This window comes from Nonomuraea sp. NPDC049625, from assembly GCF_040675285.1.
Lineage (GTDB): Bacteria > Actinomycetota > Actinomycetes > Streptosporangiales > Streptosporangiaceae > Nonomuraea > Nonomuraea angiospora_A.
The window spans coordinates 113,663-570,314 of sequence record NZ_JBFAOQ010000002.1; the positions used below are offsets into that span (position 1 = coordinate 113,663).

Below are 456,652 nucleotides of genomic sequence, written 5' to 3' on the forward strand. Positions count from 1 at the left end.
CTTAGCTTCCGATCACAACAACGGAAAGGAGCCGATGATGCCTGGAGTTGTGATCATCGGAGCGGGGCCGGGGATCGGCCGGTCCGTCGCCCGCCGGTTCGCGCGGGAGGGGCTGCCGGTCGTGCTCGTCTCGCGTACCGGCACGACGCTCGACCTGGACGGGGTGCTCACGTACAAGGCCGACAGCGCCGACGAGGACCAGCTCAGGGCGGCCCTCGGCGCGGCCGCCGCCGAGCTGGGCACGCCGGACGCCGTGGTCTACAACGCCGCGATCATCCGGCCGGACGCGCCGGGCGAGGTGAGCGTGCGGGCCCAGCTGGACGCCTGGGCCGTGAACGTGGTGGGGGCGCTCGTCGCGGCCGCGCACGTGGCGCCCGCGATGGCCCGGCGCGGCAGCGGGTCGTTCCTCATCACCGGGGGGATGCCCGAGCCCAAGGCCCGGTACGTCAGCCTCTCGCTCGGCAAGGCGGGCGTGCGGACGCTGGCGGCGCTGCTCGATCAGGAGTACGGGCCCTCGGGGGTGCACGTGGCCAGCGTCACCGTGGCCGGACCGGTCGCGCCCGGCACGGCCTTCGACCCCGACGACATCGCCGAGCACTACTGGCGCCTGCACAGCCAGCCTCGGGAACGGTGGGAACGGGAAGTCCTCCACGACGGCACGGCATCACGTCCGTGAGGCTGTCGAGCCGCAGGAGCCGGCGACGGCACGGCATCAGGCTGCCGAGCTGCGGGGTGTGAGTTTCCAGAGCAGGGCATCACGTCGGTGAGGCGGTCGAGTCGCGGGGTGTGAGTTTCCAGAGCCGGCCGATCGCGTCGATCCCGAGCCGTCCGGCCACCCGCTGGGAGGAGTGGTTGTCGGCACTGGTGCTGTAGAACAGGCGGATGCCCGGCAGCAGGCCGGCCCACGCGGCAGTGGTCGCCGCCGCGTACCCGCGGCCCCGGAAGGCGGGCGAGGTCCAGGTGCCCGCCTCGGCCCCCTCGGGGGTCAGCCGGGCGCTGTGGCAGATCGCGGCCACCTGTCCGTCCTCGACGATCATCGCCCAGGGCGCGCCCGCGCCGCCGGCGAGGAGCTCGTCCCACTCCGCGGGCTCCCATTCCGCGGGGCGCAGCGGTCTCAGGCGTGCGGCGTGCGACGGGTCGTCCGACCTGACGACCTCGGCGGGCGCCTCGAACCTGAGCGGCGGACGCACCAGATAGCACGGCCCTCCGGACACCGCCCGCCCGCCGCCCAGCAGGGCGTCACACCGCGCCAGGATGTCAGGCGGGTGGCCGGGGGACGACGGGACGCCTTGGGAGACGAGGTCGAGAAGCTGCGTGGCGACCGGGTCGGGCACGTCGGCGCGGACCGCGGCGGTCATGCCGTCGGCCGCCACGCCGATCACCAGCTCCTCAGGCCCCGGCAGGCGGCCTCGGTCGTCGAGATGCCAGATGACGCCGAGCTCGACACGGAGCAGGTCGACGGTCATGATTCCACCAGTGTGAACGCGGCGCTGGCCGCCACCCGGCCGTTGACGATCACGTCGAGCTCCCGGGTGCCCGGCGGCTCGTCGCGGGTGGTGACCGGGCGGAAGGAATGGCTCTTGCGCACGGTGAACGTCGTGCCCGGCCCCTCCGCCTCCCGCCGGCCCAGGTGGAACACCCGGCGCGAGCCCGCCCGCCGGATCGCGTACTTGAGCAGCACAGGACCCGGCGCGCCCGCCGTGACCGTGACGGCGAAGGCCAGCCTCCCGCCGACGGCCACCGTGTCGGAATCGAGGGCCAGCAGGTCGACCGCGCCGCTGCCCGGGGTGGCGCCCATCAGCGCCAGCGCCTCGGGATGGCCGGAGCGCAGCAGCCCGCGTACGGCGTGCCGCAGCACCTTCTCCACGTGCGAGCCGCCGTCGGAACGCCACCGGGCCAGCAGCTCCAGCGCCATCTCCGGATGGTCCTTGGCCAGATCGTTGACGTGGTTGGCGACCGAGCGGCGGACGTATTCGCTCGGGTCGTCGCGCAGCCGGTCGAGCAGGGGCAGGGTCGGCCCCGGCGCCATCAGCCAGCGCACCCGGGCGCCCCACGGCAGCCGCGGGCGCGACCCCTCGGAGGCCAGGCGGCGCAGATGCTCGTCGGGGGACTCCGCCCAGCCGTACATGATCTTGAGCGCGTCGTCGCGATAACGCTCCAGGTAGGGCCGTACGGCGAACTCGCCTGTCGCGTACGGCGTGAGCACGGCCAGCGTGCCCATCCCTGCCTCCAGGTGATCGAGCCCCTGGACGGCCGTGTGATCGGTGGCCGGCCAGCCACTCCACATGTCCAGCGCGACCCGCGAGGCGCACTCGCGCACGACCTCGGCGGCCTGCGGGTAGGGCAGCGGCAGCGCGTCGTGCAGGGCCGCGGCGACATGCCGGACGCGGTCCTTGAGCTCGAATCCGTCCAGCCCTGTCAGGGCGCGCGCGGTGAAAGCGGCCCGTGGGAACGGCGACCAGGCGGCGGCCAGCCCGTCGGCCAGCACGGATATGGACTCGGCGTTGATCATGTCCTTGAGCGGTTGAGGCACGCGCCCACTGTGCCAGCCGCCACCGACAATCCATCAGCCTGCCGGGAGACAATGCCTCAGCCCTTGCGGGAGGCAATCCCTCAGCTCTGCCGGGACAGTCCTCAGCCCTGCCGGGACAGCTCTCAGTCCTGCTGGGGCAACCCGAGGAAGTAGGGCCGCATCGAGGGATAGTAGTCGTCGAAGTCCGGCGTGGGGGAGCCGTCGCGGGAGGCCACGAGCATGTCGAGGTAGTACTCCCAGCCGGGGCCGACCTCGCCGATCGCGTCCTCGGTGTCGAGATGGTGGACGAACCGCAGCTCCGTCGTGCCGTCGCGCTCCTCCAGCAGCAGCTCGATCCGCCAGGCCCCGAACTCGTCCAGCGCGGACAGGGCCAGCCGCCTCGGCGGTTCGCATGCCTCGATGCGCATTTCGGACCAGGGGGCCTGCTCCTCGTACACCAGCCGGACCTTGATCGTCTGGCCGGGCGCGCCGTGACCCTCCCACGGGCCGAACCAGCGGGCGGTGCGGTCGGGTTCGGTGATGCTGGCCCACACGTCCTCGGCGGGCGCGCGGAACGTCCGGCTGAGAACGAGGTCGCTCCCCTCGCTCGTCCCGAACAACCGGCCGGTGGGGATGCGGTTCATGCTGATTCTTCCTCTCTGCTGCTCTTGGTCCCGGTGGTCGGGCGGCGCTCGCGGCGGGTCCGGTAGACCTCGGTCTCCAGCGCGTCCAGGCGGTGCTCCCACCCGGAGGGCCGGCCGAACTGGGCGAGCCAGGTGATGAGCTCGTCGAACTGCTCGGGTTCGAGCGCGTAGAAGCGCTGCCTGCCGATCAGCTCCGCGCGAACCAGCCCGCTCTCCCTGAGCACCCGCAGGTGCCTGCTCACGGCGGGCCGGCTGATGGCGAACCGCTCGGCGACGTCCCCAGCGGACAGTCGCCCGTCCCTGAGCATCTCCAAAATCTGCCGCCGCACCGGGTCCGCGATCGCCCCTGCCACCTCGTCCACGGTGAAAGCGTAACCTACTGGTTACGCGTTCGCCAAGCTCGTCTTCCTGGACGGCGCCCGCTCGCGAGCGTGGAACGCGACCCAGCACACCGCCAGCGCCAGCCCGAACACCGGCACCCAGCCCAGCCGGGCCAGCACCCACTCCGGCCCGTCGGGCACCGTGTGCAGGCCGGGGAGGGCTTCGCCCGCGAGCAGCCCGAGCGCGGTGACCAGGATCATCGCGCTCTGGTGCCACAGGAAGATCGTCATCGCGGACAGGTTCACCAGTGCCACCGCCGCCCACACGACCGGCCGCCGCAGCGCCCGGCGCAGCGGGCCGAGCAGGAGCAGGGCAGCCCCGCACTGGGCCAGGCCGAAGGAGACGGCCGCGAGCGTAGGTGGGTCGAGGTTGGAGACGGCGGCGCCGGGCACCCCGACCATGGCCGCCGGATACCCCGCCCCGACCACCAGCCCCACCGCTCCCACCGCCCCGCCGACCAACAACACCCACCCGGCGGTACGACTCCGCAGCGCTCCGCGTGCCCAGGCCGCCCCCAGGCAGTACGGCACCAGCCACCCGGCCACGACGTTCACGGAGCCGAGCGACTCGCTCAGTCCGTGGGACTCCAGCCACCCGGCCAGGACCTTTATGGATCCGAGCGAGTCGCTCAGCCCGAGGGACGCCGGCCAGTTGGCCAGGACGTTTGTGGAGCTGAGCGGCTCACTCAGTCCGAGGGACGCCGGCCACCCGGCGAGCACGCTGACGGCGTCGGCCCACGAGGACCCGCCCACGCCGTACCGGACCAGATCGATCACCGCGACGGTCACCAGCGGCCACATCGGGTGTAACCGGGCCACCAGGGGAGTCGCCGTCGTCAGCACCGCGAACACCACCAGGAACCACATCGGCGACAGCACCAGCTTGACCAGCCTGGCCACGGTCACGGTGTCGGCTCCTGCGGCCAGCATCCCGGCCACCGTCACGCTCCAGACCGCCAGCACGACGCCGACCGGCCGGAACAGCCGCGCCAGCCGGGCGCCCAGCCACTGCCGGTACGTCCCGGCCGCCGCGCCCCGGCTCCTCGCCGCCGCGTACCCGCCCACGAGGAAGAACATCGCCAGCGTCTGGAACAGCCAGGTCGCGGGGGCCAGCTGCGGCATGTACCGCAGCGGGCTGGCCACCCGTATCGCGCCGCTGTCGGGCACCAGTGCCGTCACCAGCCAGTGCCCGAGCACGACACCACCGATGGCCACCGCCCGGAGAGCGTCGATGGCGCGGTCACGATCGGGCGGGGTGTCACGCTCGACCCGCCGCACGAGGTCACGCAACGGCGCGAGTACGCGGCGCCGCCCGGTCGCGGCGGCGCGGCCGACCCGCGATGCGAGGTTGCGCACCGGCTCGTCAGCGCAACGCTGCTCGGGCGAGCCGCCGTGGACAGCGCGCCGCCCGAGGTCACGAGAGGGCGCGAGGGCCCGGCGCCGCCCGGGCCGGACGACAGTCGCGTCCGTGTTAGCGGGGTCACGCATGACGGCCCACCTCGCGGACGGCCTGGCCGGTGACGATCCTGGCGATGTTCTCCAATGCCGGCGAACCGGACCTGAGATAGTCGCTGTGCCCACCGCCGCCCGCCGCGAAGACATGGGCACCGAACCTCGGGGACACCGGATCGGTGCCGAACCCGGCAGTGAGGAAGGGCAGACGGAGCCGTACGTTCGGGATGCGCGCGACCCAGTCCCCGCCGCCCCGGCCGGCCCAGACGGTGGCCCTCGTCCGCAGGGCGGCGACGTCGGGCGCGATCACGCCGGGGCTCCCGTACAGGACGATGTTGCCGACATCCAGCCCGGGCGCGGCCCGCGCGCACACCACGGAACCGTACGAGTGACACAGCAGCGAGATCGCGGCGGCAGGCTTGGCGGCGGCGAGCTCCCGTACGAACGCCCGCAGCCCTGGGACGGCCCCATCGGCCCAGCCGGCCGACATCGCGGCCAGACTGACGGTGCTCGGGGTCCGGTACCCGAGCCATGCGATGACGGCGGCCCGCTCCCCGAGCGCCTCCCGCAGCCGCATGGCTCCGCCGCGAAGGAGTCCGTACTTGTCGAGATTGGTGTCGGAGCCGGGCACCAGGACGGCGATCCTGCCGGCCGTTGCCAGATCGCCAAATACCTCGACGGCCCGGCCGCCATCACGCCCGTCGAAGGCCAGGAACCGGCGGGACGCATCCGCCATGTCCCGCAACATCGCAGCCCGCCACAGATGCCCGTACCGGACCGCCATCCGCTCAGCCGCCCGGATGTCCTCCCTGCTCGCGGCATACCGCCGCGCAAGGGCAGCGGGAGCGGCGCTCCGGAGCGGCCCGAGATGATCGGGTACGGGCGCCGCCACGGCCCCCGGCCACGCCGCCCCCGAAACCGGCACGCCCACGGCGACAGCGACAAACGCACCAACCAGAAAACGCCGCCAACTCCGTCCCCGAAGCGCTCCCCCCTCCCTAGCCCTCAGCCACCTCCTCCCACACCCCCACGCAATCCGGGCGCACCACGCCGCCGGCTTCGCGTTGGACGGTGTTTGCCCGTCCGACCAGCTTGTCGGCCTCGCGCACCACGCTGCTCGCCACGTGTTCGGCGGCGCCGTCCTCGCCAACCGGGCGTACCACGCTGCTGGCTTCGCGCTGGTCGGTGTTTGCCTGGCCGACCAGCTTGCCGGCCTCGCGTTCCACGCTGCTCGCCTCGCGTTCGGCGGTGGCATCCCTCTCGGCCAGGTGCGCCACGTCGCTGGCTTCGCGTTGGACGGTGTTTGCCTGACCGACCAGCCCGTCGGCCTCGAGCACCACCACGTCCGCCTGGCTGACCACCGTGGCGGCCTTGCTTGTGTCGCCCGGCCGGCTCGGGTCGCGGTCCCGCGACGTGGGACTTCTTCATTGACTTCGATCACCCAGGCGACGCTGCCGCACCCGACATCCCCGCCACATCGAACCCACGACCGCATTCCAACGACCCAGGGTGGACCCAAGATGTACGACCGTGGTCCGATGCCCCGCCCAACATCACGCAGCTACCATCGGCCCATGCAGGTCACCCCACCCCTCCCGCTCCTGAGGCGGGTGCCGTCCGGCCTCTGGACGGCACTGGCCTGGTGTGCGGGCCTGGCGCTCACGTTCCTGATGCGCGTCAGGCTGCCAGGGGAGGCGGAGCCCACCTACAGCCCCGGTGCGTTGCTCTACCGCTGGGACGGCCTGTCGTTCCTGATCGTGGCCACCGCGCTGGTCGTGGCGGGCAGCATCCTGCTGGACCGCCGCCCACTCCCGGCCCTGACCCTGCTGCTGGCCGCCTCCGCCGTGGCGTGCATGCCCCTGGGCGTAGCAGAGATCCCTTCGGCCCAGTTCCTGGCAGTCGACGCCGCCCTTTATTTCATCGCGGCCACCGCCCCACGCCGTACGAGCATCACCGCCATCATCATGGCGCTCATCACGCTGGCGGGCTATCTAGGGACGCGGCTGCTCTTCGGCTGGGTCGTCGGGACCTCGGCGGAGCTCGCCGTGGCCATGACGGCCGTCATCGCCTGGCTGGTCGGCCGCTCGGTGCACCAGGCCCATGACCACGCCGAGAGCCTGCGGATCCAGGCCACCGCCCAAGCCATCACCAGCGAACGCCTCCGGATCGCCCGCGAGCTCCACGACATGGTCGCGCACAGCATCGGCATCATCGCCCTGCAAGCGGGTGCCGCCCGGCGAGTGATCGACACTCAGCCCGTACGCGCCCGCGAAGCGCTGGGCGAGATCGAGACGGTCGGCCGCGAGACACTGTCCGGCCTACGCCGGATGCTGGGCGCCCTCCGTCACCCCGAGCCACCCCACCCACGAGAAACGACACCCACCACTCACCCCAATCCAGCCCAGCCATCGCAAAGCGAGTCCTCCGCCCGCTCCGCACCGGTCGACCAGCAACCCGGCACGCTTCCCATTCCAGCCCAGCCATCGCAGAGCGAGCTGTCCGGCCACTCCATGCCGGTCGACCAGCAACCGGGCGCGCTGCCCGATCGGCCCGCACCGACCGAGCAGCGACCGGACGCGTCGTCCAACCGCTCCGCGCCGGTAGAAGCAGGCCCCGCACCTTCGACAGCCCCGCTCGACTCGGGCCTTGCCCCGGCTGGGCTGGCTGACCTGGAGCGGCTTGCCGCGACGACGACGGCTGCCGGTGTTCGGGTCCAGGTGCGCTGGCGGGGTGTACGGCGTTCGCTCCCCCCGGAGATCGACATGTCCGCCTACCGCATCGTCCAGGAGGCGGTCACCAACGTCACCCGCCACGCCGAGCACCCCTCGTGCCAGGTGACCATCGACTTCGGTGATGAGGAGCTGGCCATCGAGGTCATCGACCCCGCACCCAGCCCCCACCCCAGCCTTCCCCCGAACCCTAGTCTGGCTCTTTCCTCGGGCACCATCCCGGCCCTTCCCTCGGGTCCCAGTCTGGTTCTTTCCTCGGACCGTAGTCCGGCTCCTTCCTCGGACTCCGGTTCGGATCTTTCCGCGGGCTCGAGTTCAGGTCTTTCTTCGGGCCGCAGTCTGGCCTTGGCCTCGGACTCTGGTGCGGGCGTTTCCTTGGGCCGTAGTCCGGGTCCTTCCTTGGACCCCGGTTCGGGTTCTTCCCCGGACCCCAGCCGGGGCGTTGCCGCAGCTCCCGCTCACGATCTCAACTCCGCCGTCGACCCCACTTCCCCCTTCGGTTCCAGTTCCGACGCCAGCCTCAGTCGGGGCTCCGGGCCTGGGTTCGGTGCTGTCACTGCCCATAGCTCCGGCTCTGGTGCTGGGCGTGGTTTTGGGTTTGGGGGTGGCCGAGGGCCAGGTCGGGGGCGTAAGGCGGGGGTTGGGTATGGTCTGGTCGGGATGCGCGAACGAGTGGCTCTGTTGCATGGCGTCTTATCTGCCGGGCCACGTCAGGAAGGCGGGTTTCGGGTGGTGGCACGCTTGCCCGCACCGGCGCGGGTGCGATGAACGTCCGTGTCCTGCTGGCCGACGACCAGCCGCTCATTCGGACCGCCCTGCAGATGGTCATCACCGACGCGCCGGATCTCGAGCTCGTCGGCGAGGCGGGAACGGGCACGGAGGCGGTTCGCCAGACCGAGGAACTGCGGCCCGATGTTGTGGTGATGGACATCCGCATGCCTGGCATGGACGGCATCGAGGCCACCCGTTTGATCACGGCCGGCCCCACCGATGCCCGCGTCATCGTCCTGACGACGTTCGACGAGGACGATTACGTGTACGGGGCGTTGCGGTCCGGGGCGTCGGGGTTTCTCGTCAAGGACATGGCGCTTGATGACATTCTTGCGGCGATTCGCGTGGTCGCTGCGGGAGATGCCCTGATCGCGCCTAGTGTCACCCGTCGGCTGATCGAGGAGTTCGCTGCTCGCCCTCAGCCCGGTCCTCACCATCGGTCCCTCGACGGCATCACCGATCGGGAACGCGAGGTGCTGACCCTCATCGCCCGTGGGCTGTCCAACACGGAGATCGCCACCGACCTGGTTCTGAGCGTTGCCACGATCAAGGCGTACGTGACGAGGCTGCTGACCAAGCTGCACGCCCGTGATCGCGTTCAGCTCGTCATCATCGCCTACGAGGCGGGCCTGGTGTCAGCGTCCCGCGACGGATAGGTCGCTTTGCGACGACGAGCCCCTCGCCGGGTGACGTAGTTTCCGGCAGGCGTCTGGCGAGAGGCTTTCCCTCGCGTGGGGGAGGTCTGTCGGAGGGGGTCGGTTGGATCTGCCGGGAGAGGTCCGCTGGAGGGGGTCGTCGGGGGTGGTCGGCCGAGAGGGGCGCTGGGGGGTGGTCGGCCGAGAGGGGCGCTGGGGGGTGGTCGGGCTAGGGCTGCCGGAGCGATGGGCAGGGACATCGGACCGTTAAGGCCGGACCGGACACTTGCGGGCGGGAGGAACTCCGGGCGGGAGGAACCCCGGACCCCGCATCCCCGGACCCCGCATCCCCGGACCCCGCATCCCCGGACCCCGCATCCCCGGACGCCGGAGGACGGGCCACGGGCTGCGGGCCACGGGCTGCGGGCCACGGGCACAGGACCGCGGGGCACGGCCCCGGACCCCGACCCCGGGCCACGGGCCAGGGGCCACGGGTCCACGGGTCCACGGGTCCACGGGTCCACGGGTCATGGATCCCCGGGACGACGGACCGCGGACCACGGACCCTGGGTCCCGGACCCCGGGTTCCAGGACCGCGGAGCACGGGTCGCGGAGCACGGAGGACGGACCGCGGAGGACGGACCGCGGAGGACGGACCGCGGAGGACGGACCGCGGAGGACGGACCGCGGAGGACGGGTCCCGGGCCGCGGACCTCGGGCACGAGCCGTGTCGTCCGGGTGCGGCGTGAGCGAGGGGGACCAGAATGCTTGACACCGTTCGGAGTGTTCGGTGAGCGATGTGCGACTCAGGGTCAGCCCTCAGGACGGTAGGCCGAGTGCGCCTTCCAGGTGGGCCTTGCGGAAGGTTGTGCCGTCCAGTTGGGCGCCGGTGAAGTCGGCCTGGCGGAGGTCGGCGCCGGTGAAGTCGGCTGTCCGGAGGTCGGCGCCGGTGAAGCGGGCTTGAGCAAGGGCGGCGTTCTTGAAGTGGGCCGTACGGAGGTCGGCGTTGGTGAAGCGGGCCTGGGACAGGGTGGCGTCCGTGAAGTCGATGCCGCGCAGGTCCGTGCCCGACAGGTCGGTGGTGCGGAGGGTGACGCCGTCGGCGGCCACGGGGCCGGTGGAGACGGGGCCGCGGTCGGACTTGCGGTCGCGGCGGCCGAGCACGGTCAGGGCGGCCTCGACGGTCAGGTGGGGGCGGGGGGTCGCCTGGCCGCGGGCCCGGTCCTGCAGGTACGCGGCGATGCTCAGGGTCACCTTCCAGGCGAAGGGCGGCGCCTCGTGGGAGATGTCCTCCAGCTCGTAGAGGCCCTGGACCCGGGCGCTGGAGTCGCTGGACCTGAGGTCCTTCAGCGCCTGGTCGTAGCGCGCCTGAAACTGCTTCTGGGTCTCGAGCGAGACGGTCTGGGAGCTGAAGTAGAACGTGCCGACCAGGCCGGCGAGGGAGAGCGCGGCGGTGACGAGGGAGCCGACCTGCATGAGCATCGTCCGGGTGGCGGTCACCGCCTCGGCCCGCTGGTCCGGCGCAAGCGCTTTGACGTCCGCGGTCATCCGGCGGGTGACCGGGCCGAGCAGCGCCCCGACGGCCACGGCCGAGCCGGCGACCACAACCCCGAGCACGATCATCAGAAATGTCATGGTGCGCCTCTTCCGCTGATAAGGCCCGGCGTCCGAAGGATCGGCCGGGCCATATTAGCGGCGAGGTAATGGCTATTTCTTGGGTTGATCGTCGTGTTGGGATAAGAGCCCTATGGCCGATTAATCGGCGGTTTCGCGCCATCTGTTGGTGATGGGGAGGCGGCGGTCGCGGCCGAAGTTCTTCGGGGTGATCTTGGGGCCGGGCGGATACTGGCGGCGCTTGTACTCGGCCAGGTCGACCAGCCTGATGATCCTCGTGACCAGCTCCGGATCGTGGCCGGCCGCGATGAGCTCCGTCGAGCCCATGTCCTTCTCCACGTAATCGTCCAGCAGGCGGTCGAGGATTTCGTACGGCGGAAGGGAATCCGTGTCGCGCTGGTCGGGGCGGAGCTCGGCGCTCGGCTCCTTGGTGATGGAATTTTCGGGAATGGGGGTTTTCGCGTCGAGCAGGAATTGCGGCAGCGAATTGGCGTTGCGCCACCTCGACAGTTCCCACACCATCGTCTTCGGGACGTCCTTGATGGGGGCGAAGCCGCCGGCCGAGTCGCCGTAGAGGGTCGAGTAGCCCGTCGCCAGCTCGCTCTTGTTGCCGGTCGTCAGGACCAGGTGGCCGTGCTGGTTCGACAGGCCCATGAGGATCATGCCGCGTACCCTCGCCTGGAGGTTCTCGGCCGCCAGGCCCGAGAGCTCGATCTCCTTCTCGATGGCGTCGACGATGTCGGCGATCGGGGCGATCCGGGAGTTGACGCCCTGCCTGCGGACGAGTTCCTCGGCGTCGGCCAGGGAGTGGTCCGAGGAGTAGCGGGACGGCATGAGGACCACGTTGACGCGCGAGGGGCCGATGGCGTCGGAGGCGATGGTGGCGGTCAGGGCCGAGTCGATGCCGCCGGACAGGCCCAGGATGACCGACTGGAAGCCGTTCTTGGCCACGTAGTCCCGCACCGCCAGGACCAGGGCCGCGTACACCTCGCCGTGCAGGTCGAGGTGCTCCGCGATCGCCGCGGGAGCCGGTTCGTACGGCTCCAGGGGGTCCGAGGAGAGCACCAGGCGCTCGATGGTGATGGTGGAGCCGTCGCCCGCGTCGTACGGGAAGAAGCCCGGCTCGGCGTCCGAGACCGGCAGCTCCAGATCGACGGTCAGCAGCTCCTCCCGGAACTGGCCCGCCCGTGCCACCAGTTCGCCCGAGGCGTCCACCACGATCGAGTCGCCGTCGAAGACCAGCTCGTCCTGGCCGCCGACCTGGTTGACGTAGACGAGGGCGCAGCCCGCCTCGCGGGCCCGGCGCGCGCACAGCTCCAGGCGTACGTCGTCCTTCTCCTTCTCGTACGGCGAGGCGTTCGGCGAGATCAGCAGCCCGGCACCCGCCTGGCCCACGACGGACACGGGGCCGCCCTCCTGCCAGAGGTCCTCGCACACCGCGATCGCCACGTCCACGCCGTGCAGCCGGAAGATCGGCAGCCGGTCGCCGCGCACGAAGTAGCGGTATTCGTCGAACACCCCGTAGTTGGGCAGGTGGTGCTTGGCCGTACGGGTCACCACCTGGCCCTTGTGGAGCACAGCGGCCGCGTCCAGCGGGGCGCCCTTCGGCTGGCCGACCCTGGGCGCCAGCCCGGCGCGGTCCACGTAGCCGACCACCACCGGCAGGTCGCCCAGGCCCTCCCGCTCCAGCCTGCGCGCCACCTCCTCCAGGGTCCGGATGCTGGCGTCCACGAAGGACGTACGCAGCACCAGGTCCTCCACGGGATAGCCGGTGAGGAACATCTCGGTGAAGACGACGAGGTGGGCTCCACGATCGGCGGCGTCGCGGGTCCACGCGATCAGCCGCTCGGCGTTGCCGTCAAGGTCGCCGACGGACGGGTTCATCTGGGCCAGGGCGATACGCAGTTGTGCCACGTCGCCAAGCCTAGTACGGCGCGATTTTTATCGTCAAAGCGACGAAAAGGAAGTCTTTTCCCCGGGTGTCACAAAACCTGACTCATAAGCGGCCATAACCAGCTGTGCGCGGTCGAACAGCCCGAGATGCTCCAAGAGCGACTTGACCATGATGGCCACCTCCTCCTCGGACAAGGAGAGCGTCTGGCCGATCTGGCGGTTCGTCAGGCCGCGGGCGACGAGTTTCAGCACGTCGAGCTGGGAGTCGGCGAGCCCGGCCAGCGCCGGGGGAGAGGCCGGGTCGACGCGTCCCGCGAACCCCGCGATCAGCCGGGTGGTGATCGTCGGGTCGATGAGCGCGTCCCCGGCGGACGCGGCCCTGATCGCGGCCAGGAACTGCTCGGGAGCCGACGTTTTCAGGATGAATCCACTCACTCCTGCACGCAGTGCCGCATAAAGGTTCTCGTCGCTGCCGAACGTGGTCATCATGATCACCTTCGGCGGCCGGTTTTCGGACAGGATGCGGCGGGCGGCGGCCAGGCCGTCCAGATGGGGCATCTGGATGTCGAGCAGCACCACGTCGGGGCCGGTCTCGGCCACGAGCGCGATCGCCTCCTCGCCGTTGGTCGCCTCGCCGACCATCGTCACCCCGGGCTCGGCGTCCAGCATCGCCCGCACGCCCGCCCGTACGAGCGCCTGGTCGTCGGCCACCACGACCCGCAGCGGCGCGGTGCCGGGCACGGTGGCGGAAACGGTGGCGGAAACGGCGGCGGGCGCTTCCACCAGAACCTGCTCCTCGGGGGCCGGGGACTCCAGGCGCTGGGCGAGCATGTCGGCCTCCAGGCGCTGCAGCCCGGCCGACAGGTCGAGGCCCAGCTCGTCCCGCCACACCGAGCGCGCCCTGCGCAGCGCCCCCAGCGCGTCGCCCTGGCGCCCGAGCCCGTACAGGCCCGTGGCGAGCAGCCGCCAGGCTTCCTCCCGCAGCGGGTACGCCGACGCGTGCGCCTCCAGGTCGGCCACCAGCGACGTCGCCCGGCCCAGCGCCAGGCCGGCCCCGGCCCGGCGCTCGACGGCGATCAGGCGCAGCTCCTCCAGCCTGCCCGCCTCCGTGGCGGCCCAGCTCAGCTCGCCGAACTCGGCCAGCGCGGGCCCCCGCCACAGCTCCAGCGCCGTGTCCATGGCCGCCCACACCCGGCCCGGGTCGCCTTCCGACTTCACCAGGGCCTCGAACCGCCACGCGTCCACCTGCTCGGTCGCGGCCCGCAGGGCGTATCCGGGCGGTGCGGAGACCAGGACGCGGGCCTCCTCGCGGGGCGCGCGATCGGGTTCGAGGGCGCGGCGCAGGCGGGAGACGTATCCCTGGATGGTGGACAGGGCCTGTGCGGGCGGCGCGCCCGGCCAGAGCTCGTCGATGAGGGTGTTCACGGGTACGGCGCGGCCGCCGGCGACGAGCAGGCGCGCGAGCACCGCCCGCTGCCGCTGGCCGCCGAGATCGAGAGGGGCGCCGTCGGCCCAGGCCTGGAACGGTCCCAGCGCGGTGAATGTCAGCATGTCAGGCGTAACTTTAGAGGGAGACGGTTCCTGGGTATATGGCGAATTCTCCCAAGGTACGAGTCTCCCGCTGCCCGCGACGCCGTCAGCGGCGTCTGATCGCGGGTCCGAGCAGCAGCATGCCCGCGGCCGACAGCACCCCCACCCCGCCGATCGTGAACCACAGGGCCTGGGAGCCGATCTCCAGCAGGCGCCCGCCGATCAGCGGCGCCAGCACCGCCGCCAGCGACCACGAGAACCCGAACAGCCCCGAATACCGCCCCCGCAGCTCGGCCGGCGCCAGCGTGGCCACGATCGCGCCCGGGATGCCCGCCGTGATGACCTCGCCCGCCGTCCACACCACGATCGTCACCACCAGCCCGAAGGTGGTCTCGACGAACGCCGTCATCGCGAACCCGAGCGCCATCACCGCCAGCCCCAGCGCGAACATGCGGGCGGGGTCCCGGCGCCCCAGCCACCCCGACACCAGGGGCTGCACGATGACGATCAGGATCCCGTTCAGGGCCATGGCCACCCCGAACTCCCCGGCCGACAGCCCCACGACCTTCGTCATCGCCACCGGCAGCATGGTGAACGTCTGCGAGTAGACCAGCGCGTTCCCCAGCGCCACCAGCGTGAACCCGATCATCACCCGGTCCCGCAGCACCACGCCGAACCCGCCCGCGGACTCCCGCGCCGCCGGCCTGGTCTCGGGGACGGCCCGCCACACCAGCACGGCGAAGACCACGCTGGACAGCGCGTCGATCCAGAACAACCAGAGGAACCCGAGGCCGGCCAGCCAGCCCCCGGCCGTCACGCCGACCGCGTACCCGAGGTTGATCCCCCAGAACAGCAGCCCGTACGCCCGGGGCCGCTCCTCGGGCGAGACCAGGTCCGCGACGAGGGCGGACGAGGCGGGCCGGTAGATGTCCATCACCAGGCCGAGCACGAGCATCGAGGCCACGACCGCCGGCAGCGAGGTGCTGTAGCCGAGCGCCAGCATGGTCGCGGCCGTGGCCAGCATCCCGCCCGACAGCGTGGCGCGGCGCCCGATCCGGTCGGTGAGCACCCCCGCGACCAGCTGCGACAGCAGCGAGCCCACCCCGAACACGCCCATCACCAGGCCCGCCGCCGCCACCGACAGGCCGCGGCTCTGCGTCAGGTAGACGCCGGTGAAGGGCAGGACCATGGTGCCCAGGCGGTTCACCACCGTGCCGCCCCAAAGGGCCCAGAACGCGCGGGGCAGCCCGCCGATCTGGGACCGGAAAAACGACCTTCGCTCAAGAGTTGTGCTCGACACGCGACAAAGCCTGATATGCCAGGTTTGTGGGGGCGAACGATTTAGTGCAGGCTAAAAGCATGCCGATCGAGTGGATGCTGAAGCCGGAGGACGTGGCCCGGATCCGGTTCGCGTTCTCGCCGATGTGGGAGCTGGTCGCCAGCCTGCGCACCCTCCAGGGGCCGTCCAGGCAGTCGATCCACCTGCCCTGGCTCAAGGCCGTACGCCCCCGCCTGGCGGCGCTGGACCTGGCCGAGCTGTTCGCGCTCGTGCCCGCGACCGGCTACATGGCCGACTTCATCACGCCGCCGCCCGACACGCCGATGCCGGAGTTCGCCGCCGAGCTGGAGCGGGTCAGGAACGCGGATCCAGGGCAGGCCCGCGAGGAGGCGGCGAAGATCGTGGGGACCGACCGGGCCGTGCTGGAGCGGTTCATGGCCGACCCCGAGGCGGGCGTGGCCAGGGTCGCCGCCACGCTGGAGGCGTACTGGGAGGCGTGCTTCGCGGAGTTCTGGCCCCGCGTGTACGGGCTGCTCGAACGGGACGTGCTGCGCCGGTCACGGCAGCTCGCCCAGGGCGGGGCGCGCGAGCTGTTCGCCGCGCTCGATCCGGCCGTGGTGTGGACGGGGGAGCGGCTGCTCATCGACCGGCCCTGGTGCGAGGCGGGCGGCCTGCACGGCGACGGGCTGGTGCTGGTGCCCAGCGCGTTCTGGGGACCGGCCGCCGTGGCGGTGATGACGGCGCCGTACCAGTCGATGCTGGTCTACCCCGTGCTCGGCGTCGGCACGCTGTGGGAGCAGGGCCCGCCGCCCGCGCCCGGCGCGCTCGCCGCGCTGATCGGCAGGAGCCGGGCGCAGATCCTGCTCGCCCTCGCCGAGCCCGCCACGACCTCGGCCCTGGCCGCCCGCATGGCGCTCACGCCCGGCGCGGTCAGCCAGCACCTCGGGGTGCTCAGCGGCGGCGGGCTCACGGTGGGGATGCGGGTCGGCAAACAGGTCGTCTACCGCCGCACCCCCACGGGCGACACGCTGGCGGGTCACGCGTAGCGCTTGGACTCCAGCAGCCAGTCGAGGTGGGCGCGCGGCGCCGCCAGGTACGCGCAGGCGACCTTGCTGACGTCCCTCGCCTCCTTCGGCGCCAGATCGTCCAGCGGCAGCCGCCTGGCGGCCTTGTGCATGTCCTGGCAGCGCGCGGCGATCCGGTCGAGCACCCAGGCCGTCGCCTCACGCTCGCCCAGCCCGAGCTGGCGCATCGCGAGCACCACGAAGTTGTGCACGTCGCCGCGCTCCTTCGGCCGGGAGGCCACGTCGTTGCACCACGCCGTGACGTCGCTGCACGCGCTCACCAGCTGCTGCCACGGCTCGCATTCGTGCACCCACACGGGCACCTCGACCCGCAGGCACGGCTCGACCAGGTCGTAGAGGTACGGCCCCACGGTGCCCCTGCGCAGCGCCGGATATTCCTCCAGCGTCGGCATCCGGCCCGCCGCCCGGTTGTCGGCCTCGGTACGGCACGCGTCGTGCTGGCGCCGCAACCCGACCGCGAACCTGGCCCGCCACCGGTCGCTCATCCGCGCGCTCGTCACCCGCCACAGGTCCGCGAACGCCGCCTCCAGCGGATGCCTGGCCGCGCCCCTGAGCATGCCGTCGAAGATGTCCAGCGGGCAGGAGCCCTCGTCCAGCTCGTCGTCCAGGTGGAACAGCCACGTCAGCCACTGCGCGAACAGTGCCGCCGCGGCCGCGTCGAACTCGGCGAACGCCCGGCCCGCCATCCGGTGGTAGCCCACGCCGGGGGCGGCCCGCAGCCCGGTCCTCCTGGCCCAGTCGATGACCGCGGCCTCGATCGCGTACACGGCCGGGTGCATCCGGCACGGGGCCGCCATCGCGGGCACCCGCTCGGTGAGCGGCAGCAGCGCCATCGCGGCCGAGCCGCCCCTGCGCGGCAGCGGCAGCACCGAGGTCAGGGCCGAACGCAGCGCGGTACGCACCGTCGCGAACACGGTGGGGCTCGCGGTGGTGTCAGCAGTGCTCTTCACAGCGGTCTTCTCGCCGGTCCTCACGCCCGCCCTCACAGCGGGCCGAAGAGCCAGTTGCCCGCGGCATTGGGGTCGGCGCCGCGGTAGTAGTCGGAGGCGGCCTGGACCAGCTCGTCCACGGTGAGCGTGCCCCTGCCCTCCCGGTCGAGGCGGTCGAAGGCCGCGTCGACGTCGTCGTACGCCACGCCGAACGCGCTCAGCATCGTGCGGAAGTCGCCCGGGCCGATCTCCCCGTCGCCGTCGCCGTCGCACAGTTCGGCGACCGCCACCGTCGCGGGCCTGAACACCGCGTCGTACTGGTCGCCCGTGACGAACGCCGCCACCATCCCGGCCCGGAAGTCCGGGCGCGCGATCCCGAAGTCGATGTCGCGCTCGAGCGCCTTCGACAGCGCCGACCAGATCTCGTCGAAGCCGTCGACGAGGCTGGCCCCGGTGACCGAGGTGGGGGACTCCCCGAAGCCCACCAGGATGCGGGCGCCCAGACCCAGCAGGTCCTCCCGCTCGACGACGCCGTTGCCACTCGCGTCGATGTGGTCGAATGCCCGATCTAGCTTGTGATTGAGCAGGTCGATAGCCACCAATGCCTCCCCCGAGACTGACTGCGTGATCACAGTAAGCTCGGGGCGGGGCCTTTGTCAGCGAGGCTCGCACCGGCACCCCCCGTAACGTGTGCGAAACACGGGCGCGGCATGCTGGTAGCTGGACCTGTACGGACAGATAGAGGGGACGCCGTGGACCGCCAGCAGGAGTTCGTGCTCCGCACGCTCGAGGAACGCGACATCCGGTTCATCCGGCTGTGGTTCACTGACGTGCTCGGTTTCCTCAAGTCAGTGGCCATCGCCCCGGCCGAGCTGGAAGGCGCGTTCGCCGAGGGCATAGGTTTCGACGGCTCGGCCATCGAGGGTTTCGCGCGTGTCTACGAGTCCGACATGCTCGCCAAGCCCGACCCGGCCACGTTCCAGATCCTGCCCTGGCGCAGCGAGACGCCGGGCGCGGGCCGCATCTTCTGCGACATTTTGATGCCGGACGGCTCGCCGTCGCACGCCGACCCGCGCTGGGTGCTCAAGCGCACGCTCGCCAAGTGCGCCGACATGGGCTTCACCTTCTACACCCACCCGGAGATCGAGTTCTTCCTGCTGAAGAACCGCCCGGAGGCCGGCGAGCGGCCCGAGCCGATCGACTCCGGCGGCTACTTCGACCACACGCCGCACAGCGCGGGCCACGACTTCAGGCGCCAGGCGGTGCTGATGCTGGAGTCGATGGGCATCTCGGTGGAGTTCAGCCACCACGAGGGCGCCCCCGGCCAGCAGGAGATCGACCTGCGCTACGCCGACGCGCTGACCACGGCCGACAACATCATGACCTTCCGCCTGGTCATGAAGGAGGTCGCCCTGGAGCAGGGCATCTGGGCCTCCTTCATGCCCAAGCCGTTCACCGAGCACCCCGGCTCCGGCATGCACACCCACATGTCGCTGTTCGAGGGCGACCGCAACGCCTTCTACGAGGCCGGGTCCGAATACCGGCTGTCCAAGATCGGCCGCTCGTTCATCGCCGGGCTGCTCAAGCACGCCGCCGAGATCACCGCCATCACCAACCAGTGGGTCAACTCCTACAAGCGGCTCTGGGGCGGCGCCGAGGCCATCGCGGGTCAGGGCGGCGAGGCCCCCTCCTACGTGTGCTGGGGCCACAACAACCGCTCCGCCCTGGTCCGGGTGCCGATGTACAAGCCGCACAAGGGCGGCTCGACACGCATCGAGTTCAGGTCGCTCGACTCGGCGTGCAACCCGTACCTCGCCTTCGCGCTGATCCTGGCCGCGGGCCTGAAGGGCATCGAGGAGAGCTACGAGCTGCCCGCCGCCGCCGAGGACAACGTGTGGACGCTGACCAGCGCCGAGCGGCGGGCCCTCGGCATCCAGCCGCTGCCCGGCTCCCTCAACGACGCGATCGCGGTGATGGAGCAGAGCGAGCTGGTGGCCGAGACGCTCGGGGAGCACGTCTTCGACTTCTTCCTGCGCAACAAGCGCGCGGAGTGGCGCGAATACCGACGGCACGTCACCGAGTTCGAGCTCGGCCGCTACCTGCCGGTGCTCTAGACGGCTCCCTGAAACTCGCGGACCTCGATGGGCAGCAGGGCCACGGCCCCGGCCAGCTTGCGGGCCCATTCCAGGGCCGCGTCCATGTCGGGCGCCTTGATGATCGTGAAACCGCCGATGTGCTCCTTGCCCTCCACGTAAGGGCCGTCGGTGGTGAGCGGCTCGCCGTCGCTCATCCGCACCACGCGGGCGCTGGAAGGTGACCGGAGCGCGCCCGAGAATACCCAGACGCCCGCGTCCCGCATCTCCTGTTCGACGGCGCCGATGTCGCGCATGATCGGGTCCAGGACCTCGGGCGGGGGCGGGGGCCCGTCGGGCTGCTGCATGCTGAGCACGTACTGCTTCATGTGACTTTTCCTTTCCGTCACCTCTCACACGAACGCGGTGCGGCCGTATCGACATCCGGCGCGCGGAGATCTCATCGCGTGCGTGTCGGCGTCCGGTCGAACACGATCTCCTGGAGCAGCCCGGCCTGGACCCGGTCGACGATGAACGCGCCGGTGGCGGGCCCGGGGTCGCCGGACTTCACCCTGGCCGACAGGCTCTCCCACCTGCGCCGATGGCGCGCGAACGTCCTGGGCGCGACCACCCGGCCCCTGGCCACCTGCCCCGCCAGCGCCTCCTCCGGCGGCGCGTCGAGCAGGAGCAGGTGGAAGCTCGCCCGGTGCCTGCGGGCCAGCCAGGCGAAACCCCGCAGCACGTACGGCGCGCAGCCCCGGTTGTGGGCGACGATCGAGTGCCCCAGGACCAGGGCGCGGCGGATGCGGCTCAGGTGGGTGACGAAGACCACGGCGCGGCGTAGCGGACCGGGGGCCCAGCCGAGCCGCTCGTGCCAGTGCCGCTTGGACTGGTAGGTGTCGATCACCACGACCGTGCCGACGGTGACGGGCAGGCTCTCCGCGCCGTGCAGTCCGTACAGGCGCCGCAGCAGCGTGGTCTTCCCCGCGCCCGGCAACCCCGTCAAGATGACCAGCGACCCCGGCGGAAACCGCAACCTCGCCGCCTGCACAGACCCACCCCCGCTTCTGTCGTGTTGCTTACAGCTTCTCCGAGGTTGGCCCCGGACGCGCACTTGGGATCGGCGGTTTTGTCACGGGCCAAGGGAAACCCGGGATAGGGTAAAGGGAACGCCTTGATCGGCCTCACATCGGGGAAGCCCGGAGTGGGGCCGATTTTCGTTGCTTCTAACCTCCGGGTCACATCCCGGCGATGTGTGGCGCATAGCGTGTCGGTGGGTGGGAAGTTTCGGGCCCCTTCGAGGCGTTATGTGGTGGTGTCGATCAGCCTCAGGACCCCCGAGATCTGGTGAAACCGGGCGTCCAGTAAAATCGGCCTGCTTCTATTGACATTTCTGGACTTGTCGCCGTATGTGGCGATATTGGAGGGTGTGGCATGACGACGTCTGCCCTGCAGACAGTGCTGACGGTTCCGGAGCGCTTCCGGGGCCCGGCGGGAGTCGCCAACGGCGGCTGGATCGCGGGCACCATGGCGGAGGCGCTGAACGGGGGCCGATCAGCGGTCGAGGTCACGTTGCATGCGCCGACCCCTTTGCGAACCGAGTTGCGCCTGGAGCACGTCGCCAACTCCGTCTCCCTCTACGACGGCGACAAGCTGCTGGTCGAGGCCATCCCCGTGGCCGAGGACCTGGAGGGCCCGGGGTTCGTGCCGTTCAACGACGCGGCCCGCGCCGAGGCGGGGTTCGTGGGCCTGAAGGCGCACCCGTTCGCCGAGTGCTTCGCCTGCGGGCTGCGCGAGCCCGGTGACGGCCTGCGCATCTTCCCCGGCCCGGTGGAGGGCACGGACCTGGTGGCGGCCGGCTGGCGGGTGCCGTTCACGGTGACGGGCGAGGACGGCGTGCCCGCCTCGATCGTGGGCGCCGTGCTCGACTGCATCACCGGCTGGGCCCACTTCGGCCCGGGCGAGAGCGCGCTGCTCGGCCGCCTGGCCGTGCAGATCCACCGCCCGGTCCACCCCGGCGGCCGCTACTCCGTCGTGGCCCGCCCGACCGGCCGCGACGGCCGCAAGATGTACGGCCAGAGCGCCATCTACGAGGCGGACGGCACGCTGGTCGCCGCCGCCCGCGCCACCTGGATCGCTCCACGCTGACCTGCGGTCCCGGCGATCTCGGAGAACGGCCCCTGAGCACCGCTCGGGGGCCGTTCCGCGTCCACGGCCCGCGCCTTGTCAGGAGGAGCCGGTGAGGTGGGTGACGACGGACGAGACGCAGCGGTCGTCGAACAGGATCGTGTAGTGGTTGCAGTCCGGGATCACCTCGTCCCGCAGCCCCGGGAGGCGGGCGGACCAGGGGCGGGCCAGTTCGTCGGGCAGCATGCCGACGTCCTGGTTGAGCAGGCCGCGCGGCGCCCTGAGGAGGGAGAGCGGTGACGTGATGGCGGTCAGGGCGGCGGCGATGGCCTTCGACTCCAGGCGCAGCCAACGTCCGTCCTGCAGCACCGCCTCCGGGGCCACCCGCGACCTGAGCGCCCCGTCCGGGCCCGTCAGGTCATAGCGGACGTACGCCTCCACGTCGGCGTTCCAGTGGCCGGCGAAGGCCGGATGCGCCTTGAAGAAGTCGACGTAGGCGTCCGCGGTGGGGAACGTCTGGCGCAGCCGGGCGAGCGCCGGCCCGAGCGTGGCCTCCATCGCCTCGTCGGCGTCCACCCCCTCGGGCAGCGGGGGGAAGGGCAGGCCGCCGTCCACCAGCACGACCCGCGCGAAGTCCCGCTCCGCGGCGGCCAGGGCGGCCACGTACGCGCCCATCGAGTGCCCCGTCAGCACCGCGTCCGGGCCCGCCCCCACGTGGTCGGCGACGCGCAGGACGTCCTCGGCGTGCCTCGGCAGCCCGTACGGCCCGGGCAGCGAGGCGCTGTGCCCGCGACCGCGCAGGTCCATGGCGACCATCGACCACTCCTCGGGCAGCCGCCGCGCCACCGCGCCCCAGGCCATCAGGGAGGCCGTGATCCCGTGGACCGCGATGATCGTGCGCGGTCCCGTGCCGAACCTGGCGATCCGCAGACCGCCGACATCGTCCAACTCGAAGCTCATGGTCGGAGCTTAGGCATCCGCGTGATCGGGTGGGCAGGGGGGCGGTGTGGGGAATTGTAGTGATATTCCGGATAATGCCCTGATATGCGTATCACCGTTGTTCAGCACGAGGACGAGGCCGGGCTCGGATACCTCGGTGACTGGCTGGGCCTGCCCTGTGACGTCGTCCGGCCGTACCTCGGCGAGGAGATCCCCGCGCGCCCGGCGGACGGGCTGATCGTGCTCGGCGGTGCGGCGGCCGCCTGGGAGGACGAGCGGAGCCCCTGGCAGCCCGCCACCCGCGACCTGCTGCGCCGGGCCGTGGAGGAGGGCACGCCCACGCTGGCCATCTGCCTGGGGGCGCAGTTGTTGACCATGGCCTGCGGCGGCACCGTCGAACGGGGGACGAACGGGCTCGAGGTGGGCGCCTGCGAGGTGGTTGCGCTGCCCGCGGCCGCCGATGACCGGCTGCTGGCCGGGGTCGGGACGGCGGTGGCCGTCCAGTACCACCAGGACGCGATGACGCGGCTGCCCGACGGCGCGGTGCCGCTGATGACCGGGGCACAGTACCCGAACCAGGCCTACCGGCTGGGGGAGGCCGCGTGGGCGATCCAGTTCCACCCCGAGGCCACGCCGGAGATCTTCACGTCCTGGACCGACGGGTCGGGGCTGGACGCGGCCGAGGAGCTCAACACCGCGGTCAAGACCGCCGAGAGCGAGCTCGTGGCCACCTGGCGGCCGGTGGCGGAGGCGTTCGCGGAGGTGGTCAGGACCGGCGGCCGCGCCTGAACCACCGCGTCCGCCCGGCCGCGGCCGTGTCTGAACCACCGCGTCCGCCCGGCCCCGGCCGTGCCGAGCAAACGGCCCTGTCCGAGCGGGGCCGGGTCAGGGCGTGGGCCGCGGCGTGCACGCCGGCCAGCACGACCGGGAGCGCGGCCAGGCCCGCCCAGCCCGACGCCCCCGTCCGTACCGGCACCCCTTCGGTCCGCAGCCGCCGCCAGGCCCACACCGAGAACGGGATGACCACCACGGGCGCGGTCACCGCCCCCGGCGTGTACCCCCGCGTCACCGCGGCCTGCGCCAGGTGCATCACCCCGTGCGCCCCGAACCCCAGCAGCGCCGCCTGGAACACCGGGCTCCGCCCGCCCGTACGCGCCCCCAGCGCCGAGGCCCCCGCCATCACCCCGCCCATGAGGCCGATGGCCACGTTCACGTGCCGCTGCGAGACCTCCAGCCGCTCCCACGGCACCCACGGCAGCCGCTCCTCCAGCCGGGGCCGGGCCGAACGCGTCCAGCCCGCCATGGTCGCCAGCTCCTCCACGTCGTGCACCGCCCACGCGGCCAGCAGGCCCCACGTGACGGCAGGCGGAACCATCGCCCATCGCCTCCCTAGAACGCAACGCAACGTTGCGTTTCTATGCTACGGCCGAAGTCCTGTCAAGATGGAGGGGTGCCCAGGATCGAATCCACCGCCGCGCGGCTCGCCAGGCTCGGCTTCGCCGACGGCGCCAGGGCCGCCCAGCTCGTCCGGCAGGCCGGAGCCGAAGTGGACGAGCTCCTGGAGTTCCTGATGGACGTGGCCGACCCCGACGAGGCGCTGGTCTCGCTGACCCGCCTGGCCGAGCGCGATCCCGCCGTGCTCGACGTCCTGCGCCGCGACGAGGGGCTGCGCACGAGGCTGCTGGCCGTCCTGGGCGTCAGCGCCGCACTCGGCGACCATCTGGTGCGCCACCCCGGCCAGGTGGCGCTCCTGGCCGCGCCGTTGCCGGGCGACGCACGGGCCGAGCTGCTCAAGGCGGTCGGCGCGCAGCCGGGGGAGGCCGCCACCGCGGAGCGCCCGCTGGAGGCGCTGCGCGTGGCCTACCGGGGCCGGCTGCTGCATCTGGCCGCCCGGGACCTCACGGGAGAGGCCACGCTGGCCGAGGTCATGGTGGAGCTGTCCGACCTCGCGGGCGCCGCGCTGGAGGCCGCGCTGGCCATCGCCCGGGCCGAGGTCGACGACGGCGAGGTACGCCTGGCGGTCATCGGCATGGGCAAATGCGGCGCCAGGGAGCTCAACTACATCAGCGACGTCGACGTGATCTTCGTGGCGGAGCCGCGCGAGGGCGCCGACGAGACCAAGGCGCTGCGCACCGCGACCCGGCTGGCCCAGGCCATGATGCGGGCCTGCTCCGCCACCACGTCCGAGGGCTCCCTGTGGGAGGTGGACGCGGGCCTGCGGCCGGAGGGCAGGTCGGGCCCGCTGGTGCGCACGCTCGGCAGCCACCTGGCCTACTACCGGCGCTGGGCCAAGACGTGGGAGTTCCAGGCGCTGCTCAAGGCCCGGCCGGTCGCGGGCGACATGGAGCTCGGCTCGGCCTACGTCGAGGCGGTCAACGACCTCGTGTGGACGGCGGCCACGCGTGATCACTTCGTCGAGGACGTGCAGGCCATGCGCCGCCGGGTCGAGGCCCACGTGCGGGCCGAGGGCGACCGCCAGCTCAAGCTGGGGCCGGGCGGGCTGCGCGACATCGAGTTCGCGGTGCAGCTGCTCCAGCTCGTCCACGGCAGGCTCGACCCGCTGCTGCGCCGCAGGGCCACGCTGCCCGCGCTGGCGGCACTGTCCCGGGGCGGCTACGTCGGCCGCGACGACTCGCGCGGGCTGGCGGAGGCGTACTCGTACCTGCGCCAGATCGAGCACCTCCTGCAGCTCCACCGGCTGCGGCGCACCCACATCGTGCCCACGGACGAGTCCGACCTGCGCAGGCTGGGCCGCGCGCTCGGCATGCAGACCGACCCGGTGGGGGAGTTCACGGCGCGGTGGCGGCGGCACTCCATGGAGGCGCGGCGGCTGCACGAGAAGCTGTTCTACCGGCCGCTGCTCCAGGCGGTGTCGCGGCTGCAGGAGTCGGAGGCGCGGCTGTCGACCACTGCGGCCAAGGCCAGGCTCGAAGCGCTCGGCTACGTCGATCCCACCGGCGCGCTGCACCACATCGCCGCCCTCAGCGCGGGCGTGTCCAGGCGGGCGGCCATCCAGCGCACGCTGCTGCCCGTCATGCTGGGGTGGTTCGCCGACACGCCCGACCCGGACGCGGCGCTGCTCGGGTTCCGGCAGGTCAGCGACAAGCTGGGCAGCACGCCCTGGTATCTGCGGCTGCTGCGCGACGAGACCGCGGTGGCCTCCAGGATGTCGCGCGTGCTCGGCACCAGCCGCTACGCGACCGGCCTGATCATGAACGCGCCCGAGGCGGTCGCGATGCTGGGCTCGGACGACGAGCTCTCCGTACGCTCCCGGGAGTCGCTGGCCGGCGAGGCCTCGGCGGCGGTCTCCAGACACCAGGGCGACCCCGAGCCGGCCGTCGCGGCCGTGCGGGCGCTGCGGAGAAAAGAGCTGTTCCGGACGGCCGTGGCCGACATCTTCCGGCTCATCGACATCGAGACGGTCGGCGGCGCCCTGTCGTCCCTGACCGACGTGACCCTCCAGGCCACCCTCGACGTCGCCCTCGCCAAGGTCCCCCGCGTCACGAGGTTCGCCATTATCGCGATGGGCCGACTCGGCGGCATGGAGAGCTCCTACGCGAGCGACGCCGACGTCATGTTCGTGCACTCGCCGCTGCCGGGCGTGGCGGAGCGCGAGGCCACCGACGCCGCCTTCGCCGTGGCCAACGAGGTGCGCCGGCTGCTCTCGCTGCCCGCCCCCGACCCGCCCCTGATCATCGACCCCGACCTGCGTCCCGAGGGGCGCCAGGGCCCCCTGGTGCGGACGATGGCCTCCTACCGCGCCTATTACGCGCGCTGGTCGTCGCCGTGGGAGTCGCAGGCGCTGCTGCGGGCCAGGTTCTCGGCGGGTGACGCGGAGCTGGGGCGGGAGTTCACCTCGATGGTCGACGAGCTGCGCTACCCGAAGGGCGGCCTGCACGACGACGCGGTCAGGGAGATCAGGCGGCTCAAGGCCCGCATGGAGGCCGAGCGCCTGCCGCGCGGCGCCGATCCCGGCCTGCACACCAAGCTGGGCCCCGGCGGGCTGTCCGACGTGGAGTGGGTGGCCCAGCTCCTGCAACTGCGGTACGCGGGCACGCTGGGGTCCCTGCGCACCACCCGCACGCTCGACGCCCTGCGCGCGGCCGTGGCCGAGGGGCTGCTCGCCCCGGCCGACGAGGCCGTGCTGGCCGAGGCGTGGCGCTTCGCCTCCCGCATCCGCGACGCGATCATGCTGGTCAAGGGCCGCCCGGGCGACAGCGTCCCGCGCGACTCGGGCGAGCGGAAGCTGATCGCCCAGACGCTCGGCTACCCGCCGGACGGCTCGGAGGACTTCCTCGACGACTACCGCCGCGTGACCCGCCGCGCACGACAAGTGATGGACAGAGTTTTCTACGGGGCTTGATCGGCGGCGCGTACGGGTGTATCAAAGCCCGCGTGTTATCCGTTTACGTGGATTTGGCCCTGGGCCTGGTGGTGTCGTTCCTGCTGCTGTCGCTGCTGGTGAGCGGGCTCAACGAGGCGTTCGTGCGGGTGCTCGCCATCCGCAGCAAGTTCCTGTGGGCCTACCTCAGGGACACCATGGACGGTTCCGACGCGCAGGGCAGGTCGTGGCTGCCCGCCAAGGTGCGCGACGTCTTCGCGGCGCTGCCCTTCATACGCGACCCCCGGCCCAAGCACAGCGACCAGCCCTCGCCCCCCGAGCCGGGGGCGCTGCCGGCGCAGGAGACCAAGGCCGAGGACGCCATGGTCAACCTGCTCTACCAGCGGGTCCAGGGGATCGACCACCCGAAGAAGGGCCGTACCAGCATCTCCAACATCCCGCCCGCGCGCTTCGCGGTGGCCCTGATGGAGCTGGCCGCGGGGGAGCCGGACGGGGTCGAGGGGCTCCTGGAGAAGCTCAGGGCCATGCGCAGCCCGCTCTACGGCCACCTCAAGGGCGTGTGGGAGACCGCGCAGCGCGACCTCGACCGGTTCCGGCAGGGGGTGGAGAGCTGGTTCGACGGCGAGATGCAGCGGCTGTCCATGCTCTACAAGCGCTACGTCAAGTGGGTCGTGGCCGTGCTCGGCGTGGTCGTGACGCTGGTGTTCACGATGGACGGGCTGGAGTACGCCAAGACGCTGCTGCGCGACAACGCCTTCCGCGCCTCGGTGACGGCCGTGGCGGGGTCGGGGACGGACGCGTACAACGAGCTCAAGGCACGCTGTACGGGCGGCGACCCGGTGCCGTGCGTCACCGAGACGCTGAGCCAGCCCGCGCTGGTCAAGATGCTCGACCATGCGCTGGTCAGCGTGTCGATCCCGGCGGAGGGCGACCCGTCCGTGCACTGGAACGGCGGCCTGTGGTGGCAGCGGATCACCACGCCCAGCCACTGGCCCGGCTTCCTGCTGACGTACGTGGCGCTGCTGTTCGGGGCGTCGTTCTGGTGGGACGTGCTGCGCCGCCTGACCGGGATCAAGAGCCGCCGCTGAGCCCGCCCCTGGCCGCCAGGGTGATCACGTCGGCCAGGGCCGCCAGCTCGCCGGGGTCGTCGGTGAGCCGGGCCGTGGCCAGGCGCAGGTGGTGCGTGGTCGCGGGGCCGATCACGTACCGGCTGCCGGCCGCCACGGAGATGCCGTGCGCGGCCAGCGTGACCAGCGCCGCCGACTCCTCGCGCACCGGCACCCACAGGACCAGCCCGTCGCCGCCGCCGGTGGGCACGCCGCGCTCCGCCAGCTCCGACTTCAGCCGCGCCCGCCGCCCGGCGTAGACCGTCCGGGCGTGCGCCACGCGCTCGCGCACCTCGTCGTCCCCGAGCAGGTGGGCCAGCGTGTCCTGCAGGATCCTGCTGGTCCAGCCGATGCCGAAGCTCCGCAGCACGCGCACCCGCTCGACCGCGTCCGCCGCCCCGCCGATGATCGCGATGCGCAGGTCGGGGCCGTGCGACTTGGAGTACGAGCGCACCAGCACCGTGCGGTCGGGGAAGCGCGTCCCCATGCTCACCATCGGCGAGACCGACAGCTCGCCGATCCCGTCGTCCTCCACGATGAGCGTCGAGGTCGGCTCCAGCAGCGCGGCCAGCTCGGCCGAGCGCTCGGCGGTCACGGCATGGCCGCAGGGCGACTGGCCGCGCGGCTGGTACACGAACGCCACCGGCCTGGCCCGCAGCGCCTTGGCCAGCGACTCGGGGACGGGCCCCTGCTCGTCGCAGGCCACCGGCACGATCTGGACGCCGATCGTCTCCAGGATGTCCAGCAGCCGGGCGGCGGTCGGCTCCTCGATCGCGATCCGGTCGCCGGGCAGCGCGGCCGTCTGGCAGAGCAGCTGCACCCCCTCGTACCCGCCGCCGACGGCGAGCCAGCCCTGCGCCGGGAACGGCCAGTCCGGCTCCACGGCGGCACGCAACCGCGGCGTGATCGTCTCGCGGGCGTAGTCGTTGAGCCCCTCCGCGCCGGCCGCGGCGATCAGCGCGGCCTCCAGCGGCGGCAGCAGCGCCGGGTCCGGGGAGGCGATGGCCAGGTCGATCGCCAGCCGGTCGCCCCAGTGGCCGATGCGCTCGTAACGGATGGGACGGGGCACGTCGGGCGGCCCGAGCACCACCGTGCCGCGGCGGCGGTCGGTGTGGATCATCCCGTGCCGCCGCAGCTCCGACCAGGCCTCCGCGACGGTCCCCGAGCTGACGCCCAGCTCCCTGGCCAGGCTGCGCACGGTCGGCAGGCGCGTCTGCGCGGTGACCGTGCCCTGCCTGATCAGGTCGGTCAGGGCGGCGGCTATCCCGCGTGCGGTCGGCTCGCCGATGCGCTGCGCCAGCCAGGCGGATTCCACATGACCTCCTGTAAATCTTTGTTCAGCAACAAAGATCGTCTTGTGTGGGGCGTTGCCTGAACATAAGGTTTCCAGCAATTCAACGCAAGGGAACTTTGGGGTGTTTGTGCATATTCGGTTGGGTCTGCGGGATTGGGACCATCTCGTACCGGTGGCGACGGGGGAGGTGCGGCCCGAGGGGTTCGAGCTGGACCTCGAGTCCCGTGCCGTCACCCCGGACGTCCTGAGCGAGCCGGGCCTGGACGGCGGTGAGACGTCCTTCAGCAGGTACGTGCTCGGCCGCGCCGCGGGCGACGACCGCCTGGTGGGCCTGCCGGTGTTCGTGATGCGGGGCTTCCGGCACCGGTGCGTCCTGGTCCGCCGTGACAGCGAGCTGACCTCGCTGGAGGAGCTCAAGGGCGCCCGCATCGGCCTGACCGGCTGGCCGGACTCCGGCAACACCTGGACGCGTGCCCTGCTCAGGGCCGCCGGCGTGGACATCAGGGGCATCGAGTGGACGGTCGGCCCGCTGGTCGCCGGGGAGACCGGCAAGGACCGCGTCGGCCCCGTCCCGTTCCCCGACAACGTCTCGCTGACCGGCGACGGCCTCGCCGAAGGGCTCGCCGAGGGCCGTTACGACGCGATCATGACCCCGTTCATGCCCGACGAGTTCTTCACCCCGGACAGCCGCTTCCGCCACCTGCTCGCCGACCACCGCGCCGCCGAACTGGCCTACTACCGGGAGACCGGCTTCGTGCCCGGCATCCATCTCGTGACGCTGAAGCGCGAGGCCGTCGAGCGCGATCCGGGGCTGCCGCGGGCCGTTCAGGACCTGCTCGAACGCTCCAAGCGGCACTGGCTGGCCCGGCGGCGGCTGCTCGCCGACACCACGCCCTGGCTGCTCGCCGACCTGACGGAGACGGCGCGGACCTTCGGCCCCGACTGGATGCCGTACGGCGTCGGGCCCAACGCCGCCATGATCGCCGCCTTCTGCGAGGAACTGCACGCCCAGGGCATCTCGAACCGCCGCATCCGACCCGAGGAGGTCTTCGACATATGAGAATCGCCGTTGGACAGTTCACGTCCTCGGAGGACTGGACGGACAACCTCAAGACCTGCCAGGACCTGATCGACCGGGCCGCCGAGGGCGGCGCCGACCTGCTGGTCCTGCCCGAGGGCGCGATGGCCCTGTTCGTCGACGAGCCGACGCGCATCCGCGAGGCCGCACAGCCGCTGGACGGGCCGTTCGTCAGCGGGCTGGTCGAGCGCACGCGCGGCTCGTCCACCACCGTGATCGTCGGCGTGCACACCCCGTCGGGCGACGGCCGCGTGTTCAACGTCCTGGTGGCCGCCAGGGACGGCGAGATCGTCGGGACGTACACCAAGCTGCACCTGTACGACGCCTTCGGCCGGCGCGAGTCCGACAACGTCGTGCCCGGCACGAACGCGCCCGTGGTGATCGACGTGGCCGGCTGGAAGGTCGGCATGATGACCTGCTACGACGTGCGCTTCCCCGAGCTGGCCAGGCTCCTGGCCGACCAGGGCGCCCAGGTGATCGCGCTGCCCACCGCGTGGGTGCGCGGCCCGGCCAAGGAATGGCACTGGGAGGTCATGGTGACCGCCCGCGCCCTGGAGAACACCGTGTACCTGGCCGCCTCCGGCGAGTGCGGCCGCCGCAACATCGGCGCCAGCATGGTCGTCGACCCGCTCGGCATCACCCGGGCCCGCCTCGGCGACGCGCCGGGCCTGCTCTGGGCCGACGCCTCCATGGAAGAGCTCGAGCGAGCCCGCCTCAGCCTCCCCGTCCTCGAGAACCGGCGCTTCGCCGTCGACCCCCGATTGGAGCGACATGTCTAAGTACGCGACGGCGGCCCTGCTCGGCGCCGCCCTCCTGATCGCCGGCTGCGGCGCCAACCCGGAGGAGGCCCAGGGCGCGCTGAGCTCCCAGTCCGCCCCCTCCGGCACCGTGGCCGCCCAGGGCAAGGACCAGGCCCTGTACGACCGGCTGCCCGACAAGGTGAAGACCGCCGGCAAGCTGGTCTCGGTGAACAACGGCTCGTTCCCCCCGTACGAGATCGCCGGCGCCGACGGCAAGTCCATGACCGGCGCCGCGGCCGACCTGTCGGAGGCCCTCGGCCAGGTGCTCGGCGTCAAGATCGAGCACGTCACCGTGGACGGCCTGCCCAGCCAGCTCACCGGCATCGCGTCGGGCCGCTACGACCTGGCCATCGGCCCGGTGGGCGACTTCCCGGACCGGCAGAAGTCCAACGACTTCGTGGACTGGGTCAAGGAGTTCGTGGTCTTCGCCGTGCCGAAGGGGAACCCCAAGAAGATCAACTCGGTGGCCGACACGTGCGGGCTGAAGATCTCGGTCATGGCTGGCGGCTCCGCCGAAGCCGTGATCAAGAACCAGTCCGAGACCTGCGCCAAGGACGGCAAGCCGAAGATCACCGTACAGTCGTACAAGGACCAGCCCACCTCGGTGCTGGCGGTCAGTTCGGGCCGGGCCGACGCGTTCTTCTCCTCGCAGGCGCCGCTCACGTACTTCGTGTCGCAGTCCGGCGGCAAGCTGGAGCTGGCGGGCAAGGGGCAGAGCAACGGCTTCGACGACCTCTTCCAGGGGGCCGTCGTCGGCAAGGACTCGCCGCTGCGTGACGTGGTCAGGGACGGCATCCAGAAGCTGATCGACAACGGCGCCTACGCCAAGATCATGGACAAGTGGGGCACCTCCGACAACAAGCTGGACAAGGCCGGCGTCAACCTGGCGGGGTCATGAGCGGACTGCCGGACGTCGACGTCGCGGGCGCGTCCCGCACGCGCCATCCGCTGCGCTGGGTGGCCTCGATCATCCTGCTGGTCCTGGCCGCCCAGCTCGTGAGCCTGCTGGTCACCAACCCCAACTTCCAGTGGGACGTGGTCTTCAAGTACGTCAACGCGCAGGTCATCGGCCAGGGCGTCTTCACCACGCTGCTGCTCACCGTGATCGCGATGTTCGTGGGCGTGGTGCTCGGGGTGCTGCTGGCCATCGGCCGGCTCTCCGAGAACCCCGTCGCGCGGGCGGCCTGCGGGCTCTACGTGTGGTTCTTCCGCGGCACGCCGGTGCTGGTGCAGCTCGTGCTCTGGTACAACCTGTCGTACCTGCTGCCCAAGATCTCCCTCGGCGTACCGTTCGGCCCGGAGTTCATCAGCGCCGACACGAACCTGGTCATCACCCCGCTGCTCGCGGCCATCCTCGGGCTCGGGCTGAACGAGGGCGCGTACATGGCGGAGATCATCCGCGGCGGCCTCATGTCGGTGGACCCCGGCCAGACCGAGGCCGCCTCGGCGCTCGGCATGAGCAACGCGCGCACCTTCCGCAGGATCGTGCTGCCGCAGGCCATGCGGTTCATCATCCCGCCCACCGGCAGCCAGGTGATCAGCATGCTGAAGGCCACGTCGCTGGTGAGCGTCATCGCCCTGGCCGACCTGCTGTACACGGTGCAGTCGATCTACAACCGCACTTTCCAGACCATCCCGCTGCTGATCGTCGCCTGCGTCTGGTACCTGATCATCACCTCGATCCTGTACGTCGGCCAGTCGTTCATCGAGCGGCACTACGCCCGCGGGGCCACCAGGCACGCGCCGCAGAGCTTCTGGGCCTTCCTGACCTTCCGCCGGCGCCGTCCCTCGGAGGTGACGTCATGACCGTCCCCATGGTCCACGCCCACGCCGTACGCAAGCACTTCGGCCACCTCGAGGTCCTCAAGGGCATCGACCTGGACGTCCAGGCGGGGGAGGTCGTGGTGATCCTCGGCCCCTCCGGGTCGGGCAAGTCGACATTCCTGCGCTGCGTGAACCACCTGGAGACCATCGACGGCGGCTCCATCTTCGTGGACGGGGAGCTGATCGGGTTCCAGGCGTCCGGCGGCAAGGTGCGGCACCTGCGCAAGCGCGACATCACCCGCCAGCGCCGGGAGATCGGCATGGTCTTCCAGCAGTTCAACCTGTTCCCGCACTTCACGGTGCTGCAGAACGTCATGGAGGCGCCGGTCGGCGTCCGCCGCGAGTCGCGCGAGCAGGCCCGGGAACGGGCGTCCGGCCTGCTGCGCCGCGTGGGGCTGGAGGACAAGGCGGGCAGCTATCCCAGGCAGCTCTCCGGCGGGCAGCAGCAGCGGGTGGCGATCGCCAGGGCGCTGGCGATGCGGCCCAAGCTCATGCTGTTCGACGAGCCGACCAGCGCGCTGGACCCGGAGCTGGTGGGTGAGGTGCTGGCCACCATGAAGAGCCTCGCGGAGGACGGGCTGACCATGATCGTGGTGACCCACGAGATCGGGTTCGCGCGGGAGGTGGCCGATCGGGTGGTGTTCATGGACGGCGGCGTCGTGGTCGAGTCGGGCACGCCGAAGGAGGTCCTCGACAACCCCACCAGCCCGCGCACCAAGGCATTCCTCAGCCGCGTCCTGTAGCCCCCACACGCCGCCTTCGCCCCTGCCTGGCCTCCGCCGCCCTGGCCCATGCGCCTCCCTTCTGCGCGCACGGCCTCGTCCCCGCCCTCACGGACGCACCACGACCGCCCCCCTTCTGACCGATCGTTCCCTTCTCCCCGAAGGACGGATGGCGCGGGCGGGCCTATCGTGGGTGGGATGGAGACCCAGCGTTTGATCATGCGCAGATGGCGCGACGAAGATCGGGAACCATTCGCCGCGATGAACGCCGACCTCGAGGTGATGGAGCACTTCCCCGCCCCGCTCACCCGCCCGGAGAGCGACCACTTCGTCGACAGGATCGAGGAGGAGTTCGACAAGGACGGCTACGGGCTGTGGGCGCTGGAGGTGCGCGGGAGCGGCGAGTTCATCGGCTTCGCCGGCCTGATCTGGCAGACGTTCGACGTGCCGTTCCTGCCCGCGTGGGAGATCGGATGGCGGCTGGCACGGCCCGCCTGGGGCCACGGGTACGCCACCGAGGCGGCCAGGGAGGTGCTCGGGCACGCGTTCGAGAAGGCCGGGCTGGACGAGATCGTCTCCATGACGGCCAAGAGCAACACCCGCTCCCAGGCCGTGATGAAGCGCCTGGGGATGACCCACCTGACCGACTTCGGCTACCCGCGGCTGGCGCCGGACCATCCTCTGTTCCCGCACGTGGCGTACCACATCAAGCGCCCGTAGGGGCGCTCATGGCGTAGAGGACGTCGCGCAGAGCGGGTTCACGGCCGCGTAGCCAGACCAGCCGCAGCGCCAGCGCGGGCGCCTCGAAGCCGAGCCGCACCAACGCGCCGGAGGCCAGGTCCGGCTCCAGCGCGAAGTCAGGCAGCAGCGCGCTGCCGAGCCCCTGCCTGGCCCACTCGCGGGCGGTGGCGATGCTGGTCAGCTCCCTGCGCGGCACCTCCGCGCCGAACGCCCGGTCGGCGGCCAGCCGGATCGAGCAGCCCGGCGGGCTGACCAGCAGCGGCTCCCGATCCCCGTCCGGCGCCGCGACCAGCGCCAGCCCGACCTCACCCACGTCCAGGAAGTCCAGATCGGGCGTCACCGGCCCGGAGCCGGGGTCGTGCGGCACGGTGAACCCGAGCCCGCCGATCCGCAGGCCCGTGTCCAGCAGGAGCACCGCGTCCAGCTCGCCGCCCGCCACCCCGGCCAGCAGCGACTGCCTGGTGTGCGAGCGCACGTCCACGTCCAGGTCGGGACGGCGTTCCGACAGGCGGCGGATCACGGCGGGCATCCTGGCCGCGGCGAGCATCTCCAGCGCCCCGATCCGCACTTTACGCCGCTGCCCGGTGACGGCGCGGCGCACCTCGTCGGCGTGGTCGAGCAGGCCCTGTGCCCGCGCCAGCAGCGTGGCGCCCTGCTCGGTCAGCCGCATGCCCTGGGGCGTGCGCTCGAAGAGCGCGACCCCGAGGCTCCGCTCCAGCCGGCGCACCTGCTCCGACACCGACGCGGGGGCGAGGCCGAGGCTGTTCGCCGCCCCGGTGACGGTGCCCGTCCCCGCCACCGCGACGAACCCCCGCAACTGCCGCAAGTCCATGGCCGCCAGCATACGGTTTTCCCGAACGCCCCCTGAGGCCGCGCCTGTTGAGGGTGGATGTGGCGTTTCAGCAGGCTGAGGCGCATGATGTTCGGATTCTCCCTCGCCTACTTCCTCGTGATCCTCGACACGACCGTGCTGACGATCGCGCTGCCCGATCTGCGGGCCTCGCTCGGCGGCTCGCTGGCCGGGCAGCAGTGGGCGGTGAACGCGTACACGGTCGCCTTCGCCGCCTCGCTGCTCGTCGGGGGAGCGGTGGCCGACCGGTACGGCGCGGCCCGGATCTTCAAGGCCGGTGTGGTGGCGTTCGGCGCGATCTCGCTGCTGAGCGCCGCCGCGCCGCACCTGGGCGTGCTGGTCGGGCTGCGGGCCCTGCTCGGTGTGGCGGGCGCGCTCTGCACGGGCGGCTCGCTCGGCCTGCTCCCGCAGCTCTTCCCCGACCCGGCCGCCCGCGCCCGCGCCACCGGCCTGTGGGCGGCCATCACCGGCACCGCGCTCGCCGCCGGTCCGCTGCTCGGCGGTCTCCTGGTGGACCTGTACGGCTGGCGCGCGGTCTTCCTGCTCAACCCGCCCCTCGCCCTGATCAGCCTGCTGGCCATGCGCCGGGTGAGCTCGCCGCGCGGCCACCGCGGGATCGACTGGCGGGTCCAGGCGCTGGCCTGCGCGTTCCTGGGCCTGGTGGCGCAGGCCCTGATCGGCCCCTCGGTCCTGGCGGGCGTCGCGGCCGTGGCCGTACTGGCCGCGCTGGTGCCGGTGGAGCGCCGCAGCCACGCCCCCGCGCTGCCCGGCGGCCTGCTCGCCGCCACCTGGCCCGAACTGCTCGCCGGCACGGTGGCCAACTTCGCCTTCTCCGGCGCCCTGTTCGTCCTCACCCTCCTGCTGCAGGACACCCGCCACCTGGACCCGCTGGCCGCCGGGCTGGCCTTCCTGCCGCTCACCCTCCCCATGACCGTGAACCCGCTGCTCACCGGCCGCCTGGTGGCCCGCTACGGCCCGCGCCCGCCGATCCTGTGCGGCCTCACCCTGCTCGCGACCGGCCTGGCGGGGGTCGCCCTCACGGACGCGCTGGCGTTGTGGCTGGTGGTGATGGGGTTCGGGCTGTCGTTCGTGCTGCCCGCGCTGATGGCGGGCATGGTCAACAGTGCTCCGCCGGGGACGGCGGGCACCGCGGGCGGCGTCCTGAACGCGTTCCGCCAGGCCGGCGCGACCCTCGGCGTGGCGGTCATGGGCGTGGTCGGCCGGCCCCTGCTGGCGGCGGCCGTCCTGACGGCCCTGACCTGCCTGTGCTACGCGGCGGCCGCCTGGCGCGCCCGCACGGCCGCCCTGACGATGCGGGTATCGTGATCGGCTGGGGTTTGTCCGGGGATGGCGAGGTGGACCGTGCGTTTCCAGCATTCGAGTGACATCTGGCGGGACTTCCCGGAGCTCGTGCCCGGCGTGCTCGTCGCGTCCGGTGTCTCGGCGGGCGTCTCCGTCGACGACCAGGTCTCCCGGTTCGGCGAGCTCGCCGCGGAGCGGCTCGCGACCTCCTCGGAGGGCGAGCTGCCGGAGATCCAGGCGTGGCGGCGGGCGTTCTCGAAGATGGGCCTCAAACCGACCCAGTACCGCTGCGCCTCGGAGTCCCTGCTGCGCCGCTTCCGGAAGGAAGGCGCGCTCCCGCGCCTGCACCCGCTGATCGACCTCTGCAACGCGGTCTCCATCGCGTACGCGATCCCGGTGGCGGTGTTCGACGTCTCCAAGATCACGCAGTATGTAGAGGTCAGGTACGCGGCGGGCGACGAGACGTACCTGACCTTCTCCGGCGAGACCGAGCACCCGCCGCCCGGCGAGGTGATCTTCGCCGACGGCGAGGGCAGGGCGCACGCCCGCCGCTGGACCAACCGCCAGAGCGGCCTCTCGGCCGTCCGCGACACGACCACCGACGTCCTGATCGTCGCCGAGGCGCTGCACGACACGGCCGGGAAGGACGTCGACTCCCTCCTGGCCACGCTCTCGGACGAGCTGGCCGCCGTCTGGCCCGTGACACCGGACTCCGCGATCCTCGGCCCGTCCGAGCCCCGGTTCGAGTTCCCGGCGTGACGTTTCGCGACGTGAAACGGCCCGGGACCGTGATCGGTCCCGGGCCGTTCGCCGTGTGCGGGCCGGACTACACGTCGTAGTACAGCTCGAACTCGTGCGGGTGCGGGCGCAGGCGGATCGGGTCGACCTCGTTCTCCCGCTTGTACGCGACCCACGTCTCGATCAGGTCAGGCGTGAAGACGCCGCCCTCGAGCAGGTAGTCGTGGTCCTCCTCCAGCGCGTTGAGCACGTCGGTGAGCGAGCCGGGCACCTGCGGGATGTTGCGGGCCTCCTCCGGCGGCAGCTCGTAGAGGTCCTTGTCGACCGGCTCCGGCGGCTCGATCTTGTTGCGGATGCCGTCGATGCCCGCCATCAGCATCGCCGCGAAGGCGAAGTACGGGTTGCAGGACGGGTCGGGCACCCGGAACTCGATGCGCTTGGCCTTCGGGTTGGAGCCCGTGATCGGGATCCGGACGCAGGCCGAACGGTTGCGCTGGGAGTAGACCAGGTTGACCGGGGCCTCGTAGCCGGGGACCAGGCGGTGGTAGGAGTTGACCGTCGGGTTGGTGAAGGCCAGCAGCGACGGCGCGTGCTTGAGCAGGCCGCCGATGTAGTAGCGGGCCGTGTCGGACAGGCCCGCGTAGCCGACCTCGTCGTAGAAGAGCGGCGAGCCGTCCTTCCACAGCGACTGGTGGCAGTGCATGCCGGAGCCGTTGTCACCGAAGATCGGCTTGGGCATGAACGTGACCGTGTGGCCGTACTCGAGCGCCGTGCTCTTGATGATGTACTTGTACAGCATCAGGTTGTCGGCGGTCTTGAGCAGCGTGCCGAACTTGAAGTCGATCTCCGCCTGGCCCGCCGTGCCGACCTCGTGGTGCTGCATCTCGACGTCGATGCCGCACTCGATGAGGTTGCGCACCATTTCAGAGCGCAGGTCGGTGAAGTGGTCCATCGGCGGGACCGGGAAGTAGCCGCCCTTGTAGCGCGGCTTGTAACCGAGGTTGCCGCCCTCGGTGGCCTTGCCGGTGTTCCAGGCGCCCTCGATGGAGTCGATGTAGTAGTAGCCGGCGTTCTGCTTCGTCTCGAAGCGCACGTCGTCGAAGATGTAGAACTCGGCCTCAGGGCCGAAGTAGACCGTGTCGGCGATGCCCGTGCCCCGAAGGAACTCCTCGGCCTTGCGCGCGACGTTACGCGGGTCGCGGCTGTAGGCCTCGCCGGTCAGCGGGTCGTGCACGAAGAAGTTCAGGTTGAGCGTCTTGTGCTGGCGGAACGGGTCCACCACGGCGCTGGACGGGTCGGGCAGCAGAAGCATGTCGGACTCGTGGATCGCCTGGAAACCGCGGATCGACGAGCCGTCGAACATGAGTCCGTCGGTGAAGACGCTCGCGCTGAAGTTTTCTACCGGGAAGGTGAAGTGGTGCGTCGTCCCCGGCAGGTCGGTGAACCTGACATCGACGAATTGCACCCCTTCGTCACTGATGAACTTCAGGACGTCGTCGGCGGAGTTGAACACTCTCGAACCTCCCTGGGGACTGGCCATCATGCCGACGCTAGGGCGTGGCCGTTTCCGTGTGGTGTCTCGATTGTTTCGCACATGTTACGCAGGTCAGGTGCCCTGCGTAGCGACGCATCCCTCGGAATCGTCCTCTTCCAGCTCGTACGGATCTACGGGTGCGCCGGTCGGCGCCACCGTACCCCGAGGTGAATCCTCGTACACGGGATGGATGAAGCCGTCGCGCGTGTCGCAGCTCGCCGGGGTGCTGCTCGCCCCCCAACGCAGCGGCCACGCGACCAGCCGCCCCTCCTCGCGGTACAGCCACACGCGGCCCTTGGGATGGGCGACGACCCGGATCGTGGTGTCCGGCCGGCCCGGGCGGTGCACGGCGTAGACGACGATGTGGTTCAGCTTGAGCTCGACGCCGCGCCGCCAGCGGTCCTTGAACGTGCCCAGCTTGACGCGGCCGTGCACCTTGATCACATCGGTGGAGAACTCGGCCGTGCCCTTGGCGAACTGGATGACGTAGGCCGCCGAGCCCTTGTGCTTCTTCATGTCCCGGAGGAACCAGTCACGCTGGTCGGGGCTCAGGAGCTTGGTGAACGCCGACGGCTTGCCGCCCAGGACCGCCTTCTTGTCGAGGAAGGCCGCCGCCATCAGCTCGCGGGTCAGCTTCAGGCCCTTCGCGACGTCCTTCTTCGACAGCCCGCCCAGCGCCTTCGCCTCCGGCAACGCGAATCCGGCGGCCCCCTCGGCGTACTTCTCGGCGGGGGATCCGGCGAACGGGCTCGTCGGCTCCTCGCTCGCCCCCTCCGTCGGCTCCTCGGCGGCTTCGTCCGCCGGGTTGCCGGCGGGTTCGACGGCCGGCTCGGCGATCGGCACCGGTGGGTCGTCCACGACGACGCCCGAGGTGAGCAGATCGGGGCGGAAGGTCACGATCACACCCGCGGCGGTGATCAGCGAGGTGATCACGGCCATCGCGATCCAGGCCCGCCCGATCCGCCGCTGCGGCTCGGACCCGTGTCCCCCGTGTCCCCCGGGTCCTCCGGATAAGCGCGCCGACCTGCTCTCGCGCCTGGCTAAGCGGTCGGTACGCCGCTGTTCTTTCGCGCCTTTGACGGCCGCGGCGCGCATCCTGCGCTGTTGCTCCTCGTCTATCTGCGCGACCAGCTCGTTGAAGCGCGCGTCAAGGTCATCCCCGTGTGGCATGGCGTACATGATGGCCGTTCTGCGACGCGGTTGGGTCACGATGCCGACCGGCCCACCGGGCGGATACCGTTGAGGGCATGAGCAGCAAGGAGCCTCGGTGGACGCAGACCTGGCTGGGCGGGGTCAGGTCCGCCGGGGTCGATCTCGGATACCCGGGGGAGCGCCTGGGGCTGCCCGAGGAGGGCAGCGGGTCGATCGCCGGCTGGGGGCGCAGGATCGCCGCGCTGGTCATCGACTGGATGATCTGCACGTGGGTCGTCGTGCAGCTGCTGCTCAGGATCGACCCGGCCGAGCAGCCGTGGGCGCCCGCGGCCGTCTTCGCCGTTCAATACCTGATCCTGGTCGGGTTCATGGGGCAGACGTTCGGCCACCGGCTGGCGGGCCTCAGGGTGGCCGCGATGGACGGCGGCGACCCGCGCTGGCTGCCCGTGCTGGTGCGCTCGGTGCTCCTGTGCCTGGCCGTGCCCGCCCTGATCTGGGACCGCGACCACCGCGGGGTGCACGACCGCGTCTCCAACACGATGGTCGTCCGCATGTAGCCGGGTAAAAAAACGTACCGGGTTCAAAAATGTACCCGGTACGGTTTATGCTGCCCTCATGGGGTTGAGGGAGCGGAAGAAGGAGCAGACGCGGCGGCGGATCGCCGAGGTGGCGCTGCGGCTGTTCGACGAGCGCGGCTACGACGCGGTGACCGTCAACGAGATCGCCGAGGCGGCCGGGGTCGCCAAGGTGACGCTGTTCAACTACTTCCCGACCAAGGACTGCCTCGTCACCGAAGGGGTCAAGGAGGACCTGGCGGCGATCGTGGCCGGGCGGGGCGAGGGGCGCTCGCCCCTTCAGGCGCTGCGCGAGCACTACCGCTCGATGGCCGCCCGGGGCGCGGGAGCGGTGGACGTCGAAGCGCTGCTGGCCAGGGTGCGGGTGATCGGGTCGAGTCCGGCCCTGATGGGCGCGCTGCACGCGATGCACATGAGCGAGCGCCACGAGCTGGCCGAGGCCCTAGGGGAAGCCTACCCCGGCGACGATCTGACCGCGCGGCTCATGGCCGGGCAGATCACCGCCGCCGTCACCACCATCCAGGAGGCCTTCTTCCATCGCATCGCGACGGGCGAGCCGCTGGAGGAGGCGGGCCGGCGCCTGGCAGGTGACGTGGAGCTGGCCTTCGACCTCCTGGAGCACGGCCTCACATACGTAAAAAAGGGGACAAATCATGAAAAAGGGGATCAACTATGATGTCGGGTTCCTGCCGGGCGACAGCCTGAGCCGCAGGTCGTTCCACATCGAGGACGTCCGGCGCGACATGCGGACGATCGCGGAAGACCTGCACTGCGCGTCCGTACGCATCTCCGGCCGCGACCCCGAGCGCGTCGAGGCGGCCGCCAGGGAGGCCGCGGCGGCCGGGCTGGAGATCTGGTTCACCCCGTTCCCCGTGGACCTCACCCAGGACGCGATGCTGGAGGTCTTCGCGGACGCGGCCCGGCGCGCCGAGTCGGTGCGCCGCGACGGAGCCGAGGTCGTGCTGGTCACCGGCTGCGAGATCACCGCCTTCGGCCACGGCTTCATCGACGGCGACGGGTACGGCGACCGGCTCGGCGCCATGATGGCCGGCGACATGGAGTGGTGGACGTCCCTCATGCAGGTCATGCCGCGCTTCAACGCCTACCTGGCGAAGGTGGCCGAGACCGTGCGGCCGCTGTTCGGCGGCCGGCTGAGCTACGCCTCGGCGCCGTGGGAGCCGGTCGACTGGGCCCCGTTCGACGTGGCGGGCGTGGACGCCTACCGCGCCGCCTACAACGCCCACGACTTCGCGGACGAGCTAAGCGACCAGTTCAAGCACGGCAAACCGGTCGCCGTGACGGAGTTCGGCACCTGCGCGTACCGCGGCGCGGGGGAGCGCGGCGGCTCGGCCTGGGTGGTGCCCGAGGACGCGGTACGCGACGAGGGCGAGCAGGTGCGTTACTTCACCGAGCTGATGGACGTCTTCGAGCAGGAGGGGGTGGAGACCGCGCTGTGGTTCACGTTCGCCGCCTTCAACCGGCCCGGCGAGGCCGACCTGGGCTCCTACGGCGTGGTCAGGATGCTCGACGAGCGGCGCTGGGAGCCCAAGGAGGTCTTCCACGCCATGGCCGCTAGGTACGCGCGCAGCTGAAAATGGCCGTGCCCGGGAGGTGACGGCCGCGCAGCGGGCTCCAGCCGCCCCACACCCGCTCGTGCCCCTCCGGCCACTCGGGCTCCAGCAGCCCCGTGACGGTCAGCCCGGAGGCGACCAGCAGGTTCACCCAGTCACCCATGGTGCGATGGTGCTCGGCGTACGTGACCGTGCCCCGTTCGTCGTGCTCCTCGTAAGGGGAACGGTCGAAGTAGGACCGGTCGGACGTCAGCCCGCGCGGCCCCGGATCGTCCGGGAACGCCCACCGGATCGGATGGCTCACCGAGAACACGAACCGGCCGCCCGGCCTGAGCACCCGCCGCACCTCGCGGAAGACGGCGAGCGGGTCGGCCACGAACGGCAGCGCCCCGAACGCCGAGCAGGCCAGGTCGAAGGCGGCCGCGGCGAACGGCAGCGACTCGGCGTCGGCCTGGACCACGGGCACGCACAGCCCCGTGTCGAGGTCGATGCGCTGGGAGTGGCGCAGCTGCCGGTGAGAGACGTCGAAGGCGGCCACCTGCGCGCCCTGCGTCACCAGCCAGCGGGCGCACTGCGCCGCCCCGCAGCCGATCTCGAGCACGCGCCGACCGCGCACCTCGCCGAGGAGGTGCGCGTCGGCCTCGTCGACGCCTTCGGGACACCACACGAACCCGGTGTCACGCAGGAACTCGCCGTGTTCGAGCTGGTAGTCGTCGGCGTTGCCGTCCCACCACCAGCGGTTGGCCCGTGCGGAGGAGGACAGCACTAGCGCATCTTGGGGCCGCGCGGCATGCGCGCGCCCTTGGGCATGGGGCCCTTGGGCAGCGGCATGTTCTTCGGCAGCGAGCGCAGCCGGTCCTTCACCTCGTTGACCGCGGGCTTCTTGAGGTTGCGCGGCAGCTTCATCAGGTGGCGCTGCAGCTTGCCGAGCGGCACCTGCCCCTCGCCGTCACCGCACTGGATGTCGTAGATCTCGATGCCCAGGACCACCCGCGCGACCCGCTTCTTCTCGGCCGCCAGCATCTTCGCCACCCGGTTGCCCGGCCCCTCGGACACCAGCACGACGCCCGGATAGCCGACCACGAGGTGGATGAGGTCCTGGTCGCGGTTGACCGCGATGGCAGGGGTGACCTGCCAGTTGCCGCGCATGCCCTGCAGCACCGCCGCCGCGGCACCCGTCTGGCCGTGCAGGATCGAATATTGGGCCTTCTGGGCGAGCTGCCCGAAGACCACCAGACCAACCGTGAGCGCGGCCAGCACACCGATGAACACCGAATACCACAAGTAGTCCGTGACCAGGCCGATCACGACGACCACAGCCAGCGTGCCCACCGCCGAAAGGAAGACGATGGGCAACCCCTTGGGGTTGGCCTGCTTGATGATCTGCGCGATCATGCGGAGCTGCTTGATGCGCCCCGGCTTCTCTGGATCCTCGGACTTTGCCATGCTCTGAAGGATACAAACCAACAGGTGCGGTATGGAAAACGTGACCCCGTCATTTCGCGCCCGGCTAGATCTTCACGGTCGCGGACAGGCGCGGATCGGCCGCGTGGCGGCCCGCCTCGACCGTGTGAACGCCCTCGACGGTCCGCCAGCCGCCCTCCTCCCAGACCTGGAAGGTCCGCTCGGGCAGGAACACGGTCGTGATCACGGTCTCCCCGGGCGCCGCCTCGACCACGTCGAACCCGGCCAGCGCCCTGTCGACGTACACCTGCACGACCTCGCGGCCCGGGCGGTCGCCGGTGTTGGTGACCGCCACCGTCACACTCGTGCCCTCGGCCGCGATCGAGTCGTACGACCAGGTGGTGTAGCCCAGGCCGTGCCCGAACCAGAACGCCGGCGCGCGGCCCGTGCGCTCCCACGCCCGGTAGCCGATCGAGGTCCCCTCCTCATAGGCCACCACACCGTCCACCGGCGTCACGTCGACCACGGGAGCGTCCTCCAGCCGCCGCGGCCACGTCGTGGGCAGCCGCCCGCCCGGCTCGGCGTCCCCGAACAGCACGTCCGCCAGCGCCGCCCCCGCCTCCTGCCCGGGGAACCAGGTGAGCAGCACGGCCGCCACCTCCTCCGCCCACGGCAGCTCGACCGGCGAGCCCGCGTTGACCACCACGACGGTGCGCGGGTTGGCCGCGGTCACCGCGCGGATCAGCTCGTCCTGCCGCCCCGGCAGCCTGAGGTCCGCGCGGTCGAAGCCCTCGCTCTCCACCTCGGGCGTGGTCGCGGCCACGACCACCGCCACGTCGCACTCCGCCGCCACCCGTGCGGCCTCGGCCATGAGCTCGTCCTCGCCGGGGCCGGGGTTCGCGTGGCCGGCCGTGAAGGACACGAACGCCATCCCGCCGAACGCCCCGGCCGGGTGCGTCACGACCACCTCGTACGCCTGCCCGGCGGCCATGGGCAGGCTGATCCGCCGCTCGGGCGGCGACAGGAACGCCATGGCGGGGTCGTCGCCGTCCGGGCCGATGCTCTCGTCGAAGACGCTCTCGCCGTCGACGGCGACGGTGAAGGCGCCCACACCCGCGACCGACAGCTGGTGCTCGCCTGAAACGTCCGGTGTGTACGTGGTACGCAGCCGGACCGCCGCCAGCCGGTCGCCGTCCACGCCCGGCGGCAACTGGCCGATCCACCGCGCCTCGGCCGTGGCCAGCGGCTGCTCCGACAGCACCGCGCCATCGGCGTCCAGGAAGGCGGCCATGGCCGGGCCGGGGAGCGGGGACAGGCGGATCCGGGGGTCGGTGCCGAGCGCGAACCGGACCTCGGCCCGCTCGCCGAGCCCCTGCAGCGGCGAGACGATCCGGCCCGGGAAGACCTGCGCGCTCCCGCCGCCCATGACGCGCGCCTCGGCGGCGGCCGCCCCGATCAGGGCGATGGTCCTGATCTGCCGGAACGGCAGGATGCCGTCGTTGGTGAGCAGCGTGAAGCCGCGCGTGGCCACCTCACGCGCCAGCGCCACCCCGTCGATGGCGGGCCACTCATCGACGGCCGGCGTTTCCGCGGCGTCGGTGGCGGGTCGCTCCTCGGTGGGTGGGGGCTCCGCGCCGTGCAGGGCCCCGACGCGGTGGGCCAGGCGCAGGATGCGGCGCACCCGATCGTCCACGACCGACTCGGGCACCCGCCCCTCCCGTACGGCGGCCTCCAGCCTCTCTCCCCACGGCCCGTGCGGGCCCGGCATCGCCACGTCGGTGCCGCCCAGCGCCGCGGCCTCGGTCGTACGCACCGCCGTCCAGTCCGACACCACGAACCCGTCGAACCCCCACTCGCCCTTCAGCACCCCGTTCACCAGCTCGGCGTGCTCGGTCATGGTCATGCCGTTCACCGAGTTGTAGGCGGTCATGAGGCCCCACGCCCCGGCCCGCACCACCCGCTCGAACGGCCGCAGATAGACCTCGCGCAGCGCCTTCTCGCTCACCCGGACGTCCGCGGTGAAGCGGTCGGTCTCGAAGTCGTTGGCCACGAAATGCTTCGGGGTGGTGGCCACCCCGCCCTCCTGGACACCCTCGACGTACGCGGCGCCGATCTCGCCCGTCAGGTACGCGTCCTCGGAGAAGCACTCGAAATGCCGGCCGCCGAGCGGGGAGCGGTGCAGGTTGATCGTGGGGGCGAGGAGCACGTGCACGCCCTTGCGCCGGGCCTCCTGGGCCAGCAGCCGGCCCGCCCGGCGGACCAGGTCCACGTCCCAGGTGGCGGCCAGCGCGGTCGGGCTGGGCAGCGCGATCGAGGGATCGACCGCGCTCCACTGCTCGCCGCGTACGCCGATCGGGCCGTCGCTCATGACGAGCCGATCGAGGCCGATCTCGGGCAGCGGCGGGAGCGACCACATGCCGGCCCCGGTGAGCAGGCGGACCTTGGTACGGAGGTCGAGCCGGGCGATGAGTTCGTCGAAGTCCACGAGCCCAGTCTTCACCAGCTCGCGCGGGGCTCAAATGAGGCTCGGGCGGGGCTCATGGGGGCTCAGGCGAGGGCTCAGGCGAGGGCTCAGGCGAGGGCTCAGGCGGAGGGCTCAGGCGGAGGGCTCAGGCGGTGGCGAAGAACTCCAGGAGCTCGGGCACCAGCGCCTGCGGGGCCACGTTGTGCGCCTGGCCCTCCAGGACCCGCCGTACCGCGCCCGGTACGGCCGCCGCGACCGCCAGCCCCGCGTTCGACATCCACCCGGGGCTGTCCTCGCCGTTCAGCACCAGCGTCGGCTGCCTGACGGCGGCCAGCCGCCCGGCGGGCAGCGCGTTGCCCGGCCCCAGCACGGCGGCCTCGTAGGCGAGGGTGTGGGCCAGCGCCTCCACCTGCGCCCAGGACGGCTGTGCGCGCATCGCGGCCACCGCCTCCGGCGGCGCCTCGGCCGCCTCCACCATGAACCGCTCGACGGCCTCGCCCCGCCTGCCCGCCCTCACCAGCGCCTCCAGCCGCGCGGCGAAGTCGTCCGGCAGCGGGGGCGCGCTGTCGTCCACGTGGTACGGCGGCTCCCACAGGGCCAGCTTCGTGACGGCCGGGTTCCGCACCGCGGCCTCCAGCGCCAGCGCGGCCCCCGACGAGCCCCCGAACACCATGGCCGACCCGCCCGCCGCCTCGATGACCGCCGCCAGATCCTCGATCTCCCGCTCGACCGCGTACGGCTGGGTGTCCCCGCTGTCGCCGCGCCCCCGGCGGTCGTAGTCGTACACCGTGAACCACGGCGCCAGGGCGGCCGCCACGCCGGCCGGCGTGACGTGGCCCCGCACCCCGAACGCGCCGTGGACCAGGACGACCGCGGGCCCCTCGCCGTAGCTGTCGAAGGCGATGACGGTCCCGTCCGCCGAGATCGCCTTGCCGCTCAGGCGGCCGGCTGCGCCAGGCACAGCGCCTCCCAGTGGTGTCCGTCGAGGTCGGCGAAGCCGCGCTGGTAGCGGATGCCGTCCTCCTGCTTCACGCCCGCCGGGGTGGCGCCGAGCGCCAGCGCCTTGTCCACCAGCTCGTCCACCTGGGCCGGGTTCTCCATGCCCAGCACCAGGATCGCCTCCGTGGCCGTGTCGGCGGCGGCGATCTCCTTGGTGATGTACGAGCCGAACGTCGGCTCGGTCAGCAGCATGACCTGGGTCTGCTCACTGATGATCACCGACGCCATGCCCTCGGCCATGCCGAACAGGTTGAAGCCGAGTTCGGCGAAGAACTTCTTCGACCGCTCGAGATCCTTGACCGGCAGATTGACGAACAGCTGCATTTTCCTCATCCCTTCCTTCGATGTGCCTTCAGTCTGCCGATCGAAGGGGGTGCCGGTCTTGGATCTGGGTGCCAGGCGGATTGACGTTCAGCGCACGGTGTTCAGCGCACGGTGTTCAGGCGCCGGTATTCGGCGGGCGGCATCCCGTACGCGCTCTTGAAGAGCCTGCTGAAGTGGGCCGAGTCCGGCAGCCCCCACCGGGCCCCGATCTCGCTCACGGACCGGGTGCCACCCGATGCCAGCTCCGCGCGGCACCGCTCCAGCCGCCGCTGCCGGATCCAGGCGGCCACCGTGGTGTGCTCCGCCTCGAACAGCCGGTGCAGGTAGCGCACGGAGATGTGGTGCGCGGCGGCGACGGCGGCCGGGTCGAGGCCGATGTCGCCCAGTCGCTGCTCGATGAAGGCGTGGATCTCCATCAGCAGCACGCGCTGCCGGGAGTCCTCCGGCAATGCCCGCGTCAGCTCGACGCGTTCGGCGACGGCGGTGCTGACCAGATCCGTCACGATGCCCGACAGCCTGGCGGCGCTGCCCGGCCGGTACGTCTCGATGTCCTCGGCCACCCGGCGCAGCAGCGGCACGGCGAGCGCGGCGGCGCCGGTCTCGGCGGTGATGGGGACGGCGGCGAGCGCGTCCACGGCGCCGGACGGCAGCGCGAGCAGGTCGCGCGGGAAGCTGAACAGCGCGAGCCGCACCGCCGAGTCGTAGGCCAGCTCGTAGGGCCTGGTGAAGTCGTAGATCGCGAAGTCGCCCCGGCTGAGCTGCGCGTCCCGCCCGTCCTGGGAGAGCCGCGGGCTGCCCTCCAGGGCCAGCACGACGCGGTACATCTCGGGGCTGCCGCTGTCGATCATGCCCGGGGTGCGGTGCACGCTGTGGGGCGTGGACGTGCGGATCCGGCCGACGGTGACCGAGCCCAGCCCGCCGGTCACGATCTCGCCCCGCAGCGGGGCGCCGGGGGCGATCCTGCAGTCGAGCGGGCCGAGCGTGTCACACACGATGCTCCGCCAGGCGTCGTGACGTCGCTTGGCGGGCAGGTCACTCGTGCGGATCAGAACCGCCATGTCCGCTCCCGGGGTCGCCTGCCTGCCATGCTAGTGCCGTATTTGCAACATTTGCCGGTGATGGGCTTCGACCGACAGGAGCCGAAAGCCCGGTTACGGTGCCGGGTCGTTGACCGTGCGGAAGGTCACTGACACGCGCCGCGTGCGCGGGACGCGGCCTGCCGCGGTGGGGTCGCTCTTGCGTGCGGCGATGCTGTGACGCCAGGTGTATCGGGCAGGTCCTGACATGACGCACAGGCTGCCGGGGGCGAGAGATATCGCCACCTTCGTACCGTCCGCAGGATGGGTGAAGTCCATGACGCAGGCGGAGCCCAGGGAGATCGCGGCGACGACCGGGCCGAAACAGGGCACGCAGTCGACGTGTGGGCTGATGCCCTGCCCCGGCTGGTACTCGTTGATGATCACTTGGTTCGCTTCGCTGTCCATGATCCCTTCGCGGACCAGGCGTACGGCCTGCTGTCGTGCCCATCCCGGGATCGGTGGAGCGGCGGCGATCAGGGGATCCCTCGCCACACTTCGGCGGCCGTAGTCGTAGCGGTGGCCGTAGTGCTGCACTCGTCTTCGCAGTTGTGTCGACCACTCGGCGGCGTCGAGGGACGAGAGCAACGACGCGCAGGCGTCGGGAGCGAGCCAGCCGGCGATGTAGCGCAATCCCGGGACCATCTCATCGCGAGACGCCGGCGGGAGGCCGTCAAAGGACAGTTGATCGAAAGACTCCGGCATGCCGAGAACAGTAACCAGCCGTCAAAGGACTTCGAACGATTTTGCGGTGGCGGGGTCATGAGCGTGGCCGGGTATGAAGCAGCCCCGGGACCGTACGGGTCCCGGGGCCGGAGGCTGGGAGGTCAGGCCGTCTGGCGAGCCTCGATGGCCTGCTTGTAGAGGCGGCCCGCCCGGTACGACGAGCGCACGAGCGGCCCCGAGAGCACACCGGCGAACCCGATGGCCTCGGCCTCCGCCTGCAGCTCCACGAACTCCTCGGGCTTCACCCACCGCTCCACCGGATGGTGCCGGGGCGTGGGCCGCAGGTACTGGGTGATGGTCAGCAGGTCGGTGCCGGCCGCGTGCAGGTCGCGCATGGCCTCGACGACCTCCTCGCGCGTCTCGCCCATGCCCAGGATCAGGTTGGACTTGGTGACCAGCCCGGCCTCGCGGGCCGTCGTGATCACCGCGAGGGACCGCTCGTAGCGGAACGCGGGACGGATCCGCTTGAAGATCCGCGGCACCGTCTCGACGTTGTGCGCGAACACCTCGGGCCGGCTGGAGAAGACCTCCTCCAGCTGGTCGCGGTTGCCGTTGAAGTCGGGCACCAGCAGCTCGACGCCGCACCCGGGCAGCAGCCCGTGGATCTGGCGGGCCGTCTCGGCGTAGAGCCAGGCGCCGCCGTCGGGCAGGTCGTCGCGGGCGACGCCGGTCACGGTCGCGTACTTCAGGCCCATCTGCTGCACGGACTCGGCCACGCGGCGCGGCTCGTCGCGGTCGTACTCCTTCGGCTTGCCCGTGTCGATCTGGCAGAAGTCGCAGCGGCGCGTGCACTGGTCGCCGCCGATGAGGAAGGTCGCCTCGCGGTCTTCCCAGCACTCGTAGATATTGGGACAGCCCGCCTCTTCACAGACCGTGTGCAGGCCCTCCCGGCGCACGAGCGATTTCAGCTCGGTGTATTCGGGGCCCGTCTTCAGCTTGGTCTTGATCCACGGGGGCTTGCGCTCGATAGGGGTTTCGGCGTTACGCACCTCCAGGCGGAGGAGCTTTCGGCCTTCAGGGGCAACGGTCACGTCCCCAGCTTACGTCTCCTGGAAATGCAGCCCGGCCGGGGGTCAGGAGATGAGGCCGAAGCCGCGGATCGCGCGCGTGTAGTGGGCGAGCAGTTCGTCGTCGACGCGTTCGGACTCACGCGTGCCGAGCAGCTCCGAGTGCGGGGGAGTGGTGAGCACCCCGTCGTCGGTGAGCCTGGAGCGGGCCAGCGCGCCCTGCCTGATGGCCGCCACGCTCTCGCCGCGCAGCGCCGCCGCCTGCATCGGCGCCAGGTAGCCGCCGCCGGCCAGCCCGTCGAGCTCGGCGAGGTCCTGTTCGGAGGCGGCCCGCCGGGCCAGCTGCCGCTGCCGGGCCAGGGTACGGCTCTCGCCGGCGCGGGCCAGCCGGGTCAGCGCGTACCGAACCAGGAGCACGGGCCCGCCGAGCACCCGCCCGAGCATGCGGCCGAACATCCCCGCCACCTCGTACGTGGTCCCCGGGTGGTCCACCGCGCCCAGCGAGGAAGCCGCGATCTTGGTCTGCGCCTCCTCCCTGATCCGCAGCGGTTCGGCCCCCAGCAGCGCGTCCCGCCACGCCTCCAGGGTGAACAGCGCCCCGCTCACGACGAGCTCGTCGCCGGTCGGCACCCGCGCGTACGCCGTGGCCAGCAGGGCGACCCGTTGCTTGGGCGGCAGCGCCAGCCACAGCGGCAGCCCGATCATCAGGACGGGGGTACGCAGCGGGCCCACGCGGTCGTAGCGCGTGTCGGGGTCCAGGTCCATGACGGCGACCTTGCGCGGCCGCCGGACGCCGACCAGGTCGGCCACGCGCTCCGCGGCGCCGTACAGCTCGGGCGCCGACGAGCGGTCGAGCACCTCGGCGTCGGCGGGCAGGCCGCCCAGGCGTGGCCGCAGCGCCCACGCGATGGCCAGGCTCGCGCCGCCGAACAGCCACGCGAGCAGGGAGCCGGGGTACCCCAGGATCACCCACGCGCCCAGCGCGACGAAGCCGAGCGTCAGCAGGTGGACCAGAAGGGCGAGTAAGAGAGCGAGGACACGCTTCACACGGCTGATCGTAGGCCGTGGGTCATCTGCGGAGAAGGTCCTCTTCGTGGAGATCGTACGACTCCATGCCGAGGGCCTCCGCCAGCCGCTTCTCCGCGATCGGCATGACCTCCTCCACCACGATGCGGCGGCCGGTCTCCGCCGACAGCGAGGAGACGCCGACGTCGGGGATGCCGCACGGCGCGATGCGGTTGAACCAGCGGGGGTCGTTGGCGCAGTTGAGGGAGAAGCCGTGCATGGTGACGCCGCGGGCGACGCGCAGCCCGACCGCGCCGAGCTGGCGGTCGGGCAGGCCCAGGCTGGGATCGCCGACCGCCCAGACACCCCCGCGCCCCTGCACCTGTCTCGCCGTGACGCCGAAGTCGGCGCAGATCTGGATCATGGCCTCCGCGAGGCGGCAGGCGTACGCGTTGACGTCGGTGACGCCGACGATCGGGTAGGCCACCAGCTGCCCGGGCCCGTGCCAGGTCAGCCGGCCGCCCCGGTCGACGTCCACGACCGGGGTGCCGTCGGCCGGACGCTCGTCCGGGGCGGTGCGCTTGCCCGCGGTGTAGACGGGCGCGTGCTCGAGGAACAGGACGGTGTCGCTCAGCTCTCCGGCGACCCGCTTGCCGTGCACCCAGCGCTGCAGCGACCAGGCCTGCTCGTAGGGGACGTCGACGCCGAGGCGGACGATGGCGAGTGCGTGGGGATCGTCCCCGTCGATGGGGCGCATGAGCCTATTGTGCCGGTCCCGCCCCCGCGAAGGGTAATCAGGGGGTAAGGAGTCGAGGCTCGATCCTGAACTCCTTGACCCCGCCGGCCCCGTCGCTCTCCACCCGGTACGCGTAGCCGCCCGGCTCGACGGTCACCGCCTGGATGAACTCCGTGCCGACGTAATGGAGCCCCACGCCCTCGTCGGCGGCGTATCCGGACGGCAGCTCGCCGCCGGCCACCGACTCCTGCAGCAGCGGCCGGCGCTGCGGGTCGGAGTCGTAGTGGACGCCGCACGAATAGGGGAGCAGCGCCATCCCCTCGGCCCACACGCGCAGGTCAGGTCCGAAGGAGTCGGTGTTGCCGCCGACGTGCCAGCACAGCGCGCCCGCGCTCTGGCCGGAAAGCACCACCCCGGCCCGCCACGCCTCCTCGAACGCCTCGTCAAGGCCGTGCAACCGCCACAGGGCCATCAGGTTGGCCACACTGCCGCCGCTCACGTAGATCATGTCCTGTTCGAGCATCCACGCCCGGGGATCCTCGACATTGGGCATCGGGAACACGGTGAGATGGCTCAACTCGACGTCCCACCCGGCGAAGGCGCCGTACATCTTCAGGATCCAGTCGTCCGAGTCGCCCACCGCGGTGGCGACCAGGCCCAGCTTCGGCCGGTCCTGCCCGGTCAGGTCGAGGCCGTACCGCAGCAGCGCGCTGGCCTCGAGGAAGCTGTAGCGCCTGCTCGGGCGGAAGGATCCGCCCCCGATGGCGAGGATGTGTGACTGTCCTGACCGGCTCATGTCAAGATTCTCCCACCTGTTGAAGACGGACGGTTCACTACAGTACGGCGCTCAGCGCCTCGTCGAGGCGGGTATGGGCGAACACATAGCCGCTGTCGAGCAGCTTCCCCGGCTCGACGCGATGGCCGGGCAGCAGCGCCTCGCGGGCGAACTCGCCGAGCCCCGCGGACAGCGCGAAGCCCGGCACCGGGATCGGCACTGTGCCCTTGCGCAGGGCTTTTCCGAGGGTGCGGGTGAATTCGGCGTTGGTCACGGGCGAGGGCGAGGTGAAATTGACTGGTCCTGTAATGTCACGATTTTTCAAGACATGCACTGCGGCCCCGACCCAGTCGTCCACGGCGATCCACGACCAGTACTGCTTCCCCGATCCGAGCGGCGCCCCCAGCCCGATCCTGAAGATCGGCAGCATCCGGCCGAGCGCCCCGCCCTTCTCGCTGAGCACCAGCCCGGTCCGCATCTGCGCGGTCCTGACCCCGGCCTCGCCCGCCCGCCTGGCCTCGCCCTCCCAGCGCCCGCACAGATCCGCCAGGAAGCCGCTGCCCTTCCCCTGGCTCTCGTCGATCACCCGGTCGCCGGTGTCGCCGTAGAAGTCGACCCCGGAGGCGGACAGGAGCACCTCGGGCTTGCCGGACAGCGCGCCGATCGCGTCCACGAGCACCCTCGTGCCCTGGACCCGGCTGGCGACGAGCTCCCGCTTGTACGCCGGGGTCCACCGCCGGTCGCCCACGGACGCGCCCGCCAGGTGCACGACCGCCTGCGCCCCTTCGAGCGCGGCCTGGTCGATCTCCTGCTCGGCCGGATCCCAGAAGGCCTCGTCGGCTTCGCGCGGGCGGCGCCGTACGAGCCGGACGACCTCCCACCCCTCGGCCCGCAACGCCGGCACCAGCGCCGACCCGAGCAACCCCGACGCCCCCGTCACGATGATCGCCATAGCCCCACAGTACGCCCGCCCCACGTCACGGACGCGCCAGCCGCGCCAGGCCCAGAGCAGGCAAACGGCCGGGCGGCCCCGGAAGGGGAGCCGCCCGGCCGCAAACGCCAGGATCAGGCCCAGGATCAGGCCCAGGATCAGGCCAGGCCGAGCTGGGCCTCGAAGCGGCCCTCCTCGAGACGGCGCTTGACCGTCGTGAGGAAGCGGGCCGCGTCGGCGCCGTCCACCAGACGGTGGTCGTACGTCAGGGCCAGGTAGACCATCGACCGGACCGCGATGACCTCGCCCTCAGGCGTGTCGATCACGACGGGCCGCTTGACGACGGCGCCGGTGCCCAGCATGCCGACCTGCGGCTGGTTGAGGATCGGCGTGTCGAACAGGGCCCCACGGCTGCCGGTGTTGGTCAGCGTGAACGTGCCGCCGGTGATCTCGTCCGGCGTCACCTTGTTGGCGCGCGTGCGCTCGGCCAGGTCGGCCGTCTTGCGGGCCAGCCCGGCGAGGTTGAGGTCGCCGGCGTTCTTGATGACCGCCGCGATCAGGCCGCGCTCGGTGTCGACCGCGATGCCCAGGTGCTCGACGTCGAAGTACGTGACCTCCATGGTCTCGTTGTTGATCGTCGCGTTGAGCTTCGGGTGCTGCTTGAGCGCCTCGATGGCGGCCAGCTCGAAGAACGGCATGAACGACAGCTTCACGCCCTCGCGGCGCAGGAAGTCGGCCTTCGCCTGGTCGCGCAGCCGCGCGATCTTGGTGACGTCGACCTCGACCACCGTGGTGAGCTGCGCGGCCGTCTGCAGCGACTCGACCAGCCGCTTCGACATCGTCTGGCGCAGCCGCGTCATCTTCTCCGTGCGGCCCCGCAGCGTCGTGTCGACCTCCACGGGCTCGGGACCCGCGGTGATCGGCGCCTGCGCGGCGGGAGCGGCGGCGGGCGCCGGCTGGGCGGCGGCCGGAGCCGGAGCCGCGGCGGGGGCGGCCTGGGCCGCGGCGGCCTTCTCGCGCTGGGTCTTGGCGGCCTCGAGCACGTCCTGCTTGCGGATGCGGCCGCCGACGCCGGTGCCGTTGATCGCGTCGAGGTTGACACCGTGCTCGTTGGCCAGCTTGCGCACCAGCGGCGTCACGTACGGGCTCTCACCCGACGGCAGCGGCGCGGGCTCCGCGACCGGGGGAGCGGCCTGCGCGACGGGAGCGGGGGCCGCGACCGGGGCGGGCGCCGGCGCCGGGGCCGGAGCGGGCTGCGGGGGAGCCGGCTGCGGGATCGACGAGACCGGCGGAGCCGGGGCGGGCTCGGGCTCGGGCTGCGGAGCCGGCGCGGGGGCCGCCGCCGCCTCGGGCGCCGGGGCGGGGGCGGCCGCCTGGCCCTTCTCGTCGATGACGGCGAGCTCGGCCCCGACCTCGACCGTCTCGTCCTCAGCCACGACGATCTTCGTGAGGACACCCGCGGCCGGCGACGGGATCTCGGTGTCGACCTTGTCGGTCGACACTTCGAGGAGCGGCTCGTCGGCCTCGACGCGCTCGCCCTCCTTCTTCAGCCAACGGGTTACGGTGCCCTCGGTCACGCTCTCGCCGAGCTGGGGCATTTGTACGGAGACCGGCATCGTTATTCTTCTCTCGCGTTCTGATCTCGAGGGCTTGGACTAGTTGTGTACGTGCAGCGGCTTGCCGGCCAGGGCCAGCATCGCCTCACCCATGGCCTCGGACTGGGTCGGGTGTGCGTGGATGAGCTGGGCGACCTCTGCGGGCAGCGCCTCCCAGTTGTAGATCAGCTGCCCCTCCGTGACGAGCTCGCCGATGCGCCGGCCCACCATGTGGACACCGACGACCGGGCCGTCCTTCTGGGCGATGACCTTCACGGCGCCCGAGGTGCCGAGGATCTGGCTCTTGGGGTTTCCCGCGAGGTCGTAGACCTGCTCGACGATCTCGATGCCGCGCTCGGCCGCCTGCGCCGACGTGATCCCCACCGAGGCCACCTCGGGGTCGGAGTAGGTGATGCGCGGCACGCCCGCGTAGTCGATGGGCGGCGGGTTGAGGCCGGCGATGTGCTCGGCCACCATGATCCCCTCCGCGAACCCGGCGTGGGCGAGCTGCAGGGTCGGGATGAGGTCGCCGATGGCGTAGACGCCGGGCACGGAGGTCTGGCAGTGCTCGTCGACCACGACCGCGCCGCGCTCGATGGCGATGCCCTGCTCCTCGAAGCCCATGCCCGCCGACACCGCGCCGCGGCCGACCGCGACGAGCAGCAGCTCGGCGTCGAGGGTCTTGCCGTTGGCCAGCGTGACGACCACGCCCGTCTCGGTGGTCTTGGCGGTGTCGAAGAAGACGCCCAGCTCGTACTTGATGCCGCGGCGGCGGAAGGCCCGCTCCAGCAGCTTGGAGCTGGACTCCTCCTCGGTCGGCAGCAGGTGCGGCAGCGCCTCGACGATCGTGACCTCGGCCCCGAACGAGCGGTAGACGCTCGCCAGCTCGACGCCGATCACGCCGCCGCCCAGCACGATGACGGACGTGGGCACGCGGCCCATCTTCAGGGTGTGCTCGCTGGTGATGACGCGCTCGCCGTCGATCTCTAGGCCCGGCAGCGACTTGGGCGCCGAGCCGGTGGCCAGGACGAGGTTGCGGCCCTCGACGACCTCCGAGCCCACCTGGATCCGGTTGGGGCCGACCAGGCGGCCCTCGCCCTCGACGATCGTCACGCCCGCGGACTTCAGCAGGCCCTGCACGCCCTTCCAGGCCCGCGTCACGATCTTGTCCTTGAACGCGTGCACGCCCTGCACGTCGATGCCGTCGAAGCGCGCCTTGACGCCGTAGGACTCGCTCTCGCGGGTCTCGTCGGCGACCTCGGCGGAGTGCAGCAGGGCCTTCGTGGGGATGCATCCCCTGTGGAGGCAGGTGCCGCCGATCTTGTCCTTTTCGATCAGCGCGACCGACTTGCCCAGCTCAGCCGCCCGAAGCGCGCAGGCGTAACCGCCGCTGCCGCCACCTAGGACGACGATGTCATAGGCCACAGGAAGGCTCCTTGTCGGGGTGTTCGTGATGCCGTCATCTTTTCATTTGTTTCAGATGCTCGCGTGCCGCTCTGCGAGTCCGATGAGGGTACGGGTGATGGCACCCGTGCCGCCCTTCGGGGTGTAACCGTACGGTTCGCCCTTGTTGAAGGCGGGGCCGGCCATGTCGATGTGGGCCCAGCGCACGCCGTCGGGCACGAATTCCTTCAGGAAGATGCCCGCCGCCAGCATGCTGCCCCATCGCTCCGGCTGGAGGTTGGCGATGTCGGCGATCGGCGAGTCGAGGCCCTTGCGCAGCTCCTCCGGGAGCGGCATGCCCCACGCGCCCTCGCCCGCCGCCTTCGCGGCCTCGACGACCAGCTCCCTGGCGGCGTCGTCGTTGGCCATGACGCCGGCCGTGCGCCAGCCGAGCGCGACGATCTGCGCCCCGGTGAGCGTGGCCACGTCGACGATCAGGTCGGGCTCGTCCTGCGCGGCCCTGGCGATGCCGTCCATGAGCACCAGGCGGCCCTCGGCGTCGGTGTCGAGCACCTCGACGGTCTTGCCGCTGTAGCTGTGGATGACGTCGGAGGGGCGCTGGGCGGTGCCGCTCGGCAGGTTTTCGGCCAGGCAGAGGTAGCCGACGGCGTTGACCGGCAGGCCGAGCCGGGCGATGCCGATCATGGCGCCGAGCACCGCGCCCGCGCCGCCCATGTCGGACTTCATCCAGTCCATCGAGGCCGACGGCTTGAGCGACAGGCCGCCGGAGTCGAACGTGATGCCCTTGCCCACGAACGCCAGTCGCTTGCCGGCCTCGGGGTGGGTGTAGGAGAGGCGGACCAGGCGCGGCGGGTTGGCCGAGCCCTGGCCGACGCCGATGAGGCCGCCGTAGCCGCCGTCCTTGAGCTGCTTGTCGTCGAGCACCTCGACGCTCAGCCCGGCCTTGTCGCCCTCCTGCTCGGCGATCTCGGCGAACTTCGCCGGCCACAGGTCGGACGGAGGCGTGTTGACCAGGTCGCGGACCAGGGCGACCGAGTCGGCCAGCACGCCCGCGCGCTCGGCGACGCCGTCGGGCTGGCCCGAGACCACGGTGAGCTCGGCGACCGGGGCCTTCTGCTCGCCGTTCGTGCGGTAACGGGCGAAGGCGTACGCGCCGAGCAGGCCGCCGAGCGCGACGGCCTCGGTCTCCTCGGGCGTGCCGGTGGGCAGGGCGAGCGCGGCCCTGGAGGTGCCGGCGAGCGACCGTACGGCGGCGCCGGCGGCGCGGCGCAGGCCTTCGGCGTCGGGCGAGTCGCCCAGACCCACCGCGACCAGCAGCGGGGCGGCGATGGCGCCGAACGTGGGAAGCTTGGCCACCTCGCCGGCCTTGCCGGTGAAGGCGACGGCGCGGAGGGAGTCGGCGAGCTTGCCGCCGAAGGCGGCCTCGAGCGACTCGGCGCCCGTGGCGGCGCGTGGGCCGTCCTGTCCTGACCTGAAGCCGACGATCAACGCGTCGGTGGCGATGGAGACTGGATCTGCTGAGTTCAGCCGCACAGTGGTCACGTAAACCGATGCTATCCAGGTCTTCTGCGTACTCACAAACAGGGGTTCATCCTACCAATCGCGAGTCACGCGGAATGGTGCTAGTGTCATTAGCATCATGCTGCTGACGCTCGATCTCAACGACGCCCGGCCCCTGCACGAGCAGGTGGCCGGCGCCATCCGCCGCGCCATCGGAGAAGGCTCCTACCGGCCCGGCGACCGCCTGCCGCCGGCCCGTGACCTGGCCCAGGTGCTCGGCATCAACCCCAACACCGTGCTGCGCGCGCTGCGCGACCTGCGGGACGAGGGGCTGCTGGAGTTCAGGCGGGGCCGGGGGGTCAGCGTGGCGGGGCGCGCCGACGGTCGCGCCCTGCTCGCGCAGCGGGCGCGCGAGCTGCTGGACGAGGCCCGCAAGTACGGCTACGGCCGCGACGACCTCATCGCCATACTGGAGGACCTGCCGTGAATCCCCGAATCACCGCCGTCATATGGGGGCTGTTCATCCTCGCCGCGCAGATCGGGCTGCCGCTGGCGCTGCGCGACCGGCTGCCCGACCCCCTGGCCACGCGATGGGGCCTGGGCGGCCTGGCCTCCCGGTCGATGTCCTTGACCACGTACATCGTGGTCACGTTCCTGCTCTGGGCGGTGCTCTGGCTGGTCGCGCTCGCCGCGGCCGAGCGGGCCACGGCCCGCAGGCCGAGCCGGACGGTGTGGTGGGGCGGGCTGTTCGGCCTGGGCGCGCTCGCGCTCGGCGCCAACGTCACGACCGTGCTCGCCAACCTCGACGCGCCCGACTGGGCGGCGGCCCGGCTGCCCGGCTGGCAGGTCCTCGCGGTCATCGCGGCCGGGACCGGCGTCGCCGTCCTCGTGGGTTATCTGCGCAGGGGCGGGGCCGACCAGGATTCCGCCCACCGGATCCCGCCCCTCCTGCGGCTCAGGCCCGGCCGGCGCACCGTGTGGGTCGGCCACGCCGCCAACCGGTGGCTGGCGCTGCTCCCGGTCGCCGCCCTGGCCGCCATCCTGGTGCTGGGCCTGCTCTACGTCACCGGTCTGGTGCCCGGCGGGCAGGCGACGTCGGTCCTGCCCGGGCTCGTCCTCGTGCTGGCGGCCGGAGTGCTGACCTCGTCCGTGTCCGTGCAGGTCGGTGACGGCCGGATGGTGATCCAGTTCGGGCCGCTCGGCTGGCCGGCGCGCAGGATCCCTCTGTCGCGGATCGAGTCGGCCTGGTCGGAGACGCGCCATCCGGCCGCCGTCGGGGGCTGGGGCATCCGCGGGCTGCCCGGCAGTTCGACCATCATGCTGCGTGGCGGCGAGTGCCTGGTCATCCGCTACCGTTCCGGCGGCCGGCTCGCGATCAGCATCGACGACGCCGAACGCGGCGCATCCCTCATCAACGCCCTCATCGCGGAGCGAGTGGAGCAATGAAACGACCTCTCCTCATCTTCATCGTCCTGGCCTTCGGGCTCTCGTGGGCGGCGGCGCTGCCCCTCTGGTTCGCCGGCGGGATCGGCTCGCCGCTGCTGCGGCCGCTGGCCACGGTCATGATGTTCACCCCGTCGGTGGGGGTGCTCGGCGTCTGGGCGGTCACGCGCACGCCGTTCCGCGAATGGGCCAGGCAGACCGGGCTCACGCTGGGCGAGCGAAAGGGGCGCACGGGCCTTCTCATCCTGACCGCCTGGCTCGGGGTGCCGCTGCTGCTGCTCCTGGCGGCGCTCCTCAGCGCCGCCGTCGGGCTGTTCTCGCTGGATCTCGACCAGTTCAGCCTGTTCAGGGCGGTGCTGCGGGCCCAGGGCGTGGGCGTGCCCGAGAGCCTCACCACGGCGGTCGTGCTGCAGATCGGGATCGCTGTGGTCGCCGGGCCCGTGCTGAACGCGATCCCCGCGCTCGGGGAGGAGTGGGGCTGGCGGGGCTGGCTGCTGCCCCGGCTCGTCTCCACCAACGGCATGCTCCTCGGGCTGGTCTACACCGGCGTCATCTGGGGCCTCTGGCACGCCCCCCTCACCCTCCTGGGCTACAACTATCAGCGGCTCAGCTCCTGGGCGGCGCTGTTCTTCGTGGGGTTCTGCGTCCTGTTCGGGGTGCTGATCGGGTGGCTGCGGCTGCGCACGGGGAGCGTGTGGCCGGCCGTCGTGGCCCACGGCTCGCTGAACGCCGTCGCCCAGTCCGTCCTGCTGCTCGGCGACGCCGCCGCGCCGCCCAACGAGGTGCTGGCCGGCCTGACCGGGCTGGTGGGCTGGGCCCTCATGGCGATCGTCGGCGCGGCCCTGCTCCGCTTCTATCCGGTACGCGTGCCGCAGCCGGTCGCCTCACCCTCCTGATCTCGGGGGGCGCTCAGCCGAGGATCGCGCAGACCGCCAACGTGGTGGCCGTGGCCGTCTCGACCAGCGCCCCCAGCACGTCACCGGTGATCCCGCCGAGGCGCCGCCGCGCGTGCCCGAGCAGCAGCAGGGCGGCTCCGAGCCCGGCGACCAGGCCGAGCGGCAACACGGGCTCCCTGGCGAGGCCCAGGCAGACGGCGGCGGTGCCGAGGAGGGCGGCCAGGGTGACGAGCAAAGAGGCGGGGCGGCGTACCGTGCCCGCGACCATCGCGCCGAGCCCGTCGAGCCGGGCGGCGGGGACGCCCGCCCGGCAGGCCCAGGTCAGCGCCAGCCGCCCGGCCACGCAGGCCGTCACCAGCGCCGCGTATCCGGCTCCGGCCGCCGCGGCGATCTGGACGAGCAGCGTCAGCACCAGCGTCATCACGCCGAACGGCCCGATGTCCGACTTTTTCATGATGTCGAGCGCCTGAGCGGCCGGCTTGCCGCTGCCCAGCCCGTCCGCCAGGTCGGCGAGCCCGTCCAGGTGCAGCCCCCGGCTCAGTACGGCGAGCAGCCCGACCGCCAGCGCCGCCCCCAGCAGCGGCGGCCCGGGCAGGAACAACGGCAGCCCGGCGACCAGCCCGAGCGCGAGCCCGACCACCGGGGCCAGCGTCATCGCCCGCCCCGCGACCTCCCGGTCCACCCGCTCGACCCGGACCGGGAAGACGCTGAGAGTGCCGATCGCCAATGACAGGCCATGCGGAAGGCGCATATCGGACGATCGTAGGCCCACTAGTGTGGCGGGATGCACGTGGTTGAACTCGAAGGCGTAGGTGTCCGAGTTGTCGGCAAGGCGCTGCTGGACGGCGTCGATTGGCAGGTGGACTACGGCGATCACTGGGTGATCCTCGGCCCCAACGGCGCGGGCAAGACGACGCTGCTCTCCCTGGCGGGCGCCGTCCGGCATCCCAGCGAGGGCGCGGTCAAGGTGCTCGGCCACAAGCTCGGCCGGGTGGACGTGCGGGAGCTGCGCCGCCACATCGGCCTGGTCGCGGCCAGCCAGCGGCTGATCGACGAGGAGCTGATGGAGGAGGAGGGCGCGACCGCGCACACCGTGGTGCTCACGGGGCACACGGGGACGAGCGTTCCTCTGTGGGACAAGTACGGCGAAGGCGAGCGCGACCGGGCCCACCGGCTGCTGGCCGACCTGGGGTGCAAGGACCTGGCGGACCGGCCGTTCCGCGTGTGCTCGCAGGGGGAGCGGGCCAGGATCAGGGTGGCCAGGGCGCTCATGGCGGACCCGGCGGTGCTGCTGCTCGACGAGCCGTTCGCGGGGCTCGACCTGCCGGCCAGGGAGGACCTCATCACCGCCGTCGAGGACCTGGCCACGACCCGGCCCGTCCTGACCACCGTGACGGTGACGCACCACCTGGAGGAGGTGCCGGCGACGACCTCCCACGCGATGCTCATGCGCGACGCCAGGGTGCTGGCCGCGGGGCCGGTGGAGGAGGTGCTCACCCCGGACAACCTCTCGGAGTGCTTCGGCCGCCCCCTCCACGTGGACCGGCTCGACGGCCGCTGGTACGCCCGCGCCGTCCGCCCGTAGCGGTCACAGCTCCAGCAGGCGCCCCGCCACCACCAGCGCCACGTACTCGGACTCGGCGGCGAGGCGTTCGTTGAGACGGCCGAGCGCGTCCCGGAAGGCCCGCCCGCTCGGCGTGGCGGGCACCACACCCATCCCCACCTCGTCGGAGACCGCCACGAGGCGCACGGGTGTCTGCCGCCAGGCCGCCACGAGCTCGTCGCAGCGTTCGCGGACGGGCGCGCGGTCGCCCTCCCAGGCCCCGTGCTCGTCGAACACCGCCGTCAGCCACGTCCCGAGCCCGTCGATCAGCAGCGGCGCGGTGGCCTGCCCGATGGCCGAGACGAGGTCGGCGGTCTCGACGGTGGCCCAGTGCGCGGGCCGCCGCTCCCGGTGCGCCCGCACGCGGGCCGCCCACTCGCCGTCCCCCGCGCCGCTCGGGCCGGTGGCCACATAGGTGACGTACGGCTCGGCCGCCAGCCGCAGCTCGGCCTCGGCCGACTTCCCTGACCGCGACCCGCCCAGCAGCAACGTCCGCCACGGCGCCGTCACGCCACCGTCGCCGGGTTGCCTCCCGATGGCCGTCCCGGGGAGCGCCAGCCCGGTCTCCAGCACCGTCCCGTCGGGAACGGCCGACGCGCCCCACAGCCGCAGGCGCCTGGCCAGCTCCTCCTCCGAGCGGATCCGGTGGTCCAGCCCGACGGCCACCACCGCGGTCCGGTCGTCCGCCAGCCCCGCCCGCCGCAGCTCTCCTAGCCGCTCGGGCCGGTCGAGCAGGTCGATCAGCACCACGTCGTACCTGGCGGGCCCGTCCACCGGCACCGGCCGGCCCCGTGGGAGGCTCTGTGGGAGGCAGAGCAGCCGGGAGCCGTCGGGGCCGGCCAGCCCCAGCCCGCCCGCGCGGGCCCGGTAGCCGCTCGGCGGATCGTCGAAGGGGAAGCGGGCCACGCCGTCCACGACCAGCTCGAACGGGCGTCGGTGGCCGGACGGGAGCCCGGCGCACGAGGCGCACCGGCAGCCGGGCTCCGGCCATCCCGCGCCGCCCGCCGTACCGGAGACAAGGATTTTCACCGCGCCGAGCGTAGCGTCCTGGGGCGGCCGGATGGATGGAACGTTCCAGGTCAGACGCGGGTCCTGGAGCGGCGGCGGGTGGCCGCCACGGCGCCGCCCGCCAGCAGGGCGATGGCGCCCGCGCCGGCCGCGACCAGCGTGATCTGCAGGCCGCTCCCGGACGGCGCCGCGGACGCGGCGGCGGCCGCCAGGTCGGTGCCGCCCCTCTCCCTGAACGGATAGTCCGCGACCGCCACGACGGCCCCCTGGGCGTTCACCCGGACCTTGGCGGTGGAGGCGAGGAGCTGGGCGGCGGTGGCGTCCTCGGCGCCCGCGACGCACTTCGGCGCGCTCTGCCCAGGAGTCCGCTCGCCGGGGTAGGCGTCGGCCTCCCCGTCGCCGAAGTCCACCGCGACCACCACGCGCTTGTGCCCGGACCCGGCCGCGTCCCGGCCGCACACCGCCTGGAACGACGGCAGGTCCCCGCCGGGGGACTCGCCCCTCGCCCCGTCCGGGGCCACGGAGAAGCGCCATCCGATGACGGAGCCGTCCGGCGGGGCGGCGTCGGCCGTCACGGCCAGCCAGGCCGTCCCGTCGCTCTGCCACGCGCTCCACGTCCGCGGGACCCCGGGGTCGGCGAGAGCGGAGGAGGGGAGCGAGAGGAAGGCGGCCGCCCCGAGGGCGACCCCGGCCGCAACACGATACGCGCGCAGCATCGATTGACCTCCAAGCTCGGGAGTAGGGTTCCAGTGCCTGCGGAGGGTGCGCCGGCGAACCCGCGGAAAAGGAGCGTATGGCATGACATGGCGGTGGCGTTATGAAAATGCAAATGGTGGTGAGGTAACGGATCGCCCCTTGCCGCGAGAAGTTTTTCCGAGCCAGGCGGACGCGGAGTCCTGGCTTGGCGAGAACTGGCGTGACCTGCTCGAATCGGGAGTTGAGCAGGTGGCCTTGCTCGAAGAGGACCGCGTGGAGTACACGGGTTTGTCATTGCGCCAGGAGTGATCTGCGGTAAATGAAAAGCCCCTTGAGCGCCATTGTGGCTCAAGGGGCTGTTTCTCGGGTGGGGACGGATTACGGGCGGGTGCGCGGGCTCTGCGTCTTGGCCGGGTCGCGCTCCACGACCGGGTCCAGCACGTCGTCGATCCGCTTGAGCACGTCGGCGTCCAGCTTCACGCCCGCGGCCTTGACGTTGTCACGCACCTGCTCGGGGCGGCTGGCCCCGACGATGGCGCTGGAGACGTTCGGGTTCTGCAGCACCCACGCGACGGCCAGCTGCGCCATGCTCAGCCCGAGGTCGGCGGCGATCGGCTTGAGCTCCTGGACGCGGGTCAGCACGTCGTCGTTCATGAACCGGGCGATCATGGCGCTGCCGCTGCCGTCGGTGGCCCGGGAGCCCTCCGGCGGCTGCTGCCCGGGCAGGTACTTGCCCGTGAGCACGCCCTGGCCGATGGGCGACCAGACGATCTGGCCGATGCCCTCCTTCTCGCTGAGCGGCACGATCTCGCCCTCGATGATCCGCCACAGCATCGAGTACTGGGGCTGGTTCGAGACGATCCGGTCGAAGCCCATCTCGTCGGCGATCTTCAGCGCCTGGGCGATCTGGTCGGCGCTCCACTCGCTGACGCCGATGTAGAGGACCTTGCCCTGGCGTACGAGGTCGTCGAACGTCTTGAGCGTCTCCTCCAGCGGCGTCTCGTAGTCGAACCGGTGCGCCTGGTACAGGTCGACGTAGTCGGTCTGCAGGCGGCGCAGCGAGCCGTTGATGGACTCGGTGATGTGCTTGCGTGACAGGCCGCGGTCGTTCTGGCCGGGGCCGGTCGGCCAGTAGACCTTGGTGAAGATCTCCAGCGACTCCCTTCGCACGCCCTTCAGCGCGCGGCCGAGCACCTCCTCGGCCTTCGTCGCCGCGTAGACGTCCGCGGTGTCGAACGTGGTGATGCCCTCGTCGAGCGCCGCCTGCACGCACTGCTTGGCGGCGTCCTCCTCGACCTGGGAGCCGTGGGTGAGCCAGTTTCCGTAGCTGATCTCGCTGACTTTGAGACCACTACGACCGAGGTGTCGGAATTCCATGGATCCGACCTTAATCCCGGTCCATGGGGTGATTGGTTTCGGGATAGGGTGCGCGACGTGCTGAAGCTCGTACGGCTGGCGCTGACGGCGGCCATCCTGACCGCGATCGGGGTACGGCTGCGCCGCCGCGCCCGGATGCCCGTCAAGCCGCCCGCGCCTCCGGCCCCGCAGGCGGTCGCACACGCGCGGATGGGCCTGGCGTGGGTCGCCATCGCGGGAGTGGTGGCGCTGGCACTGGGCGCCGCCCTCATCCCCACGGGGCCGCAGGCGGCGTCCGAGGTGCGGTCGGCCGTCCACCAGATTCAGCAGTCGGTCATGGGCGTGACGATGGGCGCCGACGGAAAGAGCCCGGCGCCCACACCCACGCCTGTCGCGCCCACGCCGGTCGCCACGGCCCCGGCGCCGCCTCCGGGCATCCCGGCCGCGTGCATGTTGAGCGGTCAGGCGACGGTACGCCCGATCAGCCCCCGCGTGCGGGCGGCGGTGAACCGGCAGTGGCGGCGCATCGAGCGGTGGCTGCGGGAGCACGCGCCCCGGACGTACGCCTCGCTGGGCGCCCCCGGCAGGGCCGGCACCGTCGCGCTCGCCGAGGCCCAGACGGGCCTGGAGTTCCCCGACGACCTGAGGGCCTCGCTGCTGCGCCACAACGGCATGTCCGGCCCGCCCGGGGCCCGCTTCAGCTTCGGCGAGGAGCGGGTGCTCGGCGTGCGCGAGATCCGCGACCAGTGGCGGGAGAGCTGCGCCGCGCGGGTCGGCAGGGGCGACCCGATCGGCCGGCTGATCCGCGTCGGCACCCTGATCGAGGTCGACGCGGACAGCGGCCACGTGGTGGCGTCGATGGTGGGGCCGGAACCGATCTGGCCCTCGTACCACGCGATGCTGCGCGACATGGCGGACGCGCTGGAGAAGGGCCGCCCCATGTTCGGGGCGCGGGCCACGGTCAAGGGCGGCCTGCTCCGCTGGTCCGACGCTCTGTGAGCGAGCCGTCCCCGGAGGCCGGGGACGGCTACTTCTTGGGCACCGGCTTGCCGCCCGGCAGCACCGTGGGCGGCGGGAAGCGCAGCTTGCGGATCTGCAGCGCCCGCATGGCCGCGTAGAAGCCCACGCCCCGGGTGCTCTCCTGGGGCAGCTTCTCCGCCACCAGGCGCTTCACCTTCCACGCCACGTAGACGGAGGTGAACAGCACGCCGATCATCATGATCGGCCAGCCGATGGTGACCGTGTATCCCAGCACCGCGGTGCGGATCGACATGGGCCACGGAATCCACGTCGCCAGCAGGATCAGTAGCGAGAACGGCAGGAAATACTGGCTCGGCAGCCGCCGGGAATCGACCCATTCACGCGCGAACTTGCGCGCTGCGCCCTTGTCACGAGCAGGAAAATACCGCTCGTCACCTGCGAGCATGCCCTGGCGGGCCCTGTCGCGCTCGGCAGCCTGCTTGGTCCGCATCTGCCGATAGGCCTCTTTACGGTCTTTCGGTGCATGGACCGGCTGGCGCCGTTTGCTCTCCTGATCACGGCGCTTGGGAGTGGGACGACCTTTACCCTGGGGCTTAGGATCGTCATCGGGGACGGGGGTGTCGTCCACGGAGGTTTGGGAACGGCGTCGCAACACGACGTCAACCCTACCTGGACTGCAACTTAGTGACGCCCTCGTGCGTTATGCGTAGGGTAATCCCAAGGCGGCTGCGCTGCATTGGGTGAACACCAGCACGACCTAGAAGGGGACGGCCGACGCGCATGAGCGTGATGAAGAGACTTTCGATGATCTTCAAGTCCAAGGCCAACAAGGCCTTGGACAAGATGGAGGATCCGCGCGAGACCCTTGACTACTCCTATCAGCGGCAGCTCGAGCTGCTGCAGAAGGTGCGCCGGGGTGTGGCCGACGTCGCCACGTCGCGTAAGCGGGTCGAGCTCCAGGTAACCGGCCTCGAGAAGCAGGCCCAGCGCCTTGAGGAGCAGGGCCGCAAGGCGCTGTCCGTCGGGCGCGAGGACCTCGCCCGCGAGGCGCTGCAGCGTCGCTCCAATCTGCAGACGCAGATGGCCGACCTGAAGCTGCAGCACGACAACCTGCAGGCCGAGGAGGAGAAGCTCACCACGGCTTCCCAGCGGCTGCAGGCCAAGGTCGACGCCTTCCGTACGAAGAAGGAGACGATCAAGGCCACCTACACCGCCGCCGAGGCGCAGACCCGGATCAACGAGGCCTTCTCCGGCATCTCCGAGGAGATGGGCGACGTCGGCCTGGCGATCCAGCGCGCCGAGGACAAGACGGCGCAGATGCAGGCCCGCGCCGGCGCGATCGACGAGCTGCTGGCCAGCGGCGCGCTCGACGACTACACCGGCTCCCGCGGCGACGACATCCAGGCCGAGCTCGACCGCATGGGCGGCGGCATGGACGTCGAGCTGGAGCTGGCCAGGATGAAGGCCGAGCTGGGCCAGGGCCCCGCGCCCAAGAGCGCCATCGAGCAGGGCCAGCCGCAGCAGCAGGCCCAGCCCCAGGCGCAGCCGCAGCAGCACGGCGGGACCCAGCAGCTTCGTCAGCCTGGGGAGCCGGCATGATTGTCAGGATCATGGGCGAAGGCCAGGTACAGATCTCCGCCGACGACATCGCGGTGCTCAACGAGCTCGACACCGAGCTCGAGGCGGCCATCGAGGTCGGCGACGAGCCGATCTTCCGTACGAAGCTGCACGCGTTGCTCGACAAGGTGCGCCAGGTGGGCAAGGCGCTTCCCGACGACAGCCTTGAGCCGTCAGAGCTGATCCTTCCCCCCGCGGACGCCTCGATCGAGGAGGTCCGGGAGATGCTGGGCGACCAGGGCCTCATCCCGGGCTGAGCCGTGGGTACGCGGTTCGCGTCCGACCGCGGGCTGACCACCCGCATGGTCGTGACGATGTTCCTGCTCGGGCTGCTCTACGTCGTGTTCATCGGCGTCCTGATCGCCCTGGGCGTACGGGCGCTGAGCGTGCTGGTGATAGCCGGGGGCCTGCTGTTCGTGCAGTACTTCCTGTCCGACCGCATCGCGCTGTTCGCGATGCACGGGCGGGAGGTCTCGCCTCAGGAGGCTCCCGAGCTGCACGGCATGATCGACCGGCTGTGCGCGCTCGCGGACATGCCCAAGCCGCGGGTGGCGATCGCGGATTCCGACGTCCCCAACGCGTTCGCCACCGGCCGCAACCAGAAGAAGGCCGTCGTCTGCGTGACGACCGGCATTCTGCGCCGCCTGGAGCCCCAGGAGCTCGAAGGGGTTCTCTCGCACGAGTTGTCGCACGTCGCCCACCGCGACGTCGCCGTCATGACGATCGCCTCGTTCCTGGGCATCGTGGCGGGGCTGATGACCAGGTTCGCCCTCTACGCGGGGCTGGGCGGCCGCCGCAACGGCAACCAGGGCGGGGTGCCCGTCGGGCTGATCATCCTGCTCGTCTCCGTCATCGTGTACGCGATCAGCTTCCTGCTCACCCGCGCCCTGTCGCGCTACCGCGAGCTGGCGGCCGACCGCGCCGGAGCCCTGCTCACCCAGCGCCCTTCGGCCCTGGCGAGCGCGCTGGTCAAGATCACCGGCGACATGGCCAGGATCCCGACCCAGGACCTGCGCGAGGCGGCGCCGTTCAACGCCTTCTACTTCGCCCCGGCGGCGGCCCCGGGCCAGACGCTGGCGAACCTGTTCTCCACCCACCCGCCGCTCGAACGGCGGCTGGCACAGCTGTCGGACATCTCCCGGCAGCTCGGAAGGGGCTGAGCCTCGGCATGGGCTGGCTGGACGCCCTGCTCGGCCGGTCGAAGCCGGTCAAGCCCAACCTCGACGCGCTGTTCGCGCTGCCGTCGGCGGCCGTGACGCTGCAGGCCGCGACCGGGCTGGTGCCCACGGGCCTCGGCTCGGTGGCCTTCAGGGCCGCGGAGGGCGGGGCGTTCGCCACGCTGGAACGCGACGTCAAGGAGCTGCTCGGCGAGCGCGTCGAGGAGTCGCGCGACTCCTACGGCTACACCTGGCTCCTGGTGCGCCGCGAGCCCGACGCGCTCGGCGACCTGGTCACCGAGCTGCACGCCGTCAACTCGTCGCTGGAGTCGGCCGGGTTCGGGCCGTCGCTGCTGTGCTCGCTGGTGTCGTTCCGGTCCGAAGGCGACGGCCGCCGCCTGGCCCTCGTGTACCTCTACAAACGCGGGACCTTCTACCCGTTCGCCCCGCTCGCCGGCCAGAGGCGGGACAACGCGCTCGAACTGCAGGTCAGGGGTGCCCTCGAGGGAGAGCTGCCGCTGGAGGAGGATCTCGGCCGATGGTTCCCGGTCTGGGGCGCGCCCGGCCTCTGACCGGACACCCTGGGTGATCTAATGATCACGTGGAGCGAAGGTTGTACGTCCTCGCGGCTTCCGCGTTCATCGTGGCGGCCGTGCTGGGCAGTGCGTGGATCACCGGCCAGTTCACCACGCCGGAGGTCGACAGGACCGACGGGTACGTCAGCGAGCTGGCCGCCCGCGACCAGCCGTGGACGCGGCTGTTCCGCACCAGCGACGCGCTGGCGGGGCTGGCCTGCGCGGCCGGGGTGGCGCTCGTGCCGAGGGTGGCGCGCGAGTGGCAGGCCTGGCTGGCGCTGGCGGCGTTCGGGGTGTTCACGTTCGCGGCCGGGCTGTTCCCGCTGGACTGCGCCACGCTGAGCGACCCGTACTGCGGGCGGCGGATCGTGTCGTCCGCGCACCACGTGCATCAACTGGCCGGGGCGCTGGGCACGGCCGCCCTGCTGGCCGCGATGGTGCTGCTCAGCGCGCGCTGGCGGTCGTGGGTGTCGTGGCTGTTCACGTGGCTGGGGCTGGCGGCCACGCTGCTCACCGCCGCCGCGCTCGCCGACCGGCACGGGGTGGGGCTGGCCCACCGGGCGCAGCTCACGCTGTTCGCGGTCTGGCTGGTGTACGTGGCCGTCCACCTGCTCATCACCGACGACCCGCCCGTCCCGCCGATCACGGCCGAGGCGGTCGATCACGACGGCGGATACGCCGGGCCGCACGTGGTCGAGCAGGGCGCCGGGCCCGTCGTGCTGATCACGGCCGAGCTCGGGGGCGCCTGGTTCCACTGGGGCGCGGTGGCCGGGCTGCTGGCCGGGACCCGCCACGTCATCCGCTTCGACCGCTGCGGTCTCGGCCTCAGCCCGCACGCGACCGCCCCGCCCACCCTGTACACCGAGGTGGCCCGCCTGGCCGCGCTGGCCCCGTCCCATCCCGAGCAGGTGACCGTCGTCGCCCACGGCGTGGCCTGCTGGCACGCGGAGGCGTTCGCCAGGCTGCACCCGCTGCGGGTGGCCAAGCTCGTCCTGGTGGATCCGGCCCCGGTCACGGAGCGCAAGCCGTCCACGCCGGCCAGGACCGCGGGCCAGTGGCTGCCCGCCCTGGGCGGCACGTGGGGCGCGACCGCCGTGGCCCGCCTCGCCGGGCCCGCCGCCCACCGGCTGCTCGTCGGCGTGCCCGACCCGTACGGCGTCTACCGCACGGGCAAGGTGCTCGCCGCGGCGGCGGGGGAGTGGCTGGCCCGTCGCGACATGGTCGCCGACCTGCTGCGGGTGCGGGAGGAGACGCAGTTCCCCGGCGTGCCGGTCACCGTGATCAGCGCCGGTGGGCGGGAGCTGGGCCACGCGCGGCTGGCCGGGGCCCTGTCCGCCACACTCGTACGCCTGCCGGAATGCGGGCACCAGATCCAGCTCGAAAATCCCGGGGCGGTCGCGGAGGCCGTCCTGGGCGCGCCGGGCATCGGCCGGGCGGGATGACGCCGAGCGTTCTAGGATCGATGCGGGACCCGTTCGAGGGAGTAGGCGTGGACATCACCGTCGTCGGCGAGGGCGCCGTCCTGGCCGCACCCGACATCCTGCGGCTGCACGCGGGCGTCGAGGTCCGCCGGGCCTCCGCCGCGGATTCCTTCACCGCCGTCCGGGCCGCCGCCGCCCGGCTGGCCGAGGCCCTGGCCCGGGAGGGCATCGCCGCGCAGGACGTGCGCACGGTGGAGCTGTCGCTGGGCCCGGAATACGAGGTCTACCCGAAAGTGGCCGCCTACCGGGCGGTCCAGGGGGTGGAGGTGATCGTCCGCGACCTGTCCAGGGCCGACCACGTCATCGACACGGTCGCCGGGGTGGGGGAGGAGGCCCGGCTGAACGGCCTGGCGTTCGAGGTGTCGGACCCGTCGGGCGTCCTGAGGGAGGCGCGTACCCGGGCCTTCCGCGACGCCGCCGCCAAGGCCGCCCACTACGCCGAGCTGGCCGGGCGCCCGCTGGGCCGGGTGGTCTCGGTGAGCGAGGACGTCAGGGGCGGCGGCCCCCAGCCCATCACCATGGCCGCCGCGGTGGCCGAGACCAGCGCCTCCATCAGTCCCGGCCGCCAGTCCCTCACGGTGACCGTCCGGCTCGGCTACGACTTCGCGTGACTGGGGTGAGGTCGGCGCCGTGGATGAGACGTGCGCCCCGGTGACGGGGCGCACGGGGCTCACATGGGGTTGCGCTTGAGGAAGGTGTGAGCGGCCTCGCCGACGGCCACCGGGTTCATGCTCTGCAGCCCGTGCGTGGCGTTGGGGATGCCGCACCGCTCCGCCTGCGGCAGCCAGTCCATGAGGAAGCGCTGCGCGTCGCGGAACCCGGGCATCGCCGACTCGCTGTCGAGGCCCATCACCGCCAGCACCGGCATGTCCGGCTTCCGCGTGACCAGCCGGTCGGCCTCCGACGGCTTGAAGCCCCACTGCGAGATCGCCGGGAAGTCGACGGTGAAGGTCGTGTCGACGCACGCCTCGACGCGGTCCCACACGTCGAGCGGCCCGGTCATCTCCACCGCGGGCAGGAAGCTCGGCCCGCACACCGCCTCCATGTAGAGCTGAGCCGCGCCGAGCTTGTCGCCCGTCTCGTACAGCTTCATCGCGTTCATGTAGGCGTCGATGTTGGCCTGGATCGCGTCCGGCGCCTCACGCGGCAGGTACGGCTCCAGCAGGATCGCGCTGTGCGCCCGCTCCGGGTACGACAGCAGGAACTGGAAGGCGATCACACCGCCGAACGAGAAGGCCATGATGTGCGCCTTCTCGATGCCCAGGTGGTCGAGCAGCTCGGCGACGTGCTGCGCGCCGCCCTCGATGCTCAGCTCGGGCTTGTCCAGCGTGCTGCCGTTGTAGCCGGCCCGGTAGTAGCTGATGAGCTGGTAGTCCTGCAGCAGCGGCGGGTAGAACCGCATGGGGGTGATGAGGCTGTCGGCGATGCTGGTGCCGTGGATGCACAGCACGGGCTCGCCCTCGCCGAGCACGGTGTACCTGAGCTCGGCGCCGGTCACCGGCGCCCGCAGGTTGTGCTCGACGTTCCATTCGCGCCCGATGTAGAGGGCGTTTCGCATCATGACTTGTGCTCCAATCCGACCAGCAGGCCGGTCTCGTCGAGGCTGGGGACGAGGTCGAAGACGAGGAACTCCAGGTAGTACCGGCCCCACAGCAGGCCCCAGAGCGGGAACCGCTCGTTGAACTCCTCGCCGCGCTCGTGCGCCAGCCGCCCCTCCAGCTCCCAGATCAACGAGTTGAACTCCTGAGCGGTGAACGGCTGCCCGGCCGCGGCGGCGGCCGCGATGACCTCGTCCTTGGACTTGTCCTTGAGCCGGTCGACCAGGTCCGGCCGCTCGGCCAGACCGCGCAGGAACCCGATGACGTTGGCTTCGCTCACGGGGCCTCCTTCGGCGGCCCCGTGAGCGAAGCCGGCTTGCTGTGTTGATTGGTTCGCTCGCTTCGCTCGTTCACGGCCAGCTCCTCGCGGGAGTAGCGGGCGACCACGTGGTCGACCAGGTAGTCGAGGTAACGCGCGCCCCACATGTGCCGCCACAGGGTGCTGCTCCCGTCGAACGGCTCCCCGTCCTTGTGGATGACGACGTCCGCCTCCAGCCGGCCGATGACCCGCTCGGCATCGTCCTCGGTGAAGGCGAACCCGTCGTTGCGGGCGTGGAACAGGACCCGGGGAAGGTCCATGGGGGAGTAACGGGCCAGCAGACCGGGATCCGACCGGGCCGCCTCCAGGAACCTGACGAACTCCGCCTCGGCCACGGCTAGCTCTCCAGCGCGTGTCTGATGACGTCGTCGATGGCCTTCACGTCCGGCTCGGCCAGCCCGAACGTGGCCAGATGGCCGTAGACGCTGTCGATCTGGCGGAACGTCGCGCCGGGGATCCACTCGGCGTACTGCCTGAGCTCGTCCGGCGGGAACAGCGCGTCGCCGGTGAAGCCGGCGATCGTGGTCTTGGCCTTGATCCGGCCCAGGACCTCCCGCAGGGACTCGCCCTCGGCCCCCGGCCAGGCGGCGCGGGCCTTGCGGGCCTGGGTGACCACGTCGTTGGGGTCCTGCGGGAGCCAGAAGCCCTCCCAGAAGCCCTCGACGAACGCGTCCACGCTGTCGAAGCCCAGGGTGCGCCAGACGTCGGCGCCGGCGTAGTAGAACGTGCGGGGCGGGGCGGTCAGCGCCGAGCCGTGCCCGACCCGGGCCAGGCCGCCGCTGACGCTCGCCGCGTCCGTGTAGGCGCCTCCGGCGTAGTTGGGGTCCGCGGTGATGGGCTCCTCCACCACCGTCTTCAGCCAGAGCTTGGTCCACGGCGGCGGGGTGGGCGCCCCGGCGATGGGGGCGATGCTCCGTACGAGGTCGCCGAAGCGCAGCGCCCACTCGTACACCTGGATCGCGCCGATCGACCAGCCGAGCGCCAGCCGGATCTCGCGGACGCCGAAGACCTCCTCCAGCAGCCGCTGCTGGGCGATGACGTCATCGGCGATGCTGACGACCGGGAAGGGCCGCGACGGGGTGTTGCTCGGCGCGGAGGACGGCGGGAGGCCGAAGTGGCCGGGCAGCACGATGAAGTGGGTGCGGGGATCGAGCGCGCGGTTCTCGCCGATCCAGCCGTTGAGCACCTCGGCGGGGGCGCCGAGGAAGGTCGGGAACACGACCACGTTGTCCTTGGCCTGGTTGAGCTCACCGAAGGTCTGGTACGCCAGCCGGGCGCCGGGCAGCGTGTCACCCGAGGTGAGCGGGAAGTCGCCGAGCTCGAAGGTGTTCATTCCTGGCTCCAAACGTCGTTCACGCGTCGAACCGCAGAATCGTCTTGATGTTCTTGCCGGACCTGAAGTCGTCCGCCGCGGCCTGGATGTCGGCGAAGTCGTACTCCTTGATGAGCGGCTGCACGGGCAGCCGGCCGCCGCGGATCAGCCGCGCCAGCAGCGGGATGAGCCGGTCGGGGTCGCTGTCGCCCTCGCAGACGCCCAGGATCCGCCGCCCCGGCAGCAGCCGGTGCACGTCGACCGAGACCTCCACCCCGTACGGCGGAGCGCCCACGACGGCCACCGCGCCGCGCGGTGCGAGCGCCTCGATGCCGGCGCGCAGCACGTCGGGGTTGCCCACCGCCTCGACCACGTAGTCGACGCCGGCGCCGCCGGTGATCTTCCGCAGCTCGTCGGCCAGGTCGAGGCCGGTCGAGTCGACGGTGTGGGTGGCGCCGATCTTGGCGGCCAGTTCGAGCTGCGCCGCCTGCCGGCCCACGGCGATGATCTGGCTGACCGGGGTGAGCGCCGCGCCCATGATGGCGGCCAGGCCCACCGCGCCCGTGCCGATCACCGCGATGGACGTGCCGGCCTCCGGGCGCAGCGTGTTCCAGACCGCGCCGGTGCCGGTCTGGACGCTGCAGGCCAGCGGGGCCAGCAGCTCGAACGGCAGGTCCGGGTCGACCTTGACGACGCTGCGCTCGTCGGCGATGGAGTGGCGGGCGAACGACGACTGGCCGAAGAACCGGCCGCCGAGCGCGACGCCGTCCCTGCTGATCGGAGAGCTGCCGTCGGGCCGCTTGCCGCCGATGAGGTTCTGCGGGATCCACGTGGTGCAGTAGGCGGGGTGGCCGATCCGGCAGGAGGCGCAGCTCCCGCACGAGGTGAAGGTGAGGACGACGTGGTCGCCCGGCTTGACCTTGGTCACGCCCGGGCCCGTCTCCTCCACGACCCCGGCTCCCTCGTGCCCGAGCACGCCCGGCAGCGGGAACGGGATGTGCCCCGCCGCCACCGTGAGGTCGGTGTGGCAGATGCCGGCGGCCTTCATCCGGACGAGGATCTCTCCCTGGCGCGGGGCGTCCAGCTCGACGTCCCGGAGGGTGAACGCCGCTCCCGGCGATTCGACGACTGCGGCTTGGGTGGTGGTCACGAGTGGCTCCGATCGTCGGGGGTGAGGGTGTACGAGCTCGTGACGTGGGTCCACTCCGCCGGCCCCCACTCCGCGCCATCCCCGACCTGGGGCGGAGCTCCGACCACGCGGACCACGTAGTAGTCGAGCAGACCGGGGGCCCGGCGGGTCCAGATCGAGCCGAGCTCGTCGTGGTGGCGCTGGCCGAAGTAGAGCCGATCCTCGTCCCGGCCGTGCGAGCGGGCCAGGCCGAGCAGGTCGTACTCCCGCGGGCACTCGTCCACCCCCGGCAGGTCCAGGATCGAGCAGCCGCCGTGAGAGACGTCCTGCCACTCGCCGGGCCGCCAGTTGCCGTCGCCCGCCTTCACCTCGTCGGCGCCGGCGACGAGCCCGGTGTCGAACAGGCGCAGGCAGACCTTGGTCCGGGAGAAATCGGCGTCGCGCGCGCCGGGTGTTTGTTCGCTGGGACCGAGGAGCTCGAACATGCCCGTGATGATGAGCTCGAAGAGCCGGCTGTCGCAGCCGGGGTCCTTGTAGGCATTGAAATGAATGGCCCAGAAAGGACTGTGCAGCCAGAAGTCGTCCACCCCGAATATTCCCGGGAATACTTCGGCGGCGACCGGGCTGCGCCATCGGCCGGAGAGTTCGGCGACCGTGAATTCGGCGCTGGTTTCCATCACACCTCGCATGAGTCAATTCTTTTTCCGGCGGCCCGGCCGACGTCAAAGAGCCGGGTCGTACATTGGCAAGTCGGCCGGGCGGCGCGAGGTAATTCGTGAAGTCCTACGACGGGAGCAGTGCCGGCGGCACGTGCGCGCGCACCCGCTCGGCCAGTTCGGCCGCCCGGACGCCGGCCGCCGCGGCGGCCGCGGACGCCGGCCCGCCGGCCTTCTCGGCGGCCCTGCAGCGCTCCACGAGCACTCTCATGCGCTCGTGCAGCAGCGCCCAGGAGGGTTCGCGCCAGGGCACGAAGTTGCTCATGGCGTAGTACATCTCGAACGCGAAGCCCGCCGTGCGGCCGGGGTGCTCTGGGCCGACGGGCATGGTGGTCATGGCGGTGGACAGTGGCCGCAGCACCTCGGCCATCATGCTGATCGACGTGCCGACGAGCAGGCCCAGCTGCTCCTCGCTCTCGTCGGTGTGCGTGAAGAACCTGGTCAGCAGGTGCAGCACCAGCTCGTAGGCCACCGCCGCCAGCTCGGCCGTGCGGCGGGTGCCGGGGTCGGTGATGAGCGGCTGGGGCTCCACGATGTCGTAGGGCTGCTTGAGGTAGGCGGCGAGCGCCGGTCGCGCCGGGTCGAAGCCCGGATCGAGCGCGCGCAGCTCCTCGTACTCCCGCCACACCGCGAGGAAGCGCCCGTAGTGGGCCTGCTGCCAGTCGCCACGCGCGCCCTCGCCCTGCTCGATGATGAGATCGATCGCGGTGAACGCGGACTTCAGGTCCGTGACCGCGACGAGCTGGGGCCAGCGGAACAGCTCCGGCGTGGCCTGGGCGCGCGGGGACCCGACGAACACGGCGCGCTCCCCGAGCTCCGCGCAGAGCGCCCGCAGCCCTTCCTCGATCCCGCGGTACAGGTGGCCGATCGTCGCGTACTCCTGGCCCCTGGGCATGAGGTCGGCGGGGTCGAGCCGGACGCGGCTGGGCGGCACCGGCTCGAACTCCTCGGCGTCCTGCAACTGCATGCCCTCGGGGCGCTCCAGGTACAGGAAGTGGCGCAACGCCTGCTCGCCGAAGGGCAGCAGATCGAGCTGGATGCCCGACGGGAAGTATCCCGAGCGCTGCGGGAAGTTCGGGCGGGTGAAGGTCGGTGCCGCGCCGATGGCGGCCAGCAGGTTGGACACCAGCGCCAGGTGGAGCATCTCCTCGACCGCGATGGAGTGCAGGACCCCGCGCCAGCGGGCGACCGCGTCCGCCTGCTCGGCCGTCAGGCCGTCCGCCGTCCCGTTCTTGAGGCTGGCCTCGGCGAAGAGGTACTGGCTCAGGATCATGTGTTCCAGCTGTGAGGCCTCGTTGAGCAGCCACCACAGGTGCTCCCGGTTCGCTATGACGATCGGGGGCTCGGACATGCGGGGATCCTCCTCAGTTGGGGGTGAGTACGGCGCGGTAGCGCACCTGGCCTGCCTCCACCCGCTTGAGCACCTCGTTGACCTCGGCGAACGGGTAGGTCTCCACGCGCGGCCTGACCTTGCCCGCGGCCATCAGCGTGAGCACCTCGACCAGGTCGGAGCGGTTGTTGTGGGTGCTGCCCTTGATGGAGCACTGCTTGAACAGCAGCGTCATCATGTCGTCGATCTTCAGCGGGCCGGTGACGCCCATCGTGACCAGCCGCCCGCCGTAGCGCAGGCCGGACAGCACGCGGGCGACCAGGTCCGCCGAGGTGGTGGTGGCCAGGATGATGTCGGCGCCGCCGGCGTCGGCCAGCGCCTTGCCGGGGTCGTCGCCGACCACGACGCCCTCCGCCGCGCCCAGTTCCTTGGCGTACTCCGCCTTGTCGGGCGAGGTGGTGAGCACGACCGTCTCCAGGCCGATGGCGGCGGCCAGCTGCACCGCCATGTGCCCGAGCCCGCCGACGCCCAGCACGCAGACGCGCTCGCCCGGCCGGGGGTCGGCGTTGCGCAGGCCGCTCATCGAGGTGAAGCCGGCGCAGAAGGCCACCGCCGCGTCGGTGTAGTCCAGGCCGTCGGGCAGCAGCGTGCACCCCGACTCCCAGGCCACCATCAGGTCGGCGTAGCCGCCGCCCATGTCCATCCAGGTCGTGGTGTGCTCACAGGCCACCGGATGCCAGCTCTGGCACTGGATGCAGCGCCCCTCGCCGCGCTGCATCCACGAGACGCCGACCCGGTCGCCCACCCGCAGGGTGGTGGCGCCGGGGCCGAGCGCCACCACCTCGCCCACCGGCTCGTGCCCCGGCACGATCGGCAGCCGCACCGGCCAGTGGCCGCGGTGGACCAGTACGTCGCTGAAGCACATGCCGCACGCCTGGATGCGTACGACGACCTGGCCGGGCCCGGGCTCGGGATCGGCGAGGTCCTGGAACTCCCATGGGGAGTTGAGTTGCGTGATGACGGCTGCGCGCACGGTCTCCTCCTCGGCGAGACACGTCAGGGAGGCCCACGATAAATATCCGGCCCGCGCCGGCGGCACCCTGACTTAACGGAAACCACGATGCTTTTGTCAGAGGCGGACCTGACGAAATCCCGGCGTTCGGCGGCCGAAACGGGCCATATTCCCGGAGCGAATGGTACGAATAAGTCACCGCCCGTTGTCCTTGGAGGTTGCCATGCCTTCTATTGCCGCCATCGCACTGGCCGGCGGCCGCGGCCTCCGCGCCCGCCCGCTCACCCTCGAAGGTTCCGGTCACATAAGGAGCAAGGCCGCCGTCCCTTTTCTCGGGCGGCCGGTCATCGAATGGCTCGTCGCGGGCCTCCGCGACCAGGGGATAACGAGTTTCCACGTGGCGGCCAACGGCCGGGAGAATCGTTATCAGGTCAAGGAGGCGCTGGGGTACGGCGAGCGGCTCGGGGTCTCGGTGCGCTATTCGCGGCCGCGTACGGACCGGTTCAACACCGGCTCCGGGCAGGCGACGCTCAGCGTGATCGAGGAGCACGGCCTGCTCGGCCACGCCCTGGTGCTGCCGACCGACTCGCTGTTCGAGTTCGACCTGGCGGTGCTGGTGCGCGACCACCTGGCGAGCGGGGCGGTGGTGACCGTCGGCCTGGTTCATCGGACGGCGGCGGAGGTGGCGGGCACGTACGGGCTGGTGCTCGCGGACGGCGCCGGCCGGATCCAGCGGTTCATCGAGAAGCCGCCCCTGGAGACCATCGCGGCGGTGACCGCCGACCTGGACAGGGTGCCCATCAACGCCGGGCTCTACCTGGTGGACTGCGCCAGGCTGCGCGCTCTGGGCGCCACCGACGAGCTGGCGGCGCTGGCCGGGCGGGGGCTCGACTGGGGCGGTGACCTGCTGCCGTGGCTGGTGTCGCGCGGCCACCGGGTCATGTGCTCGCCCCTGGCCAAGGTGGGCGACCTGGGCAACCCCCGCGACTACCTGCTCACCATGGCCGAGGCCCTGGCCGGCGGCTACCCGAGCCTGCGGCTGCCGGACGGGCCCGTGATCCACCCCTCCTCGCTGGCGCGCCGCGACGAGGTCAGCGGGCTGACGCTGGCGGAGAAGCTGGCCGCCGGGCTCGTCCACGTGGGGACCGGCGCGTGGATCGGCCGGGACGTCGAGATCGGCCCCGGCGTCGTGCTGCGCGATTCCTACGTCGGAGACGAGGCGGACCTGCACCCGTGGTGCCGCCTGGAACGGGTGGCCTGCCTGGACGGCGCGATCATCGGGCCGGGCGCGCGGCTCAGCGACGCGTACGTGGGCGTGATGGCGAGGGTGGACTCGTCGCTGGAGCGCCCGGCCGTCATCGACGGCTTCACCGCGCTCGGCCACGAGGTACGCGTCGCCGAGGGCGCCGGTCTCAGCGGCGTCATCGCCTATCCGGGACAGACCGTGACCGGGGCCGGGCACTCCGGCGGGCGTCAGTCGCCGACGTCGTCCGGCTCCTCGACCCGGTCGTAACGGAGCCGGGTCTCGATGGCGTAGGCGTGCGGCGCGTACCCGGTGCGCAGGTCCTGGAAGACGGTCCACGCCTCCATCGGGTCGCGCTCGGCCGGCAGCCCCGCCTCGTGGGCCAGCAGCAGCGTGTCGGAGAAGTTGCGCTCCTCCCGCCCCTGCAGGCTGACCGGGATGGGCGGCAGCGTGATGCACAGCCCGTGGGTCAGCCGGTGCATGCAACGCGTCCCCGTCGCGAGCAGGGCCTTCGTGTGCGCCGGAGCCCAGCTCGGCGCGAGCGCCTCGATGAGTGCGGCCACGTCCAGGACGATGACCGCGGCCTTGAGCCAGTCGAGGTCGCCCGCGGGGCGGCGGAACGTGAGCGCCGGATGGGCGAGGTGGGAGTGCTCCACCTCGGCCATCCACACCGTCCACTCGGCGAACATGGTGTCGAGGTGGTCGCGCGAGCCGGTCTTGAGGTAGGACGCGAGCATGGTGTCGGCGTCGCGCGGGTTGCACACGCTGCCGGCCAGTCTGGCCACCAGCCGTTCCCGCCGGGAGTAGGCGGCCAGGAAATGCCCCAGGTACGTCGTGATGGCCGCCACCATCAGCAGCCTGGACGCCCACTCGGCCTCGCGCAGCGGCGTGCCCTCCAGCAGTGCGAACCCCGCCGAGGACACGCCGAGCCAGATCGCGGCCACCGTGACGACGGCCAGCGGCCCGCACAGGTCGAGCAGCGGCTCCCGCAGAACGGGCGGGACCCGGCCGGCCATCGCGAGCATAGGGCCGGCGAAGGCCCGCAGGACGCCGCGGACCAGCCGGGTCGGCCTGCCCCGGGGGGTGAACACGGTCAGCACGACGCTCAGCCACACCGCCGCCACGAGCGCGGCGCCGGCCAGCGTTCCCAACACGGCTGTCGTCACCATGCCCGTATCCTTCCGGCTCTTGACTGGAATGCCCAAGAATTAGTTAGTGCTAGCAGTCGGAATGCCACCTTCAAAAGAGCGGAGACGAGGCTCCGGACGACCCGGAGCCCCGTCTCGACAGCGGCGGCCGCGCCTCACACGGTGGCCGCCGAGCGTAATTCGGTGGTGAGGTCGAGCAGCGTGCCCGGGCCGAGCAGGCTGCGGACCGGCACATCCACGCCCAGCTCGCGCCGCACCCGCTCGCGGAACCTGGTCGCCAGCACGGAGTCCAGCCCCAGCAGGGTGAGCGGCACGTCCATCCCGATCTCGTGTCCGGGCACCGCGAGAACCTGGGACGCCAGGTCGGTCACCACGGCGGTCAACTCCGTCTCCGAGAGGGCCGCCAGATCCGGGCGCCCGGCCGGCGCGGGTTCGCGGGCCGGTTCGCGGGCGGGCTCGGGAGGAATGGGGGAGGTGGCCGAGCCGGGCCAGAACCGCCGCCGCTGCCAGGGGTAGCCGGGCAGCCGGACGTACTCGCCCTCGGGGTGGACGCGGTCCCAGCGGGGACGGCAGCCCAGCACGTACGCCTGGCCGAGCGCCGCGCTGAGGGCCGCCGCGTCCGGCACGTCCCTCCGCAGGCAGGGCACCACGCTCGCGGTCGCGCCCGCCGCCTCGACCTCCTCCTCCAGCGCCGTCTGCAGCACCGGATGCGGGCTCATCTCGATGAACACGGTGGGCCGGGCGTCGGCGAGCGCGGCCTGGCAGGCGGCGGCGAAGCGCACGGGCAGCCGGAGGTTCTCGAACCAGTAACCGGCGTCCAGCTCCGTGCCGTCGACGACCCGGTCCCGGGCGCTGGAGTGGATGGGGACGGCGCAGGGGCCGGGCTTGACGCTCGACAGCGCCTCCAGCAGCGCCTCGCGCACCGGCTCCACCTGCGGCGCGTGCGAGGCGTAGTCCACGTCCACCTGACGGCAGAAGACGCCGTCGCGGCGCAGCGGCGCGACGATCCGCTCCAGCCTCGCGGGGTCGCCGGACAGGACCGTGGAGTGACGGCTGTTGACCACCCCCACGCTCACCTGGCCGGAGTGCTCCCCGATCGCCTCCTGGGCCGCCTCCGCGCCGAGCGCCACGGCCCACATGGCGCCGGGCGTGCGCAGCTCGCGCAGCAGCCGGCTCCTCCTGGCGACCACGGCCGCACCGTCGGCCACGCTCAGCGCGCCCGCGGTGACCGCCGCGGCGATCTCGCCCATGCTGTGGCCGATGAGCAGGTCGGGCTCGACGCCCCACTCGCGCCACACGGCGGCCAGCGCCACCTGCATCGCCCAGAGGGTCGGCTGCACCTCGTCCACGCGCGACAGCCGCTCCCCGCGCAGCAGCACGTCCACGGGGGACCAGCCGAGCTCGGCGGCCACCGCCCGCGCGCACTCGTGCAGGCGCAGGGCGAAGGCCGGCTCGGCGGCCAGCAGCTGCCTGCCCATGCCCGCCCACTGGCCGCCCTGGCCGGGGAAGACGAACACCACCTTCGGCCGCCGGGCCGCGCGGCGCTCGCCGGCGTGCACCGACCGCCCGTCACCCCGCCCGTTCGCGCGGAACTCCCGCAGGGACGCGGCCAGCGAGCGCGCGTCGTCGCCGACCGCGGCCAGCCGGTACTCGTGGTGCGAGCGCCGGGCGCCCGCGCTGAAGCACACGTCGTGGAGGCCGGGTCCCGCGCCCTGGGCCCCCGTCCCGTCTGCCACCGTGTCGAGCATCTCGGCGTACGCGCCGGCGAGCTCGTCGAGCGCCCTCGGATCCCGCGCCGACAGGGGCAGGACGTAGCTGGGCCGGCCCTGGCCGAGCCGGGGACGCGCCGCCTGCGGCGCCTCGGAGAGCACGAGGTGGACGTTGGTCCCCGACATGCCGAAGGAGTTGACGCCCGCCAGGCCCGGCGTCCCCCGGTCCGGCCAGTCCTGGGTGAGCAGCGCGAGCTCGACGGCCGCGGTCGGCTGCCGCAGGACGGCGTGCGGCTCCACCACGTGCAGCGTCGCGGGTATGGTCCGGTGCCGCAGCGCCAGGGCCGTCTTGAGCAGCCCCGCCATCCCCGAGGTGAACTCGGTGTGGCCGATGTTGGACTTGAGCGAGCCGACCAGGCAGCGCCGCTCAGGGTCCCGGCCCTCCCGCATGACCAGGTCCAGCGCGGCCAGCTCGGTCGGATCGCCGGCGGGGGTGCCGGGCCCGTGGGCCTCGACGTAGTCGACCTCACCGGGGGAGACCCCGGCGTCGAGATAGGCCTTGCGCAGCATCGTCTCGTGCCCCTCCAGCCCGGGGGAGACGAGTGAGCCGCCGGTGCGGCCGTCGTGGGTGGCGGCGCTGCCCAGGATCGTCGCGTACGGGTGCTCCCCGTCCGCGAGGGCCCGCGAGAGCGGCTTGAGTATCAGGGCCACCACGCCCTCGCTGCGCACGTACCCGTCCCCCGACACGTCGCCGAACTTGCACCGGCCCGAGCTGGACAGCACGCCGGCGTCCGCGAGCGCGAAATACAGGTCCGGCACGATCTGCAGGTTCGCGCCGCCGACGATGGCCAGGTCGATCTCGCCCGACCACAGCGCCCGGCAGGCCATGTGCACCGCCAGCAGCGACGTCGCGCAGGCCGCCTCCACGCCCATGCTGGGACCGCGCAGGTCGAGCTGGGTGGAGACGCGGCCGGGGAAGATGCCGCTGACGGCCGCCCCGAGCGCGGCGTGCATGTCGTACATGCCCGAGCGGCGCAGCAGGTCCCAGTATCCCGAGGACAGCAGGCTCGTGTAGACGCCGGTGTCGCTCCCGGCCAGGCTCTCGGCCGGGATGCCCGCGTCGTCGAGCGCCTCCCAGGTGACCTCCATCAGCAACCGCTGCTGCGGGTCCATCCGCAGGGCCTCGAACGGCGTGACGCCGAAGAAGCGCGCGTCGAACCCGGTGATGTCGTCCAGGTAGCCGCCCGCGCCCCGCAGCACATCGGGCCGGCGGCGGCCGGAGGTGGTTTCGATGTCGAATCTTTCCGGAGGGATCACGCCGATCATGTCCCGGCCCCCGCTGACGATCTGCCAGAGGTCGGCCGGGCTCTGCGCACCGGGCAGCCGGCAGGCGGCGCCGACGATGGCGATGGGATCTCGCCCGCTGTTGTTGTACATGGGGCCCCGTTCCCGTTCTCGCCCGGGTCATCGTGAATTCGACGATGCCCGGGCGCCCTTGTTGGTTGGCCGAACGACATCACCTAAGGTCCGGCTCGCCCACGTAGGTGTCAATTAACAGATGACGAAATACCGGGGCGGTGAAAACCGCGTTATTCGCCCGCGTGCATCGGAAAATGGATCACGAGCCCGACCAGCGGCTCGTCCGGGGTGATCATCAGCGCCATGCGCAGGGTCTGCAGGCCCAGCCGAGGATGCCGGAACCGGCGCGTGAGGCTGCGGTGCTCCTGCACCTCGTGCTTGCGCCACAGGCCGGCGAACAGCGGGCTCAGCTGGGAGAACTCGGCGATCTTCGCGGTCAGCCGCTCGTCGTGCGGCCACCTGGCCAGCTCGGAGCGCCACCGGGCGATGACGTCGCAGGTGACGCGCTCCCAGTCGGGCAGCCGCTCCTTCGCCGTGGGCGAGACCAGCAGCCAGCGCAGCATGTTGCGGTGCTCGGGCGTGTAGCTGCCCCAGTCGTCGTACCACTCGGCGGCGGCGTCGTTCCAGGCGGTCAGGTCGCAGTGGATGTCGGTGGCGTAGACCGGATAGGCGCTGGCGCTCATGAGGCTCACCAGCGGGCCCATCACGTCGCCCGACCACGTCTGCCCCTCGAGCGGCTGCGGGTTGGTGACCTGGCCGTGCACCAGCGTGTGCATGTAGCGGCGCTCGTCCTCGCTGAGGTCGAGCACCCGGGCCAGGCTGTCGAGCACCTGGATGGAGGGCCTGATGTCACGCCCCTGCTCGAGGTACGTGTACCAGGTCGGGCTGAGGCCGGCGAGCACCGCCACCTCCTCCCGCCGCAGCCCCTTCGTCCTGCGCCCCCCTTCGGGGAAGCCCACCTGCCCCGGCGTGACCCGTGCGCGCCTGCTGCGCAGGAATCGCGCGAGCTCCTGCCGGCTCCAGCCGTCGCCTGACACAGAACCCCCCGTGAGTGCCTCCACCGCGTCAGCAGATCAGGATCGCAAGGCTGAGTCTAGAAGCCTCATGGAATATTTGTCACCTCTAGCCCGATTGCGTCATTTCGGCATTGACGTTACGGCATTGTTCCCAAAGCATGAATTTAATCCATTCAATTGAGGGGATTAACCAGATGAAGTGGCATTTCATCGACCGGAGCGAGCAGATCGCCGCGATTCGGTCAGCCCTCGGGGCCGCCGGAGCAGGCCCGATTGTCCTGGCCGGAGAGCCGGGCTCGGGCCGCAGCCGGCTGGTGGAGCGCGTGCTCGAATCGTCCGAGGCGGCGCGTTACGACATCGTCCGGCTGCGTGCCGCGGACGGTCCCGGTGAGGTCGCCGCCCGCGTCGAGGCGGCCGCCGGGGGCCGTCCGCTGCTGCTCGTCATGGACGACGCGCAGGTGAGCGAGGACGAGAGCCTGAGGGCGCTGCGCACGGCCGCGGGCGGGAGCCCGGGGGCCAGGGTGCTGGTCACGACGCTGTCCGGGCCCGCGGCGCGGCGCCCCGATCCGGTGGACTGCCTGCGCTTCGAGCCGGGCGCGTACACGGTCGACGTGCCGCCGCTCGCGGTCGAGGAGGTGGCCGCCCTGCTGGCCGAGCTGGCCGGCGGCCACGTACGGCAGGCCACCGCCGGCGCCCTGCACTCGGCGACCGGCGGCAACCCCCGCCTGCTGCACGACTTCCTGGTCGGGCGCCGGCTCACCGAACGCCTGACCCGGGGCGCCGCCGGGTGGGAGTTCCAGTGCGCCACCGAGTGGCTGCCGCCGATGGACCCGTCCGCGGCCACCCCGCACCTGGTGAAGGCCACCTGGGACGCCTGGGCGGCGCTGGCCTTCGACCGGGCCTTCGAGCTGTGCAAGGCGGCGGCGTGGTGCGGCGAGGGGCACACCGTCTCGGTGCCGCTGGCGCACCTGCTGCTGCTGCGCGGCAGGGGGCGCGACAGCACGTCGTTCCTGGACTCGCTGCCCGAGGGGATGGTGGAGAGCACGCCGCATCTGGCGCTCGCCCGAGCGGTCAACCTGGCCTGCGGGCAGGGCCGGCCGGAGGCCGCCGCCGAGTTCCTGCTGCGCGCGGCGGTGGCCGCCGGGCCGGCGCAGCGGCCGCTGCTGCTCGCCTACCGGGCCTGGATCATGGCGTTGAACGGCCGCTCCGCCGACGACGTCGGCACGATCACGCGTACCGACAGGGAGACCGCCCTGTTCGTCCACGCGGCGCAGGCCATGGCCCGCCTGCGGACCCGGCCCGAGGAGGCGGTCTTCCACCTGCGGCGCGCGCTCGCGCTCACCGCCGGAGGAACGGAGGCGGGGCCGCCCTGGCTGGCGGCGCATCTGACGGCGTACCTGATCGACGCGCTGCTGCTGGCCGGGCGGGCGGATGAGGCGACGCTCCTGGCGGAAGGCTTCCACGGCGGGGAGCCCGCCTCCGGCTGGGACGTCGCCGTCGCCATGTCGATGGTCGCCGCATGAGAGGCCCGGACCACGTGCCGCGGCCGTGGTCCGGGCCTGTCCCCTCAGGAGGGGTTCCTGCTCAGCGCCAGAGTGGTGATGTCGTCGGACTGCTCGGCGGCTCCCACGAACGTGCGCACCGAGGTGTCGACCGCCGCGAGCAGACCGGAGGCGTGCCCCCCGGCCCCGCCCAGCACCTCCTGGAGGCGGGGGGTGCCGAACAGGCCGTGGGCGGAGTTCCTGGCCTCGACCACCCCGTCGGTGTAGGCGAACAGCGCGTCGCCGGGCCCCAGCTGCACGTGACCCAGGGTGTAGGAGCTGTCGGCCAGGATCCCGACCGCGGGCCCCGTCGGCGGCAGCATCGTCTGGCGGCCGTCGGCCCGCACCACGACGGGCGGATTGTGCCCGCCGTTGATGTAGACCAGGTCCCCGGAGTACGGGTCCAGCACCCCGAAGAACATCGTCGCGAAATACGCCTGCTTGATGTGATTGCGGGCCATGTACCGGTTGGTCCCGACCACCGCCTGGATCAGCGGCCCCGCCCCCAGCGACAGCAGGGGCAGCGCGGACTCTCCCGGCGAGCCGTCCAGCGCCAGGGCGGCGTCGTCGCTGACGTCCTGGACGAACCCGGTGTGCTCGGCCGTGTGCCGGAGCAGCGTTCTGATCAGCGCCATGAACAGCGCCGCCCCCACGCCCTTGTCGCACACGTCGGCCACCACCAGCGCCAGCCTGCGCCCGTTGACGAGGGTGAACACGTCGTAGAAGTCGCCGGCCACCTGCCGGGCCGGCCGGAAGCTGGCGGCGATCTCCCATCCGTCCAGCCTCGGCAGTGACTCCGGCAGGAACCCGGCCTGGATGTCGCGGGCGATGCGCAGCTCGCGCTCGTACTCCCGCAGGCTGGCCAGCGCCGCCATCTCCTCCACCGTGGTGCTGAGCTGATAGCGCTCCCAGCAGGAGTTCGCCCTGCTGCGCAGCAGGCCGGGCAGGAACGGGCGGGTCACGTAGTCGAACCCGCCCCGCACACACTCCTCCAGCGCGGCGATGTCGTCGTCGGGGAAGGCCACGATCGTGGGCATCCGCCCGTCGACCAGGAACCGCTGGCTGACCAGCGCCATCCGCTGCAGCCCCAGCGCCGCCGAGATCAGCAGCAGATCGGGGTGCGGGTGGCGCAGGACCAGGTCGTCCGGGACGGCGAGCTGGACGTCGAAGCCCTCTTCGCGCAGTGCCCCGTCGAGTTCGAGCACCGCGGTGGACGTGGGGTTAGCGGGCTCGGCAACCACCAGAGCCGTCGGCATTCGCGCCTCCAAGCAGTCGCATGATCAGGGTGTTGCGGTTGCGTCCGCCGACGTACTCGTAGCGGAACTCGTCCACCTTGCCCATGGCGAGGAGCAGCCCGTAGCCGCCTTCCTCGCGCAGCGCGGGCGGCAGCGCCAGCCGAGGCGCGGGATCGTATCCGGCGGGATCGAACGGCGGAGCGTCGTCCTCGATGCTCACCTGCAGCCGGTCGTCCTCGATCTCCCCGGACAGCTCCACGACGCCGGCCCCGCCCCGGTAGCCGTGCTGGGCGATGTTGGTGGTGATCTCGTCCGTCGCCAGGCGCAGCCAGTACGCCTGGCGGGAGGTCAGCCCCGCCCCGTCTGCCAGCGCCTCGATGAAATCGGCCACCACACCCGGCAGGGACACGTGCTGGACATCGATCTTGAGCCGGCAGGCGAGCATCACTGCATCACGATGCTGCGGTCGAAGCCGGTGAGCCGGATCGTCTCGGCCACCTCCGGATTGGTCCCCACCAAGGTGATCTCCGAGCCGCGCGGCAGCTTCTGGTGCGCGAACACCAGGCAGCGCACCCCCGCCGACGACATGTACGTCAGCTCGTCGAGGAGCAGCACCAGCTTGCCCACCTGCCGCCCCACGGCCTGCGACACCAGTTCGTTGAGCTCGGGGGCGGAGCTGCCGTCGAGCTCGCCGGCCAGCCGGATCGTGGCGGTGTCGCCCTCCACGCTCATCTTCATCCTGAAGGACATGACATGGTTCCCTTCGCTAATGCGTGACCAAGATCGCGACGCTTCTGGGGCCGATGGACAACTGTGACTGGTTGGCCAGCGGCGGTTCCGAGCCCGGCTCGAAGGCGTCCATCGGCGGGGCGGCGGCGGTGTCGGCGAACAGGTGCCAGGCCTGCCCGCGCGGCGCGGGCGGCAGTTCGAGCGTGTGCGACTCCCAGTGGGAGTTGGCGGCGACGTAGACGCAGTCGTTCCCGCCCCCGTCGAACAGCGCGGCCAGCACCCGCGAGTGCGCCGACCAGTCCGGTGACCAGGCGCTCACGCCGTGCCAGTGGACCGATCCGGGAGAGCCGCCCCTCAGCACCGGGTGCGCCCGCCGGAAGGCGATGGCGTGCCGCGTGAAGCGGAACAGGTCGGCGTTCTCCTCCCGCAGCCCCCAGTCGAGCCACGTGACCGGCCCGTCGTGGCAGTAGGCGTTGTTGTTGCCGAGCTGCGTGCGGCCGAGCTCGTCGCCGGCCAGCAGCATCGGCACGCCCCGGCTGGCCAGCAGGAGCAGCAGCGCGTTGCGCTGCTGCCGGGCGCGGAGCGCCAGCACCGCCGGGTCGTCGGTCACACCCTCGTGCCCGCAGTTCCAGGAGTTGTTGGCGTCGTCGCCGTCCCTGTTGCCCTCGCCGTTGCCCTCGTTGTGCTTGTGGTCGTACGAGACCAGGTCCCGCAGCGTGAACCCGTCGTGTGAGGTGACGAAGTTGACCGTGGCCGCGGCGCCCCTCCGGCTGTACATGTCGGGCGAGCCGACCATGCGGGTGGCCAGCTCCCCGGTGACGCCGATATCGCCCTTGACGTATCTGCGCACCGTGTCGCGGTAGCGGCCGTTCCACTCCGACCAGCGGCTGTAGTGGGGGAAGCTGCCCACCTGGTAGAGCCCGGCGGCGTCCCACGCCTCCGCGATCAGCTTGCGGTCGCGCAGGATCGGGTCGTACGCCAGCGACTCCAGCAGCGGCGGGTTGTGCAGCAGCTCGCCGTCGGACCCCCGCCCGAGGATCGCCGCCAGGTCGAACCTGAAGCCGTCCACGTGGCACTCGGCGGCCCAGTAGCGCAGGCAGTCCAGCACGAACCCGCGCACCACCGGATGGTTGCAGTTGAGCGTGTTGCCCGTGCCGCTGAAGTTGTAGTAATGCCCGTCGGGGGTGAGCATGTAGTAGGTGGCGTTGTCCAGTCCCTTGAAGCTGATCGCCGGGCCGCGCTCGTCGCCCTCCGCGGTGTGGTTGAACACCACGTCGAGCAGCACCTCGATGCCCGCCCGGTGCAGCTCCTTGACCATGTGCTTGAACTCGTCGACCTGCATGTGGTCCCGGCCGGTGGCCGCGTAGGACGCCTTGGGGGCGAAGAACCCGATGGGGCTGTACCCCCAGTAGTTGACGCCGGTGAACACGTTGTCGGTCTCGTCGAACTCGAACACCGGCATCAGCTCGACGCAGTTGACCCCCAGCTCCAGCAGGTACGGGATCTTCTCCACGAGCCCCGCGTACGTGCCGGGCGCCGCGACCCCGGAGGAGTCGTGCCTGGTGAAACCGCGCACGTGCAGCTCGTAGATCACCAGGTCCTCGTGCGGCAGGTGTGGCGGGCGGTCGTCCTCCCAGTCGAAGTCGTCGAGCGTCACCCGCGACCTGTGCCGGTAGGGGCCGTGACCGGTCAGCATCCTGGCGTACGGGTCGCTGAGCACGAGGTCCGGGTCGAAGCGGTGGCCCTCCCACGGCCGGCGGGGGCCGTCCACGCGATAGCCGTACTCCAGGCGCTCGACGTCGAGGCCGAACACGGTCATCGCGTAGACGCTGCCCACCCGGAACGTCTCCGGGAAGGGCAGCTCGGCCATCGGCTCGGGCTCGCCCTCCCGATAGAGCACCAGCGTCACCGAGGTGGCGTGGTTGGAGTAGACCGAGAAGTTGACGCCCCCGGGCACCCGCGTGGCGCCGAACGGCAGCGACCGCCCAGCGCGCACGGGGTATCCGGCGATCCGCTGCGTGGGGTAAGCGTCGATCGGCTCCAGGATGGTCATACAGTCAACGCCTCCACGCCCTGCTCCACCGACTCGACCACGGTGAAGAACCCGAGGAAGCCGGTCGCCTCCATGATCGCGCGCACGTCGGGGGACAGGCCCGTCAGCGCGAGGCGTACCGTGCCGTGCTGGGCCTGCCGGTAGACCAGCAGGAGCACCCGCAGCCCCGCGCTCGACATGTACAGGGTCCGGGACAGGTCCAGGACCACCAGCCCGTCCTCGGGGAGGAGCGCCCGCAGGTCCTGCTGGACCTGGGGCGAGGTCTCGCTGTCCAGCTGGCCGTCCAGGCTGATGACGGTCACCCCGCCGCGCAGCTCTTTCCGCAGTCGCATGGCCATGTCACTCCTTCACGGGCGCGAGATGGGCGCGCACCGTCATCGGCGAGGCGGAGTCGGGCAGCTTCACCGTCATCGCCGCGGCGTCGAAGAGCTGGTACGGCGAGCCGTCCACCTCCACCCACTCCAGCCGGACCCGGCCGGGCGGCAGCGCGTCGGGCGCCACCCGCAGGACGCGGTCGGTGAACCCGTCGGGCCGCGGCCGGAACCACAGCGTCAACGGCTCCTTGTCGATCAGCAGCCGCTGGTAGACGGTCGCCAGGAAGCACAGCTCGGCCGCGTGGCACATGCTCATCGAGTGGCTGCCCTTGAACCGCTCGTTGCCGAGCAGGTACGGGTGGCCGTCGGCGAGCACGTTGAAGTAGATCCCGCCCTCGTCGTGGTCGAGGAAGAAGGCGCTGTAGAAGGCGGCCGACTCCCGTGCCCTGCGCGTGAACTCCTCCTCGCCCACCAGCCCCGCCAGGATCTGGTAGGCGAGGATCGCCTGCTCCTGCTGCCACCAGGCCTTCCTGTCGTGCCAGACGAACCGGTGGACGTGCTGGCCGGGGGCGAGCCTGCGCTCGACCACGTCGTACCAGCCGCCGCGCTGCGGGTCGCTGCCGAAGCCCGGCATCTTCTCGCCGATCTCGGTCGCCAGCGTCCGGTAGCCGTCCTTGGGCCGGATCGACATCATCCGCATGAGGTTCCAGGCGATCTTGAGGTTGTGCCCGACGACCGCCCGGTCCTGCTGCCAGTGCCAGGTGGTGTCCGGCGTCCAGTCGGCGTGGAAGCGCTCCTGGACGTACGGGCTGTCCTTCCTGGGCATGTGCTTGGCGATGAGGTCGAACGTCTCCTCGAGCATGTCGGCGTGCCGCTCGTCGCCGGTGGCCAGGAACAGGTTGATGAGGTAGGCGGGGGCGTGGTCGCCGACGGAGTTCCAGTTCTTCCTCGACCGGTTCGGGCCCAGCGACTCGTGGTGCGGGCTGAGCAGGATCGGGTCGATGTGCGAGTAGTACCCGCCCCGCTCGGGGTCGCGGAAGAACTTCTTGAACAGCCGCAGCGTGCCGTCGATGTCGGAGGCGATGCGCGGGTCCCCGGTGAGCCGGTAGAGCTGGGTCGGGCCGGCCAGGGCGTAGATCTGCTCGTACATCGGGATCGCGTCGTAGTCGTCGCCGAACTCGGAGGTGAACAGCTTGCGCTCGACCCCGTCGCGCACGTCGATGCCGTGGTACCAGTACACGACGTCCTCGTCGCGGTCCACGAAGCGCATGTGCTCGCGCAGGTAGGCGGTGCCCTGCTCGGCCACCTCCAGGAAGTCCTCCTCGCCCGTGAGCATATAGGCCGAGGACATCCCGTAGATCATCCGGGAGATCGTGTCGGTCTCCTGCACGTCCTGGCCGGCCTTCTCGCCGCCCAGCCGCAGCATGGTCCGGTAGGCGGAGTAGTCGATCGGGCCGTCGGCCCCGAACTGCGCCTTGCGGTAGAACCTGCCCAGCTCGCGGATCTGCTTGACCCACCAGTCGGGCTGCTCGAAGGCGTACTGGCCCGGCTGCCTGCCCAGGAAGATCAGCGTCTTGGCCTCGATCGTGTAGGCGCCGTTCTCGTGGTAGAAGATCCCCTTGACGAACACGTAGGTGCCCGGGGTGAGCAGCTGCTCCAAGTGCGCCGAGGCGTCGAGGTACGGCTCCGAGAGGTTGCGCACGAACTCGGCGGAGGTGGTGCCGGTCAGGCGCACCCGCACCGGCCGCCCGTCGTTGGTGCGCAGGCTGATCTCGCCGTGCTCGAAGCCGGTGACGTAGCCGGCCACCAGGTCGGAGAAGGTGAAGTCGGGCCGGTAGACCGTCTCGGAGCCGCGGTCGGCGGCCACCAGGTCGATGATCATGCGGGCGAAGGCGGCGCAGTGCTCGGCCGTCCGGCCGGTCACCAGGTCGCGGTCCACCACGACGTCCTGGTCGGTGTAGACGGCGCCCATGTTGCGCACGTCGCCGACCAGGTTGTTGTGACACGTCACGCGGCGGCCCTTGACCGCCTCGGCGATGGGCGCCGCCAGCCAGAGGCCGTGGCAGATGATGCCCTTGACGATCCGGTGGTCGTCGAAGGCCTCCTTCAGCAGCCGTACGGCGGGGGCGAGCTCGTGGACGTCCTCGGTGTAGCGCAGCCGGTCCGAGACCATGCCGGACGGCACGATCAGCACGTCGATCCGGCTCAGGTCGGCGCTCTCCAGGTCGCCGCTCACCGTGAACGGCTCCTTGAACTCATGGCCGTGGAAGGTCAGCGAGTCCTGTCCCCACAACCGCGTGAGGAACTCGACCCGCGCCCCCTCCTCGGTGAAACGCCGCTGGTAGTAGTGGAGCTCCTGCTCGACGTAGTCGCTCTCCATGAGGATCGCGACGGTGCGCCCGGCCAATCGCTTCTCACGCACGGTGTACCTCTCAGGTGGTAATCAGATCGACGAGGAACGGCCCCGGCGTCGCCAGCATCCGCTGGACCGCCGCCTCCACCTGGGCGGGCTTGCTCACCTTGACGCCGGGGACACCCAGGCTCGCGGCCAGCTTCACGAAGTCGATCTGGGGATGGGACAGGTCGAAGCCCTGGGGGTGGGGGTGCGCGGCGATGCCGCGCTCGCGCCAGTACTGTTCGAGGTTGTCGTCGAGCAGCTGGTAACGGCGGTTGTCGCAGATCACGAAGCGGGCGGCCACGCCGTACCGGACGGCGGTCCAGAGGGCCTGGATGGTGTACATGCTGCCGCCGTCGCCGGTGAAGGCCACCACCTCGTCCTCGGGGCGGGCCAGCTTGATCCCGATCGCGCCGGGGATGCCGACGCCGAGCGAGCCGCCCCTGGTCTGGAAGTAGGTGCCGGGCCGGCGCGGCGGGAGCCGCCTGAGCAGCGCGGGGGCGGAGGTCAGCGCCTCGTCGAAGACCACCAGCCTGTCACCGGCCCGGGCGGCCAGCTCGCCGGCGAACAGGTCCATCATGGTCTCGCCGTACACCTCGGCCGGCTCGCGGGCCGACTCGAGGGGGGACTCGGGGCGGGCGGGGCCGAGCAGGCGGGCCAGCGCCGCCAGGGTCGGCTTGGGATCGGCGACGAGGGCGACGTCGGCCGGCAGGTTCTTGGCGATCTCGTAGTCGTCCAGGTCGATGTGGACGATCTTCGCCGCCTCCGGGAAGGGGCTGGTCAGCAGCGGGAACACCTCGGGGAAGAGGTACGTCCCGACGACGAGCGCGGCGTCGGCCCCGGCCAGCGCGGCGGCGCTGTGCTCGCCGAACATGTGCCCGAGGTCGCCCCGGTGCAGCGGGTGGGTGGTGTCGATGGTCAGCTCCGAGGAGTTCACCGTCCACACCGGGGCGCCGAGCGCCTCAGCCACCCTGGCCAGCTCCTCCTGCGCGCCGGACACCGAGACCCCGTCCCCGGCCAGCACCACGGGCCGCCGGGCGGCGCGCAGCACCGCCGCGGCCCGCTCCAGCTCCTCAGGCACGGGCACCGTCGCCCGGCTGGGGATCGTGCTGGCCACGGCGGGCTCGTCGGTGTCCTCGTCGAGCACGTCCATCGGCAGTGCCACGAAGACGGGCCCGCGCGGCGGCGTCATCGCGATCTTGACCGCGCGCCGCAGCACCCTCAGTACCGAGCCCGGGTGGGTCACCCTGGTCGCGTACTTGGTCACCGGCCGGGCCATCGCCACCAGGTCCACCGCCATCTGGCCGTCCAGGGCCTCGTACCGCACCCCTGCCTCGCCGGCGATCACCACCAGCGGCGAGTGGCCGCGCTTGGCCTGGTAGAGCAGGCCGACCCCGTTGCCGAGGCCGACCCCGCTGTGCAGCTGGACCAGCGCGGGCCCGCCGGTGGCGCGGGCGTAGCCGTCGGCGATGCCGAGCGCCGCCGACTCCTGCAGCGCCAGCACGTACTGGAAGCCCGGCGTCTCCTCCAGCACGTCCAGGAACCCCTGCTCCACGGTCCCCGGGTTGCCGAACATCACCGAGATGCCGTCGGCCGCGAACTGCTCGAAGATCGCCTCTTTGGCGGGACGGGTCGCCATGGTCACCAGCCGTAACGGCGCAGGCCGGACTCGAGCACCTCGACCAGCTTCTCGCCGGACAGGTACGAGTCGGGGGTCGAGCGGCCCGTCACGAACGGGTGGTCCACGATGACCGACGTCTCCTTGCCCACGTTGCCGTGGTAGCGGCCGTCGGGCGCGGTGGCGTCGCGCAGGATGTACTCCAGCGGGTACGGCGGCGGCCCCATGTTGAAGTCCACTCCCAGGAAGCCCGTGCCGTCCTTGTAGTCGTACTCCTTGCAGTGGCCCGTCACGTGCTTGCCGCGCAGGATGCTCGCACGGTCCTCCCAGTCGCGGGCGAAGGCCAGGCAGGCGACGCCGTAGCACTCGGCGAGCACCGGCTTGTCCGCCCGGACGAAGGAGAGGATCAGGTCGTGCACCCGGCCGTTGTTGGCCAGGTCCACGATCGGGCCGCTGCCGCCCACGAGGACCAGGGCGTCGTACTTCTCGACGTCCCGGTCCAGCCGGCCGAGCTCCCGGTAGTAGGCCTCGACCTTGCGGAGGTATCCGTCCTCGCTGTTGTAGGGGCGTTCGGGGATCCACTCGGCGAGGCTGACCGGGGAGTCCAGCCGGTCCGACTCGTCGAGCTGCCTGGCGGCCACCGCCACCTCCGGCGTGGTCACGGAGCGGCCCAGCGGCGGATCCACGTACCCGGGGTCGAGACTGGGCGGCAGTGCCCGCGCGCGCTTGCCGGTGGGGGTGGCGAACACGCTCCGGTAGCCCTGCCGGTCGAAGGCGGCCAGCGGGCCGACGAGTTCCTCTCCCCAATATCCGTACTCGGAGAGAACAATAAGAATGGTGCGCGTCATGCGTGGATTCAAACAATATGTGGTTTTCCAGGACAAGCCCGGCCCGCCTATTCCGTCAAGTCCGTGAAAGTCGCCGGCACTTCGTCAGGTGCCGGGGGCGGTCGCCCGGAAAATGACGGAACAATGGCCTTAGCCGATTCTGGGGGTCGTGATGCCCGAGCAGCGGCGGCCGGTTCTGCTGGCCGTGGACGACGACGATCACGTGCTCCGCGCGGTGCGGCGCGATCTGTCCCGCGCCTACCAGGAGCGCTACCGGGTGGTGGCGTCGAGGTCGCCGGTGGAGGCCATGCGGATCCTCGACCGGCTGCGCGAGCGTCGTGAGGAGGTCGCGCTGATCCTCTCCGACCAGCGCATGCCCGAGATGACCGGGATCGAGTTCCTGGTGGAGGCCGGCCGGCGCTTCCCTGCAGCCCGCCGCGTCCTCCTGACGGCCTACGCCGACACGAGCGTCGCCATCTCGGCGATCAACGAGGTGCGGCTGGACCACTATCTCGTCAAGCCGTGGGAGCCGCCGGAGGAGCGGCTCTACCCCGTGCTCGACGACCTGCTGTCGGACTGGGAGTCCGCCCACGAGCCCCCGTACCAGGGGATCCGCCTGGTCGGCCACCGGTTCGCGCCCGCCACGCACCGGCTGCGCGACCTGCTGACCCGCTACCGCCTGCCGTTCAGGTTTGAGGAGGCGGAGCCGGGCGCACCGGAGGTCCCCGAGGTCGTGCTGCCCGACGGGCGCCGCATGGCCCGCCCCGGGCACGGCGAGGTGGTGGCGGCCCTGGGCCTGGCGACGGAGCTCAGCCATCCGCACTACGACGTGGCGATCGTCGGAGGCGGCCCGACCGGGCTGGCCGCGTCGGTCTACGCCTCGTCCGAGGGGATGGCGACGCTGCTCATCGAGGCGTACGTCCCGGGAGGCCAGGCCGGCACCTCCAGCCGGATCGAGAACTACCTCGGCTTCCCGTCCGGCATCTCCGGCGTCGATCTGACCAACCGCGCGATGGCGCAGGCCCGCAGGTTCGGCGTGGACGTGCTGGCCCCGGTCGAGGCCAGGCGGCTGAGCCGGGCCGGCCGGGCCTGCGTGCTGAACCTGTCCGACGGCAAGGAGATCACCGCGGCCACCGTGCTGCTGTCGCCGGGCCTGTCGTACCGCGGTCTCGACGCCGAGGACGCGGCCCGCTTCGAGGGGGCCGGAATCTACTACGGCGCGGCCCTGACGGAGACCGAGTCATGCGTGGGGCGGCAGGTGTGGATCGTGGGCGGCGCCAACTCCGCCGGCCAGGCGGCGCTGCACTTCTCCCGGCACGCCTGCCACGTCACCATGGTGGTGCGCGCGGACAGCCTGGCCAGCGGCATGTCCGCGTACCTGGTGGACGAGATCGCCGCGACGGGCAACATCACGGTCATGACGAACACCCGCGTGGTCGCCACCGGCGGCGCGGACCGGCTGGAGCGCATCACGCTGTGCGACACCCGCAGCGGCGAGCTGACCACGCGGGAGGCCGAGCACGTCTTCGTGTTCATCGGCGCCCGGCCGCGCACCGAGTGGCTGGACGACCTCGTGCGCAGGGACGCCCACGGCTTCCTGCTGACCGGCCCCGACCTCGGTCCGGTGGCGGGGCTGGCCAGCTGGGACCTGCCGAGGCAGCCGTTGCTGCTGGAGACGAGCGTGCCGGGCGTGTTCGCCGCCGGCGACGTGCGCGCCAACTCCGTCAAGCGGCTGGCCTCGGGTGTCGGCGAGGGCGCCATGGCGGTGTCGATGATCCACCGCTACCACTCGGAGAGCTGACCCCCTACTCGGGGACCCGGGCCAGCGGCAGCCGCACCACGAACCGCGTGTCGCCCGGCCGCGAGTCGACCTCCATCGTGCCGCCGTGCCGCTGCGCCACGATGTCCATGCTGACGTGGAGCCCGAGACCGGTCCCCTTGCCCAGATCCTTGGTGGTGAAGAAGGGCTGGAACACGTTCGGCAGCGCCTCGGCGGGGATGCCGTGTCCCGTGTCGCGGAACTCCACCACGGCGTGGTCGCCCTCCCGCCTGGTGCTGATCGTCAGCTCGCCCTCGCCGCCCATGGCGTCCACGGCGTTGTCGATGAGGTTGGTCCAGACCTGGTTGAGCTCGCTGGGGAAGGCCTGGAGGTCGGGGACGCCGCCGTACTCCCGGCGTACGCGGATGTTGCGCAGCTTGGGCGCCATGAGAGCGAGCGTGGCCTCCAGGCCCTCGCGCAGGTCGGCGTCCCGCTGGGGCGCGCGGTCCAGGTTCGTGTACGCCGAGGTGCGCCGTACCAGCTCCACCACCCGCTCGGCGGCCTCGGCCGCGTCGCCGGCGAGCGTCCGGATGCGCAGCACCGGCACCAGGTACGCCAGCGCCGCGGCGAGCGCGTCCGGCCGCAGCCCGGCGGCCAGCTCGTCGAGCGCGGCGCGGTCCACACCGTGTTCGGCGAGGTCGTCGGCCAGCTCGACGGCCCGGTCGGGGCCGAGGCCCTGTTCGCGGAGCCAGTCGGCGACGTCGTCGGCCGCCTCCGCCTCGGCCAGCGGGTCCAGCGCGGCCCCGGAGCCCACCCGGTCCTGGAACCCCGCGACGAGCCGCACCTCGGTCTCCTCGCCCGTGCGCCCCCACTCGACCGCGGTGGCGGCCAGCCGGGGCGCGAGGTCGCGCAGCTCCCGCGCGGCCCGCAGCGCGGCCGCCGCCGGGTTGTTCAGCTCGTGGGCCAGGCCGGCCGCCAGCATGCCCAGCCCTTCCAGCATGCGGCTGCGCCCGGCCTGGCGCTCCATGGCGTTGATGCGCCCGGCCAGCACCGGCAGCAGCACCCGGCAGACCTGCGGGCAGCGCTCCAGCATGTCGAAGAACGCGTCCTTGCCGTAGGCCACGACCCGCGCCGGCCCCACGGCCAGCGCGGTGGCCAGGTACTCGTCGCTGGTGAGCAGCGGGAGCTCGCCGATGAACTGGTGCTCCAGCGCGTCGCCGAGGTGCCGGGTGAGCACCTGCTCCCGCCCGCCGACCAGCTTCGAGACCACGATCTCGCCGTCCAGCAGGATGTAGAAGCCGTCGGCCGGCGCGCCCTCGACGAACAGCGCCTGCCCGTCGCCGAGCTCCCTGACGGTCCCGGCGCACGCGAGCCAGTCGAGCTGCGCGTCCGACAGCCCCGCGAACAGCTCGATCGCGGAGAGCCGGGCGGTCAGCCATGCGGGCGCAGGCACAGTTCCTCCGATTCCCGTCCATCCAGGCCGCCCAGCAGCCGGTACGCGTGGGCCACCGACACCAGCGTGACGTGGTGGTGCCAGCCCTGGAAGGAGCGGCCCTCGAAGTGCTGCAGGCCGGACTCGGCGGCGACCGAGGCGAGCACGGACGCCGCCCTGTTGCGCAGCCCGACCAGTCCCGCCAGGTCGGACACCCGGTTGCGGCCCAGGTCGGTCAGCCACATCGCCCGCGCCCCCGAGCGCGGGTACCAGCGGTGGCCCTGCCCCTGCTGTTGGTACAGGGGCCGCGTGCCCGCCTGCCCCTGCACCACCTGCAGCCGGGGCCGTAACGGCTCCAGCACCGGGCGGGCGGGCAGGCCGGACCCGCCGGCCGGCAGCGTGCCGGGGGAGACGCGGACGAGGTAGGGCAGCCCGCGCTCGGCGAGCCCGGCGAGGAGGAGCTCCACGCCGGGCATCGACCTGCCGTCCACCACGATGGGCGCCGGAGGCAGCCCCCAGTCGACCACCATCTCGTCGACGGCCTGCAGCAGGTGCCGCCAGTGCGGCCGGCTGTGCTCGTGGGCCGGTACGCGGGCCCGGCTGCGCAGGCCGTCGTCCTCGTCCCACGAGCGGGGCAGCAGCAGCCGCCAGTTGACCGGGCAGCCGCCGTCCTCTCCCACCATCACGACCGCCAGGCCGATCTGGCAGTTGAGGAGGCGGCCCGCGGAGTTGGCGAACTGCCGCGCCACGCCCACCGACTTGGACCCGTTCTTCGGGAAGACGACCTCCTCCAGCACCCACGCCTTCGGGCGGATCGCCTCGACGAGCAGCTGGGCCAGGCGCTGCCGTACGGGCGCCCAGTCCCAGGGGCTCTGGTTGATGAACTGCTGGAGGCACTGGTCGACGGGCCGCCCCACGACGTGGTTGGAGATCCGGCGGATCGACTTGCGGCCCGGGACGGAGACCAGGCCGTGGACGTAGACCTCGCCCCATCGGCGCTGATCGGAGCGGAGGAAGGACGTGAACAGGTCCTCACAGAAAGGAGAGAGCCAAAACTCTCGCGAATGCAAATCCGAGTAGATGGCCATGCGACCAACCCCTATAAATTGAACATCCCCCTTTCCTCGAATTATTGAAATGTTCCGGGCCGGCTGACAGGACGAGGTTGTGCTGGCACTCTCGCTGCCACTTATGAGACTTCTACCTGTGGGACTTCTACCCAGAGGTACGGACGAGGTCGGCCGCGCGCTCGCCGATCATCACGACCGTGGTGTGCGGATGCGCGTTGACCAGCGAGGGCATGACGGAGGCGTCGGCCACGCGCAGCCCCTCCACGCCGCGCACCCGCAGCCGGGGGTCGACCACGGCCGAGGCGTCGGTGCCCATCCGGCAGGAGCCGGCGAAGTGGTAGTACGACCCGGTGTTGGCCTTCACCCAGGCGCGCAGTTCCTCGCGGGTGGTCACGCCGGGCCCGGGGGCGACCTCGGCCAGCCCCCACCGGCCGGTGAACGCCTTGGTGCGGTAGATGTCCCGGGCGACCTCCACGGCGGTGACCGTGCGCTCCAGGTCGACCGGGTCGCCGAAGTAGTTGGCGTTGATCCGCGGGTAGGCGGTCGGGTCGGTGCCCGCCAGCCGTACCCATCCCCGTGAGACCGGCGACACCAGGCCGGTCAGGCTGAGGATCACGTGCGGGTCCACCAGCTCCCGCACCGGCGCGACCGGCTGGCCGGTCTGCACGCGGCGGATGACGTTGGCGAAGAACTTCTCGCCGAACGGCGCGCGGTGCACCAGCGCGACCTCCAGGTCGGGGACGGGCAGCCCGTCCTGCGACCCGCAGAAGAGCGCGACCTCGGTCACGTTGCCGCGCGGGTCGTCGCCCGGCTCGGCCAGGTAACCGATCGGCCCGATGACCAGCGGGTGGTCGTGGAAGTTGGCCCCGACCCCGGGCAGGTCGGCCACGACCGGGATGCCGAGCTCGGCCAGGTCGCCGGCCGGGCCCAGGCCCGACAGCAGCAGCAGCTTGGGCGACTGGATGGCGCCCGCGCACAGCACCACCTCGGCCTCGGCCCGCGCCGTGTGCGTGCGGCCCTCGCGCAGGTACTCCACGCCGACGCAGCGCGTCCCCTCGAACAGCAGCCGTGCCGCGAGGGCCGCGGTCAGCACCGTGAGGTTGGGCCGGTCGAGCGCGGGATCCAGGTACGACTCGCGGGCGCCCCTGCGCCGGCCGTCCTTGATGTTCACGTGGTGCCAGCCCGCGCCGAACAGGCCCGCGTTGAAGTCGTCCAGGCGCGGATGGCCGAGCTCGACGCAGGCCTCGATGAACGTCTCCGACACCGGGTTGCCCGTCTCGCCCGCGTCGGCCACGGTCATCGGGCCGTCCTTGCCGGCCAGCGGGTTGTGCCCGTCGCGCTGGTCCTCCAGGCGCTGCAGCCACGGCAGCACGTCGTCGAAGGACCAGCCGGGACACCCGTGGTAGGCCCAGTCGTCGTAGTCCTGGGGACGGCCCCTGGTGTGCATCATGTGGTAGATGTTCGAGGTGCCGCCCAGGCCCCGGCCGGCGGCCGAGTAGACGCGGTTGCCGTCCAGACCGGGCTGGGGCTCGCTCATGTACGCCCAGTCCAGGTCGGTCAGCAGCACCTCGTTCCACCGCCACGGCGTCGTTACCGCGTCAGTGACCTGTGCGTCGCCCGCCTCGAGGAGGAGAACGGAGGCGTCGGGATCCTCGCTGAGCCGGGCGGCCACCACCGATCCGGCCGCGCCGGCGCCGATGACGATGTACCTGTAGCTGTCTGGCACGGTCGGCTCCTTCATGTGAGCAGGTCGGCCGCGCGCTCCCCGATCATGACGGTGGCGGCGGCGGTGTTGCCCGCGGGGATGGACGGCATGATCGAGGCGTCGGCGACGCGCAGCCGCTCGACGCCGTGCACGCGCAGCGCCGCGTCGACCACGTCCAGCGGGTCGCGACCCATGCGGCAGGTCCCCACCGGATGCCACACGGTGGTCGCGGTGGCGCGGACGTAGGCGGGCAGGTCGGCGCCGTGGCCGGGCGCGCTCTCGCGGTCGTGCAACGAGCACATCGAGCTGCTGTGCGCCAGCTCCCTGGACAGCTCGATCCCGCGCACGAGCGCCGCCAGGTCGGCCGGGTCCTCGAGGTAATGGGGGTCGACCAGGGGCGCGTCGGCGGGGTCCGCCGACCGCAGGGCGAGCCGGCCCCTGCTGCGCGGCCGCGCGAGCACGGGGGCGAAGGTGAAGGCGGGCCCGTCGACGCGGTACTCGTCGGCCACGAACTGCACGGGGCCGAACAGCATCTGGAGATCGGGGTCGTCCGGTGGGAACAGCCCCGCCTCCGCCAGCAGCTCGGGCAGCGGCAGGATCGACCGCGCGGCGTAGGCCACGCCGAGGATGAGGTGGTCGTGCAGGTTGGCGCCCACGCCGGGCAGGTCGGCGGCGACCGCGAGCCCGTGCTCGCGCAGGGCCTCGGCCGGGCCGATCCCGGAGAGCATCAGCAGCTTGGGCGTGGCGAGCGCGCCGCAGGAGACGATCACCTCGGCGCTCGCCCCGGCGCGGTGGAGCGCGCCGTCGCGCAGGTACTCCACGCCCGTGGCCGTCGTGCCGTCCAGCAGAACGCGGGTCGCCGTCGCGCCGGTCTCGACGGTGAGGCGGGGATGGCCGCGCAGCGGGTCGAGGTAGGCGGACGCCGTGCTCGATCGCTGGTTGTCCTTCGTCCTGGTGGACTGGTAGGCGAAGGCGCCCTCCTGCGCGGCGCCGTTGTAGTCCCAGTCCTCCCCGCCGGGGAAGCCCAGCTCGGAGGCGGCCTGGAGGAAGGCGCGCGACACCTCCGACATCGACGACAGGCGGGCCACCTTCATCGGCCCGTCCGCCCCGTGGTACGGCCCGGCGCCCTCCTCGTAGTCCTCGGCCCGTTTGAAGCAGGGCAGCACCTCGTCGTACGACCAGCCCTCGTTGCCCTGGGCGGCCCAGCCGTCGTAGTCGCGGCGGTTGCCCCGGACGTACAGCATGGCGTTGACCGAGCTGCCGCCGCCCAGCACCTTGCCCTGGGGCAGCGGGATCGTCCGCCAGCCCAGCCCGGCCTGCGGGACCGTGACGTACGGCCAGGTGACGGCGGGGTCCTGCCACAGCGAGGCCATGCCGGGGATGCCCGTCTGGCGGATGGCCGCCAGGCCGGCGTCGCCGCCGGACTCCAGCAGGAGCACGCGTGCCTCGGTCCGCTCGACGAGCCTGGCGGCGACGACCGCCCCGGCCGCGCCGGCGCCCACGACGATGTAGTCGTATTCCCTCTTCTGGTCACCGGCGGACATCAGCGGCTCTCCGGCCCGATGACCCAGTGCTCGGTGACGGCCATCCGGTGCACGTACCTCGGCTCGACCAGCGTCTCCATGTCGGCCACGACCTTGGCGTACTCGGGCGAGGCGAGCGCGGCCTCCATGGCGTCCCTGTCGTCGAACCACAGGAGGTGGGCGGCGTCGAGCACCGCCTCGCCGATGGCGTACGCGCCGTCCCTGACGTGGCACTGGAGGTATCGGCGCAGCCCCGGCACCTGCGCGACCAGTTCGGCGTGCGGGCCGAGGTCGGCGCTCCTGAAGTCGGCCAGCGGCAGCCCTTCCTTCCGCTTGACCAGCACGATCAGCTTCACGCCCGACGGCGGGGCGAGCTCGGGCCCCGGCACCAGCTCGTGCGCGTCGGTGTCGAGCACGAGCGTGCGCCAGAACGCCGCCCAGCGCGGCTCGTCGGCCCGCGCGCCCTCCAGGAACTCGGGCGTCTGCAGCGACTCGAGCTGCTCCCGCTCGTCGCGCAGCCAGATCTCCGCGACGCCGCTCCACAGCGGCTCGCCCTCGTCGGGCCGGAGCGGGATCCGGGTGTCGATCAGGTATTTCCTGATCTGCGGGATCTTGCTCGCGTACCGGACGGCGTGCACGTTCAGCCAGTACTGCTGGAACTCCTCCTCCGTCATCCCGGGCTTGGGCGCGGCGAAGATGAGTTGATGGATCACGGTGTTCTCCTCCGTCACTCGGTGTGTCCGACGCTAGGAGCGCGCATCCGCGCCGGGAAGCGGGCCCGGCGGCGCCGCGCTGACAAAGTCAAGTACGGTGCGGCACTTGGCCAGGTGCCGCTACGGCAGCGAGACCGACTGCGCGTGCCGGAAGACGTTGCGGGGGTCGTAGGCCGCCTTGACCTGCTGGAGCCTGGCGTAGTTGCCCTTGTAGTACAGCGTCTGCCACGGCACGCCCGAGCGGTTGAACGCGGGGTCGGTGATGTCGGGGTCGGGGTTGTTGATGTAGCAGCCGTCGGCCTGGTCGCCGGGCACCGGGTAGCCGCCGGTGGCCGCCCACACCGAGCCGTACAGGTCGCGCAGCCAGCCGATGTTGGCGGCGTCGGCGGCCGGGTCCTGCCACTGGGTCTCGAACAGCGTCCAGAACGCGGCGTCGCGGTGCGCCAGAGCGGTCCGCGTGGCGGGGACGGCGTTGATCGCGCCGCCGCTGAACCCGGCCAGGGTCACCGCGGCCGCCGGGTTGGCGAAGTCCGTACGGGTGAGCGCGTCGTACATCGCGCCCGCCTGCTCGGCCGTGTACGAGCGCCGCAGGTAGGCCGACTTGGAGGAGCCGCGCAGCGTCGGGTTGATGAACGAGGGGATGCTGGCGGCGATCAACTTGACCGCGCGCAACCACGGGAGCCGCTGCGCCGGCTGGGCCGCCACCACGGCGTCGACGCCGAGTCCGGCGGTCAGGGCCCCCAGGTAGTCGCCGAGGATCCGCGCCGCGTCGGGGGCGGTGGCGTCGACCTGGGTCAGCAGGAAGACGTTTCCGCTCGAGCGGTGCGCCAGCGACGCGACGCCGGACAGGATCCTGGCGGGGGAGTCGGGCGCGGCGTGTCCCTCGTACCAGGCGCCCCAGTTCGTGACCAGGGTGGCGAACTTCGTGCGGTCCAGCATGCTCCACGGGATGCCGACGGCGCTGAGCAGCACGTCCTTGGGCGGGTTGACGAGCAGGCGGCTCGGGTTGGAGCCGGTCGTGCCCGGCGTCCGGAACCAGAAGCGGGTGACGATGCCGAAGTTGCCGCCCCCGCCGCCGGCGCACGCCCACCACAGGTCGCGGTTGGGGTCGCCCGGATCGCGCGAGGCCGTCACGGCGCGGGCGGTGCCCGAGCGGTCCACGACCACGACCTCGACCGCCGCCAGGTGGTCGATCACGGCCCCGAGCTGCCGGGACAGGAAGCCGTACCCGCCGCCGGTGGCATGGCCGCCGATGCCGACCGTGGGGCACATCCCGCCGGGGATGGTCACGCCCCACTTCTTGAACAACGTGTCGTAGACGCCCGACAGCCGGGCGCCGCCCTCGACCGCGAACGCGCCCCGCTGCTGGTCGAAGTACACCTCGTCCAGCCCGGACAGGTCGATGACGACGTCCACGTCGGAGTTGAACACGAACGGGGCCAGGCAGTGGCCGCCGGACACCACCGAGATCCGCTTGCCCGCGTCGACCGCCTCCTGCACCGCGGCGACGACCTGGGCGGTCGAGCTGACCACGCGCACATAGTCGGGCGCGCCGACCCAGCGCTGGTTGTAGCCCACGGTCAGCTCCTGGTAGCGGGGGTCGGCAGGGTACACGGTGACCGGACCCGTGACCGGTCCGCCGGATGACACGGCGGCTCCGGCGGGGGACGCGGGCAACGTCACGGCACCCGCCACCAGCGCGGCGCCACCCAGTAATCCCCGCCTCGACGGACGTTCCATGATCGCTCCTTCTGGAGATTCTCCACGTGGGAGCCCTCCGTGCGGTTCCGCGGAGGGTGATCGTCAGGACATCCTCATGGTGTCCCGGCCTCCTGCGGATGCCGCGAAAAAGGATCGGAGTCCGTTACCTCCGGCCGCCCACCTCACGAAGAGGGCGGCGGACGTCACGAAGTACGTGCTCGGCGGGGGCCGAGGCCTTCAGGCGGCGGGGGCCTCGGGCAGGGAGTCGAGCCAGTCGAGCAGGCGGGCGCATTGGCGGGTCATGACGTCGGGGTCGCGCAGGGCGTTGGCCAGCAGGGACATGCCCTGGTAGGCGCCCACCAGCGTCAGGGAGAGGTCCCAGGGGTCAGGCCGGCCGAGCTCGCGGAACTGGCGCTCGACCCAGTCCAGCAGCAGCCGGATGACGCGGCCGGCCTCCGCGTCCAGGCCGCCCTCGGGGCGTTTGTCCAGCTCCGCGGCGAGCGTCCCGGTCGGGCAGCCGTAGCGGGCCGCGAGGTCGCGCTGGCTGGCCCACCCCTCCACGAGGGCCTTCAGCCGCTCCCTCGGGTCGTCGAGCCCGTCCAGGCGGTCGGTGAGGAGCCCCAGCTGCCGCGCGTGCTCGGCGAGGGCGGCGGCGACCAGGTCGTCCTTGGTCTTGAAGTAGTAGTACACGTTGCCCACGGGGACGTCGGCGGCGTGGGCGATGTCGGCGATGGTGGTGCGCTCCGCCCCCTGCCGGTGCACGACCTGGGCGGCGGCGGCCATCAGCCGCTGGCGCTTGGCGGCCGCGGTCCTCGCCCGCGAACCCGTTGAGTCAGTCACCTGACTAACTATATGCGGCGGAGCCGTGCTATGGTCTCCCTCAAGTGAGTCAGCCGACTAACTAACAACCGGAGAGATCATGATCGTTGTCACGGGAGCCACGGGGAACGTCGGGCGGACGCTGGTCCGGCTGCTGGCCGAGGCGGGGGAGCAGGTCACCGCCGTGTCCCGCCGCATCACCGACGCCGACGTGCCGCAGGGCGTGCGGGCGGTCGCCGCGGACCTGGCCGACCTCGGCAGCATGAGCGCGGCGCTGGAGGGCGCGGACGCGGTGTTCCTCCTCACGGGCGGCGACCTGTTCGCCGTCGAGCCCAAGGAGATCGTCGCCGCGGTGAGCGGGCCGGGCAGGATCGTCCTGCTCTCCTCGCAGGGCGTGGTGACCCGCCCGGACAGCGCGTCCCACGGCCGCTTCGGGGCGGAGGTGGAACGCGCGGTCGTCGACTCGGGAGCGCGGTGGACGATCCTGCGGCCGGGCGGATTCGCCTCCAACAGGTACGCCTGGGCCGGGTCGATCCGCGCGGACCGCACGGTCGCGGCGCCGTTCGGAGACGTCGGGCTGCCGATCATCGACCCCGACGACATCGCCGCGGTGGCCGCCGCCGTGCTGCGGGAGCCGGGCCACGACGGCCGGACCTACGAGCTCACCGGGCCGGAGGCGGTGACCCCGCGGCAGAACGCCGAGGCCATCGGCCAGGCGATCGGCGAGCCGGTCGCGTTCGTCGAGCAGACCCGCGAGGAGGCCCGCGCGCAGATGCTGGCGTTCATGCCCCCGCCGGTCGCGGACACCACGCTGGACATCCTCGGCGAGCCGACCGAGGCCGAGCGGCGGATCAGCCCGGACGTCGAGCGCGTGCTCGGCCGGGCCCCTCAGCCGTTCGCCGCCTGGGCCCGGCGCAACGCCGCCGCCTTCCGCTGAGCCCCGCCCACGCGGGATCATGCCCTCCATGGACGAGACGGTGCTGACCGACGACGGCGTGCGGCTCTGGGCGGTGCGGAGCGGCGAGGGCCGTCCCGTCGTCTTCTGTCATGGCGGGCCGGGCCTGTGGGACACCTTCGAGGACGTGGCCGGGCTGCTGTCCGGCGTCGCGGCCGTCCACCGGTGGGACCAGCGCGGCTGCGGTCGCTCGCAGCGGGTCGGGCCGTACTCGACGGCCCGGACGGTGGCGGACCTCGACGCCGTCCGCCGCCACTTCGGCCTGGAGTCGATGGTGCTGCTCGGCCACTCGTGGGGCGCCCAGCTGGCCCTGCGGTACGCCCTGGACCACCCCGAGCGCGTACGCGGCCTGGTCTACGTCTCCGGCACGGGCATCGACCCGGGCGACACCTGGCGCGAGGAGTACCGGCTCCGCCTGCGCGGCGCGGTGAGCGGGGACGTGGAGCGCTGGGCGGCGCTGGAGAGCCGCGAACGCACGGCCGCCGAGGACCGTGAGTTCGCGGTGCTGCAGTGGACGGCGGACTTCGCCGACCGCGGCCGGGCCATGGAGCACGCCGAACTCATGGCGACCCCCTGGCTCGGCGTCAACTTCGAGTGCAACGCCGTCCTGAACGCCGAGGGCAGGCGCGACTGGGGCACACCCGCGTTGCGGGACGCCTGCGCGGCGCTGGCGGTGCCGGTGCTGATCATCGACGGGGCCGAGGACATCCGGCCCCGCCGGGCGGTGGACTCGCTGGAGCGGGCGCTGCCGGACGTCTCGCGGGTGACCCTGCCGGGCGCCGGTCACCTGCCCTGGGTCGAGGATCCGGAGGGTTTCCGGGCCGCGGTGGGCGCGTTCGTGGCCGGCAGGGATTAGAGGGGTGGGTCAGGGGAGGGCGAGCATGCGGTCCAGGGCCGCCCGGGCCCAGTGGGCGGTGTCCTCGTCCACCGTGATCTGGTTGACGACCTCCCCGAGCACCAGGGACTCCAGGGCCCACACCAGGTGCGGCAGGTCGATCCGGTTCATGGTCGAGCAGTAGCAGACCGTCTTGTCCAGGAACGAGATGCTCTTGTCGGGGAACATCTGCGCCAGCCGCTTGACCAGGTTCAGCTCGGTGCCGATCGCCCAGCTGGAGCCCGCGGGGGCCGCCTCCAGGGTCTGGATGATGTGCTCGGTCGAGCCCACGTGGTCCGCCTTGAGCACGACCTCGTGCCGGCACTCCGGGTGCACCAGGACGTTCACGCCGGGGATGCGCGCGCGCACGTCGTCGACCGACTCCGCCGTGAAGCGGCCGTGCACCGAGCAGTGGCCGCGCCAGAGGATCATCCTGGCCCGCTCCAGCTGCTCCTGGGTGAGGCCGCCGTTGGGGCGGTGCGGGTTCCAGACGACGCAGTCCTCCAGGGACATGCCCATCTCCAGCACCGCCGTGTTGCGGCCCAGGTGCTGGTCGGGCAGGAACAGGACCTTCTCGCCGCGCGAGAACGCCCAGTCCAGGGCGCGGCGGGCGTTGGAGGAGGTGCAGACCGCACCGCCGTTCCTGCCGCAGAAGGCCTTGATGTCGGCGCTGGAGTTCATGTACGTGACCGGGATCACCTGATCGGCCAGGCCGGCGTCCTCCAGGGCCTCCCAGCACTCCTCGACCTGGTCGAACGTGGCCATGTCCGCCATCGAGCAGCCGGCCGCCAGGTCCGGCAGCACCACCCTCTGGTGGTCGCCGGTCAGGATGTCGGCCGACTCGGCCATGAAGTGCACGCCGCAGAAGACGATGAACTCCGCCTCCGGCCTGGCCGCCGCGAGCCGGGCGAGCTTGAACGAGTCGCCCGTGACGTCGGCGAACTGGATGACCTCGTCGCGCTGGTAGTGGTGCCCGAGCACGAACAGCCGGTCGCCGAGCGCCTCCTTCGCCTTGCGGGCCCGTTCCACCAGGTCGGGGTCCGAGGCGGGCGGCAGCTCGCCCGGGCACTCGACCCCCTTCTCGCTGTGCGGATCGGCGCCCTGGCCGAGGACGTAGAGCGGCAGCCCAGTCTGGGTGGCCATGGCCAAACCCCCTTATCGTCGAAGTGACGATACTCATCATGACATATGGGGGATACCTCCTTATTACGGGGGGCGGCGGCCCCGGGAATGTGTGGCATGGGCCAGGTGTTGGTAGCGTCATTAGTAGGACGTCGGAAACAGACAGCCGGGTTAGGGAGTCAGCAGATGACGGTTGAGAGCAGCGAGACCACGGCGCAGGGCCTGATCCTGACTGACGCGGCCGCCGCCAAGGTCAAGAGCCTGCTTGAGCAGCAGGGTGAGGAAGGTCTGCAGCTGCGGGTCGCCGTGCAGCCGGGTGGTTGCTCCGGCCTGCGCTACCAGCTCTTCTTCGACGACCGGTCGATGGACGGCGACGTGGTGTCGGACTTCGGGGGAGTCAGCGTGGTCACCGACCGCATGAGCGCTCCCTACCTGATGGGGGCCTCGATCGACTTCGTCGACACGATCGAGAAGTCGGGGTTCACCATCGACAACCCCAACGCCACGGGCTCCTGCGCCTGTGGTGACTCCTTCAACTAGTCGGTGGCCGCCGGGTCCCGCTCGCCTTTGTGCGTGCGGGACCTTCGCGTATTCTCGTGGGGCTCATAGGCCTGCTGACAACGAGGAAGAAGAATCCCGTGCGCATCGCCGTTACCGGCTCAATCGCGACAGACCACCTGATGACCTTCCCAGGAAGCTTCGGCGAACAGCTCATCGCCGAGCAGCTCGATCGGGTGTCACTCTCGTTCCTGGTCGATGACCTTCAGATCCGTCGTGGCGGCTGCGCCGCGAACATCGCGTTCGGCATGGCCTGCCTCGGCCTCAAGCCGGTTCTCGTGGGAGCCGTCGGCAACGACTTCGCCGACTACCGCTCGTGGCTGGAGCGCCACGGCGTCGACTGTGACTCCGTGCACATCTCGGAGACCCAGCACACCGCGCGCTTCCTGTGCACGACCGACCAGCACCACAACCAGATCGCCTCGTTCTACACCGGGGCCATGGCAGAGGCCCGGCTGATCGAGCTGAAGCCCGTCGCCGACCGTCTGGACGGCCTCGACCTGGTGCTGATCAGCCCCAACGACCCCGACGCGATGCTGCGCCACACCGACGAGTGCCGCCAGCGCGGCATCCCGTTCGCCGCCGACATCTCCCAGCAGCTCGCGCGCATGGCCGACGAGCAGATCCGCCAGCTCGTCGACGGCGCCGCCTACCTCTTCTCCAACGACTACGAGAAGGGGCTCATCGAGCAGAAGACCGGCTGGTCCGACGAGGAGATCCTGCACCGGGTCGGCGTCCGGATCACCACGCTCGGCCCCAAGGGCGCCGTCATCGACCGCAGGGGCGAGCCGTCCATCCACGTCGCCCCCGCCCCCGAGCTGGGCAAGGCCGACCCCACCGGCGTCGGCGACGCCTTCCGCGCCGGGTTCCTGTCGGGGCTGGCCTGGGGGCTGCCGCTGGAGCGCTGCGGCCAGGTCGGCAACCTGACCGCCACCCACGTGCTCGAGCGCGTCGGCGGCCAGGAGTACGAGCTCGGGCAGCAGGTCTTCCTCGAGCGGTTCGCCGCCGCGTACGGCAAGGAGGCCACGGCGGACATCGCCGATCACGTGCGCTGCTACCACCCGTAGGCGCCGCTCGGCCGCCCCGGCCCGCTGTGAGCGGCCCCGGGGCGGCCCGCACGGCTCAGCTCCTCGCGTAGACGTGGTGCAGGAACTCGGCGAGCTTGTCGTCCGGCAGGTGCTTGGCCAGGTCCGCCTCGGTGATCATGCCGACGATGCGGTTGTCCGACAGCACGGGGAGCCGCTTGATCTGGTGCTGCTCCATCAGCGTGAGCGTCTCGTCCACGGACGTCTCCGGGGTGACGAAGACCAGGCCCCCGGCCAGCTCGCCCGCCGTCGTCCTCGAGGGGTCGTGCCCCGAGGCGATGCACTTGACGACGATGTCGCGGTCGGTGATGATCCCCTTCACCCGCTCGTCGGGGCCACACACGGGCAGTGCCCCCACGTTCATGTTGCGCATCAGCTGGGCCGCCCGGTCGAGCGTCTCGTGCGCGCCGATGCACTCGGCCCCCGGATGCATCACGTCACGGGCGGTCTCGTGCGGATGTCCTCTGGTCATGGCTTCCCCCCGAAAGTCGGTGACTTCGTACGGGAAGCCTCTACCCCACTTTCGGGGGGAATGTCAGTAGTTGCGCCGGACGTGGATGGCCCAGCCGCCCTCAGGCAGCTCGTACGAGCCGACGTGCCGGTGTGACTTGAGCCTGCACCACGCCGGCACGTCCGTGTAGGCCGCCGGATCGTCGGCCAGCACGGCCACCACCGCGTTGAGCGGGACGTAGTTGATCTGCTCCGCCAGCATGATGATCGGGATCGGGCACTTCTTCCCGAGCGCGTCGATCGTCAAAGCCGGCTGGGTAACCTCGGTCATGCGACTCCTGCGTCCTGCCGGATGCGGCGCACCAGATCGGGCAGCACGGCGAGGAATCTGTCGACCTCCGCCGCGGAGGCGCCCCTGGGCAGCGACACCCGGACATTGCCATGCGTCAGCACGCCCATCGCTTCAAGAACGTGCGATGGACGAAGCGTACTAGCGGTGCACGAGCTTCCTGACGAAACAGCGAAACCAGCCTTGTCCAGCTCGGTCAGCAAGGCCTCGCCGTCGACGTACAGACACGAAAAGGTCACGATGTGCGGCGCCCGGTCGACCGGGTCGCCGATCACCTCGACGTCCGGGACGATCTTCGGCACCGTCTCCCTGATCCTGGCCACGAGCTCCGACAGCCGCGCCTGCTCCTGCGCCGCGTCCGCGGCCATCGCGCGCAGCGCGGCCGCCGCCGCGACGATGCCGGGCACGTTCTCGAACCCCGGCACCCGCCGCCGCTCCCGCTCGTCCTCGGGCAGGAACGAGCGGAACCGCGTGCCCTTGCGCACCACCAGCACGCCCACGCCCGCGGGCCCGCCCCACTTGTGGGCGCTGGCCGTCAGCACCGACCAGCCGGGCGGGATCGGCATCCTGCCGGCCGTCTGCGCCGCGTCCACCAGCAGCGGAACCCCGTGGGACCGGCACGCCGCGGCCGCCTCCGCCACCGGCTGCACCGTGCCGACCTCGTGGTTGGCCGTCTGCAGGCAGGCCAGCGCGGTGCCGGGCCGGGCGACCGCCTCGGTGAACCGCTCGAGATCCACCCGCCCCGCCAGGTCCACGCCCACCGTCTCGGTCGTGCCGCCGTCGCGTTCGTGCACGCCACCGGCGTGCAGCACGCTGGAGTGCTCGACCGCGCTGGTGATCAGGTGGCGCCCGGCCCTGCGTCTGCCGTGTAGGGTGCCGAGCACGCCGAGATGCACGGCCTGCGTGCCCGACGATGTGAACGACACCTCGTCCGGGCGCGCGCCGAGCGCCTCGGCCACCTCCGTGCGGGCCTGCTCCAGCAGCAGGTGTGCGCGGCGGGCCTGGCCGTACAGTCTCGCGGGGTCGGCCCAGCCGACGTCGATCGCCGCCAGCAGCGCCTCGCGTGCCTGAGGGTGGAGCGGCTCGCTCGAAGCCGCGTCGAAATACGCCACGAGACTCATCGTCCCACTTGCGGCGCCATCGAGGGGTCGCGCGGTAGGGCGAAGCACCTGCACGCTAATGTGTCTGCAATCAGCTGTGCATCTGGAAATAAGAGCGCCCAAGAGAAAGACTCTTGGGCTTCATCTGTGGGGTAGGCGATCCGTGAGTCCGACTCGCCGTACGATGCGGCGTTCGTTGGCCCGGCGCAGGGTGCCGCGTGCCGCCGCTTTGGCGTTGCTGCTGGCCACTGCTACGGCGTGTGCTAATGACGTTCCGAAGGCCGACTGGTCTCGTGGTCTTCTTCCCGACCATGTCACCGAGCAGGCGGGCGTGGTCCAGAGCCTGTGGAACGGGGCCTGGATCGCCGCACTCGCCACGGGTGCGGTCGTCATCTTTCTGATCGTGTGGGCGGCCATCTTCCACCGCAAGCGCAAGTCCTCGGCCGATCTGCCGCCGCAGGTGCGCTACAACCTGCCGATCGAGATGCTCTACACCTTGATCCCGCTCGTCATGGTGTCGGTGTTCTTCTTCTTCACCGCGCGTGACAGCCAGGTGCTGGCCAAGGTGGACGGCGACGCGACCGTGAAGGTCAAGGTCGAGGCCTTCCAGTGGAGCTGGCGCTTCACCACGACGGTCAACGGCAAGACGATGGCCCCCGTCCCCGGCACGCCGGTGAGCGACTATCACCAGGGGCCCCAGCTGGTGCTGCCGACGAACACGAAGGTCGAGTTCGACCTGTCGACCGACGACGTCATCCACTCGTTCTGGGTGCCGGAGTTCCTGTTCAAGCGGGACGTCATCCCCGGCATCAAGGAAGGCAACCCGGGCCGTAAGTTCGAGATCACCACTCTGGCCCGTACGGGGATCTTCGCGGGCCGGTGCGCCGAGCTCTGCGGTGTCGACCACAGCCGCATGCTGTTCAACGTGAAGCTCGTCGATTCGAACGAGTGGAACCAGTACATCGCTACGAACCAGGCTGGGAGTGCCCAGTGACCGCCATCCACGAACCCCTTCGCGCGCCGGCCAGGCCCGTCACCAAGGGCCAGGTGATCGCCAAGTGGCTGTCCTCCACTGATCACAAGATCATCGGGCACCTCTATCTGATCACGTCCTTCGCCTTCTTCCTGATCGGCGGCGTCATGGCGCTGATCATGCGGGCCGAGCTGGCGCAGCCGGGCATGCAGTTCACCAGCAACGAGCAGTTCAACCAGCTGTTCACCATGCACGGCACGATCATGCTGCTGATGTTCGCGACGCCGCTGTTCGCCGGCTTCGCCAACGAGCTGATGCCGCTGCAGATCGGCGCCCCCGACGTGGCGTTCCCGCGCCTCAACATGGTCAGCTACTGGCTCTACCTGTTCGGCAGCCTCATCGCCGTGTCCGGCTTCTTCACGCCGGGCGGCGCGGCCTCGTTCGGCTGGTTCGCCTACACGCCGCTGTCCAACGCGATCAACTCGCCCGGCATCGGCAGCGACCTGTGGATCATGGGCCTGGCCCTGTCCGGCCTCGGCACGATCCTCGGCTCGGTGAACTTCATCACCACGATCATCTGCATGCGCGCGCCCGGCATGACCATGTTCCGCATGCCGATCTTCGTCTGGAACGTCCTGCTGACCAGCATGCTCGTGCTGATGGCCTTCCCGGTGCTGGCCGCCGCGCTGCTCGTGCTGGAGTCGGACCGCAAGCTCGGCACGCACGTCTTCGCCCCCGACAACGGAGGCGCGCTGCTCTGGCAGCACCTGTTCTGGTTCTTCGGACACCCTGAGGTGTACATCATCGCGCTGCCGTTCTTCGGCATCGTGAGCGAGATCCTGCCGGTCTTCAGCCGCAAGCCGGTCTTCGGTTACATCAGCCTCGTGGTCGCGACGATCTCGATCGCCGGTCTGTCCATCACGGTCTGGGCGCACCACATGTTCCCGACCGGGCAGGTGTTGCTGCCGTTCTTCTCGTTCATGACGTTCCTCATCGCTGTTCCGACAGGTGTGAAGTTCTTCAACTGGGTCGGAACGATGTGGCGAGGGCATCTGTCCTTCGAGTCGCCGATGCTGTTCTCGGTCGGCTTCCTCGTCACGTTCCTCCTGGGCGGCCTGACGGGCGTCATCCTGGCCTCGCCGCCGCTCGACTTCCACATCAGCGACACCTACTTCGTCGTCGCCCACTTCCACTACGTGGTCTTCGGCACCGTCGTGTTCGCCATGTTCGCGGGCTTCTACTTCTGGTGGCCCAAGTTCACCGGCAAGATGCTCGACGACAAGCTGGGCAAGCTGCACTTCTGGCTGCTGTTCATCGGCTTCCACACGACGTTCCTCATCCAGCACTGGCTGGGCATGCTCGGCTTCCCGCGTCGTTACGCCGACTACAGCCCGGCCGACGGCTTCACCGACCTCAACATGATCTCGTCGGTGGGCGCGTTCGTGCTGGGCGCCTCGACGCTGCCGTTCTTCTACAACGTCTGGAAGACCTGGCGCAGCGCGCCGAAGGTCACCGTCGACGACCCCTGGGGCTACGGCGGCTCGCTCGAATGGGCGACCTCCTGCCCGCCGCCGCGGCACAACTTCACCTCGCTGCCGCGCATCCGGTCCGAGCGTCCCGCGTTCGACCTGCACTACCCGCACGTGTCCGCCAAGCCGACGGCATCGGAGGTCGAGGCCTGATGAAGGTCCAGGGTTGGCTGTTCCTCGCGTGCGGCCTGTTCTTCGCCGGTGTCGACGTCGCCTACTGGTTCTGGACCAAGGCGGCGACGGGCCACGGTGAGCCGGTCGGCACCACGGCCATGGCGATCTCGGTCGGGTTCGCGTTCATGGTCGGCTACTACCTGATGTTCACCGCGCGGCGCATCGGCGCCCAGCCGGAGGACGACAAGCAGGCCGAGATCAGCGACGGCGCGGGCGAGATCGGGTTCTTCAGCCCGAGCAGCTGGTGGCCGCTGTTCCTGTGCCTGGCGGCGGCCTTCGCCTTCGCCGGGTTCGTGATCGGCTTCTGGATGTTCCTGATCGGGATCTTCCTGGTCATCATGGCCATGATCGGCTTCGTCTTCCAGTACTACCGGGGCAACTTCTCGCACTGACCCGGACTGCCTGAACGGGCGTCTCCCTTGAGGGGGGACGCCCGTTTTTTTGTGTTCTTTAACGGTGATCCGATGTGGTTATTCGATCACTGAGGGTAGTAATGAGAAGTCTGCTATGCGGACCGCCGCTAAGGGCCTTTTCGGGCACAACAGGGTGGTGAGCAGGTCAAGGGGTTCGTTGTCGGACGAGGGAGTCATACGTGGGGCGCGTAGCGAATGGATCGGCCGGCCTGCTGGCGCTGGCGCTGCTGGCGGCGTGCTCGGGGGCCTCGGCCCCGAAGCCTGAGGGGGTCGCCATGGCCGGCGGGGCCCAGGGGCCCGCTGTGACGTTCTCTCCGCAGGACAAGGCCGCGAACGTGGCCACAGACCAGCCCGTGGTCGTCTCGGCCCGTGGCGGCACGCTCAAGAGCGTACGGGTGGACGGCGGCAAGTCCGGGGCGCTCAAGGGCGTCCTGAGCGCCGACGGCACCAACTGGCGCAGCACCGTCACCGCCCGCCCCGGGGCGCACTACACGATCACCGCCGTCTCCGCGGACGCCGCGGGCAAGCAGACCCAGACCACCAGCACGTTCTCCACGATCAAGGGCAACAAGACGTTCGACATCCAGACCATCACCCCGAACAAGGACGACACCGGGCTGACGGTCGGCGTCGGCATGCCCATCATGATCGCCTTCGACAAGCCGGTCACCGACCGGGTGTCCGTCGAGCGCAACCTCACGGTCCGCAGCTCCAGGCCCGTGGAGGGCGCCTGGCACTGGTTCGACGACAGCCACGTGGACTTCCGGCCGCTGGAGTACTGGCCCGCGCACACGAAGGTGCGGCTGGACGCGAAGCTGGCCGGCGTGCGCGGGGGCCCCGGCCTGTACGGCAAGCGCGACGTACGGCTCGACTTCAAGATCGGCCGCTCGCAGATCACCAAGGGCAGCACCGACGAACACGTGCTCCACGTCCGGCGCGACGGCAAGAAGATCCGCGAGATGCCGATGAGCGCGGGGCAGGGCGGGTCGTGGAAGTTCTACACCACCTCCGGCATCCACCTGGCGATGTCGCGCGAGGACTCCACGCTCATGACCTCACCCGGGATCGGGCCCGGCCAGTCGGGCTACTACTCGCTGATGGTCTACCACACCGTCCGCATCTCCAACAGCGGCGAGTACGTGCACAGCGCGCCCTGGTCGGTGGGGTCGCAGGGGAACTCGAACGTCAGCCACGGCTGCGTGAACATCAGCCCGGAGAACGCGATCTGGTTCGTCAAGAACACGCTGATCGGGGATCCGATCATCATCACGGGGTCGCCGCGGAAGCTGGAGCCCACGAACGGGTGGGGGCATTGGCAGGAGAACTGGAAGGAGTGGCTCAAGTGGAGCGTGCTTAAGGACGGGCCGACCATCACGTTCTGATACCGATTCGCGCCGCCGACCACGGCCTGGACCACCGCCTTCCGACCCGCCGACACCGGCCCCGACCCGCCACACTCGGGGCCGGCCACGGCTCCGGATCGCCACACACGAGGCTGAACGCGCCCCGGGCTCGCCACAGCCCGGGCTCGCCACGCCCTGGGCTCAGCGGCGCTCCGGCTCAGCGCTGCCCCGGATCGGCGGTGCCTCAGCGCGCTCGCAAAGGACCGGGGCCCGGCGGCCTGCGTGACCTGGGCTGAAGCGCACGGGGGAGGGGCGTTCGCCGTTCCGGCCCGCTCTCCGCGCCGCTGTGCGCGCCTCAGCGCCGCGACGCCGTCCAAGTGGTGCATCGGCCAGGGGATGGGAGGGCCAGGCCGTCTGCGTGGCGCTGAGGGACGGGACGGGGGCCGCCGTCCGCGGGGGAGAGCTTGGCGAGGGTGAAGCTACCGGCCGGCCGCTGCTCCGATCCGCTCCCCGCGCCGTCGTACGGACCCCGGCACTGCGGCGGCGTGCGCGCCTCAGCGACGAGCGGACGGAGGGCGTACTGCCGGACGGGGGCGTACTTCCAGAAGGAGGCGCGCCCCTCAGCTGGGGCGCGCCTCGAAAGGGGCGGTCAGGCGCCGTTGACGGTGGCGCTGACCTCGATCCAGCGGTCGAGGGTGGCGGCGGCCGCGCCGGAGTCGACGGCCTGGACCGCGCGGGCGTAGCCGTCGGTCATGGCGGCGTCGAGGTCGTCGCCCGGCCCGTTGAGGGCCACCAGGGCCGCGGCCGCGTTGAGCAGGACGGCGTCGCGCACCGGCCCCGTCTTCCCCTGCAGCAGGTCGTGCACGGCCTGGGCGTTGAAGGCCACGTCCCCGCCCCGCAGCGCGCCCACGTCGGCGCGCGGAATGCCGAGCACGGACGGGTCGAAGGTCGTCTGCGTGGCCGTGCCGTCCTTGACCACCCAGACGGTCGAGGTGCCCGCGATGGTCAGCTCGTCGAGCCCGTCGTCGCCGCGGAACACCAGCGCGCTGACGCCGCGCTCGGCGAAGACGCCCGCCAGCACGGGCAGCATCTTGGCGTCGAAGACGCCGATGGCCTGGGCGGCCGGGCGGGCCGGGTTGGTGAGCGGGCCGAGGAAGTTGAAGATCGTGGGTACGCCGATCTCCTTGCGCGTCGGCCCGGCGAAGCGCAGCGCGGGGTGGTAGACCGGGGCGAAGCAGAAGGCGATGCCCGCCTGCTCGGCCACCCGCGCCGTCTGCTCCGGCGTGAGATCGAGCCGGATGCCCAGGTGCTCCAGGACGTCGGCGGCGCCGCACGAGGACGAGGCGGCGCGGTTGCCGTGCTTGACCACCCGGGCGCCCGCGGCGGCGGCCACGATGGCGGCCATCGTCGAGACGTTGACCGTGTGCGCGCGGTCGCCTCCCGTGCCGACCACGTCGACCACGGGCCCCTCCACGCTCAGCGGCGTGGCCAGATCCAGCATGGTGCGGGCCAGGCCCACGACCTCGGCCACCGTCTCGCCCTTGGCGCGCAACGCCACCACGAAGCCGGCGATCTGGGACGGCGTCGCGGCGCCGGACATGATCTCCCGCATCGCCCAGGCCGACTCGTCGGAGGTGAGGTGCTCTCCGGACAGGAGAGCGGACAGCAGGGTGGGCCAGGTCGTCCGGGAGTCCATGGGCACCTACTTAGCGTTGAGTCGGGTCGAGGAGCGGCGGCGCATGAGGTCGGCCACGGTGTCGGCCAGGACCATGGGCTCCAGCGGCTGCGGCACCACGGCGTCGGCCTTGGACCAGTCGGCCAGCCAGCGGTCGTCGCGCCTGGCGATGATCAGGCAGACGGGCGGGCAGTCGTAGACCTCGTCCTTGGCCTGGCGGGAGACGCCCATGCCGCCCGCGGGCTGCGTCTCGCCGTCGAGGACGGCCACGTCGATCTCGCCCGAGCCCAGCCACTGGTGGACCTTGGGCTCGGTGGCGCATTCCACGATCTCCACGAGGGGTACGTCGGCGGCGGGGCGCCTGCCGATGGCCTGGATCACCTCGGCCCTGGTGGCGGCGTCGTCGCTGTAGACGAGGACCCTCATCGTGTCGTCGGTGCTCCCAGTGGAGGTCACTGTCGCGCTCGCTATCCCTTGTAGCAGTATGGTCACCTCGGATCGTACCGGTGCGCCGGTGTGCATTCCCAGGCCACCATGCCTGACAGGGGGTTTTGAGGCGATTCTCCCAGGTTGCCTCCCGGTTTGTACCTGCTAACCGGGGGGTCGTGCGCGGGACCGACCACCGAAGCCGCAATAATGCTGCCCGTGGCGACAGCATCCGCAATAACTTCGACGACGACAGCACAGTCGTACCGCAGACCCAATCTGGTCAGTGTCGGGACGATCGTCTGGCTGTCCTCTGAGCTCATGTTCTTCGCGGCGCTGTTCGCGATGTACTTCACCATCCGGTCGGTGAGCGTGGGCAACGGCTTCGATTGGGGCCCCGCCTTCCACAAGGTCGGCCTGGAGGCCGCCGAGGGCGCTCACCTGAACATCCCGTTCGCGACGGCCAACACGATCATCCTGGTTCTGTCGAGTGTGACGTGCCAGCTGGGCGTGTGGGCCGCGGAGAAGGGGCAGGTCGGCAAGCTCCGCTTCTGGTACATCGTCAGCTTCCTCATGGGCGCGGTCTTCGTGGCCGGGCAGCTGTACGAGTACGGCGAGCTGGCATCAGAGGGCGCGACCTTGTCCGCCAACCCCTACACCTCGGTGTTCTACCTGACGACGGGCTTCCACGGCCTGCACGTGACCGGTGGCCTATTCGCGTTCCTGTTCATGCTGGGACGCACGTACGCCGCGAAGCGCTTCACGCATGAGCAGGCCACCAGCGCGATCGTCGTGTCCTACTACTGGCACTTCGTAGACGTCGTCTGGATTGGTCTTTTCGCGACCATCTACATCATTCGTTAAGGAACGGGATCTCTGTGACTAGGATCACCGCTTGGCGGCGGCATCCCCTCGCGAGATATGCCGTCCTGATTTTGGCGTTGGCGCTGGTCGGGATGGTATACGCCGCCTTTGTCCAGGCGGGTAAGCCTGCCGACGCGGCACTGGCGGCAGGCAAGGTCGATGACGTGGCCGAGGGCAGGAGCTTGTTCGTCAAGCACTGCTCCAGCTGCCACGGCATGAACGCGGAGGGCACCAAGACGGCGCCCACGCTCGTCGGCGTCGGCGCCGCGGCGGTCGACTTCCAGATGGGCACCGGCCGCATGCCCGCCGCCAACCCGGGTCCGCAGGCGCCGCGCAAGCCGATGGCGCCCTGGGTCGACGAGACCAAGATCAGGCAGATCGGCGCCTACGTGCAGTCGCTCGGCGGCGGCCCGCAGGTCCCGGGCCAGGAGCAGGTCGACGCCAAGCTCGGCGACGCCGGCAAGGGCGGCGAGCTGTTCCGCGCCAACTGCATCCAGTGTCACAACTGGGTCGGCGCCGGTGGCGCCCTGACGCAGGGCAAGTACGCCCCCAACCTCAACTCGGCGACCCCCACCCAGATCTACGAGGCGATGGTCACCGGCCCGCAGGCGATGCCGGTCTTCAATGACTCGACCATCACGCCCGAAGAGAAGCGCAGCATGATCGCCTACATCACGCAGGTCCGCGCGCAGAAGGACCCGGGAGGTTTCGGCCTCGGGCGCATTGGCCCGGTGACCGAAGGTCTCGTAGCGTGGATCGCAGGCCTCAGTGTCCTCGCACTCGCCGCCATCTGGATCACCGCGAAGAAGCGACAGAAGTCATGACAGACAACGAGCACGAGATCGAGCAGCCCGATGAGCGCGTACCCAAGCGCGTCATCGGCACCCCCGCGCCGGGCACCTCGATGCTCGGCACCGCGGAGGCCACGGACGTCGAGAAGGACGTCCCCGGCGTCACGCTGCCGGACGAGAGCAAGGCCCGCAAGGCCGAGAAGATCGTGGCGCTCTGCTTCACGATCACGTTCCTGGCCGCGATCGCGTTCATCATCTCCTACGTGGTCTTCCAGGTCGGCAGCCCCGAGGCGACCGGAGTGTCCAACTTCGCGCTGGGCACCTCGCTGACCGTGGCGATCCTGGGGCTGGCGATCGGCATCGTGATCTGGGTACGCATGATCATGCCGAAGTACTCCCTGGTCCAGGAGCGCCACCCGATGGCCTCCGCCGAGGAGGACCGCGAGGTGGTCGCCGACACGTTCGTGCAGGGCGCCAACGAGAGCGGCTTCGTCAAGCGCAAGCTGATGCGCCGCACGCTGCTGCTGGCCGCCGCGCCCCTCGGCCTCGTGCCGGTGGTGCTGCTGCGCGACCTCGACAACAGCAAGATGCCGGGCGCGAAGTTCAACAAGCTGCTGCGCCACACGGTCTGGGGTGAGAAGACCAAGGAGGGCAAGCCGCTCAGGCTCGTCGTCGAGGGCACCGGCCAGCCCATCCGGGCCGCCGACTTCAACTCGCCCGGCGGCATCCTGTCGGTGGTCCCCGAGGGCTACCAGCACGACCTCAACGCCCTCGCCAAGGCCACGCTGATCCTGATCAAGTTCCGCCCGGAGGAGCTCAAGAGCGGCGTCCGGCAGAACTGGACGCACGACGGGATCGTGGCGTACTCCAAGATCTGCACGCACGTGGGCTGCCCCGCGGCCCTGTACGAGCAGAACACCCACCACATCCTCTGCCCCTGCCACCAGTCGACGTTCGACGCGGCCGACGGCGCGAAGGTCATCTTCGGTCCGGCCGCCAGGCCGCTGCCGCAGCTGCCGATCACGGTCGACGCCGAGGGCTACCTGATCGCCCAGGGCGACTTCCAGGTGCCGGTCGGCCCGAGCTACTGGGAACGCGGTGACGCCGAGCGCGCGGCCAGGGAGAAGGGAGGCCAGGCATGAGCGATCTGACCGCCGTGCCCAAGGCCATCGCCGGGCCGTCGACATTCCTCGACGACCGCCTGGGCGGGGCCAATTTCCTCAAGCGCAACCTGCGCAAGATCTTCCCGGACCACTGGTCGTTCCTGCTGGGTGAGATCGCGCTCTACTCGTTCGTCATCCTGCTGCTGACCGGTACGTTCCTGACGTTCTGGTTCAAGCCCAGCATGATGGAGGTCGCCTACGACGGCTCGTACGCGCCGCTCAAGGGCGTCATGATGTCGGAGGCCTACGCGTCGTCGCTGGAGATCAGCTTCGACGTCCGGGGTGGTCTGCTCATCCGGCAGATGCACCACTGGGCGGCCCTGATGTTCGTGGCCGGCATGATGGTCCACATGCTGCGGGTGTTCTTCACGGGCGCCTACCGCAAGCCGCGCGAGCTCAACTGGATCATCGGCGTGCTGCTGCTGACGCTGGCGCTCGCCGAGGGTCTGACCGGCTACTCGCTCCCCGACGACCTGCTCTCCGGCGCCGGTCTGCGGATCACCGAGGGTGTGGCGATCTCGCTGCCGCTGGTCGGCACGTACATCACGTTCTTCCTGTTCGGCGGGGAATATCCGGGTGAGGATGTCGTCGCCCGGTTCTACTCGCTGCACATCCTGCTCATCCCGGGCATCCTGCTGGCGCTCATCTCGGCTCACATGGTGCTCATGTGGGTGCAGAAGCACACGCAGATGCCGGGCAAGGGGCGCAACAACCACAACGTGGTCGGCGCGCCGTTCTACCCGGCCTTCATGGCGAAGGCGGGGGCGTACTTCCTGTTCACGCTGGCCACGGTGGCGGGTCTGGCGACGTTCACCCAGATCAACCCGATCTGGCTGTTCGGCCCCTACACGCCCGCCGACGTGTCAGCGGGTTCGCAGCCCGACTTCTACATGGGCTTCCTCGAAGGCGCGCTGCGCATCATGGTGCCGTGGGAGATCAACCTCTTCGGCACCTCCCATGCCGGCACCCTGCCGCTGAGCGTGATCATCCCGGCGCTGGTGCCGATGGGCATCGTCATGACGGGCCTGGCGCTCTACCCGTTCCTCGAACGCTGGGTGACGGGCGACCACCGCGAGCACCACATCGCGGACCGGCCGCGCAACAACCCGCACCGCACCTCGATCGGCATGTCGGCCATCACGTTCTACGGCGTGCTCTGGCTGCTGGGCGCCAACGACGAGATCTCGGCGAACTTCCACATCAGCCTCAACGTGACGACGTACGCCGGCCGGGTGCTGGTCTTCGTCGCGCCGGCGCTGGCGTACATCATCACCTACCGCATCTGCCTCGGCCTGCAGCGTTCCGACGCCGCGGTCGTGTCGCACGGCGTGGAGTCGGGCGTCATCAAGCGGCTGCCGCACGGTGAGTTCATCGAGGTCCACACGCCGCCGGCGGACGACATCGAGGCCCACATGCGGGGCAAGGAGCCGGTGGCGATGCTGCCGGTGGCCGAGGACACCGCGGGCATCCCGCCGAAGGGCATGCGTGGTCCGCTCGGCAAGCTGCGCGCTCGCATGTCGAAGGCGTACGGCGGGGAGAAGATCCCGCTGGACGAGGGACACGGGCACGAGGAAGAGCACGCCGCCATCGGCTCCGGTGGCGAGGAAGACCGAAGCCTCACGCACTGACATCACCTCTCGCCACATACGGTGCGGGCCCGGACGACACGTTCGTCCGGGCCCGTCGCCGTCTCATCCCGTTCTCGTTGCCGGGGAAGAGGGCGTTGCCGGGCGCCCGGCGAGCGGGCCGTGCCTGGGATGCGCGGGCGTGCCCGGCGGAGGGCTGGGAGCGTCGTCACAGGCGCTCGCACGCGGTGGGGGACCCCGGGCCGGAGGTATGGCCGAGGGGCGGGCTCGCCGGAAGACGGCGCGGTCGGGGCCGGAAGTCGCGCCGGTCACGGGCGCTCGGCCCGAGAGGTCCCAAGGCGGCGCATCGACAGGCAGGCCGCCTCGACCGATGAGGTCAGCCCGTGTGGGGCAGCCGGTGTGGGGCAGCCGGTGTGGGTCGGCCGGTGTGGGTCGGCCGGTGTGGGTCGGCCCGCGTGTGGTAACCCGTGTGGGGTCGGCCCGTGTGTGGCAGCCCGTGTGGGTCAGCCCGTGTGGGTCAGTCGGCCTCGGGGAAGCCGATGGAGAAGGCGGCGTCCAGGTCGTGCTTGGAGTAGGCCCGGAAGGCGATGTGCGTCTCCGTGTGCAGCACCCCGGCCACCTTGTTGATCCGCCCGGGGACCACCTCGGCGATCTCCTCGTACGCCGCCACCCGCACCATCGCCAGCAGGTCGTATTCGCCGGTGATGGAGTAGACCTCGCTGACCCCCTGGATCTCGGCGATCGTCTGGGCGACCTCCGGGATCCGGTCTACCTCTGCATTGATGTGGACGATAGCCGTGACCATGCATCAACTCTATCGTTTCACCTCAAAGGTCGCCCCTCCCGATTACGGGGCTGATCAAGATGGCGGTACGCGAGGTCGATGCGGGCCTTGTGCCGGGCGGCGCCCCAGGCGGGCAGGCTCCACTCGCCCTCCACCTCCACCAGCCGCACCCCGGGAGACTCCAGCCAGCGCAGGATGCACTCGGTCTCCTCGGCGCTGGCCGCGTGGATCGGGCCGGCGCCTGGGATGACCGCCTCGGCGGTGGCCGTGAGGGAGGCGACGAAAGGGGTCGGATGGGCGCCCTTCGGCATGACCCCGGCCGCCGCCAGCCGCCCGTACCGGATGACGTGGATGTCCCAGCCGCCGCCGAACGCCGGGCTGGCGGCCACCAGCTGCGGGATGCGCGTGATGGCGCTCAGGCGCTGCATGCGGGCCGCCGTACGGACGAAGGACGCCAGCCGGTCGCGATCGACCGACGCCTCCTCGTAGCGCTGCTCCACCGACAGCCGCTCCATGCGCGCCGACACGGCGCTGAACACGAGCGAGGCGTCGAGCGTCATGGCCCGGCGCGCGCTCTCCGCGTGGAGCGCGTATTCCTCCTGGCTCTCCTTGCCCTCGCAGGGCGCGCCGCAGCGGCCCATCTCGTGGAGCACGCAGGCCGCCCGCCGGGTGCGCAGCGTGACGGGCTGGGTGCACTGGCGCAGGGGGACCGCCTCGTGCAGGGCGATGCGGGCCTCGTCGGCCAGCCGGGCACTGCCGAACGGGCCGAGGTAGGTGGCCCCGTCGTCCTTGAGCTCGCGGACGATCGACAGCCGCGGGAACGCCTCGGTGGTGAGCTTGAGCCAGACCACCTTCTCGGGGAAGCGGGAACGGCGGTTGTAGCGCGGCTTGGCGCCGCCGATCAGGCGCAGCTCCCTGACCTCCGCCTCCAGGGCGGTCGCGCAGACGACGTGGCGCACCCGCTCGGCGATGCCGATCATCTCGCGGATGCGCGGGCGGGTCTCGCCCGCGGTGAAGTAGGAGCGTACGCGGTTGCGCAGGTTGGTGCTCTTGCCGATGTAGAGGACCTCGCCGCGCTCGTCCTCGAAGAAGTAGACGCCGGGGGCGTGCGGCACCGACTCGGCCAGGTGGCGCTTGCGCTGCTGCTCCGGCGTGGGGGCGCGGACGAACGACTTGAGCTCCTCGAGCGTGTGCACCTGGAACGAGCCGGCCCGCTCGATCAGCCCGTGCAGCACCTCGACGGTGGCCCTGGCGTCCTGCAGGGCACGGTGGCACGGCTCGGTGGAGCTGCGGAAGAACCTCGCCAGCGTCGCCAGCTTGGCGTTGGGCACCTCGTCGCGGGTCAGCACGCGGCGGGCCAGGTCGACGGTGTCGACGACCGGATTGGCCGGCGGAGGATAGCCGTGGGCGGCGCAGGCGGCCTTGACGAAGCGGGTGTCGAAGCCGGCGTTGTGGGCCACCAGCGTGGCCCCGCGGATGAACTCCAGGAAGCTCGGCAGCACCGCCTCGATCCGCGGCGCGGCCACGACCATCGCGTCGGTGATGCCGGTCAGCACCGAGATGAACGGCGGGATCGGCCCTCCTGGGTCGACCAGCGTCGAGAACTCGCCCAGCACCTCGCCCGCCCGCACCTTGACCGCGCCGATCTCGGTGATGGCGTCGTCGGACGGGGCGCCGCCGGTCGTCTCGAGGTCGAAAACGACGAAAGTGACCTCGCTCAGCGGAGTGCCGAGCTCGTCGAGAGTGCCTTGAACCGCGTCCACGTTCCAAGACCATAGAGAGGAAGACCGACAGGAACGAATAACCACCGCTCTTGATCCTTAGTTACCCTTCCCTGTATGTCCTCGGGAAGACTTGCCGGCCGCTATGCCCTGTTGCGCCCGCTCGGCGCGGGCGGCATGGGGAAGGTGTGGCTGGCCAGGGACGAGATGCTCGACCGCGAGGTGGCGGTCAAGGAGCTCACGCTGGCCGAGGGCATGTCGCCCAAGGAGCGCTCCGACTCGGTGATGCGGGCCGTGCGCGAGGCGCAGGCCACGGCGCGGCTGCGCCATCCCGGCATCGTGGCCCTGCACGACGTGGTCGTCGAGCAGGAGCGGCCCTGGCTCGTCATGGAGCTGCTGCGGGGCCGCACGCTGGGTGAGACGGTCCGCGAGTTCGGACCCATGCCGGCCGATCATGCCGCGCGGGTCGGCGCCGACGTGCTGGAGGCGCTGATCGCGGCACACGCGCTGGGGATGCAGCACCGCGACGTCAAGCCGGGCAACGTGTTCCTGACCGAGAGCGGGCGGGTGGTCCTCACCGACTTCGGCATCGCCCGGCAGGAGGGCCAGGCCACGCTCACCGAGCAGGGGCTGATGATCGGCTCGCCCGGGTTCATCGCGCCCGAGCGGCTGGCCGGCGAGCCGGGCGGGCCCGCCAGCGACGTGTGGTCGCTCGGCGCCACGCTCTACGTCGCGCTGACGGGCGCGCCGGCCTACGGGGGGTCGGCGGCCCAGCGGGTGCGGGCCACGCTGACGGAGCCCGTACCGGCCGCTCCGGGGCCGCTGGGGCCGCTGCTGGCGGCCATGATGGCGCACCAGCCGGCCGCCCGCCCCGACCCCCGGGTGATCGTGTCCGCGCTCCGGCAGGTGGCCGCCGGCGGGCATGCCCCGCACCTGCCCGTCAACCAGGACGTGACCGCGCCGACCAGGGTCAAGCGGCCAGGCAGGGCCGCGATCTGGATCGCCGCGGCGACGGCGCTCGTGCTCGGCGCGGGCGGCGCGACCGCCTTCCTCGTCCTCAGGGACCGGGCGGGCGCGGTGCCGGCCGCGTTCACCGTGCCCATGGACGTGTGCAAGCTGATCAGCCAGGAGGAGGTGGGCGCGCTGCTGCGTACGCAGAGCCCGCCCAAGGCGCAGGCGAGCTCCGACGGCGACGGCCCCAAGTGCGGCTGGACGCTCGCCAACACGGGTGTGGGCCTGCAGGTGCAGAAGGACTCCGACACCGTCGACCCGTGGTCGATGACCCCGGCCACGGCCGGCGCCCTCTTCAAGGGCCAGAAGACCTGGTGGACGAGGACCGGCACGGTCGACTGGACCTGGGACGAGATCGGCGCGAAGACCTCGCAGCGGGCCACGCGCACCCCGGTCCGCGAGATCGCCGGCGTCGGCGAGGAGGCGTTCGGCTTCGAGCTGAAGGGCCCCACGGGCCGCGTGCACACCTCCCAGATCTACTACCGCCTGGCCAACCTGGTGGTCACCGTGCAGTTCACCACCCTCGGGGACAAACCCACCGACGAGGAGATCAAGCAGCGGGCGCTGAAAGCGGCGCAGACGAGCGAGCAGGCGTTGCGCAATGCCGGATGACCTCTATCTGCTGGCCGGCCGCTACCGTCTCATCGAGCGGCTCGGACAGGGCGGCGCGGGCACGGTGTGGCGGGCCATCGACGAGATCCTCGACCGTCAGGTCGCGGCCAAGCAGGTACGCGTGCCGGAGGGGCTCACCCCGCGGGAGCGGGCCGAGTTCGCCGACATGGCGATCCACGAGGCCAGGTCGGCCGGACGGCTGCGCGACCCGGCGATCGTGCTGGTGCACGACGTCGTCCTGGAGGGCGGCCAGCCGTGGATCATCATGGACCTGGTCACCGGCCGCTCGCTGGACAAGGTGATCAAGGATCAGGGGCCGCTGCCGCCCGGGTTCGTGGCCGCGGTCGGGCTGCGCGTGCTGTCGGCGCTGGAGGTCGCCCACGCCCACGGGATGCTCCACCAGGACGTCAAGCCCGCGAACATCCTGCTCGACTTCGACGGCTCCGCCATGCTCACCGACTTCGGCATCGCGACGCCGATGGGCGGTCAGGGCGGCAGGTTCGGCGGCGCGGGCTCGCCCGGCTACATGGCGCCCGAGCGGCTCAACGAGGAGCCCTCCAGCCCGGCGTCCGACCTGTGGTCGCTCGGCGCCAGCCTCTACACCGCGGTGGAGGGGCGCGCGCCGTTCGAGCGGGCGCTGCCCGCGGCGGTGACGGCGGCGGTGCTGCTGCACGAGCCGCCGTTGCCGGTCAGGGCGGGCCGCGACTTCGGCGGCCTGCTCATGGCCATGCTCGCCAAGAACCCGGCGGCCCGCCCCACGGCGGCCCAGGTCCGCCAGGCGCTGAGCGCCCTGGCCGGGCCCGCCCCCGTGCCCCGGCGCCGCCGGTGGCTGGTGCCCGTCGTGCTGGCCGCCGCCGTGGTGCTGGGCGCGGGCGGCTGGTACGCCGCGGGCGCGCTGGGCAAGGGGCCTGAGACCGGGAGGTTCGCCAAGGCGCCCGATCCCTGCAAGCTGCTCACCGACGAGCAGGCCGCCCGGATCATGAAGGCCAAGCCGTCGCGCGAGGCCACCCGGCCGGGCGAGTGCCAGTGGATCCTGCGTGACGGCGGGGAGGACGGCCGCCGCCGCATCGTCGTCCGCGCCTGGGCGGAGCGGCCCGACGGCGATCTCGGCGGCCCCCAGGTGGCGCAGCGCCGCTTCGCCAGCGAGAAGACCGGCCGCACCGGCGCGGAGGGCACGGTGATGCGCGAGGTCCGCGGCTCGGTCTCCGACGTCCCGGGGGTCGGGGAGTCGGCGATCATCCAGAACAGCTTCAAGGCCTACATCAACAGCGACGCGACGGGCTGGTCCGACAGCACGGTGCTCTTCCGCACGAGCAACGTGCTCGGCGAGGTGGTCTGGCACCGCGAGAACGTTCCGGTCAGCGCCCCGGCGGACAAGGAACCCGCCCTCGCCGTCGCCCGCCTGGTCTCGGCCGCCCTGTCGAAGTGAGCCCGTGGGAGCACCGTGCCGTTCGAAGTGGGCGCCGTCGGGGAGGGGCCGCTGCCAGAATGGGCGGGAGTGCTGCAAGTACTTTGCAAGGGGGATGACTAGCATGTTTCCCCGCAAGTCAGGGCAACCCCAGGAGTCCCAGTGAACCCCGGCAGCGAGTGGGAGCCGTCCACCACCCCTTACCAGGTGCCGGGCAGGCGCTTCGAGCCGCCCACCCAGCCGCCCAACCAGCCACCGACCCTGCCACCGACGCTGCCTCCGATGCCACCGCCACCGCCGCCCCGGCGGCCCGCCTGGCTGCTGCCCACGCTGGCCGCCGCCATCGTGGTGCTGGTCGCGATGGGCGGGGTGGGCGCGTACTTCGTGGTCAGCAAGGTCTCGCGCCCCTCCCAGCCGCCCGCGGCGCAGAGCGAGCGGCCGTCGCGGGCCGCCTCCTCGGCGCCCGTCGGCCTGGACGTGTGCGCCATGCTGTCCGCGGAGGAGGCCGACCGGCTCGTGCCCGGCGCGACCGTCACCAAGGACTCCAGGGAAGGCGACTACACGGTCTCCTTCACCTGCAAATGGGAGAACCGGCGCATCTCGTTCGGCGAGTTCTGGCGCAGCAGGGAGATCGACGTCCGGATCGAACAGCACAAGGCCGACGGCGCCAAGACCGGCAGGTCCATGGCGCAGAACTCGTACGAGGTCGACTACGGCGGCGACAGGTACGCCGCGACCGCCAAGCCCTCGCTCAAGCCCGACGAGAAGGAGTACGTCTCCCCGATCAAGGAGATCCAGGGCGTCGGTGACGCCGCGCACGCCCAGTACACCTGGCGCCGCAGCGGCAAGCTGCTGTGGTACTCCTACGGCCAGGCCAACGCCCGGGTCGGCGACATGACGGTCGAGATCAAGTACCAGGCGGGCCAGCAGCGCAAGGACGCGGCGATCCTGACCAGCGAGACCACGCAGTCGATCACCGAGGACAACGCGATCCGCGAGGTGAGCCGGCTGGCCGGCTTCTTCGCCAAGGGCATGGCGGCCTGGCAGGCGCAGCACCCGAACGTGCTGGCCGAGCCGGAGCCGTCGCAGGCCCCCGCCTCGCCGAGCACGAGCACGAGTACGAGTACGAGCGCGAGCCCCGAGCCCTCGCCGACCGTCCTGGCGGCCTTCCCCGGAGAGTGCGGGGCCGTGACCGAGGTGGCCACGCGGCTCGTGCCCGAGCCCACCACCAGGGCGCGCGGCACCGAGGCCGGCTCCGACGCCCAGACCGAGTGCCGCTGGCTCAACCTGGACGTGCCCGGCGCGGGCGAGGGGATCAGGAAGATCCGCAGCGTCCTGATCACCGTGCACCGGTTCACCAACCGGGCGGGCGCCGCCGACGTGGGCGCCGCCGTGAGCTACTACGCCAGCGAGCGGGGCGGCGACAAGCAGTTCGAGGAGTCGTCCATCGGCGGCATCTCCTGGGGCAAGCTCACCGATATCAAGGGGATGGGCGATCAGGCGTACCAGCAGTTCATCCAGAACCGGCACAGCCGCGAGGTCTCCGCGTCCACCGGCACGGTGCTGATGCGCAAGGGCCCGGTGGTCGTCAGGATCGACTTCTCCGGCCACCAGCGGCCCGAGAAGGAGCCTGCCACCTCGCCCAAGGTCGTGTTCATGCCGCAGAAGGAGGCGATGGACGGCGTGGTCACCGTGGCCGAGGCGTTCATGGCCGAGCTGGCGAAGCAGCCCGCGGGCAGCTGAGCAGACCCCGGTCGAGGAGGGGCGTGGCGCCCCTCCTCGGTGACGGCCGCGCGCGGGAAACATCCCCCTGACGGATCATCCTGTCAACGGTTAATGGAGCTGCAACCCGCTTGCAAGCGCGACAAATACCTTTATGTCTTGCAGGACCTGAGCCGCGCGATCACGTTTGTCCAGTACAGGGGCATGGGCAAACCGAGGGGGATCACGCGGCTCATTTCTTTTCCCGGACCAGGAACGGTTCGAGCAGGCCCGGAACCGCGCGCGCCGCCAGCTCCAGGCCGTCGCCGCGGTCCACGTCCACCACGTCGTAGTGGCCCTTGCCCGCGGCGGTGGCGGCGGAGACGGTCAGCAGGCCGCTGCGGCGCTGGAAGTACGACTCGGTGATCGTCCAGCCGGAGACGCCTCTGCGGTCGAGCGCGATCGTCCTGCGTACCACCGCGCCCTGCCTCGTGAGGAGGTGGCGGCGGCCGAGCGCGTGGCCGAGGCTTCTGGCGCTCTCCACGGCCAGCCACATCCCGAACGGCAGCGCCAGCGCGGGGATCGCCCAGACGGCGGCCCGGGACCACTGCCACGGCAGCAGCCAGGACGCCAGGCCGGCGCTCGCGGCCAGCACGGCCACCGTCACCAGCGCCCGCACGATCCGCCGCCGCCCGGCCGCCGCCGGATGCGGCACCAGCGCGCCCATCGCCAGCCCGCCCGCGCCGGTGTCCGGTCCGGCGGCTTCGCCCGCGTCACGCTCGGTCGCCCGGTGCCGGCCCGGGGCCGCGCCGTGGCCGGTGACGCCCGCCGTCGGCCAGGGCGCGTCCATGGGCGTGGCATGCCCGAGCGCATCCGTCCGGGGTATGGCGGGAGCCGGTGGTGCGGCGGGGGAGTTGGCGATCTTGGTGGCGAGGGACCAGGCCATGGCGCGGGGGAGGGGAGGGGTGAGGGCGGCGGCGTCCTCGGTCTCGTGCTCGTCCGCCTTGCCGAGGCCCGTGGCGATGGTCTTGACGCGGGCCCCGCCGCCCAGCCTCAGCAGCAGCGGCTCGCTGATCTCCACGCCGCGCAGCCTGCGCTCCTCCAGGGTCAGGGACCGGGTGGTCAGCAGGCCGCGGTGGAGGCGGAGGCGGCCGGGCTCGCGTTCCAGCCGGTAACGTCCCCACGACTCGGCGAACAGCAGGACGGCGCCCAGGACGCCGACGGCCAGGTTCACCGCGAGGATCAGCGGGACCGCCACCAGCGGCCGCGCCGTCACCCAGTCCCACAGTCCGTCGGCCGCCTCTGTGACGAGCCTCTTGGCCCCGAACGAGTTCAGCGCCTTGTAGAGCGCCCCGAGCACCAGCGCGGCCCCCGTGAACGACCACAGCGACAGCGGCGCGTACCGGATCCACGACCAGCGCAGCTCCGCCAGCGGCCCCTCGCCGGAGGCGGGCCGCTCGTCCTGGCGCAGCAGGGTACGGCGCAGCGACTCCGCCTCGTGCCTGGTCAGCGGGTCGAGCACGAGCTCGGTCCCCTCGGCCGCGTGCTCGCCCGTGCCCACCTTGACCACGGTCAGGCCGAACACCCGCGCCACCGGGTCGGCCCGCAGGTTCACGCTGCGGACCCGGTCGAGCGGGATCGCGCGGTGCCGGCGGAGAGTGATGCCCGAGCGCAGTTCGAGGCGTTCCCGGGTGAGCCGCCAGCGCGTCGTACGGAGCCTGGCCACGTCATACGCCACCACGGCGGAGACGACCAGCATCGCGGCCGCCGCGCAGACCGCCGCGATCCCGCCGATCGGCCAGTCCCGGCTCGTCAGGAAGCGCAGGAGACCGGCCACCACGCCGGCGACGATCGCCAGCGACTTGACCGCCGAGGCCAGGAGGCTCCGCCCCGCCAGCCGCCGCCAGCCCTCGTCAGGAAAGGGGTCGTCGTTCACGTGGCGTCCCCCGGCGTGGCCTGGGTGAGGGCGGTGAGGCGTTCGGCCAGCTCGGCCGCCACCGCGTGGTCCAGCGCCTCGATCTTGATGGCCCCCGCCGAGGAGGCCGTGGTCACCGTGACGTCAGCCAGCCCGAACAATCGCTGCACCGGCCCCCGCGCGGTGTCGACCCGCTGGATCCGCGACATCGGCGCCACCCGCCAGGTGTGGGTCAGCCACCCCTTGCGGGTGTAGACCGCCTGGTCGGTGACCTCCCAGCGCTCCACCCGGTAGGTGGCCCGCGGCGCCAGGACGGCCAGCGCCACGCAGCCCGCCGCGAAGAGCGCCACGCACGCCCCCAGCCAGACCGGCCGCGAGGTGAGGATCCAGTACGCCGCCACCGCGGCGGCGGCCACGGGCACCAACAGGATCAGCCCCTGCACCGTCCACCAGGCGACCGCCCGCGGATCGGCCTGGTTGCGCGGCGGCCGCAGCCCGGCCGGCGTGCCCGCGTTCACCTGCCGCTCTCCGCGTTCTTGCCCGAGTCGACCACGGCCAGCAGCACGAACCCGAGCACGCCGATCACGATGGCCGCGAACACCTCGTAGCCCTCCAGGAACGGCAGCCGGTTGACCACGAGCAGGTCGTGCGCCCACCGCCACCAACCGAACAGGGTGTTCAGCAGGCCGCCCACTCCCTGCACGAGCAGCAGCCAGCCGAGCAGCGTCAGCACCATTTTCATGGTCCCCAGCGTCGTCCACGGGTCACGGGGGCCGCGTCGGCCGTAGGTCTCGCGCGGCAGCTACTTTGGTCGCTGTCGCCGTACCCTCGACGGGGCCTAATCTCGATGAACGTGACGCACGAATACCGGTGGGCGCTGCCGTCGGTGCTGCTCGGCGACGGCAGGGAGGGCGGCCGGGTGCGCCGCTCGACCCGCGACTGGATCGTCGACATCGCCATGTTTCTGCTCGCGTGCGGCATCACGGTCATGACCCTGCCGGAGCTCCAGGACGAGCCGGAGCCGCTGCAGCTGCTGGAGCAGGTGGTGGGCGCGCTGTCGTGCGTGGCGGTGTGGCTGCGGCGGCGCTGGCCGGTGGGGTTCGCGCTGGTGGCCACCCTGCTCTCGTCCTATCTGGAGCTCGCCGGCGGGGCCTCGGTCGTCGGGCTGTTCACCGTGGCGGTGCACCGGCCGTTCAAGGTCTCCGGCCCGGTCGTGCTGTTCTCCCTGGTCACGCTCGTGCCGTTCATCCTGCTGCGGTACCAGACCGACGCGGAGCGCGGCGAGATGGTGGCCCTGTCCCTGTCGCTGGTGCTGACCACGTTCGCGTGGGGCATCGTGGTCAGAGCCCGGCGGCAGCTCATCTGGTCGCTCAGGCAGCGGGCCGACAGCGCCGCGGAGGAGGCCAAGCGGCTCGAACGCGAGCGCATCGCCCGGGAGATGCACGACGTGCTGGCGCACCGCATCTCCATGCTCAGCCTGCACGCCGGCGCGCTGGAGTTCCGGCCGGACGCGCCCGCCGAGGAGATCGCCAGGGCGGCCGGGGCGATCAGGACCAACGCCCACCTGGCCTTGCAGGACCTGCGCGAGGTCATCGGCGTGCTGCGCCACGCGGGGCCGGGCGGCGACGACGACCCGGTGCCCGACCGGCCGCAGCCCACGCTCGCCGATCTGCCCACGCTGGTCGAGGAGTGCCGCCACGCGGGCATGGACGTCCGGCTCGACCTGCGTGCCGGCGGCGACGCGCCGGAAGGGCTCGGCCGCAACGTCTACCGCATCGTCCAGGAGGCGCTCACGAACGCGCGCAAGCACGCGGGCGGGGCGCCCGTGGCGGTCGCCGTCTCGGGCACGCGGGGCGAGGGGCTGTCGGCGGAGGTGCGCAATCCCGTGGGGGTGCGCCACGTCCCGTACATCCCGGGTGCCGGGGCCGGGCTCATCGGGCTGACCGAACGCGCCGAGCTGGCGGGCGGGCGGCTGGAGCACGGCGCGACGCAGGACGGCGAGTTCGTGGTGCGCGCGTGGCTACCCTGGCCGGTGGAGACGACTCGGGAGGACGCATGATCAGGCTGCTGATCGTCGACGACGACGCGATGGTGCGTGCCGGGCTGTCGATGATCCTGGGCGGCGCCGAGGACATCGTGATCGTGGCCGAGGCCGGTGACGGGTCCGAGGTGCCGCCGCTGGTGGCCGAGCACCGGCCCGACGTGGTGCTGATGGACATCCGCATGCCCGGCGTCGACGGGCTCACCGCCACCGAGGCGCTGCGCGGCACGTCCGCGCCGCCCGAGGTGGTGGTGCTGACCACGTTCCACGCCGACGCGCAGGTGCTGCGGGCGCTGCGGGCGGGGGCCGCGGGGTTCCTGCTGAAGGACATCGCGCCTGGCGACCTGGTGCAGGCCATCAGGAAGGTGGCCGCGGGCGAGCCGATCCTGTCGCCCGCGGTGACGCGGCAGCTCATCACGCACGTGTCCGACGGCGTTGCGGGAGACCGTACCTCACGGGCGAGGAAGCTGCTCGGCCGGCTCAGCGAGCGGGAGCGGGAGGTGGCGCTGGCCGTGGGGCAGGGCAGGTCCAACGCCGAGATCGCGCGGGAGCTCTACATGAGCGTGCCCACGGTCAAGGCGCACGTCTCGCGCATCCTGTCCAAGCTCGACCTCAACAACCGGGTCCAGGTCGCGCTGCTGGTCTACGACGCCGGCACGTAGTCAGCGGGCAAGGAGCTCCTCGATCGTGGCCCGGTGCAGCACCAGGTCGTCGGGGTCGTCGGGCCGGGGCTGCTCGCCGAAGTGGATCCGGCGCTGCCACACCCTGGCCATGACGATGCCGTGCCGGAGCGCCGCGTACATCTCGTAGAAGTCCATGTCGCGAGGCTCGTACCCCGTGATTTCCCGATATTTCCTGCAAACGTCTTCGCTGCGCATGAAGTCGGGCATGCCAGGAAAGCCTGCGGAGACCGTGATGTCCTGGAAGAAGCGGTGGAGGAAGATCATCCAGGACAGGTCCAGCTCGGGCGGCCCCACCGCGGCCATCTCCCAGTCGAGCACCGCGACCGGGGTGAAGTCCCTGAACATCATGTTCCCGATCCTGGCGTCGCCCCAGCACAGCACGTCCGGCCCGGGCTCCCGCGGCCAGTGCGACTCGAGCCACCGGAAGGCCCGGTCCAGCACCGGGATCGGCCACTCGCCGTGGGCCCACTGGTAATAGCCCCGCTGCGCCTCGACGTGCGCGCGCAACCCGGCGGCCCCGAACGGGGCGAGCTCCGCGGGCGTGAACTCCGCCCGGTGCAGCGCCGCCAGGACCGCCACACCGGCGTCCTGCAGCCTGCGCTGGTCCGCGGGCGCCGCGTCGAGCAGCCAGCTCCCGAACGTGTACGGCATCACGTCCGGCGGCACGTCGCCGTCCTCGCGCTCCATGACGAGGAACGGCGTGCCCAGGTGTTCCGGGTCCGGCTCGAACCAGAGGGCCCTGGGCGCTGGGATCCCAGCTTTCTGCCTGGCCAGGCGCATGATCTCGAACTGCGCCCGAAGATCGTACGAGGGGAACACGGGAACGGCTTCTACCGCAGGTGCGAGCCTGGCTACGCAGCGCGTTCGCCCTTCGCCCCAGGTCGCGGTGAAGAACAGGGTCTCGCTGGACATGCCGTTCTCGGCGGGTCTGGACACTTCGGACACCGAGGCGCTCGCCCCGACCCTCCCGCGCAGCCAGCGGGCCAGGCTGTCGCGCAGTTCCACCAGGTCACGGGTGGAGGTGCGGATCTCTTCTGCCATGGTCGGCCTCCTGGGTGAACACCCGTCCCGGCTCAGTCGTACATCCCCAACCAAGCGCTTGTCTAGACAGAGGTGGCCGTTACGGTCAGGTACGCGGCAGCCGTACCCTTGTCTGAAAGGGCATGTCACGAAGGGACAAGTGGGATGAGTTCAGCGGGTGAAGGCCTGTCTCGCCCGCTTCCCGAGCAGGTGCGGCTCAATGTCGTCGATCTGGCGTCCCAGGTCCTCGGGACGATGCCCGCTGCCTCCATACCGCCGCCCCTTCGCGGGATCGCCAAGTTCGACCCCCGAAAACGCGCCAAACTCGGCAGCGCGCCCATCGCGGCGCAGCTCGAGAACGACAAGAAGTTCCGCGAGCTGGTGGCCGAATCGGTGGAGGCCGGCTGGCCCGAATTGGTGGCGTCCCTGGCCGAGGGAAATGTCCCACCGGCCGCCGACCCCGTGCTCGTGGCCGCGGCCGCCTACCTCACCCGACCGCCCGGCTGGGCGGAGATGATCGAGGTCGCCCGTACGGACCTGGTGCAGTCGGCCGTGGCGGCCGAGGGATCGGAGCGCGAGGAGGTCGTCAACCGGCTCCGCGAGCAGCTCGCCGCGCAGAAGACCGCCGCCAAGGAGGAGGCCGACCGGCTGCGCGAGCAGATCAGGGCGGCCCGGGCGGAAAATTCTGATTTGAGGCGCAAGCTCCACGACGCCCGCGAGCGGGCCAAGGCCGCGGTGCAGCGGGCCGAGGAGATGGAGCACGCGGCGGAGGACGCCAGGTCGGCCGCCACGGTCGCGGGCACCGCGGGCGAGTCCGAGCTGCGGCGGCTGCGTGAGCGGCTGGCCGACGTGGAGAAGCAGCTGGAGGCCTCGCGCCGGGCCGCCCGCGAGGGCAGGAGCATCGAGGACGCCCGCATCCGGGTGCTGCTCGACGCGCTGCAGGACGCCTCGGCCGGGCTGCGCAGGGAGCTCGCCCTGCCCACGATGATCAGCCGGCCCGCCGACTCGGTCGCCGCGGTCACCGGCGAGCGGCCCGGCGTCCGGGGGGTGCCCGCGCGGGCGCTGGCCGACGACGACCCGCAGCTCCTCGACCAGCTCCTGGCCCTGCCGCAGGTCCACCTGATCATTGACGGCTACAACGTGACCAAGACCGGCTACGGCACGCTCACCCTCGCCGACCAGCGCACCCGGCTCATGACCGGGCTCGGCGGACTGGTGGCGCAGACGAGGGTCGAGGTCACCGTCGTGTTCGACGGGGCCGAGCTCAATTCCCCGGTGCAGGTCGTGGCGCCGCGCGGGGTGCGGGTGCTGTTCAGCCAGCCGGGGGAGATCGCCGACGATCTGATCCGCCAGCTCGTACGCGCCGAGCCGCCCGGCCGGGCCATGGCCGTGGTGTCGTCGGACCGCGAGGTGGCCGAGTCCGTCAGGCGGATGGGAGCCAGACCCGTTCCGTCTGGCTTGCTGCTGCGCAGGCTGGGCCGGGCCTAGATTACCTGCACCCCTTACGTGCGGATTTGCCGCGCCGTGCCAGGGATATTACGAATTGGGCGGATAACGTGTGACCTCACCCGCCACTTCTGTACTATTCGCCCCAGATATCATCCCTGGGAGGCGACACAGTGAGGTTTGGCAGGGTGCCGGTGGCCGCGGGTCTCGCGTTCGGGCTGGTCCTGTCTCCCATGGGAGCCGCCGTCGCTGATCCCCGGCCCACCCTCGGGCAGGCCAAGGCCAAGCTCGACAAGCTCAATGACAAGGCCGACAAGGTCGTCGACCGCTTCAACACGGCCACCGAGCGGTACAAGGCCGCCAAGGGCGCCTACACCAAGCTGAACGACCGCTACAAGACCAAGCTGGCGACGGTCGCGGACCTGCGCGCCCAGGTGATCGGCATGGCCGTCGACAGCTACAAGCTCGGCACCGACGTGACCTCCCTGCCCGGCCTGGTGAGCGCGGACCGCCCCGACGACTTCCTGATGAGCCTGGCGCTGGCCGGGCAGCTCTCGCGGGAGCGGGCGGAGAAGCTGGCCGCGTTCGACCGGGAGAACCGCGGGCTGAAGGTCGAACGCGACAAGGCGGAAGAGGCGCTGGAGGCGGCCGACCGGGAACGGGACGGGGTCGAGAAGGAGCGTTCGGAGATCATGAAGCTGATCTCCGAGCAGAAGAAGCTCCTGAAGAAGCTGGGCGCCTACAACCCCGGCAACCCGAACAGCGTCGGCATCCAGTACACGGGCCCGGCCTCGGGCAACGCCGCCGCCGTCCTGCGCTTCGCCTTCGCCCAGGTGGGCAAGCCGTACGTGTTCGGCGGGACGGGACCGGGCGGCTGGGACTGCTCCGGCCTGACCCAGGCGGCGTGGCGCGCCGCGGGCGTGTCACTGCCGCGCACGACCTGGCAGCAGTGGGCCTGGGGCGCGAGCCGCAAGGTCTCACTGAGCGCCCTCCAGCCGGGGGACCTCATCTTCAGCTCGAGCTTGGGTCACGTCAGTATCTACGCCGGCGACGGGAAAATCGTTCACGCGCCGCAGACGGGCGACGTGGTCAAGGTCGTCAAACTCTCGGCGTACGGCGGCCGCCTCGTGGGCGCCATCCGCCCGTAGCTACGACGCCGGATCGTTGATCCCAGCAGCCGAACGAGGTTCGGCTGATGGGCGATGGGAACGATCCAGCGCGCCTGACGAGTCGCAACAAGTGTGACAAACGCGACATTTGGGGCCTGACAAACGGGCGCGAAAACAAATGTGAGCAGCGTCACATTTCGGTAACGGAACCTGGTGTTCCAGCAGGGATTTCCCTCCTTACTGACTCCACTATCTGATCTTTACAAGCGGTGTTCCGCTTTGCCGATCCTTGACCCTTCGGCGTAGCTTCTGGCGACGTCGCGGTGAACAAGCCATGTCCCCCGCGAACCCGCACCGGTCTTTCCCGGTGTGAGACAGATAAAGATCCGCTGGTCAACCGCCCAAATGTCCCCATATCAACACATTGGTCGGGACGGTTGGCCTGCCGAATCCGTGCAGCCAGGAGGCACGGAGCCGGGGACCCAGCGATCCCAGTTCCCCAGGGATCAGGGGGTGAATCGGCGCGCACATCGCGCCGTAGGGCGACTTCCAGGCCCGAATCCGTCAGCTAACCCGGTAGGCATTCGTGGAAGAGTCAAGGAGAAATCCTGTCTACCTCCCTGCATAACCCCCGTCTGTCCCGCATTGCCCTGAGTGGCGTAGCGCTCACGATGACCGTGACGGCCGGAGGTGCGATCCTCCATGCCCCAACGGCTCAGGCGGCCACGACCGATTCGGCTTCGACGACCAAGGCGGCCGCAACCGCCGGAACCTCGAAGACGACCTCGGCCGCGGCGCTGAGGGCGGCCAAGGTCGCCCGTCAGAAGGCGAAGGCCCGCAAGGCCGTCGTCGTGGCCAAGAACCAGGTCGGTGACCCATACCGGTACGGAGGCACAGGCCCTGGTTCGTTCGACTGCTCCGGCCTCGTCCAGTACGCCTGGAAGAAGGCCGGGGTGAAGCTCCCACGCGTGGCGGCCAGCCAGTTCGCCCGCACCAGGAACAAGGTCTCGTGGCGGAACCTCCGGCCCGGCGACCTGATGTTCTTCAGGGGGCTCGGCCACGTGGGCATGTACGTCGGCAAGGGCAAGATGGTCCACTCGCCTCGGACAGGCGAACGGGTACGCATCGACAAGCTGAGTGAATGGCGGCGGGCGTCGTTCGTCGGCGCTGTTCGTCCCGGCATGTGAAGAAGCCCCGCCCGGCTCCTCCGGGCGGGGCTCTCCCATTGTCACTTTCATTTTTTTACGGCGGAGCACGGGCGGCACCACCCGCCGCACCTGGCTGAGGGCCTCCAGGAAGACGCCCGCTGACCCGCACAACGCACCCACCGCCACGGCACCCCCTCAAAACAGCCACCCCACCCACTCACCCGCACCGCCCGCCTTACGGCTCCCCGCCTCACGGGGCCCCGCCTCACGGCCTCGCGCACGTGGCCCCACAGCCGCCCAACCCTCGGCCCCTCGGCCCCACGACGTCACGGCCCCACGACGTCACGGCCCCACGACGTCACGGCCCCAGGACGTCACGGCCTCACGACCCTCAGCCCCACGACCCTCGGCTTCATGACCTCGGGTCACGGCTCACGGGCCAGGCTCCCCGTCCGGTGGCGCGCGGTGTGCGGTCCTTTGGCGCGCAGCCACCGCATGCGGTGCGGGTGGACAGCTCTCACGGGCGCGCGGTTCGGGGTGCGGAGTGGCCGGTCATGGGTCGGCGGCGGCTACGATCGGGCATCGTGTCAGGGCAGGTGAGTCGGCGGGCTGCGATCGTCTCCGTCCTGCTTCTCGCCGTCGCCCCCGCCAGCGCCCCCACCCCCGATTCCCCCATCCTTCCCGCCGGAGTCCGCGGGCTGTGGGGTGACGGCGAGGTCGTGGTCCGCGGGGCGCGATCCGTGGTCGTCGGCCGGCATACCGCACCCGCCGAGCTCGGCGACATCGCACGGAGGGCTGATCGGGCGGGGCAGCGGGTGTCGGCCGTGCTCGGAAGGTCAGTACGACCGCTCGTAGTCGTTCCCTCGTCCGCCGCCGAGGCGGCCGGGCTGGCCGGGGTGGGGCGGGTCGACGGGTTGGCGGCGGTGGCCGATCGCGGGCGTGTGATCATCGTCCCCGAGTTCTTCGCCAAGCTGAACTCCACCGGCAAGGACGTCGTACTCACCCACGAGCTCACCCACGTCGTCGCCGGCACCGACCGCCTGCCCCCATGGCTCTATGAGGGGTTCGCCGACTACGTCGGCTACCGCGACTCCGGGCTCCCTGTGAGTACCGCGGCCGCCGAGCTCGCCGCCGAGGTGCGGGCCGGGAGGCTGCCGAGGGAATTGCCCGGACCTGCGGCTTTCGCGGCTGACGGGCGGGACTCCGTCCGGCTCGCCCGGGCGTACCAGGAGGCTTGGCTGGCGTGTCGCTTCCTGGCTGACCGGTTCGGTGAGAGGACGCTGGTGAGGCTCTACCGTGACGCCCGCGCGGGCGGCGTAGACCGAGCACTCGCCGCGCTCGGCCTCTCCGCGGCCACGCTGACGGCACGGTGGCGCGACTACGTGCGAGACCAGCTCGCGTGAGGGGGAGGCAGATGAGCGAACGGCGAAACGTGGACGACGCGTCGCAAGAGGCGTCGAAGGAGGGTGAGGAGGCCGGAGGCACCGCGGCTCTGAGTGGCGAGGCGCGCGGTCACGGTGAGAGCGCGTCAGTAAAGGGGGAGGGCGTCAGCCCGGTGTCCGGGGGTGGCGCGTCCGCGAAAGGGGAGAGCCCGGGGCTGGTGTCCGGGGGTGGCGCGCCCGTGAAAGAGGAGAGCCCGGGGCTGGTGTCCGGGGGCGGCGCGCCCGTGAAAGGGGAGAGCGCGGGGCCGGTGGCCGGCGGTGGTGTGTTCGTGAAGGAGGAGAGCGGCGGCGGAAGGCGGGGGCATGGTGAGGGTGTGTCCGTGAACGGGGGAGGGCCACCGGAGTCCGACGGCGAGCGCCGGCTGAGGCGGCAGGCGGCGGTGGCGGCCGTGCTGCTCGGCCTGGTGATCGCGGCCGTGGCCGCCTTCAGCACCCCCTGGCACCTCCTGACCTCCGGACCACCCGACCCGGCCCGCGACTTCACCGCCGCGCAGATCGCCAGGTCCGAGGCGTTCGACGCGGCCAGCACCCTGCCCGCCTACCTCTCGCTGGCCCTCACGCTGATCATCGCCGGGCTGCTCGTCGCCACCCCGCTCGGCGTGAAGCTGGTGGCGTGGCTCAAAGGCTCCTGGTGGGTCCGCGTGGTGCTGGGCGTCGTGGTCATCACCCTCTTCACCCAGCTGATCAAGCTGCCGATCGCCATCTGGGGCGAGACGCTGCTGCGCAGTTACGGCCTGTCCATCCAGACCTGGGGGTCCTGGGGAAGCGACCGGCTGAAGAACATCGGCGTCGACGCGTTCATGCTCAGCCTGATGCTGCTGGTGCTCGTGGCGCTGGCCCGCAAGTTCAGGCGGTGGTGGATCCCGGCCGCCGTGGGCGCGTTCGCGCTGACGGTGCTGGCGTCGTTCGTCTACCCGGTGGTGTTCGAGCCGCTGTTCAACGACTTCACGACCATGCAGCAGGGCCAGCTCCGCACCGAGCTCCTGGACATGGCCAAGCGGGACGGCGTGCCGGTCGAGGACGTGCTGGTCGCCGACGCCTCCCGCAGGACGACGGCGCTGAACGCCTACGTGTCCGGGTTCGGCGCCACGCGCCGCATCGTCGTCTACGACACGCTGCTCAAGGCCCCGAAGGCCGAGGTCGAGCTGGTCGTGGCGCACGAGCTGGGCCACGCCAAGACAGACGACGTGCTCTACGGCACGTTCATCGGTGCCCTGGGCGCCGCGCTGGGCGCGATCCTGCTGTTCTGGGTGTTCGACCTGGTACGCCGCCGCACCGGCGTCACAGGCCTGGGCGATCCTCGCGCGGTCGGCGCGGTCATAGGCCTGATGACCTTCGGCTCGCTGCTCATGAGCCCCGCCGAGAACCTGATCAGCCGCCAGATCGAGGCCAGGGCCGACCTTCATGCGCTGGACCTCACGCACGACCCGGCCACGTTCATAGCGATGCAGAAACGCCTGGCAGTCACCAATATTTCCGACTTGTCGCCGGATGCGGTGGAATATGTGCTCTATGCGTCCCATCCTTCCAGCCCCGAGCGCATCGCGATGGCCCGTGCATGGGCCAAGCTGAACGGCGTCCCCGTGCAGTGACACGTGCAGTGACACGTGCAGTGACACGCGCGGTGACAAGCGCGGCGGCCGGCGCGACGCCGGGTGCGGGGCCCAAGGTGCTGGTCGTCACGAACGACTTCCCGCCCAGGCCGGGCGGCATCCAGTCGTTCGTGCACGGCCTCGCGCTGCGCACGCCGGGCGTGGTCGTCTATGCACCCGCCTGGCCGGGCTGCGAGGAGTTCGACGAGCTCCAGCCGTTCCCGATCGTGCGGCATCCGACGCGGCTCATGCTCCCGACGCCGGCCGTCGCCCGCAGGGCGGCGAGGCTGGTGGCCGAGCACGGCGCGCAGACCGTGGTGTTCGGGGCGGCGGCGCCGCTCGGGCTGCTCGCCCCCCGCCTGCGCCGGGCGGGCGCGCGGCGCGTGGTGATGCTCACCCACGGCCACGAGGCGTCGTGGGCGAGCGCGCCGGGCTTCCGCGCCGTGTTGCGCAGGATCGGCGAGCACGCCGACGTGGTGACGTACCTGGGCGAGTACACGCGCGGCCGCCTGGTCGCCGCCGTCCCGCCGGGCAAGCTCGTACGGCTGGCGCCCGGCGTGGACGTCGGCCAGTTCCGCCCCGACGCGCCCAAGGCGGAGCTGGGCCTGGACGGCAGGCCGGTGGTCGTGTGTGTGTCGCGGCTGGTGCCGAGGAAGGGCCAGGACCAGCTCATCAGGGCCTGGCCCCGGGTGCTGCGCTCGGTGCCGGAGGCGGTGCTGCTGCTGGTCGGCGGCGGCCCCCACCGCAGGACGCTGGAACGCCTGGCGGCGGGGCGGGAGTCGATCAGGTTCACCGGCACGGTGCCGGCCGCGAGCCTGCCCGGTTACTACGCCGCCGCCGACGTGTTCGCGATGCCGTGCCGTACCCGGTGGAAGGGGGTGGACGTGGAGGGGCTCGGGATCGTGTTCCTGGAGGCGTCCGCCACCGGGCTGCCGGTGGTGGCCGGCGCGTCCGGTGGCGCGCCCGACGCCGTGCGGCCCGGCGAGACGGGGCTGGTCGTGGACGGAGAGGACCCGGGCGAGGTGGCCCAGGCGATCGTCGAGCTGCTGACCGACCCCGACAAGGCTCGCAAGATGGGCGCGGGCGGCCGCGACTGGATCGCCCGCGACTGGGCGTGGGAGCACGTGGCCGCCCGCTTCCGCACCCTCCTCTAGCCCCCTCTAGCCCTTGGTGGCCCCCAGCGTCAGACCGGCGACGAACTGCTTGTGCAGGAGCTGGAAGACGATCAGCGTGGGCAGTGCCACCAGCACCGACCCGGCGGCCAGCAGGTTGTAGTCGGTGAAGAACTGGCCGCGCAGGTTGTTCAGCGCGGAGGTGACCGGCAGCTTGTCGCCCGACGACATCAGCACCAGCGCCCACAGGAAGTCGTTGTACATCCAGGTGAACTGCAGCGTGGACAGCGCCGCCAGCACCGGACGGCACAGCGGCAGTGTCAGCCGCCAGTACCGCTTCCACACCGAGGCCCCGTCCACCAGCGCCGCCTCGGTGATCTCCTCGGGGATCGTGCGCATGAAGTTCGCCATGACGAACACGCAGAACCCGAACTGGAACGCCACGTGGACGAGGATCAGCCCCAGGTAGGAGTCGTAGAGCGACTGCGAGCCCGACAGCCACGCGGGCAGCGGGACGAGGGTGTAGAGGGTGTAGAGCGGGGTGATGAGGACCTGCGGCGGCAGCAGGTTCCCGGCGGTGAACACGATCAGCAGCGCCTTGCGCCCGGGAATGCGCAGCCGCGCGATGGCGAAGGCCGTGAACGACGCCATGAACAACGTGATCAGCACACCGGGCACGACGATGATCAACGTGTTGAGGTAGTAGCGGGGCAGCTCGGCCTGGGACCACGCCTGCCCGTAGTAGCCGAGCGTGAGGTGCTCGGGCAGCGAGAAGTAGCCCAGGCGGGCGGTCTCCTCGTACGGGCGCAGCGACGCGTAGACGGCCAGCGCGAGCGGCAGCAGCCACCCGAGGGCCACCAGCGTCAGGAAGGCGTGCAGCAGGATCCGCAACGGCCGCACCGGACGCCGGGACGGCGCGCGCCGCTCCTGGGCCGGGGGAGCGGCGGGCGGGGCCGTGAGCGTCATCGTTCCTCCCTGAACATCTGCGACAGGTAGGTGACGATGAACCCCAGCGAGATCACCAGCAGGATCACCGCGATCGCCGAGCCGAACCCGATCCTGCTGGCCTCGCCCACGATGTTCTCGGTGACGAGCACGGACAGCAGCTCCAGCCCGTTCCTGCCCTTGTTGATGGCGTAGACGATGTCGAAGGCCCGCAGCGCCTCGATCACCGTGATGACCAGCACGATCACGTTGACCGGCCGCAGGGTCGGGAACACCACGCGGAAGAACGCCTGCCGCTCGTCGGCCCCGTCGATGGCCGCCGCCTCCTTCAGCGCCGGATCGACCGCCTTCAGCCCGGCCAAGTAGATGATCATGACGTAGCCGACGTGCCGCCACCCGGCCGCGACCATGACGACCCAGATGTTGATCGAGCTGTCGCCCAGCCAGTCCACGGTCAGCCCGGTCACCGCGTTCAGCACGCCGTAGTCGGAGGAGTAGACGAGCTGCGCGATGAAGCCCACGACGGCCAGCGACAGCACGACCGGCATGTAGAGCGCGCTCTGGTAGACGCGCGACAGCCGCAGCCGCCGGTCCAGCAGCACCGCGCAGAACAAGCCGAACGGCGTCGCGACCAGCCCGAGGAAGCCCAGCCACAGCAGGTTGTTGCGGACGGCCGACCAGAACGGCGGGTAGTCGGCCGCCAGGTCGTGGTAGTTCTGCCCGCCCACCCACTCGATCGGCCCGATGCCGTTCCAGTCGGTGGCGGAGAGCCCGACGGAGGCCAGCGTGGGCCCCCAGATGAGGCCCACGTTGACGACGATGGCCATCCCCAGCCCGATGACCAGGATGGTCACGTCGCGGGCGGAGTAGCGGCGGGTTTTGACTGCCATCAGCGGAAGATGTTGGCCTTCTGCTTCTCGATGCTCGCCAGCAGGGAGTCGATCTCGCCGGGCTTGCTCACGAACGACTGCAGCGACGGGATCATCACGGTGGAGGCGAAGTCCGGCCGCGTGTCGCGATCGAGGAACTGCGCGATGTGGGTGGCCTTCGACACCAGCTCGGCGCCGCGCTTCTGCAGGGCGCTGTAGCCGGAGGTGTCGGCCTTGGAGCTGGCGGCCAGCGTGCCCGGGTCCAGCTTCGTGGCGATGTTCTGCGAGGAGGCCTGGGCGAGTTGCCTGAGCAGCGCCTTGGCGCCGTCCACGTTCTTGGCCTTGGCGGAGATCATGTAGCCGTCGATGGGCGCGTCGATCGAGTCGGTCCCGTACGCCGGGTTGATCTCCGGGAAGGTGAAGAAGTCGAGGTCCGCGCGGTCGGCCTCGGGGAACTGCTGGGCGACGAACATCCCCAGGAGGTACATCCCGGTCTTCTTCTGCGCCAGCGACTGCCCGGCCTCCTGCCAGGTGCGGCCGAGCGCGGCCGGCTGGTGGTACTCCATCAGGCCCCGCCAGGTGTCGAAGACCTGCTTGACCTTCGGGTCGGTCCACGACTCCTTGCCCGCCATGAGCGAGACGTGGAAGTCGTAGCCATTGATCCGCATGTTGAGAATGTCGAACGTGCCCATCGCCGGCCAGCCGTCCTTGTCGGCGAACGCGATCGGGATGAGCCCGTCGGCCTTCATCTTCCTGGCCAGCGCGGTGAACTCGTCCAGCGTGGCCGGCGGCTGGTATCCCTTCTCCTGCCAGACGCTCTTGCGGTAGAAGACCGCCCAGGGGTAGTACGTGGCCGGCACGAAGTACTGCTTGCCGTCGGTCCCGGTCGACTGGTCCTTGAACGCCTGCGTGTAGTCGCCGCCGATCTCCCGCCACACGTCCGAGACGTCGGTCGCCAGCCCCTGCGCGGCGAAGAACTGCATCCGGTAACCCGCGAACCAGGTGAACACGTCGTCGGGCGTGCCGCGCAGGTAGCGGTTGATGTTCTCCTGAAACGTGTTGTGGTCCACCGTGTTGATCTTGACCGTGGCCTGCGTGAAGGCCTTCACCTGGGTATCCAGGGACTTCTTCGGGATCTCGTCGGAGGCGTTGGAGCCGATCGTGACCGTCCCCAGGTTGCCGGCGGTCTTGCCGCCGGCGGGGGCCGGGGTGTCGTCGGAGCCGCAGCCGACGAGGGCGGCCGGCACGCCGAGCGCGGCGGCACCGAGCAGGAGATGGCGACGGGAGATCGGCAGACGTTGGTCCATGATGGGTTCCTCCTAGCCGGACCCTTCAAATCCCCCCGACTTCACTCACCTTCATTCAGCGAAAACCCAACATTTCCAACTGTCAACGCACATTTCTATGACCTTGCCCAGCGGCCACGCCGTGTCATGATGCGATCGAACCGGTGTCGGAACCTGTCGGGATCTGGTGATGCGATGCTCGCCAAGCAGCGTCAGCAGGCGATTCTGGAGCTCCTCAGGCAGAACGGCGGCGTCCGCGTGGTCGAGCTGGTGCGCGCGTTCGGCGTCTCCGACATCACCATCCGCCGCGACCTGGAGCTGCTGGCCGGGCGCGGCCTGCTGGCCAAGGTGCACGGCGGCGCCACCAGCGTCGGCTCCACGGACGAGCCGGGCTTCGCGGTCAAATCGGTGCGCCAGGAGGGGGAGAAGCGGGCCATCGCCCGCCGCGCCGCCGCCCTCGTACGGCCCGGCGCCACCGTGGCGCTCTCGGCCGGCACCACCACCTGGACCCTCGCCCGCCGCCTGGCCGCCGTTCCGGCCCTGACCGTCGTGACGAACTCGGTGCGCGTCGCCGAGGTCTTCCGCCACGCCGGCCGGGGCGACCAGACGGTCGTGCTCACCGGCGGCGTGCGCACCCCGTCGGACGCCCTGGTCGGCCCGGTGGCGGTGGCCGCGATCCACCGGCTCAACGTGGACCTGCTGTTCCTCGGCGTGCACGGCATGACCGTCAGGGCCGGCTTCACCACCCCGAACATGATGGAGGCGGAGACCGACCGCGCCCTCGTGGAGGCGGCGGGCCGGCTCGTCGTGCCCGCCGACCACACCAAGTGGGGCACGGTCGGCATCAGCACCATCGCCGAGCTGCGCGAGGCGGACGTGCTCGTCAGCGACTCAGGCCTGCCGCAGCCGGCCAGGGAGGAGCTGGCCGGGCACGTGGGCGAGCTCCTCATCGCCGAGGCGCCCGGCCCCGCGTGACCACGACGGCGCCTGAGCCGTCAGTGCTTCCCGTCGTAGAGCCCGTCGATCTCCTTGGCGAAGTCGCGCATGACGAGGTTGCGCTTGACCTTGAGCGTGGGCGTCAGGTGCCCGCTGTCCTCGGTGATGTCCCGGTCCAGGATCATGAACTTCTTGATCTGCTCGGCCTTCGACACCAGCAGGTTGGCCCGGTCCACCGCCTCCTGGACCTGCGCCAGCACCGCCGGGTCCGTGCGCAGCTCGGTGGCGGAGGCCCCGTCGGGCAGCGCCTCGGGGTCGAGGGTGATCAGGGCGGCGACGAAGGGCCGGCCGTCGCCGACGATCATGGCCTGGGAGACCAGCGGGTGGGCGCGCAGCGCGTCCTCCAGCGGCCCCGGGGCGACGTTCTTGCCCGCCGCCGTCACCAGGATCTCCTTCTTGCGGCCCGTGATCCGCAGGTAGCCGTCGGCGTCCAGCTCGCCGATGTCGCCCGTGTGGAACCAGCCCTCGGCGTCGATCACCTCGGCCGTGGCCTCGTCGTTCTTCCAGTAGCCCGGGAAGACGTTCCGGCCCTTGGCCAGGATCTCCCCGTCGTCGCCGATGCGCAGGCTCACGCCGGGCAGCGGCTTGCCGACCGTGCCGATCTTGTTGCCGTACGGCATGTTGACCGTGCACGGCCCCGTGGTCTCCGTCAGGCCGTAGCCCTCGAAGACCTCGATGCCGACGCCCTTGAAGAAATGGCCGAGCCGCTCGCCCAGCGCGCCGCCGCCGGAGACGGCGGCCGACAGGCGGCCGCCCGTGGCCGCGCGGAGCTTGGTGTACACCAGCCGGTCGAACAGCAGGTGCTTCAGCCGGAGCCCGAGCGGCGCGCCGGCGGCGGAGGCACGGCTCGATGCCATCGCCACGTCCACGGCGCTGGCGAAGATCTTGCCCTTGCCGCCCGAGATGGCCTTCTGCTCGGCGCCGTTGTAGACCTTCTCGAACACGCGGGGCACGCCCAGCAGGAACGTGGGCTTGAAGTCCTGCAGGTCGGGGGCGACGTTCTTCATGTTGGGGGTGTGCGCGATGACCGCGCCCGCCTCGATCAGCACCACCTGGATGATCCGGGCGAGGATGTGCGCCAGCGGCAGGAACAGCAGGGCCGCCGGGTCCTTGGTGGCGAACAGCGGCTCCAGCGGCCCGCGCAGCACGTTGCGGGCGGTGAAGAGCAGGTTGTCGTGGGTGATGCGGCAGCCCTTGGGCCGTCCGGTGGTGCCCGAGGTGTAGACGACCGTGGCGAGGTCGGCGATGCCCACCTGCTCGCGCCGCCGATTCACCTCCGCGTCGGAGACATCACCCGCCTCCAGGGCGCCGTCGACCCGCCAGACCTGCTTCAGCTCGGGCACGGCCTCCCTGACGGTCTCCTCGTGCTCGTCCAGCTCGACGAACACCGCCTTCGCCTCGCTGTCGGTCAGGATCCACCTGACCTGCTCGACCGAGGACGTCTCGTAGATCGGCACGGTGACCGCCCCGACCGTCCAGATGGCGTAGTCGACCAGCGTCCACTCGTAACGGGTGCGCGACATCAGCGCGACCCGGTCGCCGTGCGAGATCCCCGCCGCGATCAGCCCCTTGGCCACCCCGACCACCTGGTCGCGGAACTCGGAGGCGGTGACCACGGGCCAGCCGGAGTCCGTCTTGCGGCGCATGATCACGGCGCCCGGCTCCTGCTCGGCCCGCTTGAACACGGTGTCGGACAGGCCTGCGGAAGCAGGCACATCGACCAGGACGGGAACGCTGTACTCGCGCAACGGATCAACTCCTCTTCGGGGACCGCCTGGACGTTACCGCGTCAAGTTACGGGCGGGTAGTGTCACAGCTCACGCTAGCAGCCACCCTCAGTAGGATTTGCCCATGAGGGTCCATGTCGTCAGCGATGTCCATGGCAGGGTCGACGCGCTGGCCAGGGCGGGCGACGGGGCGGACGCGCTGGTCTGCCTGGGTGACCTGATCCTTTTCGTCGACTACGACGACCACGCGCAGGGCATCTTCCCCACCCTGTTCGGCGCCGAGCGGGCCGCCGAGTTCATCGCGCTGCGCACGGCCAAGCGGTTCGACGAGGCCAGGGCCATGTCCGCGCGCCTGTGGGCGACGCTCGACGGCGACCCGCGCGAGCACATCGAACGCCACGTGCGCTCCCAGTACGAGACCCTCTTCGCCGCCATGCCCACCCCGGCCTACCTCACCTACGGCAACGTCGACCTGCCGCGCCTGTGGGGCGACTACCTCAGGCCGGGCCTCCAGGTGCTCGACGGGCAGGTGGCGGAGATCGGCGGCCTGCGGTTCGGGTTCGTGGGCGGCGGGCTGCAGACTCCCTACCGCACGCCGTACGAGATCAGCGACGAGGAGTACGCGGCCAAGGTCGAGGCGGTCGGGGAGGTGGACGTGCTGTGCTGCCACATCCCGCCGGCCGTGCCCGAGCTCCTCTACGACGTGGTGGCCAGGCGGTTCGAGCGCGGCAGCGAGGCCACCCTGGCGGCCATCGAGCGTACCCAGCCGCGCTACGCGCTCTTCGGCCACGTGCACAACCCGCTCTACGCGCGCACGCGCATCGGGCGCACCGAATGCGTGAACGTGGGCCACTTCAGAGGAAGGGGTGTGCCTTTCGTCCTCGAATGGTGACCCGGCCTGCGGTGGGCCGCGCCGGGCGATCCACCGCAACGAGGGGATTCTGCATTACGGTGGTCGCATGGCTGATCGCACCACTTCGAGCACCACCATCAGCGCAGGCCGGCCCGAGGTCATGGCGGTCATCGCCGACTTCCCCTCGTACCCCGACTGGGCCGGGCAGGTCAAGAGCGCCGAGGTCCTCACCACCGACGGACAGGGCAGGCCGGAGACGGTGCGCTTCGTCCTCGACGCCGGGATGATCAGTGACACCTACACCCTCGGCTACACCTGGCAGGACGACCACGTGAGCTGGCAGGTGGTCGAGCCGGGCAAGATGGTCTCCGACCTGCGGGGGAGTTACCTGCTCGCCGACACGGGCAGGGGCACGGACGTGACGTACGAGCTCACGGTCGATCTGAGCGTGCCCATGATCGGCATGATCAGGCGCAAGGCCGAGAAGGTGATCGTGGACACCGCGCTCAAGGGCCTCAAGAAGCGCGTCGAAGGCAGCTGAGTTGAGCCCGAGGGTCCTGCTCTTCACCGGAAAGGGCGGCGTCGGCAAGACCACGGCCGCCGCCGCGACCGCCACGCTCGCCGCCAGGCGCGGGCTCAAGACGCTGATCGTCTCGACCGACACCGCCCACTCGCTGGCCGACGCGCTCGACGTGGAGCCCGGCGAGATCGCGCCGGGCCTGCATCTCCACCAGGTGGACACGCAGAAGTCGCTGGAGCGCCACTGGGGCGAGCTGCAGCAGTACGCCAGGGGGGTGCTGAGCGAGCTGGGCCTCGACGAGATCACCTCCGAGGAGATCACCGTGCTGCCCGGCGCCGAGGAGGTCATCGCCCTCCTCGAGTTGCGCGAGCACGCCCGCGAGGGCCGCTGGGACGTGATCGTCGTCGACTGCGCGCCCACCGCCGAGACACTGCGGCTGCTGGCCCTGCCCGAGGCGCTCGACTGGCACGTCAGCAAGCTCATGCCCGTCGGCCGCAGGCTCGTCAGGCTCGTCTCGCCGTTCGTGCGCAGCGTCGCCCACGTCAGCGCGCCCGGTGAGGAGGTCATGAGCGCGGGCGAGCGCCTGCACCGCGGCCTCATGGAGGTGCGCGAGCTGCTCACCGGCGACCACGCCTCCGTGCGGCTCGTGCTCACGCCCGAGTCCGTGGTGCTCGCCGAGGCCAGGCGCACCCTCACCTCGCTCAACCTGTACGGCTACCGCGTCGACGCCGTCATCGCCAACCGCGTCTTCCCCTCCGACGGCGCCGACGAGTGGCGCGCCCAGTGGGCGGCGGCGCAGTCCAGGCTGCTGGCCGAGGCGGAGCAGTCGTTCGCGCCGCTGCCCATCCACGTCATCCCCTACCTGCCCGCCGAGCCCGTCGGCAAGGACGCGCTGGCCGAGGTCGGCGAGGCGATGTACGCCGAGTCCGACCCGTTCGCCGCCCACGCCGTCGATCCGCCGCTGCGGATGGACGCCGACGAGCTGGTCCTGGCCCTGCCCGGCGCCGACCGCGGCGACGTCGACCTGGCCCGCAAGGGCGACGAGCTGATCGTGACGGCCGGGCCCTACCGCAGGATCCTGGCCCTGCCCGCGGCCCTGGCCCGCAGGAAGATCACCGGGGCCGCGCTCCGCGACGGCGTGCTGCGGGTAGGTTTCAGCCCGGGGAGCGAATCCGCGTCCTGATGAGTTGAGGAGGATGAGCGACCCATACGTAGGGAGGGCGAGATGACCGAGAGCAACACCGGCAACGACAGAGACCCGATCGGAACCGTCGCCGACGAGGCACGCAAGCTGTTCGAGTCGATCCAGGGGCGGGCCACCCGCCAGGTCGGCAAGAGCGTGTTCAACTCGTTCACCGGCGGGGGTGCCCGCAGGGAGCGCGACGTGTGGGAAGAGGCGGTGTCCGATCCCCACGACGAGTACATCTGCCGGGCCTGCCCGTGGTGCAGGGCCATCGCGGCCCAGCGCGAGTCGGGCGCCGACGTGACGGGGCACCTGATGGCCGCGGGCGGGGAGCTGTTCGCCGCGTTCCGCGGCGCGCTCGACTCGCTGAGCAGGCCCGCCCCCCGCGGGCCGCGCGAGGACACGCCGGACCGCCGCGCCACCCGGCCGGAGGGTGGCGGCAACGTGGAACACATAGATCTGGGATAGGGAGAAAAGGGGCCAATGCTCACGATCGGTGTCGATATCGGCGGGACCAAGGTGGCCGCCGGTGTGGTCGACGACAAGGGCGTGATCGTCGAACACACGCTCAGGCCCACCGCCGCCGACCGCCCCGACCTGGTGGCCGAGACGGTGGCCGATGTCGTTCGCGAGCTGAGCGCGGGCAGGCAGATCGAGGCCGTCGGGGTCGGCGCGGCAGGGTTCGTCGACGAGAGCCGCTCGATTGTGCGCTTCGCCCCCAACCTCGCCTGGCGCGAGGAGCCGCTGCAGAAGAAGATCGGCGGCCTCGTCGGCCTGCCGGTCGTGGTCGAGAACGACGCCAACGCCATGGCGTGGGGAGAGAGCAGGTTCGGCGCCGGGCGCGGCCAGTCCTTCGTGGTCTGCATCACGCTCGGCACCGGCATCGGCGGCGGCCTGGTCGTCGACGGCGCCCTCTACCGCGGCCGCTGGGGCATGGGCGCAGAGTTCGGCCACATGCAGGTGCTCCCCGGCGGGCGCCAGTGCGGCTGCGGCAACGTCGGCTGCTGGGAGCAGTACGCCAGCGGCCAGGCCCTCGTCAAGGACGCCAGGGAGATCGCCGAGGCCCACCCGGAGCAGGCGAAGATCCTCCTCGGCCTGGCCGGCGGCAAGATCGAGGGCGAGGAGATCACCGAGGCGGCCCGGCTGGGCGACGAGGCCTCGCTGGCCGCGTTCGCCAGCCTGGCCGAGTGGCTGGGCCAGGGCATGGCCGACCTGGCCTCCGTCCTCGACCCCGGCTGCTTCATCGTGGGCGGCGGCGTCTCGCGGGCCGCCGACCTGTTCATCGACCGGGCCCGCCAGGCCTTCGCCGAGAAGCTCACCGGCCGCGGGCACCGGCCGCTCGCCGAGATCCGGCTGGCCGAGCTCGGCGCCTCCGCGGGGGTGGTGGGCGCGGCCGACCTGGCCAGGCAGCGCTGACGATCAGGGTCGGCACGTACAACGTACGCGGGCTGCGCGACAGCGTGCCCGCGTTGACCAGGGTCATCGCCGCCATGCGCGCCGACGTGCTGTGCCTGCAGGAGGCGCCCAAGGTCGTCCGCTGGCGGGCCAGGCGCGAGGCCCTGGCCGCCGCGGCGGGCCTGCGCGTGGCCACCCCCGGCCGGGTCGGCGGCGTGGCCGTGCTCGCCGGGCCGCGCGTCGCCGTGCTGCACGCCGAGAGCCGCGCGCTGCGGGGCTTCCTCGGGCTGGAACGGCGCGCGCTCGCGCTCGCCGTGGTGGAGATCGAGGAGGTCCGCCTGGCCGTCGGCTCGCTCCATCTCGACCTCAACGGCCCGGCCAGGGTGCACCACGCCGCCGAGGCCGTGGCGCTGATGGAGCGCGCGGCCACCCGGTTCGGCGCGACGATCGTGCTCGGCGGCGACATCAACGAGCAGGCGCACCAGCCCGCCTGGCGCTACCTGGCCGGACGGCTGGCCGACTGCCACGCCGTGGCGCCCAAGGGCGACGGCCTGACGTTCACCGCGGCGCGGCCCTCCGTGCGCATCGACGGCGTGTTCGCGGCGCGCGAGGCGCGTGTCGTGTCGTGCGGGGGAGTGGACGCCCCGATCGCCGATCTGGCCGGGGCCAGTGACCATCTGCCTGTTGTCGCAGAGTTGCGAGTTGGGCACTAACGGGCAAGACCGGCCCCCCAGCCCGTAGCATTTGCTCATGACCCGTCGCCATCAGCGGCGTGCGCTCTCCTTCATCTTGGCGACGTCCGTGGCCTTGACGCAGGTCACGCCCGCCGCGCATGCCGAACCCCGCCGCCCCGCCACCATGGAGGCGTGGCAGCAGTCGACAAGCGCACGCCTGCAGGCCGACGGTTCACTGTCCGACGTGCTGGCCGTCTCCTCCAACGACGTGTGGGCGGTCGGCCAGCAGGAGATCTGGGACGTCTGGAAGAACCGCGGCACCGTCCGCCACTGGAACGGCAGCGGCTGGTCCGAGGTCTCCATCCGCGACGCCACCGCCGCCGGCAATCTGCGCGGGCTGGCCGTCGCCGGGCCGTCCGACGTGTGGGCGGTCGGCGACGGGCACGACGGGCTGCCGTACCTGGCCCACGGCGACGTCAGCGGGTTCGACCGGATCAGGCCGCAGGGCATCCCCGGCGACGACGGCCGCCCCACTCCGCTCTTGCGGGCGGGAGACTGGCTGGGCGGCGTGGACGCCAAGCCGGGACGGGTGGTGGCGGTCGGCAGCCGCGACCAGCAGGGCCTCATCCTCACCGGCCAGGGCAACTCCTGGACCGTGCAGCAGACCACGGAGAAGGGCGCGCTCTACGCGGTGGCCGGCGGGTTCGCCGTCGGCGACACCGGCTCCGAGCCGCTGATCATGCACTACTCGGGCGGCTCGTGGGAGTCCATGCCGGTGCCCTCCATCCCCGGCGGCTACCTGCGTGACCTGCAGGTCGACAGCGCCAAGCGGGCGGTGGCCGTCGGCGGCGTCTACCGCGGGCCCGGCGAGGTCTCGCCGCTCGTTCTCACCTGGAACGGCAAGCGCTGGAGCGAGCAGCCGACGCCCGTCTCCGACGCCCGCCTCTACGGCGTGACCGGCGACGGCAAGGGCCGCTACTGGATCACCGGCTACGACCCGGCGCGGGCCGCCGAGCCGTTCATGCTGCGCTGCGAGAAGGGCGAGTGCGCGACCATCCGCGGCGGGGCCGCGCGGGGCCGCAGCAGCGTACGCCTCCAGGCGGTGGCCTACCTGCCCGGCAAGGGCACGGTGTGGGCGGTCGGGCACGCGGTCGACACCCGCGACCGCTACACCGACGTGGTCGAGTCGTTCGCGCCCAAGACCACCACCGCGAAGTCCTAGCGGCGGGCCCCTACAGCACGGCGCCGTCGTCCCAGCCGGAGTCGTTGGGCGGGCCGTCGCCCATGCGCACCACCAGCGCCACGAACCCGCCGATGAACGCCGCCACGGCCGTGAACAGCGCCCAGCCCTCCATGTGCCAGCTCGCCATCGCGGCCACCAGGAGATAGGCGGGGCCGCCGAACAGCGCCACCCACGCCAGCTTGGTGGGCAGGTCGAGCTTGGGCAGCGGGGGCGGCGGGGGCGGCTCGAAGTGGCCCTCGTCCGCCTCCTCCTCGTCGTCCGCCGGGTCCTTGTACGGCTCCTCGTCGAGCTCGGGCTCCTCCGAGGGTTTCACCACTCGGCGGGTGGGCTCGGCGGGGACGTTCTCGCTGTCCGGCCATGGCTGGTCGGCCGAGTCGCGCTCGGCGGTGTCGTTGAAGGACGCGACGATCTGCCGCCAGACCTCGTCCTCGTCACTCTGGGGCGTCACCTAGATGGGCCTCTCCACAGCGATCGCGACTTCCCCCTGGGTGCGATCAGTCCCTCTGCAAGGGTACCGAGGCATGTGTCCGGATGAAGTCGAGGCTCCCGGCAAAGATCCTGTCGGCATCGTTGTCAAGCGTCGCAACATGGTAGCTATCGCTTAGCTCCTCGATCGTGGCCTGTGGGACCTTCGCACGGATGATCGCCACACTCGTCGGCTTGACCACATGGTCCTCCGTGCTGTGGAAGACCAGCAGTGGTTGCGTCACTTTAGCCAGGTCGGCCTGCACCAGCGACCACAGCGAGGGCAGCGACGCCGCCGCCTTCACCGGGGTGCGGTCGTAGGCCAGCTCGGTCACGCCGGGTTTCTTGACGTCGTTGGCGACGCCGGGCACCGACGGCACGAACCACTTGAGCAGCGGAGCGAGCTTGAGCAGCGGCACGTCGTTCGTGATCGAGGGGTTGACCGCGATCACGCCGGCGATCGCCGGGCCGTGCACCTCGGCGAGCCGCAGCGCCAGGCAGCCGCCCAGCGACAGCCCCGCCACGAACACGTCCGGGCAGCGCCCCTGGAGGTCCGCGAACGCCTTCTCGACCTCGGCGTACCAGTCCTCCCAGCGCGTCCTGTTCATCTCCTGCCACGTGGTGCCGTGCCCCGGCTGGCGGGGCAGCGAGACGCTCACCCCGTGCCCGGCCAGGAACTCCCCCCAGGGCCGCAGCGACTGTGGCGAGCCGGTGAACCCATGGCAGAGCAGCACACCGACCTGGCCTGCTCGATGGTGGTAGGGCTCCGCGCCTGGCATGAGCGGCATAACAGCTCCTCCATGCAGTTTCATTCCGGGCAGGTTCCTCCGGGAACGGCCCGATCGTCGCACGTTCCGGGGTGTTTGTGCGAGAGCTGGTGTAGGAGCATCGTGTTCAAGGTGGGAAGATGACTCTGCTCACACGTAACGCGCTGGAGAAGAGGTGCCGGAGTGTTCTACTGGGTGGTCAAGGCCATCTTGGGTCCGTTCCTCCTCGCCGTCTTCAGGCCGTGGACGGAGGGCTCGGAAAACGTGCCCAAACAGGGGCCCGCGATCCTGGCCGGCAACCACCTGTCGTTCGCCGACCACTTCTTCGGCCCGCTGCAGATCCGCCGCAAGGTCATCTCGCTCGGCAAGGCCGACTACTTCACCGGGCGCGGCGTCAAGGGCTTCTTCACCCGGCTGTTCTTCAGCGGCGTCGGCACCGTGCCGATCGACCGCTCCGGCGGCAAGGCGAGCGAGGCGGCGCTCCGCACCGGCCTGCGCATCCTGCGTGAGGGCCACATCCTCGGCATCTACCCCGAGGGCACCCGTTCGCCCGACGGCCGCCTCTACAAGGGCAAGACCGGCGTGGCCAGGCTCGCCCTGGAGTCACGGGCGCCGGTCATCCCGTGGGCCGTGATCAACACGTACGAGATGATGCCGCCGGGGCGGCCGCTGCCCAAGTTCGGGATCCGGCCGGGCGTCAAGTTCGGCAAGCCGCTCGACTTCTCCCGCTACTACGGGATGGAGGACGACCGGCTGGTGCTGCGCGCCGTGACCGACGAGATCATGTACGCCCTGATGGAGCTGTCCGGGCAGGAATACGTCGACAAGTACGCCGCGAGCGCCAAGGTCGAGCTGGAGCGCGCCGCGCGCGCCGCCGCCGCCAAGGGGTGAGCTCACCCGGAGGCGCGTAAGACCGTCTCGGTCTTCTGCATGGCCGTGGTCATGGTGTGCAGCTCCTCGCGGCTGATCCGGTCGATCAGGTACGCGCGCACGACCTCCAGGTGACCCGGCGCCACCCGTTCCAGGCAGCGCACGCCCGCGTCGGTGAGCACCGCCAGCACCCCGCGCTCGTCGCCGGGGCAGGTGGCGCGCTCCACCAGGCCCGCCTTCTCGAGCTGGGTGATCTGGTACGTCAGCGCGCTCTTCGACACCACGACACCCTTGGCCAGCTCGGTCATGCGCATCTGATGGCCCGGCGTGTCCGACAGCCGCGTCAGAATTTCGTACTGCGGATGCGTCAGCCCGGCCGCGGCCTTGAGCTGCTCCTCGATCCGCCGTTCGAGCAGGTGGGCGGTGGACAGGAAGGCGCGCCACGCCGCCATCTCCGTCGCGTCAAGCCATCGGGGGTCCGTCACCGGTTCAGTCTACTGTCGTTCAGATTTGAACAATCAATGCTAGGGTCGTTGTTCAAATCTGAACCACTCTTAAGGAGATCGCATGATCGGCCAGGCGCGCCCCGTCGTCCTGCTGCTCGCGAGGATCGCCATCGGCGTGATCTTCCTCGTCCACGGCTACCAGAAGTTCGCGACCATGGGGATCGCGGGCACGACCAAGTTCTTCGAGTCCGCGGGCATCCCGCTGGCCTCCGTGGCCGCTCCCGCCGTCGCCGTGCTGGAGGTGGCCGGCGGGCTCGCGCTGATCCTGGGCGCCGCGCTGCCGATCGCCGGCACGTTGCTGGCCCTCGACATGGTGGGCGCCATCGTGTTCGTGCACGGCGCGAGCGGGTTCAGCGCCGGCGAGGGCGGCTATGAGTTCGTCCTGGCGCTGGCCGCGGCCAGCCTGGCCGTCGGCTTCACGGGCGGGGGAGCGCTGGCCCTGGACAACGTCCTGGCCCGCCGCCGCCCCGAGTCGGCGCTCGCCTGACGGCTTCTCCTCCGGGAACCGGGACCCCGCGCCCGCGCGGGGTCCCGCCGCGGCTCAGGACAGGGCCACGTCTCAGGGGCTCAGGAGAGGTGGGCGCGGATCTGCGCGATGTGCTCGGGCGTCGTACGGCAGCACCCGCCGATCAGCGACGCGCCCGCCAGCTGCCACTCCTTGGCCGCCTGCCCGAACTCCACCGGGTCCGCCAGCCCCAGCCACCGGCGGTGCCCGGCGTCCCACGTCTCTCCCGAATTGGGGTAGACCACCACGGGCAGCCCGCCCGCCAGGCACGAGATCAGCCCGGGGATGTGGCGCGGCGCGGTGCAGTTGGCCCCGACGGCCACCACCTGCGGGTTTCCGCCGAACAGCGCGGCCGCCTCGGTGATCGGCGTGCCGTCGTTGAGCCGCTCGCCGTCGCGGCACGAGAAGCTCACCCACGCCTTCACCTCGGGCGTGCGGGCCAGCAGCCTGGCCAGCACCCGGGCCTCGGGATAGGACGGGATCGTCTCGCAGGCCAGCAGGTCGGCCCCGGCCGAGGCGAGGATCTCCCAGCGCGGCAGGTGCCAGTCGAACAGGCCGTCCTCGTCGAGGTCGTAGTCGCCGGTGTATTCGGCGCCGTTGGCCAGGAAGGCGCCGTACGGGCCGACCGAGGCCGCCACCAGCCCGTGCCCGGCCTCGTCGCGTGCCTGCGCGGCCAGCTCGACCGACAGCCTGATCAGCCGCTCGGCCGCCGCCACGTCCAGGCCGCGCCGGACGAACCCGGCGATCGTGGCCTGGTAGCTGGCGGTCGTGGCCACGTCGGCGCCCGCCGCGAAGTAGTCGGCGTGGGCGCGCCGGATCACCTCGGGCCGCTCCAGCAGCAGCCGCGCCGACCAGAGCTCGTCGCCGAGGTCGGCGCCGAGCCGTTCGAGCTGGGTGGACAGGCCGCCGTCCAGGACAAGTGCAGTCACCCCACCAGGGTACGAGCACGTGGGCGGGCCCGTGGCCGCCTACCGGTGGCGTGAGCCCGCGCCCACCACCGGAGGCCGGCCGGGGAAGGCGCTGATCACGTGGTCGAGCAGGGCCGGCGTGTCCTCGGGGGACTCCACCGTGAAGTCCGCCACGCGGGCCAGCTCGTCGCCCGTCTCGGTGTTCGCCACCGCGACCCGGACGCCCATGAAGGCCGGGTCCCGCTCCTCCCTGCCGCGCAACGCGTCGAAGGCCCGGCCGTCGGAGAGGTCGTCGCCGAAGTACCAGGCGCGGGTCAGCGTCTCGATCTCGCGGGCGACGACCGTGCCCTTGTCGCGTTCGACGGGCGGCCTGAGCTCGACGACCATGCGCCCGTACTGCTCCCGCAGCCCCAGCTCGGCCGCCTTGCGGGACGACCACCGCTCGACAGCGCCGCGCAGCGCCGGGGCCGAGCGGTAGTGCAGCGCCACGATCAGCGCCTTGTCCTCGATCAGGATCTCGTGCGGCAGGTCGCGGGCGGCCTCCTCGGCCACCCGCCGCATGACGGGGGCCCACGGCTCGGCCTCGGCGTCCGTGCGCACGCGGCCGTCCTCGACGGTCTGCATGCCGTACAGGCCGAACAGGCGCAGCTGGGGAGCGCCCGAGAAGCGGTCCCGCAGGTACGCGGCCGGGCGGGAGGACACGATCGCGACCTTGCTCACGAGCCTGGCCAGCACCTGCAGCCGTTCCAGCGCACCGGCCACGGGGAACACCGCGCCAGGGTCGCGCATGATCGGGGCGATGGTGCCGTCGTAGTCGAAGAAGAAGCCGGATCCGGCGCTCTCCGAGACGGTGGCGGACACTGCTTCGGCGAAGCGGAGCGGGGCGCGAGAGGTCGCCATGCTCAGTGACGATAGAACAGCGCGACCGGGTCGGACAGACGCCTTCCCGTGAATTTCCCGGCCCTTGCCCGCCACCCGCCGTTCATGATCACGACGCCTGGCCCAGTTCCTCCGGGGGCCCGGCCGGACCCCCGGAGCAGGCCTACGAGCGCTTCCAGAAGGGTCCGCGGCGAGGGCCCCCGGACCCGCCCGGGCCGGAGCCGCCCACGAGGGTGGTGAGGACCTCCACCGCACGGTCGTGCAGGGCTTGGGCGTCGGCGCCCGGTCGCTCGGCGGCCTCCAGCTCGCGGGCCAGCGTCTCCAGCTCCGCGTTGCCCCCGAGGTACGCCGCCAGCGCCGCCAGCCGCGAGCCCAGGTCCGCCAGGTAGAGCAGGTCGGCCATGGGCAGCGCCTTCAGCCGGTCGAGCTCGGCCACCAACTGCGGCCGGACCGAGTCCAGCGGGTGACCGGGACGCGGCGCGGACTTCGGCGCCCTGCCACCACGGGGGCCACCACCGGGCCCGCCCGGCGCGAAGGGGGCCGGCCTCGGAGGCCCGGCGAACCCTCCTCCGCCCCCCGCCGGCCCACCGGTCAGGAAGTCCGGGGACGCGTCGGCGGAACCGAGACCGGGGTCCGGCATCCGCATCCGCGGGGCGGCCGGCGGTGCGGCCGGCGGGGCGGCCATCACCGCCGCCTGCGCCATGAAGCCCATCATCGGCGGGTTCTGCGGCAGCTCCCACCCGCTCGGCGGCTCGACCGGCTGGATGACGCGGTGCTCCGGCCCTCCGTCGGCGACCTGCCTGGTGTCGACCGCCACGTACGCGGTGAAGCGGCACAGCACGCCGTACTCCAGCGACGTCCGCACGATCCGCGGCTCCAGGTCGTGCTCGCCCATGGCGTAGCGGTCCTCCAGCTCCCGCAGGTGCGCGCGGGCCCACACGGCCTGGATGGCCGGATTGTCCACCGCCACTCCCGTGACCTGCTCCTCCCACGGCCCTCCGGCCGCCAGGCCGCGCACGGTCAGCGAGGAGCCCTCGCGGTGGCGCCCGTACACGCGCAGCGGCACGCCCGGGAAGATCGACCCGAGATGGGTGACGGTGTCCGGTTCGAGCTCGAGCCCCTTGAGGGAGAGGTCGGTCACCAGGGGGGCGCCGATCCTGCGGTGGATCTGCTCCATGGCCGCGTCCAGCCGGTCCTCCGACTCGACCAGCTCGCACCGGCCCGCGCCGAGCCCGGCCAGGCGGCCGAGGAAGCCGGCGTTCACGGCGCGGTCGATGCCGACCGTGTGCACGCGCATCGCGGACAGGGCGCCGCCCGCCTGCTCCAGGATCTGGTCCTCGTTGCCCACCTGGCCGTCGGTGACCAGGACCACGACCCGTTCGCGCTCGTCGCGGCCGCCCAGCAGGGCGACGGCCCGGCGCAGCGGCTCCAGCAGCTCGGTGCCGCCGCGGGCGTCCACCCGCGCGAGGTGCTCGACGGCGCGGTAGCGGTTGCGGTCGGAGGCCTCCACCAGGCCCTCGAACGCCTCCTCCACCACCGAGTCGAACGTCAGCACCGCGAACCTGTCCTGGGCCGTCAGCGTGTCGACGATGCGGGCGGCGGCCCGCCTCGCGGCGACCATCTTCCAGCCGCCCATGCTGCCGGAACGGTCGAGCACCAGCACCAGGTCGCGCGGCGGGCGCGTGGACTGGAGAGGCGGCGGCACGACCGTGAGCGCGAAGGTCCCCCGGCTGTCGAGCTGCAGGGACGTGGACGCGTCGAACGACAGCCGCAGGATGAAGTCGCGGTCGAGGCGCTCGCCGGGACGCAGGCGTACCGTGTGGCCCTCCTCCTCCACCACGTGCAGGCTGGAGGCCAGCTCGCGCAGCTCCAGCCCGGCCGCGTCCACGGTCGCGCTCAGCGACAGGCGCACCGGGTCGGGGAAGCCGGGCAGCAGGACCGGCGGGCTGATCCTGGACGCGTCCGGCACCGCGTCGGTGTCGGGCGCGACGCCGTCGCCCGCGGACGGGCCGTCGATGGGGTTGCCCGGGATGTAGCGCGGGGCCACGACCAGCGGGAACCGGAACGTGGCCGCCCCGTCCTCGTACGGCAGGGGCTGGCTCATGGTCAGCCGGACCGAGACGCGCTCGCCGGGCAGGATGTTGCCCACCCGGATCGTGAACACGTCGGGCCGGTCCTCCTCGGCGATCGCCGCCCGCCTGCCCTCGCGCAACGCCTGGTCGTAGTCGGCCCTGGCCTGGGCGCGCTCCTTCAGCACGCCCTCGATCACCCGGTCGTCGGCCTCCATCCGGAACCCGGTGACGGCCGCCCGGTCGGGCAGCGGGAAGACGTACGTGGCCTCCAGGGTGACGTCGAACGGATTCCTGAACCCCTGCGTCACCTCGACCCCGGCGATGAGGCCGGAGATGCCGGCGTTCACGTCAACGCTCTCGAGCGGCAGGTTGCCGCGCTCGGTCCGCAGCGCGCCGAACCCGGCGTCCGGCACCGGCAGGCACCGTGCGGGCTCCAGCGAAGTGATCTTCATATGAGCTCCCTTTCTTCGAGCACCGCGAGCAACGGCCCCGCTGCCGCCAGCACCGCCTGAACGTCCTCCTCCGACGGGACCCGGCCGGCGTCCAGCACCAGCCGCACCCCATCCCCCAACCTGACCCCCACGACAACCGCCCCACCCGGCCGGTTTTCGGGCACGCCGCCCGGCGCGGTCGAATGGGCCCCGCTTGGCGCGCCGGGCGCGCTCGGGCTGCTGCGATGCCCGTCGGCCGGCCCGGTCAGCTGATGTGCCGCCCCTGAAGCCCGCACGCTGCCCTTCCCCGGCCGCTCAGCCCAGAACCGCCCCCGCACCGACTCCCGATCGCCGCCATGCCGATCATGCCCGGCTTCGGCCGTGCCCGGCACCTCATCACCCCGGGCCCGCACATCGCCACCGGCCCGTGCATCGCCACCGGCCCGTGCATCGCCACCGGCCCGCACATCGCCACCGGCCCGCACATCGCCACTGGCCCGTGCATCGTCACCGGCATCCGTCGCTCCGCGCTCGGCCGCTTCCTGCCCGGTCGCGCCGCGCTCAGGCGCCCCGCGCTCGGCCGCGCCACTGCCCGGGCGGGCGCCGGCTGCCGGGTGCGCGCCGTCGGGTGCCTCGCTCGAGCCAGGGCCCACCCGGTCGCGCACGGCGCCGGTCATGGGGGGAGTGCCCGCACCCGCGGCGGTTTCCAGCATGCGGTCCGTGGCGCCCGCCAGGGCCGCCTGGATCTGGGCGATCGAGTGCCCGGCGGCCTGCAGCCGTTTCACGGCCACGAGTTGCAGGAGGTGCCGCCGCCCGTACTGGGCGATGCGGCCGCGCCTGGTCAGCGGCGGGTCCACCAGCCCGATCGTCGTATACCACCTGATCAGCCGCTCGCCGGGCACATCGCGGACCCGGCCGTTGCCGGCGGATGCGCCGTCCGAGCTCGCGCGCAGCGCCAGCGCCGCGCGCTCGGCCAGCTCGCCGATGGTCCAACCGATGGGCTCGGTGGAGGCGGAGGTGTCGCTCATACCTCCACAATGACACTGTCATTGTTACACTGTCAACGTTGCGGAAGAATGGCCGCCGCCATGTCGTTCTAAAGAGGGAAAACTCCTATCGATGGGGAGGAACAGGACATGGCCATGATCACCGGCCCACTCTCGGGAGAGGCCAAGGACACCGTCGCGCAGGCCCTGCAGGGCGCCCTGGTCGATCTCATCGACCTCTCGCTGGTCGCCAAGCAGTCGCACTGGAACCTCATCGGCCCTCACTTCCGCCCGATCCACCTCCAGCTCGACGAGCTCACCGACCTCGCCAGGTCCCACATGGACACCATCGCCGAACGCGCCGTCGCCGTCGGGATCAACCCGGACGGACGTTCCACCACGGTCGCCAGGTCCACGAAGCTCCAGCAGCCGGAGTCCGGCTGGATCGAGGACGGCAAGGTCGTGGCGACGATCACCGACCTGCTGGACGGTGTCAGCAAGCGGATGCACGAGCGCGTCCGGGCCACCGACGAACCCGACCCGGTCACCCAGGATCTGCTCATCGCGGTGGCGCAGGACATCGACAAGCAGCACTGGATGTTCCAGGCCCAGGCCTGACCTGCCAGAAAGCCCGGGAGCCCGCACGGGAGCCCGGGCTTTGGCATGCCCGCCGACATCCCCGCCGACATGCCCGCGTCAGGGCCGCCGAGATGCTTGCCGGCGGGGCCGCTACCCCTGGCCGGGGACCCGCCGACGCGAGTTGGCCGGATGATCGCGCAGTGGGAGTTCGGGGTTTGCGCAGAGTTTGATGTCGCGAGTCCCTGCCATTCATGTCGGTGCGGTCGACTAGCGTGGCACCTAGAGGGAGGCCCCACGATGTCCCACAAGACTCTCCTCCGCACGGGCCCGCTCTTGCCGGGCGGCATCAGCCCGTACGGACCGCTCGGCCTGCCGGGCGCCGACGGCCTCGCGCTGCCCTCAGGCTTCACCGGCAGGGTGGTGGCCCGCTCGGGCCACAAGGTCGCCGGGCTGACCTGGCACGCGGCCCCCGACGGCGGCGCCTGCTTCCCCGACGGCGCCGGCTGGATCTACGTGTCCAACTCCGAGCTGCCCCTGCTCGGCGGCGCGTCGGCGCTGCGCTTCCGCGCCGACGGCACCGCCGGCGACGCCTACCGCATCCTGTCGGGCACCGACCTCAACTGCGCGGGCGGCGCCACGCCGTGGCACACCTGGCTGTCGTGCGAGCTGGGCCACCGCGGCCGCGTCTTCGAGTGCGACCCGTACGGCGCCCGCGCCGCCCGCCCCCGCCTGGCCATGGGCCGCTTCAAGCACGAGGCCGCCGCCTGCGACCCCGAGCGGCGCGTCGTCTACATGACCGAGGACGAGCCCGACGGCTGCTTCTACCGGTTCCGGCCGAGCGACTGGGGTGACCTGACGGAGGGCACGCTGGAGGTGCTGTGCTCCTCGGGCCACTGGCAGGTGGTGCCCTCGCCGGCGGCGCTGCGCACGGAGGCCCGCCACCAGGTCGAGGGCGCCCGCCACTTCGACGGCGGCGACGGCTGCCACTACGCGGGCGGGGTGTGCTACTTCACGACCAAGGGCGACACGGGCCTGTGGGCCTACGACGCGCAGACCTCCGCGCTCGAGCGGCTGTGCGAGGGCGTGCGCGCCATCACCGCAGCCCCCTCCGGCGACCTGTACGTGGCCAGGGAGACGACGGAGATCGACGTCATCACCCCCGACCGCGCGGTCACGCCGTTCCTCAGGCTGGAGGGGCATGCCGGGGCGGAGCTGACCGGGCTGGCGTTCTCGCCGGAGGGCGATCGGCTCTACTTCTCGGCCCGGCGCGGCCGCACCGAGGGCCACACCTTCGAGGTGTCGGGCCCCTTCCGCGGCTGAGCGCGCGGCCCGCGCTCGGCTCGGATGGCGGACCAGGGCCAGCTTCGGCCCGCGCTCAGCCCAGATAGCGCACCAGGGCCAGCTTCAGCTCCGCCACCAGCTCCGCGCCGCGCTCCGGCGTCGCGGTGGTGACCAGCGGCATCACCGCCTTCACCATGGCCACCGCCATCGTCCCCATGAGCGCGGCGCGCTCCTCCGCCAGGCCGGGGGAGCGGCGGCGGAGCATGGCCGCGACCTGCCGGGCGATGTCGTCGTGCAGCCGCCGCGAGGCCGAGGCCAGCTGGTCGCCCGTCGCCGACCCGTACAGGAGCGACCAGTATGCCGGTGACGCGCTCTTGAACCTGACGCTCTCGTCCACGACCTGCCCCACCAGCGCCTCCAGCGGCACCTCCGGGGTGACGGCGGCCAGCCGGGCGGCCCAGAACTCCTGCCGGTCGTCGGTGTAGCGGGCCACGAGCCCGTCGAGGATCTCCTCCTTGTTGCGGAAGAACTGGTAGAGCGACCCGGGCGACATCCCCGCCCGCGTGGCGACGTGGTTCGTCGTCATGTCCGGGTATCCGACCTCGGCGATCACCGACTCGGCGGCGTCGAGGATCTCCGCCATGCGCTTCAGGCCGCGCGCCTGCCGGCGGACCGTGCGTTCAGGCATGGGTCTCCTCGTTGACAAATGCGAGCATTCACTTGTATTTCTGGTTGGGAGAGCAAACACGAGTAGTTTACCGAGTTTTGAGGCGGGGGCACCTTACATGGCGCTGAACACGCGGCCACGGCCGGTCCACACGAAGACGGCCGGGCCGCCGCTGCGCAGGCTGGGCTTCCTTGTCGCCCGGCGCCGCCGGGCCGTGCTCGCCCTGGCCCTGGTCGTGCTCGCCGTCGCCGCGGCGCTGGCGGCCGGGACGGTGCCGCGGTTGTCGCTGGCCAGGTTCGAGGCGCCGGGGTCGGAGTCGGACCGGGCGCAGGCCGAGCTGGTACGGCGGTTCGGGACCGGCAGTCCCGACATGATCTTCCTGGTGACCGCGAAGGCCGGCACCGTGGACGACCCCGCGGTCGAGGCCGAGGGCAGGGCGCTGACCGCGCGGATCGGCGGGCGGGAGGGGGTCGCCGAGTCCGCCTCGTACTGGACCCGCGGCAGGCCCGCCACCATGCGCAGCGAGGACGGCAGGCACGCGCTGATCGTGGTGCGCATCCCCGGGGACGCCGACCACGTGCGCGGGCGGGTGCTGCCCGGGCTCGTGCCCGAGGTCACCGAGGGCACCGGCCTGCTCCAGGTGCGGGCCGGGGGAGGGGAGGAGGTCTTCAGGGAGGCCGTGCCGCTGTCCAGGCAGGACTTCGTACGGGCCGAGCTGGTCATCTTCCCGCTGGCGTTCGCGCTGCTCTGGCTCTACCAGCGGCGCGCCATGGCGGCCCTGGCGCCGATCCTGGCCGGGGTGTTCGCGATGGTGATCGGGCTGGCGCTGCTGCGGGTGCCCCTGGCCTTCACCGGGATCTCCACGTTCGCCCTGAACCTGACCCTCGCGATGGGGCTCGGGCTCGGCATCGACTACTGCCTGTTCGTCATCCAGCGCTTCCGCGAGGAGACGCGGCGCGGCGCTGACCGGGCGAGCGCGGTGGCCGGGGCCGTGGAGCACGCGGGGCGGACGGTGCTGTTCAGCGGGCTCACCGTGGCCTCGTCCCTGGCCGTGCTGTTCGCGCTGCCGTTCGACTTCCTGAGATCCTTCGCGTACGCGGGCATCGCCGTCGTCGCCGGCGGCCTCTTCGCGGCGGTGATCGTGCTGCCCGCCGTGCTGGCCTCGATCGGGGCCACGGTGCTCCCCAAGCGGGTCGGGCCGGAGCGGGAGGCGGGGTTCTGGCACGCGCTGGCCGTCCGGGTGATGCGGCGGCCGCTGGTCTTCGGCGGGCTGGCCACGGCGGTGCTGCTGCTGCTCGCCTCGCCGTTCCTGGGGCTGCGGTTCGGCGTGGCCGACGACCGCATCCTGCCCCTGGAGGCGTCGTCCCGGCAGACGCAGGAGATCATCCGGCAGTCTTTCCCGGCGGAGGAGACCGACGCCATCCAGATAATCGCCAAAAATCAGACGTCAGGCGATATTTCGCAGTATGCGGTGGCGTTGTCCCGGCTCCCCGGGGTCGCCCAGGTCGACTCCGCCGCCGGCTCGTTCGCGGACGGCGACCGGGTGGGCGACGGCGACCCCGGGAGGTTCCGGCGCGGGTCGGTCCGGGACGCCTGGCTGTCCGTGGTCCCGTCCGCCGAGGCGCTGGCCGACGACCCGGTGCGGCTGGTCCAGTCCGTACGCGCCGTCGAGCCGCCCTTCGAGGTCCTGGTCGGCGGCTACCCGGCCGAGCTGGCCGACTACCGCGCCTCCATCGTCGACCGGCTCCCCCTGGTGCTGGCCCTCATGCTCGGCGTCACGTTCCTGGTCCTCTTCGGGATGACCAGGAGCCTGATCATCCCGCTCAAGGCGTCCCTGCTGAACCTGCTCAGCATGGGCGTCATGTTCGGCGCCATCGTCTGGGTCTTCCAGGACGGCAACCTCGCCGGCCTCCTCGGCTTCACCCCGACGGGCACGCTCGACCCCAGCATCCCGATCCTGATGCTCTGCGTCGCGTACGGCCTGTCGATGGACTACGAGGTCTTCCTGCTCTCCCGTATCAAGGAGGAGTACGACCGGACCGGCGACACCGAGGAGGCCGTGGCCACCGGCCTGCAGCGGGGCGCGCCGCTGATCACGGCCGCCGGCGGGATCCTGGCGCTCACGTTCGCCGCCTACGCCACGGCGCAGGTGATGTTCGTGCAGATGCTGGGCGTCGGCATGGCGGTGGCCGTGCTGGTCGACGCGACCGTGATCAGGGCGGTGCTGGTGCCGAGCCTGATGCGCCTGGCGGGCCCGCTCAACTGGTGGCCTAGAGGTCGCGTGACCACATCTGCTCGGTGACCTCGACCCCGTTCTCCACGCCCCTCTCCTCCGAGTCCAGCGCGAACCCGGTCCCCTCGTAGATCCGCCGCGCGCTCACCAGGCTGTCGCGGGTCCACAGCGTGATCCGCTTGTACCCCTCGGCCCGCGCGTGCCGCAGGCACTCCTCCACGAGCCGCCGCCCGAGCCCCAGCCCTCTGGCGGACGGCTCCACCAGCAGCATCCGCAGCTTGGCCGTCGTCTCGTCCTGCCGCACGCAGAACACGCAGCCGGCCCGCTCCCCGCCCACCTCGGCGATCCACCCGGCGTCCCGGGAGAAGTCCAGATCGCCGACGATCCTGGCGACGAGCTGCTCGAACTCCGTGCCCCAGCCGTACTCGCGGCTGTAGAGGTCGCCGTGCCGGTAGACGACCCAGCCCAGGTCGCCGGTGCGCGGGGGCCTGATCACGTACGGCTGCCCGGCGCCCCCGTCGCCCAGCAGCTCCCTGATCGTGGCCATGCCGGCCACCAGCCGCCCCTGGCTCTCGTCCGGCAGCCCGGACAGCAGCCGCTCGATCTCCTCGGCCGAGCGCCTGTCGAGGTCCGCGAACGTCTGCGTGCCCCCGGAGGTGAGCCGTACGAGCTGCTTGCGGGCGTCCGACGAGGAGCGCTCGCGCGAGATCAGCCCGTCGGTCTCGAAGCGCGCCAGGATGCGGCTGAGGTAGCCCGCGTCCAGGTCGAGCAGGGAGCGCAGCGCCCCGGTCTCCATCGGCGCGGCGTGCGCCAGCTCGAACAGCACCCTCACCTCGGTCAGCGAGTACGGCGAGTCGAGCATGCCCGCCTGCAGCACGCCGATCACTTTCGTATAGAACCGGTTGAAGGCCCTGACCTCAGAGACCCTTGCCTCTGTCAACGAACTCATTGCTACAGTCAACCATGAGAGGATCCCTGTTGTGAAGCGCGTCTACATAGGCGGATACGGCCCCGGCATCGTCACGGTCGGCGGCGGGCTCACCAGAGTGGCCTCGCCGTCGTTCTTGGCCGCCCATCCCACCCTGCCGGTGCTGTACGCGGCGGGCGAGCTCGAACGCGGCTGGCTCACCGCGTTCCAGGTGGGCGAGACCCTCGACGTGCTGGACGAGCGGCCGAGCGAAGGCTCCCTGCCCTGCCACGTCGCCGTGGACCCGACCGGCAGCGTGCTCGCGGCGGCCAACTACGGCGACGGCGTCGCCGTCGTCTACCGCCTCGACGATCGCGGCGCGTTCGAGGGTGAGCCGATCGTGCTGCGCCACCAGGGCTCGGGCCCGGACCCGGAGCGCCAGGAGGGCCCGCACGCCCACGAGGCCGTCTTCCACGACGGGATCCTGCACGTCTCCGACCTCGGCACCGACGAGATCCGCCGCTACCGCTACGACGGCACCGCGCTGGAGCCGATCAGGCTCGAGCCTGGCACGGGCCCGCGCCACTTCGCCTTCTCCGGATCGCGCCTCTACGTGGCGGGCGAGCTGGCCGGCACCGTCACCCTCATCGAGGACGGGCGCCACACGGTCGTCCCCGCCTCGCGCGCGCAGGGCAAGAACGCCCCGTCCCACCTCGAGCTCGCCGGCGACCTCGTGTACGTCGCCAACCGCGGGCCCGACACCGTCACGGTGCTGCGCGCCGCCGACCTGTCGTACGTGGCGGAGGTGTCGGCGGGCGGCGACTGGCCCAGGCACTTCGCCCTCGACGGGACCACCATGTACGTGGCCGACCAGCACTCGGACGCCGTCACCGTCTTCCGGCTCGAGGACGGCGTGCCCGAGCCCTCGGAGGAGTCGTACGAGGTCGAAAGCCCGGCCTGTGTGCTGATCATGTAAGGAGTTCGCCAAGTCACGGCTCATCGGGTCGTTCGGTCATGACCATGAACGGGTGCGAAAGATCCTCGTCATGCTGTCGTCGCTGGTCGTCGTCGCCGGGTGCGGCGGCTCGCCCCCGGCTCCCGCCCCAGTCCCGGTCCAGCGCCCGGACCAGCGACCTGACCAGGCCGGGCCGCCTCCGCCCGCGGCGGAGGTGCAGGAGTCGTGGCACATCACCCGGCGCGGCGCGGAGCACGAGATCGAGGGCTACGCCGACCGGGTGAGCGTCCTGCCGGGCGAGCGCTTCGGGCTGCGGGTCTCGACGACCGCTCCGCGCTTCTCGGCGCGCGCCTTCCGCATGGGCGCGAACCCGGTCAAGGTGTGGGAGTCGCCCGCCGTCCAGGGTGTACGGCAGGCGCCGATGCGGCTCGTGGGCGGCACGGTGAGCGCGGCCCACTGGCGGCCCTCGCTCACCGTGGACACCGCGGGCTGGCCCGAGGGCGCGTACCTGATCAGGCTCGACGCCTCGACCGGCGCCCAGCGGTACGTCCCGATCACCGTGCGCTCGGCCTCCACCGCCGGCCGGGTGGTGATGGTGAACGCGGTCACGACCTGGCAGGCGTACAACCGGTGGGGCGGCCACAGCCTCTACACGGGCCCGCGCGGGTACGCCGACCGCTCCCGCGCCGTGACCTTCGACCGCCCGTACGACGACGACGGCGCCCGGCTCTTCCTGGACTTCGAGAAGGAGGCGCTGGCCGTGGCCGAGCAGAGCCACGTGCCGCTGGCGTACCTGACGAACCTGGACCTCAAGCCCGGCGTGCTCGACGGCGCCCGCGCGGTGGTGTCGCTGGGGCACGACGAGTACTGGTCACCCGGCATGCGCACGGTCGTCACCACGGCCAGGGACGCCGGCACGAACCTGGCCTTCCTCGGCGCCAACGCCGTCTACTGGCGGATCGCGATGCACGACCGGACGATCGCCTGCGACAAGGAGCGGCTCTGCCGGCTGTGGCGGGACTCCAAGCCGGAGAGCACGCTGGTGGGGCAGATGTACGACTGCTTCCCGGCGGAAGGCGCCTACCGGGTGACGCGGCCGCACCACTGGATCTTCGCCGGGACCAAGGGGAGGCGCTTTCCGGGGATGGTCGGCGTGGAGTCCGACAAGGTGTCGCGCGGGTCGCCGGGGAACGTCCAGGTGCTGGCGGAGTCGCCGTACTCCTGCGGCGGCGGGCGGGCGACCCACTCCGACAGCACGTACTACGTGGCGCCCAGCGGGGCGGGGGTGTTCGCGTCGGGGACGATGCGCTGGGTGTGCGCGATGCGGGGGGAGCGGTGCGGCCACGGCGTCTCCGACCGCGCGGCGGCCTTCACCCGCCGCGCGACCACCAACCTCCTGACCCGCTTCGCCCAGGGCCCGGCCGGCGCCCCCTGACGCGTCCCTCCCGGGACACCAGGGCTCGATCAGGCCATGGTGTCCCGCAGGATCTCGCCGAGCGTCCGGACGATCTCACGCTCGGCGGGCTCCTTGGTCACGCCCAGCTCGGCCAGCGCCCGGGCCACCGGCTCGTCGTCCAGCGACAGCACGCCCAGCAGCAGGTGCTCGGTCCCGACGAAGGGGTGGCCCAGCCGCAGCGCCTCGCGCAACGTCAGCTCCAGCGCCTTCTTGCTCTGCGCCGCGAACGGCACGGCCTCGATCGTGGGCTCCCCGCCCGGCCCGAGCGCCGCCCTGGCGGCCTCCGCGACCGCCTCCGGCGAGGCCCCGAGCGTCACCATGGCCTTGGCCGCCAGCCCGTCCGGCTCGCTCAGCAGCCCCAGCACCAGGTGTCCCACCTCGATGTGGCCCTGCCCCGAGTCCTGGGCCTCCTTCTGCGCCCGCACGACGACCCGGCGGGCCCGATCGGTGTAGCGGGCGTAGGCCCGCAGCTCCCCGGCCAGGGAGCCGCCGTCCTTGGGTACGAACCGCTTCTGCACGGCCTGCTTGCTGACCCCCATGCTGCGCCCGATGTCGGTCCAGGACGCCCCGGACCGCCTGGCCTGGTCCACGAAGTGCCCGATCAGATGGTCGGCCACCTCGCCGATGTGCTCACCCAGCGTCACGGCGTCGGCCAGCTCTTCCAGCGGGTCGCCGTCCGGATGGCGGCCCTTGATCGCGTTGATGAGGTCGTCGAGACGAACGATTCTCTCCATGCGTCAACCATAGGTTGACGACCCACTCCCGTCAACCTTGGGTTGACGCTCGGAACTTGCCGGCATGAGGCGTGCTGGGACGGGGGCCGGCATCGGGACGCGCTGACACTGTTGTCGGCGATGCCGGAGAGCGTACGACGCTCCCAGGAAGTCCGGGCGACGGCCCGCTGGATCTACGAGGCGATCGGCTGGTACGCGCACGCGCTCGACGAGGCCCGGCGGCTCGCCTACTTCAGCGGATGGCGCCGGATCAGGTTCGACTCGGGAGCGCGCCTGCGGGCGAACCCGGGCACGATGACGGTGTCGGCGGCGCCGGCGGCCCCGCCCCTCATGCCCGAACGGACGCGTGTGTCGCGATCGTCAGGTCGAAGGCCACGACCGACGGCAGGGCGAGCACGGCGACGCGACGCGTGGCGGATTCCCTACGCACGATGGCAAGGTTGCCACTCGCCGGGACGGCGCCGCGGCGAGATCATGGCTGCGTGCGAATCGAGATCGTGGTCTTCGACGGCTTCGACGAACTGGACGTGTTCGGGCCGTTCGAGGTGTTGTCCATAGCCGGGCTCACCGTCGAGCTGGTCGCCGCCGAGCGGCCCGGCACCGTGACCAGCATGCGCTCCGTCAGGGTCGAGGTGCCCACCGTCCTGGGGCGGGCCGACGGGGTGATCGTGCCGGGCGGCGGATGGCTGAACCGGGCCCCGGCGGGCGCCTGGGCCGAGGCGCAGCTCGGCGTGCTCCCGTCCAGGCTCGCGGAGGTGGCGCCCTCGACCCGCTGGATGGCCTCGGTGTGCACCGGCGGGCTGCTGCTCGCCGCCGCCGGGCTGCTGGCCGATCGGCAGGCGACCACCAACCACAACGCGTACGAGGAGCTGCGGTCCTACGGCGTGGACGTCGTCGAGGAACGCGTCGTCGACGCCGGCGACCGCATCACCGCCGGAGCGCTGAGCGCCGGGCTGGACCTGGGCCTGTGGATCACCGAACGCGAGCTGGGCACCGCGACCGCCGACCGCGTCGCCGCCTCCATCGGCTACGCGCGGACGGCCCGCGTCTTCCACGCACGAGGGCGGTGACGAACCGCGGGCGCGTCCTATCGCCGGGAGGCCAGCTGGACGGCGGCCCGCCAGCGCTCGTAGGCGGCGTCGTCCCGCGGGCCGGGCTCGAAGCGGCGTTCGAGCTGCCACGTATGGCGCAGCTCGGCCCGCGAGGCCCACACGCCCGCTCCCAGCCCGGCCAGGAAGGCGGCGCCGAGGGCCGTGGTCTCCTGGATCGCCGGGCGCTCCACCGCCGCCCCGAGCTGGTCGGCCTGGAGCTGCATGAGCAGGTCGTTCGAGGCGGCCCCGCCGTCGGCCTTGAGCACCGGTACGGCGCCCCCGGTCATCACCTCCACCACGTCCCGCACCTCGAACGCGATCGCCTCCAGCGTGGCCCTGACCAGGTGCGCCCGCGTCGTGCCCCGCGTGATGCCGGTGATCAGCCCGCGCGCGCCGGGGTCCCAGTGCGGCGCCCCGAGCCCCGTCAGAGCCGGTACGAACACCACGCCCCCGCTGTCGGGCACCGTGCGCGCCACGGCCTCGGACTCCGGCGCCGTGCCGATCAGCCCCAGCCCGTCGCGCAGCCACTGCACGGCGGCCCCGGTCACGAAGATCGACCCCTCCAACGCGAACGTGCGCTCGCCCGACGGCGTCTGCCAGGCCACCGTGGTCAGCAGCCCCTTGTCGGAACGGACGATCTCCCCGCCGAGGTTGGCCAGCACGAACGAACCCGTGCCGTAGGTGCACTTGACGTCCCCCACGTCGAAGCACGTCTGCCCGAACAGCGCCGCCTGCTGGTCGCCGGCCACCCCGCTGATCGGCAGCTCCAGCCCGAGGAAGGCGGACGGCTCCGTGAGCCCCAGCGGCCCGTAGTTGGGCACGATGTCGGGCAGGGCCTCCATGGGCACCCCGAACAGCTCGCACAGCTCCGGCTCCCAGTCGCCGGAGGCGAGGCCGTACAGGAGGGTGCGTGAGGCGTTGGACGGGTCGGTCACGTGCCGCGCGCCCGCCGTGAGCCTGGCGATGAGGTAGGAGTCCACCGTGCCGATGGCGATGTTCCCGGACCGGACGCCCGCCCACGTGGTCTCGTCGTGCTCGGCGAGCCAGGTCAGCTTCGTCGCGGTGAAGTACGGGTCGAGCCGCAGCCCGGTCAGCTCCGACACGCGCGGCTCGTGGCCCGCCTCGCGCAGCCGGTCGCAGATCCCGGCCGTACGCCGGTCCTGCCACACGATGGCCCGGCACGGCGCGGCCAGCGTGTGCCGGTCCCAGAGCACGGCGGTCTCGCGCTGGGTGGTGATCCCGACGCAGGACGGGGAGCCGGTGGCCCCGCTCAGCGCGGTGCCGCACGCGGAGAGCGTGGCTTGCCAGATTTCTTCGGGATTGTGCTCCACCCATCCGGGGGAAGGAAAGTGCTGTGCGAACTCCTCGTAGCCCTTGGACTCGATTTGTCCGTTTTCAGTGACTACGAGAGCGGTTACGCCTGTCGTCCCGGCGTCAATGGCCAACACACTCACGAAATACCCCCGCAATCTGGGCAGCCTGGCGTTTGGTCTAGACCACTGCCCGCGACGACGGGCAGAATGCGAGTCTGACATCAAGGTGACCCCCATCGGGAGGAACCCGCCATGCGTATTGGAGTGCTGACCGGGGGCGGCGACTGCCCCGGCCTCAACGCCGTGATCAGGGCCGTGGTGCGTAAGGGGGTGAGCGTCTACGGTCACGAGTTCGTCGGATTCCGTGACGGCTGGCGCGGCCCGCTTGAAGGCGACACGATGCCGCTCGACATCCAGGCCGTGCGGGGCATCCTGCCGCGCGGCGGAACGATACTGGGTTCTTCCCGCACGAACCCCATCAAAATTGAGGGCGGGGTCGACCGGATCAAGGAGAACCTCGCCACCACCGGCGTCGACGCCTTGATCGCCATCGGCGGCGAAGACACGCTGGGCGTCGCCAAACAGCTGTACGACCGCCACGTCAACGTGGTGGGCGTGCCCAAGACCATCGACAACGACCTGTCGGGCACCGACTACACCTTCGGTTTCGACACCGCGGTCAACATCGCGACCGAGGCCATCGACCGCCTCCACACCACCGCCGAGTCCCACCACCGGGCGCTCATCTGCGAGGTCATGGGCCGCCACGCGGGCTGGATCGCGCTGCACGCCGGCATGGCGGGCGGCGCGAACGTCATCCTCATCCCCGAGCGGCCGTTCGACATCGACCGGGTCTGCGAATACGTCGAGTCCCGCTTCCGCACCCGCTACTCGCCGATCATCGTGGTCGCCGAGGGCGCCCACCCGATCGAGGGCCAGATGGAGCTGCAGACGGGCGAGCTCGACGCGTTCGGGCACGTACGGCTGGGCGGCATCGGCGAGATGCTGGCCAAGGAGATCGAGAAGCGCACCGGCAAGGAGGCCCGCACCACGGTGCTCGGCCACATCCAGCGCGGCGGCACCCCGACGGCCTACGACCGGGTGCTGGCCACCAGGTTCGGGCTGCAGGCCATCGACGCCGCCCACGAGGGCGACTACGGCAAGATGGTCGCCCTGCGCGGCACCGAGATCGTCCGCGTCGGGCTCGACGAGGCCACGGCCGAGCTGAAGACCGTGCCCGCCTCGCGCTACTCCGAGGCGGAGGTGTTCTTCGGCTGAGTGAAAGCCGCTTGCAAGCGCGCGGCCGTACCTTCTGAACCAGCGGGGGCAATCACCGACGACAACCCCGCCTCAGGGTACGGCTTGCGCCGCGGCGAGTCGGCGGCCCACCGCGCGTCGCAAGCCGTACCTGGGAGATAGCTCAACCGCGGGGCGTGCCGAAGAGATCCACTTCCGGCGCGCCCTCGTCGTTCCCATGCAGCCGCGCCCGGTATTCCGCCTCGCTGCGCAGCTCCTTCTCCGAGGGGGAGAGGATGACGGCGAGCAGCAGCCCGACGGTGATCACACTGATGCCGACGATCAGCGGCAGCAGCAGGTCGACGGCCTTGACGCCGGGCACGGGCACCATGTCGGAGTGCACGGCCACCGACATCGAGTACATCCCCGTGTAGTGCATGCCCGAGACCGCCACCCCCATGATCAGCGCCGCACCGCCGATCTTGAGGGCGCCGCTGACCCGCACCGTGAACCAGAGCGCCACCGTCGCCGCCGCCACCGCGATCAGCACGGACACGGAGACGATCACCGGGTCGAAGGAGACGAGGGCCGACATGTTCATCGCGTACATGCCGAGGTAGTGCATGCCGGCCACGCCAAGGCCGGTCAGGACGCCGCCGCCGAGCAGGTAGGCCGGCCGCTCGCCGCCGTAGGAGACCAGGAACAGGCCCATCCCCACGACGACGACCGCGATGAGCGCGGACAGGGCGGTGAGCGGCACGTCGTAGCGGATCACCGAGCCGGTCACGGAGAAGCCGAGCATGGCCAGGAAGTGCATCGTCCAGATGCCTGTGCCGCCGATCGCGAAAGCGGCCCCCACCAGCCATAAATGACGCTCGCGCCCGCCGGCGAGGCGGGCTCTCGAGGTCAGCAGCAGGCCCAGCATGGAGCCCACGCTGGACATGACGTACGCGAGCACGGGCGTTGACAGCCCGAAGGAAAAATGATCGATCGGCGACACGACCCCCACCCCAAACCCCTACGCACCGATAAGGGAGTATGAACAGGGAGTCGCCGACCGCGCAACTATCTTCTGCGGCCCTGCATGGCCTGGCGGCGCGGCCTCGGCATCGGCATCGGCGGCGGCGGCGCGGGGTAGGTGAGCTGCTCCTGCTGGGTGGTACGCCGGCGCAGCTCCAGTTTGGCGACCAGTTCGGCGTCCTCGTGCAGCTCCTCCTCCGAGGGCGAGAGGATCACCATGAGGAGCATGGTCAGCGTGATCAGGCTGATCACGGTCATGAGGGGCACGAGGAAGTCGAGCGCGTCGGCGCCCGCGACCACGCCGGGTTCGGCGTCGACCGTGACGTGCATCGCGTAGATGCCGGTGTAGTGCATGCCCGAGACCGCCACGCCCATGACCAGTGCGGCGAGGGTGATCCAGATGGGCTTCTTGACGCGCAGCGTGAACCACAGCGCCACCGTCGCGGCCACGACCGCGATGACCACGGAGGCGGCCACGGTGAGGCGGTCATAGGAGACGTGGGCGGACATGTTCATCGCGTACATGCCCAGGTAGTGCATGGAGGCCACGCCCAGGCCGGTGAGCAGGCCCCCGCCGAGGAGCGCCAGGACCCGGCCGCCACCGTACGAGACCAGCAGCAGGCCGGTGCCCACCACGACGATGGCCACGACCGCGGAGGCGACGGTGAGCCACACGTCGTACTTGATCTGGGTGCCCTCCACCTCGAAGCCCATCATGGCGATGAAGTGCATGACCCAAATGCCGGTGCCGCCGATCGAGATGGCCGCGCCCAGCAGCCAGCGCACCCGGGAACCGCCGCGGGAGGCGTGCGCCTGGGCGGTGAGCCGCAGTCCGAGCATGGATCCGATGCAGGACATCACGTAGGCGAGCAGAGGGGTCAGCAGGCCGTAGGTGAAATGATTCACAGCGGAGGTCATCTATCGGTCCTTGGTAATTAGGGGTTCCCGGATTGTGCCATCCGGGATGTCCCATTCGCATGGATATCACCACTATCTGTCAACCTCCCTGTCGGAACATGAGAAGGACTCATGGCTATCGAAGGCCCGTTCTGGCGAGCGATCGCGGTCTACCGGGTGGCGTCGCTGGTGTACGCGGCCGTGCTGATGGCCCAGCACCGCGGCTACGAGCAGCCCGTGCTCGGCTGGCTGGTGATCGGGGTGATGGCGCTGTGGACGGCGGGGGCGACGTTCGCCTATTCGGCCGGGTCGGTGCGCCGGTGGCCGCTGCTGACGATCGACCTGCTGGTCGCCGTGGCCTGCCTGCTGGTCTCTCCGTACGTCGAGGGCGCCGGTCAGGGCGCGGAGGGCACCATGCCCGTGCCCGCGACGTGGATAGCCGCTCCCGTGCTGGCCTGGGCCGTGCACGGGGGCAGGCGGCTGGGCGCGGTGGCGGCGGCCGTCGTCGCGGCGGGCGACCTGTGGCTGCGCGTCCGCACCGGCCAGGCGCCCATCCTGATCAACGGCGCGGTCCTGCTCTTCCTGGCGGGCGTCGTGGTCGGCCACGTGGCCCGGCTGGCCAGGCAGGCCGAGGAGCGCATGCAACGGGCCATCGAGATGGAGGCCGCCCAGCGCGAGCGCGACCGGCTGGCCCGTGACATCCACGACTCGGTCCTGCAGGTGCTGGCCCTGGTCCAGCGGCGCGGCCGGCAGATCGGCGGTGAGGCGGCGGAGCTGGGGCGGCTGGCCGGCGAGCAGGAGGCCGTGCTGCGCAGGCTCGTCGCCCCGGCCTCCGCCCCCGTCCCCGTGGGGTCCGCCGACCTGCGTAACCTCCTCCTGGCGCACGCCTCGCCCCAGGTGACGGTCTCGACGCCCGCCACGCCGATGATCCTGCCCGCGCCGGTGGCCGCGGAGACGGGCGCCGCCGTCCGGGCGGCGCTGGACAACGTACGGGACCACTGCGGGCCCGGCGCCCGCGCCTGGATCTTCGCCGAGTCGTCGGACGGCGCGATCACGGTGACGGTGCGGGACGAGGGTCCGGGCATCGCCGAGGGCCGCCTGGCCGAGGCCGCCGCGGCCGGTCGCCTGGGGGTCGCCCAGTCCATCCGCGGCCGGATCGCCGACCTCGGCGGCACGGTCGCCTTCGCCGGCAGCGTGGGGGAGGGCACGGAGGTCGAGATCAGTGTGCCCGCCTCGGGGGCGCCGCGGCCGGAGGGCGGGGCCGGGGCGCGCGGTTAGAGTTGCTGCATGGTGCGGGTGATGGTGGTGGACGACCATCCGATGTGGCGTGACGGCGTCGCCAGGGATCTCGCCGAGGCCGGATATGAGGTCGTCGCCACCGTGGGGGAGGGGCGGCAGGCGGTACGGGCGGCCGGGGCGGCACGGCCGGACGTCGTGGTGCTCGATCTGCGGTTACCGGATATGTCGGGCGCGGAAGTGGCCGCCAGGCTGGCCGCGGTGGAGCCGCCGCCGAGGGTGCTGGTGTTGTCGGCCAGTGCCGAGCAGGACGACGTGCTGGAGGCGGTCAAGGCCGGCGCATCCGGATATCTGGTGAAATCGGCCAGCCGGGAGGAGTTCCTCGACGCGGTACGCCGCACCGCCGACGGCGACGCCGTGTTCACCCCGGGCCTGGCCGGGCTCGTGCTCGGCGAATACCGGCGGCTGGCCGCGCAGCCGGCGCCCGCCGAGGGGCCGCGGCTGACCGAACGCGAGACCGAGGTGCTCAGGCTGGTCGCCAAGGGCCTGTCCTACCGGCAGATCGCCGAGCGGCTCGTGCTCTCCCACCGCACGGTGCAGAACCACGTCCAGAACGCGCTGCGCAAGCTCCAGCTCCACAGCCGGGTCGAACTGGTCCGATATGCGATCGAGCACGGGCTGGACGCGGACTAAACTCGATGGCGCGCGGCGTTGCCTTCGACGCGTGCCCTTCCCCGTCTTCCCGGAGGTTCCACCATGACGATGTCCGCCCTGGGCGAGCCATGTGTTCTGCTCAAGCTGGGCGAGATCGTCCTGAAAGGCAAGAACCGCGAGCTGTTCGAACGCCGCCTGATCAGCAACATCCGTGACGCGCTCCGGTCGCTCGACCTCAAGCTCGACGTGCGCAAGCGGCACGGCGTGATCGCGATCTTCCTGCCCCAGGGCGCCACGGTCGAGCAGGCGCAGGCCGTGGCCCAGCGGGTCGCCGACGTTCCCGGGCTGGTCTGGATCCACCGGGCCTGGCGGGTCGCCAAGGACCCCGACGCCGTGCTGAAGGCCGGTCTCGAGCTGGTCGGCGAGACCGAGGAGGCCAAGCGGGGCGCCCGCTTCGCCGTCCGCTCCCGCCGCCGCGACAAGCGCTTCCCGCTGCACTCCAACGAGCTCGACCGCCTCGTGGGCGGCGCGATCAACGACGAGTACGGCCTGCCGGTCGACCTGAAGAACCCCGAGCTGACGGTGTTCATCGAGGTCGACAGGGACGAGGTGTTCGTCTTCACCGGCGGCATCCCCGGCCAGGGCGGCCTGCCGGTCGGCAGCAGCGGCCGGGCCCTGGTGCTCATGTCGGGCGGCATCGACTCGCCGGTGGCGGCCTACCGGATGATGCGGCGCGGGCTGCACGTCGACTTCCTGCACTTCTCCGGCATCCCGTTCACCACCTCCGAGTCGATCTACAAGGCGTACGCGCTGGTCAAGAAGCTCGACCGGTTCCAGGGCAGGTCGCGGCTGTGGGTGGTGCCGTTCGGCAAGGCGCAGCAGTCGATCCGCACCTCCGGCCAGGACCGCCTGGCGGTGATCGCGCAGCGGCGGCTCATGCTCAAGACGGCCGAGGAGGTCGCCCACCGCATCCACGCCGCCGCGCTGGTCACCGGCGACGCGCTCGGCCAGGTCTCCTCCCAGACCCTGACCAACATCACCGCCCAGGACAACGCGGTGGAGCTGCCGATCCTGCGGCCGCTGGTGGGCTGGGACAAGACCGAGATCATGGCCGAGGCGCGGCGCATCGGCACGCTGGAGATCTCCGAGCTGCCCGACGAGGACTGCTGTTCGCTGCTGGCGCCCAAGCGGGCCGAGACCCGGGCCAAGATCGAGGACCTGAAGCAGATCGAGAAGCGGCTCGACGCCGAGGAGCTGTGCGTGCAGCTCGCCGACTCGATCCAGGAGTACACCCTCGACTAGCGCCCTCAGGCGTTGACCTTGAAGGGGTCGTGCTCGGTCAGCAGCTTGTCCAGCCGCGCCTGGTCGACGCGCTGGCTGACCTCCGACTGCTCCTGCCGGTCCCGTACGACCTTGCACAGCGTGATCGTCGAGGTGACGACGTACAGCAGGCCGAGCCCGAGGAACGCCCTTACCCACCCCTCGACGGGCAGGTAGACCAGGGCGATCACCACGGAGGACAGCGAGACGGCGAACGACAGGAGCGTTTGGACGTAGTACGCGGTGGTCTGCGTGGGTTGGATGGGCTTCGTCATGCGGCCATCGTCGCGCCGCGCGACAGCCCGCCGCATGGGGTCACGTACTCAAGTTACTTCTGAGTACGGCCGGCCGCTCAGCTCGTGGCGGCGGCCGGCCGTACATCCGCGCGGGATCGCTCGTGGCAGGCCGGAATACGGCATCGGATCAGCGGGTCAGACGGCGACCGCGACCGCGGCGGACTTGCCGAGCAGCGCCGGGAAGTCGTTCATGACCTGGGCCAGCTCGCCCAGGTCGGAGTCGACCAGGGCCTGCGGGCCGTCGCAGAGCGCCTGCTCCGGCTGCGGGTGCACGTCGATGATCACGCCGTCCGCGCCCACCGCGATGGCTGCGCGGGTCAGCGGCAGCACCAGGTCGCGCCGCCCGCCCGAGTGGGACGGGTCGATGATCACCGGCAGGTGCGACAGGCGCTGCGCCACCGGCACGGCCGACACGTCGAGCGTGTTGCGGGTCGCCGTCTCGAACGTCCTGACGCCGCGCTCGCACAGGACGATGTCCAGGTTGCCGCGCTGGGCGATGTACTCGGCGGCCATGAGCCACTCCTCGATCGTGGCGGTCATGCCGCGCTTGAGCATCACCGGCTTACCGGCCGCCCCGACCGCCTGCAGCAGTGCGAAGTTCTGCATGTTGCGGGTGCCGACCTGCAGCATGTCGGCGTAGGAGGCCACCAGTTCGACGTCCTGGGCGTTCACGACCTCGGTCACGATGGGCAGCCCGGTCTCCTCGCGCACGTCGGCCAGGATGCGCAGGCCCTGCTCGCCCAGCCCCTGGAAGGCGTACGGCGACGTACGCGGCTTGAAGGCCCCGCCGCGCAGCAACACAGCCCCGGCCGTCTGCGCCATCCTGGCCGCGTCCAGCGTCTGCTGGTGCGTCTCCACCGCGCACGGCCCCGCGATCAACGTCACGGTGTCGGGGCCGATCGGCACGCCGCCCACGTGGACCGTGGAGCGTTCCGGGTGGTTCTCCCTGCTGACCAGCTTGTACGGGGTGGACACGCGCATGACGTCGCGCACCCCGCCCATGCCCCGCAACGTGACCGGGTCGAGCTGGGTCACGTCGCCGACCAGCCCGACGATCGTCCGTTTCACGCCCTTGCTGACGAAAGCCTCGACCCCGGCCGCCTGGACGACCGACACGATCGCCGAAAGATCATCCGCGGTGGCCTCGGGGCCCATCACGATCACCATCTGAGCTTCTCCTTTGTCCGGAAACACAGAAGGCCCCGGGTCCTGTCGGACCCGGGGCCTTCGTTCGCCTGTCTGCTAGCGCAGCGTCAGATGGCGAACGGACTCGGGTCCGTCGCCATACCAAAACAGGAACGCGTTGCGCATAGGCCGTAAGGATAGCGCACCGAACCCGGCCGCGAAGCATCATCGATCCGATGGCAGGATGGCCCCACACGGCGAGTCAGGTGAGGAGAGTGATCGTGGAGGAGTCGCGCCTGCCTCCAGGCCAGTACGTGCCGCGCGGCCGACCCGTGATCCACTACGGCAGGGTGCCCCGGTTCAAACCGGAGAGCTGGGACTTCCGGGTCTTCGGCGCCACCGCGTCCGGGGCGGAGCACCAGTTCTCCTGGAGCGAGTTCGAGGGGCTGCCGCGGGCCACCCGCATCGCGGACTTCCACTGCGTCACCAAGTTCTCGCTCATGGCCAACGAGTGGACCGGCGTCACCCCCGCCACGATCATGGCGGCCGCCCCGCCCGCTCCCGGCGTGCGCCACGTGATGATCTGGGCCGAGTACGGCTACAGCGCCAACCTGCGCATGGCCGACTTCGCGGCCCCGGACACGCTGTTCGCCATGGAGCTCGACGAGAAGCCGCTCAGCCCCGACCGCGGCTTCCCGCTGCGGATCGTGGTGCCCCACCTGTACGCGTGGAAGAGCGTCAAGTGGGTGCGCGGCATCGAATACCTCGTCGAAGATCGACGGGGCTTCTGGGAGGAGCGCGGCTACCACAACGTCGCCGACCCCTGGCGCGAGCAGCGCTACTCCTACCAGGAAGAACCCGGAGAGGGACCCCCCTAGACTTCGCTCCTGGTTTTCCCCCGGACACGCTCTGTATTGGCTACGGTTTTCCCCGTGCTGACCACCGCGTGCGTGGCGCTGTCCTCCTCCTTGGCCTCCTTGGCCTTCGTCGCCGGCTACGGGCTCGCCCGCGCCCGGTGGCGCCCGGCGGCGCTGCCGGAGGGCCGTAGATCGGACGAGGCGACGTTCACCACGCTGCACATCGCCGCGATGGCCGCCCCCGCCCTGCGGGCCGGGCTCAACCGGGACTCCGCCCGCAAGGCCGTACGGCACCTGCGCACGCTGCTCGGCACCCGGGCCGTCGCGATCACCTCGACCGAGGCCGTGCTGGCCTGGGAGGGGCCGTGCACCGACGACGTGCTCACCTACGCCCGGGCGACCCTGGCCGCGGGGCGGTCCCAGGTGTTCGCGGGCGAGCCGCACAGCGCGGTCGTGGTGCCGCTGACCGTGGACGGCACGGTCGTGGGCACGCTGGCGGCCTTCGACGACGAGGTGAGCGCCGCGCTCGTGCGTACGGTCTCGGAGGTCGCCCGCTGGGTGTCGGGCCAGCTGGAGCTCGCCGACCTGGACGCCTCGCGGCGGCGCGCGCTGGAGGCGGAGATGCGCGCGCTGCGGGCGCAGATCTCGCCGCACTTCGTCTACAACGCGCTCACGACGATCGCCTCGTTCGTCCGTACGAACCCCAAGCGCGCCCGCGAGCTCCTGCTCGACTTCGCCGACTTCTCCCGGTACGCGCTGCGCCGGGCGCACGACTTCACGACCCTGGCGGACGAGCTGACCTGCGTCGACCGCTATCTGCTTCTGGAACGTGCCAGATTCGGCGACAAGCTGCGCTTCAGCATGCAGGTGGCGCCCGAGGTGCTGCCCGTGCCCGTGCCGTTCCTGTGCCTGCAGCCGCTCGTCGAGAACGCCATCAAGCACGGCATGCGCGGCCGCGGCGGCAGCGGCGAGGTGCGGGTCGTGGTGCGCGACGCGGGCCCGGAAGCGCACATCACGGTCGAGGACGACGGCGCGGGCATGGACCCGGAGTGCGCGCGGCGGATGCTCGACGAGGACCCGGCCCGCGAGGGCAGCGGCATCGGGCTGGCCAACGTGGACCTGCGGATGCGCCAGATCTACGGCGACGGCTACGGGCTCGTCGTGGAGACGGCGCTGGGCGCGGGCACCAAGGTGTGGCTGCGGGTGCCCAAGAGTCAGCTTAGCTCGTTGTAGTCATTTCATTACACTGAGCTGGCGTGTCGCTTGTGACCTTTGCTTTCATACGGCAGCGTGGAGGACATGCTGAGAGTCCTGGCCGTCGACGACGAGGTGCCCGCTCTGGAGGAGCTCGCCTACCTGCTGCGCCAGGACGAACGGATCGAACACGTCGCGACCGCCGCCGACGGCGTCACGGCGCTGCAGGACATGGTGCAGATGATCGGCGGGGGCGAGCGGCTCGACGGGGTGTTCCTCGACATTCGCATGCCCGGGCTCGACGGGCTCGACCTGGCCCGGCTGGTCGGCGGGTTCCCCAGCCCGCCCCGGCTGGTGTTCGTGACGGCGCACGAGGAGTGCGCGGTGCAGGCGTTCGAGCTGGAGGCCGTCGACTACCTGCTCAAGCCGGTCAGGGCCGAGCGCCTGGCCGAGGCCGTGCGCCGGCTGGAGGCGACCTCCCTGCCCGCGCCCGAGCCCGGCCAGGACGAGGTGATCCCGGTCGAGCTGGGCGGGCGCACCAGGTTCGTGCCGCAGCAGGCGGTCTGGTTCGCCGAGGCCAAGGGCGACTACGTGCGGCTGCACACCGCCGACGGCAGCTACCTCGTGCGCATGTCGCTGGCCGCGCTGGAGCGGCGCTGGTCGGAGGCCGGGTTCATCCGCATCCACCGCAGCACGCTGGTCTCCGGTCGGCACGTCAGCGAGCTGCGCTTCGAGGGCGGGCGGGTGACGCTCACCGTCGGCACCGAGACGCTTCAGGTCAGCAGGCGGCACAGCCGGCAGGTGCGCGAGCAGCTCGTACGCCACCACCGGGGTGTGATCTCGTGACGGCGGAGCGGCGGGTGATCGTCTCCCGCAGGCCGGCCGCGCTCGGGCGCTCCCGCGACCGGTTCGACCCGGACGACGGCGGGCCCGACGTGCCGGCGATCGTGGGGCGGCAGTTACGGCAGGCGCTGCTGACCGTGGGCGCCGTGGCCGCGCTGCTGGCGGGCGTCCCGGTGATCGCCGTGTGGGTGCCCGCTCCCTGGGCCTGGTTCGCGCTCTCGCTGGCCGTGCAGGGGGTCTGGGTCGTGCTGGCCGTGCTGCAGCTGAGGCGCGCGGAGCGGCTGGAAAGGTGAGCGGGCTGCGGCTGGGGCGGGCGGGGCGGCTGGAGAGATGAGCGGGCTGGGGCGGGAGAGATGACCGTCGCGGTGCTGACCGGGATCGCCTTCGTGCTGGTTCTGGGCGTCATGGTGGGCTCCGCGCGACCGCGCCGCTCCAGCGGCGTCTCCGACTTCTCCGTGGCGGCCAGGGCCGTTCCGCCCTGGTGGAACGGCGCCGCCATCGCCTCCGAGGTCACCTCGGCCGCGGCCTGCCTGGGACTGGCCGGGCTCATCGCCACCCGGGGCGGGCCGATGCTGTGGTATCCGCTGGGGGCCACGGCCGGGTTCGTCGTCATCCTCGCCCTGGTCGTCGCACCCTTGCGGCGCTCGGGGACGTACACGCTGCCCGACTTCGCCGAGTGGCGGCTGAGATCGGTCAGGCTGCGGCGCTCCGCCACGTTCCTCGTCCTGGTGATCGGGCTGGCCTTCATGGTCGCGCAGCTCCACGCGGCCGGGGCGGTGGTGCGGCTGCTGACCGGGCTCCCGCCGTGGCTCGGGTGGGTGGCCATCGCCTCGGCGGCGCTGGTCGTGGCCTGCGCGGGCGGGCTGGGGAGCGTGACGAGCGTGCTGGCCGCGCAGTTCTGGCTGAAGCTGGTCGTGTTCGCCGGGGTGGGGGCGGTGTGCTGGTGGGCGGCGGGCGCGCGGTCCGTCACCTGGTTCGAGGGGGCGTACCGGGCGGCCGAGCCGGGGCTGGCGGGAGTGGGCGACCCGTCGCTGCCCGGCGTGCTGACCGTGCTGGTGGCCTGCGCGCTGGGCACGATGGGACTGCCGCACGTGATCGTCCGGGTCTACACCAACAGCGACGGGCGCGAGGCCAGGCGGTCGATCGTGGCGACGCAGGTCATGCTGGCGGTGTTCTGCGTCATGCCGCCGCTGTACGGGCTTCTGGGGCACGGGCACGTGCACGAGGGGCCCTCGGACGAGATCGTGTTGCTGCTGCCCGCCAGGCTGCTCCCAGGGCCCGTGGGGGACGCGCTCACCGGGGCGCTCGCCGCCGGGGCCTTCGCCGCCTTCCTGGCCACCACGGCGGGCGTGCTGGTGGCGGTCGGGGGAGCGGTGTCGGCGTGCCTGGCCAGGGCCGGGGTGCGCGCCTTCCGCACGGCCGTGTGCCTGGTGCTGCTGGCCGCGCTCGCCCTGACGGCGCTCACCGGGCCGCAGGCGTCGGTGGCGCTCGTCCTGCTCGGCTTCAGCCTCTCGGCGGCCACGCTCTGCCCGCTGCTGGTGCTCGGGATCTGGTGGCGGCGGCTGACGGACGCCGGGGTGGCGGCCGGGTTCGCGCTCGGCGGGGGCGTGACGGCGGTGCTGGTGATCGAGGAGCAGGCGGGCGTGAAGATGGGCGTGCTCACGTCCAACCCCGCGCCGGTGGCGGTGCCGGTCGCGTTTGCCGCGATGGTAATGATTTCCCTGGTCACACCGGGTCGGATGCCGCGCGGGGTGGGGCGGATGATGGCCAGGATGCACCTGCCCGAGCATCTCGCGGGCCCACGGGACTACCGCTCGTCGCAGCACGGCGACCGCTCATCGTAACAGCACTCTCCGTATATCGATGACTACGGACCGTTCAACGAGCTGTCCGAAAACAGGGTATCGCCCGCAAGATCGCGACCGTAGTGTTTCGGCAACGAAAGCCACTCCGGCGCATCGGGGGGGACGAGCCGGGGGGCTCACAACAGGCCTGATGCGCCGGCTTCACCGGTGACCGCCCAGGTCACCACGGCTGCCGGGCCCCCATCCGGGGGTGGGGCCCGCCACGCCGGTCAGGTGAAGGGGCGCCTGCTGAGGCCCTCAGCCGGCCCCGCGATTCGGCCCTTCGGGGGCGGCCGGATCGCGCGAGCAGGCGCCCCTTTCACGACGAGCCGGCCGGGTCAGGAGTCGCGGAGCTTCTTCAGCAGGGCGATGTCCTCGGCGTGCTTGGGCGCCTTGCCCGGCGTCTCGATGCAGATCGGCACCCCCGCCACGGCCGGGTGGCGCATGAGGTCGGCGAACGGCTGCGCGCCGATGTGGCCGGCCCCGATGTTCTCGTGCCGGTCCTTCTTGGCGCCGCACACGTCCTTGGAGTCGTTGGCGTGGATCAGCTTGAGCCGCCCGGGGGCGATCTCGTGCAGGGCGTCGAACGTCTCCTTCACCCCGCCCGGCGCCGCGAGGTCGTGGCCGGCGGCGAAGGCGTGGCAGGTGTCGAGGCAGATGCCGACGCGCGGATGCCAGTCGAGCGCGGCCAGGTAGGGCTCGATGTCCTGGACGGTGGCGCAGAGCATGGCGCCCTGCCCCGCCATCGGCTCCAGCAGCAGGTCGGGCCCGCCGTCGGGGATCTCCTCCAGCAGCGGCAGCAGGTTTTCGCGCACCTGGCGCAGCGCGTCGTCGCGCGACTGGGTGACCGCCGAGCCCGTGTGCACCACGACTCCCTTGGCGCCGATCTCGGCGCCGCGCCGCAGCGTGTGGCGCACCAGCGCGATGGAGTTGGCCAGGGTCTCCGGGCTGGGCGAGCCGAAGTTGGCGAGATAGGGCACGTGGACGAACGCCTCGACGCCCGACTCGGTCAGCTTGGCGTCCTCGTCGGGCTTGCCTTCGGCGAGCGCCCAGGCGCGCGGGTTGGTCACGAAGACCTGGATCATCTCGGCGCCGATCTCGGCCATGTATGCCAGGCCGCCCGTCGCGAGGCCGCCCGCGACGAGCACGTGCCCGCCGATCAGGGATGTTGGGGTCATGATGGGTCTCAGTGTAGGCGCACGCCCCGACATCCCGGGGGCCGGCGCGGACCGGGCGCGTCGGCACGCCGGTTGGATGATGACACGAAAAGTCCTGGCCGCGGGGGTGGCAGGTTCGGAGTTCTCGCGGATGGACCGGGCACGAAGCGGGTGTGTGTACTTCTGACATGCCCGACACGCTGAGCGACTTCAACGCCGGCTCCCCGGCCGGCGCCGAGGAGGAGCTGCTGGCCTGCTGCGCCTCGCGCGCCTTCGCCGCGAAGGTGGCGGCGCTGCGGCCGTACGACGACGTCGACGAGCTCGTCGCGACCGCCGAGGCGGCCGTCCGGGACCTGGGGTGGGACGACGTGATGGAGGCGCTCGGGGCGCACCCGAGGATCGGGGAGCGGGCGGCGGGCGAGGCCAGGGAGGCGTCGTGGTCGCGCCAGGAGCAGTCCGGGGTGGAGGAGGAGGCGCGCCAGGCGCTGGCCGCGGGTAACAAGGCGTACGAGGACCGGTTCGGGCACGTCTACCTGGTCTGCGCCACCGGGCTCACCGGGGCCCAGATGCTGGCCAGGCTGCGCGAACGGCTGGGCAACGACGAGGAGAGCGAGCGGGCGGCCGTGCGGGGCGAGCTGGCCGCGATCACCGCGCTGCGGCTGCGCAAGCTCATGAAGGAGGGGACATGAGCTTCTCGACGCACGTGCTGAACGCGGTCACCGGGCTGCCCGCGCGGGGCGTCCACGTCCGCCTGGAGCACGAGGGCCGGGTGGTGGCCGAGGGCCGCACCGACGACGACGGGCGCATCAAGGGCTGGAACCCGGGAGCCGGCGTCCACCGGGTCGTCTTCGACACCGGGGCCTACCTGGAGGAGACGTTCTACCCCGAGGTCGTCGTCACCTTCACCGTCGCCGACCCCGAACGGCACTACCACGTGCCCCTGCTGCTCAGCCCGTACGCCTACTCCACCTACCGAGGGAGCTAGATGTCCATCAGGCTCGGACCCAACCGCTACGGCAAGGCGGAGACCAGGCTCGTCCGCGTGGTCAGGGACGGCCCCGTCCACCACGTCAAGGACCTCAACGTCAGCACCTCCCTCTCCGGCGACATGGAGGCCGTCCACCTGACCGGCGACAACGCCGCCGTCCTGCCCACCGACACGCAGAAGAACACCGCGTACGCGCTGGCGAAGAAGCACGGCGTCGGCCAGATCGAGGAGTTCGCCCTCCTGCTGGCCAGGCACTTCGTGCAGGCGCAGCCGACCGTCCACCACGCCAGGGTCGAGATCGACGAGTACGCGTGGACCCGCCGCGGGCCGCACTCGTTCGTCCGCGACGGCGGCGAGGTGCGCACGTGCGTCGTCCACTGCGACCGGGACGGCCGCTCCACCGTGGTGTCCGGGCTCAAGGACCTGGTGCTGATGAACACGACCGGCTCGGAGTTCCACGGCTACATCGTGGACGAGTACACCACGCTGCCGCCCACCACCGACCGCGTGCTGGCCACCGCCGTCGCCGCGCGCTGGCGGCACGCGGGGGACACGCCCGCGTACGGCAAGTCGTACGAGCAGGTGCGGCAGTGCCTGCTGGACGCGTTCGCCGACACCCACAGCCTGTCGCTCCAGCAGACCCTTTACGCCATGGGCGAGCGCGCCCTGAACACCTGTCCCGAGATCTGCGAGATCCGGCTCGCGATGCCGAACAGGCACCACTTCGCCGTGGACCTGTCGCCGTTCGGCCTGGCCAACGAGAACGAGGTCTTCCACGCCGCCGACCGCCCTTACGGCCTGATCGAGGGCAGCGTGCTGCGGGAGGACGCACCCGGCGCCGGATTCGCCTGGGAGTAGGAGACGAGTAGCTGACATGGACTTCTTGCGACCCACGACGTGGGAGGAGGCGCTGGCCGCCAAGGCGGACCGGCCCGACGCGGTGCCCATCCAGGGCGGCACCGACGTGATGGTGGAGATCAACATGGACGTGCGCAGGCCCGCCGCGCTGCTCGACCTCAACCAGGTGGCCGAGCTGCGGGAGTGGGCCATGGTGGGCGGCATGTGCCGGCTCGGGGCCGCGGTGCCGTACGCGCGGATCATCGAGGAGCTGGCCGGGCCGCTGCCGGGGCTCGCTCAGGCCGCGCGCACGGTCGGCTCGCCGCAGATCCGCAACCGCGGCTCCGTCGGCGGCAACCTCGGCGCTGCCTCGCCCGCCGGCGACAGCCACCCGCCGCTGCTGGCGGCCGGCGCGGTGGTCGAGGCGGAGTCGCGCGAGCGCGGCGTCAGGATGATCCCGGCCGACGACTTCTACCTGGGGGTCAAGCGCAGCGCGCTGGAGCCGGACGAGCTGATCAGGGCCGTGCACGTCAGGCCCGCGACCGGGCCCCAGTACTTCTCCAAGGTCGGCACGCGCAACGCCATGGTGATCGCGGTGTGCTCGTTCGGGATCGCGCTGCACCCGGACGAGCGGCGGGTCGGCACGGGGATCGGCTCCGCGGCGCCCACGCCGCGCCGGGCGCTGGAGGCGGAAGAGCTGCTGGCCCGCGAACTAGACTGGACGGCGCCGCTCGATCCGGCGCTGACCAGGCGATTCGGCGAGCTGTGCGCGGCGGCCGCGGCGCCGATCGACGACGTACGGGGCAAGGCCGCCTACCGGGTGCACGCCATCGGCGTGATGGCCCGCCGCACGCTGGCCTGGGCCTGGAACGACCATCTGGGAAAGAGGGCCGCCTGATGCGCGTCACCTTCACCGTCAACGGCCGGGAAGAGATCGCCGACGACGTCTGGGAAGGCGAGAGCCTCCTGTACGTGCTGCGCGAGCGCGTCGGGCTCCCCGGCTCCAAGAACGCCTGCGAGCAGGGCGAATGCGGATCCTGCACGGTCTATCTGGACGGCCTGCCGGTCTGCTCCTGCCTGGTCGCCGCCGGGCAGGCCGAGGGGCGTCAGGTGCGCACCGTCGAAGGGCTGGCCGAGGAGGACCGGCTCGACCCGGTCCAGCAGGCGTTCGTGGAGTGCGGGGCCGTGCAGTGCGGGTTCTGCACGCCGGGGCTGCTGGTGCAGGCGCACGACCTGATCGCGCGGGTGGAGCGGCCCTCCGACGCGGAGATCAGGGAGGCGCTGGCCGGGAACCTGTGCCGGTGCACGGGCTACGAGAAGATCATCGAAGCGGTACGGCTGGCGGCGTCGCGGAAGGCGGCCGCCGAGTGAGCCTGCTCATCGAGAACGTCCACATCGCGCCGGTCGCCGGCCCGGAGATCCAATCCGGATATATCAGGATCGAGGGGGACCGGATCGCGGAGCTCGGCCCCGGTCCCGCCCCCACCACTCCGGGCACGGGGCCCGGCGCTGCCAGGATCGACGGCACCGGCTGCCTGGCCACCCCCGGCCTCGTCAACACCCACCACCACCTCTACCAGTGGGCCTCGCAGGGCCTGGCCCAGGACGCGACGCTGTTCGAGTGGCTGGTCGCGCTCTACCGGGTGTGGGCCGCCATGGACGCCGAAGTGGTCAACGGGGCGGCCACGGCGGGCCTCGGCTGGCTGGCGCTGTCGGGCTGCACCACCTCCAGCGACCACCACTACATCTTCCCCAAGGGCAGGGGCGACCTGTTCGCGGCCGAGATCGAGGCCGCCCGCGAGGTGGGCATCCGCTTCCACCCCGCCCGCGGCTCGATGGACCGTGGCGAGTCGCAGGGCGGGCTGCCGCCGGACGTCGTGGTCGAGGAGCTGGACGAGATCCTGACCGCCACGTCGGAGGCCGTGGACGCCTACCACGACCCGTCGTTCTCCTCGATGCTGCGGATCGCGGTCGCGCCGTGCTCGCCGTTCTCCTCCAGCGCCGAGCTGATGACCGAGTCCGCCGCCCTGGCCAGGGCCAAGGGCGTACGCCTGCACACGCACGTCGCCGAGACCTCGGACGAGGACGAGCACTGCCTGGCCCAGTTCGGCCTTCGCCCCGTGGACTACATGGAGAAGCTGGGCTGGCTGGGGCCCGACGTGTGGTTCGCGCACTCCGTACACCTGAGTGACGACGACATCGGCAAGCTCGCCGCCACCGGCACGGGATCGGCGCACTGCCCCTCGTCGAACGGCCGGCTCGGCGCCGGCATCGCCCGCGTCTCCGAGATGCTGCGCCGCGGCGCGAACGTGGGCCTCGGCGTGGACGGCAGCGCCTCCTCCGAGCTGACGCCGCTCGTGGGAGAGTTGCGGCAGGCCCTGCTCTTCCAGCGCGCCAGGTACGGCCCCCAGGCGCTCACCGCCCGCCAGGCCCTCGAGATCGCCACGCTCGGCGGGGCCCGCAACCTCGGCCGCGAGCACGAACTCGGCACCCTCGAACCCGGCAAGCTGGCCGACCTCGCCCTCTGGCGCGTCGACGGCCCCTTCACCTCGGCGGTGGCCGACCCGGTCTGCGCGCTCGTCTTCGGCCCCCCGCCGCCGCTGGCGCGGGTGCTGGTCGGCGGCCGGGTCGTGGTCGAGGACGGCGAGCTGCGGACCGTCCCCCAGGACGCCGCCGGGCGCGCGGGCGCCGAGGCCCACCGCCGGCTGATGCGGCTGGCGGACGAACGCGGCCTGACCGTCGCCAAGGAGCTCCACTGACCGGGAGACTAGGGTGGGAATGTCCCGAACGAGCAGGAAGGCGATCCCATGCCCGAGGAACTCCCCGACGAGCGGCTGGCGCAGCTCAAGAGCACTTTCGCGTCGATCGACACGGACGGCGACGGCTACATCAGCGAGGCCGAGCTGACGAAGCACTTCCCGGGTCTCCCGGCGGAGGCGCTGGGGGCGATGAGCCAGGCCGCCGACTCCGACCAGGACGGCCGCTACTCGCTGGAGGAGTTCATCCGCACGGTCTCCTGACCTTTCCGGGTCACCTGGCGCATCCGCGTCGAAGAACCGGCCGCGACGCCCGTCGGTCAGGCGGGCAGGCCGGTGTGGTCCTCCTCGAAGATGTCGGCCGCCGACCGGACGATGAGCGGGTCCGGGGTGCCGACCACCTCGTAGTCCTTGTTGTCGTAGTGGAACAGGCTCAGCACGTGACGCATGGCCTCCACCCGGCCGCGCTTCTTGTCGTTGCTCTTGATGACCGTCCAGGGAGCCTCGGCGATGTCGGTGTGGAGGAACATCTCCTCCTTGGCGACGGTGTAGTCGTCCCACCTGTCGAGCGAGGCCAGGTCCATCGGCGACAACTTCCACTGCCTCACGGGGTCGACCTGGCGGATGATGAAGCGGGTGCGCTGCTCGGAGCGGGTCACCGAGAACCAGAGCTTGATCAGACGGATGCCGTCGCGTACCAGGGCCCCCTCGAACTGCGGCGCCTGCTGCATGAACTCGCGGCACTGGGCCTCGGTGCAGAAGCCCATCACGCGCTCGACCCCGGCACGGTTGTACCAGGAGCGGTCGAACAGGACGATCTCCCCGGCGGCGGGCAGGTGGGCGATGTAGCGCTGGAAGTACCACTGGGTGCGCTCGCGCTCCGACGGCTTCTCCAACGCGACCACCGTGGCGCCGCGGGGGTTGAGGTGCTCCATGAACCGCTTGATGGTGCCGCCCTTGCCCGCCGCGTCCCGGCCCTCGAACAGGATGACCAGCCGCTCCCCGTTCGCCTTGACCCAGTACTGCAGCTTGAGCAACTCGATCTGCAGCAGCCGCTTGACGCGGTCGTACTCGTGCCGCTGCATTCGCTCGGGATACGGGTAGTGCTCGCGCCAGGTGTCGAACGGGCTGCCGTCAGGCCGCAGCAGTACCGGATCGTCATCGTCACTGTCGTCCACGATCAGGCCCGGCGTCGAATCCAGCAAGCGAACCTGCTCCGTGTCCGGAAGGGCAACCTGCTTCACGCCCACCGCCTCGTCGTTTCCGCCTCGCATCAGCTTCCCGTACCCGCCAAGCCATCAGGGGAACAATTCGGGATGATCGGGTTAATGCCGTACGGCATCACCAGCACCGTGCGGTCGTCCTGGCCGCCGGCGTACCGGTGTGGTTCCTTGGAACACGCCAGTGTCAAGATGATGGGTCACGCCTTCCTGCCCGCTCGCACCGGGCAGGAAGGCGTGTCAGGACATTGTTCACCATCCTGTAGGGGTTCGTAGTGGTTCAGCAGGTTCTGGTCGCCCCCGACAAGTTCAAGGGGTCGCTGACGGCGGCCGAGGTGGCCGCCCGGGTCTCGGCCGGGCTCGGCGTGCCCACGGTGGAGCTGCCGGTGGCCGACGGGGGCGACGGCACCGTGGACGCGGCCGTGGCCGGCGGGTTCAGCCGGGTCACGATCGAGGTCACCGGGCCCACCGGCGAGCGGATCTCCGCCTCGTACGCCTGGCAGGACGCCGACGCGACGGCGGTGGTGGAGCTGGCGGAGGCGTCGGGGCTGCGCCGCCTCCCCGGCGGGCACGAGCCGCTGACCGCCACCAGCCACGGCACGGGCGAGCTGATCGCGGACGCCGTGCGCCGGGGCGCCAAGCGCGTGGTCCTGGGGCTGGGCGGGAGCGCCTGCACCGACGGGGGCGCGGGCATGGCGCAGGCGCTCGGCGCGCGCCTGCTGGACGCCGACGGCGGCGACCTCCCCCGGGGCGGGGCCGCGCTGAAGGAGCTCGCCCGGATCGATCTGTCGGGGTTCACGGACGTCTCCGGCGTGGAGTTCGTGGTGGCCAGCGACGTGGACAACCCGCTCCTCGGCCCGCACGGCGCCGCCGCCGTCTACGGGCCCCAGAAGGGCGCCACCCCGGACGACGTCAAGACGCTGGAGGCCGGCCTGACCCGGCTGGCCGCCGTCGCGACCGCCACTCACGGGCTGATGGGCGCGGTCGAGCACGACGACACGCCGCGCGCGATGGGCGTGGCGGGCGCGCCGGGGGCGGGGGCGGCCGGCGGGGTGGGGTTCGCCGCGCTGGCGTTCCTGCACGCCGAGATCCGGCCCGGCATCGGCTACCTGCTCGACCTGCTCGGGTTCGGCGAGCTGGTCAAGGACGCGCGGCTGGTGATCACCGGCGAGGGGTCGCTCGATGAGCAGTCCCTGCGCGGCAAGGCCCCCGTCGGCGTGGCGCGGGCCGCGGCCGAGGCGGGCGTCCCCGTGGTGGCCGTCTGCGGGCGCCGTACGCTCACCGACGACGAGCTGCGGGCCGCCGGCATCGAGGCCGCCTACGCCCTCACCGACCTCGAACCCGACCCCGAGCGCTGCATGGCCGAGGCCGGGCCCCTGCTCGAACGCCTGGCCGCGCGGCTGGCCGCCGTCCATCTCCAAGAGGACTAGATGATCGATCTGGTGATCCGATCCCGCCGCACCGTCACCCCCGAGGGGGAGCGGGCGGCGGCGGTGGCCGTGCGGGGCGAGAAGATCGCGGGCCTGTACGACTACGACGCCCCGCTCGACGCCGCCGAGGACATCGACCTGCGCGACCTGGCCCTGCTCCCCGGCCTGGTCGACACCCACGTGCACGTCAACGAACCGGGGCGGACGCACTGGGAGGGGTTCGGCTCGGCGACCAGGGCGGCCGCCGCCGGAGGCGTCACCACGATCCTCGACATGCCGCTCAACTCCCTTCCGCCCACCGTGAACGTGGCCGCCTTCGAGGCCAAGCTGCGGGCCGCCGAGGGGCAGTGCCACGTGGACGTGGGCTTCTGGGGCGGGGCCGTGCCGGGCAACGTCAAGGACCTCGCGCCCCTGCGCGAGCGCGGGGTCTACGGGTTCAAGTGCTTCATGTCCCCGTCGGGGGTGGAGGAGTTCCCGCCGCTCGGCGACTCCGAGCTGCGGGAGGCGCTGACCGAGGTCGCCGCGGTCGGCGGGGTGATGGTGGTGCACGCCGAGGACCCGGCGCTGCTCGGGGAGCCGGCCGGGCCGACGTACCGGGAGTTCCTGGAGTCGCGGCCGGGGGAGTCGGAGCGCAGCGCCGTCGCACGGGTGGTGGGGCTGGCGGCGCGGACCGGCGCCCGGGTGCACATCCTGCACGTCTCCAGCGCCTCCTGCCTGGAGGTGCTGGAGTCGGCCCAGGCCGAGGGCGTGGCGGTCACGGCGGAGACGTGCCCCCACTACCTGACGCTGGCGGCCGAGCAGGTGCCCGAGGGGGCGACCGCGTACAAGTGCTGCCCGCCCATCCGCTCCGAGGCCAACCGCGACCTGCTGTGGGACGGGCTGGCCAGGGGCGTGCTGAGCTGCGTCGTGTCCGACCACTCGCCCTCACCCGCCGACCTCAAGGTGCCCGACTTCGCCGCCGCCTGGGGCGGCATCGCCTCGCTCCAGCTCGGGCTGCCCGCGGTCTGGACGGAGGCGTCGCGGAGGGGGCACGGGCTGGGGGACGTGGTGCGCTGGATGTCGGCCAATCCGGCGGCGATGGCCGACATTCCCGGAAAAGGCGGGATAAAGCCGGGTAATGATGCCGATCTGGTGGCCTTCGACCCGGCCGCCGACAACCCCGTGGACGCCGCGCGCCTGCACCACAAGAACCCGGTCACCCCGTACCACGGCCAGGTGCTCAAGGGCGCCGTACTGACCACCTGGCTGCGCGGGCGGCCCGTGGACGACGTGCCGCACGGACGATTCCTGTTGGGAGAGCAGTAGATTTGCCAGGTTTCAGCACCCTGCCGGACCTCGCCCTGCGCACGCTCGGCGGCTCGGTCGTGGCGGCCAGCGACGAGTCGTTCGCCGAGAAGGAGAGCCTGATCCGGCCGGGGCGGCCCGGTTTCCAGGCGGAGACGTTCGGGAGCAAGGGGCAGGTCTACGACGGGTGGGAGACCCGCCGCCGCCGCTCGCCCGGCCACGACTGGGCCCTGGTACGGCTCGGCGTCCCCGGCGTGATCCGCGGTGTGGTGATCGACACGGCCTGGTTCAAGGGCAACTACCCGCCCCACGCCCGCGTCGAGGCGGCCTCGGTCGAGGGCCACCCCTCCCCGGCCGAGCTCGAGGCCGCTGCGTGGACGGAGATCGTGCCCCGGGCCGAGCTCACCGGTGACAGCGAGCACCACTTCGCCGTCACCGACGAGCGCCGGTTCACCCACGTGCGGCTGAGCATCTTCCCCGACGGCGGCGTCGCCCGCCTCCGGGTGCACGGGGAGGCCCGGCCCGACCTGTCCGTGTACGACGGGCTCGGCCTCGACCTGGCCGCGCTCGCGAACGGCGCGCTGGTCACCGCCTGCTCCAACGAGTTCTACTCGGCCCCCAACAACGCCATCGCCCCCGGCCTGGCCCGTCACCAGGCGGAGGGCTGGGAGACCGCCCGCCGCCGCGGCGACGGGAACGACTGGCTGGTCATCCGGCTGGCCGGGCGCGGCGTGATCGGTCTGGCCGAGATCGACACCACGAACCTGCTGTTCAACGCGCCGGGCGCGGTCTCGCTGACGGGCCTGGACGGTGACCGGGAGGTGGAGCTCCTCCCGAGGACGCGCCTGCAGCCCGACACGCCGCACCGCTTCCGGCTCGCCCATCCGGACCCGGTCACGCACGTACGGGTGGACATCTACCCGGACGGCGGCCTGGCCCGCGTCCGCCTCCACGGCCACCTCGCCACGCCCTGACCAACCCGCGTCCGCCTCGCCAACCCCAGGCCGTGGCGGCCGCCCAAGCCTCAGCCCTTCACCTGTGCGACGGCTCTGTGCAGGCGGCGCGGGCCGAGGTCCCTCAAGGCTCTGGCGTGACCGACGCGTTTCGGCGTCCGGTGATCGCCCGTGTGTCGCCGAAGGGACCTCACTGCCAGAGGACGACCGTGGCCCCCTGCGGCCGCTCGCTGTTGGGCAACGGCCGCTGGAACTGGACCACCCCGCGGTTGCCCAGCCGCTGCACCCGCACCTTGAACCCCAGCGCCTCTAACTCCGCCTTGGCGTCCCTGACCTCTTTGCCGATCACCGCCGGCACCAGGGCGAACTGCTGGTCGTCGCGGGCCTCGTCGTCCCTGTCGCCGTTGAACCAGTCCCAGAAGTCCGTCTGGCACCGGGCCACCGTGACCATGACCTGCGCGCCCTTGTCCACCTCGGACTTCGCCTTGGGCGTCTGCGCGATGACCGTGCACGGCTCGGCGTCGTCGTCGACCTCGTTGACCTGCACCTGGAAGCCCAGACCACCGAGATACTGGGCGGCCTCGTCCTTGGGCATGCTGTTGACGTCGGGCATCACCATGCCGGCGCTGACGTAGATGTCGACCTTGGCGCCCTCCCGCACCTTCTCGCCGACCTGCGGCGAGGTGCGGATGACCTTGTCGCGCTCGACCTCCTGGTTGGCCAGCCGCTTGACGACGCCCACGGTCAGCCCGGCATCGGCGATCTTGGCCCGGGCCTGGTCGCCGGTCATGCCCTCGGTGTTGGGCACGGCGACGCGCTTGGGCCCGAGCGAGGGGACCAGCGTGATCGTGGTGCCCTTCTCCACCTCGGTGGCGGCCGCCGGGTCGGTGCTGAGGACCAGGCCCGCGGCCATCTTCTCGTTGTTGACGCCGTCGGCCTCCTGGACCTTGAAACCGGCCGCGGCTGCGCTGCTCTTGGCCAGCGCCAGGTTCTTGCCGACCAGGTCGGGGACGGAGACCATCTCGGGCTGCGCGAAGTACCAGCCGGTCAGCCCGACCGCGACCACCATGACCCCGGCCAGCAGCACCAGGAACCAGTTGGGCTTGAACCCCGCCCGCTGCCCCTGCGCCGACACCTCCGCCCGCGGCTGGATCAAGGTGTGGGCGGGGGCGGGCTGGGGCATCGAGGCGGCGCCGGAGGCGTTGAACACCTGCGTCTGGGCGTGGGAGGCCGGCGGGTTGGTCAGGCGCGGCAGCATCCGGTGCGCGTCGACGGCGGCCACGAGCATCGCGGTCGCGTCGGCGGGGCGCTGGTCCGGCTCGCGGGCCGTCGCCTGGGTCACCAGCGTGTCGATCAGCGGCGGCACGTCGGGGAACACCGAGGACGGCGCGGGCACGGTGTCGTGGACGTGCCGGTAGGCCACCGACATGGGCGTCGCGCCGTCGTACGGCTGCTGGCCGGTGACCAGCTCGAACAGCATGATGCCCGCGGCGTAGACGTCGCTGCGCACGTCGGCGGCGCCGGTGGTGACCTGCTCGGGCGCCATGTAGCCGATGGTGCCGATCATCACCCCGGTGCGGGTCTGGTTGGTGGCCTCGATGGCCCGGGCCAGGCCGAAGTCGACGACCTTGACCCGGCCGTCGTCGGTCATCAGGACGTTTTCCGGCTTCACGTCGCGGTGGACCATCCCGGCCTGGTGGGCCGCGCCGAGGGCGGCGAGCACCGGGATCATGATCTCGAGCGCCTCGCGGGCGGGCAGCCTGCCGCGCTCGCGCAGGATGTCGCGCAGCGTCTTGCCGGGCACGTACTCCATCGACAGGTAGACGACGTCGTTGTCCGTGCCCTGGTCGAAGACGTGCACCACGTTGGGGTGTGAGAGGCGGGCAACCGACTTGGCCTCGCCGATGAACCTCCGCACGAACGCGGGGTCCTCGGCCAGTGAGCCGTGCATGACCTTCAGCGCCACCGTCCGGTCCAGGCGGACGTCCAGCGCGAGGTAGACGGTCGCCATACCGCCCCGGGCGATCCGGCTCTCGATGCGGTAGCGCCCATCGAGGAGCCGCCCGACCAGGGGGTCCGCAGTCGTCGTATCCACCCCGCTGAGTTTACGGGCGTTTTGCCACTGGGAGGGCCTCGCCGCCCGAAACCGATGCTGAGACGTTCCCGTTGGAACGTCCCAGCTCCCCACGCGTCCCTCGGGTCAGCGAGCCCCCGTCACTCCCGCCGGGGGCCACCGGCACTCGGGCCGGGGAGTCGTCGGCACTCGGGGGAGGGGGCATCGGCACTCCGGTCAGGGAGCCATCGGTGAGGAGGCCTCGGCGTAGCGCCTGCGCGGGATGCGGCCCGCCAGCCGCGCCAGCCGTCCGGCCTCCACGGCCTGCTTCATGGCGACCGCCATGAGATCGGGCCGCTGGGCCCTGGTGACCGCCGTGGCCAGCATCACGGCGGCGCAGCCCAGCTCCATCGCCAGCGCGGCGTCGCTGGCCGTGCCGATGCCCGCGTCGAGCACCACCGGCACGGACACGGCCTCCACGATCAGCTCGATGCTGTGCGGGTTGCGGATGCCGAGACCCGAGCCGATCGGCCCGCCCAGCGGCATGACGGCCGAGCAGCCCGCCTGCTCCAGCCGCCGGGCCAGCGCCGGGTCGTCCCCGATGTACGGCAGCACCACGAACCCGTCGGCCACCAGCCGTTCGGCCGCGTCGAACGTCTCGATCGGGTCGGGCAGCAGGGTCCGCTCGTCGGAGATGACCTCGACCTTGATCCAGTTCGTGCCGAGGGCCTCCCTGGCCAGCCGTGCCGTCAGCACGGCCTCGCCCGCCGTGAAGCAGCCCGCGGTGTTGGGGAGCACCTTGATGTCCCGCTTGCGCAGCACGTCCAGGACCGAGCCGCGGGCGTTCGGGTCGAGCCGCCGGATCGCCACCGTGGTCAGCTCGGTGCCGGACGCGGCCAGCGCCTGGTCGAGCACGTCCAGCGAGGGCGCGCCGCCGGTGCCCATGATGAGCCGGGAGGAGAAGCTCTCCCCGGCGATGATCAGATCATCCACCTTGCACCGCCGTCAGAACCTCCACCCGGTCACGGTCGCTGAGCGCCGTCGTCTCCCACGAGCTCCGCGTGACCACCTCGTCGTTGACGGCCACGGCCACTCCGGTGGTGGCCGTGGTCAATGTGCGTACGGCCTGCGCCACGGTCGTGCCGTCGGCCACCTCGTGGGAGGCCCCGTTGATCATCACAATCATGAAATATCCCGAAATCTCCCGGGCGAGCACATTGCGGCGAGCTCGCCCTCCTCGCCCAGCAGGATGTCCGCCGTGAGCGGCGCCAGGAGCACGCCGCCCCGATGATGGCCGGTGGCCAGCGCCAGCCCCGGGGTGCCGCTCGGGCCGATGAGCGGCAGGTTGTCCGGCGTGCCCGGCCGCAGCCCGGCCACCACGTCGGAGACCTCCAGCTCGGTGATGCCCGGCACCAGTTCCCTGGCGTCGCGCAGCAGCTCGTAGAGCCCGCCCGCGGTCACCCTGGTGTCGAAGCCCATCTCCTCCTGCGTGGCCCCGACCACCAGCTCGCCGTCGCCCCGGGGGACGAGGTAGACCGGCGTGCCGTGCACGGTGCCGCGGACGCACCGGGTGAGCAGCGGCTGCGGCGAACGCAACCGCATGATCTGCCCCTTGACCGGCCGGACCGGCACCTCGGCCAGCCCGGCGCTCCACGCCCCGGCCGCCAGGATCACCCGCTCCGCCCGCAGCTCGGCTCGCCGGTCGTCGCCGCCGGGCGGCTCCAGGCGTACCCCTGTGACCCGGCCGCCGTCGCGCAGCAGCTCGCCGACGCGCGCCCGTACGAGCCGGACTCCCCGCCGGTCGAGCGCGGCGAGCAGCGCCGCCGTCACGCGGCGCGGGTCCACCCAGGAATCGCCGACGGCCAGCAGCCCGCCCCGCACCGAGGGAGCCAGCATGGGCTCCAGGCGGCGGCACTCGCGGCCGGTCAGCCGCCGGACGGCGAGCTCCAGCTTCTCCAGGTACGCGGCCAGCTCGTCCAGCGCGGCCAGGTCGTCCGCCCCGAACGCCACGTCGAGCGTCCCCTCGGAGCGCAGGTCCAGGGCCTCGGGGCCGGCCAGCCCCGCGTCGGCGGCCAGCTCGGCGGCGAAGGCGGGCCAGCGGCGCAGCGACGCCACGCCGAGCCGCAGCAGCGGCACCTCCGTGTAGGTGACCTCGCTGACCGGCGCCAGCATCCCCGCGGCCGCGTGTGAGGCCCCCGAGGCGGGGGCCGGGTCCACCAGGGTGACGGGCCGCCCTTCGCGGGCAAGCCGCCAGGCCAGCGAGAGGCCGACGACCCCGCCGCCCACGATCACATCCATCCGCGCTCCCTTCGCCGGCATGATCCGGATCAGGTGTCTTGCGGTCGAAGGCCCGATGGCAGCCTTCCTCTCAGCCCGGTCACGGCCGGACTCCCGCGCGTCTTACGCCCCCAGCCTACGGCCTCGCTGCGACGCCCGGACACCGGCCCACGTTAGGGTCATGAACGTGAACGAAGTCGTGGTGGTGGGAGCGGGCCTGGCCGGAGTGCGCACCGTGGAGGCGCTGCGCGCACAGGGGTTCGGCGGGCGGATCACGCTGGTGGGCGAGGAGCGGCATCGCCCCTACGACCGTCCACCCCTGTCCAAGGCCGTGCTGTTCGGCGACGCCGACACCAGCTACGTCGAAACCGACCTGGCCTCGCTCGACGTGGTGTTCCAGCCGGGGGTCAGCGCCAAGGCGCTGCGCGAGGGGGTCGTGGAGACCACCGAGGGCGAGCTCGGCTACGACGGGCTGGTCATCGCCACCGGCGCCGAGCCGATCAGGCTGCCCGGCGACGGCCCGCAACACGTGCTGCGCACGCTCGACGACGCCCACGAGCTCAGGGCCATGCTCGTCCCCGGCGCCCGCGTCTCGATCATCGGGGCCGGCTGGATCGGCGCGGAGGTGGCCACCGCCGCCCGCCGCGCCGGGTGCGCGGTGACCGTGATCGAGGCCGGCCCGGCGCCGCTCGCGACGGCCGTCGGCGCCGAGATCGGGGCCCGCACCGAGCGCTGGTACGACGGCATCGACCTGCGGCTCGACACCATGGTCGACTCCGTGGACGAGGGCGGCGTGCGGCTGGTGGGCGGCGAGTTCGTGGACGCCCACGTGGTGGTCACGGGCATCGGCGTGCGCCCGGCCGTCGAATGGCTCACCGGCGCCGACATCGACCTCCACAACGGCGTCGTCGTGGACGAGCACCTGCGCGCCTCCCTCCCGAACACGGTCGCCGTCGGCGACTGCGCCGCCTGGTGGTCGCGCCGCTGGCAGACCAGGCTCAGGGTCGAGCACTGGGACACCGCGCTCAACGCCCCCGAGGTGGCCGCCGCGAGCTTGCTGGGCGAGGACGTCGCGTACGATCCCGTTCCGTACTTCTGGTCGGAACAGTTCGGGCACATGGTGCAATACGCCGGTCATCATTTGGCAGGCGAGCGCCTGATCTACCGGGGCGAGCCGGAGGGCAAGTGGTCGGCCCTCTGGCTCACGGCCGACGACGCCCTCGCCGCGGTGCTCGCCGTGGATCGGCCGCGAGACCTCGTTCAGGGGCGCAGAATCATCGACGCGGGACACCGTCTCGACGCGGAACGCCTGGTAGATCCAGAAGTCCCTCTACGGGATTGTGTTGTTTGAGCAAGCGCGGCATGTGGTAGTTGTGGTTTCGTGACGCTTTCTGTTGCACAGATCGACCGGGAGACCGACCAACTCGTCGACGAGTGGCTCACGCTCCCCGAAGTGGCCTCGCGCCTAGACCTTCCGATCGGGCGGGCCAAGCAACTCCTCAAGGACCACAAGCTGCTCGGCGTACGCCGGGGGGGCGGCGGGCCACAGGTGCCCGCTGTGTTCCTCGATGGAAAGGATGTGATGAAGGGCCTGCCCGGCACGCTGACCGTGTTGCTGGACGCCGGCTACGACGATGTCGAGTCGCTGCGCTGGCTCTTCACCCCTGACGAGTCCCTGCCCGGATCGCCCATCGAGGCGATCAAGGCCGGCCGTCATACTGAGGTCAAGCGGCGTGCCCAAGCCCTCGGTTTCTGAAGCCCGCCTCTATCTCTGCACCGACGGCCGCCGCGACCGCGGCGACCTGGCGGAGTTCCTCGACTCGGTGCTGGCCGGCGGCGTGGACATCATCCAGCTGCGGGAGAAGGGTCTGGAGGCCCGCGAAGAACTCGCGCTCCTCGAGGTCTTCCGCGACGCCTGCGACCGGCACGGCAAACTGCTGGCCGTCAACGACCGGGCGGACGTCGCCTACGCCGCCCGGTCCGACGTGCTCCACCTGGGGCAGGACGACCTTCCTGTGACGGTCGCGCGAGAGATACTCGGCGACGACATCGTCATCGGACGGTCCACCCACTCCGTGGCCGAGGCTTCCGCCGCGGCAGCGGAGCCGGGCGTCGACTACTTCTGCTGCGGCCCCATCTGGCCCACGCCCACCAAGCCCGGCCGCCCGGCCCCCGGCCCGCCGCTGCTCCGGCACGCGGCGGCGCTGGAGACCTCGCGGCCGTGGTTCGGGATCGGCGGCATCGACCTCGCGAACCTGGACGAGGTGATGTCGTACGGCGTGCGCCGCGTGGTGGTCGTACGCGCGATCACGGACGCGGAGGACCCGGGCGCGGCGGCGGCGGAGTTCGCCAAGCGCCTGTCCTCCGCCTGACCGACAAGCCCGTGACCGACAAGCCCGTGACCGGCAAGCCCCTGACCGACAAGCCCCTGACCGACATGAGCCCCTGACCGCGGCGGCCACCTGACCACAGGAGGCCGCCCGGCCGTACGGGGCCCTGCGACCCACGAGGCGCCCGCCACCACACGGGCGCCTCCGAGTCGGAGGCCCGGGCCCAAGGCGGCGATCCCCGGGCAGGTCAGGTCAGGTCTTGCGGGAGGTGGCGGCGATGGCCAGCTCCGTCAGAGCCGCGCGCGCCTCCGCCGTGATCGGCGCCTCGTCCAGCGCGGACAGCGCGTCCCCCAGATAGTCGCCGATCAGGTCCTCGCACTCCTGCAGCGCGCCCGTCTCGTCGATGATCTGCCGCAGCGTCTCCACCCCGTGCTCGTCCAGCCCGGGATCCCCCAGCAGCCGCCGGACGGTCTGCGCCGCACCCGGGGACGCGGCAGCCAGCGTGCGGGCCACGAGCATCGTCCGCTTGCCCTCCCGCAGGTCGTCTCCGGCGGGCTTGCCCGTCTGCGCCGGGTCGCCGAACACCCCCAGGATGTCGTCACGCAGCTGGAACGCGATCCCGACCCGCGTGCCGTAGCCCGTGCACAGCTCGTCCATCCAGGGCGCGAGCTTGCCGCCGGCGAGCACCAGCCCGAGCCTGAGCGGCTGCTCCACCGAGTATTTGCCGCTCTTGAACAGCGCCACCCGCAGCGCCGACTCGAACGTGTTCTCGCCGTGCGCCTGCTCCAGCAGGTCGAGGTACTGGCCGCACATCAGCTCCGTACGCATGTGGTCGTGCACGGGCTGGGCCGCCGCCAGGGACTCGGGCGGCAGACCGCTGGTGCGCCACATCTCGCCCGACCAGATCAGCAGCAGGTTGCCCAGCAGGATCGCCGCGCCCTCGCCGAACTGCTCCGCGGACCCGTACCAGGCGGACTTCTCGTGCAGCGCCTGGAACCGGCGGTGCGCGGACGGCATGCCCCTGCGCAGGTCGCTCTTGTCCATCACGTCGTCGTGCACCAGCGCGCTGGCCTGCAGCAGCTCCAGCGAGGCCGCCGCGGTGAAGATCGCGGGCACGTCCGTGCCGCCCGCGCCGCGCCAGCCCCAGTAGCAGAACGCCGGACGCAGCCGTTTGCCGCCGGCCAGCAACTCGTCGGCGGCTGTGCGCAGCGGCTCGAGCTCGGGGTCACCGGGGGCGGGCAGCTGTCGTTCGACGAACTCTCCGAGGGCACGCTCCACCTGTGTGCGCAGGGTGTTCATGCCAACGGCGTCAGTGGTCATGCCTTGAGACTAGTGGCCGCGTGCGGGGGAGCGGATGTGCAGGTGTCCTAATAGGGGCATCTGAGGTGGCGTGGACGGTGATGTGCCGCTCGTGCCGGTGACATGGCTGTGGCGGCAGGGGTGACACGGCCGTGACCTTGAGTCGGTGAGGTCCCTGTAACCTTGGCACATGGCGCTTGGTCGACCCTCCATCCTGCCCGATCGTGTTCCCACCGTCCGCGACATGCTCGCCGCCGGTGGCCGGTCGTTCTCCTTCGAGTTCTTCCCGCCGAAGACCGACGAGGGAGAGCGGCAGCTCTGGAAGGCGATCAGGGAGCTGGAGTCGCTGCGGCCGACGTTCGTGTCGGTGACCTATGGCGCGGGCGGCTCCACGCGTGACCGCACGGTCGACATCGTCGAGCGGATCGCCCACGACACGACGCTCACGCCCGTGGCGCACTTCACGGCGGTCAACCACTCGATCCGCGAGCTGCGTCACCTGGTGGGGCGCTTCGCCGACGCCGGGGTGCGCAACATCCTGGCCGTCCGCGGCGACCCGCCTGGCGACCCGACGGCCGAGTGGTTGCAGCACCCCGAAGGCGTCCTCTACGCCGAGGAGCTGGTGCGGCTGATCAGGCAGGCGGGCGACTTCTGCGTCGGCGTCGCCGCCTTCCCGTACAAGCACCCGCGCTCGCCGTCCATCGAGAGCGACACCGAGTTCTTCGTGCGCAAGTGCGAGGCGGGCGCCGACTACGCGATCACGCAGATGTTCTTCCGCGCGGACGACTACCTGCGGCTGCGCGACCGGGTGGCGGCCCGGGGGTGCGACACGCCGATCATCCCGTGCATCATGCCGGTGACGCAGATGAGCACGATCGCGCGCTCGGAGCAGCTGTCGGGAGCGCCGTTCCCGGCGGAGGTGGCGGCCCGCTTCGAGGAGGTCGCGGACGACCCTGCGGCGGTGCGGCGGCTGGGCATCGAGCACGGGGCCGAGCTGTGCCGGCGGCTGCTCGACGAGGGCGCGCCGGGCATCCACTTCATCACCTTCAACCGCTCCAGCGCGTCGCGCGAGGTCTTCCAACGCCTCGACGCGGTGCCCCTTTCCGCCTGAAAACCTTTCGTTCTTTACGGCGGAGCACGGGCGGCGCCACCCGCCGCCCGTGGCCGGTGGCCTCCAGGAAGACGCCCGCTGACCCGCACGTGGCCGGCCGCCGCAACGGCGCAACGTGGACCCTCTTCGGGGGTTCACAAGCGTTGACCCTGAGCGGTGGGCAAGATCGCCCGACGAAGGCCCCCAACGCCTCCCACCCACGGCACCGACTGCGCCACCCCACCGCCCACGCGCCGCACGCATTGCGCCGCCCCCACCGCCCCCACCGCGGCACGCATTGCGCCGCTCCCGCCGCCCATCTTCCCGCCGCACGCATTGCGCCGGGTCCCACCGACCGCCTCCTCGCCGCACCGGCGCCAGGGGAGTGCGCGGATCTGGGCGCCACGGTGGGCCGGGGCGGCACGTCGGGCACTCGCCGCACGCATTGCGCCGGGATCCGCCGACCCCCTTCTCGCCGCACCGGCGCCGGAAGGGCCGCACAGACCTGGGCCGCACGCTGGGTGGGAGGCGCGCTGGGCGGGGCCGGAAGCCGGGGCCGGATGTCGGGTGGGGGAAGCGCGCTGGGGTTGGGCGCGTCGCTTCGCGTTTCGCTGGCCGTCCTTTTGCCGCCGCGCCGTGGGACCGGGCACGAGCCCGTCGCTCGCAGCGCTGGGTCCCGCGGGCCGTCGCCTCGGAGTGCTGGCTCCACCCGGGTCGTTGCCCGCAGCATCGGGACCGTCGGTCGTCGGTTGCCGTGGGGTTCGTCGGGGTGGTGAGTGCGGTGGGAGGGAAGGGGCCCGTCACCCGCCCGCAGGGGGACCGGGCGGGTGACGGGCAGGGGACAGTAGACGGTCAGTAAAGGGGTGACTACCTTGCGTAATGGATGGTGCCCCAAGTGGTCGGCAGACAAACCCAATGGTCACGGGTTCGTCAGGGACGTGATCCTCACGTCAAGGGCAGGGGGCGGCCCATGATGGCGTAGTCCTCGTAGCCGCCCGGGAAGATGAACCTCGTGAGCAGGTCCGTGAAGCCCATGCTGGCGTAGAGGTGGCGGGCGGCCGTGGGCTGGTCGTGGGTGGACAGGACGGCCGAGCGCTCGGGGCGGCCCGCGCAGAGGGTACGGATCATGGCGCGGCCGATGCCCTTGCTCTGGAAGTCCGGGTGGACGTGGATCTCGGCCAGCTCCAGCGCGTAGCCGAGCCAGGCGGTGGCGGCCTCCTGGCCGATCCGGTCCGTCAGGGCGCGGAAGACCACGTCGTGCCACCACTGCCCGGGGGTGCCGCGGAAGCCGTAGGCGAAGCCGACGGTGAGGGGGGTGGAAAGGGACGGATCGCGCAATTCTGCGAAATAACACTGAAAATGGGGATAAGTCGCGTGATTTCGCATGATGGTTTTGCGGCCGTTGATCTGGTCCGCGGGCGGGTTCATGGCAGCCGCGTAGACGTCGATCACCGTGTCCAGCCGCTCGACGAACTCGGCCGGCCCCGCCCCGCGAAACTCGATCACCCGTCGCACACTACTCGACGTCCACCGCCGTACCGCCGGTGATCCGCACGAGCTCGTCAAACGTCGTCGGGAACACGGTCAGCGGATGCCCCCCGGCCGCCCACACCACCTCGTGCTTGCTCAGCCAGTTGTCCACCAGGGTCCGCACGGGCGCCGGATGCCCCACCGGGGCCACGCCGCCGATGGGCTGGCCGGTCGCCGCCCTCACGAACTCCGGCGTCGCCCGGCGTACCTTCCCGACCCCCGCGGTGCGGGCGATCAGCTCCACGTCCACGCGGTGCGCCCCGCTGGTCAGCACGAGCAGCGGCGCGCCGTCCGCGTCGAAGATCAGGCTGTTGGCGATGGCCCCGACCTCGCACCCGACCTGGGCCGCGGCGGTCGCCGCCGTGGGCGCCTTCTCGGGCAGGACGATGACCTCACCGTCCGCCCCCAGTTCGCGCAGGGCGGATTGAACGACGACCGCGTTGGACGGCAACTTCTCAGACATGGACACACTCTAAACAGGTTGACCGCTTCATTACCGATTCATGATGAGTGGTATAAGGTCAACTGATCGTTTGCTCATGGTATGCGAGGTGGTACTGGTGGGGGCTCGACGGCTGCCCGGAGTGGCTGCTCTCCTGACGGCAGGCGCCGTCGCACTCTCGGGCTGCGGCACGCATGGATTGCATCGTTCGACGGCGTCCATGAGGACGGCGTCCCCGACCGCCACACATACCTCCGCGGGAGCCCGATCCGGTCCCGCCGCCATCACCTCCGCCACGGTCACCGCGCCGCGCAAGACGCTCAGGCTCGGCGCCAAGGGCAAGTCCGTCCAGTGGCTGCAGAGGCGCCTGGCCCAGCTCGGCTACCGCCCCGGCAGGGCCGACGGCCGGTACGGGGGCGCGACGCTGGCGGCCGTGTGGGCGTTCCAGAAGGTGAACGGCATCAAGCCGACCAGCACCGTCGCCAGGCGCACGTGGGACGCCCTGGAGACCCCCAGGTCGCCGCAGGTCCTGGTCAGGAACGGCAAGCCGACCCGCGCCGAGGTCAACCTCACCAAGCAGATCATGGTCCTGTACGTGGACGGCGAGGTGAAGCTGATCACCCACGTGTCCTCCGGCAGCGGCGTCCCCTACTGCGAGACCGCCGCGTGGCAGGGCAAGCAGCAGCGGTTCTGCGGCTCGGCCACCACGCCGACGGGCGACTACGCGACGACGTGGCGCGCTCGCGGCTGGCACAAGTCGTATCTGGGGCAGCTCTACAACCCGATCTTCTTCAACGGCGGCATCGCCTTCCACGGCGCGCTGTCGGTGCCGCTGTATCCGGCTTCGCACGGATGCGTGCGCATGCCGATGAACGTGGCCGAGGTCCTGCCCGGGATGCTGGGCAAGGGCGTTCCGGTGCACGTCCGGGGCAGGTTCAAGCGGCTCTGAGACGCGCGTTCTGAGCACGCCCGCCGCGTCGCCGGCGGCATAACGCCCGCATAACCAGAAGCGGTGACGGGCCCGTTATGCCGCCTTTGCTGGACTCCCTCCTGACTTTCTTGGGGGGAGAGCATGACGACTGCGTTCATGACGCCGGCGCCCGTTCACACGACGGCGCGGCATACGGGACGGGCCCGCCTGTGGTGGCTGCTGGCGGCCGGGTGGGTCGCCCACGTCGCGTTACGGCTGTGGCTGTACCGGTATCACACGGGACCGGTGGCGAACCCGGACGAGACCGGATATCTCCTCGCCGCCCGCTGGCTGGCCGGCGGACCGGGCGCCGACCTCACCGGCTCGACCTTCTACCAGGGCGGCTATCCGCTGCTGCTGGTCCCGGCCTTCTGGCTGACTTCCGACCCCGTCCTGGCGTACCGGCTGGTGGCCGGGGTGGGGTCGATGGCGGCGGCGAGCGCGTACCCGCTGGCGTACCTGCTGCTGCGGCGGCTGGGCCTGGGCGGGCGGGCGGCGCTGATCACGGCGTTCGTCGCGGCGCTGTCGCCGGCGCTGGTGGTGTTCTCCGGGCTGGCGCTGACCGACGCGATCCTGCCCGTGCTCGTCCTGGCCTGGCTGCTCGCGCTGCACGACCTGGTCGCGTACGGGTCGGCGCGGGCCGGGGCGGTGGCGGGCGCGCTGGCGGCGTTCGCGATGGCGGCCCATCTGCGGGGGACCGTGGTCCTGGCGGTCTGCGTGCTGGTCGTCGTGGTGGTGTGGGTCCGCAGAGGGGTGGTGGTGCCGGGCCGCGGCAGGGCGGTGGGTCCGGCGGATGCGGCGGGGCCGGCGAGGGCGGTGGGTCCGGCGGTCGCGGCGCTGGTGAGCGCGGCCGTGGTCGCGGTGGCGGGCAAGGCGCTCAACGGGGCGCTGGGCGCCGCGCTGTATCCGGGCGGGCCCCGCGACCTGTCGGGGCTGCTGGTGTCCAGGCTCATGAGCCTCGAAGGCCAGGCGTGGGCGCTGTCGGGGGCGGTCGGGCAGCTCTGGTACCTCGTCGCCGGCACCTGGGGACTCGCGGGCGTCGGGCTGGCGGGCGCGGCGGCCACATTGGTACGGCGGTCCGCGCCGTACGCGCACCGCGTCCTGGCGGGCACGCTGCTGCTGACGACCCTGGGCATCGCGTACGCCTCCTCGGCCGCCCTCCCGGACGAGCACCGCGTCGGCAACTACGTCTACGGGCGCTACCTGGCCTGCGTCGCCGTGGCCTGGACGCTCGCCGGCCTGATCGTCCTGATCAAGGGTGGGCGCCTGGCCGTGGTGCGGCACGCGCTGGCCGCCGCCGGGCTGATGGCGGTGACCGGCGGGGTGGCCGCCTGGTACGCGGGGGACCGGCTGGAGCGGTACGCGTTCATCGCGTTCGACTTCCCCGAAGTGATCTTTCTCACGGGTGAGAACGACGCGCTGAACCTGGTCGAGGCCTCCATGCCCGCCCTGATCCTGCTGGCCTGCCTGACCGGGGCGGCCTTCCTGACCGCGCGCCGGGCCAGGCTGCTGCTGGTGGTGGGCGTGCTGGCGCTGATCGACATCGCGTTCACGGCCGGGCAGGCGCCCGCCCGACCGTCGGGCGGCGTGGACTGGCTGCCCGCGCCGCCTCCCGGACGAGTGGCGGTGGACCGGCGGGTGCGGTGGAACATCTGGGTGCCGCTGTCGTACCGGGTGTCGTGGACCCGGATCGAGCTCTACCACGGCCGGCCCCCGGCGGGCGCGTGCACGGCCGTGGTCCCGTACGGGACGGCTCCGCCGGCGGGCTGGGCCGCCACGGGACGCGGCGGCGCCCAGATGGGCTGGACGACCTGGTCGAACGACGGCTGCCGCTGAGCCCTCAGGCCCGGGCGCCCGCGGCCCGCCTGACCTCAGGCCCGGGCGCCCGCGGCCCGCCTGACCTCAGGTCCGGGCGCTCGCGGCCCGCCTGCCCTCCGCGGCGGCCATCGCCACCCCCGCGGCCTGTGCCAGCCCGGCCGCCACCAGGACGAGTACGGTGGCCGACTGCCACCCGGGAAGGCCGCCGGCGAAGTCTGGGGTGTCGTAGAGCCCCGCCAGCGCCCTGGCGGGATTGACCAGCGCGACGAGGACCGCGAGGGCGTACGGGACGATCAGGACGCCCGACAGCACGAGCAGGGGCGTGCGACCCCGGCCGCCCCGCCGCAGCAGCACGCCGATGACGGTGTACACCACTCCCAGGACCCCCACGATCACGGCGGTGGCCAGGACCAGCCGCCAGGCGTCCCTGCCCAGCCCCGTCATCCCGTCGGCGGCGAGCCGGCCGCCCGCCCACTCCGGGCCCGCGATCTGCGCCTTGACGGCCGCCTCGATGGCCACGTGGTTGACCCCCGCGTACGCCGCCGCCAGGACCGGCCCCAGCGCCGGCAGGACGAAATCGATCAGCCGCCTCTTGCCCGCCATCCGCCCCCCTCTCCGCTCCGGACAGCTTCTCAGACAGCGGGCATCCGGAGCTATCCGAGGGAGCGCAGGCCGGCGAGCGTGATCTCGGCCGCCCGGCGCGCCGTGCTCGACATCTGCTCCGCGGACAGGTCGTGGCCGAGGTCGGCGACGATCGCCAGCTTCACCGCCCCGAACATCGCGCCCACCGCGGCGGCCGCCTCCACCGGGTCCAGCTCGGGGTAGGCCTCCCGCAGCGCCCGGGCCAGCGTGGTCTGGCTCTCGAGCAGCATCACCAGCGCCCGCGCCCGCAGCGTGGGCTCCTTGAGCACGAGCCGGATCCGCAGCTCCGCGTCCTCGAACGTGAGCTCCTCGTACGTGGTCAGCCAGGTCAGGCTCTCCTCCACGATCCGCAGGAGGACGTCGCCCGGCGACTCGCCGGGAGCCCTGTCGGCCATCGCCGCGGCGGCCAGCTCCATCTTGCGGGCGGAGTCGTAGAAGACCACGTCCTCCTTGCTCGCGAAGTAGCTGAAGAACGTGCGCGTCGACACGTCGGCCTCCGCGGCGATCTCCGCCAGTGTGGTCTCGTCGAAGCCCTTCTCGTCGAACAACCGGAGCGCGGCCTCGACCAGTGCCCGGCGCGTGCGCTGCTTCTTGCGCTCCCGCAGTCCCACGCCGCCGTTATCCACCATGACGGAACTATACTGCATGCATATATGATTTTCATGCATTGAAATTTTGCAATGAATGAGGTTTTCTGGAGGTGAAGCTCGGAAAGGAGCCGAAACATGTCCGATGTGACGTTTCCCACCGACCGGCAGCGCCCGTTCGATCCGCCCGACGAAGCCACTGAGCTGCGAGAACGGGCGAACATGCACCGTATGACCTTCGCCGACGGCCACCGGGGCTGGCTGGTGACCGGCTACTCCGCCGCCCGCGCGGTGCTCGCGCATCCGCGCTTCAGCAACCGCTCAGAGCTCGCGCACCCGCCGATCGAGGGTTCTCTGCTCCGGATGAGGATGCAGAAGGACGCGAAGACGCCGCCCGGGTTCTTCCTGCGCATGGACGAGCCCGAGCACGCGCGCTTCCGCAGGCTGCTGACCGGCCAGTTCACCGTGCGCAGGATGAAGATGCTCGAACCCAGGGTCGAGGAGATCGCCAACGCCTGCCTGGACGACATGGCCGCCGCCGGCGGGCCCGTGGACCTCGTCGAGAAGTTCGCGCTGCCGATCCCGTCGCTGGTGATCTGCGAGCTGCTCGGGGTGCCGTACGAGGACCGCGGGCAGTTCCAGGAGGACACCAAGCTCCTGGTCAACCTGGAGTCCAAGGCCGAGGACGCGATGGCCGCGCTCGGCCGGATCACGGCGTTCATGTACGGACTCGTCCAGCGCAAGCGCAAGGAGCCGGCCGACGACCTGATCAGCGGGCTCATCGAGGGCGGGGAGCTGAACGACGAGGAGCTCGCCGGGGTGTCCCTGCTGCTGCTGGTGGCCGGGCACGAGACGACCGCCAACATGCTGGGGCTCGGCACGTACGCCCTGCTCACGAACCCCGCGCAGCTCGCCGCCATGCGCGACGACCCGTCGGTGGTGGAGAACGGGGTCGAGGAGCTGCTGCGCTACCTCACGATCATCCACCTCGGCCCGATGCGCACCGCGCTGGAGGACGTCGAGATCGAGGGCAACCTCATCAAGGCGGGCGAGTGCGTGGCGCTCCACCTGCCCACTGTCAACCGCGACTCGTCCCGCTTCCCCGACGGTGACCGGCTCGACGTCGCCAGGCCCGCGGGCGGGCACCTGACCTTCGGCCACGGCATCCACCAGTGCCTGGGGCAGCAGCTCGCCCGCATCGAGATGCGCATCGGGTACCCTGCGCTGCTGCGCCGCTTCCCAGGTCTACGCTTGGCCGTAACACCCGAGGAGGTGCCGATGCGCTCGGACATGAGCATCTATGGAGTGCACCGCCTCCCAGTCACTTGGTAGGTCACCATGGAAATCAAGGCAGATACGACGGTGTGCATCGGGGCGGGCATGTGCGCGCTGACGGTGCCGGAAGTGTTCGACCAGAGTGAGGACGAGGGCACGGTGGTGCTCCTGCAGAAGGTGCCTCCCGCGGAGCTGGAGGACGGCGTCCGTCGCGCCGTGACCCTCTGCCCGTCGGGCGCCATCTCGGTCGTCTGACGACCGTCCTTTCGTCCTCCTGAACCACCCGGCCGTCGCCGCAAGCTCTCCGCGGCGACGGCTTTTTCGCGCCTTCGGACTCATACTCGTCGAACCTGTGTTCGTGGAATCGGTTGACACCGAGGGTGATCGAAATTATGTTCGACGTAGTGACGGTGGGGCTCGCGGCTCAACGTCACCAGGACCTGGTCGCGGGCCGTTCGCTTCCCCAAGCGTTCCCCCGCGGCCAGGCTCCATGGGCGAAGGGCACGTCCTCGTCGTCGGCGGAGACGAGTGGGCGTGCCCTGGCCGGACGGGGAGTGGGGAAGCTCCACGTCCGGCCAGCCCGGTGGAAATGTCGGTGGGGTCTGCGATTGTTGGCACCGCCGGCGGAGACGCCGGCGGCCGCCCACGACTCCAAGGAGGCGCGCAAGATGGCACCACGGCCTAGAGAAACGCCCGGGCCCCGGCTGTCGCCTGCGGTTCGGGCACACTTGACCGATTCTCGTTCCTGCCTGGCGGAGGCGACCGGCGCTCGCACTCCGGCATCCCGATACGTGGCCGCCCACCTGGCAGCTCTTCGGGCGGCGGCGGCGATACTGGCCGCCCGTCCCCGTCCCATGGAAGGCCGCAGGCGCCGCCTGCGGAGCGCCTGGGAGTTGCTGCCCGAGGCCGAGCCGCGCCTGGCCGAGTGGGCCGCCTACTTCTCGGTGAGCGCCGCCAAGCGCGCCGCCGCCGAGGCGGGCATGGTCAGCCGGGTCAGCGCGGCCGACGCCGACGAGCTCCTGGCCGAGGCGGAGACGTTCGTCTCCACGGTGGAGGACCTGCTCGGCATGCCGGCCCAGCCCCAACTGCCCGTCAACGTCCCGCTGGCAGGCTGACCCTCCGACGTCCCTTCACCGGGCTGATCTCACCTTCATGGTCCGGGTGGACGTTCCCCGTCGCCGGGCTGACCGCGGCCTGGATGCGCCGGGCTGATCCCAGTCCTTGGCACACCGGGCTGACCCCAGCGCCGGGCTGATCCCAGCGCCGGGCTGATCCCAGCGCCGGGCTGACCGCGGCGTCCGGGGCGCGCCGGGTTCCGAGGTCGCTGCACCGCGCTCGAACGCGGCTTTCGCGCGACCGGTCGCCGACGATACGGCCCCGGTGGATCCCGGTGGATCCCGGTGGATGTCCCCTTGGCGGCCCACCGGCTCTTGCCGCGCCGTAACGCGGCCGACCGCCGACGAGCTTCCGGCCGAGCCGCAGACGCGCGCCTGCGCGGCGTGCCCGCCCGACCCAGCCCCGGCGGGCGTCCCTTGACGGCTGACCTCGGCCCGTCCTGCCCCGGTGGGTGCCCCAGCAGGCGGACCTCAGCTCGGTGGGTGGTCCCTCCGCGAGTGGACCTCAGCCCGGCGGGTGGTCTGCCGCGAGTGGACCTCAGTTCGCCCCGCCCTGGCGGTCGTGCCGGAGCGGGGCTTCCGTGCGGCTGAGCGCCGATGTGACGGCCCTATGGCCGGGACGTACGTCGGCGCACACCACCGATCCCGCTCGCTCGGTGGTGCTCCAACGTGGACCCCCACACGCCAGTAAGCGCTTTCCGGGACGGCCGCCCTGTGCGGGGACGGAATGTGTCCACGGTGGCGCGAAACCAGGCTCCATGCCGCTCGGAAAGCGCGGCGGGCCAGGGAAGGGCGCTCGATGCCGGGTGGCTCGCCGGCCGCGTGGCGGTGGCGAGCCCTCAGGCGCGCGAGGCGGCCTCAGAGCGGGGTGAGACGGCCTCGGAGGGAGGGGGCGACCTCAGGGGAGAGGGACGGCCTCAGAACGACTCGACGGCGCGGCGGGCCTCGGCGTCGAGAACGCCCCAGCTGATCAGCTCCTCGGTCAGCTCGCTGGGCGACTTGTCGTAGATCACGGCAAGCGAGCGCAGGTCCTCCTGGCGGATCGACAGCACCTTGCCGTTGTAGTCACCGCGCTGGCTCTGGATGGTGGCGGCGTAGCGGGCGAGTGCCCCCGCCTTCTCCTTCGGCAGCGTGGCCAGGCGCTCCAGGTCGATCACAAGCTTGGGTGTCGGTCCGAGCGGGCTGGGCGCGGCTCCGCCCGGCAGCAGCTCGGATACGGGCACCCCGTAGAAGTCGGCAAGCTCGGCAAGCTTCTGTACGGTCACCGCACGGTCGCCACGCTCGTACGAGCCCACGACCACGGCTTTCCACCTGCCACGCGACTTTTCCTCGACTCCATGCAGGGACAGGCCCTGCTGGGTGCGTATGGCGCGGAGTCGTGCACCCAGCGACTTTGCGTACTCAGACGGCATTGTGTGGCCCCCGGTCTTGTATGTATCGCTCTCAGTAGATTGTGCTCCCTTGCGGCGTATGCCCTAGCCACCGGGGGGTCTGGTGCCAAGCCCGGCACCATCGGTAGCCATGGCCCCAGGTTTACCCCAGAACGCCGCGAGGTGTGGTTACGCACAGTGACGGTAAAGGGGCGGACGCCTGAGGTCAAGCTGATTGGAAAAAAGATGCCGAATCCGATCCGGTAGGGATCGCCGCAATCGCCCCTCATGTCCCAGTGGTAACGCTACTTCGTCAGAGTTTGACGAGAAATTTCCCCGCCCTAGGTCTGCCGCGTGAGAATCATGACAGGGCAGGTCGCGGCCCGTACGATCTTGATCGAGGTGTCTCCGAGGAAGACCCGCCTGAGTGGCCCGGTGGCGCTGGAAGCGCATATGATCATCTCGCCGGGGAGCCACGAGGTCGCACCGAGTGCCTGCGCGACGTTGCGGCCCTCCAGCACCTCCACCTCCACGCGTGGCCGTCCGTGGGCCGCCGCCCGCAGGTTGGAGGCCGCCTCGTCGCGCAGGCGGACGAGCATCTCCTCCTCGATCCTGGCGCGCCTGCCGTTGCTGATCACCAGCGTGACCAGCCGCATGGGCACGTCCAGCGACGCGGCCACCGCCGCCGCGTCCTTGACCGCCGCGTCGCAGCCGGGGCTGCGCCGGTAGGCGACGGTGAGGCGTTCGAAGGCGGCGGGGGGCTTGTCGCCGTAGCCGCGCGGGGCGAGCAGCACGGGAACGGAGGACGAGTGCAGGAGCTGGTCGGCGGTGCTGCCGACGGTGATGCGGCCCTTGCCGCCGCCGGAGGCCGAGCCGATCACCACGACATCGGCGCCGCGCCTGCGCGCCAGCTCCACCAGCCCGCGCCCGCTGCCCTTGTGGGTGTGGACCACGTAGTCGGCGTCGTCGCCGGCCAGCTCGCGCGCCTGCCAGAGGGTCGCGTCGGCCTGCTCCATCAGGTACGCGCGCCACGCGCTCTCCTCGGCCCTGGCCGGTCCGGGCGCGGACCACGCGGGCGGCTGCACGTAGGCCACCGTCAGATGCCCGTGCACCTGTTCCTTGACCAGCGCGCCCAGCGCCAGCCCGTCCCTGCCCCTGGGCTCCGGGATGCAGCCGGCCAGCACGTTCTTGAGCTTCATTCAGCTCACCTCGGCATTCAGCCGCGAATGGCCGTAGCCGTACAGGAAGTAGCAGATCAGCCCCACCAGCATCCACAGCCCGAACGCCACCCAGGTGGCCCCGGCCAGGCCCGCCATCACGATGAGGCAGAAGACGGCGCCGAGCACCGGCGTGGCGGGGAACAGCGGCGTGCGGAAGGTACGCGGCAGCTCGGGGCTGCGGTAGCGCAGGACGAGCACGCCGACGTTCACGATGGCGAAGGCGAACAGGGTGCCGATGCTGGTCGCCTCGGCGAGCTGGCCGAGCGGCACCAGGCCGGCCAGCACGGAGATGAACGCGGCGACGATGAGGGTGTTCGCGACGGGGACCTGGTGGCGCATGTCGACCCGCTGGAAGACGCGCGGGATCAGCCCGTCGCGGGACATGGCGAACAGGATGCGGGTCTGGCCGAAGATGACGGTGAGCACGACGCTGGCGATGGCGATGACCGCCCCGAAGGAGACGATGAGGCCCGGCCAGGTGGCGCCGACGGCCAGGTCGGCGATGTAGGACAGGCTCGCCTCGGTGTGCTTGGCGTCGAACTGCGTCCACGGCATCGCGCCGATGGCGGCCATCGCGACGAGCACGTAGATGGCCGTCACGATGACCAGTGACAGGAGGATCGCCAGGGGCAGGTCGCGCTTGGGGTTCTTGGCCTCCTCGCCCGCGGTGGAGGCGGCGTCGAAGCCGATGTAGGAGAAGAACACCTGCGAGGCCGCCGCGGTGATGCCGGCCACCCCCAGGGGTGCGAAGGGCGTGAAGTTCTTGGCCTGGAAGGCGGTGAACGCCACCACGCAGAAGAAGAGCAGCACCACGACCTTGATCATCACGAAGATCGCGTTCGCCGTGGCGCTCTCCGAGGCCCCGTACAGCAGCAGCCACGTGGCGAGCAGGACGATGACGATCGCGGTGACGTTGATCACGCCGCCGTCCTGGCCGGGGGAGCGGGTGATCGCCGCGGGCAGCGTGAAGCCGAACAGGGAGCGCAGGAACGAGTTGAGGTATTCGCCCCAGCCCACGGCCACCGCCGCCACGGACACGGCGTACTCCAGCATGAGGCACCAGCCGCAGATCCACGCCACGAGCTCGCCCAGCGTCGCGTACGCGTAGGAATAGGACGAGCCGGACACCGGGATCGTCCCGGCCAGCTCGGCGTACGACAGCGCCGAGAACAGCGCCGTGATCGCCGCCAGCACGAACGACACCACCACCGCCGGCCCCGCCTTGGGCACCGCCTGCCCCAGGATGACGAAGATGCCGGTGCCGAGCGTGGCGCCCACGCTGAACAGCGTCAGCTGCCAGAGCGACATGGTGCGCCGCAGCTCGCCCCCCTCGCCGTGACCGCCCTCCGCGATGATGCGCTCCGTGGGCTTGGTGCGGAAGAGCCGTTGGGCCAGTGTCACGGGACACCCCCTACAGCGTGCTCGTCAGCGGCCACCTGCCGTTGGGTGTCACGATCGTTCCCGCTGCGCCGTCGAGTATGCGCTCGGCCTCGTCGAGTTTTCCGATCGCGGCCATGTCGCCGGTCGTCTCCACGAACCGGCACACCGCCTCCACCTTCGGCCCCATCGACCCCGCGGGGAACTCCAGGGCGCGCAGCTCGTGCGGCGTGGTGTGGGCGATCTCCGTCTGGTGCGGCGTGCCGAAGCCCCGCATGACGCGCGGCACGTCGGTGAGGATGAGGAACGCGTCGCACTCCAGGGCCTCGGCCAGCATCGAGGCGGTGAGGTCCTTGTCGATGACCGCCTCCACGCCGGTGAGCCGGCCGCGCTCGTCGCGGACGACCGGGATGCCTCCCCCGCCCGCGCACACCACGATGACGCCCTCGCGGATCATCTGGTGGATCAGCCGGGTCTCGACGATGCGGCGCGGGGTCGGCGACGGCACGACGCGCCGCCAGCGGTCGCCGTCCCGCCGGACCGTCCAGCCGTACTCGGCGGCCAGCTTCTCGGCCTCCTCGCGCTCGTAGACCTGGCCGACGAACTTGGTCGGGTGCTCGAACGCGGGGTCGACGGCCGTCACCAGCGTCTGCGTGACCATGGCCAGGACCTGCCGGCCGGGCAGGGCGTTCTGCAGGGCCTGCTGCATCCAGTAGCCGATCATGCCCTGCGTCTGCGCGCCGAGCGTGTCGAACGGGTACGGCCTGGTCAGGTTGGGGTCCGCGGCGCTCTCCAGGGCCAGCAGGCCGACCTGCGGGCCGTTCCCGTGGGTGATGACCAGCTCGTGCCGGTCGGCGAGCCGGGCGAGCGTCTTGACGGCCGCGCGGACGTTGGCCCGCTGGACGTCCGCGTCCGGCGCCTGGCCGCGCCTGAGCACCGCGTTGCCGCCCAGAGCGACGATGACCCGCATCCGGCCCCTCCTCAGACTCCGTCGCGTTCGAGCGGGCAGCTCATGCAGCGCGGGCCGCCGCGTCCCCGGCCGAGCTCGCTGCCCCTGATCGTGATGACCTCGATGCCGTTGTCGCGCAGGTAGGCGTTGGTGGTGGTGTTGCGCTCGTAGGCGACGACCACGCCGGGCTCCAGCGCCAGCCCGTTGCAGCCGTCGTCCCACTGCTCCCGTTCGGCCGCGTGGAGGTCCTGCGTGGGCGTCAGGACCGTGATGGCGGGCAGGTCGATGGCGTGGGCGATGGCCCGGTGCATGTCCTGCGGCGGGTGGTCGGTGACCTTGAGCTCCTTGCGCGTCTCGCCGGGCTCGATGGTGTACGCGGGCAGCATCCCGAGACCCGCGTACTGGGTGAACACGCCCACGTCCAGCATCGTCATCACGGTGTCGAGGTGCATGAACGCCCGCGCCTTCGGCATGTCGAGCGCCACGATCCTCCGCGCGGAGCCGGCCGCGAACAGCCGCTGCGCCAGCATCTCCACCGCCTGCGGCTGGGTGCGCTCGCTCATGCCGATCAGCACCGCGCCCCTGCCGAGGACCAGCACGTCGCCGCCCTCGATGGTCGCCGGCGCGACCGGCTGGCCCGGCATCCAGCAGTGGAAGCCGCCCTGCCCGGGCCGGTTGAAGCCGTCGGCGAACGTCGGGTGGTACATGTAGACGGCCTCCATGTTGACCGTCTCGCGCATGCGGGCCTTCTTCTTCATCGCGTTGATCGACACGCCGTCGTAGATCCAGCAGGACGTGTCGCGGGTGAAGAGGTGGTTGGGCAGCGGCGGCAGGATGAAGTCGTCGTCGCGCATGGTGTGGAAGGTCACGGAGCCGGGGCCGCAGCCCTTCTCGAGCAGCTCGCCCTTGGTGATGCCGCCGGTCAGGTAGACCTGCAGCGTCGCGGAGTCCATGCCGTCGAGGATGTTGCGGACGTCGTCGGTGGCGCCGGGGCCGAGCCAGCGCTCGTCGATGACGGCGTCGAGGATGTGCTTGCGCGCCTCGGGGATGTCGACGGTCTCCCTGAGCAGGTCGGCCAGCAGGTGGACCGTGATGCCGCGGCCGGTCAGCACCCGCTGGAACTCCTCGTGCTCCTCCATCGCGCGCTGGACCCACAGCACGTCGTCGAAGAGGAACGCGTCCTTGTTGGACGGGGTCAGCCGTCTGAGCGCCCGGTCCGGCCCGTGAACGAGCACCTGGCGCAGGCGTCCGACCTCGGAATCGACGTGAAAGGCCATCTTCGCAGCATCCCCTCCTGGCGGCTTCCCCGGGCAGTATCAGCGTCTCCCCGAGGAAGCCGGTACGCCATCCGTACCCCGATGAAGCTTCGTGACGCCACGGGAGCCCACTCGCGTTGTTCCTGGTAGCCCCTGGTACTGTGTGTGCCGACCAGCACCCTTTTAAGACCCGTCCCGTGAGGCGGGAAAGGTGGTGAGATTCGCCATGTCCGATTCCAGGGCTGTCCTCGAGGCCCCCGACATCCATCGGGCCCTTACCCGTATAGCGCACGAGATCCTCGAGCGCACCAAGGGCGCCGACGACGTCGTGCTCCTCGGCATCCCGACCCGCGGCGCCACGCTGGCCCGCAGGCTCGGCGACCGCATCGAGCAGTTCGAAGGCGTCAAGATCCCCGTCGGCTCCATCGACATCACGATGTACCGCGACGACCTGCGGCTCAAGCCCGCCAGGCCGCTCGGCCGCACCGAGCTGCCGCCGGACGGCATCGACGGCAGGGTCGTCGTGCTCGTGGACGACGTCCTCTACTCCGGCCGCACCGTGCGCGCCGCGCTCGACGCGCTCAACGACCTCGGCCGGCCCACCGCGGTGCAGCTGGCCACGCTGGTCGACCGCGGCCACCGCGAGCTGCCCATCCGCGCCGACTACGTCGGCAAGAACCTCCCGACGGCCAAGAGCGAGAAGGTCAAGGTCTACCTGCAGGAGATCGACGGCCGCGACGCCGTGCTCCTCATGAAGGGGGACGCCAAGTGAACCGCCACCTGATCTCCGCGGGCGACCTCACCAAGGACGACGCGCTCCTCATCCTCGACACCGCCGAGGAGCTGGCGAGGGTCTCGGAACGTTCCATCAAGAAGCTGCCCACGCTGCGCGGGCGCACCGTGGTCAACCTGTTCTTCGAGGACTCCACCCGCACGCGCATCTCGTTCGAGGCGGCGGCCAAGCGGCTGTCCGCCGACGTGATCAACTTCTCGGCCAAGGGGTCGAGCGTCTCCAAGGGCGAGTCGCTCAAGGACACCGCGCTCACCCTCGAGGCCATGGGCGCCGACGCGGTCGTCATCCGCCACGGCGCCTCCGGCGCGCCGCACCGCCTGGCCAACTGGGTGCGCGGCAGCGTCGTCAACGCCGGCGACGGCACCCACGAGCACCCCACGCAGGCGCTGCTCGACGCCTTCTCGATGCGCCGCCGTCTGGGCAGCCTCGAAGGGCGCAAGGTCACGATCGTCGGCGACGTGCTGCACAGCCGGGTCGCCCGCTCCAACGTGCTGCTGCTCGACACGCTCGGCGCCGACGTCACGCTGGTGGCGCCGCCGACGCTGCTGCCCGTCTCCGTCGGCTCCTGGCCGTGCGAGGTCTCCTACGACCTGGACGCAGTGCTGCCGAAGTCGGACGTGGTGATGATGCTGCGGGTGCAGAAGGAGCGGATGAACGCCGCCTACTTCCCCAGCGAGCGGGAGTACTCACGCCGGTACGGCCTGGACCGGGACCGGTTCGCCAAGATGCCCGAGGACGCCATCGTGATGCACCCCGGGCCGATGAACCGGGGCATGGAGATCGCCGCGGAGGTGGCCGACTCGGCGCGCTCCACGATCGTGGAGCAGGTCGCCAACGGTGTGACCATTCGCATGGCGGTGCTGTACCTGCTGCTTGGGGGAGAGAGCGCGTGATTATTCGCAATGTCAGGATTCTGGGTGGGGAACCCGTCGACATCCGCGTCGCCGACGGGATGATCGCCGAGATCGGGCCGGGCCTGGAGGGGCCCGAGACCGTCGACGGCGGCGGCGCGATCGCGCTGCCCGGCCTCGTGGACCTGCACACCCACCTGCGCGAGCCCGGCCGCGAGGACGCCGAGACCGTGCAGACCGGCACCCAGTCGGCCGCCCGGGGCGGTTACACCGCCGTGCACGCCATGGCCAACACCTCGCCGGTCGCCGACACCGCGGGGGTCGTCGAGCAGGTGTGGCGGCTCGGGCGCGAGTTCGCGCACTGCGACGTGCACCCCGTCGGCGCCGTCACCGTCGGCCTGGAGGGCAAGCAGCTCGCCGAGCTGGGCGCGATGGCCGACTCGGCCGCCCGCGTGCGGGTCTTCTCCGACGACGGCAAGTGCGTGGACGACGCCGTGCTGATGCGCCGCGCCCTGGAGTACGTCAAGGCGTTCGACGGCGTCATCGCCCAGCACGCCCAGGAGCCCAGGCTCACCTCCGGGGCCCAGATGAACGAGGGTGTGATCTCCGGCAGGCTCGGCCTGACCGGCTGGCCCGCGGTCGCCGAAGAGGCGATCATCGCCCGCGACTGCCTCCTGGCCGCCCACGTCGGCTCCAGGCTGCACATCTGCCACGTCTCCACGGCCGGCTCGGTCGAGATCATCCGCTGGGCCAAGTCCAAGGGCTGGAACGTCACCTGCGAGGTCACCCCGCACCACCTCCTGCTCACCGACGACCTGGTCGAGGAGTCCCCGGTGGGCGCGTACAACCCGATCTACAAGGTCAACCCGCCGCTGCGCACCCGCGCGGACGTCGAGGCGCTGCGGGCCGCGCTGGCCGACGGCACGATCGACATCGTCGCCACCGACCACGCCCCCCACCCGGTCGAGGACAAGGAGACCGAGTGGTCGGCCGCGGCCATGGGAATGGTGGGCCTGGAGACGGCGCTCAGCGTGGTCCAGGAGGCCATGGTCGAGACCGGGCTGCTCGACTGGGCGGGCGTCGCCCAGCGCATGTCCGTCGTCCCGGCCCGCATCGGCCGGCTCGGCGGCCAGGGGCAGCCGCTGGAAGTGGGCGCCCCGGCCAACATCACGCTGTACGACCCGTCCGTGCGCACCGAGGTGGATCCGTCCGCATTCGCGTCGAAGAGCAGGAACACCCCGTACGAGGGGATGACGCTGCCCGGCCGGGTGGTGGCCACGTTCCTGCGCGGCAGGGCGACCGTTCTCGAAGGGAAGCTGGTTTGAACACATCGGTGCTCGTCCTGGAAGACGGCCGCGTCTTCCAGGGACGTCCGTACGGCGCCGAGGGCGAGACGTTCGGCGAGATGGTCTTCAACACCGGCATGACCGGCTACCAGGAGACCCTCACGGACCCGTCCTACCATCGGCAGATCGTCGCCATGACGGCGCCCCACATCGGCAACACCGGCGTCAACGACGAGGACCCCGAGTCCGGGCGCGTCTGGGTCGCCGGCTACGTCGTGCGCGAGCCGTCCAGGGTCGTCTCCAACTGGCGGGCCAACCGCTCGCTCGACGACTACCTCAAGGAGCAGGGCGTCGTCGGGATCGCCATCTCCGGCACCCGCGCGCTCACCCGCCACCTGCGCGAGCGCGGCGCCATGCGCGCCGGCATCTTCACCGCGCCCACCGTGCCGGTCGAGGAGCTGGTCGAGCGCGTGCGGCAGTCGCCCCGCATGGAGGGCGCCGACCTGGCCGCCGAGGTGGCCACCGCCGAGCCGTACGTCGTGCCGGCGATCGGCGAGAAGAGGTTCACGGTCGCGGCCGTCGACCTCGGCATCAAGGGCATGACGCCGCACCGGATGGCCGAGCGTGGCTGCGAGGTGCACGTGCTGCCCGCGACGGCCACGTACGAGCAGATCATGGCGGTCGAGCCGGACGGGGTCTTCTTCTCCAACGGGCCCGGCGACCCCGCCACGGCGGACGTGAGCGCGCTGCGGGGGGTCCTGGAGGCCAGGGTCCCGTTCTTCGGGATCTGCTTCGGCAACCAGCTCTTCGGGCGGGCCCTGGGCCTTTCCACCTACAAGCTGCGTTACGGGCACCGGGGCGTCAACCAGCCCGTCCAGGACGTGCGCACCGGCAAGGTCGAGATCTCGGCGCACAACCACGGGTTCGCCGTGCGGGCGCCGCTCGACGCGCCGTTCGAGACCCCGTACGGTCAGGCCGAGGTCAGCCACGTCAACCTCAACGACCGCTGCGTGGAGGGGCTGCGCCTGCTCGACGGGCGGGCCTTCAGCGTCCAGTACCACCCGGAGGCCGCCGCGGGCCCCCACGACGCCGCCTACCTTTTCGACGAGTTCTGTGAGGTCATGAGCCGTGCCCAAGCGTGAGGACATCAGGTCCGTCCTGGTGATCGGCTCGGGGCCGATCGTGATCGGCCAGGCGTGCGAGTTCGACTACTCCGGCACCCAGGCGTGCCGCGTGCTGCGGGCCGAGGGGTTCCGCGTCGTCCTGGTCAACAGCAACCCGGCGACGATCATGACGGACCCCGAGTTCGCCGACGCCACGTACGTCGAGCCGATCACCCCCGAGTTCGTCGAGAAGATCATCGCCAAGGAGCGGCCCGACGCGCTGCTGCCGACCCTGGGCGGGCAGACCGCGCTCAACACCGCGGTCGCGCTGCACGAGTCGGGCGTGCTGGAGAAGTACGGCGTCGAGCTGATCGGCGCCGACTTCGACGCGATCCAGGCGGGGGAGAACCGCGAGCGGTTCAAGGAGATCGTCGCCAAGGTCGCCCGCGAGCGCGGGCTCAACGCCGAGTCGGCCAGGTCGGCCATCTGCCACACGATGGAGGAGTGCCTGGCCGCCGCGGGCGAGCTGGGCTACCCGGTCGTGGTCAGGCCGTCGTTCACCATGGGCGGGGCCGGCTCCGGCTTCGCCTACGACGAGACCGACCTGCGCCGCATCGGCGGCGCCGGGCTCGACGCCTCTCCGACCACCGAGGTGCTCCTGGAGGAGTCGATCCTCGGCTGGAAGGAGTACGAGCTGGAGGTCATGCGCGACAAGCACGACAACGTCGTCATCGTCTGCTCCATCGAGAACATCGACCCGATGGGCGTCCACACCGGCGACAGCGTCACCGTCGCGCCCGCGCTGACCCTGACCGACCGCGAATACCAGAACATGCGCGACGTCGCCATCGCCGTCATCCGCGAGGTCGGCGTCGACACCGGCGGCTGCAACATCCAGTTCGCGGTCGACCCGCGCACCGGCCGCATGATCGTCATCGAGATGAACCCGCGCGTGTCCCGATCGAGCGCCCTGGCCTCCAAGGCCACCGGGTTCCCGATCGCGAAGATCGCGGCCAAGCTCGCCATCGGCTACACCCTCGACGAGATCCCCAACGACATCACCAAGGAGACCCCGGCCTCCTTCGAGCCGACGCTCGACTACATCGTGGTGAAGGTGCCGAGGTTCGCGTTCGAGAAGTTCAAGGGCGCCGACCAGACGCTCACCACGCACATGAAGTCCGTGGGCGAGGCCATGGCCATCGGCCGCTCCTTCCCCGAGGCGCTGCAGAAGGCCCTGCGGTCGCTGGAGAAGAAGGAGTCCGCCTTCACCTGGGCGGGCGAGAGCGGCGACAAGGCCGAGCTGCTCGAGCGCTGCCGCACCCCGCACGACGGGCGGCTGCGCACGATGCAGCAGGCCATCAGGGCGGGCGCCACGCCCGAGGAGGTGTTCGAGGCGACCAGCGTCGACCCGTGGTTCGTCGACCAGCTCTTCCTGCTCCACGAGGAGGCCGGGGAGGTCGCCGCCGCCGCCGAGCTGACCTCCGAGGTGCTCGAGCGGGCCAAGCGGCACGGGTTCAGCGACGCGCAGATCGGCGAGATCCGCGGCATCGACGAGGCCCGGGTCCGCGACCTGCGCCACGCGCTGGGGCTGCGCCCGGTCTACAACACCGTCGACACCTGCGCCGCCGAGTTCGCCGCGAAGACGCCGTACCTCTACTCCACCTACGACGAGGAGAACGAGGTCCCCTACGGCGAGCGCGAGAAGGTCATCATCCTCGGCTCCGGGCCCAACCGCATCGGGCAGGGCATCGAGTTCGACTACGCGTGCGTGCACGCCTCGTTCGAGCTGTCCAGGGCCGGGTTCGAGACCGTCATGGTCAACTGCAACCCGGAGACCGTCTCGACCGACTACGACACCTCCGACCGGCTCTACTTCGAGCCGCTCACGCTGGAGGACGTGCTGGAGGTCGTCCACGCCGAGCAGCAGACAGGCCCGGTCGCGGGCGTGATCGTGCAGCTCGGCGGCCAGACGCCGCTGGGGCTGGCGCAGGCGCTCAAGGACGCGGGCGTGCCCGTGGTCGGCACCTCGCCGGAGTCGATCCACCTGGCCGAGGAGCGCGGCGCGTTCGGGCGGGTGCTGGCCGAGGCGGGGCTGCCCGCGCCCAAGCACGGCACCGCGCTCACCGTCGCCGAGGCCCGGGAGATCGCCGAGGAGATCGGCTACCCCGTGCTCGTCCGGCCGTCCTACGTGCTCGGCGGCGCCGGCATGGCCATCGTGTACGACGACGAGACGCTGACGACGTACATGGCGGCCCAGGAGGGCGGCCACCCGGTGCTGGTGGACAAGTTCCTGGACGAGGCCATCGAGATCGACGTCGACGCCCTCTACGACGGCTCGGAGCTCTATCTCGGCGGTGTCATGGAGCACATCGAGGAGGCCGGGATCCACTCCGGCGACTCGGCGTGCGCGCTGCCGCCCATCACGCTCGGCAGCCACGACATCAAGCGCATCCGCGCCGCCACCGAGGCCATCGCCGCCGGGGTGGGCGTGCGCGGCCTGCTGAACGTCCAGTACGCGATGTCGGCCGGCGTCCTCTACGTCCTGGAGGCCAACCCGCGGGCCAGCCGCACCGTGCCGTTCGTGTCCAAGGCCACGGCGGCGCCGCTGGCCAAGGCGGCGGCCCGGGTGATGCTCGGCGCGTCGATCGCCTCGCTGCGCGAGGAGGGCATGCTGCCCGCGACCGGCGACGGCGGGACTCTGCCGCTGGACGCGTCGATCGCGGTCAAGGAGGCGGTGCTGCCGTTCAACCGCTTCCGGGGCGTGGACATCGTGCTGGGGCCCGAGATGCGCTCCACGGGCGAGGTCATGGGCATCGACGAGTTCTTCGGGATCGCGTACGCCAAGTCCCAGGCGGGCGCCTACGGCGAGCTGCCGACCAAGGGACGCGCGTTCGTGTCGGTGGCCAACCGGGACAAGCGTGCCATGATCTTCCCTGTGAAGGCGCTCGCGGATCTCGGATTCGAGATCCTGGCCACCGAGGGGACCGCCGAGGTGCTGCGCCGCAACGGCGTCCATGCCAAGATCGTGCGCAAGCAGAGCGAGGGTCCTGGTCCCGGAGGTGAGCGCACGAGCGTGCAGGCCATTCTCGACGGCGAGGTCGACCTGATCGTCAACACGCCGTTCGGCAGCCCCGGGCAGTCGGGGCCGCGCCTCGACGGCTACGAGATCCGCACCGCCGCGGTGCTGCGCGGCATCCCGTGCATCACCACGGTCTCAGGGCTCGCCGCGGCGGCGGCGGGCATCCAGGCGATCGTGCGCGGCGATGTCGGCGTACGGTCGCTCCAGGAGCACGCACAGGCACTCCGGGGCTGACCCCGCACGGGAGGTGAAGACGACTGGCCGGCACTCCGGTGCAGGTAACGGGCACGGTGCTGACCACGCGCCGGGTCGACGCCTACCATGCGCTGACGGTGGTGGCGCCCGGCATAGCCGAGCGCTACCGCCCCGGTCACTTCGTCTCCGTCGCGGTCGGCGGGGGCCAGACGTCGATGGTGACGCGCCGCGCGCTGTCCATCCATGACGTCAAGTCCGACTACGGCGGCACGGTCGAGCTGGTCTTCACCGCCCGTGGCCCCGGCACGGCCTGGCTGGCCGAGCGGCGCGCCCGCGACACGCTCGACCTGGTCGGGCCGCTCGGCCGGCCCTTTCCGCTGCCGCGCGACCCGGTGCACTGCGTGCTGGTCGGCGCCGAGTACGGCTCCGCGTTGCTGTTCCCGCTGGCCGACGCGCTGCTGGCGCGGGGCTGCCGGGTCGACTTCGTGCTGGGCGGGGCCGGGGCCGAGCGGGTGTTCGGTGCCATGCGGGCCCGCCGCATCGCCGAGACCACCACGCTGACCACCGAGGACGGCTCGCTCGGGCTTCGCGGCAAGGTCACCGACGCGCTACCCTCGGTGATCGCCGACACGCGGGCCGACGCGGTCTACGCCTGCGCTCCGATGGAGACGCTGCGGGCCGTGACGGCGGTGTCGATGGAGTTCGACATCCCGGTGCAGGTGGCCGTCGAGGAGTCGATGGCCTGCGGCATCGGGGTGTGCATGACGTGCGTGCTGCCCGTCATCGGGGATGACGGAGTGACCAGGATGGTGCGGGCATGCGCGGAAGGACCGGTGTTCCGGGGGGAGCGGGTGCGCTTCGAGGACGTGGGAACGATCCCGTTCGACGCGCTCGGCGCCCCCGGAGGCGGTGCACGACATGTCAGTTGATATGCGGACATTTCTGGCGCATGTGGAGCTCGCGAACCCGATCACCACGGCCGCCGGATGCGCCGCGTCCGGGCGGGAGCTGGCCCAGTTCTTCGACCTGCACCGGCTCGGGGCGCTGACCACCCGCTCGATCACCATGGCCCCGCGCGCCGGGCGGCCCACGCCGCGCATGGCCGAGACGCCCTCGGGCATGCTCAATGCGGTCGGCCTGCAGGGGCCGGGCATCGACGCGTTCCTGGAGCGCGAGCTGCCCTGGCTCGCGCAGCGGGGCATCAAGACCATCGTCTCGATCGGCGGCGGCACCGTCGCCGAATACTCCGAGCTGGCCCGCAGGCTCGCCGACGCGCCCGGGGTCACCGCTCTCGAGGTCAATCTCTCCTGCCCGAACATGGAGGACCGCGGCCGCGTCTTCGCCCGCGAGGGCAGCGCCGCGGCCGAGGTGATCGCCTCGGTCCGCTCGATCATGCGCTACGACGTGCCGGTCGTGGCCAAGCTGGCCCCCGACGTGGCCGACATCGTGTCGGTCGCGCGGGCCTGCGTGGACGCGGGGGCCGACGCGCTGTCCATGATCAACAACCCGCTGGGCATGGCCATCGACACCGAGGCGCTGCGGCCCTCGCTCGCCGCCGTGACCGGAGGGCTGTCGGGGCCCGCGATCCTGCCGCTCGCCGTGCGGTGCGTGTGGCAGGTCCACGCCGCCCTGCCCGGGGTGCCCCTCATCGGCATCGGTGGCGTGATGAGCGGCAGGGACGCCTTCCAGCTGGTCCTGGCGGGCGCCTGTGTGGTCGGAGTGGGCACGGCGCTGTTCCACGACCCCTACGCCTGCCTGCGCATCGAACGCGAGCTTGAGGACCTTCTCAGGGCCCGCGGCTTCCAGCGCCTGGCCGACGCCGTCGGCCTCGCCCACCGCCCGCCGGGGAGCGCCCCCCGCCACCTGCTCGTCGACTCCGAAGAGAGCACACCATGATCATCAGCTGCCGTATCGAGGAGAGCCCGTCTTGAGTCCCGCCCCGCTCCTGACTCCCGCGCCCATCGCCGTCGCCCTGGACGCCCCGGACCTGGAGACCGCCGCCCAGTGGGCGGCCCTGGTGACGCCGCACGTCAGCACGGTCAAGGTGGGCCTGGAGCTCTACCTCCGCTACGGCCCCGACGTGATCGCCTCGGTGCGGGGGGCCAGCGGCGTGCAGGTGTTCCTCGACCTCAAGCTCCACGACATCCCCAACACCGTCGCCGGCGCCTCCCGCGCCGTCTCCCGGCTGCGCCCGGCCATCCTCACCGTGCACGCCGCCGGGGGCCCCGCCATGATCCGCGCCGCCGTGGAGGCCGCCGACCCGCAGACCCAGATCGCCGCGGTGACGATCCTCACCTCGCTGTCGGAGGCCGACCTGGCGCGCATCGGGCTCGAGGGGCCCGCCGACGACGCCGTGCGCCGCCTGGCCGCCCTGTCGGTGGAGTCGGGCGCCAAGGGGCTGGTGTGCTCGCCCAACGAGGTGTCCGCGGTGCGGGCGGAGGTGGGGGAGGGGATCACGCTCATCACGCCGGGGGTGCGGCCCGCGGGGGCCGACACGCAGGACCAGGCACGGGTCGCCACGCCCGAACAGGCTCTCGCCGACGGCGCCGACCTCCTCGTCATCGGCCGCCCCATCACCGCCTCCCCCGACCCGGGCGCAGCCGCCGCCGCCATAGCCTCTTCTCTCCGCCGCGCCTCTTAACCCACTCTTTGCAGCTTCACCCTGGGTGGTGCGCCGTTCAAGCCATCCATCCTTTACGGCTCCGCACGGTGGGCCGCACGCGCCGACGCCCGTGGCCGTCCGTCATGGCCGGTCGTGAAGGCTCACGGGCCGGTCGCCGTGACGACGCGCACTCTTGACCGGCTCCGTGGCGAGTCGCCGGCCCATCGCGCCCGCACCCTCGGCTAGCAGGCCCTCTCAGCCGACCGACGCCTGCCGTTCCGCCCACCTGAGCGATCGCCCCGATCGGGTGGGGCGACCGGTCCCTCAGCCCGGCCTCTCAGCCCCGGCCGGTAGTCGATCGCCCGCCAGTCTCCCAGCCCCGACTGGGGGCCGATCGCCCTTCAGGCTCACCGTCACGGTGCTCGATGTGGCGCGGTCGGGTCCGCGACGCGGGTGATTGCGTGGCGCGGTGGGTGGGTGATCCGCGGGCTCGGATCGGGGTGGTGGGTCCCTTGGCGCGGGGGTGCCATCCATGGGGTGGGCGGCGGGATTGTGGATCATGCCGTGCCGGGGTGCCTGGCAAGATCGTAATGCATCCGCGGGGGCCTGCGCACGCGATCTTCGGAATGGGTTTCGGCCCTGGTCTGGGCGGGATTTCGGACATCGATGGGTGGCTGGAATGCGATCATCGTTGCGTTTCGCGACACCGTCGCGGTCCGACGCGCGAACCGGGAAGTGAGGGCGATTTGATCAGCACAATGTGATTTTACGATCACGCAGAGTGATGAAGTGGATTTTGTGAGGAGAGAAACGGCGCTTGACGTTGCTTAGGGGGCGATGACCAGCTAGTTTCCCTTCCCGTCCGAGTACATCGACAGAAATTCGAGGTGACCCGGCGTGGCTCTTCCTCCACTGACCCCTGAGCAGCGCGCCGCAGCCCTGGAGAAGGCTGCCAAGGCCCGTAAAGAGCGTGCCGAGGTCAAGAACCGGCTCAAGCATGGCGCGGTTTCTCTGGCTGAGGTGCTCAAGGATGGGCAGACCGACGACGTCATCGGCAAGATGAAGGTGTCGGCTCTGTTGGAATCGCTCCCCGGCGTCGGCAAGGTCCGCGCCAAGCAGCTCATGGAGCGGCTTGCCATCGCCGAGTCCCGCCGCGTGCGGGGTCTCGGCGCGAACCAGAGGGCCTCCCTCGAGCGCGAGTTCGGTGGCAACGAGAGCTAATCTCTGTTCCACAAGAAAGCGCAGGTTCAACGGGGGGTAGGAAAGTGACCGACAGGTCCTGGTCCGGCGAAGTCAGTGCCTACGAGGCATTCGGGCCCGGCGCGGAGGTCGGATTCTTGCCCTTGAGCGAACGGCGGCTGACGGTCCTTTCAGGGCCGTCGGGCGTCGGAAAGTCCACGGTCGTCGCCGAGCTCCGGCGGGCACACCCCGCGGTGTGGCTGTCGGTCTCGGTGACCACCAGGAGGCCCCGTCCCGGTGAGGTGAACGGGGTCCACTACTACTTCGTCGACGGCGAGGAGTTCGACCGGCTGGTGACGGCCGGGGAGCTGCTCGAGTGGGCGGAGTTCGCGGGAAACCGCTACGGCACGCCGCGCGAGCCGGTGCTGAAGAAGCTCGCCGACGGGGTCCCCACCCTGCTCGAGATCGACCTCGAAGGCGCCAGGCAGGTGCGCAGGAGCATGCCCGAGGCCCTGCTGGTGTTCCTGGCCCCGCCCACCTGGGAGGAGCTGGAGAAGCGGCTGCGTGGCCGTGGCACCGAGCCCGAGGACGTCATCGCGCGCCGCCTGGAGGCGGGGCGGGTCGAGATGGCCGCGGAGCAGGAGTTCGACTTGACACTCGTGAACACGAGCGTCCAAGACGTGTGCCGCCGGCTGATAGCCTTGATGACTGACCCTCAGGGGGTCACGACAACCACCAACCGAGAGGTCTGACAATCGTGGCAGGCACCACCCCGGCCGCGGAGGGCATCACCAACCCGCCGATCGACGCGCTGCTCGACATCGTCGACAGCAAGTACTCCCTGGTGATCATGGGCGCCAAGCGCGCCCGCCAGATCAACGCTTACTACTCCCAGCTCGGCGAGGGCCTGCTGGAGTACGTCGGCCCGCTGGTCGAGACGCACGCGCAGGAGAAGCCGCTGTCCATCGCGCTGCGCGAGGTCTCCGAGGGCCTGCTCAACGCCGAGCCCATCGAAGGCGCGGTCTGACTCCTTCGATGAAGGTCGTCCTGGGCGTCAGCGGCGGCATCGCCGCGTACAAGGCTTGCGAGCTGCTTCGCCTGTTCACCGAGTCGGGGCACGAGGTGCGGGTCGTGCCGACCCGCGAGGCGCTGAAGTTCGTGGGCGCGCCCACCTGGGCCGCCCTGTCCGGCAACCCCGTGTCCGCCGAGGTCTGGGACGACGTTCACGAGGTGCCCCACGTGCGGATCGGCAAGCAGGCCGATCTCGTCGTGGTGGCGCCCGCGACCGCCGACGTGCTCGCCAGGGCGGCCCACGGGCTGGCCGGCGACCTGCTCACCAACACGCTGCTGACGGCCACCTGCCCGGTCGTGTTCGCGCCCGCGATGCACACCGAGATGTGGCAGCACCCCGCCACCCGCGCCAACGTCGAGACGCTGCGCGAGCGGGGCGCCGTCGTGATCGACCCCGCCGTCGGGCGCCTCACCGGCGCCGACACCGGCCCCGGGCGCCTGCCCGACCCCGCGGAGATCTTCGAGGTCTGCCTGCGGGTGCTGCGCGGCCGGCCCCGCGACCTGGCCGGGCGCAAGGTCGTCGTCTCCGCCGGAGGCACGCGGGAGGCGATCGACCCGGTCCGCTACCTCGGCAACCGCTCCTCGGGGCGGCAGGGCTACGCGCTGGCGCGCACGGCGGCCGCCCGGGGGGCCGAGGTGACGCTGGTGGCGGCCAATGTCACGCTGCCCGACCCCGCCGGGGCCAAGGTCGTACGGGTGGAGTCGGCGTCCGAGCTGCGCGATGCGGTGCTCGCCGCCGCGGCCGGTGCCGACGCGGTGGTCATGGCCGCCGCGGTGGCCGACTTCCGGCCCGCCACGCGGCACGAGGCGAAGATCAAGAAGACGGACGGCGAGCCGGAGCCGATCTTCCTGGCCAAGAATCCCGACATCCTCGCCGAGCTCGGCACCCTCCGCCGTGAGGCCCGCGCCGCGCGAACGCGCCCCGCAGCCGCGGCCCAGCCCTTCCCGGCCGCCGCGGATCCGGATCCTGTCGTCGCAGGGCTTGAGCCGGGTGGTGTCGTGCCGCGCCGGGAGCGTGGGGCGTACCCCGAGGTGATCGTCGGGTTCGCCGCCGAGACGCACGACGTGCTCGCCAACGGCCAGGCCAAACTCGCCCGCAAGGGGTGCGACCTGCTGGTCGTCAACCAGGTGGGGGAGGGGCTGGCGTTCGGCACGCCCGACAACGCGGCCACCGTGCTGGTGGCGGGCGGCGACCCGGTCGAGGTGCCGTTCGGGCCCAAGGAGGCCCTCGCCGACGTCGTGTGGGACCTCGTGGCGGCCCGCCTTCCCTAGCGTGGCCCCGGCCCTTCCGGGATGTGCGTATCCGGTGCTCGTACCCGGCGTTGGACCGTTCGAATCGTGCAAGAGCGATTACCCGATCACCTATTGCTCCACCCCTATCGCCTGCGGATACTTGGGGCGAAGGGGGATGGAATGCCGGTGGGTTCTGCTGTCAGAGACCGTTGTAGAACATTGCTCGGCGACCAGGGGGAGATCCGCTACGTCTTTCCGGCGGTGTCGGCGGGACCCGGCGGGACGGGGAATTTCCTGATCGTGGTCACCGCTTCCTCGATATCGGTGCTGGCCACCAGGACGCTCAGGAGCGATCGGCCGGTCGCGGTGTTCGCGGAGTTCCCGCGACACACCAGGCTCGGCCCCATCCTGCCTGGACCGGTCATCGAGCTGGACTCCATGGTGTTCGAGTTCGATGAGGAGTACGCCGCGGTGGTGGCGGCCGCCGACGCGGAGATCTTCGCGCCGGAGACTCTGCCGCCCGACCCCCTGCCCGAGCTGTGACGGAAACAGGAGCGCGGACGGTTTCGCGCCCTGGCGCCGGGTGGGGCTAGACTTCGGCGAGGCCCAGGTATGCCCATGCGTCCCGGGCCTTAAATCCGTCAGCAGCCGCTGCATGAGGAGCCACTGAGTTGTCACGTCGCCTGTTCACCTCCGAGTCGGTCACCGAAGGCCACCCGGACAAGATCGCTGACCAGATCAGTGACGCGATTCTCGACGCCATGCTCAAGGACGACCCCAAGAGCCGGGTCGCGGTCGAGACGCTGATCACTACCGGCCAGGTCCATGTCGCAGGCGAGGTCACCACCGAGACCTACATCGACATCCCGGCCCTCATCCGGGAGAAGATCCTCGAGATCGGCTACGACGCCTCCCACAAGGGCTTCGACGGCGCTTCGTGCGGCGTGTCGGTGTCCATCGGCGCCCAGTCCCCCGACATCGCCCAGGGCGTCAACGACGCCTACGAGAGCCGGGTCGACCAGGCCGAGGACGAGCTGGACCGCCAGGGCGCGGGCGACCAGGGCCTCATGTTCGGCTATGCCTGCCGCGAGACCCCCGAGCTCATGCCGCTGCCGATCACCCTGGCCCACCGGCTGGCGCAGCGGCTGTCGGAGGTGCGCAAGAGCGGCACGGTGCCCTACCTCCGTCCCGACGGCAAGACGCAGGTGACGATCGAGTACGACGGCGACACGCCCGTCCGCCTCGACACCGTGGTGGTCTCCACGCAGCACGCGGCGGAGATCGACCTGAAGGAGATGCTGACGCCGGACATCAAGGAGCACGTGGTCGACCCCGTGCTGGCCGGCCTCGACCTCGACACCGAGGGCTACCGCCTGCTGGTCAACCCGACCGGCCGCTTCGAGATCGGCGGCCCCATGGGCGACGCCGGCCTGACCGGCCGCAAGATCATCATCGACACCTACGGCGGCATGGCCCGCCACGGTGGCGGCGCCTTCTCCGGCAAGGACCCGTCCAAGGTCGACCGCTCGGCGGCCTACGCCATGCGCTGGGTGGCCAAGAACGTCGTCGCCGCCGGCCTGGCCGACCGGTGCGAGGTCCAGGTCGCGTACGCGATCGGCAAGGCGCAGCCGGTGGGTCTGTTCGTGGAGTGCTTCGGCACCGAGAAGCTGCCGGTCGAGAAGATCCAGGACGCCGTCCTCCAGGTCTTCGACCTGCGCCCGGCCGCCATCATCCGCGACCTCGACCTGCTGCGCCCGATCTACTCGGAGACCGCCGCCTACGGCCACTTCGGCCGTGAGGGCTTCTCCTGGGAGTCCACGGACCGCGCCGAGGCCCTGCGCACCGCCGCCGGCCTCTGACCCACGCCGTCCGAGCTCAAGGGGCGCCGCCTTGGTGTGCGGCGCCTCTAGGCGTGTCAGGCGCGCCCCGGAGCCGACGCGGCTCCGGAAGGCGGCCCTCGCGGCCTTGAGGTCCGGGGACGCGCGCGCCGTGCTCGACGAGCGGCCCACCTGGGTTGACGCGGCCTTCCGGCGCGCCCGTGACCGCTGGGGACGCGTGGCCCCGGCAACCGTTCCGCTCTCGCTCGGTCACGGCGAACGGTCTGGTAGACGTTATGCGTGACCGACTCCGACGACGCCCTTCTGCCGCTCGACGCCGTGCGGCCCCCAGCGTCGTCGAAGGACACCAAAGGGGCCCCCGCGCCCGCCCCTGAGCGCCCCGTGGCGAGGGTTGTGGTGGACAGCCCGCTTCCGCACCTCGACCGCCCCTTCGACTACCTGGTGCCCGACTCCATGCATGAGACGGCCGGGCCGGGCGTGCGGGTGCGGGTGCGGTTCGCGGGCAAGCTGGTCGACGGGTTCCTGCTGGAACGGGCGGACGAGAGCGACCACGACGGCAGGCTCATGCCGCTCGAACGCGTGGTGTCCCCCGAACGCGTGCTCACCCCCGAGATCGCCGGGCTGGCCAGGGCGGTCGCCGACCGGTACGCGGGCACCCTGACCGACGTGCTCCGCCTGGCCGTCCCGCCCCGCCACGCCAAGGCCGAGTCGGAGGAGCCCGCCAAGCAGGACCTGCCGCCCGCGGAGCCGTCCCAGACCGAAAGCGCATGGAACGCGTACCCGACCGGCCCCTCCTTCCTTGGCGCGCTGCGCGACGGGCGCGCGCCCCGCGCCGTGTGGTCCGCCCTGCCGGGCGCCAGGGGATGGGCGGGGGCGACGGCCGAGGCCGTGCGGGCGACGCTGGACGGCGGCAGGGGAGCGGTCGTCGTGGTGCCCGACGGGAAGGACGTGGCGCTGGCCGACGGCGAGTTCGCCCGGGTGCTGGGGCCGGGCAGGCACGTGGCGCTCACCGCCGACCTCGGCCCGGCCGAGCGCTACCGCCGGTGGCTGAAGGTGCTGAGAGGCCAGGTGCGGGCCGTTGTCGGCACCAGGGCCGCGATGTTCGCCCCCGTCGCCGATCTCGGCCTGGTGGCCATCTGGGACGACGGTGACGACCTTCACGCCGAGCGCCTGGCGCCGTATCCGCACGCCCGCGAGGTTCTCGGCCTGCGCGCCCACAGGACCGGCGCCGCGATGCTCATCGGCGGATACGCGCGCACCGCCGAGGCCACCCAGCTCGTCGCCTCCGGCTGGGCCAGGCCGATCGTGGCCGCCCGCACGATGATCAGGGGCCTGGGCCCCCGGGTGCGCCCCGCGGGCGAGGACGCCGAGCTGGCCAAGGACCAGGCGGCCCGCCAGGCCAGGCTGCCCAGCCTCGCCTGGCGGGCCCTGCGCCACGGCCTGGACAGCGGGCCCGTGCTGGTGCAGGTGCCCAGGCGCGGCTACCTGCCCGCCCTGGCCTGCCGGCACTGCCGTACTCCCGCCCGTTGCGCCCTGCCCCCCACGCGGAGGACGGCGCTGCCGCCGGACCCGCACGCCGGCACGGCCTTCCCGATGCCGGAGGCCCCGGCGGAGGCCGGTCACCTGTGCCACGGGCCGCTCGCCCTCCGGGGCGGCCACGCGGCCCCCTACTGCCGCTGGTGCGGCCGGGTGGACGCCGACTGGCGCTGCTCGTCCTGCGGCAGCCCCAGGCTCCGCGCCGTGGTCACCGGCGCCCGGCGCACCGCGGAGGAGCTCGGCAGGGCCTTCCCCTCCGTGCCGGTGCGCACGTCGGGCCGCGACGGCGTCCTGGCCACCGTCCCCGCCACCCGCGCGCTGGTCGTCGCCACGCCGGGCGCGGAGCCCGTGGCGGAAGGTGGCTACGCGGCGGCCGTGCTGCTCGACGGCTGGGCGCTCCTGGGCAGGGCCGACCTGAGGGCGGGCGAGGAGGCGGTGCGCAGGTGGATGAACGCCGCCGCCCTGCTCCGCCCCGCCGCCGAGCTGGTGGTGCTCGGCGACGCCGCGCTGCCCGCCGTTCAGGCCCTGCTGAGGTGGGACCCCGTCACCCACGCCGAGCGCGAGCTGGGCGACCGCGCCGAGCTGGGCTTCCCGCCGGCGGTGCGGATGGCCACGCTCACCGGCGTGGCGAGCGCGGTCAGGCAGATGCTCGACGAGGTACGCCTGCCGCCCGACGCCGAGGTGCTCGGCCCCGTCCCCGTGGACGAGGCGGGCCAGGAACGCGCCATGATCCGGGTACGGAGGTCCGGCGGAGCGGCCCTGGCAGCCGCGCTCAAAGGGGCCAGTGGGGTGCGTGCGGCGCGTAAGACGCCCGATGTCGTGAAGGTGAGTGTCGACCCGCTCGACCTGATTTAGACCATTTCCCCGATTCGCTCATCTGAAGGCCAGCCGTTAGCGTGCCCATGTGTCGATCGAATGGGTGAACCAGGCCATCGACGACCTGCGCGCTTGGGGGCACGCGCGGGAAGTCGAGGTGGACGCGGACGAGGTCCGCCTGCTCTGCGACTACGCCAGCGACTATCTCAACGTCAACGAACTGGGCGACTTCAGCCCGGAGACCTTCGACGAGCTGCTGCTGTCCATCTACCCGCGCAAGGTCATCGCCCCGCCGGAGAGCGCTCCGGAGACCGTCGCCGCCGCCCGCACCTTCGTCGACTACCTCAGCGAGGCGGGTGCGGTCCCCGAGCCGACGGCGGTGCTCATGCGCGACAGGCTCGACGACATCGCGCCGCGCATGCCCGAGGCCCTCGCCGACCCCGCGAACTTCGGCATGGCCAAGAGCCTCTTCAGCTCCATCGGCCCCGAGTCGCTCGAGCAGGCGATCGCCATCCCCTCCGGCGAGGTGCCCGACCTGGGCGAGGCGCCCTGCGACTGTCCCGGGTGCACCCCGCTGCCCGCGGCCCGGCTGGCCGCGCGGGAGGACCTCGTAGCGGCGCTGGAGAGCGTGCCCCTGCTGGCCGAGGACCCGCTGCCCGACACCGGCGACCCGCTGGAGAGCTGGGCGGCGCGCGTCGCCGACCTGGTCGAGCGGCACGAGGGCCATTACGACCTGTTCGACATGCTCTACCGGCTCCAGGTGCGGGTGCCCGTCACCGTGATCGGCGACTACCTCGACGAGATCGCCGAGGACGGCGAGGCCGACCTGGCCGGCACGCTCGACCGGCTGTCGTGGTGCGGCATGATCCAGGTCACGGACGACACCGCGGAGCTCACCCCGCTGGCCGTCTGGGGGCTGCGCGAGCACTACCTGTCGCTCGACCTCGACGCGCCCGAGGCCCCCGACCTGGCCGAGGCCGACGCGCTCGGGCTCATCGAAGGGCTGCTCGACGGCATGCCCGCCGAGCTCGCCGAGCAGGACATCAGCCGCTGGCTGAGCGGCCGGGCCTCCGGCGAGGCCGCCGCCGAGCTGCTGGCCGCCGCCTCCGGCGCGCCCGCCGTGGCCCGCGGCATCGCGATCACCATCGTCGACCGGCTGGGCGCCGAGGCCGAGAGCCAGGTCCGCGACCACCTCGACGACCAGGAGCTGCGCCCGCACGCCATCCACTGGCTGGCCGCCAGAGGGCTGCCGGCGCCCCAGCTCACCCAGGAGGAGCTGCTTTGGGTCAGCGTCGACATGCTGGCGCTCGCGATGCCCGCGGCCGAGGAGGATCCCGAGATCTTCGCCGAGAACATGGCCGCCTCGGGCCCGCCCGCCCATATGATCGAGGAGATGTGGCGGGTCGACCACCCCGACGTCGTCGAGGTCCTGGAGCTGCTGGGACGCTCCATCCCCGACGGCACGGTCGCGAAGGCGGCACGCAAGGCGGCCTTCAAAGCCCGGTCCCGCGCCATCCGTTGAGTACGCCCATGTGACTCCTGTGCAGTAAGTTTCGTGGGTGGCAAACAACGTCTTCGACCTCGCCGAGCTGCGCAAGCTGATCGATGAGCAGGCCGCCGTGCCCCCACGGCCTCCTGAGGAGACTCCCGTGGAGCACGAAGCGCTGACGTTCCCGCCGGTCCTGCTCGCGCCCGACGCCGAGCTGGCCGCGGCGGTGCCCGGGGTGCCGATCGTCGCCGACGCCATCAGGCTCACCACGTGGACGGGCAGCCGCCAGGTCACCCCGCAGGGGCACCTGAGCGAGGCGGACGCCGAGGCCGCCGCCCGGGAGCTCGGCCTGCCCGCCGCCCGGCTGCGCCTGATCTGGATCGTCGCCGTCAACACCGGGCTGCTGCAGATCCTCGGCGGCCGCGTTTCGCGAGGGCCGCTGTCGATGCAGCTCACGGTGGAGGCCATCCTGGAGTTCTGGGACGGCGTGGTCATGGACGTGCTCGACCGCGCCGACGAGGGCCTGACGGGCTCCGCCGTGGTCGACGGCCACCTGGCCGAGATGCTCGCCACGATCTACTCCGTGCGCTCCGGCGTGGCCACCGCCAACCTCGCCAGGGGCATCCTCCAGTCCCACGAGGTCGCCTGCGCGCCCGGCCCGGTCGAGATGCGCCGGCTGGCCGCAGCGCTGCCCGCCGAGCTGCTGGAGGCGCTGTCGCTGCTGACGTACTGCGGGCTCGTCGAGCAGACCGCGGCCGGCCGCACCGCGCTCACCCCGCTCGGCGTCTGGGCCATCCGCCGCGACCTGCTGCGCGAGGGCCATGACGCGCCGACGGCGGCCGAGGTGGAGGTGTTCGCCGACCTGTCGGCGGCCGAGCTGGTGGCGGAGCTGGTCAAGGGTTCGGCCACGCAGAGCGCCGTCGCCGGGTGGCTGGAGCGCCGCGAGCCGGAGTCCGCGGCCCGCGACCTGATCGAGATCGCCGCGTCCGGCACCGCCGGGCAGCGCGGCGCGGTCGGCGCCATCCTCGAGGAGCTGGGACCGGAGGCCGAGGGGCCCGTCAGGCAGGCGCTCGGAAATCCGCTGATGCGCCGCTACGCCGCCTCCTGGCTGCACATCCGCGACCTCGAGGCGCCCACGCTCAGCCCCGAGGACCACACCTGGATCGCGGTCGACTCCCTGGCCGCGCTCATGCACCTGTCGGGCCCGGCCGCGGGCCGGCTCGACACGCCCGAGCCGGGTGAGGACCTGATCAAGCTGGTCGGCGAGATGACCGCGGTGGACCATCCCGACACGATCGCCGTGCTCGACATGCTGGCCTCCGCCCACGACGACCAGGCCGTGGTCAAGGCGGCGCGCAAGGCGGCGATGAAGGCGCGCTCCCTGGAGAGCACTAAACTGGGTTGATCCACAGACGAGAAACGGAGTAACCCCCTTGGCGATCCAGTCGATCCGGCTGTTCGGAGACCCGGTGCTGCGCACCCCGGCGGCCCCGGTCGTCGACTTCGACAAGGAGCTCCGCAAGCTGGTCAAAGACCTCACCGACACGATGATGGACGCGCCGGGCGCCGGCCTGGCGGCCCCGCAGATCGGGGTCGGGCTGCGGGTGTTCACCTACTACGTGGACGAGCAGCTCGGCCACGTGATCAACCCCGACCTCGACCTGTCCTCGGAGCTGGACGAGGAGGGGGAGGAGGGCTGCCTGTCCTTCCCCGGCCTGTCCTACCCGACGCCGCGCGCCATCCGCGCCGTCGCCAAGGGCTTCAACATGCACGGCGAGCCCGTCACGCTGGAGGGCACCGACCTGATGGCCCGCTGCTTCCAGCACGAGACCGACCACCTCGACGGGATCCTGTTCATCGACCGCATGGACCCCAAGCAGCGCAAGCTGGCCATGAAGGCCGTGCGCGAGGCCGAGTGGAGCGGCCTGTCCGCCCCTGTGATCAAGGTCTCGCCGCACGCCACCGGCGGAAGGGCGCTCTGAGAGCATGCGTCTCGTCTTCGCGGGCACGCCGGAGACGGCGCTGCCGTCGCTGCGCGCCCTGATCGACTCGCCGCGCCACGAGGTCGTCGCGGTCGTCACCCGCCCCGACGCCCAGTCCGGGCGCGGGCGCAAGGTCCACCCCTCGCCGGTGGCCGAGCTCGCGGAGGAGGCGGGCATCGAGGTGCTCCGCCCGGCCAAGGCCGGCGACCCGGAGTTCCTCGACCGGCTGCGCGCGCTTGAGCCCGACTGCTGCCCGGTGGTCGCGTACGGGGCCCTGCTGCCGCAGTCGGCGCTGGACATCCCTCGCCAAGGGTGGATCAACCTGCACTTCTCGATCCTGCCCGCCTGGCGCGGGGCCGCCCCCGTGCAGCACTCGATCCTGCACGGCGACGAGATCGGCGGGGCCACGACGTTCCAGATCGTCAAGGAGCTGGACGCCGGGCCCGTCTACGGCGTGGTGACCGAGGAGATCCGCCCGGACGACACCAGCGGGTCGCTGCTGGAGCGGCTGTCGGTGTCGGGGGCGGGGCTGCTGGCCGCCACCCTCGACGGCGTCGAGGACGGCAGCCTGGAGGCCCGGCCGCAGCCCGCCGAAGGCGTGACCATCGCCCCCAAGATCACTGTGGTCGACGCCCGGATCGACTGGACCAAGCCCGCCATGCACGTCGACCGCCGGATCCGGGCCTGCAGCCCGGCGCCCGGGGCGTGGAGCGAGTTCCGGGGGCAGCGGGTGAAGCTGGGGCCCGTGCGGATGGTGCCCGGCGAGCGGCTGCCCGAGGGCGAGATCGCCGCCTCCAAGGCGAGGGTGCTGGTCGGGACGGCCACCGACGCGGTGGAGCTGGGTGAGGTGCAGCCGCAGGGCAAGCGGCTCATGGGGGCCGTGGAGTGGGCCCGCGGGGTTCGCCCGGAGAGTAAAGAGATCTTCAAGTGATCCGGCGGGCCGGCGCACGAGGCGTGAGGGAAGTCTGAGGGGATGAGGACGAGGGGGGACCAGGGCGCCGGAGGCAGGGGCGGCGGGACGCGCAGGCCGCCGAGGCCGACGCGCGACCACGCCCGCAACGCGGCCTTCGACGTCGTACGCGCGGTCGACGAGCGCGACGCGTACGCCAACCTGCTGCTGCCACGGCTCCTGCGCGATCGTGGCATCAGGGGGCGCGACGCCGCGCTGGCGACCGAGCTCGCCTACGGGACGCTGCGCGGGCTCGGAACCTACGACGCCGTCATCGAGATGTGCAGCGACCGCGTGCCCGACCCGGACGTGCGCGACGCGCTGCGGCTGGGCGCGCACCAACTGCTGCGCATGCGCGTCCCGCCGCACGCGGCCGTCGGCACCACCGTCGATCTCGTACGCCTGCGCATCGGCGCCGGGGCGGCCAAGTTCGTCAACGCGGTGCTCCGCAAGATCGGCTCCAGGACGCTCGAAGAGTGGGTGCCCATCGTCGCGCCCGACCCGGCCGACGACCCGGTCGGCCATCTGGCGATCGCCTACGGCCACCCCCGCTGGATCGTCTCCGCCTTCCGCGACGCGCTCGGCGGGCCCGACGAGATGCCCGACCTGCTCGACGCCGACAACGCCCGCCCCCTGGTGACGCTGGTGGCGCGGCCGGGGCGCAGCTCGGTGGAGGAGCTCGAGGCCGTGGGCGCCCTCCCCGCCCGCTATTCGCCGTACGCGGCCTACCTGCGCGAGGGCGATCCGGGCCAGATCGAGGCCGTGGCCGAGACCCGCGCCGCCGTCCAGGACGAGGCCAGCCAGCTGGTGGCGCTGGCCCTGACCCGCGTCCCCCTGGAGGGGGACGGCGACGAGCTGTGGCTCGACATGTGCGCGGGTCCCGGCGGCAAGGCGGGCCTGCTCGACGCCATCGCCACCCATGGGGACCTCGCGGGGCTGAGCAAGGAGGCCAGGGACCGCGCCCCGGCCGCCGGCACCGGCCCGACGGCCTTCCCCGGGGGCGCCCGGCTGGTGGCGGCCGACCTGCAGCAGCACCGGGCGCGGCTGGTCTGGCAGACGACCAGGGACGCGACCGTGCTCACGGCGGACGGCACCGAGCCCGCGTGGCGGCCCGGGGTGTTCGACCGCGTGATGCTCGACGCCCCCTGCACCGGTCTGGGAGCGCTGCGGCGGCGGCCGGAGGCACGCTGGCGGCGGGATCCGCACGGGATCGCCGAGCTGGGCAGGCTGCAGCGGCGGCTGCTCGGCACCGCGCTGGACGCCGTACGCCCCGGCGGTGTCGTGGCGTACGTCACGTGCTCCCCGCACCTGGCCGAGACCCGGGTCGTGGTCGGGGACGTGGTGGCGCGCCGGGACGACGTCGAACAGCTCGACGCCCGCGCCTACCTGCCCGAGGCCGACGACCTGGGCGACGGCCCGCACGTCCAGTTCTGGCCGCACCGGCACGGCACCGACGCCATGTTCCTGGCCCTGCTCCGCAAGCGTCCCCAGGCGTGATCCGATCGGCCCGCCGGACTGATGGGAGCAGGGCGCGGGCCGTTCACTAGACTTGCCGAATCATGGCCGTACAGATCTCGCCCAGCATCCTCGCCGCCGACTTCGCCAGGCTCGCCGACGAGGCCGCCGCCGTGCCCAATGCCGACTGGCTGCACGTCGACGTCATGGACTACCACTTCGTGCCCAACCTCACCATCGGGTTGCCCGTGGTCGAGGCGTTGCGCAAGGCGACCCCGACGCCGCTCGACTGCCATCTCATGATCGACGACCCCGACCGCTGGGCGCCGCAGTACGCGGAGGCCGGGGCGGGCAGCGTGACCATCCATGCCGAGGCGGCCAAGGGGCCGATCAGGACGCTGCGCGAGATCCGCTCGCTCGGCGCCAGGGCCGGTCTCGCGCTCAACCCGGCCACGCCCGTCGAGCCGTACGAAGACCTGCTGGCCGAGGTCGACATGCTGCTGCTGATGACCGTGGAGCCGGGGTTCGGCGGGCAGAAGTTCCTCGACGGGGTGCTGTCCAAGGTCCGGCGGGCGCGGCAGATGATCGAGCGGCACGGCGGGCGGGTCTGGCTGCAGGTCGACGGGGGAGTCGACGCGGGCACGATCGAGCGGTGCGCGGACGCGGGCGCCGACGTGTTCGTGGCGGGCAGTGCCGTCTACGGCGCCTCCGACCCGAGCGCCGCCGTTGACGCTCTCCGGGCCGCCGCCACCCTCAAAAGCGCATAAATCACCCATCGCCTGGGTAACCATTCACTTATGGGCGACCATGGGATCTTCGGGCCCCGCTCGGTGACGTGGCGGGTGATGGGCGAGCCGATCCTGCTGGTGGGCGGCATCCGGGCGCTGCTGATGCAGGGCCTGCATCCGCGGGCGATGCGCGGGGTGCTGCAGAACTCCGCGCTCATGGATCCCCATGAGGCCTGGTCGCGGTTCGTGCGGACCACGGAGTTCGTACGCGTGCGTACGTACGGGACCGATGCCGAGGTCGAACGGGCGGGGCGGCGCGTCCGCAAGATCCACAAGAACCTGACCGCCTACGACCCCGACACCGGCGTCACCTTCCACCTGGACGAGCCGGACGCCCTGCGCTGGGTCCACGTCGGCGAGGTCGACTCCTACCTGTCGGTCGCCCGGCGGGCCGGGGTGCGGCTGACGGACGCCGAGGCCGACGCGTTCGTGGCGGAGTGGCGGCGGGCGGCCGAGGTGGTGGGGTTGAAGGCGGAGGACGTTCCGGGGTCGGTGGCCGAGTTGCGCGACTACATCGACGCCGCGCGGCCGGGGCTGCGGTTCGTCCCCGAGGCGGCCCACCCGCTGCGCCTGTCGCTGAACGCCCCGCTCCCGCGCATGCTGACCCCGCTCAAGCCCGCGCTGCCCGCGCTGACGTTGCTGTCGTTCGCCACGCTGCCGCGCTGGGCGAGACGGCTGTACGGGCTGCCCGCCACTCCGGTCGGCGACCTGTGGGCCACGGCGACCCTGCGCACCCTGCAGACCGGGATCGGCCTGGTCCCGGGGGACGTCCTCTACAGCCCCGCCGCCCGGCGGGCGCGCCGGCTCATGGCCGCTTGACCTAGCGCTTGGTCAAATATGCCGGGCCGGTCGCGCAGGGCAATTCGGGCATGGCACACTGGTAGCCAAGAGAGCTAGCGTGCTCCGGGGTCGGTGTAATTCCGAACCGGCGGTTACAGTCCGCGACCCGGCCGATGCCATCGGCCGGTTGACCTGGTGAAATTCCGGGACCGACGGTTAAAGTCCGGATGGGAGGAAGCGCGCGAGGTGTCCGGTGTCCCAGCCGGGCGCCTGCCCTGATGCACAGCAGGATCAGGGCCGAAATCCCCCGGGGCCCGCCGTGGCTTGGAGCTACTGGCGAGTAGGAGTACCCCGGGGTGGAGATACCCGCGCAGGACGCCGCGCACATGGCGCGCGCCGTCGAACTGGCCGGGCACGGACACGGCACCACCAGCCCCAACCCCGTCGTGGGCTGCGTCGTGCTCGACGCCGGCGGCCAGGTGGCGGGCGAGGGCTTCCACGCGTACGCGGGCGGGCCGCACGCCGAGGTCGTGGCGCTGGCGCAGGCGGGGGAGCGGGCGCGGGGCGGCACCGCGTACGTGACCCTCGAGCCCTGCGACCACACCGGCCGGACGGGGCCGTGCAGCCTGGCGCTGCTGGCGGCGGGGGTCGCGCGGGTGGTGATCGCGGTGCCGGACCCCAACCCCAAGGCGGCCGGCGGCGCTGCCCGGCTGCGGGCGCACGGGGTCTCGGTGACGTCCGGGGTGCTGGGCGCCGAGGCGGAGCGGGTCAACGAGGAGTGGCTGACGTACGCGCGGCTCGGGCGATCGCACGTGACCTGGAAGTTCGCGGCCACGCTCGACGGGCGGTCGGCGGCCGAGGACGGGACCAGCCAGTGGATCACCTCACCCGCGGCCAGGGCGGACGTGCACCGGCTGCGGGCCGCCGCGGACGCGATCGTCGCCGGGATCGGCACCGTCCTCGCCGACGACCCCCACCTCACGGCCCGCCCCGGCCCCACAAACGGCCCCACAAACGGCCCCACAAACGGCCCCACAAACGGCCCCACAAACGGCCCCACAAACGGCCCCACAAACGGCCCCACAAACGACCCCGCCTCGGCCGGTTCCGCGTCGGCCGGTCGCGGTTCGGAGGCGCGCGTCGGCCGGGTGGCCCCCGTATCGGAGACGCGTCCCGGCGGCGGGGCGGGAGGTGGGGAAGCGGGCAGGCGGCGGCCGTTGCGGGTCGTGCTCGACACGCGGGGCAGGACGCCGCAGGACGCCCGGGTGCTCGACGACAGCGCCCCCACGCTCGTCGCCATCGCCGAGGACGCCGACACCGGGCTCAAGGCCGACCTCCTCCGCCTGCCCCGCGACGGCCACGGCCTCGACCTCGAAGCCCTCCTCAAGGAGCTGGCCGCGCGCGAGGTCGTCAGCGTGTTCGTGGAGGGCGGCCCCACGCTCGCCGGGGAGTTCCTGCGGCGGGGCCTGGTGGATCGCGTGGTCGCGTACCTGGCCCCCGCGTTGCTCGGCTCCGGGCGGGCCGCGCTCGGCGCGGCCGGGGTGGGGACGATCGGCGAGATGCACCGCCTGACTTTTGACGAAATTTCCCCCATAGGGCCGGATGTGCGGTTGATCGCCCGGCCTGCCACCCAACCAGGCAGGGAGCAGTGATGTTCACCGGAATCATTGAGGAAAAGGGCGAAGTGGTGGCCATCGACCAGGCGGGCGGCGGGGCCGTGCTGTCGGTGCGCGGCCCGGTCGTCACCTCCGACGCCAGGCACGGCGACTCGATCGCGGTCAACGGCGTGTGCCTCACCGTCGTCGAGGTCGAGGACGGCGTGTTCACCGTGGACGTGATGAGGGAGTCGCTCGACCGCAGCTCCCTCGGCGGGCTGAAGCAGGGCTCCTCCGTGAACCTGGAGCGGGCCGTACGCGCCGACCAGCGCCTCGGCGGCCACATCGTGCAGGGCCACGTGGACGGCACCGCCGTGCTGCTGTCCAGGGAACCCGGCGAGAGCTGGGACGACGTGCGGTTCTCGCTCCCCGAGGCGCTGAGCCCGTACGTGGCGGAGAAGGGCTCGATCGCGATCGACGGAATCAGCCTGACGGTGACCACGGTTGATGACGACAGCTTCGGTGTGAGCCTCATCCCCACCACGCTCAAGCTCACGACCATGGGCGAGCGCCAGGTGGGTGACACCGTGAACATCGAGGTCGACGTGATCGCGAAGTATGTGGAAAGGCTGGTGGTCAGGCAGTGAACTGGGCCGACGCCGGATTCGATGTATTCGGCACTCATGTGCTCTGGACGGACCTGATCGGCAATATCGCCGCCCTGTCGACGGTCCTGCTCGCCATGCGCAAGTCGATGTGGACCTGGCCGGTGCAGTTCGCCGGTTCGGTGCTGCTGTTCATCGCCTCGATCAACGCGCACATCACCGGGAACGCGCTCAAGCAGGCCCTGTTCGCGGGCCTGGCGGTCTACGGCTGGTGGGCGTGGCGGCGCGGCACGCAGGACGGCAAGCAGCTGCGCGTCCGCCCCGCCGCGTGGTGGGAGCGGTCGCTGCTGATCGGCGGGATGCTGCTGGGCACGGCCCTGGTCGGCCTGCTGTTCTTCGTCACCGGCCTGTCGTGGGGCGCGCAGGTGCCGCTGCCGAAGGGCGCCTTCCTGGTGGCCGCCGACGCCTACATCTTCGTCGGCAGCGCGATGGCCACCTGGGCGCAGGGCCGGGCACTGGTGGATTTCTGGATCGTGTGGGTGGCCGTCGACCTGGTGGGCGTGCCGCTGGCGTTCAGCTCGGGGCTGGTGGTCTCCGGGTGGGTGTACGGGATCTTCTTCGTTCTGGTGGTGATCGGGTTCGTGAAGTGGCTGCGTGAATACCGGGCGGCCGAGGTCGGCGTGGCGGTGGCGCCATGAGTGACATCAAGCTGGACCCCATCGAGCGGGCCATCGACGACATCCGCAACGGCCGGCCCGTCGTCGTGGTCGACGACGAGAGCAGGGAGAACGAGGGCGACCTCATCTTCGCCGCGGCCAAGGCCACGGTGGACCTGTGCACGTTCACGATCAGGCACACCAGCGGGATGATCTGCGTGGCCATGGAGGGCAAGGAGCTCGACCGGCTCGGGCTGCCCCTCATGGTGGTGCACAACAAGGAGCGCATGCGCACGGCGTACACGATCACCGTGGACGCCCGCGACGGCGTCACCACGGGCATCTCCGCGGCCGACCGGGCGCAGACCATCCGCACGCTCGCCGACTCCGCGACCGAGCCCAACGAGCTGGTGCGCCCCGGGCACGTCTTCCCGCTGCGCTACCACGAGGGCGGCGTGCTGGCCAGGCGCGGCCACACCGAGGCGGCCGTGGACCTGGCCCGGCTCGCCGGCCTGTCGGCCGCGGGCGCGCTGGCCGAGGTGGTCAACGACGACGGCACCATGGCCAGGCTGCCCGAGCTGCGCCGCTTCGCCGACGAGCACGACCTGGCGCTGGTCTCCATCGAGGATCTCGTCGACTACCGCCGCCGGGCCGAGAGCATGGTCACGCGGGTGGCCGAGACGCGGCTGCCGAACGCGTACGGGATGTGGCGGGTCTACGGCTACGCCAGCGCGCTCGACGGCGGCGAGCACGTCGCGCTCGTCTTCGGCGACCTGTCCGACGGCGAGAACATCCTGGTCCGGGCCCACTCCGAGTGCCTGACCGGCGACGTGTTCGGCTCGCTGCGCTGCGACTGCGGGGTGCAGCTCGGCAACGCCATGTCGGCCATCGCCCAGGAGGGCCGCGGCGTGGTCGTCTACCTGCGCGGCCACGAGGGCCGGGGCATCGGCCTGCTGGCCAAGCTCAAGGCGTACAACCTGCAGGACAACGGCAGCGACACCGTCGACGCCAACGTGGAGCTGGGGCTGCCGGTGGACGCGCGGGAGTTCTCCAACGCGGGGCAGATCCTGGCCGATCTCGGCGTCAGGTCGGTGCGGCTGCTCACCAACAACCCGGCCAAGCTCAAGGGCATGGACGGGTACGGCATCAAGGTCCTCGGCCGCGAGCCCCTGCCCGTGGCCATGAACCCGCACAACGAGCGTTACCTCACGGCCAAGCGCGACCGCCTCGGCCATCACATCTCGGAGGCATCGTGAGCGAGCGTAGCGAGCGACCAATCAGACACAGCCGGGTGCCGCTCATGCGGCCGACGGAGGAGGCCGCATGAGCGGCGAAGGCAGGCCGGGCGTCGCGGCGCCCGACGCCTCGGGGCTGAGCGTGGGGGTGGTGGCGGCCAGCTGGCACGCCAAGATCACCGATCAGCTGGTGGCGCGTGCCCTGCAGGCCTGCGACGACAGCGGCGCCACGGCGACCGTGGTGCGGGTGCCGGGATCGCTGGAGATCCCGGTGGTCGCCCAGGCGCTGGCCCGCCGCTGCGACGCGGTGGTGGCGCTGGGTGCGGTCATCAAGGGCGAGACCGCCCATTTCGACTACGTCTGCGACTCGGTGACCGCGGGCCTGACCCGGATCTCGCTGGACGAGGAGACGCCCGTCGGCAACGGCGTCCTCACGTGCGAGACCCTGGACCAGGCCCTCGATCGGTCGGGCCTGCCGGGCAGCAAGGAGGACAAGGGATACGAGTCGGCCGTCGCCGCGCTGGAGACCGCCCTCCTCCTGCGGGACCTCCACTAGCCTGCGGTAGGTTTCCTTCGTGCCCGAGCCGATCACTCCACCGTCCCTGCCCGTCACCTGGCGTCCCCGCAGACCGCGGATCGTCGCGTACGGCTCCGCCGCCGTGATCGTGCTCGGGTCGGTGATCATGGCGGTCTTCATCGCCGAGCCGTTCAAGCTGCCCGACCGGCTGGCGATCGTGGCGTTCGGGTGCGCGGTGGCGTTCGTGCTGCACATGCTGGGGCGGGTGCGGGTGGAGGCGGACGACGAGGGTGTCACCATCGTCAACGCCGCCCGCACCCACCGCTACTCGTGGCCGGAGATCCTGGAGGTCACGCTGCTGGTGGGCGACCCCTGGCCGAAGATCGACACCTCCGACGGGCGCACCATCGGGGCCATGGGCATCCAGGGCTCGGAGAAGGCCCGCGCCGTCCGGGCCACGGCCGAGCTGGAGGCCCTGATCCGGGAGCGCGGCGAGGCTCGCGAGAAGTAGCCGGTCGATGACCCCGTGTCATGGTCGGCGGGCGAATATCGCCGGACCGGGTGTCGACGTAGCCTGAAGGAGTGCTGCGGCGGACAATCAGGGCAATGGACATCGAGTCGCCGGCCAAGCTCATCGAGCTCCTCGACCGGCACGCCTACCTGGCCGACGAAGGGCTGGCCACGGCGGCCTTCCTGGCGTTGAGGATGGGCCGGCCGCTCTTCCTCGAAGGAGAGGCGGGAGTCGGCAAGACCGAGCTCGCCAAGACGCTGGCGACGCTGCTCAAGGCGCCCCTCATCAGGCTCCAGTGCTACGAGGGGCTGGACGCCGCCCAGGCGCTGTACGACTGGGACTTCGCGCGCCAGCTGCTCCACCTGAAGGCCGCGGAGGCCGCGGGCGTCACCGACGTGGGCCGGCTGGAGGGGGAGATCTACGACAGGCGGTTCCTGATCGCGCGGCCCCTGCTCAAGGCCATCGAGACGCAGCCGAGCGTGCTGCTCGTGGACGAGATCGACCGGGCCGACGACGAGTTCGAGGCGTTCCTGCTCGAAGTGCTCTCCGACTTCACGATCTCCATCCCCGAGCTCGGGACCGTCAAGGCCACGAAGCCGCCGGTGGTCGTGGTCACCTCCAACAGGACGCGCGAGGTGCACGACGCGCTCAAGCGGCGCTGCCTCTACCACTGGCTCGAACACCCCAGCTTCGACCGCGAGGTCGCCATCCTGCTGCGCCGGCTGCCCGGCTGCACCGAGACGCTGGCCGTGCAGGTGGCGCGGGCGGCCGAGCGGCTGCGGCAGGCGGACCTGGTCAAGCCGCCGGGCGTGGCCGAGACGCTCGACTGGACCGAGGCGCTGCTGACGCTGGGGGCCAAGGAGCTCGATCCCGCCCTGGCCGCGGCGACCCTGGGGGCGGCCCTGAAATACCGGGAGGACGTCTCGAACGTGCTCGGCAACGGGCTGCTGGCCCATGGATGAGCTGGTCGCCACGATGACGGCGTTCGCCAGGACGCTGCGTGCGGCCGGCGTCGCCGCCGACCACGAGCGGACCCAGAACATGCTCAGGGCGCTCGACCACCTCGACGTGACCGACTCCGGCGAGGTCTACTGGGCCGGGCGGCTCACGCTCTGCGCCACACCCGACGACCTGCCCCGCTACGACCGGTGCTTCGCCGCGTATTTCGGCGGGATGCGGGCGAGCGTCGCCCGTACGAGCACGACCAGCGTCACCCGGCACCTGGCGGCCGAGACGCGCGGCGAGGCGGACGGCGGCGACGAGGGGACGGCCGCGCCCGCGACGGCGAGCCGGGCCGAGGTGCTGCGGCACCGCGACGTGGCCCGGCTGACCGAGGCCGAGCGGGCCGAGGTGCACCGGATGCTGGCCATGCTGAGGTGCGGCCGCGAGCGACGGCGCTCGCGCCGCTTCGAGGGCGCCCACCGGGGCGTGCTCGACCCGCGCCGCACCATCCGCGACGCGCTCAGGAAGGGCGACATCGCCCGGCTCCGGCACAAGAGGCACACCACCCGTCCGCGTACCGTCGTCCTGTTCGTGGACGTCAGCGGCTCGATGGCCCCGTACGCCGAGACCCTGCTGCGCTTCGCCCACGCGCTGGTCAGGAGCGAGCCCCGGGCCACCAAGGTCTACTCGGTCGGCACCAGGCTCACCCCGCTCACCGCCGAGCTGCGCCACCGCGACCCCGGCACCGCCCTCAACGAGGTCTCCAAGGCCATCCCCGACTGGAGCGGCGGGACCCGGCTGGGCGACGAGCTCAAGGAGTACCTGTCCCGCTACAGCGCGCGCGGGGCGACAGCCGTGATCGCCTCGGACGGGTGGGAGCGCGGCGACCCCGCTCTGCTGCGGGCGCAGATGGCCAGGCTGGCCAGGCAGGCGCACCGGGTGATCTGGGTCAACCCGCACAAGGGGTATGAGGACTACCAGCCTCTCACGGGCGGTATGCGGGCCGCCCTGCCGTACGTGGACGACCTGGTGGCCGGGCACAGCCTGGCCGCCTACGAGCGACTCAGCGAAAGGCTGGCCCATGCGTGACGTGCTGCCGGAGATCATGAGGTGGTGGAGGTCGGGGCTCAAGTTCGGGCTGGCGACGGTGGTGAGCACGTTCAGCAGCGCGCCCAGGCCGCCGGGCGCGGCCATGGCGGTGCGCGGCGACGAGGTGGTCGGCAGCGTGTCCGGCGGGTGCGTCGAGGGCGCGGTGTTCGAGCTGGCCGCCGAGGTCGACGAGGCCGTCCTGCAGCGGTACGGCGTGAGCGACGACGACGCGTTCGCGGTCGGGCTCACCTGCGGCGGCATCATCGACATCCTCGTCGAGCCGATCTCGATCGAGACCTTCCCCGAGCTGGGGGAGATCGCGATGTCCGTGGACGCGCACGAGCCGGTGGCCGTCGCCACCATCGTCTCCGGCCCCGGCCAGATCGGCGCCCGCCGGGTCATCTGGCCGGACCGCTCGTCCGGCACGCTCGGGCTCGACCGGCTCGACGAGGCCGTGGACGACGACGCGCGCGGCATGCTCGCCCAGGGCCTGACCGGCATCAGGCACTACGGCGGCGAGGGTGAGCGGCGCCTGGACGACCTGGCGGTGTTCGTGCAGTCGTTCGCGCCGCCGCCGCGCATGCTGGTGTTCGGGGCGATCGACTTCGCGGCGGCGGTGGCCAGGGTGGGCAAGTTCCTCGGCTACCACGTCACGGTCTGCGACGCGCGCCCGATCTTCGCCACCGCCAAGCGCTTCCCCGACGCCGACGAGGTCGTGGTCAAGTGGCCCCACGACTACCTGTCCTCCGTCCAGGTGGACCAGCGCACGGTGATCTGCGTGCTCACCCACGACCCCAAGTTCGACGTGCCGCTGCTGGAGGTGGCCCTGCGCACCGACGCCGGGTACGTGGGCGCCATGGGCTCGCGCCGCACCCACGAGGACCGGCTCGCCCGGCTGCGCGAGTCCGGGCTCACCGACGCGGAGCTGGCCAGGCTGCGCTCGCCCATCGGGCTCGACCTCGGCGCGCGCACCCCCGAGGAGACGGCCGTGTCGATCGCCGCCGAGCTGATCCAGCTCCGCTGGGGCGGCTCGGGCCGCCCGCTGTCCAGCACCGAGGGCCGCATTCACCACGAGGGCGCATGAAGAGCGCGAAGGTGGCCGGGCTGCTGCTGGCCGCGGGGGAGGGCGCCCGGCTGGGCACGCCCAAGGCGCTGGTCGAGTACGCGGGCGAGCGCCTGGTCGACCGCGGCGTGCGGCTGCTGGAGGAGGGCGGCTGCCATCCTGTCGTGGTCGTGCTCGGCGCGGCCACCGTGCAGGTGCGCGGCGCGGTGACCGTGCGCAACCCGGACTGGGCGTCCGGCATGGGTTCGTCCCTGCGGGTCGGGCTCGCCGCGCTGCCGCAGGAGGCCGAGTCCGTGGTGATCGCGCTGGTCGACCAGCCGTTCATCGGCCCGGGTGCGGTACGGGCGCTGATCGCCTCGGGCGCCGGGCTGGCGGTCGCCACCTACGAGGGGAGGCGCAGGAACCCGGTGCTGATCGCCCGCGGGCACTTCGCCGAGGTGGCGGAGCTGGCCGTGGGGGACGTGGGGGCGCGGCCGTTCATGAAGGCGCACCCCGAGCTGGTCACCGAGGTGCCGTGCGACGAGCACGGGGACCCGGCCGACATCGACACGCCCCAGGACCTGCGGCTGCTGGAGCCGCACCTAGAGTCGCAGTGAGGCGATGGCGGCGCGGTGGTCGCTGCCGGTCGCGGGGGCGACGCCCGCCTTGGTCGCCGTCATGCCCTTGAACAGGATGTGGTCGGGCCGGGTGATCGGGAACTCGGACGGCCACGTGAACCCGAACCCGTCGCCCGCCACGATCTGCGCGTCGCTCAGCGGCGGGGTCAGCCCCCGCATGCCCCGGTCGGTGGTGGCGGTGTTGAGGTCGCCGAGCAGCAGGATGCGCTTGCTCGGGTCGTCGTCGATGAGCTGTCGCGCGTGCGCGAGAGAGACGTCGCGCGAGGCGGTCTCCCCGGGGCGGGCCGAGGCCAGGTGCATGACGTAGACGGTCACCTTGCCCTTGGGGGTGGCGACCACCGCGCGCAGCGCCCGCGGCCAGCCCAGGCCGATGTCGAGCGGCTTGGGCTCGCTGATCGGGTAGCGGCTCCACAGGCCGACCGTGCTGACCGGATAGTGGTACTTGAACATCTTGTTGAGCTGCTTGGCCGCGGGGCCGCCGCTGGTCAGCTCCTGGGCGGCCAGCAGGTCGAGGTCCTTGGCGATCATGCGGACGGCCTCGCCCGAGGCGTTGTTGGTCACGCCCACGTTGACCGTGCCGACGGCCAGGTCGCTCGGGCCGCCCGGCGGCGTGCGCAGCAGCGTGGAGCCGAACATCGCCGCCCACACCACCCCGGGCACCAGCGCCGCGATCACGGCCGCCCTGGAGCGTGCCAGCGCGGCGGCCAGGAGCAGCAGCGGGACGGTCACCCCCAGCCAGGGCAGCAGGCTCTCCATCACCGGCGTGAACCCGCCGAGCGCAGGAATCAGCTGGTGTCCGGCCATGGCCACGGCGACCACGGCGGACAGGATGACGACCAGCCGACTCAGCACCTGATCCAGGCTAGTGGCTCCCTGCCCGCCACGCCGACGCGATAGCCTGTTCGCGTCGCAACGGAATATCATTCGGTTTCATCGGGAGCCCGGCATGCGCATCGGTATGGCACTCAACTACTCGGGCGGCTTCAAGGAGACGGTGGCCGAGCTGGCGGACTACGAGAAGGCCGGGCTCGACATCGTCTTCGTGGCCGAGGCCTACAGCTTCGACGCCGTCAGCCAGATGGGGTACATCGCGGCCAGGACCGAGCGGCTGGAGATCGCCTCCGGCATCCTGCCGATCTACTCCCGCACGCCGACGCTGCTGGCCATGACGGCCGCGGGCCTGGACTACGTCTCCGACGGGCGCTTCACGCTCGGCCTCGGCGCGTCGGGGCCGCAGGTGATCGAGGGCTTCCACGGGGTGCCGTACACGGCGCCGCTCGGGCGTACCAGGGAGGTCATCGAGATCTGCCGCCAGGTGTGGCGGCGCGAGCGCCTGGTGCACGAGGGCAAGCACTACACGCTGCCGCTCCCGCCCGACCAGGGCACGGGCCTGGGCAAGGCGCTGAAGCTCATCAACCACCCGGTACGGCCCCGCATCCCGATCGTGATCGCCGCCATCGGGCCCAAGAACGTCGAGCTCGCCGCCGAGCTGGCCGAGGGCTGGGAGCCGATCTTCTACGTGCCCGAGAAGGCCGCCGACGTGTGGGGCCGGTCGCTGGCCGCCGGCAAGGAGAAGCGCGACCCCGAGCTGGGCGAGCTGGACGTGATCGCGCAGGCGTCCCTGGCGATCGGCGACGACGTGGCCGGGCTGCTGGAGTTCGGGCGGCCGATGGCGGCCCTCTACATCGGCGGCATGGGCGCCAAGGGCCGCAACTTCTACAACGACCTGGCCAGGCGCTACGGCTACGAGAAGGAGGCCGAGCGGATCCAGGACCTCTACCTCGAGGGCAAGAAGGACGAGGCGGCCGCCCTGGTGCCCGGCGAGCTGCTGGAGAGCATGTCGCTGATCGGCAGCGAGGGGTTCGTGCGCGACCGCGTCCAGGCGATGAAGGAGTCCGGGGTGACCACACTGAATGTGGCGCCGCTCGGCAGGACGCACGAGGAGCGGGTGCGGCTGATTGAGCTGATCAAGGACATTGTGGGGTGAGTCACACCCTTTAGCGGAATACGTCCGTTTTAGCGGGTGTTGTGGGAGCTCGTGAGGTTCTCCCTGGTGTTCGTGTGGCTCGTCGAGCGGCTGCACATCGATCTGTGCCGGTTGCACGGATCGCTCTGTCGCTGAACCGCGTCAGCCTCGATCACCCCTTCCTCACCTGGCATGCCCGCTCGCGCGGCGGGCCGGCATGCCCTTTCCCGGGAGCTTCCCCCACCCATGAAGAGATTCTCCTTCTCCCTGCAACTGCTGGCCGGCCTCGCGGCCGGCATCGCGCTGGGCTTCGTCGCCAAGATCTGGGACGTGGCCTGGCTGGCCGAGACGCTGACCCGGATCGGGCAGATCTTCGTCCAGCTGCTCAAGCTCGCCGTGCCGCCCCTGGTCTTCACCGCCGTGCTGGTCAGCGTGGCCAACCTGCGCAACGTCAACGGCGCTGCCAGGCTCGCCTCCAAGACGCTGCTGTGGTTCCTCGTCACCGCGTTCGTCTCGGTGGCGCTCGCGATCGGCCTCGGCCTGCTCATCAACCCCGGCCAGGGCGTCACCCTCGACACCGCCGCCGCCAAGGCCGTGGACACCGAGGGCGCGGGCACCTGGCTCGACTTCGTCACCGGCATCCTGCCCACCAACATCGTCACCGCCTTCACCGAGGTGAAGGTCCTGCAGATCGTCTTCCTGGGGGTCGTGCTCGGCGCGGCGGCCCTGGCGGCCGGCGAGAAGGCCGAACCGTTCCTGAACCTCGCCCGCTCCGTCCTGGAGCTGGTGCAGAAGGCGCTGTGGTGGGTCATCCGCCTGGCCCCCCTCGGCACCGCGGGCCTGATCGGCAAGGCCGTGTCCACGTACGGGTGGGACCTGCTGGCGCCGCTGGCCAAGTTCAGCGCCGGGGTGTACATCGGCTGCTTCATCGTGCTGCTGGCCGTCTACCCGACGGTGCTGGCCGTGTGGGGCAAGGTCAACCCCGTCCAGTTCTTCCGCAACGCGTGGCCCGCGATCGAGCTGGCCTTCGTCTCCCGCTCGTCCGTCGGCACGCTGCCGCTGACGCAGCGGGTCACCGTCGAGCGCAACGGCGTGGACCGCGACTACGCCTCCTTCGCCGTGCCGTTCGGCGCCACCACCAAGATGGACGGGTGCGCCTCGGTCTACCCGGCGCTGGCCGCGATCTTCGTGGCCCAGGTGTTCGGCGTGCCCCTCGGGTTCGGCGACTACCTGCTGATCGCGTTCGTGTCGGTGGTCGGCTCGGCCGCCACGGCGGGCCTGACCGGCGCGATCGTCATGCTGACGCTCACGCTCAGCACGCTGGGGCTGCCCCTTGAGGGCGTCGGCCTGCTGCTGGCCATCGACCCGATCCTCGACATGATCCGCACCGCCACCAACGTCGCGGGGCAGCTCGTCGTCCCCGTCCTGGTGGCGCGCTCGGAGGGCCGTCTGGACGAGGCCGTCTTCAACGCGCCTCCCCAGCCGCTGGACGTCGCCGCGCCTGTGGGGCGCGTGCCGCAGCCCGCGGCGGCCTGACCTCGCCGCCCGGCCCGCCCCATCATCCCGCCCCATCATCCCGCCCGGCGGGATGATGGGGCGGCAGTGTCTGCGGGGCCCTATGGTGGTCGGAAATCCTGATTTTCGAGTAATTGGCGGGGATATGTCCGACGCGACGCCGTCCTTGGTCGCTGACCGGTATCGGCTCGACGAGCGCATCAGCAGCGGGCCGATGGGTGAGGTGTGGCGAGGGTACGACACGCGGGCCGACTGGGTCGTGGCCGTGAAGGTGCTCGGCGCCCGGGTGGCGGGGGGTGCGACCCGGGAGGTGCTCAGGCAGCACGCCCAGGCCGTGGCCCGGGTCATCCATCCGAACGTGGCCATGGTGCTGGACGTCGGCGACCACGACGGGGCGCCGTTCCTGGTGATGGAGTTCCTCACCGGCCCCAGCCTGGGTGAGGAGCTGGCCGCGCGCGGTCCGCTGCCGATCGTCGAGGTGTGCGACCTCATCGGGCAGGCCGCGGCCGGGCTCGACGCCGCGCACCGGGCGGGGGTCGTGCACGGGCACGTCGCCCCGCACAGCTTCCGGATGGCCGGGAGCGGGGTGCTGAAGGTCGTCGGGTTCGGGATGGACGACCGGGTGCCGGGGGACCCGCGGTACGTGGCGCCCGAGCGGGCGGCGGGGCAGGAGGCCGCGGCCGCCGGGGACCTGTACGCGCTGGGGTGCGTCTGCTACGAGCTCCTGTGCGGCCGCCCGCCCTTCGGCGGCGAGGCGGGGGATGATTCCGGCGGCGCTTCCGGGCGGGGTGTGCCCGCTCCGCCGAGCGCGTCGAGGGCCGAGGTGTCCGCGGAGCTGGATCGGCTCGTGCTGGCCATGATCGCCGAGGATCCCGCGCAGCGGCCCGGCAGCGGTGAGGCGATCCGGCGGGCGCTGGCCGCCATCGCGCGGCCGCGCGCCAACCCGGCCGCACCGCCCGCCGCGGCGCCGCCCATGCCGCCCGGGCCCGGGCAGGCTCCCGCCGGGTCGCTTCACCCTGGGGCGCCCCACCCCGGGGCGGCTCCCGCCGGGTCGCCTCCGCCCGGGGCGGCCATGCCCGTGACGGGCGTTTCCTTCCGGGACGGCGGCGTGCCGTCCAGTGGGCCGGGCGGCGCGCCCGGGGCCGGGACGTTCGGGGGCGACGGATCGACCGAGGTCTTCCAGGTCCCCGGGCACGGCGGGCCGCCTCCGAGGGCCGGTGACACCGCCGTCTACCAGGCGGGCGACCTCGAGCCCGCCCCGGCGTCGAACCGCAAGCTCATCCTCCAGCTCGGCGCCGCCGTGGTGGTCATCGCGGTGGTGACCGTCGTCATGGTGATGTGGGCGGGCGCGAGGAAGGAGGAGCCGCTGACCGCCTCCACCCCGACCGCCGAACCGACCATGCTGCCGACCACACTGCCGAGCACGCTCCCCACCGAGGAGCCCACGCCGGACGCCACGCCCGGCCTGGTGAGCACCCTGGGGCCGACCTCGCTGCGCGAGACGGTCCAGCCCAAGGCCACCCTGGGCGAGGCGATGCCGCCGGGCGGCTGGCGCAAGTGGCTGTCGGAGTTCGACGAGGCGCTGATGGCCCAGCAGGCCATGGGCGCGATCGACCCCAAGGTCGCCGGCAAGGCCCGCGACAAGATCAGGAAGGCCGCCAGGAAGTTCGAGGAGGGCCGCATCGACGCGGGGATCGACCAGGTCGCCGGCGTCTACCACGACCTGAGGCGGGCGCAGGAGAAGGGCGACATGGGCGGGTCCGGGCCGGCGGCTCAGGTCATGGACGACTGGCGGCTGCCCGACGACTAGGAGCTCCAGGCGGGCTCGGCCGGGTGGCGGGCGATAGTGACGCCAGGGGCGGAACACGTACATTGGCGCCATGAGCGTCGACTACGTGGCACGCCGGGCCCGCCTCGCCGGGTTGCTGCCCGCCCGCGAGGTGACCGCCCTGCTCGTCACCTCGCCCGTGAACGTCCGCTACCTCACCGGGCTGGTCAGCTCGAACGCCGCCGTCCTGGTCAGGGCCGACGGCACCGCGCTGCTGGCGACCGACAACCGCTACATCGAGGTGGCCCGCACGCTGGACGTGCCGTCGGTCGAGGCGTACGACGTGGAGAGCGCGCTGGTGGAGCCGGGGGCCGGGATCGAGGCGGCGTGGATGAGCGTGGCCACGTACCGGCGCCTGGGCGGGGGGCTGGTGCCGCTGGAGCCGGTGGTGGAGCTGCTGCGGGCGGTCAAGGACGACGGCGAGCTGGAGCTCCTCCGTACGGCCTGCGAGATCACCGACCAGGCATTTGCCGATATTTCAGGGAAAATCGTCCCGGGGATCACCGAGCGCGACCTCGCCCGCCTCCTCGACAACCGCATGACCGAGCTGGGCGCCGACAAGCCCGCGTTCGACACGATCGTGGCCGCAGGTGAGAACGGCGCGATCCCGCACCACGCCCCCTCCGGCAGGGAGCTGCGCGCCGGCGACCTGGTCACCATCGACTTCGGCGCCCGCTACCAGGGCTACCACGCCGACATGACCAGGACGGTCTGCCTGGGCCCGCCGACGGACTGGCAGCGCGAGATCTACGACCTGGTCGCCGAGGCGCAGCGGGCCGGCAGGCACGCGCTCGCGCCGGGCGCGGGGGCCAGGGAGGTGGACGCGGCGGCCCGTACCGTCATCGAGGACGCGGGGTACGGGAGCCGCTTCCGGCACGGGCTGGGACACGGAGTCGGCCTGGAGATCCACGAGGAGCCGTTCCTCGGCCCTTCGCGGACCGGTAGACTAGAGGATCGAGTTCCGATCACCGTCGAGCCCGGGGTCTATCTCCCGGGCCGGGGCGGGGTTCGCATCGAGGACACCCTGGTGACACGTGAGGGCGGGCCGGAACTTTTCACGAAGACGACCAAGGAGCTGCTCGTCCTTTAGAGCGGCCGCACGCGGGAGAAGAACGAGTGGCGACGACCAACGACCTCAAGAACGGCATGGTGCTGAAGCTCGAGGGCGGTGAGCTCTGGGCCGTGGTCGAGTTCCAGCACGTCAAGCCGGGCAAGGGTGGCGCGTTCGTGCGCACCAAGCTCAAGAACGTCCTCTCCGGCAAGGTCGTCGACAAGACCTTCAACGCCGGCGTGAAGGTCGACGTGGCCAACGTCGACAAGCGCGAGATGCAGTACTCGTACAAGGACGGCGACGACTTCGTGTTCATGGACACCGAGACCTACGACATGGTCAACGTGCCCAACAACACCGTCGGCACCGCCGCCAACTACATGCTGGAGAACACTCTGGCCACGGTCGCGTTCAACGAGGGCTCGGCCCTCTACGTCGACCTGCCCGCCGCGGTCGAGCTGACCATCGCCGAAACCGAGCCCGGCCTGCAGGGCGACCGCTCCACCGGCGGCACCAAGCCCGCCACGCTGGAGACCGGCGCCGAGATCAAGGTGCCGCTGTTCATCACCACCGGTGAGAAGGTCAAGGTCGACACCCGCAGCGGCGATTACCTCGGCCGGGCCTGAGGTGTCGGCACGCGGCAAAGCACGCCGGCGGGCGCTTGACATCCTCTTCGAGGCCGAGCTGCGCAGCGAGGATCCGCTGAAGATCCTCGCCGAACGCGTGGAGCGGCAGGAGCCCCCGGTGAACGAATACACCTCGACCATCGTCGAGGGCGTCGCCAGGCACCACGCGCGCATCGACGAGCTGATCACCACCTACGCCGAGGGCTGGACCCTCGACCGGATGCCCGCCGTCGATCGCAACCTGCTGCGCGGGGGCACGTACGAGCTGCTCTGGATGCCCGGCGTGCCCGAGGGTGTGGTGATCAGCGAGTGGGTGCACCTGGCGGGTGAGCTGTCCACGGACGAGTCGCCGCAGTTCGTGAACGGGCTGCTGGCCCGCTTCAAGCAGCTCAAGCCAAGCCTCACCCTTTAGACACCGTCAAAAGGCCGAGTTCGGGGTACGTTCCAAAGCAACAAGGCGTACCTTCCAAGCAACAAGGCGTACCTTCCAAAAACAAGGGTCCGAAGACACAACACGACGCCTGCCCGCACGGCTCGCCGAGACGAGGGCCGTGCGTTGTCACACGGCCGGGCGCCTATGCGCGCAAGCCTGACCTGTGGCCAGGGGGCGTGCGGACAAGTGGCGCGTCACCAGCCGCGACGCGCCCCTTGCCGCTCGTCCGGCGGTGCGTATCGTGTGGGCATGGTGACCGAGGACGACGTACGCCGGCTCGCCCTGGCGCTGCCCGGGACCGTCGAGAGGACCATGTACGGCACGCCCGCCTTCTACGTCCGCGGCAAGTGGTACGCCCGGGTGCGTGAGGAGGGCGACGTGCTGGTGCTGCCGGTGGGCTCCGAGGAGGAGAAGGCGGGGCTGATCGCGGCCGAACCGGCCGCGTTCTTCACGACCCCGCACTACGACGGGTCCGCCGCCGTGCTGGTGCGGCTCGGGGCCGTGGACGCCGAGGAGATGGGCGAGCTGCTGACCGACGCCTGGCGGCTGCGGGCGCCCAAGCGGCCGGCCGCCGGCTTCGACGCCTGACCCCGCCACCTGACCCCGCCGCCTGACCTCGCCGCCTGACCCCGCTACCCCGGCATTGACGGCGACCCGCCCGGGCGGCGTGCGCGACCCGGGAGCGGGCGGTGCCGGTGACGGCGAGCGGGGGAGCGGCGCACGGCGTAGGCTGGGGCCCGACCGCGAAGAAGCGCAGTTCACGATGTGCGCGATCGCGAGGGCCCGGAGCGCGGGCCGTCGCGAGGGGAGAGGGAGGCGAGCCGACGTTGCGTGCTGAAGGCGTCACGAGGACCCCGGCGGTGCGGACCGCCGTCGTCTGGGACGCGTTGCGGTCCGCGCTGGCCGAACGGACGGCGGCGACCGGCCGGGAGGGGCTCGACATCGTCGATGCCGGGGGCGGCACCGGCGGGTTCGCCGTGCCGCTGGCGGCGCTGGGTCACGCCGTGACCGTCGTGGATCCGAGCCCCGACTCGCTGGCCGCGCTCGAGCGCCGCGCCAAGGAGAAGGGCGTGCGCGTGCGGTCCCTGCAGGGCGACGCCGCCGACCTGGGAGAGCTGCTCAGCCGCGACAGCGCCGATCTGGTGCTCTGCCACAGCGTGCTCGAATACGTCGAAGACCCGATCAGCGCGCTGACCGCCGTCGCGGGCGTGCTGCGCAGGGGCGGAGCGGTGAGCGTGCTGACCGCCAACCCCGTCGGCAGCGCCATCCACCGGGCGCTCGCGGGGCAGTTCGACGAGGCGCGGGCCGTGCTCGACGACCCGCGGGGCACCTGGGGCGACCGCGACCCCACCCCGAGGCGCTTCGACGCCGAGACGCTCTCCGAGCTGCTGGCCGCGACCGGGTTCGCCGTCGGCGCCGTCCACGGCGTGCGCGTCTTCGCCGACCTGGTCCCGAGCAGGCTCGTCGACGGCGAGCCCGGCGCCGCCGAGGCGCTCGTCGCCCTCGAGCAGGTCGCCGCCACCCACCCCGTGCTGCGCGACATCGCTACTCAGCTGCACGTGCTCGCGCACAGGTCATGAGGCGCCGGCACTGGGTATAGAACGCATGTTCGGATAGAATCGGCGGCGTGTCTCGCAAGCAGATCACCGGCATCGGCCCCGCTCCACGCACCGGGGCCGACGACAGCGGCTGCCCGATCCTGCACGTCGACATGGACGCCTTCTTCGCCAGCGTCGAGCTGCTCGAGCGTCCCGAGCTGCGCGGCCGCCCGGTGATCGTGGGCTCGCCCGCGGGGCGCGGCGTCGTGCTCAGCGCCACGTACGAGGCCAGGGCCCACGGCGTGCACTCCGCCATGCCGATGAGCAGGGCGCGCCGGCTCTGCCCGCAGGCCACGATCATCCCGCCCAGCCACGGCAAATACTCCGAGGTCTCCAAGGGCGTCATGGAGATCTTCCACACGATCACCCCGATGGTCGAGCCCATCGCGTCCGACGAGGCGTTCCTCGACGTCGGGGGCGCCAGGCGCCGGCTCGGCCCGCCCGCCGTCATCGCCGCCATGATCAGGGAGCAGGTCCTCGACCGCTACGGCATCACGTGCTCGGTCGGCGTGGCGAGCAGCAAGTTCGTGGCGAAGCTGGCCAGCAAGCAGTGCAAGCCCGACGGGCTGCTGGTGGTGCCCGCCGACCAGGTCGTCGACTTCCTCCACCCGCTGCCGGTCTCGGCGCTGTGGGGCGTCGGCGAGCGCACCGAGCAGTCTCTCGTACGCCTCGGCATCCGCACGGTAGGCGACCTGGCCAGGGTGCCGCCCGCCACCCTCCAGCGCGAGCTAGGGCAGGCCGTGGGCGGCCACCTGGCGGCGCTGGCCTGGGGCCGTGACGAGCGGGCGGTGAGCGCCCACGTGCCCGACAAGAGCATCGGCAACGAGGAGACGTTCGCGGCCGACGTGGACGATCCCGAGGTGATCAAGCGGGAGTTGCTGCGTCTTTCCGAGCGGGTGGCCGCCAGGATGCGTAAGGGCGGACACGTGGGAAGGACTGTAAGTGTGAAGCTCCGCCGCGCTGATTTCACGACGATCAACCGCTCGCGCACACTGCGCGAGGCGACCGACGTGGCCCAGGTGATCTATGCCACAGCCTGCGAGCTGTTCGAGGCGGCCGGCCTCCAGCGCGTGCGGCTGCGCCTGGTCGGCGTGAGGATGGAAAACCTGCGCCCCGCGGGCGAGGCCACCCACCAACTCGGCATCGGAGAGCGGGAGACCGGCTGGCGCGAGGCCGAACAGGCCATGGACAAGGCGATCCGGCGATTCGGTCCCGATGCGGTGCTCCCAGCATCGCTCGTACGTGGCAAGCTTGATGATGTAGAGACATGACGCAGATGTCCGGATTTTTATGGGGCATCGGTGTCGCGATTTTGGGGGAAGGGGGGCGAGATGGGCCACAATGGAGCCATGACGACACCTCCGGTTTGGTCTGCGTTGGACGTTTGCTTTCGCCTACGTCTACAGCCTCGTATTCTGGGGATAACCGACCGCGAGGTTCGGACACCCCGTGTCGTCCGTTGCCGTCTTCCCCGTCCTGGGGCTGTCCTTGGGAGGCGCCGTGCCGCTCTCTGAGCACGAGCAGCGCTTGCTCGACCAGATCGAGCAGGCCCTCTACGCCGAGGACCCGAAGTGGGCCAACACCGTAAGGATCAGTGACCCGCGCAGCCATTACAAGCGTCGTCTGATCAAGGCCTCCATCGGCTTTGCTCTCGGCGTCGTCATCATGATGGTCGGCGTGGTGATGAGTGGCAGTGCCCTGATCCCTCTCGGCGTCGGCGGTTTCGTGGTCATGCTCGCCGCGTGTCTGTGGGGCCTGTCCAGTTGGAAACGCATGAACGGGTTCGGTGACTCCGCGCCCGCCTCGGGCTCGGCCCCTCCTCCGGGCAAGCAAGCCCGTCGGCCGCGCCGGGGGACGTTCATGGAGCGCATGGAAGAGCGCTGGCGCCGCCGCAACGATGAGCGCTGACCGCTGACCTGCGGAGCCGCCCGGACACGCGTCCGGGCGGTCCTCGTGTGGGAGGCGGCCCTTCCGGGTCCCGTCGTGCGCTCGTCCGCCCAGGCGCCGGCGTTTTCCGCTCCCGAAAAACGCTCGTCCGGCCCAGGCGCAACCGGCGGCCGCCCGTCCTCTGCCCCCAAAGGTGAGCCCGGCCAGGCGCCGGCGTTCCCGCTGCCGAAGACGAAACCGGCCGTCCCCCTCGACGAGGGGGACGGCCGGTCGCGTCGGTCGGTCAGGAGCCCTTCGGGGCGGACGTCCGCCGCAGCCTGATGTTCTCCAGCAGGTCGAACCCGTCGAGCAGGCGCTCGCCCAGCCCCCGCAGCCGCCGCAGCGTGGACGGCGGCAGCAGCACCGCCCGCAGCCGGCGCCCGCGTGACACCGTGGCCGCCAGCGCCTGGCGCACCTGACGCAGGTCCTTGCGCAGCGGCCCGATCTGTCCCGGATCCCTGGCGAACAGCACCCGCTCCACCGCGGACGCGATGGCCGTGATGGCCGCCGCCGAGTCGGCGTCGAACTCGTACTGCTGGGTCAGCCGCCGTGCCAGCGCCCGCGGGGTCTCGCTGAGCTGGCGGGCCATGCCGTAGTCGTACAGCACGTCGTCCAGCTCCGCCCACGCGGCGGCGACCGACGGATGGCCGCCCCCCGACTTCGACGCGATCCGGGCCGTCAGATCGTCGGACGGCTCCGAGACCTTCCAGCCCAGGGTGCGCACGCGCCGGTTCCTGGTGATCAGACGCAGGCCCGCGGGGATCAGCAGCACCAGCAGCAGCGCCGCCGCGCCGATGCCGATCTGGCCGATCAGCGGCATCGAGTCGTCCGTCGGCAGCCCGCCGGTGGCGACCACGCCCTCGCGGTCCAGCTCGCGAGGGTTGCGCCGGGCCTGCGGGTCGACCGGCTCGTCGGCGGACGAACTCGTCGAACCCGGCGTCGGCGTCGACGCCTCTCCGGTCGCCTCCGGCCGGGGCTGGCTGTACTCGGGCACCCGCGCGCTGCCCTGGCCGGCCGAGCCCGCGGGAGTCGGCTCGAACGGCAGCCAGCCCACACCCTCGAAATACAGCTCGGGCCAGGAGTGGGAGTCGTTCGTGCCGACCTGCCACCGGTCGCCGACCTTCGTGCCGCCCGTGTAGCCGATGGCCACCCGTGACGGGATGCCCACCAGCCTGGCCAGCACCGCCATCGACGCGGCGAACTGCTCGCAGTAGCCCGCACGGTCGCGCAGCAGGAAGTCCCGCAGCGCCGAGTTGCCGTGCCCCTGCGTGCTCAGGGTGTAGGTGAAGTCGCCGCCGGTGAAGAATTCCTGCAGCTTCACCGCCGCCTCGTAGTCCGTCTTGGCGTTCGCGGTCAGCGTGGTCGCCAGTTCGGCGATCTCGGGCGGGAGGTTGTCCGGCAGCCTCAGGAAGCGGGGATCGACGCTGGGCCGGGTCTCGCTGAGCGAGTCCAGCAGGTCCGGCGTGGGCTCCGGCTCGCTCGTGGTCACCTCGTACTCGACGCCGGAGGCCTCGTCGCGGGTGGAGAAGACCATGAGCGTGTCCACGTCCGCCCGCCAGTCGCCGTCGATCTGGATCTGTCGCGGCGGGTACGGCAGCGGCAGGAACTGCAGCTTCGTGATCTCGTCGCTGATCCGGATGTCCGTGGTCACGGTCTTGACCTTCGGCTCGGGGCCGAGACCGGGCGGCGCCGGGAGGGGGCCGTTGTCCGTCCTGTTCTGCGGGGCCCCCTTGGGCTCCGTCATGCCGAACTGCTGGCCGTCGAACGTGTCGAGCGCGTAGATCCGCAGATAGCGGGGTTTGTCGTCGTTGTTGGCGTACGTGAGGACCACGCGCCGTTCCGGCAGCTCCAGCTGGCCCTTCAGGCTCGCGATGGGGCTGGGGATGCTGATCGAGTTGCCCCGGCCCGACCCGCTGCCGCCCACGCCGAACGTGAAGAACGACACCGGCTCCATGGCCGGCAGCAGGGCGGGCACCAGCACCGCCAGCACGATCGCGGCGAACCCGATGCGCTTGCCCGACAGCCGCAGCCCGCTGGTGTCCGCCGAGGTGCGGGCCTCGGGCCGGGAGGACGTGGCGCGGGTCGTCCGCCGTACCAGCACCGCCCTGCCCCAGTGGCCCACCCGCTCGCGCCCGTCGGCGATCAGCAGGCCGATGAACCCGAGCGCGGCCAGGATGAACGCCGGCCAGCTGATCGGGTCGGGCAGGATCGTCGCCGGCACGGTGGCCAGCGCCAGCAGCGGCAGCCCGGCCAGCGCCGCCTTGCGCAGCCGCGCGGCCAGCAGGTCGACGGCGATCGCGATCAGCGCCACGCCGCCGGCGGTCAGCAGCGTGATGCCCTCGGTCTCCGGCAGGGGAGCGGCGAAGCGCTGGATGTCGGCCCAGCCGACCCCCAGCAGCCTGCCCAGTTCCACCACCGACCCGCGGGTCGGCACCACCAGCGCCCACGCCTTGGCGGAGGCGAACGCCGCGGTCAGGTAGACCCACACCGCGAGCAGCGCGACCAGCGGCGCCGCCCACGCGGGCAGTGACAGGCGGCTGCTCAGCAGGCCCGCGGCCATCACGGCGAGCACGGCGCCCAGCGACGACCAGAACCAGGAGCCGCCCTGGAAGAGCGGGTAGAGCAGGAACGCCGCGGCGAACGCGGCCACGCCGGAGGCGACGGTCAGCCTCATGCCGCGCCTCCCGCCGGGTTGAGCGCGTATCTGTCGCGGTTGGCGGCGTTCTGCCAGACGGAGGCGATCGAGGTGCCCGCGGGCAGGCGCACGATGCGCCAGCCGTACCCGGCCAGGACCGTCTGCACGGCCTGGTGGTTCTCGGCGGCCGCGCGGTCCCCGCCGTCCCACGTGCTCACGTCCAGCATCACCGCCACCGCGGTGATGCCGCTGTGCCTCAGCCTGGCCAGCTCTCTCGCCTCCTCCGGGTCGAGGTCGCCGAGCACGGCCACGATCAGCCCGTCGCCCCCGCCCTGGCGCAGGGCCGAGACACCCATCTCCAGGGAGCGGGCCGGGCTGTGCCGCACCACGGCGAGGGTGTCGAGCAGCGACCAGCTCAGTCCGGTGTCGGTCAGGTGCTCGGCGCCCTGGTCGGTCACCAGTCGCAGGCCGAGGCCCTCGCGGGCGAGGTGCACGCCGATCGAGGCCGCGGCCGAGACCGCCACCTCGAACGACGAGCGCGGGCCCTCGCCGCGGTGCGCGTACCTGCGGGTGTCCAGCAGGAGCGCGCCGCGGCTCTGCCACTGCTGCTCCTCGCGGCGCACCATCAGCTCGCCGCGGCGGGCCGTCGAGCGCCAGTGCACCCGGCGCAGGTCGTCGCCCTGCCGGTACTCGCGTGGCGCCACGTCGTCGTCGCCGGCCGCGGCCACGCTCCTGGTACGGCTGTCGCCGCCGCCCGTCCACTCACCCGACAGCCGCACGTGGGGCAGCGCCGCGACGTGCGGCGTCACCACGAGCGTGTCGCTGATCGTGAACGAGCGCGTCAGCTCGACGAGCCCGAACGGGTCGGCGATGCGGACCGACAGCGGGCCGATCGTGTAACGGCCGCGCAGGTCCGAGCGCACCCGGTAGTCGATCTCCCGCACGCCCCGCGACTCGACCCGGTCCAGCACGAACCGGGGCCGCACGCCCAGCGCGTAAGGAACGGTGTCCTCGATGAGCAGCAGCCCGGTCGGGAGCCTGGTGACGTTCTCCAGCCGCAGGGTCACGGTGGCCTCGCCGCCGACCTCCGCCCGCGGCGGGTCGAGGCGCCTGGCGCAGCTCAGCCGGTAGCGCGTGCGCGCCACCACCATGGCCGCCAGCAGCGGCAGCGCCGTCACCAGGACGCCGATCCTGAACAGGTCGTTCTCGCCCAGGATGACGGCCATCAGCAGCGCCGCGATGCCGGAGGCGAGGAACGACCTGCCCCTGGAGGTCAGCGCCCGCAGTCCGGCCCTCACGACGCCCTGGCCTCCGGCACCGGTACGCGCCTGATCAGATCGGTCACCACCTGCTCGGGCAGGCGGCGCTGGCCCTGGGCCTCGACGCTGGGCAGCAGCCGGTGCGCCAGCACGGGGATGGCCAGGTCCTGCAGGTCGTCGGGGATGACGTAGTCGCGACCGGCCAGCGCGGCGTGCGCCCTGGCGGCCCGTACGAGCTGCAGCGTGGACCGGGGCGATGCGCCCAGCCGCAGGTCGGGGGAGTGGCGGGTGGCCACGACGAGGTCGATGGCGTACTTCTTGACCGCCTGCGAGACGTAGACGCCGCGTACGGCCTCGATGAGGGCGCGCACCTCGGCCGTCGTCGCCACCGGCTCCAGCTTGTCCAGCGGCGAGGTCTGGCCGTGCACGTCGAGCATCTCCAGCTCAGCGTGCGGCTCGGGGTAGCCCATCGCGATGCGCGCGGTGAAACGGTCGCGCTGCGCCTCGGGAAGGGGATAGGTGCCTTCCATCTCGATGGGGTTCTGGGTGGCGATCACCATGAACGGCGTGTCCAGCTGGTACGTCTCGCCGTCCACCGTCACCTGCTGCTCTTCCATGCACTCCAGCAGCGCGGACTGCGTCTTCGGAGAGGCGCGGTTGATCTCGTCGCCGACCACGATGTTCGCGAACACCGGGCCGGGCTTGAACTCGAACTCCCGGGTCTGCTGGTTGTACGCGCTGACCCCGGTGATGTCACTGGGCAGCAGGTCGGGAGTGAACTGCACGCGGCGCACCGGACAGTCGATGGAGCGCGCCAGCGCCTTGGCCAGCATGGTCTTGCCGACCCCTGGAACGTCCTCGATCAGGAGGTGGCCCTCCGCGAGCAGGACGGTGAGCATGATGCGGACGGCGTCGCCCTTGCCCTCGATCACCGATTCGATGGCGTTCCGAATCCGATGCGCGGTGGAGACCAGCTCGTCGAGCTGGGGAGGGACATCATGGGTTACTGCCACCGGGCCTCCATGAGAGAAGTGCGACGGCTGTCCCGTAGGGTGCCTTTGCGGGAGCCATGCCATTCCTTTTCCATTGTGTGTACGACCCTACGACGCTGTGGGTTCTCGGGCGACATTTGTGGATATTCCAGGGAACACCGGTGATGTTCCTGTTCTTGTCGCATAGCAGTACGAATCCCGTGACACGACACCCCGCCGGGCGCTCCACTTTCCTCCACCGCGGGCTTCCCGAACGAGCCGAGCCCCTATTTCCGCGGCCTTTTGAACCCTCGACACGCCCATGAGGGTTGACCGCCCGGTCACCCCCCTCCACCCCGCTCCATCGCTCTGACCTGCGGTAACGCAACGGAAACCGATGATGAAGACGGTTCGAATCAGTTGACGGTGGGGAGAAGTGGAGTATGGTGGTGCGCAGTGGAGGGCCCGGTGCACCAGCGCTGAGCGCTTCACGAGGCACGGGAGGTGGGGCCGGTGTTCCTCGGCACCCATCAACCGCGTCTGGACGACAAGGGACGGCTGTTCCTGCCGGCTAAGTACCGTGAGGAGCTGGCGGAGGGTCTTGTGATCACCAAAGGCCAGGAGCGATGCCTCTACGTCTTTCCCGTGGAGGAGTTCCAGCGCATTACCGAGGCTCTCAGCACCGCCCCGGTCACCGCCAAGGCGGTGCGCGACTACAGCCGCGTCTTCTTCGCCAGTGCGTCCGACGAGAAGCCAGACAAACAAGGGCGTATCACGATCCCGCAGAGCCTGCGTCAGTACGCGGGTTTGGAGCGTGACTGCGTCGTCATCGGGGCCAACACCCGGCTGGAGATCTGGGACGCGCAGGCCTGGGACACCTATCTCAGTGCGCAGGAGCAGGCGTTCGCCGATCTGTCGGAGGAGGTGCTGCCAGGGATCTTGTAGTGACCACGGTCGATCCGTCGGTGTTGTCGTTCGGCGAGGTCTCCACCCGCAACCACTGCCGGTCAGCTGATGCACCTTCCCCGGTGTCAGATGACAGGCGTCCACGAAGAGGGTGCGGATGGGGACCTGGCCGGGCGGCGCCGGGTGGGGACTCAGAGGTGGCCGACGATCGATCTATACGCGTCATCCGCGGGCAAGGGCGCGAGAGGGGGGTTGGAGATGCAGGACAACGCTGGCACGGGCGGTCACGTTCCGGTGATGCTCGAGCGCGTTCTGGAGCTGCTCGGGCCTTCGCTGACCGGAAGCGAGCCGGTCGTCGTCGACGCCAACCTCGGCCTCGGTGGCCACTCGGAGGCCCTGCTCGCGGCCTATCCTTCACTTCATCTGATCGGGATCGACCGCGACCCTTTCGCGATCGACTTCTCGACCCGCCGGCTGAGCCCGTACGCGGACCGGATCACCCTGGTCCACGCCTCCTCCGGTGACCTGGCCGAGGTGCTCGCCCGCGCGGGGCGCACCACGGTCAACGGAGCCCTGTTCGACCTGGGGGTCTCCTCGCCGCAGCTCGACGAGGCGGAGCGCGGGTTCGCCTATTCCTACGACGCGCCGCTCGACATGCGGATGGACACCGACCAGGAGCTGACGGCGGAGCTGGTGGTCAACACCTACTCCGCCCCGGAGCTGATCCGCATCCTGCGCGATTACGGAGAAGAACGATTCGCTCCGCGTGTCGCGGGCCTGATCATCAAGGAACGGGCCAAAGAGGCCATAACCTCGACTAAGCGGCTTGCGGACATCGTGCGTGAGGCGATTCCCGCCGCGACCCGGCGCACCGGGGGAAACCCCGCCAAGAGGACTTTCCAAGCGCTGCGCATCGAGGTGAACGCGGAGCTGTCCGCCCTGGAGGCGGCGTTGCCCGCGGCACTCGACGCGCTGGCGCTGGGTGGGCGAGTCGTCGTGCTCTCGTACCACTCGCTCGAGGACCGGCTCACCAAGCAGGCCCTCACGGCGCGAACCAGGGACACCAGCCCCCCCGGGCTGCCCGTCCCCCTGCCGGCTCACCAGCCGAGGTTCCGCCTCCTGACGAGGGGAGCCGAGCTCCCAAGCGAAGAAGAGCTCGCCCGCAACCCGCGGGCGGCCTCGGCCCGGCTACGGGCGGCAGAGAGGATCCGTGTTGACGACTGAGCAGGAGACCGGCCGGGGAGCGCCCGTCCGCCGCGCGACCCCCAAGACGGGCACGCGCCGGCTCGGGGCGCCGCACCAGTCCAAGCCGCGGCCCCGTCCTGACGTCGAGAGCAAGCTGTCGGCGGCCGAGCGGGCACGCCTCGACCTCGACGGCAAGCGGCCCGGCGCCGAGCGGGAGCGCGCCGACGGCGCCACCCGCGTGCGTCCGGGCACCCGTACGGGCGCAGGCGCCGCCGGCAAGCGGATCGCCTCGGTGAGCGCGCAGATCAGGCGGCCGATGGCGCGGCGCCGGCCCGCGCGCAGCCAGCGCGCGCCGTTCGTGCTGCTCGTCGTCGGGCTGCTCTGCGGCGGCCTGGTGAGCCTGCTGCTGCTCAACACCATGCTGGCCAAGGACGCCATCACCGACGCCGACCTGCGCGACGAGATCGCGGTGGCGCGTCAGGAGAAGGAGAAGATCGAGCTGGAATACCAGCTCAAGACGCAGCCCGATGTCCTCGCCACGATGGCCGAGAACCAGGGCGAGCACCGCAACTGGGACAACGTCGACAGCTGGAGCGGCGCGGGCACCGACGGCCAGAGCGGTCAGGCGGACAGGGAACGGTGAGCAACTCAGGCGGCAGGGGGCAGGGACCCGGCCGCGGCGCTGGCGGCGCCGGCTCTCAAGGAGGGCCCGGCGCCGCTCGTCGTACGCCTGGAGGTCCGGGACGGGCGGGGCGGCAGGGCGGCTCCGCCCGTTCTGACGGAGGCCGTTCCGACGGGTCGGGCCGCCCGGCGTCGCCGGAGAACCCGCCACGCCAGCCGCGCAAGCGCCCGCCGGACCCGCTCGACCTGCCGTTCGGCCCGGGCGACCCGCCACGGGGCCGTCCGCCGCGCGAGTCCGGCGACGAACCGCGCGGCCGTTCCCGCCGCGACGACGCCGACCGCGCCGACCCGGGTGAGACCGGCCGTCCCCGCTCCGGCGGCAGCCGCCAGAGCGGCCCCGACCGTGCCCGCCGCGACGGCACCCGCCAGAGCGGCCCGGACCGCGGCCGTTCGGGCGGCTCGGGCGGTTCGGGGCGCGGCCGCGCGCGCGGCGACGCCGCGGACGGCACCCGCAGGCGCCCGCGCGACGAGGACGACCGCCCGAGGAACAGCGCGGGGCGGGGCCGTGACGAGGGCGACCGGCCCAGAGGGCGCGCTCCCCAAGGGCGCGACGAGGCCGACCGGCTCCGCGGGCGCGTCCAGGGAGGCGACGAGCGAGCCCGCGGCCGGCAGGAGGACGACGCGCCGCGCCGCGGCCGGCAGGAGGACGACCTCCGGAGCCGGGCCAGGGAGGACGGCGCGCTGCGGCGTCCCCAGGCGGGCGGCCCGAGGCCGCAGGCCGCCAGGCCGGAGGCGGCACGGGGCAGCGAGCGGGTGGCGGCGCGCCGCGGCGGGGAGGTGCCCCCGCCCAGAGGGCCGCGCCGTCCGCCGCCGCGCCCGCCCAGGCCGCCGCTGGTGCTGCGGCTGGGCAACCCGCGCAGGCGCATCAACATCGGCCTGATCGGCATGACGTTCGTGCTGTCGATCTTCGCCGGGCGGCTGATCCAGATGCAGGGCCTCGACTCCAAGGTGTACGAGGCCGCGGCGGTGGGCCAGCGCACGCACACCGAGCAGATCCCCGCCGAGCGCGGCTCGATCACCGACGTCAACGGCCACGGCCTGGCCATCACCGTCGAGGCGCGCGAGCTGTCCATCGACCCGTCCAAGGTCACCCCCCAGACCCGGGCCAAGTGGGCCGCCCTCCTGGCCCAGCAGCTCGGCAAGAGCGAGCAGGAGATCTCCGCCAAGCTGGCCAGGACCAACACCCGCTACCAGCGCCTGGCCACGGACGTCGACCCGGTCGTGGCCACCCGCCTGCAGCAGGCCGGGGTGCCCGCGCTGGCGGCGAAGAAGACCTACCGCAGGCTCTACCCGGCGGGCGACCTGGCGGGCAGCCTCATCGGGTTCGTCGGCGACGAGGGCGCCGGGCTGGGCGGCATCGAGCAGGCCAGGAACACCCTGCTGGCCGGCCAGGACGGCGAGCAGCGCGTCGAGACGGGCCGCGACGGCCTCCGCATCCCGATGACCAGCAGCCAGCACACCGCCCCCGTCAACGGCCAGGACGTGCGGCTGACGATCGACCGCGACATCCAGTGGGCCGCCCAGGAGTCGATCGCCGAGCAGGTCGAGAAGGCCGGCGCCGACAGCGGCACCGTGATCGTCATGGACGTGCAGAGCGCCCAGATCATCGCCATGGCCAACGCCCCCGAGCTCGACCTGAACAACTGGCGCAAGGCCCCCGCGTCCGCGTACGTCAACAAGGCCGCCGCCGACGTGTTCGAGCCCGGCAGCACCAACAAGGTGATCACGGCCGCCGCCGCGATCGAGGCCGGCGCGGTGACGCCCGACACGGTGTTCCAGGTCCCCGACCGGATCAAGTGCGCCGACCAGGTGCTGCGCGACGCGCACCCGCACAAGGCCGAGTCGATGACGTTCCGCCAGGCCGTGGCCGAGTCCAGCAACGTGGCCACGATCATGGCCGCGCGCAAGGTCGGCAGCGAGCGCCTCTTCCGGATGCTGAAGGCGTTCGGGTTCGGCACGCGGCCGGGTGGCGGCGTGCCGAGCGCGGAGGCCGGGCTGCTGCCCGACTACAAGAACTGGTCGGGCAGCCAGAGCTGCACCGTCGCCTACGGGCAGGGCGTTTCGGTGACCGCGCTGCAGATGGCCAGCGTCTACCAGACCATCGCCAACGGCGGCGTCAAGATCGAGCCGCGGATCGTGGCCGGCACGACGGACACGTCCGGCAGGTTCGTTCCCGCTCCCGCAGGTAAGCAGACCAGAGTGGTGAGCGCGACGACGGCGAAGGAGATCACGACGATGCTGGAGACCGCGGTGAGCGCGGAGGGCACGGGAGAGCTCGCGGCCATTCCCGGCTACCGGGTGGCGGGCAAGACGGGCACGGCCAACCGCTACGATGCGAAGCTCGGCCGGTACGAGGGCTACACGGCCTCGTTCGTCGGGTTCGCGCCCGCCGACAAGCCCCGGCTGGTGGTGCTGTCGGTGCTGCAGAACCCGAAGAACGGCCACTTCGGCGGGCAGTTGGCGGCCCCCGTGTTCAAGGATGTGATGACGTTCGCCATCAAGAGCAAGAAGATTCCTCCCACAGGCTCCGCCGCGCCGCCGGTGCGGATGCGCGCGGGACAGTGACCAGGGAAGGTACGCTCTCGCCGTGCGTCCCCCGTCGTCTATGCGTCCTACGACCAGCCCGCCCCGCCCGCTGACCGGGCTCGCGACCATGCTCGACGCCGACTCAGGCACGTCGCGGTCGCCTCATGCCGCCCTGACCGGCGTCACCATCGACTCCCGCGACGTCAGTCGCGGAGATCTCTACGTGGCGTTGCCCGGCAAACAGGCCCACGGAGCCGCCTTCGCCGCCGAGGCGATGGCGAAGGGAGCGGTGGCGGTGCTCACCGACCGCGCCGGCCGCGACGAGGCCGTCGCGACCGGGCTGCCGGTGCTGATCGTGCCCGACCCGCGCGCCCTGCTCGGGCAGATCTCCTCCTGGGTGTACGGGCAGCCGGCCCACGACATCCAGATCCTCGGAGTCACCGGCACCAGCGGCAAGTCCACCACCACGTTCATGATCGAGGCCGGCCTGCGGGCGGCCGGGCACCGGGCCGGCCTGGTGGGCGGCGTCGAGATCCGCGCCGGCGAGGCGCGTTTCCAGCCCACGCTCACCACGCCCGAGGCGCCGCAGCTGCACGGCCTGTTCGCCCTGATGCGCGAGGAAGGCGTCAGCGCGGCCGTCATGGAGGTCTCCAGCCACGCCCTGGCGCTCGGCAGGGTCGACGGGATCTTCTACGACGTCGCCCTGTTCACCAACCTCTCCCAGGACCACCTCGACTTCCACAAGGACTTCGAGGACTACTTCGCGACCAAGGTGCGGCTGTTCCAGCCGGAGCTGAGCCGGGTCGGCGTGACCAACATCGACGACCGCTATGGGCGGGAGCTTCTCGACCTGGCGAAGGTGCCGATGACCACGTACTCGGCGCTGGGCGACCCGGAGGCCGAGTGGCGGGCGCTGGACGCCCGGCTGGGCGCCGACGGCAGCGCGTTCAGGGTCGTGGGGCCCGGCGGGGTCGAGGCGGACGCGCAGATCGCGCTGCCGGGGCCGTTCAACGTCGCCAACGCGCTCGGCTCCATCGTCACGCTCGTCGAGGCCGGGGTGCCGCTGCACACCGCCGTGCACGGCGTGGGCACGCTCACCGGGGTTCCGGGGCGCATGCAGCGGATCACGGCCGCGGGGGACGAGTTCCAGGCCGTCGTGGACTACTCCCACAAACCCGGCGCCGTGGAGTCGGTGCTGCGCTCGCTGCGGTCCGTCACGGCGGGCACGCTGACGATCGTGCTCGGCTGCGGCGGCGACCGCGACAAGGGCAAACGGCCCGTCATGGGCGAGCTCGCCGCCCAGCTGGCGGATGTGGCCATTTTCACGAGCGACAATCCGCGCTCGGAGGATCCGCTGGCCATTCTCGTGACGATGATGGAGGGAGCGCTCCGCGTTCCGCAGCACGACCGCGCTCATGTGATCATTGAGCCCGACCGCGCGGCCGCCATCGGCCTGGCGATCGCCCGGGCCGGGCAAGGCGACGTGATCGTCGTGGCCGGCAAGGGTCATGAGCAGGGTCAGTACATTTCAGGCGAAGTGATCCCCTTCGACGACCGTGAGGTGGTCGCGGAGGCGATCGCCGCACGCGAGGAAAGCACGGAAAGCAGGAAGCACTGATGATCCCCTTGCCTCTGGCCAGGATCGCCGAGATAACCTCGGGCGCCCTGACGGGCATGGCCGATCCCCGCGCGGTCGTCCGCGGGCCCGTCGTGATCGACTCGCGGGCCGTAGAACCGGGATCGCTGTTCGTGGCCATCAAGGGCGCGCGCGTCGACGGCCACGACTACGCCGCGCAGGCGATCAGGGCCGGAGCCGTCGCCGTGCTGGCCACCAGGCCGGTCGAGGGACCCGCGGTGATCGTGCCCGACGCCGCCGCCGCGCTGGCCGAGCTGGCCACCGCCCAGGCGGCCGCGCTGCCCAAGGTCACCGTGATCGGCGTGACCGGCTCGGCGGGCAAGACCAGCACCAAGGACCTGCTGGCGCGGCTCACCGCCCGCGTCGGGCCCACGATCGCCCCCGTCGGCAGCTTCAACAACGAGCTCGGACACCCGCTGACCGTGCTGCGGGCCGACCTCGACACCCGCTTCATGGTGCTGGAGCTGGCCGCGCGCAACATCGGCCACATCAAGGACCTGACCCGCATCGCGCCGCCGGAGATCGGCGTGGTGCTCAACGTCGGCACCGCGCACCTCGGCGTGTTCGGTGGCAAGGAGGCCATCGCCAAGGCCAAGGGCGAGCTGGTCGAGGCGCTGCCGCGCACCGGCGTGGCCGTCCTGAACGCCGACGACCCGCTGGTGCGGGCCATGGCCTCGCGCACGGACGCGCGGGTCACGTTCTTCGGCCGGGGCGAGTCCGCCTCCATCCGCGCCGAGGGCGTCACGGTCGACGCCCGCGGGCGGGCCTCCTTCACGCTGCGCACGCCCTCGGGGTCCGCGCCCGTGTCGCTCCAGCTGTTCGGGGAGCACGCCGTCGAGAACGCCCTGGCCGCCGCCGCGGCCGGTTACGAGCTGGGCCTGCCGGTGGCGACCATCGCCGCCGAGCTGTCGCAGGCCACGCCGCTCAGCCGGTGGCGGATGGAGGTCACGGACCGGGCCGACGGGGTGACGGTCGTCAACGACGCGTACAACGCCAATCCCGACTCGATGCGGGCGGCGTTCGCGGCGTTCGAGGTGCTGGGCCGGGGACGGCGGCGCTTCGCCGTCATCGCGGCGCTGCGCGAGCTGGGCGAGGAGGGCCCCGCGCTCAACGCGGAGCTGGGCCGGCTGGCCGGCGGCTCCGGCCTGGCCGGGCTCATCGTGGCCGGCCCCGACGCGGGCCCGGTGCTGGAAGGGGCGAGCGCCGCCGCGGCGGAGGCCCAGGCGGCCGCTCAGGCGGCCCTGGACGCCCAGGCGGCGGCCCACGCCGCGGCCGGGGTCCCGCAGGCGCCCGTCCCCCATCAGGACGCGCCTCAGGGCTGGCACGGACCTTCCCCCGACCAAGGCTGGCACGGGCCCGCTCAGGACCAGGGCTGGCACGGACCTTCTCCCGACCAGGGCTGGCACGGGCCCGCTCAGGACCAGGGCTGGCACGGACCGTCCCCCGAGCAGGGGGCACCGCAGCCCGGCTGGCAGGCGCCGGACGCCGGTGGCGTGCCGCCGCAGGGATGGCAGGCGCCTCCGGCGGGTGGACCCATGCCCGGACAGCCGCCGGTGGGCGGGCCTCCCATGGGCGCGGCTCCCTTCGGCGGCGTGCCCGCCGGGCCGCCCGCGGGCGGGCCTCACCCGGGCGGGCCGGTGGCCGGGGCGCCACCCGGTGGCGGGGCCGCGTATCCTGCGCAGGCGATGCGAATTGTGCACGTGCCCGATGCCGAGGCGGCCGCGGCCGAGCTGGCCGGATGGCTGCGGCCGGGTGACGCGGTGCTGGTGAAGGGACCGAGAGCCATGGGTCTGGAACGGACGGCCGAGCTCGTGCTCGGAGGTGCCGCTCAGTGACCGAAATCATCATCGCCGGTGCGGTGGGCCTGATCCTCTCGATGCTGGGCACCCCGCTGGCGATCCGGCTGTTGTCGCGGCGCGGCTACGGCCAGGAGATCCGTGAGGACGGCGTGCAGGCCCACCTCGGCAAGCGGGGCACCCCCACGATGGGCGGCATCGTGTTCGTGCTGGCCTCGCTGCTCGCCTACGGCGCCTCCCACCTGGCCACCTTCGCCGCGCCCACCGTGTCGGGCATGCTGGTGCTGTTCCTGATGACGGGGCTCGGCGCGGTCGGGTTCCTCGACGACTTCATCAAGATCTACAAGCAGCGCAGCCTCGGCCTCCGCAGCGGCGCCAAGGCGCTCGGCCAGCTCGTCGTCGGCGCGGTCTTCGCGTTCCTGGTGGTCCGCCAGCCGAACATCTACGGCATCACCCCCGCCGAGACCCGGGTGTCGTTCCTGCGGGACATCGGCCCGTCGATCGGCATCGTCGGGTTCACCATCTGGGTGCTCTTCATGATCGTCGGGTTCTCCAACGCGGTGAACCTCACCGACGGACTCGACGGCCTCGCCAGTGGCGCGACCGGCGTCGTGCTGGCCGCGTACGTGCTGATCGGCAACTGGCAGCTGCGCAACAACTGCATCGACCAGCTCGGCCCCAACTGCTACTGGGTGCGCGACCCGCTCGACCTGGCCGTGGTGGCCGCGGCCGTGCTCGGGGCGCTGATCGGGTTCCTGTGGTGGAACGCCCCGCCCGCCCGCATCTTCATGGGCGACACCGGCTCGCTGGCCCTGGGTGGCGTGCTGGCCGGTCTGGCCATCGCCACCCGCACCCAGCTCCTGCTGATCATCCTGGCCGGCCTGTGCGTGATCATCACCCTGTCGGTCATCATCCAGGTCGGGTTCTTCAAGATGACCGGGAAACGGGTGTTCAGGATGGCGCCGTTGCAGCACCACTTCGAGCTGAAGGGCTGGGCCGAGACCACGATCGTGGTCAGGTTCTGGCTGGTCGCGATGCTCTGCTCGGCCCTCGGGCTCGGGCTGTTCTACGTCGAGTGGATGCCCAAGCCATGAGTGTCACGTGCGTGGCCGGGCTCGGCGTGTCCGGCACCGCCGTGGCGCGGGTGCTGGCCGAGCGCGGCGAACACGTCGTGGTCGTGGAGGCGGTGGAGGGTGAGCGCCAGCTCGCCGCCGCCGCCGAGCTGGCCGCGGCCGGCGTGGAGACCCGCTTCGGCGCGATGGAGATCCCGGAGGGCGTGACCCGCCTGGTCACCACCGGCTGGGCGCCGCACCACCCGCTGATCGCCGCCGCGCTCGAGGCGGGCGTCGAGGTCGTGGGGGAGGTGGAGCTGGCCTGGCGGCTGCGCCCGGCGCAGGCGGCCCCGTGGCTCGCGCTGACCGGCACCAACGGCAAGACCACCGCCGTACGCATGCTGACCTCGATCCTGCTGGCCGCCGGGCACAAGGCCCTGGCCGTCGGGAACGTGGGCGTCCCCGTGGTGCGAGCCGTCGCCGAGCCGTACGACGCGCTGGCCGTCGAGCTGTCCAGCTTCCAGCTCCACTGGTCCAGCACGCTGGCCCCGCACGCCGCGGCCATCCTCAACGTCGCCCCCGACCACCTCGACTGGCACGGCTCCATGGAGGAGTACGCCGCCGCCAAGGGCCGCATCTTCGAGCGGGCCGCGCACGTGATCTACAACGCCGACGATCCCGAGGCCACGAGGCTGGCCGCGCCCTATCCGGGAGCGGTCGGGTTCACGCTGCGGGTGCCCAGGCGCGGCGAGATCGGCGTCGTGGAGGACCTGCTGGTCGACCGGGCGTTCGTGGCCGATCCCGTGGAGGCGGCCGAGGAGCTGGCGACGCTGGAGGACGTACGGCCCTTCGCGCCGCACAACGTGGCCAACGCGCTGGCCGCCGCCGCCCTGGCCCGCTCGCTCGGCGTGCCGTCGGAGGCGGTGCGCCAGGGGCTGCGCGACTTCGTGCCCGACCCCCACCGCCTCGCCCACGTCGACCGGGTCGGCGAGGTCGACTACATCGACGACTCCAAGGCGACCAACCCGCACGCCGCCGCCGCGGCGCTGGCCTCGTACCCGTCGATCGTGTGGGTCGCGGGCGGGCAGCTCAAGGGCGCGGACGTCGACGACCTGGTGCGCCAGGCGGCCCCCAGACTGCGCGGAGCGGTGCTGCTCGGGGCAGATCGGGACAGGATCGCCGAAGCCATCGCGCGACACGCGCCGAATGTCCCCGTCGTGGACATCGCTGATCGGGACACTGGTGCGATGGAAAGAGTCGTCACCGAAGCCGCCCGGCTGGCCTCGCCCGGGGACACCGTGCTGCTCTCCCCGGCGGGGGCCTCGCTCGACATGTTCGCCAACTACCCGGCGCGGGGGGAGGCCTTCGCGCGCGCCGTGCGCGAGCTGAGGCTGCGACGTGAGCGCGAGCGCTGAGGAGCCGCGCGCCGTCGAGGGGCCGGGCGGCTGGGCGCGGGAGCAGCTCGGGTCGCTGAAGGAGCTGCTCGACAAGCCGCTGACGACGTACTACCTGATCATCATGTGCAGCGCGCTGCTGCTCGCGCTCGGCTTGATGATGGTGCTGTCGGCCTCCAGCGTCGAGGCGCTGCAGAAGACCGGCAGCCCGTTCTCGTGGTTCTTCAAGCAGTCGCTGTCGGCCGCGGTGGGCCTGCCGGTGATGTGGGCCTGCTCACGGCTGCCGGCCAAGTTCTTCCGCTGGGCCGGCTATCCCATGATGGCGCTGTCGATCCTGGCGCTGGTCATGGTGCTGTTCATCGGCTCGTCCGAGCTGGGCGCGCAGCGGTGGATCTACATCGGCCCGTTCACCCTCCAGCCGTCCGAGCCGGCCAAGCTCGGGCTCGTGCTGTGGGGGGCCGACCTGCTGTCCAGGCGGGCGCGGCAGGGCCGCATCGAGTGGCGGCAGCTGCTGATCCCGCTCATGCCCGGCACCGCGATCCTGGCCGTCATGGTCATGCTCGGCCGCGACCTGGGCACCACGCTGGTGCTGTTCATGATCTTCCTGGCGCTGCTGTGGGTGGTGGGGGCGCCGATCAAGCTGTTCGGGGGCATCCTGTCGCTGGCGGTGCTCGCCGCGGTCATCATGATCAAGGTGGAGCCGTACCGGATGGCGCGCATCGGGGCCTACCTCAACCCGTGGGCCGACGCGCAGGGCGACGGATACCAGGCCGTGCAGGGCCAGATCGCGATGGGCTCGGGCAGCTGGTTCGGGCTCGGGCTCGGCAGCAGCCGGCAGAAGTGGAACTGGCTGCCGCACGGCGAGAGCGACTTCATCTTCGCCATCCTCGGCGAGGAGCTCGGGCTGATGGGCACGCTGATGGTGGTGGCGCTGTTCGGGCTGCTCGGGTACGCCGGGCTGCGCGTCGCCGTCCGCGTCAACGACGCCTTCACCAGGCTCGCCGCCGCCGCCATGGTGGCCTGGATCGTCGGGCAGGCGACCGTCAACATGGGCGCCGTGCTCGGCGTCCTGCCGATCACCGGCATCCCCCTGCCGCTGGTCTCGTACGGCGGCTCCTCGTTGCTGCCCACGCTCGCCGCGCTCGGCATGCTGCTGTCGTTCGCCAAACGCGAGCCCGGCGCGAGGGAGGCCTTGAAAGCTCGTGGCCCCGGACCGGCCGCCCGGGCCCTAAGCTGGCTTGGCCTGGGGGGTACGACCAGAGGCCGAGCGACACGTTAGGGAGTGACCGAGATGAGGGTGGTCCTCGCCGGTGGTGGGACGGCCGGGCACATCGAGCCCGCGCTCGCCCTTGCGGACGCGCTGCGCCATCTTGACCGGAGCGTCGGCATCACCTGCATGGGCACCGAGCGCGGTTTGGAGACGAGGCTGGTGCCCGCCAGGGGCTACGAGCTGGCGCTGGTGCCGGCCGTGCCGCTGCCAAGGGCGATCACTCCGAGCCTGCTCACCGTGCCGGGCCGGCTGGCCGGGGCGATCAACGCCGCGGCCGGCATACTCGACCGGGTCCAGGCCGACGTCCTCGTGGGCTTCGGCGGCTACGTCGCGACCCCCGCCTACCTGGCGGCCAAGCGGCGCGGCGTGCCGATCGTCGTGCACGAGGCCAATCCGCGCCCCGGCCTGGCCAACCGGCTGGGCGCCCGGCTCACCGAGCACGTCTTCACCGGCTTCCCCGAGGCCGCGATGCCCAAGGCCGAATACATCGGCACCCCGCTGCGCCGCGAGATCGTCACGCTCGACCGGCTGTCGGCGGGTGACAAGGCGCGCTCCTGGTTCGGGCTGGAGAACGACCGGCCGACGCTGCTGGTCTTCGGCGGCTCGCAGGGCGCCAGGTCGCTCAACCAGGCCGCGCTCGCCGCCGCGCCCGTGCTGCGCAGCGCGGGCGTGCAGGTGCTCCACGTGCTCGGACCGAACAACACCGTCGACCGCGAGCCGCCGCCGGGCGACCCGCAGTACGTGCTGCTGCCCTACGTCGACCGCATGGACGTCGCCTACGCGGCCGCCGACTTCGCGCTGTGCCGCGCCGGCGCGCTGTCGTGCGCGGAGCTGACCGCGGTGGGGCTGCCGGCCGCGTACGTGCCGCTGCCGCACGGCAACGGCGAGCAGGCCATCAACGCCGGGCGCATCGCCCGGGGCGGCGGCGGCCTGATGGTCGACGACGCCCAACTGACACCCGAATGGATCATCCACAACGTGCTGCCCATCCTCCGTGACCCCGAGCGGGTCGCGGCCATGTCGGAGGCCGCCTCCAGACTTGGCCGGAAGGACGCCGATATCATGCTTGCCCGGAAAGTGTTGGAGATAGCCCGATGAGTCTCGTCAAGCTGGTCGATCCCATTGCCGTAGCGGATCTGGGGCGGGTGCACTTCATCGGCATCGGCGGCGCGGGCATGTCGGGCATCGCCCGCATCCTCCTCAAGCGCGGCGTGCGGGTGTCCGGCAGCGACGCGCGCAGCTCCGAGCTGATCACCGAGCTGCGCGAGCTGGGCGCCACGGTCCACATCGGCCACGCCGCCTCGCACATCAAGGACGTCGACACCGTGGTCGTCTCCACCGCCATCCGCGACTCCAACCCCGAGCTGGGCGAGGCGCTCAAGCAGGGGCTGCGGATCATCCCGCGGGCCGCCGCGCTGGCCTCCGTCATGGCCGGGCGCACCGCCGTGGCCATCGCGGGCACCCACGGCAAGACCACCACCAGCTCGATGCTGACCGTGGCCCTGCAGAAGTGCGGCGCCGACCCGTCCTACTGCGTGGGCGGGCAGCTCGTCACCACCGGGCTCGGCGCCGACGAGGGGCAGGGCCAGGTGTTCGTGGCCGAGGCCGACGAGAGCGACGGCTCCTTCCTCATGCTCGCTCCCGACATCGCCGTGGTGACCAACGTCGAGGCCGACCACCTCGACAACTACGGCGACCCGGGGGCCGTGCACGCCAGCTTCGCCCGCTTCGCCGAGCGGGTGGGCTTGCTGCTGATCGCGTGCGCCGACGACCCGGGCGCTGCCGAGCTGGCGCACCGGGCGCGCGAGCGGGGGCTGCGGGTCAAGACGTACGGGGTCGAGGGCGAGGACTACCGCGTGAGCGGGATCAGGCCCGACGGGTTCGGCACGGTCTTCGGCATCGAGGGCAGGGGCGAGGTCCGGCTGGCCGTCCCCGGGGCGCACAACGCGCTCAACGCCACCGCGGTGATCGCCGTGGCCGACGAGCTGGGGCTGCCCTTCGAGGAGATCAGAGAGGGGCTGGGAGCCTTCACGGGGGCCAAGCGGCGCTTCGAGGCCAAGGGCGAGGCCGGCGGCATCGCGGTCTTCGACAGCTACGCGCACCACCCGACCGAGCTCACCGCCGACCTGAAGGCCGCCCGCGACGTGGTCGCCTCCTACTCCGGCCACGGCCGGGTCATCGCGATCTTCCAGCCGCACCTCTACTCGCGCACCCGGTTCTTCGCCGACGAATTCGGCGCGGCGCTCGCGCTGGCCGACGAGGCCATCGTGCTCGACGTCTACGGGGCCCGCGAGGATCCCGAGCCGGGCGTCTCGGGCGCGATGGTGGCCGGGAAGGTGCCGCTGCCTCCGGAGCGGGTCGCGTACGCGCCCGACCGGGCCCTGGTGCCCGCGATGGTGGCGGAGCGGGCGCGGCCCGGCGACATCGTGCTCACCATGGGCGCGGGCGACGTCACGGAGCTCGGGCCCCAGATCGTGGCCCGCCTCTCCTGACACCCCCTGCGGGCTGACGCGCGCGAGCACCGACGGGAGCGCGGTGCGTCCCGTTGGGGGGCGTTTGGGCGTGGCGCGCGGTGCCGTGGGGCGTGTCGGCGTAGGTTCTGTGCCGACGCTCGGGGGCCGGAACCCCGGGGGCCGACATGGGGAGGGCGATGAAGGCGAGGACCGCGTTCCTGGGGCTGCTGACGGCGGGAGTGGTGGGCACGGCCGCCTGGCTGGTGTTCTTCTCACCCGTGCTGGGCGTGCGCTCGATCGAGATCGTGGGAAATCTCACAGTGCCGAGCGAGCGCATCAAACAGCAGGCCGGCGTGCCGGACCTCCATCCCCTCGCCACCGTCAACCTCGCCGACGTCGAGACCCGCGTGCTCGGCATCAGACAGCTCGCCAAGGCGAAGGTGGACCGGATCTGGCCGGGCACGCTCAAGATCGAAGTGGTCGAGCGCGAGCCCGTCGCCGCGATCCCCGCGGGCGGCAAGGTGGCGATCGTCGACAAGCAGGGCGTGGTGATCGAGGTCAAGTCCGCGGCGCCGCCCATGCTGCCGGTGCTCAAGGTCGACAACCCCGCCGTCGGCGATCCGGCCATGATGGCGGCGCTGCAGGTCATCCAGGCGGTCCCGGGCGTGCTGGCGCCCAAGGTTCGGGAGGTCCGCGCGGGCACAGCCGAGGGCGTGACCCTGCTGCTGTCCGACGGGCGCACCGTCATCTGGGGCGGCGCCGACCGTCCCAAGGAGAAGGCGCGCATTCTTACATCACTGCTCAAACGAGAAAAAGCCACGGTGTACGACGTCAGCTCCCCGGACGTGGTGACGCTGAAGTGATCAAGACTGGGCAAGTGCGCGGCAACGGCATCGCCCAGCTTGTGCGAGGTGGGGGTCGCGGCGTGAGAGCCTTAAGTCGTACGTCGGGCCAGGAGCCCCCGACCAGGCGCGACTTCGGAGCGAAACGGACAGCCCGCGACACGCCGGACGTGCTTGCGGCGCGGTTAGTTGACCCGCCAGGTAGGGGACTCCTACTGTCCGTATCAATCCTCAGGTTGACATAAATCTAAATCTCAACCTGAGGTTGAGAGTTACCCGAAGTGACAAAAAGCGGAGACAATCCGCACCGAAATGGCAAGTCAACGAGCGGAAAGGCCCCTCGTCGTGGCAGCACCGCAGAACTACCTCGCGGTCATCAAGGTCGTCGGCATCGGCGGCGGCGGAGTCAACGCCGTCAACCGGATGATCGAGGAGGGACTCAAGGGCGTCGAGTTCATCGCGATAAACACCGACGCCCAGGCGCTGCTGATGAGTGACGCCGATGTGAAACTCGACGTGGGCCGTGAGCTCACGCGCGGACTGGGCGCGGGCGCCAACCCCGACGTGGGGCGCAAGGCGGCCGAGGACCACCGCGAGGAGATCGAGGAGGTCCTCAAGGGGGCCGACATGGTCTTCGTCACGGCCGGCGAGGGTGGTGGCACCGGCACGGGCGGCGCGCCCGTCGTGGCCAACATCGCCCGGTCGCTCGGCGCGCTCACCATCGGTGTCGTGACCAGGCCGTTCAGCTTCGAAGGACGGCGCAGGGCCATGCAGGCCGAGGCCGGCATCGAGACGCTGCGCGACGAGGTCGACACGCTGATCGTGATCCCCAACGACCGTCTGCTGTCGATCTCCGACCGGCAGGTGAGCGTGCTGGACGCGTTCAAGGCGGCGGACCAGGTGCTGCTGTCCGGTGTCCAGGGCATCACCGACCTGATCACCACCCCTGGTCTGATCAACCTCGACTTCGCCGACGTCAAGTCGGTCATGTCGGGCGCCGGTTCCGCCCTCATGGGCATCGGCCACGCCCGCGGCGACGACCGTTCGGTGGCGGCGGCCGAGATGGCGGTCTCCAGCCCGCTGCTGGAGGCCAGCATCGACGGCGCCCACGGCGTGCTGCTGTCGATCGCGGGCGGCTCCGACCTCGGTCTGTTCGAGATCAACGAGGCCGCGCAGCTCGTGTCCATGGCGGCCGCGCCGGACGCCAACATCATCTTCGGCACGGTCATCGACGACGCGCTCGGCGACGAGGTCCGCGTGACGGTGATCGCGGCCGGGTTCGACGACGTGCCGCCTCCGGTGGAGAAGCCGCTGCCCCGCCCGGCGAGCCGTCCCGCCGCCCCGCCGGCCGCGCCGCCCGTGTCGTCCCCTGTGCGGCCGAGCGTCGCGTCCCCCAGCGTGAAGTCGGAGCAGCCCGGGCTGCGCCCTGAGCCGCGCGCTGAGGCACGTCCGGAGCCGCGTACGGACTTCCGGCCCGAGCCGCGTGCCGAGTTCCGTCCTGAGCCCCGTCCGGAGCCGCGGGCCGAGTTCAGGGCCGACCCCCGGCCGGAGCCGCGCGCGGAGTTCAGGGCGGATCCCCGCCCGGAGCCCCGTCCCGAGCCGCCGCGCCCGGAGCCGGTGCGCCCGGTGGAGTCGGCGCAGATCCCCGGGTCCGTCGACGACGAGCCGCTGGCCGACGAGCCGTCCGGCCCCGTCTCCATCCCCCGGCCCACGCCCGAGCCCGCCAACCCGCCCACGCCCATCACCTCCCGCATGTCGGAGCCCGCCAAACGTCCTCGGGTGATCTTCGAGGAACAGGAAGAGGAGCTCGACGTCCCCGACTTCCTCAAATAGCCCGGTAGCCTGACGCCGCTCCCCGGCAGGGATCCGGGAGCGGCGCCGTCGTGCGCGAGGCGTACCGCACGGGCGTGTAGTGAAAGGGAGGGCCACGTGAGAAGGGACGAGATCGCGGCCGGGCTCGCCGAGGTCGACACGCGCATCGCGGCGGCCTGCCGCGCGGTGGGTCGTGACCGGGGCGAGGTCACGCTGATCGCCGTCACCAAGACCCGCCCGGCCGAGGACGTGCGCATTCTGGCCGAGCTGGGCGTGCGCGACGTCGGCGAGAACCGGGACCAGGAGGCCGCGCCCAAGGCGCACGAGCTTGCGGACCTGCCGCTGACCTGGCATTTCGTCGGCCAACTCCAGACGAACAAGGTCCGCTCGGTCGTCGCGTACGCCGACGTGATCCACTCCGTCGACCGGCTCCGGCTGGTGGAGGCGATCAGCAAGGAGGCGGTCCGCCAGGGCCGCAGGGTCGGCTGCCTCATCCAGGTCGCGCTCGACGACGACCCCGAAAGGGGCGGCGCCCGCGCCGCGGACGTGCTGGAGCTGGCCGACGAGGTGGCGCTGGCCGAGGGGCTGTGGCTGGGCGGCATCATGGCCGTGGCGCCGCTGGGGGAGGAGCCCGCCAAGGCGTTCGCCAGGTTGCGTGACGTGGCCACGCGCCTGGAGGAGCAGCACCCGCGCGCCACGATGATTTCGGCCGGTATGAGCGAGGACCTCGCCGAAGCCATCGCCTACGGCGCGACACACGTGCGGGTCGGTACGGCGTTGCTCGGTCGTCGCAAGCCCTTCGTCAGGTAATGTCCCCTCAAGTGGGTCTTCAGGCCCATGACCAAGTAGAGGTCGATCAGCGGTGAGCTCCAAGGGGGTACGGCTACCGCCTCGGGATCCGGTGTCGGGCTCGAGCGAGTGCGACCGTGAGCAGGAGGACGACGTAGCGATGGCCGGCGCGATGCGCAAGATGGCGGTCTACCTCGGTCTCGTGGAGGACGACCGCTACGAGAGGTACGAAACCTACCCGGACGACTACGCCTACGAGGACGAGGTGCAGCGGCCCGGCGACGAACGGCCCGTAGCGGTCCAGGAACGCGACGAGGAGCCCGAGGCGGGGGTGCCCGCGCCCAGGCCCGCCACGACGATCCTGGAGCGCCGCACGACCGATCTGGCCCGCATCACGACACTCCACCCCCGGACGTACAACGAGGCGCGTACCATCGGAGAGCACTTCCGAGACGGCACCCCGGTCATCATGAACCTGACGGAGATGGTTGACAGCGACGCCAAGCGTCTTGTCGATTTCGCGGCAGGTCTGGTCTTTGGCCTACATGGCAGCATTGAACGTGTTACCAACAAGGTGTTCCTGTTGTCCCCTGCCAATGTCGAGGTGACCGCCGAGGACAAGGCCCGAATCGCGGAACGCGGGTTCTTCAATCAGAGTTAGAGTCTCTGTATGTCTATCGCACCCAACCGGGTCTCGCCGAGACCGGGAGGGCACATCGGGAGTGGAGGCGCGGCCGGGCCGTGGGGATCGTAAGCCAGATCTTGGTCGTAGTCCTGTCTCTCTACCTGGTGCTGCTCATCGGCAGAATGATCTTCGAGACGGTGCAGGCTTTCGCCCGTCAGTGGCGCCCCTCCGGCATCGTCCTGGTGCTGGCCGAAGCCACTTACACCGCAACAGACCCACCTCTCAAGTTCCTCCGCCGTTTCATTCCCCCGCTCCGGTTGGGTACGGTGGCCTTTGACCTAAGCTTCACTGTCCTGTTCATCGCCGTGCTGCTGCTGATCCAGATCGTGGGGATGCTGCGATGACGGGGGCGGTGTGGCGCAGGTCGTGATCCAACTCGTGTCCGCGCTGAAGTGATTCGGGTTACCGTCCCTCCGGACAGACTCCAAAGCGCGCCAAGGAGACCAAAAAATGCCGCTGACGCCCGCTGATGTGCGGAACAAGCAGTTCAGTACCACCCGGCTGCGGCCGGGCTACGACGAGGAAGAGGTCGACGCCTTCCTCGACGAGGTGGAGGCTGAGCTCGACCGTCTGATCCAAGAGAACGAAGAGCTCCGCGCCAAGCTGGCCGAGTGCCTGCGGGGGAAGGTGCCTGGCGGCATGAACATGCCCATGGCCTCCGCCCCGGTCCAGGAGCAGCCCAAGCCCGAGATGATGGCTCCGCCGCCCCAGCCGGAGCCCATGCGTGCCCCCGAGCCGCCGCCTGTGCAGCAGCCGGTCCCCGTCATGAACATGCCTCCCGCCGAGGACAACATGGACACGGCGGCCCGCGTGCTCGCCCTCGCCCAGCAGACCGCCGACCAGGCGATCTCCGACGCCCGCCGGGAGGCGGACGAGACGGTCACCCGCGCCCGCCGCGAGGCCGACGAGATCCTCACCAAGGCGCGCCGCCAGGCCGAGCAGGTCATCGGCGACGCCCGCGCCCGCGCCGAGACGCTCGAGCGTGACGCGCAGGAGCGCCACCGCCAGGCGATGGGCTCGCTGGTGCAGACCCGCGACGAGCTCGAGCGCAAGGTCGAGGAGCTGCGCAGCTTCGAGCGCGAATACCGCAGCAGGCTCAAGCTCTACCTGGAAAACCAGCTCGCCGAGCTCAACGTCTCCGCTGAGGGCAGCGGTGGGTTCCCGGTGATGTCCGGTGGTCCGGCGGGTCAGGCTCCCGCGATGTCGCACGCCGTGTCGCAGGGCCAGCCGCCGCTTCCCGGTGGTCCCAGCCCGTTCGGCGGCGAGGCTCCCCAGGGTGTCTTCCCCGGCGGTGACGGTCCCCACAACGACCGCCGGTAAAGTAGCGGGTCACTAGGACCTGTCACTCGAAAGAGCCCCCTGTGATCCTTATCAGTGCTGGTTTGGTGCTCGCGGCGGTCGTGTTGCTGATCGCGGGCTTCGTACTGGCTAAGCCGTTCCTGATCATGTGGTCCATCGTGGTCAGCGTGCTGTCCGCGCTGTTCCTCGTGATCGGGGCGTTCCTGCGGCGAAACGAGCTTTTTCCCGGTGGTGGGCAGGCCGCTGCGCCGGCCACCCCCCCGAAAGGGCTCATGCCGCCGGGCCCCGGCTCGCCGTACAGCCAGACCGGCCCCATGGGTCATCAGCCCCCACCGCGACCCCATCCGCATCCGCAGGCGCCGCAGCGGACGGCGACCGTTCCCGCCGCCGCACCCCGCCGCCCCGCGGCGAGCGGCATCTCGCCGGATGCGATCGTGTTGGTGATCCCCGGACGCAAGCGCTACCACGTGTCCGGCTGCCGACAGCTGAGCGGCCGGGACACCGAGGAGCTCACGTACGAGGAGGCACGCGAGGAGGGCTTCACGCCCTGCACGGCGTGCCTGCCTGACGCCGCGCTCGGCGGACGGCAGCTGCCGCCTGCCGCCGACCCCGAGCCCGTCGTCGCCCCCGGCACCGCCGTCACGGCGAGCCGGGCGGAAGACTCCGCGGAGACCCGCGACGTACGTCCGCCGGTCGCCCCGCCGAAGCCTGCCGCGAAGGCTTCCACCCCCGACCCGGAGCCCGCCTCCCGCGAGGAAGGCGCCACCGCGTGGTTCGGCCGCCCGTCCACCTCCTCTGCCGCCGAATCGGATGACGATCAGGCGGACGCGGAGACTTCATATTTCCGGCCGCCGCCTTCCGCGCGCAGGCCCGGCTCGCCCTCCGCCACTCCGGAAGGTCCCGCCACGGGAGCCCCCGGCAAGGCCGGAGCACCCGCGGCCAAGCCTTCGCAGCGCACCGGCTCGCCGGAACAGCCCGGCCCCAAGCCCGGCCGTCCCACGGACGCACCCCGTCCGTCCGGCACCAAGCCCGGCCAGCCCGGCCAGCCCGGCCAGCCCGGCCAGTCCACCGGCTCGCCCGACCAGTCCGGCACCAAGCCCGGCCGGCCTGGCGACAAGCCGGGGCAGACCGGCGGCCCGTCGTCGAAGCCGGGATCGACCGGTGGTCCGTCGTCCGGCGCGAAGCCGGGATCGACCGGTGCCCGGCCGGGACAGCCCGCCGGTGGGCCCTCTTCGAAGGCGACCGACGAGGACGATTCCGCGGGGCCCGCCACGGCACCGCAGCCGCGCGTGACCTCTTCCGGGACGCCGGTCCGCCCTGGACCCTCGGGTGGGACCTCCGGGCCGTCACAGCGTCCTTCTGGGGCCGCCAAGACGCCTGCTGCGGCGGGAGAGAGCGCGACGGTGCCGGAGCGGCCCGCGTCCTCCGCCGAGTCGGAGGCCAAGCCCAAGGGCCCGCTGCCCCCGGGCCCCGGCGCGAGCGCCGGACGCCCTTCCGGCCCGAGCCCGGCCACCAAGCCTTCGACAACGGAAAAGTCCGGCCCCGACCGCCCGTCGGCCTCTGACCGCCCGTCCGCGTCTGGGCGGTCCTCTGCGGCGAGTGGCCCGGCCAAGGCGGGTACGTCCGGCGGCGCCAGCCCGAAGCCCGGGACCTCCGGCACCGGCGGGCCTGCCGGCTCGGGGACGAAGTCCGACACGACCGGCACGGCGACGGGTTCGACGCCCGGATCCGCCGGCTCGGGCTCCAAGGACGACGCCACTTCCACCAAGCCAGATGTCTTCAAGGGCGAGGGGAGCGGCTCGACGCCCAAGCCCGGCACCCCGGCCAAGACCACCAAGCCTGAGGCCTCCGGCTCGGACAAGTCCACCGGCTCTTCGGGCGGCACTGAGGGCAAGGACGAGCGTTCCGGCACGGTGAAGGTCATCATCGGCACCCGCCGCTACCACAGCACCGCGTGCCCGTTGATCAGGGGCGCGGGGGAGTCGGGCGTGGAGACGATGACGCTCGCCGCGGCGGAGGCGGCCGGGCTGACGAGTTGCTCGGTGTGCCAGCACGACCGCGAGACGGTGAGCTGAAAGCCCGCTGAACGACGTTCCTGGTCAGGTAGCGCCGGCTACTCGGCAACGGATCACCGGTGTGATCCTGCTCAGCGTGGAGTCGTTCCAGGATTCCTCCTGGGCCGCAGCCGTCGGGGCGCCCGTGCTGGTGCTGGATCGTCCCTTCACCGTCGAGGAACGCGCGGCGGCCGCCTCCCACCTGGCCGAGCGCTGCCGCCGGAGAATCGCTCGTGTCTCGGGAGCGCCGCAGTACTGCTTCATCCAGCACTCGGGGTCACGCGCGCACTCGGCGAACGCGGCATCGACGGGGACGACGCGCAGATGCTGATCCACGTCGAGGCCACCGAGCAGGGCGGCTATCTCGCGGCGCGGCAGCCCATCCGATCACCCCGGGCGGCGTGTCGGATGTTGGAGTTCCTCCTCGGAGTGGCGCGGCCGCGCTGACGCGTTCGGGAACTTTGGCCGACCCGTACCGCCTTCGGCGCAAACCGCCCTCACCTGCGCCGACGCCTCCTCTTGCAGGGCGCTCCCGGAAGGTCATCGGCGGGGTCGAGCACTCGTGTAAGCGCGGCGCCGATGATTCGAATCGCCTCCGTGGTTCGTGCTCGCCGCCTGCGCGGCATGTCCCACTACTCCGTGCTACCGTGTACTGGTACTCGGTGGCACCGAGTACCAAGGGAAGGCGGAAGAGGACCCACGATGGACGGCCTGACAGAGATGCTGAAGGGCACGCTTGAGGGCTGCGTGCTGGAAATCATCGGCAGCGAGGAGACCTACGGGTACGCCATCACGCGTCGGCTGAACGAACTGGGCTTCGCCGACGTCGTCGAGGGGACGGTTTACACCATCCTGTTGCGGCTGGAGAAGAACGGGCTCGTCCAGGTGACGAAACGACCGTCCGGCCTGGGCCCGCCGCGCAAGTTCTATGAGCTCAACGAGGCGGGGCGCGAAGAACTCGCGACGTTCTGGGCGAAATGGGAGTACATCACATCGCGGATCGACAAGCTCAAGGAGGGCGGGAGATGAACTTCTGGGAGACCATGACAGGCAGCGATCTCACCAGGGAATGGAAGGCGTTCGAAGCTCGGGCCGAGGCATTGCCGGCCGACTACCGGGCGGCGTGGGAAGAGATCAAGGGTCATCTTTTTCCCTACGGGGACTTCACGGGTCGAAACCTGATGCCGATTCTCGACGGTGCTCTGGGGCTGCTCGAAGAGACGGCGGCCGATGGGCGGAGCATTCACGAGGTGCTGGGGGACGACATCGGGGGCTTCTGCGCGGCGCTGGCCGGCGGAAAGGGGGCCCGGAGCTATCGCGACCGGTGGCGCGAGCAGTTGAACAGGAACGTCGCAAGGAAATTGGGCCGGCTAGGAGGCTGACGTGGGCATCCAAGACATCATCGAGGGCAAGAAGCAGTGGCGGGCGCACATGGCGCGGGTCAAGGCGCTCCCGCCGGACTACCAGATCGTCTACAAGGAGATTCAGAGGTACTTCTTCAAGGTTGGACCGATCGACTTGCTTGACGGGCCCCTGCTCTCAGGGATCGTCGACTTCTTCGAGGAGGGTGCCGCGGCCGGCAAGGGAGTCCTGGAACTCATCGGCAACGACGTCGCTGCCTTCTGCGACGACCTGATCAAGGACTCGCGCACCTTCGCGGACATCTATCAGGAGTCCATCAGCGGGGAATCCGGCACGGCCGAGAAGTAGCACCCGTCGACCCGGCCTTGAACACGAGCTGCTCGGCCGGTGCCTCCAGCGCGGCCTCGATCATCTTCGATCTGAACGACAGCCCCTCATCGGCCCGCTCACCGGCGCGGCCCGTCGATATCTCCACTGGTGCCTGCGGGGCCATCAATGAACTCCGGCGGATACCCCGAATCGGCGAGGCCGCCGGCGATCTGCCGGGTGAACTCGCCCAGCGGCGACATCGTCGTCGACCAGCCTCACTCAGGTGGTCGAGCGCAACCCGAAACATCAAGATCACGCGAAGATCCCCGGCAACCACGGTGCAATCCCGCGCGACGACGCCCCGGCTGCGGGTCCCGCGCGGACAGCGCCGGGGGCGTGCTTCGGGGGAGGGCGGTGGGCCGTGAGGAGGCGGCCCGTCGGGGGTGGGTGTCAGGGGGCGGGGCGTAAGGGGCGTTCCAGCACAGGGGTGGGTGGCGGTGGGGCGGGCGCCCCACCGCCGTAGTGCGTGTCAGGCGCGGCGGAGGTGGAAGGTCAGGGACAGGTCCTCGTCCGTGTGGGACGGGAGGTCTGTCGCCGTGCCCTCCGTGACCGTCGTCGCCAGGACCTCCTCCGCCACCACGTGCCCCTCGGTGCGCAGGGCCGTGGCGAGCTCGGGGGAGGACGTGGTCCACCACAGGTCGATGCGGTCCGTGATCGACAGGCCGGTCGACTTGCGGGCGTCCTGGACCAGGCGGATGACCTCGCGCAGGAGACCGGCGCGGCGCAGCTCGTCGGTGAGCTCCAGGTCCAGGGCCACCGTCTCGCCCGTGCCGGTGCCGATGGCGCCCGTCTCCACCGCCCAGCCCGAGCGGGGCTGCTCGTTGACGATCACGTCGTCCGGGCCGAGCATGATCTCGCCCAGCTCGTCCGCCTCCACCATGACCGTGGATCCCGAGCGGAGGGCCCGGGCCACGCGGGTGGCGTCGGCGGCGGCCACGGCGGCCGCGACGAGCTTGGTCTGGGAGCCGAAGCGCTTGCCCAGGGCCCGGAAGTTGGGCTTGACCGAGTAAGTCACGAGATCGGCGCTAAATCCGGACATGTCTTCGAGGGTGTGGACGTTCAGCTCGTCCGCCACCAGACCCCGGAGCTCCCCGGGCAGCGACGGCCAGCCGTGTGCCCCCACCAGGGCGCGGCGGAGCGGCTGGCGGGTCTTGACGCCCGACGAGGCGCGGGCCGAGCGGCCCAGCTCCACCAGGCGGCGTACGAGGGCCATCTGGTCGGACAGCACCGGGTCCAGCAGGTCCTCGCGCACCTCCGGCCAGTCGGCCAGGTGCACCGAGGAGGGCGCGTCGGAGGAGCGCAGGACGTCCCAGAGGTAGTCGGTGATGAACGGCGTGACGGGGGCCATCAGCCGCGTCACCGTCTCCAGGCACTCGTAGAGCGTCGCGAACGCCTCCGGCGACCCCTGCCAGAACCGGCGGCGCGAGCGGCGCACGTACCAGTTGGACAGGTCGTCGAGGAAGTCCGCCAGGCGGCGCCCGGCGCGCTGGGTGTCGTACTCGTCCAGCGACGCCGTGACGTCGGCCACCGTCCTGTGCAGCTCGGCCAGCACCCAGCGGTCGAGCAGCGGGCGCTCGGCCGCGGGCGTGGCCTGCGCGAGCATGGCCGGCGACCAGGACTCGGCGTTGGCGTAGAGGGTGAAGAACGACGAGGTGTTCCAGAGGGTCAGCAGGACCTTGCGGACGATCTCCTCGAGGGTGTTGTGGCCCACCCGGCGCGACGCCCACGGCGAGCCCGAGCAGGCCATGAACCACCGCAGCGCGTCGGCCCCGTGCTGGTCCATCAGCGGGATCGGCTCGAGGATGTTGCCCAGGTGCTTGCTCATCTTGCGGCCGTCCTCGGCCAGGATGAGGCCGAGGCAGAGCACGTTCTCGTAGGAGGACTGGCCGAAGACCAGCGTGCCGACGGCCATCAGCGAGTAGAACCAGCCGCGCGTCTGGTCGGTGGCCTCGCAGATGAACTGCGCCGGGTAGACGCCCTCCGGCTTGCCGCGCTCGCCCCACTGGGCGAACGGCATGGAGCCGGAGTCGTACCAGGCGTCGATGACGTCCGGCACGCGGCGCGCGAGAGCGCCGCACGACGGGCAGTCGAAGGTCACGTCGTCCACGAACGGGCGGTGCGGGTCGAGCGCCGAGATGTCCTGCCCCGCCAGCCCGCCCAGCTCCTCCAGCGAGCCGACGCACGTCACGTGGGACTCGTCCGCCGAGCACACCCACAGCGGCAGCGGCGTGCCCCAGTAGCGCGAGCGCGACAGCGACCAGTCGACGTTGTTGCGCAGCCACTCGCCGAACCGGCCCCACTTGATCGTCTCGGGGTACCAGTTGGTGCCGGCGTTCTCGGACAGCATCTTGTCCTTGACCGCGGTGGTGCGGATGTACCAGGACGGGAGCGCGTAGTAGAGCAGCGGGGTGTGGCAGCGCCAGCAGTGCGGGTAGCTGTGCTCGAAGTGGCCGCCGCGGTAGAGCAGCCCGCGGGCGCGCAGGTCCTCGGTCAGCTCCTCGTCGGCGTCCTTGAAGAACCGGCCGCCGACCATGGGCACGTCGTCGAGGAAGCGGCCGTCGGGGCCGATCGGGTTGACGACGGGCATGTCGTACTGCCTGATCACGGCCATGTCGTCGGCGCCGAAGGCCGGGGCCTGGTGGACCAGGCCGGTGCCGTCCTCGACCGTGACGTACTCGCCGAGCACGACGTAGTGGGCGCCGGGGATGTCGACCAGGTCGAACGGGCGGGAGTACGCGGTGTGCTCCAGCTCGCGACCGGTATAGCGGGCCACCTCGGTCGCGCCCTCGCCGAGGACCGACAGCAGCGGCTCGGCGACCACCAGGACCTCGCCGTCCGCGGTGCGGGCCGCGACGTACGTCACGTCGGGGTGCACGGCGACGGCCGTGTTGGACACGAGGGTCCACGGCGTGGTCGTCCACACCAGGAGCGCGGCGCCCAGCTCGGCCAGCGGCCCGGCGGTCACCGGCATGCGGACGTAGACCGACGGGCTGGAGACGGTCTCGTAGCCGCCGGGCTGGCCCAGCTCGTGGTCGGACAGCCCCGTGCCGCAGCGCGGGCAGTACGGCGTGATGCGGAAGTCGCGGAACAGCAGCCCCTTGTCCCAGATGACCTTCAGCGACCACCAGACCGACTCGATGTAGGACGGGTCCATGGTCCGGTACGCCTGGGACAGGTCGATCCAGTAGCCCATGCGCTCGGTCAGCTGCTCGAAGGCGTCGACGTGGCGCAGCACCGACTCGCGGCACTTGGCGTTGAACTCGGCGATGCCGTATTCCTCGATGTCCTTCTTGCCGGTCAGGCCCAGCTCGCGCTCCACGCCGACCTCGACGGGCAGGCCGTGGCAGTCCCATCCGGCCTTACGCGGGACGCTGAATCCGCGCATGGACTTGTAGCGCGGGAACAGGTCCTTGAACACCCGCGCCTCGACGTGGTGCACGCCGGGCAGGCCGTTCGCGGTGGGCGGGCCCTCGTAGAAGACCCAGGACGGGTTTCCGGAGTTCTGCTCCACGGAGCGCTCGAAGATCTTCCCGTCCCGCCAGCGGTCGAGGACCTCGCGCTCGAGCGCGGGCAGGTCGACCTGCGCGGGAAGAGAGCGGAAAGATGGCGAAGACATTTCGGGTGTGACCTCCACGCTTGATCGGCCGGTAGGGCGAGCGTGAAGGGACGAAGCCATGCGGCCCCGCGGTACCACCCTTCTTGACCTCGCACGCGGGCGAGGCCCTCTTCGTTTGATCTGCGGCCGGGTCTAATGAGCTCTCGCGAGCCGTTCTTCCGGCGGCTCCGGGGTGATATCCCTCACAGTCGGGCCCCATCAACGCCTTGCAGTCTCAAACCATAACGCAGAGTGGGGCCGAAGGCTTCCTGGTTTCTCAGGGCGAGCCGCCCGAGGGGCCGTCGGTACGCAACCGACAAAGTTGCGGGAATGGACGCCCCTGTGGAGGAGTTTAATGCGCGAGGCGGGATAGTACGGGGGAGGTAAACCGTCCGGCGGGTCGTTTGCCGTTCCGTTATGTGGATCCCTAAGCTGCCCGCACCATTTACGGCCTTGATCAGCAATGGAGGCAGCCATGGCGGCAGTCACGCAGACCGCTACACCTTCGATGTGGTCGGAAGAGGAGCTGGCCGAGGTACGCGGCAGGCTCCAGAGCGAGATCGACCAGCTCAACGCGGACATTCACCGCCACGAGACGGAGATAGCCTCTGGAGACGTCACTCAGGGGGCGGGCGACGACCAGGCGGACGCCGGCGCGAAGACGTACGAGCGCGAACGCGAGATCGCCCTTACCCTGAATGCGCGCGATCTGGTCGCGCAGAACGAACGTGCGATCGCCAGGATCGACGCCGGGACCTATGGAGTGTGCGAATCGTGCCACAAGCCGATCGGCAAGGAACGCCTTCAGGCGTTCCCGAGGGCGACGCTGTGCGTGGCCTGCAAGCAGAAGGAGGAGCGCCGGTAGGCCGCCCCCGCGGGCGTCTGGTCGCCGTCCTCGTCGTGCTGGCGGCCGTGGTCTACGCGGCCGACCTCATCACCAAGACGGTGGTGCTTCGCACGCTCGAGGGTCAGGCGCCGCTCGTCGTCCTCCAGGACGTGCTGCAGTTCCGGGTGATCTTCAATTCCGGTGCCGCGTTCAGCCTCGGCACCGGAATGACCTTCGTCTTCACCCTCATCGCCGCGGGCGTGGTCGTCGCCATCGTGCGCACCGCCCGCAAGCTCGGCAGCCGGGCCTGGGCGGTCACGCTGGGGCTGCTGCTCGGCGGCGCGCTCGGCAACCTCACCGACCGGCTGCTGCGCTATCCCTCGGGGATCGGGCGCTCCACGCAGCTGCAGGGGCACGTCGTCGACTTCATCGAGGTGCTCCCCGGGCATTTCCCCGTGATCGACTACTTCCCCGTGTTCAACATCGCCGACTCGGCCATCGTCTGCGGCGGCATCCTGGCGGTGCTGCTGGCCTGGCGCAACGTGCAGATCGACGGGTCCCGGGAGACCCCGGAGACCAAGGGGGCCGAGAAGGGTGAGTGAGCAGCGGAGCCTGCCCGTACCCGACGGGCTGGAGGGCGAGCGGCTCGACGCCGCGCTCTCGCGGCTGTTCGGCTTCTCCCGCACCCGCGCGGCCGAGCTGATCGGCGCGGGCGAGGTGCTGGTGGACGGCCGGCAGCCGGCCAAGTCCGACCGCGTGCACGCGGGCGCGTGGCTCGACGTGACGATGCCGCCGCCGGTCACCACGCCGATGCCGGTCGCCGAGCCGGTGCCGGGCATGACGGTCGTGTACGAGGACGACGACGTCATCGTGATCAACAAACCGATCGGCGTGGCCGCCCACCCGACCGTCGGCTGGACGGGGCCCACCGTGATCGGCGGGCTGCTCGGGGCCGGTCACACGATCGCCACCAGCGGGGCCGCCGAGCGCCAGGGCATCGTGCACCGCCTCGACGCCAACACCACGGGGGCGATGGTGGTGGCCAAGAGCGAGGTCGCGTACTCGCGGCTCAAGCGGGCCTTCAAGGAACGCACGGTCGACAAGCGCTACCACGCGCTGGTGCAGGGGCATCCCGACCCGTTCAGGGGCACGGTGGACGCGCCCATCGACCGCCATCCGTCCGGGGACGGGCGCTTCGCGGTGGTGGCCGGGGGGAAGCCGTCGGTCACCCACTACGACACCGTCGAGGCGTTCCGCGCGGCCTCGCTGCTGGACATCAAGCTGGAGACCGGGCGCACGCACCAGATCAGGGTGCACATGGCGGCGCTGCGGCACCCCTGCGTCGGGGACCTGCTCTACGGGGCGGATCCGACGCTGGCGGCCCGGCTGGGGGTCACGCGCCAGTGGCTGCACGCGGTGGCGCTCGGGTTCGAGCACCCCACCACGGGCGACTGGATGTCGTTCAGCACGGACTATCCGCAGGACCTGCAGAAGGCGCTGGACATCGTCCGCGCCGAATCCTGACCGGGTCCCGCCTACCCGGGTGAGCGGGTCGCGCACGGGCCGGTGCAGGCGGGCGTGGGCTCGCCGGGCCATCCGGCGTCCGGGTCCAGCGTGACCGCCGTCGCCAGCTCGGCCAGCCGGTCCCCCGAGCCGCCGTGCCCGGCCTCGGCGTAGGCCGCGTAGCCGTCCCTGAGCACCGTGACGCGGCGGTCCTCCCGCACGGCGGGCAGGCCTCGCACGGTGGTGGCGGGCTTCAGGGCCGGGGTCCGTTCCACGACCCCGACCTCCAGCCACGAGCCCGCGTCGCCGTAGCGAAGCCCCACCCTGGCCGGGGAGCCGTACGAGATGACCGCGCCCACCGGCGCGCCCAGCTGTCCCGGGACGGTGAATGGCACGTCGATCCGTTCGCCCGCGGAGGGTAGGACGCTCTGGGCCACCCGGTGGGCGAGCTCGCGGTCGCCGCTCTTGACCGACACCACGCCCCACGCCTGAGGCCCCCACTGCCAGGCCACCTCGGCCGTGCCGGGCCTCAGGACGGGCTCCCGCGGCCAGATTGCGTCCCGGCCGTTGACCGGGGGAGCGGTGGATCCGTCGGTGGTCCTGGGCTGGATGCCCTGGGCGTACAGCTCGATCACCGCGTCCCCCGGCCGTGACGGGTCGGCGGGGCGCAGGGTGACCCGCTGGACGAGGCGGCCCGTCACGTACGTGTCGGGGGTGAAGCCGCCCGCGGAGCCCACCGTGAAGGCCCTGGTCAGCACGTCGAACCCGGCTTGCGGGGCGACCGCGGGCTGCGGCCGGGGCCGGGCCGCCTGGTGGCCGAGCACGGTCGTCAGGGCGATCACCGCGACCACGGCGCTGACGGCCGCCACCGCCCCGAGCGCCGCGCGGGCGCGCGTCCGCCGCCGCCCGGCCCGTACGGCGGCCGCCACGCTCACCCGCCCCGTCGGATCGGGCTCCATGCCGCGCAGCGGATCGAGCAGCCGCCCGCCTTCCACGGCGGGACCAGGGCCGCGGTCACGGGCGTCCATGCCGCATCGCTCCCTCCACCACCAGCGTCGGATCGTCACCGAGCACCTCGCGCAACGTGGCCAGGCCGCGGGCCGACTGGCTCTTCACATTGCCCGCCGAACACCCCAGGATCTCCGCCACCTCCGTCACCGGCAGATCGAACAGGAACCGCAGCACGAGCACCGCCCGCTGTCGCGGCGGCACCTTGGCCAGCGCCGCGCGCACCACCGACCGGGTCTCGAGGTCGGGCGGCGGCCCGGCGCGCTCCTCAGGAACCTCGTGGGAGGAGCCCGCCAGCCTGACGCGGGTCCACCAGCCGAGGCGCTGGTCGTTCAGGAAGCACCGGACGAGCATCGCGTCCACGTACCTGTCCAGGTCGCGGGCCGCGCGGGCGCGCCGCCAGTGGACGTAGAGCCTGGTGATGGCCATCTGCACGACGTCGTCGGCGCGGTGGGCGTCCTTGCACAGGTAGTGCGCCAGCCGCCGCAGCGCCGGGAGCCGCGCGGTCACGTAGTCCACGTAGTCCCGCTCCTCCGCCGCGTGCACCCGACACCTCCTCGGTCATCCTTCACTCCCCTGTGACAGCGCCGGACGCGGCAAAGGTTGCATCACACATCCCACACCCACACGCCGCCCGCGAACAGGGGCGGCCCCAGGAGCGCGGTGAGGGTGCGCAGGAGCGCGTCCTGGTGCTCGTACGGGCCGAGCACGACCGCGTCGGCCCGCCAGTACGCCAGGTCGGCCCGCGCCCGGGCCCGTTCCGCCGGCCCGACGGCCGGGACCTCGCCCTTGTCGCGTACGTCGCGCAGCAGCGAGGCGGTGGGGCGGGGCGGTGCGCCGTACGCGCCCTCCCGGCCGGGGCCGGCCGGGCCGACGAAGTACCCCTCGGGGAGAGGGAAGCCGAGTCCCGCGTCGACCTGCCAGCGCAGCGCCCTGGCGTCGGCGGCGTCGGGCGGCGGCGCGGGCACGAGAGAACGCCCGGGGCGCACGTACGAGCGCCACATGCCGGTCGTGAAGAACGCGGGCGTGTCCGGTCGGTCGGCGGCCACCAGGGGTTTGGGCGCGAGCGGCAGCAGCGCCTCGGCCAGCGCCAGCCCCAGCAGCACCCGCGCCGGCGCGCCCCGCCACGACACCTCCAGCACCCGGTCGGCCGCGATCGCCAGGAGGGCCCCGACGGCGGGGACGCACACCAGCGTGAAACGGGACTCCAGCACCGACTCGAACAGCGGTAACTTGGACATCCACCACCACGGCCCAAAATATCCAGTCTTCTCGCCGTAAAAGGTGATCTCAGGCCCGAGGGACAGCACCGCCGACACCACGGCCACCAGCGTCAGCGGCGCCACCATCGGGAACCGCCGCAGCCACACGGCCACCCCGGCGACCAGGACGGCCAGCGGCCAGCCGAAGAACGCGTTCTGCTCGGTGGGGTTGAGCGACAGCGCCGCCGCCACGTTCGCGTCCCCGGCCAGCGACCTTCCGGCGTACGAGACGAGCGCCTGGACGTCGTTGCCCGCGGGCCCGTGGATCAGCGAGGAGTAGCTCTGCGGCCCGTCGAACTGGAACCACAGCGCGGGCCCGCTCAGCGCCAGGCTCACCGCCGCCGCCACCGCCGTGCCCGCCAGGAGGGGCCGCAGCGCCGCCAGGGCGACGCCGGGCCGGACCGCGACGTACCCGGCGGCGAGCACGGCGAGCCCGGTCGCGGCCAGCAGCAGCGCCTCCTCGCCCAGGAAGACCTGGTACGCCACCAGCAGCCCCAGCACGGCCCCGTCACGCCGGACGCGGCGGTCCCGGACCAGCAGCAGCACCCGGCCGATGATCAGCGGGATGGCGAACAGCACGACGAAGTTCGGGTGGGCGTTGGCGTGGGAGATGATCGGCGGCGCGAACGCGCAGAACGCGCCCCCGATCGCCGCCGCGGCCGGGGAGCCCACCAGGTGCCCGGACAGGAGCCGATACCAGGCGCCGGCGCTGCCCGCCAGGCCGCCGGTGAGCACGATCGCCCACGTCACCGAGGGGCCGAAGGCCAGCGTGACGGGCGCGAGCGGCGCGGAGACGCCGAGCATGACGGTGTTGGCCATGAGGTTCACGCCGAGCGGGTGGTTCTGCAGGGTCGTGAACAGCGGGAAGTCCCAGGAGGCCAGGTTGCGGGCGGTGACCGCGAAGAACCACTCCCACTGGTGCTGGTCCTGGCCTCCGTCGATCAGGTAGCGGTGGGACGGGTCGGCCCACAGGTGGGCGTACACGAAGACGGCCAGGGCGAGATAGACGCACGCGACGGCCAGGCCGGTCCGGCGGCGCGTCATCGGCCCTCGCACCGCAGCAGGCACACGTCGCCGAGCGTCAGCAGGTAGTGGTGGGCGCGTAATTTGGAGCCGGGGCGATGGGACCAGCGCACCGGGACCTCCCTGACCGGCCATCCCCGCCGGACGAACGCCCGCAGGATCTCCACGTCGAAGGCCCACCCGTCCAGCCGCGCCCGGCCGAACACCACCCGTGCCTTGTCCCCGTCGAACAGCTTGAACCCGCACTGCGTGTCCGCGATCCCCGGCACGGCCAGCGTCCGGATGAGCCGGTTGCCCAAGGTGCCCAGCAGGTGCCTGGCGGGGTGCTGGCGCACCAGGATGCGGGACCCGGGGCGGGCCCGGGAGCCGATGGCCGCGCCGGCGTCCCGGCCCAGCGCCGCCCGCAGCCGGCCGAACTCCTCGATCGGGGTGGCCAGGTCCGCGTCCGTGAACAGCACCTGGTGACCGCGTGAGACCAGCACGCCGCGGCGTACCGCGTGGCCCTTGCCCCGGTTGGCAGGCCAGCGGATGACGCGGATCCGCGGCTCGGCGCCGGCCGCGGCGGAGGCCACGGCCAGCGTGCGGTCCGCCGAGCCGTCGTCCACGACGATCAACTCCCAGCTCAGCGGCGTCGCGCTCAGGTGGGCGCGGACGGCGGCCAGGGTGGCGCCGAGCCTGGCCTCCTCGTTGTAGGCGGGGATCACCACCGACAGGTCGATCTCGCTCATGCCCCGGAGACAGGGCCGGGCCTCACCGGGGTTGCACGATCAGCCCTCCGGCTCCGACGGTTCGACCGAGTCCGGGGTCCGGGAAGGGGTGGTGTTGTCGCGGTCCTTCTTGCCGCTCGCGCTCGGCGTCGGCGTCCGGTCGGGGTTTTTCCGCTCACCGGTCGGCGTGGGCTCCCGGGTGGGGTCCTTCCGCTCGCCGGTAGGCGTCCTGTGCCGGTCCTCGACGGCCGGTGGGGAGCTGTCCGGCGGGGAGCTATCGGGTGTGGAGGGCGTCGGGGCGAGCTGCGGAGCGTCGGTGGTCGGATCGCCGGTGGAGGGCCCGGCGGTCACGACGGCGGGGGCGGGGCCCGGGCTCCGGGGCAGGTCCCGCGTCCGGCCGGACCACCAGGCCGCGCCGCCCGTGACCGCCGCGACGACCAGCGCGCCGCCCGCGATCACGGCCACCGGAAGCCTGTGCCGCCGCCGCGGGGAAGCCCCGCCCGGCCCGGTCGCACCCGGCCCGGTCGCACCTGGCTTGATCGCGCCGGGCCCGGCCGGGCCCGGCTCGGTGAGGGGGCCCGTTCGCTCGGGGGCGCCGCCGGTCAGGATCGCGGCCAGCCGCTGCTCGGCCTCCTCCAGCGACATGCGCTCGGCCGGGTTCTTGCGCAGCAGCCCGAGCAGTACGGGACCGAGCACGCCCGCGCGGGCCAGCGGCTCCGGCTCGGCGTGCAGGACCGCGCCCAGCGTGGCCAGGGGGTTGTCCCGCTGGAAGGGCGAGTGCCCCTCGACCGCGATGTAGAGCGTCACGCCCAGCGACCACAGGTCGGAGGAGGCCTTGGCCTGGCTGCCCGCCGCGCGTTCCGGCGCCATGAACGCGGGGGTGCCGAGCAGCACGCCCGTGCTCGTCACGGGAGCCTCGTCCTCCGTCGTGGCGATGCCGAAGTCGGTGAGCACCGCCCGGCCGTCCTCGGCCAGCAGCACGTTGTCCGGTTTGACGTCCCGGTGCAGCACGCCCGCCGCGTGCGCCGCGCGCAGCGCCTCGAGGAGCTGCAGCCCGATGTCCGCGGCCGCCGGTGGGGACATGGGGCCGTCCTCGCGGATCAGCTCGCCCAAGGTGCGGGAGTTGACGAGCTGCATGACGATCCACGGGTGACCGTTCTCCTCCAGGACGTCGTACACGGTGGCCACACCTGGATGCGCCACCCGGCCGGCGGCCCTGGCCTCCCTGAACGTGCGTACGGCGAAGACCTCGCGCTCGGGACCCGTCAGGTCGGGTGGCGGCAGGATCTCCTTGACCGCCACGTCCCGGCCCAGCACCTCGTCATGAGCCTGCCACACCGTGCCCATCCCGCCCCGGCCGATCGTCCTGAGCAGCCGGTAACGCCCACCGACCATCTCTGTTGCATCGGACATGCACGGCGACTACCCAAGAAAGAACCGGACAAGCGCGGTGACGAGGGCCGCCGCGGCCAGGATGACCAGGAACGGCGCCCGCAGCAGCAGCCCGGCGACCGCGGCGCCCAGCCCGGCCGTGCGCGCCGGGTCGAAGCTCAGCCCGCCCTCCTCCGTGAACACCTGCACCGCGATCAGGGCCGCCAGCAGCGCCACCGGCACCAGTTCGGCGAACCTGCGGATCGCCGGATGCTCCAGCACCCGGCGCGGCGCCGCCAGTCCGGCCAGCTTGAGCACGTAGCAGCCCGCGCAGACCGCGGCGATGGCCCACCACAGTGTCATCGCGCCATCACCACCAGCACGGCGGCCGCCGACAGCAGCACGGGCACGCCGGGCGGCAGGAACGGGGTGGCGCACAGGGCGATCGCCGCCGCTGCGCCGGCCAGCCGGCGCAGCTCGGCGCTGGCCGTCAGGCGCGGCCACAGGATGGCCAGGAACGCGGCCGGGCCCACCACGTCCAGCCCCAGCACGCCGGGGTCGCCCAGGAACGACGCGCCGTAGGCGCCCGCCAGGGTGGTCAGGTTCCAGGTGAGGTAGAGGCTGGCGAACGTGGTGACGAAGCCCGTACGGGCCGCCTCCGGGGTCGGCTGGGCCAGCGTGACGGCCGTCGTCTCGTCGATCACTCCCTGCGCGGCCAGCAGCCTTCGGGGCCCGCGTACCCGGAGCAGGTCGGCCAGGCGCAGGCCGTAGAGCGTGTTGCGGCCGCCCAGCAGCAGCGCGCCCAGCGTGGCGGTCACCAGGTCGCCGCCCGCGCCCACCGCGCCGGTCAGCGCGAACTGCGAGGCGCCGGTGAAGGCCAGCAGGCTCAGCACGCACGCCTGCGGCACGCTCAGGCCCGCGGTGATCGCGGCGGCGCCGAAGGCGATCCCCGACAGCCCCACGGCCACGCCCACGCCGAGGCCGTCCCGCACGGCGGCGGAACGGTGAGTTGTCTGTTCCATGCCGCAAGAGGCTAGGAGGTGGGGGAACCGCCGGTCTTGTACGTTCCTGCAGCACGCTGGTACGCCGCGGGCGGCACGCCCACGATGCGCTTGAAATGCCGGTTGAGGTGGGCCTGGTCCGTGAAGCCCACCTCGGCGGCCACCTGCGCCGGGCGTACCCCGGACTGCAGGAGGCGGCGCGCCTGGCGCACCCGCAGCGAGGTGAGGTAGGCGTGCGGCGGCAGGCCGGTCTCGGCCTTGAACGCCCGCAGCAGCGCGAACGGCCGCGCGCCCACCGCGTCGGCCAGGTCGTCCAGCGTCGGCGGGTCGACGAGGCTGCCGTGCAGCAGGTCGAGCGCGTCCCGCACGGCCCGCCGGCCCTCTGCGGGCAGGATCGCCGCCGGTCTGGGCGTGGCGTGGCGGGTCACCAGCCGCGCGAACAGCGTGCGGCTCAGTGTGGAGGCGGCCAGCGCGTCGCCGCGCTCGGCCGCCTGGTGAGCCCGGCCGAGCAGCAGCGCCACCTCCTCGTCACGCACGACCTGCCTGGGGAAGTGCGGCGTCGCGTACGGCACGCCCAGCTCGGCGGCGATCCCCGCCAGCGTGTCGATCGACGGGTAGAGCATGCGGTACGACCAGCCGTCCGGCGTGCCCGCCTGGCCGGTGTGCACCGACTCGGGGTTGACCAGCACCACCTCGCCCGCGCCCGCCCGGTGCAGGGTGCCGCGGTAGTCGAACTCCTCCACACCCCTGACGATCACGCCGATGGCGTAGCCGTCGTGCACGTGCCGGGTGAAGCGGTGGGTGACGTAACGGGCCTTGAGCAGGTCGGTGCCCGGCACCGCCGGATGCCGCCAGAAGTGCGCCTGCTCTTTCATTGAGGTCTGAAGGTCTTCGCGAACGTCTCGAAGTAGCGCCGGTCCGAGGCCCAGCGGGCGTCGGTGGTCTCCCAGTAGAGGGCGTACGGGCGGCCGTCGGCGGTGCGGAAGCCTCGGTTGATCACGTGGATCCGCTGCCCGCCGCGGATCCTGGTGAACTCCCAGTCGGCGGCCTTGCGGCCGAGGTAGGTGGTCGAGACGATGCCGATCCGGCTGTATCCCTCGAACTCGCCCTTCGCCCGGATCTCCTTCTCCAGGCTGGCCCACTGCTTCGCCGGGTCCGTCCAGGCGAAGTCGGGGACGGTCCACTCCACGATCATCGCGCCGGGGCTGTCGGGGCCCTTGAAGGTGATGCTGTCCCTGGTGGAGTGCTTCACGGCCCGCCACCCCTCCGGGACGGCGACCCCGAAGCGGCCCTGCGCGCTCCTGAACGCGCGCCACCCCGCGGGCACCGGCTGCGTCGTCGTGGTGGGCGTACGCGTGGGCTCGGGCGTGGCCGTGGGCATGGCCGTGGGAGTGCTCGACGTGGCCGGCTCGGCGGTGGGGGCGGGACCCGTCGGTGTGGGGCTCGGGGTCGCGGCGGTGCTCGTCCAGTGGTTGGAGACCAGGAAGCCGCCCGCGCCCAGCACCGCCACGGCGGCGGGCAGGCCGATCCACAGCGCCCTGCCGCGCCTGGGCCGCGTCGAGAGCGTGGGGCCCTCGGCCGTGTTCGCGGCACCGGCCGTCGGTCGCCATGCCCCGGGGGACGTCGGGTGGGGTGCGGGGCCCGTGGCGGCCTCGTACAGCAGCCTCGCGGCCTCCGCGGCGGGCAGGCGCTCGTCCGGGCTCCTGCGCAGCAGCCCCATGATGACCGGTTGCAGCGCGCCGGCCCGCGCGGGCGGCTCGGGCGCGTCGCGCAGCACCGCCGCGACCGTCGCGGCCCACGAGTCGCGCTTGAACGGCGGCTCGCCCTCGACAGCCGCGTACAGCGTCGCCCCCAGCGACCACAGGTCCGACTCGGGGCGCGCGGGCTCGCCGTTGAGGCGCTCGGGCGGCATGTACGCGGGCGTGCCCACCAGCCCGCCGGTCGCCGTCAGCCCCGCCTCGGCCTCCAGCGAGGCGATGCCGAAGTCGGTCAGCACCACCCGGCCGTCGTCGGCCAGCAGCACGTTCTCGGGCTTCACGTCACGGTGGAGCACCCCGGTGGCGTGCGCGGCGCGCAGCGCGTCGAGCACCCGCCCGCCGATCACCGCGACCTGCCCCACCGTGAGCGGCCCGCGCTCGCGCACCACCTCGGCCAGCGAACGCGAGCGCACGAGCTGCATCACGATCCACGGGCGGCCGTCCTCCTCGACGACGTCGTGGATGACGATCACCGACGGGTGGTCGAGGCGGCCGGCCGCCCTGGCCTCCCGGATGGTCCGGCTGTTGAGCTCGGCCCGCTTGGCGTCGCCGACGCCCGTGTAGCGGACCTCCTTGATCGCCACCGTACGGTCGAGCAGCTCGTCGTAGGCACGCCAGACCACGCCCATGCCACCCTCGCCGAGCGGCTCGATGAGGCGATACCGGTTGCCGACCTGCCTTTCCACGCGGTGAAGCCTACTTGGCCGGTTTGAAGGTGGCGCAGAACCCTTCAAAGAAGTCGTAGTCGGCCTTCCAGTGGCTCTTCAGCGTGTGCCAGTAGATCGCGTATCCCCGCCCGTTGTCGGTGATGAAGCCCCGGTTGCGCACGCGCGTCTTGCCGGTGTTGGTGTTCCAGGTGAAGTCCCAGTCCGCGGCGGCCTTCTGGAAGCCCTCGACCCGCTTGATGTCGAGCTTCTTGTAGCCGCCGAAGTTGTTCTTGAGACTCGGCTCCTGCTTCTTCCAGTCCTTGTACGGGTCCCTGCTGCTCTTCCCGCCGTCCTCGATCATGAGGTACGCGTTGGAGGCCGCGCCGGGGCCTCGGAACTTGACCTGGTTGCCGCCGCGGGTCAGCACGTCCCAGCCCTTGGGCAGGCCGACGGAGAAGCCGAGCTTCTTGTCCTTGTACATCTTCCAGCCGGCCGGCAGCGCGTTCTCCTTCTCCTTCTCCTTCTCGGGAGTGGGAGCCGGGGTCGTGGCCGTCGGTGACGGCGGCTGGGACGCACTGGGCTCGGCGGAGCCCGACGTGGACGCGCTGGGCGACGCCTGCGAGGCGGTGCCCGTGGGGACCGTGGCCTGGGACGAGCCCTTCTTCGTGTCGCGCTCGTCGGGGGCCGAGCTCAGCCCGAGGTAGCCGCCGATCACGGCCACGAGCACGACGGCCACGGCCGCCGCGATGACCGGCCCGGCCCGGCGCGGGTCCGTCCTGGTCGCGTCCATCGTGGACTCGGCGGTGGCGGGGGCCGGTGCCGCGGTCGGCGACGGCGTGATCCGCGACCCGGTCTCGGGGACGGCGGGCGACGGGACCGGAGCGGCGGAGGCGATCAGGTTGGGGTCGGTCGGGGTGTCGTCCTCGACGGGCGGCGCCTGGCGCAGCTTGCCCAGGGCGCGGAACCTGTTCTGGACGGCGGCCTTGCCCTGCGCGGAGGCCTCGTTCTGCGACGGCGGCTCGGCCGGGGCGGGGGCTTTGCGCGGCGGTGGTGGCGTGGTGGGCCGCGGCACGCGGATCGTCTGCGCCGCGGGGAACTGCGCGGTCGGCGGCGGGCTCGCCTGGGCGATGACCTGCCGCAGCATCCGCTGCGCTTCCTCGTACGTGAGCCGCTGGACCGGCTCCTTGTTCAGCAGGCCCAGGATCACGTCGGTGAGCGGGCCCGCGTGTGCCGCCGGATCGGGCTCGTCGGTCAGCACGGCGTGCATGGTCGCCAGGGCCATCCCCCGCTCGTGCGGGGAGCGGCCCTCCACGGCCGTGTACAGCGTAGCCCCTAACGACCACAGGTCGGACTCGCGCCGCGCGGGCAGTCCCTTGAGCCGCTCGGGCGCGATGAACGCCGGCGTCCCGGCCAGCCCGGTCACGGTCAGCTGCGTCTCGGTCTCCAGCGTGGCGATGCCGAAGTCGGTGAGCACGACCCGGCCGTCGTCGGCCAGCAGCACGTTCTCGGGTTTGACGTCGCGGTGCAGCACGCCGGCCTCGTGGGCACGGTGCAGCGCGTCCAGCACGGCCAGGCCGATCTCGGCCACCCGCTTGGGTGCCAGCGGCCCGTCCTGCTTGATCACGGCGCCCAGCGAGCGCGACTGGACGAGCTGCATGACGATCCAGGGCCGGTCATCCTCCTCGATCACGTCGTGAACGACGATCACGTTGGGATGCTCGAACCTCGCCGCCGCCCTCGCCTCGCGCATGGTGCGCCGGTTCAGCAGCTGCACTTCCTCGCCCAGGGCGGCCGCGTACCTGACCTCCTTGACCGCGACCGTGCGGTCCAGGAGCTCGTCGTACGCGCGCCAGACGATACCCATCCCGCCCCTGCCGATGGGTTCCTGCAGTTGGTAGCGGCCGGCGATGCGGCGTCCCTCCTGCTTGCGATCCGACATCAACGGCCTCAAACCCTCCTCTAGGCCAAGAAATACTCCCATAGAGAGGGATCAACGGCGACTCGCCTGAAGGACAGTCCGTCATGTGAGCGGCACCGTCCAGCAGGTGAAGCCATGGGTGTAGTGTTTCAGACATGACTTGTCGCTACGCCTTTATCGAGCCGGCTCCGGGAGAGCCGGTCGTCAGCTAGCGACCACCTGGAGCCGGCACGAGGCAGAGACGACCCGTCTCTGCCTTTTTGGTTTTCCCGCCGGCTGCGCAGGGGCCGGCCCGAATTGGGGGAGTCGAGGATGTCATCGACCTTGGAACGGCGCGCCGTGGCGGTGGGCGGAACGCTCGTGGGCGAAGGGCCCGCCGTGGTGATCGGCGGCCGGGTCGACCTGCGGGCGCACCGCGGGGAGGCCGACGCGTACGAGGTGCTGGGCGAGCACGCCACGCTGGTGGAGCCGTACTCGGCGGCCGATCTGCCGGCCATCGCCGAGCGGGCGGACGCGGTCGTGGTGGGTTCGTCGTGGACGCGCGACATTCCGCTGGTGCGCTCGGCGGCCGGCCTCGGGCTGCCGGTGGTCGTGGAGCGGCGGCCCGCCGCCTCGCTGGAGGAGTGGCTGGAGCTGGCCGACTACTGCGCGCGGGAGGGGGACGGGCGGGTGCTCCTGTGCGAGGGCGGCCGGCTGGACCTGGGGCTGATGCGGGCGGCCCGCGCGGTCTCGGGGCGTCCCGTGCTCGCCGACGTCTCGCGGGACGCGGCGCTGTCCGCGGCGGCGGTGGCGGCGGGCGCCGACGGGCTCGTCGTGGACTCGGCCGAACGAGGCACCCCGCCGGTTGGTGGGCCGGCCAAGCTCGGGACCTACGTGGGAGCCAGGACGGCTGAGCCCTCCAGGAGCGGGGTGCTGGAGTTCGTGGGCCCCGGGAGCCTCGCCGAGGCCCGTCAGGAGCTCTCCCCGGCGACGGTGTTGCGCGCGGCGGAGGAGGCCGTGACGGTCGTGGGCGCCCTGGTGCGGCCCGAGGCGCCCGCCACGCTGCCGGAGTGCCGCGAGGCGATCGACCGGGTGGACGCGGCGCTGGCCACGCTGCTCGAACGGCGCGCGGCGCTGGCGGGCATCGTGCAGCGGATCAAGCCGGTCGGCGGGTTCGCGGGGCGCGACATGGCCCGGGAGCGCGCGCTCGTGTCGCGGATGGCGCTGCGCGCCCCGTCGCTGGGGGAGGCCCGGCTCGCGCCCATCATGAACGCCGTCATCGAGGCGGGCCTCCACCTGGCCGAGGAGCGCTCGGCCGAGTGAGCGGGCGTCAGGGGGCGTCGAGGCGGACGTTGTTCATGGGGCGGCCCGGCCCGGCGGCGATCTGCTTGGTGATGAGCTCGGCGAAGCGGCGGTAGCCGTCGCCCGTCGGATGGTAGCTGCGGGCGTTGACCTTGAGCTCGTCCATGTTCACGCTCAGCCCGTTCAGGTACGGCTGCGGCCGGCCCACCTCGTGCCCCGTGAACGCCTCGTACGCGTCCACGTACTCCACGCTCCCCGGCACGCCGAACGCCGCGATCGTGCGGTCGAAGTCGGACACCACCGAGGCCACCGTGTCGTTGAGCCGGCGCGTCATCCCGTTCAGCCAGGTCTGGTCCTCGGCGCTCATGTTGTCGACGGTCGCCACGGGGTCCTCGGGGAAGGGCCTGGGGTAACCGAGGACGATGATGCGGGCGTTCGGCGCCCGCGTCCGCACCTCGCGCAGCACCTTGGTCAGGCTGGGGCGCAGCTCGTCGATGCGGCGGGCGACGGCGGCGTCCTGCTCCACGCACGCCGACGACCACGGCAGCTTGACGATGCAGCCCGTGAGCACCTTCGTGAACCCGGCGTCGTTGCCGCCGATGCTCAGCGTCACCAGGCTGGCGTTCGGGCCGACCCGGGTGATCTGGGGCTTCTGGCCGTACTGGCCCGACAGGATCTGGGTGGTGGTGGCGCCGCTGCAGGCGTAGAAGGCGGTGCCGCCCCCGAAGCGGTAGGTCTGCGCCACCAGCGGCACGTACGAGCCCGTCGCCCGGTGGCAGCGGTCGGCGCCGTCGTTGATCGGCTCGTGGTCCAGGTCCCAGACGCCCTCGCCGGAGGAGTAGGAGTCGCCCAGCGCGACGTACATGCCGCCCTGCGCCACCTGCACGGGCGTCAGGCGGGTCGCCTGCGGCAGCCTCCCGTTCGGCTCCTGATCGGCCGGGCAGCCCGCGCCGAGCACGGCGCAGGCCAGCCTCGGTAAGACGCCCAAGGGCGCGCATGCCACGGCAAGCGCGGCGCCGACGGCGGCGGCGGCCACGGTCTGGACTATCGCCCGCTTTGTCCACCTCGGCGTCTGTCGTGTCGCCTCGTCCAGTGCGGCCTCCCCGTGTGCGGCGGCTCTGTGCCGGCACATCGAGAGTACTCAGTCAGGGGCGGCCGCCGTTGACGATCCGGCGGCGGCTGACCACCCGCCAGCCGAGGGCGATGGCCACGGCCAGCGCCGGGATGAGGAAGAACGCCACCCGCTGGTCGGGGTCGGCGAAGGGCATCAGCAGGACGACGAGCACCAGGAACGCCAGCGTGAGCCAGTTCGTGTACGGCGCGCCGGGCATCGGGAACACCGACAGGTGGCCCGACCGGCGCAGCCGCATCTGGCACCAGACGAGCACGCCCCAGGTCGTGATCACGCCGAGGGAGGCGACGGCGGTGGCGATGTTGAAGGCGCGCTCGGGCAGGAAGTAGAACAGCGCCACCCCGGCCAGGAACATGGCCGCCGTGAACAGGATGCCGCCCATCGGGACGAACCTGGAGCTGAGCGTGCCCGTGAACCCGGGCGCCTCCTGCTTCATGGCCATCGAGCGCAGGATGCGGCCCGTGGCGTACAGGCCGGAGTTGCAGGACGAGAGCGCGGCGGTGATCACGACGAGGTTCATCGCGTCGGCGGCCCACGGGACGCCGAGGCCCGCGAAGACCGTCACGAACGGCGAGGTGTCCGCGTGGTACGCGGTCCACGGCAGGACCATCGCCAGCAGCGCCACCGAGCCCACGTAGAAGATCGCGATGCGCCACACCACGCCGTTGATCGCCTTCGGCATGACCTGGTGCGGCCTGGCCGTCTCACCCGCCGTGATGCCGACCAGCTCGATCGACGCGTACGCGAACACCACCGACTGCAGGCTCATCAGCACCATCGGGAAGCCCTTGGGGAAGAAGCCGCCGTGGGAGACGAGGTTGTGCGGGGTCGCCTGGCCGACCGCGAAGACCACCAGGACCAGGCCGACCACCAGGAAGATCGTGATCGCCAGCACCTTCAGCATGGCGAACCAGAACTCCAGCTCGCCGAACAGCCGGACCGACACCAGGTTGACCGACAGCACGAAGCCCAGGGCGATGAGCGCCGTCAGCCACTGCGGGAACGCCGGAGCCCAGTAATGGATGTAGGCGGCGATGGCGGTCAGCTCGGCGATGCCGGTGAACGCCCAGTTGATCCAGTACATCCAGCCGCTGGCGAACGCCGCCCACGGGCCGATGAACTCGCCCGCGTACTCGACGAACGACCCCGCCACCGGGCGGTAGAGCACGAGCTCGCCGAGCGCGCGCATGACGAAGAACGCGGCCGCCCCGGCGGTGGCGTACGAGATCACCAGGGCGGGCCCCGCGGCGGCCAGCCGGCCGCCCGAACCGAGGAACAGGCCGACCCCGATCGCCCCGCCGATCGCGATCATCTGGACCTGGCGGTTGCCGAGCGCGTGCCGGTAGCCCTCGTCCGTCTGCGTGCGCACCGAGTGTCTCCTCAACTACGTACAGTGAATACGACGATATCGGTGCTGCCGGCCACGGGGGTCCCGGCGCGCCGGTCCGGGCGGGGGCCGGGCGCGGGCATCGGGATCTCAGTCCGGACCACCGGAGTCGGGGCGCACAACCCCACTCGAGAGGGGCCGGGATCCGCCTGGGGGCGTGACGGCGGTCGTCGTGGCCTCCCGCGGGGGCGCGATCCGCTTGGGGGCGTGACGGCGGTCGTAGCGGTCTCCGGGAGGGGCCGGGATCCGCCGGGTGGGATGGTGGTCGTCCGCGGCTCGGGCCCGTGCGTGATGGAGTGGCGGGGGTCAGGAGGGTGGGGGGTCCTTGAGGTGGAGGGCGAGGCGGGTGCGGTCGCGGAGGCCGTATTTGCGGAGAAGGCTGGAGACGTGGTTCTTCACCGTGCCCTCGGCGATGCGCAGCCGGGCCGCGATCTCGCGGTTGGAGGCCCCCGCGGCGATCAGCGCGGCCACCTGCGCCTCCCGGGCCGACAACCGGTCCCGAGGCGCGGCCGGCGGGGGCGGCGCGGGCGGGGTGCGCCGGAGCTCGGCGACCAGGCGGGCGGCCACCGGTGAGGCGAGCACCGTCTCCCCGCGGCCGGCGCGGCGGACGGAGTCGATCAGCTCCTCCGGCGTGCAGTCCTTGAGCAGGTAGCCGACGGCGCCGCCGCGCAGCGCGCCGAAGATGTAGTCGTCCTCGTCGAACGTGCTGAGCACGATCGACGCCACCCCGGGCTGCCGGGCCGACAGGCGGGAGATGAGCTCGACGCCGTCCATCCTGGGCATCCTGGCGTCCACCAGCGCCACATCCGGGCGGCACTCGGCGGCCACCAGCAGTGCCTCCTCGCCGTCGGCGGCCTCGCCCGCCACCTCGATGCCGTCCTCGATCTCCAGCATCTTGCGCAGGCCCTGCCGCATCAGCTCCTGGTCGTCGACCAGCAGCACCTTGATCGCCCTCACGTCGCCACCTTCACAGGGGCGGGCAGCTCCGCCCGCACCTCCAGCGGCATTCTGATCGCCCTCACGTCGCCACCTTCGCCCGGGCGGGCAGCTCCGCCCGCACCTCGAAGCCGCCGCCCGGCCGGTCGCCCGCGACCAGGGTGCCGCCCACGGCGCGGGCGCGCTCGGCGAGCGAGCTCAGGCCGAACCCGTTACGTCCCTCGCGGTCGCGGCCCTTGCCGTCGTCGGCGACCGCCAGGACGACGGCCTCGCCGGAGAAGGTGAGCGTGCCGTCGACGTGGCGGGCCCCGGCGTGCCGGACCGCGTTGGTGAGCCCTTCCTGCAGCACGCGGTAGAGCACCAGCTCCACGTCGGGCTCCAGGGGCACCTCGCCGCCCACCACCTCGAAGGACACCGCCAGCCCCGTGCCGTCGAACGACGCCGCCAGCCGCTCCAGCGCCGCGCTGCCGACGCGGCCCTCGAGCGCGAGCGGGCGCAGCGCGCGGACCCACCGGCGGGCGTCGGCCAGCGCCTCCACGGTCAGCCCCTTCGCCTGGCGCACCTCGTCCCAGGCGGCCTCGGGGCGGCGCGAGCGGAACCGCTCGGCGTTCTCCAGGCTCAGCTTGATCACCGTCAGGTGGTGGCCGATGGAGTCGTGCATCTCGGCGCCCATCCGCGCCCGCTCCTGGGCGACCGTCAGCTCCCTGACCCGGGCCAGCAGCCGCCGCGCCTCCTCCCGCCTGTGCCGCGCCTCCAGCACGGCCGACGTCATGCCCAGCACGAACGCGGCGAAGACGACGGTGACCACCGTCTGCACGGTGGCCTCCGGAATGCCGTAGGCCACCGCGGTCGTGACGAAGAGCCCGCCCATCAGGCAGCCGACGATGACGGCCGCGGTCCGCATGCCGTGGACGAACGCCACATTGGCGATCGCCAGGAGCGTCAGCAACTGGTGGATCTCGGCCGAGCCCGTGAGTCCCAGGGCGAACGTCGCCAGCAGGAACGCCACCGGAAGAGGCCGCCGCCACCCTTCGCAGCGCCGCCAGGGCAGCAGCAGCCAGAGCACGGCCACGAGCGCCAGGTTGACGCCGAAGGGCACGGCCCACGGCGGCGTCGAGGGCTCGGCCGCGTACGCGACGGCCCCGGTGGCGACGAGCACCACCCAGAACACGACGGTGAACAGGACGGGCCGGTCGGGGACGCGCAGCCGGGCCAGAGGACGCTGCATGGCTTCGACCATAGTTTCCCGCGAGCGCGTTGTGATCCTCCTTGAGGACCCATGACGAAGGTCATGGCGGGTTCAGACCGCGGGCCGATGTGCGGCGGCGCAGGGCTGCCTAGCGTGACGGTCCATGAAAGCCACTCAGCCTGTCTGGGCCGTGCCGATCGCCGTCGTCGCGATGTTCGCGCAGGTGTACGGCGGCTCCCTTCCCGCGATGCTGCTCTTCGACCGGGGGGACCCCCTCTATCAGCCGGTGGGCGTGATCGGAGTCACGCTGGCCTCGCTCGGGCTCGTCTGCCTGATCCGCCGCTTCCTCGGCCGCCAGTCGTGGCGGGGCGTGGGGCTCACGAGGTCCTGGCGGGCCGTGCCGCACCTGCTGGCGGGCGTGCTGGCCGGCGCGGCCGCGGTGATCGCCTCCAACGCTCTGTCGGTGGCGCTCGGCGTGGCCGCCTGGCTGCCGTGGGACGTGATGCGCGCCCAGCTCCCCTACCTGCCGCTCTACGTCGCCATAGTCCTGCTCGGCCAGGCGTTCCCCGAGGAGCTGCTGTGGCGGGGGCACCTGTTCGACACGCTGTCGGGCCGGCTGTCCCCGAGGGCCGTGCTGATCGTGGTGTCCGTGTGCTTCGGCGCGCTGCACATCCTCTCCCGGAGCCCGGCGGACACGCCCGCCGAGCGCCTGCTCTACGTGCTCCAGGCGATCGGCATCGGCTTCGCCTGCGCGGCGGCGCGGGCGCGCACCGGAGCGGTGTGGATGGCGGTCGGCGTGCACACCGGCTTCCACACCGGCAACATCGTGCTCCCGACCCAGGACATCCAGTACGGCGTGCAGCTCGTCATCGTGGCCTGCGCGCTCGCCGTCACCGGCCTGCTCATCCTGGCCAGACGGAGGGACGGCCACACCGCGCCACCGGAACGGGGGCTGGTGCGGGAGAGTTCCTGAGCGGTGGTGATCCGACGAGCGGTCGCGGCCGGGGTGGGCAACCCTCGCCGTCGTCGGGCCGCGGCCCGTGGGGGAGGATCCAAGGGTGAGCGAACTGCACTACTCGACCGCGACCGAGCTGGCGCACCTGATCAGGACCAGGCAGGTGAGCGCCGTCGAGGTCGTCCAAGCCCACCTCGACCGCATCGAGCAGGTCAACCCGCGCGTCAACGCCATCGTGACCCTGGTCGCCGAGCAGGCGCTCGACGCGGCCAAGGCGGCCGACGCGCGGGAGCCGGCCGGTCCGCTGCACGGCCTGCCCGTCGCGCACAAGGACCTCGTCGACACGGCCGGCATCCGCACCACGTACGGATCGCCGCTCTTCGCCGACAACGTCCCGGCCCAGGACGACCTGATCGTCCGGCGGCTGCGCGCCGCCGGGGCCATCACCATGGGCAAGACCAACACACCGGAGTTCGGCACCGGCTCCCACACCGTCAACGAGGTGTTCGGCGCCACCGGAAACCCCTACGACCTGTCCAGGTCCGCCGGAGGCAGCAGTGGGGGCGCGGCCGCGGCCCTGGCCACCGGCATGGTCCCGCTGGCCGACGGGTCCGACATGGGGGGCTCGCTGCGCAACCCGGCCTCCTTCTGCAACGTCGTCGGCCTGCGCCCGACCCCGGGCCGCGTCCCCGACCCGTCCGACACCAACGCCTGGTACACGCTGTCCGTGCAGGGGCCGATGGCCAGGACGGTCGAGGACGTGACGCTGATGTTCGGGGCGATCGCCGGGTTCGACCGGCGCTCCCCGTACTCGATCAAGGAGGTCTTCGCCCCCGAGCCGGAGGAGGGTGTGCGGGGGCTGCGCGTGGCGTGGAGCCCGGACCTGGGCGGCCTGCCGGTGGACCCGAGGACGGCGGCCGTCACCGCGACGGCGCCGGCGGTGTTCGAGCGGCTGGGAGCCCTGGTCGAGCAGGTCGAGCTGGACCTGTCGGAGGCCGAGGACGCGTTCCGGACCTACCGGGCGTGGAACTACGCGCTGTCCTTCGGCGACCTGACCGGGCTAGGCCCCAACACCGCGTGGAACGTCGAGCAGGGCCGCAAGGTCACCGGCGCCGACCTGGCCCGGGCCGAGCGGGGCCGCAGCCGCCTCTACCAGCGGATGGCCGCTTTCTTCGACACCTACGACGTGCTGATCGCGCCCGTCAGCCAGGTGCCGCCGTTCCCGGTCGAGCAGCCTCACGTCAGCGAGATCAACGGGGAGCCGATGCCCGACTACCTCGCCTGGATGCGCTCCGCGTACTGGATCAGCGTGCTGCACGCGCCGGCCGCGTCCGTGCCGGCCGGGTTCACGGCGGACGGGCTTCCGGTGGGGGTGCAGATCGTGGGCCGGCCGTTCGAGGACGCCAGGGTCCTGCGCGTGGCCCGCGCGTTCGAGCAGGCCACCCGGCACGGCGAGCGCCGCCCACCGCTCTAGCCGCCGCACGGGGCGGGTCGTCGTGCGGGCGGGTCAGACGGGCTCAAGCGGGTCGTCGTGCGGGTGGGTCGGAAGGGCTCGGGCGGGTCGCCGTTCGGGCGGGTCAGACGGGTTCGGGCGGGTCAGAGGGGTTCGGGCGGGTCGCCGTACGGGTGGCGCAGCGGCGACTCGCGGTACCCGTGCATGCCCTCCAGGAACCCGAACAGCCCCACCGCCAGCAGCGGCCAGGACACCAGCACGCCGGAGGCCGTCAGCTTCAGCGCGCCCGGGACGACCTTCACCCCGGGCGTGGCGGCGGCCTCGATGACGACCGCCCCGATCGTGAACGTGGACCCGACCCACAGCGTCAGCATCGCCCCCAGGACGCCGCCCGCGCAGAGCCCGAGCAGCACCGGCAGCATCCACCGCCGCGCCGCGAACCACGCGACCCCGCCGCACAGCAGCCCCAGCCCGCCGGTGATCACCGCGAACCACCCGTCGGCCGCGATCAGCGCCTGCGTGGACGGGTCGGCCAGCACCGTCCCCTGATCGGTGACCTGGTACGGCGCCCGTGGCGTGATCCCTGACCAGACCAGCCCGGCAGCCGCTCCGAGAGTGGCAAGTGCGAGGACAGTTACCGCGAAAGCGCGCACTTCCCTCGTCACGCCACTCCTCCTTACATGTGTGTCCGAATCAGCTCGATGGTATCCCCCGGCTAGGCTCGCCTCGTGATTGCAGAAGAGGTCTGGTTGATAGAACCCTCCGGCCCGCTCCGGGGGGACGTCGAGGTACGCGGCTCCAAGAACGGAGTCTCCAAGCACATGGTCGCCGCCATGCTGGGCGGCGGGGAGAGCAGCATCCACAACGCCCCGGAGGTAGGCGAGGTGGAGATCACCGCCGCCATGCTGCGGGCGCTGGGCATCCATGTCGAGATCTCCCGCACGGAGATCAGGATCGCGCGGGGACAGGCCATCGAGCCGAGGGTGCCCGACGCGTTCACCGGCCTGAACCGCATCCCCATCCTCATGCTCGGCCCGCTCCTGCACCTGGCGGGGGAGGCGTTCGTCCCGCTGGTGGGCGGCGACCCGATCGGGCGGCGGCCGGTCAACTTCCACGTGGAGGCCCTGCGCGCGATGGGCGCCGAGGTGGAGGTGGGTGACACCGGGATCTTCGCCAAGGCCGGCCGGCTCCACGGCACCCGGATCGAGCTGCCGTACCCGAGCGTCGGCGCCACGGAGACGGTCCTGATGTCGGCGGTCCTGGCCGAGGGCAAGACGGTGCTGAAGAACGCCGCGATGGAGCCCGAGGTGGTGGAGCTGGCGCTGTTCCTGCAGCGGATGGGGGCCAGGATCGAGCTCTCCCCCGACCGCAGGATCGTCATCGAGGGCGTCGAACGGCTGCGCGGCGCCTCCACCTGGCTGACCGGCGACCGCATCGAGGCGTTCTCCTACCTGGCGGCCGGCCTGGTCACCGGGGGAGAGGTGCGGGTGCACGGCTGCCCGCAGGACCGCCTGGTCACCGCGATCACCACGCTGGCCAGGATGGGCGCCCAGTTCGACATCAACGACGAGTACCTGTGCGCCACCGCGCCGCCCGAGGGGCTGCGCTCGGCGGCCGTGCAGACCGACACCCACCCCGGGTTCATGACGGACTGGCAGACGCCGCTCATGGTGCTGTTCACGCAGAGCCAGGGCATGTCGGTGCTGCACGAGACGGTCTTCGAGAACCGCCTGGTGTACGTGCCCGCGCTGCAGAAGATGGGCTGCGAGATCGAGGTGTTCGACCAGTGCCTGGGCGGGCCGGCCTGCCGGTACCACGACACCAACGCCAGGCACTCGGCCGTCGTACGCGGCGTGTCCAAGCTCAAGGGCGCCGACGTGACGCTGCCCGACATCCGGGCGGGGTTCTCGGCCGTGCTGGCGGCCGCCGTCGCCGACGGGCCGTCCACGCTGCGCGGCGTGCACCACATCGAACGCGGTTACCACCGGCCGTTCGAACAGTTCGCCTCGCTCGGTCTGCACATCCGCAGGCAACGGTAAACAGGTGACAAGCGGGCGTTTGGCGCGGATCCGGACGTCGCAGATCATGTGACGTGACCGTACTCAGATCCGTCGGCGCGCTCGGGCTGGCGGGGGCGCTCGGAGGGGTGCTGACCGCGGCACTGGCCGCGCCCGTGGTGAGCGGGGGCGGCATCGCCGCCAAGAACGTCGCGAGCACCTTCGTCGACCTGCCGCCCGCCCCGCGTGAAGAGCCCCTGGACCAGGTGACCAGACTGCTGGACAAGGACGGCAGGACGTTCGCCCAGTTCTACGAGGCCAACCGGACGGCCGTGCGGCTGAGCGCCGTCGCCCCGGTGATGCGCAAGGCGATCGTGGCGATCGAGGACGCCCGCTTCTACGAGCACGGCGGCCTCGACATCCGGGGCACGTTCCGGGCGCTGCTCACCAACACGCAGGCCGGCGGCATCAAGCAGGGCGGCTCGTCCCTGACGCAGCAGCTCGTCAAGAACATCCTGATCGAGGCCGCCCGCACCGAGGCCGAGCGCGACCGCGCCCGCGCCCCGAACCTGGCCCGCAAGATCACCGAGCTGCGGCTCGCGCTGGCGCTGGAGAAGAAGTACCGCAAGGACGAGATCCTGGAGCGCTACCTCAACATCGCCTACTTCGGCGCCGGAGCCCACGGCGTGGAGGCGGCGGCCAGGCGCTTCTTCTCCACGTCGGCCTCCCGGCTGACCCTGGGCCAGGCGGCCACGCTGGCCGGCGCGGTGCGCATGCCGTACTCGACCGACCCCTCGCTCGGCCGGGACCATCGCGAGCGCCTGAAGACGCGGCGGGACCTCGTGCTCGACCGCATGGCCGGGCTGAAGCTGATCAGCCCGCAGGAGGCGGCGAGCGCCAAGGCCGCGCCGCTGGCCATCAAGCTCAGGCCCGAGCCCGGCGGGTGCGAGCAGAGCGCCTATCCCTTCTACTGCCTCTACGTCCAGCGCGAGCTGCTGTCGAACCCCGTCTTCGGCAACACCGAGGCCGAGCGGCGGACCAGGATGGCCAGGGGCGGCCTGACGATCAGGACCAGCCTCGACCCGATCGCGCAGAGCGCCGCCGAGCAGGCCATCCGCCGCCACGTCTGGCCGGAGGACACCGAGGTGGCCGCCGAGGCCATGGTCGAGCCGCGAACCGGGCGGATCAGGGCGATAGCGGCCAGCAAACGCTTCGGCCGCAACCCCGGCAACCGGAAGAACGGCCCCAAGACCACCTTCAACCTGGCCGCGGACGTGGCGCACGGAGGCGGTCAGGGGTTCCAGGCCGGGTCGACGTTCAAGGTGTTCACGCTGGCCACGGCGCTCCAGCAGGGGTGGCGGTTCGGCGACGGCTTCAACACCCCGGGCGAACTCGTGCCCGGGCAGGGCTACCGCGACTGCGCGGGCCACGCCGTGAACGACCCGGACACCCGCATACTCAACGCCACCGGCGAGGGCTCCGGCGGCCCGCACAGCATCGAGACCGGCACCTGGAAGTCGGTGAACATCTTCTACATGATGCTGGAGCGCAAGGTCGGGCTCTGCAACGTGGTGCGGACGGCCAAGGCGCTCGGGATCGCCAGGGCGGACGGGGAGCCGCTGAAGGAGGTGCCCACGTTCACGCTGGGCGTGAACGAGATGGATCCGGTGACGGTGGCGGCGGCGTTCGCGGCGTTCGGGGCCAGGGGGATCTACTGCCGGCCGCTGGCGATCGTCGAGATCGTCGGCAGGGACGGGCGGCGCACCCACGTGCCGCCCGCCTGCGAGCGCGCCATCGAGGAGGAGGTCGCGGACGCGGTCAACTACGTGCTGGAGGGAGTCTTCTCCAAGGGCACCATGCAGGGCCAGAGCATCGGGCGGCCGGCCGCCGGCAAGACGGGTACCAACAACGGCTACACCTCGGCCTGGTTCGCCGGTTACACGCCGGCGCTGGCGGCGGCGGTCAGCGTGGGGGACATCCGCGGGTCGTACCGCTTCCCGTTGCAGGGGGTGCAGATCGGGGACGACTACTACGGAGCGGTGCAGGGGGCGTCGCTGCCCGGGCCGATCTGGGTGGAGTCGATGGAGTCAGCGCTGCGGGACGTCGAGCCCAAGGGCTTCTCCGGGCCGGACATGGCCCGCTTCGGCGGCGGCAACACGCCGGGGCTGGAGCAGGCGCTCGCCGAGGAGGAGCGGAAGAGGCGCGAGGCGGAGGGCGGCCGGGGACGCGGCGACCACCCCTTCTTCTGGGGACGCCGGCGGCTCTTCGAATGGCTCGTCGGCCAGTCGCCCCTGGAGAGCTCGGAGCCCGGGCGGCGGCGATGAGCGCGGTCAGGAGGACTTGCCGATGGGGGCGGTGACGGCCCTGGTGAGCGTGATGAGGTTGTCGGGCGCGGTCTCGATCTGGAGGCCGCGCTTCCCGGCCGAGAAGTAGATCGTCTCGAAGTCGAGCGCCGAGGAGTCGACCACCGTCGGGAGCTGCTTGCGCTGGCCCAGGGGGCTGATGCCGCCCACGACGTAGCCGGTGACGCGCTCCACCTTGGCGGCGTCGGCCATGGCGGCCCGCTTGCTGTTGAGAGCGCCGGCCAGGGCCTTGAGGTCGAGCTTGCCCGACACGGGCACGACCGCCACCGCCAGCCCGCTCTCCACCTCGGCCACCAGCGTCTTGAAGATCCGCTCGTACGGGACGCCGAGCGCGTCCGCGGCCTCCTCGCCGTAGGCCTGGGCCGAGGCGTCGTGCTCGTACGGGTGGAGCGTGAACTCGGCCTTGGCCTTGGTCAGCGCCATGGTGGCCGGGGTCCCGCCCTTGCCTTTCGATTTGCTCACAGGATCACATTGTAGCGAATCTACAATGTAAAGGCCTTGCCCGGGGTGTACCCGAACGCCCGCCCGAACACGTCGATGAACGCGCTCGCCGAGGCCCACCCGCACCGGTGGGCGACGGTGGTCACGGCGACGCCGTCGGCCAGCAGGAGCAGCGCGTGGTGCAGGCGGAGCTGGGTGCGCCACTGCGGGAAGCTCATGCCCAGCTCGCGCTGGCACAGCCTGGCCAGCGTACGGTCGCTGGTGCCGGCCTGGACGGCCAGCTGCGCCAGGGTCCTGCTGTCGGCGGGGTCGCGGCGCAGGATCGCGCAGACGGCGGCCAGCCTGGGGTCGCGGGCGGTGGGCAGGTGCAGCCGCTGCTCGGGGGCGCGCTTGAGCTGATCGACGAGCACGGCCCACAACCTCTCGCGCTCCCCGCCGTCCGGTGGGGAGAACTCGTCGGAGGTGTAGGTGATGATCAGCTCGCGGAGCAGGGGGCCGACGACGAGGACGGTGGGGTGGCCGAGGCCGAGGGGGTTGTCGGCGAGGCCCACCAGGCGCAGGTCGGTGTCGCCGTGGGCGCGGTGTTCGTGGACGGTGCCGGCCGGGATCCAGATGGCGCGGTTGGCCGGGGCGACCCAGGTGCCCGCGCCGGTGGTGACCGAGAGCACGCCGCGGCAGGCGTAGACGATCTGGTGGGTGTCGTGCCGGTGCGCGTCGATGCCCGCACCGGGGGCCAACGGCCGTCGCCCCGTCGGCGCTTCGGGCAGATGGCGGATTGCCGTCATGAATTGGCATTTTATCGGAAGCGGGCCAGCCGCCATCGGGAAAGGATCGGGGGGTGAACAGGACCCCCATGCTCGCCGCCGGCCACGCGGCCGTGGACTTCTACCAGGGCGCCGTCCCCGCGCTCGTGCCCTTCCTGGTGGCCGGCCGCGGCTACGGGTACGTCGCCGTGTCCGGCATCGTGCTGGCCGCGACGCTGCTGTCGTCGGTCGTGCAGCCGGTGTTCGGGGTGCTGACGGACAAGTGGCGGATGCCGTGGCTGATCCCGGTGAGCACGCTCGTCGCGGGCGCCGGGGTGGCGCTCGGCGGGGTGACGGACTCCTACGTGCTGACCTGGCTGGCCGTGGCGCTGTCCGGCCTCGGCGTGGCGGCCTACCATCCGGAGTCCGCGCGGCTGGCCAGGATCGCGAGCGAGGGCAGTCACGTGCGGATGAGCTGGTTCTCGCTGGGCGGGACGCTGGGGTTCGCGTCGGCTCCCGTGCTGGTGACGCCGTTGCTGGCGGGGTGGGGGTTGGGCGCCTCGCCGTTCCTGGCCGCGCCGGCGGTGCTGGGGGCGGTGGCGACGCTCCCGGCGGTCCGGGCGCTGGCCGGGGGAGGGCCGGCGGCGCGGGCCGCGGCCCCGGTGTCGGGCCGGGACGACTGGCCGTCGTTCGTCAGGCTGACGCTGGTGATCGTCTTCCGTTCGGTCGTGTACGTCGGGCTGAGCGCCTTCGTGGCCCTCTACCTGGGCGGCGGGGCGGCAGGCGCGGTGGCGCTGTTCGTGCTGTTCGCGGGCGGGGCGGTGGGGACCGTGCTGGGTGGCAGGCTGGCGGCCCGGTGGGGGCGGATGCGGACGATGCGCCTGGCCTACGCGCTGGCGGTCCCGGCGGTAGCGGGGGTGGTGCTGGCGCCGGGACCTGTCGCGTACGTCTTCGTCGCGGCCTCGTCGATCGCCCTGTATGCGCCGTTCTCGCTGCATGTGACGCTGGGCCAGGACTTCCTGCCCACCCGGGTGGGCACGGCCGGCGGCGTGACCCTGGGGCTCGCGGTGAGCGTGGGCGGCCTGGCCAGCCCGCTGGTGGGCGCGCTCGCCGAGGCCACCACGTTGCGGACGGCGCTGGCGTGCCTGATCGTCTTCCCGGCCCTGGCCTGGCTGCTGGCCAGGACGCTGAAGGAGCCGGTGCTGGAGCCCGCCGCCTGACCTCCCGCAGCCCGGGAGGCGCCGGTCAGCGGCGGTAGGTGGAGAGGGCGACGGTGCTGGTGTTGTCGACCTGGTTCGTGTCGAGGCGGCTCGAGTCCACGTGCGCGGTGACGCGCGGGTAGCGGGCGGCCCGGCGGGTCACGCGGACGCGGGCGGTGAGCTGGACCGGGCGCTCGGGGTGGATGGCGGCGATGGTGCAGGTGGCCTGCCTGCCCGAGCGCTTGCATGAGGCGCCGTTCACCGAGGACAGGCTCGTACCGGCCGGGAGGTTGAACGTGACGGGCACCTGGGCGGCGCCCATCAGCCCGCGCATGGTCACGGTGGCCCTGACGTTCGCGGTGCCGCCGCCGCGCCTGACCGCGCGGCGCGGGCCGGAGGTGCTGATGGACAGCGCGTCGTACACCCCCTGCGGGTCGGCCTGCTTGATGATCGCGCCGTAGCTCTCGGTGTTGAGGGCGTTCGCGACGGAGTAGCCGTCAGCCCCGCCGTCCTCCGTGCCCGCCGACAGCACGCCCATCAGGTCGTCGGTGTCTCGGAGCAGCCACGGGCCGCCGCTGTGGCCCTTGAACAGGTGGCAGTTGCGCGTCTCCATGCGTCCGCCGGCCGACGTGGCGGTGATGCGGGAGGCGAAGAGGGTGCCGGTGTCGGCGATGCCGCCGGCCGGCTCGGTCTTGGCCAGGCACCAGAGCTGTTCCCGGCCGTCGTACGGCTTCCTGCCGGCCACGCCGGGGTAGCCCGTCGTGGCGACGGTGTACGCGCCGCCCTGGTTGCGGATCGGGGTGAAGGCGCCGACGGCGTCCTGGAGCGTGCGGCTCTTCCTGCCGACCTCGATGAGGGCGATGTCGTAGTGCGAGTTCCAGTCGCCGCCGCTCATGCCGGTGTAGGGGTCGGGCTTCCACGCCCGCAGGGCGCCCCACCGCCCGTACGGCTCGCGGCCCCGCACGTCGGCGGCCTGCCCGTCGTACGCGGGCACGAACGCGAAGTTCGTGTGCCACCGGCCGGCCGACGCTCCCAGCGGCACGCTGTACACGCAGTGGGCGGCGGTGACGATGAGCAGCCCGACCGCCGAGCGCACGACGGACGCGCTGCAGGAGTCGTCCAGCCCGCTGGAGTTGACGTAGAACAGCCGGCCGGTGACGCGGCTCTGGGTGGCGGCGGTGTAGGGGCGGGGCATGGGGGCGTAGCCGTTGGCGTCCCCGCCCGGGGTGATCCGTTTGCCCTCCGGCACGCTGCGCAGCTGACCCAGCGCCTCCAGGCTCTTCGGCAGCTCCATGACGCCCTGGGCCTGCGCTTTCAGGCTCTTGGGCAGCTCCGTGGCGTTGGCCTGGGCCTGCTTGCTCGCGGTCCAGTAGCGCACGGCGCGGGCGGGGCGCATCAGCGGGGACGACGCGGCGCCCCAGGCGCGGTCCTGGACGGGCGTCAAAGGGGGCTGCTGCCCGGCGGTCGCGGGCACCGCGAGCGCGACGCCGGCCAGCGTGGTGAGCGTGGTGACCAGGACCTTCGGCACGGTGTCCCCTTTGAGTGAAATCGGCAACGTCTCGATCACTCTAGGTTACGAAATGCAGACGAAGCGTAGTTAGGCGCTCCGTGTCGCCATAGCTTCCCGGGGCTCAGCCGGCCGCGGCGTCGCCGGTGCGGCCGGGGGGCAGGAACTCGGCGGTACTGGTCTCCGACGGCTCGCGATCGGGCCGCAGCCCGCGCCACGACGGGTGGCGCAGGCGGCTGTCGCCGGTGACCTCGGCGTACTGCACCTCCCCGACCAGGCGCGGCTCCACCCAGCGCGCGTCCATGGCGTGCTCGCGCGGCACCGGCTCGTCGAACGGCGGGTCGGCGCGTTCCAGGGACGCCAGGCGTTCGCCCAGGTCGCGCAGCATGACCTCGGTGAACCCGGTCCCGACGTGCCCCACGAACCGCAGCCGCCCCCGCTGGTCGTAGGCGCCCAGCAGCAGCGACCCGATCATCCCCGAACGCCGCCCGCCCCCCGGCTTCCAGCCGCCGATCACGACCTCGGCGGTGCGGACGTTCTTGACCTTCGTCCAGTCGCTGCTGCGCCGGCCGGGCCGGTACGGCGAGCCCATCCGCTTGCACACGACCCCTTCGAGCCCGAGCTGCCGGGAGGAGTCGAACGCGAGCCCGGCGTGGTCGGCGAACCACACGGGCACCTCCCAGCGGTAGCCGGGCGTGAACGTGGTCTCGAGCAGTTCCCTGCGGGCGCTGTAGGGGCGGGAGACGGTGCTGTCCTCGTCGAGGTGCAGGATGTCGAACGCCATGAACGTCACCGGCACCGACCTGGCCAGTTCGGCCACCGCCGCCGGGTTGCGCTGGTGCATCCGGGGCTGCAGCGCCTCGAAGCTGGGCCGCCCGGTCTCGTCGAACGCCACGATCTCCCCGTCGATCACGGCGGGGTGCCCGCCGGTGGCGCCGGCCATGAGCTGGAGCTCGGGGTAGGCGGGGGTGATGTCCTTGGCGTTGCGCGACATCAGGCGGACGGCGCCGCCCTGGAGGTAGGCGAGGGCGCGCACGCCGTCCCATTTCATCTCCACGGCCCAGTCCGCACCCTGGACGGAGGTCAGGGTGCCGAGCTGCGCCAGCATGGGCGCGTAGGCCGGCAGCCGCACCATGGTGCAGGCCGTACCCCGGAGGGCTGATCGACAGTGGCGGGCCGGGGTCTACAGATGGTCAAGCGCGGTGTCCTCGACGAGCTCGGCCAGGTCCACGCCGTGGGCGGTGAGCTCGGCGACGGTGGCGCAGTAGCCCTGCAGGTACGTCGTGCCGTTGACCCGGTGCGAGACACGCAGCAGCGGGCGATCGTCCAAGATGATCGCCTCGACCAGGATGCCGCCGGGGGCTCGCCACTGTCCCACCCCGGTAACTGTAGGGGTGCGGACAGAATGGACACGTAATGGGAAAGTACGCACCTGGCCTTGCCGGGCGGGGTGATGGCTTTTCCGGGACATGGGTGCTCGACCTTTGGGTAAAGAGAAATTGGCGCCTTTTTGGGCGTTCGGCGTTATCGGGGGGTTCGGGGCGGGCAGGGGTGACGGCTCTCGGCTTTCCCGGCCGTGGCCATGCCCCCGCGACGGCCACGGCGATGCCCCGGCGGGCCCGGTCCGGGGCTGTGGCGGCCGCGGGCTGCGACGTCGGCGAGCGTCGCCCGCGGCCGCCCTCCGCACGGCCGGGTGAGGGGCGGCACGCCGTCCCGGATGGTGGACAGAACCTGATTAAGGGGCCGGACTCCGTAGACTGTGATGGTGATTTCCCGTATTGACATGCGTGGTTCTCTTCCGGAGAACCTGCGCGACGTGCTGCCCCGCGCCGAGCTCGACGTCGAGGCCGCCCTGGAGAAGGTGCGGCCCATCTGCGACGACGTGCGCCATCGCGGGGCGGCAGCCGTACGGGAGCTGACCGCCAGGTTCGACGGCGTCGAGATCGCCTCCACCCGCGTCTCCGCCGAGGCCATCGACCGGGCCCTGCGCGAGCTCGCCCCCGAGGTCAGGGCGGCGCTGGAGGAGTCGATCAGGCGGGCCAGGCTGGTCCACCGCGACCAGCGGCGCACCGACGTCACCACCCAGGTCGTGCCCGGCGGCACCGTGACCGAGCGGTGGGTGCCGGTCGACCGGGTGGGCCTCTACGTCCCTGGCGGCCGCGCGGTCTACCCCTCCAGCGTGGTCATGAACGTCGTCCCGGCGCAGGAGGCCGGCGTCGGCTCGCTGGCCGTGACCAGCCCGGCGCAGAAGGAGTACGGCGGGCTGCCGCACCCCACGATCCTGGCCGCGTGCGCGCTGCTCGGCGTGGACGAGGTCTACTCGGTGGGCGGGGCGCAGGCGGTGGCCATGTTCGCCTACGGCACGGAGGAGTGCCCGCCCGCCACGATGGTGACCGGTCCGGGCAACATCTGGGTGGCGGCGGCCAAGCGGCTGCTCAAGGGACGCATCGGCATCGACTCCGAGGCGGGCCCGACCGAGATCGCCGTCCTGGCCGACGAGACGGCCGACCCGGTCCACGTGGCCGCCGACCTGATCAGCCAGGCCGAGCACGACCCGATCGCCGCCGCCGTGCTGGTCACCACCAGCGTCGAGCTGGCCGACGCGGTCGAGAAGGAGCTGCCGGGCCAGGTGTCGGCGACCAGGCACTCCGAGCGCATCGCCGAGGCGCTGGGCGGCAGGCAGTCGGGCATCGTGCTGGTCGGCTCCATCGACGACGGCATCAAGGTCGTGGACGCGTACGCCGCCGAGCACCTGGAGATCCACACCGCGAACGCCGCGGAAATAGCCGGAAGAATCCGGAACGCCGGGGCCATCTTCGTGGGTCCGTACGCTCCCGTGTCGCTCGGCGACTACCTCGCCGGGTCCAACCACGTGCTGCCCACGGGCGGCTGCGCCTGCCACTCCAGCGGCCTGTCGGTGCAGTCGTTCCTGCGCGGCATCCACGTCGTCGACTACACCCGCGACGCTCTCGCCGACGCGGCGGCCCACGTGTCGGTCCTGGCGGACGCCGAGGACCTTCCGGCCCACGGCGCCGCGATCCGCGCCCGATTCGACTGGCAGATTCCCACGGAGACCGCGTGAACCTCGACGACCTGCCCATCCGAGACGACCTCCGGGGTAAGTCGCCGTACGGCGCGCCCCAGATCGACGTCCCCGTCAGGCTCAACACCAACGAAAACCCCTACCCACCCTCGCCCGAGCTGGTCGCCGACCTGGCCGAGGCGGTCAGGGAGAGCGCGGGAGAGCTCAACCGCTACCCCGACAGGGACGCCACGGCCCTGCGCGCCGACCTGGCCGGCTACCTCGGCCACGGCCTGACCACCGAGCAGGTGTGGGCCGCCAACGGCTCCAACGAGGTGCTCCAGCAGATCCTGCAGGCCTTCGGCGGCCACGGCCGCACGGCCGTCGGGTTCGAGCCCTCGTACTCGATGCACCCGATCATCACCAGCGGCACCAGCACCGAGTGGATCTCGGCCAGCCGCGAGGACGACTTCTCGATCGACCCCGGCAAGGCGACGGCGGCCATCGAGGAGCACCAGCCCGACATCGTGTTCCTGGCCTCGCCCAACAACCCGACCGGCACCGCCCAGCCGCTCGAGACCATCGAGGCCGTCCTGGCCAGCGCCCGGGGCATGGTCGTGGTCGACGAGGCCTACGCCGAGTTCGCCCGCGAGGGCACGCCGTCGGCGCTCACCCTGCTGCCCGAGCACCCCCGGCTGATCGTCACCAGGACGATGTCCAAGGCGTTCGCCATGGCGGGCACCCGGCTCGGCTACCTCGCCGCCCACCCGGCCGTGGTGGAGGCGCTGCTGCTGGTGCGCCTGCCGTACCACCTGTCCACGCTCACCCAGACGGCGGCGCGCGTGGCGCTGCGGCACCGCGCCGAGCTGCTGGGCACGGTCGACGCGCTGCGGCGCGAGCGCGACGACACGGTCGCGTGGCTGCGCTCCAAGGGCCTGGCCGTGGCCGACTCCGACGCCAACTTCGTGCTGTTCGGGCGCTTCCCCGACCGGCGCAAGGTGTGGGAGGGGCTGCTGGAGCGCGGGGTGCTCATCCGCGAGGTGGGCCCGCCACAATGGCTGCGGGTGTCGATCGGCACCGGTGAGGAGATGGCGGCCTTCCGTGCCGCCCTGGAAGGAGTCTTGTGAGTCGCGTAGGCCGCGTCGAGCGCGTTACGAAGGAGACCTCGGTCCTGGTGGAGGTCGGCCTCGACGGCACCGGCCGGGTCGAGGTGGCCACCGGGGTCGGCTTCTTCGACCACATGCTGGCCCAGCTGGGCAAGCACGGGCTGTTCGACCTGACGGTCAAGACCGAGGGCGACCTGCACATCGACTCCCACCACACGATCGAGGACACCGCGCTCGCGCTGGGCGCGGCGTTCCGCGAGGCGCTGGGCGACAAGTCGGGCATCAGGAGGTTCGGCAGCGCGTCGTGCCCGCTGGACGAGTCGCTCGCCCAGGTCACCGTCGACCTGTCCGGACGCCCCTATCTCGTGCACTCCGAGCCCGAGGGCATGGCGCCGATGATCGGCCCCGAGTACGACACGACGATGACCCGCCACATCCTGGAGTCGCTCGTCGCGCAGGCCGCGATCTGCCTGCACGTCCACGTACCCTACGGCCGCAACGCCCACCACATCGTGGAGGCCCAGTTCAAGGCCCTGGCCAGGGCGCTGCGCGAGGCGTCCGAGCTCGACCCGCGCGCCACGGGCGTGCCGAGCACCAAGGGCGTCCTATGACCGAGAACACCATCGCCATCGCGATGGTGTTCATCGGGCTGTTCCTGATCGGCGGCGTGTTCTCGCTGGCCAAGCAGGGGCTGAAGATCGGTGCGGCCGTCTGCGCGCTGGGCGCGGCGATGGCGATCACGGCGGGGGTGCTGTGGTGGTAGGCAAGAAGGTCGTGGTGCTCGACTACGGGTCGGGCAACCTGCGCTCGGCCGAGCGGGCGCTGGCCAGGGTCGGCGCCGACGTGACCGTCACGTCCGACTTCGACGCCGCCATGGACGCCGACGGGCTGGTGGTGCCGGGCGTCGGCGCGTTCGAGGCGTGCATGACCGGGCTCAAGAGCGTGCGCGGCGAGCGGATCATCGGGCGGCGCCTGTCCGGCGGGCGTCCGGTGCTGGGCATCTGCGTGGGCATGCAGATCCTGTTCGCCCGGGGCGTCGAGCACGGCGTGGAGACTGAGGGCTGCGCCGAGTGGCCGGGCACGGTGGAGCGGCTGGAGGCGCCCGTGCTGCCCCACATGGGGTGGAACACGGTCAAGGCGCCCGCCGACAGCGTGCTGTTCGCCGGGCTCGACGCCGCGACCCGCTTCTACTTCGTGCACTCGTACGGGGTGCGCGAGTGGGAGCTGCACACCGGCGAGGGGTTCGCCGAGCCGCTGGTCACCTGGGCCGAGCACGGCGTCCCGTTCGTGGCCGCCGTCGAGAACGGCCCGCTCAAGGCCACCCAGTTCCACCCCGAGAAGTCCGGCGACGCCGGAGCCGTGCTGCTGAAGAACTGGCTCGGCACGCTGTGAGCGCGCCGATCACCCGATCCAGGCTCTCATGAGCAAGGAACGCGCGCGCCGCAGGGCCGAGCGGGAGGCGGAGCGGGCGCGCGCGATCCGGGCCAACGAGGAGCGGCAGGCGCGCCGGGCCCGCCGCCGCGCCCTCCTGGCCCGGCTGACCCCGCGCCCGGTGCGGTTCTACCGCCAGGGCGGCCTGATCGCCCGCCGCCACCGCGCCCAGAACATCGTGGTCGCGCTGGGCTTCCTGTTCGTCCAGGCCATCGTGTGGCTGGTGTGGGGCTCGCTCCCGCTCAGCCTCGCCGTCCTGGTCTTCTCGCTGCTGCTGGTGCCCGTTGTCGTGACCCTCGCTTTCGACCGGAGGATCTGAATGTCGCTCGTATTGCTGCCCGCCGTGGACGTCGTCGACGGCCAGGCCGTACGCCTGGTGCAGGGCGAGGCCGGGACCGAGACCGGTTACGGCGAGCCGCTGGCCGCCGCGCTGGCCTGGCAGGAGGCGGGCGCCGAGTGGATCCATCTGGTCGACCTGGACGCCGCGTTCGGCCGGGGCACCAACCGGGAGCTGCTCGCCGACGTCATCGGCCGGCTCGACGTGAACGTGGAGCTGTCCGGCGGCATCCGCGACGACGACTCCCTGGCCGCCGCGCTGGCCACCGGCTGCCGCCGGGTCAACATCGGCACCGCCGCCCTGGAGAATCCCGAGTGGTGCCGGAAGGTCATCGCCGAGCACGGCGACAAGATCGCGGTCGGGCTCGACGTGCGCGGCACCACGCTGGCCGCCCGCGGCTGGACCGAGGACGCCGGTGACCTGTGGGAGGTCCTCGACCGCCTCGAGGCCGACGGCTGCCCCCGTTACGTCGTCACCGACGTGACCAAGGACGGCATGCTGAAGGGCCCCAACCTCGACCTCTACCGCCGGATCCTGGCCCGCACCGGCCGGCCGGTCGTGGCCAGCGGCGGCGTCTCCTCCATCGACGACCTGGTCGCTCTCGCGTCCCTCGTCCCCGACGGGCTGGAGGGCGCCATCGTGGGCAAGGCCCTCTACGCTCATGCGTTCACACTGGAAAACGCGCTAGCCGCAGTACGTGTGTAGCTCTTGCCGGGAGGGGGCGAGATGAGCGTCAGCATCTTTGGTATGGAAAGCACCGGTCGCAGGGTGTTTTCCGGCGGTATCTGGGAGGAGCGGTACGGCTATGCCCGTGCCGTCGTGGCGGGTGACCGGGTGATCGTGTCCGGCTGCACCGCCACGGTCGACGGAGAGGTGCGCCATGTCGGCGACGCCTACAGACAGAGCCTGACCGCGATCGACATCGCGCTGGAGGCCGTCCTGATGGGCGGTCTGACCAGCGAGGACGTGGTCATGGTCCGTTACTATGTGGTGGAGCAGCGCCACTTCGACCTCGTCGGGCAGGCCATCGGCGAGGTCTTCGGCAAGGTGCGCCCCGCCTGCACCGGAGTGAGGGTGGCCGGGCTGGTCGACCCGAGAATGCTGGTCGAGATCGAAATCGAGGCACACCGAGCATGACCGTAGCCGTAAGAGTCATCCCCTGTCTCGACGTGGACGCCGGCCGCGTGGTCAAGGGCGTCAACTTCGAGAACCTCCGTGACGCGGGCGACCCGGTCGAGCTGGCCAGGCGCTATGACGAGGAGGGCGCCGACGAGCTGACCTTCCTCGACATCACCGCGTCGTCCGGCGAGCGGGAGACCATGCTCGACGTGGTGCGCAGGACCGCCGAGCAGGTGTTCATCCCGCTCACCGTCGGCGGCGGCGTGCGTTCGGTGGAGGACGTCAACCGCCTGCTGCGGGCCGGGGCCGACAAGGTGTCGCTCAACACGGCGGCCATCGCCAGGCCCGAGCTGCTCACGGAGGCGTCCCGGCGGTTCGGCGCCCAGTGCGTCGTGCTGTCCGTGGACGCCCGCCGCGCGCCCGGCACCCCCAGCGGGTTCGAGGTGACCACGCACGGCGGTCGCCGCGGTACCGGGATCGACGCGGTGGAGTGGGCGGCCCGCGGCGAGGAGCTCGGAGTGGGGGAGATCCTGCTCAACTCGATGGACGGTGACGGCACGCTCGACGGCTACGACCTGGAGATGCTGCGCGCGGTCCGCGCCGCGGTGCGGGTGCCGGTGATCGCCAGTGGCGGCGCCGGCCGGCTGGAGGACTTCCCTCCGGCGGTGGCGGCGGGCGCCGACGCCGTGCTCGCGGCGTCGGTGTTCCACTTCGGCACGCTCAAGATCTCCGAGGTCAAGGACACGCTCCGGATGGCGGGCCACCCGGTCCGCTAGCCCGCCGGGGCGGGTGTCACCGCGTGCGGGCGGGTCGCGAGGCCCGCCTGCGCGCGTCCGTCAGAAGACCCGCAGGTGGTGGAACAGCTCGTACGCGACGTCCTTCGCGGCGAACGCCGCCGCCTCCGAGCGCTTGACCGCCAGGTACGCGCTGCGCCGCAGCGGCCCCAGCGCCTCCATGAGCACCTCGTCGGCCTCCAGCGCGTCCAGCGCCTCGTCCAGCGAGGCGGGCAGGCGGGTGTACTGGCCGGGCCGGGTGTCCGGGTCCACGTCCACGGCGGGCCCCGGGTCCAGCTTGCGCCGGATGCCGTCCAGGCCGGCGTGGATGACGGCCCCGAGCGCCAGGTAGGGGTTGGCGGAGGAGTCAGACGGCTTGAGCTCCAGGTTGGGCTCGCCGCTCTCGCCGAGCGGGGAGCACACGCGTACCGCGGCCTCGCGGTTGTCGGGTCCGTGGACGGCGTACGCGCTCGCCCAGGTGCGGGGCGCCAGCCGCCGGAAGCTGTTGACGCTCCCGCACGTGAGCGCCGTCAGGCCGGGCAGGTGGGCCATCAGGCCGCCGATGAACCCGTCGCGCACCTCGCCGTCCTCGGCGAAGACGTTACGGTTGTCGCTCCACAGGGACAGATGCAGGTGGGCGCCGTTGCCCGCCTGGTCGGCCAGCGGCTTGGGGGCCAGCGTGGCCCACATTTGCATGCGCATCGCCGTGCCGCGCACGGTCTCGCGGTAGAGGACGTGGTTGTCGGCGGCGCGCAGCGCGGGCGCGTGGCGCACGGACAGCTCCTGCTGGCCGGGCCCCAGCTCGGGATGGTAGTGCTCGACCCGCAGCCCCTGCGTCTCCAGGGCGTGGATGAGCTTGATCGTGTAGTCGTGGGCCGTGTCGAACCCGGCGTTGGCGTAGCACAGCGAGTCGTCGAGCGGGACCAGCCGGTCGGGGCCGCCGGCCGGGTCGGGCAGGCGGCGGCCGAGCGTGAACTCCGGCTCGAACGCCGCGACCAGCGTGTAGCCCTCGGTGGCGAGCTCGGCGATGGCCTCCTTGAGGAAGGTGCGCGCGCAGGCCCCCCACGGCGAGCCGTCCGGCAGGCGCAGGTCGGACAGCATCGCCGCCGCGCCCGGTGCATGGGGCAACGGGACGTAGGTGGCGGGGTCGGGGACAATGCGTACCTCGCCCACCGGACCCATGTGCTCGACCTCCTGGAGCTGGTCGAGCATGTTCATCGCCATCATGGCCACCGTGTGCCCGATGCCCGTGCTGAGCCGTTCCGCCAACCTCGACCGGGACGCGGCCTTGCCCCGGATCACGCCACCGTGGTCGGCGTACAGAAAACGGATCAGCTCGATTCCCTCGAGCTCGGTTCGCTCGAGGATCCGCCGCGCGTTGGGATCGAGCTGATTGATCTTTGTGCCGCTCGGGCGATCTCTCATCCTGCCTGCGTAACACGATCCGGCAGCGCGGGGAAGCATCTGGCGCAGACAGAAGCCTCGCGTCAGGTCAGAACATTTGTGAAGAACACAGCCAATTGGTCTGCTCCGTGAAGGATTCCTTCAAACACTCCGTTGACCGCCGCCGCAGCCTGGGTCGGCTTGGTGAACAGGTAGAACACCACGAACGCGACAGCCACGTAGGTGATCACCTTCTTGACCTGCATGGGGGCCTCCTGCAGTCCATTCCCAGCCGTATATACCCGGATCTGGGCGATCATCGGCATCTTCTGTGAAGATGTACATGATCCTAACCGGGGGGCTTCCTTACAGAGCCAATGGTAAGCGCAGAAGGTCTGGCGTGAACCCCTTGTTCACCGGGATTTCCGTGATAGGCCGTCCGGATCGCTCAGACGCCGAGGGAGGCGCCGCGCAGTCGTTCGACGTCCTCCGGGTCGCCGGTCAGCTCAACCCTGGTGTGCCGCTGCCGTCCGAAGCAGAACATGAGCAGCTCGGCCGCCCGGCCGGTGACCTCGACGCGCGCGCCTCCGCGGGGGCCGCCGAGCGCCACGCCGCCGCCGAGCCGGTGCAGCACCACGCCCACCGGCGCCTTGCGCAGCATCAGCCGGGCCCCGCCGGCGACCCGCTTCCAGATGAGCCGTTCGAGGTCGTCGGACAGCTCGCGGGGCTCCCATGACGGCTGGGCGCGGCGGACGTCCTCGTGGTGGACGAAGAACTCCAGCGTGTTGACGGCGTCGTCGAGGAAGGGCAGCAGCCCGTAGACGCCGCCCGGCTCGCGCACCAGGCCGACCAGCTCGGGGAAAGGGTGCTTGGCCTTGAGGCCGTTCTGCACCGAGGCGGTGTAGCCGGCGAGGGGCTTGAGCGCGATGCCGCCCATCGCGTCGGGCCTGCGCTCGCGCAGCGCGAGGTGGGCGGCCAGGTCGTAGGTGGTCCAGCCCGTGCAGAGCGTGGGGGCGTCGGGACCGAGGCGGTCGAACAGGTCGCAGAGCGCGGAGCGTTCGTCGCGAGCGTACGTCACGTGGTCAACCCTACCGGTGGGAATAACGTGCATATCTGGAGTGATAGTGACTTAGGCAGATATGTCGGATTGGAAGGGGAACGTGCCGCGTGGCGACCAAGGTCACCTCGGCCGTGATGCGTCAAGGGCTGCGTGTCCTTGGGGTGGCCATTCAGACGGAGAAAGCGGTGTTCGCGCTGGCGGTGCTGGCCAGCGCGGTCTACGGCGGCATGACCGTCGCGTCCGCGTGGGCGCTGGGCTGGGCGACGCAGAACGTGGTGCTGCCGGCCTTCGGGTCGGGCCGCATCGCTTCGGGGGCGCTCTGGACGGGGGTGCTCCTCATCGTCGGGACGGCGCTGCTCAAGGCGGTCGGCGTGGCCGGGCGCCGCATCCTGGCGGGGGTCATGCAGTACCGCATGCAGGCCAGGTCGCGCAGGGACGTGACCAAGCAGTACCTGAGGCTGCCACTGTCCTGGCACCACCGGCACCCGACCGGGCAGCTCCTGTCGAACGCCAGCGCCGACGCCGAGGCCGCCTGGGCGCCGCTCGCGCCGCTGCCGATGGCCGTGGGCGTGATCGTCATGCTGTTCACCGCGGCGATCGCGATGCTGTTCACGGATCTCGTGCTCGCGCTGGTGGGTTTCTTGATTTTTCCGGCGATCGCCGTACTTAACCTGATTTATCAGCGCAAGCTCAGCCCGCTGGCCACCCGCGCGCAGCAGCTGCGCGCCGAGGTCAGCGAGATCGCGCACGAGAGCTTCGACGGCGCGCTCGTCGTCAAGACGCTCGGCCGGGAGGAGCTGGAGACCGACCGGTTCCGGCGGCGCGCCCACGAGCTGCGCGACGCCAACATCGCGGTCGGGCGCGTGCGCGGGCTGTTCGACCCGCTGCTGGAGGCGCTGCCCACGATCGGCGTGCTCGCCGTGCTCGCCGTCGGCGCGGCGCGGCTGTCCGCCGGTGCGATCGACTCCGGCGACCTGGTGCAGGTGGCGTACCTGTTCACGCTGCTGTCCTTCCCGATCAGGGCGCTCGGCTGGGTGCTGGCCGAGCTGCCGCGCAGCGTCGTCGGCTGGCAGCGGGTGCAGGCCGTGCTGGAGGCCACCGGCTCCATGGAGTACGGCGGCGTGGCCGCCACGACCGCCTCCACCCCCGCCGCGCTGGAGATCTCCGGCGTCTCGTACGCCTACGGCGAGGCCCAGGTGCTCCACGACGTCACCTTCGACGTGCCCGCCGGCCGTACCGTCGCGCTGGTCGGGCCCACCGGCTCGGGCAAGTCCACGCTCGTGCAGCTGCTCGTGCGGCTCGTGGACCCCGGCACGGGACAGGTGCTGCTCGACGGCGTGGACCTGCGCGAGCTGGCCTACGGCGGCATCGCCGAGTCGGTGGCGCTGGTGCCGCAGCAGACGTTCCTGTTCGACGACAGCGTGCGCGGCAACATCGCGCTCGGGCTGGAGGCGGGCGACGAGGACGTGTGGGCCGCCCTGCGGCTGGCCCAGGCCGACGGGTTCGTGGCCAGGCTCGCCGACGGGCTCGACACGCGGGTCGGCGAGCGCGGCGCGACGCTGTCCGGCGGCCAGCGCCAGCGCCTCGCGCTGGCCCGCGCGGTCGTGCGCCGGCCCCGCCTGCTCATCCTCGACGATGCCACCTCCAGCGTGGACCCGCAGGTCGAGGCCAGGATCCTGTACGGGCTGCGGGACGCGGCCGAGTCCTCGACCGTCGTGGTCGTCGCCTACCGGATGGCCACGATCGCCCTGGCCGACGAGGTGGTCTTCCTCGACCACGGCCGGGTCGTGGACCGGGGCTCGCACGAGGAGCTGCTGGAGCGCTGCGAGGGCTACCGCAACCTGGTGACCGCCTACGAGCGCGAGGAAGCCGAGCGCGCCGCCATCGACCTGCAGGCAGAAGAGGAAGAAGGGGTCAGCGCATGACGGCGCAGAGCATCCAGGGCAACTCTGAACGTTCCGCGCTGGCCACGATCCGGCATGGGCTCTCGCTCACGCCCGAGTTCCGCAAGGGGCTGGCGGGCACGCTGGCGCTGGCCGTCATCGCGACCATCGGCAAGATCATCGTGCCGATCGCGGTCCAGCAGACGATCGACACGGGGCTCAAGGGCGGCTCGCCGGACATTCCGTACATCACCAAGGCTGTTCTTATCTGCGCGGCCGCGGTGCTGCTCACGGCCCTGGCCGCGTACGTCATGAACGTCCGCCTCTACAAGGCCACCGAGTCGTCCCTGGCGACCCTGCGCGTGCGCGGCTTCCGCCACGTGCACGACCTGTCGGTGCTCACCCAGAACACCGAGCGGCGCGGCTCCCTGGTCTCGCGCGTCACCAACGACATCGACCAGATCAGCGCGTTCATGCAGTGGGGCGGGCTGATGATCATCGTGGCGTTCGGGCAGCTGTTCGTGGCGACCGTGCTCATGTTCGTCTACTCCTGGCAGCTCACCCTGCTCGTCTGGGCGTGCTTCATCCCGCTGATGATCGCGCTGCCGCGCTTCCAGCGGCTGCTGTCGCGGGCGTACACGATCGTGCGCGAGCGCACCGGCGACATGCTGGCGGCGGTCAGCGAGTCCGTCGTCGGGGCCACCGTCATCAGGGCGTACGCCTCCGAGCGCCGCACCGCCGAGCGCATCGACACCGCCGTGAACGCCAACCGCCGCGCCCAGGTCAGGGCGCAGACCATCGTCGGCTTCGTCTTCCCCCTGACCGAGATCGTGGCCGCCGTCGCCATCGGCGCGATCGTGCTGCTCGGCGTGCGGCTCGGCCTGTCGGGCGACATCACGCAGGGGCAGCTGGTGGCGTTCCTGTTCCTGGTCACGCTGTTCGTCTCGCCGCTGCAGACGGCCACCGAGGTGCTGAACGAGGCCCAGAACGCCGTCGCCGGCTGGCGCCGCATCCTGGGCGTGCTCGACACGCCGGCCGACGTGGCCGACCCCGGCGACCAGGGCGTGACGCTGCCCCGCGGCCCCATCTCGGTCGCCTTCGAGAACGTGCACTTCTCCTATCCCGGCGGCGCGCCCGTGCTGCGCGAGGTCACGGTGGACATCCCGCCGCGCTCGCGGGTCGCGGTGGTGGGGGAGACGGGGTCGGGCAAGACCACGTTCGCCAAGCTCCTGACCCGCCTCATGGACCCGGCCGCGGGCCGCGTCACGGTGGACGGCCACGACCTGCGCGACGTCCGCTTCTCCTCGCTGCGCGAGCGGATCGTCATGGTGCCGCAGGACGGCTTCCTGTTCGACGGGACGCTGGAGGAGAACGTCCGCTACGGCAAGCCGTCGGCCACCGCCGAGGAGATCCGGCTCGCGATGACCGAGCTGGGCCTGGCCGACTGGCTGGAGGGCCTGCCCGCCGGGCTGGACACCCCCGTGGGCCAGCGCGGCGAGTCCCTCTCCGCGGGTGAGCGGCAGCTCGTCGCCCTGGCGCGGGCGTACCTGGCCGACCCCGACCTGCTCCTGCTCGACGAGGCCACCTCGGCGGTGGACCCGGCCACGGAGGTACGGCTGGCGCGGGCGCTGGAGGGCGTGACGCGGGGCCGTACGGCCGTCTCGATCGCGCACCGCCTGTCGACGGCGGAGAACGCCGACGAGGTCCTGGTCTTCGACGCGGGCCGCCTGGTGCAGCGCGGCCCGCACGCCGAGCTGGTGGGGGAGCCGGGCGTGTACGCCGACCTGCACGCGTCGTGGATCTCCGCGGCCCGCTCCTGACCGGACGTGACGTCCCTGCCCGCGTGCCCGATCAACCGGGCACGCGGGCAGGCTGGTTGAATGGACGCATGTCCCTTGACCCCAAGATCGCCGCGCGGTTGAAGCGCGACGCCGACGGCCTGGTCGCCGCCATCGCCCAGCAGTACGACACCGGCGAGGTGCTCATGCTGGCCTGGATGAACGACGAGGCGCTGCATCGGACGCTCACCACCGGCCGGGCCACCTACTGGTCCCGCAGCCGCGCCGAGCTCTGGGTCAAGGGCGGCACCTCCGGCCACGTCCAGCACGTCAAGGCGGTGGCCCTCGACTGCGACGGCGACGCCGTCCTCGTCAAGGTCGACCAGGTCGACGGCGCGTGCCACACCGGAGACCGCACGTGCTTCGACGCGGACCAGCTCGAGATCCCGCTCGGATAGCAGGCCGCATGGGGCACAGAGAGCTGTGGAGCTGGCTGGGGGCGACCGTCCTCGGATGCGTGCTCGTGCTGTTCGGCGCGAGCCGGGCCTGGGTGCGGATCCTGGAGCCGGGCGTGGCCGCGCCCACCGGAGCCGAGCTCAGCCCCGTCCTGACCCCCGTCGCCCTGGCCGCGCTGGCCGGGGTGGTGGCCGTGCTGGCCACCAAGGGCGCGGGGCGCCGCGTCGTCGGGGCGCTGGTCGCCCTGTGCGGGGCGGGCGCAGCGGCCGGGACGTGGACGGCGCTCGGCGGCGACACCGTCACCGGCTGGCTGCGCGAGCAGAACGTCCTGCGCGGCGCCGCCGACCTCCCCTGGGAGGCCGCCCCGCTCTGGCCGGCGGTCACGGCCGCCGGAGCGGTCCTGGTGATCGCCGGCGGGATCGTCGCGATCGTGCGCGGCGGCAGGTGGGCGGGGATGTCGGCGCGCTACGACAGAGGCACCGAGACGGGCGCCGGCGGGGGCGCCAATGGGGGCGCCAATGAGGGTGCCGGCAAGGCCCGCGCCGAGGTCAAGGACGACCGGGCGCTGTGGGACGCGCTCGACCGCGGCGACGACCCCACCGACTCCCGCTGACTCTCAGCGCTATGACGATTTCTTTACTGTTCTGAACCTCTGTCTGCTTGGCAAACGTTTCCTCAATAAGCTGCCGTTGCAACTCGCCACGAACACTTAGGAGCCAGGCGCATGAGCTACGGGGATCAGGGCAGCGGCGGCGGCTACGGCGCGCAGCAGCCCGGCGGTGGGTACGGCCAGCAGCCCCCCAGCGGCGGCGGCGGTTACGGCCAGCAGCCGCCCAGCTACGGGGGTGGGTACGGGCAGCAGCCACCGACCGGGGGTGGCGGTTACGGGCAGCAGCCTCCGAGCTCGGGCGGGTACGGGGAGCAGCCGCCCAGCTATCCGCAGGAGCCGCTCGGCTACGGCCAGCAGCCCCCGAGCGCCGGCGGCTACGGCCAGCAGCCCCCCAGCTACGGCCAGCAGGCCTACGGTCAGCAGGGCTACGGCCAGCAGGGTTACGGCTACGGCGCGCCGCCCCAGCAGCCCAGGTCGACCAACGGCATGGCGGTGGCCTCGCTCGTCCTGGGCATCATCGGCCTGATCTTCTGCGGGATCACCAGCATCCCGGGCGTGATCCTCGGCCACATCGCCCTCAACCGGATCAAGAAGACCGGCGAGGAGGGCTCGGGCATGGCCGTCGGCGGTCTGGTCACGTCCTACATCACCGTCGTGATCTGGGTGCTGTGCTGGCTCATCTTCGGCGGGCTCATCCTGTCGATGATCGGGCTCAGCGCCGCCGCCACGTCGTCCTCGTACGACTACTGAACCGGCCGGTAACCCTCCGCGAGTGTGGCCGGACCGTGACGAGCCGCTTGCGGTCCGATTACGAATTGTCCGCAAAATGGACGTTCTTCCACGTAGGGGGCGTATCCTCGCTAGGCTGCCGCGCGCAACTTGCCACGGATGACAACATGAGAGGTCCTTCATGAGTTACGGCAATCAGGGCGACGGCGGCTACGGCTCGCAGCCGCCCGGCGGCGGTTATGGCCAGCAGCCTCCGAGCGGTGGCGGCTACGGCCAGCAGCCCCCGAGCGGCGGCGGTGGCTACGGCCAGCAGCCCCCGAGTGGTGGCGGCTACGGCGGTGGTTACGGCCAGCAGCCCCCGAGCGGCGGCGGTGGCTACGGCCAGCAGCCCCCCAGCGGTGGTGGTTACGGCCAGCAGCCCCCGAGCGGTGGCGGCTACGGCGGTGGTTACGGCCAGCAGCCCCCGGCCGGTGGCAACCCGCCGGACAACCACCTGGTCGCGGCCATCCTGACCACCCTGTTCTGCTGCCTTCCCCTGGGCATCGTGTCGATCGTCAAGTCTTCGCAGGTCAACTCGAAGTGGCAGATCGGCGACTTCCAGGGTGCCGCGCTGGCGAGCGAGGAGGCCAAGACCTGGTGGAAGCGGTCGTTGATCGCGGGCATCATCTGGTGGGTGCTGGTCATCCTCTTCTACGTGGTGGTGTTCGTCCTCCTGGCCGCCAGTGTCCCGAGCTCGAGCTACTGAGCCGGAAGGCGGATACTGAGAGCATGAGCATCGCAACAACCGAGCGGCGCGGCGCGGCACGTCTCAAGGGCCTGCTCGCGCCGCTCGGTGTTGCGGGCGCGACGGGCGCCGTGTTCGCGTTCGTCGGGATGGTGGACCCCAACCAGCCGGGCCACTACCCGACCTGCCCGTTCCTGTGGCTCACCCACCTCTACTGCCCGGGCTGCGGCACGCTGCGGACCATCCACGCGCTCGCCCATCTCGACCCGGCCACCGCGCTCGGGATGAACCCTCTCGCCGTGGCCATGATGCCGTTCCTGCTGTTCTGGTGGGGGAGATGGGTCGTACGCGCCTGGCAGGGCAGGCCGAGACGCACCACGCTCGCCCATCCGGCGTGGCTGTGGGCGTTCCTCGCCCTCGTCATGGTCTACTGGGTCGTCCGTAACCTGCCGTTCGGGGCGTTCCTCGCTCCGTAGGGACTCCCAGCCGGGGGGCCTGTGGTGAGGTGACCCCGTGCGGGCCGATACCATCGCAGGACAAGGCAGAGAGCGGACGCGACGCGAACTCTCCGCCGCCCCCACAGTCGACCGGAGGGACCTCAAGCGCGTGAGTGAGCGGACGGAAGGGCCGAGTGTCCTCGACGACATCCTCGACGGGGTGCGCGCCGACCTCGCCGCACGTCAGCAGGCCGTGTCCATTGACGAGCTCAAGCGGCGGGCCGAGCGCGCCCATGCGCCCAGGGACGCCATGGCCGCGCTCGGGGGCGACAGGATCTCGGTGATCGCCGAGGTCAAGCGGTCGAGCCCGTCCAAGGGGGCGCTGGCCGCCATCGCCGACCCGGCCGCGCTGGCGGCCGACTACGAAGAGGGCGGCGCCCACGTCATCAGCGTGCTGACCGAGCGGCGCAAGTTCGGCGGCAGCCTCGAAGACCTGGCGGCGGTTCGCGCCCGGGTCGACATCCCGATCCTGCGCAAAGACTTCATCCTGACCTCCTACCAGCTCTGGGAGGCCCGGGCCCACGGCGCCGACCTGGCGCTGCTGATGGTCGTCTGCCTGGAGCAGGAGGCGCTGGTGTCGCTGATCGAGCGGGCCGAGTCGATCGGGCTCACCCCGCTGGTCGAGGTGCACACCGAGGAGGAGCTCGAGCGGGCGGTCGCCGCCGGTGCCCGGGTCATCGGGATCAACGCGCGCAACCTCAAGACACTCGAAGTCGATCGCGAGGTCTTCACGAAGCTGGCGCCCAAGATCCCCGATAATGTGATCAAGATTGCCGAGTCGGGCGTGCGCGGCCCGCACGACCTGCTCGCCTATGCCAGGGCCGGCGCCGACGCCGTCCTGGTCGGGGAGAGCCTGGTCACCGGCAAGGACCCGCGCAAGGCAGTGGAGGCCCTGGTGACCGCCGGCGCCCATCCAGCGACGCGCCCCGACCACTCAGCAGAGGGATAGCAGTGGCACACGAAGGCTCCATCCTGACCGCCGCCGACCTGACGGGCAACGGCCCGCTCGGCGACGACCCAGACGTGCACGGCAAGTTCGGCATCTTCGGCGGCCGGTTCGTCCCCGAGGCGCTCATCCCGGCGCTCGACGAGGTGGCCGCGGTCTACGAGAAGGCCAAGAACGACCCGGAGTTCCTGCGGGAGTTCGACCATCTGCTGCGCACGTACGCGGGCCGGCCGACCACGCTGACCGACGTGCCGCGCTTCAGCGAGCACGCCGGCGGCGCCAGGATCGTGCTCAAGCGTGAGGACCTCACCCACACCGGCGCTCACAAGATCAACAACGTGCTCGGCCAGGCCCTGCTGACCAAGCGGCTGGGCAAGAAGCGCGTGATCGCCGAGACCGGCGCGGGCCAGCACGGCGTGGCCACCGCCACCGCGGCCGCCCTGCTCGGCCTGGAGTGCGTGATCTACATGGGCGCGGTCGACTGCGAGCGCCAGGCGCTCAACGTCGCCAGGATGAAGCTGCTCGGCGCCACCGTGGTGCCGGTGACCAACGGCTCCCAGACGCTGAAGGACGCCATCAACGAGGCGTTCCGCGACTGGGTGACCAACGTCGACTCCACCCACTACCTGTTCGGCACGATCGCGGGGCCGCACCCGTTCCCCGAGATCGTCCGCGACTTCGCGCGCATCATCGGCGTCGAGGCCCGCCGCCAGATCCAGGAGCTGACCGGCGGCCTGCCCGACGCGGTGTGCGCGGCGGTCGGCGGCGGCAGCAACGCGATCGGCATCTTCCACGCCTTCCTCGGTGACGAGGGCGTCCAGCTGCACGGCTACGAGGCCGCCGGGCGCGGCCTGGAGTCCGGCGAGCACGCGCTCACGCTCACCGCCGGCTCGATCGGCGTGCTGCACGGCTCGCGCACCTACGTGCTGCAGGACGACGAGGGCCAGACCATCGAGTCCCACTCGATCTCGGCCGGGCTCGACTACCCGGGCGTCGGCCCCGAGCACGCCTGGCTGAAGGACTCGGGCCGTGCCACCTACCACGGCGTCACCGACGACGCGGCGATGGCCGCGTTCTCGCTGCTGGCCAGGACCGAGGGCATCATCCCGGCCATCGAGTCCTCCCACGCCCTGGCGGGCGCGCTGGAGCTGGGCCGCGAGCTCGGCCCCGAGGTGACCATCCTGGTCAACCTCTCCGGCCGCGGCGACAAAGACATGGGCACGGCGATGAAATACTTCAACCTCTGACGAGCCGCCACCCCGGCGTGGGGTCCCGCGCCGGGGGATAACTGGTGGGACTCGACCTTCGAAACGGACAGACATGACGACTCTTCAGACGGTTTTCGCCAAGGCGAAGGCGGACAACCGGGCCGCGCTCGTCGGCTACCTGCCCGCGGGCTTCCCCTCCAAGGGCGGCGACGTCGCCGCGGCAGCGGCCCTGGTCGAGGCCGGCTGCGACGTCATCGAGATCGGCCTGCCCTACTCCGACCCGCTCATGGACGGGCCGACGATCCAGGACGCGGTGCACCGCTCGCTGGTCAACGGCACGCGCATCGCCGACGTGCTGCGCACGGTCGAGGGCGTCGCCGCCACCGGCGCCGCCACGCTCGTCATGACCTACTGGAACCCCATCGACAAGTACGGCGCCGAGCGGTTCGCCCGCGACCTCGCCAACGCGGGCGGCGTGGGCACGATCACGCCCGACCTGACGCCCGAGGAGTCGGAGCCGTGGCGGGCGGCGTCCGCGTCCGCAGGCATCGACACGGTGTTCCTGGTGGCGCCGAGCTCGACCGAGCAGCGCATCAAGGCCGTCGTCGACTGCTGCACGGGCTTCGTGTACGCGGCCTCGCTGATGGGTGTCACCGGCGCCAGGGAGAGTGTCAACGTCGCCGCCGAGGGCCTGGTCGAGCGGACCCGGGCGCACACGGACCTGCCGGTGTGCGTGGGCCTCGGCGTGGGCACGGGCGCGCAGGCGGCCGAGGTGGCGACCTACGCCGACGGGGTGATCGTGGGGTCGGCGTTCATCCGCCGCATCCTCGACGCGTCCGACGAGGCCGAGGGCCGGGCCTCCATCGGAGCCCTGGCCAGGGACATGGCCCAGGGGGTCCGCCGGTAAAGGTGCTTTACCGGCTATGTAACGAAATTTCGGGATTGCTGCAAGGATTTGGCGCGTAGGTCCTTGGCGTGCGGTCCGGGGCGGGTGATGATCGGGGCCCCGAAGCGGTGTGACGCACGACCCCGAAAGGACACCGATGCGTCCCAGCCCCCTCACGTTCGCAGCGACCCTCGCACTCGCGGTCACGGCCATGACCGCCCCGGCGTCCGCCGATCTCGTCCCGGCGTCCGTCGGTCCTGCCCCGGTGTCGGTAGGCCCCGAACCGGCGTCTGCGAGCCCCGAACCGGCGGCCACCCCGCCGCCCGACGCCGAGCCCACCCCGACGTACGAGTTGCCGTCCCCGGAGACGCCGCCCACCGGGACGCCCCCGCCGAGCCCCACCGCGCAGAACGAGCCGCCCAGGCCGGCGCGGGTGGCCCGGCCGATCGCGATCTCGTCCCCGGCGCTGCGCGTCGAGCTCGACCCGGACTTCCCGCGCGTCCTGAGCTACACCGACCGGGCCGGCGGCGCCACGCTCGGCGGCAGCACGGGCGTGCCCGCCGTCGTCCTCAACGGCCAGGCGCGAGCCGCCACCGTGGCGCTGACCGCGAACGACGGCGCGACCGCCCGCTACCGGCTGACCTTCCCCGATCTCGGCGGCGTCGCGCTCGGGGCGAGCATCGGCGTCAAGGGCCGGGTGACGACGTTCCGGATCGACTCGGTGGCCGACACCGAGGCGTTCCGCGTCAACACCATCGACCTGCCCGGCCATGACCTGGTGTCGGTGTCGAGCGCGCAGCCGGGCGCGGCGACCGCGTTCACCCGGCTGGACCCCAACTCCACCCGCACCGCCGACGTCTTCGCCCAGGTCACGCCGGGCACCGCGCCCGACGACGGCCCGGTCGGGGCCACGTACGCGATCGTGAACACCGACCGGCTGGCCGCCGCGATCGAGACGAACTCCACCTACGACCGCCCCTCGGGCGTCACCGACCGGGACGCCGCCAGGCTCTGGCACCAGGCCAGGAAGGACGCCGGTGGCACCGTCTCCGTGGGCGTGTGGAGCGGCCAGTGGACGCACCGCGCGACCGGCTCGCCGTTCACCGAGGAGCCGCCCTGGGCCAAGGTCGTGGTCACGCCCGACGCCAACGGCGACGGGACGCTCGACTGGCAGGACGGCGCGGTGGCGTTCAGGACCATCGCCGTCAAGGCGGCCGGCGCCGAGCGGACCAGGGACCGCGTGGTCACGCACATCCCGTTCAACTTCTCCAGCCAGGCCACGCACCCGTTCCTGCGCACCCTGGACGACGTCAAGCGCATCTCGCTGGCCACCGACGGCCTCGGGCAGCTCGCGCTGCTCAAGGGCTACCAGTCGGAGGGCCACGACGCGGCGCACCCCGACTACGGCGGCAACTACAACCGGCGCGCGGGCGGGCTGAAGGACCTGAACACGCTGCTCAAGGCCGGCAAGGGCTGGAACGCCACGTTCGGCGTGCACGTCAACGCCACCGAGTCCTACCCCGAGGCCAGGAACTTCAGCGAGCAGCTCGTCGACAAGGCCGCCAAGGGCTGGAACTGGCTCGACCAGGCGTACCTGATCGACCAGCGCGGCGACCTCACCAGAGGCACCCTGGCCGGGCGCTTCGCGCAGCTGCGCGCCGAGACCGACCGCAACCTCGCGGTGCTGTACGTGGACGTGTTCAGGCCGTTCGGCTGGGTCGCCGACCGGACGCTGGCCGAGCTGCGCGAGCAGGGCTGGCAGGTGACCACGGAGTGGTCGGACAAGCTCGAACGCGCGTCCCTGTGGTCCCACTGGGCCAACGACCTCAACTACGGCGGGGTCACCAACAAGGGGCTGAACTCCCAGATCATCCGGTTCATCCGCAACGACGAGAAGGACGTCTGGAACGCCCACCCGATCCTCGGCAACGCCCGCATCGTCGAGTTCGAGGGCTGGCAGGCGAAGAACGACTTCACCGCGTTCTACCGCAACATCTGGGAGCACAACCTGCCGGTCAAGTTCCTGCAGCACTACAAGATCATGGACTGGAACGCGGACGAGATCGTCTTCTCCGGCGGCGTGCGGGGCACGTACCGGGACGGGAGGCGCGAGCTGTTCGCCGACGGGCACAAGGTGCTCGACGGGGGCGCCTACCTGCTGCCGTGGCAGGGCAGGTACTACCACTACAACCCGGCGGGAGGGGTGACGACCTGGGACGCCGACCGGCCGATGACCGTCTACCGGCTCACCGGCCAGGGCCGCGTGGCGGTCGGCACGGTCACCCCGGAGCACGGGAAGATCACGTTGCGGGCGGAGGCGGGCGTGCCGTACGTGCTCTATCCCGGCAAGGCGCCCCGGCAGCCTGACCCGGACTGGGGGCAGGGCGCCGGCGTGCGCGACCCCGGCTTCAACGGCGACCGGCTCGCCGGATGGACCGTCACGGGCCCCGTGAGCGTCCGCGAGAACGACCTGGGCCAGCGGGTGGCGCTGCTCGGCGGCGGGGCGCGGGCGCGGCTGGAGCAGCGGCTGACGGGCCTGCGGCCCGGCCGCACCTACACCGCCTCCGCCTTCGTCGAGGTCGAGCCGGGCAGGACCCGCGAGACCACCCTGGAGGTCGCCGGGCAGGCGGTGACCGTCAGCCGGTCCACGGCCAGGAACTACATCGCCTCCGACGAGAAGCACGACACCTTCTTCCAGCGGGCCAAGGTGACCTTCACCGCGCCCGGCACGTCGGCCACCCTGCGGATCACGGCCGCCGCCGCGGACGGGGACGTGCGGGTGGACGACGTACGGCTGTTCGAGCGGGAGCCGGCTGGTGACGTGGAGACGTTCGAGTCGAACGAGCCCGGCTGGGGGCCGTTCGTGAAGGGGGACGCGGGCGGGTCGTTCGACGCGCGCACGCACCTGTCCGAGCGGCACGAGCCGTACACGCAGGCCGGGTGGAACGGCAAGACGATCGACGACGTGCTGAACGGCGACTGGTCGCTGAAGGCGCACGAGGAGCGCCAGGGGCTCATCTACCGCACGTTGCCGTGGACCGCGCGGTTCGAGCCGGGGCACGCGTACGAGGTGTCCTTCGCCTACCAGAGCGCGCAGGCGGACGCGTACCAGTGGGTGACCGGCTACGACAAGGGCGGCGCCGGCGTCGAGACGCGGCGCACGCCCATCCCCGAGCGGCGGACCACGGGGATGTTCAGGGAGCGGGTGGTGGCGGGGTGCGGGGACGTGTGGGTCGGGCTGCGCTCGCTCAAGGCCGAGCAGGCCGGGGCCGACTTCGTCCTCGACGACTTCTCCGTGACCGACCTCGGCGCGGCGCCGGACGCGCAGGCGTGCGGGTCGCTGGAGGTGGTGCCCGCCGGCGTCGTCGAGCAGGGAAGGGCCAACGAGGTCGTCACCACGTTCACGAACCTCGAGGACTCGACGGCCCAGGACGTTCGGGTGACGCTGGACGTACCGGACGGGTGGACGGCCACCGGCGACGGGACCGGCGTCGTGGAGCCGGGCGCCAAGTTGACCACGACCTGGCAGGTCACCCCGCCCGCGGACGCCTCCGGGAGCTACGAGCTCGGGGCCGCGGCCGGCTACTCCGTGGGCGGCGTGGCGAAGCGGCTCACCGCGTCCGCGACCGTGCGCACGCCGCCCCGGCCGCCCGCGGAGGACGCCTACGCCAGCGACCTGGAGTGGGTGACCGCGGACAACGGCTGGGGGCCGGTGGAGCGCGACCGGTCCAACGGCGACACCGGCGAGGCCGACGGCGGGCCGATCGTCATCGGCGGGCGGACGTTCGCCAAGGGGCTCGGCACGCACGCGCCGGCCAGGGTTCGCTTCCACCTGGGCGGCGCGTGCACGGGGTTCACGGCGTTCGTGGGGGTCGACGACGTGCAGGCCACGCGGGGGTCCGTGCAGTTCGCCGTGGTGGCGGACGGGGTGGAGAAGGCGCGCAGCCCGGTCCTGCGGGCCGCCGACGCGGCGTACGAGCTGAGCGCCGACCTGACCGGAGCCCGTTACGTGGACCTGGTGGCCGGGGACGGCGGCGACGGGAACGGCAACGACCACGCCGACTGGGGCGAGGCCAGGTTCGCGTGCGGCTGAGCGGGCTCTTCATGCCCGGACCGCCCTGGCGAACAGCGCGGCCAGCCCGTCGGCGTACTCGTCCGGGTCGGCGTCGGGGTCGGCCTCCAGCAGGAACGGCAGCCCGTCCAGCGCGCGCTGGACCGCCATCGCGGTCACCCGTACGTTGAACGCCCCGAACTCGCCGCTCTCCTGCCCCCAGACCAATAACCGCTCGAGGTGGGACAGCCCCGACAGGCCGGTGGCCCCGGGGCGGTGGTTGAGGAGGATCTCCGTGGCGGCGCGCATCTCGGCGCGGTGCTCGCTGACATACGCCGCTAAGGAGCGGATGTACGTCTCCAGCGCCGCGCCGGCCGTGCGCTGCGTGCTCACCCGCTCGGCCATGAACGCCGAAAGCCGCCCCTGGATCGTCGCGATCACCTGAGCGATCAGCTCGTCCTTGCCCGCGAAGTGGTACGAGATCAGGCGAGTGCTGCTGAGCCCGGCAGATCGGGCGATCCGGACGAACGACGCCTGATGGTAGCCGAGCTCGGCGATCGTCGCGATGGTCGCCGTCACGATCTGCGCTCGTCTTGCGGAGCTCGTGACCGTTACTTGCATGAGTAAATTTTTACTTGACTGCGTAATTCCCGCAAGAAACACGGCTTAGCCGGTGCTTATCCGCCGCGTGGTCATATGGATTCCCGATACTGTGCCCATCCCGGCGCAGAGAAAGAGGAGATGGCGTGTGGACGCGTCACTATCGTCACGCAGAGAGTTCTCGGCGATACCCTGGGTGACGACCGTCGCCCGGCTGGTCCTGGGCGGGGTGCTGATCGCGGCGGGTGGGCTCAAGATCGGAAACCCGGCCGATTCGGTCGTGGCGGTCAAGGCTTACCAGCTGCTGCCCGAGTCGATCGCCGTCACGGTGGGCTACGCCCTGCCGATCCTGGAGATCGTCGTCGGGCTGCTGCTGGTCGTCGGTCTGCTGACCAGGGTGGCCGCGGTGATCGCCGGGCTGCTCATGTTCGCCTTCGTGTTCGGCATCGCCTGGGCCTGGGCGCACGGTCTGCGGATCGACTGCGGCTGCTTCGGTGGCGGCGGCCAGCTGGGGGTAGGGGAGGAGCCGACGTACTTGCTCGACATCCTGCGCGACTTCGGGCTCGTGCTGCTCGGCGCCTGGGCGGTGCGTTTCCCGCCGGGCCGTTTCGCGCTCGACGGCGCCCTTGGACTGGGGGGCGACAATCGTATTGAAGGGGATGACGACGATGAGCAAGGCTGAGCGCACCAAGACGAAGACGGCGCGCGAGAAGATCAGGGAACAGCAGGCCGAGGCACGCCTGCGGGAAAGGCGCAGGCGCATCGCCACGTACGTGACCGCCGGGGCGGTCGCGGTGGCCGCCGTCGGGCTCGGCTGGTGGTACGCGGCCAGCAACTCGCAGTCCGAGCAGGCCGCCGGAGCGCTCGCGTCGGTCACGGTGCAGCCCGACGGCTCGGTCGTGATGGCCAACCAGGGCGTCGCCGGGCCCGTGGTCGACATCTACGAGGACTTCCAGTGTCCCGCCTGCAAGGAGCTCGAGCGGGTCAGCGGCCAGACCTTCAAGAACCTCGCCGCCGAGGGCAAGGCCAAGGTCGTCTACCACCCGATCACGATCTTCTCCCAGGAGCCGACCAAGTCCAACTCCGTACGCGCGGGCAGTGCCGCCCGATGCGTCGCCGACGGCAAGCAGTGGGTCGCCTTCCATGACCTGCTCTACCAGAACCAGCCGTCCGAGACCGAGGCCGGCTTCACGGTGGACCAGCTGAAGAACTGGGGCAAGCAGGCCGGGGTGACCGCGCCGGGCTTCGACCAGTGCGTCGCCACGCAGAAGCACGCCGACGCGCAGCTCTCGTACAGCAAGAAGATCATCGATGCGCAGAAGATCGACCATACGCCGACGGTGAAACTGAACGGCAAGGAAATCGACAATCCCGTACTCTTCAGCCCGCAAGATCTGCGCGAAGCGATTACGAAGGCGGCCAAGTAGTCTCTCTTCCGCTACCCTCACGTGACATGCCCCTTGCCTCGATTCCCAGCCCTTCCCAGGGGGTCTGGTATCTCGGAATCATCCCGATCCGGGCTTATGCGCTATGCATCGTGCTCGGCGTCATCGTCGCCGTCTGGCTGAGCGAGCGGCGCTGGCAGGCCCGCGGTGGCCAGAAGGGGACGATCGTCGACATCGCGGTCCCCGCGGTCATCTTCGGCCTGATCGGCGGCCGGCTCTACCACGTCATCACCGACTGGCAGACCTACTTCGGCAGCCGCGCGATCAAGGAGCCCATCCAGGCGCTGTTCATCTGGGAGGGCGGCCTCGGCATCTGGGGCGCGATCTCACTCGGCGCGCTCGGCGTCTGGTTCGCCGTGCGCAAACGCGGCATCTCCATGAGCGCCGTCGCCGACACGGTCGCGCCCGGCATCGCCTTCGCCCAGGCCATCGGCCGCTGGGGCAACTGGTTCAACCAGGAGCTCTACGGCTCGCCGACCACGCTCCCGTGGGGCCTGGAGATCGACGCCGACCACGGGGGCGAGCCGGGGGTGCTCTACCACCCGACCTTCCTGTACGAGTCGCTGTGGGACGTGGCGCTCGGCTTCGTGCTCCTCTTCGCGGGCCGGCGCTTCGCCCTGCGCCACGGGCGGCTGTTCGCCCTCTACGTCGCCGGCTACACGCTGGGCCGCTTCTGGATCGAAGGGCTGCGCATCGACCCGGTCGGCGGCGTGGACCACGCGGTGACGTTCCTCGGGCTGCGGATCAACCAGTGGACGTCGATCGTGCTGTTCGTGGCGGCGCTGGCGTACTTCTGGCTGTCCAGGAACCGGGACAGCGTGGAGATCGTGGCCCCGGCCGACCCGGCTCACCCCGCCGACCAGGCGGACGCCGACTCCGAGGACACGCAGGAGCCCACCTCGGCCGACGACGGAGAGGACGCTCCGAGCCCTCGACCATCGGCCGATACGTCCAAGGACCCCGAAGCCACGGACGACCCGGCTCCGGAGACCGACAAGACCACGGACGCGGAAGTCACGGACGCTCCGGTGCCGGCAGCCGAAAAGGCCGAGAAGCCTGAGCAGGCCGAGAAGGCCGAGGACGACGGAGCGAAGGATGCCCCGCCGCCAGCGGGTGATGTGACCCCCGCCGACGGGGTAGAGGCATCTGACGCCGAAGTCGTGACGAAGGAGAAGAACTCGCGATGAGTGGTCGCGCGGAGATCCACCACCAGCATCGTGACGTCACCGGAGGCTGGTTGCGGCCCTCGGTGTTCGGCGCGATGGACGGCCTGGTGTCGAACTTCGCGCTCATCGCGGGTGTCGCGGGCGGGACGACCAACACGAAGGTCATCGCCCTCGGAGGCGTCGCCGGGCTCGCCGCCGGCGCGCTGTCCATGGCGGGCGGCGAGTACGTCTCGGTCGCCAGCCAGCGCGAGCTGGCCCAGGCCGAGATCGCCGTGGAACGGCGCGAGCTCGCCCGCCACCCTGACGACGAGCAGGCGGAGCTGGCACAGACGTTCGTCGACAAGGGCGTGGAGCCCGGCCTGGCCGCCGAGGTGTCCAGGCAGATCTCCCGCAACCCGGACCGCGCGCTGGAGGTCCACGCCCAGAACGAACTGGGCGTCGCCCCCGGCGAGCTGCCCTCACCGGTGGTGGCCGCGGTGTCGTCGTTCCTGTCGTTCAGCTTGGGGGCGGTGCTGCCCCTGCTGCCGTACCTGCTCGGCGCCAGGGACCTGGCGCTGTCGGCCGCGGTGTCCTGCGTGGCCCTGTTCGCGGCGGGCGCGCTGGTCTCGGCGGTGACGGCGCGCAGCTGGTGGTTCTCAGGGCTGCGCCAGCTCGTAGTGGGCGCGATCGCCGCGGCGGTCACGTTCGGCCTCGGCAACCTGATCGGGGCGGCGGGCCTGTGATGGCCCGCAGGAGAGCCGGTTCGGGCGGTCACGGCAGATCCTCCTCCGGCCAGGACGGCCAGGACGGCACGGGCCGCACCCGCGGCGGCCGCTCTCCCGGCAGAGACCAGGACAATCCCACCCCCGCCTCCGGCCATCCGACCCCAGACCCGAACGCCGCCGCCGGCCGGGCCGGCGGTAGTTGGCCTGCGCGAGAGGTGCAGGACGCGGGTGGTAGCTGGCCGGCGCGTGATGTGCAGGACACGAGCGGGAGTTGGCCTGCTCGGGATGGTGGCCGTGCTGGTGGTCGCCGGGCGGCGGGTTCGGATGGTGCTGGCCCGGCTGGTGGCAGTTGGCCTGCTCGGGATGTGCAGGACGCCGGCGGTAGCTGGCCCGCGCGGGACGTGCAGGATGCCGGTCGTGCTGGTGGCCGCCGGGCGTCGGGTGCCGATGGTGCCGGCCCGGCTGGTGCCAGTTGGCCCGCGCGAGAGGTGCAGGACGCGGGTGGTAGCTGGCCGGCCCGTGATGTCCAGGACACGAGCGGGAGTTGGCCTGCTCGGGATGCCGGCCGTGCTGGTGGTCGCCGGGCGGCGGGTTCGGATGGTGCTGGCCCGGCTGGTGGCAGTTGGCCCGCGCGAGACGTTCAAGACGCCGGTGGTAGTTGGCCGGCGCGGGATGTTCCAGATGCCGGTGGTAGTTGGCCGGCGCGGGACGTTCCAGACGCTGGTGGTACCTGGCCGGCCCGTGACGTGCAGGACGCGGGCGGCAGCTGGCCTGCGCGGAACCTGCGGGACGCGGGTGGTAGTTGGCCTGCTCGAGATGTCCAGGACGCCGGTGGCAGCTGGCCCGCTCGAGAGGCGCAGGACACCGGCGGTGCCGGGGGTCGCCGGGCATCAGGCTCGGATGACGCCGGCCGTACCGGCGGCGGCGGTCGGCCCGCGTCGGAGGGGCGAGGCAGCCGTCGTGCCGGTGGTCGCCGGTCGGCGGGCGCGGCCGACTCGGGGCGGGCCGGTCACGCCCGGCCGTCCGTAGACCCGGACGGTGGAGGCCAAGCAGCTGGCGGCTGGCCGGCGGCAGGCGCGGACGGTGGCTGGCAGCCGAGCGGCGACGGCCAGCCGACGCCGGGTGTAGGTGGCCGGCACGCTGGCGACGAGGGTAGGCCCAGCGCCGGTGCTGGTGCCGGTGCCGCTGCCAGGCCTGGCACTGGTCCTGGTGCCGCTGGCGGGGTGGGTGCTGGCGGGGCTGGAGTCGGCGGCGGTGGCTGGACTGCCGGAGGCCAGGGCGACGATGGTCAGCTGTTGGCCGAGGCGACCGGCGGCGGGCGGTTGCCGTCCGGTAAGAGCGGTGAAAGGCGTTCCGGGCGCAGGCGGGCGAAGACGAGCCACGGCGCGGATGACCAGTCGGCGAGCGGCGGCGACCGCGGAAACTGGGCAGCAGACGGCGACCTCGGAAACTGGGCGGCCGGCGGCGACGAGCCCGCGGCCGATGCGGTCGGCGGTGACTGGGCGGTCAGCGGTATGCGGTCCGTCACCGAGGGGACCCGACCCCGCAGATCCGGCGGCCGACGTTCGGCGGCCGAGACCGATGGAGGTCGTTCGGCATCCGGAGGCCGCGGTCGTCGTTCGGCGGCGGCCCATGGCGGCCGTTCGGCGGCTGAGACCGACGGCGGTCGCGCGGTGGCTGGGGCGGAAGGCGGCCGCTCGGCAGCAGGTGCCGAAGGCGGCCGATTGGTGGCCGGCGCCGATGGTGGTTGGTCAGTGCTCGGGGCCGAGGACGATCGGTTGGCCGACGACGGTCCATTGGACTTCGGGGCCGACGGTGGATTTGCGACTTCTGAGACTCGCGACGGGAAGGCCGATGGTGAGGGGCGGCCTGGGAAGTTCTCGCGAACGCGACGGCGTCCGCCGCCTTCTGACTGGCAACTCCCGCTGCTCACCCACATGGGCTTGCAGCCCAAGCACCAGCGGCTGATCGTCATCATCGCCACGATCGTCGGCGTGCTGGCGGGCGGGGCTGGGCTGGTGGTCGCCATCAACTCCATCGGCGGCTACTCCCCGCAGCGGCAGGCCGGCTCCTCCATGATCGCGCCGGACACGGCGCTCCCGCACGTCTTCCGGGGGTGGGGTTCGCCCAAGCTGTTCGACCCCGTCACGGACAGGGCCAAGGACCAGCGGGCGCTGACCGAGAAGGAGGTGTTCGGGCAGAGCGAGCTCGCCGTGTCCAAGAAACTCAAGCTCAAGCTGGTCACCAAGAAACTCGATTCCGACTGCTCGGCGGCGCTGTGGGGCGCGAACCTCCTCGAACTGGTGTCGGACGCCGGATGCACCCAAGTCGCCCGCGGCCTCTACGCGAGCTCCGACGGCCGGTACATCGGCCAGTACACGTTGCTCAACCTCAAGGACGGCAAGTCGGCCGCCGACCTGGTGGAGTCCTTGAAGACGCTCTACCGGGGCGGTTGGACGCGCCCCCTGGAGTCCGCCAAGGCCGCCTTCCCCGCCGGCGGCTACTCCGAGGCTGGCGGCTACGCCCTCGGCCACTACGTCGGCCTGGTGTGGCTGGGGAAGACCGACGGCGCGGATCCCGGCCCCAAGGACGACTTCGTCTCACTCACTCTGGCGCTCCGCGGCGCGGAGAAGGCCGTCTACCGCCGCGTCGTCACGATCACCGGACCGTCCTCCTGATGCCGAACCACATACCCCCGAACAACACCCGCCCCTGGCACCGCTCCCGTAACGTCATCACGATCGCCAAGGACGGTTGCTGCCTGAGGTCCGGGAGAGTTGCCGCGATGGTGGAGGGCGCTCGCTCGGGGCCTGGGGATGACGTCACGATCGCCGAGGGTGGTCGGCTGAGGCCTGGGGGAGTTGCCGTGATGGTGGAGGGCGGCCGCCTGAGGCCACGGGATGTCGTCGCGATTGCGGAGGTGACCTGCTGATGTCGCGTCGTGTTGTTATTCCCTTGGGGCTCGCCGTCGTGGCGGTCGTCGCGGTGACCGGTTGGCTGTGGCTGCGGCGCGAGGATCCCAGGCCCGCCAGCTTCCACGCCGAGCCCACCTCCGCCTTCTACTCCGCCATCGACAAACGCCAGAACGACACCGCGCCTCTCACCCTGAACGAGGTCTTCACCCCGGCCACCCAGACCCTGGGCGCCATGCGTCGGGACGCCACGCAGCAGTTCAGCGACTGTGACGAGGTTCTCTGGGGGGTCTCGGCCACGGGCTGCACGCAGGCGCTCCAGGCCACGTACAAGGGGGGTGCGGTGGCGGGCCAGTTCGTCATCTTCAACCTGAGCGACGGGCGGGCGGCTGACGCGCTGGTGTCGGCGCTGGGCAAGGATGGCTTCGTACGGCAGGACATCGCGTTCGAGCCGGTCGGCAGCCGTGCCCAGGCGCGGGCGATGGGCCACTACGTGACTGTGAGCTGGGCCGGAGGATCGGCGCCCGCCCAGGACCTGGTGGCCGCCCTCGTGGCGCTGGACGGTTTGGGGCGCGTGGTCCAGGGCCGCATCGTCGCCGCAACCTGAAGCCACCGCCACCCACCCGCCTCCGATGGCGACACGGCGGCAGCCCGCGACGGTGGCCAGGGCCAGCGACTGCGATGGGGACCGCCACGATGATCAGGACAGCGATCGCTACAGGCGACCGTGACGGTGACCCGCCACGGTGACTAGGACAGCGACCGCAACCCGCGCCCCGGGATGTTGACCGGAGCGGCGACTGCCACCCGCGATGGTGACCGGGACCCGCGACTTCGGCGGCGATCAGGGCGACTTGCGGCATTGGCCCGCTGCTGGCCTCGACCTCCACTGGACTCCACCTGGCTGGACTCCGTCTAACTGGGCCCGGCCTCGGCTGGACTTGGCCGTGGCGCATCGGCCTGGCTTTGGCAGTGATTGGACGTCCTGACCCCTCGGAGGGCGGGGTTTCCCGGGTCAGGTGGTTGTGGTCAGGGCGGAGATGGTTGTGGTGACTGCTTCGGGGAGGGCGGACAGGCGGTGGAGGGGGGCGTCCAGGGGGGTCAGGGCTTCCGACCAGGGCGCGGCTTCGGCGATGAGGGTGCGGGCCTCGTTCTTGGTCAGGGTCGAGCCTTGGGTACGGGCCACCGCGATGAGGGCCTCGCGCCATGTGTTGGCCAGCTTGGCGTGCCCGTTGTCCAGGATCCTGCGCAGTACCGAGGCCGCGTCGCCGGGCGGTTGTGGCAGGCGTACGGCGTCCAGGACGTCGCCGCCGGCGCTCAGCTTGTAGACGGTGGACAGCACGTCAGGCAGCGGCGGGAGGTCGGAGCCCACGACGCGTACGTGGGAGGCGCGGGTCGCCAGGAGGATACGGGGGAGGGCGGCCTCCAGGCCCGGGGGCAGGGCCACGGCCACGCGGTCCAGGGTGGCGGCGTACGGCTTGGAGAGCCAGGTCGAGAGCCGGACCCGGGGCTCGGTGAGGTCCTTGGGCCACTCGCCCACCAGCAGGTCGGGGTCGAAGCCCTGGATGGCCTCCTGCGGGGCTGAGAGGGCGGTATGGGCGCTTTCGACCGATTGTGGGCCTTGGGTGTAGATAGTGGTGGTTTGACGGCTCAGGCGGGACGTCACGGCCGGGCGCGTCTTGGTGGTGGGGCGGAGGATGTACATGTCGGCGGCCGAGCCGATGGCTTCTGCCCCGAAATATCGGTTGAAGTCAGGATAGATGGCTTCGTAGGCGAGGTTGAGGTCCGCCAGGGCCTGCTGGACCTTGAAGGCCAGCATCGGGGTACGTTCGCTGGCTCCGTACGCGAGCAGGATGCGGCCGTTGTCCGTCAGCGCCTCGGCGGCGCGCGCCACGAACAGGCCCGTGCCCTCCGGCGTGTACGGCGGGTCGGTGAGCGCGAGGTCGTGGTCCCGGGCGGACGCGGGCAGGCCGAGGCGCAGGTCGGCCCAGCGGGTGCGGACGCCCAGGCGCTGGGCGTCGATGTACGCCAGGATGCGCTCGTCGATGTCGACCACCGTGACGTCGGTCTCCGGATGGATCAGCTTGACGGCCAGCGAGGTCAGGTCGTGGTCGCCGACGCACAGCAGGCGCGTGCCGGGGAGCCAGAAGCGGGCGCCGAGCAGCAGCGCCCGCCTCAGGATCGTTTCGGGGGTGGCCGAGACGTGGTCGAGCACGTGGCGGGCGCGCGGAGCCCGGGCCACGAGGTCTTTGAGGCGAGCGAGCTCGGAAGCGTAGTGGGGGAGCAGGTGGGCCACCGGATCCTCCGGCGGCGGGGCCAGCGCGAGGAGGTCCTGGTAGTCGTTGGTGTGGGTCAGCGGGATCCGGAACGCCTCGCCCTTCCGCTCCAGGGGGAGCTCGCGCAGGAGGGCCTCGACGGTACGCCTGGACGTGGCGGTCTCCCTGACCAGGTCGGCCAGCGTCCACCACTGGGCATCGCACAGGAGGGTCAGGGCGTGCCGCAACCGCCTGCTGTCCGGCCCTGCCTCCGCAAGCAGGCGCTCTACCCCGTCACGCTCCATCAGATCCGCGCGGACTCCGCTGCCTGCCTCGGCCGGCGGAGGAGTCCGCGCTCCCTCCCTCCAGATTTTGTCGGCGCATGCCGATAGCGTGATGGTCTCGTTACTGAGGGTGGGAGGTGGTGATGCACGGATCGTCCGCGTTCCTGCTTTGCCCCACCGGTGAGCAGGCGTATGGCGTGATCGATCGGACCGGGTGCGACGTCGCGGGTACGTCTGGATCGAGATTGAATGGATCGATCCTGGACGTGGGTCGGGGGGTGTTGGTGACGGTGCTTGTGCACGGGGCTGCCGGCATCTCCCGTGTGTGTTCTCGTCGCTCGCACTGTGCGCACGTCGATGTCGACGGCGATGTCGATGTCGGTGCGTCGATCGAGCTTCGCGACGCTGCGCAGGCGGCTTGGCGAGAAGCCGCTCCCTTCGAGGAGCGGAGGAGTCACGAGGGCAACCCTATCGAGGTACGAGGGTGGACAGCCCGAGCGCGTGTCCGTGCGAGGCGTCGGTGTCCCCGGCCCGGCCACCCGTCCGTGCGAGGAGGTGGCGTCCGTGGCCCGGCCATGTGCCCGTGCGGGGAGGCGGCCCTGCTCTCTCGCGGTCATGGCGTGAGCGGGTGGCTCGGCGGTGGGGAAGGTCTGGGCAGGTGGGTTCGGCGGTGAGGGTCCGAGCGGGTGGTTCCGTGGTGAGGGAGGTCGTCGCGGAGTTGGCTGGCGTCGCGGAGTTGGCTGGGCGTCGCGACATGTGGTGGCAGTCAAAGCGGGGTGGCTGTGGTGGTGGGTGGGAGTCATGAGGGCCGTGGGCGGTGGCGCGGGGGTGAGGCGGGGGAGTGATCGCGGCGGTGTGCCGGCTGAGGAATGGCGGGTTGTGGTGGCTCGTGGGTAAAGCGGTGGGGCGATTGCGGCGGCGCATCGGGTGAAGAGCGGGGGATGGTGGCAGGGCGTGGGTGAAGCGGGGGAGTGATCGCGGTGATGTGCTGGCTGAGGAACGGCGGATTGTGGTGGCTCGGGGGTGGGGGCAGTGGGTTGTGGCGCGCGTCAGGTGGGGAGCGGGGGATGGTGGCGGGGCGTGGGTGAGGCGGGGGAGTGATCGTGGCGATGTGTCGGCTGAGAAGCGGGGGATGGTGGTGGCTCGTGGGTAGTGCGGTGGGTGATTGCGGCGGGGCGGCGGTGCCTCAGGTGAGTGGCGGGGGGAATGTGGCAGGGCTTGGGTGGGGTGGTGGAGTGGTCGTGGTGGCGGGTGGGTGAGGTGGGCGGGTGATCGGGGCGGCGCGGGGGTGAAATCTGGGGGTGGGCGGGGTGGTGTGCGGGCGGATTGGTCGGGTTGGGGTTTGGGCGGGGGGTGGAGTGGGGACGAATCGCTCCCCATGCCGTAAATCGTGGACGTGTAGCGGGAATTTCTTTGCCTACGTCCGGGGTTTGGGATAGGGAGTTCGGATGCTGGGATAGGGCCCAATGTTCGCAATGCGGACGTGCCGGGCACCATTCCGGCAGCGTGCGGTAACCTCTACCCACGATATGCAGCAGGGCCAACGTCGTCCCCGCCTGTAGCGCAGTTAGAGACAGACGATGACGACGGGAGGGATTAAATGCCTGCTGCCCACCTCGGGTTCCCCGAGCCCCAGGGCCTGTACCACCCCGCCAACGAGCATGATGCCTGCGGTGTCGCCATGGTTGCCGACGTCGCTGGACGCCGTGGGCACGGGATCGTGGTCAAGGCGCTGACGGCTCTGTGCAATCTTGATCATCGGGGGGCCAAGGGTAGCGAGCCGGACACCGGCGACGGAGCCGGGATCCTGACGCAGATTCCCGATGGGTTCTACCGCGCGAGCGTGCCGTTCGCGCTTCCCCCGGCCGGCGCGTACGCGACCGGCATCGCCTTCCTGCCGTTCGACGAGCAGGCCAGGGGCATCGCCACCGGCCTGATCGAGGAGATCGCGGCCGAGGAGGGCCTCACCGTGCTCGGCTGGCGCGAGCTGCCGGTCGACCGCGAGCTGCCCGGGCCCAGCGCCAGGGCCGTCATGCCGCACTTCGCCCAGCTGTTCGTGACCGACCCCGAGGGCCGGGAGGGGCTGGAGCTCGACCGGCTGGCGTTCTGCCTGCGCAAGAGGGCCGAGCACGAGGCGGACGTCTACTTCCCCTCGCTGTCCGCCAGGACGATCGTCTACAAGGGCATGCTCACGCCCGACCAGGTCGAGCCGTTCTTCCCCGACCTGAGCGACGAGCGTTACGAGACGGCGATCGCGCTGGTGCACTCGCGCTTCTCCACCAACACGTTCCCGAGCTGGCCGCTCGCCCACCCGTACCGCTACATCGCCCACAACGGCGAGATCAACACGGTCAAGGGCAACCGCAACTGGATGCGGGCCCGCGAGGCGATGCTGGAGTCCGCCCACATCCCGGGCGATATTTCACGACTTTTCCCCATCTGTGACCCAGATGGCAGCGACACCGCCAGCTTCGACGAGGCCCTGGAGCTCCTGCACATCGGCGGCCGGAGCCTGCCCCACGCCGTGCTGATGATGATCCCGGAGGCGTGGGAGAACCACACCGAGATGGATCCCGCGCGCCGGGCCTTCTACGAGTTCCACTCCTCGATGATGGAGGCCTGGGACGGCCCCGCGTCGATCACGTTCACCGACGGCACGCTGGCCGGCGCCGTGCTCGACCGCAACGGCCTGCGCCCCGGACGCTTCTGGGTGACCGCCGACGGCCTGGTCGTGCTGGCCTCCGAGGCCGGCGTGCTGGACTTCAAGCCCGAGGACGTGGTCAGGAAGGGCCGCCTGCAGCCGGGCCGCATGTTCCTCATCGACACCGCCCGCGGCAAGATCATCGAGGACGACGAGATCAAGGCCGAGCTGGCCGCCGAGCTCCCGTACGAGGACTGGCTGCACGCGGGGCTCGTCCGCTTCGAGGAGCTGCCCGCGCGGCAGCGGGAGATCCCCACGCACGAGGCGCTCGTCAAGCGGCAGCAGACCTTCGGCTACACCGAGGAAGAGCTGCGCATCATCCTGTCGCCGATGGCCAAGGCAGGCCAGGAGCCGATCGGCTCCATGGGCACCGACACGCCCGTGGCCGTGCTGAGCGAGAAGCCGCGGCTCCTGTTCGACTACTTCACGCAGCTGTTCGCGCAGGTCACGAACCCGCCGCTGGACGCCATCCGTGAAGAGCTGGTCACGTCGCTGGCCAGCACCATCGGTCCCGAGGGCAACCTGCTCGACCCGGGTCCGTCGTCGTGCCGCCAGCTCGTGCTGCCGTACCCGGTGATCGACAACGACGAGCTCGCCAAGATCATCCACATCAACGACGAGCACGACCTGCCGGGCTTCCACCCGTACGTCATCAGCGGCCTGTACGAGGTCGCCGGCGGCGGCGAGGCGCTGCTGAGCCGCCTGGAGGAGATCAGGGCCGAGGCGTCCGAGGCGATCGCGGGCGGCGCGCGGATCATCGTGCTGTCCGACCGCGGCTCGTCGGAGACGCTGGCGCCGATCCCGGCGCTGCTGCTGACCGGCGCGGTGCACCACCACCTGATCCAGGAGAAGACCCGCACCAAGATCGGGCTCGTGGTCGAGACCGCCGAGGCCCGCGAGTGCCACCACATGGCGCTGCTCATCGGGTACGGCGCCGGCGCGATCAACCCGTACCTCGCGATCGAGACCATCGAGGACCTGGTCGACACCGGCGCCCTCCAGATGGACAAGCGCAAGGCCGTGCGCAACCTGATCAAGGCGTACGGCAAGGGCGTCATCAAGGTCATGTCCAAGATGGGCGTGTCCACGGTGGCCTCCTACACCGGCGCGCAGATCTTCGAGGCGCTCGGCCTGAGCCAGCAGGTCATCGACTCCTGCTTCACCGGCACCACCTCCCGCCTGGGCGGCGTCGGCTTCGACGTGCTGGCCGAGGAGGTCGCGCAGCGGCACCGCCACGCCTACCCGCGCGCGGAGAACGCCCACCGCAGGCTCCAGGTCGGCGGCGAGTACCAGTGGCGGCGCGAGGGCGAGCCGCACCTGTTCAACCCCGAGACCGTCTTCAAGCTGCAGCACGCCACCAGGACCCGCCGCTACGAGATCTTCAAGGAGTACACGAACCTCGTGGACTCCCAGGCGGAGCGGCTGATGACCCTGCGCGGCCTGTTCAAGCTGCGCAAGGGCGCCTCGATCCCGATCGAGGAGGTCGAGCCGGCCTCGGAGATCGTCAAGCGGTTCTCGACGGGCGCGATGTCGTACGGCTCCATCTCCATGGAGGCGCACGAGACGCTCGCCATCGCGATGAACCGGCTCGGCGGCAAGTCCAACACCGGCGAGGGCGGCGAGGACCCCGAGCGGCTCTACGACGCCACCCGCAGGTCCGCGATCAAGCAGGTCGCCTCCGGCCGGTTCGGCGTCACCAGCGAATACCTGGTGAACGCGGCCGACCTGCAGATCAAGATGGCCCAGGGCGCCAAGCCCGGCGAGGGCGGCCAGTTGCCCGGCCACAAGGTCTACCCGTGGATCGCCAAGACCAGGCACTCCACGCCGGGCGTCGGCCTCATCTCGCCGCCGCCGCACCACGACATCTACTCGATCGAGGACCTGGCCCAGCTCATCCACGACCTGAAGAACTCCAACCCGGAGGCCAGGGTCCACGTGAAGCTGGTCGCCGAGGTCGGCGTCGGCACGGTCGCCGCGGGCGTGTCGAAGGCGCACGCCGACGTGGTGCTCATCTCCGGGCACGACGGCGGCACCGGCGCCTCGCCGCTCACGTCGCTCAAGCACGCGGGCGCGCCGTGGGAGCTCGGCCTGGCCGAGACCCAGCAGACGCTCCTGCTGAACGACCTGCGCGACCGCATCGTCGTCCAGGTCGACGGCCAGCTCAAGACCGGCCGCGACGTCGTCATCGCCGCGCTGCTCGGCGCCGAGGAGTACGGCTTCGCCACCGCGCCCCTCGTCGTCAGCGGCTGTGTCATGATGCGGGTCTGCCACCTCGACACCTGCCCCGTGGGTGTCGCCACGCAGAACCCGGAGCTGCGCAAGCGCTTCAGCGGCAAGCCGGAGTTCGTGGTCAACTTCTTCGAGTTCATCGCCGAGGAGATCCGCGAATACCTGGCCGAGCTGGGCTTCCGCACGCTCGACGAGGCGATCGGGCACGTCGAGATGCTCGACATGTCGGCGGCCGAGGACCACTGGAAGGCCAGCGGCCTCGACCTGGCGCCGATCCTGCACCGGCCCGAGCTGCCCGCGGGCACCGTGCTGCGCAGGGTCGTCGAGCAGGACCACGGTCTGCAGCACGCGCTGGACAACACGCTGATCCAGCTCGCCGAGGGCGCGCTCAACGAGGGCACCCCGGTCACGCTGGAGCTGCCCATCCGCAACGTCAACCGCACGGTCGGCACCATGCTCGGCTACCAGGTGACCAAGCGGTACGGCGGCCAGGGCCTGCCCGACAACACGATCGACATCTCGTTCACCGGCTCGGCGGGCAACTCGCTCGGCGCGTTCGTGCCGCGCGGGGTCACGCTGCGGCTGACCGGCGACGCCAACGACTACCTCGGCAAGGGCCTGTCCGGCGGGCGGATCACCGTCCGGCCGCACGAGGAGGCCCCGCTCGACGGCCACATCATCTCCGGCAACGTCGCCCTGTACGGCGCCACGTCCGGCGAGGTGTTCATCCGCGGCGTCGTGGGCGAGCGGTTCTGCGTGCGCAACTCCGGCGCCACGGCGGTCGTCGAGGGCGTGGGCGACCACGGCTGCGAGTACATGACCGGCGGCCGGGCCGTCGTCCTCGGCCCGACCGGGCGCAACTTCGCGGCCGGCATGTCGGGCGGCATCGCCTACCTGCTCGACCTCAGGTCGGAGCGGGTCAACCGCGAGATGGTCGCCATCGAGACGCTCACCGAGGAGGACGGCGAGTTCCTCAAGGAGACCGTCGAGAAGCACTTCGCGGAGACCGGCTCGCCGGTCGCCAAGGAGCTGCTGGCCGACTGGGACGCGGCGCTGGGCCGGTTCGGCAAGATCATGCCGACCGACTACAAGCGGGTGCTGGCCGCCGCCGAGGCCGCCCGCATCGAAGGCAGGGACATCGACGAGGCCGTCATGGCGGCCGCGGTTCAAAGCTAAGGGAGGCGTAACCGAATGGCTGACCCGAAGGGTTTTCTCACGCACGACCGGGAGCTGCCGGCGCGCCGCCCCGTGGACGTCCGCATCAGCGACTGGCGCGAGGTCTACCAGGACTTCTCGCAGGAGAAGCTGACCAAGCAGGCGGCCCGCTGCATGGACTGCGGCATCCCGTTCTGCCACAACGGCTGCCCGCTCGGGAACCTCATCCCCGAGTGGAACGACCTCGTCTACCGCACCGACTGGCGCGAGGCGATCGAGCGGCTGCACGCCACGAACAACTTCCCCGAGTTCACGGGCCGGCTTTGCCCGGCCCCGTGCGAGGCGGCGTGCGTGCTCGGCATCAACTCCGACCCCGTGGCGATCAAGCGGGTCGAGGTCGAGATCATCGACCGGGCGTTCGCCGAGGGCTGGGTGACCCCGCAGCCCCCGGCCGTCAAGACCGGCAAGCGGGTCGCGGTCGTCGGCTCGGGCCCTGCGGGCCTGGCCGCCGCGCAGCAGCTCACCAGGGCCGGGCATGACGTGGTCGTGTTCGAGCGGGCCGACCGGATCGGCGGCCTGCTGCGGTACGGCATCCCCGAGTTCAAGATGGAGAAGCGGCACATCGAGCGCCGCCTGGAGCAGATGCGGGCCGAGGGCACCGAGTTCCGCACCGGCGTGAACGTCGGCGTCGACATCACCGCCGCCGAGCTGCGCGAGCAGTTCGACGCCGTGGTGCTGTCGGGCGGAGCCACCCAGTGGCGCGACCTGCCGGTGACCGGGCGCGAGCTCAAGGGCGTCTACCAGGCGATGGAGTACCTGCCGCTGTCCAACAAGGTCCAGGAGGGCGACTTCGAGACCGCGCCCGTCTCGGCCGAGGGCAAGCACGTCGTGGTGATCGGCGGCGGCGACACCGGCGCCGACTGCATCGGCACGGCGATCCGGCAGGGCGCCGCGTCCGTCACCCAGCTCGAGATCATGCCGCAGCCGCCGGCGAGCAGGCCCGGCAGCCAGCCGTGGCCGACGTTCCCGATCCTGTTCAAGATGGAGAGCGCCCACGAGGAGCTGGCCGACGGCGGGGGAGAGCGGGTCTACGCGGTCTCCACGACCGAGTTCGTCGGTGACGCCGACGGCAACGTGCGGGCGCTGCGGCTGGTCGAGGTCGAGGGGCCGCAGGGCGGGTTCAAGCCGATCCCGGGCACCGAGCGCGAGATCCCGGCCGAGCTGGTGACGCTGTCGATGGGCTTCCTCGGCCCGGAGAAGGGCTCGCTGCTGCAGGACCTGGCCGAGGTCGGCGGTGACGGCTTCTACGACGCGCGGGGCAACGTCTCGCGTGACAAGACGTACATGTCCAAGGTGGACGGCGTCTTCGTGGCCGGCGACATGGGCCGCGGGCAGTCGCTCATCGTGTGGGCCATCGCCGAGGGGCGGGCCGCCGCCTCGGGCGTGGACCGGTATCTGACCGGGGAGACGGCGCTGCCGTACCCGATCCTGCCGACCGCGCGGCCGCTGGTGTAACTCGAAGAGGCCGGGACCGCTCAGTGCGGTCCCGGCTTTTTCACGCGCATTCGCGGGCGATGGCGTCGAGGACGCGCTGCGAGCCGGCGTCGGCGGCGCGGTAGATGACCAGCCGCTGGCCGGGGGCCTGGATCGGGGCCAGCACCTCGTAGTCGACGGTCAGCGGGCCCTTGACGGCGTGCCGCAGCCGCTTCTGGCCCCGGCCGTTGACCCGGACGTCGCGCAGCGCCCACAGGCGGGCGACCTCCTCGCTGGCGGTGGTGAGCTCGTCGACCAGCTCCGTCAGCGCCTTGTCATCGGGATGGGCCGCCCACGAGGCCCGCAGGTCGGCGATGCCCTCGCGCAGCGTGCGCTCCCTGTCGCGGAAGAAGTCGCGCAGCCCCGGGTGGAGCATGCACAGCCACAGGCTGTTGCGCTGCGCCGGCGGCAGCGTGCCGAAGTCCAGCATCAGCCCCGCCATCTCCGGGTTCCACGCGAGGATGTCGAAGCGGTGGTTGAGCAGCATGGCGGGCAGCGGCGACAGGTCGAGCACGAGCCGCGCCAGCGGGCCCGCCTCCTCCGCGGTGGGCGCCTGCCGGTTGGGGCGCTGGCGGGCCAGCTCGAACAGGTAGGCCCGCTCGTCCTCGCTCAGCCGCAGCGCGTCTGCCAGCGCCTCCAGCACCTCGGCCGAGGGACGCAGCCCGCGGCCCTGCTCCAGGCGGATCACGTAGTCGACGCTGACGCCCGCGAGCTCGGCGACCTCCTCCCTGCGCAGGCCCGGCGTGCGCCGCTGGGCGCGACGGGTGGGCAGGGCGACGTCGCCCGGATCCAGGCGCTCGCGGCGGGTGCGCAGGAAGGCGGCGAGCTCGCGGGTCTGGTCCAGGGTGTTCATCCCTTTGATCCTACGACCCGCCTGCCTGGGAAGGCCCGTCCCAGGAAGGGCCTTCCCTTCCCCCCGGATCCGGGCCCGAGCAGCCTGGATGGCATGACGACTCTTGACACCTACCGCCTGCTCGGCCGCTCGGGACTGCGCGTCTCGCCGCTCGCGCTGGGGACCATGACGTTCGGCACGGACTGGGGCTGGGGCTCGGACAAGGACGAGTCGCGGCGGATCTTCGACACGTACGTGGACCGGGGCGGCAACTTCATCGACACCGCCAGTCAGTACACGGAGGGCACCGCGGAGACGCTGGTCGGCGAGTTCGCGTCGGGGCGGCGCGAGGAGCTGGTGCTGGCCACGAAGTACACCATGGCCAGGCGGGCCGGCGACCCGAACTCCGGCGGCAACCACCGCAAGAGCATGGTGCAGTCGGTCGAGGCGAGCCTGCGCCGGTTGAACACCGACTTCATCGACCTGCTCTACCTGCACGCCTGGGACTTCACCACCCCGGTGGAGGAGATCCTGCGGGCCATGGACGACCTGGTCAGGGCCGGCAAGGTGCTCTACGTGGGCATCTCCGACGCGCCCGCCTGGCAGGTGTCGCGCATGCAGGCCATCGCCGACCTGCGCGGGTGGGCGCCGCTGATCGCCCTCCAGATCGAGTACAGCCTGGTCGAGCGGACCGTCGAGCGGGACCTCATCCCGATGGCGCGGGAGATGGGGCTCGGAGTCATCCCGTGGTCGCCGCTGGCCGGCGGGGTGCTGACCGGCAAGTACGGCCGGGACGACCTCGCCCAGGAGGTCTCCGCCGACCCGTCCGGTACGCGCAAGAACGTGGCAGCGGCCAACGGGTCGCTGACCGAGCGCGCCCTGGACATCGCCGACGTGGTCAAGCAGGTCGCCGGCGAGCTCGGGGTCAAGCCGTCGCAGGTCGCGCTGGCCTGGACGACGCTGAACCCCGGCGTCACGGCGCCCATCGTGGGGGCGCGCACGACGGCGCAGCTGGAGGACAACCTGGGGGCCCTGGACGTGCGCTTCGGCGACGGCCAGCTGGCCGCGCTGGAGGAGGCCAGCCGGGTGGATCTCGGGTTCCCGCACGAGTTCCTGGCCCGGCCGATGCCGCGCCAGGTCATGCTGGGCGGCGTCAAGCTCGACCTCACCCGCTGACCTCCGTGTCCCGAGGCGCCCGCCCGTACGGCGGGCGCCTTCGGCATGTCCAAGGAATTGCACACTCTGCAAGTCTTGCAGAGTGTGCAAGAGTTGCGTACAGTGCAAGGCATGGAGAGTCCGCAGCAGCGTCGAGACCGTCGGCGGGCCGAGAAGCGGCAGGCCATCAGGGTCGCCGCGGTGAAGATCGCGCTCGACGAGGGGATCGAGGCCGCGACCGTGGAGGCGATCAGCGCGGCGGCCGACATCTCGCCGCGCACCTTCTTCAACTACTTCGCCTCCAAGGAGGAGGCGCTCGTCATGGAGCCTCTCTGGCACCCCGAGGAGCTCGTCGGCATGCTCGCGGAAAGGCCCGCCGACGAGCCCGCCTTCCAGTCGCTGAAAACGGTGATGCGGACCTTCGCCGTCCGGAGCCAGCGGATCTGGACGGACATGCAGCCGTTCATGGAGCTGCGCAAGCGCCACCCCGAACTGGCCGCCAAGTCCAGGGCCGCCGACGAGACGAAGATCATGGACACGATCTTCGACGCCGTCAGGAGCCGTCCGGGCGTCACCAGCCCCATCCACGCCAGATTGCTCATCGTCGCGTCGTTCGGCGCCGCCATCTCGGCGATCCAGGAGGCGACGGCCGACGGCGGCTCGGTGGAGGACCTGCTCGAAGAGGCGTTCACGCTGCTGGAGAACGGACTCTGACCCCATAGGAAAGCGGCGACCGGGGTGGCACCCCCGATCGCCGCGGATCACTCCTGCCCTCGCGAAAGAAGCAAGGAGACGACCAATGCTATCCACAACCACGCCCGAGGCCGCACCTCGGCGCTCACTCTGGGTGAGCATGGGCTCACTCATGCTCACCATGTTCCTGGCCGCCGTCGACCAGACGGTCGTGGCGACCGCCATGCCGACCATCGTGGGCGAGCTGAACGGCCTGGAGAGCCTGTCGTGGCTGGTCACCGCGTTCGCGCTGACCTCGGGCATCGCCACGCCCCTCTACGGCAAGCTCAGCGACATGTACGGCCGCAAGAACCTCTACCTGTCGGCCATCGTCCTGTTCGTCCTCGGCTCGGCCCTGTGCGGGCTCGCGCAGTCGATGGGCCAGCTCATCGCCTTCCGGGCCTTCCAGGGCATCGGGGCGGGCGGTCTCATGGTGCTGACCATGACCATCGTCGGCGACCTGGTCACACCCCGCGAACGGGCCAGGTACCAGGGCATCTTCGGCGCGGTCTTCACGCTGGCCTCGATCGCCGGGCCGATCCTCGGCGGCTACCTCACCCAGCACGTCTCCTGGCGCTGGATCTTCTACATCAACCTGCCGCTCGGCGTGGTCGCGCTGGCCGTGGCGTTCGCCGTGCTGAAGCTGCCCAAGCGCGTCTCCCCGCACCGCATCGACTGGCTCGGCGCCGGGCTCATCTCCGGGCTGCTGACCTGCCTGACGCTGTTCGCCTCCTGGGGCGGCACCCTCTACGCCTGGTCCTCGCCGGTCGTCATCGGGCTCGGCGGCGGCGCGGTGCTGCTGGCCGTGCTGTTCGTGCTGGTGGAGCGGGCGGCGGCCGAACCGGTGCTGCCGCTGCGGCTGTTCCGCGACCGGACGTTCACGATCCCGGTGGCCTCCGTCGTGCTCATGGCCACCGCGATGCTCGGCGCGGCCACGTTCCTGCCCGTGTTCCTGCAGCTGGCCACCGGGGCGAGCGCGGCGGACTCGGGGCTGCTGCTGCTCCCGATGATGGCCGGGATGGTCGTCTCGTCGACGCTGACGGGGCAGCTCGTGCACCGGTTCGGCCGGTTCAAGTGGTTCATGGTCACGGGGACGGCGCTCGCCGGGGTCGCCGGGCTCCTGTTCTCCACCATGGACCTCGGGACCAGCGGGTTCGTCTCCGGCGCGTACATGGCGCTCTTCGGGGCCGGGCTCGGCATGGTCATGCAGAACGTGCTGCTGGTCGTGCAGACCACCACCGCGGCGGCGGACCGGGGCGCGGCGACCTCGGCCGTCACGTTCGCCCGGGGCGTCGGCGGCGCGGTGGGCGTGGCGGTGCTGGGCGGCGTCTTCAGCGGCAGGCTCGCGCTGGGACAGGCCTCGCTCACGCCCGAGGCCATCCAGGCGCTGCCCGAGGCCGCGCGGCACGCCACGCAGCTCGCCTTCTCCGACGCCATCAGCGGGGTGTTCGCGTGGGTGGGGCCGATCCTGCTGGCCGCCGCGTTGCTGCTGGCGTTCCTGAGGAACGTACGCCTGACCGACCAGGCGCCGTCCGAGCCGGTCGCGCAGGAGCCCGCCCCGGAGCCCGGCGTACGGGCCTGAGCCCAGGGCTGAGCGGATCCCGTACCCGGGGTCCGCTTAGCTACCTTTAAGCCGAAATTTCGTCAGTTGGTTGCATCACCTGGTAAGTGTCGGGAAGATGCAGAATCTGCGGCACTGGGTGGATGGGGGAACAATGCGGCGGGTCGCCTCTGGCTTGACGGCGTTGGCCACCGTGGTCGCGATGGCCGCCTGCTCGCCCGGCGCATCGCAGGCCCCGCCTCGCGCCGCCACCCCCCAAGGCCCCGAATACCTCGTCTTCTACAACCAAGGCGGGCAGCAACAGGCGCAGCAGGCCGTCGAGAGCGCCGGCGGCACCACGCTCGCGAACGACGCCAAGCTCGGCTACCTGACGGCCACGGGCGGCGGAGGCAGGTTCGCTGAAAACGTGGGCGCGGACGGGTCCGTCGTCGGGGTGTCCCCGGACCGCAGCATCGGCTTCGCCGAAGCCGGCGCCGCCCGCGCCGCCACCCGCCGTACCGGAGGAGCCAAGGGCCGGACGGCGGCCTTCCCCGACGCGCGGTCGTTCACCAAGAGCGGTTCGGGAGAGCCGCTCGCCGGCCGCCAGTGGGACATGCGGATGATCGGCGCCGACCGCGCCAACGCCAAGGTGCCCGGCAGCAGGCAGGTGCTGGTCGGCGTCATCGACACCGGCGTGGACGGCAAGCACCCCGACATCGCCCCCAACTTCAACCGCGAGCTCAGCCGCAACTTTGTCACCGACAAGCCCAAGGACGAGGACGGCGAGACGCTCGACGGCCCCTGCGAGGTCAGCAGCTGCAAGGACCCCGTGGACGAGGACGACGACGGCCACGGCACCCACGTCGCCAGCACGATCGCCGCCCCGATCAACGGCATCGGCATCGCCGGTGTCGCCCCCGGCGTGCAGATCGTGAACATCAGAGCCGGCCAGGACTCCGGCTTCTTCTTCCTCAAGCCCAGCCTCGACGCGCTCACCTACGCCGGCGACATCGGCGTGGACGTCGTGAACATGAGCTACTACGTCGACCCCTGGCTGTTCAACTGCACGAACAACAAGGCCGACTCCAGGAAGCAACAGCTCGAACAGGCGGCCATCATCACCGGCATGCAGCGGGCACTCGACTACGCCCGCCAGCGCGGCGTCACCCTCATCTCCGCCCTCGGCAACGGCTCCACCGACCTCGGCCACCCCAAGGTCGACAAGGAGAGCCCCGGCTACCCGGTGGGCGAGAAGAAGGAGCGCCAGATCGACAACTCCTGCGTCAACGTGCCCGCCGAGTCCGCCGGCGTCATCTCCGTCGCCGGGCTCGGCCCCTCCGGCCGCAAGGCGATCTACAGCGACTACGGCGTCGAGCAGGCCGACGTGTCCGCGCCCGGCGGCGACGCGCTGGACGGCACGGGCGCCAAGGCCACCCGCTCGATCCTGGGCGCCGCGCCCGAGCACGTGCTGCGGGCCGCCGGGCGGATCGACGCGAAGGGCGAGCCCAAGGGCGCCGACGTCGTCAAGGACTGCAAGGGCGGCACCTGCGCCTACTACCAGTACCTCGACGGCACCTCCATGGCCGCCCCGCACGCCACGGGAGTCGCCGCCATCCTCATCAGCCGCTTCGGCAAACCCGGCAAGGGCGGCCTCGAACTGGCCCCGGCCACCGTCGAGGACCTGCTGTACAAGACCGCCACCCCCAAGGCCTGCCCCACGCCCCGCCAATATGTGTACAAAGCCTACGGCCAGGACGTCACGCAGGTCTGCGAGGGAGACCAGGCGGACAACGGCTTCTTCGGGCACGGTGTCGTGGACGCATGGAAAGCGGCTACCGTCGAACCATGATGTATCGCATCATCGCGGACGCCGCGATGATGGTGCACTTCGCGTTCCTGGCCTACCTGGCCGTGGGCGGGTTCCTCGCGTGGCGCTGGCGGCGTACGATCTGGGCGCACCTGGCCGTGGTCGGCTGGGGCCTGCTCTCGCTCGTGACCGGCGTCGAGTGCCCGCTCACCGAGATCGAGGACTGGGGACGCCGGAACGCGGGGCAGCCCGAGCTGCCCCGCGGTGGATTCATCGACAACTACATCGAGGGCGTGATCTACCCGGAGCAGTACACGAACTTGGTACGTCTGGGGGTCGCCGTTCTCGTTCTGTTCTCTTACGTAGGCTACGTTCTCCGTCGTCAGTGACTGCCAAGTGGTCTGTACCAATTAAGGTAGGACTCGTGACTCGTCGCGCGAAAATCGTCTGCACCCTAGGCCCCGCCACCTCCTCCAAAGAACGCCTCCGCGAGCTGATCGCCGCAGGCATGGACGTGGCACGGTTCAACCTCAGCCATGGCACTCATGACATGCACAGAGAGGTCTACGACCGGGTCAGGGAGGTGGCGGCCGACCTCGGCCGCGGCGTAGGCATGCTCGCCGACCTGCAGGGCCCCAAGATCCGCGTCGGCACGTTCGAGGAGGGCCCCGTCAGGCTGGGCTTCGGCGACGTCTTCACCATCACCACCGAAGACGTCCCGGGCGACCGCGAGCAGGTCTCCACCACCTACAAGGGGCTGCCGAACGACGTGCGCCCCGGTGACACGATCCTCGTCGACGACGGCCGCCTCGTGCTCGAGGCCACCCGCGTCGACGGTGAGCGCATCACCACCCGTGTCGTCATCGGCGGCATGATCTCCGACAACAAGGGCCTCAACCTGCCCGGCGTCAACGTCAGCGCCCCCGCCCTGACCGACAAGGACGAGGCCGACCTGCGCTGGGCGCTGCGCACCGGCTTCGACATGATCGCCCTGTCCTTCGTCCGCCGCCCGTCCGACGCCGACGTGGTGCGCAACATCATGGAGCAGGAGGCCGTACGCCTGCCACTGCTCGCCAAGATCGAGAAGCCGCAGGCCGTCGACCGCCTCCCCGAGATCGTCGAGGCCTTCGACGGCATCATGGTCGCCCGCGGCGACCTGGGCGTCGAGCTGCCGCTGGAGCAGGTGCCGATCGTGCAACGGCGCATCATCGAGCTGTGCCGCGAGAAGGCCCACCCGGTCATCGTCGCCACCCAGATGCTCGACTCGATGATGAACGCCCCGCGCCCCACCCGGGCCGAGGCCTCCGACGTGGCCTACGCGGTCATGGACGGCGCCGACGCGGTCATGCTGTCGGGCGAGACGTCGGTCGGCAACTACCCGATCGAGTCCGTCTCCACGATGGACCGCATCGCCTGCGCCGCCGAGGAGACGTCCCTGCACGCCACGCACACGCTGGAGCGCATGCCGGAGACCACCGGCGGCGCCATCGCGCGGGCGGCGGCCGAGGTGGGGGCCATCGTGGGGGCCAAGGCACTGGTGGCGTTCACGATGTCGGGGGAGACGGCGCGCCGCCTGGCCCGCTACCGCTCGCCGATCCCGCTGCTGGCCTTCACGTCGTCGCCGCACGTGCGGGGGCAGCTGTCGTTGACGTGGGGGGTGGAGACGTTCCACGTGCCGTTCGTGCACCACACCGATGACATGGTGCGGCAGGTGGAGGCTTCGCTGCTGTCGTCCGGGCGGCTGGAGAAGGGGGACAAGGTGGTCATCGTGGCCGGCTCGCCTCCCGGCACCCCGGGCTCCACCAACGCCCTGCGCGTCCACACCGTCGGTTCGGCCGTCTCCCACACGCACTAACCTTCAGTTTTTACGGCTGCGCACGGTGGGCACCACCCGCCGCCCGTGGCACGCTTTGGATTCTTTACGGCTGCGCACGGTGGGCACCACCCGCCGCCCGTGGCTGAGGGCCCTCCAGGGAGACGCTTACCCGCCTCACCGGCGCGCCGCCGCAACGGCGCGCCGTGGGCCATCTCCGTGGGGTTCGCTTGATCGGCGCGCCCGGCGAAGCCCAAGGCGGGCGGCGCCGGTGGCCGGGCGCCGCCCGTAGGGGCGGTCAGGGGGTCAGTTGGCGTGCAGGGCGGCGTTCAGCTCGATGCCGCCGCCCGTGCGCGGCACCGCCTCCACCGCGCCCGACTGCGAGTTGCGGCGCAGCAGGACCCCGTTCGAGCCCGACAGCTCGGCGGCCTTCACCACCGTGCCGTCCGGGAGCGCGACCTTCGTGCCCGCCGTCACGTACAGCCCGGCCTCCACCACGCAGTCGTCCCCCAGCGAGATGCCGATGCCCGCGTTGGCGCCGAGCAGGCAGCGCTCGCCGATCGAGATGACCTGCTTGCCGCCGCCGGACAGCGTCCCCATGATCGAGGCGCCGCCACCCACGTCGGAGCCGTCGCCGACGACCACGCCGGCCGAGATGCGGCCCTCGACCATGGAGGCGCCCAGGGTGCCGGCGTTGAAGTTGACGAAGCCCTCGTGCATGACCGTGGTGCCGCTCGCCAGGTGGGCGCCCAGGCGCACCCGGTCCGCGTCGGCGATCCGCACGCCGGAAGGCAGCACGTAGTCCACCATCCGCGGGAACTTGTCCACCCCGTACACCGTCACCGCGCCCCTCGCCCGCAGCCGCAGGCGCGTCCGCTCGAAGTCCGGCACCGGGCACGGACCGAAATTGGTCCACGCGACGTTGGCGAGCAGGCCGAAGACGCCGTCCAGGTTGACCCCGTGCGGCCTGACCAGGCGCGCGGACAGCAGGTGCAGCCGCAGGTAGACGTCGTGGGCGTCCACGGGCGCCTCGGAGAGCTTGGCGATGCCGGTGCGCACCGCCACCACCTCCACGCCCCGCGCCGCATCGGGACCCGTCAGCTCGGCCAGCTCACCGGCCTCGCCGGCGGAGAGCCGCTCGGTGCCCGTCGCGGGCGCGTCGCCCAGCTCGGGGGCGGGGAACCAGGTGTCGAGTACGGTGCCGTCGGCGGCGATGGTCGCGAGGCCGACGCCGAACGCGCCGGTCGAGGTGGGATCGATAGCAGTCACGGGCCCAAAAATACCGTTTCCGGGTCAGCCGAGAGCGCCCAGGTCGGCGGAGAGCCAATGCTCGGGTCGCATCCGGAACGTCATGAGCACGTGCAGGTCCGAGCCCTGCACGTATCCCTCCACCGCGTCGGGCGGCAGGTAGCGGGAGGAGATGCGCGTCAGGTCCTCCAGCGTCGTGGGCCCGGAGCGCACGACGGGCCCCTCGACGGACACGTACCGGTAGGTCGGGCTGACCCGCTGCACCAGCATCGAGAACCTGGTCGCCTTCGCGATCAGCTTGGCCTTGCGCGAGCCGCCGTCCGTCAGGAAGCGGATCTCACCGCCGGGGACGTAGTCGTACCAGACGGGCACGATCAGCGGCGCGCGCCCGTCACCCGTCTCCACCGCCAGGCTCGCGATGTGCGGCTCCGCCAGGAACGCCTCCCTCGCCGCCACGCTCAACGGCATGCCGCCCCACCCCCGTCTTCATCGATCTTGAGACCGATATTCCCGATGGGAGCGATCCCGAAAGCTCTTCGATCGCGGTTTTGCCCAGGTGATCCCCATCTGCGGCGGCCAGATTCCGGGCCGCGACCGTCGTCGCCGTGTGCACGAACCCCGCCAGCGCCCGCGACCGTACCCCCTCCGGCCAGGCCAGCACCACCGTCGTCGGAGCGCCGTCGAGCACCGGAACACACACCAGATCCCGCCGCAGATGATCCCGCACCGACTCCGGCACCACCGCGATCAACCGCCCCAACGCCACCAGTTGCATCAACATGGACGGATCGTGCAGCTCCGGATGCTGACCCGGCCAGCACGGAGTCGGGTCCTCCTCCAACTCGGCCAGGCGCACAAAAGGCCGCCCCGCCAGCCGGTGCCCGGGCTGCACGATCGCCACGCTGCCCTCCTCACGGAGCGGCTCGCTGTCGAAACCCGTCAGATCCTCGTACGGGCTGTGCAGGAACGCCACGTCGGCCGTGCCGTCACGGAGCATCCGCGCCCGCTCCGTCACCGCGCACAGGACCAGATCCACCTCGACGGCGTCCGGATGGGCGCGATAGTCGGCGAGGATCTCCGGCAGCAGGCCGCCGTCGCCGCCCGCCTTCATCGCCACCACCAGCCGGGGCACGGCGCGCCCCGCCCGCTGCGTGCGCACCGTCGCGGCGGCCACCGCGTCGAGGACCTTGGCCGCCTCCCTGGCCAGCACCTCGCCCGCCGGAGTCAGCGAGATCCGCCGCCCCGACCGGTCGAACAACGTCACCCCGAGCCGCCGCTCCAGCTTCTGGATCGCCCTCGACAGCGGCGGCTGCGCCATGCCCAGCCGCTCGGCCGCCCGCCCGAAGTGCAGCTCCTCCGCGACGGCGGCGAAATAGGCCAGCTCGCGCGTTTCCATACCCTCAGGGTATGGCCCATGACCCACCCGGTGTTGGCCCCGGAACAGCCGGCGATGGTGTGCTTCCCGACATGACCGACAAGACCACCGCCCTGGTGACCGGGGCGAACAAGGGCATCGGATACGAGGTCGCCGCCGGACTCGCGCGCACGGGCATGACGGTGCTGCTCGGCTCCCGCGACCGGGCACGCGGAGAGGAGGCCGCCGCCCGGCTCCGCGCCGAGGGCGGCGACGTGCGCCCCGTCCTGCTGGACGTCACCGACCCGGCCACGATCGACGCCGCCGCCGTCACGCTGACCCGCCTCGACGTGCTGGTCAACAACGCGGGCATCGCGGGCCCCATGAGCGACCCGCCCAGCGCGATGTCCCCGCGAACCCTCCGGGAGGTGCTCGAGACGAACGTCGTCGGCGTCCTCATGGTCACCAACGCCATGCTCCCCCTGCTCAGACGCTCACCGGCGGCCCGCATCGTGAACGTCTCCAGCGGCGTCGGCTCCCTCGCCCACCACACCGACCCCGGCCATTACATGTCCGCCCTGCCGCCCTCGGCCACCTATCCCGTGTCCAAGACCGCGCTCAACTCCCTGACCGTCCAGTACGCCAAGGAACTGCGCGAGGAAGGCATCCTCGTCAACGCCGCCGCCCCGGGCGCCTGCGCCACCGACCTCACCAAGGACCTGCCGTACAAACCCACCCGCACGGCCGCGGACGGGGCCGCTGTCATCATCCGGCTGGCCACCCTCGGCCCCGACGGCCCGACCGGCGGCTTCTACGACGACGCCGGGGTCATGCCCTGGTGACCGGTCAGTATTTCGGGCCGACGTGAAGGTCGAGCAGCTTCACCGCCTCCTTGCGGGCGACCGAGAGCTCGTTGCGGTTGTTGAACCGCCAGGCCACGCCGAGCAGATCGAGCGCCTCGCCGCAGAGGGCGAGGATGTCGGGGGACTCGTTCTTGAAGTGGTAGCGCGGATATTCGTACCAGCGGACGCCGCTGGGCAGGACGCGGCGGACCCGGTTGGTCCCACGCCAGCCGTCGGAGTGGATGAGGCCCCTGACGAACCTCCCGGGATGCGCCGAGACGATCTCCCGCTGCCACGGCTCGAGCACGATCGGGCGCTCATGCTTCTTGCCGGGGCCATGCTGCGGGAACAGGTGCGGCCAGTGCTTGGAGTAGGAGTTGACGTCCTTGCATCCTTGTAGCTGCCGCACGCGGACCTTGTTGGTCGGCCGAACGGCCTGGAGGGCCTCGATGCATTCTTGGACGAGACCAGGCCACCGGTTTGCGCATGCGATCCGCAGGGCCCAGACCTGCTTGGACCGATCGCCGACCCAGCAGATGCAGCCGTCGCCGAGGTAGAGGCCGAGCAGGTAGGCGTAGCTGTCGGCAGGAGCGGGGGAATGGGGTTGCCGCGCACAACGCGGGCACGTGCCGGTCATCGGAGAGTCATGCGCAGGGCGGTTACGCCACCGATGGATCGTGGTGGGGCTGACGCCGGTCTGGCGGCTGGTCTCGCTGATGCTGAGTCCCGACCCAAGCAGGCGAAGCGCTTCGTCACGGACGGCGAGATCATACATGCGGAGAGTGTCGCACTCGGGTACGACAAGACCGCCCGGCCGAAAGGGCCGGGCGGCTGATCGTGCCCCGGGTGGGACTCGAACCCACACTGTACGGGTTTTGAATCCGCTCCCTCATGCCAATTGGGGTACCGGGGCTGAAGCCGGAAATTTCCGGATTCATTTGGATTGCACGGTCGAAGCTTAGCCCAAGCTTGGGCCGGGTCGATCCGGCGTGGATCTAATCTACCGGACATCGGTACTCTTCTGCTCGTGAGTACGCAGCGGCGAGTAGTGATCGCGGAAGACGAGGCCCTGATCCGCCTCGACCTCAAGGAGATGCTCCAGGAGGACGGCTACGTCGTCGTGGGCGAGGCCGGGGACGGTGAGCAGGCGATCCGGCTGGCCGCCGAGCTGAGGCCGGACCTCGTGATCCTGGACGTGAAGATGCCCGTGCTCGACGGCATCTCGGCGGCCGAGCGGATCGCGGCCGAGCGGATCGCCCCGTGCCTGATCCTGACCGCGTTCTCCCAGCGTGACCTGGTCGAGCGGGCCAGGGACGCGGGGGCGATGGCCTATCTGGTCAAGCCGTTCACGAAGGCGGATCTGGTGCCGGCGATCGAGATGGCGGTCAGCAGGCACGAGGAGATGGTCGCGCTGGCGTCCGAGGTGTCGAGCCTGTCGGAGCGGCTGGAGACCAGGAAGCTGGTGGAGCGGGCCAAGGGTCAGCTGATGACGCAGCACGGCTGGAGTGAGCCGCAGGCGTTCAGGTGGATCCAGAAGGCGTCGATGGATCGGCGGTTGAGCATGCGTGAGGTTGCTCAGATCGTTATAGATGACGCGGCCGAGCGGGGCTGAAAAAGGCTTATATCAAGTCTTTTGGGCCGGTGGGTTGTGGTGTGGTCACGAGTGGGCATCCAACCGGCTTCGAGTGCTTTTCGTGGGAGGTGTCCCGGCGCGTAACTGATGGGCGGACGGAAGGTCCGCTCATCTCGAACGGAGACGCTTTCGATGATCCGTATTTCCCGCGCGCCGGTCGCCGCCACAGCGATCCGCGTACCCGCGCTCGCCGCCGCCCGCTTGCCGGTCGCCGTCGCGGCGGCGTGTCTGGTGCTGGCCGCGTGTTCGGGCGGAGGCACGACCGCCGCCCCCGCCGGGTCCGCCTCGGCTTCGTCCTCCTCGGCCGGGGCCGCGAAGAAGGGGGACGGCACGCTGACGATCGGCACGGTGCTGCCGCAGACGGGTTCGCTCGCGTATCTGGGCCCGCCCATGTTCACGGGTGCGAACCTGGCGCTCAAGGAGGTGAACGAGGCGGGCGGGGTGCTCGGCAAGCCGGTCACCAAGTACGACACGGACTCGGGTGACACCACCACGAACATCGCCTCGCAGTCGGCCGACAAGCTGCTGACGCAGAAGGTGGACGCGATCGTGGGTGCGGCTTCGTCGTCGGTGTCGGAGTCGATCATCGACAAGATCACCCGTGCGGGGGTCGTGCAGTTCTCGCCGGCGAACACGTCGGACAAGTTCACCACGATCAACGACCGTGGGCTCTATTTCCGTACGGCGCCGCCGGACAAGCTGCAGGGCCGGGTGCTGGGTGACCTGGTGGTGGGGGACGGCAACGACACGGTGGGCATTCTGGCCATGCAGGACTCGTACGGCACGGGTCTGGCGGATCAGGTGCAGAAGACCATCACCGACGGCGGTGGCGAGGTCGTGGAGCGGGTGGACTACGACCCGAAGGCGGCCGACTTCTCCGCGGACGTGGCCAGGATCAAGGCGAAGAATCCGAAGGGCATCGTGCTGATCGGGTTCGAGGAGACGGCGAAGGTCGTGGCGGAGCTGGTCAAGCAGGGCCTGACGGCGGACAAGCACAAGTGGTACATGGTGGACGGCAACATGTCGAACACCAACTTCGTCAGGGCTCCGAAGGGCACGCTCAAGGACGTCAAGGGCACGCTGCCCGGCGCGGCGGCGCCCGAGGCGTTCCAGAAGAAGCTGCTGGCGGTCAATCCCAAGCTGACCGAGTTCACGTACGCGGCGGAGTCGTACGACGCGGTGACGCTGATCGCGCTGGCGGCCGAGGTGGCCAAGGACGACTCGGGGGCGGCCATCGCGGCGAACCTGGTGGCCGTGAGCAAGTCCGGCGAGAAGTGCACCGGTTTCAAGGAGTGCGTGGACCTGCTGAAGGCCGGTAAGGACATCGACTACGAGGGTGTCAGCGGACCGGTCGACTTCAACGAGGTGGGCGACCCGTCGGTGGCGACGATCGGGGTCTACCAGTACGGGGCGGACAACAAGTTCGACGCGGCGAAGGCGGTCGAATATCGCCAGGGCAACATCGCGGGCTGAGGAGCGCCCCTTGCACCCCAGATCCGGAAATTTCCGGATCTGGGGTGTGTCGTGTCTGACAGGACCGTAACTCACACGAAACACATCATTACTATCAGTGTTTGTGACATTACGAATCCGCATAAAAGCCGCGTAAGAACTCCCCATCACCTGTTCGAACAGGCATGCTGAGCTCGGAAAACCCAGCGAAGGTGATCGTTCCTTCGTTGAGATAGGGGGAGTCTCTTTTATGATGCGCATTGCTCCAACGGGGCGCGTGCTGGCCGTCGCGGCTGCGGCGAGCCTGGCTCTGACGGCCTGTGGCGGTGGCGGCGGCGACACGGCCGCGAAGCAGTCCGAGTCGGCGGCCCCGTCCACGGCGGCCTCCTCGGCGCCCGCGGCGAAGGGCGACGGCACGCTGACCCTCGGCACCGTGCTGCCGCAGACGGGCTCGCTCGCGTTCCTCGGCCCGCCCGAGTTCGCCGGCGTGGACCAGGCCGTCAAGGAGATCAACGAGGCCGGCGGCGTGCTCGGCAAGCCGATCACCAAGGTCCACACGGACTCGGGTGACACGAGCACGAACATCGCCTCGCAGTCGGTGGACAAGCTGCTGGCCCAGAAGGCCGACGCCATCATCGGCGCCGCGTCGTCGTCGGTGTCGGAGTCGATCATCGACAAGATCACGGGTGCGGGCGTGGTGCAGTTCTCGCCGGCCAACACCTCCGACAAGTTCACCACGATCAGCGACAAGGGCCTGTACTTCCGTACGGCGCCGCCGGACAAGCTCCAGGGCCGCGTGCTCGGCGACCTGATCGCCGCCGACGGCAACGACACCATCGGCATCCTGGCCATGCAGGACTCCTACGGCTCCGGCCTGGCCGACCAGGTCACCAAGACCGCCGAGGAGGCCGGCGCCAGCGTCGTGGAGCGGGTCGACTACGACCCGAAGGCGGCCGACTTCTCCGCCGACGTGGCCAAGATCAAGGCGAAGAACCCGAAGGCGATCGTGCTGATCGGCTTCGAGGAGGGCGCCAAGGTCGTGGCCGAGCTGGTCAAGCAGGGCCTGACGACGGACAAGTACAAGTGGTACATGGTGGACGGCAACATGTCGAACACCAACTACCAGAAGATGCCCAAGGGCACGCTCAAGGGCGTCAAGGGCACCATCCCGGGCGCCGAGGCGCCCGAGGAGTTCAGGAAGAAGCTCGTCGAGCTCAGCCCCAAGCTGAGCGACTTCACGTACGCGGCCGAGTCGTACGACGCGGCGAACCTGATCGCCCTCGCCGCCGAGGCGGCCAAGGACGACTCCGGCGCGTCCATCGCCGCCAAGCTGCCCGAGGTGAGCAAGGGCGGCGAGAAGTGCAAGAGCTTCAAGGAGTGCGTCGACCTGCTCAAGGCCGGCAAGGACATCGACTACGACGGCCTCAGCGGCCCGGTCGAGTTCAACGACGCCGGTGACCCGGCAGTGGCCACGATCGGCGTCTACCAGTACGGCGACGACAACAAGTACCCCGGCAAGGCGCTGGAGTACCGCACCGGCAAGATCGAGGGCTGACCCTCAGCCGCCCAACCCGCACGTCTTCATCGCCCAGGGGATGAGGCGGTCCTGCAGCGGCTTGGGCGGCACCACGATGACCACGCGCTCCTGACCCCCGTCGATGCTGGCCCGCACGGGGAACAGGAAGGCCTTCTTGGCCTCGGCGAACGCGTGGGGGTCGCAGCGGCCGGGGGTGAGCGCGATCGGCACCTCCAGCCGCTGCCGACCGGCGGCCAGCACGCCCAGGGGCCGGTGCTCGGGCGTGACGATGAAGTGGGTGGTCCCGCCCATGTCGTTGACGGTGACGGCGCCGTTCCCGCGCCGGTTGATCACCAGGTTGCCCCGCATGGCCTTGTCGGCGTCCTTCCACTCGGGGCCGAACTCGATGTCCGCCGCCTCCTTGATCAGGAACTCCGAGCACTCGTCGCGCAGCAGCCTGGCCAGCAGCGGGTCGGGGTGGGGGACGTTGAAGACCACCTTGCGCGGCTGCTCGGAGCCGGTGCTGACGTGCGCCACGACCGTGGCCGGCTGGACCTCGGGCAGCCCCTGGGGGAGGCAGTTGGCGGGCCCGTACGTGATGCGCAGGTCCGTCCGCTCGGTCTTCTTGAGGGTGGCGTCGGTCCGTTGCGCCGGCAGGGTTTTGAATGACGGCGTGACCAGCTGGACGTCGGCGAAATAGACCGGTGTGTCCGTGGTATTGCGGACGGCCACCTCCAGCGCGTGCACGGGCTCGTCCGAACGCCATTGCGCCAGTGAGACCGATACGCCCGCCGGGGGAGTCGCGGGCGGCGGCGAAGGCCGTTCGGAGGCGGCGCAACCGGCGAGGAGGAGCACCATGGCGAGGGGAACCGTAAAGCGCTTCACTCGATGCAGATTAAGCGTGCTTGCCCAGGTCCGTAAGTTGAGGACTGATTACGACTCCGCATCCAAGTGCCGACAGTTCCCCAGTGCATCTGGTTGGAGCACGCAGCAGTTTTATACGTTTCCTGCATTCGTTCGGGAACGCTCGGCGGTGCTGACCGATCCCGGCCTGGAAATGAAGGAGACACTTCATGATCCGCATTGCTCCCGTGGGGCGGGCGCTGGCTGTCGTGGCTGCCACCAGCCTCGCCCTGACAGCCTGCGGCGGTGGCGGCGGCAACACCGCCACGCAGACGTCAGAGTCTGCCGCCGCGCCGTCGTCGTCGGCGCCCGCCGCGGCGAAGGGCGATGGCACTCTCACCATCGGCACCCTGCTGCCCCAGACCGGTTCGCTGGCCTTCCTCGGCCCGCCCGAGATCGCGGGAGTCGACGCCGCCGTCAAGGAGATCAACGAGGCCGGTGGCGTGCTCGGCAAGCCGATCACCAAGTACGACACCGACTCGGGTGACACCACCACCAACATCGCCTCGCAGTCGGTGGACAAGCTGCTGGCGCAGAAGGCCGACGCCATCATCGGCGCCGCGTCGTCGTCGGTGTCGGAGTCGGTGATCGACAAGATCACGGGTGCGGGCGTGGTGCACTTCTCGCCGGCCAACACCTCCGACAAGTTCACCACGATCAACGACAAGGGCCTGTACTTCCGTACCTCGCCGCCCGACAAGCTGCAGGGGCGCGTGCTGGGTGACCTCGTGGTGGCCGACGGCAACGACACGGTGGGCATCCTGGCCATGCAGGACTCCTACGGCACGGGTCTGGCCGACCAGGTCCAGAAGACCGTCACCGACGGCGGTGGCGAGGTCGTCGAGCGCGTCGACTACGACCCGAAGGCGGCCGACTTCTCCGCCGACGTGGCCAAGATCAAGGCCAAGAACCCCAAGGGCATCGTGCTGATCGGGTTCGAGGAGACGGCGAAGGTCGTGGCCGAGCTGGTCAAGCAGGGCCTGCCCGCCAGCAAGCACAAGTGGTACATGGTGGACGGCAACACGTCCAACACGAACTACGTGAAGATGCCCAAGGGCACGCTCGACGGCGTCAAGGGCACGATCCCGGGTGCCGCGGCCCCCGAGGAGTTCGAGAAGAAGCTCCTGGCCATCAACCCCAAGCTCCAGGACTTCAGCTACGCCCCCGAGTCCTACGACGCCGCCAACCTGATCGCGCTGGCCGCCGAGGCCGCCAAGAGCGACGCCGGCACGGACATCGCGGCCAAGCTCGCCGAGGTGAGCAAGGGCGGCGAGAAGTGCAAGAGCTTCAAGGAGTGCGTGGACCTGCTGAAGGCCGGCAAGGACATCGACTACGAGGGCGTCAGCGGCCCGGTCGAGTTCAACGAGGCCGGTGACCCGTCCGTGGCCACCATCGGCATCTACCAGTACGGCGCCAACAACAAGTACGCCACCAAGGCACTCGAGTACCGCACCGGCAACATCGCCGGCTAGTACCGCCGCCTCACACGGAAGGGCCCGGCCGCCATGGCCGGGCCCTTCTCGTCGCTACTTGCAGCCCGCCACGATCTGGTCGGCGGCCACGCGGTACTGCTTGAGCAGCGCCACCTGCCGCTCCCGGGGCACGTCGTTCCTGGACAGCCCGGCGGTCGTGGCCTTGATCGTCTGTACGGCGCCCTTCAGCGAGTCGGGCAGCCGGTCGCCGAACTCCAGCGTGATCCCGCGCAGCTCCGCCAGGCGGCCGATCACGGCGTCCTCGAAATATTGCCGGTCCTCCTGACCCTTCGGTTCCAGCATGAGGTTGGCGTACCCGATGGCCGAGACCACGCGGGCGCAGGGGCTGTCGGTGGGATCGCCGCCGGTGCTGTATTTGGACGCGGACGAGGCGTTGCCCTGGCATCCGACGAGCAGGACGGGAAGCATGAGCGCGACTGTCGCTAAACGTTTCACAACGCACATTAAAGAACGGCGAAGGGGCCCATGGGAGCCCCTTCGCCGTTCGCGATCGTCTTACGCCTTGGCCAGCGTGCCGAGGTACAGCTCGATGACCTTGGGGTCGTTGGCGAGCTGCCGCCCGGTGCCGGTGTAGGCGTTGCGGCCCTGGTCGAGGACGTAGCCGCGGTGGCAGATCTGCAGGCAGCGCCGCGCGTTCTGCTCCACCATGATCACCGTCACGCCCGCCTTGTTGATCTGCTGGGCCTGGATGAACACCAGGTCCTGCAGCTTCGGCGACAGGCCCGCGGACGGCTCGTCGAGCAGGAGCACGGACGGCTCGGTCATGAGGGCCCTGGCCATCGCGACCATCTGCCGCTCACCGCCGGACAGGGAGCCGGCGCGCTGCTTGCGCCGCTCCTTGAGCGCGGGGAACAGCTCGGCCACGAACTCGAAGCGCTCCTTGAACTTCCCCGGCACCTGGAAGGCGCCCATCTCGAGGTTCTCCTCGATGGTGAGGCTGGGGAAGACGTTGTTGGTCTGCGGCACGTAGCCGACGCCGCGGGCGACCAGCGAGTGCGCCTTCATGTTCGTGATGTCCTCACCCTTGAGCAGCACGGTGCCGCTGCGGATGGTGACCAGCCCGAACATGGCCTTGAGCAGGGTCGACTTGCCGGCGCCGTTGGGGCCGATGATGCCGATCAGCTCGCCCTCTTTGACGTAGAGGTCGGAGCCGTTGAGGATGTTGACGCCCGGCAGGTAGCCGGCGATCAGCTCGTCGCACCTCAGCACGGCGTCCTCGGCGCCTGCCAGGTGGTCGCCGCGGTCGGTGACGGCCGCCTTCGACTGGGCCGGCTCAGGGACGGTCACTTCTGCGTCTCCTCTTCGATCTCGGCCTCCAGCGCCGCCTCGGCCTCGTGAAGCTGGGCCTCCAGCTCGGTCTCCGAGAGCGGCGCGTCGTGATGGGCGCCCAGGTAGGCGTCGATCACGCGCTCGTCGGACATGATCGTCGAGGGCGGGCCCTCGGCGATGACCGCGCCCTGCGCCATGACGATCACCCAGTCGCTGATGTCGCGGACCATGTCCATGTCGTGCTCCACGAACAGCACCGTCATGCCCTGCTCGCGCAGGTCCTTGACGTGGCCGAGCAGCGACTGCGTCAGCGCCGGGTTGACCCCGGCCATGGGCTCGTCGAGCATGACCAGCTCGGGCTGGACCATGAGCGCGCGGGCCATCTCCAGCAGCTTGCGCTGGCCGCCCGACAGGGATCCGGCGAAGTCGTCGCGCTTGGCGGCGAGCTTGAACCGCTCCAGCAGCTCCTCGGCCCGTACCGTGATCTCGTCCTCCTGGCCGCGCCACAGGCTCGGGATGAGCGCGCGGAAGAAGCTCTCGCCCTTCTGCTGCTGGGCGCCCAGGCGCATGTTCTCCATGACCGTCAGCCGGGACAGCGCCTTGGTGAGCTGGAACGTGCGCACCATGCCGGCGCGGGCCACCTTGTGCGCGGGCACGCCGTTCATGGACTTCCCGTTGAACGTCCACGAGCCGGAGTCGGCCGTGTCGAACCCGGTGAGCTGGTTGAAGAACGTGGTCTTGCCGGCGCCGTTGGGACCGATCAGCGCGGTGATGGAACCGCGCTGGATCTCGACGTGGCCGACCTCGACCGCGGTCAGGCCGCCGAAGCGGCGCACGACGTTGTCCACCACGAGGATGGGGTCGGGCTTGGGCACGCCGGGATCGCGCGCCAGGTCCTTGAACGCCGCCAGGGCGGCCGCCTTGCGCTCGGTGGCGCCTGCCTGGGTGTGGGTTTCAGCGTGCATCGATTGCTATCTCCCTCTTGTCACCGAAGACGCCCTGTGGCCGGAAGACGAGCAACAGGATGAGGCCAAGACCCACGATGATGTAGCGGAAAGCGCCCACCTGGTTGGTGTCCATGAAGGTGATGTACCCGGCGCCGACCGCCTCGGTGAGCACACCGTAGATGAAGACCAGCAGCACCCAGAAGATCATCGAGCCGACGACCGGGCCGAGCACGCGGGCCGCGCCGCCGAGGATGACCATGGTGTAGACGTAGAAGGTCGTCTCGGTGCCGAAGACGTCCGGCTGCACGGAGGCGAAGGCCAGGCCGTAGATGAAGCCGCCGAGCGAGCCGATGACGCCGCCCAGGATGAGCGACTGCATCTTGTACGAGAAGACGCTCTTGCCGAGGCTGCGCACGGCGTCCTCGTCCTCGCGGATGGCCTTGAGCACGCGGCCCCACGGGCTCTTCATGAGCAGGTAGACGATGCCGCAGCAGATGGCGATCAGCGCCCAGCCGACGACCAGCACCCACAGGACCCGGTTGTTGAAGAAGATCGGCACCGGGCCGAGGTTGAAGCCGTAGTCCCCCTCGGGGAACGGGTTGAGGGCGTAGAAGCCGTCGGAGAAGCCGCGCTGGCCGTCGGAGCCGCCGAAGACCGACTTGAAGGCCACCGAGCGGAAGATGAGCCTGATGATCTCGGCCGCCGCGATGGTGACGATGGCCAGGTAGTCGGCGCGCAGCTGCAGCGTCGGGATGCCCATGAGGATCGCCAGCAGCACGGCGGCGGCGAGGCCGACGATGATGCCGATCCAGAACGGCAGGCCCATGACGGTGACGGTGACCGCCAGGCCGTAGCCGGCCACGCCCATGAACGCGGCCTGGCCGAAGTTGAGCAGGCCCGTGTAACCGAAGTGGATGTTGATGCCGATGGCCGCGAGGGCGTACAGCACCGTGTCCACGCCGATGGCGGACTTGAGGGTGGTGCTGATGATCGTGATCCAGTCCATTCTGATCCTCCCCCGATCAGCCGATCCGCTCGCGGCGGCCCAGGATGCCCTGCGGCCGGACGAGGAGCACGATGATGAGTACGGCCAGCGCGCCGACGCTCTTGAGCTCCGGCGGCACCCACAGGGTGGAGACCTGGATGAACAGGCCCACCACCAAGGAGCCGACCAGCGCGCCGAACGCGGTGCCGAGCCCGCCGAGCGTCACGCCGGCGAAGATGAGCAGCAGGATGTCCTGGCCCATCGTGTATTTGAGGCTCTGCGACAGGCCGAGCATGATGCCCGCCAGCGCGGCGATGGCGCCGCCCGTGGTCCAGATGATCCGGATGACCCGGTCGACGTTGATGCCGGACGAGGCCGCGAGCGCGGGGTTGTCGGCCACGGCGCGGGCCGCCTTGCCGGTGCGGGTCCGCATCAGGGCCAGGCCGACGATGATCAGGACCGCGAGCTCGATGCCCATGGCGACGAAGTTCTTGGGCGCGGCCGTGATGGGGCCGACCTGGATGCCGGGCTGGGCCGTGTACTGGGCGAAGGCCTCGTTCTGACCGCCGAAGAAGATCAGGAACACGTACCGCAGGAACAGCGCCACGCCGATCGAGATGATCATCATGGCGATGGTGCCGGTGCCGCGCCTGCGCAGCTGGCCCCAGAACAGGCGGTCCTGCAGGTAGCCGAGGAAGCCGCCGACCACGACCGCGATGATGGCGGCCGGGATGATATGCAGCCCGAAGCCCACGTTGAACGCGTAGGCGAGGATCGCGCCGAGCGTGACCAGCTCGCCGTGGGCGAAGTTGGTCAGGCCGGTCGTGCCGTAGATGAGCGACAGACCGAGCGCGGCCAGGGCGATGATCAGGCCGAGGTTCAGGCCCTCGAAGGTCAGCTGCGCGGCCGTCGTCCAGAACGAGCTCTCGCCGCCGCTCTCCTGCTGCTGCCCGGGAGCGCCCTTGGCCTGGAGGGCGAACAGGACGGTCGAGCAGTTGCCCTCGAAGACGGTCGGCGTGCGGACATTGTTGCCGCCGCGCACCTCCGCGTTCTGCGGAAGACTGCTGACATCCAAGGTGACCTTGTACTTACCGGGCTTGTCGACCGGAACGTCCCAAGTGCCTTGTGCGTTGCTCGTGACCTCCTTAACGGGTTGTCCGCTCTCGGTGGTCACGGCGATTTTGGCGCCGTTCACTGGCTGGCCTTGGAGTTTGAGTGTTCCCCTCAGTCCCTGGCAATCGGCGGGCCCCGCGTGAGCGGGGCTGGCCAGCAGGAAGACGAGTCCACCCAGGAAGGCCGTGAACGCGATCACGGCTCTGCGCAATGGTGCTCCCTCAAGTAGGTCAAGGCGGGGTTGTGCCCCTCCATCTCGACACGCGCGCATCGCAGGCACAACTGGGATGCTGTGGCGGGAGCTTATTCTGGTGACGCCCGGTTCAGTATCGTTCGTCACCAATTAGTGACATGTGTGTGTCGCTGATGTGAGCAAACAACAAGCCAGGTCAGGGGCTAAATCGCACTAGACGCCTGGCGGCTCGGCGAACGAATCCGTAACGATCGCCGTAAAACGTGGACGAGCCCGCGCGGGCGGCCTTTGGGACCGTGTAGGGCTTCCCCGGCCGCACACGTTTTCTACTGGGCCACCCCGCGGGCTCGCGTTCGGACCACCGTATCGAGCTACGGGCGCGGCGCGCAAAGGGACAGGAGTTTCACCTGTCGCGCAACATGCACGTGAGACGAGAGGTGCACACGAGTTTTCCCTGCTCGTCGGTGATCTCGATGCCGTACGTCGCCAGCGTCCGGCCGCCGTGCAGCCTGGTCGCCACGCCCGTGACGTGCCCGGCGGTCGCCGAGCGGTGGTGGGTGGCGTTGATCTCGATGCCCACGGCGATGCGCTCAGGGCCCGCGTGGATGGCGGCCGCCACCGAGCCCAGCGTCTCGGCCAGCACCGCCGAGGCCCCGCCGTGCAGCAGTCCGTAGGGCTGGGTGTTGCCCGCGACCGGCATGCGGCCCACGACCCGCTCGGGGCCGGCCTCGAGGAACTCGATGCCCATGCGGTCGGCCAGCGTGCCTTCGTGCACGGCGCCGAGCACCGAGAAGTCCAAGGGGTTGGTCTGCGTCAAAGGGACGTCTCCACTCTTCCGAGCTCAGGTTTTCTGTCGCAGACGCAGACTAGGCTGCGTGTGTGCCGAAGAGTGAAGTGACCCCCAGCCGCCCGCGCCTCCTGCTGCTTGACGGGCATTCCCTGGCCTACCGCGCTTTTTACGCGCTCAAGGACGCCAACCTGATGACCACCGATGGTCAGCACACCGAGGCGGTCTACGGGTTCACCTCGATGCTGACCAACGTCCTGCGCGACGAGCAGCCGACCCACGTGGCGGTGGCCTTCGACAGGTCGGAGCCGACGTTCCGCCACGAGGCCTACTCCGAGTACAAGGCCAACCGGAGCGAGACGCCGGAGGATTTCCGCGGTCAGATGCAGCTCATCTACGAGCTGCTCGACATCCTGCGCATCCCGCACCTGTCCAAGGCGGGCTTCGAGGCCGACGACCTCATCGCCACGCTCGCCACCCGCGCGGCCGCGGAGGGCATGGACGTGCTGATCGTCACCGGCGACCGCGACGCGCTGCAGCTGGTCGACGAGCACGTCACCGTCCTGATGACCCGGCGCGGCATCAGCGACATGACCAGGTTCACCCCCGATGCCGTGGTCGAGAAGTACGGCCTGACGCCGGAGCAGTACCCCGACTTCGCCGCCCTGCGCGGCGACCCCAGCGACAACCTCCTGAGCATCCCGAGCGTGGGCGAGAAGACCGCCGCCAAGTGGGTGCGCGAGTTCGGCTCGCTGACCGCGCTGGTCGACCGGGTCGACGAGGTCAAGGGCAAGGTCGGCGACAAGCTGCGCGAGCACGTCGCCCAGGTGCTGATGAACCGGCGCCTCACCGAGCTGCTGCGCGACGTCTCGCTCGACGTCGACCTCGGCGACCTGACGCAGGGCGCGTGGGACCGCGAGGAGATCAACAAGCTGTTCGACTCCCTGCAGATCCGCGGCGAGCTGCGCGAGCGCGTCTTCAAGGTGCTCGGCAGCGGCGAGCAGGAGCCCGAGCAGGGCTTCGAGGTCGAGACCGTGCTGCTCGGCCCCGACCGGGTGGCCGGCTGGCTGTCGGCGATGCCCGCGGGCCGGGCCGGGCTGGCCTTCAAGGGCGCCTACGGCAGCGGCACCGGCCGCATCGACGCCATCGCCGTCGCCTCGCCCGACGGCACCGCCGCCCACATCGACCCCGTCAAGCTCACCGAGGCCGACGAGGCGGCCCTGCGGGCCTGGCTGGGCGACGAGAGCCGCCCCAAGGCCGTCCACGACGCCAAGGGGCCCATCCTGGCGCTCTGGGCGCAGGGCCTGGACCTGCGCGGCCTGAGCTGCGACACCGCGCTGGCGGCCTACCTGGCGATGCCGGGGCAGCGCACGTTCGCGCTCGAGGACCTCGCCAGGCGCTACCTCCACCGTGACCTGCGGGCCGAGGAGGAGTCCAACGGGCAGGCCGCGCTGTTCGGCGACGACGAGGACGCCCCGGCCAAGGACCTCGCGCTGCGCGCCCACGCCGTGCGCGAGCTGGCCGACTCCCTGGAGACCTTCCTGGCCGGGCGCGGCGGCACCCAGCTCCTGGCCGACGTCGAGCTGCCCCTGCTGACCGTGCTGGCCGAGCTGGAGCGGGCGGGCATCGCCGTCGACGGCCAATACTTCACGGGCCTGGAGGCCGAGTTCGGGGCCGCGGTCAAGCACGCCGTGGAGGAGGCCCACCGCTCCGTCGGCGAGCAGTTCAACCTGGGCTCGCCCAAGCAGCTGCAGGAGATCCTCTTCGTCCGGCTCAACCTCCCCAAGACGAAGAAGATCAAGACCGGCTACAGCACCGACGCCGACCAGCTCGCCTGGCTGGCCACGCAGACCGAGCACGAGCTGCCGACGATCATGCTGCGCCACCGCGACCAGCAGAAGCTGCGCACCACCGTCGAGGGCCTGATCAAGGAGATCTCCGACGACGGGCGCATCCACACCACGTTCAACCAGATCATCGCCGCCACCGGCCGCCTGTCCTCCGAGAAGCCCAACCTGCAGAACATCCCGATCCGCACCGCCGAGGGCCGCCGCATCCGGCAGGGCTTCGTGGTCGGCGAGGGCTACGAGACGCTGCTGACGGCCGACTACAGCCAGATCGAGCTGCGCATCATGGCCCACCTGTCGGGCGACGAGTCGCTGATCGCGGCGTTCGAGTCGGGCCACGACTTCCACCAGGCCACCGCCGCGCGCGTGTTCAACCTGCCGCCCGAGCAGATCGACGGCGAGCTGCGGGCCCGCATCAAGGCCATGAACTACGGCCTGGCCTACGGCCTGTCCGACTTCGGGCTGTCCGGCCAGCTCAACATCCCGGTCGCCGAGGCGCGGGCGCTGAAGGAGGAATACTTCACCGAGTTCGGCGGCGTGCGCGACTTCCTGCAGGCCATCGTCCAGCAGGCGCGCACCGACGGCTACACCGAGACGATCATGGGTCGCCGCCGCTACCTGCCCGACCTCACCAGCGACAACCGCCAGCGCCGCGAGATGGCCGAGCGGATGGCGCTCAACGCCCCCATCCAGGGGTCGGCCGCCGACATCATCAAGGTCGCCATGCTCAACGTCCACCAGGCCGTCCGCGAGGAGAAGCTGGCCTCCAGGATGCTGCTGCAGGTCCACGACGAGCTGGTCTTCGAGGTCGCGCCAGGGGAGCTGGAGCAGCTCAAGCAGCTCGTGCGCGACCAGATGAACGCCGCCTACCACCTGCGCGTCCCGCTGGAGGTCTCCGTGGGCGTCGGGCGTACGTGGGAGGACGCCGGGCACTGACTGATCATCTTTTTCGACTAACCTGGAGGAAATTTCACTAGGCGGCCAGGAGCTCTGTGCGGATTTCAGCGTCCCTCACGCGGACCATCGGCATCGCCAACGTGGTGGTGGTAACGGTGGCCGTCGTCGGCCTGAGCCTCTTACCGTCCGAGCAGCGCCCGCACGCCAAGCCGAAGGACGTGGCCAAGGTCCAGGGCAGCGTCGCACCGCCGAGCCAGGCGCCGGTGGGCGAGCCGCCCGGGGTCGTGGCCACACCCGAGTTCGCCCGGCAGGTGCACGCCAACGAGGCCGGGCTGGTGCCGGTCCTGATGTACCACCGGATCCTCCCCAAGCGGCTGGCCTCGATCGACAGGACGCCCGACCAGCTCAGGAAAGAGCTGGAGAAGCTGGCCAAGCAGGGCTACGTGCCGATCACCGCCAGAGACTTCGTCACCGGCGACATCAAGGTGCCGGCGGGGAAGTTCCCGGTCGTGCTGACGTTCGACGACGGGCACCCGAGCCACTTCGCGCTCGACGCGAACGGCAACCCCAAGGCCGGCACGGCCGTGGCCGTCCTCCAGGAGGTGGCCGGGAAATACCCGGGGTTCCGGCCGGTCGCCACCTTCTGGATCAACAGGGAGCCGTTCGGGCTGACCGACCGGGAGTCCCAGGCGGTCGCCGTCAAGTGGCTGGTCGACCACGGGTACGAGGTGGCCAACCACACCTGGAACCACCCCAACCTGCGCGTGATGCGCAAGAAGAAGGTCCGCGAGCAGATCGTCCGGCTCGAACGCCTGCTCAAGAAGCTCGGCGTGCCGGAGTCGCGGACGATGGCCCTGCCGTTCGGGTCGATGCCCCGGCCGAAGAAGCTCGCCCGTACCGGGTCCTGGGACGGCACCCGGTATGATTTCGCGGGCGTGTTCCTCGCCGGCGCGGAGCCGTCGCTTTCGCCCTACGCGAAAAAATTCGACCGGGGAGCCATCCAGCGCATCCAGAGCAACGGCAAGAAGGGCGAGTGCCGCAAGTGGTGCTCGCAGTACTGGCTGGAATGGCTGAACAAGCACCCCGGCGAGCGCTATGTCTCCGACGGCGACCCGGCCCGCATCTCCATACCGGAGAAACTGCGAGGTAAAATCGACGCCAAGCGCGGACTGCAGGTCAACGCGTATTGATTGCTCCCCGGATTGACCCCGTGGCGATGGTCTCATATGCTGATCGCTGCGCTGTGGGCTCGCGCGCGCCTCAGACGGAGCGGGCTCGCGCTCGGTCACGTCGATGTCGTAATTCCTCGGCTTGATGCGGAAGAGGGCCTGCCGCGCATCCGCCACATCGACATCCTGTCCGCGTTCGGAGCAATTCCACACATGACGTCCAGCACTGAGGCCACCTCGAGCACCCCGCAGGTAGCGGTCAACGACATCGGGTCCGAGGAAGCCTTCCTCGCGGCGATCGACGAGACCATCAAGTACTTCAACGACGGCGACATCGTCGAGGGCACCGTCGTCAAGGTCGATCGAGACGAGGTTCTTCTCGATATCGGCTACAAGACCGAGGGTGTCATCCCCTCGCGCGAGCTTTCCATCAAGCACGATGTCGACCCAGCTGACGTCGTGGAAGTCGGAGAGCACGTCGAAGCCCTGGTCCTCCAGAAGGAGGACAAAGAGGGCCGCCTGATCCTGTCCAAGAAGCGCGCGCAGTACGAGCGCGCCTGGGGCACGATCGAGAAGATCAAGGACGAGGACGGCATCGTCACCGGCACCGTCATCGAGGTCGTCAAGGGTGGTCTCATCCTCGACATCGGCCTGCGTGGCTTCCTGCCGGCGTCCCTCGTGGAGATGCGCCGCGTCCGCGACCTGCAGCCGTATGTCGGCCGCGAGCTCGAAGCCAAGATCATCGAGCTCGACAAGAACCGCAACAACGTGGTTCTGTCGCGCCGCGCCTGGCTCGAGCAGACGCAGTCCGAGGTTCGCCAGACGTTCCTCAACACCCTCCAGAAGGGTCAGGTCCGCAAGGGCGTCGTCTCCTCGATCGTCAACTTCGGCGCCTTCGTCGACCTCGGTGGGGTCGACGGTCTGGTCCACGTGTCCGAGCTGTCCTGGAAGCACATCGACCACCCCTCCGAGGTTGTCGAGGTCGGCCAGGAGGTCACGGTCGAGGTCCTCGACGTCGACATGGAGCGCGAGCGCGTCTCCCTGTCGCTCAAGGCGACCCAGGAAGACCCTTGGCAGCAGTTCGCCCGCACCCACCAGATCGGCCAGGTCGTGCCGGGCCGCGTCACCAAGCTGGTGCCGTTCGGCGCGTTCGTCCGGGTCGAGGAGGGCATCGAGGGCCTGGTCCACATCTCCGAGCTGGCCGAGCGCCACGTGGAGATCCCGGAGCAGGTCGTCCAGGTCGGCGACGAGATCTTTGTCAAGATCATCGACATCGACCTCGACCGTCGCCGCATCAGCCTCTCGCTGAAGCAGGCCAACGAGGGCGTCGGGACCGAGGTCGAGTTCGACCCGACCCTGTACGGCATGGCGGCCACGTACGACGACCAGGGCAACTACATCTACCCCGAGGGCTTCGACCCGGAGACCGGGGAGTGGCTCGAGGGCTTCGACAAGCAGCGTGAGGAGTGGGAGCGGCAGTACGCCGAGGCCCAGACGCGTTTCGAGGCTCACCGGAAGCAGATCGAGGAGGCCCGCAAGGCCGAGGCGGAGGCCGGCGAGGCCGCTCCCTCGTCCTACAGCGGTGAGACGCAGGCTCCGGCCGGCGGCTCCTCCTCCTCGTCGTCGGCTCCGGCCAGCGGCGCGCTCGCCTCTGACGAGGCGCTCGCGGCTCTGCGCGAGAAGCTCGCGGGCGGCCAGAGCTGACCTTCGGGTCCGGCTGAGGCACAGCGTTAACTCCGGAAGGCCCCGTACCGTTCGCGGTGCGGGGCCTTCCGCACGCCTGCCCCCATCGCCGGAGGGTTGGGGCCGGCCTCCGTGCCAGTGCCCGCCCCTCGGCATCGGGCACCCCCGGCACCACGACCTCCGCTGTTGGGGATTCCCGCCTTCCACGCCCCCGGCTGTCCGGTGGGCCTGGTTGTCCGGTGGGCCTGGTTGTCCGGTGGGCCCGCCTGTCCGTGCGCCTGCCTTGCGTGCGCCTGCCTTGCGTGCGCCCGCCTTCCGTGCGCCCGGCCTCCGGGGGCCGGGGCGGGAGGCGCTGGGCATCTGGGCGCCGGGCGAGAGACACCGTGAGTGCCACTGTGCGCGTCGCGGCACCCAGGGCGGTGGATGACACCGGGGCCGCGGCCCTCCGCTCGCACCGTGCCACAGAGGCCCGCACGGGGACATCGCAGCCGCGCCGTTGGTGTGCGGTGCCGAGGGCAGGCGCGTGGTGCGATGCGGTGCCGTCGGCCGGCAGCGTCATGGGTGAGGCTCGTGGGGTGGGGGTGTGCGTGGGGGTTTCGGGCGAGGTGTCGAGGGGTCGCAGATTTTACCTTGGGTGTTGGCGAGCCCGCCGCCCGCGGCGATCGGCGCTGACAGACTGACCTGCGCTGTTGACACCACGATCGATTCCCAGGGGCGACGCATTGGGCATGGTTCAGCGGGTGATCATCCTTGCCGCGGCCGCGCTGGCGGCCGCGGCCGCCGCTTCGCCGGCGGTGAAGGGCGCGGCCGTTCCCCAGTGGCAGGACTGCGGCGACGGGTTGCAGTGCGCCAAGCTGTCCGTGCCCGTCGACTGGGCCAGGCCGCACGGCCCCCGTACCGAGATCGACCTGGCGAGGATGCCCGCGCAGGACCCGCAGCACAGCCGCGGCTTCCTGGTGGTGAACACCGGCCCGGCCTCCACCGTCCAGGCCGTGCGCGCCCGGCCGGAGGGTGTGAGCGAGCTGACCAGGTGGTTCGACGTGGTGCTGGTCGAGCCGCGCGGGCTCGGCGACCGGGGGAGCGCGGCCGCCGTTCAGTGCGCGGTGGCGCAGCCCGACCCGCTGCGCCTCGCCCTCGCCCCGGGACGGGCCGGGTGGCGCGCCTACGCCCGCGACAACGCCGCCTACGACCGGAGTTGCCGGGCCGCCGCCGGACCCGCCTACGGCGGGCTCACGTCCTGGCAGGTCGCCCACGACCTCGACGCCCTGCGCGCCGAGCTGGGGGAGCCCCGGCTGCGGTACTTCGGCTCCTCCTACGGGGCCGTGTACGGGCAGGCGTACATGGAGCTGTTCCCGCACCGGACCGGGCGGATGTACCTCGAAGGCGGGCCCGACCACACCGAGCCCGACCTGGAGCAGCGGCTGACCGACCGGGCGCGGGCGGCCGAGCGGCAGCTGTTCTCCTTCCGCGACTGGTGCCGCAGGCACCTGGGGTGCCCGCTCCACAACGCCGACACCGACGCCGTGGAGGTCTACGACGCCCTGACCCGCCGCACGCCCCTGCACGCGGGCCCCGGGCGTACGGTGAACTCCCGGCGCCTCGCGGCGGCCGTCCACGCCGGGCTGGCCCCCGGGCGCTGGCCGGAGCTGGCCCGGGCCATGTCCGAGGCCAGGGAGGGCGACGCGACCAGGCTGGCGGCATTGGCCTCCGAGACCACCAAGCGGGTGTCCGAGGCCACCAAGCCGGACGCCGAGGCAGCCAAGCAGGCCTCCGAGGCGATCAAGCCGGACGCCGAGGCACCCAAGCAGGCCTCCGAGGCGGCCAAGCCGGACGCCGTGAGCGCGCCGGCGCCGCCCGCGACCGTGTCGGGAGCCATGTGGTGCCACGACTTCATGCCCGCCGTGCCCGCCTACCAGCGCTTCCTCGCGATGGAGACGCATCTGCGCGAGGTGGCGCCGCGCGTGGGATGGGTGAGCGGCCGGTACGAGATCGCACGATGCCTTGGCATGCCGCGCAAGGGCGCGCCGAGCTGGCCCCCGAACGCGCCGGACCCCCGTCACGGCCCCACGGTCCTGGTCGGGATCGGCCGGCTGGACACCGGTGCCCGGCCCGTGGGGCACATCCCCGGGGCGGTCGTGCTGTCGCACGGCGACGGGCCCGACGCGTACCTGCTCCAAGGGGTCAGCAGGCTCCGCGCCACCTGCCTGCGCACGCACGTGCACGACTACCTCGTCAACGGGACGCTGCCGCAGGAGGGCACCGAGTGCCCCGGCGAGCTCACGGCGGGCATGTATCCGTGAGGAGCGGACGGTAGGGTGCTGCGCGTGCTGATCGAACGGGCGACCACGGCGGACGCGGGCGAGATCCTCACCTTGCAGCGGGCGGCCTACGTGAGCGAGGCCCAGCTGTACGGCGACCCGTACATCCCGCCGCTCATCGAGTCGCTGGAGCAGGTCCGCAAGGTCATCGAGGGCGCCGTCGTGCTCAAGGCGCTCGACTCCGGCCGCGTGATCGGCGCGGTGCGCGGGCAGGTGTCCGGCACGACCTGCCTGGTCGGCCGCCTGGTCGTGGCGCCCGACCGCCAGGGCCGGGGCATCGGCACGGCGCTGCTGACGGCCCTGCACGAGGCGGTGCCGGAGGCGGAGGCGTTCGACCTGTTCACGGGGCACCTGTCAGGGGTCAACCTCAAGCTCTACCGCCGTCTGGGCTACCGGGAGACGAGCCGGGAGCGGATGGACGATCATCTGACGCTGATCCATCTGCGTATGCGGCCAGATCGATCCCTTCCTCAGCCGTGATCATGACGCGGCCCAGGTCGTCGTCCACCCAGTTCCATCCCCATCGCCACTCCGAGCCCGCCGGATGGTCGGCGTCGAGCCGGTCGAGCACGCCCTGGAGGGCGGCGGCGGGCACGATGACCTGGTGGCGGCCCCGCCACGGCACGTGCACGGGCGGGTCGACCGGCGGTGTCCCGACCCCGTGCGCGCGCAGCGCCGCGGCCACCGCCGCCGGGTCCACCCCGAACAGGTGCAGCGGCGTCGGCCCCCGGTCCTCCTCGACGTCATAGGCCAGGGCCATGAGCCAGTCCGCCGGCTCCGCCTGCCGGCGGCCCGCGGCCAGCGCCAGGCCGGTCGCGATGCCGTACAGCTTGTAGAAGGCGGGGTTGGCGAAGCCGCCCGCCCCGTGCGCGGGCCTGGCGTGGTGCGGCAGGCATTCGAGCGCGTGCGCGCGGTCCAGCCCCGCCTCGGCCAGCACCCGCGCGGCCAGGGACTCGCCGGCCAGCAGGGCGAGCACGACGTGTTGCGGCCCCACCCAGTCGTCCCCGACGGCCGCGGCCTGCTCGTGCGCGGCCCGTACGATCGTCGTCTTCATGTCTACGATGATGACCCCGTAGGCTTTTTCCCGTGTTGAAGACTGGGCTCACAGGCGGTATCGGATCGGGCAAGAGCGAGGTGTCGAAGCGGCTCGCGGCCAAGGGCGCCGTCGTGATCGACGCCGACAGGATCGCCCGCGAGGTGGTCGAGCCGGACACGCCGGGGCTGGCCAGGGTGGTGGCCGCGTTCGGGGAGGGTGTGCTGCGCCCCGACGGTTCGCTCGACAGGGAGAAGCTCGGCTCCATCGTCTTCGCCGACCCCGAGCGGCTCGCCGCGCTCAACGCGATCGTCCACCCGCTGGTGGGGGAGCGGGTGGCGGAGCTGCAGAGCCGGGCGGCCGACGACGCGATCACCGTCTACGACGTGCCGCTGCTGGCGGAGAACCACCTGGCCCCCATGTACGACGTGGTCATCGTCGTCGATGCGGCCGACGAGACCCGCATCCGGCGCCTGGCCGAGCACCGGGGCATGCTGGAAGCCGACGCCAAGTCCCGCATCGCCGCCCAGGCCTCCCGCGAGGACCGGCTGGCGGTGGCCGACATCGTGATCCCCAACGAGGGCTCGCTGGCCGAGCTGGACGCCCGGGTGGACGAGGTCTGGGAGGAGCTGACGAGGCGCGCGGGCCGCGGCTGACCCGTACTCAGAAGGGCGAGTCGAGCGGCACCTGCCGCACGCCCGGCAGGTAGGGGTCGAGCTCACCCAGCTCGAACCGGGACATCCCGATCACGTGCCAGAACTGCCCCGCCGGCTCGCCGTGGACCTTGTAGCGCCCGTCGGGCGCCAGCGCCGCCCATCCCTCGGCCAGCCCGAGCAGGGTGGCCCGCCGCTCGCCGCCCTCCCAGAGGATCACCACGCCGTCGTCGCCCGCGCTGGCCAGCAGGTCGGCGACCGGGCTGAAGGCCACCGACCACACCCGGCGGGCGTGCCCGGCCAGCGTGTGCCGCGGCCGCCCGGTCGCGGTGTCCCAGACCCGCACCACCAGGTCGTCGCCGCCTGTGGCCAGGCGCTCGCCCGTCGCGTCGAACGCCAGGCTCCACAGCCGCCCCTCGTGCCAGAGCTCGTGCACCAGCCGCGGCTGCCACGGCTGTCCCGGGCGCAGCTCCCACACCATGGCCCGGCCGTCGTTGCCGGCGCTGGCCAGGTGGCGGCCGTCGGGGGAGAAGACCACCGAGTAGACCCGGTCGGTGTGGCCCTTGAGCGTGGCGACCCGGCCGCCGGAGGCCACGTGCCACAGGCGCACGAGCCGGTCGTCGCAGCCCGTGGCCACGTACTCGCCGTCTGGACTGAACGCGATCGAGCGCACCCGCCCGCGGTGGTCGGCCAGGTGGCCCGCCAGCCGCCCGGTCGGGCGGTACCAGATCTTGACGCTGTCGTCGTCGTTGGCCGTGGCCAGCAGGAGGCCGTCGGGGCTGAACGCCTCGGCCCAGACGTGGTCGGTCTCGGCGCTCAGCTCGCGCTCGTAGTCGCCGGTGACGGCGTTCCAGAAGTGCACGCCGCCGTCGTTGCTGGAGGTGGCCAGCACGGGCCCGGCGGGGGAGAACAGGGCCGAGATGAGCCGGTCGGCCGTGCCGGTGAACTCCCGCAGCCGCCGTCCCGTACGCGGCTCCCATACGCGTACGACGCCGTCGTTGCCGCTGGTCGCCAGCATCGAGCCGTCGGCGCTGAACCTGACGGACGAGATGCGCCGCCCGTGGCCGCGCAGCACCCGCTGGCACTTGCCCGAGCCCGGGTCCCACAGGCGCACGGTGCCGTCGTTGCTGCTGGTGGCGATCTGCTGGCCGTCGGGCCGGAACGCGAACGGCCAGACCGAGCTGCGGTGGCCCGTCAGCTCGACCCGCTGGCCGCCGCCGACCGGCTGCAGCCGGAGCACGCCGCCCGAGTCGCCGCTGGCCAGCGCCTGCCCGTCGGGGCTGAAGGTCACCTGGTAGACGGCCGCCGCGTGGGTGGTGTGCACGCCACGGGACTCGCCCGACGGCTCCCACAGGCGTACGGCGCCCGCCGTGTCGCCGGTGGCCAGCAGCGAGCCGTCCGGCGAGAACGCCACACAGTAGATGCTGCCCGCGTGCCCGCCCAGCACGTGCAGCGGCCGCCACGTGGCGGTGTCCCACAGCCTGACGGTGCCCGCCTCGTCGCCGGTGGCCAGCAGGCGGCGGTCCGGGCTGTGCACGGCGCGGTAGACGCTGCCGCGATGGCCGTCGAGCGTCTGCTTCACCTGCCCGGACGTCAGGTCCCAGACGCGTACGACACCGGCCGCGTCGCCCGTCACCAGCACCGAGTGGCCGAACGACGCCGTGTAGATCGGCGCCTGGTGGCCTTCGAGCGCGTGCGCGAGCCGCCCGGTGGCCGTCTCCCACACGCGTACGATGCCGTCGCCGCCCCCGGCCGCCACCAAGTCGCCGGCCGGGCTGAGGCGTACCGGCCAGACGCCGTCGGCGTGGCCCTTGAGCGCGTGCAGGCACTCGCCGGTGAGGGAGTCCCAGAGCAGGACGGCTCCGTCGCTCGCGCCCGTGGCCAGCAGGTCGCGGGTGCGGGCGAACGTGACCGCGTAGACGCGGCCCCGGTGCCCCTGCAGCGTGCGTACGGGGGCGCCGCCAACGCAGAGGAGCACGCCGCCGTCCTCGTTGCCGATCGCGATCGTGGAGCCGTCGGGGCTGTAGGCGATGGGCTCGGGCAGGCGGCTGGTCTGGAAGTGGTAGCCGTACGGGACGCCGATGCCGGCCGGGGCGAACTCGACCTCCACCGGCCGGCCGGGCACCACCGCCGCGCCGGGCAGGTGGGGCAGCGTGCCGGTCACGTTGATCAGCGAGGCCCGGTGCCAGCGGGCGCCCTCGACCGCCGCGTCGCTCAGGTCCACCCGCGCCAGCCGCGCTCCCGACAGGTCGGCGCCGGTCAGGTCGGCCCCGGTCAGCGCGGCGCCGTCGAGCCGGGCCCCGGTCAGCCTGGCCTCGCGCAGGGTGGCCCTGGACAGGTTGGTGCCCGCCAGGGTGGCCTCGGACAGGTCGGCGCCGGTGAGGTCCACGTCGCTCAGGTCCCTGGCCGACAGGTCCTCGCCCTTGAGGTTCGCGCCGCGCAGGTCGGCCCGGGCCGGGGTGCGCAGCCTGGCCGAGATCTTGACCGCGTTGGCCCTGGACACGTCGTCGCCCGGCGGGTCGGCCGCCCACGCGTGCAGGGCCCGTACGTCGGCCAGGTCGCGCAGGAACTCCACGGTCAGCGCCGACAGCGGCCTGCGCGACAGCAGCGCGAAGTTGTCGAGGGCGATGTGGCGGGCGATCAGCCACTCCATCACGGACGCGTGGATGAACCCGAACATCCCGTCCTCGGTCCGCACCAGCAGGCTGCCCGACCCCATCCGGTAGGCCGCGTGCGCCGCCGACAGCTGCCCGTCGGACAGATCCGTCAGCGTCTCGCCGATCTCGGTCAGCTCGTCCACGCCCAGCAGCGACTCGCCGGTGTCCCACAGCCGCATCGCCAGCGCCGTCACCGCCTGCCACAGCTCGTCGACGGTCAACGCCGTGGCCGAGCCGGGGATCCTGGCCCGCCGCTCCTCGAAGGCCAGCCAGGAGCTGAGGATCTCGTCGTACAGCAGCGCCGGGCTGATCGTGTGGCGGGCGCCCGCCACCGTACGCAGCCGGTCGGCGTCGAGGTCGGCGATGAAGGTCAGCATGCGCGGGTTCTGGGCCAGCGCCAGCAGGTCCTTGATCTCGCCCATCAGCGACATGCGCGCGCCGGCCTCGTCGCCGTCGTCGAACCGGTTGGCCAGGTAGGAGCGGATCTGGTCGTGCGTGAAGTCCTCCACGCTGAGCACCCGCCGCTGCGGCAGCACCCCCACCATCTCGCCGAGCGAGGTCAGCACCTGGCTGTGCGACTTGAAGTGCTGCGTACGGCTGGCGACCACGATCTTGGCCTTGTCCTCGGCCGCCGCCAGCAGCGTGGCCAGGTGATCGGCCGCCCGGTCGAACGTCAGCCGGGTCACCAGCTCGTCGAACCCGTCGAACAGCAGCACGATGCGCCCCTGCCTGAGCAGGTAGCGGAACGCCTTGAGATCGATGAACTCCTCGCCGTGCCCGGCCAGATGGGCCGCCACCAGCGCGTCCACGGAGTGCGCCTTGTCCAGGGCGCGCAGCTCGATCAGGATCGGCGTCAGGTGCGGCAGCTCGACCGGGATGCGCCGGGCCAGCTCCCGCAGCGCGAACGTCTTGCCGTGGCCGAAGTCGCCGAGCAGCAGCAGGAACCTGCCGTGGTCGGTGGCCAGCAGCCGCATCAGCTCGTCGGTCAGGCCGTGCTTGATCTGGCCGTCCTGGCGGTCGAGCTCGCGGTAGCGCTGCGGCACGTACAGGTCGGGCGGGTAGCGGCGGTCGGCCATCAGCCTGGCCGTCTGCTCGGCGACGTAGCCGGTCAGGTCGAGCAGCCCCTGGAACTCGGTGAAGGTGCGCAGCCGCACCCCCTTGCGCATCAGGTCGTCGCGGACCGCCCGGGAGGCGGGCGGGCCCTGGTAGACCAGCTCGGCGGCCAGGCCGGTGGCGTGCGCCTGGCGGACGAAGCCGTCGGCGGTGCTCTCGGTCAGCTCGCCCACGTGCGCGCCGATCATCGTCTGGCGGACGAAACCGTCATCCGGGTGGGTGACCACGAGGTGCGCGTCGAACCGGCGGATCCTGGCGCGCTCGTGCCGGGCCTCGCAGACCTCGGCGATCCGGTCGAGCAGCAGCTCGACCGGGCTCGGCGCGCGCTCGTCCGGCTTGGGCGCGGGCGGCTCGGGGGCCGGGCTCTCGCCGGTGAAGGTGGCCCGCACGGCCTTCCACCGGTACGGGACCGGCTCGGGCTCGCCCGCGTCGGGCAGCCAGATCCGCAGGCCGTCAGGGGTGATCTCGACCACCTGGTGCCGCCCGGAGCGCGGCGCGGCGATCACTCCCTCGGCGCGGTGGGCGGACCCGCCGTGGAAGAGCAGGTTGAGCCGGTGGGTCAGCAGGCGCTCGAACGTGGGCGCGTCCCGCAGCTCGCCCGGCGGATGCCCGATCGCGCCCAGCCGCAGCCACGCGCTCTCCTCGTACGGCCGCAGCCGCTCGGCGAACCAGGCCGCCTGCGCCTCCCCGAGCTGCGCGTACGCGTCGCGTTCGAGGTGGCTCATCGCCATCGTCGAGTTGAGCCCCGCCACGACCACCTTCAGATCGGGCACCTCGAACAGCGTCCACGGCTGCCCGCCGTCGAACACCCGGTCGTCCAGCCCCTGGTACACCTCGCCGAACAGCCCGGCGAAGTGCCGCCACTTGGGCCAGTAGGGCGGCTGCGGGCTCACGTCGTCGGCCTCGCAGGTCATGAAGTACGCGCTGGCGGCGGCCTTGGTCACGTCACGCGGCCCGGGCAGCAGGATCAGCCGGTGCTGCTCCAGCCCGATCAGCAGCCGCAGGTCGGTCACGAACCGCGTCGCCTGCCCGAACTGCCCCAGGCTGCCCGACTCGGTCAGGTCGCCGGTGACCAGCATGAGGTCGGGACGCGGCATGCCCCGGTCGTACATGGCGGTCAGGTCCGCCCAGATGCGCGCCTGCATGTCCTCGGGCGTGAACGGCTCGCCCGGATCGGGCAGCGCCCGGCCGAACCTGGGGCCGCCGATGTGCAGCACGCTGATCGACTCGCGCGCCCGGTCGGCGCTCACCGTCGGGGGGAACTTCGGCGCCGCCACCGGCGTGCGCCGGGCCCTGGCCCGGTCGCCCGGCGGCGGCAGCGTCGGGACAGGAACCGGCACCCTGGAGCCGTCGGGGAACGCGGGCGCCGCCGCCGGCTTGGCCCGGCCCGCCATCGCCTCCCGCACCCGGCCCAGCAGCAACGCCCTGGCCTGCCCGGGGTCGGTGACGCCCAGCAGGTCGACCCAGGTGATCGTGGACAGCAGGCCCTCGAGCTGGACGTCCTCCAGCCTGATCGTGACGAGCTTGTTGGAGGGGTTGTCGGGGTCGGCCCGCAGCGCGGCCTGCCACTCCATCCGGCCGTAGCGGGAGGTCAGGTAGTTGCGCGAGAGCACGGCCACGACCACCTGCGCTTCGCTGACCCCGCGGTCCATGAAGTCGATGAAGTTGGTGCCCGGTACGAAGTCCCACTCCTGGATCATGGTCTTGTAGCCGGCCGCCTCGAGCTCCCAGGCTATCCAGGTGGCCCACGCCGTGTCGGCCGGGGAGTAGCTGACGAAGATCTCGGTCGGCCTGCCGTCACGCGCCATGAGCTCAGTATCCCCTGTGGGGCCGCAGGTTTTCAGCGTGTGGGATCATCTATCGGGTGTGGCGTCTCGGAGTGCTCGACCTGATCAGGATCGGGCTGCTCATACTCGGCGTGGTGTTCGTGGCGACCGGGTTGCTGCCGTGGGAGGACGCGCTCGCCAGCCTGGATGAGATCGGGCCCCTGCTGATCTTCCTGGTCGCGATCATCGTGCTGGCCGAGCTCACCAAGGAAGCCCAGGTCTTCGACGCCATCGCGGCGAGGATGGCGGTGCTCGGACGCGGCAACTACGCCGCCCTTTTCTTTCTTTGCACCGCCTTCGCGTCATTTATCACGATATTTCTGAATCTGGACACGACGGCGGTCCTGCTCACCCCCGTCATGCTCGCCCTCGCCCCCAGGGCCCGCATCGCCGCCCTCCCCCTGGCCATGACCACGATCTGGCTGGCCAACACCGCGAGCCTGCTGCTCCCCGTCTCCAACCTGACCAACCTCCTGGGCATGGAGAAGATCGGCCTGGACGCCCAGGAGTTCGCCGCGCGCATGTGGGCCCCGCAGCTCGCCTCGATCGCGGTGACGATGGTGTTCCTGTGGGTGTTCTACTGGCGCCGGGGCGAGCGGCGCGACCTGCGCTACACCCCGCCGCTGCTGGAGCAGGTGGCCGACCGCGTGCTGTTCGGCGCCGCGTCGGCCGGCTGCCTGCTGTTCATCGCGATGCTGCTGCTCAAGACGCACGTGGCCATCGCCGCCACGGCCGCGGCCGCGATCATCGTCGTGGCCTTCCTGGTACGTGCCCGCGAGCGCCTGACCTGGAGCCTCGTCCCGTGGCAGCTCGTGATCTTCGTGACGGGGCTGTTCCTGGTGGTTCCCACGCTCAGCAGGCACGGCCTGTCCGACCTGATGACCTGGATGGTCGGCACGGAGGGCGACCCCTACCGCACGGCCGCCGTCGGGGCCGGGCTCTCCAACACCATCAACAACCTGCCCGCCTACAAGGCCGTCGAGACCGTCATCCCGGCCGCCGACCAGGACCAGCTGCTGGCCCTGCTGGCCGGCACCAACGTGGCCCCGGTCATCACGCCGTGGGCGTCGCTGGCCACGCTGCTGTGGTTCGAGTCGTGCCGCCGCCACGAGGTCAAGGTCCCGATGCGCCGCTTCCTGCTGACCGGCACGGGCCTGGCCGTGGCCGGGCTGCTCGCCACCGTGTGGACCCTGGTGCGGTTCAGCTGATCAGGCGGCGGCCAGCGCGTAGGCGCCGGCGACCGCGTCCAGCGCCCAGCGCATCCGCACGACGTACGTCTCGGGGTGGTCGCCCGCCTCCTGCGCCACGTACGCCGCGCACCGGGCCGCGTCGCCGCCGCACCGGCACAGCCGCTCGTCCACGGCCTCGCGGATCTGGAACGGCGACAGCCGGTCGGACGGCTGCAGAGCGGTCGCGAAGAGCACCTGCGCCAGCTCGGTCGTGGTCATCATGTCGAGCCCCTCTCCCTTGTTCCGTTCTCTCCCAATAGACCTCGAACGGGAGCGGAACTCATCGGCGAAGGACACACATGTTCTGCGGACTTTTCCTCATTCGGGCCCGAGGAGGGCGAGCAGCCCGGGGACGGCCCGGGGATGGGCGGCGACGAAGCTGCGGTCGTCGGCCGTGCCGTCGATGCACTCCTCGAACGGGCCGCCGTCCAGCGCCCTGATCTCGATGCCGGCCTCCCGGGCGAGCAGCGCCCCCGCGGGCAGGTCGACCGCCTCGGCCCGGTAGCCCACGATGCCGTCGATGTCGCCGCGCGCCAGCATCGCCCATGCCAGCAGCGGCGCCCACAGCTGCAGCACCCGCCGCGCGTTGAGCTCCAGCGCCGTGCGCAGCGCGCGTGCGGTCGCGTCGTCCCTGGTCACGCCGTAGCCCTGGGTCCAGGCCAGCAGCGGCCCGTACGGGCTCGGCGCGTACGGGGGCGCGAGGCGTACCCCCGAGGACGATCCCGCCGGAGCGGACAGCGCCCCCCGCCCGTGGACGGCCGACCACGTCTGGTCGGAGACGGGATCGTGCACCACCCCCAGCACGGGACGCCCGCCCCGGCACAGCGCCACGCCCACCACGTAGGCGGGCAGGCCGATCGCCACGTTGTTGGTGCCGTCGAGCGGGTCGACCAGCCACGTCCACTCGCCGCCCGCGGCCCCCACCAGCCCCGTCTCCTCGGCGATCACCGTGTGCGACGGGTACGCCGTCAGGATGCGCTCCAGCAGCAGCTTCTCCGAGGCCAGGTCGAGGTCGGTCACCACGTCGCCCGCCTCGCCCTTGGCCCGGACGCCGACCACGCCGCTCATGCCTTCCCGGAGCAGCGCCCCCGCGGCCTCGGCGGCTTCGACGGCGACCGTGCGGGCGTGATCCAGGTCCATCGGATGCCTCTCAGGTCAGGTGAGCGGTGATCAGACGTACGGCCAGCTCGGTCTCGCGGGCGTCCAGCGGCTGCCTGGCCACGTGGTGCGGCCCGCCGCCCAGCGGGCCGAGCGACAGGTCGCGGCTGCCGGGCCGGCCCCGCCCCAGCGCGATCGTGGCCGCCTCGCCGCCCTCCGGCACGACGCTGCTGTGGAAGCGGTCGGCGGCCAGCGTGTACGTGTCGCCGGGGCCGAACACCTCCACCAGGCCCGTCGCGTGCCGCACGGTGCGCCCGGTGGGCGAGATGCGGTCGCCGTCGGCCCCGCTGACCACCTCGAAGACCCGGTGCGTGGCGTCCCGGCCGGCGTCGGTGACCACCGCGTGCACGTTGCGCACCTGGCCGTAGAGGACGTGGCTGACCAGGTCCCAGCTGTGGCAGTGGATCTGCGAGGTGGTGCTCTCGGCGTGCGCGAACGAGTCGGACCACAGGTGGACGCACACCCCTTCGCCGCCGTCGCGCTCCAGCGGCAGGCACACGAACCCGAGCGGGTGGCGCACCGCCGTCAGGCCGCCGGACGAGAGCGTCTCCAGCGCCCAGGCCCTGGCCTCGCCCACGATGACCCGCTGGTGGACGCCCTGATGGCTCATCACGCACCAGCTCGATCATGCGGCTCACCGTAGGGGTCCATCGCCCGCAACGCCTTGCGGGCGATGTCGACGACGTCACGGCCGTTGTACGCCTTGGGCAGCGGGATCCCGACGCGTTCGAACAGCTCCTGAACCTCCTCGATGGTGGGCTCGTCGCTCAACGGCACCTTCTTGTACATCTCCAGCGGCACCCGCCGCGCCTGCTCGAAGCTGAGCCGCAGCTCGGTGTCGCAGTTCTCGTAGTAGAACGTGCCGGCCAGCGCGGTCATCGCCTTGTTGGGGTCCTCGACCGTCATGATCAGGCGGGTGGCCGACACGTCCCAGCGGAACGTGGTCATCGTCGAGGACAGGCCCACCGCGATGTCGAGCAGGCCGTAGCGCTGGCGGTGCCAGAAGGCGGCCAGGATGGTCGCGTACGACTCCTTCCTGGCCCGGTCGGTCGTCCACGTCTCGCCGGTGCCGTCGGGGGCGTCCGACAGCGAGCGGCGGTAGTGGGCGTACGTCTCGCACACCTCCAGGTTGGACGGGTCGATCACCTCGACCCTGACCGTGAGGTGGCGCTTGTCCCTGCGGGCCGCCGCGACGCACTCGGGCAGGGTGACCGCGCGCAGGTAGGTGCCGGTGCCGCCCTTGAAGCTCCACCGGTGGGTGTCCTTGCGCGCCTCCGCGTGGGACTGGGCGATCTCCTGGCTGCTGCCCAGCACCCGTACGAGCTGGAGCGCGTCGAGGGCCTTGCGGGTGCTGCCGACCAGCGACTCGATCTCCTGCAGGCGGGCCAGGCGCGCGGGCAGCTCGGCCAGCGCGCCCGAGGTGATCGTCTCCTCGACCGGGGCCTGGCGCGCGCGGTCGCGCAGCAGCGCGGTGGCCACCAGCGCCATGATGACCAGGGTCGCGGCGTTGACCAGCTGGGACTGCACCTCGTCGGGCACGATCTCGTTGGGCATCACGCCCACGACGCCGATCACGATCGCGAGCACCAGCGCGATGGCCCCGTCGGCGTTCTGCGCAGCCCATGGGGCGACCTGCTTCACCGCCGCCACGAACCGTGTCATCGCTCGCCCCGCCGTTCGACGATCATTCAGTCCCCGAGGTCATGGTAACGACCGCGCCAAGCGACCACCAGTACACCCAGAGCCAGGGAGCTTTATTGCCTCGAACCTGAACGGGTCCCATGGGTAGCATCGGCTCGCATGATCATGGATCCCGAGGTGATGGGCTACTACGAGCAGGGCGGCGAGCTGACCAGGCTGCGGCGGGGGCGCAACCGGCTGGAGTACTGGCGCACGCGTGACGTGCTGCGCCGCGTCCTGCCGCCGGCCCCCGCGCGGGTGCTCGACGTGGGCGGGGGCACCGGCGCGCACGCCGAGTGGCTGGCCGCCGACGGGTACGACGTCGAGCTGATCGACCCGGTGCCGCTGCACGTACGGGAGGCGTCCACGCTGCCCGGGGTGAGCGCCCGCCTGGGCGACGCCCGCGACCTGCCCGTCCCCTCCGGCCGGGCCGACGCGGCGCTGCTGCTCGGCCCGCTCTACCACCTGCCCGAACGGGCCGACCGTGTCCGCGCCCTGGCCGAGGCCAAGCGCGCCGTGCGCCCGGGCGGGCCGGTCGTGGCGGCCTTCATCAGCCGGTACGCGAGCGTGCACGACGGCGTATACCGCGGCGGCTTCGTGGACGAGGAGTACCGGACGGCCGACTACCGGGGCCTGGAGACGGGGGTGATGATCTCGCCCAGGCCGGGCGGGTTCCGCGGTTACCTCCACGATCTCGAGGAGATCCTGGACGAGTTCGCCGACGCCGGGCTGCCGCGTCCCGACCGTTACGGCCTGGAGGGCGCCTTCTGGCTCTACGGCGACGTGGACGACTGGCTGGACGACGACGAGCGGCGCGAGCTGCTGCTCGACGCCGCCCGCCGGCTGGAGTCGGAGCCGTCGCTCCTGGGGGTCAGCGGCCACCTCCTGGCAGTGGCGACCGCCTGACCGCGCGCCCCGGCCGCGGTCAGGCGGTCCGCTCCCCGATCCGGGGGAACGGGCTGGTCGAGAAGACCACCTCCACCGGCACCTCGAAGTATTCGGCGATCCGCAGCGCCAGGAAGAGGCTCGGGCTGTATTCCCCCCGTTCCAGGTAGCCGACGGTCTGGTAGTGGACCCCCAGGGCGTCGGCCAGCTGCCTGCGGGTCACGTTCCGCTCTGCGCGCAGCAGCGCGATGCGGTTGTAGACGGTCTCGCTCATCAGCGCATATCTTCTCAGGTCAGCCGCTGCATCGCCTGGCGACGGCGGGCCTCCATCAGCGAGCCCGACTCGCGCCTGGCCACCCGGCGCAGGATCGGGGGAGCCGGCACCAGCCCCGCCACGGCCCAGGCGAGCAGCACGAGCGTGGTCTCCACCGGCCGCCACGAGCTGCCGATCTCCGCGGCGGCGGCCGAGTCGGGCAGCAGCGCCGAGCGCATGCCCAGGCCGAGCCAGTAGAGCGGGAAGACGTGGGCGAGGCCCTGCAGCCACCCGGCGAGCGCCGTGATCGGGTAGAAGATCCCCGAAATGGCGGTGAGACCGCCGATGGCGATCATGGACAGCGCCCCCGCGCCCTGCGGGCTGCCGACCAGGGAACCGATGATCGCACCGAGCGGGAGCGCGGACAGCAGCCCCAGCAGTGCGAACCAGGCCAGCGCGAGCCATTTGCCCGGCCCGATCCCGAGCAGGCCGGGCACGAAGAACAGCCCGGCGACGAGCATCACCACCAGAGCGGAAAGGGTGGACATGGAGTGCATCGTCACCCGGCCCACGAGGTAGCCCACCATGCCTTGGGGCAAGGCCTTGGCTCTGAGCAGGGTGCCGTCCTCGCGCTCGAGGGCCAGCGAGCCCACCATGCCCAGGAGCCCGTTGAGCGGGACCATCAAGGCCAGCATGCCCGGCAGGGAGGCCGACGCCAGCGACAGGCCGGTGCCGGGCAACTTCGCGTCGCGCTGGAAGTAGAGCACGACGACGAGGACCGCGGTGCCCACCAGGATGCCCCCGAGGTTCGGCGGGTTGGTGAGCGAGTGCTTGAACTCGATCCAGCCCCGGGACAGGCCCAGCCGGGCGGCGTGCAGCGTGGGAGTCATGCTTCCTCCTGACGCACGATCGCCATGTAGGTGTCCTCCAGCGTGGCCCGCCGCACCTCCAGATCGGCGATCTCCGTACCGTGCTGCGCGAACAACTCGCGCACGAACCCGGTGGCGTCCTGCGTGGCGTGCACGAACTGCTCGCCGCCCTGGCTCCAGCGCACCTGCGCGTCGCGCGAGACCTCGCGGGACAGGCGGTCGGCGCTGCCGTCGGCCACGATCCTGCCGCCGGCCAGGATGAGGATCCGGTCGGCGAGCTTCTCCGCCTCGTCGAGGTCGTGCGTGGTGAGCAGGATGGTGGTCTCGTCGAGGTCCGACAGGCGGTGCACGAGATCGTGGAAGTCGCGCCGGGCCTGCGGGTCGAACCCGGCCGTCGGCTCGTCGAGGAAGAGCACCTCCGGCCGCCCGACGATGCCGATGGCGACGTCGAGGCGGCGGCGCTGGCCGCCGGAGAGCCGGTTGATCCGGTGGTCGGCGTGCTCGCCGAGCCCGACGGCCTCGATCAGCTCGCCGATGTCGAACGGCCGCCGGCCCGGGACCGCGTACGGCTCGTAGTAGCGGCTCAGGTGGTGGAGGAGCTGGCGCACCCGCCAGCGGCCGTGGTCGCGCCAGGACTGCAGCACCACGCCCAGCCTGGCCCGCCAGCGCTCGTCGCCGCGGGCCGGCACGGTGCCGAGCACGCGGACGGAGCCGGAGGAGGGCACCCGGAAGCCCTCCAGGATCTCGATCGTCGTCGTCTTGCCCGCGCCGTTCGGCCCGAGCAGGGCGATCACCTCGCCGGGGGCGGCCGTGAAGCCGACGCCCCGGAGGACCTCCTTGCGGCCGTACGCCATGTGCAGGTCGTCGACCTCGATGGCGGCGGCGGTCTGGCCCAGGTCGAGACCGCCTGCGAGCTCTCTTACCGCATCCATCAATTCTCCAGATAGTAGCTCTACTACATAGATAGCACACCTACTACGGGACGCAATAGACATATGACATCCATTGCAAGCGAACAGTAAGTCGCACCCGATACGGTCGGATTCGCCTGTAGCGGAAAAGGAAGGTTCGATGTCACGACCCAGAGAGGCACTGATCCAGGCAGGTCAGGGCATAGCCCAAGCGGTTGCCCAAGGGGGTGACATGCGGCAGGCGATGGGGCAGGCCATGGGCCAGGTCGTCGACCAGGCGGGGCAGTTCGCGGGCCAGGCCCGGGGTTTCGCGCTGAACCCCCACGACTTCGCCGCGGCCCGCGACGGCGGCGCGTCGGTCGGCACGGCCATCGAGGCCAGGTCGGCCTCGCTGAACGAGGCCGGCGAGATCGTCAACCGCAGCTTCACCGAGAACGGCATGCACGTCATCTCCCCGGTGGTGATCCCCAAGGGGAGCACCGCGAAGGTGATCGTGCCGCTGGGCATCCTGGTGGTGCTCGGCCTGATCGGCGCGCTCGGCAACGTCATCCCGAACACCGACCTGTTCTTCGGCCCGCACTACTGGGTGGTGCTGGTCCTGGCGGCCGCGTTCCTGTGGTGGCGGCGCAGCGTGGTGATGGTGCCCGAGGGCTGCAAGGCCCTGATCACCCAGTTCGGCAAGCTGGTGCACATCGCGGACCCGGGCCGGGTGACGCTGTTCAACCCGTGGAAGCGGGTCAGCTACATCGTCAACACCACCCGCGAGTACCCGTTCAACGCGCCGATCAGCGAGGCGCCGACGCAGCAGGGCGTCAAGGCCAGCGTGGACCTGTTCCTGCAGTTCAGGATCGAGAACCCGGCGGAGTTCATCTTCGTGCTCGGCTCGGTCAGCGGCTTCCAGTCCAAGCTCCAGAACGCCATCAGCGAGGTCACCCGCTCCCTCATCTACGCCCAGCGGGCCGAGGAGATCTACGACCTGGTGGGCGAGAGCACGCTGGGCATGCTGGAGAGCCTCAACCAGCAGTTCCTGCCCGCCGTACGGCTCACCGACGTGAACATCACGCACGCCGAGCCGTCCAGCCAGGAATACCGGATGGACCTGGCCGCCCCCGAGATGGTCCGGGTCGCCAAGGAGGCCTACACCTACGAGTACGAGCTGCAGCTGCGCAAGGAGCAGAACGAGGGCGACCTGGTCAAGGAGCTGGCCGGGCTGCAGGAGACGCTGAGCGCCATCCAGGCGGAGATCGCCGGCTACCAGGCCCGCATGGACACCGCCCTCGAACGCGCCAGCCACCAGGCCACCGCGCAGGCCAGGCAGCGCCTGGTCGAGGCCGAGTCCACGGCCAACGCCAACGCCGCGCTCCTGGAGGCGCAGGCGCTGGACATCAGGGCGCTGTCGGCCGCGGAGGCGCCCGAGATCCTCGACTACCGCTTCCAGCAGGACCTGCTGAACAAGCTGGAGTCCGTCGCCACCAGGCTGCCGCAGGTCGTGCAGGTGGGCGAGCAGACCGACATCGACTTCCTGGCCCTGGCCCAGCAGCTGGTGGGCGGCAAGGACGCGGCGCTGTTCTCGGCCGAGGACATGGCCGCCATCCGGTCCAGGCTCGACGAGATCGGTTTCCGCGTGCAGAGCCGCGAGGCCGAGATCGCCGCCCTGCTCGAGAAGGCCACCGCCGACGTGACCGAGCCCCAGGCGGCGCCGGAGCCCGACGCGGAACTGGAGCGCACCGTCGAACGCCTGCTGCCCGGGAAGGGGGAGATCTGAGATGAGCCGCGAATTCTCGAAGATCAAGGAGTCGCTGGCCTCCTGGGGCGACATCCGCCAGCTCCTGCGCGGCGGCGAGCAGGGCCAGCTCGTCCCCGTCGTGATCCCCAAGGACCGGCGCGGCTTCGCCTGGATGGCGCTGGTGTTCCTGGGGCTGTACTTCGCCGGGATGGCGGTCCTGACCGACCTCACCCTGATCGCCGCGCTGCTGGCGCTGTTCTTCCTGGTCGTGGCCATGGTCACGATGTGGCGCAAGGCGATCATCGAGATCGAGGAGGGCACCACCGGCGTACGCAGCCGCTGGGGCGCCATCACCGGCACCCTCCCGCCGGGACGCCACTACCTGTGGCTGCCGTGGGACCGGGTGGACGCGGTCGTCGACACCTCCACGGAGATCCCGTACTCGGCGCCGATCGTGGCCTGCCCCACGGCCGAGAACGTGCCGCTGAAGTCGATCGAGTTCTTCCTCAAGTTCCGCATCGTGGACCCCGTCGCGTTCGTCCGCACGATCGGCGCCGGCAACTTCGACCTGGTGCTCTCCAGCGCGGTCCAGGACGCGATCAGGCAGCGCAGCCGCCGCGTCAACACCGAGCGCGCGTACGACCTGCGCGGCTCCGACGTCGGCGACATGCAGGAAGCGCTCAACCGCCAGCTCGGCCGGTACGGCGTGCGCATCACGGGCGCCAACATCCCCGACGTCCAGCTGCCCGACCAGTACCAGCAGCACCTGGCCACCCGGGAGAAGGTGGCCAAGGAGCTCTCGGCCTACGAGCGCGAGTGGGAGCTGACCCGCAAGCGCCGCATCGACACCCTGCTGATGGAGATCGAGCGCTCCAAGAAGACCCGTGACGCCCGCGTCGTCGAGGTCAAGGCCGCCCACAACACGGCGCGCAAGGACGTGGCGCGCATGCTGGAGGAGCAGGAGACCGAGGCGCAGCGCGTGACATGGGAGATCGAGGCGCGCGGCCGGGCCGAGCTGACCGCCGCCGAGAACGAGGCCAAGGCGTTGCGCCGGCTGGCCGAGTCGTACCGGGACAACCGGGCCGTGCTGCAGTACGAGCTGGCCCGCAGGCGCCTCGACGTGGGCGCCAAACTCGCGGAGAACGCCCCCCAGCCGCTGGTCGTACGCACCCAGCAGGGCCAGTCGGACTCCGCGCTCTCCACCCTCCTCCTTGCCCAGTTGCTCCCCCGCATCTCGGGCACGGGTCAAGTGAACGGCCAGACACCTTCCGCTTAGGAGAACCCCATGGTGTTCCGCAAATTGATGGCCGCGTTCGGTGCGGGCGTCGAGGTAGACACGGTGTTGACCAACACGGGCGTGCGTCCCGGCGAGATCCTGCGCGGCGTCGTCCACTTCCGTGGCGGCAACTCCGACTACAAGGTCGAGGGCATCCACATCGACCTGACCGCGGTGGTCGAGGTCGAGTCGGGCGACAACGAGTACAAGACGACCTACAGCTTCCTGCGCCAGCAGGTCGCCGGGACGTTCCAGCTCGCCGCGGGCGCGCAGCACCAGCAGCCCTTCGAGATCCAGGTCCCCTGGGAGACGCCGATCAGCGCCATCGCCGGGCATCCGCTGCACGGCATGAAGCTGGGCGTCCAGACGGAGCTGGCGCTGGCGGGCGCGCTCGACAAGGGCGACCTCGACCCGCTGTACGTGAGCCCGCTGCCCGCGCAGGACCACGTCATCGCCGCGCTCGACCGGCTGGGCTTCCAGTTCAAGAAGGCCGACCTGGAGCGCGGCACGCTGTACGGCTCGACGATGCCGTTCTTCCAGGAGATCGAGTACTACGCGGGCGGGCAGTGGCGGCGCCACTTCAACGAGCTCGAACTGACGTTCATCGCCGGGGCGCGGCAGATGGACGTCATCCTGGAGGCCGACAAGCGGGGCGGCTTCCTGACCTCCAGCCACGACGCGTACAACCGCTTCACCGTGCGTTACGACGACCCGCCGCACTCGGCGGACGGGGCGCTGCAGCGCGGTCTGGAGCAGATGGCCCGCCACCGCGGCTGGTTCTGACCGGGTACGCGGCCGCCGCCGGGGACCCCGGCGGCGGCCTGAGGGGGTGTGACCGTTTCTGTCGGTCGGGACGCCTACAGTGGCAACATGCGACCGGTCACAGATTTGCAGCGGAAGGTGGCGCCTTTCGAGGTCGTCACCGAGATGACTCCCTCCGGTGACCAGCCCACGGCCATCGCCGAGCTGGAGCGCCGCGTCAAGGCCGGAGAGAAGGACAACGTGCTGCTGGGTGCCACCGGCACCGGCAAGACCGCCACCATCGCCTGGCTGATCGAGCGGCTGCAGCGGCCCGCGCTGGTCATGCAGCCCAACAAGACCCTCGCCGCGCAGTTCGCCAACGAGCTGCGGGAGATGCTGCCCAACAACGCGGTCGAATATTTCGTTTCTTATTACGATTATTACCAGCCTGAGGCGTACGTCCCGCAGAGCGACACGTACATCGAGAAGGACTCCTCGATCAACGACGAGGTCGAGCGGCTGCGCCACTCGGCGACCAACTCGCTGCTCACCCGCCGCGACACCATCGTGGTCGCCTCCGTGTCGTGCATCTACGGCCTGGGCACGCCGCAGGAATACGTCGACCGCATGGCCAGGCTGCGCGTCGGCATGGACGTCGACCGCGACCAGCTTCTGCGCCGCCTGGTCGACATGCAGTACACGCGCAACGACCTGGCCTTCACCCGGGGCACGTTCCGGGTCCGGGGCGACACGATCGAGATCATCCCGAAGTACGAAGAGCTGGCCGTGCGCATCGAGATGTTCGGCGACGAGATCGAGAAGCTCTCGACCATGCACCCGCTGACCGGCGAGGTCATCACGGAGGACGAGGAGCTCTACATCTTCCCCGCCTCCCACTACGTCGCGGGCGAGCAGCGCATGGCCGCCGCCGTGGGGGGCATCGAGGCGGAGCTGGCCGCGCGGCTGGAGGAGCTGGAGCGCCAGGGCAAGCTGCTGGAGGCGCAGCGGCTGCGGATGCGCACGACGTACGACATCGAGATGATGCGGCAGATCGGCACCTGCTCCGGCATCGAAAACTACTCGCGCCACATGGACGGGCGCGAGGCCGGCAGCGCGCCCAACACGCTGCTCGACTACTTCCCCGAGGACTTCCTGCTGGTCCTCGACGAGTCCCACCAGACCGTGCCGCAGATCGGCGCCATGTACGAAGGCGACGCCTCCCGCAAGCGCACGCTGGTCGAGCACGGGTTCCGGCTGCCGTCGGCGCTCGACAACCGGCCGCTGAAGTGGGAGGAGTTCCTGGAGCGCATCGGCCAGACCGTCTACCTGTCGGCCACGCCGGGGCCTTACGAGCTGGGGCGGGCCAAGGGCGAGGTCGTCGAGCAGGTCATCCGCCCGACCGGCCTGGTCGACCCCGAGATCGTGGTCAAGCCGACCAAGGGCCAGATCGACGACCTGGTCCACGAGATCCGCCAGCGGGCCGAGCGCGACGAGCGCGTGCTGGTCACCACGCTGACGAAGAAGATGTCCGAAGACCTCACCGACTACCTCCTGGAGCTCGGCATCCGCGTGCGCTACCTGCACAGCGAGGTCGACACGCTGCGGCGCATCGAGCTGCTGCGGGAGCTGCGCACGGGCGAGTTCGACGTGCTCGTCGGCATCAACCTGCTGCGCGAGGGCCTCGACCTGCCCGAGGTGTCGCTGGTGGCCATCCTCGACGCCGACAAGGAGGGCTTCCTGCGCTCGGAGACGTCGCTGATCCAGACCATCGGCCGCGCCGCCCGTAACGTGTCCGGCCAGGTCCACATGTACGCCGACAAGATCACGCCGTCCATGGAGCGGGCGATCGACGAGACGAATCGGCGGCGGGCCAAGCAGATGGCCTACAACGAGGCCAACGGCATCGACCCGCAGCCGCTGCGCAAGAAGATCGCCGACATCCTCGACTCGCTGCAGCGCGAGGACGCCGACACCGACCGGCTCCTGGGCGGCGGCCGCCAGCAGTCGCGCGGCAAGGCCCCGGTGCCCGGCTTCGGCGCGCGGCAGGCCGGCCAGCACGCCAAGGCCATCGCCGGCGAGATGCCGCGGGCGCAGATGGAGTCCCTGATCGAGTCGCTGACCGAGCAGATGCACCAGTCGGCGGCCGACCTGCAGTTCGAGGTGGCGGCACGGCTGCGCGACGAGATCAAGGAGCTCAAGCGCGAGCTCCGCGACATGCGCGAGGCCGGCATCAAGTAACGCCCGCAAGGCGCCACCTCTTCGCACGGAGGAAGGGGCGCTTTGCGTACGCATACCATCGGCCGCCTGCCGGGCGCGCGACTTCGGCCGCCCGCCGGACGCCGGCCGCCGGGCTGGGGCCGCCGGACTGGGGCCGTCGGGCGCTGGGCGTCGGGCTAGGGGAGGAAGTCCGCCAGGGTGCGGGCGAAGACCTCGGGGTTGTCGAGCATGATGCTGTCCCCCGGCTCGGGAATGCCGACCACCCGGACCCCGCTGGCCCGCAGGCTGTCGGCGTCCTCGGGCGGCCTCCCCTCCGGGTGCAGGAAGGCGAGGGGGATCGGAAGGTCCTGCAGGAGCCGGCGCATGGGAGGCGTGGTGCCCGTGGCCAGGCTGACGGCCGTACGGTGGAGCCCACGCAGGTCCGCCAGCCGCATGGCGGACCACCGGTGCGGCCCCACGCGCTCGCGCACCTCCTTCCACCCGTGCGACACGAACGCCTCCTCCGTGTAACTCGCGATACCGCTGCCACCCGGCCCCACGGAAGCCGGGGGATAGGGGTCGAGGTCGGCGTCCACGAGCACCAGATTGGCGATCAGCTCCGGGTGACGGGAGGCGAGGACGATCGCCACCGCGCCGCCCATGCTGTGGGCGATCACCGACGCCCCGGCGACCCCCGCCTTGCGCAACGCCTCGGCCAGGGCGTCGGCATGGGTCTCGAGCGTGTAGGCGAAGTCCCGGGGGCGGTCGCTGATCCCGAACCCGAGCAGGTCGATCAGCAGGGAACGGTGCTGCGGCAGGAGGGGGTGTGCGGCGACCTCGGCGTAGTAGGGGGCCGAGGTCGCACCGAGACCGTGGACGTAGACCCGCGACGGCTCCGCACCCGGCAGCTCTACCCAGCGGATGCGAGCGCCGCTGGGGTGGACGACGGCATCGTGCATGACGGCCCTCCTCGTCGTATATCGGGGCCAATATACCTACGACCTGCGTAAACGATCGGCACTCCGACGCCCCCGCACGTCACCCCCGCCACCGACAACACACACAACCCACACGCCCCAGCGCCTGCCACGCGGTATCCCGCGACCCGGCGGCCGGCGGTGGCGCGCAACCACACGGTCCAGCGATCGGCCCGCGGTATCCGGCGCCCCAGCGGCCGACGGCGGCGCGCCACCGCGGCTCTGCTTATGGCGCCGTGACCGATCCCCCGGGGCTGCCACCTCCACTCTGGCACCGACCGCGGCCCCGCGTCCACGGCGCCCTCCAGCCGCCCTGCGTCGCCATCCGGTAGTTCTTGCGTCGCCGTCCAGCCGTCCTGCGTCGCCATGCGGGTGCTCTGCGGTGCCATCCGGCCCTCCGGCGTCACCTCGCGGCCGTCCTGCGTCGCCATCCGGTCGTCCCGCGTCGCCATCCGCGCGTCGGCGCGTCGCAGGAGGTCGAGTGGCGGGACGAGAGTCCGGAGCGATCACAGGGACAGGCCGGCCTCTTTGCGGAGAAGTGTGGCGAGGGAGTCCGGGTCGGCGGCCGGGACACCCTTGGCGGCGAACCAGGTGGCGACGTTGTGGGCGTCCCGGTCCAGGAACGAGGGGCCGGTCGGGTGGGCGATGACGTCCACGATCTGCGGCAGGTCGATGATCACCAGCCTGCCGTCATGGACCAGCAGGTTGTACGGCGACAGGTCCCCATGGGCCAGCCCCTCCCTGGCCAGCGTGACCATGGCCGCCACGAGCTGCTCCCACAGCCCGTCCAGGTCGTCGGACACCTGCGCCAGCCGCGGCGCCGCGTATCCGTCCCGGGTCCCGATGAACTCCTGCAGGATCTCCGTCTCCACGATCTGCACCGGGTACGGCACGGGAACCCCGAGCTCCCACAACCGGCACAACGCCCCGAACTCGGCGACCGCCCACTGGGCGGCGATCACCTGCTTGCCGAACGCGGTGCGGTTGGCCATGGCGCGGTTCATGCGGCTCTCGCGGGTCCTGCGGCCCTCCATGTAGCCGGAGTCGCGGTGGAACAGCCGATGTTCGGAGGAGCGGTAGCGCTTGGCGGCCAGCAGGCAGACCCGGTCCGTGCCGGGCACCCCCCGCGAGATCAGATGGACGTCGGCTTCCTTGCCGGTCTTGAGCACGCCGTGCTCGGTGTCGACGGCGGCCAGCTCGGTGACGAGCCAGCCGGGGTACGGCTTGGGCCCCTTCTCCGTGGGAGTGCTCTGGTCCCAGGTGGACCAGCGGTCACCCTCGGGCGGCCCGTCGTCGGTCTCGGGAGTGCTCTCCAGCCATTCGAGGTCGTCGGCGTCGAGGGCGTACTTGCCACGGGTGCGGTGCTGCGAGTGCTTGGGCACGGTGGGATTGCTCCAGGTGTGAGGCCCACCGGCTCGTCGATCAGGTCAGCGAGTGCGCGGTGGGAAGGTCTGAGGACGCGGAAAACGGCACGCGAACAGTCGTCATCACGGTCTCACCCTCCCTTCGCGGCACGGCGCGGCGATCATCGTCAAGCCGCTGCCAAGCGATCAACTCGGTCCCGAGTATCCCGCTCCACGTACCGCCCTCGCAACCGATTAAATGACGACCCGCCGCCACCCTTGTCATCCCGGAGATGGGGCAGGGCCATGCGACGGCCGGCGCGGCGTGGAGTGACCCCGGTGGCGGTCTCGAGCCACGCCCGTGACCGCCCTGGCCATCGCCCCGACGGCGGGCAACCAGATCGTCGACGGGACGGCGCGCGGGCCGTCGTGGACGGCCGACAAGTCCCGCCACCCGGGTCGGCGGCACCATCGGACGCATCCAGATGCGAACCGCCACCCGCACCCAGATGTGGACTGTCACCCGCACCCCGATGCGGACCGCCACCTGGAGCTGGGAGCCGCTCCCATCGATCAGCCGGAGTGACAGCGACCTCGGCGTGCATGCCTGTGGGTGGGCCTCAACGGTTGTAGAGCCTGCGTGCCCACAGATATCCGGCCAGGGCGATGACCGCGCTCCAGGCAGCAGCCTCCGCGAAGCTTGAGGCGGCCGGGCGACCGGCCAGCAGCGCCCGCAGCGTCTCGATGACGGGGGTGAACGGCTGGTGCTCCGCGAACCAGCGCAACCCGGCCGGCATCGACTCGGTCGGTACGAAACCGCTGCCGAGGAACGGCAGCAGCATCAGCGGCATCGGCAGGTTGCTGGCCGTGGTGACGCTCTTGGAGACCAGCGCGAGCGCGACCGACAGCCAGGTGATGGCGAAGGTGAACATGGCCAGCACGCCGACCACGCCGAGCCAGTCCAGCGCGGAGGCCGACGGGCGGAAGCCGATCAGCACGGCCACCAGGGTCACCGCCGCGATCGCGATGAACGTCTGCACCATCGCTCCGAGCACGTGCCCGGTGAGCACCGAGACGCGGGCGATGGCCATGGTCTTGAACCTGGCGATGATGCCCTCGGTCATGTCGGTGGCCACCGAGATCGCGGTCCCCTGCGCGGCACCGGCGATCGTCGTGATCATGATGCCGGGGGCGAGGTAGCCGACATAGGCGGCGCGGCCCCCGCCGATGCCCGCGCCCATGGTGCCGCCCAAGACGAACACGAACAGCAGCAGGAACACCACGGGGACGGCGGCGAACGTGAAGATCAGCGAGGGGTAGCGCCAGATGTGCGTGACCTGGCGGCGCAGCATCGTCGCCGAGTCGGTGATCGCTCTCATCGGGAGGGCTCCTTGGTCAGGGAGAGGAAGACGTCGTCCAGGTCGGGCGTGCGCACCGACAGCTCGGCGACGTCGATGGCCTGGGTGTCCAGCCACTCCAGGAGCTTCTTCAGCGTCCTGACACCGCCGGAGTCGGGGATCTGGACGGTGAGCGCCGCGTCGTTGCGCGAGGTGGCGCCGACGTGCGGGGCGGCCCTGCGGTAGCCGTCGGCGTCGGCGAAGCGCACGACGATGTGGCCGCCGGGGACCAGCCGCTTGAGCTCCTCCGGGGTGCCCTCGGCCACCAGCTCGCCCTGGCTCAGCAGCGCGATGCGGTCGGCGAGCTCGTCGGCCTCCTCCAGGTACTGCGTGGTCAGGAAGACGGTCACGCCGTCCTGCTCGACCAGGTCCCTGACGATCTGCCACATGGTGCGGCGGCTGCGCGGGTCCAGGCCGGTGGTCGGCTCGTCGAGGAAGATCAGCCTGGGTGTGCCGACCATGGTCATGGCGAGGTCGAGCCGGCGCCGCATGCCGCCCGAGTAGGAGACCGCCGGCTTGCGCGCGGCGTCGGTGAGGTCGAAGCGCTCCAGCAGCTCGCGGGCTCGCTCGCGGCCCCTGGAGCGGCCGAGGTGGAGCAGGTCGGCCATGAGCCGCAGGTTCTCCTCGCCGGTGAGGAAGCTGTCGACGGCGGAGAACTGGCCGGTGACGCCGATCGCGGCGCGTACCTTGTCGGGTTCTCGGGCCAGGTCGTGCCCGGACACCCGGATCTCGCCGGCGTCGGCCCTGATCAGGGTGGACAGGATCTGCACCATGGTGGTCTTGCCCGCGCCGTTGGGGCCGAGCAGGGAGAAGATCGTGCCCTGCGGGATGGTGAGGTCGATGCCGTCCAGTACGCGGTGCGAGCCGTACGACTTGCGCAGTCCCGTCACCGAGATGGCAGGTTCGATGGTCCGCACGGTCGTCACCCTCGGTCCCAGGTGACGGGCAGGCTGCGCACGCCGTAGATCTGCGCGGGGTCGGTGCGCAGCGGCACCTCTTCCGCCGGTACGGCCAGCCGCAGCGTCGGGAACCGGGTGAGCAGCGCGGGGAAGGCGACGCGCATCTCGACGCGGGCGAGCTGCTGGCCGAGGCACTGGTGGACGCCGTGGCCGAAGGCCAGGTGCCCGGTGGCCGAACGGCGCAGGTCGAGCACGTCGGGGTCGGAGAACTTGGCCGGGTCCCTGTTGGCGGCGTTGAGCGCGATGATGACCGTGTCGCCGGCCTTGAGCTGCCTGTCGCCGAGCTCGAGGTCCTCCAGCACGCCGCGCATGCCCATGGCGGCGATGGACAGGTGACGCAGCAGCTCCTCCACGGCGCCGGCGGCCAGGCCGGGATCGCTGCGCAGGGCGGCGAGCTGGGCCGGGTCGCGCAGCAGGGCGAAGGTGCCGAGCGCGAGCATGTTGGCGGTGGTGTCGAGGCCGGCGCCGAGCAGGAAGGCGGCCACGCCGCCGAGCTCCTCGTCGGTCAGCTCGCCTGCCGTGGCCAGGTCGCTGAGCAGGTCGTCGGTCGGGTTCGCGCGCTTGGCGAGCGCGAGCGTCCGCAGGTAGTCGCCGAGCTGGATGAAGGCGTTGTACTGCGCCTCGGGCTCTACGGCGTCCGAGAGGGTCCGCGTGGCGGTCTGGAACTGCTCGCGGTCGTCGTACGGCACGCCGAGCAGCTCGCAGATCATCAGCGCGGGGACGGGCTGGGCGAAGACCTCGACGAGGTCGGCGGGCGGCCCCTGCCGCTCCATCGCGTCGAGCCGCTCACGGGTGATCTCGGTGACCCGCTCGGTGAGCAGGTTCATCCTGCGGACGGTGAACTTGCCCGCCAGCAGCTTGCGGAAGCGGGTGTGCTGGGGCGCGTCCATGCCGGTCAGGTCGCCGGCGGGGGCGGGCGGCAGGTAGCCGCCCATCTGCGGGTAGTAGTGGGTCTCGTAGCGGGAGCTGAAACGCGGGTCGGCGAGGATCTGGCGGACCAGCCCGTAGCCGGTGACCAGCCAGACGCCGGGGGCGCCCTCGGGCGCGGCCAGCCGGGCGATCGGCTGCTCGGCACGCAGCGCGGTGACTTCGGGGGCGGGATCGAAGGGGCAGGCGGGTGCGCGGTCGAGGGAAGGGCTGACCGTCTCATCGCGATAGTACGTGTTCGACATGCTTTGAAAGCTACGTTGCATTCAAAAAGGCTGCAATCAATGGAATCCGTATTTGCAGGTGAGGGTGGGCAAATTGATGCAATGACGCTGGACTCGAACGCAATGATTCGTTGCACTGAGTGGCGGCGAACGCAACAATGGCGTCATGTCACAAGGAAGGTTGACCCAGCGGGACCGCCAGCGCATCGCGGCCGGCCTCGCCGAAGGGCGTTCCTACGCCGAGATCGCCAGGCGGCTGGACCGGCCGACCTCGACGATCAGCCGGGAGGTCGGCCGCAACGGCGGCCCCGGCGGTTACCGGCCCGAGCAGGCGCACCGGGCGACGGAGCGGCGGGCGCGGCGCGGCACGCCGGCTCTCCGGTTCGCGGCCGGGCCGCCGGACGGCGAGCCGGGGGACGAGGTCATCGAGATGGCGGTCCGGATGGGACTGCCGAAGATGATGGCGCGCGTGCTCGTCTGTTTGTGGCTGAGCGAGGACGGCCGGCTCACCGCGGCCGAGCTGACGCGCAGGCTGAAGGTCAGCCCTGCCTCGGTCTCCATGGCGGTGGGCTACCTGATCCAGCAGGGGCTGATCGGGCGCGAGCGCGATCCGCGGCGGCGTCGCGACATCTACACGGTCGACGACAATTCCTGGTACCAGTCGATCGTGACCAGCTCGCGGCAGACGCTGGAGGCGGCGGAGCTGGCGAAGGCGGCGGGGGAGACGTTCGGCCTCGACACGCCCGTGGGACGCCGGCTGGCCAAGGGCGGTGCATACCTGGAGCGGATCGGCCTGGACACGCTGGAGTCGGGCCGGCGCTGGCGCGACCTCCTGTCGTGATCGTCCCAGCGGACGATCCACCGGGTGAGCTCACCCGGCGGGCGCCGTTGCGTCCGGGGCCGGACGCGGCCAAGCCTGTCACCGCCGTCCACCCGCGGGCATCAGTGCCTTCGGGACGGCTCCAGTGCGAGCCGGAAGCGGCTGCGTGCGCCGTGCCGGTTCATGAGAGCGCGTACGGTCGCCGTGACGGTCCGCTCGCTGATCCCGAGGTGCCCGTCCAGCCCTCTGCCAGCAGAATCACCCCTCCCGCTCATGGCGGGACAACGCGGGCGGTGGGGCGGCGGACCAGTGCCGGTCGAACAGCGCGATCAGGCCGGCCACCAGGGGACGGGACCAGATCTCCAGGTGACCGCCCTCCGGGTCGTCCCGTTCGGCGGCCAGGAGGGCCATCCGGCGGTCGAGGACGGTGAACGACGTGGGCAGCCCGGCCGCCCTTCGGTGATCGCCGTCGAGCACCACGAGGTCGTCGGCGGTCACCGCCGGCCACCGGTGCCGTGCGTGGACCAGTCGACCCTCCACATCGACGCGTACCCGGTGGGTGTGGCGCCGTCGTACAGGGTGACGTACGGGTTGGCTCCGGCGAGCAGCGGCTCACGGGTCACGTAGGCGGTGGCGGCCTGCACGGTCGTGTCCATGGTCACGGTGGCGCCCGTCCGCAGGGCGCCTCTTCTGCTGATCGCAGCACTGCGCATGGGGCGATCCTGGGCACTCCGCCCGCAGGAGGAACAGGGGTGTTGCGGATTCCCGCAATGCGCTTGACCTGGGTTGATGTAGCGAAAGTCATTGTGGGTCCGGTGACATTTGCCTCTGTCCGCCGCCGCGCCCTCCGGGCATGGTGGGCGACGGAAGCTGAGCGACGGAAGAAGCGGAGTGCCTGACATGGCGAAACTGGTCGTCTGCAACATCATGTCCCTTGACGGCTTTTACGCGGCGGCGGACGGCAACCCGCTCGTGCTGCCGATGGACGCCGCCTTCGACGCCTACAACCTGGAGCGGATCCAGGCGGCCGGCTCGCTGCTGCTCGGCGCCGACTCGTACCGGATGTTCATGGGGTTCTGGCCCGCCCAGGCGGACAACCCCGAGGCGTCCACGGTGAATCAGCAGTTCGGCGGGGTCTACGGGCGGATCGAGGTCAGCGTCATCTCGGACTCGCTCACGGACGAGGACATCGCGCCGTGGGCGGACCGGACGACCGTGGTCAGGCGCGCCGACGCCGAGGGATGGGTCAAGGAGCTCAAGCAACGCACCAGCGGTGACATCGTCACCTTCGGCAGCCGGATCACGTGGAACGCCCTGCTCCGCGCCGGGCTCGTCGACGAGCTGCACCTGGTCGTCGGAGCGAAGGCGCTCGGCGAGGGGACGCCGATCTTCACCCAGCCGGTCGACGGGTTCACCGTCGCGGAGGTCCGCCGCCTCGACGGCTCCGGCAACGTCCTGCTGCGCTACGCCACGATCGGCTGAGCTGCCGGGCCGCGGTGAGCTGCCGGAGGCGCTGCCGGATCGCGGTGAGCTGCCGGAGGCGGGCCGCGGTGAGCTGCCGGAGGCCTGGCGCGGCGCCGGGCCCGTCCGGCCGTGCGCGGATCCGACGCGCTGCGCACGGTTCGGTGCAGGAGGACAGCCGAGGTCCTGCGGTGCCGAGCTCGTGGATCATCCGCAAAATGCGGTGCGATGGATCCGGCCGGGCTTGTACGGTGCGGGCATGCGACGCTGCTCGGAATGCGACCATTGGGAGCCCGCCGGAGCCCCCGGCTGCGCCCGGTGCGCCGGGCTGGTCGACGAGATCGTGGAAGAGGGCTGGCGCGCGTTCCTGGAACAGGAGTTCGGCACGACCCGGCCACCGGACGAGCGACTCATCGCCGAGATGGTCACCGACGAGCCCGACAAGCACCCGTGGCGCGTGGTGGACGCCGCCTACGACCGCCTGACCTGCCCCGAGTGCGGCGATCGGCTCAGCAGGGGCCCGGCCGGCTGCGCCGCCTGCGACCTGGCCAACGGCTTCCGCTACTCCGCCATCGAGATCGACCGCCCCGCCGTCCCGCCCGGTAACGAGCACGGACTGCGGGTGAACGTGGCCGTCACCCGCCGGACGTCCGGGGTCTCGGAGTCCGAGGTGCTGCTGCGGCGGCTGTCGCTGCCCATCCTCATCGAGGGCCGGCTCCCCACCCGAGCCCAGGCCCAGGCCACCAAGGCCCTGGCCAACGGCGGCGCCACGGAGGCGGAGCTCGCGGCGTTCATATACCGGGAGTGGGGCGACGCCTGAGCCGCCGCCCCTGATGATCTGCGGCAGACGCCGTGGTGCCGGGGGTTCGACGCCGGTGCAGCCCCACGGCAGGACGGATCAGCAGGTCGCGGGTTGTTCGCCGCCTTCGGTCGCCGTGAGCGGACTGACCGCTAAACCGGTGGCCATTCCAAGGTGAGATCGATGTCGACGTCGAATCCGATGTGGGTCTGCAGTCGTTTGCGGTGAATGCCGGTGGGGACGTAGGCCTTGATCGCCGGCTCAAGCTCGAAGGTGTAAACAACGGGCAGCCTGTCTTCCTCCTCGATCCGCCAGAAATGCCGGATGCCCGCGCCTGAATATTTGATCGGCTTGGTGGTCCGATCCCTTTCCATGGATTCGTCAGAGGCCACTTCTGCCACGAGATGTACATCTCCCGGCTGGAAGGTGGTGGTTTTCGTGGAGATCACTGACTTGTTGACCAGGAGGATGTCCGGATCGGGCCGCTGACGCGGACCCAAGGTCACCGTCATCCCGCGAATCACTGCAAGATGTCCGGGCGGATCGAGGTAACCCTCGAACTGTCGGAGTGCCAGCATGTGAAAGGCGGTCTGCGGCGGCCTGAAGATGAGCGACCCATCGATCAATTCGACGTGCCGGGGCGCATCAGGGGGAAGGTGATCGAGCATGTCGGCGGTCCAGCCGCCGGGAGGGCCGGGATAGAACCATTCCGGAAGATCCGCAGTCACCAGCCGCCCTCCTCGACACTTCACGCGGCGCGCTCATTTTGCCACGTGGAGTAGTCGTCAGGGGCGGTCTTTGCGTTCCTCCATCGAGCGGCGGTAGAGATCGTCGATCTGGTCCAGCGGGTCGGGGGCGTGGCGGCGGGCCTCGATCTCGAGGTCGGTGCGGGAGCCGAGGTCGGCGATGCCGGCGGCCGTGTGGTGCACCTGGTCGCCCAGGAGGTCGGCGCGGATGCGGGCGCACATCGCCGTCAGCTTGGCCTGGTGCTCCCTGAGCCGGTCGAGGGTGGCGTGGTCGACGTACGGGGACATGCGGCGCTGCTGGGCGTACATGCCGAGCTGGCCGTCGTGGACGTCCGCCTGCGCGGTGAGGTCGGCCATGAGCCGGGGGAGGTCGCCGAGGCCCCAGCCCAGGCGCTGGGCGTGGTCGACGGCCTGGCGGGTGAGGGAGACCTCGCGGCGCAGGTCGAGGCGGAGGCGTTCGACCTCGGCGGCGTCGCCCGTGCCCATGGCGTTGACGTGGGTGCTGAGCCGGGTCGTGGCCTGCTTGGCCTTGACCGCCGCCTTCTTGCCCAGCTTGACCAGGAGATAGACGCCCACACCGCCCAGCAGCAGGAAGAACGCCAGGATCACCAGTAGGACGACAAGCAGCTCGCTGATCTCCGCCACCTCCTGTGGGTCTCTGCATTGAAGGATAGTCGGCCGGGGCGGGATCGGCGCGGCCGAGAAACCAAGCAAGCACTTGATCAGAACAGTGGGGCTGTGCTTCAGTTCTCGGAGAGCGGCTGGAAGGGCGGGGTGACGTGCTCGACGGCAAGGTTGTGATCATCACCGGTGGCGCCCGGGGGATGGGGGCGGCCACCGCGCGGCGCTGCGTCGCGGCCGGGGCCCAGGTCGTGATCACCGATGTGCTGGTGGAAGAGGGTACGGCCACCGCCAAGGAGCTGGGTGCCCGATTTCTCCCCCACGATGTGACAAGTCAGGACCAGTGGACCGACGTGGTCGCCGCCGCCCTGGAGGCGTACGGCAGGCTCGACGGGCTGGTGAACAACGCGGGCATCGCCCTCACGCAGTCGATCGAGCAGCAGTCGCTGGAGGCCTTCGAACGCGTGCTCCAGGTGAACCTGGTCGGCGTCTTCCTGGGCCTCAAATCGGTGGTCAAGGCCATGCGCGAGTCCGGCGGCGGCGCCGTCGTGAACCTCTCGTCCGTCGCGGGCCTCACCGCCCTGCCCGGCACGGGCGGCTACGGCGCGTCCAAGTGGGGCGTGCGCGGGCTGACCAAGATCGCCGCCTTGGAGTTCGGCAAGGACCGCATCCGGGTCAACTCCGTACATCCCGGAATGATCGTCACCCCGATGACGCAGCCGCTCGGGGCCGTGTCGGGGGACGGGACCTTCCCGCTGGCCGCCGCCGGGCGCTGGGGCGAGCCGGAGGAGGTGGCGGAGGCCATCGCGTTCCTGCTGTCTGACGCCGCCTCGTACGTGACGGGCGCTGAGCTGGCCGTGGACGGCGGGTGGACGGCAGGGGAGAGCGCGCTGCTGTCCCGACTGGAGGGTGGGGGTCAATAGATGCCGTACGCGGATGTCGGCGGAAATATCAGGCTCTTCTACACGGAGGACGGCGACGGGCCCCCGCTGCTGCTCGTCCACGGGTGGGGCACCGACTCCCACCAGTGGTCCTGGCACATCGACGCGCTGGCGGCCAACCACCGGGTGATCGCCGTGGACCTGCGCGGCCACGGCTACTCGTCCGTCCCCGAGAGCGGCAACACGCCGCGCGAGATGGCCGGCGACCTGCGCGCCCTCCTCGAAAGCCGGGGCATCCCGCAGGTGGTCGCCGTCGGGCACTCGATGGGCGGCCAGGTGGTCTCCATCCTCGCCGTCGAACACCCCGAGCTGGTACGCGGGCTCGTCGCCGTCGACCCCGGCTACGGCATGACCGACCGGGTCGCCAGGCGCTTCCCCAAGATGATCGACGGCCTGCGCGGCGAGCACCCGCACGCCGCCGCCGAGAAGATCGACGAGTGGTGCACGAACGCCGGCACGCCCGCCGTCATCAGGCGCTGGCACAAGCGCAGGCTGTACGGCATGCCGCCGCACGTGCTGGTCCAGGCGTTCGAGGCCATGTTCACGGCCCCGGACGCCATCGGGGTGCGCCCGGCCGGCGACGACTACCTGGCCCGCCGGCGCTGCCCGGTGCTGTCGATCTGGGCGGATCCGGAACGGGCGAGCTGGGAGTCGGGGCTGCTCAAGGACCCCGCGTCCAGGGTCGTGTGCTGGGAGGGTGCCAGTCACCGGCTGCACGAGGAGCGCCCGGCCGAATTCGTGGACCTCGTGGAGGAGTGGCTGCGAGCCCAGGAATAACCTCGGGTCAGGGCAGGCCGCGGGCCGCTCTCCTGCGCGCGCGCATACGCCGTACCTTCCTGATCAGCCACCACGCCAGCACGGCCATCACCAGCAGCGCGACGATCACCAGCACGGGGGCGAAGACGGCGACCAGGCTCATGCCGAGCGAGCCCGCGTCCTCCGCCGTGCTCACCACCGGGGCGCCCACCCCGGCCGTCCCGGCGTTGATCACGGGCCGGGCGGTGGCCTTGACCGCGTGCACGGCCAGCGCCATCACGATGCCCAGCAGCCAGCCGGCCCACGGGTGCTCGGCCATCCAGGTGGAGTGGTCCACCTCGGCCGCCGCCTGCGTGGCCGAGAAGACCACGCCGCCCGACGCCGGGCGCACCACGGTCTGGATGGTGTCGTTGACGCTGTCGACGGCGGGCACCTTGTCCAGGACGAACTCGGCCACCAGCAGGACGGCGATCACCGCGAGCACGCCCCAGTTGGACAGCCAGGAGTAGCCGTCGGGGAGCTTCACGGCGTCCGTGAAGTTGGCCAGGACGCCCACGACGAGGAGCGGGATGTAGGCGTTCAGCCCGGCGGCCGTGGACAGGCCGAGACCGGTCAGTGCGGCGAACATGCCCCTAGTCTGCCCGCGCGGCCTCGTCCATGAGGTGCGCAAGGTCAGATCCGGTGAATTCGGCCACCGCCCGCTCGTACTTCTCCATGCCCCACGACCAGAAGTCGAAGTCGATGCTCTCGTTCGCGCCGTCCTGGATGGAGGCCCAGAGCGTCCAGCCGTACTTGGACGTGAGGCCGAGCAGCCGGGCGCGGGCGATCTTGTGGCGCAGGCGGCGGCCGTAGTACGCGGTGACGAGCTCCTCCAGGTGGCCGAGCGGCAGGTCGGACTCGCTCCAGATGTTGCCGAGCTCGAAGCAGGGGTCGTTGTTGCCGGCGTACTCGTAGTCGATCAGCCAGAGGCGTTGCCCGTCGTCGAGGATGTTGCCGGGCAGGAGGTCGTTGTTGCAGGGGACGGTGCCTTCCGCCCTTATTTGCAGACATTTCCGGATGTCTTCGACGGCGGGCATGAAGCCGAGGTAGTCCGCGGGAAGCCGGTAGCCCCGCTCCCGCACGATCCCCAGATAGTGCCGCTGGATCTCGAACATGTCGAAGTCCCGTACGAACCGCGGCCCCGCGTGCAGGCGGCGGCACGCCTGCGCCACCCGGGGGAGGTTCGCCGGGTCGCGGAGGTCGGCCTCGGTGAACGTCCGCCCCGGCAGGAACCCCACCACCAGCACCCCCAGCTCGGGCAGGTACGCGTGCACCGGCGCCCCCACCCCGGCCGCGGCGGCGGCCAGCGAGCACGCGTGCTCGGCGTCCCTGTCGATCCCCAGCAGCGAGGAGTCGCTGGCCCACACGCGCGCCACGTACGACCCGCCCGGGGTCGTGACCTTGTAGTTGTGGTTGGTCAGCCCTCCGGGCAGCTCCTCGACGGAGCGCGGCACGCCGGACAGCAGAGGAATGCGATCGAGCACCTCGGGCACGGCCATGCTCGATGCTAGGACGGACGGCGCTAAACGGTCTAGACCTTTTACCGGTCCGAAGGTTAGCCTCGCCAGCATGAGCGACTCGGCCCGCATCGTGATCATCGGTGGCGGGGTGGGCGGCGCGTCCGTCGCCTACCACCTCACCCAACTCGGCGAACGCGACGTCGTCCTGCTGGAGCGGGACGAGCTCACCAGCGGCTCCACCTTCCACTCGGCGGGACTGGTGGGCCAGCTGCGCGCCGATCCCACCCTGACGCGCATGAACCAGTACTCCGTCGAGCTCTACCGCACCCTCGACGCCGGATGGACGGAGTGCGGCGGCATCAAGCTGGCCTCCACGCCCGAGCGCATGGCGGAGATCCGCCGGCAGATCGGCTGGGCGCGGACGTTCGGGCTGCCGCTGGAGGAGATCTCGGTGGCCGAGGCCGTCGAGCTGTTCCCCCTCATGGACCCGGAGGGCGTCGTGGGCGCCGCGTACCTGCCCACGGACGGGCAGATCGACCCCTCGCAGCTCTGTTACGCCCTGGCCCAGCGGGCCCGCGAGGGCGGGGCGGTCATCCGTACCCACACCAGGGTGCTCGGCATCACGACGGCGAACGGCCGCGTCACCGGCGTGCGCACCGACCAGGGCGACATCGACTGCGAGATCGTGGTCAACTGCGGCGGCATGTTCGCGGCCGAGATCGGCCGCATGGCCGGGGCGCGGATCCCGATCGTGCCGATGTCGCACCAGTACGTGGTGACCGACGCCTGCCACGACCACACGGGGCTGCCCACGCTGCGCGACCCCGACCTGCTCGTCTACTACCGGCAGGAGGTGCAGGGGCTGGTCATGGGCGGGTACGAGCGCACCTGCGCGCCATGGACGGCCGGCCCGAACTCCTTCGACGCCGTCCCCGCGGACTTCAACGGCCGCCTCTTGTCCGAAGATTGGCCGAGATTTGAGGAAATTTCGGATAATTCTCGGATTCGGGTGCCTGCGATGGCCGACGTCGGCATCCGCAAGCTGATCAACGGCCCCGAGGCGTTCACCCCCGACAACGAGTTCTGCCTGGGGGAGACGGAGGTCGGCGGGTTCTTCGTGGCGGCCGGGTTCTGCGCGCACGGCATCGCGGGCGCGGGCGGCATCGGCAAGGTGATGGCCGAGTGGATCGTCGAGGGCGAGCCCAGCATGGACCTCTGGCACATGGACATCCGCCGCTTCGGCCGCCAGTACCGCTCGCCGTCGTACACGATCAAGCGGGCCGTCGAGAACTACGAGACGTACTACGACATCCGCTACCCGGGCCACGAGCGCTCGGCGGGGCGGCCCCTGCGGCTCTCGCCCGCGTACGGCTGGCACGCCGCCCACGGCGCCGCCTTCGGCGAGAAGTCCGGCTGGGAACGGGTCAACTACTACGACGCGAACGCGACGGACGAGGGGGAGCGGCCCGGCGGGTGGGCCGGGCGGCTCTGGTCGCCCGCGATCGGCGTCGAGCACCGGGCCACGCGCACCACGGCGGGCCTGTTCGACGAGAGCTCGTTCGCGAAGATCGAGGTATCCGGCCCGGACGCGGCGGACCTGCTGGAATGGGTGTGCGACAACCGGGTCGCCCGCGAGGTCGGCGCCGTCACCTACACCCAGGCGCTCAACCGGCGTGGCGGCATCGAGTGCGACTTCACCGTGACCAGGCGGGGCGAGCAGGAGTTCCTGATCGTCACCGGCACCGCGTTCGGCTCGCACGACCTGGGCTGGCTGCGCAAGCAGGCCGCGCGCACCGGCGCGACGGCCAGGATCGCCGACGTCACCGGCCAGTACGCGTGCTTCGCCCTGTGGGGCCCGCGCGCCCCCGAGATCATCGCGGGGCTCACGCCGGACCCGATGGACTTCCCGTTCATGTCGTCGCGGGAGATCACCGTGGGGGACGTGCCGGTGCTGGCGCTGCGGGTCACGTTCGTGGGGGAGATGGGCTGGGAGCTGTACTGCTCCACCGAGTACGGGCTGGGGCTGTGGCAGGAGCTGTGGCGGGCGGGGGGGCCGTACGGGCTGGTGGCCGGCGGCTACCGGGCCATCGACAGCCTGCGGCTGGAGAAGGGGTACCGGGTGTGGGGCGCGGACATCGGGCCCGAGACGACGCCGTACGAGGCGGGGCTGGGGTTCTGCGTCAAGACGGACAAGGACTTCCTCGGCAAGGACGCCCTGGACCCGGCGCCCGAGCGGCGGCTGCGGTGCGTGACGCTGCGCGACCCGAGAGCCGTCGCGCTCGGCAACGAGCCCGTACGGCTGGACGGGCAGGTCGTGGCCCGGGTCACCTCGGGCGGGTACGGCTACACCGCGAAGGAGTCGATCGCCTACGCCTACCTGCCGGTCGGCCCGGGGGCCCAGGTCGAGATCGAGGTCGAGGGTGCCTGGGTGCCGGGCGTCGTGGTCAGGACCCCCCTGGTTCCGTGACGCCGCTGCGTACCGAGATCCGGACCCGGTCGGGGCGGAACAGGTCCCGGGCGAACTCCACCGGCGTGCCGTCGACCGCGTAGGCGGTGCGCTCGATGAGCATGAGCGGCGCGCCGGGGGCGATGCCCAGCTCGGCGGCCTCCGCCGGGCGGGCGATCACCGGGGCCAGGTGCTCGACCGCCGTACGCGGCTCCAGGTCGTAGCGGGCGGTCAGCAGGGCGTAGAGGGAGCCGGTGAGGTCCTGGTCGAGGAAGCCGGGCAGGGGCGGGAACCAGGAGCGCTCCAGCGCCACCGGCGACAGCCCGGCCGAGCGCACCCTGGCCACCTCGTGCACCGGCGAGCCCTCCTCCACCTCCAGCGCCGCGGCCACCGACCGTGGGGCGGGCACGGTCACCGCCGCCAGGACCCGCGCCTCGGCCCGCAGGTGGGCCCGCCGCATCTGCTCGGTGAACCCGGCCAGCCCGGTCAGGTCGCACTCGATGCGCGGCTCGGCCACGAACGCGCCGCCCGACCTGCCGGGCACCCTGATCAGCACGCCGTCGCGCTCCAGGGTGGCCAGCGCCTGCCTGAGCGTCATCCTGCTCACGCCCAGCCGCCCGGCCAGCTCCCGCTCGCCGGGCAGCCGGTCGCCCGGCTCCATCTCGCCGCTGGAGATCGACTCGAGCAGCCACCGCTCGATCTGCACGTGCGCGGGGACTCCCGTGCCACGCTCCAGCTCCGGCGGTGTCCCGACCACACGCGCATCTTGACATGGGTTTCGGCGTGAATGCCAAATGTGGGCCACTTGCCCACCATCGGGGCCGGGGTCCTTTCGGGGATGGCGTACGGTCCTCGCGCATGTCCTTCGCCTCGCGCTTCGCCAAGGGACCCCAGCCGGCCGGCGGCCGAAGGGGGTCAGCCCTTGATGGCGCCCTGGGTGATGCCGTTGACGAAGCTGCGCTGGAAGACGAGGTACACGACGACGATCGGGGCGATGACGATCAGGCAGGCCGCCGCCAGCAACGGGATGTCCGTCGTGTACTGGCCGACGAAGAGCCCCAGCCCGCTCGGCGCGGTGCGCCGGTCCGGGTCCTGCATCATGACCAGCACCAGCATGAACTGGTTCCACGACCACATGAAGTAGAGAACCGACAGCGTGGTGACCGCGGGCCACGAGATGGGCAGCAGCACGCGCGCCAGCACCACGAGGTCGCGGGCGCCGTCGATGCGCGCCGCCTCGACGAGCTCCTCGGGCACGTTCGAGAAGTGCGTCTGCATCCAGTACACCCCGAACGGCATGAACAGCGCCGCCTCGGCCAGGATGACGCCGACGTAGGAGTTGGTGAGGCCGACCTCGCGCAGGTTGAAGTAGAGCGCCACCACGATGACCTCGATCGGCAGCGTGAGCCCCATCACGAACCCGAACGACAACGTCCGGTGCCCCCACACCTTGAGGATCGCCAGCCCGTACCCGGCGAGCGTGGCCATCGCCACCGCGAGCGGCACCACGACGACCGCGATCAGCACGCTCGAACGCATGAGGTTGGTGAAGTTGCCCCGCTCCCAGGCGAGCGCGAAGGTCTCCCACGACCACCTGTCCGGGATGCTCAGCCCGTCGAGCTGCGCGCCCGAGGGGTGCAGGGCGGCCAGGACGATGCCGGCGAAGGGCACCAGCACCATCACCGCCAGCAGGACGAGCACTCCGTACCGGACACTGACTCCGCCGAGCGTTCTCAACTCTGATCATCCCTGGTGAAGTATCGGACGGCGCTGACGACGGCGACCACGATCACGGTCAGCACGACCGCGAGCGCGCTGGCGCCGCCGATGTCGCCCTCGTTGAAGGCCAGCCGGTAGACGAGCAGGCCGGGCACGTTGGTCTGCCCCGCCGGGCCGCCGTTCGTGGTGACGAAGACGAGGTCGAAGCTGGCCAGCGCGGCGATCGTGGTGATGACGCCGGCGACCGTGATCTCCCTGCGCACCCCGGGCACGGTGACGTGCAGGAACTGCCGCAGCGCCCCAGCGCCGTCGAGCTTGGCCGCCTCGTACAGGGACGGGTCGATCTTCTGCGCGCCGGCCAGGAAGAGCATCATGCACAATCCGCTCATCACCCACGTGCCGATGAGGCCGAGCGCGATCAGCGCCAGGCCGTAGTCGCCCAGCCAGGCGCGGGTGATCGACCCCAGCCCCACCAGGTCCAGGAACTGGTTGACCACGCCGGACTCGCCGTAGAGCCAGCGCCAGGTGATGCCGACGGCGACGAGCGGCAGCACCTGGGGGAGGAAGAAGACGATCCGGAAGAACGTCATGCCCCGGCGCACCTTGCCCATCAGGAGCGCCGTCATGAGCAGCCCGACGCCGATGGGGATGACCGAGAAGAAGACGATCAGCGCGAGGCTGTGCAGGATGGCCTCGTACAGCGCTGGATCACGAAAAATCTTGACGTAGTTGGAGAAACCAGCCCAGACCGGCGGCAGGATGCCGTCCCAGGTCAGGAGCGACAGGCGGAGCGTGTTCAGCGCGGGCCAGATGGCGAAGCCCAGGTACACCGCGAGCGCGGGCAGCACGTACAGCCAGCCGCGCGCCCGTCGCCCCAGCCGGCGCCGGGGCGGGGTGTCGCCGGCGGCCGCCCGCCCCCCGCCGCGGGCCGGAGCGGCCCGCGGCGGGGAGACGGCCGGGCTCAGCTCACGAGCCATGATGGGCGTCCCACGACTCCTGCAGGGACTTCAGGAAGGCGTCGGGGGCCATCTTGTCGCTGATCAGGCCCTGGATGCCGGGAGTCAGCTTGTCGATCATGCCGGGGGAGGCGAAGTCCGGGAACGGGACGATCCCGTTGCCCTGCGCCACCGGCGCGAAGACGCCTGCGATGTCGCCGCGCAGCCCCGTCGCGCCCAGCTCGGCCTTGGTGTCGACCGGCATGAACCCGCCGTCGAACTCGATCTTCGCCGCCTCCGGCGAGCTGAGGTAGTCGAGGAACGCCGCGGCGACGTTCGGGTTCTTCGACTTCGACGAGATGGCGTACGCGACGCTGGCGCCCGAGGCGACCTTAGCGGGCTCGCCCGAGGCCGTGGGCATGAGGAAGAAGCCCACGTCGTCCTTCATCTCGGTCTCCAGGGTGGAGGCCGCCCAGTTGCCGGTGATCAGGAACGCGCTGCCGCCCTTGGCGAAGCTCGCCAGCGCGTCGGCGTCGCCCGTGGCGCTGGCCCCGGCGGAGATGTATCCCTTCTTCGCCCAGTCGGTCAGCGTCTGGGTGGCCTTCGTCGCGGCCGGGTTCTCGATCGTCGCGCCCGGCTTGCCGTACACCCACGACCGGTAGTCGTTGACGTCGCCGGTCACGTTGAGCAGCGCGTTCCACAGGTGGAACCCGCCCACCTGGAGTGCGCCGTTGCTCAGCGGGGTCTGGCCGGCGTCCTTGGCCTTCTGCATCGCGGCCTCGAAGTCGGCCAGCGTTTTCGGCGCCTCCTTCACGATCTTCTTGTTGTAGAAGACGCCGAGCACCGACAGCCCGCCGGGCACGGCGTACAGGTTGCCAGTCCCGAACTGCTTGGCCGACTTGTCGGAGCTGAGGACCTCGAGGCTGGCCGGCGGGAACTTGGTGGTCCAGCCGTACGCCTTGGACCACGGGCTCAGGTCGAGGATGAGACCGGCCGGGACCAGGGAGTTCATCGCGCCCGGGTTGTACTGGGCGATGTCCGGCGCGGAGTCGGACGACATCGCCAGTTTGATGGACTTGATGTAGTCGTTGAACGGCGTCATCTGGGGCTTGACGGTGACGTTGGGGTGCTTCTTGGTGAAGCCGTCGATGAGCGCCTTGGTGGGCGGGTCGTTGGTGTAGGCCAGGGTCAGGGTCACCGGGTCGTTCGGAACGGTGGTCGATACGTTGACCTTCGTCGCCGTATTACCCCCCGAACTGCTGGTGCCCGCACAGGCCGTCAGCGCGAACGCCGTCGTGACGCTGAGCGCCGCGACCGCCGCGCGCCGGGCTGGTCTCGTCATGCGTGTGACCTCTCTCCTCAATCGGGTGGGTGGCGTCGTGTCCTCAACGGCCCTCATGGCGGCCGGTTCTCATCCGGCTCTCATCCGGCGGAGCCTGGTCTCACCAGGCCGAATCTGGTCCGTTCGATCTCGTCCAGCGAGTGCAGCAGCGCCCCGTGGACGACGGCGTCCTCCTGGAGCGCCGAGACCTCCAGCGCCGGCTGGTCCAGCGGCTCGCCGGAAAGGTGCCGCCGGAGCGCCGCGAGCAGCGGCTCGCCGCATCTGGCCAGCGGCCCGCCGATGACGACGAGCCGCGGGTTGAGGATCGCCCGGATCACGGTGATCCCCTTGGCGAAGCGGCGGGCCACCACGTCGATCGCCTCCAGCGCCGCCGGCTCGCCGTCGGCGACGGCGTCCAGCACGGCCTCGAGCGCGTGCTCTCCCGCGGCCTCGATCCGGGCCAGGAGAGCGCCGTCGGCGGCGCGTCCGGCCGCTGCCGTGGCCTGGCGCACGATCTCCGCGCCGCCGACCCGGTCCTCGAACGGGCCCAGCCCCTGCGGATGGCCCTGCGGATGGCGGGGTGTCGAGGGCCCCTCGGTGAACAGGTCGAGGAAGCCGACGTCGCCGGCGTCATTGGAGGCGCCGCGGTAGAGCTCGCCGTTCAGCACGATACCGGCGCCGACCCGCTCGCCCCAGTGGATCATCACCAGGGAGTCCTCGCGCCGCTCCGCGTCCCGCCACCGCTCGCCCTGCGTGGCCAGCTTGACGTCGTTGTCCAGGTAGACGGGGCAGCCGAGCGCCTCCGTCAGCCGGCGTACGAGGAGGTCGCCGGCCAGGCCGGGCATGCTCGGGATGAGCTTGATGACCCCGGCCGCCGGGTCGACGATGCCGGGTGTGCCCACCGAGGCGAACCAGAGGTCGCCGGTCGTGACGCCCGTCGCGCGCAGCGTCCGCTCCACCGTGGCCAGGAGCGTCTCCACCACCCGCTCGCCGCCGGGACCGGCGCCGAGCTGCTGCGCGTCGGAGGCCACGACCGTGCCGGCCAGATCCGCCAGCGCCACGCGCACGTCCTGCGGGCTGATCGACAGGCCCAGCACGTGGCCGGCCTCCGCCCGGAACCGTACGAGCTGCGCCGGCCGCCCCGCCCGGGTGGAGTCGCGGTCAAGGGGACCGAACTCGACGAGCCCTTCGGCGACCAGCGCGTTGAGCGAGCGGGTGACCGCCTGACGGGAGAGCCCCACCGACTTGGCCAGCACGGACACGCTCATGCTGGCCTCCTTCGGCGGCGCGGCCCGCAGCTTGCGCAGGACGGCGGCGGCGTTGACCTCGCGCATGAACTGCGTGCCGGCGGCGACGACCTGCTCCATGCTCTCTCTCCCTGCGATCGGTTGCCGGTACGCTAGCATATTAATTATGGACCGTACGGAACTAATTCGTCGAGGGGTGTGACCTGCAGTGTTGTCCGGTGAGGGCCCGCCCTGGGCGGAAACCGTCCGCGGTCTGGCCCGCCGCGTGCTGGGGCCCGTGGCCGAGTCGGTACGGTTCGCCGCCCGCGACGGCGACGGGCGCGAATACGCCTACGAGGCGGCGGGCGGCGTGCTCGCCATCGCCGCGACGGACGGGGTGAGCGCCTCGGTCGCGCTCCACCACTATCTCCGGGAACGCTGCGGCACGTCCGTGGGCTGGGACACGGTGCTGCCCCTGGGGCTGACGTCACTGCCCGACGCCCCGCCGCGACAGGGCGCGGCGCGGGTGCGGGAGGGCTACTACTTCAACTTCTGCACCTTCAGCTACACGATGCCCTACTGGGACTGGGCCGACTGGGAACGCGAGATCGACTGGATGGCCCTGCACGGCATCACCATGCCGCTGGCCGTCACCGGTCACGAGGCCGCGCTGCACGCCGCCTACTCCGCGCTCGGTCTCGACGACCGGCGGATCCGCGGCTTCCTGGGCGGGCCGGGCTACCTGCCGTTCCAGTTCATGGGCTGCCTGGACAGCTTCGCGGGCCCGCTCTCGTCGTCCTGGATCGAGAGCCATCGCGAGCTCGGCGCGCGCATCCTCGACCGCGAGCGCGCCTTCGGCATGACCCCCGTGCTGCCGGCCTTCACGGGACACGTCCCGCCCGAGCTCGCGTCGACGGCGCGGGCCGGTCGCCGCCTCTGGCAGGGGTTCGAGACCTGGGTCCTCGACCCGGCCGACCCGCTGTACGAGCGGATCGGCGCCGAGATCACCCGCGCGCAGATCAAGCTCTTCGGCACCGATCACCTGTACGCCGCCGACCCGTTCATCGAGATGATCCCCATCGACGCCGACCCGGCCTTCCCCGGGGCCGTGGCGGCGGCGACGCTGGCCGGCCTCCAGGCCGCCGACCCGGACGCGGTCTGGCTCATGCAGGCCTGGCCGTTCTCCTACCAGCGGGAGTTCTGGACCGAGGACCGCGTCAACGCCTTCCTCGACGCGATCCCGGACGGCCGGATGCTCGTCGCGGACCTGTGGGCGGAGCACGACCCGCTGTGGGGCCGCTTCCAGGGGTTCTCCGGGAAGCCCTGGCTCTGGTGCGCGCTGCTGAACTTCGGCGGCCGCACCGACCCGGGCGCCGGCCTGCGCGGCGTGCCCGCCGGGATCGACGCGGCCCTGGCGGCGCCGAGCCCGCCCGCCGGCCTCGGCCTGTCCATGGAGGCCACCCGCAACAACCCGGTCTTCTTCGAGCTCGTCGCCGACCAGATCTGGAACGAGGTCCCCGACCTCGACGCCTGGCTCGACGCCTTCGTGACCGGGCGCTACGGCACCCGGTGGAAGGCAGAGCTGCGGGCGGCCTGGCACGGGCTCCTGGAGACCGTCTACGACACCCGGGGCCTGCCGATCCTCCCCCAGGCGTTCGAAGGCGTCATCACCGCGGCGCCCTCGTACGAGCGCGACCCGGCCGAGCTCCGCGCCGACGTCGCCGCTTTCCTGTGGTACCGGCCGGAGGTCCTAGCCGCGGCCTGGGAGCGGATGATCGAGGTGGCCGAGCGTGACCCCGGCCTGGCCGCGGGACCGCTCGGGCACGACCTCGTGGAGACCGGCATCGCGTACATGGCCAGGGTCGCCGACCGCCTCTGCCTCGACGTCCTGGACTCGGCGGGCGGCCCGGCGCAGGTCGACCGGTTCCTCCGGGTCTTCGAGGACCTCGACCGGATGCTGGCCTGCCGCCCCGAGTACACCTTCCGGCACTGGGAGGCCAAGGCGGTGTCGTGGGCCGCCGATCCGGACGACCGCGCGGTCCTGCGGGACAACGCCCGCCGCATCCTCACGGTGTGGGGCACCTCGGACAGCCCGCTGCTGGACGACTACGCGGCCCGGCACTGGGCGGGACTGGTCGGCGGCTACTACCGCGACCGCTGGGAGCTGTGGGCGCGGGGTCTCGGACGCGCGCTCGCCGGCGACCCCGGCGCCGAGACGGAGCTGCGGGAACGGCTCCGCGAACGCGCCGAGCTCTTCCTGCGGGAGGGCCCGGGGCCGGTGTCGCCGGACCAGGGCGACCTCGCCACGGAGTCACGCCGGCTGTTCACCGCCTACGCGGGCCAGACCGGCCCGTTCGAACACGATCGATGAGGAGCACGATGCCCCCGGTGGCACCACCGACCGAAAGCCGCAACCCGCGCACCGCAGACATCGACACGCTGGAGTCAGCAGACGTCCTGCGGTTGCTGCTGGACGAGGACGCCACGGCGGTCGCGGCCGCCCGCGCCGCCGCCACGGCGCTCTCCCTGGCGGTGGACGAGGCGTATCTCCGGCTGGGCCGGGGCGGACGCGTGCACTACTTCGGCGCCGGCGCGTCGGGGCGGCTGGCGGTGCTGGACGCCACCGAGATCACGCCGACGTTCGGGGTGGCGCGTGGCCTGTTCACGGCGCACTTCGCCGGCGGTCCTGGCGCGCTCACCGACTCGTCCGTGGACCGGGAGGACGCCGAGGAGCTCGGAGCCGCCGACGCCGGGGCGCTCGCCGAGAACGACCTGGCGATCGGGATCACGGCGTCCGGGACCACCCCGTACGTGGCCGGGGCGCTGCGCGTGGCCCGGGCGGCGGGCGCGCGCACCGTGCTGATCACCTGCAACCCGGCCGCGCCGCTGCGCGACCTGGCCGGGATCCTCGTCGTCGCGGACACCGGGCCCGAGGCGCTCACCGGGTCCACCCGGCTCAAGGCGGGCACGGCGACCAAGGTGCTGCTCAACGCGTTCTCGACGGCGCTCATGATCAAGTCGGGGCGTACGTACTCGAACCTCATGGTCGGCCTGGTCGCCACCAACGCCAAGCTGGAGCAGCGGGCGGTGAACCTGCTCGTGGAGGCGACCGGGGAGGACGCCGCGGCCTGCGCCGCCGCGCTGGCGGAGGCGGACGGGCGGATCCCGGAGGCGCTCGTACGGCTGCTCACGGGCTGCACACCCGGCCAGGCGCGGGAAGCGCTCGCCGCGCATCCGGGCGTCCGCGCGGCCGTGGCCGCACTGGGCGGGCACGCCGGATGAGCGGCTTCGCGGGCGTGGACGTCGGCGGCGGAGGCATCAGGACACGGATCGAGAGCGGCGGGGAGATCGCGTACGGCGAGGACTCGGCGCCCGTGCCCCGTACCGAGGGCCGGGTGGACCTCGACCGGCTCGCCCTCCGGATCGCGTCGGTCATCGGGGACGCGGCGCGCGTCCCCGGGCGGCTGGACGGGATGGCCGTCGGCGTGACCGGGCTGCCGGGGCTGGTCAGGGAGCCGGAGGCGTTGTGGCGGGCGCTGGGGGAGCGGTTCGGGCTCGGCACGCTCGTGGTCGCGGGGGACATGGTGACCACGCACGTGGGCGCGCTCGGGTTCCGGCCCGGAGTGGTGGTCGCCGCCGGGACCGGCGTCATCACGCTCGGCACCGACCTCGACCGCGTCTGGAACCAGTCCGACGGATGGGGCCACCTGCTCGGCGACCACGGCGGGGGCGCCTGGATCGGCGCGCAGGGCCTCCAGGCCGCCCTGCGCGCCCACGACGGCCGGGCCGGCGGCTCGCCCGCCCTGCTCGAACACCTGACGGCCCGCTTCGGCCACCCCCTGGACCTGGTGGCGCTCGTCTACGAGTCGGGCTCGCCGGCGCACCACCTGGCGTCGTTCGCGCCGTCCGTGGCCGACGCGGCCCGCGCGGGAGACCCGGTGGCGCGCGGGATCTGGACCGAGGCGGGGCGGCAGCTCGGCCAGACCGCCGTCGCCGCCGCGTCGGGGCTCGAACCGGTCTTCTCCTGGGGCGGCCGGATCTTCGACGCCGCGGACCTGCTGATGGAGCCGTTCCAGGCCACCGTGCGCGACCTGCTGCCGCAAGCCCGGTTCACGCCGCCCGGCGGGACCTCCGCCGACGGCGCGCTCGCGCTGGCCAGGGCCGCGGCGGGCGGCGAGGTCCGGCCGCGGTACCCGTACCTGTACGTCTACGCGGCTAGTCGGAGCCGGTCAGGAGCCGCAGCCGCTCCACCGCCTCCCCGAACTCGCTGATCATGTCGTAGACCACCTCGCGGGCCGGTCTCACCTGGTCGAGCTGCCCCACGACCTGGCCGACGAAGTAGTTGACCAGCTCCACCGCCCCCGGCTCGCCCTTCTCCGCCGCCGCCCCGATGCGGGCCATCGCGCCCTCGGCCACCAGCAGCTGCAGCGGCATGCCGAGCGGCCCGGGGCTCTCCTGGCCGGAGTCCCACTCCTCCGTCCAGGCGGACTTGAGCTGGCGGGCCGGCTTGCCCGTACGGGACCTGGACCTGACCGTGTCCAGCGACGAGGCGGCCAGGAACTTGCGCTTGACCGCGGGCGACGTCTCCGCCTCCTCCGTGGTCAGCCAGACCGAGCCGCACCACACCCCCTCGGCCCCGAGCGCCATGGCCGCCGCCATCTGCCGCCCGGACGCGATCCCGCCCGCCGCCAGCACGGGGACCGGGGCGACCGCGTCCACGACCTGCGGGACCAGCACCATCGTGGAGATGTCGCCGGTGTGCCCGCCCGCCTCGGTGCCCTGCGCCACGATGAGGTCCGCGCCCGCCGCCACCTGCCTGCGGGCGTGCTCGACCGTGCCGACCAGCGCGGCCACCGGCACCCCCGCCTCCCTGGCCCGGGCGACCATCTCGGGCGGAGGCGGCCCCAGGGCGCTGGCGATGAGCCCGATCGGGTGCTTGAGCGCCACGTCGATCAGCCCCGTCGCCCCGGCCGCCGTGACCCGCCTGCCGAACTCGTCCGCCGCCGCCGTCAGCGGCTGCATGGGGGCGCTCACGCCGTACTTGGACAGCAGGTGGGTGACGAAGTCGCGGTGCCGGTCGGGGACGAAGTCCATGAGGTGCGCCTGCCGGTCGAGCGCGGAGGCGTCGACCTTGCCGGGCACGAGCACGTCCACGCCGTACGGCCGGCCGCCCACCTGCCCGTCGATCCAGGTCAGCTCGGTGTCGAGCTGCTCCGGCGAGTACGCGATCGCACCCAGGACCCCGAAACCGCCCGCGTTCGTGACGGCGGCCACGACGTCGCGGCAGTGGCTGAAGGCGAACAACGGGAACTCGATGCCCAGGCGCTCACAGATGGGGGTCCGCATGATTCGACGCTAACCGGCAGAAGCTTGTTCGGTCCATCCCCCGGGGCGGGCCGGATGCTTCAGGAGGCCGCCGGGAGCGTGCCAGCCGAGCTCCGAGGTGTAGCCGCGGACCACCTTGGCCGGTACGCCGGCGACCACGCTGTGGTCAGGGAACTCGCCGCGGACCACCGCCCCGCCCGCCACCACGCACTGGCGGCCCAGCCTCGTGCCCGGCAGGATGATCGCGCCCGCCCCGATCCACGAGCCCGAGCCGATCGATACCGGGCTGTTACGTGGCCACTGCCGGCCGATCGGCACGTCGGGGTCGTCGTAGACGTGGTTCTGGTCGGTGATGTACACGTACGGGCCGGTGAAGACGTCGTCGCCGATGTCGATCGACTGGTGGGCCACGATGTGCGAGCCGCGGCCGATCGAGCAGCCGCCGCCGATGCGCAGGATGGACTCCGGCCCCAGGTCCAGCCCGGGGCCCATGCCGCAGGACAGGGACACGCGCTCGCCGACCAGCGTGTGGTCGCCGATCTCGATCCACCGCTCGCCGAAGATCGCGCCCGGGGGGAAGGCGATGCTGACCCCGTCGCCGATCCGGCCGAATCGGTAGCCGGCCGGAACGGCAGGAGTGATCGCGCCCGCGCGCCGGATCGCCCCGTAGGCTCGGTGAATCAGCGCGCCGACTGCCCGCCGTACCAATGACATAGGGACCAAAGTTACCGCTAGGTCAAGCCGTTCGGGCATGTCGGGGGCGTTGTTTGATATCCTGAGAGCCCGTGGACACTTCGACCACACCTCGAGCCACGGGAGCCCCTTTGCGCAGCGCATCGCAAACCAAGCATCTGTTCGTCACCGGCGGTGTCGCCTCCAGTCTCGGCAAGGGGCTCACGGCATCCAGCCTCGGTCGCCTGCTCAAGGCGCGCGGTCTCCGGGTCACCATGCAGAAGCTCGACCCGTACCTGAATGTCGACCCCGGGACCATGAACCCGTTCCAGCACGGCGAGGTGTTCGTCACCGACGACGGCGCCGAGACCGACCTCGACGTCGGCCACTACGAGCGTTTCCTCGACACCGACCTGCACGGCTCGGCCAACGTGACGACCGGCCAGGTCTACTCCAACGTCATCGCCAAGGAGCGGCGGGGCGAATACCTGGGCGACACCGTCCAGGTGATCCCGCACATCACCAACGAGATCAAGGACCGGATCAGGGGCATGGCCGCTCCTGAGGTGGACGTGGTCATCACCGAGGTGGGGGGCACGGTCGGCGACATCGAGTCGCTGCCGTTCCTGGAGGCCGTCCGCCAGATCAGGCACGAGGTCGGCCGCGACAACGTGTTCTTCCTGCACGTGTCGCTGCTGCCGTACATCGGCCCCTCCGGCGAGCTCAAGACCAAGCCGACCCAGCACAGCGTGGCGGCGCTGCGCAGCATCGGCATCCAGCCGGACGCGATCGTGCTGCGCTCCGACCGGCCCGTGCAGACGGCGATCAAGCGCAAGATCAGCCTGATGTGCGACGTGGACGAGGACGCCGTCGTCTCCGCCGTGGACGCGGCCTCGATCTACGACATCCCCAAGGTGCTCCACTCCGAAGGGCTCGACGCGTACGTGGTGCGCCGGCTCGGCCTGCCGTTCCGCGACGTCGACTGGAAGGAGTGGGAGGAGCTCCTGCGCCGGGTGCACCGGCCGGCCAAGGAGGTCACGATCGCCCTGGTCGGCAAGTACATCGACCTGCCGGACGCGTACCTGTCGGTCACCGAGGCGCTGCGGGCCGGCGGGTTCGCCAACGACGCCCGCGTCAACATCCGGTGGGTCAAGAGCGACGACTGCGAGACCCCCGAGGGCGCCGAGCGCGAGCTCGACGGCGTCGACGGCGTGCTGATCCCCGGCGGGTTCGGCGTGCGCGGCATCGAGGGCAAGATCGGCGCGATCCGCCACGCCCGCGAGGGCAAGATCCCGCTGCTCGGCATCTGCCTCGGCATGCAGGGCATGGTCATCGAGGCCGCCCGCAACATGGCCGGCATCGAGGACGCCAACTCCGCCGAGTTCGACCCCGACACCAAGCACCCGGTCATCTCCACCATGGCCGACCAGGAGGACGTCGTCGCCGGCGAGCGCGACATGGGCGGCACCATGCGGCTCGGCAGCTACACCGCCAAGCTCGGCGAGGGCACCCTGGCCAGGCAGCTCTACAGCGGCAAGGCCAAGGCCGACGAGCGCCACCGCCACCGCTACGAGGTCAACAACGCCTACCGCGAGCAGCTCGAGAAGGTCGGCCTGGTCTTCTCCGGCCTGTCCCCCGACGGCCGCCTGGTCGAGTACACCGAGCTGCCCACCGACGTCCACCCGTTCTTCGTCGGCACCCAGGCCCACCCCGAGTTCCGCTCGCGCCCCACGCGGGCCAACCCCATGTTCAAGGGCCTCATCTCCGCGGCCCTGACGTACGCCGACGCGCGAGTCAGCACGAAGGTGACCCAGTGATGAGAGTCGAAGACACGCCCGAGGCGTGGGACGTCGTCGATTCCAAGGAACGCTTCCGCGGCCACGTCATCACGGTGGTCACGGACTCGGTGAAGATGCCCCGCGACGAGGTCGCCGAGCGCGACGTCGTGGTGCATCCGGGCTCGGTCGCCGTGCTCGCGCTCGACGACCGGGAGCGGGTCCTGATGATCAGGCAGTACCGCCACCCCACGCGCATGCTGATGTGGGAGCTGCCCGCCGGGATCCGCGACGTCGAAGGCGAATCGCTCGTCGAAGGGGCGGCCCGCGAGCTCGCCGAGGAGGCCGGCTACCGGGCCGACACCTGGCACACCCTCGTCGACCTGCGCTCCTCCCCGGGCATGACCGACGAGCGGATCCGGGTCTTCCTCGCCCGCGACCTGACCAAGATCGAGACCGACTTCGTCCACCGGCACGAGGAGATCGACATGCCGGTCGAGTGGGTGCCCCTGCCCGACGCGGTCGAGAAGGCGCTCATGGGAATGATCCACAATTCCCCGGCCGTGGCCGGTATCCTCGCCGCGTACGCGGCTTCGGTTGAGGGATTCGCCCTGTTGCGCCCCGCCGACGCCCCAGAGGCGTGACCGGAAGGACCTTTCGTGGAGGCGGTGCTCTCCAGCTACCTCGCCCATCTGGCGGTGGAGCGGAGCCTGGCTGCCAACACGCTCGCGTCCTACCGTCGTGACCTGCGGCGATACGTCGAACACCTGCACGCGCGCGGCCGGGCGGAGCTCGACGAGGTGGGGGAGGCCGACGTGCTGGCCTTCCTCGCCGCGTTGCGCGAGGGCGACGGCGAGCACCCCGCGCTCGTCGCCAGCTCGGCCGCCCGCGCCGTCTCCGCCGTGCGCGGGCTGCACCGTTTTGCTCTGCGCGAAGGCGTCACGGCCCACGACCCCGCCCACGAGGTACGCCCGCCGCGCCAGCCGCGCAGGCTCCCCAAGGCCATCAGCGTGGACGAGGTCGAGCGGCTCATCGCCGCCTCCGGCCCTGACGGCGCGCCCCTGACCTTGCGCAACAGGGCCCTGCTCGAGGTCCTGTACGGCACCGGCGCCCGCATCTCCGAGGCCGTCGGGCTGGCCGTGGACGACCTCGAGGACGACCAGGTGCGCCTGCGCGGCAAGGGCGAGCGCATGCGCGTCGTGCCCCTGGGCCGCTACGCCCGCTCCGCGCTCGACGCCTACCTCGTACGGGCCCGCCCCGGCCTGCTCGCCCACGGGCGCGGCACCCCGGCCGTCTTCCTGAACGCCCGGGGAGGCCGGCTGACCAGGCAGGGAGCGTGGGAAGTGCTCCAGGCCGCCGCCGAACGCGCCGAGCTCGACGGGATAAGCCCCCACGTTCTTCGCCATTCCTTCGCAACCCATCTGATAGACGGCGGCGCTGACGTTAGGGTGGTCCAGGAGTTGCTCGGCCACGCCTCCGTGACGACCACACAGGTCTACACATTGGTGACGGTCGACAAACTTCGCGAGGTCTACGCCGCCGCGCATCCACGTGCCCGGCAGTGATCTATAGTCTTTTGCGACGTGCGGCAGCCCTCGGCGTGCCGCCTTGCCGCCTAAAGTGGCGAGCCCATAGTGTCCGTCCGGACGGTCCGGTTCGGGATCGTCAGGGAGGTTCGAGCTGGTGACTGTGGAGACCAAGGGTTCGACCCCGGGGACCCCCGACAACCCCTGGGGCGACACGAAGACCAACACGCCTTCCAACGGCGTCAATCTCGGGCCCACGCAGCGGCCCAGACCCGTGTTCCCCGAACCGGTGCCCCCCGCGGTGCACGGCCCGGCGCGCGTGGTCGCGATGGTCAACCAGAAGGGTGGCGTCGGCAAGACGACGACCACCATCAACCTGGGTGCCGCGCTCGTCGAATACGGGCTCAAGGTGCTGCTGGTCGACTTCGACCCGCAGGGCGCGCTCTCCGTCGGCCTGGGCATCAACCCGCTCCAGCTCGACCTGACGGTCTACAACCTGCTCATGGAGCGGGGCGTCACCGCCGAGGACGTGCTCCTGGAGACCGGCGTCGAGGGCCTCGACCTGCTGCCCAGCAACATCGACCTGTCGGCCGCCGAAGTGCAGCTCGTCACCGAGGTCGCCCGCGAGCAGGTGCTCGGCCGGGTGATCAAGCCGCTGCTGCCGCACTACGACGTCTGCCTCATCGACTGCCAGCCGTCGCTGGGCCTGCTCACGATCAACGCCCTCACCTGCGCCCACGGCGTCATGGTGCCGCTGGAGTGCGAGTTCTTCGCGCTGCGCGGCGTGGCACTGCTCATGGACACGATCTCCAAGGTCCAGGAGCGGCTCAACGAGGACCTCGAGATCGAGGGCCTGCTGGCCACCATGTACGACGCCCGTACGCTGCACGGCCGCGAGGTGCTGGCGCGGACGGTGGAGGCGTTCGGCGACAAGGTGTTCCACACGGTGATCAACCGTACGGTCCGCTTCCCCGACGCGACGGTCGCCGGTGAGCCCATCACCACCTTCGACCCGTCCTCGCTCGGTGCGAACGCTTACCGTGAGCTGGCCCGCGAGGTGCTCTCGCGCTGGTCGGCGCCTGCCACAATGGCCAGGTGACCGACGCCGAGCAGCCCCAAGGGTTCCAGGTCCACCTGGACGTCTTCGAGGGACCCTTCGACTTGCTCCTCGGCCTCATCGCCAAGCACAAGCTGGACATCACCGAGGTCTCGCTCTCCAAGGTCACCGACGAGTTCATCGCGTACATCCGCTCCCGGGGGCCCGAGTGGGACCTCGACCAGACCAGCCACTTCCTGCTGGTCGCGGCGACCCTGCTCGACCTGAAGGCGGCCCGGCTGCTGCCCTCGGGCGAGGTCGAGGACGAGGAGGACCTGGCGCTGCTGGAGGCCAGGGACCTGCTGTTCGCGCGGTTGCTGCAGTACAAGGCGTACAAGGAGGTGGCGAAGCTCTTCGCGGGGCGGATGGCGGAGGAGGCGCTGCGCTTTCCCCGTACGGTGCCGCTGGAGCCGCAGTTCGCCAACCTCCTGCCCGAGCTCATCCTGGGCATCGGGCCCGAGCAGCTCGCCAGGATTGCCGCCAAGGCCTTCACCCCCAAGCTGCCCCCCACCGTCAGCGTCGGGCACATCTACCAGCCCCTGGCGAGCGTCAAGGAGCAGGCGGCCATCCTTGTCATGCACCTGCGCCGCCTCCGGCGCGCCACCTTCCGCACGCTGGTGGCCGACTGCTCGGGCACTTTCGAGGTCATCGCCCGGTTCCTGGCGGTGCTGGAGCTCTTCCGGGAGTCGGCGGTTACCTTCGAACAGGTCGAAGCGCTGGGGGACTTGCACGTAACCTGGACGGGCGCTGACGACGGGGACGTCGCGGTGGGGGACGATTACGAGGAATCCGCGGAGAAACCACGCAATGACTGACAACCCACTGCCCACCCCTCGCCGATCCCCGGACTCCGAGCCCCCGCTCCCCGCCTGGATGAGCCTCCCCGGCTCCCTCGCCCAACCCTCACCCCCTGAGGCGGAGGACACAGCCGAACCCCCATCCCCGCCCCCGGCCGACGCCCCGCAACCGGCCGACGCCCCGCAACCGGACGACGCCGCGCAACCGGACGACGCCGCGTTTACGGACGATGCCGCGCAACGGGACGACGCCGCGTTTACGGACGATGCCGCGCAACGGGACGACGCCGCGTTTACGGACGACGCCCCGCCAACGGACGACGCCCGACCGGCTGACGGGACGCCGCCGATGGACGAGGTGGGATCGGCGGATGAGGCGGGATCGACCGACGGGACGCTGCTGACGGATGCGGCGGGATCGACGGACGGGGCGGCGCTCGCGGGTGAGGCGCTTTCGGCTGACAGACCGCCTTCGCGGGAGGCGCCATCGGACAGCGCGCCGGCGCCGGATGCTCCCTCCGCCGCCCCGGCCGCGGCTCCTCCGGGCGCCGGGTCGGCGGGTAGCGGTGCGGTGGAGTTCGGCGCAACGCGTGCGGCCGAGAAGCCGGGCGCTGCGGAGGCCGGTGAGGCGCTGGCGATTGACGGTCGCGAGGCGAGCGGCACGGCCACCGCCCCGGCCGCGGGTCCTCCGGGCGCGGGTCCGGGGCGGGGTGCGGAAGGCCTCGAGGAGGAGCCCGGGGACGCGGAGGAGAGGCAGGAGCGCGCGGGGGAAGGGCCGACGTTGGCGGCGGCGTTGGAGGCCATCCTGCTCGTCGTCGATGAGCCCGTGGCCGAGATCACCCTGGCCCAGGTGCTGGAGCGGCCCACCCACGAGGTCGCCGCCGCATTGCGGGGCCTGGCGGCGGAATATACCGCCGCCGGCCGAGGTTTTGACTTGAGAGATGTCGCGGGCGGCTGGCGTTTTTACACGCGTGCCGACTGCGCGCCCCTGGTCGAGCGGTTCGTACGCGACGGCCAGCAGACGCGGCTCACCCAGGCCGCGCTGGAAACACTTGCGGTCGTGGCTTACCGGCAACCGGTGAGCCGGGCCCGCGTCGCCGCGGTACGCGGCGTGAACAGTGACGGCGTCATGCGGACGCTCGTCGCGAGAGGGCTGGTCGAAGAGGCCGGCACCGACCCGGAGAGCCAGGCAGTGCTCTACCGGACAAGCTCATACTTCCTTGAACGTCTGGGACTGCGGGACCTCAGCGAGCTCCCCGAGCTCGCGCCCCTCCTCCCCGACGACGTGGAAAACCTCGAGGAGACAACAAAGTGATCAACAGGCGTAGCACCCCGTCCGGTGATGGACGCGGTCGTGGACGTACCGGCGGCTCGGGTCAGGGCCGAGCGGGACGTCCCGCCTTCCGCTCCGATTCCAGTTCAGGATCCCGTTCCGGCGGCGGCTTCCGCGGCGGGTCCGGGGACTCCCTCCGCGCCGACCGGAGCGGCTCGCGTGCCGGGTCCGGCGGCCGCGAGCAGAGGCAACCCCGCGGCGAGCGCTACCCGGCGCGTGACGACCGCGGCAGCCGTTACGAAGACCGCGGCAACCGGACCGAAGACCGCACCGGCCGGAACGACGACCGTGGGAGCCGGTACGAAGACCGGGGAAACCGGTACGACGACCGCAACGGGCGCGGTGAGCGCCAGGAGCGGCCCTACGGCGACCGGGGCGGATACCGCTCCGAGCGCCGCGACGACGAGCGCGGCGGCCAGCGCGGCGGCGGGTTCCGCGACGACCGCCGTGGTTACGGCGCCGGGCGTCGTGACGACTCCGGTGGCGAGCGCGCCCGCGGTTCCCGCGACGAGCGCGGCGGCTCCGGCCCCGACCGACGCGACGACCGCGGCGGGTACGGCCCCGGCCGGCGTGACGACCGTGGCGGCTACACGGCCAACCGGCGTGACGACCGCGGCGGTTACGGTGCCGGCCGACGCGATGAGCGTGGCGGTTACAGCGCTGGACGGCGCGATGAGCGAGGCAGCTTTGGTGCCGGCCGGCGTGATGAGCGCAGTGGTTCCGGTACCGGGCAGCGTGACGAGCGTGGCGGTTACGGTGCCGGGCGGCGTGACGAGCGCGGCGGGTACTCGGCCGGC

General features: G+C 71.4%; 425 protein-coding genes, 1 tRNA gene, 1 pseudogene and 3 riboswitches (1 of these 430 only partly in view). Of the genes and pseudogenes, 243 read left to right on the forward strand and 184 right to left on the reverse strand.

The features are described 5' to 3' along the window. Positions 1-37: 37 nt before the first annotated feature. The gene (locus AB0J87_RS07870; RefSeq protein ID WP_363963301.1) at positions 38-676 is read left to right on the forward strand and encodes an SDR family NAD(P)-dependent oxidoreductase; all 639 of its coding nucleotides are present in this window, start codon (positions 38-40) and stop codon (positions 674-676) included. 79 nt (positions 677-755) lie between these two features. Here AB0J87_RS07870 and AB0J87_RS07875 read toward each other — a convergent pair whose 3' ends face one another. The 7 genes from AB0J87_RS07875 to AB0J87_RS07905 form a co-directional block, all read right to left on the reverse strand. After that, entirely contained in the window at positions 756-1,466 is a 711-nt protein-coding gene (locus AB0J87_RS07875) for a GNAT family N-acetyltransferase (RefSeq protein ID WP_363963303.1), read from the reverse strand. Further along, complete coding sequence (locus AB0J87_RS07880) at positions 1,463-2,533, reverse strand: hypothetical protein (RefSeq protein WP_363963305.1); 1,071 nt, start codon at positions 2,531-2,533, stop codon at positions 1,463-1,465. Before AB0J87_RS07880 ends, AB0J87_RS07875 begins: the two co-directional genes overlap by 4 nt. Before the next feature lie 122 nt (positions 2,534-2,655). Next, a complete protein-coding gene (locus AB0J87_RS07885; protein WP_363963307.1) occupies positions 2,656-3,156 on the reverse strand; it encodes an SRPBCC family protein in 501 nt (166 codons plus the stop codon). Next, the gene (locus AB0J87_RS07890) at positions 3,153-3,518 is read right to left on the reverse strand and encodes a metalloregulator ArsR/SmtB family transcription factor (protein ID WP_363963309.1); all 366 of its coding nucleotides are present in this window, start codon (positions 3,516-3,518) and stop codon (positions 3,153-3,155) included. The genes AB0J87_RS07885 and AB0J87_RS07890 overlap by 4 nt, the downstream gene beginning before the upstream one ends. A gap of 21 nt (positions 3,519-3,539) precedes the next feature. Next, a complete protein-coding gene (locus AB0J87_RS07895; RefSeq protein ID WP_363963311.1) occupies positions 3,540-5,024 on the reverse strand; it encodes an acyltransferase in 1,485 nt (494 codons plus the stop codon). After that, positions 5,017-5,724 carry an alpha/beta hydrolase gene (locus tag AB0J87_RS07900; protein WP_363963313.1) on the reverse strand — a complete coding sequence of 236 codons (708 nt, stop codon included), beginning with the start codon at positions 5,722-5,724 and terminating at the stop codon, positions 5,017-5,019. Before AB0J87_RS07900 ends, AB0J87_RS07895 begins: the two co-directional genes overlap by 8 nt. 262 nt (positions 5,725-5,986) lie before the next feature. Then, complete coding sequence (locus AB0J87_RS07905) at positions 5,987-6,331, reverse strand: hypothetical protein (RefSeq protein WP_363963315.1); 345 nt, start codon at positions 6,329-6,331, stop codon at positions 5,987-5,989. A 708-nt stretch (positions 6,332-7,039) separates the two neighbouring features. Here AB0J87_RS07905 and AB0J87_RS07910 point away from each other — a divergent pair. After that, positions 7,040-7,327 (forward strand): annotated as a pseudogene (locus AB0J87_RS07910) (histidine kinase dimerization/phosphoacceptor domain-containing protein); the annotation flags it as partial. A 1,154-nt stretch (positions 7,328-8,481) separates the two neighbouring features. Further along, positions 8,482-9,144, forward strand: a complete 663-nt coding sequence (locus tag AB0J87_RS07915) for a response regulator transcription factor (protein WP_355206217.1) — start codon at positions 8,482-8,484, stop codon at positions 9,142-9,144. Positions 9,145-9,942: 798 nt separating this feature from the next. Here AB0J87_RS07915 and AB0J87_RS07920 read toward each other — a convergent pair. From AB0J87_RS07920 to AB0J87_RS07935, 4 genes are all read right to left on the reverse strand, one after another. After that, positions 9,943-10,758, reverse strand: coding sequence for a pentapeptide repeat-containing protein (locus AB0J87_RS07920; protein ID WP_363963317.1), 816 nt, complete (start codon positions 10,756-10,758; stop codon positions 9,943-9,945). 120 nt (positions 10,759-10,878) lie between these two features. Then, positions 10,879-12,651, reverse strand: coding sequence for an NAD+ synthase (locus tag AB0J87_RS07925; protein ID WP_363963318.1), 1,773 nt, complete (start codon positions 12,649-12,651; stop codon positions 10,879-10,881). Positions 12,652-12,684: 33 nt separating this feature from the next. After that, a complete protein-coding gene (locus AB0J87_RS07930; RefSeq protein WP_363963320.1) occupies positions 12,685-14,181 on the reverse strand; it encodes a BTAD domain-containing putative transcriptional regulator in 1,497 nt (498 codons plus the stop codon). An 85-nt stretch (positions 14,182-14,266) separates the two neighbouring features. After that, complete coding sequence (locus AB0J87_RS07935; RefSeq protein ID WP_363963321.1) at positions 14,267-15,460, reverse strand: MFS transporter; 1,194 nt, start codon at positions 15,458-15,460, stop codon at positions 14,267-14,269. A 59-nt stretch (positions 15,461-15,519) separates the two neighbouring features. Here AB0J87_RS07935 and AB0J87_RS07940 point away from each other — a divergent pair, with 59 nt between their 5' ends. Next, positions 15,520-16,485, forward strand: a complete 966-nt coding sequence (locus tag AB0J87_RS07940) for a DUF5937 family protein (protein ID WP_363963323.1) — start codon at positions 15,520-15,522, stop codon at positions 16,483-16,485. Here AB0J87_RS07940 and AB0J87_RS07945 read toward each other — a convergent pair. Together AB0J87_RS07945 and AB0J87_RS07950 are read right to left on the reverse strand one after the other, a co-directional pair. Beyond that, positions 16,476-17,474: a terpene synthase family protein gene (locus AB0J87_RS07945; RefSeq protein ID WP_363963325.1), complete on the reverse strand. Its 999-nt coding sequence runs from the start codon at positions 17,472-17,474 to the stop codon at positions 16,476-16,478. The genes AB0J87_RS07940 and AB0J87_RS07945 overlap by 10 nt on opposite strands. Before the next feature lie 32 nt (positions 17,475-17,506). After that, the gene (locus tag AB0J87_RS07950) at positions 17,507-18,052 is read right to left on the reverse strand and encodes an EF-hand domain-containing protein (RefSeq protein WP_363963327.1); all 546 of its coding nucleotides are present in this window, start codon (positions 18,050-18,052) and stop codon (positions 17,507-17,509) included. 153 nt (positions 18,053-18,205) lie between these two features. Between AB0J87_RS07950 and glnA (AB0J87_RS07955) the strand changes: the two genes are divergently transcribed. Continuing rightward, complete coding sequence (gene glnA / locus AB0J87_RS07955) at positions 18,206-19,567, forward strand: type I glutamate--ammonia ligase (RefSeq protein ID WP_363963329.1); 1,362 nt, start codon at positions 18,206-18,208, stop codon at positions 19,565-19,567. Here the strand turns inward: glnA (AB0J87_RS07955) and AB0J87_RS07960 are convergent. Together AB0J87_RS07960 and AB0J87_RS07965 are read right to left on the reverse strand one after the other, a co-directional pair. Further along, the gene (locus AB0J87_RS07960; RefSeq protein WP_363963331.1) at positions 19,564-19,914 is read right to left on the reverse strand and encodes a YciI family protein; all 351 of its coding nucleotides are present in this window, start codon (positions 19,912-19,914) and stop codon (positions 19,564-19,566) included. The genes glnA (AB0J87_RS07955) and AB0J87_RS07960 overlap by 4 nt on opposite strands. 71 nt (positions 19,915-19,985) lie before the next feature. After that, positions 19,986-20,561 (reverse strand): AAA family ATPase, encoded by a 576-nt coding sequence (locus AB0J87_RS07965; RefSeq protein WP_363963333.1) that lies wholly within the window; start codon positions 20,559-20,561, stop codon positions 19,986-19,988. A gap of 398 nt (positions 20,562-20,959) precedes the next feature. On the opposite strand from AB0J87_RS07965, the gene AB0J87_RS07970 reads away from it, so the two are divergent. Beyond that, entirely contained in the window at positions 20,960-21,673 is a 714-nt protein-coding gene (locus AB0J87_RS07970) for a hypothetical protein (RefSeq protein ID WP_350728782.1), read from the forward strand. Positions 21,674-21,751: 78 nt separating this feature from the next. Here AB0J87_RS07970 and AB0J87_RS07975 read toward each other — a convergent pair whose 3' ends face one another. Further along, positions 21,752-22,612, reverse strand: a complete 861-nt coding sequence (locus tag AB0J87_RS07975; protein ID WP_363963335.1) for an alpha/beta hydrolase — start codon at positions 22,610-22,612, stop codon at positions 21,752-21,754. An 84-nt stretch (positions 22,613-22,696) separates the two neighbouring features. Here AB0J87_RS07975 and AB0J87_RS07980 point away from each other — a divergent pair, with 84 nt between their 5' ends. Further along, complete coding sequence (locus tag AB0J87_RS07980; protein ID WP_363963337.1) at positions 22,697-23,380, forward strand: type 1 glutamine amidotransferase; 684 nt, start codon at positions 22,697-22,699, stop codon at positions 23,378-23,380. On the opposite strand, the gene AB0J87_RS07985 is transcribed toward AB0J87_RS07980, so the two are convergent. Next, positions 23,358-23,966 carry an HXXEE domain-containing protein gene (locus AB0J87_RS07985; RefSeq protein WP_363963339.1) on the reverse strand — a complete coding sequence of 203 codons (609 nt, stop codon included), beginning with the start codon at positions 23,964-23,966 and terminating at the stop codon, positions 23,358-23,360. The two genes, AB0J87_RS07980 and AB0J87_RS07985, sit on opposite strands and share 23 nt — an antisense overlap. Before the next feature lie 75 nt (positions 23,967-24,041). Between AB0J87_RS07985 and AB0J87_RS07990 the strand changes: the two genes are divergently transcribed. Both AB0J87_RS07990 and AB0J87_RS07995 read left to right on the forward strand, forming a co-directional pair. Then, on the forward strand, positions 24,042-26,954 hold the full coding sequence (locus AB0J87_RS07990; RefSeq protein ID WP_363963341.1) for a bifunctional [glutamine synthetase] adenylyltransferase/[glutamine synthetase]-adenylyl-L-tyrosine phosphorylase: 2,913 nt from the start codon (positions 24,042-24,044) through the stop codon (positions 26,952-26,954). A 32-nt stretch (positions 26,955-26,986) separates the two neighbouring features. Beyond that, on the forward strand, positions 26,987-28,021 hold the full coding sequence (locus AB0J87_RS07995) for a hypothetical protein (RefSeq protein WP_363963343.1): 1,035 nt from the start codon (positions 26,987-26,989) through the stop codon (positions 28,019-28,021). Here AB0J87_RS07995 and AB0J87_RS08000 read toward each other — a convergent pair. Next, on the reverse strand, positions 28,005-29,354 hold the full coding sequence (locus tag AB0J87_RS08000) for a PLP-dependent aminotransferase family protein (RefSeq protein WP_363963345.1): 1,350 nt from the start codon (positions 29,352-29,354) through the stop codon (positions 28,005-28,007). The two genes, AB0J87_RS07995 and AB0J87_RS08000, sit on opposite strands and share 17 nt — an antisense overlap. A gap of 151 nt (positions 29,355-29,505) precedes the next feature. On the opposite strand from AB0J87_RS08000, the gene AB0J87_RS08005 reads away from it, so the two are divergent. The 6 genes from AB0J87_RS08005 to AB0J87_RS08030 all read left to right on the forward strand — a co-directional run bounded on the left by AB0J87_RS08005 (position 29,506) and on the right by AB0J87_RS08030 (position 34,477). After that, on the forward strand, positions 29,506-30,393 hold the full coding sequence (locus AB0J87_RS08005; RefSeq protein WP_363963347.1) for a hypothetical protein: 888 nt from the start codon (positions 29,506-29,508) through the stop codon (positions 30,391-30,393). Next, the gene (locus tag AB0J87_RS08010; protein ID WP_363963349.1) at positions 30,390-31,190 is read left to right on the forward strand and encodes a deaminated glutathione amidase; all 801 of its coding nucleotides are present in this window, start codon (positions 30,390-30,392) and stop codon (positions 31,188-31,190) included. Before AB0J87_RS08005 ends, AB0J87_RS08010 begins: the two co-directional genes overlap by 4 nt. Continuing rightward, positions 31,183-32,109 carry an ABC transporter substrate-binding protein gene (locus AB0J87_RS08015; RefSeq protein WP_363963351.1) on the forward strand — a complete coding sequence of 309 codons (927 nt, stop codon included), beginning with the start codon at positions 31,183-31,185 and terminating at the stop codon, positions 32,107-32,109. Before AB0J87_RS08010 ends, AB0J87_RS08015 begins: the two co-directional genes overlap by 8 nt. Continuing rightward, the gene (locus AB0J87_RS08020) at positions 32,106-33,017 is read left to right on the forward strand and encodes an amino acid ABC transporter permease (RefSeq protein WP_363963353.1); all 912 of its coding nucleotides are present in this window, start codon (positions 32,106-32,108) and stop codon (positions 33,015-33,017) included. The genes AB0J87_RS08015 and AB0J87_RS08020 overlap by 4 nt, the downstream gene beginning before the upstream one ends. After that, a complete protein-coding gene (locus AB0J87_RS08025; protein WP_363963355.1) occupies positions 33,014-33,778 on the forward strand; it encodes an amino acid ABC transporter ATP-binding protein in 765 nt (254 codons plus the stop codon). The genes AB0J87_RS08020 and AB0J87_RS08025 overlap by 4 nt, the downstream gene beginning before the upstream one ends. Before the next feature lie 177 nt (positions 33,779-33,955). Beyond that, on the forward strand, positions 33,956-34,477 hold the full coding sequence (locus AB0J87_RS08030; protein WP_363963357.1) for a GNAT family N-acetyltransferase: 522 nt from the start codon (positions 33,956-33,958) through the stop codon (positions 34,475-34,477). Here the strand turns inward: AB0J87_RS08030 and AB0J87_RS08035 are convergent. Then, positions 34,464-35,330 (reverse strand): LysR family transcriptional regulator, encoded by an 867-nt coding sequence (locus tag AB0J87_RS08035; protein ID WP_355206160.1) that lies wholly within the window; start codon positions 35,328-35,330, stop codon positions 34,464-34,466. The genes AB0J87_RS08030 and AB0J87_RS08035 overlap by 14 nt on opposite strands. Before the next feature lie 84 nt (positions 35,331-35,414). Between AB0J87_RS08035 and AB0J87_RS08040 the strand changes: the two genes are divergently transcribed. Next, positions 35,415-36,674 (forward strand): MFS transporter, encoded by a 1,260-nt coding sequence (locus AB0J87_RS08040; RefSeq protein ID WP_363963359.1) that lies wholly within the window; start codon positions 35,415-35,417, stop codon positions 36,672-36,674. A gap of 36 nt (positions 36,675-36,710) precedes the next feature. Further along, a complete protein-coding gene (locus AB0J87_RS08045) occupies positions 36,711-37,409 on the forward strand; it encodes a phenylalanine--tRNA ligase beta subunit-related protein (protein WP_363963361.1) in 699 nt (232 codons plus the stop codon). 67 nt (positions 37,410-37,476) lie between these two features. On the opposite strand, the gene glnA (AB0J87_RS08050) is transcribed toward AB0J87_RS08045, so the two are convergent. Beyond that, positions 37,477-38,901 (reverse strand): type I glutamate--ammonia ligase, encoded by a 1,425-nt coding sequence (gene glnA / locus AB0J87_RS08050; protein WP_350728806.1) that lies wholly within the window; start codon positions 38,899-38,901, stop codon positions 37,477-37,479. 93 nt (positions 38,902-38,994) lie between these two features. Next, positions 38,995-40,092, reverse strand: coding sequence for a hypothetical protein (locus tag AB0J87_RS08055; protein WP_363963363.1), 1,098 nt, complete (start codon positions 40,090-40,092; stop codon positions 38,995-38,997). 77 nt (positions 40,093-40,169) lie between these two features. Between AB0J87_RS08055 and AB0J87_RS08060 the strand changes: the two genes are divergently transcribed. From AB0J87_RS08060 to AB0J87_RS08070, 3 genes are read left to right on the forward strand one after another with little or no spacing between them, the layout of a single operon-like run. Next, positions 40,170-40,631: an RDD family protein gene (locus tag AB0J87_RS08060; protein ID WP_363963365.1), complete on the forward strand. Its 462-nt coding sequence runs from the start codon at positions 40,170-40,172 to the stop codon at positions 40,629-40,631. A 58-nt stretch (positions 40,632-40,689) separates the two neighbouring features. Continuing rightward, positions 40,690-41,325 carry a TetR/AcrR family transcriptional regulator gene (locus tag AB0J87_RS08065; RefSeq protein WP_363963367.1) on the forward strand — a complete coding sequence of 212 codons (636 nt, stop codon included), beginning with the start codon at positions 40,690-40,692 and terminating at the stop codon, positions 41,323-41,325. Then, a complete protein-coding gene (locus tag AB0J87_RS08070; protein ID WP_363963369.1) occupies positions 41,303-42,241 on the forward strand; it encodes a hypothetical protein in 939 nt (312 codons plus the stop codon). Before AB0J87_RS08065 ends, AB0J87_RS08070 begins: the two co-directional genes overlap by 23 nt. On the opposite strand, the gene AB0J87_RS08075 is transcribed toward AB0J87_RS08070, so the two are convergent. From AB0J87_RS08075 to AB0J87_RS08145, 15 genes are all read right to left on the reverse strand, one after another. Then, positions 42,222-42,986, reverse strand: a complete 765-nt coding sequence (locus AB0J87_RS08075; RefSeq protein ID WP_363963371.1) for a class I SAM-dependent methyltransferase — start codon at positions 42,984-42,986, stop codon at positions 42,222-42,224. The two genes, AB0J87_RS08070 and AB0J87_RS08075, sit on opposite strands and share 20 nt — an antisense overlap. Then, positions 42,986-43,666 (reverse strand): DUF4191 domain-containing protein, encoded by a 681-nt coding sequence (locus AB0J87_RS08080; RefSeq protein ID WP_350728818.1) that lies wholly within the window; start codon positions 43,664-43,666, stop codon positions 42,986-42,988. Before AB0J87_RS08080 ends, AB0J87_RS08075 begins: the two co-directional genes overlap by 1 nt. Positions 43,667-43,730: 64 nt before the next feature. Beyond that, entirely contained in the window at positions 43,731-46,109 is a 2,379-nt protein-coding gene (locus AB0J87_RS08085) for a glycoside hydrolase family 3 C-terminal domain-containing protein (protein ID WP_363963373.1), read from the reverse strand. 124 nt (positions 46,110-46,233) lie between these two features. Beyond that, entirely contained in the window at positions 46,234-47,049 is an 816-nt protein-coding gene (locus AB0J87_RS08090) for an alpha/beta hydrolase (protein WP_363963375.1), read from the reverse strand. Beyond that, positions 47,025-47,420 carry a VOC family protein gene (locus AB0J87_RS08095; RefSeq protein WP_355206124.1) on the reverse strand — a complete coding sequence of 132 codons (396 nt, stop codon included), beginning with the start codon at positions 47,418-47,420 and terminating at the stop codon, positions 47,025-47,027. The genes AB0J87_RS08090 and AB0J87_RS08095 overlap by 25 nt, the downstream gene beginning before the upstream one ends. Positions 47,421-47,512: 92 nt before the next feature. Then, positions 47,513-48,469, reverse strand: a complete 957-nt coding sequence (locus AB0J87_RS08100) for a helix-turn-helix domain-containing protein (protein ID WP_363963377.1) — start codon at positions 48,467-48,469, stop codon at positions 47,513-47,515. Between the two features lie 93 nt (positions 48,470-48,562). Beyond that, on the reverse strand, positions 48,563-49,120 hold the full coding sequence (locus tag AB0J87_RS08105; protein WP_363963378.1) for an alpha-ketoglutarate-dependent dioxygenase AlkB: 558 nt from the start codon (positions 49,118-49,120) through the stop codon (positions 48,563-48,565). Positions 49,121-49,314: 194 nt separating this feature from the next. After that, complete coding sequence (gene lipA / locus AB0J87_RS08110; RefSeq protein WP_350728831.1) at positions 49,315-50,244, reverse strand: lipoyl synthase; 930 nt, start codon at positions 50,242-50,244, stop codon at positions 49,315-49,317. A 42-nt stretch (positions 50,245-50,286) separates the two neighbouring features. Beyond that, the gene (locus AB0J87_RS08115) at positions 50,287-51,267 is read right to left on the reverse strand and encodes a M48 family metallopeptidase (protein WP_363963380.1); all 981 of its coding nucleotides are present in this window, start codon (positions 51,265-51,267) and stop codon (positions 50,287-50,289) included. Between the two features lie 22 nt (positions 51,268-51,289). Continuing rightward, complete coding sequence (lipB, locus tag AB0J87_RS08120; protein ID WP_363963382.1) at positions 51,290-51,982, reverse strand: lipoyl(octanoyl) transferase LipB; 693 nt, start codon at positions 51,980-51,982, stop codon at positions 51,290-51,292. 37 nt (positions 51,983-52,019) lie between these two features. Continuing rightward, positions 52,020-52,757: a peptidase E gene (locus AB0J87_RS08125; RefSeq protein ID WP_350728838.1), complete on the reverse strand. Its 738-nt coding sequence runs from the start codon at positions 52,755-52,757 to the stop codon at positions 52,020-52,022. A 37-nt stretch (positions 52,758-52,794) separates the two neighbouring features. Further along, on the reverse strand, positions 52,795-53,688 hold the full coding sequence (locus AB0J87_RS08130) for a TIGR01777 family oxidoreductase (protein WP_363963384.1): 894 nt from the start codon (positions 53,686-53,688) through the stop codon (positions 52,795-52,797). Between the two features lie 137 nt (positions 53,689-53,825). Then, the gene (gene sucB / locus AB0J87_RS08135; protein WP_363963386.1) at positions 53,826-55,283 is read right to left on the reverse strand and encodes a 2-oxoglutarate dehydrogenase, E2 component, dihydrolipoamide succinyltransferase; all 1,458 of its coding nucleotides are present in this window, start codon (positions 55,281-55,283) and stop codon (positions 53,826-53,828) included. Between the two features lie 39 nt (positions 55,284-55,322). Next, positions 55,323-56,687, reverse strand: a complete 1,365-nt coding sequence (gene lpdA, locus AB0J87_RS08140) for a dihydrolipoyl dehydrogenase (RefSeq protein ID WP_350728843.1) — start codon at positions 56,685-56,687, stop codon at positions 55,323-55,325. Positions 56,688-56,738: 51 nt separating this feature from the next. Beyond that, positions 56,739-58,208 (reverse strand): leucyl aminopeptidase, encoded by a 1,470-nt coding sequence (locus AB0J87_RS08145; RefSeq protein WP_350728845.1) that lies wholly within the window; start codon positions 58,206-58,208, stop codon positions 56,739-56,741. Between the two features lie 97 nt (positions 58,209-58,305). Here AB0J87_RS08145 and AB0J87_RS08150 point away from each other — a divergent pair, with 97 nt between their 5' ends. Genes AB0J87_RS08150 through AB0J87_RS08160 form a run of 3 tightly spaced genes read left to right on the forward strand, consistent with a single transcriptional unit; the run spans position 58,306 to position 60,505 of the window. After that, complete coding sequence (locus tag AB0J87_RS08150; RefSeq protein WP_185072825.1) at positions 58,306-58,653, forward strand: GntR family transcriptional regulator; 348 nt, start codon at positions 58,306-58,308, stop codon at positions 58,651-58,653. Beyond that, on the forward strand, positions 58,650-59,612 hold the full coding sequence (locus AB0J87_RS08155) for a hypothetical protein (RefSeq protein WP_363963389.1): 963 nt from the start codon (positions 58,650-58,652) through the stop codon (positions 59,610-59,612). Before AB0J87_RS08150 ends, AB0J87_RS08155 begins: the two co-directional genes overlap by 4 nt. After that, complete coding sequence (locus AB0J87_RS08160) at positions 59,609-60,505, forward strand: CPBP family intramembrane glutamic endopeptidase (protein ID WP_363963391.1); 897 nt, start codon at positions 59,609-59,611, stop codon at positions 60,503-60,505. The genes AB0J87_RS08155 and AB0J87_RS08160 overlap by 4 nt, the downstream gene beginning before the upstream one ends. 13 nt (positions 60,506-60,518) lie before the next feature. Here the strand turns inward: AB0J87_RS08160 and AB0J87_RS08165 are convergent, their stop codons facing one another. Beyond that, complete coding sequence (locus AB0J87_RS08165) at positions 60,519-61,256, reverse strand: adenosylcobinamide-GDP ribazoletransferase (protein WP_363963393.1); 738 nt, start codon at positions 61,254-61,256, stop codon at positions 60,519-60,521. 33 nt (positions 61,257-61,289) lie between these two features. Between AB0J87_RS08165 and AB0J87_RS08170 the strand changes: the two genes are divergently transcribed. Then, complete coding sequence (locus tag AB0J87_RS08170) at positions 61,290-62,090, forward strand: ATP-binding cassette domain-containing protein (protein ID WP_350728852.1); 801 nt, start codon at positions 61,290-61,292, stop codon at positions 62,088-62,090. Positions 62,091-62,093: 3 nt separating this feature from the next. Here AB0J87_RS08170 and AB0J87_RS08175 read toward each other — a convergent pair whose 3' ends face one another. Both AB0J87_RS08175 and AB0J87_RS08180 read right to left on the reverse strand, forming a co-directional pair. Further along, complete coding sequence (locus AB0J87_RS08175; RefSeq protein ID WP_363963395.1) at positions 62,094-63,137, reverse strand: bifunctional adenosylcobinamide kinase/adenosylcobinamide-phosphate guanylyltransferase; 1,044 nt, start codon at positions 63,135-63,137, stop codon at positions 62,094-62,096. Between the two features lie 50 nt (positions 63,138-63,187). Then, positions 63,188-63,832, reverse strand: coding sequence for an SCO2322 family protein (locus AB0J87_RS08180; protein WP_363963397.1), 645 nt, complete (start codon positions 63,830-63,832; stop codon positions 63,188-63,190). Between the two features lie 82 nt (positions 63,833-63,914). Between AB0J87_RS08180 and AB0J87_RS08185 the strand changes: the two genes are divergently transcribed. Beyond that, positions 63,915-64,121 (forward strand): hypothetical protein, encoded by a 207-nt coding sequence (locus AB0J87_RS08185; protein ID WP_185072832.1) that lies wholly within the window; start codon positions 63,915-63,917, stop codon positions 64,119-64,121. Between the two features lie 69 nt (positions 64,122-64,190). Here the strand turns inward: AB0J87_RS08185 and AB0J87_RS08190 are convergent, their stop codons facing one another. Then, positions 64,191-65,189, reverse strand: coding sequence for an aldo/keto reductase family protein (locus AB0J87_RS08190; protein WP_350728858.1), 999 nt, complete (start codon positions 65,187-65,189; stop codon positions 64,191-64,193). A gap of 57 nt (positions 65,190-65,246) precedes the next feature. Between AB0J87_RS08190 and AB0J87_RS08195 the strand changes: the two genes are divergently transcribed. Then, the gene (locus AB0J87_RS08195) at positions 65,247-66,167 is read left to right on the forward strand and encodes a hypothetical protein (RefSeq protein WP_363963400.1); all 921 of its coding nucleotides are present in this window, start codon (positions 65,247-65,249) and stop codon (positions 66,165-66,167) included. 28 nt (positions 66,168-66,195) lie between these two features. On the opposite strand, the gene AB0J87_RS08200 is transcribed toward AB0J87_RS08195, so the two are convergent. Then, entirely contained in the window at positions 66,196-66,777 is a 582-nt protein-coding gene (locus AB0J87_RS08200) for a DUF3043 domain-containing protein (RefSeq protein ID WP_357729227.1), read from the reverse strand. 152 nt (positions 66,778-66,929) lie between these two features. Here AB0J87_RS08200 and AB0J87_RS08205 point away from each other — a divergent pair, with 152 nt between their 5' ends. Genes AB0J87_RS08205 through AB0J87_RS08230 form a run of 6 tightly spaced genes read left to right on the forward strand, consistent with a single transcriptional unit; the run spans position 66,930 to position 71,590 of the window. After that, the gene (locus AB0J87_RS08205) at positions 66,930-67,748 is read left to right on the forward strand and encodes a PspA/IM30 family protein (protein ID WP_363963402.1); all 819 of its coding nucleotides are present in this window, start codon (positions 66,930-66,932) and stop codon (positions 67,746-67,748) included. Then, positions 67,745-68,023: a hypothetical protein gene (locus tag AB0J87_RS08210; RefSeq protein ID WP_185072836.1), complete on the forward strand. Its 279-nt coding sequence runs from the start codon at positions 67,745-67,747 to the stop codon at positions 68,021-68,023. The genes AB0J87_RS08205 and AB0J87_RS08210 overlap by 4 nt, the downstream gene beginning before the upstream one ends. Before the next feature lie 3 nt (positions 68,024-68,026). Beyond that, a complete protein-coding gene (gene htpX / locus AB0J87_RS08215) occupies positions 68,027-68,926 on the forward strand; it encodes a zinc metalloprotease HtpX (RefSeq protein ID WP_363963404.1) in 900 nt (299 codons plus the stop codon). 8 nt (positions 68,927-68,934) lie between these two features. Beyond that, complete coding sequence (locus AB0J87_RS08220; protein ID WP_363963406.1) at positions 68,935-69,495, forward strand: hypothetical protein; 561 nt, start codon at positions 68,935-68,937, stop codon at positions 69,493-69,495. Between the two features lie 29 nt (positions 69,496-69,524). After that, complete coding sequence (locus AB0J87_RS08225; protein WP_363963408.1) at positions 69,525-70,940, forward strand: alpha/beta fold hydrolase; 1,416 nt, start codon at positions 69,525-69,527, stop codon at positions 70,938-70,940. Between the two features lie 47 nt (positions 70,941-70,987). Then, the gene (locus AB0J87_RS08230; protein ID WP_363963410.1) at positions 70,988-71,590 is read left to right on the forward strand and encodes an SIMPL domain-containing protein; all 603 of its coding nucleotides are present in this window, start codon (positions 70,988-70,990) and stop codon (positions 71,588-71,590) included. A gap of 59 nt (positions 71,591-71,649) precedes the next feature. Here the strand turns inward: AB0J87_RS08230 and AB0J87_RS08235 are convergent, their stop codons facing one another. The 8 genes from AB0J87_RS08235 to AB0J87_RS08270 form a co-directional block, all read right to left on the reverse strand. Continuing rightward, the gene (locus tag AB0J87_RS08235) at positions 71,650-72,540 is read right to left on the reverse strand and encodes an alpha/beta hydrolase (protein ID WP_363963412.1); all 891 of its coding nucleotides are present in this window, start codon (positions 72,538-72,540) and stop codon (positions 71,650-71,652) included. Continuing rightward, entirely contained in the window at positions 72,537-72,857 is a 321-nt protein-coding gene (locus tag AB0J87_RS08240) for a Nif11 family protein (protein ID WP_363963414.1), read from the reverse strand. Before AB0J87_RS08240 ends, AB0J87_RS08235 begins: the two co-directional genes overlap by 4 nt. Continuing rightward, positions 72,854-73,231, reverse strand: a complete 378-nt coding sequence (locus tag AB0J87_RS08245; protein ID WP_363963416.1) for a Nif11-like leader peptide family natural product precursor — start codon at positions 73,229-73,231, stop codon at positions 72,854-72,856. Before AB0J87_RS08245 ends, AB0J87_RS08240 begins: the two co-directional genes overlap by 4 nt. Positions 73,232-73,233: 2 nt before the next feature. Next, positions 73,234-74,229, reverse strand: a complete 996-nt coding sequence (locus tag AB0J87_RS08250) for an alpha/beta fold hydrolase (protein WP_363963418.1) — start codon at positions 74,227-74,229, stop codon at positions 73,234-73,236. A 19-nt stretch (positions 74,230-74,248) separates the two neighbouring features. Then, the gene (locus AB0J87_RS08255) at positions 74,249-75,358 is read right to left on the reverse strand and encodes an NAD(P)-dependent alcohol dehydrogenase (protein WP_350728880.1); all 1,110 of its coding nucleotides are present in this window, start codon (positions 75,356-75,358) and stop codon (positions 74,249-74,251) included. Further along, positions 75,355-76,014, reverse strand: coding sequence for a hypothetical protein (locus AB0J87_RS08260; protein WP_363963420.1), 660 nt, complete (start codon positions 76,012-76,014; stop codon positions 75,355-75,357). Before AB0J87_RS08260 ends, AB0J87_RS08255 begins: the two co-directional genes overlap by 4 nt. Positions 76,015-76,120: 106 nt before the next feature. Further along, on the reverse strand, positions 76,121-77,404 hold the full coding sequence (locus AB0J87_RS08265) for a ferritin-like protein (protein WP_363963422.1): 1,284 nt from the start codon (positions 77,402-77,404) through the stop codon (positions 76,121-76,123). A 13-nt stretch (positions 77,405-77,417) separates the two neighbouring features. Then, positions 77,418-78,416 (reverse strand): alcohol dehydrogenase catalytic domain-containing protein, encoded by a 999-nt coding sequence (locus AB0J87_RS08270; RefSeq protein WP_363963424.1) that lies wholly within the window; start codon positions 78,414-78,416, stop codon positions 77,418-77,420. A 202-nt stretch (positions 78,417-78,618) separates the two neighbouring features. Here AB0J87_RS08270 and AB0J87_RS08275 point away from each other — a divergent pair, with 202 nt between their 5' ends. After that, positions 78,619-79,908, forward strand: a complete 1,290-nt coding sequence (locus AB0J87_RS08275) for an NDP-sugar synthase (protein ID WP_363963426.1) — start codon at positions 78,619-78,621, stop codon at positions 79,906-79,908. Here AB0J87_RS08275 and AB0J87_RS08280 read toward each other — a convergent pair. The 3 genes from AB0J87_RS08280 to AB0J87_RS08290 form a co-directional block, all read right to left on the reverse strand. Next, entirely contained in the window at positions 79,869-80,807 is a 939-nt protein-coding gene (locus AB0J87_RS08280; RefSeq protein WP_363963428.1) for a hypothetical protein, read from the reverse strand. The genes AB0J87_RS08275 and AB0J87_RS08280 overlap by 40 nt on opposite strands. Positions 80,808-80,941: 134 nt before the next feature. Continuing rightward, on the reverse strand, positions 80,942-83,932 hold the full coding sequence (locus AB0J87_RS08285; protein WP_363963430.1) for a type I polyketide synthase: 2,991 nt from the start codon (positions 83,930-83,932) through the stop codon (positions 80,942-80,944). Between the two features lie 152 nt (positions 83,933-84,084). Then, positions 84,085-84,891: a helix-turn-helix transcriptional regulator gene (locus AB0J87_RS08290; protein ID WP_355191496.1), complete on the reverse strand. Its 807-nt coding sequence runs from the start codon at positions 84,889-84,891 to the stop codon at positions 84,085-84,087. A gap of 173 nt (positions 84,892-85,064) precedes the next feature. Between AB0J87_RS08290 and AB0J87_RS08295 the strand changes: the two genes are divergently transcribed. Then, entirely contained in the window at positions 85,065-86,393 is a 1,329-nt protein-coding gene (locus AB0J87_RS08295) for a hypothetical protein (RefSeq protein ID WP_363963432.1), read from the forward strand. A 44-nt stretch (positions 86,394-86,437) separates the two neighbouring features. Here the strand turns inward: AB0J87_RS08295 and AB0J87_RS08300 are convergent, their stop codons facing one another. Genes AB0J87_RS08300 through AB0J87_RS08335 form a run of 8 tightly spaced genes read right to left on the reverse strand, consistent with a single transcriptional unit; the run spans position 86,438 to position 95,603 of the window. After that, positions 86,438-87,667: a SpoIIE family protein phosphatase gene (locus AB0J87_RS08300; RefSeq protein ID WP_363963434.1), complete on the reverse strand. Its 1,230-nt coding sequence runs from the start codon at positions 87,665-87,667 to the stop codon at positions 86,438-86,440. After that, complete coding sequence (locus AB0J87_RS08305) at positions 87,633-88,091, reverse strand: ATP-binding protein (protein WP_363965023.1); 459 nt, start codon at positions 88,089-88,091, stop codon at positions 87,633-87,635. The genes AB0J87_RS08300 and AB0J87_RS08305 overlap by 35 nt, the downstream gene beginning before the upstream one ends. After that, entirely contained in the window at positions 88,091-88,396 is a 306-nt protein-coding gene (locus tag AB0J87_RS08310; protein ID WP_350728893.1) for an STAS domain-containing protein, read from the reverse strand. Before AB0J87_RS08310 ends, AB0J87_RS08305 begins: the two co-directional genes overlap by 1 nt. 16 nt (positions 88,397-88,412) lie before the next feature. Further along, entirely contained in the window at positions 88,413-90,428 is a 2,016-nt protein-coding gene (locus tag AB0J87_RS08315) for an alpha-amylase family glycosyl hydrolase (protein WP_363963437.1), read from the reverse strand. Beyond that, positions 90,425-90,760, reverse strand: coding sequence for an STAS domain-containing protein (locus tag AB0J87_RS08320; RefSeq protein WP_355191502.1), 336 nt, complete (start codon positions 90,758-90,760; stop codon positions 90,425-90,427). Before AB0J87_RS08320 ends, AB0J87_RS08315 begins: the two co-directional genes overlap by 4 nt. 7 nt (positions 90,761-90,767) lie before the next feature. Beyond that, positions 90,768-93,164: an AGE family epimerase/isomerase gene (locus AB0J87_RS08325; RefSeq protein WP_363963439.1), complete on the reverse strand. Its 2,397-nt coding sequence runs from the start codon at positions 93,162-93,164 to the stop codon at positions 90,768-90,770. A gap of 10 nt (positions 93,165-93,174) precedes the next feature. After that, positions 93,175-94,776 carry a thiamine pyrophosphate-binding protein gene (locus tag AB0J87_RS08330; RefSeq protein ID WP_363963441.1) on the reverse strand — a complete coding sequence of 534 codons (1,602 nt, stop codon included), beginning with the start codon at positions 94,774-94,776 and terminating at the stop codon, positions 93,175-93,177. A 2-nt stretch (positions 94,777-94,778) separates the two neighbouring features. Beyond that, positions 94,779-95,603 (reverse strand): type 1 glutamine amidotransferase domain-containing protein, encoded by an 825-nt coding sequence (locus AB0J87_RS08335; protein WP_363963443.1) that lies wholly within the window; start codon positions 95,601-95,603, stop codon positions 94,779-94,781. A gap of 151 nt (positions 95,604-95,754) precedes the next feature. Between AB0J87_RS08335 and AB0J87_RS08340 the strand changes: the two genes are divergently transcribed. Then, positions 95,755-97,383, forward strand: a complete 1,629-nt coding sequence (locus tag AB0J87_RS08340) for an FAD-dependent oxidoreductase (protein ID WP_363965025.1) — start codon at positions 95,755-95,757, stop codon at positions 97,381-97,383. Between the two features lie 4 nt (positions 97,384-97,387). Here the strand turns inward: AB0J87_RS08340 and AB0J87_RS08345 are convergent, their stop codons facing one another. The 7 genes from AB0J87_RS08345 to AB0J87_RS08375 form a co-directional block, all read right to left on the reverse strand. Then, entirely contained in the window at positions 97,388-98,794 is a 1,407-nt protein-coding gene (locus AB0J87_RS08345) for an ATP-binding protein (protein ID WP_363963445.1), read from the reverse strand. Next, positions 98,773-99,861, reverse strand: coding sequence for a transposase (locus AB0J87_RS08350; protein WP_355191511.1), 1,089 nt, complete (start codon positions 99,859-99,861; stop codon positions 98,773-98,775). The genes AB0J87_RS08345 and AB0J87_RS08350 overlap by 22 nt, the downstream gene beginning before the upstream one ends. 127 nt (positions 99,862-99,988) lie before the next feature. Next, complete coding sequence (locus tag AB0J87_RS08355) at positions 99,989-101,569, reverse strand: GMC family oxidoreductase N-terminal domain-containing protein (protein WP_355191513.1); 1,581 nt, start codon at positions 101,567-101,569, stop codon at positions 99,989-99,991. An 11-nt stretch (positions 101,570-101,580) separates the two neighbouring features. Next, positions 101,581-103,092 carry a GMC family oxidoreductase N-terminal domain-containing protein gene (locus AB0J87_RS08360; RefSeq protein WP_363963448.1) on the reverse strand — a complete coding sequence of 504 codons (1,512 nt, stop codon included), beginning with the start codon at positions 103,090-103,092 and terminating at the stop codon, positions 101,581-101,583. Continuing rightward, positions 103,092-103,784, reverse strand: a complete 693-nt coding sequence (locus tag AB0J87_RS08365) for an EthD domain-containing protein (protein ID WP_363963450.1) — start codon at positions 103,782-103,784, stop codon at positions 103,092-103,094. The genes AB0J87_RS08360 and AB0J87_RS08365 overlap by 1 nt, the downstream gene beginning before the upstream one ends. A 120-nt stretch (positions 103,785-103,904) precedes the next feature. Further along, positions 103,905-105,524, reverse strand: coding sequence for a BBE domain-containing protein (locus AB0J87_RS08370; RefSeq protein WP_363963452.1), 1,620 nt, complete (start codon positions 105,522-105,524; stop codon positions 103,905-103,907). 198 nt (positions 105,525-105,722) lie between these two features. After that, entirely contained in the window at positions 105,723-106,325 is a 603-nt protein-coding gene (locus AB0J87_RS08375) for a TetR/AcrR family transcriptional regulator (RefSeq protein ID WP_363963454.1), read from the reverse strand. A 79-nt stretch (positions 106,326-106,404) separates the two neighbouring features. On the opposite strand from AB0J87_RS08375, the gene AB0J87_RS08380 reads away from it, so the two are divergent. Continuing rightward, positions 106,405-107,241, forward strand: a complete 837-nt coding sequence (locus AB0J87_RS08380; RefSeq protein ID WP_363963456.1) for an NAD(P)H-binding protein — start codon at positions 106,405-106,407, stop codon at positions 107,239-107,241. A 28-nt stretch (positions 107,242-107,269) separates the two neighbouring features. Next, a complete protein-coding gene (locus tag AB0J87_RS08385; RefSeq protein ID WP_363963458.1) occupies positions 107,270-108,115 on the forward strand; it encodes an alpha/beta hydrolase in 846 nt (281 codons plus the stop codon). 9 nt (positions 108,116-108,124) lie between these two features. Here AB0J87_RS08385 and nadA read toward each other — a convergent pair whose 3' ends face one another. Continuing rightward, on the reverse strand, positions 108,125-109,276 hold the full coding sequence (nadA, locus tag AB0J87_RS08390; protein WP_350728921.1) for a quinolinate synthase NadA: 1,152 nt from the start codon (positions 109,274-109,276) through the stop codon (positions 108,125-108,127). 165 nt (positions 109,277-109,441) lie between these two features. On the opposite strand from nadA, the gene erpA reads away from it, so the two are divergent. Continuing rightward, positions 109,442-109,795 carry an iron-sulfur cluster insertion protein ErpA gene (erpA, locus tag AB0J87_RS08395; RefSeq protein WP_192792115.1) on the forward strand — a complete coding sequence of 118 codons (354 nt, stop codon included), beginning with the start codon at positions 109,442-109,444 and terminating at the stop codon, positions 109,793-109,795. Between the two features lie 98 nt (positions 109,796-109,893). Further along, entirely contained in the window at positions 109,894-110,880 is a 987-nt protein-coding gene (locus tag AB0J87_RS08400; RefSeq protein ID WP_363963461.1) for a carbohydrate kinase family protein, read from the forward strand. 55 nt (positions 110,881-110,935) lie between these two features. Here the strand turns inward: AB0J87_RS08400 and AB0J87_RS08405 are convergent, their stop codons facing one another. The 3 genes from AB0J87_RS08405 to AB0J87_RS08415 form a co-directional block, all read right to left on the reverse strand. Continuing rightward, a complete protein-coding gene (locus AB0J87_RS08405) occupies positions 110,936-111,370 on the reverse strand; it encodes a CBS domain-containing protein (RefSeq protein WP_350728925.1) in 435 nt (144 codons plus the stop codon). A 63-nt stretch (positions 111,371-111,433) separates the two neighbouring features. After that, entirely contained in the window at positions 111,434-111,679 is a 246-nt protein-coding gene (locus AB0J87_RS08410; protein WP_043638353.1) for a sulfurtransferase TusA family protein, read from the reverse strand. Further along, positions 111,676-112,818: a cysteine desulfurase family protein gene (locus tag AB0J87_RS08415; protein WP_363963463.1), complete on the reverse strand. Its 1,143-nt coding sequence runs from the start codon at positions 112,816-112,818 to the stop codon at positions 111,676-111,678. The genes AB0J87_RS08410 and AB0J87_RS08415 overlap by 4 nt, the downstream gene beginning before the upstream one ends. Positions 112,819-113,128: 310 nt before the next feature. Here AB0J87_RS08415 and AB0J87_RS08420 point away from each other — a divergent pair, with 310 nt between their 5' ends. From AB0J87_RS08420 to AB0J87_RS08435, 4 genes are all read left to right on the forward strand, one after another. Further along, positions 113,129-113,791, forward strand: a complete 663-nt coding sequence (locus tag AB0J87_RS08420) for a cytochrome c oxidase subunit II (RefSeq protein WP_363963465.1) — start codon at positions 113,129-113,131, stop codon at positions 113,789-113,791. Then, positions 113,788-115,452 (forward strand): cytochrome c oxidase subunit I, encoded by a 1,665-nt coding sequence (gene ctaD, locus AB0J87_RS08425; RefSeq protein WP_350728929.1) that lies wholly within the window; start codon positions 113,788-113,790, stop codon positions 115,450-115,452. The genes AB0J87_RS08420 and ctaD overlap by 4 nt, the downstream gene beginning before the upstream one ends. After that, positions 115,452-115,865 carry a cytochrome c oxidase subunit 4 gene (locus tag AB0J87_RS08430; RefSeq protein WP_350728931.1) on the forward strand — a complete coding sequence of 138 codons (414 nt, stop codon included), beginning with the start codon at positions 115,452-115,454 and terminating at the stop codon, positions 115,863-115,865. Before ctaD ends, AB0J87_RS08430 begins: the two co-directional genes overlap by 1 nt. 200 nt (positions 115,866-116,065) lie before the next feature. Continuing rightward, complete coding sequence (locus AB0J87_RS08435) at positions 116,066-117,268, forward strand: Ig-like domain-containing protein (protein ID WP_363963467.1); 1,203 nt, start codon at positions 116,066-116,068, stop codon at positions 117,266-117,268. Between the two features lie 610 nt (positions 117,269-117,878). Here AB0J87_RS08435 and trpD read toward each other — a convergent pair. Both trpD and AB0J87_RS08445 read right to left on the reverse strand, forming a co-directional pair. Next, positions 117,879-118,925 (reverse strand): anthranilate phosphoribosyltransferase, encoded by a 1,047-nt coding sequence (gene trpD / locus AB0J87_RS08440; protein ID WP_363963469.1) that lies wholly within the window; start codon positions 118,923-118,925, stop codon positions 117,879-117,881. Positions 118,926-118,931: 6 nt separating this feature from the next. After that, entirely contained in the window at positions 118,932-119,330 is a 399-nt protein-coding gene (locus AB0J87_RS08445; protein WP_355192687.1) for a hypothetical protein, read from the reverse strand. A gap of 210 nt (positions 119,331-119,540) precedes the next feature. Here AB0J87_RS08445 and AB0J87_RS08450 point away from each other — a divergent pair, with 210 nt between their 5' ends. From AB0J87_RS08450 to AB0J87_RS08465, 4 genes are read left to right on the forward strand one after another with little or no spacing between them, the layout of a single operon-like run. Continuing rightward, positions 119,541-120,194: a heme-copper oxidase subunit III gene (locus AB0J87_RS08450; protein ID WP_350728934.1), complete on the forward strand. Its 654-nt coding sequence runs from the start codon at positions 119,541-119,543 to the stop codon at positions 120,192-120,194. Between the two features lie 14 nt (positions 120,195-120,208). Continuing rightward, positions 120,209-121,018 carry a c-type cytochrome gene (locus AB0J87_RS08455; protein WP_350728936.1) on the forward strand — a complete coding sequence of 270 codons (810 nt, stop codon included), beginning with the start codon at positions 120,209-120,211 and terminating at the stop codon, positions 121,016-121,018. Further along, a complete protein-coding gene (locus AB0J87_RS08460; protein ID WP_363963472.1) occupies positions 121,015-122,127 on the forward strand; it encodes a Rieske 2Fe-2S domain-containing protein in 1,113 nt (370 codons plus the stop codon). The genes AB0J87_RS08455 and AB0J87_RS08460 overlap by 4 nt, the downstream gene beginning before the upstream one ends. Next, positions 122,124-123,776: a ubiquinol-cytochrome c reductase cytochrome b subunit gene (locus AB0J87_RS08465; protein WP_363963474.1), complete on the forward strand. Its 1,653-nt coding sequence runs from the start codon at positions 122,124-122,126 to the stop codon at positions 123,774-123,776. Before AB0J87_RS08460 ends, AB0J87_RS08465 begins: the two co-directional genes overlap by 4 nt. Positions 123,777-124,251: 475 nt before the next feature. Here AB0J87_RS08465 and AB0J87_RS08470 read toward each other — a convergent pair whose 3' ends face one another. Both AB0J87_RS08470 and AB0J87_RS08475 read right to left on the reverse strand, forming a co-directional pair. Then, a complete protein-coding gene (locus AB0J87_RS08470; RefSeq protein WP_080041188.1) occupies positions 124,252-124,539 on the reverse strand; it encodes an Lrp/AsnC ligand binding domain-containing protein in 288 nt (95 codons plus the stop codon). A 17-nt stretch (positions 124,540-124,556) separates the two neighbouring features. Beyond that, positions 124,557-126,281 carry a DEDD exonuclease domain-containing protein gene (locus AB0J87_RS08475; protein ID WP_363963476.1) on the reverse strand — a complete coding sequence of 575 codons (1,725 nt, stop codon included), beginning with the start codon at positions 126,279-126,281 and terminating at the stop codon, positions 124,557-124,559. Between the two features lie 75 nt (positions 126,282-126,356). Between AB0J87_RS08475 and AB0J87_RS08480 the strand changes: the two genes are divergently transcribed. From AB0J87_RS08480 to AB0J87_RS08490, 3 genes are all read left to right on the forward strand, one after another. Then, positions 126,357-127,862: a serine/threonine-protein kinase gene (locus AB0J87_RS08480; protein WP_363963478.1), complete on the forward strand. Its 1,506-nt coding sequence runs from the start codon at positions 126,357-126,359 to the stop codon at positions 127,860-127,862. Continuing rightward, positions 127,852-129,291 (forward strand): serine/threonine-protein kinase, encoded by a 1,440-nt coding sequence (locus AB0J87_RS08485; protein WP_363963480.1) that lies wholly within the window; start codon positions 127,852-127,854, stop codon positions 129,289-129,291. The genes AB0J87_RS08480 and AB0J87_RS08485 overlap by 11 nt, the downstream gene beginning before the upstream one ends. A gap of 141 nt (positions 129,292-129,432) precedes the next feature. Further along, positions 129,433-131,013, forward strand: coding sequence for a hypothetical protein (locus AB0J87_RS08490; protein ID WP_363963482.1), 1,581 nt, complete (start codon positions 129,433-129,435; stop codon positions 131,011-131,013). Between the two features lie 211 nt (positions 131,014-131,224). Here the strand turns inward: AB0J87_RS08490 and AB0J87_RS08495 are convergent, their stop codons facing one another. The 3 genes from AB0J87_RS08495 to AB0J87_RS08505 are packed head-to-tail and all read right to left on the reverse strand — an operon-like array spanning position 131,225 to position 133,628. Further along, the gene (locus AB0J87_RS08495) at positions 131,225-132,907 is read right to left on the reverse strand and encodes a PH domain-containing protein (protein WP_363963484.1); all 1,683 of its coding nucleotides are present in this window, start codon (positions 132,905-132,907) and stop codon (positions 131,225-131,227) included. Continuing rightward, complete coding sequence (locus tag AB0J87_RS08500; RefSeq protein ID WP_350728948.1) at positions 132,904-133,404, reverse strand: PH domain-containing protein; 501 nt, start codon at positions 133,402-133,404, stop codon at positions 132,904-132,906. Before AB0J87_RS08500 ends, AB0J87_RS08495 begins: the two co-directional genes overlap by 4 nt. Beyond that, a complete protein-coding gene (locus tag AB0J87_RS08505) occupies positions 133,401-133,628 on the reverse strand; it encodes a hypothetical protein (protein WP_363963486.1) in 228 nt (75 codons plus the stop codon). The genes AB0J87_RS08500 and AB0J87_RS08505 overlap by 4 nt, the downstream gene beginning before the upstream one ends. 105 nt (positions 133,629-133,733) lie before the next feature. On the opposite strand from AB0J87_RS08505, the gene AB0J87_RS08510 reads away from it, so the two are divergent. Continuing rightward, on the forward strand, positions 133,734-134,945 hold the full coding sequence (locus AB0J87_RS08510; protein WP_363963488.1) for a histidine kinase: 1,212 nt from the start codon (positions 133,734-133,736) through the stop codon (positions 134,943-134,945). Next, the gene (locus tag AB0J87_RS08515; RefSeq protein WP_363963490.1) at positions 134,942-135,589 is read left to right on the forward strand and encodes a response regulator transcription factor; all 648 of its coding nucleotides are present in this window, start codon (positions 134,942-134,944) and stop codon (positions 135,587-135,589) included. Before AB0J87_RS08510 ends, AB0J87_RS08515 begins: the two co-directional genes overlap by 4 nt. On the opposite strand, the gene AB0J87_RS08520 is transcribed toward AB0J87_RS08515, so the two are convergent. Continuing rightward, complete coding sequence (locus AB0J87_RS08520) at positions 135,590-136,651, reverse strand: phosphotransferase family protein (RefSeq protein WP_363963492.1); 1,062 nt, start codon at positions 136,649-136,651, stop codon at positions 135,590-135,592. It lies immediately after the preceding gene. Positions 136,652-136,795: 144 nt separating this feature from the next. On the opposite strand from AB0J87_RS08520, the gene AB0J87_RS08525 reads away from it, so the two are divergent. From AB0J87_RS08525 to AB0J87_RS08550, 6 genes are all read left to right on the forward strand, one after another. Next, positions 136,796-138,118: an NYN domain-containing protein gene (locus AB0J87_RS08525; RefSeq protein WP_363963494.1), complete on the forward strand. Its 1,323-nt coding sequence runs from the start codon at positions 136,796-136,798 to the stop codon at positions 138,116-138,118. 131 nt (positions 138,119-138,249) lie between these two features. Then, entirely contained in the window at positions 138,250-139,224 is a 975-nt protein-coding gene (locus AB0J87_RS08530) for an NlpC/P60 family protein (RefSeq protein ID WP_363963496.1), read from the forward strand. A gap of 394 nt (positions 139,225-139,618) precedes the next feature. Then, a riboswitch (cyclic di-AMP (ydaO/yuaA leader) is annotated at positions 139,619-139,783 on the forward strand. Positions 139,784-139,856: 73 nt separating this feature from the next. Beyond that, the gene (locus AB0J87_RS08535) at positions 139,857-140,372 is read left to right on the forward strand and encodes a C40 family peptidase (protein ID WP_363963498.1); all 516 of its coding nucleotides are present in this window, start codon (positions 139,857-139,859) and stop codon (positions 140,370-140,372) included. Positions 140,373-140,929: 557 nt separating this feature from the next. Beyond that, positions 140,930-141,736 (forward strand): hypothetical protein, encoded by an 807-nt coding sequence (locus AB0J87_RS08540; RefSeq protein WP_363963500.1) that lies wholly within the window; start codon positions 140,930-140,932, stop codon positions 141,734-141,736. A gap of 11 nt (positions 141,737-141,747) precedes the next feature. Continuing rightward, positions 141,748-143,367 carry a M48 family metalloprotease gene (locus AB0J87_RS08545; protein WP_363963502.1) on the forward strand — a complete coding sequence of 540 codons (1,620 nt, stop codon included), beginning with the start codon at positions 141,748-141,750 and terminating at the stop codon, positions 143,365-143,367. Between the two features lie 32 nt (positions 143,368-143,399). Next, entirely contained in the window at positions 143,400-144,521 is a 1,122-nt protein-coding gene (locus AB0J87_RS08550; RefSeq protein WP_363963504.1) for a glycosyltransferase family 4 protein, read from the forward strand. A 6-nt stretch (positions 144,522-144,527) separates the two neighbouring features. Here AB0J87_RS08550 and AB0J87_RS08555 read toward each other — a convergent pair whose 3' ends face one another. The 3 genes from AB0J87_RS08555 to AB0J87_RS08565 are packed head-to-tail and all read right to left on the reverse strand — an operon-like array spanning position 144,528 to position 147,600. Continuing rightward, positions 144,528-145,445 carry a carbohydrate ABC transporter permease gene (locus tag AB0J87_RS08555; protein ID WP_363963506.1) on the reverse strand — a complete coding sequence of 306 codons (918 nt, stop codon included), beginning with the start codon at positions 145,443-145,445 and terminating at the stop codon, positions 144,528-144,530. Then, the gene (locus AB0J87_RS08560) at positions 145,442-146,314 is read right to left on the reverse strand and encodes a sugar ABC transporter permease (RefSeq protein WP_363963508.1); all 873 of its coding nucleotides are present in this window, start codon (positions 146,312-146,314) and stop codon (positions 145,442-145,444) included. The genes AB0J87_RS08555 and AB0J87_RS08560 overlap by 4 nt, the downstream gene beginning before the upstream one ends. Further along, complete coding sequence (locus AB0J87_RS08565) at positions 146,314-147,600, reverse strand: ABC transporter substrate-binding protein (RefSeq protein ID WP_363963510.1); 1,287 nt, start codon at positions 147,598-147,600, stop codon at positions 146,314-146,316. The genes AB0J87_RS08560 and AB0J87_RS08565 overlap by 1 nt, the downstream gene beginning before the upstream one ends. 174 nt (positions 147,601-147,774) lie before the next feature. On the opposite strand from AB0J87_RS08565, the gene AB0J87_RS08570 reads away from it, so the two are divergent. Further along, the gene (locus AB0J87_RS08570) at positions 147,775-148,554 is read left to right on the forward strand and encodes a DeoR/GlpR family DNA-binding transcription regulator (RefSeq protein WP_363963512.1); all 780 of its coding nucleotides are present in this window, start codon (positions 147,775-147,777) and stop codon (positions 148,552-148,554) included. A 20-nt stretch (positions 148,555-148,574) separates the two neighbouring features. Here the strand turns inward: AB0J87_RS08570 and AB0J87_RS08575 are convergent, their stop codons facing one another. Continuing rightward, a complete protein-coding gene (locus AB0J87_RS08575) occupies positions 148,575-150,323 on the reverse strand; it encodes an AMP-dependent synthetase/ligase (protein ID WP_363963514.1) in 1,749 nt (582 codons plus the stop codon). A 103-nt stretch (positions 150,324-150,426) separates the two neighbouring features. Between AB0J87_RS08575 and AB0J87_RS08580 the strand changes: the two genes are divergently transcribed. From AB0J87_RS08580 to AB0J87_RS08610, 7 genes are all read left to right on the forward strand, one after another. After that, positions 150,427-151,194: a metallophosphoesterase gene (locus tag AB0J87_RS08580; protein ID WP_350728974.1), complete on the forward strand. Its 768-nt coding sequence runs from the start codon at positions 150,427-150,429 to the stop codon at positions 151,192-151,194. Between the two features lie 67 nt (positions 151,195-151,261). After that, the gene (locus tag AB0J87_RS08585) at positions 151,262-151,696 is read left to right on the forward strand and encodes an SRPBCC family protein (RefSeq protein WP_363963516.1); all 435 of its coding nucleotides are present in this window, start codon (positions 151,262-151,264) and stop codon (positions 151,694-151,696) included. Between the two features lies 1 nt (position 151,697). Continuing rightward, positions 151,698-152,858 carry an ArsA family ATPase gene (locus tag AB0J87_RS08590; protein ID WP_350728977.1) on the forward strand — a complete coding sequence of 387 codons (1,161 nt, stop codon included), beginning with the start codon at positions 151,698-151,700 and terminating at the stop codon, positions 152,856-152,858. Positions 152,859-152,900: 42 nt separating this feature from the next. Beyond that, on the forward strand, positions 152,901-153,326 hold the full coding sequence (locus tag AB0J87_RS08595; RefSeq protein WP_363963518.1) for a DUF5304 family protein: 426 nt from the start codon (positions 152,901-152,903) through the stop codon (positions 153,324-153,326). A gap of 15 nt (positions 153,327-153,341) precedes the next feature. Next, positions 153,342-154,274, forward strand: a complete 933-nt coding sequence (locus tag AB0J87_RS08600; protein ID WP_363963520.1) for an ROK family glucokinase — start codon at positions 153,342-153,344, stop codon at positions 154,272-154,274. 44 nt (positions 154,275-154,318) lie between these two features. Then, positions 154,319-154,966, forward strand: a complete 648-nt coding sequence (locus AB0J87_RS08605; protein ID WP_363963522.1) for an endonuclease/exonuclease/phosphatase family protein — start codon at positions 154,319-154,321, stop codon at positions 154,964-154,966. Positions 154,967-155,003: 37 nt separating this feature from the next. Next, positions 155,004-156,149 carry a hypothetical protein gene (locus tag AB0J87_RS08610; protein ID WP_363963524.1) on the forward strand — a complete coding sequence of 382 codons (1,146 nt, stop codon included), beginning with the start codon at positions 155,004-155,006 and terminating at the stop codon, positions 156,147-156,149. Between the two features lie 10 nt (positions 156,150-156,159). Here AB0J87_RS08610 and AB0J87_RS08615 read toward each other — a convergent pair whose 3' ends face one another. After that, positions 156,160-156,618, reverse strand: a complete 459-nt coding sequence (locus tag AB0J87_RS08615) for a hypothetical protein (protein ID WP_350728985.1) — start codon at positions 156,616-156,618, stop codon at positions 156,160-156,162. A 46-nt stretch (positions 156,619-156,664) separates the two neighbouring features. Continuing rightward, entirely contained in the window at positions 156,665-157,423 is a 759-nt protein-coding gene (locus AB0J87_RS08620; RefSeq protein ID WP_350728987.1) for an alpha/beta fold hydrolase, read from the reverse strand. Positions 157,424-157,585: 162 nt separating this feature from the next. Between AB0J87_RS08620 and AB0J87_RS08625 the strand changes: the two genes are divergently transcribed. Continuing rightward, positions 157,586-158,293 (forward strand): lysophospholipid acyltransferase family protein, encoded by a 708-nt coding sequence (locus AB0J87_RS08625; protein WP_363963527.1) that lies wholly within the window; start codon positions 157,586-157,588, stop codon positions 158,291-158,293. A gap of 2 nt (positions 158,294-158,295) precedes the next feature. Here the strand turns inward: AB0J87_RS08625 and AB0J87_RS08630 are convergent, their stop codons facing one another. Then, the gene (locus AB0J87_RS08630) at positions 158,296-158,757 is read right to left on the reverse strand and encodes a MarR family transcriptional regulator (RefSeq protein WP_350728989.1); all 462 of its coding nucleotides are present in this window, start codon (positions 158,755-158,757) and stop codon (positions 158,296-158,298) included. A gap of 82 nt (positions 158,758-158,839) precedes the next feature. On the opposite strand from AB0J87_RS08630, the gene AB0J87_RS08635 reads away from it, so the two are divergent. Next, entirely contained in the window at positions 158,840-159,265 is a 426-nt protein-coding gene (locus AB0J87_RS08635; protein ID WP_350728991.1) for a DoxX family protein, read from the forward strand. Between the two features lie 80 nt (positions 159,266-159,345). Here the strand turns inward: AB0J87_RS08635 and mmuM are convergent, their stop codons facing one another. The 4 genes from mmuM to AB0J87_RS08655 all read right to left on the reverse strand — a co-directional run bounded on the left by mmuM (position 159,346) and on the right by AB0J87_RS08655 (position 164,601). Continuing rightward, complete coding sequence (gene mmuM, locus AB0J87_RS08640; RefSeq protein ID WP_350728992.1) at positions 159,346-160,212, reverse strand: homocysteine S-methyltransferase; 867 nt, start codon at positions 160,210-160,212, stop codon at positions 159,346-159,348. Between the two features lie 39 nt (positions 160,213-160,251). After that, a complete protein-coding gene (gene otsB / locus AB0J87_RS08645) occupies positions 160,252-161,091 on the reverse strand; it encodes a trehalose-phosphatase (RefSeq protein ID WP_363963530.1) in 840 nt (279 codons plus the stop codon). 142 nt (positions 161,092-161,233) lie between these two features. Continuing rightward, entirely contained in the window at positions 161,234-163,594 is a 2,361-nt protein-coding gene (locus AB0J87_RS08650) for a VIT domain-containing protein (RefSeq protein ID WP_363963532.1), read from the reverse strand. Beyond that, the gene (locus AB0J87_RS08655; protein ID WP_363963534.1) at positions 163,591-164,601 is read right to left on the reverse strand and encodes a MerR family transcriptional regulator; all 1,011 of its coding nucleotides are present in this window, start codon (positions 164,599-164,601) and stop codon (positions 163,591-163,593) included. The genes AB0J87_RS08650 and AB0J87_RS08655 overlap by 4 nt, the downstream gene beginning before the upstream one ends. A 108-nt stretch (positions 164,602-164,709) precedes the next feature. Between AB0J87_RS08655 and AB0J87_RS08660 the strand changes: the two genes are divergently transcribed. After that, positions 164,710-165,177, forward strand: a complete 468-nt coding sequence (locus tag AB0J87_RS08660) for a DNA starvation/stationary phase protection protein (protein ID WP_363963536.1) — start codon at positions 164,710-164,712, stop codon at positions 165,175-165,177. 258 nt (positions 165,178-165,435) lie between these two features. Further along, the gene (locus AB0J87_RS08665; RefSeq protein ID WP_363963538.1) at positions 165,436-166,458 is read left to right on the forward strand and encodes an alkaline phosphatase PhoX; all 1,023 of its coding nucleotides are present in this window, start codon (positions 165,436-165,438) and stop codon (positions 166,456-166,458) included. 55 nt (positions 166,459-166,513) lie between these two features. Here AB0J87_RS08665 and AB0J87_RS08670 read toward each other — a convergent pair whose 3' ends face one another. Then, positions 166,514-167,107: a TetR/AcrR family transcriptional regulator gene (locus tag AB0J87_RS08670; protein ID WP_350729002.1), complete on the reverse strand. Its 594-nt coding sequence runs from the start codon at positions 167,105-167,107 to the stop codon at positions 166,514-166,516. A 97-nt stretch (positions 167,108-167,204) separates the two neighbouring features. Here AB0J87_RS08670 and AB0J87_RS08675 point away from each other — a divergent pair, with 97 nt between their 5' ends. Further along, entirely contained in the window at positions 167,205-169,388 is a 2,184-nt protein-coding gene (locus AB0J87_RS08675; protein ID WP_363963541.1) for an MMPL family transporter, read from the forward strand. Here AB0J87_RS08675 and AB0J87_RS08680 read toward each other — a convergent pair. Continuing rightward, the gene (locus AB0J87_RS08680) at positions 169,357-170,268 is read right to left on the reverse strand and encodes a helix-turn-helix domain-containing GNAT family N-acetyltransferase (RefSeq protein ID WP_363963543.1); all 912 of its coding nucleotides are present in this window, start codon (positions 170,266-170,268) and stop codon (positions 169,357-169,359) included. The two genes, AB0J87_RS08675 and AB0J87_RS08680, sit on opposite strands and share 32 nt — an antisense overlap. A gap of 31 nt (positions 170,269-170,299) precedes the next feature. On the opposite strand from AB0J87_RS08680, the gene AB0J87_RS08685 reads away from it, so the two are divergent. Continuing rightward, positions 170,300-171,202: a beta-propeller fold lactonase family protein gene (locus AB0J87_RS08685; protein ID WP_363963545.1), complete on the forward strand. Its 903-nt coding sequence runs from the start codon at positions 170,300-170,302 to the stop codon at positions 171,200-171,202. Between the two features lie 52 nt (positions 171,203-171,254). Then, complete coding sequence (locus tag AB0J87_RS08690) at positions 171,255-172,616, forward strand: N,N-dimethylformamidase beta subunit family domain-containing protein (protein ID WP_363963547.1); 1,362 nt, start codon at positions 171,255-171,257, stop codon at positions 172,614-172,616. Positions 172,617-172,645: 29 nt separating this feature from the next. Here AB0J87_RS08690 and AB0J87_RS08695 read toward each other — a convergent pair whose 3' ends face one another. Continuing rightward, a complete protein-coding gene (locus AB0J87_RS08695) occupies positions 172,646-173,371 on the reverse strand; it encodes a Clp protease N-terminal domain-containing protein (RefSeq protein WP_363963549.1) in 726 nt (241 codons plus the stop codon). Between the two features lie 482 nt (positions 173,372-173,853). On the opposite strand from AB0J87_RS08695, the gene AB0J87_RS08700 reads away from it, so the two are divergent. Next, complete coding sequence (locus AB0J87_RS08700; RefSeq protein WP_363963551.1) at positions 173,854-174,441, forward strand: DJ-1/PfpI family protein; 588 nt, start codon at positions 173,854-173,856, stop codon at positions 174,439-174,441. Between the two features lie 17 nt (positions 174,442-174,458). Here AB0J87_RS08700 and AB0J87_RS08705 read toward each other — a convergent pair whose 3' ends face one another. After that, complete coding sequence (locus AB0J87_RS08705; protein WP_363963553.1) at positions 174,459-175,916, reverse strand: glycerol kinase; 1,458 nt, start codon at positions 175,914-175,916, stop codon at positions 174,459-174,461. A 111-nt stretch (positions 175,917-176,027) separates the two neighbouring features. Between AB0J87_RS08705 and AB0J87_RS08710 the strand changes: the two genes are divergently transcribed. Beyond that, entirely contained in the window at positions 176,028-177,053 is a 1,026-nt protein-coding gene (locus AB0J87_RS08710; RefSeq protein ID WP_363963555.1) for a 6-phosphofructokinase, read from the forward strand. Between the two features lie 142 nt (positions 177,054-177,195). On the opposite strand, the gene AB0J87_RS08715 is transcribed toward AB0J87_RS08710, so the two are convergent. Both AB0J87_RS08715 and AB0J87_RS08720 read right to left on the reverse strand, forming a co-directional pair. Continuing rightward, positions 177,196-178,011 (reverse strand): MHYT domain-containing protein, encoded by an 816-nt coding sequence (locus AB0J87_RS08715; RefSeq protein WP_363963557.1) that lies wholly within the window; start codon positions 178,009-178,011, stop codon positions 177,196-177,198. Positions 178,012-178,076: 65 nt separating this feature from the next. Further along, positions 178,077-178,949, reverse strand: coding sequence for an MHYT domain-containing protein (locus AB0J87_RS08720; protein ID WP_363963559.1), 873 nt, complete (start codon positions 178,947-178,949; stop codon positions 178,077-178,079). Positions 178,950-179,060: 111 nt separating this feature from the next. Between AB0J87_RS08720 and AB0J87_RS08725 the strand changes: the two genes are divergently transcribed. From AB0J87_RS08725 to thiI, 3 genes are all read left to right on the forward strand, one after another. Continuing rightward, entirely contained in the window at positions 179,061-180,206 is a 1,146-nt protein-coding gene (locus tag AB0J87_RS08725; protein ID WP_363963561.1) for a DUF5931 domain-containing protein, read from the forward strand. A 9-nt stretch (positions 180,207-180,215) separates the two neighbouring features. Then, positions 180,216-180,857, forward strand: coding sequence for a response regulator transcription factor (locus AB0J87_RS08730; protein WP_319710515.1), 642 nt, complete (start codon positions 180,216-180,218; stop codon positions 180,855-180,857). 63 nt (positions 180,858-180,920) lie between these two features. Next, the gene (thiI, locus tag AB0J87_RS08735) at positions 180,921-182,120 is read left to right on the forward strand and encodes a tRNA uracil 4-sulfurtransferase ThiI (RefSeq protein WP_363963563.1); all 1,200 of its coding nucleotides are present in this window, start codon (positions 180,921-180,923) and stop codon (positions 182,118-182,120) included. Positions 182,121-182,125: 5 nt separating this feature from the next. Here the strand turns inward: thiI and AB0J87_RS08740 are convergent, their stop codons facing one another. Beyond that, positions 182,126-182,413 carry a YiaA/YiaB family inner membrane protein gene (locus AB0J87_RS08740; RefSeq protein ID WP_363963565.1) on the reverse strand — a complete coding sequence of 96 codons (288 nt, stop codon included), beginning with the start codon at positions 182,411-182,413 and terminating at the stop codon, positions 182,126-182,128. Positions 182,414-182,569: 156 nt separating this feature from the next. Beyond that, positions 182,570-183,601 carry a 3-deoxy-7-phosphoheptulonate synthase gene (gene aroF, locus AB0J87_RS08745; protein WP_363963567.1) on the reverse strand — a complete coding sequence of 344 codons (1,032 nt, stop codon included), beginning with the start codon at positions 183,599-183,601 and terminating at the stop codon, positions 182,570-182,572. A 239-nt stretch (positions 183,602-183,840) separates the two neighbouring features. Here aroF and AB0J87_RS08750 point away from each other — a divergent pair, with 239 nt between their 5' ends. The 5 genes from AB0J87_RS08750 (at position 183,841) to AB0J87_RS08770 (ending at position 188,297) form a co-directional block, all read left to right on the forward strand. Continuing rightward, positions 183,841-184,437 (forward strand): molybdopterin-dependent oxidoreductase, encoded by a 597-nt coding sequence (locus AB0J87_RS08750; protein WP_350729026.1) that lies wholly within the window; start codon positions 183,841-183,843, stop codon positions 184,435-184,437. A 54-nt stretch (positions 184,438-184,491) separates the two neighbouring features. Further along, positions 184,492-185,649 (forward strand): histidine kinase, encoded by a 1,158-nt coding sequence (locus AB0J87_RS08755; protein WP_363963570.1) that lies wholly within the window; start codon positions 184,492-184,494, stop codon positions 185,647-185,649. Positions 185,650-185,715: 66 nt separating this feature from the next. Further along, positions 185,716-186,456, forward strand: coding sequence for a LytTR family DNA-binding domain-containing protein (locus tag AB0J87_RS08760; protein WP_363963572.1), 741 nt, complete (start codon positions 185,716-185,718; stop codon positions 186,454-186,456). Continuing rightward, positions 186,453-186,746: a hypothetical protein gene (locus AB0J87_RS08765; protein ID WP_350729031.1), complete on the forward strand. Its 294-nt coding sequence runs from the start codon at positions 186,453-186,455 to the stop codon at positions 186,744-186,746. The genes AB0J87_RS08760 and AB0J87_RS08765 overlap by 4 nt, the downstream gene beginning before the upstream one ends. A gap of 60 nt (positions 186,747-186,806) precedes the next feature. Beyond that, entirely contained in the window at positions 186,807-188,297 is a 1,491-nt protein-coding gene (locus AB0J87_RS08770) for a cation acetate symporter (protein ID WP_363963574.1), read from the forward strand. Positions 188,298-188,635: 338 nt separating this feature from the next. Here AB0J87_RS08770 and AB0J87_RS08775 read toward each other — a convergent pair whose 3' ends face one another. Then, positions 188,636-189,475, reverse strand: coding sequence for a deoxyribonuclease IV (locus tag AB0J87_RS08775; RefSeq protein ID WP_363963576.1), 840 nt, complete (start codon positions 189,473-189,475; stop codon positions 188,636-188,638). A gap of 167 nt (positions 189,476-189,642) precedes the next feature. On the opposite strand from AB0J87_RS08775, the gene uraD reads away from it, so the two are divergent. Genes uraD through AB0J87_RS08810 form a run of 7 tightly spaced genes read left to right on the forward strand, consistent with a single transcriptional unit; the run spans position 189,643 to position 194,299 of the window. Beyond that, the gene (uraD, locus tag AB0J87_RS08780) at positions 189,643-190,143 is read left to right on the forward strand and encodes a 2-oxo-4-hydroxy-4-carboxy-5-ureidoimidazoline decarboxylase (RefSeq protein WP_355191621.1); all 501 of its coding nucleotides are present in this window, start codon (positions 189,643-189,645) and stop codon (positions 190,141-190,143) included. After that, positions 190,140-190,439: a hydroxyisourate hydrolase gene (gene uraH, locus AB0J87_RS08785; RefSeq protein WP_185072939.1), complete on the forward strand. Its 300-nt coding sequence runs from the start codon at positions 190,140-190,142 to the stop codon at positions 190,437-190,439. The genes uraD and uraH overlap by 4 nt, the downstream gene beginning before the upstream one ends. After that, entirely contained in the window at positions 190,440-191,300 is an 861-nt protein-coding gene (pucL, locus tag AB0J87_RS08790; protein WP_363963579.1) for a factor-independent urate hydroxylase, read from the forward strand. Positions 191,301-191,316: 16 nt separating this feature from the next. Further along, on the forward strand, positions 191,317-192,177 hold the full coding sequence (locus tag AB0J87_RS08795; protein WP_363963581.1) for a xanthine dehydrogenase family protein subunit M: 861 nt from the start codon (positions 191,317-191,319) through the stop codon (positions 192,175-192,177). Continuing rightward, positions 192,177-192,650, forward strand: coding sequence for a (2Fe-2S)-binding protein (locus AB0J87_RS08800; protein ID WP_350729040.1), 474 nt, complete (start codon positions 192,177-192,179; stop codon positions 192,648-192,650). Before AB0J87_RS08795 ends, AB0J87_RS08800 begins: the two co-directional genes overlap by 1 nt. Next, positions 192,647-194,038, forward strand: coding sequence for an 8-oxoguanine deaminase (locus AB0J87_RS08805; RefSeq protein WP_363963583.1), 1,392 nt, complete (start codon positions 192,647-192,649; stop codon positions 194,036-194,038). The genes AB0J87_RS08800 and AB0J87_RS08805 overlap by 4 nt, the downstream gene beginning before the upstream one ends. Positions 194,039-194,086: 48 nt before the next feature. Further along, positions 194,087-194,299: an EF-hand domain-containing protein gene (locus AB0J87_RS08810; protein WP_350729043.1), complete on the forward strand. Its 213-nt coding sequence runs from the start codon at positions 194,087-194,089 to the stop codon at positions 194,297-194,299. Between the two features lie 56 nt (positions 194,300-194,355). On the opposite strand, the gene ppk2 is transcribed toward AB0J87_RS08810, so the two are convergent. Next, the gene (gene ppk2, locus AB0J87_RS08815; RefSeq protein WP_363963586.1) at positions 194,356-195,240 is read right to left on the reverse strand and encodes a polyphosphate kinase 2; all 885 of its coding nucleotides are present in this window, start codon (positions 195,238-195,240) and stop codon (positions 194,356-194,358) included. Positions 195,241-195,530: 290 nt separating this feature from the next. Here ppk2 and AB0J87_RS08820 point away from each other — a divergent pair, with 290 nt between their 5' ends. Genes AB0J87_RS08820 through alc form a run of 3 tightly spaced genes read left to right on the forward strand, consistent with a single transcriptional unit; the run spans position 195,531 to position 198,943 of the window. Next, positions 195,531-196,685, forward strand: coding sequence for a glycerate kinase (locus AB0J87_RS08820; protein ID WP_363963588.1), 1,155 nt, complete (start codon positions 195,531-195,533; stop codon positions 196,683-196,685). Then, entirely contained in the window at positions 196,686-197,990 is a 1,305-nt protein-coding gene (gene allB / locus AB0J87_RS08825; protein WP_363963590.1) for an allantoinase AllB, read from the forward strand. It abuts the gene before it with no gap. Positions 197,991-197,992: 2 nt separating this feature from the next. After that, on the forward strand, positions 197,993-198,943 hold the full coding sequence (gene alc / locus AB0J87_RS08830) for an allantoicase (protein ID WP_350729049.1): 951 nt from the start codon (positions 197,993-197,995) through the stop codon (positions 198,941-198,943). A gap of 169 nt (positions 198,944-199,112) precedes the next feature. Here alc and pknB read toward each other — a convergent pair whose 3' ends face one another. From pknB to thiO, 4 genes are all read right to left on the reverse strand, one after another. Next, on the reverse strand, positions 199,113-201,017 hold the full coding sequence (gene pknB, locus AB0J87_RS08835; RefSeq protein ID WP_363963592.1) for a Stk1 family PASTA domain-containing Ser/Thr kinase: 1,905 nt from the start codon (positions 201,015-201,017) through the stop codon (positions 199,113-199,115). A 195-nt stretch (positions 201,018-201,212) separates the two neighbouring features. Next, positions 201,213-201,968, reverse strand: coding sequence for a thiazole synthase (locus tag AB0J87_RS08840; RefSeq protein ID WP_363963594.1), 756 nt, complete (start codon positions 201,966-201,968; stop codon positions 201,213-201,215). Then, on the reverse strand, positions 201,961-202,161 hold the full coding sequence (gene thiS / locus AB0J87_RS08845) for a sulfur carrier protein ThiS (protein ID WP_350729053.1): 201 nt from the start codon (positions 202,159-202,161) through the stop codon (positions 201,961-201,963). The genes AB0J87_RS08840 and thiS overlap by 8 nt, the downstream gene beginning before the upstream one ends. Next, entirely contained in the window at positions 202,158-203,273 is a 1,116-nt protein-coding gene (gene thiO / locus AB0J87_RS08850) for a glycine oxidase ThiO (RefSeq protein WP_363963597.1), read from the reverse strand. The genes thiS and thiO overlap by 4 nt, the downstream gene beginning before the upstream one ends. After that, positions 203,263-203,380: riboswitch (TPP riboswitch) on the reverse strand. (Overlaps the previous gene by 11 nt.) 53 nt (positions 203,381-203,433) lie before the next feature. On the opposite strand from thiO, the gene AB0J87_RS08855 reads away from it, so the two are divergent. Genes AB0J87_RS08855 through thiE form a run of 3 tightly spaced genes read left to right on the forward strand, consistent with a single transcriptional unit; the run spans position 203,434 to position 205,624 of the window. Continuing rightward, entirely contained in the window at positions 203,434-204,603 is a 1,170-nt protein-coding gene (locus tag AB0J87_RS08855; protein WP_363963599.1) for an FAD-dependent oxidoreductase, read from the forward strand. Positions 204,604-204,633: 30 nt separating this feature from the next. Further along, positions 204,634-205,008 carry an Rv2175c family DNA-binding protein gene (locus AB0J87_RS08860; protein ID WP_350729058.1) on the forward strand — a complete coding sequence of 125 codons (375 nt, stop codon included), beginning with the start codon at positions 204,634-204,636 and terminating at the stop codon, positions 205,006-205,008. Further along, a complete protein-coding gene (gene thiE, locus AB0J87_RS08865; RefSeq protein ID WP_363963601.1) occupies positions 204,986-205,624 on the forward strand; it encodes a thiamine phosphate synthase in 639 nt (212 codons plus the stop codon). Before AB0J87_RS08860 ends, thiE begins: the two co-directional genes overlap by 23 nt. A gap of 210 nt (positions 205,625-205,834) precedes the next feature. Here the strand turns inward: thiE and AB0J87_RS08870 are convergent, their stop codons facing one another. Continuing rightward, entirely contained in the window at positions 205,835-206,902 is a 1,068-nt protein-coding gene (locus AB0J87_RS08870; protein ID WP_363963603.1) for a polyprenyl synthetase family protein, read from the reverse strand. 169 nt (positions 206,903-207,071) lie between these two features. On the opposite strand from AB0J87_RS08870, the gene metF reads away from it, so the two are divergent. Then, positions 207,072-207,992 carry a methylenetetrahydrofolate reductase [NAD(P)H] gene (gene metF, locus AB0J87_RS08875; RefSeq protein ID WP_363963605.1) on the forward strand — a complete coding sequence of 307 codons (921 nt, stop codon included), beginning with the start codon at positions 207,072-207,074 and terminating at the stop codon, positions 207,990-207,992. Positions 207,993-208,916: 924 nt separating this feature from the next. Here metF and AB0J87_RS08880 read toward each other — a convergent pair. Beyond that, on the reverse strand, positions 208,917-209,477 hold the full coding sequence (locus AB0J87_RS08880; RefSeq protein WP_363963607.1) for a GNAT family N-acetyltransferase: 561 nt from the start codon (positions 209,475-209,477) through the stop codon (positions 208,917-208,919). A gap of 10 nt (positions 209,478-209,487) precedes the next feature. Then, positions 209,488-209,964: a YbaK/EbsC family protein gene (locus AB0J87_RS08885; protein ID WP_350729065.1), complete on the reverse strand. Its 477-nt coding sequence runs from the start codon at positions 209,962-209,964 to the stop codon at positions 209,488-209,490. A 199-nt stretch (positions 209,965-210,163) separates the two neighbouring features. Here AB0J87_RS08885 and AB0J87_RS08890 point away from each other — a divergent pair, with 199 nt between their 5' ends. Then, on the forward strand, positions 210,164-210,892 hold the full coding sequence (locus AB0J87_RS08890; RefSeq protein ID WP_363963609.1) for a L,D-transpeptidase family protein: 729 nt from the start codon (positions 210,164-210,166) through the stop codon (positions 210,890-210,892). A 123-nt stretch (positions 210,893-211,015) separates the two neighbouring features. After that, a complete protein-coding gene (locus AB0J87_RS08895; protein ID WP_363963611.1) occupies positions 211,016-212,749 on the forward strand; it encodes a hypothetical protein in 1,734 nt (577 codons plus the stop codon). A gap of 66 nt (positions 212,750-212,815) precedes the next feature. Here the strand turns inward: AB0J87_RS08895 and AB0J87_RS08900 are convergent, their stop codons facing one another. Together AB0J87_RS08900 and AB0J87_RS08905 are read right to left on the reverse strand one after the other, a co-directional pair. Then, positions 212,816-213,334, reverse strand: coding sequence for a hypothetical protein (locus AB0J87_RS08900; protein WP_363963613.1), 519 nt, complete (start codon positions 213,332-213,334; stop codon positions 212,816-212,818). 50 nt (positions 213,335-213,384) lie between these two features. Next, the gene (locus AB0J87_RS08905; protein ID WP_363963615.1) at positions 213,385-214,002 is read right to left on the reverse strand and encodes a TetR family transcriptional regulator; all 618 of its coding nucleotides are present in this window, start codon (positions 214,000-214,002) and stop codon (positions 213,385-213,387) included. A gap of 96 nt (positions 214,003-214,098) precedes the next feature. Between AB0J87_RS08905 and AB0J87_RS08910 the strand changes: the two genes are divergently transcribed. The 3 genes from AB0J87_RS08910 (at position 214,099) to AB0J87_RS08920 (ending at position 216,350) form a co-directional block, all read left to right on the forward strand. Beyond that, entirely contained in the window at positions 214,099-215,292 is a 1,194-nt protein-coding gene (locus tag AB0J87_RS08910; RefSeq protein ID WP_350729073.1) for a cytochrome P450, read from the forward strand. 6 nt (positions 215,293-215,298) lie between these two features. Continuing rightward, positions 215,299-215,490 (forward strand): ferredoxin, encoded by a 192-nt coding sequence (locus tag AB0J87_RS08915; protein ID WP_185072964.1) that lies wholly within the window; start codon positions 215,299-215,301, stop codon positions 215,488-215,490. A 473-nt stretch (positions 215,491-215,963) separates the two neighbouring features. After that, positions 215,964-216,350: an SAV_6107 family HEPN domain-containing protein gene (locus tag AB0J87_RS08920; protein WP_350729075.1), complete on the forward strand. Its 387-nt coding sequence runs from the start codon at positions 215,964-215,966 to the stop codon at positions 216,348-216,350. Between the two features lie 917 nt (positions 216,351-217,267). Here AB0J87_RS08920 and AB0J87_RS08925 read toward each other — a convergent pair. The 5 genes from AB0J87_RS08925 to AB0J87_RS08945 all read right to left on the reverse strand — a co-directional run bounded on the left by AB0J87_RS08925 (position 217,268) and on the right by AB0J87_RS08945 (position 222,543). Next, positions 217,268-217,762 carry a transcriptional regulator gene (locus AB0J87_RS08925; RefSeq protein WP_026214021.1) on the reverse strand — a complete coding sequence of 165 codons (495 nt, stop codon included), beginning with the start codon at positions 217,760-217,762 and terminating at the stop codon, positions 217,268-217,270. 299 nt (positions 217,763-218,061) lie between these two features. Continuing rightward, positions 218,062-218,919, reverse strand: coding sequence for a universal stress protein (locus AB0J87_RS08930; protein WP_363963618.1), 858 nt, complete (start codon positions 218,917-218,919; stop codon positions 218,062-218,064). Further along, positions 218,920-220,341, reverse strand: coding sequence for an amino acid permease (locus tag AB0J87_RS08935; protein ID WP_363963620.1), 1,422 nt, complete (start codon positions 220,339-220,341; stop codon positions 218,920-218,922). A gap of 10 nt (positions 220,342-220,351) precedes the next feature. After that, the gene (arcC, locus tag AB0J87_RS08940; protein WP_363963622.1) at positions 220,352-221,287 is read right to left on the reverse strand and encodes a carbamate kinase; all 936 of its coding nucleotides are present in this window, start codon (positions 221,285-221,287) and stop codon (positions 220,352-220,354) included. Between the two features lie 11 nt (positions 221,288-221,298). Then, positions 221,299-222,543 carry an arginine deiminase gene (locus tag AB0J87_RS08945; protein WP_363963624.1) on the reverse strand — a complete coding sequence of 415 codons (1,245 nt, stop codon included), beginning with the start codon at positions 222,541-222,543 and terminating at the stop codon, positions 221,299-221,301. 205 nt (positions 222,544-222,748) lie between these two features. Here AB0J87_RS08945 and pyrR point away from each other — a divergent pair, with 205 nt between their 5' ends. The 32 genes from pyrR (at position 222,749) to AB0J87_RS09105 (ending at position 256,356) form a co-directional block, all read left to right on the forward strand. Beyond that, positions 222,749-223,294, forward strand: a complete 546-nt coding sequence (gene pyrR, locus AB0J87_RS08950; RefSeq protein WP_185072969.1) for a bifunctional pyr operon transcriptional regulator/uracil phosphoribosyltransferase PyrR — start codon at positions 222,749-222,751, stop codon at positions 223,292-223,294. Then, complete coding sequence (locus AB0J87_RS08955; protein ID WP_350729083.1) at positions 223,291-224,208, forward strand: aspartate carbamoyltransferase catalytic subunit; 918 nt, start codon at positions 223,291-223,293, stop codon at positions 224,206-224,208. Before pyrR ends, AB0J87_RS08955 begins: the two co-directional genes overlap by 4 nt. Beyond that, positions 224,205-225,491, forward strand: coding sequence for a dihydroorotase (locus AB0J87_RS08960; RefSeq protein WP_363963627.1), 1,287 nt, complete (start codon positions 224,205-224,207; stop codon positions 225,489-225,491). The genes AB0J87_RS08955 and AB0J87_RS08960 overlap by 4 nt, the downstream gene beginning before the upstream one ends. Continuing rightward, positions 225,488-226,594 (forward strand): glutamine-hydrolyzing carbamoyl-phosphate synthase small subunit, encoded by a 1,107-nt coding sequence (gene carA, locus AB0J87_RS08965; RefSeq protein ID WP_363963629.1) that lies wholly within the window; start codon positions 225,488-225,490, stop codon positions 226,592-226,594. The genes AB0J87_RS08960 and carA overlap by 4 nt, the downstream gene beginning before the upstream one ends. Further along, the gene (gene carB, locus AB0J87_RS08970) at positions 226,581-229,868 is read left to right on the forward strand and encodes a carbamoyl-phosphate synthase large subunit (RefSeq protein WP_355191669.1); all 3,288 of its coding nucleotides are present in this window, start codon (positions 226,581-226,583) and stop codon (positions 229,866-229,868) included. Before carA ends, carB begins: the two co-directional genes overlap by 14 nt. Positions 229,869-229,891: 23 nt before the next feature. Continuing rightward, complete coding sequence (locus AB0J87_RS08975; protein ID WP_355192689.1) at positions 229,892-230,758, forward strand: dihydroorotate dehydrogenase electron transfer subunit; 867 nt, start codon at positions 229,892-229,894, stop codon at positions 230,756-230,758. After that, positions 230,748-231,725, forward strand: coding sequence for a dihydroorotate dehydrogenase (locus tag AB0J87_RS08980; protein WP_350729093.1), 978 nt, complete (start codon positions 230,748-230,750; stop codon positions 231,723-231,725). The genes AB0J87_RS08975 and AB0J87_RS08980 overlap by 11 nt, the downstream gene beginning before the upstream one ends. A 49-nt stretch (positions 231,726-231,774) precedes the next feature. Next, the gene (gene pyrF / locus AB0J87_RS08985) at positions 231,775-232,470 is read left to right on the forward strand and encodes an orotidine-5'-phosphate decarboxylase (protein ID WP_350729227.1); all 696 of its coding nucleotides are present in this window, start codon (positions 231,775-231,777) and stop codon (positions 232,468-232,470) included. Positions 232,471-233,328: 858 nt separating this feature from the next. Continuing rightward, positions 233,329-233,652: an integration host factor, actinobacterial type gene (gene mihF, locus AB0J87_RS08990; RefSeq protein WP_020541698.1), complete on the forward strand. Its 324-nt coding sequence runs from the start codon at positions 233,329-233,331 to the stop codon at positions 233,650-233,652. A gap of 116 nt (positions 233,653-233,768) precedes the next feature. Beyond that, positions 233,769-234,362, forward strand: a complete 594-nt coding sequence (gmk, locus tag AB0J87_RS08995) for a guanylate kinase (protein WP_185072975.1) — start codon at positions 233,769-233,771, stop codon at positions 234,360-234,362. Between the two features lie 5 nt (positions 234,363-234,367). Further along, the gene (rpoZ, locus tag AB0J87_RS09000) at positions 234,368-234,637 is read left to right on the forward strand and encodes a DNA-directed RNA polymerase subunit omega (RefSeq protein WP_043638590.1); all 270 of its coding nucleotides are present in this window, start codon (positions 234,368-234,370) and stop codon (positions 234,635-234,637) included. Positions 234,638-234,645: 8 nt separating this feature from the next. After that, entirely contained in the window at positions 234,646-235,953 is a 1,308-nt protein-coding gene (coaBC, locus tag AB0J87_RS09005) for a bifunctional phosphopantothenoylcysteine decarboxylase/phosphopantothenate--cysteine ligase CoaBC (RefSeq protein WP_363963633.1), read from the forward strand. 180 nt (positions 235,954-236,133) lie between these two features. Next, on the forward strand, positions 236,134-236,457 hold the full coding sequence (locus AB0J87_RS09010) for a hypothetical protein (protein ID WP_350729099.1): 324 nt from the start codon (positions 236,134-236,136) through the stop codon (positions 236,455-236,457). Between the two features lie 128 nt (positions 236,458-236,585). After that, on the forward strand, positions 236,586-237,773 hold the full coding sequence (gene metK / locus AB0J87_RS09015; RefSeq protein WP_350729101.1) for a methionine adenosyltransferase: 1,188 nt from the start codon (positions 236,586-236,588) through the stop codon (positions 237,771-237,773). Positions 237,774-238,031: 258 nt separating this feature from the next. Next, positions 238,032-240,143 carry a primosomal protein N' gene (locus AB0J87_RS09020; RefSeq protein WP_363963635.1) on the forward strand — a complete coding sequence of 704 codons (2,112 nt, stop codon included), beginning with the start codon at positions 238,032-238,034 and terminating at the stop codon, positions 240,141-240,143. Positions 240,144-240,192: 49 nt separating this feature from the next. Next, complete coding sequence (locus AB0J87_RS09025) at positions 240,193-241,626, forward strand: hypothetical protein (RefSeq protein WP_363963637.1); 1,434 nt, start codon at positions 240,193-240,195, stop codon at positions 241,624-241,626. Between the two features lie 37 nt (positions 241,627-241,663). Beyond that, positions 241,664-242,998 (forward strand): hypothetical protein, encoded by a 1,335-nt coding sequence (locus tag AB0J87_RS09030; protein ID WP_363963639.1) that lies wholly within the window; start codon positions 241,664-241,666, stop codon positions 242,996-242,998. A gap of 28 nt (positions 242,999-243,026) precedes the next feature. Further along, on the forward strand, positions 243,027-243,575 hold the full coding sequence (def, locus tag AB0J87_RS09035; protein WP_350729109.1) for a peptide deformylase: 549 nt from the start codon (positions 243,027-243,029) through the stop codon (positions 243,573-243,575). Positions 243,576-243,579: 4 nt separating this feature from the next. Then, positions 243,580-244,506 (forward strand): methionyl-tRNA formyltransferase, encoded by a 927-nt coding sequence (gene fmt / locus AB0J87_RS09040; RefSeq protein ID WP_363963641.1) that lies wholly within the window; start codon positions 243,580-243,582, stop codon positions 244,504-244,506. Positions 244,507-244,548: 42 nt separating this feature from the next. Then, on the forward strand, positions 244,549-246,021 hold the full coding sequence (locus tag AB0J87_RS09045) for a transcription antitermination factor NusB (protein WP_363963643.1): 1,473 nt from the start codon (positions 244,549-244,551) through the stop codon (positions 246,019-246,021). 62 nt (positions 246,022-246,083) lie between these two features. Next, positions 246,084-246,746, forward strand: a complete 663-nt coding sequence (rpe, locus tag AB0J87_RS09050; protein ID WP_363963645.1) for a ribulose-phosphate 3-epimerase — start codon at positions 246,084-246,086, stop codon at positions 246,744-246,746. 30 nt (positions 246,747-246,776) lie between these two features. Beyond that, complete coding sequence (locus AB0J87_RS09055; protein WP_363963646.1) at positions 246,777-247,586, forward strand: oxygenase MpaB family protein; 810 nt, start codon at positions 246,777-246,779, stop codon at positions 247,584-247,586. 75 nt (positions 247,587-247,661) lie between these two features. Continuing rightward, positions 247,662-247,792: riboswitch (FMN riboswitch) on the forward strand. 111 nt (positions 247,793-247,903) lie between these two features. Continuing rightward, on the forward strand, positions 247,904-249,199 hold the full coding sequence (gene ribD, locus AB0J87_RS09060; protein ID WP_363963647.1) for a bifunctional diaminohydroxyphosphoribosylaminopyrimidine deaminase/5-amino-6-(5-phosphoribosylamino)uracil reductase RibD: 1,296 nt from the start codon (positions 247,904-247,906) through the stop codon (positions 249,197-249,199). Then, positions 249,199-249,789, forward strand: coding sequence for a riboflavin synthase (locus AB0J87_RS09065; protein WP_363963648.1), 591 nt, complete (start codon positions 249,199-249,201; stop codon positions 249,787-249,789). The genes ribD and AB0J87_RS09065 overlap by 1 nt, the downstream gene beginning before the upstream one ends. Continuing rightward, positions 249,786-250,445 carry a nicotinamide mononucleotide transporter family protein gene (locus AB0J87_RS09070; RefSeq protein ID WP_363963650.1) on the forward strand — a complete coding sequence of 220 codons (660 nt, stop codon included), beginning with the start codon at positions 249,786-249,788 and terminating at the stop codon, positions 250,443-250,445. The genes AB0J87_RS09065 and AB0J87_RS09070 overlap by 4 nt, the downstream gene beginning before the upstream one ends. After that, positions 250,442-251,659, forward strand: coding sequence for a bifunctional 3,4-dihydroxy-2-butanone-4-phosphate synthase/GTP cyclohydrolase II (locus AB0J87_RS09075; RefSeq protein WP_355191694.1), 1,218 nt, complete (start codon positions 250,442-250,444; stop codon positions 251,657-251,659). Before AB0J87_RS09070 ends, AB0J87_RS09075 begins: the two co-directional genes overlap by 4 nt. A gap of 67 nt (positions 251,660-251,726) precedes the next feature. After that, positions 251,727-252,194, forward strand: coding sequence for a 6,7-dimethyl-8-ribityllumazine synthase (gene ribH, locus AB0J87_RS09080; RefSeq protein WP_192792225.1), 468 nt, complete (start codon positions 251,727-251,729; stop codon positions 252,192-252,194). A gap of 19 nt (positions 252,195-252,213) precedes the next feature. Further along, positions 252,214-252,666, forward strand: a complete 453-nt coding sequence (locus AB0J87_RS09085; protein WP_363963652.1) for a PH domain-containing protein — start codon at positions 252,214-252,216, stop codon at positions 252,664-252,666. A gap of 95 nt (positions 252,667-252,761) precedes the next feature. Then, entirely contained in the window at positions 252,762-253,628 is an 867-nt protein-coding gene (locus AB0J87_RS09090; RefSeq protein ID WP_363963654.1) for a MoxR family ATPase, read from the forward strand. Next, a complete protein-coding gene (locus AB0J87_RS09095) occupies positions 253,621-254,697 on the forward strand; it encodes a VWA domain-containing protein (RefSeq protein WP_363963656.1) in 1,077 nt (358 codons plus the stop codon). The genes AB0J87_RS09090 and AB0J87_RS09095 overlap by 8 nt, the downstream gene beginning before the upstream one ends. Then, positions 254,690-255,781, forward strand: a complete 1,092-nt coding sequence (locus AB0J87_RS09100; RefSeq protein WP_363963658.1) for an XdhC/CoxI family protein — start codon at positions 254,690-254,692, stop codon at positions 255,779-255,781. The genes AB0J87_RS09095 and AB0J87_RS09100 overlap by 8 nt, the downstream gene beginning before the upstream one ends. Further along, positions 255,778-256,356 carry a nucleotidyltransferase family protein gene (locus AB0J87_RS09105; RefSeq protein WP_363963660.1) on the forward strand — a complete coding sequence of 193 codons (579 nt, stop codon included), beginning with the start codon at positions 255,778-255,780 and terminating at the stop codon, positions 256,354-256,356. The genes AB0J87_RS09100 and AB0J87_RS09105 overlap by 4 nt, the downstream gene beginning before the upstream one ends. On the opposite strand, the gene AB0J87_RS09110 is transcribed toward AB0J87_RS09105, so the two are convergent. Beyond that, complete coding sequence (locus AB0J87_RS09110; RefSeq protein ID WP_363963661.1) at positions 256,342-257,229, reverse strand: endonuclease/exonuclease/phosphatase family protein; 888 nt, start codon at positions 257,227-257,229, stop codon at positions 256,342-256,344. The two genes, AB0J87_RS09105 and AB0J87_RS09110, sit on opposite strands and share 15 nt — an antisense overlap. Positions 257,230-257,323: 94 nt before the next feature. Here AB0J87_RS09110 and AB0J87_RS09115 point away from each other — a divergent pair, with 94 nt between their 5' ends. The 11 genes from AB0J87_RS09115 to AB0J87_RS09165 all read left to right on the forward strand — a co-directional run bounded on the left by AB0J87_RS09115 (position 257,324) and on the right by AB0J87_RS09165 (position 267,302). Then, complete coding sequence (locus tag AB0J87_RS09115; RefSeq protein ID WP_350729135.1) at positions 257,324-258,364, forward strand: LLM class F420-dependent oxidoreductase; 1,041 nt, start codon at positions 257,324-257,326, stop codon at positions 258,362-258,364. Between the two features lie 72 nt (positions 258,365-258,436). After that, on the forward strand, positions 258,437-258,499 hold the full coding sequence (locus AB0J87_RS09120; RefSeq protein WP_350729229.1) for a putative leader peptide: 63 nt from the start codon (positions 258,437-258,439) through the stop codon (positions 258,497-258,499). Between the two features lie 90 nt (positions 258,500-258,589). After that, positions 258,590-259,879, forward strand: a complete 1,290-nt coding sequence (locus AB0J87_RS09125) for a dicarboxylate/amino acid:cation symporter (protein ID WP_363963663.1) — start codon at positions 258,590-258,592, stop codon at positions 259,877-259,879. 124 nt (positions 259,880-260,003) lie between these two features. Further along, positions 260,004-261,668 (forward strand): serine/threonine-protein kinase, encoded by a 1,665-nt coding sequence (locus tag AB0J87_RS09130; protein WP_363963665.1) that lies wholly within the window; start codon positions 260,004-260,006, stop codon positions 261,666-261,668. 70 nt (positions 261,669-261,738) lie between these two features. Then, positions 261,739-262,776, forward strand: a complete 1,038-nt coding sequence (locus AB0J87_RS09135; protein WP_363963667.1) for an aminopeptidase P family protein — start codon at positions 261,739-261,741, stop codon at positions 262,774-262,776. 26 nt (positions 262,777-262,802) lie between these two features. Beyond that, a complete protein-coding gene (gene efp, locus AB0J87_RS09140) occupies positions 262,803-263,363 on the forward strand; it encodes an elongation factor P (protein WP_350729143.1) in 561 nt (186 codons plus the stop codon). Between the two features lies 1 nt (position 263,364). Then, positions 263,365-263,775 carry a transcription antitermination factor NusB gene (gene nusB / locus AB0J87_RS09145; protein ID WP_357728756.1) on the forward strand — a complete coding sequence of 137 codons (411 nt, stop codon included), beginning with the start codon at positions 263,365-263,367 and terminating at the stop codon, positions 263,773-263,775. A gap of 270 nt (positions 263,776-264,045) precedes the next feature. Further along, the gene (locus AB0J87_RS09150; protein WP_363963669.1) at positions 264,046-264,384 is read left to right on the forward strand and encodes an MmcQ/YjbR family DNA-binding protein; all 339 of its coding nucleotides are present in this window, start codon (positions 264,046-264,048) and stop codon (positions 264,382-264,384) included. Between the two features lie 239 nt (positions 264,385-264,623). Beyond that, positions 264,624-265,376, forward strand: a complete 753-nt coding sequence (locus AB0J87_RS09155) for a methyltransferase domain-containing protein (RefSeq protein WP_363963671.1) — start codon at positions 264,624-264,626, stop codon at positions 265,374-265,376. Between the two features lie 47 nt (positions 265,377-265,423). Beyond that, the gene (gene dinB, locus AB0J87_RS09160; protein ID WP_350729150.1) at positions 265,424-266,665 is read left to right on the forward strand and encodes a DNA polymerase IV; all 1,242 of its coding nucleotides are present in this window, start codon (positions 265,424-265,426) and stop codon (positions 266,663-266,665) included. Between the two features lie 229 nt (positions 266,666-266,894). Further along, complete coding sequence (locus AB0J87_RS09165; protein ID WP_350729151.1) at positions 266,895-267,302, forward strand: DUF3040 domain-containing protein; 408 nt, start codon at positions 266,895-266,897, stop codon at positions 267,300-267,302. Positions 267,303-267,564: 262 nt separating this feature from the next. Here AB0J87_RS09165 and AB0J87_RS09170 read toward each other — a convergent pair whose 3' ends face one another. From AB0J87_RS09170 to AB0J87_RS09180, 3 genes are read right to left on the reverse strand one after another with little or no spacing between them, the layout of a single operon-like run. Then, positions 267,565-269,994, reverse strand: a complete 2,430-nt coding sequence (locus AB0J87_RS09170; RefSeq protein ID WP_363963674.1) for a DUF3488 and transglutaminase-like domain-containing protein — start codon at positions 269,992-269,994, stop codon at positions 267,565-267,567. Beyond that, a complete protein-coding gene (locus AB0J87_RS09175) occupies positions 269,991-271,253 on the reverse strand; it encodes a DUF58 domain-containing protein (protein ID WP_350729155.1) in 1,263 nt (420 codons plus the stop codon). Before AB0J87_RS09175 ends, AB0J87_RS09170 begins: the two co-directional genes overlap by 4 nt. Beyond that, positions 271,250-272,227: a MoxR family ATPase gene (locus AB0J87_RS09180; protein WP_350729156.1), complete on the reverse strand. Its 978-nt coding sequence runs from the start codon at positions 272,225-272,227 to the stop codon at positions 271,250-271,252. The genes AB0J87_RS09175 and AB0J87_RS09180 overlap by 4 nt, the downstream gene beginning before the upstream one ends. A gap of 471 nt (positions 272,228-272,698) precedes the next feature. On the opposite strand from AB0J87_RS09180, the gene mraZ reads away from it, so the two are divergent. The 22 genes from mraZ (at position 272,699) to AB0J87_RS09290 (ending at position 296,275) form a co-directional block, all read left to right on the forward strand. Next, positions 272,699-273,130: a division/cell wall cluster transcriptional repressor MraZ gene (gene mraZ / locus AB0J87_RS09185; protein ID WP_090930667.1), complete on the forward strand. Its 432-nt coding sequence runs from the start codon at positions 272,699-272,701 to the stop codon at positions 273,128-273,130. Between the two features lie 219 nt (positions 273,131-273,349). Then, positions 273,350-274,315 carry a 16S rRNA (cytosine(1402)-N(4))-methyltransferase RsmH gene (gene rsmH, locus AB0J87_RS09190; protein WP_363963677.1) on the forward strand — a complete coding sequence of 322 codons (966 nt, stop codon included), beginning with the start codon at positions 273,350-273,352 and terminating at the stop codon, positions 274,313-274,315. After that, entirely contained in the window at positions 274,305-274,919 is a 615-nt protein-coding gene (locus AB0J87_RS09195) for a hypothetical protein (RefSeq protein WP_363963679.1), read from the forward strand. The genes rsmH and AB0J87_RS09195 overlap by 11 nt, the downstream gene beginning before the upstream one ends. Beyond that, a complete protein-coding gene (locus AB0J87_RS09200; protein WP_363963681.1) occupies positions 274,916-277,522 on the forward strand; it encodes a penicillin-binding transpeptidase domain-containing protein in 2,607 nt (868 codons plus the stop codon). The genes AB0J87_RS09195 and AB0J87_RS09200 overlap by 4 nt, the downstream gene beginning before the upstream one ends. A 40-nt stretch (positions 277,523-277,562) precedes the next feature. Further along, the gene (locus AB0J87_RS09205) at positions 277,563-279,101 is read left to right on the forward strand and encodes a UDP-N-acetylmuramoyl-L-alanyl-D-glutamate--2,6-diaminopimelate ligase (RefSeq protein ID WP_355191727.1); all 1,539 of its coding nucleotides are present in this window, start codon (positions 277,563-277,565) and stop codon (positions 279,099-279,101) included. Further along, positions 279,101-280,954 (forward strand): UDP-N-acetylmuramoyl-tripeptide--D-alanyl-D-alanine ligase, encoded by a 1,854-nt coding sequence (gene murF / locus AB0J87_RS09210; protein WP_363963683.1) that lies wholly within the window; start codon positions 279,101-279,103, stop codon positions 280,952-280,954. The genes AB0J87_RS09205 and murF overlap by 1 nt, the downstream gene beginning before the upstream one ends. Next, positions 280,951-282,009, forward strand: a complete 1,059-nt coding sequence (gene mraY, locus AB0J87_RS09215) for a phospho-N-acetylmuramoyl-pentapeptide-transferase (protein WP_350729166.1) — start codon at positions 280,951-280,953, stop codon at positions 282,007-282,009. The genes murF and mraY overlap by 4 nt, the downstream gene beginning before the upstream one ends. Beyond that, on the forward strand, positions 282,006-283,382 hold the full coding sequence (murD, locus tag AB0J87_RS09220; RefSeq protein WP_363963686.1) for a UDP-N-acetylmuramoyl-L-alanine--D-glutamate ligase: 1,377 nt from the start codon (positions 282,006-282,008) through the stop codon (positions 283,380-283,382). The genes mraY and murD overlap by 4 nt, the downstream gene beginning before the upstream one ends. Continuing rightward, positions 283,366-284,640: a putative lipid II flippase FtsW gene (ftsW, locus tag AB0J87_RS09225; RefSeq protein ID WP_350729169.1), complete on the forward strand. Its 1,275-nt coding sequence runs from the start codon at positions 283,366-283,368 to the stop codon at positions 284,638-284,640. Before murD ends, ftsW begins: the two co-directional genes overlap by 17 nt. Before the next feature lie 12 nt (positions 284,641-284,652). Then, on the forward strand, positions 284,653-285,729 hold the full coding sequence (gene murG, locus AB0J87_RS09230; protein WP_350729170.1) for an undecaprenyldiphospho-muramoylpentapeptide beta-N-acetylglucosaminyltransferase: 1,077 nt from the start codon (positions 284,653-284,655) through the stop codon (positions 285,727-285,729). Further along, complete coding sequence (murC, locus tag AB0J87_RS09235) at positions 285,726-287,123, forward strand: UDP-N-acetylmuramate--L-alanine ligase (RefSeq protein WP_363963688.1); 1,398 nt, start codon at positions 285,726-285,728, stop codon at positions 287,121-287,123. The genes murG and murC overlap by 4 nt, the downstream gene beginning before the upstream one ends. A gap of 158 nt (positions 287,124-287,281) precedes the next feature. After that, positions 287,282-287,947 (forward strand): FtsQ-type POTRA domain-containing protein, encoded by a 666-nt coding sequence (locus AB0J87_RS09240; RefSeq protein WP_350729174.1) that lies wholly within the window; start codon positions 287,282-287,284, stop codon positions 287,945-287,947. Positions 287,948-288,271: 324 nt separating this feature from the next. Further along, positions 288,272-289,759, forward strand: coding sequence for a cell division protein FtsZ (ftsZ, locus tag AB0J87_RS09245; protein ID WP_350729175.1), 1,488 nt, complete (start codon positions 288,272-288,274; stop codon positions 289,757-289,759). A gap of 96 nt (positions 289,760-289,855) precedes the next feature. Further along, positions 289,856-290,548 carry a YggS family pyridoxal phosphate-dependent enzyme gene (locus AB0J87_RS09250; RefSeq protein ID WP_363963690.1) on the forward strand — a complete coding sequence of 231 codons (693 nt, stop codon included), beginning with the start codon at positions 289,856-289,858 and terminating at the stop codon, positions 290,546-290,548. Positions 290,549-290,687: 139 nt separating this feature from the next. Then, the gene (sepF, locus tag AB0J87_RS09255) at positions 290,688-291,188 is read left to right on the forward strand and encodes a cell division protein SepF (protein ID WP_350729179.1); all 501 of its coding nucleotides are present in this window, start codon (positions 290,688-290,690) and stop codon (positions 291,186-291,188) included. 80 nt (positions 291,189-291,268) lie between these two features. After that, positions 291,269-291,556, forward strand: coding sequence for a YggT family protein (locus AB0J87_RS09260; RefSeq protein ID WP_350729181.1), 288 nt, complete (start codon positions 291,269-291,271; stop codon positions 291,554-291,556). Positions 291,557-291,662: 106 nt separating this feature from the next. Next, positions 291,663-292,532: a DivIVA domain-containing protein gene (locus tag AB0J87_RS09265; protein WP_350729183.1), complete on the forward strand. Its 870-nt coding sequence runs from the start codon at positions 291,663-291,665 to the stop codon at positions 292,530-292,532. A gap of 41 nt (positions 292,533-292,573) precedes the next feature. Beyond that, the gene (locus AB0J87_RS09270; protein WP_363963693.1) at positions 292,574-294,586 is read left to right on the forward strand and encodes a hypothetical protein; all 2,013 of its coding nucleotides are present in this window, start codon (positions 292,574-292,576) and stop codon (positions 294,584-294,586) included. A gap of 61 nt (positions 294,587-294,647) precedes the next feature. Then, complete coding sequence (locus tag AB0J87_RS09275) at positions 294,648-294,896, forward strand: hypothetical protein (RefSeq protein ID WP_363963695.1); 249 nt, start codon at positions 294,648-294,650, stop codon at positions 294,894-294,896. Positions 294,897-295,267: 371 nt separating this feature from the next. Next, positions 295,268-295,594: a PadR family transcriptional regulator gene (locus AB0J87_RS09280; protein ID WP_363963697.1), complete on the forward strand. Its 327-nt coding sequence runs from the start codon at positions 295,268-295,270 to the stop codon at positions 295,592-295,594. Next, positions 295,591-295,947: a DUF1048 domain-containing protein gene (locus AB0J87_RS09285; protein ID WP_363963699.1), complete on the forward strand. Its 357-nt coding sequence runs from the start codon at positions 295,591-295,593 to the stop codon at positions 295,945-295,947. Before AB0J87_RS09280 ends, AB0J87_RS09285 begins: the two co-directional genes overlap by 4 nt. A gap of 1 nt (position 295,948) precedes the next feature. Then, positions 295,949-296,275, forward strand: coding sequence for a DUF1048 domain-containing protein (locus AB0J87_RS09290; protein WP_363963701.1), 327 nt, complete (start codon positions 295,949-295,951; stop codon positions 296,273-296,275). 490 nt (positions 296,276-296,765) lie between these two features. On the opposite strand, the gene ileS is transcribed toward AB0J87_RS09290, so the two are convergent. Continuing rightward, positions 296,766-299,912 carry an isoleucine--tRNA ligase gene (gene ileS, locus AB0J87_RS09295; protein WP_355192694.1) on the reverse strand — a complete coding sequence of 1,049 codons (3,147 nt, stop codon included), beginning with the start codon at positions 299,910-299,912 and terminating at the stop codon, positions 296,766-296,768. A 454-nt stretch (positions 299,913-300,366) separates the two neighbouring features. Between ileS and AB0J87_RS09300 the strand changes: the two genes are divergently transcribed. The 3 genes from AB0J87_RS09300 to AB0J87_RS09310 are packed head-to-tail and all read left to right on the forward strand — an operon-like array spanning position 300,367 to position 302,241. Next, entirely contained in the window at positions 300,367-300,756 is a 390-nt protein-coding gene (locus tag AB0J87_RS09300) for a TraR/DksA C4-type zinc finger protein (RefSeq protein WP_350729195.1), read from the forward strand. Between the two features lie 35 nt (positions 300,757-300,791). Then, positions 300,792-301,319 (forward strand): signal peptidase II, encoded by a 528-nt coding sequence (gene lspA / locus AB0J87_RS09305; protein ID WP_363965028.1) that lies wholly within the window; start codon positions 300,792-300,794, stop codon positions 301,317-301,319. Further along, on the forward strand, positions 301,312-302,241 hold the full coding sequence (locus tag AB0J87_RS09310) for an RluA family pseudouridine synthase (protein ID WP_185073022.1): 930 nt from the start codon (positions 301,312-301,314) through the stop codon (positions 302,239-302,241). The genes lspA and AB0J87_RS09310 overlap by 8 nt, the downstream gene beginning before the upstream one ends. Positions 302,242-302,252: 11 nt before the next feature. On the opposite strand, the gene AB0J87_RS09315 is transcribed toward AB0J87_RS09310, so the two are convergent. The 10 genes from AB0J87_RS09315 to AB0J87_RS09360 all read right to left on the reverse strand — a co-directional run bounded on the left by AB0J87_RS09315 (position 302,253) and on the right by AB0J87_RS09360 (position 312,935). After that, a complete protein-coding gene (locus tag AB0J87_RS09315; protein ID WP_363963704.1) occupies positions 302,253-303,248 on the reverse strand; it encodes a hypothetical protein in 996 nt (331 codons plus the stop codon). Beyond that, entirely contained in the window at positions 303,235-303,774 is a 540-nt protein-coding gene (locus AB0J87_RS09320; RefSeq protein WP_363963706.1) for a SigE family RNA polymerase sigma factor, read from the reverse strand. Before AB0J87_RS09320 ends, AB0J87_RS09315 begins: the two co-directional genes overlap by 14 nt. 62 nt (positions 303,775-303,836) lie before the next feature. Then, entirely contained in the window at positions 303,837-305,534 is a 1,698-nt protein-coding gene (locus tag AB0J87_RS09325; protein WP_363963708.1) for a glycosyl transferase, read from the reverse strand. Then, the gene (locus tag AB0J87_RS09330; protein WP_363963710.1) at positions 305,531-306,241 is read right to left on the reverse strand and encodes a dolichyl-phosphate beta-glucosyltransferase; all 711 of its coding nucleotides are present in this window, start codon (positions 306,239-306,241) and stop codon (positions 305,531-305,533) included. The genes AB0J87_RS09325 and AB0J87_RS09330 overlap by 4 nt, the downstream gene beginning before the upstream one ends. Before the next feature lie 39 nt (positions 306,242-306,280). Then, positions 306,281-307,633, reverse strand: a complete 1,353-nt coding sequence (locus AB0J87_RS09335) for a serine/threonine-protein kinase (protein WP_363963712.1) — start codon at positions 307,631-307,633, stop codon at positions 306,281-306,283. 9 nt (positions 307,634-307,642) lie between these two features. Then, a complete protein-coding gene (locus AB0J87_RS09340) occupies positions 307,643-307,954 on the reverse strand; it encodes an AzlD domain-containing protein (protein ID WP_363963714.1) in 312 nt (103 codons plus the stop codon). Then, positions 307,951-308,613 carry an AzlC family ABC transporter permease gene (locus AB0J87_RS09345; protein WP_350729199.1) on the reverse strand — a complete coding sequence of 221 codons (663 nt, stop codon included), beginning with the start codon at positions 308,611-308,613 and terminating at the stop codon, positions 307,951-307,953. The genes AB0J87_RS09340 and AB0J87_RS09345 overlap by 4 nt, the downstream gene beginning before the upstream one ends. A gap of 11 nt (positions 308,614-308,624) precedes the next feature. After that, entirely contained in the window at positions 308,625-309,467 is an 843-nt protein-coding gene (locus tag AB0J87_RS09350; RefSeq protein WP_363963716.1) for an AraC family transcriptional regulator, read from the reverse strand. After that, on the reverse strand, positions 309,464-311,035 hold the full coding sequence (locus tag AB0J87_RS09355; protein WP_363963718.1) for a protein kinase: 1,572 nt from the start codon (positions 311,033-311,035) through the stop codon (positions 309,464-309,466). Before AB0J87_RS09355 ends, AB0J87_RS09350 begins: the two co-directional genes overlap by 4 nt. 10 nt (positions 311,036-311,045) lie before the next feature. Then, positions 311,046-312,935, reverse strand: coding sequence for a serine/threonine-protein kinase (locus AB0J87_RS09360; protein ID WP_363963720.1), 1,890 nt, complete (start codon positions 312,933-312,935; stop codon positions 311,046-311,048). Between the two features lie 291 nt (positions 312,936-313,226). On the opposite strand from AB0J87_RS09360, the gene AB0J87_RS09365 reads away from it, so the two are divergent. Next, a complete protein-coding gene (locus AB0J87_RS09365; protein WP_363963722.1) occupies positions 313,227-314,216 on the forward strand; it encodes a chorismate mutase in 990 nt (329 codons plus the stop codon). A gap of 7 nt (positions 314,217-314,223) precedes the next feature. Here AB0J87_RS09365 and AB0J87_RS09370 read toward each other — a convergent pair whose 3' ends face one another. The 4 genes from AB0J87_RS09370 to AB0J87_RS09385 form a co-directional block, all read right to left on the reverse strand. Next, positions 314,224-315,231, reverse strand: a complete 1,008-nt coding sequence (locus AB0J87_RS09370; protein ID WP_363963724.1) for an SGNH/GDSL hydrolase family protein — start codon at positions 315,229-315,231, stop codon at positions 314,224-314,226. A gap of 109 nt (positions 315,232-315,340) precedes the next feature. Next, positions 315,341-316,696: an amino acid permease gene (locus AB0J87_RS09375; protein WP_350729210.1), complete on the reverse strand. Its 1,356-nt coding sequence runs from the start codon at positions 316,694-316,696 to the stop codon at positions 315,341-315,343. Positions 316,697-317,020: 324 nt separating this feature from the next. Continuing rightward, the gene (locus AB0J87_RS09380) at positions 317,021-317,671 is read right to left on the reverse strand and encodes a response regulator transcription factor (RefSeq protein ID WP_363963726.1); all 651 of its coding nucleotides are present in this window, start codon (positions 317,669-317,671) and stop codon (positions 317,021-317,023) included. Between the two features lie 61 nt (positions 317,672-317,732). Continuing rightward, a complete protein-coding gene (locus AB0J87_RS09385) occupies positions 317,733-318,878 on the reverse strand; it encodes a sensor histidine kinase (RefSeq protein ID WP_363963728.1) in 1,146 nt (381 codons plus the stop codon). Positions 318,879-319,002: 124 nt separating this feature from the next. Between AB0J87_RS09385 and AB0J87_RS09390 the strand changes: the two genes are divergently transcribed. Next, positions 319,003-319,812, forward strand: coding sequence for a CPBP family intramembrane glutamic endopeptidase (locus AB0J87_RS09390; RefSeq protein ID WP_363963730.1), 810 nt, complete (start codon positions 319,003-319,005; stop codon positions 319,810-319,812). Positions 319,813-319,897: 85 nt separating this feature from the next. Next, positions 319,898-321,268 (forward strand): amidase, encoded by a 1,371-nt coding sequence (locus AB0J87_RS09395; protein WP_363963732.1) that lies wholly within the window; start codon positions 319,898-319,900, stop codon positions 321,266-321,268. 122 nt (positions 321,269-321,390) lie between these two features. Here AB0J87_RS09395 and AB0J87_RS09400 read toward each other — a convergent pair whose 3' ends face one another. Then, positions 321,391-321,912: a hypothetical protein gene (locus tag AB0J87_RS09400; RefSeq protein WP_355191768.1), complete on the reverse strand. Its 522-nt coding sequence runs from the start codon at positions 321,910-321,912 to the stop codon at positions 321,391-321,393. 63 nt (positions 321,913-321,975) lie between these two features. Here AB0J87_RS09400 and murA point away from each other — a divergent pair, with 63 nt between their 5' ends. Both murA and AB0J87_RS09410 read left to right on the forward strand, forming a co-directional pair. Beyond that, positions 321,976-323,286 (forward strand): UDP-N-acetylglucosamine 1-carboxyvinyltransferase, encoded by a 1,311-nt coding sequence (gene murA, locus AB0J87_RS09405; protein WP_363963734.1) that lies wholly within the window; start codon positions 321,976-321,978, stop codon positions 323,284-323,286. A 53-nt stretch (positions 323,287-323,339) separates the two neighbouring features. Further along, positions 323,340-325,568, forward strand: coding sequence for a transglycosylase domain-containing protein (locus tag AB0J87_RS09410; protein WP_363963736.1), 2,229 nt, complete (start codon positions 323,340-323,342; stop codon positions 325,566-325,568). A gap of 6 nt (positions 325,569-325,574) precedes the next feature. Here the strand turns inward: AB0J87_RS09410 and ybaK are convergent, their stop codons facing one another. Both ybaK and AB0J87_RS09420 read right to left on the reverse strand, forming a co-directional pair. Beyond that, positions 325,575-326,030: a Cys-tRNA(Pro) deacylase gene (ybaK, locus tag AB0J87_RS09415; RefSeq protein WP_350729233.1), complete on the reverse strand. Its 456-nt coding sequence runs from the start codon at positions 326,028-326,030 to the stop codon at positions 325,575-325,577. A gap of 59 nt (positions 326,031-326,089) precedes the next feature. Then, positions 326,090-326,833, reverse strand: coding sequence for a helix-turn-helix transcriptional regulator (locus AB0J87_RS09420; RefSeq protein WP_363963738.1), 744 nt, complete (start codon positions 326,831-326,833; stop codon positions 326,090-326,092). Positions 326,834-326,886: 53 nt separating this feature from the next. On the opposite strand from AB0J87_RS09420, the gene AB0J87_RS09425 reads away from it, so the two are divergent. After that, positions 326,887-328,011, forward strand: a complete 1,125-nt coding sequence (locus tag AB0J87_RS09425; protein WP_363963740.1) for an MFS transporter — start codon at positions 326,887-326,889, stop codon at positions 328,009-328,011. Between the two features lie 25 nt (positions 328,012-328,036). On the opposite strand, the gene AB0J87_RS09430 is transcribed toward AB0J87_RS09425, so the two are convergent. From AB0J87_RS09430 to AB0J87_RS09440, 3 genes are all read right to left on the reverse strand, one after another. Continuing rightward, entirely contained in the window at positions 328,037-329,518 is a 1,482-nt protein-coding gene (locus AB0J87_RS09430) for a trypsin-like peptidase domain-containing protein (protein ID WP_363963742.1), read from the reverse strand. Positions 329,519-329,621: 103 nt separating this feature from the next. After that, positions 329,622-330,632, reverse strand: a complete 1,011-nt coding sequence (gene ligD / locus AB0J87_RS09435; RefSeq protein WP_363963744.1) for a non-homologous end-joining DNA ligase — start codon at positions 330,630-330,632, stop codon at positions 329,622-329,624. Positions 330,633-330,680: 48 nt separating this feature from the next. Further along, positions 330,681-330,875 (reverse strand): hypothetical protein, encoded by a 195-nt coding sequence (locus tag AB0J87_RS09440; RefSeq protein ID WP_350726229.1) that lies wholly within the window; start codon positions 330,873-330,875, stop codon positions 330,681-330,683. A gap of 387 nt (positions 330,876-331,262) precedes the next feature. Here AB0J87_RS09440 and hisD point away from each other — a divergent pair, with 387 nt between their 5' ends. The 9 genes from hisD to hisF are packed head-to-tail and all read left to right on the forward strand — an operon-like array spanning position 331,263 to position 337,288. Next, a complete protein-coding gene (hisD, locus tag AB0J87_RS09445; protein ID WP_363963746.1) occupies positions 331,263-332,579 on the forward strand; it encodes a histidinol dehydrogenase in 1,317 nt (438 codons plus the stop codon). After that, positions 332,576-333,646, forward strand: a complete 1,071-nt coding sequence (locus AB0J87_RS09450) for a histidinol-phosphate transaminase (protein WP_363963748.1) — start codon at positions 332,576-332,578, stop codon at positions 333,644-333,646. The genes hisD and AB0J87_RS09450 overlap by 4 nt, the downstream gene beginning before the upstream one ends. Next, positions 333,643-334,236 (forward strand): imidazoleglycerol-phosphate dehydratase HisB, encoded by a 594-nt coding sequence (gene hisB, locus AB0J87_RS09455; protein WP_350726235.1) that lies wholly within the window; start codon positions 333,643-333,645, stop codon positions 334,234-334,236. Before AB0J87_RS09450 ends, hisB begins: the two co-directional genes overlap by 4 nt. After that, positions 334,233-334,388, forward strand: a complete 156-nt coding sequence (locus AB0J87_RS09460; RefSeq protein ID WP_350726237.1) for a hypothetical protein — start codon at positions 334,233-334,235, stop codon at positions 334,386-334,388. The genes hisB and AB0J87_RS09460 overlap by 4 nt, the downstream gene beginning before the upstream one ends. After that, positions 334,379-335,017, forward strand: coding sequence for an imidazole glycerol phosphate synthase subunit HisH (gene hisH / locus AB0J87_RS09465; RefSeq protein ID WP_363963750.1), 639 nt, complete (start codon positions 334,379-334,381; stop codon positions 335,015-335,017). The genes AB0J87_RS09460 and hisH overlap by 10 nt, the downstream gene beginning before the upstream one ends. 28 nt (positions 335,018-335,045) lie before the next feature. Continuing rightward, positions 335,046-335,375: a hypothetical protein gene (locus AB0J87_RS09470; protein ID WP_192792284.1), complete on the forward strand. Its 330-nt coding sequence runs from the start codon at positions 335,046-335,048 to the stop codon at positions 335,373-335,375. Continuing rightward, positions 335,376-336,098 carry a bifunctional 1-(5-phosphoribosyl)-5-((5-phosphoribosylamino)methylideneamino)imidazole-4-carboxamide isomerase/phosphoribosylanthranilate isomerase PriA gene (gene priA, locus AB0J87_RS09475; RefSeq protein WP_363963752.1) on the forward strand — a complete coding sequence of 241 codons (723 nt, stop codon included), beginning with the start codon at positions 335,376-335,378 and terminating at the stop codon, positions 336,096-336,098. 21 nt (positions 336,099-336,119) lie between these two features. Continuing rightward, on the forward strand, positions 336,120-336,530 hold the full coding sequence (locus AB0J87_RS09480) for a Rid family hydrolase (RefSeq protein ID WP_355191788.1): 411 nt from the start codon (positions 336,120-336,122) through the stop codon (positions 336,528-336,530). Further along, positions 336,527-337,288 (forward strand): imidazole glycerol phosphate synthase subunit HisF, encoded by a 762-nt coding sequence (hisF, locus tag AB0J87_RS09485; protein WP_363963754.1) that lies wholly within the window; start codon positions 336,527-336,529, stop codon positions 337,286-337,288. Before AB0J87_RS09480 ends, hisF begins: the two co-directional genes overlap by 4 nt. A 60-nt stretch (positions 337,289-337,348) precedes the next feature. Here the strand turns inward: hisF and AB0J87_RS09490 are convergent, their stop codons facing one another. The 3 genes from AB0J87_RS09490 to AB0J87_RS09500 all read right to left on the reverse strand — a co-directional run bounded on the left by AB0J87_RS09490 (position 337,349) and on the right by AB0J87_RS09500 (position 339,746). Continuing rightward, positions 337,349-338,710 carry a glutamine synthetase family protein gene (locus AB0J87_RS09490; protein WP_363963756.1) on the reverse strand — a complete coding sequence of 454 codons (1,362 nt, stop codon included), beginning with the start codon at positions 338,708-338,710 and terminating at the stop codon, positions 337,349-337,351. Positions 338,711-338,772: 62 nt separating this feature from the next. Then, positions 338,773-338,988 (reverse strand): hypothetical protein, encoded by a 216-nt coding sequence (locus AB0J87_RS09495; RefSeq protein ID WP_185079467.1) that lies wholly within the window; start codon positions 338,986-338,988, stop codon positions 338,773-338,775. Positions 338,989-339,116: 128 nt separating this feature from the next. After that, complete coding sequence (locus AB0J87_RS09500; RefSeq protein WP_363963758.1) at positions 339,117-339,746, reverse strand: TIGR03085 family metal-binding protein; 630 nt, start codon at positions 339,744-339,746, stop codon at positions 339,117-339,119. Positions 339,747-339,862: 116 nt separating this feature from the next. Between AB0J87_RS09500 and AB0J87_RS09505 the strand changes: the two genes are divergently transcribed. The 11 genes from AB0J87_RS09505 (at position 339,863) to AB0J87_RS09555 (ending at position 353,538) form a co-directional block, all read left to right on the forward strand. After that, the gene (locus tag AB0J87_RS09505) at positions 339,863-341,653 is read left to right on the forward strand and encodes an ABC transporter ATP-binding protein (RefSeq protein WP_363965030.1); all 1,791 of its coding nucleotides are present in this window, start codon (positions 339,863-339,865) and stop codon (positions 341,651-341,653) included. Then, a complete protein-coding gene (locus tag AB0J87_RS09510; RefSeq protein WP_363963760.1) occupies positions 341,650-343,431 on the forward strand; it encodes an ABC transporter ATP-binding protein in 1,782 nt (593 codons plus the stop codon). Before AB0J87_RS09505 ends, AB0J87_RS09510 begins: the two co-directional genes overlap by 4 nt. Positions 343,432-343,499: 68 nt before the next feature. Continuing rightward, positions 343,500-343,847 (forward strand): phosphoribosyl-AMP cyclohydrolase, encoded by a 348-nt coding sequence (gene hisI, locus AB0J87_RS09515; RefSeq protein WP_350726255.1) that lies wholly within the window; start codon positions 343,500-343,502, stop codon positions 343,845-343,847. Positions 343,848-343,855: 8 nt separating this feature from the next. After that, positions 343,856-344,458 (forward strand): Trp biosynthesis-associated membrane protein, encoded by a 603-nt coding sequence (locus AB0J87_RS09520; protein ID WP_363963762.1) that lies wholly within the window; start codon positions 343,856-343,858, stop codon positions 344,456-344,458. Positions 344,459-344,569: 111 nt separating this feature from the next. Further along, entirely contained in the window at positions 344,570-345,205 is a 636-nt protein-coding gene (locus AB0J87_RS09525) for a DUF4190 domain-containing protein (protein ID WP_363963764.1), read from the forward strand. Positions 345,206-345,365: 160 nt separating this feature from the next. Beyond that, a complete protein-coding gene (locus tag AB0J87_RS09530) occupies positions 345,366-345,929 on the forward strand; it encodes a CD225/dispanin family protein (protein ID WP_355191799.1) in 564 nt (187 codons plus the stop codon). A 23-nt stretch (positions 345,930-345,952) separates the two neighbouring features. Beyond that, on the forward strand, positions 345,953-346,384 hold the full coding sequence (locus AB0J87_RS09535; RefSeq protein WP_363963766.1) for a DUF2752 domain-containing protein: 432 nt from the start codon (positions 345,953-345,955) through the stop codon (positions 346,382-346,384). 130 nt (positions 346,385-346,514) lie between these two features. Continuing rightward, on the forward strand, positions 346,515-347,354 hold the full coding sequence (trpC, locus tag AB0J87_RS09540; protein ID WP_192792295.1) for an indole-3-glycerol phosphate synthase TrpC: 840 nt from the start codon (positions 346,515-346,517) through the stop codon (positions 347,352-347,354). A 38-nt stretch (positions 347,355-347,392) separates the two neighbouring features. Next, positions 347,393-348,598: a tryptophan synthase subunit beta gene (gene trpB, locus AB0J87_RS09545; RefSeq protein ID WP_355192698.1), complete on the forward strand. Its 1,206-nt coding sequence runs from the start codon at positions 347,393-347,395 to the stop codon at positions 348,596-348,598. Between the two features lie 73 nt (positions 348,599-348,671). Next, complete coding sequence (gene trpA / locus AB0J87_RS09550) at positions 348,672-349,466, forward strand: tryptophan synthase subunit alpha (RefSeq protein ID WP_350726265.1); 795 nt, start codon at positions 348,672-348,674, stop codon at positions 349,464-349,466. A 136-nt stretch (positions 349,467-349,602) separates the two neighbouring features. Next, positions 349,603-353,538, forward strand: coding sequence for an endo-alpha-N-acetylgalactosaminidase family protein (locus tag AB0J87_RS09555; protein ID WP_363963769.1), 3,936 nt, complete (start codon positions 349,603-349,605; stop codon positions 353,536-353,538). Between the two features lie 9 nt (positions 353,539-353,547). Here AB0J87_RS09555 and AB0J87_RS09560 read toward each other — a convergent pair whose 3' ends face one another. Next, positions 353,548-354,075 carry a TetR family transcriptional regulator gene (locus AB0J87_RS09560; protein ID WP_363963770.1) on the reverse strand — a complete coding sequence of 176 codons (528 nt, stop codon included), beginning with the start codon at positions 354,073-354,075 and terminating at the stop codon, positions 353,548-353,550. Between the two features lie 217 nt (positions 354,076-354,292). On the opposite strand from AB0J87_RS09560, the gene AB0J87_RS09565 reads away from it, so the two are divergent. From AB0J87_RS09565 to AB0J87_RS09590, 6 genes are all read left to right on the forward strand, one after another. Next, positions 354,293-354,778 (forward strand): MauE/DoxX family redox-associated membrane protein, encoded by a 486-nt coding sequence (locus tag AB0J87_RS09565; RefSeq protein ID WP_192792298.1) that lies wholly within the window; start codon positions 354,293-354,295, stop codon positions 354,776-354,778. Beyond that, a complete protein-coding gene (locus AB0J87_RS09570) occupies positions 354,765-355,523 on the forward strand; it encodes a thioredoxin domain-containing protein (RefSeq protein WP_363963772.1) in 759 nt (252 codons plus the stop codon). The genes AB0J87_RS09565 and AB0J87_RS09570 overlap by 14 nt, the downstream gene beginning before the upstream one ends. Before the next feature lie 26 nt (positions 355,524-355,549). After that, positions 355,550-356,728: a prolipoprotein diacylglyceryl transferase gene (gene lgt, locus AB0J87_RS09575; RefSeq protein ID WP_363963774.1), complete on the forward strand. Its 1,179-nt coding sequence runs from the start codon at positions 355,550-355,552 to the stop codon at positions 356,726-356,728. Then, the gene (locus AB0J87_RS09580; protein WP_363963776.1) at positions 356,725-357,429 is read left to right on the forward strand and encodes a VIT1/CCC1 transporter family protein; all 705 of its coding nucleotides are present in this window, start codon (positions 356,725-356,727) and stop codon (positions 357,427-357,429) included. Before lgt ends, AB0J87_RS09580 begins: the two co-directional genes overlap by 4 nt. Before the next feature lie 1,919 nt (positions 357,430-359,348). Continuing rightward, positions 359,349-360,089, forward strand: a complete 741-nt coding sequence (locus AB0J87_RS09585) for a hypothetical protein (protein WP_363963778.1) — start codon at positions 359,349-359,351, stop codon at positions 360,087-360,089. Between the two features lie 253 nt (positions 360,090-360,342). Next, on the forward strand, positions 360,343-360,930 hold the full coding sequence (locus AB0J87_RS09590; RefSeq protein ID WP_363963780.1) for a hypothetical protein: 588 nt from the start codon (positions 360,343-360,345) through the stop codon (positions 360,928-360,930). Between the two features lie 408 nt (positions 360,931-361,338). Here the strand turns inward: AB0J87_RS09590 and AB0J87_RS09595 are convergent, their stop codons facing one another. Next, positions 361,339-362,883, reverse strand: a complete 1,545-nt coding sequence (locus AB0J87_RS09595; RefSeq protein WP_363963782.1) for a bis-aminopropyl spermidine synthase family protein — start codon at positions 362,881-362,883, stop codon at positions 361,339-361,341. A gap of 1,579 nt (positions 362,884-364,462) precedes the next feature. Here AB0J87_RS09595 and gltB point away from each other — a divergent pair. Further along, entirely contained in the window at positions 364,463-368,968 is a 4,506-nt protein-coding gene (gene gltB / locus AB0J87_RS09600; RefSeq protein ID WP_363963784.1) for a glutamate synthase large subunit, read from the forward strand. A gap of 15 nt (positions 368,969-368,983) precedes the next feature. Further along, positions 368,984-370,462: a glutamate synthase subunit beta gene (locus tag AB0J87_RS09605; protein ID WP_363963786.1), complete on the forward strand. Its 1,479-nt coding sequence runs from the start codon at positions 368,984-368,986 to the stop codon at positions 370,460-370,462. Between the two features lie 40 nt (positions 370,463-370,502). Here the strand turns inward: AB0J87_RS09605 and AB0J87_RS09610 are convergent, their stop codons facing one another. Further along, positions 370,503-371,333 carry a helix-turn-helix transcriptional regulator gene (locus tag AB0J87_RS09610; protein WP_363963788.1) on the reverse strand — a complete coding sequence of 277 codons (831 nt, stop codon included), beginning with the start codon at positions 371,331-371,333 and terminating at the stop codon, positions 370,503-370,505. 93 nt (positions 371,334-371,426) lie between these two features. Between AB0J87_RS09610 and AB0J87_RS09615 the strand changes: the two genes are divergently transcribed. The 6 genes from AB0J87_RS09615 (at position 371,427) to pyk (ending at position 378,401) form a co-directional block, all read left to right on the forward strand. Further along, positions 371,427-372,488: an aldo/keto reductase gene (locus AB0J87_RS09615; RefSeq protein ID WP_363963790.1), complete on the forward strand. Its 1,062-nt coding sequence runs from the start codon at positions 371,427-371,429 to the stop codon at positions 372,486-372,488. Between the two features lie 111 nt (positions 372,489-372,599). After that, positions 372,600-373,181: a TetR/AcrR family transcriptional regulator gene (locus AB0J87_RS09620; RefSeq protein WP_363963792.1), complete on the forward strand. Its 582-nt coding sequence runs from the start codon at positions 372,600-372,602 to the stop codon at positions 373,179-373,181. Between the two features lie 85 nt (positions 373,182-373,266). After that, positions 373,267-374,781, forward strand: a complete 1,515-nt coding sequence (locus AB0J87_RS09625) for an MDR family MFS transporter (RefSeq protein WP_363963794.1) — start codon at positions 373,267-373,269, stop codon at positions 374,779-374,781. 172 nt (positions 374,782-374,953) lie between these two features. After that, positions 374,954-376,588: a S8 family serine peptidase gene (locus tag AB0J87_RS09630; protein WP_363965032.1), complete on the forward strand. Its 1,635-nt coding sequence runs from the start codon at positions 374,954-374,956 to the stop codon at positions 376,586-376,588. Further along, positions 376,585-376,935, forward strand: a complete 351-nt coding sequence (locus tag AB0J87_RS09635; protein WP_363963796.1) for a DUF2784 domain-containing protein — start codon at positions 376,585-376,587, stop codon at positions 376,933-376,935. The genes AB0J87_RS09630 and AB0J87_RS09635 overlap by 4 nt, the downstream gene beginning before the upstream one ends. A 35-nt stretch (positions 376,936-376,970) precedes the next feature. Beyond that, entirely contained in the window at positions 376,971-378,401 is a 1,431-nt protein-coding gene (gene pyk, locus AB0J87_RS09640) for a pyruvate kinase (protein ID WP_355191838.1), read from the forward strand. Positions 378,402-378,665: 264 nt separating this feature from the next. On the opposite strand, the gene dapD is transcribed toward pyk, so the two are convergent. From dapD to AB0J87_RS09655, 3 genes are read right to left on the reverse strand one after another with little or no spacing between them, the layout of a single operon-like run. After that, positions 378,666-379,628, reverse strand: coding sequence for a 2,3,4,5-tetrahydropyridine-2,6-dicarboxylate N-succinyltransferase (gene dapD / locus AB0J87_RS09645; RefSeq protein WP_350726299.1), 963 nt, complete (start codon positions 379,626-379,628; stop codon positions 378,666-378,668). A 24-nt stretch (positions 379,629-379,652) separates the two neighbouring features. After that, the gene (locus tag AB0J87_RS09650) at positions 379,653-380,075 is read right to left on the reverse strand and encodes a pyridoxamine 5'-phosphate oxidase family protein (protein WP_350726301.1); all 423 of its coding nucleotides are present in this window, start codon (positions 380,073-380,075) and stop codon (positions 379,653-379,655) included. After that, the gene (locus AB0J87_RS09655; protein ID WP_363963799.1) at positions 379,999-381,003 is read right to left on the reverse strand and encodes a LysR family transcriptional regulator; all 1,005 of its coding nucleotides are present in this window, start codon (positions 381,001-381,003) and stop codon (positions 379,999-380,001) included. The genes AB0J87_RS09650 and AB0J87_RS09655 overlap by 77 nt, the downstream gene beginning before the upstream one ends. Before the next feature lie 71 nt (positions 381,004-381,074). On the opposite strand from AB0J87_RS09655, the gene AB0J87_RS09660 reads away from it, so the two are divergent. Then, positions 381,075-381,803: an SDR family oxidoreductase gene (locus AB0J87_RS09660; protein ID WP_363963801.1), complete on the forward strand. Its 729-nt coding sequence runs from the start codon at positions 381,075-381,077 to the stop codon at positions 381,801-381,803. Between the two features lie 4 nt (positions 381,804-381,807). Here AB0J87_RS09660 and AB0J87_RS09665 read toward each other — a convergent pair whose 3' ends face one another. After that, positions 381,808-382,578, reverse strand: coding sequence for a helix-turn-helix domain-containing protein (locus AB0J87_RS09665; RefSeq protein WP_363963802.1), 771 nt, complete (start codon positions 382,576-382,578; stop codon positions 381,808-381,810). Between the two features lie 63 nt (positions 382,579-382,641). Beyond that, a tRNA-Leu gene (locus AB0J87_RS09670) sits at positions 382,642-382,716 on the reverse strand. A gap of 114 nt (positions 382,717-382,830) precedes the next feature. Here AB0J87_RS09670 and AB0J87_RS09675 point away from each other — a divergent pair. From AB0J87_RS09675 to AB0J87_RS09685, 3 genes are all read left to right on the forward strand, one after another. Beyond that, entirely contained in the window at positions 382,831-383,415 is a 585-nt protein-coding gene (locus tag AB0J87_RS09675; protein ID WP_363963804.1) for a response regulator, read from the forward strand. Positions 383,416-383,568: 153 nt separating this feature from the next. Continuing rightward, positions 383,569-384,909: an ABC transporter substrate-binding protein gene (locus AB0J87_RS09680; protein ID WP_363963806.1), complete on the forward strand. Its 1,341-nt coding sequence runs from the start codon at positions 383,569-383,571 to the stop codon at positions 384,907-384,909. Positions 384,910-385,138: 229 nt separating this feature from the next. Continuing rightward, positions 385,139-386,443 (forward strand): ABC transporter substrate-binding protein, encoded by a 1,305-nt coding sequence (locus AB0J87_RS09685; protein WP_363963808.1) that lies wholly within the window; start codon positions 385,139-385,141, stop codon positions 386,441-386,443. Positions 386,444-386,446: 3 nt separating this feature from the next. Here AB0J87_RS09685 and AB0J87_RS09690 read toward each other — a convergent pair whose 3' ends face one another. Further along, positions 386,447-387,289 carry a hypothetical protein gene (locus AB0J87_RS09690; protein ID WP_363963810.1) on the reverse strand — a complete coding sequence of 281 codons (843 nt, stop codon included), beginning with the start codon at positions 387,287-387,289 and terminating at the stop codon, positions 386,447-386,449. A gap of 188 nt (positions 387,290-387,477) precedes the next feature. Between AB0J87_RS09690 and AB0J87_RS09695 the strand changes: the two genes are divergently transcribed. Next, a complete protein-coding gene (locus AB0J87_RS09695) occupies positions 387,478-388,779 on the forward strand; it encodes an ABC transporter substrate-binding protein (RefSeq protein ID WP_363963812.1) in 1,302 nt (433 codons plus the stop codon). A 54-nt stretch (positions 388,780-388,833) separates the two neighbouring features. Here the strand turns inward: AB0J87_RS09695 and AB0J87_RS09700 are convergent, their stop codons facing one another. From AB0J87_RS09700 to AB0J87_RS09725, 6 genes are all read right to left on the reverse strand, one after another. Further along, positions 388,834-389,208, reverse strand: a complete 375-nt coding sequence (locus AB0J87_RS09700; RefSeq protein WP_363963814.1) for a hypothetical protein — start codon at positions 389,206-389,208, stop codon at positions 388,834-388,836. 87 nt (positions 389,209-389,295) lie between these two features. Next, the gene (locus AB0J87_RS09705) at positions 389,296-390,030 is read right to left on the reverse strand and encodes an ABC transporter ATP-binding protein (protein ID WP_350726902.1); all 735 of its coding nucleotides are present in this window, start codon (positions 390,028-390,030) and stop codon (positions 389,296-389,298) included. Between the two features lie 53 nt (positions 390,031-390,083). Next, on the reverse strand, positions 390,084-391,034 hold the full coding sequence (locus AB0J87_RS09710; RefSeq protein WP_363963816.1) for an ABC transporter ATP-binding protein: 951 nt from the start codon (positions 391,032-391,034) through the stop codon (positions 390,084-390,086). Next, on the reverse strand, positions 391,024-392,022 hold the full coding sequence (locus AB0J87_RS09715; RefSeq protein ID WP_363963818.1) for a branched-chain amino acid ABC transporter permease: 999 nt from the start codon (positions 392,020-392,022) through the stop codon (positions 391,024-391,026). The genes AB0J87_RS09710 and AB0J87_RS09715 overlap by 11 nt, the downstream gene beginning before the upstream one ends. 16 nt (positions 392,023-392,038) lie before the next feature. Then, positions 392,039-393,076: a branched-chain amino acid ABC transporter permease gene (locus tag AB0J87_RS09720; RefSeq protein WP_363963820.1), complete on the reverse strand. Its 1,038-nt coding sequence runs from the start codon at positions 393,074-393,076 to the stop codon at positions 392,039-392,041. Positions 393,077-393,710: 634 nt separating this feature from the next. Continuing rightward, positions 393,711-394,055 (reverse strand): hotdog fold thioesterase, encoded by a 345-nt coding sequence (locus tag AB0J87_RS09725; RefSeq protein WP_192794325.1) that lies wholly within the window; start codon positions 394,053-394,055, stop codon positions 393,711-393,713. A gap of 131 nt (positions 394,056-394,186) precedes the next feature. On the opposite strand from AB0J87_RS09725, the gene polA reads away from it, so the two are divergent. From polA to AB0J87_RS09750, 5 genes are all read left to right on the forward strand, one after another. Beyond that, the gene (gene polA, locus AB0J87_RS09730) at positions 394,187-396,877 is read left to right on the forward strand and encodes a DNA polymerase I (RefSeq protein ID WP_363963822.1); all 2,691 of its coding nucleotides are present in this window, start codon (positions 394,187-394,189) and stop codon (positions 396,875-396,877) included. Between the two features lie 56 nt (positions 396,878-396,933). Next, positions 396,934-398,028, forward strand: coding sequence for a polysaccharide deacetylase family protein (locus AB0J87_RS09735; protein ID WP_363963824.1), 1,095 nt, complete (start codon positions 396,934-396,936; stop codon positions 398,026-398,028). 192 nt (positions 398,029-398,220) lie between these two features. After that, positions 398,221-399,711: a 30S ribosomal protein S1 gene (gene rpsA, locus AB0J87_RS09740; RefSeq protein WP_363963826.1), complete on the forward strand. Its 1,491-nt coding sequence runs from the start codon at positions 398,221-398,223 to the stop codon at positions 399,709-399,711. 719 nt (positions 399,712-400,430) lie between these two features. After that, complete coding sequence (locus AB0J87_RS09745) at positions 400,431-401,990, forward strand: hypothetical protein (protein WP_363963828.1); 1,560 nt, start codon at positions 400,431-400,433, stop codon at positions 401,988-401,990. Between the two features lie 27 nt (positions 401,991-402,017). Then, positions 402,018-402,488 carry a GNAT family N-acetyltransferase gene (locus AB0J87_RS09750; protein WP_363965035.1) on the forward strand — a complete coding sequence of 157 codons (471 nt, stop codon included), beginning with the start codon at positions 402,018-402,020 and terminating at the stop codon, positions 402,486-402,488. Here AB0J87_RS09750 and AB0J87_RS09755 read toward each other — a convergent pair. Next, positions 402,376-403,062 (reverse strand): Clp protease N-terminal domain-containing protein, encoded by a 687-nt coding sequence (locus AB0J87_RS09755; protein WP_363963830.1) that lies wholly within the window; start codon positions 403,060-403,062, stop codon positions 402,376-402,378. The two genes, AB0J87_RS09750 and AB0J87_RS09755, sit on opposite strands and share 113 nt — an antisense overlap. A gap of 32 nt (positions 403,063-403,094) precedes the next feature. Between AB0J87_RS09755 and coaE the strand changes: the two genes are divergently transcribed. Continuing rightward, positions 403,095-403,697, forward strand: coding sequence for a dephospho-CoA kinase (coaE, locus tag AB0J87_RS09760; RefSeq protein ID WP_363963832.1), 603 nt, complete (start codon positions 403,095-403,097; stop codon positions 403,695-403,697). A gap of 7 nt (positions 403,698-403,704) precedes the next feature. Here the strand turns inward: coaE and AB0J87_RS09765 are convergent, their stop codons facing one another. Continuing rightward, a complete protein-coding gene (locus AB0J87_RS09765; protein ID WP_363963834.1) occupies positions 403,705-409,272 on the reverse strand; it encodes a TIR domain-containing protein in 5,568 nt (1,855 codons plus the stop codon). 56 nt (positions 409,273-409,328) lie between these two features. Between AB0J87_RS09765 and AB0J87_RS09770 the strand changes: the two genes are divergently transcribed. Next, on the forward strand, positions 409,329-410,498 hold the full coding sequence (locus AB0J87_RS09770; protein ID WP_363963836.1) for an SLC13 family permease: 1,170 nt from the start codon (positions 409,329-409,331) through the stop codon (positions 410,496-410,498). On the opposite strand, the gene AB0J87_RS09775 is transcribed toward AB0J87_RS09770, so the two are convergent. The 4 genes from AB0J87_RS09775 to AB0J87_RS09790 form a co-directional block, all read right to left on the reverse strand. Continuing rightward, positions 410,499-410,741, reverse strand: coding sequence for a hypothetical protein (locus AB0J87_RS09775; RefSeq protein WP_350726341.1), 243 nt, complete (start codon positions 410,739-410,741; stop codon positions 410,499-410,501). A gap of 96 nt (positions 410,742-410,837) precedes the next feature. After that, complete coding sequence (locus AB0J87_RS09780; protein ID WP_363963838.1) at positions 410,838-411,659, reverse strand: inositol monophosphatase family protein; 822 nt, start codon at positions 411,657-411,659, stop codon at positions 410,838-410,840. A 10-nt stretch (positions 411,660-411,669) separates the two neighbouring features. Then, positions 411,670-412,287 (reverse strand): hypothetical protein, encoded by a 618-nt coding sequence (locus AB0J87_RS09785; protein WP_363963840.1) that lies wholly within the window; start codon positions 412,285-412,287, stop codon positions 411,670-411,672. Continuing rightward, on the reverse strand, positions 412,287-413,339 hold the full coding sequence (locus AB0J87_RS09790) for a hypothetical protein (RefSeq protein ID WP_350726346.1): 1,053 nt from the start codon (positions 413,337-413,339) through the stop codon (positions 412,287-412,289). The genes AB0J87_RS09785 and AB0J87_RS09790 overlap by 1 nt, the downstream gene beginning before the upstream one ends. A gap of 138 nt (positions 413,340-413,477) precedes the next feature. Between AB0J87_RS09790 and AB0J87_RS09795 the strand changes: the two genes are divergently transcribed. Next, on the forward strand, positions 413,478-414,263 hold the full coding sequence (locus AB0J87_RS09795) for a class I SAM-dependent methyltransferase (protein ID WP_363963842.1): 786 nt from the start codon (positions 413,478-413,480) through the stop codon (positions 414,261-414,263). A 19-nt stretch (positions 414,264-414,282) separates the two neighbouring features. On the opposite strand, the gene AB0J87_RS09800 is transcribed toward AB0J87_RS09795, so the two are convergent. The 3 genes from AB0J87_RS09800 to AB0J87_RS09810 are packed head-to-tail and all read right to left on the reverse strand — an operon-like array spanning position 414,283 to position 416,296. Next, on the reverse strand, positions 414,283-414,516 hold the full coding sequence (locus tag AB0J87_RS09800; protein WP_355191877.1) for a helix-turn-helix transcriptional regulator: 234 nt from the start codon (positions 414,514-414,516) through the stop codon (positions 414,283-414,285). 14 nt (positions 414,517-414,530) lie between these two features. Continuing rightward, positions 414,531-415,385 (reverse strand): ABC transporter permease, encoded by an 855-nt coding sequence (locus tag AB0J87_RS09805; protein ID WP_363963844.1) that lies wholly within the window; start codon positions 415,383-415,385, stop codon positions 414,531-414,533. Then, entirely contained in the window at positions 415,382-416,296 is a 915-nt protein-coding gene (locus AB0J87_RS09810) for an ABC transporter ATP-binding protein (RefSeq protein ID WP_363963846.1), read from the reverse strand. Before AB0J87_RS09810 ends, AB0J87_RS09805 begins: the two co-directional genes overlap by 4 nt. A gap of 139 nt (positions 416,297-416,435) precedes the next feature. Here AB0J87_RS09810 and AB0J87_RS09815 point away from each other — a divergent pair, with 139 nt between their 5' ends. The 4 genes from AB0J87_RS09815 to uvrB all read left to right on the forward strand — a co-directional run bounded on the left by AB0J87_RS09815 (position 416,436) and on the right by uvrB (position 422,256). After that, the gene (locus AB0J87_RS09815; RefSeq protein ID WP_363963848.1) at positions 416,436-418,040 is read left to right on the forward strand and encodes an SPFH domain-containing protein; all 1,605 of its coding nucleotides are present in this window, start codon (positions 416,436-416,438) and stop codon (positions 418,038-418,040) included. Position 418,041: 1 nt separating this feature from the next. Continuing rightward, complete coding sequence (locus AB0J87_RS09820; RefSeq protein ID WP_363963850.1) at positions 418,042-419,277, forward strand: SPFH domain-containing protein; 1,236 nt, start codon at positions 418,042-418,044, stop codon at positions 419,275-419,277. 9 nt (positions 419,278-419,286) lie between these two features. Continuing rightward, the gene (locus AB0J87_RS09825) at positions 419,287-420,060 is read left to right on the forward strand and encodes a sporulation protein (RefSeq protein ID WP_350726358.1); all 774 of its coding nucleotides are present in this window, start codon (positions 419,287-419,289) and stop codon (positions 420,058-420,060) included. A gap of 87 nt (positions 420,061-420,147) precedes the next feature. Further along, entirely contained in the window at positions 420,148-422,256 is a 2,109-nt protein-coding gene (gene uvrB / locus AB0J87_RS09830) for an excinuclease ABC subunit UvrB (RefSeq protein WP_350726360.1), read from the forward strand. Between the two features lie 155 nt (positions 422,257-422,411). On the opposite strand, the gene AB0J87_RS09835 is transcribed toward uvrB, so the two are convergent. The 5 genes from AB0J87_RS09835 to AB0J87_RS09855 form a co-directional block, all read right to left on the reverse strand. Then, complete coding sequence (locus tag AB0J87_RS09835; protein ID WP_363963853.1) at positions 422,412-423,173, reverse strand: alpha/beta hydrolase; 762 nt, start codon at positions 423,171-423,173, stop codon at positions 422,412-422,414. A 524-nt stretch (positions 423,174-423,697) separates the two neighbouring features. Beyond that, on the reverse strand, positions 423,698-424,573 hold the full coding sequence (locus tag AB0J87_RS09840) for an RIO1 family regulatory kinase/ATPase (RefSeq protein ID WP_350726365.1): 876 nt from the start codon (positions 424,571-424,573) through the stop codon (positions 423,698-423,700). A 581-nt stretch (positions 424,574-425,154) separates the two neighbouring features. After that, positions 425,155-425,913 carry an ABC transporter permease gene (locus tag AB0J87_RS09845; protein WP_350726367.1) on the reverse strand — a complete coding sequence of 253 codons (759 nt, stop codon included), beginning with the start codon at positions 425,911-425,913 and terminating at the stop codon, positions 425,155-425,157. Further along, on the reverse strand, positions 425,910-426,848 hold the full coding sequence (locus AB0J87_RS09850) for an ATP-binding cassette domain-containing protein (protein ID WP_363963855.1): 939 nt from the start codon (positions 426,846-426,848) through the stop codon (positions 425,910-425,912). Before AB0J87_RS09850 ends, AB0J87_RS09845 begins: the two co-directional genes overlap by 4 nt. A gap of 5 nt (positions 426,849-426,853) precedes the next feature. Beyond that, positions 426,854-428,062: a cytochrome P450 gene (locus tag AB0J87_RS09855; RefSeq protein ID WP_355191896.1), complete on the reverse strand. Its 1,209-nt coding sequence runs from the start codon at positions 428,060-428,062 to the stop codon at positions 426,854-426,856. Positions 428,063-428,222: 160 nt separating this feature from the next. On the opposite strand from AB0J87_RS09855, the gene AB0J87_RS09860 reads away from it, so the two are divergent. After that, a complete protein-coding gene (locus AB0J87_RS09860; protein ID WP_363963858.1) occupies positions 428,223-428,882 on the forward strand; it encodes a helix-turn-helix domain-containing protein in 660 nt (219 codons plus the stop codon). Positions 428,883-429,119: 237 nt separating this feature from the next. On the opposite strand, the gene AB0J87_RS09865 is transcribed toward AB0J87_RS09860, so the two are convergent. Then, entirely contained in the window at positions 429,120-429,359 is a 240-nt protein-coding gene (locus tag AB0J87_RS09865; RefSeq protein WP_363963860.1) for a hypothetical protein, read from the reverse strand. Further along, positions 429,356-429,574, reverse strand: coding sequence for a hypothetical protein (locus AB0J87_RS09870; protein WP_363963861.1), 219 nt, complete (start codon positions 429,572-429,574; stop codon positions 429,356-429,358). Before AB0J87_RS09870 ends, AB0J87_RS09865 begins: the two co-directional genes overlap by 4 nt. 187 nt (positions 429,575-429,761) lie before the next feature. Here AB0J87_RS09870 and AB0J87_RS09875 point away from each other — a divergent pair, with 187 nt between their 5' ends. Both AB0J87_RS09875 and AB0J87_RS09880 read left to right on the forward strand, forming a co-directional pair. After that, entirely contained in the window at positions 429,762-430,343 is a 582-nt protein-coding gene (locus tag AB0J87_RS09875) for a dihydrofolate reductase family protein (RefSeq protein WP_363963863.1), read from the forward strand. A gap of 238 nt (positions 430,344-430,581) precedes the next feature. Next, a complete protein-coding gene (locus AB0J87_RS09880; protein ID WP_363963865.1) occupies positions 430,582-431,142 on the forward strand; it encodes a hypothetical protein in 561 nt (186 codons plus the stop codon). A 131-nt stretch (positions 431,143-431,273) separates the two neighbouring features. Here the strand turns inward: AB0J87_RS09880 and AB0J87_RS09885 are convergent, their stop codons facing one another. Both AB0J87_RS09885 and AB0J87_RS09890 read right to left on the reverse strand, forming a co-directional pair. Then, a complete protein-coding gene (locus tag AB0J87_RS09885) occupies positions 431,274-431,849 on the reverse strand; it encodes a Uma2 family endonuclease (RefSeq protein ID WP_363963867.1) in 576 nt (191 codons plus the stop codon). 57 nt (positions 431,850-431,906) lie between these two features. Continuing rightward, complete coding sequence (locus AB0J87_RS09890; RefSeq protein WP_363963869.1) at positions 431,907-432,512, reverse strand: hypothetical protein; 606 nt, start codon at positions 432,510-432,512, stop codon at positions 431,907-431,909. Positions 432,513-432,646: 134 nt separating this feature from the next. On the opposite strand from AB0J87_RS09890, the gene AB0J87_RS09895 reads away from it, so the two are divergent. Both AB0J87_RS09895 and AB0J87_RS09900 read left to right on the forward strand, forming a co-directional pair. Continuing rightward, on the forward strand, positions 432,647-433,411 hold the full coding sequence (locus AB0J87_RS09895; RefSeq protein WP_363963870.1) for a glucose 1-dehydrogenase: 765 nt from the start codon (positions 432,647-432,649) through the stop codon (positions 433,409-433,411). Then, positions 433,412-434,206, forward strand: a complete 795-nt coding sequence (locus AB0J87_RS09900; RefSeq protein WP_363963872.1) for an alpha/beta hydrolase — start codon at positions 433,412-433,414, stop codon at positions 434,204-434,206. Between the two features lie 7 nt (positions 434,207-434,213). On the opposite strand, the gene AB0J87_RS09905 is transcribed toward AB0J87_RS09900, so the two are convergent. Both AB0J87_RS09905 and AB0J87_RS09910 read right to left on the reverse strand, forming a co-directional pair. Then, positions 434,214-434,813 (reverse strand): DUF4126 domain-containing protein, encoded by a 600-nt coding sequence (locus AB0J87_RS09905; protein WP_350726383.1) that lies wholly within the window; start codon positions 434,811-434,813, stop codon positions 434,214-434,216. Positions 434,814-434,817: 4 nt separating this feature from the next. After that, the gene (locus AB0J87_RS09910; protein WP_363963874.1) at positions 434,818-435,723 is read right to left on the reverse strand and encodes a phosphotransferase; all 906 of its coding nucleotides are present in this window, start codon (positions 435,721-435,723) and stop codon (positions 434,818-434,820) included. A 70-nt stretch (positions 435,724-435,793) separates the two neighbouring features. On the opposite strand from AB0J87_RS09910, the gene AB0J87_RS09915 reads away from it, so the two are divergent. Then, complete coding sequence (locus AB0J87_RS09915; protein WP_363963876.1) at positions 435,794-438,151, forward strand: FAD-dependent oxidoreductase; 2,358 nt, start codon at positions 435,794-435,796, stop codon at positions 438,149-438,151. Here the strand turns inward: AB0J87_RS09915 and AB0J87_RS09920 are convergent. The 5 genes from AB0J87_RS09920 to AB0J87_RS09940 all read right to left on the reverse strand — a co-directional run bounded on the left by AB0J87_RS09920 (position 438,129) and on the right by AB0J87_RS09940 (position 443,472). Further along, positions 438,129-438,887, reverse strand: a complete 759-nt coding sequence (locus AB0J87_RS09920) for a GntR family transcriptional regulator (RefSeq protein WP_363963878.1) — start codon at positions 438,885-438,887, stop codon at positions 438,129-438,131. The genes AB0J87_RS09915 and AB0J87_RS09920 overlap by 23 nt on opposite strands. Positions 438,888-439,045: 158 nt before the next feature. Beyond that, complete coding sequence (locus AB0J87_RS09925; protein ID WP_350726905.1) at positions 439,046-439,810, reverse strand: carbohydrate ABC transporter permease; 765 nt, start codon at positions 439,808-439,810, stop codon at positions 439,046-439,048. Between the two features lie 53 nt (positions 439,811-439,863). Continuing rightward, positions 439,864-440,826, reverse strand: a complete 963-nt coding sequence (locus tag AB0J87_RS09930; RefSeq protein WP_363963880.1) for a sugar ABC transporter permease — start codon at positions 440,824-440,826, stop codon at positions 439,864-439,866. After that, a complete protein-coding gene (locus tag AB0J87_RS09935; RefSeq protein ID WP_363963882.1) occupies positions 440,816-442,126 on the reverse strand; it encodes an extracellular solute-binding protein in 1,311 nt (436 codons plus the stop codon). The genes AB0J87_RS09930 and AB0J87_RS09935 overlap by 11 nt, the downstream gene beginning before the upstream one ends. Before the next feature lie 80 nt (positions 442,127-442,206). Then, positions 442,207-443,472, reverse strand: a complete 1,266-nt coding sequence (locus AB0J87_RS09940) for an ROK family transcriptional regulator (RefSeq protein WP_363963884.1) — start codon at positions 443,470-443,472, stop codon at positions 442,207-442,209. A 91-nt stretch (positions 443,473-443,563) separates the two neighbouring features. On the opposite strand from AB0J87_RS09940, the gene AB0J87_RS09945 reads away from it, so the two are divergent. The 3 genes from AB0J87_RS09945 to AB0J87_RS09955 are packed head-to-tail and all read left to right on the forward strand — an operon-like array spanning position 443,564 to position 447,602. Next, complete coding sequence (locus AB0J87_RS09945) at positions 443,564-445,702, forward strand: alpha-N-acetylglucosaminidase TIM-barrel domain-containing protein (protein WP_363963886.1); 2,139 nt, start codon at positions 443,564-443,566, stop codon at positions 445,700-445,702. Between the two features lie 8 nt (positions 445,703-445,710). After that, positions 445,711-446,613 carry an N-acetylmuramic acid 6-phosphate etherase gene (locus AB0J87_RS09950; RefSeq protein WP_363963888.1) on the forward strand — a complete coding sequence of 301 codons (903 nt, stop codon included), beginning with the start codon at positions 445,711-445,713 and terminating at the stop codon, positions 446,611-446,613. After that, positions 446,610-447,602, forward strand: coding sequence for a BadF/BadG/BcrA/BcrD ATPase family protein (locus AB0J87_RS09955; protein ID WP_363963890.1), 993 nt, complete (start codon positions 446,610-446,612; stop codon positions 447,600-447,602). The genes AB0J87_RS09950 and AB0J87_RS09955 overlap by 4 nt, the downstream gene beginning before the upstream one ends. Here the strand turns inward: AB0J87_RS09955 and AB0J87_RS09960 are convergent. Both AB0J87_RS09960 and AB0J87_RS09965 read right to left on the reverse strand, forming a co-directional pair. Then, positions 447,547-448,677 (reverse strand): nitronate monooxygenase family protein, encoded by a 1,131-nt coding sequence (locus AB0J87_RS09960; RefSeq protein ID WP_350726402.1) that lies wholly within the window; start codon positions 448,675-448,677, stop codon positions 447,547-447,549. The two genes, AB0J87_RS09955 and AB0J87_RS09960, sit on opposite strands and share 56 nt — an antisense overlap. 9 nt (positions 448,678-448,686) lie before the next feature. Beyond that, on the reverse strand, positions 448,687-449,370 hold the full coding sequence (locus AB0J87_RS09965) for an acyltransferase (protein WP_350726404.1): 684 nt from the start codon (positions 449,368-449,370) through the stop codon (positions 448,687-448,689). A gap of 110 nt (positions 449,371-449,480) precedes the next feature. Here AB0J87_RS09965 and AB0J87_RS09970 point away from each other — a divergent pair, with 110 nt between their 5' ends. From AB0J87_RS09970 to AB0J87_RS10000, 7 genes are all read left to right on the forward strand, one after another. Then, entirely contained in the window at positions 449,481-451,145 is a 1,665-nt protein-coding gene (locus AB0J87_RS09970; protein WP_350726406.1) for a CTP synthase, read from the forward strand. Further along, positions 451,145-451,747: an NUDIX hydrolase gene (locus AB0J87_RS09975; RefSeq protein WP_350726408.1), complete on the forward strand. Its 603-nt coding sequence runs from the start codon at positions 451,145-451,147 to the stop codon at positions 451,745-451,747. The genes AB0J87_RS09970 and AB0J87_RS09975 overlap by 1 nt, the downstream gene beginning before the upstream one ends. A gap of 15 nt (positions 451,748-451,762) precedes the next feature. Continuing rightward, positions 451,763-452,668, forward strand: a complete 906-nt coding sequence (locus AB0J87_RS09980; RefSeq protein ID WP_355191936.1) for a site-specific tyrosine recombinase XerD — start codon at positions 451,763-451,765, stop codon at positions 452,666-452,668. Positions 452,669-452,786: 118 nt separating this feature from the next. Next, positions 452,787-453,728: a ParA family protein gene (locus tag AB0J87_RS09985; protein ID WP_363963893.1), complete on the forward strand. Its 942-nt coding sequence runs from the start codon at positions 452,787-452,789 to the stop codon at positions 453,726-453,728. Then, positions 453,725-454,540, forward strand: coding sequence for a segregation/condensation protein A (locus AB0J87_RS09990; protein ID WP_350726414.1), 816 nt, complete (start codon positions 453,725-453,727; stop codon positions 454,538-454,540). Before AB0J87_RS09985 ends, AB0J87_RS09990 begins: the two co-directional genes overlap by 4 nt. A 763-nt stretch (positions 454,541-455,303) precedes the next feature. Beyond that, a complete protein-coding gene (gene scpB / locus AB0J87_RS09995; RefSeq protein ID WP_350726906.1) occupies positions 455,304-455,837 on the forward strand; it encodes an SMC-Scp complex subunit ScpB in 534 nt (177 codons plus the stop codon). Next, positions 455,834-456,652, forward strand: the start of a protein-coding gene (locus AB0J87_RS10000; RefSeq protein WP_363963895.1) for a pseudouridine synthase. 1,050 nt of this gene lie beyond the right edge of the window; 819 of the gene's 1,869 nt are visible here — the first part of the coding sequence; the start codon lies at positions 455,834-455,836; the stop codon falls past the right edge of the window. The genes scpB and AB0J87_RS10000 overlap by 4 nt, the downstream gene beginning before the upstream one ends.

Bases quoted from the DNA above. Each gene is read 5' to 3' on its own strand.
- AB0J87_RS07870 (WP_363963301.1), top strand. From the start codon at position 38: ATGCCTGGAGTTGTGATCATCGGAGCGGGGCCGGGGATCGGCCGGTCC.
- AB0J87_RS07875 (WP_363963303.1), bottom strand. From the start codon at position 1,466: ATGACCGTCGACCTGCTCCGTGTCGAGCTCGGCGTCATCTGGCATCTC.
- AB0J87_RS07885 (WP_363963307.1), bottom strand. From the start codon at position 3,156: ATGAACCGCATCCCCACCGGCCGGTTGTTCGGGACGAGCGAGGGGAGC.
- AB0J87_RS07895 (WP_363963311.1), bottom strand. From the start codon at position 5,024: ATGCGTGACCCCGCTAACACGGACGCGACTGTCGTCCGGCCCGGGCGG.
- AB0J87_RS07900 (WP_363963313.1), bottom strand. From the start codon at position 5,724: ATGGCGGATGCGTCCCGCCGGTTCCTGGCCTTCGACGGGCGTGATGGC.
- AB0J87_RS07915 (WP_355206217.1), top strand. From the start codon at position 8,482: ATGAACGTCCGTGTCCTGCTGGCCGACGACCAGCCGCTCATTCGGACC.
- AB0J87_RS07920 (WP_363963317.1), bottom strand. From the start codon at position 10,758: ATGACATTTCTGATGATCGTGCTCGGGGTTGTGGTCGCCGGCTCGGCC.
- AB0J87_RS07930 (WP_363963320.1), bottom strand. From the start codon at position 14,181: ATGCTGACATTCACCGCGCTGGGACCGTTCCAGGCCTGGGCCGACGGC.
- AB0J87_RS07940 (WP_363963323.1), top strand. From the start codon at position 15,520: ATGCCGATCGAGTGGATGCTGAAGCCGGAGGACGTGGCCCGGATCCGG.
- AB0J87_RS07960 (WP_363963331.1), bottom strand. From the start codon at position 19,914: ATGAAGCAGTACGTGCTCAGCATGCAGCAGCCCGACGGGCCCCCGCCC.
- AB0J87_RS07970 (WP_350728782.1), top strand. From the start codon at position 20,960: ATGACGACGTCTGCCCTGCAGACAGTGCTGACGGTTCCGGAGCGCTTC.
- AB0J87_RS07975 (WP_363963335.1), bottom strand. From the start codon at position 22,612: ATGAGCTTCGAGTTGGACGATGTCGGCGGTCTGCGGATCGCCAGGTTC.
- AB0J87_RS07980 (WP_363963337.1), top strand. From the start codon at position 22,697: ATGCGTATCACCGTTGTTCAGCACGAGGACGAGGCCGGGCTCGGATAC.
- AB0J87_RS07985 (WP_363963339.1), bottom strand. From the start codon at position 23,966: ATGGTTCCGCCTGCCGTCACGTGGGGCCTGCTGGCCGCGTGGGCGGTG.
- AB0J87_RS08010 (WP_363963349.1), top strand. From the start codon at position 30,390: ATGAGAATCGCCGTTGGACAGTTCACGTCCTCGGAGGACTGGACGGAC.
- AB0J87_RS08015 (WP_363963351.1), top strand. From the start codon at position 31,183: ATGTCTAAGTACGCGACGGCGGCCCTGCTCGGCGCCGCCCTCCTGATC.
- AB0J87_RS08020 (WP_363963353.1), top strand. From the start codon at position 32,106: ATGAGCGGACTGCCGGACGTCGACGTCGCGGGCGCGTCCCGCACGCGC.
- AB0J87_RS08025 (WP_363963355.1), top strand. From the start codon at position 33,014: ATGACCGTCCCCATGGTCCACGCCCACGCCGTACGCAAGCACTTCGGC.
- AB0J87_RS08030 (WP_363963357.1), top strand. From the start codon at position 33,956: ATGGAGACCCAGCGTTTGATCATGCGCAGATGGCGCGACGAAGATCGG.
- AB0J87_RS08035 (WP_355206160.1), bottom strand. From the start codon at position 35,330: ATGGACTTGCGGCAGTTGCGGGGGTTCGTCGCGGTGGCGGGGACGGGC.
- AB0J87_RS08040 (WP_363963359.1), top strand. From the start codon at position 35,415: ATGATGTTCGGATTCTCCCTCGCCTACTTCCTCGTGATCCTCGACACG.
- AB0J87_RS08055 (WP_363963363.1), bottom strand. From the start codon at position 40,092: ATGCCACACGGGGATGACCTTGACGCGCGCTTCAACGAGCTGGTCGCG.
- AB0J87_RS08060 (WP_363963365.1), top strand. From the start codon at position 40,170: ATGAGCAGCAAGGAGCCTCGGTGGACGCAGACCTGGCTGGGCGGGGTC.
- AB0J87_RS08065 (WP_363963367.1), top strand. From the start codon at position 40,690: ATGGGGTTGAGGGAGCGGAAGAAGGAGCAGACGCGGCGGCGGATCGCC.
- AB0J87_RS08070 (WP_363963369.1), top strand. From the start codon at position 41,303: ATGAAAAAGGGGATCAACTATGATGTCGGGTTCCTGCCGGGCGACAGC.
- AB0J87_RS08080 (WP_350728818.1), bottom strand. From the start codon at position 43,666: ATGGCAAAGTCCGAGGATCCAGAGAAGCCGGGGCGCATCAAGCAGCTC.
- AB0J87_RS08095 (WP_355206124.1), bottom strand. From the start codon at position 47,420: ATGAGGAAAATGCAGCTGTTCGTCAATCTGCCGGTCAAGGATCTCGAG.
- AB0J87_RS08100 (WP_363963377.1), bottom strand. From the start codon at position 48,469: ATGGCGGTTCTGATCCGCACGAGTGACCTGCCCGCCAAGCGACGTCAC.
- lipB (WP_363963382.1), bottom strand. From the start codon at position 51,982: ATGCGCCCCATCGACGGGGACGATCCCCACGCACTCGCCATCGTCCGC.
- AB0J87_RS08125 (WP_350728838.1), bottom strand. From the start codon at position 52,757: ATGAGCCGGTCAGGACAGTCACACATCCTCGCCATCGGGGGCGGATCC.
- AB0J87_RS08130 (WP_363963384.1), bottom strand. From the start codon at position 53,688: ATGGCGATCATCGTGACGGGGGCGTCGGGGTTGCTCGGGTCGGCGCTG.
- sucB (WP_363963386.1), bottom strand. From the start codon at position 55,283: ATGCCGGTCTCCGTACAAATGCCCCAGCTCGGCGAGAGCGTGACCGAG.
- AB0J87_RS08150 (WP_185072825.1), top strand. From the start codon at position 58,306: ATGCTGCTGACGCTCGATCTCAACGACGCCCGGCCCCTGCACGAGCAG.
- AB0J87_RS08160 (WP_363963391.1), top strand. From the start codon at position 59,609: ATGAAACGACCTCTCCTCATCTTCATCGTCCTGGCCTTCGGGCTCTCG.
- AB0J87_RS08165 (WP_363963393.1), bottom strand. From the start codon at position 61,256: ATGCGCCTTCCGCATGGCCTGTCATTGGCGATCGGCACTCTCAGCGTC.
- AB0J87_RS08170 (WP_350728852.1), top strand. From the start codon at position 61,290: ATGCACGTGGTTGAACTCGAAGGCGTAGGTGTCCGAGTTGTCGGCAAG.
- AB0J87_RS08180 (WP_363963397.1), bottom strand. From the start codon at position 63,832: ATGCTGCGCGCGTATCGTGTTGCGGCCGGGGTCGCCCTCGGGGCGGCC.
- AB0J87_RS08185 (WP_185072832.1), top strand. From the start codon at position 63,915: ATGACATGGCGGTGGCGTTATGAAAATGCAAATGGTGGTGAGGTAACG.
- AB0J87_RS08190 (WP_350728858.1), bottom strand. From the start codon at position 65,189: ATGGAATTCCGACACCTCGGTCGTAGTGGTCTCAAAGTCAGCGAGATC.
- AB0J87_RS08205 (WP_363963402.1), top strand. From the start codon at position 66,930: ATGAGCGTGATGAAGAGACTTTCGATGATCTTCAAGTCCAAGGCCAAC.
- AB0J87_RS08210 (WP_185072836.1), top strand. From the start codon at position 67,745: ATGATTGTCAGGATCATGGGCGAAGGCCAGGTACAGATCTCCGCCGAC.
- AB0J87_RS08220 (WP_363963406.1), top strand. From the start codon at position 68,935: ATGGGCTGGCTGGACGCCCTGCTCGGCCGGTCGAAGCCGGTCAAGCCC.
- AB0J87_RS08235 (WP_363963412.1), bottom strand. From the start codon at position 72,540: ATGATGCGAAACGCCCTCTACATCGGGCGCGAATGGAACGTCGAGCAC.
- AB0J87_RS08250 (WP_363963418.1), bottom strand. From the start codon at position 74,229: ATGAACACCTTCGAGCTCGGCGACTTCCCGCTCACCTCGGGTGACACG.
- AB0J87_RS08260 (WP_363963420.1), bottom strand. From the start codon at position 76,014: ATGGAAACCAGCGCCGAATTCACGGTCGCCGAACTCTCCGGCCGATGG.
- AB0J87_RS08265 (WP_363963422.1), bottom strand. From the start codon at position 77,404: ATGTCCGAGCCCCCGATCGTCATAGCGAACCGGGAGCACCTGTGGTGG.
- AB0J87_RS08275 (WP_363963426.1), top strand. From the start codon at position 78,619: ATGCCTTCTATTGCCGCCATCGCACTGGCCGGCGGCCGCGGCCTCCGC.
- AB0J87_RS08280 (WP_363963428.1), bottom strand. From the start codon at position 80,807: ATGGTGACGACAGCCGTGTTGGGAACGCTGGCCGGCGCCGCGCTCGTG.
- AB0J87_RS08285 (WP_363963430.1), bottom strand. From the start codon at position 83,932: ATGTACAACAACAGCGGGCGAGATCCCATCGCCATCGTCGGCGCCGCC.
- AB0J87_RS08295 (WP_363963432.1), top strand. From the start codon at position 85,065: ATGAAGTGGCATTTCATCGACCGGAGCGAGCAGATCGCCGCGATTCGG.
- AB0J87_RS08300 (WP_363963434.1), bottom strand. From the start codon at position 87,667: ATGCCGACGGCTCTGGTGGTTGCCGAGCCCGCTAACCCCACGTCCACC.
- AB0J87_RS08305 (WP_363965023.1), bottom strand. From the start codon at position 88,091: ATGCTCGCCTGCCGGCTCAAGATCGATGTCCAGCACGTGTCCCTGCCG.
- AB0J87_RS08310 (WP_350728893.1), bottom strand. From the start codon at position 88,396: ATGTCCTTCAGGATGAAGATGAGCGTGGAGGGCGACACCGCCACGATC.
- AB0J87_RS08315 (WP_363963437.1), bottom strand. From the start codon at position 90,428: ATGACCATCCTGGAGCCGATCGACGCTTACCCCACGCAGCGGATCGCC.
- AB0J87_RS08320 (WP_355191502.1), bottom strand. From the start codon at position 90,760: ATGCGACTGCGGAAAGAGCTGCGCGGCGGGGTGACCGTCATCAGCCTG.
- AB0J87_RS08330 (WP_363963441.1), bottom strand. From the start codon at position 94,776: ATGGCGACCCGTCCCGCCAAAGAGGCGATCTTCGAGCAGTTCGCGGCC.
- AB0J87_RS08335 (WP_363963443.1), bottom strand. From the start codon at position 95,603: ATGACGCGCACCATTCTTATTGTTCTCTCCGAGTACGGATATTGGGGA.
- AB0J87_RS08340 (WP_363965025.1), top strand. From the start codon at position 95,755: ATGCCCGAGCAGCGGCGGCCGGTTCTGCTGGCCGTGGACGACGACGAT.
- AB0J87_RS08350 (WP_355191511.1), bottom strand. From the start codon at position 99,861: ATGGCCATCTACTCGGATTTGCATTCGCGAGAGTTTTGGCTCTCTCCT.
- AB0J87_RS08360 (WP_363963448.1), bottom strand. From the start codon at position 103,092: ATGTCCGCCGGTGACCAGAAGAGGGAATACGACTACATCGTCGTGGGC.
- AB0J87_RS08370 (WP_363963452.1), bottom strand. From the start codon at position 105,524: ATGGAACGTCCGTCGAGGCGGGGATTACTGGGTGGCGCCGCGCTGGTG.
- AB0J87_RS08380 (WP_363963456.1), top strand. From the start codon at position 106,405: ATGATCGTTGTCACGGGAGCCACGGGGAACGTCGGGCGGACGCTGGTC.
- AB0J87_RS08385 (WP_363963458.1), top strand. From the start codon at position 107,270: ATGGACGAGACGGTGCTGACCGACGACGGCGTGCGGCTCTGGGCGGTG.
- nadA (WP_350728921.1), bottom strand. From the start codon at position 109,276: ATGGCCACCCAGACTGGGCTGCCGCTCTACGTCCTCGGCCAGGGCGCC.
- erpA (WP_192792115.1), top strand. From the start codon at position 109,442: ATGACGGTTGAGAGCAGCGAGACCACGGCGCAGGGCCTGATCCTGACT.
- AB0J87_RS08405 (WP_350728925.1), bottom strand. From the start codon at position 111,370: ATGACCAGAGGACATCCGCACGAGACCGCCCGTGACGTGATGCATCCG.
- AB0J87_RS08410 (WP_043638353.1), bottom strand. From the start codon at position 111,679: ATGACCGAGGTTACCCAGCCGGCTTTGACGATCGACGCGCTCGGGAAG.
- AB0J87_RS08415 (WP_363963463.1), bottom strand. From the start codon at position 112,818: ATGAGTCTCGTGGCGTATTTCGACGCGGCTTCGAGCGAGCCGCTCCAC.
- AB0J87_RS08430 (WP_350728931.1), top strand. From the start codon at position 115,452: ATGAAGGTCCAGGGTTGGCTGTTCCTCGCGTGCGGCCTGTTCTTCGCC.
- trpD (WP_363963469.1), bottom strand. From the start codon at position 118,925: ATGGACTCCCGGACGACCTGGCCCACCCTGCTGTCCGCTCTCCTGTCC.
- AB0J87_RS08445 (WP_355192687.1), bottom strand. From the start codon at position 119,330: ATGAGGGTCCTCGTCTACAGCGACGACGCCGCCACCAGGGCCGAGGTG.
- AB0J87_RS08450 (WP_350728934.1), top strand. From the start codon at position 119,541: ATGCTGCCCGTGGCGACAGCATCCGCAATAACTTCGACGACGACAGCA.
- AB0J87_RS08460 (WP_363963472.1), top strand. From the start codon at position 121,015: ATGACAGACAACGAGCACGAGATCGAGCAGCCCGATGAGCGCGTACCC.
- AB0J87_RS08465 (WP_363963474.1), top strand. From the start codon at position 122,124: ATGAGCGATCTGACCGCCGTGCCCAAGGCCATCGCCGGGCCGTCGACA.
- AB0J87_RS08470 (WP_080041188.1), bottom strand. From the start codon at position 124,539: ATGGTCACGGCTATCGTCCACATCAATGCAGAGGTAGACCGGATCCCG.
- AB0J87_RS08480 (WP_363963478.1), top strand. From the start codon at position 126,357: ATGTCCTCGGGAAGACTTGCCGGCCGCTATGCCCTGTTGCGCCCGCTC.
- AB0J87_RS08485 (WP_363963480.1), top strand. From the start codon at position 127,852: ATGCCGGATGACCTCTATCTGCTGGCCGGCCGCTACCGTCTCATCGAG.
- AB0J87_RS08505 (WP_363963486.1), bottom strand. From the start codon at position 133,628: ATGAAAATGGTGCTGACGCTGCTCGGCTGGCTGCTGCTCGTGCAGGGA.
- AB0J87_RS08510 (WP_363963488.1), top strand. From the start codon at position 133,734: ATGAACGTGACGCACGAATACCGGTGGGCGCTGCCGTCGGTGCTGCTC.
- AB0J87_RS08515 (WP_363963490.1), top strand. From the start codon at position 134,942: ATGATCAGGCTGCTGATCGTCGACGACGACGCGATGGTGCGTGCCGGG.
- AB0J87_RS08520 (WP_363963492.1), bottom strand. From the start codon at position 136,651: ATGGCAGAAGAGATCCGCACCTCCACCCGTGACCTGGTGGAACTGCGC.
- AB0J87_RS08525 (WP_363963494.1), top strand. From the start codon at position 136,796: ATGAGTTCAGCGGGTGAAGGCCTGTCTCGCCCGCTTCCCGAGCAGGTG.
- AB0J87_RS08535 (WP_363963498.1), top strand. From the start codon at position 139,857: ATGACCGTGACGGCCGGAGGTGCGATCCTCCATGCCCCAACGGCTCAG.
- AB0J87_RS08545 (WP_363963502.1), top strand. From the start codon at position 141,748: ATGAGCGAACGGCGAAACGTGGACGACGCGTCGCAAGAGGCGTCGAAG.
- AB0J87_RS08555 (WP_363963506.1), bottom strand. From the start codon at position 145,445: ATGACGCTCACGGCCCCGCCCGCCGCTCCCCCGGCCCAGGAGCGGCGC.
- AB0J87_RS08560 (WP_363963508.1), bottom strand. From the start codon at position 146,314: ATGGCAGTCAAAACCCGCCGCTACTCCGCCCGCGACGTGACCATCCTG.
- AB0J87_RS08565 (WP_363963510.1), bottom strand. From the start codon at position 147,600: ATGGACCAACGTCTGCCGATCTCCCGTCGCCATCTCCTGCTCGGTGCC.
- AB0J87_RS08570 (WP_363963512.1), top strand. From the start codon at position 147,775: ATGCTCGCCAAGCAGCGTCAGCAGGCGATTCTGGAGCTCCTCAGGCAG.
- AB0J87_RS08580 (WP_350728974.1), top strand. From the start codon at position 150,427: ATGAGGGTCCATGTCGTCAGCGATGTCCATGGCAGGGTCGACGCGCTG.
- AB0J87_RS08585 (WP_363963516.1), top strand. From the start codon at position 151,262: ATGGCTGATCGCACCACTTCGAGCACCACCATCAGCGCAGGCCGGCCC.
- AB0J87_RS08595 (WP_363963518.1), top strand. From the start codon at position 152,901: ATGACCGAGAGCAACACCGGCAACGACAGAGACCCGATCGGAACCGTC.
- AB0J87_RS08600 (WP_363963520.1), top strand. From the start codon at position 153,342: ATGCTCACGATCGGTGTCGATATCGGCGGGACCAAGGTGGCCGCCGGT.
- AB0J87_RS08610 (WP_363963524.1), top strand. From the start codon at position 155,004: ATGACCCGTCGCCATCAGCGGCGTGCGCTCTCCTTCATCTTGGCGACG.
- AB0J87_RS08620 (WP_350728987.1), bottom strand. From the start codon at position 157,423: ATGCCGCTCATGCCAGGCGCGGAGCCCTACCACCATCGAGCAGGCCAG.
- AB0J87_RS08635 (WP_350728991.1), top strand. From the start codon at position 158,840: ATGATCGGCCAGGCGCGCCCCGTCGTCCTGCTGCTCGCGAGGATCGCC.
- otsB (WP_363963530.1), bottom strand. From the start codon at position 161,091: ATGGCGACCTCTCGCGCCCCGCTCCGCTTCGCCGAAGCAGTGTCCGCC.
- AB0J87_RS08650 (WP_363963532.1), bottom strand. From the start codon at position 163,594: ATGAAGATCACTTCGCTGGAGCCCGCACGGTGCCTGCCGGTGCCGGAC.
- AB0J87_RS08655 (WP_363963534.1), bottom strand. From the start codon at position 164,601: ATGAGCGACACCTCCGCCTCCACCGAGCCCATCGGTTGGACCATCGGC.
- AB0J87_RS08660 (WP_363963536.1), top strand. From the start codon at position 164,710: ATGGCCATGATCACCGGCCCACTCTCGGGAGAGGCCAAGGACACCGTC.
- AB0J87_RS08665 (WP_363963538.1), top strand. From the start codon at position 165,436: ATGTCCCACAAGACTCTCCTCCGCACGGGCCCGCTCTTGCCGGGCGGC.
- AB0J87_RS08670 (WP_350729002.1), bottom strand. From the start codon at position 167,107: ATGCCTGAACGCACGGTCCGCCGGCAGGCGCGCGGCCTGAAGCGCATG.
- AB0J87_RS08675 (WP_363963541.1), top strand. From the start codon at position 167,205: ATGGCGCTGAACACGCGGCCACGGCCGGTCCACACGAAGACGGCCGGG.
- AB0J87_RS08680 (WP_363963543.1), bottom strand. From the start codon at position 170,268: ATGAGTTCGTTGACAGAGGCAAGGGTCTCTGAGGTCAGGGCCTTCAAC.
- AB0J87_RS08695 (WP_363963549.1), bottom strand. From the start codon at position 173,371: ATGGAGAGAATCGTTCGTCTCGACGACCTCATCAACGCGATCAAGGGC.
- AB0J87_RS08710 (WP_363963555.1), top strand. From the start codon at position 176,028: ATGCGTATTGGAGTGCTGACCGGGGGCGGCGACTGCCCCGGCCTCAAC.
- AB0J87_RS08720 (WP_363963559.1), bottom strand. From the start codon at position 178,949: ATGACCTCCGCTGTGAATCATTTCACCTACGGCCTGCTGACCCCTCTG.
- AB0J87_RS08725 (WP_363963561.1), top strand. From the start codon at position 179,061: ATGGCTATCGAAGGCCCGTTCTGGCGAGCGATCGCGGTCTACCGGGTG.
- AB0J87_RS08730 (WP_319710515.1), top strand. From the start codon at position 180,216: ATGGTGCGGGTGATGGTGGTGGACGACCATCCGATGTGGCGTGACGGC.
- thiI (WP_363963563.1), top strand. From the start codon at position 180,921: ATGACGATGTCCGCCCTGGGCGAGCCATGTGTTCTGCTCAAGCTGGGC.
- AB0J87_RS08740 (WP_363963565.1), bottom strand. From the start codon at position 182,413: ATGACGAAGCCCATCCAACCCACGCAGACCACCGCGTACTACGTCCAA.
- aroF (WP_363963567.1), bottom strand. From the start codon at position 183,601: ATGGTGATCGTGATGGGCCCCGAGGCCACCGCGGATGATCTTTCGGCG.
- AB0J87_RS08760 (WP_363963572.1), top strand. From the start codon at position 185,716: ATGCTGAGAGTCCTGGCCGTCGACGACGAGGTGCCCGCTCTGGAGGAG.
- AB0J87_RS08770 (WP_363963574.1), top strand. From the start codon at position 186,807: ATGACCGTCGCGGTGCTGACCGGGATCGCCTTCGTGCTGGTTCTGGGC.
- AB0J87_RS08775 (WP_363963576.1), bottom strand. From the start codon at position 189,475: ATGACCCCAACATCCCTGATCGGCGGGCACGTGCTCGTCGCGGGCGGC.
- uraD (WP_355191621.1), top strand. From the start codon at position 189,643: ATGCCCGACACGCTGAGCGACTTCAACGCCGGCTCCCCGGCCGGCGCC.
- uraH (WP_185072939.1), top strand. From the start codon at position 190,140: ATGAGCTTCTCGACGCACGTGCTGAACGCGGTCACCGGGCTGCCCGCG.
- pucL (WP_363963579.1), top strand. From the start codon at position 190,440: ATGTCCATCAGGCTCGGACCCAACCGCTACGGCAAGGCGGAGACCAGG.
- AB0J87_RS08795 (WP_363963581.1), top strand. From the start codon at position 191,317: ATGGACTTCTTGCGACCCACGACGTGGGAGGAGGCGCTGGCCGCCAAG.
- AB0J87_RS08800 (WP_350729040.1), top strand. From the start codon at position 192,177: ATGCGCGTCACCTTCACCGTCAACGGCCGGGAAGAGATCGCCGACGAC.
- AB0J87_RS08810 (WP_350729043.1), top strand. From the start codon at position 194,087: ATGCCCGAGGAACTCCCCGACGAGCGGCTGGCGCAGCTCAAGAGCACT.
- allB (WP_363963590.1), top strand. From the start codon at position 196,686: ATGATCGATCTGGTGATCCGATCCCGCCGCACCGTCACCCCCGAGGGG.
- thiS (WP_350729053.1), bottom strand. From the start codon at position 202,161: ATGATTGTGATGATCAACGGGGCCTCCCACGAGGTGGCCGACGGCACG.
- thiO (WP_363963597.1), bottom strand. From the start codon at position 203,273: ATGGATGTGATCGTGGGCGGCGGGGTCGTCGGCCTCTCGCTGGCCTGG.
- AB0J87_RS08855 (WP_363963599.1), top strand. From the start codon at position 203,434: ATGAACGTGAACGAAGTCGTGGTGGTGGGAGCGGGCCTGGCCGGAGTG.
- AB0J87_RS08870 (WP_363963603.1), bottom strand. From the start codon at position 206,902: ATGACCACTGACGCCGTTGGCATGAACACCCTGCGCACACAGGTGGAG.
- metF (WP_363963605.1), top strand. From the start codon at position 207,072: ATGGCGCTTGGTCGACCCTCCATCCTGCCCGATCGTGTTCCCACCGTC.
- AB0J87_RS08885 (WP_350729065.1), bottom strand. From the start codon at position 209,964: ATGTCTGAGAAGTTGCCGTCCAACGCGGTCGTCGTTCAATCCGCCCTG.
- AB0J87_RS08890 (WP_363963609.1), top strand. From the start codon at position 210,164: ATGAGGACGGCGTCCCCGACCGCCACACATACCTCCGCGGGAGCCCGA.
- AB0J87_RS08895 (WP_363963611.1), top strand. From the start codon at position 211,016: ATGACGACTGCGTTCATGACGCCGGCGCCCGTTCACACGACGGCGCGG.
- AB0J87_RS08900 (WP_363963613.1), bottom strand. From the start codon at position 213,334: ATGGCGGGCAAGAGGCGGCTGATCGATTTCGTCCTGCCGGCGCTGGGG.
- AB0J87_RS08905 (WP_363963615.1), bottom strand. From the start codon at position 214,002: ATGGTGGATAACGGCGGCGTGGGACTGCGGGAGCGCAAGAAGCAGCGC.
- AB0J87_RS08910 (WP_350729073.1), top strand. From the start codon at position 214,099: ATGTCCGATGTGACGTTTCCCACCGACCGGCAGCGCCCGTTCGATCCG.
- AB0J87_RS08915 (WP_185072964.1), top strand. From the start codon at position 215,299: ATGGAAATCAAGGCAGATACGACGGTGTGCATCGGGGCGGGCATGTGC.
- AB0J87_RS08925 (WP_026214021.1), bottom strand. From the start codon at position 217,762: ATGCCGTCTGAGTACGCAAAGTCGCTGGGTGCACGACTCCGCGCCATA.
- AB0J87_RS08930 (WP_363963618.1), bottom strand. From the start codon at position 218,919: ATGAAGCTCAAGAACGTGCTGGCCGGCTGCATCCCGGAGCCCAGGGGC.
- arcC (WP_363963622.1), bottom strand. From the start codon at position 221,287: ATGCGGGTCATCGTCGCTCTGGGCGGCAACGCGGTGCTCAGGCGCGGC.
- AB0J87_RS08945 (WP_363963624.1), bottom strand. From the start codon at position 222,543: ATGGCCTTTCACGTCGATTCCGAGGTCGGACGCCTGCGCCAGGTGCTC.
- pyrR (WP_185072969.1), top strand. From the start codon at position 222,749: ATGTCCGATTCCAGGGCTGTCCTCGAGGCCCCCGACATCCATCGGGCC.
- AB0J87_RS08980 (WP_350729093.1), top strand. From the start codon at position 230,748: ATGTCAGTTGATATGCGGACATTTCTGGCGCATGTGGAGCTCGCGAAC.
- coaBC (WP_363963633.1), top strand. From the start codon at position 234,646: ATGAAGGTCGTCCTGGGCGTCAGCGGCGGCATCGCCGCGTACAAGGCT.
- fmt (WP_363963641.1), top strand. From the start codon at position 243,580: ATGCGTCTCGTCTTCGCGGGCACGCCGGAGACGGCGCTGCCGTCGCTG.
- AB0J87_RS09045 (WP_363963643.1), top strand. From the start codon at position 244,549: ATGAGGACGAGGGGGGACCAGGGCGCCGGAGGCAGGGGCGGCGGGACG.
- rpe (WP_363963645.1), top strand. From the start codon at position 246,084: ATGGCCGTACAGATCTCGCCCAGCATCCTCGCCGCCGACTTCGCCAGG.
- AB0J87_RS09055 (WP_363963646.1), top strand. From the start codon at position 246,777: ATGGGCGACCATGGGATCTTCGGGCCCCGCTCGGTGACGTGGCGGGTG.
- AB0J87_RS09065 (WP_363963648.1), top strand. From the start codon at position 249,199: ATGTTCACCGGAATCATTGAGGAAAAGGGCGAAGTGGTGGCCATCGAC.
- AB0J87_RS09075 (WP_355191694.1), top strand. From the start codon at position 250,442: ATGAGTGACATCAAGCTGGACCCCATCGAGCGGGCCATCGACGACATC.
- ribH (WP_192792225.1), top strand. From the start codon at position 251,727: ATGAGCGGCGAAGGCAGGCCGGGCGTCGCGGCGCCCGACGCCTCGGGG.
- AB0J87_RS09090 (WP_363963654.1), top strand. From the start codon at position 252,762: ATGGACATCGAGTCGCCGGCCAAGCTCATCGAGCTCCTCGACCGGCAC.
- AB0J87_RS09095 (WP_363963656.1), top strand. From the start codon at position 253,621: ATGGATGAGCTGGTCGCCACGATGACGGCGTTCGCCAGGACGCTGCGT.
- AB0J87_RS09100 (WP_363963658.1), top strand. From the start codon at position 254,690: ATGCGTGACGTGCTGCCGGAGATCATGAGGTGGTGGAGGTCGGGGCTC.
- AB0J87_RS09105 (WP_363963660.1), top strand. From the start codon at position 255,778: ATGAAGAGCGCGAAGGTGGCCGGGCTGCTGCTGGCCGCGGGGGAGGGC.
- AB0J87_RS09115 (WP_350729135.1), top strand. From the start codon at position 257,324: ATGCGCATCGGTATGGCACTCAACTACTCGGGCGGCTTCAAGGAGACG.
- AB0J87_RS09125 (WP_363963663.1), top strand. From the start codon at position 258,590: ATGAAGAGATTCTCCTTCTCCCTGCAACTGCTGGCCGGCCTCGCGGCC.
- AB0J87_RS09130 (WP_363963665.1), top strand. From the start codon at position 260,004: ATGTCCGACGCGACGCCGTCCTTGGTCGCTGACCGGTATCGGCTCGAC.
- AB0J87_RS09135 (WP_363963667.1), top strand. From the start codon at position 261,739: ATGAGCGTCGACTACGTGGCACGCCGGGCCCGCCTCGCCGGGTTGCTG.
- AB0J87_RS09150 (WP_363963669.1), top strand. From the start codon at position 264,046: ATGGTGACCGAGGACGACGTACGCCGGCTCGCCCTGGCGCTGCCCGGG.
- AB0J87_RS09170 (WP_363963674.1), bottom strand. From the start codon at position 269,994: ATGAGGCTGACCGTCGCCTCCGGCGTGGCCGCGTTCGCCGCGGCGTTC.
- rsmH (WP_363963677.1), top strand. From the start codon at position 273,350: ATGCAGGACAACGCTGGCACGGGCGGTCACGTTCCGGTGATGCTCGAG.
- AB0J87_RS09205 (WP_355191727.1), top strand. From the start codon at position 277,563: ATGCGTCCTACGACCAGCCCGCCCCGCCCGCTGACCGGGCTCGCGACC.
- murF (WP_363963683.1), top strand. From the start codon at position 279,101: ATGATCCCCTTGCCTCTGGCCAGGATCGCCGAGATAACCTCGGGCGCC.
- murD (WP_363963686.1), top strand. From the start codon at position 282,006: ATGAGTGTCACGTGCGTGGCCGGGCTCGGCGTGTCCGGCACCGCCGTG.
- murG (WP_350729170.1), top strand. From the start codon at position 284,653: ATGAGGGTGGTCCTCGCCGGTGGTGGGACGGCCGGGCACATCGAGCCC.
- murC (WP_363963688.1), top strand. From the start codon at position 285,726: ATGAGTCTCGTCAAGCTGGTCGATCCCATTGCCGTAGCGGATCTGGGG.
- AB0J87_RS09240 (WP_350729174.1), top strand. From the start codon at position 287,282: ATGAAGGCGAGGACCGCGTTCCTGGGGCTGCTGACGGCGGGAGTGGTG.
- sepF (WP_350729179.1), top strand. From the start codon at position 290,688: ATGGCCGGCGCGATGCGCAAGATGGCGGTCTACCTCGGTCTCGTGGAG.
- AB0J87_RS09265 (WP_350729183.1), top strand. From the start codon at position 291,663: ATGCCGCTGACGCCCGCTGATGTGCGGAACAAGCAGTTCAGTACCACC.
- AB0J87_RS09280 (WP_363963697.1), top strand. From the start codon at position 295,268: ATGGACGGCCTGACAGAGATGCTGAAGGGCACGCTTGAGGGCTGCGTG.
- AB0J87_RS09285 (WP_363963699.1), top strand. From the start codon at position 295,591: ATGAACTTCTGGGAGACCATGACAGGCAGCGATCTCACCAGGGAATGG.
- ileS (WP_355192694.1), bottom strand. From the start codon at position 299,912: ATGTCTTCGCCATCTTTCCGCTCTCTTCCCGCGCAGGTCGACCTGCCC.
- AB0J87_RS09300 (WP_350729195.1), top strand. From the start codon at position 300,367: ATGGCGGCAGTCACGCAGACCGCTACACCTTCGATGTGGTCGGAAGAG.
- AB0J87_RS09315 (WP_363963704.1), bottom strand. From the start codon at position 303,248: ATGGACGCCCGTGACCGCGGCCCTGGTCCCGCCGTGGAAGGCGGGCGG.
- AB0J87_RS09325 (WP_363963708.1), bottom strand. From the start codon at position 305,534: ATGACGCGCCGCCGGACCGGCCTGGCCGTCGCGTGCGTCTATCTCGCC.
- AB0J87_RS09330 (WP_363963710.1), bottom strand. From the start codon at position 306,241: ATGAGCGAGATCGACCTGTCGGTGGTGATCCCCGCCTACAACGAGGAG.
- AB0J87_RS09335 (WP_363963712.1), bottom strand. From the start codon at position 307,633: ATGTCCGATGCAACAGAGATGGTCGGTGGGCGTTACCGGCTGCTCAGG.
- AB0J87_RS09340 (WP_363963714.1), bottom strand. From the start codon at position 307,954: ATGACACTGTGGTGGGCCATCGCCGCGGTCTGCGCGGGCTGCTACGTG.
- AB0J87_RS09345 (WP_350729199.1), bottom strand. From the start codon at position 308,613: ATGGAACAGACAACTCACCGTTCCGCCGCCGTGCGGGACGGCCTCGGC.
- AB0J87_RS09350 (WP_363963716.1), bottom strand. From the start codon at position 309,467: ATGAAAGAGCAGGCGCACTTCTGGCGGCATCCGGCGGTGCCGGGCACC.
- AB0J87_RS09360 (WP_363963720.1), bottom strand. From the start codon at position 312,935: ATGTCGGATCGCAAGCAGGAGGGACGCCGCATCGCCGGCCGCTACCAA.
- AB0J87_RS09365 (WP_363963722.1), top strand. From the start codon at position 313,227: ATGTCATCGACCTTGGAACGGCGCGCCGTGGCGGTGGGCGGAACGCTC.
- AB0J87_RS09385 (WP_363963728.1), bottom strand. From the start codon at position 318,878: ATGCAGCGTCCTCTGGCCCGGCTGCGCGTCCCCGACCGGCCCGTCCTG.
- AB0J87_RS09390 (WP_363963730.1), top strand. From the start codon at position 319,003: ATGAAAGCCACTCAGCCTGTCTGGGCCGTGCCGATCGCCGTCGTCGCG.
- ybaK (WP_350729233.1), bottom strand. From the start codon at position 326,030: ATGGCGCTGACCAAGGCCAAGGCCGAGTTCACGCTCCACCCGTACGAG.
- AB0J87_RS09420 (WP_363963738.1), bottom strand. From the start codon at position 326,833: ATGACGGCAATCCGCCATCTGCCCGAAGCGCCGACGGGGCGACGGCCG.
- ligD (WP_363963744.1), bottom strand. From the start codon at position 330,632: ATGGTGCGGCTGCCGGCCTACGCGCCCATGCTGGCGCAGCTCGGCACC.
- AB0J87_RS09460 (WP_350726237.1), top strand. From the start codon at position 334,233: ATGACCGAGAACACCATCGCCATCGCGATGGTGTTCATCGGGCTGTTC.
- AB0J87_RS09470 (WP_192792284.1), top strand. From the start codon at position 335,046: ATGAGCAAGGAACGCGCGCGCCGCAGGGCCGAGCGGGAGGCGGAGCGG.
- priA (WP_363963752.1), top strand. From the start codon at position 335,376: ATGTCGCTCGTATTGCTGCCCGCCGTGGACGTCGTCGACGGCCAGGCC.
- AB0J87_RS09480 (WP_355191788.1), top strand. From the start codon at position 336,120: ATGAGCGTCAGCATCTTTGGTATGGAAAGCACCGGTCGCAGGGTGTTT.
- hisF (WP_363963754.1), top strand. From the start codon at position 336,527: ATGACCGTAGCCGTAAGAGTCATCCCCTGTCTCGACGTGGACGCCGGC.
- AB0J87_RS09490 (WP_363963756.1), bottom strand. From the start codon at position 338,710: ATGAGAGATCGCCCGAGCGGCACAAAGATCAATCAGCTCGATCCCAAC.
- AB0J87_RS09495 (WP_185079467.1), bottom strand. From the start codon at position 338,988: ATGATCGCCCAGATCCGGGTATATACGGCTGGGAATGGACTGCAGGAG.
- AB0J87_RS09505 (WP_363965030.1), top strand. From the start codon at position 339,863: ATGCGTCAAGGGCTGCGTGTCCTTGGGGTGGCCATTCAGACGGAGAAA.
- AB0J87_RS09510 (WP_363963760.1), top strand. From the start codon at position 341,650: ATGACGGCGCAGAGCATCCAGGGCAACTCTGAACGTTCCGCGCTGGCC.
- hisI (WP_350726255.1), top strand. From the start codon at position 343,500: ATGTCCCTTGACCCCAAGATCGCCGCGCGGTTGAAGCGCGACGCCGAC.
- AB0J87_RS09520 (WP_363963762.1), top strand. From the start codon at position 343,856: ATGGGGCACAGAGAGCTGTGGAGCTGGCTGGGGGCGACCGTCCTCGGA.
- AB0J87_RS09525 (WP_363963764.1), top strand. From the start codon at position 344,570: ATGAGCTACGGGGATCAGGGCAGCGGCGGCGGCTACGGCGCGCAGCAG.
- AB0J87_RS09530 (WP_355191799.1), top strand. From the start codon at position 345,366: ATGAGTTACGGCAATCAGGGCGACGGCGGCTACGGCTCGCAGCCGCCC.
- AB0J87_RS09535 (WP_363963766.1), top strand. From the start codon at position 345,953: ATGAGCATCGCAACAACCGAGCGGCGCGGCGCGGCACGTCTCAAGGGC.
- trpA (WP_350726265.1), top strand. From the start codon at position 348,672: ATGACGACTCTTCAGACGGTTTTCGCCAAGGCGAAGGCGGACAACCGG.
- AB0J87_RS09555 (WP_363963769.1), top strand. From the start codon at position 349,603: ATGCGTCCCAGCCCCCTCACGTTCGCAGCGACCCTCGCACTCGCGGTC.
- AB0J87_RS09570 (WP_363963772.1), top strand. From the start codon at position 354,765: ATGAGCAAGGCTGAGCGCACCAAGACGAAGACGGCGCGCGAGAAGATC.
- lgt (WP_363963774.1), top strand. From the start codon at position 355,550: ATGCCCCTTGCCTCGATTCCCAGCCCTTCCCAGGGGGTCTGGTATCTC.
- AB0J87_RS09580 (WP_363963776.1), top strand. From the start codon at position 356,725: ATGAGTGGTCGCGCGGAGATCCACCACCAGCATCGTGACGTCACCGGA.
- AB0J87_RS09585 (WP_363963778.1), top strand. From the start codon at position 359,349: ATGGGCTTGCAGCCCAAGCACCAGCGGCTGATCGTCATCATCGCCACG.
- AB0J87_RS09590 (WP_363963780.1), top strand. From the start codon at position 360,343: ATGTCGCGTCGTGTTGTTATTCCCTTGGGGCTCGCCGTCGTGGCGGTC.
- AB0J87_RS09595 (WP_363963782.1), bottom strand. From the start codon at position 362,883: ATGGAGCGTGACGGGGTAGAGCGCCTGCTTGCGGAGGCAGGGCCGGAC.
- gltB (WP_363963784.1), top strand. From the start codon at position 364,463: ATGCCTGCTGCCCACCTCGGGTTCCCCGAGCCCCAGGGCCTGTACCAC.
- AB0J87_RS09605 (WP_363963786.1), top strand. From the start codon at position 368,984: ATGGCTGACCCGAAGGGTTTTCTCACGCACGACCGGGAGCTGCCGGCG.
- AB0J87_RS09610 (WP_363963788.1), bottom strand. From the start codon at position 371,333: ATGAACACCCTGGACCAGACCCGCGAGCTCGCCGCCTTCCTGCGCACC.
- AB0J87_RS09615 (WP_363963790.1), top strand. From the start codon at position 371,427: ATGACGACTCTTGACACCTACCGCCTGCTCGGCCGCTCGGGACTGCGC.
- AB0J87_RS09620 (WP_363963792.1), top strand. From the start codon at position 372,600: ATGGAGAGTCCGCAGCAGCGTCGAGACCGTCGGCGGGCCGAGAAGCGG.
- AB0J87_RS09625 (WP_363963794.1), top strand. From the start codon at position 373,267: ATGCTATCCACAACCACGCCCGAGGCCGCACCTCGGCGCTCACTCTGG.
- AB0J87_RS09635 (WP_363963796.1), top strand. From the start codon at position 376,585: ATGATGTATCGCATCATCGCGGACGCCGCGATGATGGTGCACTTCGCG.
- AB0J87_RS09650 (WP_350726301.1), bottom strand. From the start codon at position 380,075: ATGCCGTTGAGCGTGGCGGCGAGGGAGGCGTTCCTGGCGGAGCCGCAC.
- AB0J87_RS09655 (WP_363963799.1), bottom strand. From the start codon at position 381,003: ATGGAAACGCGCGAGCTGGCCTATTTCGCCGCCGTCGCGGAGGAGCTG.
- AB0J87_RS09660 (WP_363963801.1), top strand. From the start codon at position 381,075: ATGACCGACAAGACCACCGCCCTGGTGACCGGGGCGAACAAGGGCATC.
- AB0J87_RS09665 (WP_363963802.1), bottom strand. From the start codon at position 382,578: ATGTATGATCTCGCCGTCCGTGACGAAGCGCTTCGCCTGCTTGGGTCG.
- AB0J87_RS09680 (WP_363963806.1), top strand. From the start codon at position 383,569: ATGATCCGTATTTCCCGCGCGCCGGTCGCCGCCACAGCGATCCGCGTA.
- AB0J87_RS09685 (WP_363963808.1), top strand. From the start codon at position 385,139: ATGATGCGCATTGCTCCAACGGGGCGCGTGCTGGCCGTCGCGGCTGCG.
- AB0J87_RS09695 (WP_363963812.1), top strand. From the start codon at position 387,478: ATGATCCGCATTGCTCCCGTGGGGCGGGCGCTGGCTGTCGTGGCTGCC.
- AB0J87_RS09700 (WP_363963814.1), bottom strand. From the start codon at position 389,208: ATGCTTCCCGTCCTGCTCGTCGGATGCCAGGGCAACGCCTCGTCCGCG.
- AB0J87_RS09710 (WP_363963816.1), bottom strand. From the start codon at position 391,034: ATGCACGCTGAAACCCACACCCAGGCAGGCGCCACCGAGCGCAAGGCG.
- AB0J87_RS09715 (WP_363963818.1), bottom strand. From the start codon at position 392,022: ATGGACTGGATCACGATCATCAGCACCACCCTCAAGTCCGCCATCGGC.
- AB0J87_RS09725 (WP_192794325.1), bottom strand. From the start codon at position 394,055: ATGGGCATCGAGTTCCTCGAGGCCGGCCCCGAGCGGGTCGTGGGCCGC.
- rpsA (WP_363963826.1), top strand. From the start codon at position 398,221: ATGACGTCCAGCACTGAGGCCACCTCGAGCACCCCGCAGGTAGCGGTC.
- AB0J87_RS09755 (WP_363963830.1), bottom strand. From the start codon at position 403,062: ATGAAGACGACGATCGTACGGGCCGCGCACGAGCAGGCCGCGGCCGTC.
- AB0J87_RS09765 (WP_363963834.1), bottom strand. From the start codon at position 409,272: ATGGCGCGTGACGGCAGGCCGACCGAGATCTTCGTCAGCTACTCCCCG.
- AB0J87_RS09775 (WP_350726341.1), bottom strand. From the start codon at position 410,741: ATGATGACCACGACCGAGCTGGCGCAGGTGCTCTTCGCGACCGCTCTG.
- AB0J87_RS09780 (WP_363963838.1), bottom strand. From the start codon at position 411,659: ATGGACCTGGATCACGCCCGCACGGTCGCCGTCGAAGCCGCCGAGGCC.
- AB0J87_RS09785 (WP_363963840.1), bottom strand. From the start codon at position 412,287: ATGAGCCATCAGGGCGTCCACCAGCGGGTCATCGTGGGCGAGGCCAGG.
- AB0J87_RS09790 (WP_350726346.1), bottom strand. From the start codon at position 413,339: ATGACACGGTTCGTGGCGGCGGTGAAGCAGGTCGCCCCATGGGCTGCG.
- AB0J87_RS09795 (WP_363963842.1), top strand. From the start codon at position 413,478: ATGATCATGGATCCCGAGGTGATGGGCTACTACGAGCAGGGCGGCGAG.
- AB0J87_RS09800 (WP_355191877.1), bottom strand. From the start codon at position 414,516: ATGAGCGAGACCGTCTACAACCGCATCGCGCTGCTGCGCGCAGAGCGG.
- AB0J87_RS09805 (WP_363963844.1), bottom strand. From the start codon at position 415,385: ATGACTCCCACGCTGCACGCCGCCCGGCTGGGCCTGTCCCGGGGCTGG.
- AB0J87_RS09810 (WP_363963846.1), bottom strand. From the start codon at position 416,296: ATGGATGCGGTAAGAGAGCTCGCAGGCGGTCTCGACCTGGGCCAGACC.
- AB0J87_RS09815 (WP_363963848.1), top strand. From the start codon at position 416,436: ATGTCACGACCCAGAGAGGCACTGATCCAGGCAGGTCAGGGCATAGCC.
- AB0J87_RS09820 (WP_363963850.1), top strand. From the start codon at position 418,042: ATGAGCCGCGAATTCTCGAAGATCAAGGAGTCGCTGGCCTCCTGGGGC.
- AB0J87_RS09825 (WP_350726358.1), top strand. From the start codon at position 419,287: ATGGTGTTCCGCAAATTGATGGCCGCGTTCGGTGCGGGCGTCGAGGTA.
- uvrB (WP_350726360.1), top strand. From the start codon at position 420,148: ATGCGACCGGTCACAGATTTGCAGCGGAAGGTGGCGCCTTTCGAGGTC.
- AB0J87_RS09835 (WP_363963853.1), bottom strand. From the start codon at position 423,173: ATGCACGATGCCGTCGTCCACCCCAGCGGCGCTCGCATCCGCTGGGTA.
- AB0J87_RS09845 (WP_350726367.1), bottom strand. From the start codon at position 425,913: ATGAGAGCGATCACCGACTCGGCGACGATGCTGCGCCGCCAGGTCACG.
- AB0J87_RS09855 (WP_355191896.1), bottom strand. From the start codon at position 428,062: ATGTCGAACACGTACTATCGCGATGAGACGGTCAGCCCTTCCCTCGAC.
- AB0J87_RS09870 (WP_363963861.1), bottom strand. From the start codon at position 429,574: ATGCGCAGTGCTGCGATCAGCAGAAGAGGCGCCCTGCGGACGGGCGCC.
- AB0J87_RS09875 (WP_363963863.1), top strand. From the start codon at position 429,762: ATGGCGAAACTGGTCGTCTGCAACATCATGTCCCTTGACGGCTTTTAC.
- AB0J87_RS09880 (WP_363963865.1), top strand. From the start codon at position 430,582: ATGCGACGCTGCTCGGAATGCGACCATTGGGAGCCCGCCGGAGCCCCC.
- AB0J87_RS09900 (WP_363963872.1), top strand. From the start codon at position 433,412: ATGCCGTACGCGGATGTCGGCGGAAATATCAGGCTCTTCTACACGGAG.
- AB0J87_RS09905 (WP_350726383.1), bottom strand. From the start codon at position 434,813: ATGTTCGCCGCACTGACCGGTCTCGGCCTGTCCACGGCCGCCGGGCTG.
- AB0J87_RS09910 (WP_363963874.1), bottom strand. From the start codon at position 435,723: ATGGCCGTGCCCGAGGTGCTCGATCGCATTCCTCTGCTGTCCGGCGTG.
- AB0J87_RS09915 (WP_363963876.1), top strand. From the start codon at position 435,794: ATGAGCGACTCGGCCCGCATCGTGATCATCGGTGGCGGGGTGGGCGGC.
- AB0J87_RS09925 (WP_350726905.1), bottom strand. From the start codon at position 439,810: ATGGTGCTGGTGCCCTTCGCCGGCATCGTCCTGGCCGCCCTGCACCCC.
- AB0J87_RS09930 (WP_363963880.1), bottom strand. From the start codon at position 440,826: ATGGCTCGTGAGCTGAGCCCGGCCGTCTCCCCGCCGCGGGCCGCTCCG.
- AB0J87_RS09935 (WP_363963882.1), bottom strand. From the start codon at position 442,126: ATGACGAGACCAGCCCGGCGCGCGGCGGTCGCGGCGCTCAGCGTCACG.
- AB0J87_RS09940 (WP_363963884.1), bottom strand. From the start codon at position 443,472: ATGGAGCAGGTCGTCGCCGCCGGCACGCAGTTCATGCGCGAGGTCAAC.
- AB0J87_RS09950 (WP_363963888.1), top strand. From the start codon at position 445,711: ATGCCCCCGGTGGCACCACCGACCGAAAGCCGCAACCCGCGCACCGCA.
- AB0J87_RS09955 (WP_363963890.1), top strand. From the start codon at position 446,610: ATGAGCGGCTTCGCGGGCGTGGACGTCGGCGGCGGAGGCATCAGGACA.
- AB0J87_RS09960 (WP_350726402.1), bottom strand. From the start codon at position 448,677: ATGCGGACCCCCATCTGTGAGCGCCTGGGCATCGAGTTCCCGTTGTTC.
- AB0J87_RS09965 (WP_350726404.1), bottom strand. From the start codon at position 449,370: ATGTCATTGGTACGGCGGGCAGTCGGCGCGCTGATTCACCGAGCCTAC.
- AB0J87_RS09975 (WP_350726408.1), top strand. From the start codon at position 451,145: ATGAGAGTCGAAGACACGCCCGAGGCGTGGGACGTCGTCGATTCCAAG.